Consider the following 461373-nt stretch of genomic DNA (forward strand, 5'->3'; position numbering starts at 1 on the left):
GCTCACTTCAGCTGCTTGCGCCGTCACCGTCAGCTAACCATTTATGCCCGGTTCGCCGGGCTATTCTGAGATGAATCAATGACTCAATTCTCCCTGATCCCGAACCCAACGTTTTCAGCTACTGCCAGCATCCCACAAGCCGGGAAAGAAGACGGCAAACTGACCTTCAGCTTCCGCCATAAAACGCTTGAAGAGCTGCGCGCTCTGGACGAGCAACTGCAAAAAAAAGCCGATGGCAAAAAAGCGCCTATCGCGCCACAGGCCGACTATCTGATGGAAATCGTCGACGGCTGGGCGCTGCCGGATGAGTTCACCCGCGATAACGTGATCGTCCTCCTGCAGAACTATCCGCGCGCGTTCGACAGCATCGGCCTGGCCTACACCAAAGAGCTGATGGGTATCCGCGAAAAAAACTGAGGCAGGTCGCCGCAGCGATGTATACACCGGGACCGACACTCGCGGAGTTAGCCGCTTTTGGTTTAACGCCTGAGGACGTGGAGGAAGAGGTGGGGATCCTGCCATCCATATGGGAGGCCTTTACCGTCTTCTCCACTCTGGCGACCCAATGGCGCGTCGGTGCGAGCGGTGCGACCGGTCTTGATTACAACGTTCTCCCTTGGGTGTTTGAATTGCACGGGGTTGAGGATGCGGCGGCCTGCATGGCTGATATTCGAATCATGGAAAGCGAGGCTCTCAAAGTGATGCATAAGGAGACGGCCTGATGAGTGACCAAATCGCCTCGATCACATTGCGTGCTGACGTATCCGATCTGAAAACAGCCAGCAATGAACTGGATAAACTCGGTGAAGCCGCGGCGGGAGCCGTAGGTAAAGCCGATGACCTTAACAGTGTATTCCGCGCTGGCGCTGAGTCTGCGAAACAGGGCAGCGAAGGTCTCAAAGAGCAGCAGACTGCGCTCAAAGGCCTGCTGGAGAATATCGATCCGGTAAACAAGGCGCTGAACCGCCTGGATGAACAGCAGGCTGCGCTGCGTAACTTCCAGACCAAAGGCTTCCTGGATACCGACGATTTTCAGCACTACAACAAAATCCTGGACGATACCCGACTTAAGCTGACGGATACCGGCGAAGCAGCTGCGCGTGCCCAGGCAGAACTCGCGGCCACTCACGCGGCAGAGAAGCAATCAGCCGCGCTGAAGAACCTGCTGGGTTCAATCGACCCGACGATCCGCGCATTCAACTCGCTGGACGAGCAGCATGCGCAGCTGGTGGCACACTTCGAAGCAGGGCGCATTAACGGCACCCAGTTCGAGCATTTCAACACCATCCTTAACCAGACGCGTGAGCGGCTCTCTGGAGTGGCAGACGTGCTGCCTGATGCACTTTCCCGGCAAGAGTTAGCTGCACGCCGCGCCGGTATCTCCGTGGGCCAGTACAGCGCGGCCATGCGCACGCTGCCAGCACAGTTCACCGATATTGCTACCCAGCTGGCTGGTGGGCAGTCTCCGTTCCTGATCCTGCTCCAGCAGGGCGGGCAGATTAAAGACCAGTTTGGCTCAGTGCAGGGGGCGCTGTCCGGCGTAGGTGAATACATCCGCAGCATGGTCGGGATGATTAACCCAACCACGATTGCCTTGGGTGGTCTGGTTGGCACCATTGGCCTGCTGGCTGCAGCCGCGTACAGTTCGTCTGAACAGTTCGATCAGGTGGCGCGCTCTGTCATCATGATGGGCGGCGCTGGCTTCGCCTCAATGCAGCAGCTCAACCAGGCCGCTGAAGAGGTGGCGGGCAAGACGAACACCTCGGTCAGCTCGACGGTCGATACCCTGGTTGCGCTGAATGACACTGGCAAATATACCGCCAGCCAGATGAAGCAGATCGCCACGTCCATCACCCTGATGGGCAAGGCAGGCAACGATACCAAAACGGCGATGGTCGACTTTGGCAAGATTGTCAGCGACCCGGTGAAAGGGCTGGCCAGCCTAAATGAGCAATATGGCTTTGTCGACGAAGCCATGATGAAGCACATTATCCAGCTGCGTAAGCAGAAAGGGGAGCAGGCGGCAGTTACCGAAGCCATTGATCTGTTTGCTGGCGTAATGGCAAAACGAGCAGAAGAGACCACCAGGGCGACCGACAATATCGGGCAGTCCTGGCAATGGCTGAAGAAAACATCATCTGACACCTTTGATGATATTGGGGTTACCGTCCGCGCCTGGGGAAATCAGGTACTGGATATTTTTGATTTGGTTAAGGCGTCGATAAAGGATCGCTTTCTCAATATCACCTCATTGGATGCCAAATTTACCGGGACCTTAGCTGGCTGGGCTGAAAAAATACCTGGTGGCGGTGCAATAACTGAGTTCCTCGGCATGGATGTCGAGGCTATGAAAAAGGCCGGAACTGAAGCTGACAAAGAGATCGCGGCGAACAAAAAACGCTACGAAGAACTCTGGAAGCGGGTTACTGCACCCAACGCCCAGGCAAGTTATGAAGCCGAAGCGCGAGGTGTAAACGTTAAAGGAGAGGGTGGATCGAGCCGAGCATCGAGGGATGCGGTATCGAAACTTGCCGAGGACTCTTCCAAAAAGACCCGAGAAGCAAAGGCCACGCTGGATGCGGGCGATCGCACCCTGGAGAACTACCGCGCCCAAGCCAGAACCCTAACGGAAACTCTCGAAACCCTTCGGCAGACCGGCGAGACCCACGCCAAAAACACAGAGTTCAGTAAACAGCAATCCCACTTTGCTGAACTGGATGAGGCCTCCAAAACTCGCGCCCTGACTGCTCAGGAGAAATCTCTACTGTCGAGCCGCGAGGCCATTCTGAATGCCGCCAAGGTGGTGGATCAGAAAAACAAGGAAGTGGAGACCCAGCAGAAGATTAACGGGCTGGCTCAGCAGGCGAACAAGTACGTCACACAGATGGCTGAAAAGACCGATGCATTGCGTGATAGTGCCGGGTTAAGTAGTCGTCAAACGCAGCGTCTGATGGAGGAAGCGCAGCTCCGACAGGGGTGGCTGAATGGTGGCGGCAAGCTTGAAGATGCTGGGTATGAAAAAGAACTGGCAGCGCTTCGGAAGTATTACGCGGAAGAAGATAAACTTCGCGGTGATTGGAAAGCTGGTGCTGTAAGCGGCTGGAATGAATATCTGGACGCTGCCACGAATACCTATGATGCCGTGAAAAACGTTGCCAGTTCCACGCTAACAGGTCTAAGCGACATGCTGACTGAGCTTATGACAACAGGCACAGCGTCGATTAAAGAGTTCGGCAAGTCGATGCTCAAGATGATCCTGGATGTGACGAACCGCCTCATGGTTGCCTACGCAGTGCAGGCTGCAATGGGATGGATTAGTGGTGGGTCTGGTGGTGGCGCTACGCCTGGCGGCGCTTATGCCAATGCGGCCGCGGGCGTTACATTCAACGCTAAAGGCGGTGTTTACGAGTCCCCAGGCCTCAGCAAATATGTGAATGGCGTCTATGATTCCCCTCAGCACTTCACCTTTCAGGGGGCATCGAAATTTGCGAAAGGTGGGGTCTTCGCTGAAGCAGGCGCTGAGGCGATCATGCCGCTTACTCGGGACTCTGCGGGGCGATTGGGGGTCAGGGCGCAAGGTGGAGGTGGTGCGCTACCGCAGGTCAATATTGATATCTACGTCGATAACAAGGGCAACACATCATCAAACACGTCTGGAGATGGTAGTGCTGCAGCGCGGGCTTTAGGAAAGGAAATTGAAGTCAAGGTGACGGAAATTCTGATGAGAGCGGCTCGGAGCGATGGTCTCCTTGGTAGGCAGTTCCAGACAAAGTAAGCCCTGCCTTAGGTTCTGACATGTGAATATCACCTATACCTAGTTACAGCAACTCATCCCTTGGTTATCATGAGTTAAACCATGCTATTCAAGGGGATGATAGTGAAAAAAATGTTGTTAATTTGTTCTGTGGCTTTATTGCTATCTGGGTGCGATAAACCAAAAATTGACGCTTCAACGGATGAAACAATGAAGTCGTCTCTTCAGAAGGTTAAGGATTCTCTTCCTGAAGATAAACAACAAGAATTTAGTGAGGCAACGTCAACCATATTAATGAATAGCGTCGATATGAAAGCTATGATGGCTGGCGCTTTGTCAGGAAATGGCGATGCAATCGCCATGCAGCAAGCTCAGAAAGCAAAGGATGCACTGAACGGAAAGACAGGGGAAGAAATAATAAACGAAGCTAAAGCTATTCAGGCGGAGCGGGCTCAAAAAGAACAGAAGCAAGCTTTACAAGAAATCGCAGATCTTCAAGACAAGAGAGTGAAATCTCAGCAGGCTAAGGAAGAGCTTAAGAAGTTTGTTGTTAACAAATCTCGGTTTTATTTTCAAAAGCAAGAATATGGAAGACCTCGCCCGGTTATTGAATTAAGTGTTGAAAATAAAACCAACACCCCGATATCTAGAGCATATTTTAAGGGTACGATTGCATCACCCGGACGAGCCATCCCATGGTTGGTAGATACATTTAATTATCCGATCCCTGGAGGGCTCGAACCAGGTGAGAAAGCGGATTGGCCCCTGCTTCCAAACATGTTTTCAGATTGGGGAAAAGTCGAAGCCCCTGACGATGCCGTATTTACTGTAGAGGTCGTGAGGCTTGATGGTCCGGATGGCAATACCTTGTTTGATGCGGAAGGATTCGGCGAAAATGATCAAAAGCGACTCGACATGCTCATGAGCAAGTATTCAGCTAAATAATGGCTCTTCAATTAACCGCCAAGCCCCAAATGGGGCTTGTGCTTGGAGCCCACTCAGGTGGGCTTACATATTTTGGCAACCATGCCCCGTTACACATGATTGCCTGATCGTAGTAACACGTTCCGCTGCTTTTCTGTCCATGTAATCCTGCGCCATGCCAGCGCAGATGATAACAACCAGAACTAATAGCCAAATCCGCTTCATTCATTCCTCTAGGGTAAGATTATGCAATGGTGCAGTGCCGCTCTTTGGCGGATACCTGTTATTTCATAAGCACGTGTAAACCAGCAGTCGTAACTGTTTGAACGAGTGTTTTTAGAGCTTCTGTTGATAGAGCGCCTAAAGCTGATTTTGCTTTTTCCTTATCAGCATCGTTTAGATTAGATATGGCGATAAGGTCTTCCAGCACTATGACAGCGTCACGGTGGAACCTGATAGTATGCACGTTAAGTATGGCGCCCAAACCGCCATCATCTCTAATGAAATCAATGCCTTTACTGGTAATTTTCAAGCTTTCTAGTTGAACTGAAATTTTACCTGACAGCTCTTTTAGAAAAAGACATTCAAGTAGTTCGTGTTCATACAGATAAAAGAGATTCGCTACCAGATTATCTACGTTTCCAAAGGACCGCATATAATAAGGCTTACGCTCTTGCGTGATTCCATAAGGTGCTCGGTTATACAGTTCCTGTAATAGTTCGTGCTGAGCAGCTCGATTGTATTTATCCATTGATGATTCCTGGTAATGATGTCTGGAGTAATTATTACAAGGCCATTATTTGAAGATGTAAACTTTCTTTAAAGATTAACAGCTGCGTTCTGTAACGATACCTTATTTATTGTACGGATGTAGTCTGAAATTATTTTTATCTATCGAACCCAGCTCCGGCTGGTTTTTTTATGGAGCAAATATGGCAGTTGAAACCTACAACTGGCGCTCGCAGCTTGGCGCTGGTCCTGTCGAATACAGCCAGGCGCTGCGTGCGGCCCAGTTTGGCGATGGTTACGAGCAGGTGGCGGCGTTGTTGCTCAAATCAGGGAACTATCCCGCAGTTTGGTGATCTGATCTCTTAGGTTCACCACCGGGAGCGCCAGATGGGCAAGTCCAAGCACAAGATCAGCAACTGGAAACAGTACAACCAAGCCTTGGTGCAACGTGGTTCGTTGACCGTCTGGATGGATGAGCAAGCCATCCAGCAGTGGCATTGCCAGACCCATCATGGCCGCCGAGGGCGAGGCTTCCATTACAGCGACTCCGCCATTGAAACCGCGCTGATGCTCAAGGCGGTATTCAAGCTACCGCTGCGTGCCTTGGAAGGCTTCATCAACTCGCTGTTCCAGCTGATGAATGTGCCCTTACAGTCGCCGGACTACAGCTGTATCAGCAAGCGCGCCAAGACGGTCGAAATCAAGTACCGCCTACCGAGCCATGGCCCAGTAGCTCACGGTCATCGATGCCACCGGACTCAAGGTCTATGGCGAGGGCGAATGGAAAATTCGCAAGCACGGCAGGAGAAACGCCGCGTCTGGCGCAAGCTTCACGGCCGTAGATGCGGCGACCCATGCCATCGTCGCAGCCGAAGTCAGCAAACGGTGGGCGATAACGAGGTGCTGCCCACGCTGCTCAACCCCGCCGCAAGATAGAACAAGTCAGCGCCGATGGTGCCTATGACACCAAAGCCTGTTATGCCCTACTACAAAGAAGGGCGCCAAGGCCACCATACCGCCGAGAAAAAATGCGGCATTCTGGAAGACAGGCCATCCACGCAACGAGGCGGTTGCCGCGCTCAAGGCAGGAGAGCTGGAGCAATGGAAAAAGGACTCTGGCTATCATCAGCGCTCGATAGCTGAGACCGCCATGTATCGCTTCAAGCAGCTCATCGGTCCGAAACTGAGTCTGCGGAGCTACAACGCCCAGGTGGGTGAGATCCTGGCTGGGGTAAAAGTCATGAACAAGGTCATAGGGCTTGGTATGCCCATTCGGCAGGCCGTCAACTAAGCCCGCCCGGCGGGTTGGGGAGCGAGTATCCGACTTTGGATTTGATCAACAAGGCCGCAGGTGGCCGAAAACGGTATTAACTCCACGGCCATTCAGGTACCGATGAAGCATGTCGGCGCAGAGGCGGAAGTAAACACGATCCGCGACTTCCTGCTTGCCCACACGGTCAAGGCCTTCATCATCACGCCGCCAGGTGAGGTGAAAGGGCTGTACCGGGTTGTCGCTGACTCCGTGCGGAAAAACCAACTGAACAGCAAATTCTCTGAGTTGACCTTCACTATCAAACGGGCCTACGGAGTCTACGCATAATGGCACTTGTCGATCAGGCGGCGATGCTGGCACCGGGTGGCAGAGTCCGCCTGGTCGAAGTGGACGCCTCCGAGTTCAGTGGTGGGATCCACCGCTTTCACTATGCCCCATTCCCTCACACGCCAGCAGAGATTGACGCGGCAAACGGTGACGAATCCAAACTGGGACCGAAGCCCATAATCTGGGATGGCAACGCATACGAGTTCTGGCCTTTTCAGGTGGCGGATCTGTCTCTATCAACTGATCAGGCCGCTGAGCCAAAGCTTAATGCTTCCAACCTCGATGGGCATATCACCGCGCTGTGTCTGCAGTTCAAGGACATGGTAAATGCGAAGGTGAGCATCATCGACACCTATGCCATTTATCTCGATGCGGTGAACTTTCCGGGCGGCGTAAACCCGACAGCGGATCCGACGGCGTTCTCCCTGCAAACCTTTTGGCTCGATACCAAAACCTCAGAAGACGACGAGGTGGTGTCCTGGGCAATGAGCAGTCCTGCAGACCTGCAGGGGCTGGTGATCCCCACCCGGCAAATCACTTCGCTCTGCGAATGGGCGCTGCGCGGCCAGTACCGCAGCGGCGACGGCTGCACCTACAACGGCACGGCGTATTTCGATGCGAAAGGCAATGCGGTCGCTGATCCGGCGCTGGACGTGTGCGGCGGCTGCCTGAGTGACTGTCTTAAACGGTTTGGTGCTGGACTGGCAGATCCTAACGCAGCAAACCTCGACTTTGGCGGCTTCCCGGCAACCGTTCTCTTCTCCCGATAACCGGACATACTAATGAACAAAACCATTATGGCGGCGATCCGCGCGCATGCGTTGGAGGAATCCCCGCGCGAGTGCTGCGGCTTCGTTATCCAAGCGGGGCGGCGTCAGCGTTACATCCCGGTACCGAACAGCCACGAAAATCCGACAGAGCATTTCCGCATTGACGGCGAACACTGGGCGAATGCTGAGGATGCTGGAACCATTATCCGCATCATTCACTCCCATCCAGGCGACGGCGCCCGGCCTATCCCTTCAGACCTCGATCGCCAGCAGTGCAATAACTCCGGCGTAGTCTGGGGCATCTACGCGCCGGACTGCGATGAATATGCAGAGGTAACGCCGGACGCCATCCCGCTGATTGGCCGCCCGTTCATTCTGGGCTCGCACGACTGCTGGGGGCTGGTCATGGACTGGCATGCCACCCAGGGCGTGATGCTTAACGATTTCCGGGTGGATTACCCATGGTGGGAAAGTCAGTACCCGGACAACCTCTATTTCGACAACTGGGAGCGGGAAGGGTTTGTCGAATGCGACCCGACAACCGGCTGCATGGTCATCATGCAGGTTGAATCCGCTAAGTGGAACCACGCGGGGATCATTACCGAAGAAGGCGAGCTGCTGCACCATCTTTACGGTCAGCCTTCATGCGTCACGCCGTACGCCCGCGGCTACTTCAAAGACCGGACCATGATCTGCGTCCGTCACAAAGACCTGCAGCAGGAGATTCAGCCATGGCGCGTTTAACCACTATTCGACTGTATGGCGCCCTGGGGGCCCGGTTTGGCCGCGTTCACCGACTGTCGGTTCAGACCTCGGCAGAGGCCGTAAAGGCACTCTGCATCAACTTCGACGGGCTTGAAAGCTACCTGATGAACGCCAAAAAGAACGGCATGACTTTCGCAGTGTTCCGCGGTAAGCGCAATATCGGTGCAGATGACTTCAGGGATCTGGCCGGGGACAGTGATATCCGTATCGCACCAGTGATGGAGGGGGCGAAAAAGGCGGGTATGTTCCAGACGATACTGGGTGCTGTTATGGTCGTTGCCGGTATTGCGACAGGTATTCTAACTGGCTGGACCGGTATCGGTGCGACGTTTGCTGCTGGATTGATAATGTCCGGTGGCTCAATGATGGCAGGCGGTATCTACCAGATGCTCTCACCACAGCCCAAAGGCCTGCAGGGGCGTGATGACCCAGACAATAAGCCCAGCTATGCCTTCGGCGGCGCAGTGAACCGGGCACGCAGACACAGACGCCGATCCCCGGCTTTCCGGCTGTTGAGAACGAGACCAGTATCGGGGTTCAACTGACGAAGGCAGCGCCCTGGACGCGCGCCATCAGCAATACCCAGATTGACGCTGTGCTGGTGCGCATTGGCATCACCGGGCTGCAGCAGCAGGAGAAGAACGGCGATATCGTGGGCACCACCGTCACGTATCACATCGACGTTGCGGTTGATGGCGGGGCATACCAGACAGTGCTCACCAAAACGGTAACGGAAAAGCTCAGTTCACTGTACGAGCTGACGCACCGTATCAATCTGCCCAAAGCTACCACTGGCTGGCAGATCCGCGTGGTTCGAGATACTGCCGACAGCACCAGCCAGATGTTGCAGAACAAAACGCAGGTGCAGGCCATCACTGAGGTGATCGACGCCCGTCTGCGCTATCCGCATACCGCGCTGCTGTATGTGTCATTCAACGCCAAAGCATTCAGTAACATCCCGAAGATATCCTGCAAGCCGAAAGGCCGGGTAATCCGCATCCCGCAGAACTATGATCCTGTTGCGCGTACGTACAGTGGCACATGGGACGGCACATTCAAGTGGGGCTGGACCAATAATCCAGCGTGGATCTGGTTTGACGTGCTGACCGAGCCGCGCTTTGGCCTGGGCCGCCGGGTAACGGTGGATATGCTCGATAAATGGGAGCTCTACCGCATTGCCCAGCGCTGTGACCAGAAAGTACCGGACGGGAAGGGCGGAACCGGCACAGAGCCGCGATTCATGTTTGACGTCTATATCCAGTCGCAGGCCGACGCGTGGCAGGTTATCAAGGATATCGCTGCTGGCTTCAACGGCATGACGTTCTGGGGCAACAACATGTTCAATGTTGTCTCTGATATGCCGGCAGACACGTCAAAGCTGCAGATCCTCACCCGCGCATCAGTGGTGGGCAAGCCAACGTATTCCAGCGGCAGCGAAAAGACGCGATTCTCCAGCGCGCTGATAAACTTCAGTGATCCGGATAACCATTACCAGGACCGCACCACCGCGGTGATGTTCCCGGAGCTGGTGAAGCAGTTTAAGTTCAAGCAGACCCAACTGACGGCCATCGGCTGTACACGCGAGAGCGAGGCACAGCGCCGCGGCGGGTGGGCGGTTTATTCTAACTCGCTGGACCGCATCATTACGCTGCAGACCGGGCTGGATGGCTTCGCCTATGTGCCAGGCACCGTCTTTGCCTTCGCTGACGAGCGCGTCTCAGGCCGGGTATATGGTGGGCGCGTCATTGACTATAACGCCGGGCTTAAGGCGGTAACAACCGATCGCGGTACCAGCGCCGTCGCGGGTGACACACTGATGATCCGCACCCAGGGCGGCATTATGGAAAGCCGGGTTATACAGGCGGTCAACGGCACGCAGTTGATTGTGGATCGGGGCTTCACTGCGACGCCAGCACCAAACGCCGTCTTCGTTATCGATGCCGGGCAGCTGCGCCTGCAGTACTTTCGCGTTACGAACCTGACGTTTAATGACGAGGAGAACACCTATACCATCACCGGCGCGGAATACAACGCATCGAAATATGATGCTGTCGACCACAACGCGCGGCTGGATATCCCACCGATCAGCCTCATCCCAACTGGGGTTGTCTCGCAGCCCGGCAATATTGTGGTGTCGAGTTACGAGTCGGTGCGTCAGGGCCAGCGCATAGCGACGCTGACTGCATCCTGGGATGTTCCGCTCGATAAAGCAGGAAAACCGCAGGCCGATGTGATCGCCTATCAGGCTCAGTGGCGCCGGAACGATAGCGAGTGGGTAAACGTCCCTCAGACTGGCCTTCGCAATATTGAGGTGCCCGGCATTTTTGAAGGTGATTACCTAGTGCGGGTCCGGGCGATAAACTCAGGCGGGGCGTCCAGCCTGTGGGCAACGTCAACGCTGACACACCTCAAAGGCCGTGTGGGCGATGTTCCAAAGCCAGTTAATTTCCGTACCACGCCTTTGCTCTGGGGCGTGCAGCTGGACTGGGATTTCCCTGCCGGCACTGGCGATACGCTGCAGACAGAAATTCAGTATTCTACAGTATCAACCGGCGCGAACCCGATGCTGCTGGCTGGCGTCCCATATCCCCAGCAAATCTACCAGCAGCTTGGGCTAAAGGCAGGGGTAGGTTTCTGGTACCGGGCGCGGCTGGTGGATCGCACCGGCAACAAGTCGGCCTGGACTGACTTCATTCAGGGCAGCAGCAGCTCGGTTGCCGCGGACTACCTGGTCGATATCGATAACCAAATCAAACAGACCGACGCCTATAAGAACCTGGTTTCGGAAATCACGGATCTGGGTGACGATCTCAAGTCTGCGCATGACGACATCAAAACGGTTACGACGGAATCGGCGACGACTAAAGCGGGCCTGGCTCAGGAGGTCACGGACCGTAAGAAAGCCATCACCGACGAGGCTGCCGCGCGCGGGCAGGCGCTGCTGACCGAGAAGAACGAGCGTCTGGCGGATATCAGCAACGTCAACCAGACGATTCAGACCAGCACCGAATCGCTGGCGCAGCAGATCGCCCAAGTGTCAGCCGGCACCGGCTCGCAGTTCGATCCGGCCAAAATCTGGTATTTCGATACATCAGTCGAGGGCTGGTCCGGGAACGGGACACCGACCATTGTCGATGGCTGGCTTCGTCCTGCTAACCATGCCACCGATCCGTGGGTGGCATCGCCGGGAGCACTGGCTATCAACTCCTCGTCCTATCGCTTCGTTAAACTCCGCATCAGGAAATTCGGTGCGCCAGGCTGGACGGGGCAGTTACGGTGGCGTGGTACTGGTGGTTTCAACGACACCAACATGATCACCGTCGCTGAGCCTGCCTATGACGCCAACGGTATCGCTACGGTGGAGTTCGACAATATCCCGTGGCTGACCGAAACCACGATGAATCAGTTCAGAGTGGACCTGTCCACCAAACAGGACGCGACGAACTATTACCTGATTGACTGGGTAGCGGTCGGGCGGCCAACGCCGGGGGCCGGGATGGCGGCGCTGCAGCAGGAAACGACAGCCCGTGTCACTGGCGACCAGGCGGAGTCCACAGCGCGCGAGACGCTGGCGGCGCAGATCCGGGGCGGCTATACCGGTGACGATCCGTCAAAACTGGCATCGGGTCTGCTGTACACCGAACGCCAGGCGCGCATTACGGCGCAGGAAGCGGAGGTGACAGAGCGGAAGAAACTGGAATCGACCGTTAACACTAATCAGGCATCTGTTACTCAGGAGCTGGCGACGCTGACGACAGAGCAGGAGGCCCAGGCCACCACGCTTTCGGGCCTGCAGGTTACCGTCGGCAAAAACACCGCAGATATCACCTCAGTCACCAAAGCCGTCGCTGATAACAACAAGGCGCAGACCACCGCGCTGGCTGCGGTTAAGGCCACGACCGACAAGAACACGGCGGATATCAGCACGGAAACCACGGCCCGTACGGATGGTGACAGCGCGCTGGGCCGCCGTATCGACAGTCTGAAGGTTGACGTGGACGGTAACACGGCCAGCCGTGATGTCGGTATTGTTGGTAACGTCACCAATGCGCTCGCCAACTTCACAGCGTTCTCGGATCAGCGCGTTACGTTCGCCGTTGGCGAAACAAAAACGATGGCGGAGATCACCGAAGCCCGGAAGACGGCCGCGGATGCCACAAGCGCCGTGGCGGAGCAGGTCACCACGCTTAAAGCTACGGTAGAGCAAAACGGCCAGACCAACGCCGCCGCCATCACGCGCATTGATAAAGCCGTTACGGATCTGAAGAGCGCTACCGCGACCAGCATTCAGCAGGTGACTGCTGCAATCGGCGATACCAATGCCAGTGTGCAGACGACCAGCCAGGCTGTTGCTGGCATTAACGATAAGCTGAGCGCGCAGTGGGGCGTTAAAGTTCAGGTGGAGGCGAACGGTGTTAAACGCATCGCCGGTATCCAGCTGGGCATTGATGCTACCGGCTCCTCTAACTTCCTCATCAGCGCAGACACGTTCGCGGTTTATAACCCGACCAATAACGGGCAGGAGTTGGTGTTTGCGGCGACCGGCGGACAGATGTTCCTGCGATCAGTGTTCATCCAGGACGGGTCCATCGATAACGGCAAGATCGGCAATTACATCCAGTCCAGCAACTGGGACGGGACGGGTAATGTCGGCTGGCATATCAATAAATCCGGGTATGCCACGTTTAACGGTGTAACCGTTCGCGGGACTATCTATGCCACCAACGGAGAGTTCAGAGGCACTATTTATGCTACGGATTGAGACTTCAAAGGCACAGTTTACGCGAACAAAATCGTAGGCGATGTCGTTAATATGTTCTCGTTCCCTGGTGGCAGGTTCAGGGGAGATCCAGGCCAGCAAAAAGATTTTTATCGACAGGTTACCTGGGCGGGTGGGGTTCCCTATGACGTCACAATCGCTGTTCCGACATTTGTGGTCTGGAATGAGAGTGATACTTATAACGCCGACCTGAGCGCATACATCAATATAAACGGGAGGGATATTACAGTAGTGACTCTTGGTTTAAAACTATCGTATACCGACGTCAATAACAATAATCGTCAGGTAAATACTTATGTACCTGTTACAGGTAGCCTGGATATTCCTGCAAATTCAGGTCCTGTAACTATACGTGTTGGCCTCAGAGGTATTACAAACGGGAGTACTTTTATGAATATGCAGCCATCAATGGCGCTAATCACTAAAAGAAATTCTCCAAACTTCTCCAGCTATTCCGGCAGTTAATTTAATCTGAAGGATGGGCGCTTGTTTAAATCGGATTACAAATAAAAATTCGATGTAAATATTTCGGCTCGGCCTCGGTTCGTTCACCTGAAATTAATTACACCCTTATAACCCGGCTCCGGCTGGGTTTTTCATTTTAAGGACATCATGAATGGCCACACTTGATGACGATTTAGCAAAAGCCGTCTCGGAAGGGTTTCGCCTGGCGCAAAGCAGTATCATCAACCAGGATCTGATTTTATCCGGGACAGGTGACGTCACCGTAACCCTGGCTGACGGGTCTAAAAAAACAGGGCCGAGCTGGTCGAAGCTGATCGCTGCAGCGATGGCAGCAGGGACCAGCGCCGCAGCGGCGGAAGCGTCAGCGAAGAACGCAAAAACGTCAGAGACTAACGCGAACTCATCAAAAACCGCGGCGGCAACCTCAGAAAAAAATGCGAAAACATCTGAGACTAATGCTAAGACCTCAGATACCAACGCGAAAACCTCTGAGACGAACGCCAAAACGTCGGAGACTAACGCAGCCACCAGCGCCAGCAGTGCAGCAGCATCGCTGGCAGCCGCGCAGTTGCTGACGTCCGTGCCCTTCGAGACCGCGCCTTTCCCCGACGTTTGGTTGCCGCTCAATGATGACATGCGCCTGCTGGCCGGTTCCGCGCCTTATGACCGGCTGACTATTTCAGGACAAGTACTGGAGTTAGCAACAAAGTCAGCGACACTTATCCGCTCTACAACTGCAATGTATTACGATAAATCAGGTATCTTGCAAAATGCTGATATTAACGAACCTCGTTTCGAGCGTGAGGGCTTATTAATAGAGGGATCCAGTTCTAACTTATACACCTACTCTGAGCAATGGGGTGCAGGGCAGCGAGTTACTACAACGAATAATAGCGGCGACTCGCCTCGTGGCGATAAAACAATGGCGCTGATAATTGAGGACACATCGGGGAGTGAACATTACGTACAAGACCGTAATATCACTTTAACAGCCAACACAACATACTGTTACTCTGTATTTGTCAAAGCACATACAAACTCACGTCTTTTATATCTTCGGATTGCCTCTGGAAGTACGTCTGGAGTTTTCTTTGACCCAGTAGCAGGGGCATTTGTTGGAAGTGGTGGGGTGGGGGCTCAATATGTTGACCGTGGGTTTGAAGTGCTCAGTAATGGTGTCTATCGCGTCTGGATGACATTTACCGCTGCGGCGAGTCAAAGCACAGTTGTTCGCCTTCAATTAGCTAAGGACGGTGTAACCGCCAGTTACACCGGAGATGGTGTGTCTGGTGTATATATTTGGGGTGCGCAATTGGAGCCTGTACCCGTGATGACCAGTTATATTCCAACAGCCGCGTCCGCTGTAACAAGGGCTGCTGATAAGCTCTCATTACAACCGTCTGGTAATGTTGGATATCAACTTCTCGGGGATGCGTTCAACAGGACACTTGCATTTGAAATCGCTGTTAATAGATATGTCACGCCTAGTAATAATTACGCTGACCTTATCAGGGCGACAGGCTCCAACAACGATATTATATTTAGGGCCGGAGCATCTACCCTTTTCACATATATTGGTGGGAGCGGGCCATCTCTACCAGTTACATATCCAATCGATAGAAAAGTTTACGCACAATCTGTAGATGCCAACAATACGACTAGTATGTACTTCGATGGAAAAATTAACAGCAGAACATTAGCACCAGTAAATCCAGCGTCTAAACCGACGAGCATTGATATACAAGGGCACCCGAACGTTGTTTACCACATTCGCAACTTCCGTATCTGGCACCGCCTGCTGACTCTTAACCAAATTAATGGACTCCGCTAATGAAAGACTTATATCTGCGTTTTAATGGCGCCGACGAAATGCGCACGCAATTAATCGCGTCGGGGTTTCTGGATGATGAAGAGCAGGGTGGTTTATATCATCCCAATATCAGTCTGGATATCGTTGGCATTATCACTGTCCCTGTTGAAGTTATCAATCCCGGTGACGAAAACGAAAGTATTAAGTACGACAACCTGCCCGGTTATCACGTCAATTTGCGTGTGACAGACGATTCGCTGGAACTGGCATCGTTAGATGCCTTCGCAGTCTTCCCGGCCTGCCCGTACCGGGTATGGGCATAAGGAGATTAGAAATGACAATGAGAATAGACGCGGCAGAACTGACAAGGTCATTGGGTGCATGGACGTCTCTGGTTAACGACGCCACACTACCTGGGTCCGGCAATACAGTTTTTGGGGGTGGCTTTAAGTCACAGTACACTGTGGGCGGCGTCGAGAAGATGTACGCCCAGCTCCAGGCCGTAAAACGCATTGAATGGGACTACGCAATCGCGAGATTAACGGTGATGCAGGCAGCAGGCGGTACGGATACGGCCCAGAACAACTACTTTGACTTTATGTCTAACGGCAACGTTCAGTTCGGCGGTAAGCTGGTGGTGGGTGCCCCCGCCGTAAACTCGTGGTGGAACGCTGCCCAGCCGCATTACTCGGCCTATTATGCCCAGACGGCGACTGACACCCCAGGTAATGGGGCCATCGGCGGGTTATCGTGGGGCTACCGTCACAGTGGGGGGTACGACCTCCGGTCTATGTGGGGTAACGTGGGTAACGGGACAGTGTCGTGGGCCAACACGTCTCTTACCCAGTTCGGCGACAGTGGAGCCAAGATACGATACTGGTACTTCACACCCGCCAACGGCGACCTAGTCACCTCAACCAGCGGGGATGGCGGCTTTGTGGGCAACTATACGTATCAGAAGGCCGCAACCTCAGATGCGACGTTGAAACACGATATTGCATATGACGACGGAAAAGCCTCTTACGAAAACATCAGGAAGCTGAAACCCTGTACGTTCGTGTATAACGGCGATTACTTAGAGCGTGTGCGCCGGGGGATCATAGCCCAGGACGCTTTGCGGGATATCGACAGCGAGTATGTGAAGCTGGTTCCCGCGGCGCCTGAGTTCGACGAAGAGGGAAATCGTTGTGATAAAGATGACACCCTGGCTTTGGATAACAACGTCATCCAGATGGATACCGCGCTGGCGCTGCATCACGCGATTGCCAAAATCGAGGCGCTGACCATGCAGGTCGCGCAGCTACAGGCTGAGGTTCAGGCGCTCAAAGCGTAACTGCATCCGGTTGTTCAGCAGTAATTATCAATAGGCGCTGCCGCATTGATCTGCACCTCTTTAAAAATACTGTATAAATACACAGTAAAATAAGAAGGAGGATTTATGCCACGCAGAATCGATATCGAGGGTGCTTTTCACACAGCTATTAAACACGAGCCTAACGGGCGTCGAACTATAACGACAGAGGACTTCGTCAAACACTTAGCGCTGGCGAACTGCTGCGCCGAACGATGACGACGCCGGGCAGTACGCACAGCGCCTTGCCCTGACGCCACAGCCAAAGGACGACCCGGTGTATATGGACTTGCTGGCTGAAATGGCGCGCTAGGTCGAGCTAAGCCCCACTTCCAGCCAAAACTTTTCCTTATACAGGTCATAAGATGAAGTGCTTAACTTGCCATCTCGAATTCCGGTAGTGTGTCAGAAAACGTCACAGGAATTATACGATGCACATTATCAATGCTGAAGAGCAGCACATTACCGCAATACGCTGCATTTACGCTCACCATGTCTTGCACGGCACAGGCAGCTTTGAGACGGAACCCCCGGATACGCAGGAGATGCTTGCCCGGCTGAAAAACGTGCAGTCCCGGGGATTTCCTTGGTATATCGCCATGCAGGGGGAGGAGGTCATCGGCTACTGTTATATTTCCCGTTATCGCGAACGCCATGCCTACCGGTTCACGGTTGAAAACTCGGTGTACATCGATCCGGCCTATCAGCGGCAGGGCGTCGGAAAAGCTTTACTGGACCAGGCCTTAACATGGGCCCGGTCTCAGGGATATCGCCAGATGATAGCTGTTGTAGGGGATAGCGCGAACGTTGCGTCTGTGGCGTTGCATCTTCGCGCCGGATTTACTGAAATCGGTACGCTGAAGGACATCGGTTTCAAGCATGGCCGCTGGCTGGACACGGTGTTGCTGCAGCGAGAACTGGGGGAAGGGAGCAGCACGCTGCCGGACAGTTCGGCTCTTGTACGCTGAGACAGAAAAAGGGGCATCGCCCCCTTTCGGTTATTTCAGCCGTTTCCCGGCCGCATCAACGACTTTTTCGCCATCTTCTTTGGAGAAAGCCCCTTTTTGAGCGTTCTGAAGGATATCCAGGACGACCTCAGAAGGGCGGCAGAGCCGGGTTCCCAGCGGTGTCACCACAATCGGACGGTTAATCAGGATCGGATGCTGCAGCATAAAGTCGATTAACTGCTCGTCCGTAAATTTATCTTCAGCAAGCCCCAGCACTTCATACGGCTCAACATTTTTTCGCAAAAGCGCCCGCACCGTGATCCCCATAGCGGCAATGAGTTTAACCAGCTCGTCGCGGGAAGGGGGATTTTCCAGATAATGGATCACGGTCGGTTCAGTACCGCTGTTGCGGATCATCTCCAGAGTATTGCGCGATGTGCCGCAGGCCGGGTTGTGATAAATGATGATGTTGCTCATATTAGTGTCTCATTACATAGTGACAGAGAGGCGTAGCGCCAGCGCGGCCAGCGTTACAAACAGCACAGGCAGCGTCATCACGATCCCTGCGCGGAAATAATATCCCCAAGTGATGGTCATGTTTTTCTGTGCAAGGACATGCAGCCACAGCAGCGTTGCCAGGCTGCCGATAGGCGTGATTTTCGGCCCCAGATCGCAGCCAATCACGTTGGCATAGATCATCGCCTCTTTAATGACGCCGGTTGCGGTGCTGCCCTCAATGGATAGCGCGCCAACCAGCACGGTAGGCATGTTGTTCATGACGGAAGACAGGAAGGCCGTCAGGAAGCCCGTACCCAGCGTCGTGGCCCAGAGTCCTTTATCCGCCAGCACGTTCAGTACCGCGGAAAGGTATTCCGTCAGTCCGGCATTGCGCAGACCATAGACCACCAGGTACATCCCCAGCGAGAAGATGACGATTTGCCAGGGCGCGCCACGCAGCACCTTACCGGTATTGATGGCATGGCCGCGTTTCGCCACGGCAAACAGTATGATTGCGCCTGCCGCCGCAATCGCGCTGACGGGGATACCGAGCGGCTCAAGCACGAAGAAACCGGCCAACAGAAGGAGCAAAACAATCCAGCCGGTACGGAACGTCGCCGGATCCTTTATCGCACTGGCAGGCGTCTTCAGCAGCGAAATATCATACGTGGCCGGAATATCCCTGCGGAAGAAGAGATGCAGCATGACCAGGGTGGACGCAATCGCTGCCACATCCACAGGGATCATAACGGAGGCATACTGCGTAAAGCCCAGACCGAAAAAGTCCGCCGAGACGATATTCACCAGGTTAGAAACAATAAGCGGCAGGCTGGCCGTATCTGCGATAAATCCTGCGGCCATGACAAAGGCCAGAGTCGTGCCCTGGTTGAACCCCAGTGCAAGCAGCATCGCAATCACAATCGGCGTCAGGATCAGCGCGGCGCCGTCATTGGCAAACAAGGCAGCAACAGAGGCACCGAGCAACACTATCCAGGTAAACAGCAGGCGGCCACGTCCGTTACCCCAGCGGGAGACGTGCAATGCGGCCCATTCAAAGAAGCCGGACTCATCGAGCAACAGGCTGATGATGATGACCGCAATAAATGCTGCTGTCGCGTTCCAGACGATATTCCAGACAACGGGAATATCAGCGATATGGATGACACCGGTTACCAGCGCCAGCACAGCCCCGATACTTGCGCTCCAGCCAATACTCAGGCCTCTGGGTTGCCAGATCACCAGTATCAGCGTCAGTAAAAATATACTCCCTGCCAAAAGCATTTCAGACTCCTTTATATATGATTATGTGAATGTGTTTCTCTTTCTCAGCAGGAGGTGCAGGCTGATTTATCCAGCCATTCACGTACTTCCTCCCGCATACACTGCCAGGACGTAGTGATTGTCTCAGCTGCCCATGCCGGTATATGGGGTGACAGACGATAATGGATCCATTTGCCTTCACGACGGTCAAGAAGCAGCCCGGCTTCGCGCAGGATAGCCATATGTCGCGAGATTTTGGGCTGCGATTCGGAGGTGGCCGCGCAGATATCGCAGACGCACAGTTCTCCGGACTCCCGGAGAAGCATGACGATGGCGAGCCGAGTTTCATCCGACAGGATTTTGAAAAGCTGAACAGGTTGTAGCATTTTCCACTCCGTTCCCTTTAGAATACACATATGTTAAATCATATGTAATAATTTTGAAATCACCTGTTCTCTCCGGAGGAGAAAAATGGAACAATTTCCTGCTCTAAATACTGAATGCTTTGATCAACACATTGCCGAACGCCTGCACCTGCAGGAGCCGCCACGGATTCTGATCCTATATGGCTCAGTAAGGGAACGCTCCTACAGCCGCTTCGCCGCGGAGGAAGCTGGTCGCCTGCTAACGGCGATGGGCGCGGAGGTAAAACTCTTTAACCCCTCCGGTTTACCCCTGCCGGATGATGCGCCGGACACGCATCCTAAAGTCACCGAGCTACGCGGTCTGGTCAGATGGTGTGACGGGATGGTGTGGAGTTCTCCGGAACGGCACGGGGCTATGAGCGCAGTTATGAAGGCACAGATTGACTGGATACCATTAAGTGAAGGGGCGGTTCGTCCTTCGCAGGGCAAAACACTTGCAGTTATGCAGGTCTGTGGCGGTTCACAGTCCTTCAATGCCGTGAATCAGATGCGTATTCTGGGCCGCTGGATGCGGATGTTTACGATCCCAAACCAATCATCAGTAGCCAAAGCCTGGCAAGAGTTCGACGAAAACGGCCGAATGAAACCTTCGTCATGGTATGACCGCATCGTCGATGTAGCCGAGGAACTGTTTAAAATCACATTACTGCTTAAGGGACAAACTGGTTATCTTGCGGATCGTTACAGCGAGCGAAAAGAGAGCCATCAGGAGCTTTCATCCCGTGTCAATCAGGACAAAATATAACGTCTGTTCTCCGTCAATTCATACTTTTTGAGCTTAACAACGTCCGCTTCTGTTTCAAAGCGCCCTGCATTATAAGAAGCAGGTGTACTTTCTGAAAGTTGCTACGCAAACTTTTCTCCCGTGTTGGTTGATGATGTGATGGGGCATGGGTGGGACATAAAAGTGCCGCAGGTGATATGCAAAAGAACAAATGGATGCATTTCACGAGCGGCAAGTTACTGTTAAATACTCAGGAATTAAGGACAATCCCACAAAGACCTGTATCAGCGCTTTAAATTATGGACTTCCAGCTTTACTCGCTGGGCGCGGCGTTAGTCTTCCACGAAATCTTCTTCCCGGAGCAGTCGGCTGCGATGGCGCTGATCCTGGCGATGGGCACCTACGGCGCGGGCTATATCGCCCGTATCGTCGGCGCCTTTATCTTCGGCAAAATGGGCGACAGCGTAGGCCGTAAGAAGGTGTTGTTTATCACCATCACCATGATGGGGATCTGCACCACCCTCATCGGCGTGCTGCCGACCTATGCGCAGATTGGTATTTTCGCTCCGATACTGCTGGTGACGCTGCGTATTATCCAGGGGCTGGGCGCAGGCGCGGAGATCTCTGGCGCAGGCACCATGCTGGCGGAATATGCGCCGAAAGGGAAACGCGGGATCATCTCTTCCCTGGTGGCGATGGGCACCAACTGCGGCACCCTGAGCGCCACCGCGATCTGGGCGGTAATGTTCTTTGCCCTCGACCGTGAAGAGCTGATTGCCTGGGGCTGGCGCGTGCCGTTCCTCGCAAGCGTGGTGGTGATGATCTTTGCCATCTGGCTGCGTATGAATCTCAAAGAGAGCCCGGTATTTGAGCAGGTCGCTGAAGAGGCTCCGGCACAGGCCGCTGTTGCTCAGGAGAGCACCCTGGGTGCAATGCTGAAGAGCAAATCGTTCTGGCTGGCTACCGGCCTGCGTTTCGGTCAGGCGGGTAACTCCGGCCTGATCCAGACCTTCCTTGCCGGTTATCTGGTGCAGACGCTGCTGTTTGATAAAGCGATCCCGACCGATGCCCTAATGATCAGCTCGATTCTCGGCTTTATTACTATTCCGCTGCTGGGTTGGTTATCCGATAAATTTGGCCGTCGTCTGCCTTATATTCTGCTGAGCATTTCGGCCATCATTCTGGCCTACCCGATGATCTCGATTATTGTCGATAAGTCGTACAGCCCTGGCGTGATCATGGCCTCGATTATCGTTATCCATAACTTTGCGGTACTCGGTCTGTTCGCCCTGGAGAACATCACCATGGCCGAGATGTTTGGCTCGCGTAACCGCTTTACCCGGATGGCGATTTCAAAAGAGGCGGGCGGTCTGATTGCGGTTGGTTTTGGTCCGGTGCTGGCGGGTATCTTCTGCAACATGACCGGCTCCTGGTGGCCAATTGTGGTGATGGTGATTGTCTACTCCTGCATCGGCCTGATTTCAGCCCTGCTGATGCCTGAAGTCTGCGACCGCGACCTCAGCGCGCTGGAAGACGCCGCAGACGACAAATCTGCCGCAGTGAGGGTGAGCGGTAAACATCGCGCCATTTCCTGATGTCCAAAGACTCTCCTGAAAACAGGGGAGTCTTTTTTTTCCTCTCAATAAAAACGATTAAACGCTAAATCAAAGAAGCATCGGGAATTCACTGGATTTATTTTCAGGTAAGGAAACGCTATGTCTCGTGCAAATAAAAACATCACTATTCCGGTTAGTATTGGATACGGTCTGACCGATATTATGGGCGGCGGCGCATTTACCGTTATTGGCGCCTGGCTATTATTTTTCTACACCACCTTTGTCGGTCTGTCGCCCATTGAAGCAGCATCAATTGTTGCCATTGCCCGTATTGTCGATGCGGTGGTCAGTCTGTTTATGGGCAGCCTAACGGACCACTTTTATAAAAACTATTTTGGTAAGAAATTTGGCCGTCGGCGTTTCTTCCTGCTGATCGGCGCGCCGTTGATGCTGGTTTACGCCTTACTCTGGCTCGACGGAATGAGCTATGCGTTTTATCTGGCGGTCTACCTGGCGTTTGAGATCATCGCCGCCATGGTGCTGATCCCGTGGGAAACCCTGCCTTCCGAGATGACCAAAGAGTTTAATGGTCGCACTAAGTTATCCACCTGCCGGATGTTTATGTCGGCGTCCGGTACCTTTCTGGCGACCTTTATTCCGGGGCTGTTGATTGGTTATTTTGGCGAGCAGAGCGCCAACGCCTATCTGATAAACGGCGTGATTTTCGCGGTGCTGTTTATGGTCTGCGTCTTTATTTCATGGAAAGTGACCTGGGAGCGGGAGATCACTCCGGAAATGCAGGTGGAACTGGAAAAATCAGCCTTACCCGGTAGCCTGTCTGACAAACTTCGCGCGGTCGTTGACCTGTTCAAATCCTACGCCTCGACGCTGAAAATCCGCGCTTTCAGAAAGCATCTGGCAATTTATCTCCTGTCGTTCACCGGCAAAGATGTCTATAACACCGTGTTTGTCTTCTTCTGCGTTTACTGCCTGAACGTCTCGTCGTCGCTGGCAGGGAGCCTGCTGTCGATGAGCATTGTCGGCCTGCCGGTGACGCTCATTGCCGGGTTCGGGATCATCAAATACGGTCCGGCCCGGCTGTACGTTTTCGCTTATGCCCTGATGATGCTGTGCCTGGCTGGTTTTCTGGCGGTGTATCAGATCCCGGCCCTGAATACCGTTGCCACGCTGTTCATCCTGGCTGGGGTGTATCAGGTCGGGCGCTGCGTACTGGAGTTCACGCCGTGGAACGTTTTCCCGTTTATTCCCGATATTGACGAAATGGTCAGCCGTCAGCGCCGGGAAGGGCTGTTCGCTGCGGTGATGACCTTCTCGCGCAAAACCACGGTTGCCATCGCCACCTTTGTGGTTGGCCTGCTGCTGCAAAACGGCGGCTTTGTGAAGGGCAGCCAGGTTCAGCCGCCGGAAGCCATTCATACGATCGCCATGCTGATGTTCGTCGGCACCGCCGGGCTGTTAATTCTGGCTATGTGGCAGGCTCTGACGTTCCGGCTGAATAAAGAGACTCACCAGATCTTTGTGGCGGAGGTTGATCGCCTCAGGGCCAATGGTTCAAAAGCGGCGGTCGAACCGCACGTACGGCGTATCGTGGAGGATCTGACCGGGCATGACTACGACACATTATGGACAGCACCGAATTCGCTGCCAGACCAACAGCGTGAAAAGGCCACCATTGCAGGATAAATGGTTTACAGCATTTTAATGCTGTCACACAACTTGCAATTGATGTCACACCAGATGGTGAAAAGTTAACGTAAATCAATATCGACGTACCAACAATCAGTATGGTTAACGGCAGAGAATTTTTTATTCTGCCTACCATTCTAGTTGGGTTAGTAAGCCGGGCCAGGTGAATCAACCGGCCCGGATCCATCGCTTAATCACATTAACGAGTACTATCATGAAAAATCCGTTATTACATGCGCAAGCCACGCTTCCTCAATACAACCGCGACAACCTGCAGACACGCATCGTGCATCTCGGGTTTGGTGCCTTCCATCGCGCGCATCAGGCAGTCTATGCCGATATTCTGGCCGCCGATCACGGCAGTGAGTGGGGCTATTGCGAGGTCAATCTGATTGGCGGCGAGCAGCAGATCGCGGATCTCAAGGCGCAGGATAATCTCTTCACCGTGGCGGAAATGTCTGCCGATGCCTGGACGGCGCGGGTGGTTGGCGTGGTCAAAAAAGCGCTGCATGCCCAGGTGGATGGGCTGGAAGCGGTGCTGGATGCCATGTGCGAGCCGCAGGTGGCGATCGTCTCGTTAACCATCACCGAAAAAGGCTACTGCCATGCCCCGGCTACCGGGCAGTTGATGCTCGATCACCCGCTGATCGCCGCCGATCTGCAAAATCCTCACCAGCCGGTATCCGCCGTGGGTGTGGTGGTAGAAGCGCTGGCGCGACGCAAACAAGCCGGGCTGCCAGCCTTCACCGTGATGTCCTGCGACAACATGCCGGAGAACGGCCATGTGATGCGCAACGTGACCTGCGCCTATGCCCGCGCGGTGAGCGCTGAGCTGGCGGACTGGATCGAAACGCACGTGACTTTCCCGTCAACCATGGTCGACCGTATTGTGCCTGCCGTCACCGCCGATACGCTGAATAAAATCGAACAGATCACCGGCGTGCGCGATCCGGCAGGGGTGGCCTGTGAGCCGTTCCGCCAGTGGGTTATCGAAGACAACTTTGTCGCGGGTCGTCCGGCGTGGGAGAAAGCCGGGGCTGAACTGGTGGCCGATGTGATCCCGTTCGAAGAGATGAAGCTGCGTATGCTGAACGGCAGCCACTCCTTCCTGGCCTACCTGGGCTATCTGGCGGGCTATCAGCACATCAACGACTGCATGGAGGACGCGAACTACAAGCGCGCCGCCCGCGCGCTGATGCTAAACGAGCAGGCCCCGACCCTGAAAGTCACCGGCGTGGATCTCGGACGTTACGCCGATCTATTGATCGAACGCTACAGCAATCCGGCGCTGCGCCACCGTACCTGGCAGATCGCCATGGACGGCAGCCAGAAGCTGCCTCAGCGTATGCTGGATTCCGTGCGCTGGCACCGTGTCCATCAGAAGCCCTTCCCGCTGCTGGCGCTGGGCGTGGCGGGCTGGATGCGTTACGTCGGTGGGGTGGACGAGCGTGGTGAAGCCATCGAGGTGTGCGATCCGCTGCTGCCGGTGATTCAGGCGGCGGTCAAAGGCAGTGCGGAAGGCGAAAGCCGCGTAAAAGCGCTGCTGGGAATTGAGACTATTTTCGGCCAGGAGTTACCGCAGGATAAAGTATTTGTTGATGCGGTGATGAATGCCTACGCGACATTATTAAAAGACGGGGCCAAAGCCACTGTGGCACAATACGCCGCACAGATTTAACCTCTCTTTATGCCGCCGTTCGCGGCGGCATAGTCAATAAACACTTCTTTACTTATCCCGCCTATTTCCTGACCGAGTCGTTTAGGGTTCGTTTCATAAAAACATGTCACTCTGAATATCGTTAACAAGCACATTGTCGATATAAGGAGAAGGGCGTATGTATAAGAAAATATTGATGCCTGTCGATGTCTTTGAAATGGATTTGAGTGATAAGGCTGTGCGTCACGCCGCGTTTCTGGCCCGGGCGGATAATGCTGAAATCACGCTGTTAAATGTTCTTCCGGTCAACAGCCGCGCTCTGCTGCGGGGCTTTTCGTCGGATATCGCTAAGTTCGAAGCCTATATGACCGAAGAGTCAAAGAGAAAGATGAACGAATTAAAGCGGCTCTTTGATGTACCGCCGGAGAGAATGCATACCGAAGTGCGTTTTGGCAGCGTGCGGGATGAAATTATCGCGACGGGGACTGAAGGTAAATTCGATATTATTGTTATCGGTTCGAAAAAGCCTGGCGTGACGACCCATCTGCTGGGTTCGAATGCGGAATCGGTATTACGCTATGCCAAAATTCCGGTATTAGTGGTGCGTTAATCAAATAATTTGCCGCATCCCGAATATTCGACGGGATGCGGAAGTTTTACTCTTCGCTAAACCAGTCGCTGTTTTCCTGACGAATTAACTGCACTGACTCGCCAATTTCCTGCAGATGCAGGGTCATCGCTTTTTCTACCGCATCGGCGTCGCGCTTTTCCAGCGCATTGAAAATATCCAGATGCTGTCGCAGCAACATCTCCGGCGGAGAAACGTGGTCAAGACTCATGTAACGCACCCGGTCCATGGTCGCCTTGATATTCTCGATGGTATCCCACGCCAGCTGGCAGCCAGCAATCTGCGCCAGCTTCTGGTGAAATTCGTCGTCGAGCAGGAAGAAATCATTCAGCTGTTTACGCTCAATGGCGATGCGCTGCTGGTGCAGGTTCTGCTCCAGCTGATAACACTGGTTGTCGTCAACCAGGCCTGCCGCACGACGGACCACGGCGCACTCGATGGCCTGACGGACAAAACAGCCGTTCTGCACCTGGCTGAGGGAGATCTTATTGACGTAGCTGCCGCGCTGGGGGCGGATCTGAATCAGGCCGTTTTCGGCAAGCTTAATAAAGGCTTCGCGAACCGGCTGACGGGAGACATCAAAACGGACCGACACCTCTTTTTCAGAAAGTGGGGTGCCCGGCGGGATCAGACAATGCACGATGTCGCTGCGCAGAATACGATAAATTTGCTGATTAACGGGTTGTGTCGGATTAAGTTGCGATTCAGCGGCCATTCGATGTGATTTCTCAGAGAGTTAACCGGGAAATACTACCATTCTTTTGCCTGGTATCCCAGTCCCGGCCCGCAGGCCGGGCGGGGAAAGATCATCCGCGATGGACGCTCAGGCCAGCAAAGCTCTGAGTAACCGGCATCATTTCAACGGTGTTGATGTTGACATGTTTCGGCAGGGTCGCCACCCACCAGACGGCTTCGGTAACATCTTCCGGGGTCAGGGCGGTGGTATTCTCGTAGGTTTTACCTGCTTTGTCGTCATCGCCTTTAAAGCGGACGTTGGAAAACTCGGTGCCGCCAACCAGGCCCGGCTCGACATCCGTGACGCGGATGGCGGTACCGTGCAGGTCGGTGCGCAGGTTCAGGCTGAACTGGCGCACAAAGGCCTTGGTCGCGCCATAGACGTTGCCGCCCGCATACGGCCAGCTCCCGGCAGTGGATCCGATGTTGATCACGTGACCGCGGTTGCGCTCGACCATGCCAGGCAGCACGGCGCGGGTCATATAGACCAGGCCTTTGTTATTGGTGTCGATCATCGTTTCCCAGTCGTCGACGCTGGCTTTATGCGCAGGCTCAAGTCCCAGCGCCAGCCCGGCGTTGTTAACCAGAACGTCGATATCACGCCACTCTGCCGGCAGGTTGGCAATCATCTCTTCAATGGATGCGCGGTTACGCACGTCCAGCTGTGCGGTCAGAATGCTGTCGCCGAGCTCCTCTTTCAGCTCCTGCAGACGCTCCTGACGACGGCCGGTGGCAATCACCTTATGGCCGTTGGCGACGAAGCGACGCGTGATACTTTCACCAAAACCCGCAGTTGCTCCGGTAACTAAAATTATCATCTCACTGTTCCTCAACGCTTTTTGTGTTGTACTACCATAGCATGTGATCTGACGCAGAGTAAGGTGACTTTTCATGCCCGTATGGCGGCAGATATTGCAGCGCATGTCGGGCTGGCCTACTCTGGTCAGATTCATCATATTCAGGAGTCTGATATGTCTGGCACCAATCCTTTTTTCGCAGACAGCTCGCTGCCGTACCAGGCACCGCATTTTGATCTGATCCGCGACGAGCACTACCGTCCGGCCTTCGACGACGCTATCCGTCAGAAGCGTGAGGAGATCGCGGCGATAGCCGGGTCTGCGGATGCGCCCGATTTCGCCAATACCGTGCTGGCGCTGGAGAAAAGCGGCGCTCTGCTGAGCCGGGTGAGCAGCGTCTTCTTCGCCATGACCTCGGCGCACACCAATGACTATCTGCAGCAGCTGGAAGAGGCGGTCTCAACCGAGCTGGCGGCGCTGGCGAACGATATCTGGCTCAATGATGCGCTCTTTGCCCGCGTGGATGCCATCTACAACGATCGGCAAGCGATGGCGCCGGATACCGAGTCTCTGCGCCTGATTGAAGAACTTCATCAGCGCTTTATTCTAGCCGGAGCCCGGTTGGGCGAGGCGGAAAAGCAGGAGCTGAAGGCGCTTAATACCGAAGCGGCCACTCTGATCAGCCAGTTTAACCAGCGCCTGCTGGCAGCGGACAAAGCGGGTGGGCTGGTGGTGGATTATCAGCACCAGCTGGATGGCCTGAGCCCGGCGGAACAGGCGGCGGCTGCCCAGGCCGCGGCAGAGAAGGGGCTCAGCGACCGCTGGCTCATTCCGCTGTTGAATACCACCCAGCAGCCGGCGCTGCAACAGCTGCGCGATCGTAAGATCAGGGAAAATCTCTTCAAGGCGGCCTGGCTGCGCACGCAAAAAAATGACGGCAACGACACCCGAGAGGTGATCGCCCGGCTGGTGGCCCTGCGTGCCCGCCAGGCGGAACTGCTGGGTTACAGCAACTATGCCAGCTGGAAAGTCGCCGATCAGATGGCAAAAACCCCCGACGCCGCGCTGCAGTTTATGCGCGGGATCGTCCCGGCCGCACGGGGTCGCGCCCTGCAGGAGCAGGCCGACATTCAGAAGGTTATTGATGACGAGCAGGGACATTTCCAGGTGCAGGCCTGGGACTGGTCGTTTTACGCCGAGCGCGTGCGTCTGGCGAAATACGCTCTGGATGAGACGCAGGTTAAACCCTATTTTGCCCTCAACAGGGTCCTGACCGACGGCGTATTCTGGGCGGCGACCCAGCTGTTCGGGATCACCTTTGCCGAGCGCAACGACATTCCCGTCTACCATCCTGACGTGCGCGTCTGGGAGATCTTCGATCACAACGGTGAGGGGTTGGCGCTGTTTTATGGTGATTTTTTTGCCCGCGATTCGAAAGGCGGCGGGGCGTGGATGGGCAACTTTGTCGAGCAATCTAATGAGTTCAATACCCGCCCGGTGATCTACAACGTCTGCAACTATCAAAAACCGGCGGAAGGCCAGCCGGCGCTGATCTCCTGGGATGATGTTATCACCCTGTTCCACGAGTTTGGTCATACTCTGCACGGCCTGTTTGCCAGCCAACGTTACGCCACGCTCTCCGGCACCAACACGCCGCGTGATTTTGTGGAGTTCCCGTCGCAAATCAACGAACACTGGGCCAGCCATCCTGATGTCTTTGCCCACTATGCCCGCCACTATCAGACCGGGGAGCCGATGCCCGACGCCCTGCGCGAGAAAATGCTCAGCGCTACCCAGTTTAATAAAGGCTATGACATGACCGAACTGCTCAGCGCCGCGCTGCTGGATATGAACTGGCACGGCATCGCCGCCAGCGAAGCGCCAGCAGACGTCGAGGCATTCGAAACCGCAGCGCTGAAGCGCGAGCAGCTGGATCTCCCCGCCGTACCGCCGCGCTACCGTAGCAGCTACTTCGCTCATATCTTCGGAGGCGGTTACGCAGCAGGCTATTACGCCTATCTGTGGACCCAAATGCTGGCCGACGACGGCTATCAGTGGTTCGTGGAAGAGGGCGGACTGACCCGCGAAAACGGGAAGAAATTCCGCGAGGCGATTTTGTCGCGCGGGAATAGCACTGATTTAGCTGAACTTTATCGCGCGTGGCGTGGGCACGATCCGCAGATCGAGCCGATGCTGGTGAATCGCGGGTTGAGCTCGTAAGGGCTTTTTAAGGCTGGAAACAGAACCGGGCGCGATGCCCGGTTTTTTGTGCGATTTTTTATTCCCCAAAACTCCTCCAAAATTCCTCCCCAAAATGAATCCTTAAATTCTGCGAAATTTGCAGGGGGATACGGCCCAATTATTCACGTAGCTACACCTTCACTTTCACCCAGTCGAGACCGCGATCGTTGTGATACTACGCTGTCATTCTGTCTGATGAGTGACCCAGTAACTGCTGGGTGTTGATGCCTTGCTCCTCATACAGACGCTCCGAAAGAGAGCGCTGCTCGTGAAACACCCAGTCGAGACCGCGATCGTTGTGATACTACGCTGTCATTCTGTCTGATGAGTGACCCAGTAACTGCTGGGTGTTGATGCCTTGCTCCTCATACAGACGCTCCGAAAGAGAGCGCTGCTCGTGAAACTCTCGTGGCCAGCGCCAGGCTATATCCCAGCTCAACTTCACCTGCGTGCTGCGCTTCTCTGAAAAGATCAATTGATAAATTTTATTCGAAATAGCTAATCACTTTCAAAGTGAACATAATGTTGACTAAATGGTTCGGGACATATGTCTTCAAAGCTGAAATTGAATGATATTATTGTGAATAAAATATTTGCGACAATGTTATTAGCAAATTTATGGGACTTAACCTAAATTAAATTGTGCCAATATGCAGGTTCACACTAACATATATAAGATAATTAATAGCGCAGCAATTCTCTGGGGTTGTTATAGAAATGGAAGAACTTAAATCAAATTCAGTTTCAGATCGCGATTATAATCCCGTTTACGCATCCGCCTCTTCGGGCGATGTTGACGCCCAAATTAAACTCGGAAAAATGTACCGTGACGGCGACGGAGTTGAAAAGGATGGCAAAAAAGCCGTCGAGTGGCTGACAAGAGCTGCAGAGCAGGGTAGTTCAGATGCCCATTACCTTTTGGGCGACATATATGCTTCGGGAAACGGAGTCCCTTTGAGCTATTCAAAAGCCCTGGAGTGGTTCAAATTTCCGTTAGAACATGGCGACTCGGATACTCAGGTTTACGTGGGGTGGCTACACGGAAATGGATTTGGGGTTCCTAAAGATAATTCAAAAGCTGCAGAATATTATGCACTTGCGGCAGAACAGGGTAATAGCACTGGCCAACATAACCTTGGAAACCTTTACGAGCAAGGAATAGGGGTGCCCAAAGATGAAAATAAGGCATTCGAATACTATTCATTGTCAGCGCAACAAGAGGATAGCGATGCCCAGGCGAAATTGGGGGCAATGTACATTGCTCGTCATGACTATGAAAAAGGCAAAGACTACCTTCGCATGGCAGGTAAGAATGGCAACCAAAGCGCACTTGAAACGCTAAAGAAAATTGAAGCGGTTCAAGAAAAACACAGAATCGAAGACAGCACCAGGAAAGTCACCTGCCCTTACTGCAAAAAGCAAAGCGTGTGGGGGGAAAAATTTTGCACCGGTTGCACAGCTCGGATTAGGTACGAACAGGTAAGAAAATATGAATATATAGGTTTAGGTCTAGGTATTGTTTTCGTTGGATTTGCTATAAGTCAGAGCTTTTCATTTAGTGATACAGCCATTATTTTCTTCGCTATATGGTTTCTTTCTCTCATCCTCGGTAAATTGTTCGGTGAAAAAAGACCTATGTTCAGCAGAGACTAAGTCTTCAGCCTTACAGCTCGATTGTATTCTCCTCTGATTTGGGCAGTGAGTTGCAGGCTGGCAGACATTCCGCGAAGCGATTTTGTCACGCGGGAACAGCGCTGATTTAGCTGAACTTTATCGCGCATGGCGTGGGCACGATCCAAAGATTGAACCGATGCTGGTGAATCGCGGGTTGAGCTCGTAGGGTTTTCAGGCGGGAAACAGAACCGGGCGCGATGCCCGGTTTTTTATTGCCACCTGAAACGCGTCGTTTGTGGATTAAACGTTATCGTGGCATGACTCCAGTCTTTATCGGTAAGGATGATCTCTATGCATTGCGTGGCGTAAAGATCGTCGGGTGGAGTGAATGAGGCGTATTCGCTATCCCTGGTTAACCTGAATTCATGCATAGCGGCAATGGCTGTACGTCCTTCACTGTCAATGTTACGAAAGCAGGAAATCCTCGCCTCATAGAATTCGTCAGGCAAACCTTCCAGCATGCATCCGGTAGCCCACTGGAGGAGTTGTTCGGTGGTGTACTCTTTTGGCTCTTCTGACGTTGCTGGAGGATTATCGATTAATCGCTTGAGGGTATTCAGGAATGAAAACATATTAACTCCTTGTTCTTATTGTCTTTAGCATATCATTTAGCGCTGATGACAGGCAGACCAAACGTAATCAGCATAATAGTACCGACACCATCGTGATAACTTATTACACGTTTTATCATTTAAGTTTGCATGCGCTAACCCATTGAGCATTCATCAAATAAAATAATTGCTTACCTCTTTAAGCTCTCGCCTCGCTCGATATAACTATAAGCATGTCTTATATTTTAAAGGCGGCAAGTTACCGCATCTACCCACAGGAGTTCAAAATGAAATCCAACGATCAAGGTGCTAACAAAGATCAGTCTAAGCAGTCACAAAAGAACCCGAAAGACGATCAGTCCCAACAGAAACCGGGTAAAGCTAAGTAGTCTCTCATACTATGTTTGACGGAGGTTTTATGACCGATCGTCCAGATTACGTTGATCCTCTTCCTGATGATGAACCGCTTCCTGATGATGATATTCCTGACGTCCCCGATGTGAATGACCCCCCGGTCGTTGACGATCCTGACGTGACCAGGAAACCGCTATAAAAAACACTTTTAACCGCCTTCGGGCGGTTTTTTATGGGCATATCTGCTCTACTCTTCACCCGAGCCGACTTTACCCGTATGTTGCTGGGTTAACGTAGATATAAGAAGAGAGCGTCAGTCAGGCTTATGGATTTTTCTCCTTTAATGCACGCGTTAGCGGCAGTCACCGTGCAGTGTTTATGCGGCCTGAAATGGGGCCGATGGGGCGTCGGCGGAGCGCTGGGTGCGCTGTGGTTTATCGCCCGGGAGCAGACCCAGGCGGAATACCGCTGGATTGCTCTCTTTGGACACGGCAAGCGCGCCAATATGCCGTGGTGGGGCGGGTTTGACTGGCAGGTCTGGAATATGTCCAGCCTGCTCGACTGGCTGGTGCCGGTGATTGCCTGCACCCTGGTGTGGCTGTTATCCCGTACCTTGCGCCAGAAAAGTGCAATCAAACAGGGGGCACAGAGCAAGGTTGTTTAGCCTTCATTTATATTCGGCATGCTAGCTTGGTCAGGATCCGCAGCCTGGTATGGAATGCCGGGTCCGTAGATATCAAAATACAAATCTATCCATGCAAGCATTTACCGCCAGTCTCTGGCGGTTTTTTTTTGCCCTTTCGCTACAACATGAATTTTTTTCAACACCGATGAATTTTTCTCGTTTGCCGCGGGGCCAGCGCTGTGACATCTTTTGGACATATAGCCATCCAGAAGTCTAAAACTTCAAATAATGAATTATCACTGTCGGCAATTACCTGGCGGCAGTTAAAGGAGATAAGCATGCAGCGACAACACGCCCCGTACCGTGCCGATGTGGTAGGTAGCTTTTTACGTCCCGACGCCATCAAACAGGCGCGAGTGAAATTTGCCAGCGGCGAGATCGACGCTCAACAGCTGCGTGCGGTAGAAGACGAGGCGATTCGTCACGTGGTTGAACAGCAGTGCGCCTGCGGTCTTAATGTGGTGACGGACGGCGAGTTTCGTCGCGCCTGGTGGCACTTTGATTTCTTCGACGGTCTGCAGGGCGTGGAGCGTTACGAATCCGAGCAGGGGATCCAGTTTAACGGCGTGCAGACCAAAGCCCACGGCGTGCGCGTCACCGGCAAGCTGGGCTTCGGCAGCCATCCGATGCTCGACGACTTCCGCTATCTGCAAAGCGTCAGCGGTAATGCTCAGCCGAAGATGACCATCCCGAGCCCGAGCGTGCTGCACTTCCGCGGCGGTCGCAAGGTCATCGACGCCACGGTCTACCCGGATCTGGATGTTTACTTTGATGACCTGGCCCAGACCTGGCGCGATGCCATCCACGCCTTTTATGCGGCGGGCTGCCGCAATCTGCAGCTGGACGACACCGTCTGGGCCTATCTCTGCTCGGACGATCAGCGCCGTCAGATCCTGGAGCGTGGCGATGACCCGGACCAGCTGGCTCGCACCTATGCCCGCGTGCTGAACAAGGCGCTGGAAGGCAAGCCGGACGATCTGACCATCGGGCTGCACGTCTGCCGGGGTAACTTCCGCTCGACCTGGATTTCTGAAGGGGGTTACGAGCCGGTGGCGGAGATCCTGTTTGGCACCGTCAATGTCGATGCGTTCTTCCTGGAATACGATAACGATCGCAGCGGCGATTTTGCCCCGTTACGCTTTATCCGTCCGGGCAAGCAGCAGGTGGTGCTGGGGCTTATCACCACCAAAAGCGGCGAGCTGGAGAACCCGGAAGGGGTGAAAGCGCGTCTTGAAGAGGCGGCGAAATATGTTGCGAAGGACCAGATCTGCCTCAGCCCGCAGTGCGGCTTTGCCTCTACCGAAGAGGGTAACGCCCTGACCGAAGCCCAGCAGTGGGACAAGGTTCGCCTGGTCACCCAGATCGCCAGCGAAGTCTGGTAATCGCTTTTCCACAGCGTTGCATTAATAAAGTGCAACGCTGTGCCATCCTGATCCGCACCTGCCTTTAAAATCCTCTCCCGCCCCCTGAATCTACAGATTTTTCGTTCTGGCATCCTTTTTGCTCTGTCTGATCCTGATTGCTCTTTCTGCGTCCACGCCGTAACGGACGATTTCGCACAGCTTTCTTTTCAGGAGTGAAAATTATGCATCGTCGTACCTTGTTAAAAGCCTTTGCTTTATCGGCCTCCGTCGTGGCCATGGGGATGAGTTTCAGCGTGCAGGCCGCCGACACCATTAAAATTGGCATCATGCATTCGCTCTCCGGAACGATGGCGATTTCCGAAACGCCGCTGAAAGACGTGGCGCTGATGACCATCGACGAAATCAACGCCAAAGGCGGCGTGCTGGGCAAAAAACTGGAGCCGGTGGTGGTTGACCCGGCCTCTAACTGGCCGCTGTTTGCCGAGAAGGCCCGCCAGCTGTTAAGCCAGGATAAGGTTGCGGCAGTGTTCGGCTGCTGGACCTCGGTGTCGCGCAAATCGGTCCTGCCGGTATTTGAAGAGCTGAACGGCCTGCTGTTCTACCCGGTGCAGTACGAAGGGGAAGAGATGTCCCCGAACGTCTTCTACACCGGGGCCGCGCCTAACCAGCAGGCTATTCCGGCGGTGGAATACCTGATGAGCGAGGACGGCGGGGCGGCGAAACGCTTCTTCCTGCTGGGCACCGACTACGTCTACCCGCGCACCACCAACAAAATCCTGCGTGCCTTCCTGCACTCGAAAGGGGTACAGGATAAAGACATCGAAGAGGTCTACACCCCGTTCGGCCACAGCGATTACCAGACCATCGTCGCTAGCATTAAGAAGTTTTCCGCCGCAGGCAAAACCGCGGTGGTCTCCACCATTAACGGCGACTCCAACGTACCGTTCTACAAAGAGCTGGCGAACCAGGGCGTGAAAGCCACCGACGTGCCGGTCGTCGCGTTCTCAGTGGGTGAAGAGGAGCTGCGCGGTATCGATACCAAACCGCTGGTGGGTAACCTGGCGGCGTGGAACTACTTCGAATCGGTGGATAACCCGGCCAACCAGACCTTCGTGGCGGCGTACAAAAACTGGGCGAAAGCGCAGAAACTGCCTAACGCCAATACGGTCGTGACCAACGATCCAATGGAAGCCACCTATGTGGGGATCCACATGTGGGCCCAGGCGGTGGAAAAAGCCGGTACCACCGATGTGGATAAAGTGCGTGCCGCCATGGCAGGCCAGTCCTTCAAAGCCCCGTCGGGCTTCACCCTGACCATGGATGCCACCAACCACCATCTGCATAAGCCGGTGATGATTGGCGAAATCGAAGGCAACGGACAGTTCAACGTGGTGTGGCAGACCGAAGAGCCGGTACGCGCCCAGCCGTGGAGCCCGTATATCGCCGGGAATGACAAAAAGCCCGACACGCCGATGAAAACAGCCAGCAACTGATTGCGGATCTTAAAGGGGTAAAGCCATGAACGTCATGCGCACGATCTTCGCTCTCGTATGGCTTGCCGGACTGCTGCCAGGGATGGCGCAGGCAACGGACGCCGATAACTTTGTTGCCGCCAGCCGCAGCCAGCAGGCCGTGCTGCTGGAGCAGTGGGCCGCCGCGCCGGATCCGGCCAGGCTGCCGCTGCTGCGGGCGCTAGAGCAAGAGAACCTCGTTGTCGACGACAACAAACACGCCTTTACCCGCCAGGACGGCGGGGTAATTGCCCTGGGTGATGCCGCTCAGGCGCAGGGCTCCACCAAAGCGGTGCGTCTGACTAACCGCCTCAGGGTGCTGGCCGCCACCGCCCTCGCCACCCATCAGCTTACAGGTGACAGTGTCACCGAAAGGCTGGCGGCCGCGCGGCAGCTGCAGCGCGATCCCCAGCCGCAGATGCTGCCTTTCTTACAACGCCAGCTGGCGAGCGAAAGTGACGATACCGTGCGTCAGGTGCTGAGCCTCGCCGTCGCCAGCCTGCAACTGACCAGCCAGCAACCGGCGGTGCGTAAGCAGGCCGTGACGCTGCTGGGTAAATCGAGCGATCCGGAAGTACAGGCCCGTCTGCTGCCTTACACCCGCGCGCAGACGGAGCCGGATGCCGGGGTCCGCGAAGCCGCAGCGGAAAGCCTGCGCCAGATCGAACATCGCCAGACAATCAGCGACCTGCTGGGCCAGGCCTTTATGGGCCTGTCGCTGGGCTCCATTCTGCTGCTGGCGGCGCTCGGGCTGGCGATCACCTACGGGCTGCTGGGGGTCATCAATATGGCCCACGGCGAAATGCTGATGCTCGGAGCCTATGCCACCTGGCTGGTGCAGCAGGCGATGGCGCAGTTTACCCCGCAGTGGCTCACCTTTTATCCGCTGGTGGCGCTGCCGGTAGCCTTTATGCTGACCGCGACCGTGGGCATGGCCCTTGAGCGCACGGTGATCCGCCATCTGTATGGTCGACCGCTGGAGACGCTGCTTGCCACATGGGGCATCAGCCTGATGCTGATCCAGCTGGTGCGGATGCTCTTTGGCGCGCAGAACCTCGAGGTGGCGAACCCGGCGTGGCTCTCCGGCGGCGTGCAGGTGTACGCCAGCCTGATCCTGCCGTGGAACCGGCTGGTGGTGCTCGGCTTTGTGCTGCTGGTGCTGTTCTTCACCTGGCTCATCCTCAATAAAACCCGTTTAGGGCTGAACGTGCGGGCGGTGACGCAGAACCGCAGTATGGCGGCCTGCTGCGGCGTGCCTACCGGGCGCGTCGACATGCTGGCCTTCGGGCTGGGCTCCGGGATTGCCGGTCTCGGCGGCGTGGCGCTGTCGCAGCTGGGCAACGTCGGGCCGGAGCTGGGCCAGGGCTACATCATCGACTCGTTCCTGGTGGTGGTGCTCGGCGGCGTCGGGCAACTGGCCGGGAGCGTGGCGGCTGCCTTTGGGCTGGGGATTTTCAATAAGATCCTCGAGCCGCAGATGGGTGCCGTGCTGGGTAAAATCGTGATTCTGGTGGCGATCGTTCTGTTTATTCAGAAGCGTCCGCAGGGGTTATTTGCACTGAAAGGGAGGGTAATCGACTGATGAGCCAGCCAATGACCTTAACGCTGGCGCGCAAGGCGCCGCGCAGCGTATCGATACTCGGCGCCCTGATCCTTGCGGCACTGCTGGTGCTGCCGTTTCTGGCCCTGCTGCCCGCCAGCCATCCGCTGGCGGTCTCCACCTGGATGCTGACGCTGGTGGGTAAGATCCTCTGCTACGCCATTGTCGCCGTGGCCCTCGATCTGGTGTGGGGCTACGCCGGGATGCTGTCGCTCGGCCACGGCCTGTTTTTTGCCCTCGGCGGCTACGCCATGGGGATGTACCTGATGCGCCAGGCCGCGGGCGACGGCTTACCGGCCTTTATGTCGTTCCTCTCCTGGAGCGAGCTGCCCTGGTACTGGTGGGGCACCCAGCATTTTGCCTGGGCGCTGGTGCTGATTGTGCTGGTGCCGGGCCTGCTGGCGCTGCTGTTCGGCTGGTTTGCCTTCCGCTCAAAAATCAAAGGGGTCTATTTCTCGATCATGACCCAGGCGCTGACCTTCGCCGGGATGCTGCTGTTCTTTCGTAATGAAACCGGCTTTGGTGGCAACAACGGCTTTACCGGCTTCACCACGCTGCTGGGCTTCTCCGTGACCGCCACCTCAACGCGCATCGGGCTGTTTATTGCCACCGTGCTGCTGCTGGCCGCGTCGCTGGCGGTGGGCTATGCGCTGGCGAAAAGCAAATTTGGCCGCATTCTGACCGCGGTGCGCGATGCGGAAAACCGGCTGACCTTCTGCGGCTACGATCCCCGCGGCTTTAAGCTGCTGGTCTGGACCTTATCTGCGGTGCTGTGCGGACTTGCCGGGGCGTTGTACGTTCCGCAGGTTGGCATCATTAACCCCGGCGAGATGTCGCCCACCAACTCCATCGAAGCGGCGATCTGGGTGGCCCTCGGCGGACGCGGCACCCTGATCGGCCCGGTGATTGGCGCCGCGCTGGTGAACGGGGCGAAAAGCCTCTTTACGGTGGTGATGCCGGAGTACTGGCAGCTGTTTCTGGGGCTGATCTTTATTGCGGTCACGCTGTTTTTACCGCGCGGGGTCATGGGCCTGTTGCGCAAAGGAGATAAATGATGCAGCCAGCCGAAGCGTTATTTACCCGCCAGCTTCCCGGGGATCGCTATCGCGACCAGACCGACCCGGTATTGCAGCTGGAGGGGATCAACGTCAGCTTTGACGGTTTTAAGGCGCTGACCGACCTGTCGCTGAACATCGGCGTGGGCGAGCTGCGCTGCGTGATTGGCCCTAACGGCGCGGGCAAAACCACACTGATGGACGTCATCACCGGTAAAACGCGGCCCCAGAGCGGGCGGGCGATTTACGATCAGTCCACGGATCTCACGACACTCGATTCAATAGCCATTGCCCGCCAGGGCATCGGGCGTAAGTTCCAGAAGCCGACGGTGTTTGAAGCCCTGACGGTGTGGGAAAACCTCGAGCTGGCGATGAAAGGCGATAAATCGGTGTGGGCCAGCCTGCGCGCCCGGTTGAGCAGCGAGCAGGGCGACCGCATCAACGAGATGCTGAGCCTGTTGCGGCTTGGGGCGGAGCGTCATCGCCGGGCTGGGCTGTTGTCCCACGGCCAGAAGCAGTTTCTCGAGATCGGCATGCTGCTGGTGCAGGAGCCGCACCTGCTGCTGCTGGACGAACCGGCCGCCGGGATGACCGACGCCGAGACCGAGTACACCGCCGAGCTGTTTCGCACCCTGGCGGGCAAACACTCCCTGATGGTAGTGGAGCATGACATGGGCTTTGTCGAAACCATTGCCGATCACGTCACGGTTCTTCATCAGGGCCGGGTGCTGGCGGAGGGCTCGCTGCGCGAGGTGCAGGCCAACGAGCAGGTGATTGAAGTCTATCTTGGACGCTGAGGAGCGCGGATGCTTAAGGTTAACGAACTGAATCAGTATTACGGCGGAAGCCATATCCTGCGCGGGGTCAGTTTTGAGGCGCTGCCCGGCGAAGTTACCTGTCTGCTCGGGCGCAACGGGGTGGGTAAAACCACGCTCCTGAAGTGCCTGATGGGGCTGATCCCGGCGCGCAACGGCGAGATCCTCTGGCAGGGCAAAAATCTCACCCAGGCCAGACCGCACCAGCGGGTGCAGGCGGGTGTGGCCTACGTGCCCCAGGGGCGGGACATTTTCCCCCGCCTGACGGTGGAGGAGAATCTGTTACTGGGGCTGTCGCGTTTCCCGGCAAAAGAGGCGAAGCAGGTGCCGGACGAGATCTGGCGGCTGTTTCCGGTTTTACAGGAGATGAAGCAGCGCCGGGGCGGCGATCTCTCGGGCGGCCAGCAACAGCAGCTGGCGATTGGACGGGCGCTTGCCAGCCGTCCGCAACTGCTCATTCTGGACGAGCCGACAGAGGGCATTCAGCCATCGGTAATCAAGGAGATTGGCCAGGTGATCCGCCAGCTAGCCAACCGTGGCGACATGGCGATCCTGCTGGTGGAGCAGTTCTATGACTTTGCCGCCGAACTGGCCGACAGCTATCTGCTGATGTCCCGGGGAAGCATTATTCAGCGCGGACGCGGCGAGAATATGGAGCAGGAGGGGGTACGCGGCCTGGTGGCGATTTAACAGGGTTGTTTTGTGCAATGTTATAATATAACATCCTCACTCTCTAAACGGAGTGAGGACATTATCTTGGCAGGACATATTGGTAAATTTGCAATAACTCTGGGGGCAATGCTGGTCAGCGGCCAGCTCTATGCCCATTCGCATGGACATCAAATGACCGAAGCGGAACAAAAAGCGGCGAACGGCGTATTTGAAGATAAAGACGTCAAGGATCGCCCGCTCTCCAACTGGGACGGCGTCTGGCAGTCGGTCTATCCGTTTTTGCTGAGCGGCGATCTCGACCCGGTATTTAAAAAGAAAGCCGAGAAAGAGAAGAGCAAAACCTTTGAGCAGGTAAAAGCTTATTACCGCACCGGTTATGCCACCGACGTCGAGAGCATCGGCATTGAAAATAACGTGATGGAGTTTCATCGCGGGAAAAACGTCGCCAGCTGTGAGTATGTCTCTAATGGCTACAAGATCCTGACCTACGCGTCGGGCAAAAAAGGCGTGCGCTATTTGTTTGAATGTAAGGACGCCAGCAGTCAGGCACCGAAATTTGTCCAGTTCAGCGACCATATTATCGGCCCGCGCCAGTCCAGCCATTTCCATATCTTTATGGGCAACACCTCCCACGAGGCGTTATTAAAAGAGATGGATAACTGGCCGACCTATTATCCAAACGAAATGTATAAAGAGCAGGTTGTCGAGGAGATGTTGCACCATTAATTTCGGTGCGGCCTGTGTGCCGGGTGGCGGCTCCGCCTTACCCGGCCTACGTTTTGTGGCCCTCGTAGGCCCGGCAAGCGTAGCGCCGCCGGGCGATATTTTGGTTGCGGCGTACGGTTTTGGACTTTGTAGGCCCGTGCAAGCGAAGCGCCGCCGGGCAATTACCGCGAGACTAAACCTGGCGCCTCAACCCACGCCTTCACCCGCATCCCGCGCAAAATCATCATCCACGCCAGCACGATGGCGACCATCATAATCACAAACAGCGACCAGTGCGGGAGATGGGTCAGGATCAGTCCGGTGATCATCGGGTTAAACGCCGCGCCGAGCCAGCCGAGCGCCTGGGCGGAGAAGTAGCTGGCTTTCATACCCGGCGGGGCGATATTGTCGATCAGCATATACTCACCCGGCGCATAAATAATCTCACCGATGGTAAACACCGCCGCTGCGATCCCCCAGTAGACCAGGTTCTCGCCGGAGAGCATAAACCCCGCCAGACCGAGGACAAAAAACAGGGTGCCGAGAGTCATTAACGGGCGGATATTCCGCGCCGACAGCTTGCGGCCAATGATGTACTGCAGCGAGACCACCAATGCGGCGTTTACCGGCAGCACCACGGCCACCACGTTCTGGGCAAAATCACTGTCGTAGTCCGCCGCCAGCACGTACTGCGAAATACAGCTGGCGAACGAACCGCCCACGTAGGAGGCCAGCAGGCCGGAAAGGGTATACCAGAACAGCGCCCGATCGCGCAGCAGCACCGACGGCTGCCACGGCACCGGGGCGTGTTCACCGTCGGCCGCCACGCTTTTCTGCACATAGCGCTGAATCAACACCAGCGGCAGGGCGGCGCAGAAGGCCGCGACCCAGAACGGTAGCTGCAGGCTGTACATCACCAGCAGGGTGCTGAGCGGTGGCCCGATGGTCCAGCCAATGTTCAGAAAGCTGTAGTTCAGCGAGAACACCCGCGCCTTTTCCGCCGGGCTCAGCACGTCAGAGAACCAGGCTTTCAGCACCGTGGAAAAGACCGAATAGGCGCAGTTGATCAGTGAAAAGGCTAGCACCACCAGCACCACGTTATCCACCAGCGGGATCGCCAGAAAGCCCAGCGCCACCGCGAAAATGGCGATCAGCATGTAGCGGTTTTTATCGAACTTGTCGGCCAGAATGCCAAAACCCAGGCTGAAAACCACGCCAATCGTCAGGGCCACCGTCAGGGCATAACCAATATTCTCCACGCTCATGTTGAAGACGCGGGTCAGATAGATGGTCATGAACGGCAGCGTGGCGCCGCGTCCAATGGTGAGTAATAACGATGACGCCAGCAGCGCTGCGGTTGAGCGCCTGAGTGATGTGTTCATTTTCCTGCCCGACAATTGCGTGTGAATTTTTTGTTATGTCTTATCAGGATTATCACGCCATAAGGGGCTTGTATAGCACCAAATTTATCCCTAAGTGCTTCGCCTGACTGCCAGAAATAATGATCTGTTCCTCTTCGGATTTTTTCGTTACTTTGATAAGTGTTTACAAAAATTTAATAAACAGGGGCAGGGTATGACGCGTAAAGACGGGCTGCTGGCATTACTGGTGGTGGTGGTTTGGGGGCTGAATTTTGTGGTGATCAAGGTCGGGTTGCACAATATGCCTCCGCTGATGCTGGCCGGTTTACGCTTTATGCTGGTGGCCTTCCCGGCGCTGTTTTTTGTTGCCCGTCCGAAGATCCCGTTTCGTCTGCTGCTGGGCTACGGCCTGACCATCAGCTTCGGTCAGTTCGCCTTCCTGTTTTGCGCCATTAACTTCGGCATGCCCGCCGGGCTGGCTTCGCTGGTGCTGCAGGCGCAGGCGTTCTTCACCATCATCCTGGGGGCGCTGGTGTTTGGCGAGCGGCTTCAGGGCAAACAGCTGGCGGGGATCGCCCTGGCGGTGGTTGGGGTGCTGGTGCTGGCAGAGGCCAGTCTCAACGGACAGCACGTCGCGCTGCTGGGCTTCTTGCTGACCCTGGCGGCCGCCTTCAGCTGGGCGTGCGGCAATATCTTTAACAAAAAGATCATGCAGCTCGAGACGCGTCCGGCAGTCATGTCGCTGGTGGTGTGGAGCGCCCTGATCCCGATTGTGCCGTTTATGCTGGCGTCTTATCTGCTGGATGGCCCGACGGTGATGTATAACAGCCTGGTGACTATCGATGTGACCACCATTTTGTCGCTGGTCTATCTGGCGTTTGTCGCCACCATCATCGGCTACGGCATCTGGGGCACGCTGCTCGGACGCTACGAAACCTGGCGGGTGGCACCGCTGTCGCTGCTCGTTCCGGTCGTCGGGATCGCCAGTGCGGCACTGCTGCTCAATGAAAAACTCGGGGCGCTGCAGCTGATTGGGGCCGTTCTGGTGATGGCTGGACTCTATATTAACGTCTTTGGCTTTCGCGTACGCCGGACGGCGCGGGTGAGGGGCTAAAAAAAAGCCCCGCGCGGGCGGGGCAAAACGAATTAATTGTGCTGATTGTAATACGGCACCCCTAACTCGTCGGATTTGTCGCTGCCTGCGCCCATATGGTTAAAATCGTGGGGCGACTGACCGTTAGCGGTCGGCAGGATCATCGTGTCGCGGCTGTGAGGCTGCGGCACAGAAGGCGTTTGCTCCGCAAAACTCTGGGCAGAGACCAGCACCAGTGCGGTGAAGGCGGCGGAAGCTAACAGTTTCATATATTCCTCGATACGTCTTAATACAGGCGATTAGCAGTTACAGTGATTGATCGGAAGCAGATACCGGGATTCCCCGTGCATATTGGTAATACGGTATTTATGCGGTGGCACATCGAAGTAGTTCTTGAACGTGCGGGTCAGCGTTTGCTGCGATTCAAACCCGTAACGCTCAGCCAGATACAGGATCGGCTCGTTACTTTCCTTCAGCTTCTGTGCGATTTCCGTTAATTTGCGGCTGCGGATGTACTGGCCTAATGAGTGGCCGGTCTCTTTTTTGAACATCCGTTGCAGGTGCCATTTTGAGTAACCTGAACGCTCAGACACTTTCTCAAGCGAGAGCGGCGACTCCAGGTTATCTTCGATCCAGCCCAAAATGCTATGAATAGTGATGGCGTCAGTATTGCGTCTGGACATCGTCATACCTCTTTCTGTTTACGGCAGGATTTTCTTAAGCAAGAGCTCAAGAGTTGCCACTTCGTCCGCCGTTAAGTTTTTTGTTAGTTCCTGGTGCAGTTCTTGTCCTACTAATTGATGACATTGTTCACACATTTCCGCGCCGTCACTGGTCAGTTGCAACAGCACGCCGCGTTTGTCATTCGGATTAGGGCGGCGCTCAATCCAGCCCCTGCAGACCAGCCTGTCGATCATTCGCGTCAACGCGCCGAGGTCGACGGATAAGATTTTCTTAAGCTCAACCGGGGTGATACACACCTCGCAGCGCACGGAGCAGAGCACTTTAAATTGCGTTGCGGTGATATCCAGCGGTGACAGATAGTCATTGAGCAGGCGGTCTTTCTTCTGGTTAACCATATAGATAAGGCGACCCAGCGGAATGATTTCGTTGAAGAGGTCACTGGTGCTTTTCACAATGGTTGCCCTGGCAAGTAGTTTAATCACGGCAGATATTATTGCTCAGGCAACTATAAGTCAACTGAATGCATTTGCTTATGACACGATTTGCTAAAGCGATTCAGATCACTTTTTTGCCCGCTTCGTAGAACGACATATCATCGTGGTGAATTGATTTCGGCGCGAAAATATTACTTACGAAGCGCGCGTAGTCGAAACAGGGGTTTTCACCCTATACTTGCGTGGTTCATTTTTGATAAGGACAACTCAGTAAAATGGTTGATTTAATTAAAGCAATTGGTCTTGGGCTGGTGGTTCTGCTGCCGCTGGCGAACCCATTAACCACCGTTGCGCTGTTCCTGGGTCTGGCGGGGGATATGAACCGTGAACAGCGTAATCATCAGTCGCTCATGGCCTCTGTTTACGTCTTCGCGATCATGATGGTGGCGTACTACGCCGGACAACTGGTGATGAACACCTTTGGGATCTCCATTCCCGGCCTGCGCATCGCCGGTGGCCTGATTGTTGCTTTTATCGGCTTCAGAATGCTGTTCCCGGCCCCGAAAGCGACGCATGCCAGCGACGCGCAGGACACGCTTGAGGAGATGCAGGATAAAGAAGCACCGAACATCGCCTTCGTGCCGCTGGCCATGCCAAGCACTGCGGGTCCGGGTACGATTGCGATGATTATCAGTTCCGCCTCGACGGTGCGCAGCGGCTCTGACTTCCCGGACTGGGTAATTATGATTGCACCGCCGCTGATATTCGCCCTTATCGGCGTGATCCTGTGGGGTTGTCTGCGTAGCTCGGGCGCGATTATGCGCTGGGTGGGCAAAGACGGTATCGAGGCGATCTCCCGTCTGATGGGCTTCCTGCTGGTCTGCATGGGCGTGCAGTTTATTATCAACGGCGTGCTGGAAATTATTCAGACCTATCCGTCATAGCCAAACCGGGCGGCGTCCTGCCGCCCGGACTTTTCTCTAACCGTGATGCGGCTGCTCTTCCAGCGTGACCGGCCATTTGCGGAAGATCAGCACCGACCAGATTAACGCCGCCAGCGCCGGTATCGCCCCCAGATAGCCAATCGACGCCATCGAAATATGCAGGCTGATCTGATTCCCCACCAGCGCACCCGCGCCAATCCCCAGATTGAAAATCCCGGAGAAAAGCGCCATCGCCACGTCGGTGGCATCTGGCGCCAGGGCCAGCACCTTAACCTGCATCCCGAGACCGATGATCATGATCGCCACGCCCCAGACAACGCTCAGCAGCGCCAGGTTCATTTCGCTGCCCGACGCGGGCAGCAGAAGCAGCAGACACGCCAGCAGCAGGCCAATGGCGCTGCTCACCAGCAGGGAGGCGTGACGGTTGCCGAGCTTACCGAACAGCACGCTGCCGATAATGCCTGCGCCACCCAGCAGTAACAGCAGGATAGTGGCGAAACGGGCGCTAAACCCGGCAACCGTCTGCACAAACGGCTCGATATAGCTGTAGGCGGTGTAGTGCGCCGTCACAACCACCACCGTCAGCAGATAGAGGCTCATCAGCGCCGGACGACGCACCAGCAGCGGCAGGCTTTTCAGCGATCCGGAGTGTTCGCTCGGCAGTTTCGGCAACAGTTTAATCAGGCACAGCAGGGTGAACAGCGCCCCAAGGCCGATAACGAAAAAGGTGGTGCGCCAGCCGAACATCTGCCCGACGATGCGCCCGAGCGGCAGGCCGAGCACCATCGCCAGGGCGGTGCCGGTCGCCAGCAGGCTCAGCGCCTGGGCGCGCTTCCCGGCCGGAGCCAGACGAATGGCCAGCGAGGCGGTAATTGACCAGAAAATCGCGTGGGCAAAGGCAATGCCGATCCGGCTAATCACCAGCACGCTAAAGTTCCAGGCCAGGAACGACAGAACATGGCTGGCGATAAACAGCACGAACAGCCCGATCAGCAGCTTGCGGCGTTCGATCTGGCTGGTGAGCAGCATAAAGGGCAACGACATCAGCGCCACGACCCATGCGTAGATGGTGAGCATGATCCCCACCTGGGCGGTCTCCATGCCGAAGCTGTTGGCGATATCCGAGAGCAGGCCGACGGGAACAAATTCCGTGGTGTTGAAGATAAACGCGGCAACGGCGAGCGTCACCACCCGTAGCCATGCGACCCGGCGGGAAACTGTGTTGGTTGTCATAGGGATGTCCGGGATTGATTACGTAAATGAGGTGTGACGATCTTAAAACCTTCCCTGGTGGAAATACAATCATTTTGTGATGCAGATCTCACTGTGATGGCGCAGTAATCGCTGGTGAAATCGGTTCTTTTCCATGAATATAGGATGCAACATAACGTTAACAACAGGTAAAGCGATGCAGGATATCGAGTTTTTTCTGGTCGATGCGTTCAGCGATGGCGCATTTGGCGGTAACCCGGCGGCGGTGTGTCCGTTGCCGGAGTGGTTGCCGGACGAAACGCTGCTGAAGATGACGCAAGAGCATAACCAGTCGGAGACCGCTTTTTTCGTGCGCCATAAAGGCGGCATCGAACTGCGCTGGTTTACCACCCACGGCGAGGTCAATCTCTGCGGTCACGCGACCCTGGCCACCGCCTGGGTGCTGTTCAACGAGATGGACTATCCCGATACCCGGATCCATTTTGATACGGCGTCCGGCAGGCTGACTGTCAGCCGCGACGGCGACTGGTTAACGCTCGATTTCCCGGCCTGTCCGACGCAAGTACAGACTCCGCCGCCAGAGATGCTCCGCGCGCTGGGGATAAGCCATTACGTCGAGGCCCGCAAGGGGCGCGCCTGGGTGCTGGTGCTGGAAAACCGCGAGCAGGTAGAGGCGGTAGCGCCGAATATCCACGCCATGACGCCGGGCGAGCATAAAGTGTCGATCACCGCCCGGGGCGAGGGCGAGTACGATTTTGTCAGCCGCTTTTTCTCGCCGGGCGTGGCGCTGTGGGAAGATCCGGTCACCGGCTCGGCGCACACCATGCTGATCCCGTACTGGAGCGAAAAGCTCAACAAAACATCGCTCTTTGCCCGGCAGGTCTCTGCCCGGGGCGGCGACGTGCGTTGTGAACTGAAGGGCGACCGGGTGCTGATGAGCGGCAAGGCATCGCTGTATATGAAAGGTCATCTGTTTTTGCGCTAAATAAGGGTTAACCCAATGAAAGAGATCGAATTCTATCTGGTCGATGCGTTTAGCGACCGCGCGTTTGGTGGGAATCCCGCAGCCGTTTGCCCTCTGGAGGCCTGGCTGCCGGATGACGTTCTGTTGAAGATGGCACAGCAGCACAACCAGTCGGAAACCGCGTTTTTTGTGCGCACCGACACCGGCTTTGAACTGCGCTGGTTTACCACGCAGTACGAAATCAACCTCTGCGGTCACGCCACGCTTGCCAGCGCGCACGTGATTTTTGAGTATCTCGACTACCCGCAGACCGAGATTGTCTTCTCCACCCGCTTTGTGGGCGACCTGAAGGTCAAGCGCAGCGGCGACTGGCTGACGCTGGACTTCCCGGCGTGGGGCTGCGAGCCGGTCGCTAACCCGCCGGAACTGCTGTTCAACACCCTGGGTATCCGCGAGGCGAAAGAGGTGCGGGTAGGGCGCGATTACCTGGTGGTGCTGGAAAACCAGCAGCAGGTCGAGGCCTTAAACCCGGATATCGACGGCATGATGCCGCTGGGCAAGATGGTCTGCGTTACCGCGCCGGGGGACGAGTATGATTTTGTCAGCCGCTTCTTCTGTCCGGGCGAAGGGGTGGCGGAAGATCCGGTCACCGGCTCCGCCCACAGCATGCTGATCCCATACTGGAGCGAGAAGCTGGGTAAAACCGCCATGCTGGCGCGGCAGGTTTCTCCCCGCGGCGGGGATCTGCGCTGCGAGCTGAAGGGTGACCGGGTGTTGATCGGCGGCCAGGCGGCGCTCTATCTGAAAGGCACCGTGTTCCTGCGGAGATAAAAGCAAAACGGCAACGCAAGTTGCTGTTTTTAGTGTTTGCACCCTCGGACCAAAGGAGAGGGCCGGGGTGAGGGCACCAGGCCGCACAACACCCCTCGGCATCGCCCGGCGGCGCTGCGCTTGCACGGGCCTAGGATTTTGTAGGCCGGGTAAGGCGCAGCCGCCACCCGGCAAACAGGCCGCACAACTCACCCCAACGACGCCCCTCCGCACAGCACCAGCTCCTGCCCGGTGACGGGCGCGGCATCGGCGCTCAGCAGATAACTCACCATCGCCGCCACCTCTTCCGGGGCGATTAATCTCCCCATCGGCGGTACTTTTGGCGGGGACGTTTGCCGTCCGGGGGCGCTCAGCATCGGGGTCTGGGTCGCACCCGGAGCCACCACGTTGGCGGTGATCCCGCGCGGAGCCAGCTCCGCAGCCCAGCTGCGCACCATCCCCACCAGCGCCGCTTTGGTGGCAACATACTGCGAACGACCCGCTGCACCCCGGGAGGTGCGGCTGCCGATGGCCACCAGCCGTCCGCCCGCGCTCATCCGCGGCGCAAATTGGTTAAACAGGATCTCGGCGGCGTGAATATGCAGCCCCCACAGGCGGCCACTGACCACCGGATCCAGCTCCCCGAGCGGGGCGGCGGCCATCATTCCGGCGGCGTGAACAATCGCCTGCGGCACCGGAAGCGCATTCAACGCAGTCGCAAGCGTGACAGTGTCACTCAAATCCAAGCTCAGGCTGGTGAAATTCGGATGCGCATTATCCACTCCGCGGCGGCTTAACCCCGTGACCTGCCAGCCCTCGGCCAGCAGGCGCTTCACGATGGCTTCGCCGATACCGGAACTGGCACCCGTGACGATGGCAGTGCGCATATCACACCTCCAGCAGCGCGCGCGGCACTTTGAATACCGCCTTGCGCACGGTCATCGGGGCATCAGCCGCACACAGCGCCTGATGCGGCTCGCCGGGCAGAAATACCGCGAAATCCCCGCGCTTCAGGGTAATGCTCACCGGATGTACCGCCCCGGGGGCGATATAAAGATCCGGCTTGCGCTCTTCGTCGCCCTCCTGCGCCAGGGACTGCATTCCGGCGTTGATGATTTCCACACCCGCCACCACCACCTGAATATCCGCCCACTGATGATGATATTCCGTATGGCGCTGCGCCTGCGGCTGGGTCTGCGCCGGGCCGATATGGCAGAACCACGGACAGCCTTCCGGCTGCCAGCGTCCGTCATCCCGGGCGGCCAGCGCCGCCAGAGAGCAGTCCGGGCGATCGAGTATCTCACGCAGAGCGGCGGGGAGCCCTGCCAGCGGCAGGGCGTTAAGGTGTCCGATAATCACCGTTGCGACTCCTTTACCCATTCCGGGGAGACGCGCACGTATTTGATCGCCTGACGGAAGTACGTATAGGCGATATGCAGCGACCCGTCGGCACCCTGTTTGATGCTGGGATAAGAAAACTCACGGTTGAGTTTCTCCAGCGAGTTGTTGGTCATGCAATAGCCGTCGCCCTCGTCGAGGTTGCGCTGCCAGGCCCAGCTTTTCCCGCCGTCGGCGGAAATCGCCACGGTCATTGGCGCGCGCGGTGCGCCCCAGAATGCGGCTCGGCCGTTGATGACTTCCGGCTCTTTACGCCCGTCGCCGTCGTCAATCTCGTCGTACAGCGAGGCGCGACGCTCCAGCGCACCCGCCGCACTCATGTGGTTAAACACCAGCGCCAGCTCACCGCTTGCCAGCGTCGTGACCTGAATCGACGAGTTGTTGTTCGGCAGCTCAGTCGGCTCCGGCACAGACCAGCTTTCGCCGTTGTCGAGCGACTGGCTGATGTAGATATTGTCCGCCCAGCGGCTACGGTACAGCGCCACCAGGTGGCCGTTGTTTAGGGCGGTGATGTTCATGTGCACGCAGCCCAGGCTTTCAGGCACCTCGACATCGCGCCAGCTCCGGCCCTGGTCTTCGGAGATTTTCACCGCGCTGATGTCATCGTTGCCCACCCATTTTTCACCCGGCTGTGTGCGGCAGTAAAAGACCGGCAGCAGCCAGTTGCCGTTATCCAGCACCACAATCGGCTGGCGGATAAAGGTGCCGGGCTTATCCAGCAGGGTGGCGATCTCGCCCCAGGTCTGGCCCAGATCGCGTGACTGGCGATAGCGCACGATGGCGGTATCCTGGTTGCCGGAGAGCTGGGCGGTCCACAGCAGCCACAGCACGTTGTCCGGGGCGAGGAACAGCACCGGGTTCTGCTCCGAGCGGCTGGCGTCGTCGGAGAGTTTCACCGCCTCGCTCCACTGGTTGCTGCCGGGAGCCAGGCGCGACCCCCACACCGAAATATCAGCGATCCCTTCCTGGGTGCCGCCGAACCAGACGCACATCAGGGTGCCGTCCGGCAGCGGCAGCAGGTTTGCTGCGTGATTCTGCGGGCAGGAAGAGGGCAGCATCGCCGTTTCCACGCGGCCATCCTCTGGCTGCGGGCGAACAATCCCGTCACGGGTTACGGTTACAGACATATCAGACTCCATTATGTTGAACAGGGGCAGGCGCTTTGCGATCCGCTTTATTCGGGATCAGACGGTCGAGGACCATAATCACCGCCGGGGTGATCAGCGCGATATACATATTGTTGATGCCAAACGGGTCGCCGAGCAGATACCACAGGGAGGTCACGACGCAGGCCCCAATCAGACCAGCGTTCGCCCCGCGGGTGCTCTTAAAGAACGGCGCATAGAAGGCAATCACCGCCACCACCGTAATCGACAGACGAATAGCGCGGGTGAAGAAGGACAGCTTCAGCACCTCGGGCACCAGCAGGACGAAAATCAGCGGCAGGAAGCCAATCAGCAGCGACATCCAGCGGGTGGCTTTAAACTCCTGCTCCGGGGTTGGGTTGCGGTAAGGCACGTAGAAATCTTTCACCACCAGCGAGGCGATGGCCAGCGCCACGGTGCTTACGCTGACGAATATTGACGCAACAAGTGACGTTGTCACAAGGCCCGCCACCCAGGGGTTCATGTCCTGCAGGAAGATAGGCATGGCGTACAGGCTGTCGATCTCCGGGTGGAGATACTTGGCGGCAACGCCAATCACCGCAATCGCCAGGGCGATCGGCAGACAGAAGAAGAAGGCGACCCAGGTGGCGCGTTTAGCCGACTTCACGTCTTTGGTGGAGGAGATAGCCTGGATCACAAACTGGGTGCAGAAGATGGAGCCGATGGTGCCGATCAGCCAGGCAAAGATGGTGCTGGCCCCGATGTTGCCGTCCCAGGTCCAGTAGTATGACGGCATCTGCTCAATCATCGGCGTAAAGCCGCCGGTTTTAGAGAGCGCGAAGCCCATGATCACCAGGATACCGAAATACTTCAGGGCGCTGTGCAGCAGCGTCACCCAGGCCACGCCCTTCATGCCGCCAAAGGCGAAGTAGAAGGTACTGACGATAGCCGTGATAAAGGCGGCAACCGGCAGGTTGACCTTCAGGACGGTGGAGATCGCCGCCGCGCCAGAAACGTAGTTGCCAACGTTCACCAGCAGCAGGGCGTAGATCATGATAATCGAGATGATGTTTTTGGTGCTGGTGCCGTACTTCTCGGCAATCGCCCCGGAGATGGTGATTTTGCCGGTGTTATAGATGCGTTTCACCAGCAGCAGGCCGAACAGCGGGAAGCCGATAGCCGCGCCAATCACCGACCAGGAGGCGGCAAAACCGTCTTCGAACGCCGCCTGGGCGGTGCCGATGGTGGATTTAGCACCGATGTATTCAGACATCAGCAGGATCCCGACGATGAACGCCGGCATCGCCCGGGAGCCTTCCATAAAATCGCCGGAGTTTTTACTGCGCAAGCGGAAGGTCAGCCAGGTGGTAAACAGGATGTAGACAATCACGATGCCTACGATGATCAGGGTATCTTCAGCGGTAAAATTGTTCATCTTTGCCTCTCTTCAGGGCGTAGGAAACCTGGGCACCCGTGGTGCCCGGTATTCTTATGGACGAAATCAAACGCCGGTTACTGCAGTGACTTCGTCACTATCTGGCGGATCTGTTCAGTCTGTTGCGCATCGAAAGCCACCGCGTAGCGGCTTTCACCCACCTCTTCGCCCATCACCTGCAGCGCTTTTTTCACCGCCGCCGGGGAGAAGGCCACTTTATATAAATTGGTACGCAGTTCAGTAACCCCTTCCTGCGCCTGACGCGAGCCGTCGATATCCCCCGCATGGAAACGCGTCCAGATGGCGTTAATCGCCTCCGGGGCGACGTTGGCCAGCCCGGAAATACAGGCCGAACAGCCCTCGACAAAGCCCTGATGGATCAGCGAGTCCGGGCCGTTCAGCACGTCGAAACCGTCGATACCCTCGGCGGCTTTCAGGAACCCGCTCAGGCTCTCGTAGCTGCCCGCGCTGTCCTTAATGCCGATGATATTCGGATGCGAGGCCAGCACCCGGGCGGTTTGCGGCTCGATGGTGTTGCCGGTACGCGCCGGGATGTTATAGAGGAATACCGGCACGCTCAGGGCATCGGCGATCGCGGTGTAGTGGCTGATGAGTTCCGCCTGGGTCAGGGGCACAAACCACGGGGTGATCACCGAAACGGCATCCACGCCCAGGGCTTCAACCTGCTTACCGAGTCGGATAGTGGCCCGGGTGGAGATCTCCCCGATATGTGCCACCACCGGTGCACGCCCGGCGACCTCTTCCACACAGGCGCGGGTGACGGCCACTTTTTCCTCTTCGGTGAGGACGAAAAACTCACCGTTGGTGCCGCCGCAGAAGATGCCGTTTCCCGCCGCCAGCTGCCGCTGGATCTGACGTCTCAGCTCCGGCAGATGCAGGGCGCCGTCATCGGTAAAGGGGGTGACGATCGCCGTCAGCACGCCTTCAATCTTGTTACGCATTGTTCACTCCTTCGAGTTTAAATTTCGGGGAACAGGGTCTGGTAGATGCCCTGTACCTCGGCATGGCTGACCTGACGCGGGGCATTGTTCATCAGGCGTTTTACGTTCAGCGCGGCATCGCTCAGCGAAGCGATATCTTCCCGCGGTACGCCCAGCGTCTCGAGGTTGTCCGGTAAATTGAGGCGGCGTACCAGCGCGGCAAACCACTCAACCAGCGCGTGGGATTTCTCCTCCGCCGACAGGGAGGTATCGGCACCTGGCACCAGATCCCACACCCGGGCGAATTTTTCTACCGCGTCCGGGCGCACCACGCGCATGCAGGGCGCCAGCAGAATGGCGTTCGCCACGCCGTGCGGCAGGTGATATTTGCCGCCAAGCGGATAGGAAAGGGCATGCACCAGATGGGTCCCGGCATGGGCAATCGCCACGCCGCCGTAGTAAGAGGCCCACAGCATTTCGAGCTTCGCCATCAGGTTGTGCGGCTCGGCGCAGGCGGTTTCGATGTTATTCACCAGCTTGCGCAGTCCTGTCAGCGCCGCGTTATCGCTCACCGGGTTGGCGACGGTGGCGGTATAGCACTCGATCAGATGGCAGAGGGCGTCGATCCCGGTAGAAGAAGCAATATGCGGCGGCATGCTGGTGGTGAGTTCCGGCAGCAGCGCCACGTAATCCGGCAGCAGAACCGGGGAGATAATGCCGACTTTGGTGCTCTGCTCGGGAATGGCGAGGATGGCGTTTGGCGTGGCTTCGGAGCCGGTACCGGCGCTGGCCGGGATCAGCAGCGACGCGAGGCGCTCGGTCGGTTTTTCACCCGCCAGCAGGGCATCCAGCCCCGGTGATGCCGGATGACACAGCACGGAGAGCAGCTTCGCCACATCCAGTACGCTGCCGCCGCCCACGCCCACTACCAGATCAAAGGCGGTATCGTCGAACTCCGCCAGCAGGGCGCGGACGTCGTGATGCGTTGGCTCCGGCGGCACGCTCTCAATCACGCTGAGGCTACGGTTGTCGGCTTCCAGCAGGGCGCGGATGGCGCGGGCGGCGTCCAGACGGGCGATATTGCCGTCGGTGACCAGTAAAAGGCGCGTCTTACCTGCCAGCAGTGGTGCAAGGGCCGGGATCGCACCCGCACCGCTGATAATCGTACTGTTAATGGTTAACACTTTGCTCTCCTGTTGCTGCGTCTGTGATTGATTTCGCTCAACGCAGCCAATCACAGTCATCGTGTGTCTAAATTTATAATTTATTCGTAAACCGAATAACTTGATCTTGCTCACATATAATCAATCATGATTGAATATAATCATTAACAGGAAATGCAAACCTCTGGGGATGAAAGTGAATAACCTGAACAGAGACATCGTGGTGATTGCCGACGACTTTACCGGTGCCAACGATGCGGGTGTGAGCCTGGCGCTTAGCGGCAAAAAGGTCAGCGTCGCCTTTAAGACACCCTTTACCGACGACACCGATGCGCTGGTTATTAATAGCGATAGCCGGGCGATGAAGGCATCAGAGGCCGCTGAAAAACTGGCGCAGTATGCCGCCGACGTTCACGCCGCTCACTGGCTTATCAAGAAAATTGACTCGACCCTTCGCGGCAACCCGGGCGCTGAGGTTGAGGCGCTGCTCAGGCTCAGCGGTAAACGGCAGGCGATTATCGCCCCGGCGTTCCCGGCGGCCGGGCGCACCACGGAAAACGGCGTCTGCCTGGTGAAGGGGGTGCCTGTTACCGAAACCGAATTTGCCAGCGACCCGAAAACCCCGGTGCGCCACGCGCAAATCGCGGCAGTGCTGGCGGAACAAACCACGCTTGCAAGCCGGGTGATCACCCCTGAACAGCTTGCGGCAGCCCTGGAGAGCGATGCCCGGTTAGTGATTGTGGATGCCCGCAGCGACGAAGAGCTGGATCGGATTGTCGCTGCGGCGTTTGCCCGGGATGAGCGCCCGCTGCTGGTGGGCTCTGCCGGGCTGTGCGATGCCCTGGCGCGCCGTCTTGCCACCCCGCGCCAGCTGCTGGCGGTCATCGGTTCGATGAGTGAAATCGCTCAGCAGCAGATCCAGCGCGTGCGCGGTCAGGACAATGTCAGCACGGTACTAATAGATATCAATGATGTGTTTAACGCGGCGATGGACGGATACCAGCAGCAGATCGCGGCGGCGCTGGCGGCAGGCCAGCACTGCGTGGTGCATACCTGCGCCGATACCCAGGCCCGTCATCAGATAGACGCGCTATGCGAGCAGCGCGGGTTAAGCCGCGCCGCGCTGGGGGAGACCATAAGCGCGTTTCTCGGGGAGCTGACGCGTAACGCCTTGGAAACCAGCCGTCCGGCGGCGCTGTATGTCTCCGGGGGCGACGTAGCCATGGCGGTCGCCAGCACGCTTAACGCGCAAGGTTTTGCCATAACCGGACAGGTGGCCCAGTGCGTGCCGTTCGGTCGATTTTTGGGTTGTCGCTGGCAGGGGCCAGTCATGACCAAAGCGGGCGGTTTTGGTACTGAAACCACGCTGCTTGAGGTTTTGCATTTTATCGAGGAGAAGATGAGTGACTAATATCATTGCTGTAACGATGGGTGACCCGGCGGGCATCGGCCCGGAAATCATTATCAAATCCCTGACCGAGGGCGAGTTGTCCGGCGCGCCGGTGGTGGTGGTCGGTTGCGCCAGAACCCTGCAACGGGTGCTGGAGAAGGGCATCACCGCCCCGGCAGAGCTGCGGGTGGTCTCCCGCGTCAGCGAGGCGCATTTTGGCCCGGCAATCATCAACGTGCTGGATGAACCCCTGGCCGATCCCGAGGCGTTACAGCCGGGCGTGGTGCAGGCCCAGGCGGGGGATCTGGCCTACCGCTGCGTGCGTCGCGCGACCGAGCTGGCGATGGCGGGCGAAGTGAAAGCCATTGCCACCGCGCCGCTGAACAAAGAGGCGCTGCATCTGGCGGGCCATCACTATCCGGGCCATACCGAGCTGCTGGCGCACCTGACCGACAGCAAAGATTACGCAATGGTGCTCTATACCGATCAGCTGAAGGTCATTCACATCACCACCCACATCGCGTTGCGCAAATTCCTTGATACCCTGAACCAGGATCGGGTAAAAACCGTGATTGGCATTGCGGATACCTTCCTCAGGCGCGTGGGCTATGACAATCCGCGTATTGCCGTGGCCGGGGTTAACCCGCACGCCGGGGAGAACGGCCTGTTTGGCGACGAAGAGATCAAAATTGTTGGCCCGGCCGTTGAGGCGATGAAAGCGAAGGGGCTGAACGTGTATGGGCCGTGCCCGCCGGATACAGTGTTTATGCAGTGCCACGAGGGCATGTACGACATGGTGGTGGCGATGTATCACGATCAGGGGCATATTCCGCTAAAATTACTCGGTTTTTACGACGGGGTGAACATCACCGCCGGGCTGCCGTTTATCCGGACCTCTGCCGACCACGGTACCGCGTTCGACATTGCGTGGACAGGTAAAGCGAAGTCTGAGAGCATGACGGTTTCTATCCAGTTAGCGATGCAAATCACACGGGAATAATATGAAGGGATATAGCCGGTTAGAACAGATAATGGACTACCTGAAAGGGCACAATCTGGTGACGGTGGATCAGCTGGTGGCGGCAACGGATGCCTCGCCCGCGACCATTCGCCGCGATCTGATTAAGCTCGACCAGGAGGGGGTCATCAGCCGTACCCACGGCGGCGTCACCCTTAACCGGTTCATCCCTTCCCAGCCCACCACCAGTGAAAAGATGCACCGCAGCCTGGCGGAGAAACACGACATCGCCTGCGCGGCGGCCAGTTTTGTGAAAGCCGGCGACGCGGTGGTGCTCGATGCGGGCACCACGATGATTGAACTCGCGCGTCAGCTGACCCATCTTCCGCTGCGCGTGATCACCAGCGATCTGCATATCGCCCTGTTTTTATCGGAATTTAAGCAGATCGAAGTGACTATTATTGGCGGGCGCATCGACGATACCAGCCAGTCCTGCATCGGCGAGCATGGCCGCCGCATGTTGCAGAACATCTGGCCGGATATCGCCTTTGTCAGCTGTAACGGCTGGGATCTGGAGCGCGGCATCACCGCGCCGACGGAAGAGAAAGCGGCCTTGAAGCGCGATCTGATTGCCAACGCCCGACGCCGCGTCCTGCTGGCCGACAGCTCGAAATATGGCGCCTGGTCGCTGTTTAACGTGGTACACCTCAACTCCCTGACGGATATCGTCACCGATAAACGTCTGGACGAAGGCGTGCAGCAGACCTTAAGCCAGCTGGATGCGACCTTGACCTTAGCGCCCTGAGGGCGCAATGGACACTCGCAGCTATAAGTTAAAAATATGCCGCTCCGTTTTTCTTCCGGCGTTAAGGTGGTGAAAAACGACAAAAGGAGCCTGCCATGTATTCCATCACCTCTGAATCGCCCGCCCATCCGGACATCACCACCCTGATTGCTGCTCTGGACCAGTATCAGAGCACGCTTTATCCGGCAGAGAGCAACCATCTGCTGGATCTGACCCAGCTTCCTGAGCATGCACTGATTATGATGGTGATCCGCGATCGCCAGCTTAACGCCGTCGGCTGCGGGGCAATCGTGCTGAACGGCGACGGCAGCGGGGAGATGAAGCGGGTCTATATCGATCCGACCCATCGCGGGCAGCGGCTGGGGGAAAAGCTGCTGGCGGCGCTGGAAGATGAAGCCCAGAGCCGCGGGTGTCATACTCTGCGACTGGAGACCGGGATCAAGCAGCTGTCGGCCATCTCTCTGTATGAACGCAGCGGCTACCAGCAGTGCGCGGCGTTTGCGCCGTATCAACCCGACCCGCTGAGCCTGTTTATGGAGAAGTTGCTGGTGGCTGACCTTCGTTTAGCAGTGCTATAAACGCCTCCAGCTGCCGGGTCATTGCACCCCGACGCCACACCAGCCAGGTGGTGAGCCAGCGCCAGTTTTCCGCCAGCGGCCAGGCCTCTACCTGCTGATGACCAGGCATGCTTTCCAGCATTGAGCGCGGCATCAGCGCGATGCCCGCTCCGGCAATCACACACGCCAGCATGCCGTGATAGGACTCCATCTCATGGATGCGTCCCGGCGTGGCGCGATCCGCATGAAACCAGCTTTCAAAGTGACGGCGATAGGAACAGTTCGCGCGAAAGGCATAGATGTCGCGCCCGCTGATTTCGGTGGCCCGTTTAACCTCAGGATCCCCGGCCGGTACCACCAGCATCATCTCCTCCCGGTAGACCGGCATGCCTTCAAGTTCGGGGTGGGACAGGGGCCCATCGACAAACGCCGCGCTCAGGGTGCCTTCCAGCACGCCATCAATCATCGTCCCCGACGGACCGGTCGCCAGCGCAAACTGAATGCGCGGGTAGCGCTGGTTAAACTGCGCCAGCGAGGCCGGGATGCGCACGGCCGCGGTGCTCTCCAGCGAACCGAGGGTGAACAGGCCCTGAGGCTCATCGCCCGCCACCACCATCCGCGCCTCATCCACCAGGGCGAGGATCTGCCGACTGTAGCGTAAAAAGTTATGTCCCGCCGGAGAGAGGCGCAGCCGCTGGTTCTCACGGATGAACAGCTCGACGCCAAGATCGGCCTCAAGCTGCTTGATGCGGGTAGTCAGATTTGACGGCACACGATGCACCTTCTGCGCGGCCTGGGTAATGCTGCCGGTCTGGGCGACCGCGTTGAACATCTCCAGCTGGGTCAGATCCATATCGTTCTCGTTTCGTGAATAAGGTGGTTATTATTATTCATTTTTAAGAAATAGCAGAGTGCGCCACACTAAATCAACACTTAATACACGGAGCACATCATGACGACTTCATCTGCGACCCATGCCCTGTCCATTAATCCGACTAACGGCGAAACCCTGGCTTCCTGGCCTTGGGCCACCGTGACCGACGTTGAACGTGCGCTTGCCCAAAGCGATGCCGCGTTTCGCCAGTGGCGCAGCGTGCCTGTAGAGGCCCGTGCGCAAAAATTAAGCGATCTGGGTGCAGCCCTGCGCAACCGTGGCGAAGAGATGGCGCAGATGATCACCCGTGAGATGGGCAAACCCATCGCCCAGGCGCGCGGGGAGGTGGCGAAATCCGCCGGTCTTTGCGACTGGTATGCCGAACATGGCCCGGCGATGCTGAGCACCGAAGCAACCCAGGTGGCTGACGCGTTGATTGAATATCGCCCGCTGGGCCCGGTGCTGGCAGTGATGCCGTGGAACTTCCCGCTCTGGCAGGTGCTGCGCGGCGCGGTGCCGATTATCCTGGCAGGCAACAGCTATCTGCTGAAGCACGCCCCGAACGTGCTGGGTGCCGCTAACCTGATTGAAGCTATTTTTACCGATGCCGGATTCCCGCAGGGGGTGTTTGGTCAGCTAAATGCCACCAACGACGGGGTAAGCCAGATGATTGCCGATCCGCGCATTGCGGCTGTCACCGTGACCGGCAGCCTGCGCGCCGGGGCGGCGATTGGTGCTCAGGCCGGGGCCGCGCTGAAGAAATGCGTCCTCGAGCTGGGCGGTTCCGATCCCTTTATTGTCCTTAACGATGCCGATCTGGATCTGGCGGTGAAAGCAGCGGTGACAGGGCGCTATCAGAACACCGGGCAGGTGTGTGCCGCGGCCAAGCGCTTTATCGTCGAAGCGGGAATTGCCGATGAGTTTACCCGTCGGTTTGTCGCCGCCACTGCGGCGCTGAAGATGGGCGCACCCGATAACGAGGAGAACTACCTCGGGCCGATGGCGCGTTTCGATCTGCGCGATGAGCTGCATCAGCAGGTGCAGGCGACGCTTGCCGAAGGCGCAACCCTGCTGCTGGGCGGCGAGAAGGTGGCCGGGGCAGGGAACTACTATGCGCCGACCGTGCTGGGCAACGTTACCCCGAACATGACCGCGTTTCGTCAGGAGATGTTCGGCCCGGTAGCGGCCATCACAGTAGCAACCGATGCCGATCACGCGCTGGCCCTGGCCAACGATAGCGATTTTGGCCTGTCGGCAACGGTGTTTAGCGCAAGCCAGGAGGCCGCGGATCGCTTTGCCCGTCAGCTTGAGTGCGGCGGGGTGTTTATCAACGGTTACAGCGCCAGCGATGCCCGCGTGGCGTTTGGCGGGGTGAAAAAGAGCGGCTTTGGCCGGGAGCTGTCGCACTTTGGTTTGCATGAGTTCTGTAATGTGCAGACGGTGTGGAAAGATCGGGTTTAATCCTCTGCCGATGTTTTGCCGGGTGGCGCTGCGCTTACCCGGCCTACGGTTCACCAGGCCCGTGCAAGCGCAGCGCCGCCGGGCAATAACACCGCAGAGGATTCAATGCGGTCTGTTGCCCTCACCCCGTCCCTCTCCCTGTGGGAGAGGGCGCAAACACCAAAAACGACAACCTGAGGTTGTCGTTTTGCGTTTACCTCCGCAGCGCCGCCGGGCGTCTGTCATCATTCTGAAATAGTTCTGTCATTTTCACTGCGTAGACTCGCCCACGTCTAAGTCATTGTTAATGAATAAATTATGAACTTAATGCAAATTTTTCGTCGCATTACTCCCCGGCAGTTTGGTTTGCTTGCGGGGATCTTCTGCATCATCGGGCTCTTTTCCGCGCTGCAAATCTCTTCATCGGTCTTACTTTCCGTCTCCCTGCGCGATGCTCAGCGCAATGAACAGCGTAACCAGATGGCTTATCTGCAACAGGCGAAGGTGGATCAGGCGCGCATCTCCCTGCTGGCGGCAAGCGATCTGCTTAACCGGGCGGGGGTTTACTTTATGCAGGATAAAGAGACCGGTTCGGACGGAAGCTGGCACAGCCTGATGGACGAGGCGCAACAGGCGTTACGCGATTCACAGCAGGCCTGGCAGGCGTGGCAGGCGATGAGTCCGCCGCGGGATGAGGCGCTGCTTAACAGCTACCAACTCTTTTTCGATGCCATCCGCGAACAGGCCGACGGGCTGGTGAACGGCCAGTCGATTGATGCCTTTTTTGCCGTGCCCGCCCAGGCGTTTCAGGCGGATTTTAATGACAACTATGCCCGCTATCAGCAGGCCAGCGCCCAGCGCGCAACCGAGGGGCGGCAGCTGCTGACCGCCAGTCTTTCGAAGCTGCAATCGCTGTTTTTACTGGCTCCGGTGGTGCTGCTGGCTATCGCAGTGGCGGTGTGGTTTGCGATGTCCCGCTGGGTGATCGTCCCGCTGCGTCGGCTGATCGCCCATATCAATCTGCTGGCGGCGGGGGATCTCTCTGCGCCTGCACCCACTGTTAAACGTTTTAACCGCGAGATTGCGCAGCTTGGCGACAGCGTGGATACCCTGCAGCAGGGGCTGCAGCAGCTGGTGACCCAGGTCAGCGAGGCCACTACCTCAATGGTGAGCAATATTGGCTCGCTGGCGCAGGGGAATCAGGATCTGTATCACCAGTCGGCGCGTCAGGCGCAGGAGCTGCAAGAGGTCACGGCGCATATTGCCGCGCTGGAAACGCACGTCGAGGGGAACAGCGGCTATGCCAGACTGGCCAGCTCGCGGGCGGACGAAGCCCGGGAGATGGCGGCAGGCGGCGACCGGATGATGGAGACGGTTAATGCCTCAATGGCGGCAATCGTGGAGCGCTCCTCGGAGATGCGCGGCATCGTGGCGATCATCGATAACGTGGCCTTCCAGACCAACATTCTGGCGCTGAACGCGGCCATCGAAGCGGCCCATGCCGGTAATCAGGGACGCGGCTTTGCCGTGGTGGCGCGGGAAGTGGGCCTGCTGGCGCGCAAAAGCAGCCATTCGACCCAGACTATCCAGGAGCTGATCAACCACTCGTTGCAGGGCATTGAGGATGGCTCGAAAGCGGTCACCCGGCTGGAGGATAACCTGCAGCAGGTGATTGGTCTGGTGGGTAATCTCTGCAGCCTGCTGAATGAGATCTCCGTTGCCACCCTTAGCCAGGGCGACAGCATTCACCGTATGACCAATCAGCTGCAGGCGCTGAATCAGGTGGCTCGCCAGACCGATGCGCTGGTGAATACCGCCTCAGAGGCCTCTCAGCGGCTGCATGATGAGTCCGGTCTGCTGTTGCAGGCCGTCTCGCGGTTCCGACTTCCTGCCTGACGTCATCCATAAGCCTCTGTTATACTCGCAGGCCGTTTTTGGCCTGTGAGCAAGGAGCAACCGATGGCTGCGAACATCACTAATCAGATGCTGGACGCCATTCTGGCGCAAGTACGTCCTCTGTTGGGCAAGGGCAAAGTGGCCGATTACATCCCGGCGCTGGCCTCGGTCAACGGCAACAAACTCGGGATTGCCATCAGCACCGTGGACGGACAACACTTTCAGGCCGGGGATGCCACAGAGCGTTTCTCCATCCAGTCGATTTCCAAAGTCCTGAGCCTGGTGGCGGCCATGCGCCAGTATGACGAGGACGAGATCTGGCAGCGGGTCGGGAAAGATCCCTCCGGGCAGCCGTTCAACTCCCTGCTGCAGCTGGAGATCGAACAGGGCAAACCGCGTAACCCGTTCATCAACGCCGGGGCGCTGGTGGTATGCGACATGCTGCAAAGCCGTCTGAGCGCACCGCGCCAGCGGATGCTGGAGATCGTGCGCCAGCTCTCTGGGGTGAGTGATATCGGCTACGATGCCGCTGTTGCCCGGTCCGAATTCGAACACTCGGCGCGCAATGCGGCGATCGCCTGGCTGATGAAGTCGTTCGGTAATTTCCATAACGACGTGCCGACGGTCCTGCAAAACTACTTCCACTATTGCGCCCTGAAGATGAACTGTGTCGAGCTGGCGAACACCTTTCTGTTTCTGGCCGCCCAGGGTTATGCCCCGCATCTGTCTGAGCCCGTCGTGACGCCGATGCAGGCCCGGCAGGTCAATGCCCTGATGGCGACGAGCGGAATGTATCAGAACGCCGGTGAGTTCGCCTGGCGGGTGGGGTTGCCGGCTAAATCGGGGGTCGGCGGCGGGGTGGTGGCGATTGTCCCTCACGAGATGGCGATTGCGGTCTGGAGCCCGGAGCTGGACGAAACGGGGAACTCCCTGGCGGGTGTGGCGGTGCTGGAACATCTCACCCAGCAGCTGGGACGTTCGGTCTATTAAGCCGCTGTGCCGTTATGTTGACGGCACAACCAATAAGCAGAGCTAAAGGGATGATGATCGTTATCCCATTAATGTGATATAAATTAATGCCAAACTTTTAACATTCATCCGCGCGGATGCTAACTCAGTGTTAAAAGCAACCCTACGGATTGAAATTGCATGCCTTCTGCTAACACCAGAACATTCACATTATTTGACCCGCAATCCCCGTTCCGAAATGCAGCGGGTATATTTGTATTAACCACGCTGTTCTATTTTATTGGCGCGCAGCTGCGTCTGGTGGAATCCCTGTCGATGTTCTGGCCGCTGAATGGCGTGATGGCGGGCCTGTTTGCTCGTTACGCTTACCTGAACCGGCTGCACTATTACGCAGTATCCTATATTGCCATGCTGCTGTATGACCTTATCACCACCAACTGGGGCATTACCTCGCTGGGTATTAACCTGTCGAATATGGTGTTTATCGTTATTGTTGCCCTGCTGGTCCAGCGTGATAAACGGCTAAAAAATACCACTCCGGATCCGGTGAATGCGCTGAGGCTGTTTAACTATTGTCTGCTGGCCGCACTGCTGTGTGCTCTGGTCGGGGCGGCAGTGTCGGGCGGGGTGGACAGTCGCGACTTCTGGCCACTGGTCGCCGACTGGTTTAGCGAACAGTTCTCCACCGGGGTGTTAATCGTGCCCTGCATGCTGACCATCACCTGGCCCAGGTTCAACCGGGCTATGCGTGCCGATCACCTGATGCCGGTCGTTGTGCTGATCGTCTCCGTCGTGGCCTCGGTGGCGATCGGCGGGGCCGGTGCGCTGGCGTTTCCGATGCCGGCGCTGATCTGGTGTGCGGTGCGCTATTCGCTGCCGGCCACCTGTCTTCTGACCTTTGTTACCGGCGCGGTGGAGATCACCCTGGTCGGCAACGCCATTATTACCATTGTGGCGACGACGCCGATCACCACGCCGATGATGTTCTCGGCCAGGCTTGGGATCGCCACCATGGCCATCTGTCCGGTCATGGTGTCGGTGAGCATGGCGGCCATCAACTCGCTGATCCGCCAGGTCTCCCTGCGCGCCGATTATGACTATCTGACCCAGGTTTACTCCCGCTCCGGGCTCTATGAGGCGCTTAAAAACAGTGAAGGTAAGCGCAGTAGCCCGCGTCTGACGGTGATGCTGCTGGATATCGACTATTTCAAAAGTATCAACGACAACTATGGTCACGAGTGCGGTGATACCGTGCTGGCCGCCTTTGCCCGCAAAGTGCAGGAGACGGTGGGTAGCGAAGGGCTGGTGGCGCGGATGGGCGGTGAGGAGTTTGCGGTGGTGGTCAATTCCGCTTCCGCAGAGCGGGGATACGCCCTGGCGGAACGTATCCGCACTACGGTTGAACAACATCCGTTCGACTGGCGCGGTCAGTCGCTGTTTTTAACCGTCAGTATTGGTCTGGGCAGTGGGAAATCGGAGCCGTCGCAGCTGACGGACGTATTTAATCGTCTGATGACCGAAGCGGATGATTATCTGTATCGTTCGAAAAAAGCAGGCCGAAATCGTACCAGCGCCCGAATGACAGAGATAAAAACTGCCGAACAAAACGCAACGGCTACGGAACAGTTGTAAACGTTTGCATGCTCATGGGACGGGCACCTGCCATATATTTACAAAACTGATAAATGCCTTGATACGCATTTTCATCGTCAATAATATAAAGGGGTGATTATATCGGAAAATTCGTGTGATGAACGGAACTGACAGACTCAGTAAACCCCCTCGCGTGCCTGGCAGTCGGTTTATCAAACGCATGTATCTGATGCGAGTGCTTGGAACCTTTCTCTGCTTTTTACCTATCCTCTCTGTCCTGCTGGAACAGCAACGTTCAGGCTGGCTTATAGGTCTTCTGGCGGTCAACGCTTTTGTCTGGCCGACGCTGGCCTGGTGGCGCGCCCGGCGCTCACCCTCGCCGCTGCGTACCGAACATCAGAACCTGGTGTTTGACGCCGGGGCAGGCGGCTTCTGGATCGCCATGATGGCGGCCAACCCGCTGCCCTCTGTCACCATTGCCACGATCTTACTTGCCGACCGGCTGGCGGCGGGTGGTTTCCCGTTGATGAAAAAAGCCGGTGCGGTGATGCTGGCGGTGTTTATGGCCAGCTGGCTGACCCAGGGGATGGCGCTGGTGCCGTGGGTTTCCCAGCGCACTATGTACGCCACGCTGCCGCTGATTGGGATCTATACCGTGGCGCTGAGCGTGCTCACTAACAGCATCGCCGTGCGGCTGCGCTTTAAATCCCGCGAGCTGGAACGTATTGCGATGATGGATCCGCTCCTCGACATTGCCAACCGACGTCTGCTGGAGAAACGCATCGATCATGAGCTGCATAAACTGCAGCAAACCTGTCGCGATTCGGCGCTGATGTTTATCGATATTGACAACTTTAAAGAGGTCAACGACCGCTTCGGCCATAAGGTGGGAGATATGCTGTTAGTGACAGTGTCACAGATACTGCACATCGCCACCCGCCAGAGCGATACCCCAGCGCGTCTGGGCGGGGATGAGTTTGTGATCCTGCTTCCCAACACCACCCTCGACGAAGCACGACTGGTCGCCACGCGGATTATGGATGCGGCGGCGGTAATAGAAGATGTCGCCGAAGAGGCGGTTCAGTGCACCATGAGTATCGGGATTGCCTGCGCCACCCGGGAGATGGGAAATGTTACGGACTGGTTACAGGCTGCCGACGCCGCGCTCTATCAGGCGAAACGCGACGGGAAAAACCGCATATTTGCCCACTAACCGGCCTCAGGATGCGCTAAGCTTTTAAAAAGCCTGACGTCCGGATGGAGCCCGTATGAAATCACCAACACTCGCCAACAATGAAGCAGAGCGCCTCAGCGCTTTGCGCGAATCCGGACTGCTCGAACCTGAAAAACATCCGGTTTACGACCGGATCACCCGGCTGGCTAAACGTCTGTTTAGCGTCCCGGTGGCGATGATAAACCTGGTGGACGAGCATGTCGTGGTTGTTAAATCCGCAGACGGTGGCGACAGCACCAACCTGCCGAGAAATCTCTCTTTTTGTGGCCACACCGTCCTCAGTAAAACCCCGCTGGTGGTCCAAGATACCCTGGACGATCCCCGTTTCGCCGATAACCCGCTGGTCACCGACGACAACCCGATCCGGTTTTACGCGGGCTGTCCGCTGCACCTGCCCGGTGGCGCCACGGTGGGCTCGCTGTGCATTATCGATCATCAGCCGCGCATATTTTCGCCCGCCGACATCGAGGCGCTCGCAGACCTGGCCGCGCTGGTCGAGGTGGAGTTCGCCGCAACCTGCGCAAGGATCACTGACGACCTGACCGGGCTCTATAACCGCCGTGGCTTTCATCATCTGGCGACCTATGCCATTCGCGCCGCCCGCCGTCGGGCAGAGCCCCTGACCCTGGCCTGGCTTGATCTCGATCGCTTTAAGCAGATCAACGCGCGCTATGGCCGGGCCGATGGTGACCACGCCCTGAAGGCGGTGGCCGGTCTGCTGAAATCCACCTTCCGTGAAGCCGACGTGCTGGCGCGCTACGGCGGGGATGAGTTTGCCATCCTCTTCGCCAACAGCGACGAGAAGGGGGCGTGGATCGCGATGCAGTTTCTCACCGAACAGGCGGCGAGCTGGAACGAGCATGCCGAATATCCCTGGGCGCTGTCGTTTTCATGGGGAGTGAGCGAATTCAACCATGACCGCGACGATCTGGCGAGCTGGCTGAAAACCGCCGACCAGATGATGTACTCCATGAAACAGCAGCGCGGTACCGGCTGTTGAGATAAGAAAATCCTCTGTTAATTGTGCTTGTGTTGCAAAATTGTAACGCGCATGGTGATGCCGTTGATTAAAAGGAGAAAAACGATGTCATCACCTGCAGTCCAGATTTTTTCGCGCGAGGACATTCTCGCGCATCTCCCTCAGTTAGCCGACATCCTTCACAGCTGCGTGACCGGCGGGGCCTCGGTGAGCTTTATGCTGCCTTACAGCCATGAGAAGGCCAGCGTATTCTGGCAAGGCGTGGCTGACAGCGTCGGGCGCGGAGAACGTACCGTCCTGGTGTCGACCAACGCCCAGGGCGAGCTGACCGGCACCGTACAGCTGATCGTCGATCAACCTGAAAATCAGCCGCACAGGGCGGACGTCGCCAAACTGCTGGTTCACCAGAATGCGCGCCGCTGCGGTGATGCAGGCCGCCTGATGCAGGCCCTGGAAGTCGTCGCCCGCGAGCAGGGCAAAACCGTGCTGGTGCTGGACACCGCCACCGGCAGCGGGGCGGAGACCTTCTATCAGCGGGCAGGCTGGCAGAAAGTGGGCGAGATCCCGCGCTACGCCCTGATGCCGGATGGCGAGATGACGGCGACCTCAGTGTTCTACAAGTTCTTATAGATCCTGTCACAATTCACACGAGGTTTGATCAAAACGGGGTTTCATGGTCGTTAAGTTTGATAAGTTATCGTACCAATCTTATCAGGCTGTATGACTAATCATTACAAGGACCCCCATTGTGAACACACTGAACCGTCGTGATTTCCCCGGTGCTCTCTATCCTGAACGTATCATCCAGTTTGGTGAGGGCAACTTCCTGCGCGCGTTTATTGACTGGCAAATCGACCTGCTCAACGAGCATACCGATCTGAACGCCGGTATTGCGATTGTCCGCCCGATTAAAAGCGACTTCCCGCCTTCACTGAGCACCCAGGACGGCCTCTATACCACCATCATTCGTGGCCTGAACGAGCAGGGCGAAGCGGTCAGCGACGCGCGCCTGATCCGCTCGGTTAACCGTGAAATCAGCGTCTACGACCAGTACGATGAATTCCTGAAGCTGGCGCACAACCCGGAAATGCGCTTTGTCTTCTCGAACACCACGGAAGCGGGGATTAGTTATCACGCCGGGGATAAGTTTGAGGATGCGCCAGCGGTCAGCTATCCGGCGAAACTGACCCGCCTGCTGTTCGAACGTTTCAGCCATTTCAACGGTGCTGCCGATAAAGGCTGGGCGATCGTGCCGTGCGAACTCATTGACTATAACGGTGACGCCCTGCGTGAACTGGTGCTGCGCTATGCCCAGGAGTGGGCGCTGCCTGCGGCCTTTACCCAGTGGCTGAACGATGCCAACACCTTCTGCTCCACCCTGGTTGACCGTATCGTCACCGGTTATCCGCGCGACGAAGTGGCGGAGCTTGAAGCCTCCCTTGGCTATCACGATGCCTTCCTCGATACCGCCGAGCATTTCTATCTGTTTGTGATCCAGGGGCCAAAATCGCTGGCGCAGGAACTGCGTCTCGACAAGCTGGCGCTGAACGTGCTGATTGTGGATGACATCAAGCCGTACAAAGAGCGTAAAGTGGCGATCCTCAACGGGGCGCATACCGCGCTGGTGCCGGTGGCGTTCCAGGCCGGACTGGATACCGTGGGCGAGGCGATGAACGACACGGAGATCTGCGCCTTTATCGAAAAAGCGATTCACGAAGAGATCATCCCGGTGCTGGATCTGCCGCGCGATGAGCTGGCCTCGTTTGCCAGCGCGGTAACGGGCCGCTTCCGCAATCCGTATATCAAGCATCAGTTGCTGTCGATTGCCCTCAACGGCATGACCAAGTACCGCACCCGCATCCTGCCGCAGCTTCTGGCAGGGCAGCAGGCTACCGGCAAACTCCCGGCGCGTCTGACGTTTGCCCTGGCGGCGCTGATTGCCTTCTACCGCGCGGAACGTAACGGCGAGAGCTACCCGGTGCAGGACGACGCGCAATGGTTAACCCGTTTCCAGCAGCTGTGGACCCGGCATCACGACCAGCAGATCGATACCACGGAGCTGGTGACGGCGGTGCTGAGCGTCAGCGAGCACTGGGAGCAGGACCTGACCCAGGTGAACGGGCTGGTAGACCAGGTTGCCCGCGATCTGGATGCCATTCTGCTGCAGGGCATGCGTGCCGCCGTAAAACCGCTGTGCTAAGGGCCTGATTCCTGCACCTACGATTCCCTCTCCCCTTTGGGGAGAGGGTTAGGGTGAGGGGGAACCACCGCACCAGCCTTAACTTTCTTTTACCCTTTATAGTTACAACATACTGTAACTCACTTTCCATATCCCACACTTCAACTCCGTGCGGCCTGTCTCCAGCCTCACAAAATGTCATCATTTTTTAACACTCTTGCAACCGTGACCCCGATCACGTTTAATAGTCACGCTCTTTTTTTCCGATGAAGCTGACTATGATCGTTCGACCCCAACAGCACTGGTTGCGCCTTATTTTTGTCTGGCACGGTTCCGTGCTGACCAAAATCTTCTCCCGTTTGTTCCTCAACTTCTTGCTCTCCATCGTGGTGATCCTGATGTTGCCCTGGTACACCTCGCTGGGCATCAGGCTGACGGTTGCACCGTTCAGCATTCTTGGGGTTGCCATCGCCATCTTCCTCGGTTTTCGCAATAACGCCTGTTACGCCCGCTATGTTGAAGCGCGGCAGCTGTGGGGGCAGTTGATGATTGCCTCGCGCTCCCTGTTCCGGGAGGTGAAAAACACGCTACCGGACGACCCGGCGTTAGGGGAGTTTGTTCGTCTGCAGATCGCTTTCGCCCACTGCCTGCGCATGACCCTGCGCAAACAGCCGCAGGCCGACAAGCTTTCAACGTACCTGTCGCCTGAAAACCTGCGCGTGGCAATGGATTCCAGCTCGCCCGCGAACCGCATTCTGCTGATTATGGGCGAATGGCTGGCGGTAAGACGCCGCAGCGGTGAGCTGTCGGATATTCTGTTCCACAGCCTGAACATTCGTCTCAATGATATGTCCACCGTGCTGGCCGGCTGCGAGCGCATCGCTAACACCCCGGTGCCGTTTGCCTACACGCTGATCCTCCACCGCACGGTCTATCTGTTCTGCATCATGCTGCCGTTCGCGCTGGTCAGCGACCTGCACTACATGACGCCGTTTGTTTCAGTCCTGATCTCCTACACCTTTATCTCGCTCGATACCCTTGCGGAAGAGCTCGAGGAGCCGTTCGGTACCGAGAATAACGACCTGCCGCTGGATGCCATCTGTAACGCGATGGAGATCGATCTGCTGCAGATGAACGATGAGCAGGATATCCCGACGCGCAAACTGCCGGATAAGTATTACCAGCTGACGTAACATCATGAGTTAACCGCTCGCCTGCCGGGTGTTTGTATCGCAGTGTATCTGAACGCCATCAGGATACAGCGCCTTGCAAAAAGGGCTGGTTTGCACATATTCCCCATACATCAGGGTGGTGAAATTAACGGGTCAAATACAAAACCCGGAGAGACCACCATGATGAACAAACTGGCTTACTCAACCCTGGCAGTGACCCTTTCTTTCGCTACCGTTTCGGCCTGTCAGGCCGAGGCGGCAGGCACCGACTTCAGCGCCGCATTTAAACAAATCCGCCAGATTGACGCGGGCGACCTCAATATTGGCTATGTCGATATCGGACCGAAAAACGGCGAACCGGTGATCCTGCTCCACGGCTGGCCGTACGATATTCAGAGCTACGCCCAGGTTGCTCCCGCGCTGGCGGCAAAAGGCTACAGAGTGATTGTTCCGTACAACCGCGGCTTCGGCACCACCCGTTTCCTGTCGTCCACCACGCCACGTAACGGGCAACCGGCGGCGATGGCAAAAGATGTGGTTAACCTGATGGATGCCCTGAACATCAAACGTGCGGTGTTTGCCGGTTACGACTGGGGTGCAAGAACGGCGGATATCGTGGCGGCGCTGTGGCCGGAACGCGTGAAATCGCTGGTTTCGGTGAGCGGGTATCTGATTGGCAATCAGCAGGCCGGGGCAAAACCGCTGCCGCCGAAGGCGGAACTGCAGTGGTGGTATCAGTTCTATTTCGCCACCGAGCGCGGTGAGAAAGGGTATGCGGCCAACACCCATGACTTTGCGAAACTGATCTGGACTCTGGCCTCACCGGGATGGAAATTCAGCGATGCAACCTTCAACGTCAGCGCCAGAGCGCTGGATAACCCGGATCACGTGGCGGTGACCATCAGCAACTATCGCTGGCGGCTGGGGCTGGAACGTGGTGAAAGCCGTTACGACAGCTACGAGCAGAAGCTGGCGGCCGCGCCAACCATCAGCGTACCGACCATCACCATCGAAGGTGACAATAACGGCGCGCCGCATCCGGAACCTGCTGCGTACGCCGCAAAATTCACCGGCAAGTATCAGCATCGCACCTTTACCGGCAATATCGGCCACAATCCGGCCCAGGAAGATCCGCAGGATTTCGTCAAAGCAGTGGTGGATGCGGATAAGTTGTAAGGAAGCTATGCTATTTTTTTGCCCATCGCTAAAAAACAGGAGCTTAGGGTGGAGACAACCGATCACATTCTTGTCGTGGATGATGACAGGGATATTCGCGAACTGATCGTCGATTATCTGGTGAAGTCTGGCTATCGCGCCACGGGCGCGGCCAACGGCAAAGAGATGCGCGCCGTGCTGGATAAGCAGGCGGTGGATATGGTGGTGCTGGATATCATGATGCCCGGCGACGACGGCCTGACGCTATGCCGCCAGCTGCGTAGCGGGCAGCATAAAGATCTGCCGATCCTGATGTTGACCGCACGCCACGACGATATGGATCGCATCCTCGGCCTCGAAATGGGGGCGGACGATTATGTGGTCAAACCCTTTGTGGCGCGTGAGCTTCTGGCGCGGATCAAAGCGATACTGCGCCGGTTTCGCACGCTGCCGCCGAATCTGCAGGTGACCGAGGCCGGAAGGATCATCGCCTTTGGCGACTGGCAGCTCGACACCAGCGCCCGTCATCTGCTCGACGCCACCGGCACCATTGTGGCGCTGAGCGGGGCGGAGTACCGCCTTCTGCGGGTGTTTGTCGATCATCCCCAGCGCGTGTTAACCCGCGATCAGCTGCTGAATTTCACCCAGGGGCGGGATGCGGAGCTGTTCGAACGCTCAATCGACCTGCTGGTCAGCCGGGTGCGACAGCGGTTAAATGAGGATGCGCGCACACCACTGTATATAAAAACAGTGCGTAGCGAAGGCTATGTCTTTTCGATGCCGGTCAGCATTCTTGAGGCGAAAGAATGAGGCTCTGGCCGCGTTCCCTCCATTACCGTCTGCTGCTGATCGTCCTGCTGGGATTGTTGCTCGCCAACGGCCTGAGCCTGACGCTGGTGCTGGCCGAGCGGATGAGCAGCGCCCGGCACGTGATGCTGGGGAATCTGGAGGATGATGTCTCCACCAGCGTGGCGATCCTCGACCGGCTGCCGGTAAACGAGCGGGCGCAGTGGCTCCCGCGCCTCGAACGCGGAAACTATCGCTATATTCTTGGGCCGGGCGAGCCGGGTGCGCCACCCGCAGACGCCCGTTCCCGGGATGCGGTGCGAACCCTGACTGAAACTCTGGCGACGCACTATCCGCTGCGCTTCACGGCGGTGCCGGGGCCGGTCTCGCATATCCAGGCCCACCTGACGCTGAGCGACGGCTCGCCGTTGACGCTGGATCTCACCCCACGCATGCCGCCGGTCGCCCGCTGGCTGCCAGTGGTTTTTGTGATCCAGCTTTTGTTGGTGGTGATCTGCGCCTGGCTGGCGGTGCGTCAGGTGGTGCGGCCGTTTACCCATTTTACCCGGGCGGTGGATACCCTTGAACCCGCCAGCCCCCATCCGCAGACTCTCACCGAGCAAGGTCCGCTGGAGGTGCGCCAGGCTGCGCGGGCGTTTAATGCCATGCAGGAGCGCATCCAGACGTCGTTAAAGGAGAGGGCGCAAATCCTGGCGGCCATTTCCCACGATCTGCAGACGCCTATTACCCGCATGCGATTGCGCGTGGAGATGGCCGACCAGCCGGATCTGCGCGATAAGCTGACCCAGGACCTGGACAGCATGACGCGTCTGGTGCGGGAAGGGATCGATTACGCCCGCTCGTCCGGCGTGGCGCCTGAACCGGTGCGCAACGTGGATCTGTATAACTTTATCGATACGTTGGTGTGTGATTACGCCGATACCGGTAAAAACGTGCAGTTTACCGCAGCCAGAAGCAACGTCCCTTTTGCCACCCGTCCGCAGGCGCTGCACCGCATTCTCACCAATCTGCTGGATAACGCGCTGAAGTTTGGTGATAAGGCAGACGTGACGCTGACAATGCGTGATGACAGAGTGCAGATCGCCGTGGAGGATAACGGGCCCGGCATTCCGGAGCATGAGCTTGCGGCGGTGTTACAGCCGTTTTACCGGGTGGAGTCTTCCCGTAACCGGGAGACCGGCGGGACGGGGCTGGGGCTGGCGATCGCGGTACAGCTTGCGGGGCAGCTCAACGGGGAGTTGCAGTTAGTTAACCGGCCCGAAGGTGGCCTTTCTGCACGGATCACCTTGCCATCTGCGTGAATTGCCGGGTGGCGTCGTTGCCTTACCCGGCCTACAAACCAGCCCTTGACCTTGTAGGCCCGGCAAGCGTAGCGCCGCCGGGCGGTCAGGTCGCTCAATGTACCAGACTGTATCCACCCACAACACGCATACACCACCTGACAAAAACCCCCATTCCTCCACACACACCAGACACTTCCCCACGCTGTAATAGCTTCACTATCAACTGGTTTAGTGAGGTGTTTTATGTTTCTCGTCATTGCATTTTTAGGTGGTATGGTCAGCCTGCTCAGCCCCTGCACGCTGCCCGTTATTCCGCTGCTGTTCGCCGGATTTCGCGGTCAGCGGCGGCAGCTCATCGCCATGCTGTGCGGCATGGTGATCATGTTTACCGCTGTAGCGAGTCTTATTACCGTCGCCAGCGACTGGGTGGTTAATGCCACCATCGTCGGACGCTGGACAGCCCTGGCATTACTGAGCCTGGCCGCGCTGGCGCTGATCTTCCCGTCATTTGCCCAGCGCATCGCCGGGCCCGCGTTACGCCTCGGCAATGTCATTAACTCTCACAGTAACAGCGCCCGGGGTATGGTTTCGGCGGTGCTTGCCGGGCTGGCGGTCGGGCTGCTGTGGTCACCCTGCGCCGGGCCGGTGTTGGGAGCTATTCTTAGTCTGAGTCTCACGGACCATAACCCGGTAGCCACCGGTAGCCTGCTGGCGGCATACGGCAGCGGCTGTGCGGTGATGCTCGCGCTGCTGGGCTTTAGCGGGCAGGCGCTGATCGCACGGCTGAAAGCGAAATCGAGCCTGATGGACGGGCTGCGAAAAGCGGCGGGCGTTGCCATGCTGATGTCCGTCGCGTTTACGGCGTTTGGGCTTAACAGCGTCTTTCAGGGGGCAAACGGGGTGGCCGATCGGCTGGAGAAAACGCTCCTGCAGCTGGCGCCCGCCAGCAATCCTCAGCCGACGCTTCAACCGGTGGCGCAGCCGGTAACCACCAGCGCGATGCCGTCCCTGGAGGGCGGTACCGGATGGCTCAACGGCGAGCCCGTCAGCCCGGCGTCGTTAAAAGGCAAAGTGGTGTTGATCGACTTCTGGACCTGGGACTGCATCAACTGCCAGCACTCGCTGCCGTTCGTTCGCGACTGGGCTAACAAATATAAGGCGCAGGGTCTGGTGGTGATTGGCGTGCATACCCCGGAGTATCCGTGGGAAAAACCGCTGGCATCGGTGCAGAAGGCCATCGACAAATGGCAGCTTCCGTACCGGGTGGTGGCTGACAATAACTACAAAATCTGGACCGCCTTTGGCAATCGCTACTGGCCTGCGCACTACTTCTTCGACGCCAAAGGGCAACTGCGTTACGCCTCTTTCGGCGAGGGAAACACGAGAAGCAGGAGCAGGTGATCCAGCAGCTGCTGAAAGAGGCTAAAGCCTGATTACGGCTCGCGTCTGGCAATAATAAACAGCCGTGGAAAGGCCAGCAGTATCTGCCCGTTTTCCTGCAGCGGATACTGCTCCACCAGCAATTGGTGATAGCGATGCAGATAGCGTTTTTGCTCGGCCTCATTCAGATCCTGAAGCCACGGGCGCAGCCCGGTGGCGCTCACCCAGTCAACGATCGCCTGGTGGGAGCTCATCTGGTGAAAGTAAGTGGTGCGCCAGATATCCACCTCGCAGCCCGCTTCGGTCAGGATATCGTAATAGGCATGGACGCCCGCCAGGGATGCGCGCCCGCGATCAGGGTAATCCTGTTCAAACGCCACTTCGCGCATTAAGACATGGGTCGGCTCAAGATCGTTATCCGGCATCTGAATGGCCAGCACGCCGTGCAGCTTCAACAGTGAGACCAGATGCGGCAGCAGCGCGTAGTGATCATCTACCCACTGCAGCGAGGCATTGGCGTAGATCACGCTCAGGGCATGCTCGGGGCGGTAGTGGCGAATATCCGCCTCAACAAAGCGACAGCCCGGCAGCGCGGCCCTGGCCTCTGCCAGCATGGCGGGTGAGGTATCCACCCCGGTTATCTGCGCCGCAGGCCACCGCTGCTGCAACAGCGCCGTGCTGTTGCCCGGCCCACAGCCGAGATCAACCACGTCGGTAACGTCATCCATCGTAATTCGGGACAGTAATTCTAAGGCGGGGCGGGTGCGTTCCGCGCCGTATTGCAGATACAGGCCAGGGTTCCAGTCGGTCATGCAGGCATCTCCAGTTTGCTCTTTTCTGAAGTGTAGATGATGAGGTTTCAGAAATGACAGAAATCCCTTTCTGTCGGGGTTAACGTCAGACGATCTTCTTCAGGGCGACGTGGTAGAGCAGCATGATGGTTTTGCCATCGACGATAATGCCGTCATCAATGGCCTGTAAGGCCTGCTCAATCGGCCACTCCAGCACCTCGATGTCTTCGCCTTCGGCTTCGATGCCGCCGCCTGCGCCGGTACGATCGTCAGGGCGATATTCCGCGATGTAAAAGTAGAGTTTCTCGGTGACGGAGCCGGGACTCATAAAGGCTTCGAACACCTTTTCCACCTGGTCAATCTGATACCCGGTCTCTTCTTCCGCCTCGGCTTTGATGCGCTTTTCCGGCGACATGTTATCGAGCAGGCCTGCGGCGGATTCGATCAGATAGCCGTCGTGCCCGTTGATATAGACCGGAAAACGGAACTGACGGGTGAGGATCACCGTTCGTTTTTCGCGGTTATAGAGCAGGATGGTTGCGCCGTTGCCCCGGTCGTAGGCTTCGCGGTTCTGGCGCTGCCACTCCCCGTTGCGGCGACGCAAATCGAAGGTGTATTTTTTGAGTGTGTACCAGTCATCCGACAAGATTTTGCTGTCGAGAATGCGTACTTCTGCACGTATTGATTGCACGATGCCTCCTGTTTACGTAGAGTAATCATCATAATCTGCACATTCGTGCAAAATCAAGATCGAAACATGCAACTTCAGGAATGTCTCATGCTCACCCGACAACGCAAACAGCTGATCCTTGAAAAACTGAGTACCGAAGGGCAGGTGCTGTCCAAAATCCTTAGCCTTGAATTCCAGGTGTCGGAAGATACCATTCGCCGGGATTTGCGCGAGCTAGCGGCCGACGGGCGTTTACAGCGGGTACACGGCGGCGCGTTGCCGGCGTCGAAGGCGGTGTCCAGCTTTGCCGAGCGCAGCCATCTCGGGATCGATGCCAAAAAGCGGGTGGCGCAGAAGGGGGTTGAACTTATCTCCCCCGGCCAGATCGTGATGATTGATGGCGGGACCACCACCACGGAGCTGGTTCGCTGCCTGCCTGCGGACCTCTCTTTCACGGCCGTTACCCACAGTCCGGGCATCGCCCTGGCGCTGGTGGAGCATCCCCGGGTTGAGGTGATCCTCATCGGCGGACGCCTGTTCCGCCACTCTGTCGTCACGGTGGGCGCCGCCGCGATTGAGGGTATAGAGCGTATCCATGCCGATCTGTTTTTCATGGGCGTGACAGGTATTCACCCGGAAGCGGGACTGACCACCGGGGATTACGAAGAAGCGTGCATCAAACGTGCATTTTCCGGCAGAGCGGCCGAAACGGTGGTGCTGGCGTCGCCGGAGAAGATTAATACCGCTTCGCCATTCCTGATCGGCGACCTTTCGCTGATTAATACCGTGGTCGTTGAAGATGATACCGACAGCCGCTGGGTGGAGGCGGTGGTTGGGCTGGGGGTGTCGGTTGTTAAAGCGTGACATGGAAAAAGATCAGAGATAAATCTATAATATTGTGTGTTAACGCCATAATTATGAGTTAAGAGACAATATAATGGATTTAAACTTCAGGAAGCCCGAGGAGATCGTTAAGTCGCTGAGCGAGCGGTTACGGCAGGAGCGTATAAGACGCCAGTTCACCCAGGCTGAGCTGGCGCAACGGGCTGGCGTAGGGGTCAATACGGTGTCAAATCTGGAGGCCGGGCGTAACGTCGGCTTTGAGGTCGTGGTGCGCGTGGCCATGGTGCTGGGTCTTGGCCATGAGCTGGAAAACCTGTTTATGCCGAAACTGGAGAGTCTGGACGATCTTCGCCGCTTCGAAGTCAGCGCTTCGCGACAGCGAATAAGAAAAAGGAGTCATAATGCCTGATCGTGTCGAAGTCTGGTACGAGGGTTGGGGAGAGCGCTGGCTGTGGGGAACGCTGGCTACCACCACAGCACTAACCCGCCGTCCGTTGATCTTCTTTGAATACAGCCAGCAGGCGCTTGAGAAAGGGTTTGAACTATCAGCACATACTCTTGCGCTGAAGGGTGAAAAACTGCGGCGAAATTTTCCTGAGCATCAGTTAGGTCTGCCTGGGCCAGTATATGATTCCCTGCCAGATGGTTGGGGGATGCTGCTGATGGATCGCCTCTTCAGGCAGCGCGGACTGAATGCGGCGCGCATTGGTCCACTGGAAAGGCTCACCTGGATTGGCAGCAATGCCATGGGAGCAATGTCCTTTGTTCCTGTTCAGGATGAACTTGCGGTGCCCCAAAGTGATATCCCGTTGACTCAACTTGCAGACGAGGTAAGGGAGGTACTGGAGGGCGAAGGCGGGGCATTTTTACATCGACTGCTACAAATGGGTGGTTCGCCACAGGGCGCGAGACCTAAAGCGTTACTGTATCGTGACGCTGCCACAATGCGATTCACCACGGTTCCTGTGAAAGACTATGAACCCTGGCTCATCAAGTTTCCCGCCAGAGGCGAACATGCCGAGGTGTGCGCTATCGAGAAGGTATATGCCCACTGCCTGCGGGAGTGCGGCATTGATACACCGCAAACGGAATATTTTGATCTGCCGGGTGGTCATGCGGCTTTTGCCAGCAAACGTTTTGACCGCGAATCAGGCATGCGCGTGCCAATGCAAAGCCTGGCGGCATTTACCGGGGCAGATTATCGCGTTCCCGGCTCCCTGGACTATGCCACCTTTTTGCGGGCAACGCAGGTTTGTACTAACGATGTACGCGAAAAGGCGCGCGCCTTTGCCCGCATTGTGTTTAACGTCATTTTCAATAACCGGGACGATCACCCGAAAAACTTTGCTTATCTGATGTCGGCTGACGGCACATGGACGCTGGCACCGGCGTTTGATGTTACGTGGAATGAAGGTCCGGGGGGATATCATCAGATGGACATAATGGGAGAGGCGCTGAGTATTCAGAAACAGCATTTGATATGGCTGGGCACGCAGGAAGCAGAGCTTAGCGAAACGCAGGTCAGGGAACTCATTTCCCGCATAGCCGATGTCGGCAGTAGATTTTCTGCTTATGCCGAAGCGCTACTCCCGGGAAAAATTACCCCGGCTACCCGTCGCGCAATCCAAACACAAATTGATGCCAATATAAACCCGCTCCGTTAATCCCAGGAAGAGCGCAGCCGTATAAGCTACGCTTTTGCAGTAACCTGTTCATTACTAAGGACTGCGTGATGCTGCAAAAACTTAGCGTTGTCACCCTTGCCTGTCTGCTCTTTACCGGGTGTATGTCCATGTCCAGTGAAGGCACCTCGCCGGAAGAGAAGAAGTTTCGTAAAGTCGAGGCCGCGGCGAAAGAGTGTTCTGAGATCGTAAAAAACCAGACCATCGAACTCACCGCCGAGGGCAAAGACGCCAATACTCGCTGGACGACCATCGATTACGTGGTGCCTGGTCAACAGGACCGCACCGTGGAGTACCGCACTTCATCGGTGCTGGATAACGGCGAGCCGGGCAAGGCGTGGCAAACCTGCATGTCGGACAAAAAAGCCCTGGTTCCGGAGCTGAAAATATAGGGGCCTGGACTCCCCGGGGATGGGAACAGGTGTCTACTGATACCTGATCCAGCCAACCGGCAGGGGCGCGCGCCTCAGCCGGTTTTTTTTATTTGTGGACGGTGGCGGACTGGTCCTGCAGACAATATGCTACAACACCTTATATGACCTGTACTGCCTGGAGGCACGAGACAATGATAGCGATTGATCTCTCTCACTTCACACCGCTCAGCAGTCTCGGCGGCGGATTGTTAATCGGCCTTGCCGCTATTCTGCTGATCCATTTTTGCGGACGCATCGCCGGTATCAGCGGCATTCTCTCGGGGTTGTTATCGAAGCCAGAAGGGTGGCGCATTGCCTTTTTAGCCGGTCTTATCGGTTCGCCTCTGCTGTATAGCCTTTTCTTTACCTTACCCGAGATAAACGTGCAGACCTCCTGGCCGATGATTATCGTCGCCGGCTTGCTGGTGGGGGTGGGAACGCGTCTGGGGTCCGGGTGTACGAGCGGACATGGCGTCTGTGGGCTATCGCGTTTTTCTAAGCGATCTCTGGTGGCGACGCTGACCTTTATGGTGACGGGGATTGTTACTGCCACTGTCGTGGGTTTCTGGCTGGGTTAAGGAGGCATTATGTTGATGGTGATGGCGTTTCTGTGCGGTCTTATTTTTGGCGTGGGTCTGCTGATAAGCGGTATGGCGAATCCGGAGAAAGTGCTTAACTTTCTCGATCTCTCTCATCCCTGGGATCCCTCGCTGGCGTTTGTGATGATCGGGGCGATTGCCGTGGGGATCGTCGGTTTTGCCCTGGTCAAACGCAGAAAAATGGCGTTTTGCGGGGTGCCCATTGTCCTGCCGACGAATACGACCATAGACAGGGCGCTGGTGGTCGGGGCCATCCTGTTTGGTCTCGGCTGGGGGCTGGCGGGGATCTGTCCCGGCCCGGCTCTGGTATTAACCGGGACGGGCGCCGGGAAAGGGATACTCTTTGTGCTGTCGATGCTCACCGGCATGGTGCTGGTTAGCCGGTTTCGTTCATCCTGACCGGCACCACTCACGCATAGTGATTCTGAGATGTGCCGATCCGTCTGGCGGTCATATATCGCGTCTGCCAGTAAGGGTCGGAAAGATGTGAGATCGCCACACCCTGACTTACCGAGGCGTGCATAAAGCGATCGTCCCCAAGATAAACCCCGACATGATGAACGCCCGGCTTAGTGATAAAGAACACCAGGTCGCCCGGCTGTAGTTCACGGGTGGATACATGACGTCCCGTCCGGCTCTGCTCGAGAGCGGTTCTTGGTAGCTGCAGGTGCCAGGCAGACATCATGACGCGTCGGGTAAAGGCAGAGCAGTCAATACCGCTATGGCTGTCACCACCCCAGCGGTAATGGGTTCCTCTCCACGCCACATACGCCGTTGCCAGTTTATTTTTGACGTTATCAGGTACAGAGCCGGAGTAGGCAATGTGTTCTGTCTTCAGCGGCGTATGATGGTGGCCGGTGGCGGGCACAAATTCGAAGGCACAGGCAAATTTTACTGGTAAACAGATTATAATCAGGGCTTTAATTAACGTCTTCATTACAGGATCGTTTCAGGGCTGGGTTAATTCTCCTTACGTATTGCGCAAAAGCGTCTTTAAGCCCGGTGACGATAAACCGGGGGTAAAGACTGAAATTCGTTAATTATTGTTTTCTGCCATGAACGTCATGCGCTCATTTATTGAGCGATAAAGTACACATAAAATCACCAACCCAGAACCTTTAATGAATCCACTTTTGGACCATTAATCGCTTGAGAAAGAGATCGCTATGAAACTCTATGTATATGAGCATTGCCCGTTCTGTATCCGCGCAAGAATGATCTTTGGCCTGAAAAAGGTGCCTCATGAATTAAACGTGATTATGGAAGGGGACGCCGAAACGCCAACCCGCATGGTCGGCAGAAAGGTCGTGCCAATCCTGCAAAAAGAGGAGGGCGTTTACATGCCGGAAAGCATGGATATCGTCCATTACGTCGACCAGCTTGATGGTGCGCCGGTTATTAAAGGTGAATGCGATCCGCTGATTGACGCCTGGTGTAAGGACAATACGCGTACCGTATTCAATCTGGCGATCCCGCGTTTTACCCGGGCTGATTTCAAGGAGCTGTCCACCCCCGCCGCGCGTGAGGCCTATACCCAACGTGAGATTAAGGCATTTGGCGATCTCGAGGCGTTAATGGCCAACAGTCAGACGTATATCGACACGCTGGTGGATGAGCTGGGTAAAATCGAGGCGTATTTACGCGCCCGAAACGCGATCGGCATTACCGATTTTTATCTTTTCCCGGTGCTGAACTCGCTGACCATTGTGAAGGACTTCCCGTATCCGGACGCCCTGAGCGGCTATCTGGAGCACGTTGCTACGTCCTGTCATGTCCCGCTGTTTACGGATAAAGCTCTGTAGTGAAAAGGGGGCTTGCCCCCTTAACCGAAGGCCGCGAAAGTTTCCGCTATCACCAGGCTTCTGGCAGCGGCCGGTCGATAGAAATCAGTTTTCCACGCTTCATCGTGATATAGCCTCCGGCTTTCAGATCTGCGAGCACACGAAAAACATGCGTACGTGACAAATTCGTCCGTTTGATAATAAACAGCGCCAGCCCTTCGTTCTCTCCTTTATGGGTATTCTGCCGATAGAGATAGCGATACAGCATTGGTTTGATGGTCTGGTAGCTGCTCACCTGACGGCGTTCATTATGCAGATCGATAGTGAAGATCGACATAAAGGTCAGAATGGTCGCTAATGCCTGTGCGCGCTCGGGGTCGCCGTTTAAAAACAGACGGTCGAAATCTTCCCAGGATATTTTTACCAGCTGTACCCTTGCGCTGCTGCGATAATCAAACTTCGCCAGAGGACAATATCTTTCCATCAGACCTATTGGCATCAGCTCGATAGTATTGCCAATATTCAGGCCATTCTCAGGCATTAATATTGACAGCGAACCCTCGGTGCAAAAATAGATAAACCCAGCATCAAAAGCTAAGTTTTTATTTGCTGGAACGGTCACCGGTTCCCCTTCGGCAATTATTTGCGATAACAGGCTGTCAAAATTAAGTTGCTGATAATAAATGTGGATATCCTGAAAATTCACGCTATGCCTCTCGCTGCGCCCTGTGCCGTGGTACGAAGTATAGCAGCGATAGCCCACAAGACTTGAACGGATCTGACGGCAATAAATCATCAGTCCCATATGGGACTATTCACTGAAGCCATTCTCCTTAAAATATCCCTCAATGAGTCCGCATTTGAATTATCCGCCGCATAATATTGATGGCGGTACAAATAATCTAAGAGGCCGTTCAATGAAATTAAATAAAATTGCTAAACAACTGGCACTGGCCGGTGTTTTAACCTCGCTGTCAGTTTCTGCATTTGCTGAGATGCTCCCGCTGGATGCGACACCAGCAACCCGGGAGGCAAATAACGCGCTGTACAACAAACTGCCGTTCAACGATAAAACCGACTTTGAAAACGTGCATAAAGGCTTTATCGCCCCGCTACCGCAGACCGAGCTCAAAGGGCCGGAAGGTAACGTTATCTGGAACCCTGCGAAATATGACTTTGTGAAAGAGGGGGTGAAAGCGCCGGATACCGTTAACCCGAGTCTGTGGCGTCAGTCGCAGCTAATTAACGTGGGCGGTCTGTTTAAAGTGACTGACGGCGTTTATCAGATCCGCAACCTCGACCTCTCAAATATGACCATTGTCGAAGGTGAGAAAGGCATTACCATTATCGATCCGCTGCTGAGTGCCGAGCCTGCCAAAGAGGGGCTGGAGCTTTACTATGCAAACCGCGGTAAGAAACCGGTTGTCGCCGTCCTGTTCACCCACAGCCACGTTGACCACTATGGCGGTATTCGCGGCGTGGTTGACGAGGCTGATGTTAAGTCGGGTAAGGTGAAACTCTATGCGCCAGCAGGCTTCATGGAGGAAGCGGTGTCCGAGAACATTATGGCCGGTACCGCCATGAGCCGCCGCGCCAGCTATATGTACGGTAACCTGCTGAAACCTGATGCCAAAGGGCAGGTGGGCGCGGGTCTGGGGACGACCACTTCAGCGGGTACCGTGACGCTGCTCCAGCCGACCAACTACATTACCCATACGGGGCAGCAGGAAGTGATCGACGGTTTAACCTATGACTTTATGATGGCGCCGGGTTCGGAAGCACCGTCAGAGATGCTCTGGTACGTTAAAGAGAAAAAGATGATCGAGGCTGCTGAGGATGTGACTCACACCCTGCACAACACCTATTCTCTGCGCGGGGCTAAAATCCGCGATCCGCTGGCATGGTCTAAATACATCAATGACGCTATCGAACGCTGGGGCGGCGATGCGGAAGTCATTATCGCACAGCACCACTGGCCAACCTGGGGTAACGACAATATTGTCAAGCTGATGAAAGGTCAGCGTGATATGTACCGTTACATCAATGACCAGACCCTGCGTATGGCCAACGAAGGCCTGACCCGCGACGAAATCGCCGCCAACTTTAAGCTGCCGGAGTCGCTGGAAAAACAGTGGTCCAGCCGCGGGTATTACGGTTCTGTCAGCCATAACGTTAAAGCAACCTACGTCTATTACCTTGGCTGGTTCGATGGCAACCCGGCTACCCTTGACGAGCTCCCGCCGGAACAGGCCGCGAAGAAATTCGTTGAATATATGGGCGGTGCCGATACCATCATGCAGAAAGCCAAAGCCGACTACCAGCAGGGTAACTACCGCTGGGTGGCGCAGGTGACCAGTAAAATTGTCTTTGCCGATCCTAAGAACGCAGATGCCCGCAACCTTGAGGCGGATGCGCTGGAGCAGCTGGGATATCAGGCCGAATCCGGCCCGTGGCGTAACTTCTATCTGACCGGCGCACAGGAATTGCGTAATGGCGTGATGAAAGGGCCAACCCCGAACACCGCCAGCCCGGATACCGTACGTGCGATGACGCCTGAAATGTTCTTTGACTATCTGGCGGTTCATATCAACGGCGAGAAAGCAGGTAAAGCGAAAGCGGTGTTCAATGTCGATCTTGGAAAAGACGGCGGCAAGTACAAGCTGGAACTGGAAAACGGGGTGCTGAACCATACCGCGAACGCACGGGCGAAAGATGCCGATGCCTCCATTACTCTGGATCGCGCCGTGTTGAACAAAATCCTGCTGAAAGAGGAGACGCTCAAGCAGGCTGAAGGGAATGGGGACGTGAAGATTACCGGTGACAGTGCGAAGCTTGATGAAATGCTTGGCTACATGGACAAATTTGAATTCTGGTTCAACATTGTTACGCCGTAAGAGATTGTGCTCAGTAAAGCTGCCTCCGGGCAGCTTTTTTCGTTTGATAATTGAACCTGACGTCATCCTCCTGTGAAGCAGGTATACTCTGGGCTTCACAAAAGATGAAACCGGACCGCGATGAAAGACGATATCCATCAGGACATTACCTTCCGCAAGCTCAGCGTTTTTATGATGTTTATGAGTAAGGGTAATATTGCCCGTACCGCAGAGGCCTTAGGGCTCAGTAGCGTCAGCGTTCATCGGGCACTGCATACCCTGGAAGAGGGCGTGGGCTGTCCGCTGTTTGTCCATAAGGGGCGTAACCTGCTGCCGCTGCCTGCCGCCTGGACGCTGCTGGAGTACTGTCAGGACGTTATTAGCCTGATGAACAAGGGGCTGGATGAGACCCGCAAAGTGGCAGGCGTCGGGCGCGGGCGGTTGCGTATCGGCACGCTCTACTCCCTGACGCTGGAAACGGTGCCAAAAATTATCATGGGCATGAAGCTGCGTCGGCCTTCGCTGGAGCTGGATTTAACCATGGGCTCTAACCAGATGCTGCTGGATATGCTCGAGGACGACGCGCTGGATGCGATCCTGATCTCCACCGACGAAGGTGAATTTGCCGGTTCTAAATTCGACGTTGTGCCGCTGTTTCATGACGATATCTTTCTTGCCGCGCCGGGAAGTGAAAAGCTCAACGCCACGCAAACGGCAGATTTACGTGACTATGCGGATCGGAAATTTGTTTCACTGGCTGAAGGTTTCGCCACCTACGCTGGTTTCCAGGAAGCCTTTAATATTGCTGGATTTGAGCCGGAGATTGTCACCCGCGTAAATGACATTTTCTCGATGATAAGTCTGGTGCAGGCGGGGGTGGGCTTTTCCCTTATCCCCGGGCGTATGAAAAAGGTCTACGAGAATGACGTCCAGCTTCTGAAGCTGGCGGAGCCCTATCAGATGCGCCAGCTGATTTCGATTGTCTATATGCATCACCGCGAGCGGGACCAGGATCTGCTGGCGCTCGCGGCAGAAGGGCGGATGTACGCCCGTGGGCTGGTGGTTTAATTCTGGCGGTTAAGCCGTTTCACCAGATGCTGCACCACTTCAATGCTGTTACGTTCCCGGCAAATCGCATCGCCCTGCCAGCCTGCGAGATGGGTAAGCCCTGTCAGGACGCTGCCCGGCGGCATTTCAATTGCCAGACGCGCGTCGCGCTGGTTGGCAGAAACCATGGCGTCCTGCCACTGGACGGTGCGGGCCATATTAAACGCCAGATCGTCGGCGATTTTTTGCGGTTCCCACAGCACCCGCGCCGTCGAACCGCTCAGATAGGTGCAGTAAGGGCGTGACAACGTCACGGATTGAAAGGCCTGCGCCAGCCTTGCCGCCGGTTTATCCAGCAATGCGCAGTGGGAAGGAACGCTGACGGCCAGCCGGGTGGCTTTACTGGCTCCCGCATCCAGCGCTTTTTGCGCGACGTTCGCCATCTCGTCATCGCGACCGGCGATCACAATCTGCGTTTCCGCATTGAGGTTAGCGATATACGTCTCGCTGCCCGCCATCAGTTTTTCCAGCTGCGAAAGCTGCAAACCCACAATGGCCGTCAGGCCGTAACCCTGCGGATAGGCCTGCTCCATCAGCTCGCCTCGTAACGCCACCAGGCGAAGGGCATCTTTAAAGTCGAGTGCGCCAGCGATCACGGCCGCAGGATAAGCCCCAATGGAGAGGCCGCTGACCATATCCGGTTTGACGTTGTGGGCAATTAACTCGCGGGCCCAGGCGACACCGGCGATCAACAAACACAGCTGAACCGCTCGGGTATGTTTCAACGATGCTTCGCTGTCCAGTTGGTATGTCTCATCCCCCAGAACGGCGCTCACGTCGTTGAGAATGGCTTCACGATCGGGAATATGATGCAGCATGCCAGCGCGTTGCGTGCCCTGGCCTGGAAAGGTAAAGAGGATTTTCATTCTGGCTCCCTGTGCCATGGCGTGGCGGTCAGCTGCGGGCCGGTGGCCGTTTTAAGCAGGACGCGTCCTTCGCGGAGCCACTCATTAAGCGCAAAAGCGCCTGAGGGTGTCTCGACCTGGGTATCGGCGCGGCAGGGCAATTTTTCGGCCTGAGCCTGCCACTGACGCAGTTCCTCGTCGGTCAACGGCTGCGGGGCGCGGATAAGCAAATCGAGATCGCTGTCGGCATGAAGCACAGGTATCTCCGTTGCCAGCGCATATGCGGTACTACCGGTAATGCCCCAGTGCCAGGGCCATGCGAAGGTGGTAAGCAAAATAGCCGCCTGGAGAGGCGGCTGAGAAACAAAAGGCGAGTGCAGGAGGCGTTCGCGTTCAGCCAGCGTTTCCGGCGACATCACGCGGGAAACGCTTTCTGCCTTCACCCATCCCGCGGCGCGTTGTTCGCGCTTCATGCCGCGCACGCCAACCGGAATATCCTGCTGCGCATTCACATCGCGCCGGACCACAACGGGCAAACCGGTATGCCACTGGTTTGCTACCCATGCCTCCTGAATATCAAGGAGAGCATCACGGCTTTTCAGCCACAGTAAGTCGTGAGGGCGCGGTGTGAACGTCATTTTAAATACCTGAAGTGAGTGTGATAAACAGCGGTAACGACAGGATACACAGAACGGAGCTCAACAGCAGCACGGCTTCTGCATCCGGTGACTGCACGCCAAAGCGGTTGCCGAACACCACACCGAAGAAACCGGCAGACAACGCAATCATCAGGATCGCGGTGATAGCCACGGAGCCATGCAGACCAAAGGCGATAACGATACCCCAGGCGATGAACGGCTGGATCAGCAGTTTGGTGACCGTCGCGATCCCGACCATGGCGTTCAGCTTCAGCTTGCGGGCCGAGAGGATCACACCGGTCAGGAACAGCGCCGCCGCGGTTGCCGAGAGGCCCAGAGGCTTAATTGCAGCCAGCAGCAGGTCCGGCATTTTGATACCGATAGCGGACAGAATCACCCCGAGCAGCGGGCCCATCACGATAGGTTTTTTCAGTGAACGCCACATCAGTACCGGCAGCATCGCAAGGGTAGAACCGCTGTTTTCCCCCGCGGCACGCGCTTTCTCACGCTCCAGGATCAGCAGACAGAACGGCGTCATCAGTACCGAACCACAGGCGATAGAGACCGCGACCGACAGAGAGGTGGCAGAGCCTTCACCCAGCACGCTGCCCAGAATAGGCAGGCCCAGTGCGGCATAGTTTGGCAGGGCCACAGTCAGCGTCAACACGGCGGCATCCTGCGGTGACTTTTTAAAGATGCTGGTGGCGGTAAAGTAGATCGCCGCATAGGTGATCCACATTGCGCCCGTCAGCACCACAATCAGCGGAGACTGGGCAACAATACCCGCCCAGGGGGTCTGCACGGTGGCGCTGAACAGCGCAGCCGGCAGGGCAAAATCCATTACGAAAATATTCAGGAGCGACACATTCTTGTTGTCGACCATTTTGGCTTTACCGGCCCAGAAGCCGAGCAGCATGATGATAAAAATCGGCGCAAGGGCATGAACAATTACATAAGTCATAGATCACCTGTAGATAAAAAAATTAACACTGACGCGATGGTTATAATTTTCTAAAAGCGAGTTGACCGTGGGCGCTATGTTGCGCCCGACGGGACCGCTTTCGGCAGGTCTTTTTTTACGTACTTTGTACTGCTCGTTACCAGGCGGCGCGCATTTTCTCACGCACCAGCGCGGAGCTACGGCGATTTTCCGCGCCGAGGCGGTTTGTGAGGCCGGGATCTTTACGGGCATCGGCAATGGCTTTTTGCACGGTGATTTCTACCGTTGCCAGATCCGCATCAGAGGGTGCATCCGGATTGCTGAGGGTCAGCAGATCCGACAGCAGGCCCAGGGTGGCGTAGTTACTGACGTCATAAGCCATTGGCGGAATGGTTGCTGCCAGTTTTTCCAGGGCATCAACGGTACGCAGGGTAATACGTGCGGCGGACTCTTTCCCCATCGCATGCACCAGCACGCCTTTATCGTTGATGGCGATCAGGCGGTTAGCCTGATAACCGTGCGCCAGAAACGCGCCGGACATCGCTTTACCAACGATAAGACCGATCACCGGATGGCCCGCCAGACGCGCTTTGGCATAGGCGCCAGCAGCCCCTGCCAGCGCCAGGTGGATCCCGAACGCTTCCTCACGGCGGCCATAGGCCTGGCTGGGAACGTCGATCACCGCCACAATCGGGCGCTTCACATCGCTGTTGGCATCAGCATCGATGGTTTCATTGACCACTTTGGCCAGCGTCCAGCCCTCGAGCAGGCCCACTTCGCCTTTCGCCGCGCGTGGGTAATGGTTGTTGGCGTCGGGTACGACTGCGATAAAGCGGACGTTTTCGCCGTTCAGCGGCGCATCGGCCACCTGAACGGAAGGGCACAGGCCGCTCATGCGCGGGGCGTTCGGGGCCAGTTTTTCCAGCCAGATGGCGGCGCGGTTTTTGGACTGAGTCATCATTTCACCTCCCCGGCGAAAAGCTGTTTGATTTGCGCGGTATCGGCCTGCTGGCGCGTGTCGAAGTTCGACAAGCGAGCCAGGAAATCGGCATATTTATCGCTGCGGTGCTGAGCCGGAACGCCTTTGGCGATCGCCTCGTTCATGGCGGTTTTCACGGCGTTGACGCCGTCGCCCACCAGCGCATCCACCAGGCCGCTTTCGTAACGAATTTCGCCGCCGGTCATGCTCCAGATAAACGGACTGTCGCGGGAGTCATACTCTTCAATCCCGGCTTCCTGTTCGATAACCTGCGGACCGTTCAGGCCAAGCCGCGCTTCGCGGGTGACGATCAGGTAGCTGCACAGCGCCGCGGCGATAGACATCCCGCCGAAGCAGCCGACGGTGCCGGTAATAATGCCGACCACCGGGGTATAGCGACGCAGATCGACAATCGCGGCGTGAATATCAGCGATAGCCGCCAGACCGAGATTGGCTTCCTGTAAACGCACGCCGCCGGTCTCCAGACTCAGCACAGCCTGCGTCGGGATGCCGTTACGGTTATCTTCGGCAGCCAGCTCCAGCGCCGCCGCCATTTTGGCGCCGGACACTTCACCCATGCTGCCGCCCTGGAAGGTACCTTCGATGGCAATGACCACAGCGGACTGGCCATTAATGGTGCCGCGAGCAACCACCATACCGTCGTCGGATTGCGGAACCACGCCCTGCGGCGCAAGCCACGGAGACATAATGCCTTCGAACGGATCGAGCAGTTCGCGGTAGCTGCCTTCATCCAGCAGCTCGTGGGCACGCTCACGGGCGCGCAGTTCAATAAAGCTGCGATCGTTACGCATGGCTCACCTCTTCAAATACCTGTTCGATACGAATGCGCGCCACGCCAGGCGTTGCGCCGAAATCGTGGATCACCAGCTTGCCCGCAGGCAGACCGCTGGTCAGATTCAGGCGCTCGAACAACGCGTTCCAGCGGCGGGTACTGTTATCCACGGAGGTGGTGATATCGATGCTGAGGGCATCTCCAGCGGCGGCGGTGAACAGTACTTCCATATCACCGGAGCCTACAACGCCTGCCAGCGCTTTGCCCTGAAGGGTACGGCTGGCAGGAAATGACAATGTAATGTGTTCCATAACATCCTCTTTAAAATGAGCAAGACGCGGGCTGGCAAACCCTGTCGAGAAACAGCGTGGCGGCGAGCAGATCGGCGGCACCACCGGGGGACGCGTTAAGGGCCAGCATCTGCGAATCCAGACGAGCCAGCGCCTGACGGCCTTTCGCGGTTGCGCTGCCGCCCGTTGCAAGCACGGCACGGGCACCGCTCTGCATGGTTTCCAGTCCCGGCATGCCGGCACGCGATAGCACGCAGGTGTCGCTGAGCGAGGTCATGATCGCCATCAGCGCGTCAATGTGGGCTTCGCTTTCGCTCGCACCCTGCGCACGGCTGAGCAATAGCTGCGGCAGCGCCAGCGTCATCACGTGGGGAAACGCCTGCTGGGCCTCTTCACGCGCGCCGGGCACCCGATACTGATGGGTGGCTTTCAACCCTTTGCTGAAGAGTTTCGGCGCCGCGTTATCGGGCAGACGGGCGAGGAGGGCGGCGGTATCCGCCATCTGCTGCGCGCTGGCATTGCCGTTCAGCATGGCGGCTGCGCTGACCAACAGGCCGAGCGCCCAGATAGCGCCGCGATGGGTATTAACGCCCCCGGTGGCGGCCATCATCTGCCGTTCACCTTCACGCCCAAGACGACCCACGGTTTCGCGCAGGGCGATGTCGGCAGGACGTTGCCAGCTCTGTCGGGCCAGTTGCAGAAACGTTGGGGTCAGGCTGTGCGCAGAACGCTCCATCAGAGCTAAGGACAAATCGTGATGCGCCCCGTTTCCCCGGCTGTCCACCAGACCCGGTTTCGGGCTTAATCGCGCTTCGTCGATCAGGCAGTCGCGGGCAATCGTCGCCAGCAGCTGTGCCTGACCCTCTGACTGAGTCTGTGACAGGAGTTTCATTACCAGCTCCGGAATTTCGCAGGTGGGTTGTACAGACCGTCGGACCACTCAACCAGATCCGCAACGCTGCTGGCAGCCAGCAGGGAACGGGTGGCTTCAGAACGGCGAATGCCGATATCTTCCGGATACACCACTTTGCCGCTCTTACGAAGTTCCGCCACGCGTTTCGCATCAACGCCAAGACCGATATCGGTGATGCCAGCCACTGCGGCAACCATGGCGCGGCGCTCTTCAATACTGTTTGCACGATACAGGTAGGCGATACCTTCTTCGGTCAGAACGTGAGTCACGTCATCGCCATAAATCATTACCGGTGCCAGCGGCATGCCGGAGGATTTTGCCACCTCAACTGCATCCAGCTGTTCAACGAACGTTGGCTTAACGCCAGCCTGGAAGGTTTCCACCATCTGCACGACCAGTTTTTTACCGCGCTGCATTGGGTCGGGTTCGGTGATCATATTCAGCCATGCCGGTGTAGCGTGACGACGACCGTGAGGATCGTGGCCCATGTTCGGCGCACCGCCGAAGCCGGAAAGACGACCCCGGGTCACGGTTGAGGAGTTAGCCAGGCCATCCACCTGCAAAGTAGAGCCGATGAACATATCGACCGCGTACTGGCCTGCCAGCTGGCAGAACGCGCGGTTGGAGCGCATGGAGCCGTCGGCACCGGTAAAGAAAATGTCCGGGCGGGCACGGATGTACTCTTCCATCCCCAGTTCGCCGCCGAAACAGTGCACGCTCTCAACCCAGCCGCTTTCAATCGCCGGGATCAGCGTTGGATGCGGGTTCAGGGTCCAGTGCTTACAGATTTTGCCTTTAAGACCAAGCTGTTCGCCGTAAGTGGGCAGCAGCAGTTCGATCGCGGCGGTGTTGAAACCGATACCGTGGTTCAGGGACTGGACCTGATGTTCGGCGTAGATGCCTTTAATCGCCATCATCGCCATCAGGATATGTTCCTGCTTGATCAGGCGCGGATCGCGGGTGAACAGCGGTTCGATAAAGAACGGCTTATCGGCGACGACGACGTAATCAATCCACGAGCCCGGGATATCCACGCGAGGCAGGTCGCATTCGTCATCGACGATTTCATTAACCTGGGCGATAACAATCCCGTCACGGAAGGCGGCGGCTTCTACCAGGGCCGGGGTATCTTCGGTACTTGGCCCGGTGTAGAGGTTGCCTTTGCGGTCGGCTTTGTAGCCGGCAATCAGCGCCACATTCGGGCAGAGATCGACGTACAGGCGCGAATAGAGTTCGATATAGGTATGAATAGCACCGATCTCCAGCTGGCCGTCCTGCAACAGCTGTGAAATGCGCAGGCTTTGCGGGCCTGAGAAAGAGAAATCGAGCTTGCGGGCGATACCTTTTTCGAAGATATCCAGATGCTCGCTGCGACCCACGCTTGGCATGATCATATGCAGGTCGTGAATTTTTGCCGGGCTGACTTCTGCAAGCTTGCGGGAGAGGAAATCGGCCTGCTTCTGGTTATTACCTTCCAGCACCACGCGGTCGCCGGGGGCAATCAGTTTTTCCAGGGCATCCACCAGATCGTCGGTGGGGATGACTTTACCCTGCAACGGAAGGGAAGCGACGCGTCGGGCCTTTTCGCTGCGACGTGTGTTCCAGTTCCGGGCCGGACTTTGGCCAGCATTCATTTTTAACCTCCTGATTCAGCAAATCATTTTTGCCTAAATTTATGCTGCATTAAGTCTGCTCCGTAAGGAGTAGTGCATCAATTAAGCTAAGAAACAGATTGTTAGCCTGAGAGTAATGATTCCGTGTGACATTATGAGGGGGCGATCAAAGCAGGATGGTTAAGTATGGACTACCTGCGAGGATGAGAAGATTTAACTTGATCAGGTAGAACGATCGTTCTACCATTAAGTCATGAACAAAAACACGACAAACACCCGAGAAAAAATTCTCGCTACCGCTGAGCAACTCATTTACGAGAACGGTATTCATGCCACCGGCATGGATCTTCTGGTCAAGACCTCAGGCGTGGCGCGGAAAAGTATTTATCGCCATTTCGCCAACAAAGACGAAGTGGCGGCTGCGGCGCTGAACGCGCGGGATATTCGCTGGATGGAATGGTTCAGATCTGAGTGTGACAAAGCGGATACGCCGCAGGAACGCATCCTGAATATGTTCACCGTGCTCAAAGGCTGGTTTGAGTCAGAGGAATATCGCGGTTGCGCCTTCATCAATACTGCGGGAGAAGTAGGGGACAGTGCCGATCCGGTGCGCCAGATCGCCAGACTGCATAAACAGAAAATACTGGATTACGCCTTCGAACTGACCGGGCAGCTGAATATTGAACACGCCTCAACCCTGGCGAGGCAGTTACTGTTATTGATTGAAGGCGCCATCACCCTGTCACGCGTTATGGGTGATTACCGCGCCGCAGATGATGCCCGAAATATTGCTCAGCTATTACTGAAACAGGTTTCGTAAAACAGACCTGGGTTCCTGGAATAAATACTCAATGAAATATCCAATGATGCTGGAGGCTCCACCATGTCTGATGCACAAATTCGTCCGCCGCTTCCTCCGTTTACTCGTGAATCCGCGATTGAAAAAGTCAGGCTCGCTGAAGATGGATGGAATAGCCGCGACGCGGAAAAAGTTTCGCTGGCTTACTCTCTGGATACCAAATGGCGTAACCGCGCTGAGTTTGCCAATAATCGCGAAGAAGCCAAAGGATTCCTGGAGCGCAAGTGGAAGAAGGAGCTTGAGTACCGTCTTATTAAAGAGTTATGGGCATTTGGGGAGAACCGCATTGCAGTCCGCTACGCCTACGAATGGCACGATGATTCGGGTAACTGGTTCCGTTCTTACGGCAATGAGAACTGGGAGTTCGGGGAGGACGGGCTGATGCAGCGCCGTTTCGCCTGTATTAACGACATGCCTATCAAGGAAAGCGAGCGCAAGTTCCACTGGCCGCTGGGGCGTCGCCCGGACGATCACCCGGGGCTGAGTGATTTGGGGCTGTAAGATTTAGATCTTTACCGTGCTCATGCAAGCACATTATGGCTGCAAGATAAGCCAGTAACTGCTATACTGTATGCATACACAGTATAGGGGGTGCAGAATGGCTGTTGAAACAAAATTTGTCGTCGTAAGAAAAGGTGAAGAGAAAATGACATTTGCCAGTAAGAAAGAGGCTGACGCTCACGACAAACTGCTTGACCTTGCAGAAGCGTTCACCGACTGGCTGTTGCAGAGCGGAATGCAGATGGATGAGACGCAGGCTGAAAATCTTGGGCTGTATCTCGCCGAGCAGAAAGAGGCCGTGCAGCATATTCTGCGTACCAGCAAGCTTCCCGATCTCAATGCCGCAACTGCAACAGAGAAAACAGAGTCTGATGTGGAAGGTGGTAAAAAAATCAGAGCCGTCAAAGCTGCCTGATTGCCAGAACACATCATTACTGAGTCTGATGCCGTGAGCGGGAAACTGCTTGCGGCTTTTTTTGGATGGGTATTCAGATGTCCGGGGCAGGGTAAGGCTCTAATTTCTCTGTTGTGTCATTTTGTAGATGTCATCATTTTCACGCTTTCCAACACCAATCACAGTTACCGTGATAATTGCGTCTTCGACACGGTAAACCAGTCTGTATCCTGCGCCACGCAGTTTAATTTTGTACTGATCTTTTCGGCCATGTAACTGCGAAGCCGGAACACGAGGGTTTTGAAGCCGTTCCCGGAGCTTCTTTTTGAACTGTTCCTGTATGGTATGTCCCAGTTTTTTCCATTCTTTTAATGCAGATTCGTTAAATGCCAGCTTATAGGTCATCAATATTGACCTCAATGACCCGTTCATTTGCTCGCTCGTCGATGATACGACCGAGCTCCTCATCCTCAAGAATATCCATAAGCTGAGCATAAAGAGCCGGAGGAACACAGTAGAAAGCGGGTTCATTGCGGTTAAGAATGGCAACAGGAGCACCTTCGCCAGCATTGAAGGTTCCCATTGGGTCGCGTTTAAGTTCGGTGATGCTCGCAGCAGTAGTGGTTAAAATTTGAAATGGCATGATATGTCTCCTGGTTGACGCCTCAATTATAGCGCCTTTAATGGTGCCAATAATAGCGTCCTGAATGGCATCCTGGTGCGAGGGCGTGATTCTTTATTACAGGAGACTTGGATTGAAAGATCCAACAGAAAGCTACAACTACAACCTTAGTGCGCATAATGTATATTATGTTAAATTAGATGTAAGGGTCACTCAGTCTACCAGCCGCAGCCATTCCCTCCTCTGTCCATCTTGCGTTTTCAATCAAGGTGAAATCGAATTCTCCTTTGTTCCAGTATCCCTGCAGAAACGGCTTTTACTTTCCAAAATTTATTTTTAAACAGCGAATAGCACTTCTTGCTCGGTTTACTATAAGTCCGCTTATTATATTTATCCTATCAATAAATCAATGATACCTCAGCGCATCGACCTGCTCTGCGCTCTGTTTTTTTTTGTGCCTCGGGTGTCACCACAATTAAGAGATTTGATATGACTATTAAAAAATTACGCTTCATTTTATTGCTGGCCATTCCTGCTCTGGGCCTCGCGTCTGGCGGCTGGTTTTATTTAAACAGTGGCCGTTATGTCGAAACCGATAATGCCTACGTGAAAGCCGACAAAACCGCGATCGGTGCGGAAGTTTCCGGGCGCGTTATTAATGTGGCGGTCAGAGAAAATCAGCACGTCAATAAAGGCGACCTTCTGTTCAACGTTGATCCCAAACCCTATGAACTGGCCGTCTCGGAGGCCAAATCAGAACTCAATGATACGGTTATCGCGTTAAATACCATCAAATCCCAATACCAGAGCAAACTTGCCAACATCGCGGTATCGAAAAGTCAGCTTGCTTATGCGCAACGTGAAGAAGGACGTTTGCACAGGCTGAACGGTCCGGGATATGTATCTGCTTCCGATATGGATGGTGCTCACCAGAAAGTTTTATTAATGAAGCTCGAAGTTAATATGCTGCAAAAACAGTTGCAGGAAGTGGCAGACAGCTTTGGCGGCGATATTGCCACGCCAGTTGAGCAACATCCGCGTTATAAAAAAGCCCTGGCTGAACTTAATACTGCTAAAAACAACCTTTCCCATGTGAATGAATACGCCCCCTCCTCCGGCAGCATTACCAAAGTGCTGCAAGCCGGGGAATTTGTGCAGAGCGGAACAACGGCAATGCTGTTGGTTTCGGACAGCAATCTCTATGTCGAAGCTAACTTTACCGAAAAAGATCTGGCCCATATCCGTGACAACCAGCTTGCTGATATTAACGTCGACTATGCACCCGGCGTAACCTGGCACGGTAAAGTCAGTAGCATCAGCCCGGCAACAGGCGCGGAATACGCAGTGATCCCGGCGGAGAACGCCACCGGCAACTGGGTAAAAGTGACGCAACGTGTACCGGTGCGTATCCGTCTGCAAACCGAATCGGATAAACCGCAGCTTCGGGCTGGTCTGAGCGCCACCATCAAAATTAATACCCAGGCTGATGCCGGTAGCGCTTCCTGAGGAGGGGCTTATGTCTGATGTCATTACGGCTCCGCTGCCGCAAAAGAAAAGTGCGGACCACCGCATGTTGATTACCTTTTCGGTAATGCTGGCGACAATCATGCAGGCGCTGGATACCACCATTGCCAACGTTGCATTGCCGCATATGCAGGGAGCTATGGGAGCCACGCAGGATCAAACATCCTGGGTTCTCACCTCTTACATTGTGGCGGCCGCCATCACCATGCCTCTGACCGGGTTTGTCTCTGCCCGTGTTGGCCGCAAGCGTCTGTTTGCCTGGTCCGTGGTCGGTTTCACCCTCGCCTCTATGCTCTGCGGCGCGGCGCAGTCTATCGATCAGATTGTCCTTTTTCGTCTGGTGCAGGGAATTTTTGGCGCAAGCCTGGTGCCGCTGTCGCAGTCGGTCATGCTTGATGCCTGGCCAAAAGAAAAACATGGTTCGGCCATGGCGATGTGGGGTATGGGCGTAATGATAGGTCCAATTCTTGGACCTTCACTGGGGGGATGGTTAACCGAGTACTACAGTTGGCGCTGGGTATTCTATATCAACATTCCGTTTGGCGTGCTGGCCTGGCTTGGGATCACCGCCTTCGTCAAAGAAACGGTGATCGACAATAAGCGTAAGTTTGACCTGTTGGGCTTCTTTTTGCTCAGCGTGACGATTGGCAGCTTGCAGCTATTTCTCGACCGTGGTGAGTCGAAAGAGTGGTTCTCAAGCGGTGAAATTATTATTGAAGCCGCTCTCGCGGGCGCGGCACTGTACCTGTTTATCGCGCATATTTTCACCTCGAAAAAACCTTTTATTGAACCAGGAATTTTCCGCGATAAAAATTTCGTTGTCGGACTGCTGTTCAGTTTTGGTATGGGCACTATTCTGCTGGCAACAATGGCGCTGATGCCGCCGCTTTTGCAGGGTTTTATGCACTATCCAGTGATTGATGTCGGTCTGCTGATGACGCCACGCGGGTTCGGCACCATGTTCAGTATGATGATTGTCGGACGTATCGCCGGCAAAGTGGATTTACGTTATGTCATTGCCGCAGGCGTGGTGATCATGGCTATTTCACTCTGGCAGATGACGCATTTCAGTATGTGGATGAGTCAATGGGATATTATCAGTAGCGGTGTGGTACAAGGTATTGGTATGGGGCTGACGTTCGTGCCGCTCTCCACCCTCACCTTTTCAACGCTGGCACCAAAATATCGTACCGAAGGGACCTCTCTCTATTCGTTAATACGCAATATTGGGAGCAGTATTGGCATCTCTGCAGTCACCACGTATTTAGCGCAACAGAGTCAGCGTAATCACAGCATTTTTGCTGAATTTATTAATCCCTTTAATAAGGCCCTGCATGAGAATATTCACCACGGAGCCTACAGTCTGCATAGCGCATCCGGGCTAATGGCGATTAATGGGGAAGTTACGCGTCAGGCGACAGTGCTGGCTTATTATCAGGATTTCCGCCTGATGATGTTCTTATGTTTACTACTCTTACCCCTGGTGCTGCTCTTTTCCAAACCAACACGTGTGGAAGAACCGATTCTGGAATAATGCGTTTTCCCGCCTGCTCTGCTAAGAAAATTTATTTTTAAATGAATTTGCGTTTAGGTCTTCACAATGAGTTTGTTAGCATTTCCGCTGTTTTTTATTCGCGGCAAATAAAGCCGTTTTAGAAAAAGGGAAAAGTAGGCATGATCAATAAAAAAAATATTGTGGCAGTCACCGTCTGTACGTTAATGATGGCCAGTGCAAGTGCGCTGGCTGCTCTTCCGTCAGGTAACAGTGATAATGGCATGAATACGAATCCGGGCTCTGATACAGGTACTCAGGGCACCGGCGGCGTGGTCCATTTCACCGGAAAAATTACTGACGCATCCTGCAACGTCAGCACGGATACCGCGGGTCAGACTGTGGATTTGGGCACATGGGCCGCCTCTTACTTTGCAACCCAAAAAGAGACCACCCGTACCCCTTTCCATATTTCGGTGGAGGGATGCCCTGATTCGGTCAAATCCGTTGCCGTTCTGTTCGATGGTACAAAAGACGCTACCGATAATGCGCTGCTGGGCCTGAATTCCGCCGTAGACAGCGACGGAAATACGGCAACAGGCGTGGCCGTTAAGCTGTACGAAAGCGATCGTAATACTCAGATTAAAATTGGCGATGTCTCCAAAAGCGTCACTCTCGCCGAAGGCGAAGACTCTACAACCCTCAATTTTTACGCAAACTACAATGCCACCGCTGACAACGTCACCACCGGTGAAGCAGATGCAGATGCGAACTTCCTGATGGTTTATAACTAATTTGTCAAATAAGCAGAAAATATTCTGCTTATTTAATTCTCAGCGGAAATCAACATGGATAAGAAAACACTAGCAATACTGTTTTTGTCATTGGGCTGTTCCCTTTCAGCACATGCCGGTGTTGTCATGGGCGGAACGCGTGTTGTTTACCCTCAAGGGCAACGGGAAGTTGCCTTTTCAATTACCAATATGGAAAAAGAGACTCCCTATTTAATCCAGTCCTGGATAGAAAACTTTAGCAGCACCGATAAATCAGCCCCTCCGTTTGTTGTCACGCCAACGTTATTTCGTCTTGATGCTGAGCAAAAAAATACGCTGCGGATCAGCTATCTGGGGACCCCCTTGCCTTCTGACCGTGAGTCCGTTTTTTGGCTCAATGTCAAAAACATTGCGCCAACCAGGAAAGCAAACAGCAATAAATTACAGATTAACGTCAAATCGAAATTCAAACTCTTTTTCCGTCCATCTGGCTTAAAAGGTGATGCCGCTCTGGCCTATAAGCAGCTGAAATTTACCTGCTCCGGTAACAGATTGACCGTGAAAAATCCTTCGCCATGGTTCGTCTCCTTTTATCGAGTCAAGGTGGGTAATACAGAATTAAACGATCCTGGGATGGTGGATCCGTTTGCCGAGCGTAGCTGGAATACATCCTGTGCGGGAGCCATTAGCTGGCAAGCGATCAATGATTTTGGTGGGCTGACGCGCCTGGCCACTCAGTCCTGAAATGCGTCTGGCAACGAATCGTTTTTATAACGGTACCAGGCCAATCTCTGTTAATGAAAATCTCCCCCCTAAACAGCATCGACGGATTCAGCCTGGTTATTTTCACCGGCGCGCTAACCCTCAGCTGCGGCCTGCGACAGGCACAGGCAGATGACTATTTCGATCCTCATGCATTAGAGATCACCTCCGGGCAGCAGCAAACAAGTGACCTGAGCTGGTTTTCCCGGCAAGGCGGGCAAAAGCCCGGGCGCTACAAAGTTTCTGTTTTCGTTAACCAGACCCAGGTCGATGAACGCGAGCTGGAATTTATCCAGCAGGATGCACAGCTGGTACCGGTTCTGGATGCTGGCTACCTTTCCCGGCTGGGTGTGAACACCGGGGCATTTCCGGCGTTTCAGGCCCTGCACAAAGGCGATACCTTTTCCGACCCCGGAAAATTCATACCCGATGCGGCAGTCAAGTTCGATTTCGCCGCCCACCGTCTGGACTTCAGCATTCCGCAGGCGGCAATGCGGCAAAAAAGCCGGGGTTTTATCCCGCCTGAACAGTGGGATGAAGGGATCCCCGCGGCCTTTGTCGATTACAACCTGACGGGATCGACAACCAATATCAACGACATTCACGACAGTGACAGTTTTCTGAGCCTCCGTTCCGGTTTTAACCTTGGCCCGTGGCGCGTCCGCAATGCCTCCTCGGTTGAATACGGCGCTGGTCATCACTGGCAAACGCAGGGAACGTCGGTCAAACGGGCAATTAAACGCTGGAAAAGCGAACTGATGCTGGGGGATGGATACACCTCCGGCGAAGTGTTCGACAGTTTTCAGTTCACCGGGATGCAGCTTGCCTCTGATGAAAATATGCTCCCCGACAGCGAGCGCGGTTTTGCGCCGACCATCCGTGGCATTGCCCATAGCAATGCCCGCATCACCGTTCGTCAGCACGGTTACATCATCTATGAAACCTACGTTGCGCCGGGCGCGTTTGTCATTAACGACCTGTTCCCGACTGCCCAGAGTGGCGACCTCGACATCACGATCCGCGAAAGTGACGGTAGCGAGCGAAAGTTCACCCAGCCGTGGTCCTCTGTGCCCTTTATGCTGCGTGAAGGACGCGTCAAATTCAGCGCCAGTGCCGGTAAATTTACCCGCCCGGATACGGATGGCGAGACTCCAGCCTTTATCCAGGCGTCTGCTTTCTATGGCTTGCCTTCAAGCCTCACGCTATATGGCGGCGCGCAGTTATCCAACCACTATCAGGCGCTGGCCATTGGCGTCGGCAAGGATTTTGGCCAACTGGGGGCATTGGGTATCGATACCCTGGCTGCCCGCGCACAGCTAACGGAAAACAGACAAGGTCACGGTCAGCAGCTGCGCGCCCAGTACCATAAAAATATTGCGACGACAGATACTTCTCTCGATCTGTCCAGTAACCACTACACAACCCGCGATTTTTACAGCTTTAGCGAAGCGAATAATTATCGGGATCCCGACCAGCACATTGAAAACCGCCGTCACCGGACAGAGTTCAGCCTGACGCAGGATTTTGGTGGCTGGGGCAACATCAGCGCATCGTTTTATCGACAGAAATACTGGGACTCTTCTGCCGTAGATCAGACCGTGCACGTGGGATATTACGCCAACTATAAGGGCATCTCCTGGAGCCTGGGCTACTACCTCACACGCTCAAGTTCAGATGACAGCGACAACGAGCGTTCGGTCAACCTGAGCGTGAGCGTTCCGCTAAGCCGCTGGTTACCTGGCGGTACCACCAGTTACAGTCTCAACAACAATCTGAATGGCCACACCACGCAACAGGTTTCCCTGTACGGAACGGCGCTTTCGCACGATCAGCTCAGCTACAACGTTCAGCAAGGTTTTGATAATCAGGCCCATGTTGCCAACAGCAATCTGGCGCTGGCCTGGCACGGCGGTTCGGGCAGCGCCAGCATCGGTTACAGCCACGATCGCTATAACGATCGTCTTAACTACGGTGCGGCCGGCGGCATTGTGGCGACGCAATATGGCGTGACGCTGAGCCAAAGCCTTGGCGACACCATTGGTCTGATCCGCGCAGAAGGCGCACCTGACGTGCAGATTGAAGGGGCTACCAATGTTCATACCGATTCCCGCGGCTACGCCGTCATGCCCACACTCTCGGCGTACCACAAGAATATGCTTTCACTGGATACCGAAACGCTGGCGGATGAGGTTGATCTTGAACAAAACAGTCAGACGGTCGTTCCTACCAGCGGCGCGGTCGTTCTGGCGAATTACCACACCCATGTTGGAGTAAGAACCCTGATTACGCTCACCTGGCAGGGGCGTCCCCTCCCGTTTGGTGCCAACGCCTTTGTCTCCGGCGCTGAAAACGCGACATCCAGTAAAGGGATTGTGGGTGATGGCGGACAAGTCTATCTGAGCGGCGTACCGTTGCGCGGTGTGCTGCATGCCAGCTGGCGCCAGCAGGGGCAGACAGTCCGTTGTTCGGCTCCCATCACACTGCCTGCAGCAACAGAATTCAGTCCCGTCAGGCTGCTGGTGGAAAAATGCGATTAAAGACAGAGGATGATGTGAAAAAAATGACAACGCTATTTCGGGTAATAACAGTCCTGGCAGGCTGCATTATGTCTTTTCCCTTTCAGGCCGTTGCAGCACAGAGCTGTCCACCCACAATGAACGATGCGGTTATCAACTTCCAGAATTACTCCATTACGGATAACCCGTCACTTTCCCCGGGCTCAATGCTGTCTGGTGCGATTCTGGGGCAGGAGAATCGCTCATTTTATAACTGCGCTGAAGGCACGGGCCCGGTCACAATGCGTTTTATCGCAGACAGCGGCTTAACCGTCTCTGGCGTGAGTGGCGTGGCGCCTAACGGGACGGGCGCACCGGCATCGGTTTATGACGTTCCCGATATTCCCGGCGTAGGGTTTGCAGTGGGCGTCAGGGAGACCACCCACTGCGCGGGCCAGCCCGTCCACTACATCGCGGCGGGTGATGACAGCGTGGCGGTATGTAACACCAGTGATCCTTCGCAAATGGCCACCCAGTTCTTCGTTGTGTTCTACAAAACCGCGCCGGAGATTATCTACGAACAGCCAAACAGTGGACAAATCAGGGCGGGAAAGCTGATTCTCGAAGATGCCAGTGGTGCGGTGATATCCGAGGCGGGTGTGACTGTAGAAGTGGCGGCAACGGACCTGAAAGTGCATAAATCGAGTTGTTACATCACTGATGCCAACATTAGCGTGAACATGGGACAGACCAGCGTCAGCGATCTTAATAATGGCATCGATGGGGAAAAACATCGCTTCACGATCCCCCTTTCCTGCGAAGCGTCGCAAACCAACGCCGTGAAGATAGGCTTTTTTGGGCCCACGGAAAAAGACGGGGCAAATAATGATGTCTTTACCCTGAGCCAGCAAGACGGGGCGGCCACCGGCGCGGGGATCCGCCTCCTGTACGGTGACAGCTATGGCTCCGCACAGGGTAAGCCTGTGCCGCTTAACAGTACCGGTGTCGAAGCCTTTGCCAACAGTGCTAACCAGACGCAGTTCAGTCTGAATTATGATGCCCAGTATGTTCGCACGGCTCCGCAGGCGACCGCCGGGCAAGCCGACAGTCTTGCGACCTTTAGCCTGATTTATAACTGAGAAACAAGACCCTGAGGGAGCTACCTTCGGGTCTGTTTCGGTTCGTCACCGTACGTCCCGACACACCTGAAGCACTTTCTCTCTCAGCCAGCGATGCCCCGGATCCTTTTCCATTCTCGGATGCCACATCTGCGACACCGTTATGCTCCGGGTTTTAAACGGCAGTTCGAACACATGCAGTTGCTCCGTCATCTGCTGGTTGAGCAAATACAGCGCCGGCACCATGGCGATAAAATCGGATGCCAGCGCTACGGATAATGCCGTGGGAAAACCCGGTACCACGCTCGCCACTTTTCGCGTCAGGCCTGACTCCGCCAGCGCATCATCCACAAAACCGTGTAACGATCCGTCCGGCGCGGCCACCACATGGCCCCAGTCGACATAATCCTTCACACCGATTTCTGGTAATGATGCCAGCGGATGCGTCTTGCGCACTGCGCCAACGAACCTGTCCTGAAAAAGCCGCTGCAGGCGAATTTCAGGCCCCATATTGCTCTGAACGCCAATTTCCAGATCAACCAGACCCTCCCGCAGATAGCGTGACGTTTTTTCAGGCTTCGGCGCAAAGCGGAGACAGACGTCCGGCGCGGCCTCAGCCACGGCGGCAATCAGCGCCGGGCCAAACGCGACGACAAATCCATCATTGGCTCTGATGGTAAAAAGCCGCGCCAGTTTCTCCACCTGCAATGTCTCCATTGACGGCTGCAGCACCGCCCTCGCCTCCTGCACCGCATTTCTGACGCGCTCCCGGGAGGCTTCCGCCCAGGGTGTCAGCACCATATTTCGTCCGGCCCGCACCAGGAGCGGATCGCCCGTCACTTCTCTCAGGCGGCTAAGCGTGCGGCTCATGGCGGAGGTACTCAGGTTTAAGCGGCGCGCGGCCCCCGCAACGCTGGCTTCTGCCAGCAGGATGTCGAGCGCGACCAGCAGGTTAAAATCGGGATCGGACATGATGAACCTCAGATAAGGCGTTACGTGCAATGATTAAGTGTAAACCATGCGTCTTCCGCCTTATATATCCCGCGCTTATAGTTTCGTCATCAAAACCGACTTCAGGAGTGCAGATGATGACGCTATTTTCAAACCAACCCGGTGATGACGGGCTGCCAGGCCGGGAGCGCGCCAGGGTAATGTTCGCCGTAATGATGACCACATTGATGGGCGTTTTCGATGGCACCATGATCAACATTGCTCTGCCATCTATGGCACAGGCAATGCATGTGCCCGCAAGTTACGCGGTCTGGTTCGCCAACGGTTATCTGCTTGTCGCCGCCATGACGCTGATGATTTTCGCCTCGCTCGCCACCCTCTACGGCACCCGGCCCATTTTTCTGGCCGGACTCGCCACCTTTACCCTGACATCGCTGGGTTGCGCGCTGGCAACAACCCCGGAGCTGCTCACCGGGATGCGTGTCTTACAGGGGATCGGCGGCGCGGCCACGTTGAGTATAGCCCCGGCGATCCTGCGTTCCGTCTTTCCGGGACGGCTGCTCGGTCGCGTGCTGGGCCTGCACGCCCTGCTGATTGCCTCCAGTACCGCCGTTGCGCCCGTGCTGGGCGGCGCAATACTGGACACCCTGAGCTGGCAGTGGCTGTTTGCGATCAACATCATTCCCGGAACCTTCGCGCTGTTGCTGGCTGGCAAGGCGTTACCCGGAAAATCAACGTCCGAAAAAGCGGCGTTCGACGCGCCCGGCGCGATGCTCTCGGCGGTGCTTTTAGGTTCAATGATTATGGCGGCGAACAGCCTTAATTTTGCAGCTGTCTGCTGGGGTATTGTCGCGCTGGTCAGCACGGTTCTGTTTATCTGGCATATCCGCCGTGCCCCGGCGCCGTTACTGCCCCCCGCTATTTTCAGCAACGGGCGTTTTACCCTCGCGGCATTAACCTCGTTAGCCTCGTTTATCAGCCAGGGAATTACTTTTATCGCCCTGCCTTTCCTGTTCCAGAGCGTATATGGCTACAGCCCTGTCGTTTCCGCACTGCTGTTTATCCCGTGGCCAATCGGCATCGTGCTGATCGCGCCTCATGCGGGCCGTTGGGCGGACACGATTTCTGCGCCGCTGATCTCAACCATCGGGCTGGCTATTTTTGTCGTGGGGTTGATCCTGCTGGCGATGCTGCCCGCCGCGCCCTCTGCCTGGGATATCTGCCTGCGCAGTCTGGTGTGCGGTATCGGATTTGGCTGTTTTCAGAGCCCTAACAACCGGGAAATGCTGTCGAATGTTTCGCGCGGGCACGCCAGCTATGCCTCCGGGGTGTTGTCTGTTGCGCGGACGTTCGGGCAGTGCCTGGGTGCCGCAGTTGTGGCCATCCTGCTGACCATCATGTCCCCCGAAACCGGCCAGACGTTGAATGAACGGGCCGTCCATTTTGCGCTGTGGGTGGCGGTGGCGACGTCTGTCGCGTCGGTGCTGTGTAGCCTGAGTCGACTGCGCAAAACGCAGGCAGCCGTTAATTATCTCAACTAGACTTCTTAGCGGCTGTACGTCTTCACCTGAATACAGCCCACTTCACTCAGGTTCTTTCACTCCCCGAGAGGTCTACCATGTCATTTGTCACCACCAAAGATGATGTCAGTATCTTCTATAAAGATTGGGGTCCCAAAGATGCACAACCTATCTTCTTCCACCACGGCTGGCCATTAAGCGCTGACGACTGGGATAACCAGCTGTTGTTCTTTTTAGCTGAAGGCTTCCGCGTTATCGCCACCGACCGTCGCGGTCATGGCCGTTCTAGCCAGGTCAGCGACGGGCACGATATGGATCATTACGCCGCCGATGTTTCGGCCGTCGTTGAACATCTGGATTTACACAATGTGGTGCATGTCGGCCATTCCACCGGCGGCGGGCAGGTTGCGCGCTATGTGGCGAAATACGGACAACCGCAGGGTCGCGTGGCGAAAGCGGTGTTGATCAGCGCCGTACCGCCTTTGATGGTGAAAACACCGGATAATCCGGGCGGTACGCCGCTTGAGGTGTTTGACGGATTCCGTCAAGCGCTGGCCGCCAACCGGGCGCAATTTTACCTCGATGTGGCGACCGGCCCGTTCTACGGTTTTAACCGAACCGGAGCTGAAATATCGCAGGGAACCATCCAGAACTGGTGGCGACAGGGGATGATTGGCAGCGCGAAAGCGCACTATGAAGGTATTAAAGCGTTTTCAGAAACGGATCAGACTGAAGATCTGAAAGCGATTACCGTGCCGGTGCTTATTTTGCAGGGCGATGACGATCAGGTGGTGCCGTATAAGAACGCCAGCCTGCTTCAGGATGAGCTCATCAGCAACAGCACGCTTAAGGTCTATCCGGGCTATCCGCACGGGATGCACACCACGCACCCTGATACCATCAACAAAGACTTACTGGAATTTATTCGCAGCTGACAACCTGAAACGGGTGGTCTGTGCCACCCGCTCCGGGAACTTACAGCGAGGCTTTCAACCGCAGGACCGCTTCCTTCAGATTCTCATCCGTAACGCTGACATAAGACATGCGCAGCGTGGCGTGATCCGGCTCGTTGCAGTAGAAGAACTCACCTGGCACATAGACCACACCGTTGTTGAGCGTCTTTTTCAGCCACTCGGTGGTGTTCATTTCGTATTTAAATTTCGCCCACAGGAACATGCCGCCCATCGGCTTGTGGAACGTCAGATGTTCGCCCAGCTCGCTTTCCACTGCCTGACAGAGGATCTCGCATTTGTGTTTATAGGCGTCGCGGATCAAGGCGATTTGCCCCGTCAGACGGCCGGTCGTCAGATAGTGATAAGTGAGCGATTGCGACAAGGTGCTGGTGTGCAGATCGGTGGCCTGCTTCAGAATGACAACCTGACGTTTCACCCAGTCCGGCAGCACTAACCAGCCTACCCTTGCGCCCGGCGCGAGGATTTTTGAAAACGTCGAGGTGTAAATCACGTTATCGCTGCAGCCCATTTCCGCCGCCCAGGCTTTTAATGGGGTGAAGGTTTTGTCGGTAAAATTGATTTCGCCGTAGGGATCGTCTTCGATAATGACAAAATCGTAGCGCTGCGCTAATTCCACTAACTGCTTGCGACGCGGCTCTGCAAGGGTCACGCCGCCAGGGTTGCCAAACGTCGGGACGATATAAACGGCTTTGATCGGCGTGGTCTTAACCAGCGCTTCGAGCTCATCGACGATCATTCCTTCGCCGTCGGTACCCACCGACATCAGGTTAGCTTCCGCTAACTGCAGAACCTGCAGGGCCGCGAGATAGGTTGGACGTTCGACGACCACAATATCGCCCGGATTAATCAGCGCCCGCGCCAGAATATCCAGCGACTGCTGTGAGCCGGAGGTGACGACCACCTCGTCAATACCGCAGCGAATCCCCCGGCCGCTCAGCAGCTGGCAAATTTCCCCGCGCAGCTCCGGGCTGCCCTCGCTCAGGCCGTACTGGAAAGCGTCTTTCCAGGTGCTGGAGAGCACTTTTTCCATTGCCATTTCCAGCCCTTCGCGATCGAAAAGATCCGGGTTAGGAATGCCCCCACCGAGTGAAATCACCCCTTCCATCTTGCTGTGTTTTAATAGTTCTCTGATCGCTGATGACTGGAGGTTTTGTACTTTGTGGGCAATTTTGTTGTGCGACATCTTTTATTATCCTGGTTTGTTGTATCCCAGTTTAAGTATCACATGTCGGCGGCTTTGATAATCACTTTCTGCGGCAGAAAAACGAGGAATAACAATTGAAGAGGCCGGAGCACGACGGCTCCGGCAGAAGGATCAGAATTCGATACGGGCGCCGAAGTTATAGCGGCGGCCTTCCAGCATCGAAGACTGGTTATAGGAGGTGCGGTAAATCGGGTTAGCATCGAACAGGTTATAGATCCCGGTCATCAGCGTAACGTTCTTGTTCAGATGATAACGCGCCCCCAGATCGACCAGCGCATAGGCTTCGGTTTCGCTGGATTTGCCGATGTCCGGCGAGGTGCTGCGCCAGCTCGCTTTGGTCCACAGTTCGAGGTCGTTCACCGCGTTCCAGGTCAGAGAGACGTTGGCCATGCTTTCCGGGAAATCGCTCAGGGCATAGCCTTTGTAGTCGCCGCTTTTCTGCTCGCTGTGGGTATAGGTATAGTTCGCGTTGGCTCTTAACGATGACGTTACCTGCCAGTCGCCGTTCAGCTCCAGACCGTAGATCTCAGCGTCGCTGACGTTGGCGTACTGAAAGACAGAGTCCGCGACGTAACCGTTATAAGTACACGTCTGCGTATCCGATGCGGTACAAATCACGCGGTCGCTGATTTTGTCCTTGAATTTGGTGTAGAAGATGGTCGCATCCAGCGCCAGCGCGTCCTGCTGCCAGTACAGGCCCAGCTCGGTGTTGACGCTCTCTTCCGGTTTCAGATCATCATTACCGATGCCGATCTCAGAATAAGGGTAAGCGCCATACACGCTGGTGAAGCCTTCGTTATTCTGGCGCAGATCCGGTTTCTTATACCCGGCTGACACGCCGCCCTTCAGCGCCCAGCTCTCATCAATGGTCCAGTTGCCGTAGATCTTAGGCGTGACGTGGTAACCGAAATAGCTGTCATGATCGAGACGCGCCGAAGTGGTCAGGGTGAAGTCCGGCACAATCATCCACGCGTCTTCAGCAAATACCGCCCAGCCATTACGCGAAATCTCGCTCACCGGCGTGACGCCCGGCGCTTCTTTATCCTTAATGCCGAACTCATCATCCAGTTCGTTGCGGGTAAAGTTCACGCCCAGCGTCAGCTTGTGGTCGCCCAGGGTAAAGATGTTGGCGCTGTTCGCTTCGTAGTTCTTCTGGGTAATAAACTGCGAGGACATCCCCGGCACGCGGTACTCGGTCTTCGCTTTCTCGTAGCTGACGAAGTTCTTCACTTCCAGTATGTCGCCGTACCAGGCATGTTGTGACAGCGAAGCCGCGTCGCGGTCAAAGCCCCAGTACCACTGCTTATCGTTATGCGACTTCTCCTGATTGCCTTTGGTGGCGTTCAGATCCCACAGCTGGGTGTCGGTTGGCGACATGGAGATCGTCGCATCCAGATTGCCGGACTGATGCTTCACAAAGCGCTCATCGTTGATGCTGTCATCGTCACGGCGATCGAGATAATCCGCAGCCAGGCTCACCCCAAGTTTACCGGGGATGACCGGGCCCATCACAAAGACATTGGTCTGGTTAGTGTTGCCGTACTCGCTCTTCTCCTGCAGGAAGTAGTTATCCTCCAGGACGCCGGTCCACTTCTCCAGGTTATAGGCTTTTTTGGTGATGACGTTGACCACGCCGCCGATGGAATCAGACCCATAGAGTGAGGACATTGGCCCCCGGATCACTTCGATCCGCTCGATGGCGGCCAGCGGCGGCATAAAGGCCGCTTCGGTACCGATATGGTGGCCGTACGGACGGGATTCGCGGGTGGCCTGTTTGATGCCGTTCACCATGTATGAGGTATAGGTGGAGTCCATCCCGCGCATCTGGACATCGCCCGTCGCCAGGCTGCCGTGGCCGTTCCCCACCAGGACGCCTGGCATTTCGCGCAGGGCTTCCGTGACGTTCTGGTTCGAGCGGGTGTTCAGCTCTTTTTCATTTACCACGGAGATGGTTGCGGGTGCTTCGCGACGTTCCTGGCTGAAGCCGGTCGCGGTGACGACCAGCTCATCTTCGTTAACGGCGGTAGTTTCTGCGGCGAAAACGGCCGCAGGAAGGTTAGCCAGGGCGAGCGAAACCGCCACGGCCATGCGTGTCTGCTTTATCACAACAGGATCCTCAGAACTTAGTTAAATCAATCTTGAGCACGTAGTCAGCCTGGTTGGCTTTCTCATCCTGCTTGACGCTGGCATAGAGCGTGCTGGCATCGGCAGACAGCACCAGGCTGTTTGGCATCGCCGTGGTTTTAATGGTGTGTTTCAGGCGATTGCTGGTCGCGTCGATTACGCTAATCTGGCGATCGTTACGGTGAGTGACGTAGACCTCTTCCCGCGCCGGGTTGTACAGCACGGCAACGGAGTTTGGGGTCGGAACGCGATGGAGCAGCTTGCCGGAGTCGAGCTGCACAACCAGCACGTCTTTGGTGTTGGTGTCGGCCATATAGCCTACGCCCCTGGTGGTGTTCAGTGCGATGTTCAGGAAATAATGTTCCGGATCGGCGGGATCGACTTTCACGCGATTAAGCAACTGCGACGTTTTGCCATCGAGGGTGATCAGTTCGCCGCTGCCGGAGACGACATAGACTTTGTCGCCCGCTTCGTCTACCGCAAAACCGACCGGCTCCAGTTTTTGCAGGGTCTGGGCAAGCTCCTGCTTCTGCGTATCCACCACCCAGAGCAGGCCTTTATCCTTACGCCCTATCCCGGAGACGTACAGACGCTGATGCTTCTTATCCAGTACCACTTCACGCACGTGGGCTCTCTTTTCCGGATCGGAATTGTCGCTCAGCTGAAGGGTTTTGATGGCTTTGTCGGTGCGCGTATCGAGCAGCGTCACTGACCCTTCCAGCGCGTTGCCGAGATAGAGAATGTGGTTTTCTTCATCCAGCGCGACGGCAAACGTGCGACGTTCCATCGGGATTTTCGCGTCAATTTGCAGTGACTGCGCCGCCAGCTTAAAGACTAACCCGTCCGTTTTGTCTTTATCGAATGAAGGCGCGGAGGCAGCGTAAAGCACCTGCTGGCCTTTGTCCCAGGCCAGTTCGTAGACGCCATGCCCAAGGGGCTGGGAGACGAAATCCTTTTCGGTGAAGGTTTTGGCGAATACTGACCCCGAGTGCATCGCCAGGGAAATGGCGAGCGCGCACAGAGTTTTGTTCATTACGGCAGAGGCTTTAATCATGTTATTTTTCTTTACAGTTGCTTACGTAAAGAAAAATGATAATGAAAATAACTCTCATTAACAATTGCAAACAGGCGTAACTTCCCTACCAATTTTTGTACTGATCTACTCCATTCGCCCTATTTTTGCCGCCTGGCTTGCCAGACCGCGGAAAATCGCCCCGCTTATCTGCTCCGGGAAATCCGCAGGCAGGTCCGCCGTAACGGTCGCTATGACGTCGTCGGTGCGGCTGGCCATCTCTTTCATCAGTTTTAGCGCGGACTCCTGCGAATACCCGGCGTGCGCAGCGGTACTGATAAAGTGGCGCGGCTGGATCATCGCGAGTTGGTATTGCCGGTTTTTGCCTTGTAAAGCCATGGCCATCTTCGCTTTTTTGGCCGGGATACTCCCCGCTTCAAACAGCGGAAATGCCGAAATCACATCGTATAAAGGGGTCATGCGAAACGAGGAGTCCGCTTCGATAAACAGGCTGAAATTCTTACCGTGACCATCTATCGCAGCCAGCATCCAGAACAGGATCTGCGCTTTAAAGAACATCTCACGATCCTGTCCGGCAAGGCGGGAGCCGAGCAGCAGCTTCATGGCGTCGGCGATGCCGGGACCGCCGTGGGATTCATATTTCAGTGCCGGAGAGACGCCCAGCGCCTGACAAAAATCCTCCTGCGGCAGACGCATCAACCAGCCGCTGCGGGCCCAGCGGCGATCGAAGCGCTCAATAATCAGCACCTTTTTGCCACTAAAGGTCGCCATTTCGGCCTGTGCAACGGGGAATCCAAAGGCTTTCGCTATCCGCAGGCAGAGCCACTCGTTTTCACAGCTCTCGCTCAGATCGATATTGTTCTGCTCTATCCTGCCGATCGGCAGCTTGAAAATATGGCTGGTTGGGGTACTGCCCTGGGGCCGCTGCCAGCGATCCTGATACCACAGCAGCGCTGTTTTCTCCTGCGCGCCGGCCAGCGAGATGCGGAAATCGGCCTCCTCTTCGCTCATGCCGAGCGGCGCCATCTGGTAGCCCTCAAGCAACGCCGCAATCTGCGCATCATCCAGCGGTTCGGCGACAATATCCGTCACCGACGGAATCTCCAGCCCCGGTGGATAGAGCTGAATGGCACCGACGCAGTCCCGTCCGACGCTGGCAAGCAGATCAAAGGGATGCGCCGTTTCGACCTGAAAGCGGGCCTGCATGCGGGCAATAATTGCCTCTGAATCGGGCAACAGGTTACTGAAAAAATTGAAGACCTGCTTTCCGCGTATCCAGCCATGCTGTAGCGGCAGAGACAGCGAGATAGCACGCGCGCCCGGCTCTGCCAGCCACCCGGGGGCATACTCAAAGGACATCGCACCGCTGCCATCACGATGCAGCGTGCCCACCACGTTGCCGTTCATGGCAACCGTCAGACGTTGTGCGCGCATGGCTTACCACTCCTGGGTCCATGAAGTGTTATCGGGTAGCGAAGAGCCTCTTTTCACCACATGTAGCTCCAGATCCAGCGCCGAGAGGATTTTAAACAGCGTCTCCAGCTTGGTGGATTCCGGTTTGTTCTCGAAATCCGATACCGTGGTTTGTTTAATGCCTACCTGTTCAGCCGTCTCAGATTGCGTTAACTTATTGACCTTACGCTGATCCCTGACAGCCTGAGCCAGCGCGCCAGCTGATGTCACCTTCATGCCTACCCCCCATAGCGGATATTCTAAGTAAATCCCCTGTAGGGGATAAATCAAGAATAACCCCTATAGCGGTTAAATTCAATTTATCCTCTATGACGGATAAAATAACGGTTATGCTCTTTCTACTCTGTAAAGCGATGTACTCTGGCACGATGTTGATGTTAGGTTATTGATGAAAGCATATTGTATGTTGTAACTAATGAGCATTAATGACAATTTGTATGTATTCATGGATTGTCAGATGAGCCCCCTTATGTATATTCCACCAGCGTTAAGCCGCACAGATTTAATAACAAAAGCGGATCGGGTATATATTTCCCGGGCTAAGACGAAAGTACCAGACGCAGTTTTGAGACATCAGGACAGATATGCAGGAAACGAGCGTAGCGGGCAGCGATAATTTAAAGGTGTGGTTAGGGAGTAATATCGTTTAACCGAGCCGTAACGCATAAAAAAAGCGCCACCAGCACATGATGATTTTATTCGCATTTTTAATAACCGAAGCGGAGGTTGGTTGAAAAACCCCGCGCTGGAGCAGGATCCGCGACTATCATTGAAAGAGAAGGTAGCAGTGTTTTCGCATTGATACACAGGCCGTAGACATAAAACGGGTGAACTCCGGGGTATTGCTATTGCCCTATTCCGCTGTTAACGAAATATGTGGAGGGGATGGTTATGGTTGAATGTTTTTGCAATAAACATGGCTCAGATTTTATTCTGCATTATTTTTCTCCGTAAGTATGGGTAATCAAGTATGGCCGGGCGTTTTAAATAACGAGGCTTGAAATATTTATTAAAAATACGATTACCCATTCCGGAGCAACAATATGCCGATATTCAGGTCGTTCTGGCAGGCAGGTTTTGAAGGTGCGGATTTTGTTACGCGGGCAGGTAATACCCTTTCGATGGATAACGCAACTGAGCATGACATACGCCATACAGAGGATTACCGCGCGCTAGAACCGTTCAACATTGCAACGGTAAGAGAGAGCGTTGGCTGGCGTCTTGTCAATAAATCAGGCGGTTACGACTTTACTACCGTAGCCAAAAAGATGATTTCGGCAAAAGAAACGGGCGTGCAAATTTGCTGGACGATCTGTCACTACGGCTTTCCTGATGATATCGATTTTTTCTCCGAGGAATTTGTCTCCTGTTTCGCCCATTTATGCGGTTCTCTGGCCGCGTTTCTGCGCCCCTGGTATGACGAGCCGCCCGTCTATTCGCCCATCAATGAGATCTCATTCACAGCCTGGGGCATTGCGGTGGGGCTGTTCCCCACTTCCCCGCCAGGCGCGGGTGAAAGCATGCAGGTCAAACGACAGCTGGTTCGCGCCACAATTGCCGCCTGCGATGCCATATGGGCGGCCGATCCGCGAGCGAGAATTTTACATTGCGACCCGTTAATCCATCTGATTTCGCCGGATAGCGATCCCGCAAGCATTGAGCAAACCGAGGCTTTGCGTACCGCGCAGTTTCAGGCGTGGGACATGCTTACAGGCAGACATGAGCCTGAACTGGGTGGTCATCCCCGCTATCTGGATCTGCTCGGGGCCAATTATTACCACGACAATCAGTGGATTATGGGCAACAACCAGCGCCTGCCGTGGCATCTGGGCGACCATCGCCGACGCCGGTTGCACGAAATGTTGCAGGAGACCTGGGAGCGCTATCAGCGTCCGATTCTGCTTGCCGAAACGAGCCATGTGGGTAGCGGGCGTGGCGCCTGGATTAAGGATATCGCTTCAGAGGTGGCGCAGGCGCAGCTGGCAGGCGTGGAGCTCGTGGGGATTTGCCTTTACCCGATTATTGATCGACCCGACTGGGAGAACAGCACGCTCTGGCACCACTCGGGCTTATGGGATTTGTCGCCAGAAAAAGAGAGGCAGCTTAATGCCGTTTATGCCCGTGCGCTTAAACAAACCCAGTCCCGGCTGGAACACTTTCAACATCTAACTGGCGTCATTACCTGCACCAGTACTGAGGTATCAGGCATGGAAAAAATTTATGTTTTTAGTCACCTGCGCTGGGATTTTGTTTTTCAGCGCCCGCAGCATCTGTTAACGCGGCTTGCTGAGCACTATCAAATTATATTTATCGAAGAGCCGCTCTGGTCAGCGGGTAAAGCGGAGCTGAAGATGACCCAGCCCGCGCCTAACGTGACCGTCATCCAGCCGCATACGCCGTCTACAGAACCTGGTTTTCACGATGAGCAAATCGCCTGGCTGGAAACGCTGCTGTCAGAGATCCGCGATGAAGATGAAACCCCGGTCGTCTGGTTCTACACGCCGATGGCGCTCCCCCTGCTGAAAGTCTTTACCCCGGCCGTCGTGGTGTACGACTGTATGGATGAACTGGCCGCCTTTGAGAAAGCGCCCCGACAGCTTTTGCAGCGTGAATCAGCCCTGCTGACGCGCGCCGATATCGTTTTTACCGGCGGTCCCAGTCTGTATGCCGCAAGGGAAGGTCGCCATCCGAACATTCACTGTTTTGCCAGTAGCGTGGATGCGGTGCATTTTGAACAGGCGCTGGATCGCACGAATCACCATCCGCTGCAGGATGACATTCCCCACCCTCGGCTGGGCTATTACGGCGTGATTGATGAGCGGATGGATCTAGGGCTTATCGCGACGCTCGCGGATGCGCATCCGGAGTGGCAAATCGTGATGGTCGGCCCGGTGGTGAAAATCGACCCGTCGACCCTGCCGCAAAGAAGCAATATTCACTATCCCGGCATGCAGCCTTACCAGGCCCTGCCCCACTTCCTTGCCGGCTGGGACGTCTGCCTGATGCCGTTTGCGCTGAATGAGTCCACGCGCTTTATAAGCCCGACGAAGGTGCTCGAATACATGGCCGCGCAGCTGCCGGTAGTCAGTACCGCCATTGCCGATGTCGAAAAACCTTATGGCCACGTGGTTGCCGTGGCGCGCGATCATGCCGCCTTTGTCGTGGCCTGCGAACAGGCACTGGCGTTATCAGAGGAGGAACGCGCCTCGCAGCGCGAGATCATGCAAGAGATTGTCGCCAGTACCTCCTGGGATAAAACCGTGCAGAATATGCATGAGCTGATTGAACAGGCGTTTGCCCGCCATCAGGCCCGGTCGACAGTCGCAGCGGAGGCCGCCAGCGACGACCTTTCTTCCCCGCCGGTTTTACGGCTGATCCCACCGGCCAGAAGCGGTGCAGAAGCCGAACGCTGTTTAATTCTGGGAGCCGGGCCGACGGGTCTTAGCGCGGCCTACCATTTTGGCGAAGGGGCAACCTTGCTGGAGCGTAATGAAACGGTGGGAGGCCTGTGCCGCTCGGTTCAGGACAACGGATTTACCTTCGACTATGCGGGGCACATTATGTTTTCCGCCGATGAGGAGGTGCTGGCCCTGTACAACATCCTGCTGGGTGACAATATCCACTGGCAGATCCGCGAAGCCTGGGTCTATACCGACGGCGTGTATACCCGCTACCCCTTCCAGGGATCGCTTTACGGCCTGCCCGCGCCGGTGATTAAAGAGTGCATTCTGGGTGCCATCGAGGCGCGATATGGCACGGGTTCTGAGGTGAAAAGCATGGCCCCGACCTGCAGTAATAGCGCCCGTCACCATCATGACTGCTGTGCCGATGGCGCCGTGCCGGACTACACCAGCACAGGCCAGCAGACGCCGCCAGAAGGCAGCTTTGAAGCTTTCATCTATGAAACCTGGGGCAAAGGGATCGCCCGCCATTTTGCTATTCCCTACAACAAAAAATTATGGACGGTGCCGCTCTCGGAAATGGAGACCTCGTGGCTGGGTGGACGCGTCCCCTTGCCGGACCTGGATCAGATTATCGAGGGTGCGCTGGGTGAAACCGCGAAGCCCATGGGGCCCAATGCGCGTTTCGGCTATCCCCTGAAAGGCGGTTTCCAGGCGCTGATGTCCGGGTTTGTGCCGCATATTAAGGGCCGCATCGAGACGGGCGCGGAGGTCAGCAAAATTTACGTTAACCAGCATATCGTAGTGCTCTCTGACGGCAGACAGTATCGCTATGAACAGATGATCAGTACCCTGGTGTTGCCGGAACTTATCCGCCTGATGGGCGACGAAGTGCCCCCGGATGTTCGCAAAGCCGCAAAAGGGCTGCGTCACGTCTCTGTGCGCTGCGTCAACCTGGGGATTAATCGCGATAATCTGACCGATAAACACTGGATCTACTACGCCGGTAAGACGGTATTTCATCGTATTTTTGTGCAGGGCAACGCCAGCCCGTTCTGTAGTCCGGCGGGCGCGTGCGGCCTGACCTGTGAGATCAGCTATTCGCCGGATAAGCCTCTGCCGGCCGACGGCCAGGCGCTGATCGACAGATGCATTCAGGAGTGCATCGACGTGGGGATCATCTCGCATAACGATGAGATCGTCACCACCAATCAAATCGACATCCCTTACGCCTACGTTATCTATGACCAGCAGCGCAAAGAGAACGTCGAAACGATCAGGAAATGGCTGTTGCTGCACGGCATTACCCTTGCCGGACGTTACAGCGAATGGGAGTACTACAATTCAGACCACGCCTTTATCGCCGGAAAAGTGGCGGTGGAGAAGGTCCGGCAGTCTGCGTACCGGCACTCCGTTTCGTAGTGGTCTACACTCAGCTGCACAAAAAACAGCGAGAGTGCGGCAGAAATGGAGAGTGTTTTGAACGATCGCGAGCTGAACCTGTTCTCGCAGCTCGTGTGGCAACTCGGTTCTGGCCAGGGCAGCAATGCCCTGCGCCAGCAGACGCTGGAGAATGTGTGCGCCCTGCTGCAGGCCGACTTTGCGGCGTCGTGCATCTGGTCTCCCGCCTCTAATACGTCCTCCCATGGCGTCAGCTGGAACATAGATGAACGGGCAATGCGGGAACATGCCAGCACCTGGCAGTACATCGACCCTATCACGCCGCTGCTGCGGGCAAAACAGCGTCCCACCCTGGTGGACGAGGTAATGAGTGCGCGCGAGCTTAAAAAGAGCGCCTTTTATAATGAGTTCCTGAAACCCTGCGGCATGCATCACGGGGTGAATGTCTACTTTTTACGTGACGGCGAAGATGTGGGGGATCTGCGCATCTGGCGAGCTAAAGGCGCCCCGCCGTTCGGGCAACGGGAGTTGCACCTTCTGCACTTGCTGGAGCCCTGGTTCGCCAGAGCCTTACCGAAACGGGATAAAACGCCGCTGCTCACCGCCCGGGAGCAGGAGGTGGTTGATCTGGTGTGCAAAGGACTGGGTGATAAAGAGGTTGCCCGGCTGCTGAATATCGGGTTTACCACCGTGCGCACGCATCTCAATCACGCCCTGAAAAAGCTCGACTGCGCCAACCGGACGGAGCTGGCCTCCAGACTTAAGCATTAATCTCTCCTCAATCCTGAGGATGGCGCGCTAATTCCCGATTTGCCTAAATGTTCCGGACTACCACCGTCCGGAAATAGCCTAATGAAAACAATAAACGACCTGACACAACTGCACACCCTTACCGCCACCGACGTGGCACAACTCATTCAGGAACAGAAGGTGTCGAGCGAACAGCTTGTTCGCGCCTGTTTAGCCCGTATAGACGCCCAGCCTCACCTCAACGCCTTTATTACGGTGAACGCGCAGCAGGCGTTAGCGCAGGCCAGAGCCTGGGACCAGCATCTCGCCGACGGCGGCGCGCCGTTGCCTCTCGGCGGTGTTCCCATTGCGGTGAAAGATAATATTCACGTGGCCGGATTGCCCAATACCGCCGGTACACCTGCCCTGAAGGACTTCGTGCCCACGACCACCGCGCCGGTGATCCAACGGCTGATCGACGCGGGGGCCATCGTGATTGGCAAATGCAATATGCACGAGCTGGCCTTTGGCGTAACCGGCTATAACGCGGCGTATCACACGCCGGACGTTAAAGGGGTGCGCAATGCCTGCGACGCCAGCCGGATTGCGGGCGGTTCGTCGTCGGGCAGCGCAGTGGCCGTTGCCGCCGGAATGGTACCGGTAGCGATGGGCACCGATACCGGGGCCTCGGTGCGCCAGCCCTGCGCCCTGAACGGCTGCGTCGGTTTTCGGCCTACCACGGGCCGCTACTCTCAGTCGGCGATCACCCCGATTTCCCACACCCGGGATACCGCAGGCCCGATGGCCCACAGCGTGGCCGATATCACTCTTCTCGACAGCCTGATTACCGGTGCCGCGATATTGCCCGCCAAACCCGCCAGTGAGATCCGCTTAGGGCTGGCGGACTATTTCTGGCAAACGCTGGATGACGAAGTCAGCGAGGAAGCCCACGTCGCGCTCGCCAGGCTGCGCGCCGCCGGGGTGACGCTGGTTGCCGTCGAAATGCCCGGGCTTGAAGAGGCCAACGCCGCCGTCTCGTTTCCGGTGGTGATGCACGAGGGGAAAGAGGATTTACAGGCTTACCTGGAAGCGCATAACACCCAGGTGAGCCTGGAGGAGATTGTCTGGCACATCGCCAGCCCGGACGTACGCGCCATCTTTGAGCACGGCATTGTGCCGGGACTGATCCCCGATCGCGATGGCAACCCTGTTCCACTCCAGCCGCTCTACGACCGGGCACTGTCTGAAGGGCTTCCGCGCCTGCTGAACATCTATGAACAGACGTTCCGGGAGAATCAGCTGGATGCTTTAATCTTCCCGACCTCACCGGTGGTCGCCCCGCTGGCCAATGATGAGGTAAGTTCGGCGGAGAACTTTGCCCGCCTAATCCGCAATGTCGATCCGGGCAGTAACGCCCGCCTGCCGGGGCTGACATTGCCGGTCGGTTATGGCGCCACCAGCCAGCTGCCGGTGGGGCTGGAGATCGACGGCCTGCCGGGCAGCGACGCATTGATTCTGGCTATCGGTGCGACACTGGAGCAGATCCTGGCGCGTTAACGGATCTTGCCGCTAAATAACCGAAATCCCCAGGTGTTATACAGCAGCGTCACCGGGGCCAGCAGCGCAAAGCTTATCAGTAGAAACTGTTGCGTCTCCGGGGGCGCTGCCGCCTGATGAACCGTTAGCGTGGTCGGCACAATCCACGGATAGAGGGTAAAAACCAGCGCGCCAAACGCGGAACTCACCAGCATGAGGATCGCCGCCAGCGGTAAAAAGTCATAGTGCCGCACCAGGCTGAACCACAATAAAACGGAGCCTGCCGCCACTGCCCCCGCAAACGGCAACCACACCCGGGGGTTTTGCAGATGCTGGCGCCAGGCCTCCTGTAACTGCATGCTCCAGAAGAGCAGCCCAAGCAATAACACCAGCGCTACCCCTGCCAGCCAGGGGATCGCCCGTCGTGCCCGGAACGCCAGCGCCCCGGTCCCCCGCCAGTTCAGCCAGCCCTGCCCCATCAGGCAATACGCAACCACCAGCGTCAGCGCGCAAAATAGCGGGAACGGGCTGAACCACTCCCATCCGGTACCGGTAAACTGTTGACCATCACTGGGGATCGTCTGGATCAGACTGCCGACAATCACCCCCTGCGCAAGGGTGGCTAACAACGACCCGACTATCAGTAGCCTGTCGAACAGGTGCGGAGCGTAATGACGATACTCAATTGCCATCCCGCGCACGACAAGCGCCAGTATCAGGGTAAACACCGGCACATATAACGCGCTCAGAATAATGGCATACGCCACGGGAAACAGGCCAAAAAGGCTGCCCGCCGCCAGCACCAGCCAGGTTTCATTGCCATCCCAGATGGGTAATAGCGACAGCACAATCTTATGCCGGGACGCCTCATCGCGCTGAAAGGCACATAACATACCGCTCCCCAGATCCGTTCCGTCCAGCAGAACGTAGATCCACAGGCTTAGCACCAGAGACGCTGCCGACAACGCCTGTAAGATCGGCAACCCCATAACTTCATGCATCCTGTTCCCCTTTGCCCGTCCGGCGGGCCACATCAGGTTCTGCCCCCTCTTCGTCTGGTGCTGGCGGTCTGGCGAGCAGACGCAATAAAAACCACAGACCCAGCGCAAACAGCACCAGATAAAGCGTGACGACCAGGATAAACGAGCCGAGAACGAATTGCGGTCCCAGAGGAGAGAGGCTCTCTGTGGTACGTAGCAGGCCGTAGACCGTCCAGGGCTGCCGCCCGGCTTCGGTAACCACCCACCCGGCCAGCATGGCAACAAAACCGGCGGGCGCCATCAGCACCATCAGACGCAAAAGCCAGCGTGTCTGCCATAATCGTCCCCGCAGCCGCACGACCAGCCCACCGACACCTGCCGCCAGCATCAGCAGTCCAAGCCCGACCATGATACGAAACGCCCAGAACACCAGCGGTACCCACGGCAGCTCATCCGGCGGATATTGATTAAGACTGTGGATAGTCCCCTGCAGGTTATGGCGTAGATAAAGAGAGCCGATATCCGGGATCGCCAGCTCATAGTGATTACGGTGCTGCGCCATATCAGGGATCGCAAAGAGTCGCAAAGGTTCGCCATGACCCGGTGGCGGCGGATCCCAGCTTCCCTCCATCGCGGCCAGCTTCACCGGCTGGTGATCCCGGGTATTTTCCCCATGCAGATCCCCCAGCACGATTTGCAGCGGGGCCATTATTACCAGCGCCCACATTGCCAGCGAAAACATACGCCGTGCCGCCGGATGCCGGGGATCGCGCAGCAGATGCCATGCACCGCAGGCCGCCACCAGACAGGCGGTACCCAGCATCGCCGCTCCGACCATATGCGCCATCCGCCACGGGAAAGAGGGATTGACGATCGCCCCCCACCAGTCGACGGGACGAAAGCGACCGTCGGCGGCAATCAGATAGCCATCCGGCGTCTGCATCCATGAATTAGCGGCAAGGATCCAGAAGGCGCTAAAAAACGAGCCCAGCGCCACGATACAGGTCACCATAAAGTGAATGCCCGGACGCACCTTGTTCATCCCGAACAGCATTACTCCCATAAAACCCGCTTCCAGAAAGAAGGCCACCAGCACTTCCATATACAGCATCGGCCCCAGTACTGCGCCGGTGCGGCCAGCAAGACTGCTCCAGTTGGTACCGAAGGAGAACTCCATCACTACCCCGGTCACCACGCCCACCGCCACATTCAGGGCAAACACCTTACTCCAGTAGCGCCAGAGGCTGAGCCAGACCTGCTGCTTACGCCATAGCCAGAGACCTTCCAGCACCATCAGAAACTGCGCCAGCCCAAGGGTGAACGCCGCCAGCACGATGTGAAAACTGATGGTAAACGCAAACTGACTGCGCGCCAGCAAAAGCGCGGTCTCCGGACTCATGGCAACGCGTACGCCATCAATGAATCACCGGAACGGGTACCGAGCCCGCCATGACCGCCAGCGGCAATGACAACGTATTGCTTGCCGTCTCCGGCCTGATAGGTCATTGGCGTGGCCTGCCCGCCTGCAGGCAGTCGGGCGCGCCAGAGCTCCTGGCCGCTGGCCTCATCAAAGGCTCGCAGGTAATCATCCGCCGTGGCCCCGGTGAAGATCAGCCCGCTTTGGGTGATCACATTTCCGCCCATCATAAAGATGCCCGTTGGCAGCGGCACGTTGGTATGGGTGCCGAAAATGTTCATATCCCGGGTGGTGCCCGCCGGGCGCTCCCAGATGATTTTTTTACTCACCAGATCGATGGCATAGATTTTCCCCCACGGCGGTGCATTACAGGGGGCATCCAGCACGCTCAGCCAGGGTTTGACGATGGCCGCCCAGGGCGTGCCGTATTGCGGCCCGACGGCGAACTCTTTAGGTTTGGGATAGGGTTGTCCGCTCTGCCAGCCCGCCCACGTTTTCATGAGTCCTTTCTGAATAGCCTCTTCGCTTTTCATGATCTGCATGGTGAACGGGATATAGCTGGTGTTGGCAATCAGCACGTGGTGAAGCGGATCGACAGAAGCGCCGTACCAGTCAATCACCCCATCAAAGGCAGGATAAGCAATAGAGGTACCCTCGGCGGGTGGGGTAAATTTCCCCTGATAGCGATACTGGTGAAACTGGATCCGGCACAGGAGTTGGTCAAATGCGGTGGCACCCCACATATCCGTTTCCCGCAGATCGGCAGGGGAAAGATCCGGCATGCCAGCAGAATCTGGCTGAACGGGGGAAAGCCTTTCCCCGGGAAGTGACGGCGTCACAGCAACCGATTTTTCATTGACGGCGGCAAGGGGTTTTCCGCTTCGCCGATCCAGCAAAAACAGTTGCCCCATCTTGGTGGTTTGCACCAGCGCCGGGGTTATTCCCCCATTACCATCGGGCAGATCGACAAGCGTCGGGCCGATGGGAACGTCATAGTCCCAGACGTCGTGATGCACGGTCTGATAGTGCCAGCGCTCTGCGCCGGTCCGGACATCCAGCGCCACAACCGCACTGGAGTAAGTTTCGTCAAAGGGACGACGCTGCGCCCCGTAATAGTCCGGCGTGGCATTGCCAAGGGGAATGTAAACCAGCCCCAGCACGGGATCGGCGGTATAGGTTCCCCAGCCGTTAGGGGTACCTCGCGTATACTCTTCGCCGGGTTTCAGCGGCGCATTGGCGGGATTGCGCCCCATATCCCAGGCCCATGCCAGGTTACCGCTTTTGATGTCATACGCCCGCACCACGCCAGAGGGTTCGCCAGTGGACTGGTTATCATAGATCCAGCCCCCAAGGATGATACGTCCGTCCATAACCATCGGCTGTGAGGTGATGAAATGAAAACCCGGGGGAACCTCGCCCATATGATCCGTCAGGCTGACAAATCCCTGCTTACCAAAGCTGGCGCAGGGTTTGCCCGTCTCTGCATTCAGCGCCACCAGCCGGGCATCGGCGGTGGTGGTGATCACTTTTTGCTGACAGTCCTTGTCAGTGGCGTCGTCGCTCCAGGCCACACCCCGGCAGGCCAGATACTCGTTCGCCGAGGTATCGTTTTGCGGATCGAATGTCCACAGCGCTTTACCGGAGGTGGCGTTCAGGGCGATAACCTGACGATGCGGGGTGCAGATATAAAGCACATCGCCCACCTTCACCGGCGTGACTTCGAGGTTAAATTCACGCCCGGCTTTGTCCTCCCCGTCACGTTTCACATCCCCTGAATCAAAACGCCAGGCCAGTTTCAGTTGGCTGACGTTCTGGGGAGTGATTTGCATCAGCGGCGAAAAACGCTGCCCATCGGCGGTACGGCCATAATATTTCCAGTCACCATCGCTTTGCGGCATTTGCGCCGCCTGCGCAGGCGGGAACGGTTGATGATGGACAAACCGGGTGCCGGAGATATGCCAGCCAAAGAAAAGCATTGCCGCAATAGCCACGACGTAGATCCCGCCTGCGGTCACTCCCTTCCGCCTGGCTGAGGGAACCAGGGTCAGTTGGCGGATCACCCACGGCATGCTGATCCATACACCAAGGACCGCGACCACCAGCAGGCGGGGCATCAGTTGCCAGCCATCCAGCCCGACCTCATACAATGCCCAGCCAGCGCAGGCCAGGAACATCAGCAGATAGAGCCAGACGCCTGAAAGCCGCTGGCGGAACAGCAGTACACCGCTGATCAAAAAGCCGACGCCAAGCAGGATAAAGACAAAGGTCCCCCCGACGAACGCCAGCCAACCGCCCAGAACCACATAGCCAAGCCCTACAAGCGCGACCAGCAAGCCGGTTAACACGGCCCAGAGACGAGATGTTATCTGTGGCATAGCCCACCCTTTTGTAAAGACAAGTCAATAAAGTTTAAGAAACCTTTTGGATGACGCCTTAAGAAAGTGGCTATAAAGACAGCCCGGGAAAGGGAATGAGGCGTAACAGGATATACAAAGCGTAGTTCGTGGCGTTATGGGTTTTGTATGATGCCTTTGTCGTCATTAAAACCTTATTGACGAGATTGACTTACCTCCGAATAGAACGACAATAAATGTTCCCGGCGAAAATTGTATAACTGGAGCTTATCATCATCGCCTGTTCACCTCGTTCTCAGCTAGCCACCCACCTTAAACGTTCCGGCATGCCTATCGCATGGGCGCTTTTACTGGTCAGTTGCAGCTCAACCCCACCCAAATCCCTGGTCACCCCGCTGCCGCCCGTGGCGAAACAGCCGCTGCCTGATAAAACCGCGCGCCACCAGCCGGTGCGCGGCGTCTGGCTGACGACCGTCTCCCGTCTCGACTGGCCGCCGCAGGCATCCGTGAACGGCCGTAGCGCCGAATCGCGGATCGCCATGCAGCAAAAGGCCCTGACCGACAAGCTGGATAACCTGAAAAGCCTCGGCATCAATACCGTGTTTTTCCAGGTGAAACCGGACGGCACGGCGCTGTGGCCGTCAAAAATACTACCGTGGTCAGATATGCTGACCGGCAAAATAGGTGAAGATCCGGGCTACGATCCGCTGCAGTTTATGCTTGATGAAGCGCACAAGCGCGGGATGAAAGTTCACGCCTGGTTTAACCCGTACCGCGTGTCGACCAATACCCGCCCCGGCACGGTCGCAGAGCTGAATCGTACCCTGACGCTGCATCCGCCGAGCGTTTACGTCCTGCATCGGGAGTGGATCCGCACCGCGAGCGATCGTTTTGTTCTCGACCCCGGTATTCCGGAAGCCCGGGACTGGATCACCAGCATCGTGGCGGAAGTGGTGTCGCGCTACCCGGTCGACGGGGTGCAGTTTGATGACTACTTCTATGCCGAGTCCGCGGGTTCGAAGCTGAACGACAATCAGACGTACCGCCAGTATGGTCAGGGATTTGACTCAAAGGCCGACTGGCGACGCAACAACACCCAGCAGCTGATTACCCAGGTATCGCGCACCATTAAGCAGTTAAACCCGAACGTGGAGTTTGGCGTGAGCCCGGCAGGCGTCTGGCGTAACCGCTCTCACGATCCGGCCGGCTCCGAAACCCGGGGCGCGGCGGCATACGACGAGTCCTTCGCCGATACCCGTCGATGGGTGCAGCAGGGTTTGCTGGACTACATCGCCCCTCAGCTGTACTGGCCTTTTGCCCGGGATGCGGCGCGCTATGACGTGCTGGCAAAATGGTGGGCCGACGTGGTGAAGCCGACCCATACGCGCCTCTATATTGGCGTGGCGCTGTATAAAGTGGGAGAACCCTCGAGCAAAGAGCCCGACTGGACGGTAAACGGCGGCGTGCCGGAGCTGAAAAAGCAGCTCGATCTGAACGAATCCGATCCGCATATTGACGGCACGATTTTGTTCCGCGAGGACAACCTGAACCAGCCCCGGGCGCAGGATGCGGTGCGGTATTTGCGGACGCGCTGGGGGTCGTAAAGCTTTATTACAAAAATTTGACCCGCAAAAACAATCAGGTTGATGCTTAAAAAGGATCTTAAAAAGATCCTTTTTGGTTTTACTAATCGTTATGCCTTACCAGTCACCATATGGATAGTCCTTACCTTTGATGAACTCGGGTGTCTTTCCGTAATAAACATACCCGTTAGGATGTTTCGTTACCCCTTTGCATATCAGCATATCATCCCCTGTCAGGGTGAACTGCCGGGCGGGATGCTGGAGCACAGCAGGATCCCCATTATCTTCAAGCCAGACTCGCACCGTTCCGCCCGGTGCCAGTCCGATAAGCATATTATCCCGATAATACGTCTTTCCAGGACGATAGGTATCAGGATAGGTCGCGAGCATCTGCTGCCAGGTCTCCCGGCTGAACCAGATTTCAGTCTCATATGCTTTTTTATCGATAACCGAATCCCAGCACACCGTCATCCTGACCGGCAGCGCCTTACCGATATTAAAATTGGCTGAAAAACCGCCCACGCGCTGGCTCCATTTCCCCACACTGCTTTGACTTGGTTCGGTAGGATCCAATCGCCGGAAGATACTTTCGCGGATATCCCCGTCCTCCAGATACACCATCGTCACCAGTGCCGGCAGGTTGACAGGATAGAAAAAATTAAACTGCCAGCGCTCGTAAGGCAGTTTCTGCCCCCACTGCTCCACGCCATCCCCTAACAAAGATTTCACACCTTCCCGGCGATCGTGACAGCCGGCTAGTAATATGACACCCAACATAGTCGCTACAAGCGGTAATCGTTTCATCCCTGTCTCCTCAGAAAAGTCCTTCCAGCGCGTCCGCACCCTGTCTTACCTCTGCTGCTGGTCGTCCAGCCGCCACACGAAGCGTTCATCCTTTAATAAAGCCCTCTGGCTCCGCGATCCGCCTGACGGCATTCCCCTACCAGTTACCATATGGATAGTCCTTCCCTTCAATAAAATTACGGATGAAAGGATCGTAACCATTAGCCTCGATGTAATTGAAATCAATCCGGTTGGGAACGTTTTTGCATATCAGCATATCGTCTCCCGTAAGGGTGAACTGCCGGGCGGGGTGCTGAAGCACCGCAGGATCCCCATTATCTTCAAGCCAGACTCGCACCGTTCCGCCCGGTGCCAGTCCGATAAGCATATTATCCCGATAATACGTCTTTCCAGGACGATAGGTATCAGGATAGGTCGCGAGCATCTGCTGCCAGATCTCCCGGCTGAACCAGATTTCAGTCTCATACGCTTTTTTATCGATAACCGAATCCCAGCACACCGTCATCCTGACCGGCAGCGCCTTACCAATATTAAAATTGGCTGAAAAACCGCCCACGCGCTGGCTCCATTTCCCCACACTGCTCTGACTGGCTTCCGTCGGATCCAGTCGCCGGAAGATACTTTCCCGGATATCCCCGTCCTCCAGATACACCATCGTCACCAGCGCGGGCAGGTTGACAGGATAGAAAAAATTAAAATGCCAGCGCTCGTAAGGCAGTTTCTGCCCCCACTGCTCCACGCCATCCCCTAACAAAGATTTCACACCTTCCCGGCGATCGTGACACCCGGCTAGTAACGTAACACCCAACATGGTCGCTACAAGCGGTAATCGTTTCATCCCTGTCTCCTCGAAAAGTCCTTCCAGCGCGTCCGCGCCCTGTCTTACCTCTGCTGCTGGTCGTCCAGCCGCCACACGAAGCGTTCATCCTTTAAAAAAGCCCTCTGGCTCCGCGATCCGCCTGACGGCATCCCCCTACCAGTTACCATATGGATAGTTTTTCCCTTTGATGAACTCGGGTGTTTTTCCGTAATAAACATACCCGTTAGGATGTTTCGTTACCCCTTTGCATATCAGCATATCGTCTCCCGTAAGGGTGAACTGCCGGGCGGGATGCTGGAGTACGGATGGATTCCCGTTATCTTCAAGCCAGACCCGTACAATCCCGCCGGGAGCCAGACCAACCGCCATTCGGTTCCGGTAGTATGGTTTACCCGGATGATAAGGATCAGGATATGCCGTAGTCATCTGCTGCCACGTAGCCTGGCTAAACCAGATCTCTGTTTCATACGCTTTTTTGTCGATAACCGAGTCCCAGCACACTGTCATCCTGACCGGCAGCGCTTTCCCACGGTTAAAATACCCGCCATATCCCCCCATCAAATCATGCCAGTGCCCGACACTCAGATCACTGATGTCCATAGGATCTAACCGGCGGAAAATGCTCTCCCGGATATCCCCGTCCTCCAGGTACACCATCGTCACCAGTGCTGGCAGATTTTTCGGGTATATAAAACTGAAATTCCAGTTATCGTAAGGCAGTTTCTGGCCCCACTGCTCCACACCATCCCCTAACAAAGACTTCACACCTGCCCGGCGGTCGTGGCAGCCGGCTAGTAGCGTAATACCCAACATGGTCGCTACAAGCGGTAATCGTTTCATCCCTGTCTCCTCAGAAAAGTCCGTCCAGCGCGTCCGCGGTCGCCCGTGCCCGGTCTTCCCACTGGTGCTGGTCGTCCATCCGCCACACCGTCCGCACCCATCCCTTGCCCGGCGCCATCGGCCACACGAAAGAGCGCTCGTCCGTCGGCGCATAGTGGTTTCGCAGAAAAACCTCTCCGGAGGATGGATTTACCCACAGGCTCAGGTCAGAGTCGATGTTCCAGTTCGCCGAACAGTGCAGATAACGCCCGATAGTCCTCATCTCCTCCGTCGTAAAGCCCTCTGGCTCAGCTCCGTGACGGACTGCGCGCCCCTGCGCTATGGCTTTATCACACAGTGGAACCAGCTCAGCGGGAAGGGTGGTATCAGGGTTTTGCGGGTCAATATCCCCGAATATCACCCCAGCGTCCTGTGCCGCATCGAGCATTACCCGCATGCATACCTTTTCCCAGTCGTTCGGTAATGCCCTGCGCGTCATGAACACCGCTGCGCCGGCTTTCTTCTCAAAAATAAACGCCCGCGCTTTATCCCGATTAACCAGCGGCCACGAAATCATTTTCGTCTCCACCTCACCGTGCGGCATCAGGTACTTCAGCGCCGGCAGCGAATACAACACCTGACGCATCCTCTCCGCCTGACGGTACGCCGCAGTCTGCATCTCGTCCTCGCTCTCCGGTATCACGTCAAAGTCCGGCATCGTCAGCAGGGATATTTCATCCTCCCCCGCGTTGTAGCCCCCGCCAATGTCCGAGTGCGCTCCTGGCAGCGCCAGCTCCGGCCACATCCCCGCGATGCTGTTCAGGCTGAAGTTATACCGGCACTCGTGCATTGCGCTTATCTGAAAAACCTTCTGCGCCACTGAGGGACGCAGCTCAAGGTTCACCCCGGGGTTGCTACGCCCGTTAATGTCGTAGAAGTTCAGCAGGCTCCCGATGGCTGCTACTGTGTCAAACAGCCCCAGAAAACGCACCTCACCCGCCGGTTTTCCGTGATGCCCCGCCATATCAAGGCCGTTCGCTATCGCTGCCGCTATCGCCGCGTCCTGGTTCATCACCCGGTTGGCAAAGTGACGCGCCGCTGCCGCCCCGCGGCTGAACCCGAATACGTCAAACTGCACCTTCGCGATCGCCACCTTGTCACGGTTAAGTTTGATAAAGCGGGTCAGCTCTGCGCTGATCTTCTTCAGCGCCTCATCGGTCTTCGTCACCACACCTTCAAATTGCCGGATAAGACTGCTTCCCAGCGCTTTGCCAAGCATAGAATCACTTTCGCCGTCCGCCGTTCCGATACCGCTGACGTAGGCTTTGACCTGCGCCTCTGTCTCGCTGTCGTTGAGTTCATCACTGGTCTGATAAAGGTCAAACAGCCGTGAAATATTAGTGATGCCACCCTGCCAGCTACCGTTACCCAGCCCCGTTCCGGAATATTCTTCATACTTCGCGCACGCCCTGGCACGTTCTTCGCCAACCAGATTGGCACAGTGGGCATATGCCAGCCGCAGATCGTCTGAATTCGCCCTGTTATTACCCGTGCCGTCAAAGAATACCCCCACGGTCAGCGTGATCCCCCTGACCGGCACCCGCCGGCACTGGACGGTTTTGAAGCTGCAATGAATGCTGGTCTTATGGGTGTTATCGCCGATAATTTCATATCGGTAATAGCCGGTATTTTCAGGTAAGACCTCTTCCTTTGTGCTCATGGAAAATCCTTTTAGTTTACATGGGTAATCAATATCCCATCATATCCTTACTAAAATCAACGCTCTATTTTCAATACAAGATGCAGTTGCCATGGAACACAGCACTCACGGTTGTCCACATGCTAGTGAAAGCGAAGTGGCTGGCTGGCGATACGAATTACAGGAGCTCAACCACCTCAAACTCTTCCGCAATCAGCTCCATATCATCAGAAAAAGTCCCTTCCTGGGTAAAGAATCGCTGGTGCTCTTTGCACCAGTGTTCGAGGCTTAAATCACCTTCACCCTCTTTGCGGGCAAACTCAGCGGTGACATCACAAAAGCGCACCAGACGCGCCGAAACCACCCTGACTACGCATGCCGGTACCTCCTGCCCGTCAAGAACGATGACGTAACCGCCAATTCTGGATGCGGCACCTTCTTGTTGGTAAGAGGCTAAGGAACCACAGGTGGCTGTTTTAATTCCTTTTCTGATCAGGTCCGCAAGCTCGCTTGCCAGCGCCGGGCTGTCCCCCATTTGCCAGACATCCGCACCCGGATACTTCACTTTTAATCCATCAACCGTATGCATAAAAAACCTTATAAATCGTGATACGAAAAATGCCGGGGGCGCTTCGCTTGCCCGGCCTACATATAGCTTATCTGACGAGCCGAAGCCCTTTTGAAACGACGCGTTTAAACTCTTCACACTCGGTATGTTCTGGCTGCGAACAACGCGCAACGTGCTTAAGCCCGCGACTTAACAACTGCAGTCTGCGAATGGTTACATCAATCTCTTTTGAACGTTGCTCGAGCCGTTCCCTGTCCAGAGCTATCTTACCCTGCGTACCGAACATCTCTGCGATGTCATCCAGAGAAAACCCCGCCACCTGTCCCAGCGCAATCAGCTGAAGCTTATCGAGCACATTTTCATGGTACTGCCTTCTCAGGCCATTACGGCCAATGGGTTTGATTAACCCTTTCGTTTCGTAATACCGCAACGCCGAGGGTTTAACCCCTGAAAGCTCAGCCACTTCTCCGATATCCAGTTCTTTCATCGTTGACTTCAACCTCGCTTTAAGTTGCAAACTGGCTGTCAGCTTAGCATTTCATTAACGGAGAGCAGTCATTGGAAAGCATTTATGTCATTAAAACGGTTATAACGGGGATTGGCGCAACGCTTCTCATGGACATATGGTCACTGTTTCAGAAACAGATCCTCAGGGTTCCGCCGCTGAACTATGCCCTGGTAGGACGTTGGATTTTGAGTTTACCTGAGGGAACGTTTTTCCACAGTACGATTGCTTCGACGCCGCGCGTAAAGGGGGAGAAAATCACTGGCTGGGTGTTTCACTATCTGACCGGAATAGCTTTTGCTTTTGTGCCGTTTATATTCAACGGCGGTGCCTGGCTCAGGGAGCCGTCTCTTACAATGGGTTTGCTGGCGGGTCTGCTAACCTTGTTTGCCCCCTTCCTGCTCCTGCAGCCAGCGTTCGGTTTTGGCATAGCCGCGTCACGCACGCCCCGCCCATGGGTGACTCGCCTGATGAGCGCGCTCACGCACCTTGCGTATGGATTTGGGCTTTATGTTGCGGCACTCATGATGAGCGCCTGAGGATAGATGCCGGGGGCGCTTCGCTTGCCCGGCCTACATTCTCTTACCTGTAAAACTTATCTGGTAGTAGCAACGAGCCTGGCATTCCTCTACTGTTTACGGGCATAACTCCCCCACAGGTAAACGTCCAGAAGGGTTTTCAACATGAGTGAACTGGTAAGAAAGAACTATCCGGAGTTAGGGGAAGTGAAAGCCCCGTATGTCCATTCAGTCAGGCATGGAAACACGCTCTATATTTCCGGGTTAACCGCGTTTGGCACACCCGCCCAACACCAAGGCATCGCGGAGCAGGCCGAAGAGATATTCAGTCAGATACGGAAAATTATCGCAGCAGAAGGCGCTGATTTTTCGTCACTCATCAAAGTGACTATCTTTATCACCTCTTTCGCGGAGATCAACGCGCTGCGGGAGGTGCTGTACCGTAATTACGGGGACCATTTGCCTGCCAGTTCGCTGGTAGAGGTGAGCCGCCTCTTTTCGCCGGACCTCTCTGTCGAAATTGAGACGATTTTTGCCCTGTAATGTCGACGGGTAACGTTGCTGGCCCCTGGCTTTTCTTGTAACCTTCCCCGCTTCCAACCCTGGCCTGATAATACGGACGCTTATGACCGCTCACCCTTCCAAAGATCCTCTGCATGGCGTCACGCTTGAGATGATGGTTAACGCCCTGGTGGCGCGCTACGGCTGGGCGCAGCTGGGAAAGCTGATTAAAATTAACTGCTTTAACAGCGATCCCAGCGTGAAATCCAGCCTGAAGTTTTTGCGCCGCACGCCCTGGGCCCGCGCCGAGGTCGAAGCCCTGTATCTGGACTCGCTGGAGGAGACCGCGCCGGACAATGCCGACGACGACTCCACCAGCCCGTGGGCCAGAGCGCGAGCCAACCGTTAAGGTCGGCGTAACAGCACGATACTGCGGCCCGCCAGCGAGAAGTCCGTGTCCGGGGTAACGGCCCGGGCCAGGTTGTCATCCTCCACCGTACTCAGCTCCAGCACCCAGCCACCTTCCCCGCATTCCGGGATACGGAATGGGACGGCAGCCTCGTACGGGTTGATCAGCAGCAGCACTTCCTGCCATACCCCGTGTTGCCCCTGCAGATCGGCCCGGGTGAGATAGAGCCCCAGCGTGGTGCCCTCATCCCAGTGCTCCGGCAGCTGAGGTCCACCGCCCGCGTTGTACCACTGGATCTCCATGCCGTCGCGCCAGCTTTCACGGCGTAACAGCGGCTGACTGGCCCGCAGCTTGATAAGATGACGGGTGAAGTTGCGCAGCGCGTCAGCGCTGGCGGGCAGATTCTCCCAGTGCACCCAGCTGATCTCGCTGTCCTGGCAGTAGCCGTTATTGTTCCCCAGCTGGCTGCGGCCAAACTCATCCCCGGCCAGCAGCATTGGCGTCCCGTGTGAGAAGAGCAGCGTGGTCAGGAAGTTGCGCTTCTGCTGTTCGCGCAGAGCATTAATCTGCTCGTCGTCGGTCGGCCCTTCAGCACCATAATTTGATGAACGGTTATCATTGTGGCCGTCGTTATTATCCTCGCCGTTAGCCTCGTTATGCTTCTCGTTGTAAGAGACCAGGTCGTTTAGGGTGAAACCGTCGTGAGCGGTAATAAAGTTGATGCTGGCCCACGGGCGGCGACCGCGCTGATCGTACAGGTCGCCGGAGCCGAGCAGTCGCGCGGCAAAGTCCGATGAGACGTTATCCCCGCGCCAGTATTCGCGCACGGTGTCGCGGTATTTATCGTTCCACTCGCCCCAGCCGGGCGGGAATCCCCCCACCTGATAACCGCCGGGGCCGATATCCCACGGCTCACCAATCAGTTTCAGCCGTGAGAGGAGCGGATCCTGCATCATGGCATCGAAAAAGCCGCCGCGCTGGTCGAACCCTTCCGGCTCGCGCCCGAGAATGGTGCCGAGATCAAAGCGGAAGCCGTCGATATGCATTGATTCAGCCCAGTAGCGCAGGGAGTCCATGACCATCTGCAGCACCCGGGGATGCGAGGTATTCACGGTATTGCCGGTGCCGGTGTCATTCACATAGTAGCGGTGCTGACCGGCGATAGTGCGGTAGTACGAGAAGTTGTCGATACCTTTGAACGACAGGGTCGGGCCCAGCTCGTTACCCTCGGCGGTGTGGTTATAGACCACGTCGAGGATCACTTCGATACCCGCATCGTGGAAAGCGCGCACCATGTCGCGGAACCCCTGAATGCCGTTCGGGCCGTAATAGCGCGACGCCGGAGAGAAGAAGTTCAGGGTGTTATAGCCCCAGAAGTTTTTCAGGCCCCGGTCCAGCAGATGCTGATCGTCCGGGAAAGCGTGCACCGGCAGCAGTTCCACCGAGGTGATGCCGAGGCTTTTGATGTAATCGACAATCGCTTTATGCCCCATCCCCTCGAAGGTGCCGCGTAACTCAGGCGGGATCGCCGGGTGAAGCTGGGTAAAGCCCTTCACGTGCGTTTCATAGAGAATGGTTTCAGACCAGGGCACCGTCGGGCGATGCGGATCCTGTCCGTCGAACACCCGCGGGTCGATCACCCGGCATTTCGGCGTGAAAGGCGCGCTGTCGCGGGTATCAAAGCTGAGATCGAGGTCGTCATGCCCCAGTTCATAACCAAAATGGGCGGCGTTCCACTTCAGCTCCCCGGTCAGGGCGCGGGCATAGGGATCGAGCAGCAATTTATGCGGGTTAAAGCGATGGCCGTTTTCTGGATCGTAAGGGCCATAAACGCGATAGCCGTACAGGGCCCCCGGTTTCAGATCCGGAACGTAGCCGTGCCACACTTCGTCGGTGTACTCCGGCAGCTCCAGGCGGGCGATTTCATGCTGGCCTGTCGGGTCAAAAAGGCACAGCTCAACGCGCTCAGCGCAGGCCGAAAAGAGCGCAAAGTTAACGCCCTTGTCGTCATAGTTTGCGCCGAGCGGGTAGCTCTGCCCCGACTGAATTTCATAGGATTTTGCATTTGCCATAAAAGTCTCTCCCTCGAACATTAATCATTAGCTGCAGGCGATTAACACCCGCCAGCAATCCTGTGCATCGTGTAATCTCAGGCTTTCGCCAGGCATAACGATTTCACCGCTAAAACAGTCCTGATAACGGCGTCCAGCCAGTTCGGCAGGCAGTACCACCTCTGTCTCCCCCCACAGGGCCGCTCCGTTAACCGGGAACATATCCGCAGCGCTGGCAAACGCCAGTCGCGGCGCCACCACAATCAAGGCGTCATCATCATCCATGCGGGCAAAGGCGATCGCCTTATCCGCCCTTTCGCCACGGGTCAGCAACGCCACATAGCTCCCCCAGCGGAACAGCGCCGGTTTGCGCTGGCGCAGGTGCAGCAGCGTGCTGGTCACATAGACCTTTAGCTGTCCGTCCAGCCAGCTTGCCTCCCGGGAGGCGGTGTGGTGGTCGGCGCTCTGGAGCTGCTGGCTCAGCTGCGCGAAATCCGGCTCGCGACGGTTATCCGGATCGACGAGGCTGAAGTTGAGCCCTTCGCTGCCCTGATAAACATCCGGCACACCGGGCGCGGTCAGTTTGATCACCGTCTGGCTCAGGCTGTTCACCAGGCCTGCACGGATAAACGGGCGTAACGAGCGGGTAAAGTCGCGCAAGAAATCCTGATTTTCCGGCGACAGCAGATGGCGGGCGTACTCCAGCACCACAGTTTCATAGGCTTCGTTGCTGTCCACCCAGTCGGTGCGCAGCTTGGCTTCGCGCAGGGCTTTCTCCACGAAGGCGAGGAAACGCTCTTCCAGCGCCTTTAGTCCCGCCGCGTCCTCAGGTCCCAGCTCAGGCGGCCAGACCCCCGCCAGCGCCTGATACAGCATCCAGGTGTCGGCGCCTCTTGGGGCTGTACCGTCGTTCAGAAAACGGACATGGGTCTGATTAAGCTGCTGCCAGCGGGCCACGCACTCCGCCCACATCTCCGGGGCTTCGGTCAGGGTGTAGAGCCGGGCGCGGGCATCTTCCCCGCGCTTGGTGTCGTGGGTGGAGGTGCCGGAGAGCGCGTCCGGCTGACGCTCACGCCGGGCCGCCATTTCGCTGTGAAAACGCGTCAGTGAGAAGGCGCGCGGCACCGGCTCGGCTCCCACCTCGTTGAGCGCCAGATCCATGTGCTGGCGGAAAAACAGCGTGTCTTCGACCGATTTCGCCATCAGCGGTCCGGTCAGCTGCTGGAAGCGGGTGCGGAACTGGCTGGCGGCGTCGCGGGCCGCATCGGAGACCTCGCCGGTCAGAATGCGGGTCAGCAACTCAAGTGACGGCTGGTCGGCACTGACGTGCGCCAGCACGTTCTGGAGCAGGCGCACGTCCGCCGGGGACATCCCTTGCTCTGTACCGTAGGTGCGATACACCGGGAAGGCCACCAGCAGTTCGCGCAGCGCCAGGCGCAGCGGCTCCTCTTCAAGGGCAACGCCTTCCGTCAGCGCAAGGTCTGTTGCCAGCTTCACCAGGGTAGAAAATTCTCCGGCGAAATTGCGATCCACCATCAGCAGGCGCGCCGCCCGCAGTTCGGCATCCATATCCACCGGGCTGCCGATCACCGTGTCGTAGGCCTGGCGCAGACGGTCAATTTTGTCGTCATCCACCAGCACTTCAGAGAGCGAGGCGATAAATTCATACCCGGTGGTGCCGGAGATCGGCCAGTCTTTGGGAAGGTTCTCGCCTTTGCTGAGGATCTTCTCGACGGTGATATAGCACTCGGGGCCAGCCTCCTGCCGCAGACGCTGCAGATAGGCGCGCGGGTCGGCCAGGCCATCCACGTGGTCGATTCGCAGCCCGTCCACCGCCCCGGAACGCACCAGCTCCAGGATGAGCGCATGGCTGTCATCAAAGACCGCGTCATCCTCAACCCGCACGCCCACCAGGCCGGTGATCTCGAAGAAGCGCCGCCAGGAGAGGTCGTGCGGAGCATCGCGCCAGCTGGTAAGACGCCACGGCTGCTGGTCATGCAGACGGGTTATCGCGGCGGGCTCGCGCAGGCTCAGCACCTCCTCTTCACGTCCCATCCAGCTGTCGGGGGTGAGCGGATAAAAATTATCGTAAACGGCCAGCGCCGGTTTGCCGGTATCGGGATCGCGCTGCACGCTGATGTCGCCGTTTGCCAGCACCACCTCAAAGTCATCGCCTAAAAACGGCAGCGTCAGGCGGCGCGACCAGTCGATATCAAAATGGCGGGCATAGCGGCTCTTCTCGCCGTGCTCAATCACGTCCCGCCACCAGGCGTTTTCCAGCGAGGTGGACATGTGATTGGGGACGATATCGAGGATCAGCCCCATGCCAGCCGCCTTCAGGGCGCTGACCATGCGTTCAAATCCGGCGCGGCCGCCAAGGGTCGGGTCGATCTCATTGGCATCGGTCACGTCGTAGCCGTGGGTCGAATCACGGGCAGCGGTAAAAATCGGCGAGGCATACAGATGGCTGATGCCGAGCTGTTGCAGATAAGGCACCAGACTGGCGGCACGATCGAAGGTCATGCCATTACGAAACTGAATACGCCAGGTCGCTGTGGGGATCATTAATGTGTTTCTCCAGGGGCAAGTCGGACAATAAGGGTGTCGGGCCGTAATTCGGTGTGGATCTCAGGCCAGGCAAAGAGGGTTTCTCCCGGCAGGTCGGGCATCTCCTCCGTATGGCCGCCGACGTTAAACGCCAGCGACAACGTCCCCCGAGGAAACGTCCAGGTCACCGCCACGCAGCCGGGCCCTGTTTCCAGCACCTTGCCCCCACCGCTGCGCGCCGTAGCCAGCAGCGGCACAATCGCCTGCTGACGCAGCTCCAGCAGATGGCGGGTAAAGTTCAGCCAGCTCTCGCCCTCCGGCTGGTTGAGTTTGTCCCAGTCGAGTTTCGACCGATTGAAGGTCTCCGGCGAATTCGGATCGGGCACCCCTTCTTCCTGATGGCTGGCATGATCGGCAAACTCCTTCGCTCGCCCTTCCCTTACCGCCCGGGCCAGCTCGCCGTGGAAATCGGTAAAGAAGAGGAACGGCCGGGTTTCGCCATACTCTTCGCCCATGAACAGCAGCGGAATGTGCGGCGACAGCAGCAGCGCGGCCAGCAGCACTTTGGTGCGCTTCTCCCCGATCAGGGAGAGCAGACGATCCCCGTGGGCCCGGTTGCCCACCTGATCGTGGTTCTGGATAAAGTCGACAAAGGCCACCGGCGGCTGGTCGATACTTTTCACCCCGCGCGGCTCGCGGTGCCGGGGCGTGATTTCCCCCTGATAGGAGAACCCTTCCGCCAGCGCCCGGGCGACCCATTTCTCCGGCTGATGCGCGAAGTCGCGGTACCAGGCGTGGGTTTCGCCACTCGCCAGCACGTGAATGGCGTTGTGCAGATCGTCATTCCATTCGGCGGTGAACAGCTCCGGCGTGCCGTCCTCCCGGTAAGGATGCAGGGAAATAATGTTACGACTGTCTTCGGTGGTGAGATGCACCGGACGGTCGATAATCTCCTCCCGAATGCGTTCAGCAATTTCTTCCAGAACGTGTTTTTCAGACGAATCTGTAATGTGATCGATAGCGTCGAAGCGCAATCCGTCGAAGCGGAACTCTTTCAGCCAGTACAGCGGCACGTCGGTAATAAACTGGCGCACGGGGGCCACATCGTAGGCAATCCCGTTCCCCCAGGGGGTCATCCGCTCAGGATGGAAAAAGTCCGGCGACAGGCGCGGGAGGTAGTTTCCTTCCGGGCCGAAATGGTTCAGCACAATGTCCAGCACCACCGACAACCCCAGCCCGTGGGCGGCATCGACGAAGGCTTTCAGCTCGTCCGGCGTGCCGTAGGCGCTGTGCGGGGCATAGAGCAGAACACCGTCGTAGCCCCAGCCGCGATTGCCCCCGGCCTGGGACACGGGCATCAGCTCAATCATGGTGATGCCCAGCGACGCCAGATACGGCAGTCTCTCGGTGGCCGCGCGGAATGTGCCCTCAGGGGTGAAGGTCCCGATATGCAGCTCATAAACCACGCTCTCTTCCCAGCGTCGGCCTCGCCACTGGGTGTTGCGCCAGACATAGCTGTCGGGATCGCACACCAGCGATGGGCCATTCACATCCCCTTGCTGAGCGCGGGAAGCGGGATCCGGCACGGCGGTGCCGTCAGACAGGATATAACTGTAGGTCGAACCGGGTTTGACGTAATCAACCGTCAGGTCGAAGCCGCCGTCACCGGTCGGGTGCATCGCCAGGGTTTCGTCGTTCAGGTGCAGGGAAACCTGCTCCTGGCCGCTGGCCCATAAATGAAAGCGAACCGTGTTCGCATCAACGTGTTCACAACCCCAATACGTAATAGATTTTGCTGTCATTCCACCACCTCGTTTGACCCGTGTTCCTCGGGTTGCTTAACGTTGAACGTTACGCAGAGGGAAAAAGAGAAAGTGCGGCGGCAATCCACCGCGCATGAACATCAAGCATAGACCAGGAAATTTAATGTGAGATGGGTCACGACGAAGCGGTTGAGGGGAGTAACTGTGCGGGGTTGCCGGGTGGCGGCGTTGCCTTACCCGGCCTACGGATGGATGCTGCGTTCGGCATTGCCGGGTGGCGGCTGCGCCTTACCCGGCCTACCGTAGGCCCGGCAAGCGGAGCGCCGCCGGGCAAGCAAACGGCACCCGTTCTTACGCCGGTTCCGGCAGGCGGAAGCTGGCGATACTTTGTGTGAGGTGTCTGGCCTGCTCTTCCAGGGACGCCGCCGCTGCCGCTGACTCCTGAACCAGAGCGGCGTTCTGCTGGGTCACGCCGTCCATCTCGGTCACCGCCTGCCCGACCTGCCCAATGCCGCGGCTCTGCTCTTCGGAGGCGACCTGGATCTGCTCCATCAGCGCATTCACCTTATTCACCGACGCGATGATGGCATTGATCACCTCACCCGAACGGTTCACCAGCTGCGAACCGTTTTTCACGCTGGAGACTGACTGGGCGATCAGGTTCTCAATGTCCTTCGCCGCCACGGCGCTTTTCTGCGCCAGGGTACGAACTTCGGTCGCCACCACCGCAAATCCACGACCCTGCGTCCCGGCCCGGGCGGCTTCAACGGCGGCGTTCAGCGCCAGAATATTGGTCTGGAACGCGATGCTGTTAATCACGCTGGTGATATCTTCGATGCGCTGGGAGTTAGCGGCAATGGTGTTCATGGTCTCGATCACCTCGCGGGTCACCGCCTCCCCGGTGCGGGCATTGGTCACCGCATCCTGCACCAGCTTACCGGCCTGATTAACGTTGTCGGTGTTATTCGCCACCGTGGCGCTCAGCTGCTCCATGCTGGCGGCGGTTTCCGTCAGGGCGGACGCCTGCTGTTCAGTGCGGGACGCCAGGTCGATATTGCCGGAGGCAATCTCCTGCGAGGCGTGGTTCACGGTGCGACAGGCTTCACGCACCTGAGAGATGGTATCCAGCAGGGCCAGGCGCATCTGCTCCATCGAGCCCATCAGCAGATCGATCTCGTTTTTCGACCCGGCTTTCTGCGGCACCGCTTCCGTCAGCTGACCAGCGGCAATCTGGCTGCAGTGCTCGCGCGCCAGGTTGATCGGGGCAAAAACGTAGCGCTTCATCAGGACGCTCACCCCGATAATCACCACCACAAACAGCGCGGCAAAGGCGGCAATAATGGTCAAGCCAGAGGCAAAGTGGGAGCGCGCGTCGTCGTTAAGCTGTTTCGCGTATTTCTGGTGCACAGAAAGTACCTGGTCGAGGACGATTTCATACTGACGGTCGAGACCGGAGATCTGCGGGATCAGGGCATCAAACTTTGCCTTGTCGTGGGCGGCGGCCGCGTCAATCAGCGGGGCCAGGCCGCGATCGCGGTAGGCCAGCCAGGCCTCGTCGTAGTCTTTCACTAGCGGCGCTTCATCCGCCAGACGCGGTGCCGCATTAAACGTCGCAAACGCCCCGTCCGCTTTGGTCAGCGCCAGCTTAACGGAGGCCAGCTTCTCGTCGAGACCGGTGGTGTCGCCGCTCTCCACCTGCTTCATATACTCCATGACCCGCACGCGCAAGGTACGGCTGTGGTTGATAGGATCGATAATGGATAACACCACCTGAATCTCTTTATTGACGTTATCCAGGGAGTTATTGCTCTTAATCGCCAGCCAGACGTTGGTTGCGGCACTGGCGACAAAGAAAAACAACAGGGCAAGAAGAATGGCAAGGGAAGACTTTTTTAACGACATAAATACCTCAGAAACAATACGGTCTGAGGTATTATCGGCAGCGAAAATTTAAGATTGAGTTAAAGTTATTTATTTATAAAAAACCCATAAAATAATTAACTTTATTAAAATCACTGCATTACAAAATTATTGCTAATATTTTAACCCGCCATGCATTGAAAATATTCAACTATTTATTCGAATCTGCTTGCCGACTATTTAATCGCTCAAATAAGCAGCGCTGGAAAATTGCGGCCAGTGAATATCGCCCACCCCGTTTAATTTAGGTCGGGAGAAGAGAAAACCCTGAAAACGCTTGATGCCTGCCGACTCCAGCCAGCACCACTCCTCGATTTTCTCGATGCCCTCGGCCACCAGCGCAATCTCCAGATCGGTGCAGCAGCTGACTATCGACTTAACAATCGCCTGCTTGGGGCCGCTCAGGTGAATATTGCTGACAATCTCGCGATCGATTTTCAGTTTATCCGGCTGGAAGCGCGTCAATAACGAGAGCCCGGCATAGCCTGAGCCAAAATCATCAATCGCCAGACCAATACCCGCCGCCCGCAACTGCTTGATGGCGCTGTTAAACTGGTTGAAGCCGGAGATCATTTCGTTTTCGGTCACTTCAATCACCACCTGCTCCGGCTGCAGGCCATGGATAAGGATCTGGTCCATCAGATAATCGACGGCGCCCGGGACGTTCACCAGCGACATCGGCAGCAGGTTAATGGCGATTTTATGATCGCCAATGCCGATTTTCTCGGCCAGCGCAAAGGCGTAGGCCTTGGTCTGCAGATCCACTTCGTACACTTTGTCCTGATCGATGGCATTAAAGAATCGCTCCGGGCTTCCGCCGTCGTTACCGCGGATCAGCGCCTCGAGCGAGGAGATTTTCCCTTCGCCAGGCTGCACAATCGGCTGCAGGGCAAACTGACAGACCTGGTTATCAATCAGCCCGTTGATGGAATTACCAAATGGGGCATGTTCCGGGGTCAGGGTCCATTTATCCGGCAGGAAGGCCGAGCCATTGCTCGTCTGTTTCTGCTGGGTGATAAACGACTGAATAAATTTAAATACCCTGTCTTCCGCCGCCAGATAATTATCCAGCTTGCTGTAGCGCAGGACGGACGACCGCACCGATTTTGCCGTATCGATCCGCAGATCGAACAGCAGCATGCCGACGTTCTCGAAGCGGCGGCGCGGGGCGTAATCCCGCATCAGCTCCACCACGCCGAAGTGGCGCTTGTCCTGGCCTATCTTCACGAACAGATTTTCAATGACCTCTTCCGACCCTTCGAGGATCTGCAAAAAATCAAGGCCGTTAAACAGCAGAATGCCCGTCACATCCAGCGCGGCATTGCTGTATTTGGCTTTTTCAACAAGTGAGAGAAGGGATAAAGATTTGCAGGATGGATTTAACTGGCTTTTGTAAATGAGAGTTGTCAGCACAGCCATTGTTCCCGGTCGAATGTGAAGTCTTATAAGCTATTGTTTAGCATAAATTACATTTGTCGACTAATAGTATTAAAAGGATATATCAGGAAAGAAGCGATTCGGCTCAAAAATAAGCTGGATGAATGTTTAAACACAGGCAGCTGAAACGTCCATGTTGCTGCGAGCTATCCAGCCGTCCGTGGCAGAATTTAGATTAAATCTGCGCCATCCCGCCATCGACAAACAGCTCAACAGCGTTAATAAAGCTGGCAGCATCTGAGGCGAGGAACGCAACCGCTTTGCCCACCTCTTCCGGTTCACCGATGCGGCCCAGCGGTACCGTGGCGGCTAAGGCATCGAACAGACCCTGACGCTGATCTTCCGGCACCAGCTCGCCCAGCCCTGGCGTTTTAATCGGGCCCGGGCTGACCACGTTTACCCGGATACCGCGCCCCTGTAAATCCAGCGCCCAGGAGCGGGCAAAGTTTCTTACTGCCGCCTTGCTTGCGCTGTAAACGCTAAAGTTGGCGGTGCCTTTAACCGAGACCGTGGAGCCGGTCAGGATCACCGAGGCTTTATCCGCCAGCAGCGGCAGCGCCTTCTGCACCGTAAACAGCACGCCGCGGACGTTGGTGGCAAAAATACGGTCGAAGTGCTCTTCGGTTATTGCCCCGAGCGGCTGCATGTCGCCGCCACCGGCGTTAGCGAACAGCACATCCAGCCGCCCGGACTGTTCGGCGATTTGCGCATAGACCGTGTCAAGATCCGCCAGCACCGAGGCGTCGGCGCGAATGCCGGTGACCTGCCCGCCGAGGGTGGCGACGGCCTTGTCCAGCTCCGCCTGACGGCGACCGGTGATATAGACCTTCGCCCCCTGATCCTGCAGCTCTTTAGCAGTTGCCAGACCGATACCGCTGGTGCCGCCGGTAACCAGAGCGACCTTACCTGTTAATGTTGTATTCACGTGATTTTCCTTCCGCGTTGTGGGTGTGGATGCACTGTAGCGCTTGCGGGATTACGGAAAAATCAGCAAAAATGGAAATCACTTTTTCTCTGGGGAAATAATCCCCGTTTCACTGAGTGCCTCTATGGATCAATTACTGGCCATGCGCGCCTATACCCGCGTAGTGGAAACCGGCAGTTTTACCCGGGCGGCGGACTCGCTCAACATGCCCATCGCCACCCTCAGCAAGCTGGTCAAGGCGCTGGAGGCACATCTCGACGTACGCCTGTTGCAGCGCACCACCCGGCGGGTGACGGCAACCCCGGAGGGACAGGAGTATTACGAAAAGGCCCGCCGGGTGCTGATTGATATCGAAGATATCGACACCTCGTTCAGCTCGGTAAAACAGCAGCCCCAGGGGCATCTGCGCATTGACGTCGGCGGCTCAACGGCGCGGGACGTGCTGATCCCGGCCCTGCCGGATTTTATGCGCCGTTACCCTGAAATCCGTATCGATCTCGGCGTGGCCGACCGGCCGGTGGATTTAATCAGCGGCAATGTGGATTGCGTTATCCGCGGCGGCGCGCTGGAGGACTCCTCCCTGATTGCCCGGCACATCGGCAATGCGGAGATGGTCACCTGCGCCACGCCGGGCTATCTGAAGCAGTACGGCCTTCCCGCCTACCCTGAAGAGCTTCGCAACGGCCATAAGCTGGTCTGTTATCTCTCGCCGATGACCGGGCGCGCCGTGCCGTTTCGCTTTACCCAGGATGGTGAGATCCGCGAGATTAACCTGGTGCATCGTATCGGGGTAAACGAGAGCAACGCGCACCTGGCGGCCGCGGTAGCTGGAATGGGGATTGTTCAGACATTTCGGTACTCCGCAGGCGCCCTGCTGGAAGCGGGAACGCTGGTGGAGATCCTCGATAAATGGCGTCCGCCACACTACCCGTTTTACGTGGTTTATCCGCAAAACCGGCATATGACGCATCGTCTGAAGGTGTTTATCGCGTGGCTGGCGGAGGTGTTTCCGGACGCGGTGAAGGGATAGCCGGGCGGAGCGCCCGGCTGGACGGTCAGTTCAGCTTATAGTCGAGGGTGATTTCAGCTTTCAGCAGCTGTGACACCGGACACCCGGCTTTCGCTTTCTGAATGATGCCGTCGAACTGCTGCGGGTCGATCCCCGGAACGGTCACTTTGCTCTGCAGGGCCACTTTGCTGATGGCAAAGCCGCTGTCGGTTTTATCCAGCGAAACATCCGCCGTGGTATCGATAGAATCCGCGGTATAACCCGCTTCACCCAGCATCAACGACAGCGCCATGGAGAAACATGCCGCATGCGCCGCACCGATCAACTCTTCCGGGTTGGTACCCTTCTCCCCTTCAAACCGGGTATTGAAGCCGTAGGGTTGCTGATTAAGAACGCCGCTCTCGGTAGAAACCGTCCCCTTGCCGCGCTTGATATCGCCAGACCAGTGTGCTGAACCGTGCTTATGAATTGTCATTATTGCTCTCCTTTTGGCTTACAAAGCCTTCAGTATAGACCACGCAGCGAGGGCAGCCCGAAATAGTGAAATAACAAGAAAATTCTGTGACGCCAGAGCGGTTAGACGTATTGCAAATCCTTTTATTCCGTGTAATTTAAATTCGTCTTCGGCAATATTTATTTTCGGGTAACCGAATGGCATAAAGATATATTCAAAGGTTATGGAGAATATATTCTGTTTTTTAAGATCATGAAAAAGCATGATTTTATGACACTAATATTTCTGAGACGATTCTTAAACACAGCGGCATAAATATTTGCCATTCTGAATACCACTGATGTTTTTGCGAGCCGGACCATTAAACAGAAAACGACACGGAGGCAACATGTTTAATTATTATTCTGCAAATACAACATCCGCACAGCCGGAGCTGGTTAACGCTATTGCACAGGGTCTGCGCGCTGAAATGGGCGCTGTCACTGAAGATGACATTTTGATGGAACTGACAAAATGGGTGGAAGCCTCAGATAATGACATCCTCAGTGATATCTACCAGCAGACCATTAACTACGTTGTCAGCGGCCAACACGACAGTTTCTGAAAACCTGCTATGCTGGATCAGCAACCTAAGGGGTTACATTTCGTTCGCCTTATCAACATCAACAGGATGGAGGAGTCAATATGAAATCGAACCGTCAGGCACGCCATATTCTGGGACTGAACTACAAGCTGTCTAACCAGCGCAAAGTGGTGATTGAGGGTGACAGCGAAACGCAGGTCATCAATGCCACCGGCAGAAAACGCCACGAACCGAAGTAAGTTCGCCAGTGAGATACCGACACCACCGCTTAGCCGGTGGTGTTTTTGTTTGTATGTTGCGGCATTTAACATTCACCTCCTTTATACTACCCGCCTGACACCCCCTAAGGGCACGACAGCAACGATGATTAACAACAGTGCCAGGGACGGATATGCACAAATTAAGTGAGTAACATGGACAACAAAGCCAAAAAACATCGCTCCCTCTATATTCCTTACGCCGGTCCGGTTCTGCTGGAATTCCCCCTCCTGAACAAGGGCAGCGCCTTCAGCATGGAAGAGCGCAGCAGTTTCAACCTGCTGGGTCTGTTGCCAGAAGTGGTCGAAACCATCGAAGAGCAGGCCGAACGCGCGTGGATCCAGTATCAGGGATTCAAAACCGAGATCGACAAGCACATCTACCTGCGCAACATCCAGGACACTAACGAAACCCTCTTCTACCGCCTGGTGCAAAACCACCTCGACGAGATGATGCCGGTGATTTACACCCCAACCGTCGGTGCCGCCTGCGAACGTTTCTCGGAAATTTATCGCCGTTCCCGGGGCGTGTTTATCTCGTATCAGAACCGTCACAACATGGACGACATCCTGCAGAACGTCTCCAACCACAACATCAAAGTGATCGTGGTAACCGACGGCGAGCGTATTCTCGGTCTTGGCGACCAGGGGATCGGCGGGATGGGAATTCCAATCGGTAAACTGTCGCTGTACACCGCCTGCGGCGGCATCAGCCCGGCGTACACCCTGCCGGTGGTGCTGGATGTCGGGACCAACAACCAGCAGCTGCTCAACGATCCGCTCTATATGGGCTGGCGTCACCCGCGTATCACCGACGACGAGTACTATCAGTTCGTGGATGATTTCATCCAGGCGGTGAAGCATCGCTGGCCGGACGTGCTGCTGCAGTTCGAAGATTTCGCCCAGAAAAACGCCATGCCGCTGCTGAATCGCTATCGCGATGAAATCTGCTCCTTTAACGACGACATTCAGGGCACTGCGGCGGTCACGGTCGGCACGCTGATTGCGGCCAGCCGCGCGGCAGGCAACCAGTTAAGCTACCAGAAAATAGTCTTCCTCGGTGCAGGCTCCGCCGGGTGCGGTATCGCCGAGCAGATCATCGCCCAGACACAGCGCGAAGGCTTAAGCGAAGAGCTGGCCCGTTCCCGCGTCTTTATGGTGGATCGTTTTGGCCTGCTGACCGACGCCATGCCGAACCTGCTGCCGTTCCAGACCAAACTGGTGCAAAAGCGCGAGAACCTGAAAAACTGGGATACCGACAGTGAAGTGCTCTCCCTGCTGGATGTGGTGCGTAACGTGAAGCCGGATATTCTGATTGGCGTCTCCGGCCAGACCGGGCTGTTCACCGAAGAGATCATCCGCGAGATGCATAAATACTGCGCGCGTCCGATCGTGATGCCGCTCTCTAACCCGACCTCGCGTGTGGAAGCGACCCCGCAGGACATCATCGCGTGGACCGAAGGTAACGCCCTGGTCGCCACCGGCAGCCCGTTTGCACCTGTGGTCTGGAAGGACAAAATCTATCCGATTGCCCAGTGCAACAACTCCTATATCTTCCCGGGTATCGGCCTTGGGGTGATCGCCTCTGGCGCGTCGCGCATCACCGATGAGATGCTGATGTCCGCCAGCGAAACCCTGGCGAAGCACTCTCCGCTGGTGAACAACGGCGAAGGGCTGGTCCTGCCGGAGCTGAAGGATATCCATGTGGTGTCGAAAGCCATCGCCTTTGCGGTGGGGAAAATGGCCCAGCAGCAAGGCGTGGCGGTTAAAACCTCTGCAGACGCCCTGCAGCAGGCAATCGACGAGAACTTCTGGAAGCCGGAATACCGCAGCTACCGCCGGACGTCTATTTAACTCCTGCAACGCCGGGCGGCGCTCACGCTTGCCCGGCCTACAAAATCGTCACGCCAGGCCGGGTAAGGCGAAGCCGTCACCCGGCAAAACACCGCACCGAACCCGTAGGCCGGGTAAGGCAAAGCCGTCACCCGGCAAGACCGCACCGAACCCGTAGGCCGGGTAAGGCGCAGCCGCCACCCGGCAACACCGCACCGAACCCGTAGGCCGGGTAAGGCAAAGCCGCCACCCGGCAAGACCGCACCAAACCCGAAGGCCGGGTAAGGCAAAGCCGCCACCCGGCAAGACCGCACCGAACCCGTAGGCCGGGTAAGGCGCAGCCGCCACCCGGCAACACCGCACCGAACCCGTAGGTCGGGTAAGGCGCAGCCGCCACCCGGCAACACCGCACCGAACCCGTAGGCCGGGTAAGGCAAAGCCGCCACCCGGCAAAACACCGCACCTTACCTCCCCCGCGTCGCCCACCAGAACACCAGAGCCAACAGGCTGACAGACGATCCCAGCAGGCACACCCCCTGCCAGCCGAAATGGGCATAGGTTATGGTCGTACCGATCCCCCCCAGCCCGCTGCCCACCGCGTAAAACAGCATATACAGCCCCACCAACCGGCTATGTGCTTCCGGTCGGGTGCGGAAAATCAGGCTCTGGTTTGTAACATGCAACGCCTGTCCGCCAAGATCGAGCAGCACGATGCCGATCGCCAGCGCCCACAGCGACACGTCCATTAGCGATAGCGGCCACCAGGCCAGCAGCAGCATCGCCAACGCCATTGCGCTGGTGCGTTGCGCCAGCCCCTGGTCCGCCCACTGCCCGGCCCGTGATGCGGCCAGGGCGCCAATGACCCCCACCAGCCCGAATGCGCCAATAGCGGTATGGGAAAAGTTATAGGGTGGCGCGCTCAGGGGCAGCACCAACGCGCTCCAGAAAATATTAAAGGCAGCAAACATCAGCAGCGCGAGCGTGCCCCTGACCTGGAGCACCTTTTCCTCCCTCAGTAGCGTCAGCATTGAAGCGAGCAGGCGCGGATAAGTGAGCGAACCGGCAGGCGGCAAGGCAGGCAGTCGTCGCCAGAGCGGGATCGCAATCCCCAGCATCAGAAATGCGGCGCAGAAATAGACCCCGCGCCAGCCCGCCAGATCGCTGACGCCCCCGGCAAACACTCTCGCCAGCAGCAATCCGATAAAGACCCCGCCCTGCGCCACTCCTACCACCCGCCCCTGTTCATGAGGGGCAGCGGCGCTTGCCGCGCAGGCTATCAGCCCCTGGGTCATCGCCGTACCGAGCAGGCCGACGGCAAGCATACCCGCCAGCAGCACCGGGGCGGATTGCGCCGTCCCCACCACCACCAGCGCGGCAACCAGCGCCAGTAGCTGTATCGCCATCAGTCGACGACGATCGACCCTGTCTCCCAGCGGCACCAGAAACAGCAGAGCCAGCGCACAACCGATTTGGGTTGCGGTAACAACCCCGCCGATTGCCGCCTGACTGATGGCAAAATCCTGCGCCAGCGCATCAAGCAGCGGCTGCGCGAAATAGACATTCGCCACGCTCATGCCGCTGGCAATGGCGAAGAGCCACACCAGGCTGCGTGACAGACCTGCGGATATCGCCTGGCCAGCCAGTAACGTCAGTTGTGCTTTCATGCTCCCAAAACTCCTTTAATGGTTTCATAATAAAACCACTGTAAGGCTAGGTCAGATAGTTTTAAAATGCAACCAAATAGCTTGCCTTGCTGAAAGCGCGCTTCCCCGCTAAACTCGCTTCATCCATCAACCTACTGAATACTAAGGAGGCTAATTATGCTGTGCTGTGAAATTTTTGATATTTCACTTCACCTTGGTGATCGCACCTGCTCAAGCGTTATCGGTTTCGTGCTGCGATAACTTCGGCTTGAGCGAAGACACCTAAGACAATCCCTTCTCTCGGGCTTACCGGGTTATCGTCAGCGTTGATTGACGAGGCGTTTTTACGCCTGTAACTCTTGAGTAAGCAAATGAGCACATTACTGACTGCACAATTTTTACGTGTTGATACCGCTTTCGACACCCTGTTCGACAACCTCTCCTTTAGCCTGAAAAAAGGCGACCGCATCGGTTTGCTGGGCGATAACGGCTGTGGCAAAAGTACCCTGCTGAAGATCCTCGACGGCACCGACACGCCCCTTTCCGGCACGGTGGCGCTGGCCGGTCATTGCCTGATGTCGCGGGTGGAGCAGCATCTTCCTCCTGAGATTTATCCCTTAACCATGCTCGACGCGGTTCTGGCGCAGTTGCCGGTTGCCGAGCGTGAGAGCCTGCGCTGGCGGGCAGAGACCCTGCTGGCGAGCATGGGGTTCACCCCGCAAGACATAGCCCTGCAATCGGCCACGCTTAGCGGCGGGCAGCACACGCGACTCCTGCTGGCGCGGGCGCTGATTAACGAGCCGGATCTGCTACTGCTGGATGAACCCAGCAACCACCTGGATCTGCCCACGCTGCTGTGGCTGGAGCAGTTTTTACAGAGCTGGTCCGGCAGCTTTGTGCTGGTGTCCCACGACAGGCAGCTGCTGGATGCCGTCACCAACGGCAGCTGGATCCTGCGGGACAAAACGCTGCACTACTTCGCCCTTCCCTGCACCCGGGCGCGTCAGGCGCTGGCGGAGAAAGATGAGAGCGACGCGCTGCGCCATAAAGCAGAGCAAAAGGAGATCGACCGGGTCACCGCCAGTGCAAAACGGCTGGCGACCTGGGGCAAGGTCTACGACAACGAGGATCTGGCCCGTAAAGCTAAGCAGATGGAGCGCCAGGTGGAGCGGCTAAAGGAGAGCCAGACGTCGCTGACGGCGGGCAGCCCCTGGACCTTAACCCTGCGCGGCGATGCCCTGCGGGCCGACCGGTTGCTGGAGATCGCGTCGCTCGACGTGGCCCCAGCCCCGGGCCTGCCGCCGTTGTTCTCGGCGGAAAACGTCCGTCTAAAAAGCGGCGACCGGGTCGCCATCGTCGGGCGCAACGGCTGTGGCAAATCCTCGCTGATGCGCCTTATCTGGCAGCAGTTTATTGCTGCGGAAAGCCACGCCGGATTAACCCTCCACCCACGCGTCGCGCCTGGCTACTACGACCAGACGCTGCACCAGCTGGCGGATGAAGCCACGCTGATCGACGCCCTGGAGCCGTTCGCCCCGAACATTCAGGATCGCAAGATGGCGCTGATCTCCGCCGGGTTCGCCTGGGCGCGGCACGGACAAAAGGTCAGCACGCTGAGCGGCGGCGAGCGCTCGCGGCTGCTGTTTATTGGCCTGACGCTGGCGCGCTTCAGCCTGCTGATGCTTGATGAGCCAACTAACCATCTGGATATGGAAGGCAAAGAAGCGCTGGCGGAAACGTTACAACAGTTTGAAGGCGGCGTGCTGCTGGTCAGCCACGATCGGCAGTTAATCAGCCAGAGCTGCAACCGCTTCTGGCTGATCGACAATGGCGTGCTGAGCGAATGGCATGACGCGGATACGGTTTTTGCCCGCCTGCGCGATGACAGCGGTTTGCGTGACCAATCGGCAAAGGCTGTGACGAAAGCAGGCCAGGCAGAACCCGCTGAGGATCTGTTAGAGCGGCTGATTATGCTGGAGAAACTGCTGGAGGAGGATCGGCTGCGTAAGCCTAAACATCAGAAGCCTCAGCTTCAGGCGCAGTGGCAGGAGGAGATTGCCGCGCTGACGGCGCAGCTGTAAGGCAATGCCCGGCGGGTAGCCGCCGCCGGGCAATTGTTTATTTCGGTTGCTGCGTTTTCCAGGCATCCCATGCCTGTTTAATTTCCTGCTTCGCGGTGGCGGCATCGTTGAAGCCGTTCAGCTCCACCGATTTGCGCCCTTCCGGCAGCTGTTTATAAACCCGGAAGAACGACTCCAGGCGCTGCTGTTCAATCTTTGGCAGGTCGCTTAACTCTTTAATGTCGTCATAAGTCGGATCGATTTTGCTGGCCGGCACGGCAACGATTTTGTCGTCCTTCTCGCCGCCGTCGATCATCTTCAGTACGCCAATGGCGCGCAGCTTAATCAGGGTGCCCGGTGCCATCGGCGCGCGGGTATAGAAAATCACGTCCAGCGGATCGCCATCACCCGCCAGGGACTGGGTCAGCGAGCCGTAGTTGGCCGGGTAAGCCACCGGCATCGACTGGAAACGGTCGGCAATAATAAAGCCGGTTTTGGCGTCAGTCTCGTACTTAATAATCCCGCCCGCAGGAATTTCGGTAACGGCGTAGAACTCTTCCGGGTTGTTATCAGGCTGTGGGAATTCGAGGATGTTTTGCGCCTGTACGGAAGCGGACAGAAGAACGCTCACTGCGAGAAGTTTTTTTACCAGATGCATTGTCTTTTTAACTCTTCGGTTATTGAGAAGACAACACCTTACGGGCTGGTTATGTCAGAAACATGACATATTTGCTGCAGAAATAATGACTGGAGAAAGCGTTAAAAGGAGACCGCCTGAAGGTTGTCTCCTTTATTTTACCTAAGCCTTGGGGTCAGAACTCTCTGGCGAGAGTCAGATAACCTCCATAATCCACTGAGCATTCATTATCATTGATATAACCTAAAGCTATAAATACATTCTTTTTACCATCGTGATTGGTAAAGGTGTACTTCGCTGAAATGCTTTTCACATTGTCATCATGATAAATTGAATAATATTGTTCCCTGGAGAGCACAATACTATTTTTTTGAGCCATGGCTTTTTTATAAGCATCCTCAGCTAATTGTTTGGCCAATATATCAGAAACAGGGAACACTCCAAGTAATTTCACCTCAGTTTTATGCTCAAGGATAGTCGAACGATCAATTTTCAAATCATCGGTAAAAGATGAAAGAGTTGCTAACTCGATTGCGCGCCCAACATCAGCACACTGTTCAGAACCTATCTTAGCCTGAGCTAAAACAGGGAGCATTACAAAGGAAAAACAAAGATATTTGAACATAATCGTGCTACTCCACTATTAACACTCTGTCTTTGCTTGTATGGATCTCAATCCTGTGGTTAAGCAAAACAACAATACAGCCATTGGAAGCCTCTCCAGGGCGACTTCCACTGTCGCCATGAATTAAGAAACCATCTCTTCCACACATGTTGTTTGAGGAGTCCGCTGTAAGTCTTAACACGTAACCTCCTGCTGTTGTATGCTGGAATGGATTGCCAATTTTGTACTTCCCCGCTGGCAATGGTCCTTTGTTCTTTACACACTGTTGAGAAGGATCGTTGTAGTAACCTACAGCCCCCGCATACAGCGCATTAAACTTGAAGGTACCATCAAGGTAAAACTTAGCCTCCTTAACTTTATAGACCCACGTCATTATGCCGTCCTCCTTTCATTCCAGCCGTGAGAGTGAATGATGTTGCCATCTAAATAATGCCATTCAATATTTGCATAATTAATAGAAACATATTCTTGATGGGAGTGCTTTTCGAAACGAGGATCTTTAATATCAAGCATAAAAGCATTAACATCAGTGATGATGCAATCAGTAAGCGTTACACGAAAGTACTCTTCTTCCTGGCCATTATAGTTAATTCGATAATACCTGAAGATAGCTTCCTTAAACCGTCTGCCGCTACTCACTCCTTTACTAAGGTAAGGTGTAGAACTATCGATATCTTTCCTGAAAGACATTTGGCCGTGCACGCATGGGCCTGTAATCTTACCTGTTAAGTCATCTACAGGTAGTTCCAGAGCATGCATAATCTCACTTATTTCTATGCTTCCCTCTCTTCCACGAACATCAACAGATCCTTTTACAGGATTGCCAGAATCATCTGTAAGCCATAAATAAACCGGTATCGCCATGGATCAAACTCCATTTTTAAAATGAGCAAAAAGTATCCTTTGAATATATGTTATTTGAACAGCTATTTTTTGCTTAGCGTTGATATCAATCAATTAAACAGCCATCAATGCGACACTGATTATTTACTAAACCAATATCCCACCGAAATTATATTCCTTAATATTTACTATTTATTTAAACTCCTGTCTGTTACATATGCGAACGCGAATAACTTTAACGTATAAATAACCATGGGAAATGAAAGGGCAAGCGTGATGCCACTCGTGATTATCGAATTCATCTAAGCTAAATGATTTCATAATGTTACAGCCCCTTGCTTCAGCCATTAAAAAACTTAATCCTTAATAGGTATATCGTCTTATCTAACCTGCATTGCAGATCCGCAATATGAAAATGGAGAAACATATGAAAGCTGCTGTCGTGACCAAAGACCATCAGGTAGAAGTGACCGAGAAAACCCTGCGCCCGCTGAAACACGGCGAAGCGCTGCTGAAGATGGAGTGCTGTGGCGTGTGCCACACCGATCTTCACGTAAAGAACGGCGATTTTGGCGATAAGACCGGGGTGATCCTCGGGCATGAAGGCATTGGTGTGGTGCAGGAGGTAGGCCCTGGCGTCGTCTCCCTTAAACCGGGCGATCGCGCAAGCGTGGCGTGGTTCTTTGAAGGCTGCGGTCATTGCGAATACTGCAACTCCGGCAACGAAACCCTGTGCCGTACCGTGAAGAACGCAGGCTACTCGGTGGATGGCGGTATGGCTGAAGAGTGCATCGTGACTGCCGACTACGCGGTAAAAGTGCCGGACGGACTGGACTCCGCCGCCGCGAGCAGCATCACCTGTGCCGGGGTGACGACCTATAAAGCCGTCAAAGTCTCTGAGATCAAGCCGGGCCAGTGGATCGCTATTTATGGCCTGGGTGGTCTGGGTAACCTGGCGCTGCAGTACGCGAAAAACGTGTTTAACGCCAAAGTTATCGCTGTTGACGTGAATGACGAACAGCTGAAACTCGCCGAAAGCATGGGTGCCGATCTGGTGGTTAACTCCCGCAATGAGGATGCCGCTAAATTCATTCAGGAAAAAACCGGTGGTGCCCACGCTGCGGTGGTAACCGCGGTGGCGAAAGTGGCCTTTAACTCCGCGGTGGATGCCGTTCGCGCCAGTGGCCGCGTGGTGGCAGTCGGCCTGCCGCCGGAAGCAATGAGCCTGGATATTCCGCGTCTGGTGCTTGACGGCATTCAGGTAGTGGGTTCGCTGGTCGGCACTCGTCAGGATCTGACCGAAGCCTTCCAGTTTGCCGCCGAAGGCAAAGTCGTGCCGAAAGTGGCGCTGCGTCCGCTGGGCGATATCAATGCCATCTTCAAAGAGATGGAACAGGGCCAGATCCGTGGCCGTATGGTGATTGATTTCCGTTCATAACGATCTTCCCTCTTCCCTATGGGGAGAGAGCGAACATCGCGGAATCAGCATGCATTACGCCGAACCGCTGGCGAAAATCGTTTAGCCCCACAAACCGCGCCACTCCCGGCGCGGTTTTTTATTGCCACTTTCCGCAAATCCTTAGCTCAATTCCTTTGTTCCCTTCTTTTCTGCCCCACCCGAAGATGCATTCGACGCTAACAAGAAGATTACAAAGGAATTCACCATGCAAACCCCATTTCGTCTGCCGCTGCTGACGGCTTTAATTCTTGCGACGACGGCAGCTTATGCTGCCGATACGCCGGTTAAAGGCGGCACGCTGGTCTATCTGGAGCAACAGGCCCACACCAACCTTTATCCCCCGGCGGGCGGGTTTTACCCCAACGGCGGGATCCTGAATCAGATCACCGACAAGCTTACCTGGCAGAACCCAAAGACGCTACAGGTTGAGCCATGGATCGCCGAAAGCTGGACCACCAACGCCGATAAAACCGAATACACCTTTAAGCTTCGCCCGGGCGTTACCTTCTCTGACGGCACGCCGCTGGACGCGAACGCGGTGGCGAAGAACTTCGATACCTACGGCAAAGGCAATAAGGCCCAGCGCCTGCCGGTGTCGGAAGTGATCAACAACTACGACCGCAGCGAAGTGATCGACCCGCTGACCGTAAAGTTCTACTTCAAAAAGCCCTCGCCGGGCTTTTTACAGGGTACCGCGACCATCGGCTCCGGTCTGGTTTCTCTGAGCACCTTACAGCGTAACTTCGAGGAGTTGGGCGACGCGCGCCATATCATCGGCTCCGGCCCGTTCGTGGTGAAGGATGAGAAGCCCGGCCGGGAAGTGAATCTCCAGGCGCGTAAAGACTACGCCTGGGGCCCGAAAAATCTCGCCCAGCAGGGCCCGGCGAATCTGGATGGCATTACGTATCTGGTCACGCCGGAAGACAGCGTTCGCGTCGGCGCGCTGCTGGCGGGCCAGGCCGATTTTATCCGCCAGGTGCAGGCCTATGACGAAAAACAGGCCACCGAACAGGGATATCACATCTACGCGGCCCCTACCCGCGGGGTGAACGACAGCATCAGCTTCCGCCCGGATAATCCACTGGTCGCCGACGTGCGGGTGCGCCAGGCGCTGCTGCATGCCACCAACGCGAAACAGGTGGTGGAAACCCTGTTCTCACCCAACTATCCGCAGGCCAAATCGGTGATTGCCGACTCTGCCGCAGGCTATGTCGATCTGAGCGACAAACTGACCTTCGATCCGGCCAAAGCCAGCGCCCTGCTGGATGAAGCCGGGTGGAAAGCGGGCAGCGATGGCATTCGCGCCAAAGACGGCCAGCGTCTGGCCCTGACCATCTATGAATCCCTGCCGCAGCCGCAAAACAAAGAGGTGTTACAGCTGGTCGCCCAGCAGTGGCGTCAGGTGGGCGTCGCCCTGAGCGTGAAGGCCGGTGACGCTGGCAGCCGCGTTATCGACAACCTCGACCCGCTGAAAACCCCGCTTACCGTGTCGGAAGTGGGCCGCGCCGACCCGGACGTGGTTAAGAGCATGTTCTACCCCGATAACCGCGACGCCCTGCTGCAAAAAGGCGGCTCCAGCGACAAGGTAAACAGCTTCCGCGACGACAAGCTCAACGAGCTGCTGGTGAACATCTCCGCTGAAGTGGATCCGCAAAAGCGCCTCCAGCTGACCGGCGACGCCCAGCGCTATCTGCTGGATAACGCCTATGTGATCCCGATTTTCGAAGAGCCGCAGGTCTTTGCCGGTGCGCCGTGGCTGAAAGGGGTGAGTTTTGAAGCGGTCGGTCGCCCGTCGTTCTACGGCGCGTGGCTTGAGAAACACTAAGGAGGCAACGATGAGCCACTATCTGCTGCGACGGGCCGGGCTGGGGCTGCTGGTGTTATGGGCTGCGTTTACCCTGTCGTTTGTGCTGCTTCAGGTGCTGCCGGGGGATGCGGTGCTGATCAAGTTCCAGAACCCGGATCTGGGCCTGAGTCCGGCGCAAATCGAAGAGATGCGCATCGCCTACGGGGCCGACAGCCCGCTGTGGCAGCAGTATCTGCACACCCTCGGGGCGATGCTGCGCGGCGATTTTGGCTTCTCGGTGCAGGCGGGGTTGCCGGTGAGCGAACTTATTATCACCAACCTGCCGGACACCCTGAGCCTGGCGCTGCCCGCCTTTGCGCTGGCGGTGGCGCTGGCCTTTGCCCTGGCGCTGGCTTCCCGCCTGCCAGGGCTGCGCTTTTTGAGTAACGCCATTCAGTCCCTGCCGGTGCTGTTTATCTCCCTGCCGACCTTCTGGTTGGGTATTGCCTTGATTCAGCTGTTTTCATTCCAGCTGAGGCTGATCCCGGTGATTAACCCAGGCCCGCTACAGGGGCTGATCCTGCCGATTATCACCGTCGCCATTCCGATCTCCGCCCCGCTGGCGCAGATCCTGATGCGCAGTCTGGATCAGGTCGCCGCCCAGCCGTTTGTAGCGGTAGCGCGGGCCAAAGGGCTGAGCGAAACCGCCGTTCTCTGGCGTCACGTCACCGGCAATGCCCTGCTGCCGGTGCTGAACATTGCGGGCCTGTTGCTGGGCGAACTGATCGCCGGGGCGCTGATCACCGAAACCGTGTTTGCCCGCAGCGGGCTGGGGATGCTGACCCAGCAGGCGGTCAATAACCAGGATATCGCCGTGTTACAGGCGGTGGTGATGATCTCCGCCCTCGGCTTTGTGTTGATTAACCTGCTGGTGGATCTGCTGATGCCGCTGTTCGATCCCCGGCTGAAAACCGTTACCGGAGGTGCTGTATGAGCCTTGTCGATTACGCTGCCGCAGCGCGCAGACGCGTGCCCGCCTGGGGGGCATTTCGCTGGCAGCCGGGGCTGTGGTTTGCCTGGGCGATTATTGCCGTCGCCGCGCTGGCGGCTATCGCACCGGATCTCTTTACCCACTTCAGCCCGATTGAAGGCATTCCCGGCGCGCAGCGTCTGGCACCGCAGGCCGGGTACTGGCTCGGCACCGATCAGTTGGGACGCGATCTGTACACCCGCATCATCTATGGCGCATCCCACTCGCTGAGCGCCGCCCTGGTGGCCGTGGCGATGGGGCTGATCGTGGGTACCGCCATCGGTGTGATTGCCGGGGCGTTTGCCGGGCGGGTGGAGTCTGTGCTGATGCGTCTGGTGGACGTGCTGCTCGCTATCCCTTCGCTGCTGCTCTCCCTGACGGTAATTATTTTGCTCGGCTTTGGCACGGTGCATGCCGCCATCGCCGTTGGGGTGGCGTCTATCGCCAGCTTTGCCCGACTCGCGCGCGGTGAAGTGGTGCGCATCCGCCATACGGATTACGTCGAAGCGGCGTTTGGCAGCGGCGGCACCTTCTGGACGGTGCTGTGGCGCCACATTCTGCCCAACTCCCTGACCGCGGTGCTGGCCTTTGCCACCCTCCAGTTTGGTCAGGCGATCCTCGCCCTCTCGACGCTGAGCTTCCTCGGCTACGGCACCCCGCCGCCGATCCCGGAGTGGGGATTGCTGATTGCCGAGGGACGTAACTATCTCTCTACCGCCTGGTGGCTAACCACCTTCCCCGGGCTGGTGGTGATCGCCGTGGTGCTGGCCACCAACCGTATCAGTCGTCAGTTAAGCGGAGGTCGCTCATGACGGTTCTCTCTGTTGAAAATCTGACTATCAGCTACCGCACGGGCCGCCAGTGGCGCGAGGTGGTGCATAACGTCAGCTTTACCCTCGGGCGCGGCGAGATGCTGGCCTTTGTTGGCGAGTCCGGCTCCGGTAAAACCACCACCGCCCAGGCGATTATCGGCCTGCTGGCGGACAACGCCCGGCGCGACGGCGGCAGCATCCGTCTGAACGGCGAAGATCTCAGTCAGTGGTCGGCGAAACGGCTCAACAACCTGCGCGGGGCGCGCATCAGCCTGGTGCCGCAGGATCCGGGTAACTCCCTCAACCCGGTGAAAACCATCGGCGCGCAGGTGGGGGAAATCATTCGCCTGCATCAGAAAATCAGCCCCGCCGCGTGCGACCAGCAGGTGCTGGCCCTGCTGACCAAAGTGGGTCTCAGCCACCCGGAACAGCGGATGAAGCAGTTTCCGCACCAGCTCTCCGGCGGAATGAAACAGCGGGTGTTGATTGCCATCGCCATCGCCCTGCGACCGGATGTGATTATCGCCGATGAGCCCACCAGCGCGCTGGACGTGACGGTGCAAAAACGCATTCTCGATCTGCTGGATGTGCTGCGCCGGGAATCCGGCACGGCGGTGCTGTTTGTCACCCACGACCTGGCCCTGGCGGCCCAGCGCGCCGACCGGCTGCTGGTGTTTCGCCACGGCGAGGTGCAGGAGCACGGCGCTACCTCCGACGTGGTACGCGCCCCGCAGCACGCCTATACCCGCCAGCTGCTGAGCGATCTGCAGGGCCAGCGGTTAACCATTGCTCCGGTGGCGGGTCGTCCACTGGCCTCGCCTGCGATCCGCGCCACCGATATCAGCAAACGTTTTGCGCTGGGGAAAGGCCATCAATTGCAGGCGCTGGATAACGTCAGCTTCGCCGTGCAGCGCGGCAGCACCCACGCGCTGGTAGGCGAGTCCGGCTCAGGCAAAACTACCCTTGCCCGCATCCTGCTGGGCTTTGAGCAGGCCGACCGGGGTCAGGTGATCATCGATGATATCGACGCCACCACCCTCAGCCACGAGGCGCGACGTCAGCTGCGGCAGAAGATCCAGTTTGTCTATCAGAACCCCTTTGCCTCGCTGGATCCACGCCAGACACTGTTTGAGATCATCGAGGAGCCGCTTAAAAATTTTGCGCCCGTCGACAAAGCAGAACGTGCCGCCCGGGTAGAGAACGTTGCCCGGCGGGTGGCCCTGCCGCCGGAGCTGTTAAGCCGCACCGCGCGGGAGCTGTCGGGCGGCCAACGCCAGCGCGTGGCTATCGCCCGGGCCTTAATTCTTGAGCCGACCATTCTGGTGCTGGATGAGGCCACCTCGGCGCTGGACGTCACCGTACAGGCGCAGATCCTCGCCCTGCTCCAGCAGCTTCAGCAGCAGCTGGGCCTGACCTATCTGTTTATCACTCACGATCTGGCAACCGTCCGGCGGATTGCCCACAGCGTGACGGTATTGCGCAGCGGCCAGGTGGTTGAACAGGGCGCGGTCGACACGCTTTACGCCGCGCCGCAGGACAACTACACCCGCGAGCTGATCGACGCCATCCCCCATTTTTCACACAAGGAGTACGCATGACGCGTAAACGCCTGGGTTTCTTCACCCGACTGCTGGACGATGCCCCAGCCAAAGAACGTTATCGCCTGGCGACTGAGCAAATCCGCCATGCCGAGCGCTACGGTTTTGACAGCGCATGGATTGCCCAGCACCATTTCCACGAGCATGAAGGCGGCCTGCCGTCGCCGCTGGTATTTCTCGCCCACGTAGCGGCGCACACCACCCGCATTCGCCTGGGCACCGCCATTATCACCCTGCCGCTGGAGAACCCGCTGCGGGTGGCGGAGGACGCGGCGGTGCTGGATCTGTTGGCCGACGGGCGTCTCGAGGTCGGGTTTGGCTCCGGCGGCACGCCCACCTCGTTTTTGCCGTTCGGGCTGACCATTAACGAGCGGGCGGCGACCTTTGCTGACAACCTGCATCTGATCCAGAGCGCCTGGCGCGGGGACTCCCTGACCCATCCGGATAACCATCTCTATCCGCCCGCGCCCGGGCTGACGGAGCGGGTGTGGATCGCCACCTTCTCGGTGGAGGGCGCAGTACGGGCCGCACAGCAGGGACACGGCCTGATGCTCTCCCGCACCCAGCCGCGCCCGGCGGATAACCTCTCCCTGACGCTGGATCAGATCCAGAACCCGATTATTGATGCCTATCTCGACGCCCTGCCGTCCGGCGTGGCCCCGCGCATTCTGGCCTCGCGCACCGCCTTTGTCGCCGACAGCGATGCCTATGCCCTGAAGGTGGCCGAACCGGGCCTTACCCGTCAGGCGCAGCAGCACGTGGCCGCCGGACACGCGCTTACTGGTGACACTGTCACGGATTATAGTCGCCAGTTCGATGCGCACATCGGCGCGCCGCAGACGGTGCTTGCCTCGCTGGCGAAGGATTCGGTGCTGTCGCGTGTCACCGATATTTCATTCCAGGTGCATTCCGTAGAGCCGTCGCACCAGGACACGTTACGTTCGATTGAGTTAATTGCAGAGCAGATCGCCCCTCATCTTCTATAAGGAGTCACCATGGCATTAAGTCAGGATATTCTCGCCGAACTGGCGGAGATTGCCCCCGGTTCCCCACTGCAACAGGCGCGACAGACCCGGGATGCGGCAACGCGTCACGCTCAGGGGAGCTACGAAACGTTATTCAGTCAGCAGGACGCCGACTTCGCGCTGGACGAGCGCTTTGCCGTGGCGGCAAAAGTGGCGAAATGGCACAACGCCGACGCGCTGGCAGCCCATTACGCCGGGTTTGGGCTGGCGGATCCCACCTCGGTGCGCCTGACGCCCGCCCTGACCTTTGCTCGTCTGCTCACCTTCTCGCCGGTCCAGGCGACGCCGGGGGCGATCAACGCCCTGACTCTGGCAGGCTGGAGCAAGGAAGGCATTGTCACCCTGGCGCAGCTGATCGCCTTTGTCAGCTTCCAGAGCCGCCTGATCGCAGGGTTGCGCCTGCTCAATGACAAACCGGTGGTGGCAAGCGATACCCCCGTGGTGGCGGGCCACTGGCACACCGTACCGCTGACGAAAAACGGCAAAGCGGCGCCGGTACAGTTCACCCAGCAGGAGCTGGGCTGGGAGCCGTGGCTGGCGCCAAAACCGCTGGCGGAATTTAGCGCCGACGAGCAGGCGATCCTGGCGAAATTCGGCCATACCGATTCCGACTATTTCCGCCTGCTGGGGCGCAATCTGCCGGTGCTGGAGCAGCGCACGCTCACGGATAAAGGGATTTTCTATACGTCAGGCGGACTGTCACGTGCCGAACGGGAACTGGCCGCTGCGGTCACCAGCAAAATCAACGGCTGCATTTACTGCGCCTCTGTCCATGCGCGTAAAGCCAGCCAGCTTTCTAAGGATAATGATGCGGTGGAAACGCTGCTGGCGGTGCAGCCTGGGGAGTCGCTGAGCGCCGGACAAACGCCGCGCTGGCAGGCAGGCATTGATTTTGCGGCAGCCCTCTCGGTGACGCCGCCTGCGGTGACGCCTGGGCATCTCGCCGGGCTGGAACGCGAGGGGCTGGATACCCTGGCCCAGCTGGACCTGGTGCAGTCCGCAGCGTTCTTTGTCTGGGCTAACCGCCTGATGTTAACCCTGGGGGAGCCGTCGCTTCCGTGAGGGGGGTTATGCCGGGTTTGTCTGCGGTCTGATGCCCTCACCCCGACCCTCTCCCACAGGGAGAGGGAGAAAACATAAAAAACGGTCACCTGAGTGACCGTTTTGCATTTACCTCGCCGCCGGGCAATTAGCGCGCCCGGGCTAATTTCTGGGCACTATCCTCATTCCGCCGGGCTTTCAAATACCCATAAACCAACAATGACGACATCGCCAGAAACGACAGCAGCGCCGCCGGTAACGTAACGTAGCTCCAGCTGAAGCCCAGGGTAATCATCATCCCGCCAAAGTACGCTCCAATGGCGCTACCGAGGTTAAACGCCACCTGACCGCCTGCCGCGCCAAGCATCTCCCCGCCCTGTGCATTTTGCAGCAGCAGGATCTGCAGCGGTGCCGACAGCGCGAACAGCCCGGCACAGCAGATAAAGCCCATCCCCAGCGAGGCCGCAGGCATATCGCCAAAGGCAAACAGCAGCAGCAGCGACAGCACAATCACCAGGTCGGTCATCGCCGCAATCCGCAGCGGGCTGTAGCGCCCGGACAGCTTGCCGCTGAACAGGTTGCCCAGCACCATGCCAAGGCCCATCAGCATCATGATCGCGGTCATCATCCCTTCGGAAAAGCCGGACACGTTGAGCATAAACGGCTTCACGAAGCTGAACCACGCAAAGACCCCGGCGTTACCGAACATGGTGGCGGCAAAGATGAACCAGGGCTCCGGCTTCTTCAGAAAGTGAAACTGTTCACGCAGGCGGGTCTGCGATTTGTCGAACGTCTGCGGCACCCACAGGACGACAGAGAGCAGCACCAGCAGGTTAAACGCAGCGATCAGGAAGAAGGTATAGCGCCAGCTGAACTGGTGTCCAAGCCAGGTGCCCAGCGGCACGCCCGCCAGATTGGCCACCGTCATCCCGGCGATCATCCCCGCCACCGCCAGGGTCACTTTGCCCGGCGGCACAATGCGGGAAAGGATAATGGTGCCGACACCGAAGAACGCGCCGTGCGGAAAGCCAGAGACCAGCCGTCCAATCGCCAGCATGGTGTACGAAGTTGAAAAAGTGAAAATCGCATTGCCGATAAGACAAAGCGTCACCAGGAACAGCAGAATGGTTTTCAGCGAGAACTTGCTGGAAAAGATCGCGATAATCGGCGCGCCAATCACCACCCCAAAAGCGTAAAACGAAATCATATTTCCGGCCGAAGGAATGGAGATCCCCACGTCCCGCGCCAGCTCGGTGAGTACGCCCATAATGCCAAACTCGGCCATCCCCAGACCGAAGGTACCAAGTGCTAACGAAAAGACCGTCTTTTTCATACCACAACCACTTGTTAAAAAATTGCGACAGCCATTATTGAACAATCTTGTATGGTGAGCCAGTTCAAATCACCTCCCTGGCAGCTTCATCCATTATTTCGGGTGGGGTGTGAATATTTTCCACCACTCCGCCCAGCCCTGATTACACTTCAAAGTGTTATGTCACACCGTCCCGGCTGAATCCCAGAAAGGAACGCATCATGGCAGATAAAAAGAAGAGCAAAACCGTTGCGACGACCACGCCTCCCGCCCCTCTTAAACGCACGGAGTATGAAAAAGAGCTGCATCGCCTGCATGTGGAGCTGGTTAAGCTTCAGCGTTGGGTGGTCAGTAAAGGCCTGAAGGTGTGTATCGTTTTTGAAGGTCGCGACGGCGCGGGCAAAGGCGGCACGATTAAGGCTCTGACCGAACGCGTCAGCCCGCGCGTATTCCGGGTGGTGGCGCTGCCAGCCCCAACCGAAAAAGAGAAAAGCCAGCTCTATTTCCAGCGCTACGTGCCGCACCTGCCTTCAGCAGGAGAAATCGTCATTTTCGACCGCAGCTGGTACAACCGCGCGGGCGTGGAACGCGTAATGGGTTTCTGTACCGAAGAGCAGGTAGAAAAGTTTCTCGACGGAGCCCCCATCATCGAACGGGCGATGGTTGATGCGGGCATTATTCTGATCAAATACTGGCTGGAAGTGACGCCTAAAGAGCAGGAGCGCCGCCTGCGCGACCGCATCAACGACGGGCGCAAAACCTGGAAGCTCTCCCCGATGGACATCAAATCCTTCACGAAGTGGGATGAGTACACCGAAGCGCGAGATGCCATGTTCTCCGCCACCGACACCGCCTGGGCCCCGTGGTTCGTCGCCCGCTCGGAAGATAAAAAGCGCGTGCGGCTGAATATTATCTCGCACCTGCTGTCGCAAATTCCGTATAAAGACCTACCGGAAGAAGAGGTTAAATTACCTAAGCGCAAAATCGGCAAAATTAAACCTACCGCTTATCCGTTCCGTTATATTAAAGAGAAGTTTTGAATATACCCCTCCCGATAAATTGTCGGGAGGATTATTCATGTTTATTATTCAGATTTTCATAGCGTTGCATTTACCTGGACGCCGCCTCGCATTTTTTAAATTACCAGGCGAAACAGTATTGTTTTAAATTGTTGGCGATTGATAATGGCTGCACCAACAGAGGAGACAATAACAATGAAAGTGGATGCACCGCAAAAAACCGCCGTTAAAGAACACTTAACCGGCGTCACGCCGCGCCCGGCATTGACCCCGGAGGAACGAATCGAACAACGGAAACGCGATAAGGAATTCATGCGAGCTATGAATGAGTTTGTCGCGAAAGCAGGGTTGCTATCTGACGATCCTTTTTTCGGAGGGATCTAATGTGCTTCCAGTTTGACGTTTACCGTAATCCTTCGGCCAGAACCAGTGAATTACACCCTTATCTGATGGTGATTCAGCATGATTATTACGATGACCTGTCAACCCGTTTAATTCTGCCATTAAGTTACAGGAATAATCTTTCAGGACATATTAATCCGGCTTCTGCCGTCATTAATATCGATTTCCTGACGCTATTCATGAATACGCCTGGTATTACCAGCGTTGAGAAAAAGAAACTTACCAGTAAATATTATGTGACTAACATGCAGAGTGCGAGAACCCGGGTTGTTGCTGCCATTGATGCCTTAATCACCAACACCTGACCTCCCATAAAACCCGCTCCGAACCACAGCCCGGAGCGGGGGAACCTGACCCGTAGGGCCGCGCAAGCGCAGCGCCGCCGGGCACAGCAGGCGATGGGATTACTTCATTCCTTCACGACTCTCTTTCTGCGCTTCCATACGCTCCACGTCCCGATACCAGCGGGGATGGTGTTTCTGCGCCCAGCGGCGGCTCACCTTCCCTTCGATCATCCCTTTAATCGAGCCCTTAACCCAGAAGGCCATATACATATGAATAAGAATGGCGTGGATCAAGATAATGGCCGACGTGGCGTGGATCAGCAGGCTATAACGCACCACCTGCATCGGGAAGTACTGCGCAAAGTACGGACGCCAGATAATCACCCCGGTCACCAGCAGCACAAAGATCATGCTCATGATGGTCCAGAACATCATCTTCTGCCCGGCGTTGTATTTACCGACTCTGGCGACTTTATGCTCGTTGCCCTTCAGCACTTCAACAATGCCCTTCACCCAGGGAATATCCTGTTTATCAGGAATGTTGTGATGCACAAAACGCACAAACATAAACATCAGCGCCACGAAGATCAGCACGCCAAAGAACGGATGCAGAATACGTCCCATCTGCGGGGTGCCGAAAGTCTCCGTCAGCCACTGCAGGGTCGGGAAAAAGAACGAAATCCCCGACAGCGACACCAGGAAGAAGCAGATCACCACCGTCCAGTGACAGGCGCGGTCGATAAACTTCGTGCGCACAATCATCTTCGACTTACTCATGGTGCTCCTCCTCATCGTCATCCACCTCTTTGTTCGGCCCAATCCCAATGTAGTGATAAATAAGCCCGGCAAAGGTGGCGATAAAGCCCGCCGCCGAGAGCGGTTTCAGCGCCCCTTTCCACAGGTTGATGGAGGTATCGATAGCCGGATCCTTCGGCAAATTGTGATACAGCTCCGGCTGGTCGAGATGGTGCAGGACATACATCACGTGCGTCCCCCCCACGCCCTGCGGGTTATAAACCCCCGCACTGGCATAGCCGCGCGCTTTCAGCTTGTCGACGCGCTGCTGAGCCACTTCCAGCATCTCTTTCTTGGTACCGAAGTGAATGGCACCGGTCGGACAGGTTTTCACGCAGGCCGGCTCCTGGCCGACGCTGACGCGATCCACGCACAGAGTGCATTTGTAAACCCGGTTATCCTCTTTGCTGAGGCGCGGCACGTTGAACGGACACCCGGCGATGCAGTACCCGCAGCCGATGCAGTTATCCTGCTGGAAATCGACGATGCCGTTGGCGTACTGAATGATCGCCCCGGCGGACGGACAGGCTTTCAGACAGCCCGGGTCCTCGCAGTGCATACAGCCATCTTTGCGGATCAGCCACTCCAGCTTGCCGTTCTGCTCGGTTTCGCTAAAACGCATCACCGTCCAGGATTTGGCGCTCAGATCGGCCGGGTTATCGTAAACCCCGACGCAATGCCCCACCTCGTCGCGGATATCATTCCACTCGGAACAGGCCACCTGGCAGGCTTTACAGCCCACGCAGGAGGAGACATCGATAAGCTTTGCCACTTCCGCTTTGTAATCCCGCGCACGAGGCGCGGGGGTAAAGCCGTTGGTGGCGGAGCGTTTGATGACGTCTTGTGTTTCCATCGACATGTTTTCGCTCCTCAGGCTTTCTCGATGTTGACCAGGAACGCCTTGTACTCCGGCGTTTGCGAGTTGGAATCCCCGACCGCAGGCGTCAGGGTGTTGGCGATATAGCCCTTCTGCGCCACCCCTTCAAAGCCCCAGTGCAGCGGAATACCGACGGTTTCCACCTGCTGGCCGTGAACGTTCAGGGCCTGCAGACGACGGGTCACCACCGCCACGGCGCGAATAAATCCACGCTGGCTGCTGACCTTAACGCGATCGCCGTTGGCAATGCCTTTGGCCTGCGCCAGGGTTTCGCTTATCTCCACAAACTGCTCCGGCTGGGCGATGGAGTTCAGTCGCGCATGCTTGGTCCAGGTGTGGAAATGCTCGGTCAGGCGATAGGTGGTGCCGACGTACGGGAATTTATCTTTCTTACCCATGCGCACAGCGTCTTCCTGGTACACACGTACTACCGGACTTGAGACTACGTTCGGGTGCAGCGGGTTAGTCCCGAGCGGCGTTTCCATCGGCTCGTAGTGTTCCGGGAACGGCCCTTCCGCCAGCTTGTCGATGGCGAACAGACGTCCCAGCCCTTCCGGCTGCATGATAAACGGCCCGGTGTTGCTGCCCGGCGCGGCGGTGTTGTAGTCCGGAATATCGTTCCCGGTCCACTTGCTGCCGTTCCACTGGATCAGCATCCGTTTCGGATCCCACGGCTTACCGTTGACGTCCGCCGAGGCGCGGTTGTAAAGCACGCGACGGTTCAGCGGCCACGCCCAGGCCCAGCCCAGCGTATTGCCCAGCCCTGACGGGTCGGCATTGTCGCGGTTAGCCATCTGGTTGCCCTGTTCGGTCCAGCTCCCGGTGTAGATCCAGCACGACGACGCGGTAGTACCGTCATCACGCAGATGGGCAAAGCTGCTCAGCAGTTGGCCTTTCTTCGCAATCAGCACGCCACTGGCGTCATAGAGATCGGCCAGCGCACAGCCGTTGTTCTCTTTTGCCACCTCTTCGGACTCCGGGTGATCCGGCTGTTTGTAGTGCCAGTTCATGCGCAGCAGCGGCTCGACGCCTTTGCCGCCTTCGGTGCGGTACATCTCCCGCAGGCGATGGTAAATCCCGGCGAGGATTTCGCCGTCGTTGCGCGCTTCACCCGGCGCGTCCTGCCCCTTCCAGTGCCACTGCAGCCAGCGGCCGGAGTTGGCGATGGAGCCGTCCTCTTCCGCGAAACAGGTTGACGGCAGACGGAACACTTCGGTCTGAATCGAGGCGGGATCCACGTCGTTCATCTCGCCGTGGTTCTGCCAGAAGGTTGAGGTTTCGGTCACCAGCGGGTCGATCACCACCATGTATTTGAGCTTGCTCAGGCTGGCGACAATCATGTTCTTATCCGGGAATGACGCCACCGGGTTAAAGCCCTGGCAGATGTAGCCCGTCACCTTGCCCTTCGCCATCATGTTGAAATACTTGATGACGTCGTAAGACTGATCCCACTTCGGCAGCCAGTTAAAGCCCCAGTCGTTCTCCTTCTGCGCCGCGTCGCCATAGAAGGATTTCATCAGGCTGACGAAGAACTTCGGATAGTTGCTCCAGTAGTTCACCTGGTCCGGCAGCGTCGCTTTCGGCGTACTGGCCGTCAGGTAGCTTTGCAGATCGGTCTGTTTCTCCGACGGCAGCGTCAGATAGCCCGGCAGGCTGGTCGACAGCAGCCCCAGATCGGTTAACCCCTGAATGTTGGAGTGACCGCGCAGGGCGTTAACCCCGCCACCGGCCATGCCCATGTTGCCGAGCAGCAGCTGGATCATCGCCATGGTACGGATGTTCTGCGCACCCACGGTGTGTTGCGTCCAGCCCAGCGCATAGAGGAACGTGGTGGTCCGGTCTGCGGCACTGGTGGAGGCCAGCACTTCGCACACTTTCAGGAAGTCGGCTTTTGGCGTTCCGCAGATGTTCTCCACCACCTCTGGCGTATAGCGGGAGACGTGCTTTTTCAGCAGATTCCACACGCAGCGCGGATCGGTCAGGGTTTCATCGCGTTTCGCGTAGCCGTTCTCATCGAACTGATAGTTCCAGGAGGACTTATCGTACTGGCGTTTTTCGGCGTCATAGCCGCTGAACAGCCCGTCATCAAAGGCAAAGTCTTCCCGCACCAGCAGGTTAGCGTTGGTGTAGTGCTTAACGTACTCGGCGTTAATTTTATTGTTTTCAATCAGGTACAGCAGCACGCCGGAAAGGAACGTAATGTCCGTACCGGAGCGTATCGGCGCATAGATGTCCGCCACCGATGCCGTACGCGTAAAGCGCGGATCGACGACGATGAGCGTCGCATCGTTGTTGTTTTTCGCTTCCATCGCCCAGCGGAATCCCACCGGATGGGCCTCAGCGGCGTTACCGCCCATCACCACCACGACGTTGGCGTTTTTGATATCAACCCAGTGGTTGGTCATCGCACCGCGACCAAATGTTGGAGCAAGACTTGCTACCGTTGGTCCGTGTCAGACGCGCGCCTGGTTGTCTACCGCCAGCATGCCGAGTGAGCGCACAAATTTTTGCGTCAGCATGCCGGTTTCATTACTTGCCGCAGAAGCGCACAGCATCCCGGTTGAGAGCCAGCGGTTCACCGTCACGCCCTGCTCGTTGGTCTCGACGAAGTTGGCGTCGCGGTCGGCTTTCATCAGCTTCGCGATGCGCGTAAAGGCCTCATCCCAGGAGAGCCGCTGCCATTTGTCGGAGCCCGGCGCGCGGTATTCCGGGTAACGCAGACGGTTATCACTGTGGACATAATCCAGCAGGCCGGCCCCTTTCGGGCATAATGCCCCGCGGCTGACCGGATGATCGGCGTCGCCTTCAATATGGTAAATCGACTCTTTAGCGTTCTTCGCGCCATCACCCAGGCTATACATCAATAGCCCGCATCCCACGGAGCAGTATGTGCAGGTGTTTCGGATCTCTTTGGCACGCAGCAACTTATAGTTGCGCGCCTGAGCCAGCGCCATTTTGGGGGCAAACCCCAGAGCAGCGACTGTTGTTCCGGCCATACCGCCCGCGCAGATTTTAAAAAACTGTCTGCGACTGACGTCCATCGTTGTCCTCGTTAGAAATTGAGAAGTCCGGCGGAAAACTAACAGCAAAGCCCCTGTTTTTATTGCGGCAAATCAATATCGCCGATCTTCGCCCTCTTAATAGTCAGCGCTGGCGGCTTTTACTAACGCTAAAGGGTTACTGCAGCGCAGATTAATTCGCGGAAGGTACTGAAACAGTGCTATAAATTTGCCCCTGAAATGTTTAGCCAGTGGAAAGATGATGGACAGAAAAAGAGCCACCTTGATCGGTCTGGCCGCGATTGTGCTCTGGAGCACGATGGTGGGTCTGATCAGAGGTGTCAGCGAGGGGTTGGGCCCGGTCGGGGGCGCAGCGGCAATCTATACGCTCAGCGGATTACTCTGTCTGGTGACGGTGGGCTTCCCCAACCTGCGTCGTTTCTCGCCCCGCTACCTGATTGCCGGCAGCGCGCTGTTTGTCAGCTACGAGATCTGCCTCGCCCTGTCGTTAGGCTATGCTGCCACCCGCCACCAGGCGATTGAAGTAGGAATGGTAAATTATCTCTGGCCGAGCCTGACCATCCTGTCTGCCATTTTATTCAACGGCCAGAAATCGACCCTGTGGGTGATCCCGGGTCTGATTATCGCCCTGCTGGGCGTCAGCTGGGTTTTGGGCGGCGAAAACGGGCTCGACCCGGCGGATATTGCCCGCAACCTTGTCTCTAACCCGCTGAGTTACGGCCTCGCCTTTGCGGGGGCCTTTATCTGGGCGGCCTACTGCACCGTTACCAGCAAATACGCCAACGGCCAGAACGGGATCACGCTGTTTGTGCTGCTGACGGCGCTAACCCTGTGGCTGAAATACGCCTTCAGCGATCAGCCGGAGATGGTGTTTAGCGTGCCGGTGGTGATCAAACTGCTGATGTGCGGCGTAGCGCTGGGGTTTGGCTATGCGTCGTGGAATATTGGTATTTTGCACGGCAACGTGACGCTGCTGGCGGCGGCGTCCTATTTTACCCCGGTGCTGTCGGCAGCGCTGGCGGCCGTGCTGCTCAACGCCCCGCTGTCGTTGAGTTTCTGGCAGGGTGCGATGCTGGTATGTGCGGGGTCGCTGTTGTGCTGGTATGCGACCAGGTCGCGGGTGGGTTGACGTTTCTGCGGCCTGCAATGCCGGGCGGCGCATACGCTTGCCCGGCCTACATTACGGTGTATCTATTCCTGCTCCGCCGCCCGCCTCAACCAGCTCTGCAACAACTTCCCGTCCTGGGTCATCTCTCCGTCCTGGCGCACGCACAGGTAATAATCCCGGCCATCATCAATCGGCATATCGAAAATCTTCACCAGCTCGCCGCTCTCCAGATACGGGGCGATCAGCGGCTCGCGCATCAGGGCGCAGCCCAGCCCTGCCTGCACTCCCGCCAGGGTTAGCAGCCCGTCCTCGAACATCGGGCCGCTGCGGCGCGGCGGGCGTTTTACCCCCTGCTGAACAAACCACTGCTGCCAGGTCACACGCTCCTCATCGTGCAGCAGTGGCATCTGCAACAGTTGTTCCGGGGTGTCGATATGGCCATGCAGGCGCAAAAACGCCCGGCTACAGACCGGCACCATCTGCCCGGAGATCAGCTTTTCGCTCTGGTATCCCGCCCACTGACCGTTGCCAAAGCGGATGGACATGTCCGAGGCGTCGCTCAGATAGTTGCGATGATTGGCGTAAACCACATTAATCTCGGTCTGCGGGTTAGCGCGCATAAAGGCAGGCAGACGCGGGATAAACCACCCCATCCCAAACAGCGGGATCAGGCTGATAGTGACCTGGCGGGTCTGTACCTGCTCCACGAGATGCTCGGTGGCCTGGCGCAGCACATTAAACGCCGCGCGGATCGAGCGGTAATAGTCTCGTCCCTGCTGGCTGAGGATCAGCCTGCGCCCCTGCCGCTCGGTCAGCGGCATCTGTAAGTACCCTTCCAGCACCTTCAGTTGATGGCTCACCGCCGACGGCGATATCGCCAGCTCCTGCGCCGCAAGCGTCACGCTACCCAGCCGGGCAATGGCCTCGAAAGCCCGTACCGCCCGCAGGGGTGGATCGTTCGCCAGTCGGCTCTCGGCAAAGGCCGGTAAACCCATTGATTGTTCTGTTTTATTCATATGTTGATCTGTTGTGGATAATCAGGTGAATCAGCCATTTGTAATCATATTTAAAATCAATCAGATAAAGCAAGCTCCAGATGTCATAAGAAATAATATATGCGTATTTCACAATTTAATTCAATTAATAGATGTTATCCGCTGAAAAGAGCAATTTGTCGGGTAATAACGTTGGACACACTCATACAACAACTGATCAACGGCGTGATGCTGGGCAGCATCTACGCGCTGATCGCGCTGGGCTATACCATGGTGTATGGCATTTTGCGCATTATTAACTTCGCCCATGGCGATATTTTGATGGTCGGCGCGCTGACCACCCTGTCGGGGCTGAACGTGCTCAACAGCCATTTCCCCGCCATGCCTCAACTGCTACAGCTCGGCTTTGCGCTGCTGATCGCCATGGCGGTCTGCGCCCTGCTGGCGATGGCGGTTGAACGCTTTGCCTACCGTCGCCTGCGCAACGCGCCGCGCCTGGCGCCGCTGATCTCCGGGATAGGCGTATCGGTACTGCTGCAAACCGTGGCGATGGTGATCTGGACGCGTAACCCGCTGATGTTCCCGCAGATCCTGCCGATGGACCCGATTGCCGTCACCGCGGGCAGCGAGGCGCATCCGCCCGCCATCATTACCGTTACCGGCATCGTCACCGTGGCGCTGGCCCTGATCGTCATGACCGCGCTCTGGCTGCTCGTGGAGTACACCCGCCTCGGACGCGGCATGCGCGCGGTGGCCGAAAACCCGCGCGTCGCCACCCTGATGGGCGTCAATCCGAACGCCATCATCACGCTCACCTTCGCTATCGGCGGCATTTTTGCCGCGCTCGCCGGGGTGATGATGGCCAGCAACTACGGCAACGCCAGCTTCTCGATGGGCTTCCTGCCCGGCATTAAAGCCTTTACCGCGGCGGTGCTCGGCGGCATCGGCAATATTCGCGGAGCGATGATTGGCGGGATCCTGCTCGGGATTATCGAAGCGCTGGGCGCCGGATATCTCGGCGAACTGACTCATGGCATGTTCGGAAGTAATTACCAGGACGTCTTCGCCTTTATCGTGCTGATTCTGGTACTGGTCTTCCGTCCGGCGGGCCTGCTGGGCGAGCGCGTGGCGCACAGGGCATAAGGGAAAATCATGACTGCTATTGAAATCAAAACGCCTGCGGCCAGCCGTAAATTCTGGTCCGGCATGACGCTGTTCGTGCTTGCCCTGCTGCTTGCGCCGGTTATCGCCACCCAGCTCGGCGGCAACTACTGGGTGCGGGTGATCGACTTCGCCCTGCTCTACATCATGCTGGCGCTGGGGCTGAATATCGTGGTGGGCTACACCGGTCTGCTGGATATGGGCTTTATCGCCTTTTACGCCGTCGGTGCCTATCTGGCGGCGCTGCTGGCCTCGCCGCATCTGGCGGAGGTGTTCCCGATCCTCAACGTCTGGTTCCCGGACGGGCTGCATACCTCTTATCTGCTGATTATCCCCATCGCGGCGCTGGTCGCGGCGGTGTGCGGCATACTGCTCGGTGCGCCGACGCTGAAGCTGCGCGGCGATTACCTGGCAATCGTGACCCTCGGCTTCGGGGAGATCATCCGCATTCTGATGCGTAACCTCGACCGCCCGGTGAACATCACCAACGGCGCGAAAGGCATTACCGGCGTCGATACCCTGAACCTGTTCGGCCTCAAGTTCAGCGGGGTTTACCACTGGTTCGGCTTCAGGGTGCCCGCCCTGTGGCTGTGGTACTACCTGCTGATGCTGGTGATTGTGGGGATTATTTTCGTCTGCCTGCGCCTGCAGCACTCCCGCATTGGCCGGGCCTGGCACGCCATCCGCGAAGATGAAGACGTCGCCCGGGCGATGGGCATCAACGTGCGCAACTTTAAGCTGCTGGCCTTTGCTATGGGCGCCTCCTTTGGTGGCGTGGCGGGCGCTCTGTTTGGTGCCTTCCAGGGCTTTGTCTCCCCGGAGTCCTTCACCCTGCAGGAGTCCATCGCGGTGCTGGCGATGGTGGTGCTGGGCGGGATGGGCCATATCCCCGGCGTGATCCTCGGCGCGGTGCTGCTGACTGCCCTGCCGGAACTACTGCGCAGCCAGGCGGCCCCGGTTCAGCAGGCGCTGTTTGGTTCGGTGCTGATTGACCCGGAGATCCTCCGCCAGCTGTTCTACGGCCTGGCGCTGGTGCTGGTGATGCTGGTTCGCCCGTCGGGCATCTGGCCGGTCCGTCATAAGGAGATGAAAGCATGAGCCTGTTAACCGTGCGCAACATGTCCAAACGTTTTGGCGGCCTGACCGCCGTGGACAACGTCTCGCTCTCCATTAATAAGGGTGAGATCTACGGCCTGATCGGCCCCAACGGCGCGGGCAAAACCACCTGCTTCAACCTGATCACCGGCCTCTACCCGGCGGACAGTGGGGAGTTTGCCATTGCCGATAAAGCCTATTTCCCGACGCAGATCGAGAAAGTGACCGCCGCAGGGATAGCCCGCACCTTCCAGAACGTGCGTCTGTTTAACGAGATGTCGGTACTGGAGAACGTGATGGTCGGTCGCCACGTCCGCACCCGCAACGGGCTGTGGGCGGCGCTGAGTCGGCACAAGCGCGCCCGGGAAGAAGAGGCGCAGACGCTTGAGCAGGCCTGGCACTGGCTGGAGTACACCGGCATCGCAAAGTTTGCCCACTACCGCGCCTGCGATCTGGCTTACGGCCATCAGCGTCGGCTGGAGATCGCCCGGGCCCTGGCCACCGATCCGCTTTTGCTGGCGCTGGATGAACCCGCCGCCGGGATGAACGCCGCAGAAAAAGTCGCCCTGGGGGAGCTGCTGACCCGCATTCGTGACGACGGGAAAACGCTGCTGATGATTGAACACGACGTCAAGCTGGTGATGGGCATTTGCGATCGCCTGACGGTACTGGATTACGGCAAAACCCTGGCCAGCGGCACGCCGGACAGCGTGCGCCGCGACCCGGCGGTGATCGCCGCCTGGCTTGGAGGCAATGCCCATGTCTGAATTACTGAAAGTGGAACGTCTGGACGTGCATTACGGCGGTATCCAGGCGGTGCGGGACGTCTCCTTTACCCTGCGCGAAGGCGAACAGGCCACGCTGATTGGCGCGAACGGCGCGGGTAAAAGCTCCACCGTGCGGGCCATCACCGGGCTGGAGCGTTTTGGCGGCAACATCGAATTTAAGGGCCAGCCGGTACGCAAGCAGAAAGCCGAAGCGCTGCTGCGCGACGGGCTGGTGATGGTCCCGGAAGGACGCGGCATCTTCGCCCGCATGACGGTGCTGGAAAACCTGCAGATGGGGGCATGGCTCAGGCGTGACACTGTCACTGTTAAGCTGGAGATGAACGAGATTTTCGAGCGATTCCCGCGCCTGGGCGAACGCCAGCACCAGCTGGCCGGGCTGCTCTCCGGCGGGGAGCAACAGCTTTTAGCCCTTAACCGCGCCCTGCTCAGCCGCCCGCGCCTGCTGATCCTCGACGAACCCTCGATGGGCCTCGCGCCCAAAATGGTCGAGAACATATTTGCGGTCATCGCCGGGCTGCGCGAGCGCGGCGTGGCTTTGTTGCTTATCGAGCAAAACGCCCGGCTGGCGCTTGAGGTGACCGACCAGGCCTGGGTAATGGACAGCGGCAGCATCGTCCATCACGGCGCGTCAAAGGCGATGCTCGACGACGACCAGATTGCACAGATTTATTTGGGCGAAATGCCCGCTTAACACACCAACCAATATCAGGGAAAAACAATGAAAAGCATAAAAATCAGTGCGCTCAGCGCCGCCATTCTGCTCAGCGGGTTTGCTTCAACCGGCACCTGGGCCGCCGACAGCGAAACCGTGGTGATTGGCCTGGCGGGCCCGCTGACCGGCCCGTCCGCCCGTATCGGTAAAGATCTGGAGAACGGTGCGCAGCTGGCAATTGATGACATCAACAAGCAGCACCCGACCATCGGCGGCAAGGCAGTGACCTTTAAACTGCAGTCGGAAGATGACCAGTCTGATCCGCGCACCGCCGTGGCCGTGGCGCAGCGCCTGGTGGACAGCGGCGTAGCGGGCGTGGTCGGTCACTGGAACACCGGGACCAGCATTCCGGCGGCGCGTGTCTATCACGATGCCGGTATTGCCCAGGTCGCGCCGGTCGCCACCGGTCATGCCTATACAAAACAGGGCTTCGACACCAGCTTCCGCGTGATGGGCCACGACGATGATGGCGGCCAGTTTGCCGGGCAGTACGCCATCAACACCCTGAAAGCGAAACGCATCGCGGTGATCGACGACCGTACCGCTTTTGGTCAGGGTCTGGCCGACGAGTTTATTAAATCGCTGGAAGCGCAGGGCGTGAAGATTGTCGACCGTCAGTACGTTGACGACAAGACCGTCGATTTTAGCGCCGTATTGACCGCCATTCGCAGCAAAAACGCCGATCTGATCTTCTTCGGCGGCGTGGACAGCCAGGCGGCACCGCTGGCGCGTCGTATCAAGCAGCTGGGCATGAACACCACCCTGATGGGCGCAGGCGGCTTTGTCAGCCAGACCTTCCTCCAGCTGGCGCAGAAAGAGGGTGAAGGCGTTGTCGCGCTGGAGCCGGGGCTGCCGGTGGATCAGATGCCGGGCGGCAAAACCTTCGAGCAGGCGTATCAGTCCCGCTACCACACCCATATCGAGCTCCACGCCCCGTTCGCCTATGACGCAACCCGCGTGCTGGTCGCGGCGATGGAAAAAGCCGACTCGGTGGATCCGTCAGAGTACCTGCCTGCCCTGCGCGCCATCAGCTACTCCGGCGTCACCGGGCAGATCGCCTTTGACGATCAGGGCAACCTGAAAGCGCCGTCGTTCACCGTCTATAAAGTGGTCGATGGCAAATGGCAGCCGCAAACCGTGCTCGGCGGCGCAAAAGCTAAGTAACGCAGTGAGGCAATGTGATGAGTGATAATAATGAGCTGGGCATTCTCGCCCGCCGCAAAATTGAAGCAGAAATTATTAAGCCAATTTACGAGATCCTGGTCCGCGAGATCGGTAAGACCCGCGCCCAGGCGGTGATTGGCGAAGCCATTGAGCAGGCCGCCATTAACGCCGGTAAAGAGTTTGCCAGCAAGGAGCCGGACGGCGCGGACGTGAAGAGCTTTATCGCCCTGCAGTATCTGTGGGAGAAGGATAACGCCCTCGACGTGAAGGTAATCGACGCCGACGACCAGCAGTACAACTACAACGTTACCCGCTGTCGCTATGCCGAGATGTATCACGAGATGGGCCTCGGCGAGATTGGCCACCTGCTCTCCTGCGCCCGCGACGAGAAATTTATCGTCGGCTATGCCCCGGACGTGGAGCTGACCCGCACCACCACCATTATGCAGGGCGGCGCATGCTGCGACTTCCGCTATCGCAGCACCAGGGACAAAGCATGATCCGCGTTAACGCAGACCGTCTGTGGTCGACGCTGGAGATGATGGCGCAGATCGGTGGCACGCCCGCGGGCGGCGTCACCCGTCTGGCGTTGAGCGACGAAGACCGCATTGCCCGCAACCTGCTGCGCGACTGGGCGCTGGAGGCCGGTTTTACCTGCGAGGTGGACAGCATGGGCAACATGTTTATCCGACGCGCGGGTAAAAACCCGGCGCTTGCCCCGGTGATGACCGGTTCGCACGTGGACTCCCAGCCGCTCGGCGGCAACTATGATGGGATCTACGGCGTGCTGGCCGGACTGGAGCTGCTGCGCACCCTGAACGATCGTCAGGTCGAAACCGAGCGCGATATCGTGCTGGTGAACTGGACCAACGAAGAGGGCGCGCGCTTTGCTCCGGCGATGCTCGCCTCTGGCGTCTGGGCGGGTCAGCTTAGCGAAGAGTTTGCTTACGCCAGGATGGACAGCAAAAAGGTCACGGTGCGCGATGCCCTTGAGGCCATCGGCTATCGTGGCGAGCGCCCTGCCCGCGCCTTCCCGATCCACGCCTGCTATGAGCTGCATATCGAACAGGGTCCGATTCTGGAGGATGAAGCCATTGATATCGGGCTGGTGCGCGCGGCGATGGGTCAGCGCTGGTTCACCATCACGCTCGACGGTTTTGCCGCTCACGCCGGTACCACGCCGATGCACAGCCGCCGCGACGCCTTAACCGCCTTTGCGGAGCTGGCGTTAAAGGTGGAAGAGATTGGCTATCAGCATACCCCTGATGGCCGGGCGACCATCGGCATGGCGAACGTGACCCCCAACTCGCGCAACGTCGTTCCGTCCCGGGTGGTGTGTAGCGTCGAGTTCCGTCATCCGCAAAGTGAAGCGCTGGAGGCGATGGAAGCAGCACTGCATCAGGCGGCGGCGGATCTCTCTGCCCGTGGCGTCAGCGCCAACGTCGAGCGCATCTTCGACTATGCGCCGATTGCATTTGACGAGGCCTGTCTTGCCCGCACGGAAAACGCCGTGGCCGCGCTGGGCTATTCCTCGAAGTCGATGGTTTCCGGCGCCGGGCACGATACCTGTTACGTAAGCAAAATCGCCCCGGCCAGCATGATCTTTATCCCCTGCGTGAAAGGCATCAGCCATAACGAAGCGGAAAAGATCCTGCCGGAGTGGTCAGAGAAAGGGGCAAACGTGTTGTTGCACAGCGTGTTGAGCGCCGCGCAGGAATTGTAGGATTGAAATAACCCGTAATCGTGACTATAGTCATGCTTACGGGTAGCTGATAAAGAACTGATAGAGGTAACTTGTGATGACTGAACGGCTGAAACGTATTCAGGGCATGGCTCAGCGTTACAACAAATTAGGTGTTGTTAAAGATGAGACGCTGGCATCCATAGATGCTGCAGTGGCTGCTCGTCATATTCCGGCAGTTCGCGAGATGACCGGTGGCGAGATTAAAGAAGTACGTACGCGCTATAACATGTCGCAGGCAGCCCTGGCCATAACGACCGGAATGTCGGTTGAAAGCGTATCGAAGTGGGAGCGAAACGAAAGTAAACCCAATAAAGCGGCGCTGCGAATTATTAATATCATTGATATCAAAGGTCCGGAAGTTTTTATGGTCTGACATGAGAGCTTAAAAAAGCCGGATGCGTTGCGCTTATCCGGCCTACGTGAAATTGCAGGCCCGGCAAGCGCAGCGCCGCCGGGCGTTTTTTACCGCTGCGACACCTTCTTCAGACTAAACCAGATCCCCACCGCCAGCACCAGCAGCATCCCGCCCGCACTGCCCAGCGCCACGCTGTGGGAGGTAATAAACGCCGTTTTCGCTGCCTCAATCACTGATTCCGCCAGAGTCGGTGGCAGATCCTGCGCGACTTTCACCGCCTCGCCAATTGAAGATGAAGCCTGCCCGGCAAGGGATGCGTCCAGCCCCTGGGGCAGCTCAATCGATGCCGAAAAACTGCGGGTCAGCAGCAGGCCAAAAATCGCAATTCCCAGTCCCGCACCCAGCTCATAGGACATGGTCTCAATCGCCCCTGCGGCGGCGGCTTTCTCTTTTGGCGCAGCGGCCATGATCGCCGAGGTGGACGCCAGCAGCGCGCTCGCCGCGCTGAACCCCAGCAACACCATCAGGCTCCAGGCCTGCCACTGCTGGGTGCTGAAATCGAGCATCGACAGGCCCGTAAAGCTGAGCGCGCTTAACCCCATGCCGCCGGTCGCCACGATCCGCAGCCCAAGACGCCCTACCAGCACCCCGGCAATCGGCCCGCTGAAACCGCTGGCCACCATCAGCGGCAGCATAAACATTCCCGCTTCAAACGGCGTGAAGCCGTGGACAAACTGCAGCTCCTGAGCCATCAGCAGTTCGAAGCCCACCAGGGCGATCATCGCCGTCATCGCCATCACCACGCCGCTTAAAATCACGCGATGGCCGAACAGCCGCATGTCGATCATCGGCGTGCGGGCGCGCAGCTGGATGCGTACAAAAGCAAACAGCATCATCCCGCCCGTTAAGAGCGTAACCGCCACCAGCCATGGGGAAAGCGCCCCTTTCAGCGCGGTTTTGGCGCTGAAGACCAGCAGCAAAATCGCCACGATCAGCATCAGGGCATGGGTGATATTGAGCGGCTGCTCGGGCCGCCCCTCCTGAGCGGGCACAAACCGCGCCGCCAGACAGACCACCAGCAGCACAATCGGGACGTTGATCAGAAACACCGCGCCCCAGTAGAAGTGCGCCAGCAGCATGCCGCCGATCAGCGGGCCAAAGGCCGCACCGCCCGAGCCCACCGCCGCCCAGACGCCGAGAGCGATATTGCGCTGGCGCGCGTCGGCAAACAGCGTGCGGATCCCGGCGAGCGTGGCGGGAATAATCATCGCCGCACCGATGGCCAGCAGCGCCCGCGCCGCAATCAGCCACCCGGCCGTGGGCGCAAATGCCGCCGCCAGCGACGACAGCCCGAACAGGCTACTGCCCAGAATCAGCAGACGCTTAAAGCCAATCCGATCCCCAAGCGCCCCCATCGGCAGCACCATACCGGCCATCACCAGCGAGTAAATATCAATGATCCACAGCAGTTCATTGCCGCTGGCATCCAGGGTCATACTCAGCGTCGGCGCGGCGACGTGCAGCACCGTGGCGTCAATCGCGACCGGGATATAGACCAGCACGATAATCACTAACGCTAACCACTGACGAAACATAAATTTCCTTATTTTCCGAAACTGGACACATGTCCAGAACCGGATCCTACGTAAAGTTGAACGCATGTCCAGCTTTTTGTTACACTCGTTGTCCCCGGGTTGAGAGTGAAAAGAAATGAGCTATCTGAGCAAGGACGAACGGCGGGAAGAGATTTTGCAGGCCGCCATGCGCGTGGCCCTAAGCGAAGGCTTTACCGCAATGACCGTCAGACGTATCGCCGCCGAGGCAAAAGTGGCGACAGGTCAGGTCCATCACCACTTCTCCTCCGCAGGCGAACTTAAAGCCCAGGCCTTTGTGCGCCTGATCCGCACCCTGCTGGACGCCGACGTGGTGGCAGAAAACGCCAGCTGGCGTGAACGCCTGCATTCTATGCTCGGCAGCGACGACCGCAGTTTCGAGCCCTATATCCGCCTGTGGCGCGAAGCGCAGCTGTTAGCTATTCGCGACGACGAAATAAAAGGCGCCTACGTATTAACCATGGAGATGTGGCATCAGGAGACGGTAGCCATAATTCGCGCCGGGGCAGACGCAAAGGCTTTTACGCTTAACGATCGTCCGGAAAATATCGCCTGGCGCTTAATAGGTCTGGTCTGCGGCCTCGATAGTTTTTACGTGTTAAATATGCCGGAAATGGACGAGACCGCATTTAATCAGCATCTCGAAACCTTAATTACGCTTGAGCTTTATTAACCATTAATTTCATTTAACTGTTACGATTTGTAACACATTAAGCGAATCCTCATCTCCCTTCTTTTGTCAGGGGTTCGCTTTTTTATCTATTCTTTCAGAAGACTCCCAAAACCACTCAAAAAATTCTCATCAGAATTTCAGGCATCTGCCTGAATGTATTTCTCTTTCTGCCATTTATGGAATGCAAGAGGGTAATATGTCGCAACAAACTGAGAAGAATAATCATTATCTTTTAAGTAACTGGAAACCGGAAAACGCTGCATTTTGGGAAAATAAAGGTAAGGCGATTGCGCGACGAAATTTGGTTATCTCCGTCGCCTGTTTGCTGCTGGCATTCTGCGTCTGGATGCTATTTAGCGCCGTTGCGGTGAATCTGAATAAAGTCGGATTTAATTTCACTACCGATCAGCTATTTATGTTAACCGCCCTGCCGTCACTCTCCGGGGCAATATTACGCGTCCCCTACTCCTTTATGGTGCCTATATTTGGCGGTCGCTACTGGACGGTATTAAGCACCGTTATTCTGATTATTCCCTGCGTGTGGCTGGGTATTGCGGTACAAAATACATCTACCCCCTATTCGGTATTTATCATCATCGCCCTGTTATGCGGTTTTGCCGGGGCCAACTTCGCCTCCAGCATGGGCAATATCAGCTTCTTCTTCCCCAAATCGAAACAGGGCAGCGCCCTGGGCATTAACGGCGGGCTGGGCAATCTGGGCGTCAGCGTGATGCAGATGGTCGCCCCGGTGGTGATCTTCCTGCCGATGTTTACCTTTCTCGGGGTTCACGGCGTGCCGCAGGAGGATGGCTCAAGCCTGTTCCTGGCGAACGCCGCCTGGATCTGGGCCCCGCTACTGCTGCTGGCGACCGTTGCCGCTTTTTTTGGCATGAACGATATCGCCAGCTCGAAGGCCACCATCGCCAGCCAGCTCCCGGTGCTTAAGCGTCTGCACCTGTGGCTGCTGAGCCTGCTCTATCTGGCAACCTTCGGCTCGTTTATAGGTTTTTCGGCGGGCTTTGCCATGCTGTCGAAAACTCAGTTCCCGGACGTTAACATCCTGCATCTGGCCTTCTTCGGCCCGCTTATCGGCGCGCTGGCCCGTTCGGCGGGCGGGGTGATCTCCGACAAGCTCGGCGGGGTGCGCGTCACCCTGGTCAACTTCATCTTTATGGCGCTGTTCAGCGCCCTGCTTTTCCTCACCCTGCCAGGCACCGGTTCCGGCAGCTTTACCGCCTTCTATCTGGTGTTTATGGGGTTGTTCCTCACCGCTGGCCTCGGCAGTGGATCCACCTTCCAGATGATCGCTGTCATCTTCCGTCAAATCACCGTTTATAGAGTGAAACTCCACGGCGGCACCGACGAACAGGCGCAGAAAGAGGCGGTTACCGATACCGCCGCCGCGTTGGGGTTTATCTCGGCCATTGGCGCCGTCGGCGGGTTCTTCATTCCCAAAGCCTTCGGCACGTCGCTGGCGATGACCGGCTCGCCGGTCGGTGCGATGAAGGTCTTCCTGGTGTTCTACATCGTCTGCGTGTTCGTCACCTGGCTGGTGTATGGCCGTCGGCAGAAGCACGTCAAATCATAACGATATTCAATACTTTGTGAGCAGTGTAACCCCGGGGTGGTGCGTCGCCCCGTCAGGAGAAACGTCATGAGTAAACTGTTGGATCGCTTTCGTTATTTTAAACAAAAAGGCGACACCTTCGCCGATGGACACGGTCAGGTGATGCACACCAACCGCGACTGGGAGGACAGCTATCGCCAGCGATGGCAGTTCGACAAAATTGTGCGATCCACCCACGGGGTGAACTGTACCGGCTCCTGCAGCTGGAAGATTTACGTCAAGAACGGGCTGGTCACCTGGGAAACCCAGCAGACCGACTACCCCCGCACCCGCCCCGACCTGCCCAACCACGAGCCGCGCGGCTGCCCGCGTGGGGCAAGTTACTCCTGGTATCTCTACAGCGCCAACCGCCTGAAGTATCCGCTGGTGCGCAAGTCGCTGATTGAGCTCTGGCGCGAGGCGCTGGCCCAGCACAGCGATCCGGTCCTGGCCTGGAACGCCATCCAGAACGATCCGCAAAAGAGCCAGAGCTACAAAAAGGCCCGCGGCCACGGCGGGTTTGTCCGCTCGAGCTGGAAAGAGCTGAACCAGCTTATCGCCGCCGCTAACGTCTGGACCATCAAACACTACGGCCCGGACCGGGTGGCGGGCTTCTCGCCGATCCCGGCGATGTCGATGGTCTCCTACGCCGCCGGTACCCGCTATCTCTCCCTGCTGGGCGGCACCTGTCTGAGCTTCTACGACTGGTATTGCGACCTGCCGCCCGCCTCGCCGATGACCTGGGGCGAACAGACCGACGTGCCCGAATCCGCCGACTGGTACAACTCCAGCTATATCATCGCCTGGGGCTCCAACGTGCCGCAGACCCGCACCCCGGACGCCCACTTCTTCACCGAGGTGCGCTACAAGGGCACCAAAACCATCGCCATCACCCCGGATTTCTCGGAAGTGGCGAAACTCAGCGACCAGTGGCTGGCGCCGAAACAGGGTACCGACAGCGCCTTAGCCATGGCGATGGGGCATGTGATCCTGAAAGAGTTCCACCTCGATAACCCCAGCGACTACTTCCTCAACTACTGCCGTCGCTATACCGACATGCCGATGCTGGTGATGCTCGATCCCCGGGACGACGGCAGCCTGGTGCCGGGCCGGATGCTGCGCGCCTCGGATCTCGCCGAGGGGCTGGGCGAAGCCAATAACCCCGAGTGGAAAACCGTCGCCTTCACCACCACCGGGGATCTTGTAGTGCCAAACGGCTCTATCGGCTTCCGCTGGGGTGAAAAAGGCAAATGGAACCTCGAATCGCTGGCGGCAGGCCTGGAGACCGAGCTGGCGCTCACCCTGCTCGGCACCCACGACACCGTCGCCGGGGTGGCTTTCCCCTATTTTGGCGGCAACGAAAACCCGCATTTCCGCAGCGTGAAGCAGGAGCCGGTGCTGGTGCGCCAGCTGCCGGTGAAAACCCTCTCCCTTGCCGATGGCCGCCAGCTGCACGTCGCCAGCGTTTACGATCTGGTGCTGGCGAATTACGGCCTCGACCGGGGGCTGGAGGATAACCTCGCGGCAAAAGATTACGCCGAGATCAAAGCCTACACCCCGGCCTGGGGGGAGCAGATCACCGGCGTGCCGCGTCGCCATATCGAGCAGATCGCCCGGGAGTTCGCTGATACTGCCCATAAAACCCACGGCCGGTCGATGATCATCCTCGGGGCCGGGGTCAACCACTGGTATCACATGGACATGAACTACCGGGGGATGATCAACATGCTGGTCTTCTGCGGCTGCGTGGGCAAAAGCGGCGGCGGCTGGTCGCACTATGTCGGCCAGGAGAAGCTGCGCCCGCAAACCGGCTGGCTGCCGCTGGCCTTTGCCCTGGACTGGAACCGTCCGCCGCGCCAGATGAACAGCACCTCCTTCTTCTACAACCATGCCAGCCAGTGGCGCTATGAAAAACTGACCGCCCAGGAGCTGCTCTCCCCGCTGGCGGACGCCTCGAAATTCACCGGGCACCTGATCGACTTCAACGTGCGGGCCGAGCGCATGGGCTGGCTACCCTCCGCGCCGCAGCTCAACCTCAACCCGCTGCACATTAAGGCCCAGGCCGATGCCGCAGGACTGTCGCCCCAGGAGTACACCGCCCAGGCGCTGAAATCCGGCGATATCCGCATGGCCTGTGAGCAGCCGGACAGCGGGCACAACCACCCGCGCAACCTGTTCGTCTGGCGCTCGAACCTGCTTGGCTCCTCCGGCAAAGGCCACGAGTACATGCTCAAATACCTGCTCGGTACCGAAAACGGTATTCAGGGTGAAGAGCTGGGCAACACCGATGACGTGAAGCCGGAAGAGGTGGAGTGGCAGACTGCCGCCATCGAAGGCAAGCTGGATCTGCTGGTCACGCTCGACTTCCGCATGTCCAGCACCTGTCTGTTCTCGGATATCGTCCTGCCTACCGCCACCTGGTACGAGAAAGACGACATGAATACTTCGGACATGCATCCGTTTATTCATCCCCTCTCCGCCGCCGTGGACCCGGCCTGGGAGTCGCGCAGCGACTGGGAGATCTACAAGGGCATCGCCAAAGTCTTCTCGGAGGTGTGCGTCGGCCATCTGGGAACGGAAACCGACGTGGTGCTGCAGCCGTTGCAGCACGACTCTCCGGCGGAGCTCTCCCAGCCGTTCGATATCGCCGACTGGCGCAAAGGCGAATGCGATCTGATCCCCGGCAAAACCGCGCCGACTATCGCCGTGGTGGAGCGCAACTATCCTGACACTTACGAGCGCTTTACCGCCCTCGGCCCGCTGCTGGACAAACTCGGCAACGGCGGGAAAGGCATCTCCTGGAACACTCAGGACGAGGTGGATTTCCTCGGCAAGCTCAACTACGTCAAGCTCGATGGCCCGGCGAAAGGCCGCCCGCGCATCGAAACGGCGATTGACGCCTCGGAAGTGATTCTCGCCCTCGCCCCGGAAACCAACGGCCAGGTGGCGGTGAAAGCCTGGGAAGCGCTGGCGGAGTTCACCGGGCGCGAGCACAGCCATCTGGCGCTGAACAAGGAAGACGAGAAGATCCGCTTCCGCGATATTCAGGCCCAGCCGCGCAAAATCATCTCCAGCCCGACCTGGTCAGGCATTGAGAGCGAGCATGTCTCCTACAACGCCGGGTACACCAACGTCCACGAACTGATCCCGTGGCGCACCCTCTCCGGGCGTCAGCAGCTCTATCAGGATCACCTCTGGATGCGCGCCTTCGGCGAAAGCCTGGTGGCCTATCGTCCGCCGATTGATACCCGCAGCGTCAGCCATATGCGCGAGATCCCGCCGAACGGCTTCCCGGAAAAAGCGCTGAACTTCCTGACCCCGCACCAGAAATGGGGCATCCACTCCACCTACAGCGAAAACCTGCTGATGCAGACCCTGTCGCGCGGGGGGCCGATTGTCTGGATCAGTGAAACCGATGCCCGGGAGCTGGGCATTGAGGATAACGACTGGATCGAGTGCTTCAACGCCAACGGCGCGCTCACCGCCCGGGCGGTGGTCAGCCAGCGCGTGCCGCCGGGGATGACCATGATGTACCACGCCCAGGAGCGCATCCTGAACATTCCGGGTTCCGAAGTGACCGGACGGCGCGGCGGCATCCATAACTCGGTGACCCGCGTCTGCCCGAAACCGACGCACATGATTGGCGGCTACGCCCAGCTGGCGTACGGCTTCAACTACTACGGCACCGTGGGCTCCAACCGCGACGAGTTCATCATGATCCGCAAAATGAAGAACATTAACTGGCTGGACGGCGAAGGTAGGGATCAGGTACAGGAGGCGAAAAAATGAAAATCCGCTCACAGGTTGGCATGGTTCTGAACCTTGATAAGTGCATCGGCTGTCACACCTGCTCGGTGACCTGCAAAAACGTCTGGACCGGGCGCGAAGGGATGGAGTACGCCTGGTTTAACAACGTCGAAACCAAGCCGGGCATCGGCTATCCGAAAAACTGGGAAGATCAGGAGCAGTGGCAAGGCGGCTGGATCCGCGGCATCTCCGGCAAGCTGACCCCGCGCCTGGGCGGCAAACTGGGCGTGCTGTCGAAAATCTTCGCCAACCCGCAGATGCCGCAGATTGACGACTACTACGAACCCTTTACCTTTGACTATCAGGATCTGCACCGCGCCCCGGAAGGCGGCCATCTGCCGACTGCCCGCCCGCGCTCGCTGATCGACGGCAAGCGCATGGACAAAATCAAATGGGGGCCCAACTGGGAGGAGCTGCTCGGCGGCGAGTTCGAGAAACGCGCCCGGGATCGTAACTTCGACCGGATGCAGAAGGAGATGTACGGCCAGTTCGAAAACACCTTCATGATGTATCTCCCGCGCCTGTGCGAACACTGCCTGAACCCGAGCTGCGCGGCAACCTGCCCGAGCGGGGCCATCTACAAGCGCGAAGAGGACGGCATTGTGCTGATCGACCAGGACAAGTGCCGGGGCTGGCGTCTGTGCATCAGCGGTTGCCCGTACAAAAAAATCTACTTCAACTGGAAGAGCGGCAAGTCGGAAAAATGCATCTTCTGCTATCCGCGTATTGAATCCGGCCAGCCGACCGTCTGCTCGGAAACCTGCGTCGGACGCATCCGCTACCTCGGCGTGCTGCTGTATGACGCCGATCGTATCGAAGAGGCGGCCAGCACCGAGCACGAAACCGATCTCTACGAGCGTCAGTGCGATGTATTTCTGGATCCGCACGACCCGGCCATCATCGAGGAAGCGGTTAAGCAGGGCATCCCACAGAACGTCATCGATGCGGCGCAACGTTCCCCGGTCTACAAAATGGCGATGGACTGGAAGCTGGCCCTTCCGCTGCACCCGGAGTACCGCACCCTGCCGATGGTCTGGTATGTGCCGCCGCTGTCGCCGATCCAGTCCTACGCCGATGCCGGTGGTCTGCCGCAGACCGACAGCATTCTTCCGGCGGTGGAAAGCCTGCGCATTCCGGTGCAGTACCTGGCGAATATGCTCAGCGCGGGCGACACCGGCCCGGTACTGCGTGCCCTGAAGCGCATGATGGCGATGCGCCACTACAAACGTTCCCAGACCGTCGAAGGGGTGACCGATACCCGCGCTATCGAAGAAGTGGGCCTCAGCGTTGAGCAGGTGGAAGAGATGTACCGCTATCTGGCTATCGCCAACTACGAAGACCGCTTCGTGATCCCGACCAGCCACCGGGAGATGGCCCGCGACGCCTTCCCGGAACGCAACGGCTGCGGCTTCACCTTTGGCGACGGCTGCCACGGCTCCGACACCAAATTTAACCTGTTCAACAGCAGCCGCATCGACGCCATCAACATCACCGAGGTGCGTGAACACGGGGAGGGAGAGTGATGCAGATCCTCAAAATTATTGCCCTGCTGATTGAGTACCCGGACGAGGCGCTGTGGGAGAGCCGCGACGAGGCGCTGGCCCTGGTGGCGCAGGACGCCCCGGCGCTGCTGCCCTTTGCACAGCACTATCTCAGGGCCCCGCTGCTCGACCGGCAGGCGTCGTGGTGCGAGGTGTTCGAGCGCGGGCGCGCCACCTCGCTGCTGCTGTTCGAGCATGTGCATGCCGAGTCGCGGGATCGCGGCCAGGCGATGGTCGACCTGATGAACCAGTACGAGCAGGCCGGGCTGCAACTCGACTGCCGCGAACTGCCGGACTATCTGCCGCTCTATCTGGAGTATCTGAGCACTTTGCCGGAAGCCCAGGCCCGGGAGGGTCTGCAGAACGTCGCGCCGATCCTGGCGCTGATCGGCGGGCGGTTGAAACAGCGGGAGGTAGCGCAGTATCAGCTCTTCGACGCCCTGCTGAAATTTGCCGGCAGTAGGCTATCCAGTGACAGTGTCACCAAACAGGTGGCAGGCGAAAAACGGGACGACACCCGCCAGGCGCTGGACGCGGTCTGGGAAGAGGAACAGGTGAAGTTTATTGAAGATAACGCCACGGCCTGCGACAGCTCGCCGATGCAGCAGTATCAACGACGCTTTAGCCAGGACGTCGCGCCGCAGTACGTGGACGTCAGCGCCGGAGGCCCAAAATGACACAGCATCTGAACGTCTTTTTCTTCGATATTTACCCGTACATCTGCGCCGCGGTCTTTTTCCTCGGCAGCTGGCTGCGGTATGACTACGGCCAGTACACCTGGCGCGCCTCCTCCAGCCAGCTGCTGGACAAGCGCGGCATGAACTGGGGCTCGAATCTGTTCCACATCGGCATTCTGGGGATTTTCTTCGGCCATCTGTTCGGGATGTTAACCCCGCACTGGATGTACGCCTGGTTCCTGCCGATGGCGGTTAAACAGCAGCTGGCGATGATCGCCGGGGGAATTTGCGGGGTGCTGACGCTGATTGGTGGCTCGATGCTGCTCTACCGCCGCCTGTTCAACCAGCGGGTACGGGCGACGTCAACCACGCCTGATATCATCATCATGAGCATTCTGCTCACCCAGTGCGTGCTCGGCCTGACAACCATTCCGTTCTCGGCGCAATACCCGGACGGCAGCGAAATGCTGAAGCTGGTCGGCTGGGCGCAGGGGATCTTTACCTTCCAGGGGGGCTCGTCTGAAATGCTGACCGGCGTGGCCTTTATTTTCCGCGTCCATCTGGTGCTGGGGATGACCATCTTCCTGATCTTCCCCTTCACCCGACTGGTGCACGTCTGGAGCGCGCCGTTCGAGTACATTACGCGACGTTATCAGCTGGTGCGATCGCGGCGTTGAGTCCGCGTCACGCCGGGGTTTGCTCCCTCTCCTCTTTGGGGAGAGGGTTGGGGTGAGGGGAAACATGCGACTCTGGTGATTCTTCCGCTCACTCCAGAACATCATGCCGCATAAAAACGCCGGGTGGCGGCTTCGCCTTACCCGGCCTATTAAACCGCGCCTCACCGTAGGCCGGGCAAGCGCACGCGCCGCCCGGCGTTGTTGGCAGGCTATAGACCTGGCAAACCGCCGTTAAGCAAGGAAACTATCAGGAAAAACAGAAGAATGGCGCAAACAACGCCAATACCAAACAGGACCGCGTGAAACATCAGCGTTCCTCCCCCGAAGACTAACGCCCCCGCTATTCCCCAGCGATTCTCCTTGCGCATGCCGCCGATAAAAGCCAGCCCCAGCGCCACTACCGCAAGAACAATCCCGCCATTGTGCAGAAGGTTATCAATATCCGGGGTGTTGTTTTCCTCAACAGCCGGGGACTTGCCGGTGAGACCAGCAATAATGCCTTTTTTAACAGCCGCAACCTGTTCAGCGACTACCGTTTCCAGCGTGGGCGGTGGGGATGAAAAAGGACCTAAAGAAAAATGCACAATGCCTACGATCAGGGCGATGGTGCCCAACAGCATCCCCAGCGAACTGTATTTATTCTGCGATAAGATTTCCATATCTCTGTGCCTTGTGTTGATGAGTAAAAAACGTAACGGTAAGTTATCCGACAGGCAGCATTGTACATAATATCAGCAAGATGCGAACCGCTATTCGCCGGGTGGCGGCTGCGCCTTACCCGGCCTGGGAAACCGCGCCACACCGTAGGCGGGGCAAGCGCAAGCGCCGCCCGGCGTTGCAGGTCGACAAACGTATCGACAATGTTGACACATAAAATCTATGCGCTTTATGATGTCGATACTATGTATCGACATCTGGAGTGCTTATATGCCACAAGTCACCGTAAAAAAATGGGGAAACAGCCCTTCTGTCAGGCTACCCGTCGCGGTCATGCGTGAGGCTGAATTGAACGTTGATGATGTAGTAAACGTTAACGTAGACGAAGAAGGACGAATTATTTTGACACCGGTCAGGAAGGACGAACCGACACTTGAATCGCTGCTTGCGGCAATCACTGACGACAATCTGCATCATGAAATCTCATTTGGGGAACCGCAAGGTAAGGAGCTGCTGTAATGGACTACATCCCGGAAGCGGGTGATATTGTCTGGCTGGATTTCGATCCGCAGTCAGGACATGAACAGGCAGGACATCGCCCTGCGCTGGTCATATCACCTGCAACCTACAACGGACGCACCGGCCTGATGCTTTGCTGTCCGATTACGTCACAAATTAAAAATTATCCCTTCGAAGTCAGCATTAGCGGCCCACGCACTAACGTCGCCCTCGCCGACCAAATTAAAAATCTGGACTGGCGGGCACGCAACGCAGTGAAAAAGGGAACCGCAACCGTCGAAGAGTTAAATGCCGTCAGAGCACGCGCAAAGGTTCTCATCGGCTAACAGAAAGGGGCTTGCGCCCCTTCCCACTCTATTTCCCCGCCTGCGGATGGGTTTCAAACCCGGCCATCACCGCCGTCAGTTCGGCCAGGGTAAAGCCGTGCTTCGGATCGTCCACGCCCAGCTCAAAGCGTTCCTGCATCACCTGATATAACGCTGCCGCATCCGGCAGGTTAACCTGCTCCACCGCCTGCCCGCCCTGCCAGTGGGTAAAGTGGAAGTTGGTGAGGGTCAGCTTGCCACCGTCGGGCAGGTGCCGGCACATCAGCAGATGGTGGCGGAAATGGGACTGCGGCCAGTGCGCGGACCAGAAGTTGCCCATCACGTAATCGGCCTGATATTGCGCGGTGAGATCGAAGTGATACATCGACTGCCAGTGCTCGTGATGGCGGAACTGCAACACCCAGTCGCTGCCGTCGTTGATCAGCCGGTACAGCCCGTGGGGCGTCGCCTGCTCCTCTTCGGCGATCAGACGAATCGGCGCGGTCAGGGTCTGTCCGCCAAAGCCGACGTCGGCTATCCAGGATTCACCGTCGAGCTCCACCAGCAGCAGACGGTGGGTGCGCGGCGGCATGTGCGGCGGGTTCGCCAGTACCACCCTGCCCAACAGGCTGCGCACGTTAAAGCCCACCTCGCGAAGCACCCGCTCGAACAGGCCGTTCTGCTCAAAGCAGTACCCACCGCGTCGGGCGGTGACCAGCTTATCGACCAGGGAGTGTTCGTCGAGCAGGATCTCGCGCGGCAAAACCACATCGATATTCTCAAACGGGATGGCGCTGTTGTGATGCAGGTGCAGCGCCCGTAGGGTGGCGATATCCACGGAAACCGGCTGCTGCCAGCCGGTACGGGCGAAATAAGCGGTCAAAAACGGGGTCATGATGGGCTCCTTTAACATTTCTTCCTTGTTTATAAACTATATTTTTCAGCCCACTGTCGCAAAAGTGCTTTTTACCCGCGCGTCGAGCGCTGCATGATCCCCAGCGCCGTCAGCATCAACACTAGCCCGGTCAGCAGCGTCAGGGTGGCCATCGCCATTCCCTGTCCGACGGAGCCCTGCTCGAACTGCCGCCAGATAAACACCGACACGGTTTGCGTACCCGCCGGAGCCAGCAGCAGCGAGGTGACCAGCTCGCGGGAGGCAATAGCGAACACCATCAGCATCGCCGCCAGCATCGCCGGAGAGACCAGCGGCAACACGATAAAACGCAGCGCCTGCAATGCCGACGCGCCATGCACTCGGGCTGCAGGCTCGAGATTGCCCCCCAACTGGCGCAGCGCGCTGCCGACATAGCGCACCGGCCAGGGCAGCAGCAGGCAACAATAGGAGAGCAGCAAAATCGCCCAGCTGTTATAAGGCGATACCGGCCAGAACGGGCGGTTCCACAGCAGGATCAGCCCCACCCCGACCACCACGCCCGGCAAAGCAGCCGGCATCAGGGAGAGCGCATCCAGCAAACCCCGGCCTTTGATCTTCTGCCCCACCACCAGCCAGGCGGCCAGCAGCCCCAGCACCCCGGTGATACAGGCCGCGCCCAGCGCCAGGGACAGGCTGGTGCCCAGCGCCGAGAGCGCATCTCCGTGCTGGCTGAACAGCGCAACATAGTGAGCGCCGGTCAGATTGGTCAGCGTCACACCGCCGGACAGGGTTCCGAGTACGCCGGAAAGCGCCATTGAGGCTCCCGGCAGGATCACCGCGATAACCCCCACCAGCGCCATGAGCGCCACCACCGGCAGCGTAAACACCCCGGCGTGCGCCCCCATATTCTCCGTCGGTTTGCCGGTAATGCTGGTCACATCCTGATGACCGGTCAGCTTTTTTTGCAGCCACCAGGCGCTGAGCGCGATAGCCACCAGAACCACGGACAGCATCGATGCTCCAGAGAGATCGATCGGCCAGTCGGCGAGCTTTTTCTCGATATCGGTGGTCAGCATCAGCACGCCTGCACGCGTACCCAGCGCGGCGGGCACGCCAAACTCTTCAATCGCCAGGGTGAAAGCCAGCAGCATCCCCGCCGCCAGCGACGGCGAGAGCATCGGTAAGGTGATATGCCAGAATGCCCGGCCGGGACTGGCACCGTGAACGCGGGCCACCAGAGCCAGACGCTGCCCGCTCGCCAGCAGGCTGCGCGACACGACAAAATAGACCACCGGGAAGATATTGAGCGCCATCACCAGCACGATCCCGGTCCTGCTGAACAGCAGATTGTTGAGGTTGAGCCCGGTCAGCTGTTGCAGATAGCCGTTGGTTTGCAGCACCAGCATCCACGACAGCGCGGCAATATACGGCGGAGTTAAAAACGGGATCAGAAACAGCAGATCCCAGAGCTTCGGCAGGGGCAGATTAAACAGCCCGCGCGCCACCCCGAGGGGAAAACCAATCAGGGCACTGACCAGCGCCACACCGAGGGCGATTTGCAGCGTCCCGCCCAGCATACCCGGCAGCTGTGGCTCGGCCAGAAGCGTGCTGATGCCGCTAAATGCCCCGGAGAACTGCCCGGCGCTGAACTGCGGGAAAACCGCCTGCAGCAGAATAAAGGTGAGCGGAAACGCCACCAGGATCAGCAGTAGCCCCAGCGTCGTCACCGAAAGATATTTAGGATTCACAAAGCAGTCCTGAAGACGGGGTTACCCCCGTCGCATGATTATAAGGTGAAGAGCGTGTTGAAACGCTTGAGGATGTCGCTGCGTTCGCTGGAACCGTCGCTTTTGGTTGGCAGTATTTTCAGGTCGTTAAGCAGCGGACGTTTGGCCTGCACATCGCCACGGGCGGGCATCAGCCAGGCATCGGCTACCATCGCCTGGCCTTCTGGTGACAGAACGTAATCCACGAACGCTTTGGCGTCATCCGCATGCTGGCTGGATTTGAGGATCATCATTGGACGCGGGGCAATCACCGTGCCGCTGGCCGGGAAGATCACCTTCAGGGATTCGCCCTGGCTGATGTTGCCGTACGAGACGTAGTCCACCGCGCCAAACACCGCCGCTTTCGCCCCCTGCATCACCGGCGTCACCGCCTGCGCATTCGGGCCGCTCACCACCATGCCGTTCTTTTTCAGCTCATCAAACAGGGTCCAGGCCTTATCGCCCATACCATTTTGCAGCCCGATCAGCAGATCCAGCGACGCCCCAGACAGCGCCGGGTCCGGCGTAGTGACTTTATCTTTAAAAGCGTCGGTGGTCAGATCGCGCCACTCTTTCGGCTCCGGGGTGCCGCTTTTGGTGTTCCAGACGATGCCTAACGCCGACACGCCCTGGGCGACAAAGTCGTCTGATTTCAGCTCCGCAGGCACGTTGGCCGCGTTAGCGCTCTGGTACGGCAGCAGCCAGCCACGGTTGTGCAGATCTTCTGCGGTATCCCATGAAGCGGAGAGCAAAATATCGGCCTGCGGGTTGGCCTGCTCTGCCTCGAGGCGGGCCATCACTTTACCGGTGGTGGCCTGAAAGATATCCACCTTCACGCCGGTTTTCTTCTCAAAACCGCTGGCCAGATTTTTGGCAAGCGACCCCGGCCCCGCGGTGTAGACGGTCAGCGCGTGGGCACTGGACATCATAACGGTCGATAACGCCATGGCTATCAGCACTCCTTTTTTGACGGACATTGCAGCTTTCATGCGAACTCCCCTGAGGTGGTAATCAAACGATCGGCAGCGACGCTGCCAGCAGACAAATGCACGATGCGATCGGCCAGGATTTCAGCCTCCCTGCGGTCGTGGGTAACATAGACGGCGGTGGTGCCGAGCTGGCGCAGCAGCGTGGCCATCTCGTGACACAAGGTTCCACGCAGTTCGCTGTCGAGGTTGGAGAGCGGCTCGTCAAACAGCAGCACCCGCGGCTCGGCGACAATGGCCCGGGCCAGCGCCACGCGCTGTTGCTGCCCGCCGGAAAGCCCGGCCGGTTTGCGTTCGGCAAAATCGCTTAAGCCAACGCGCGCCAGAGCCTGCGCCACGCGGCTGTCGCGTTCCTGACGCGGGACATTGCGCATTCTCAGCGGGAACATCACATTCTGTGCCACGGTCATGTGCGGCCAGAGGGCGTAATCCTGGAGCACCATGCCGATGTCCCGGGCTTCCGGCGGCAGTGCCCATCCGGTTTTCGCCACCAGACGATCGCCAAAATGGATCTCCCCCTCTGCGGGCTGGGTTAACCCCGCCAGCAGACGCAACAGGGTGCTTTTGCCGCAGCCCGACGGTCCCAGCAGCGCAACCACGCTACCCGGCTCGATATGCAGATCGATTTGATTCAATACGGTATTCGCGCCAAAAGCGTACGACACGCCTTTGAGCGAGATGGAAGTGAGCATATTGTTATCCTCTTTGGGATTTGATGCTCGCCACTGTAGGCAGCTTATGTGACGTATATATGACGTGTTTGTTGCATATTGATTTCTGATGGCTTTCAGGCGTTTAATGCCTGCACCTGTCCTGCGAGGAAAATCTATGAGCCACTTCCGCCCCGTTGAGTTAATGCACGCCAGCCGCCTGTTGAATCACGGCCCGACAATCCTGATCACCAGCCGCGACGACACCCTTGAACGGCGCAACGTGATGGCCGCCGCCTGGTCGATGCCGGTCGAGTTCGAACCGCCGCGCATCGCCATCGTGGTGGATAAAAGCGCCTGGTCGCGGGAGCTGATTGAGCGCAGCGGCATGTTCGGGATCGTGGTTCCCGGCGTGGCGGCCACCAACTGGACCTACGCCGTGGGCAGCGTCAGCGGGCGCGAGGAGGATAAGTTTAACTGCTACGGTATCCCGGTGATTAACGGCCCGGTGCTGGGGCTGCCGGTGATCGAAGAGAAGTGCCTGGCCTGGATGGAGTGCCGTCTGCTGCCCGCCACCTCCGCCGCAGAAAAATATGACACCCTGTTTGGCGAAGTGGTTTCTGCCGCCGCAGACGAACGGGCGTTTGTGGCCGGACGCTGGCAGTTTGACGACGATAAACGCAATACCCTGCATCATCTCGGCGCGGGGACTTTTGTCACCAGCGGTCGGCAGGTGAAAGCGCCCGGTCAGTAAGTTTTATAGGGGATGCGCATCCGGTCCAGCACGTTAGTAAAATCCTGCACCGCGATAAAGACCACCGCTCCTTCCCCCGGGATGACGTTGGTAATGATCCCCACCGTCTCCCCGGTCAGGCTGTCGATCACCGGCCCGCCTGACATGCCGGAGACCGCCCCCGCCCCGGTGACAATCCCGTAGTAGCAGCCGTTGCGCTTAACAAAGCCGTCGATCTTGCCCCGGCTGGATTTCGGCAGGCTGTTGATGGCGCTGTAGCCGAACAGCGTGACGTTGCGCCCGGCCCGGGCGTAGGCCAGTTGATGCACGATCTTTCCGAGGTTGTTATCGGCAATCACCGCTACATCGCAGATGGGGTGCTGGGCTTTGATCGGCTTCAGAAGCGGCACCGCGACGTGCGCGGCGGTGAGCGACAGGGTGCTGGAGACCGGAAACGTGGTGCCCTGCATCCCGGCCACAAACCAGTTCAGCGGCGCCGGCAGGCCGATAAAAACCATGTCCGCCTGTTTCGTGGCGGCAAAGTCGGTTTTGCTGGTACCGGACATCACCACGCACCCCAGCAGCAACAGGGGGGCGGCGGTGACGGCGAGAGCGAGATGCAGACGCTTCATGGTTCGCCCGGAGCTACTTTTTCGAGCGTCCGGCGATGATCTCATCGGCCACAACGCGCGGCGCTTCGGCGTAGTGGTGGAACTCCATGCTATAGGTCGCCCGCCCCTGGGACATCGACCGCAGCGTGGTGGCGTAGCCGAACATCTCCGCCAGCGGCACGTCGGCGCGGATAATCTGGCTGCCGAACTGCTCCTCCATCCCCTGCACCAGCCCGCGCCGGGACGAGAGGTCGCCCATGATATTCCCGGCGTACTCTTCCGGGGTTTCGACCTCCACGTGCATCATCGGCTCCAGGATCACCGGGTCGGCCCTGCGCGCCGCGTCCTTAAAGCCAAAGATCGCCGCCATACGAAACGCCATCTCCGAGGAGTCGACGTCGTGATAGGAGCCGAAGGTCAGGGTCGCTTTGATATCCACCACCGGATAACCCGCCAGCACGCCGCTGTTCATCGCCTCGCGCAGCCCTTTCTCAACCGACGGAATATACTCCCGCGGCACCACCCCGCCCTTGGTGGCATCGACAAAGGCGAAGCCGCTGCCCGGCTCCTGCGGTTCGAGGCTCAGCACCACGTGGCCGTACTGCCCTTTGCCCCCGGACTGGCGGACAAATTTGCCTTCGACGTCGCTCACCGCTTTGCGGATAGTCTCCCGGTAGGTCACCTGCGGTCGGCCAATGTTGGCCTCAACGCCGAACTCGCGCTTCATGCGGTCGACGATGATCTCAAGATGCAGTTCGCCCATCCCGGAGATAATGGTCTGGCCGGATTCTTCATCGGTATGCAGGTGGAAGGAAGGATCTTCCGCCGCCAGACGATGCAGGGCGATGCCCATTTTCTCCTGATCGGCCTTGGTTTTCGGCTCGATAGAGAGGGAGATCACCGGGTCCGGGAACTCCATCCGCTCAAGGGTGATCACCGCATTGGGGTCGGTCAGGGTATCGCCGGTGGTGACATCCTTAAGCCCGACGCAGGCGGCGATATCCCCGGTTCTGAGCTCTTCGACGTCATGACGGTCGTTGGCGTGCATCAGCACAATGCGCCCGATGCGCTCCTTTTTGCCCTTCACCGGATTAAACACCGCGTCGCCTTTTTTCAGCACCCCGGAGTAGACGCGGATAAAGGTCAGCTGGCCGACGTAGGGGTCCGACATCAGCTTGAACGCCAGCGCCGAGAAGGGTTCGTCGTCGTTGGGGTGACGCTCGGCGTGCTGGCCTTTTTCATCCACGCCGTCGATAGCGGGCACGTCGAGGGGCGACGGCATCAACTCGATCACCGCATCGAGCATCCGCTGCACCCCTTTGTTTTTAAAGGCGCTTCCGCAGAGCATCGGCTGGATCTCCCCGGCCACCGTGCGTTTACGTAAGCCGCGGATGATTTCCGCCTCGTCGAGATCGCCGGTTTCGAGGTATTTATCCATCAGCTCGTCGCTGGCTTCCGCCGCCGCCGAGACCATTTTTTCCCGCCAGGCTTGCGCAGTCGCCAGCAGATCGTCCGGCACCGGGGCATAGCTGAAGGTCATCCCCTGGGTGGTGTCATCCCAGAGAATGGCCCGCATGTGGATCAGGTCGACCACCCCGGTGAAATGATCTTCCGCGCCGATGGGGATGACAATCGGCACCGGATGGGCTTTCAGCCGGTCGATCATCATCTGCACAACGTGAAAGAAATCGGCTCCCGGCCGATCCATCTTGTTCACAAAGGCAATGCGCGGCACCCGGTACTTGTTGGCCTGGCGCCAGACCGTTTCCGACTGCGGCTGCACGCCGCCCACCGAGTCGTAAACCATCACCGCGCCGTCCAGCACCCGCATGGAGCGCTCCACCTCAATGGTGAAATCGACGTGCCCGGGGGTGTCGATAATGTTGATGCGGTGCGGCTCAAACTCGCGATCCATGCCGGACCAGAAACAGCTCACCGCCGCCGAGGTGATGGTAATCCCCCGCTCCTGCTCCTGCGCCATCCAGTCGGTGATCGCCGCGCCATCATGGACCTCCCCCATCTTGTGACTCACCCCGGTATAGAACAGGATGCGCTCGGTAGTGGTGGTTTTACCGGCATCAATATGTGCCGAGATACCGATGTTGCGATAACGCTCGAGAGGAATGGGCCGGTTCATGATGCATCCTTATTTAATGGACATGAAAATCACGCGCTGGGTTAGCGCGTGGAGGTATGTAGATCAGTGTAGTGCCCTGTAAACCGGGGGACGGGTGATTTGGCGGTGGGGTGGAGGGGGATTTACACAGCGGGTGACCAGCCGTCGTATTGCAGGGCGAACTCTTGTGCCGGGCCCTGGCTCACCGTTGCAGTGACGGGGGCATTAAAGTGCATCCCTGAAACGGTGAGTTTGTCGGTTGCTACCCGCTCAAGCAGGCGTTTGCGGGTGGCTGCCGCAGCAACGGGATCGCTGTCAAAGGCGATGGTCACCTCCGGGTGTTCAACCTGGATATGCGGGAAATGGACAATATCGCCCCAGATAAGCAGTGACGCTTTCTCATCGCCAACAACGTAGCCGCTGTGGCCGGGGGTATGGCCAGGCAGGGCCACGGCCTGGATCCCGGGCAGGATATCTTCCTGACGGAACGGCACCAGCTTCTCGTCGTATGCCGCGAAAGCGTTTTGCGCCAGGGAGAATGAGGGCTTAAACCCATCCGGGGCGCTGGCCTGCACGGTTTTATTCCGCCAGAACGCCAGTTCATCCTGATGGACAAACAGCCGTTCAACATTGCGGAAATGCGGCGTCTGCAAGGGGCCCGCCAGACCCCCAATATGGTCGGGGTGCGCGTGGGTGAGCAAGATCGTATCGATCTGCAACGGATCGATACCCGCCGCCGCCAGCGCCACGGGCAAACGTCCGCCCCACCCTTTAAAATTCCCCGCTCCGCTGTCGACCAGGATGGTCTGCTCACCGTTCTGAACCACATAGACGTTGATGTTCATCCGTGGCAGCACAGAGACGCCGCGCCGTTGCAAAACGGCCTCAGCCTGTGACCCGGTGATCCCGGATAACAGCTCAAATGAAGCGTCGAGATAGCCATCGCTGAGCATAGTGACCACCATATCGCCCACTTTTTTGCGATTGACTGCAGGGGCCTGCATAGTATGAACAGGGGACATGTCATTACCTCTTTTGGTTGAATGACATCAGCATAAGTATTTGGTGATGCGCTAAAAAGTGGCGTTTTCGTATTACACTGTTATCACATAAGAAACAATCCCACCCGGAAGGCGGAAACGATGAGCGCCAGGATGTTCGAGCTGATGAACATATTTGTAGAGGTTGCCGAACAGGGCAGCTTTACGCGGGCGGCGGACAGGCTGCAGCTTCACCGCCCTGCCGTCACCAAAGCCCTGCAACAACTGGAAGACGAACTGGGGGCAAAACTCCTGCACCGGACCACCCGCAAAATCAACCTCACCTCTGAAGGGGAACTGTTTTTCCAGCGTGCAAAAGTCCTGCTGCATGAGGTGGACGACGTGCTGGATTCTTTCTCACCTACCCGCCCGCCGCGTGGCCGGCTTCGCGTCGATACCCCGCTTTCGCTTGCCCATGCGGTGCTGATCCCTGCGCTGTCCGGGTTTCAGGAAAAATACCCGGAGATTGAACTGGAGTTGACCTCCTCCGATCACCGCGTCGACATGGTGGCGGAAGGGATTGACTGCGTGATCCGTCTTGGGGAGTTGCAGGACTCCACGCTTATCTCCCGACGTCTTGGGGATGCACGCCTGGTGACCTGCGCCTCTCCCGCCTATCTGGAAAAATACGGCACCCCTTCTACACCTGACGAACTCGCGGGACATAAAGCAATAATGTTCTTTTCCGGCCACAGCCGTGCGGTGATGGACTGGCGTTTTGTGCAGGACGGTACCCCGGTGATCGTGCGTCCCGCCAGAACCATGCTGGTCGATAATTCCGATATTTTGCTCTCCTGCGGGCTGTCGGGGCTGGGTATGTTACAGGGGATCCATGCAGTTCTGGCTCCGCATCTCCGGGCTGGCGCGCTGGTTGAGGTGCTTGCCGGCTATACCACCGTCACCAAGCCCATCTCGGTGCTCTATCCCGACCGACGCTATCTGGCGCCTAAAGTGCGGGTCTTTATCGACTGGTTAAGCGAACTCTTTACCGAACAATCAGCGCAGTTAACCGGATTGTTACCCATAAAGAAACAGTGAAGTTCCGATAGCGCGGTTTTTCCCTCGAATGTTGCCCGGTACAGTTTGTTCATCAGACAGTCCGTTAAGTCATTCGAGGTGAAAAATGTCAAAAGTTGTTGTGTTTAACCAGACGGGTAGCGCAGATGTGCTCGAACTTCAGGACGTTACCGTGCCCGCCCCGTCGGCGGATGAGGTACAGATTGCGGTTCACGCCATCGGCATTAACCGGGCTGAGATCATGTATCGCACCGGTCAGTATGTCATCGAGCCACAGTTCCCGGCTCGCCTCGGCTATGAAGCTGCCGGAGTGGTGAAATCCGTCGGAACCAACGTCACCGAATTTAGCCCTGGCGACAGGGTGAGCGTGATCCCTGCCTTTTCGTTCAGCGTCTATGGCATGTACGGCGAAGTCGTGAACGCACCGGCACACGCCGTAGTGAAACATCCCGAGAACCTTAGCTTTGAACAGGCTGCTGCCAGTTGGATGATGTACGTCACCGCTTTTGGTGCCCTGGTCGAGTACGGCGAGGTGAAAAAAGGGGATTATGTTCTGATCAACGCCGCCTCCAGCAGCGTCGGGCTGGCGGCCATTCAAATAGCGAGAATGCGCGGTGCCCTTCCTGTCGCCATGACGCGCACAAGCGATAAGCGCGCCCTGCTGCTGGAGGCAGGTGCCGCTGCGGTGGTCGCCAGTCAGGAGCAGAATGTGGCTGATGAGCTAAACCGCATTACGGAGGATAAAGGGCTGCAGATGGTCTTTGACCCGGTAGGCGGCCCAGGCGTGGGGGACATTGCGAAGGTGATGTCTGACGGCGCCGTGTTCTTCCAGTACGGTGCGCTGGACAGCCGCGATCTCTCGGTGCCGGTGTTCGCGATCCTCGGCAAACATCTGACCTTCCGCGGGTATGAGCTTTTTGAGATCACCACCAACGCCGACAAAATGGCGCGAGCAAAAGCCTTTGTCAGTGACGGGTTACGCAGCGGAGCGCTTAAGCCGCTCATCGACAAAACCTTTCCGCTGGAACAGATTGCTGATGCACAGCGGTATATGGAGTCGAACGGCCAGGTAGGGAAGATTGTGGTGACGGTGTGAGGTTTTAAACCAGCCGGGTGGCGGCTGCGCCTTACCCGGCCTGGGGGCTCGGAGTTAGTTTTGCCGGGTGGCGGCTGCGCCTTACCCGGCCTACGGTTCGGGGGGTGGTTTTGCCGGGTGGCGGCTTCGCCTTACCCGGCCGGGGGGTTCGGGGCGGGTTTTGCCGGGTGGCGGCTTCGCCTTACCCGGCCTACGGGTGCGGGTGTGGTTCGTGCAGTTGTAGGCCGGGCAAAGCGAAGCTGCCGCCCGGCGATACCCGCTCACCTGACCACTACCACCCGTATATCATTCACGTTGGTTAACGTCGGGCCGGTCACCAGCAGATCCCCCAGCGCAGCGAAGTAGCTGTAACTGTCGTGTCCGCGCAGCATCGCCTTCGCATCCAGCGCGGTGCGCGACAGCGTATCCGGTGTGACGATGGCCCCTGCGGCATCCTCGGTGCCGTCGATACCGTCGCTGTCCCCCGCGATGGCGTAGATCCCCTCCTCGCCCTTCAGCGCGCAGGCCAGCGCCAGCAGGAACTCGGTGTTGCGCCCGCCGCGCCCGCAGCCGGTGTCGCCGATGGTCACCGTGGTCTCGCCGCCGCTCAGCAGCACCGCCGGGCCTTTCACCGGCAGGCCGTACTGCTTCATGGATTTCGCGATCCCGGCCATCACAATCCCCAGTTGGGCGCTTTCGCCCTCTAGCGCATCGCCCAGAATCAATGGGGTGTAGCCCATCCGCCGGGCCACCTCTGCTGCGGCGGCCAGCGCCCCGGACGGCGTGGCGATCAGGCGGATATCCTCGTCAATGTCCGCAGGCGTCACCGGCGCGCGCGGGGTTCGCATCACCCGCATCACCGGATCCGGCAGATCCAGACCGTAGCGGGCGATAATCTCCAGCGCCTCTTCGGTTGTTGAGCTGTCCGCCACCGTCGGGCCAGAGGCGATGCTCTGGGGATCGTCGCCAGGCACGTCGCTGATGATAAGCGTGATCACCCGGGCGGGTCTGGCGGCCAGCGCCAGGCGGCCGCCTTTAATGTCAGAGAGCTGCTTGCGAACGGTATTCATCTCCTTGATGGTCGCCCCGCTCTTCAACAGCGCCTTGTTCACCGCCTGCTTGTCGGCAAGCGTGATCCCCTTACGCGGTAGCGCCAGCAGCGACGAGCCCCCGCCGGAGATCAGCGCGATGACGCAGTCGTCGGCGGTAAGGTTTTTCACCTGCTCCATCATCAGCATCGAGGCCACTTCGCTCATCGCATCCGAGACCGGGTGCGCCGCCTCGACGATGCGGATTTTTTGCGTCGGGGCCGCGTGACCGTAGCGGGTCACTACCACACCCTGCAGATCCACATCCGGCCAGGCGGCCTCCAGCGCGGCAGCCATGGCGGCGCTGGCTTTCCCGGCCCCGACCACAATGCAGCGTCCGCGCGGTTTCTCCGGCAGAGCTTTGATAAGCGCTTCATGGGGATCGGCACTCTTCACTGCCGCCATGAAGATCTCAGTAAGCGCCCCTCTCAGGGCGCTGTCGTCGTGTTGATCCATAGGTCAGCCTTCTGCGATGGCGCGGATCACCGCCTGGGTGACCTCGCGGGTATTGGCCGTGCCGCCCACGTCCGGGGTCATGATCCCCTCGGCGCAGACCTGCTCCACGGCGGTCATCAGACGGGCGGCGGCTTCGGCTTCGCCCAGATGCTCCAGCATCTGCGCCGCGGTCCAGAAGCTGGCGACAGGGTTGGCGATGCCCTTGCCGGTGATATCAAACGCCGAGCCGTGGATCGGTTCGAACATCGACGGGAAGCGGCGCTCCGGGTCGATATTAGCGGTCGGCGCCACCCCCAGGCTGCCCGCCAGGGCGCCTGCCAGATCGGAGAGGATGTCGGCGTGCAGGTTGGTGGCCACGATGGTGTCCAGCGACTCCGGGTGCAGGGTCATTCGGACGGTCATGGCATCCACCAGCATTTTGTCCCAGGTGACATCCGGGAACTCACGGGCGACTTCGGCGGCGATCTCATCCCACATCACCATCCCGTGACGCTGGGCGTTGGACTTGGTCACCACGGTTAACAGCTTTCGCGGACGCGTCTGCGCCAGACGGAAGGCATAGCGCATGATGCGCGTCACCCCGGTGCGGGTGAAAATCGCCACCTCGGTGCCCACCTCTTCCGGCAGACCGCGGTGCGCCCGCCCGCCGTGACCGGAGTATTCCCCTTCCGAGTTCTCACGCACAATCACCCAGTCGAGGGTGCCCGGCACCGCCTTTCGCAGCGGAGACTGAATGCCCGGCAGGATTTTGGTCGGTCGCACGTTGGCGTACTGGTCGAAGCCCTGGCAAATCGGCAGACGCAGCCCCCAGAGGGTGATGTGGTCCGGCACGTCCGGGGCACCCACAGCGCCAAAGTAGATGGCATCAAAAGCTTTTAACTGCGCCAGTCCGTCCTCCGGCATCATCACGCCGTGGGTTTTGTAATAGTCCGAACCCCATTCAAAGGTGTGTACCGAGAAACGCATATTTCCCTGACGCTGCGCCAGCGCATGTAACACCTCTATCCCTGCGGTGATCACTTCCGGACCGATACCGTCTGCGGGGATGGCTGCAATCGCGTAATCTTTCATCTGTGTTTCCTTTAATTAATGTTTTGACTGAACTAAGGGTTCGCTGGTCTGGGTTTTACGGCTGGATGCCGACAGCCAGAGCACAACAAGCGAGGAGAGGATCAGTAACCCGGCGACAAACCACAGCCCCCAGGTGTAACTGCCGGTGTGCTGCTTAATCAGGCCAATCATGAACGGGCCGACAAAGCCGCCGAGATTGCCGAGTGAGTTGATGGTGGCGATACCTGCAGCCGCCGCTGAACCGGAAAGGAACAGCGTTGGCATGCTCCACAGCGGCGGTTTAGAGGCGCTGATGCCGCAGTTAACGATGGTCAGGGCCAGGATCACGCCGACGATGCTTGCCGTACTGCCCGCCATAAACAGCCCGGCAGCAGCCACGATGCAGGCGGCAATCACGTGCCACGAGCGTTCGCCGGTTTTGTCCGAATGACGCGCCCAGAGCACCATCGCCACCACCGCAATCACCGCCGGAATAGCGTTCAGCAGGCCGACGGTCATGGAGGAGACGCCGAGGGTTTTGATGATCTGCGGGGACCAGATACCCAGGGTATAGAGCCCGGCGGAGGTGCCGAAGTAGACCAGGGAGAGCGCCAGCACGCGTTTATCCAGCAGCCCTTTCCAGACGCTGTGCTGCGCCGTGGCCTGTTTCGCCGCCTGCTCCCGTTGCAGGGTGCCAATCAGCCAGCCGCGCTCCTCTTCGCTGAGCCATTTCGCTTTTTCCGGGCGGTCGGTCAGCCAGAACAGCACCACCACGCCGAGGATCACCGCCGGAACCGCTTCCAGAACAAACATCCACTGCCAGCCGGCAAAGCCCATCATGCCGTGCATCTCCAGCAGCGCGGCGGAGATCGGCGAGCCGAGCGCGGTGGAGATGGGGGCCGCCGCCATAAAGATGGCTGTGACCTGGGCGCGCTTCTGTGCCGGGAACCAGTAGCTTAAGTAGAGGATGATCCCCGGGAAGAACCCGGCTTCCGCCACGCCGAGCAGGAAACGCAGGGTATAGAAGCTGGTGGTGCCCTGAACAAAGGCCATGCCACCGGAGACCAGCCCCCAGGTGATCATCACCCGCGCAATCCAGATGCGCGCCCCGACCTTGTGCAGGATGAGGTTGGAGGGAACTTCAAACAGGAAATAGCCGAGGAAGAAGATCCCGGCCCCAAAGCCAAACACCGCCGGAGAGAATCCGAGGTCGGCATTCATGGTGAGCGCCGCGAAACCGATGTTCACGCGGTCAAGGAAGGCGATGAAGTACAACAGCATGATGAAGGGCACGATGCGCAAGGTGATTTTGCGCATTACCCGTTGTTCGATTGTGCAGGTCATGTGAGGTGTTCCTCATAATTATTTTGTAGGGTACGCAGTCGGGCTGCTTTGATGAGTATGCTGATATTTCTTGCATGATCATGCGCATCGGTTTATACAAAAAAATGCAATAATCACGAGCGAGCCAAAATGGAACTACAACACCTGCGCTGTTTCCTGGCGGTGGCAGAGACCCTGCATTTCGGCCAGGCGGCACAGCGGCTGGATATGCTGCCCTCCGCCCTGGGAAGAAACATTCGTCTTTTAGAAGAGGCACTTGGCACGCGTCTGTTTACCCGATCGACCCGCCGGGTGGCGCTCACCGAGAACGGCGTCCTGCTGCGGGAAGAGGCGCGAAAACTGCTCGCCCATGCCGACGCGATTATGTTGCAATTTCGTCAAAATCCGCGCCGCTCGCAGCCGCTTTTACGCGTCGGAACCATCGACAGTGCGGCCATCGGTTTACTTCCCGGGCTGCTGCAGCTGTTCCGCCAACACTACCCGGAGGTGGAGATCCAGCTGTTCGAGGATAAGACGGTGCATCTGCTGCCGAAGCTGAAAAGCGGCAGGCTGGATCTGGTGTTTATCCGCCCGCCGGCCCAGCTCGACGTGCAGTTTGGCCGGGCGTTTTTGTGCAACGAGCCGGGTATCCTGGCCCTGCCCGCCAGCCACCCGTTTGCGGAGCGCGACGCGGTGGATATCGTCGAGCTGGAAGGGATGCCGATGATCCTGCCCGAGCGGCGCTCGCGCCCGCACAGCCATGACCTGACCATGAATCTGTTCCATCACGCTGGCATTGAGGTGACAGTGTCACAGATGGCGGATGAGAAGCAGACCATTATCAATCTGGTGGCGGCGGGAATTGGGCTGGCGATTGTGCCCGCATGGAGCAGTCGCTATCTGATGCCGGGGGTAAAGTTTGTGAAGCTGAACGGTGCCGATCGGATGGGAATGCCGCTGGAGGCGGTGTGGATGGCCGGAGCCCAGGATGAGATTCGGGATAATATGCTATTGATGCTTGACGAGCATCCGGAGTTGTATGTTTAGCACCGTGCGGTATGTTTGCCGGGCGGCGCTGCGCTTGCCCGGCCTACGGGTTCCGTGCCCGTGTAGGCCGGGCAAGGCGTAGCCGCCACCCGGCAAATCCAGGCTGCGGCCTGAACCCGGGAAACACTCCTCGTGATAGAACCGCACACTAATATCCCATTTCCCTATAAGCTTCATTGGTTTTTAAAAAAAACGCTAAGCAACCTGTACTAATAAACCCGACGAAAGGGATGAAGATACTCGCAATAAGCCCCAAAAGAGATAGCGGGTCATTTTTATCTGAGAAACTAATGTGATACGCAAAGAGTGAAATTACACAGAAAAATGCAGCCATAACCGAAGGCATAATTGGAGTACTCCAGTTCCCCCATTCGAGGTTTGCAGGGATACTGGTCTTCTGGGAAGAAAGCGCAGTAATACTAAATTTGTTTTTTTCTGAAGAAGCTACCAACTGCTCCCCTTGGGCATATTTTACCGCATCTGCGGCCATCGCCAGCGCCAGCCATCGATACCCGACACTCTTTTCACCGAAAGAGGCATCTACATCCAACCGCGCCGCTGCCAGCCCCCTTTCATCCAGAGCCTGCATTAACGGGTATTTCTCAGTGCGCGACAGACCAGTATGCCAGAGCGTTTTCGGTGTAAGTACCGATCCTGCCTCCAGATAGACAGGCATTTTTTCCTCAACGTCTGCCACACCGGCCATGGGCTGATACATATAAACCGGTTTTTCACCTTCTACCCGGACATAATGATTGGTTAGCAGGTATGCACTCGCATTTTCCATCCGCTTTGATTCGCGGTCTTCTTCATGCAAATCAACAATAACGATTAACCGGTTTTCAACCCTGTAATCCGACAGGTTGACCCACTTGTTGATAAGCGAGTAATCGGGGCATTCCGTACTGTACTCAATGTTGCAGGTATTGGTAGGAACCACACCTAACCGTTCCAGCGAGCGTTTCAATTCGTCAACGCAAGCTTCATTCCCCCCGCAAACCCAGACTACGACTTCAAGAACGCGATAATTATTTCCCTTTAGCTTTTCAGCCATTGGGGCCAGTAGACGGTTAAATATCTGTTCATTACGGGTCTGGTCGAACGACGCTTCCAGCTGAATTTTAACCGGTGTTTTTGGTGCAAGCGGAAACTCCCCTTCCAGCTTCAACATATTTAGCGCCGGATGTTCCAGCGGAGTAATTGCAGACCAGGATGCAATAGCTATATTTTTCCGGGCATAGGTTTGTAAATTAATTTCCCGTTCTTTTGCAATGAATTTACGGGTTTCAAAATAGTGAATACTGGCGTTATGAAACATGAAGGCTGTATAAACCAATACAGAAACCAGGCAGATGGGAAGAATAACTGAAGGCACAAAAAAAATGCCCGTAACATGTTCCTTTTCAGGCCAGGTTAATGCTCTGATCAACAGACCCACCCCAGTGGCAACAACATATAAGGCAATAATAACCGCGACGGGCACATCTGTATCTGCGTCTGGCTGTTTAGGGTATAACCACCACGCTTTCATCACGAAGCCCCCGCAACAGGCAAGGTACTTTTGATTTCGCAGCTACAGGCCGCATGACAACCATCCACCACAACCCCTCTGCCGTGCATAGTCCAGGTGGGATGACATTCATTGATAGGAAAAGTCCCTTTGTGCGTCGGGCATTGCACAAAATCACCTCTCAGGGCCACGGGCTTACCCATAAAGTCTGCACCAGAGGCTGTTGTTACCTTTCCACCGCTTACCAGCGGGTCATTTAATCGAATTATACCTTTCATTATTTTTATCTCCTTATTGTCCTGCATCCATGTCGCAGCGCATACGATCCCAGCCTGTGTAGCCTTTAACTTCAGGTACTTTGTCGGGTAGGCCTTGCCAGTTCGTCTTAAATTGCTGTGTACTGTTTTCAAGTCCTTGCTTAGTCATGTAGATCATCCCCCATGACCACCCAGGTGAGCGTGGCTCTAGCTTCCCATTTACTGTGCTTCCCATACCATCATCCACGGTAAATTTAATCCCCGGCCCACCAGGCAGTATGCGCGGATCTTCAAACGGCTTTGACGACATATAGAGCCGATGTTTGGTCTGCAAAAAGCCCTGATCGTTGACAACGGTAAAAGATACGGCATCTTCGGCAGGCGCTCTGTTATCCCCGTTCGGTTCATTATGTCCGGGAGCAAAGCCAACCGCCCTCCAGGTTTCGCCATAATCTTTCGAAACAAGGAATCCATCTACCTCCCAGTTTGGGATAGAAATATAACGTTCTGAAGGATGAATAAATTTGCGGGTGAATATTCGATAAAACTGAAAGTAAGGCTGTGAATGAATGCCCCGCTTTGTATCGGTATACCAGAGTTCCCCTTCACAACCCCAGCCCTTAAGCTCCAGGTAACGATGATCATCAAACCGATAAACTACCTGCGTCGGCGGCTCTTTCGCGAAGCTATTAGAAGTCAGTAAAATAGTGGCCACTGCGAAAACAATACAAAGTCCTTTCATTATTTATCGCCCCGCATCCATGTCACAGCGCATACGATCCCAGCCGGTGTAACCCTTCACTTCAGGAACTTTGTCGGGTAAGCCTTGCCAGTTCGTCTTGAATTGCTGTGTACTGTTTTCAAGTCCTTGCTTAGTCATGTAGATCATCCCCCACGACCACCCTGGTGAGCGTGGCTCTAGCTTCCCATTTACTGTGCTTCCCATACCATCATCCACGGTAAATTTAATCCCCGGCCCACCAGGCAGTATGCGCGGATCTTCAAACGGCTTTGACGACATATAGAGCCGATGTTTGGTCTGCAAAAAGCCCTGATCGTTGACAACGGTAAAAGAGAGAACATCTTCATAGGGCGCATAATCATCCCCATTCGGTTCATTATGACCTGGCGCAAAGCGCACACCTGTCCAGGTTTTTCCATAATCCTTCGATACGCGAAAGCCATCTGCGCCCCAACCAGTTATTGCAATATAACGTTCTGAAGGATGGATAAATTTTCGGGTAAATAGACGATAAAATTGCGAGAAAATTTGTGAACGAATCTTTTTTCGGGTGTCTGTATACCAGAGTTCGCCTTCGCAATCCCAGCCTTTCAGCTCAAGGTAACGATGATCATCAAACCGATAAACCACCTGCGTAGGTGGTTCTTTCGCGAAACTATCAGCAGTCAGTAAAATAGTGGCCACTGCGAAAACTATACATAGTCCTTTCATGCTCAATCCTTAAGCCAACTGGCTGTCACTTTTAGGTTTTGGCATTTCCCATTGCAATAACTTCACTTCCTGGAAGTCTTCCAACCTGACAATACCCATATCAATATTCCTTGGATTACGTACACGCGGCCGGATACCGGCAAAATCATTCTCCACACCGTAAATACCTTTAGGCAGCACTTCATCTGGTTTATTCATTAAGTTTTTTGTCGAGACATCTGGCAGTCGTCCGGAACGATAATATTCTTTAGCAGCAGGAAATCCATTTAAAGGATCTCGCCAGTCTGCACGATGCAACAACTCTTCCCAGAACTTCCCGGCTTTATAATCAAACGATTTGCACTGTCCAATCGCCAGGTCAAAGGCCATCGCCTGAGACGGCGCAAATTCACTCATCACAATGGAAGAGTGCTGGCTGTACCCTACCGGATCCGTTTTCTGCCACTCTTTTTCCAGCTCTTCACGGGTTTTTAACCAGGTAACAGACAGCACCGGGTACTCTTTTGAACCCGTAACCTTCCCTTCAATGACTGTGTGTTTCCGGGCAATACTTTCAATCTCAAGTTCATCGCGCGTTAAGACATGCCCCGGTTTCCAGCTAATACGCTGATAGCTGTTGAGCATATACATTGCACAGTCCGTGCGCTTAATAGCGCTGGCTTTGGCGGAATAGGAGATGTAAGCGTCCGGACTATCCGGATCGATATAATAGGTATAGGGTTTGTCACTGGTTTTTGGATCTTTATCAGGACGGTTATCCTGCCCCTGGAGTTTAAACGTAAACGGCTCCGGTAATTCCTCGCCGTTAATGACCACATCACGAAAGTTATAACTGCTGTTCGTCAGGAATGCATATTCTGCATCCCCCTCCTTTTGTGGCGGTAACTTAAAAGGATTTGCGTCCGGGGCTTTTCCCACCTCACCGTGCTGGTAAAAGACGCGCTGATACAGATTAGGAATATCACGGGCTATTTTCTGAGGGATGCCCCGCCAGCCGAACCCCTGCACATTCTCCAGCGACACGACGCCGTCGTTCGGGCAAAAATAGTTGTACACCTTGCCGTCATTGCTCCGGCCATACCGGTCATCGGTTCGCAGCGGGTTATCGGAAGGTTTACGCAGGGTACAGGAGGCTTCCAGCGCCAGTAATTCATCCTCTGACATTTTTCCGCCACCTTTCCATTTCGTATACATAAGGTTGCAGAAGTTTTTGAAGGTTTTCTGTCTGGCCGCGTTGGTCTGCTGATATCCGGGCTGCATGTTTTCAGCCACGCGCGATTCCAGCGAATACGGGGAATGGTTAAGAATGACACAGTTAACCGGATCATATCCGGCTTGTTTCACCAACATATTTGCCAGCATAGTGATGATAGTTCCCTGGCTATGAGCAACTACGTTAATCACATCCTTCTCTGTGACAGGCTCACTTCGTATCTGAATAATCAAATCCGCCAGTCGTTGAGCGGCAAAAAACTGATAAATGCGGTGCGGGTTTTCATAAATGGGATGCGTAAAGTCACCTCCATTGAAGTGCAAAGACGCAAATCCCGCTGCGGCCACACCGAACCCACCCGCACCCGGCCCTAACATATCCGGGATAGTGGTGGTGGCATTAGCAAAGGTCCCGCCATTTTTGGCAAAGTGCATATCGAGAACATTTTTGAAGTTATCGTTCTGGTACTTAAACGGCCCTTGTCCGTCATTACCCAGCGCCTTTTTATTCTCCAGGTTATGTTCCTGATACGCATCATAGGGCAGACGGGCGTTATCACTCAGCTTGCCGACCTCTTCCCGATAGCGCTTCTGGTCTTCCCGGTAGTCGTCAAATGTCACCGGTTTATATCCCCAGTAAAACGGGATTATGGGTGAACGACCCGGAGCGGTGATTCGGTAGTCTTTCCATTCGTGGGCGTAAAAATCCTGCCGGTTAAGCCGTTTCCCCAGTCCCTGAAGAATTCCCCTCTCCTGATTCTGGTAGGCCTCCCCCACGTCGTTCACACCGTGAACCAGAATCACAATGCCCGGCATCGGGCGCGGCACCCCGACACTTCGCGTCTGGGCAACTTCGCCCAGACTTTTATGTACCGGAATATCGCCCTCCGAAACCACCCTCGGGGCGTAGGGTCTGGTCTTTGTCTCCTTCATTCCATTAGCTCCATTTTATAACTGTCGAGATCGTCAGCATCGAGCAACGTTGAATGGCCGTTGCTGTCCGTGATGCCTTCCAACATCAGGCCCGACGCATTTGTCAGCCTGAATTTTTTATTAGCCAGAATTTGCTCCGGGTCATCCCCCGCGTGCAGCCTGTAGCGCAGCTTGAAGGCGCCCTTTTCAAAGGATGCCGGTTGTCCCGACACACTTTCAGGACCGTCGTATTTCAGGCTCGGGGCTTTCAGTTCAATTCCGGTGGGCGAGAAGATCGTGACCAGTCCATTTGGGCTGATGCGGATCCCGCCCCCGCCGCAGACAAACTGCATGCCCTCTCTGGCACTGCCGTTCATCTTCCCGGCGGTGCTGGTTAGCGTGAAATCCTGCTGTGACAGCAGGTGCATTTCGCCGCGCTGCGCCTGGGTTGTGATATCCCCCGCTCCGGCAATCATCTGAATCCCGACTTTGCGGGCAAACAGGGAGATTTTTTCCCCCACGGCCAGCGAGAATTTTTTCACCACATTCACGCTGGCATCGCTGCCTGCCGTGGCAATCAGGTCTTTCCCGGCAGACACTTGCAGACAGTCCGGCGTGATCTGCGCAATGCCATTTTCGCCATACGCCAGAATGCCGGGTTGTGAGAGGTGACTCAGCGCCTGGCTGAGCGCATTCTGCTGGTCGGTTTCGACATTACTGGCCCCCGCCGTCAGCGCACTTTGTTGCAGGGTCATCGCCAGCGTCAGGGCTTTCTCCAGTTGCGCAATAGCGGCCGCCATATCCAGCTGTTTCCCTGCTGCGCGCGGCTGGGCCTCGGTGGTGATCATCACTCCTTTGGCGGCACGCAGCGCCATCCAGTGGTCGGTACGGGCTTCCACGCCTTCTCCGCGTTTTTTTCCATCAGCATTGACCAGATGACCCAGACTTAATTGCCCTTTGCCGTACTCTGTGGAAATCTTGATATGTTCCTGACCGCGCCGGTCCTCAAGACGGATCTTATTGAAAGCGGCAGTGCGGATCACATTGCGGGTATCGTTGCGGTTGGTAACCAAATCCGGATGGCTGCCATCATGCATAACATGGGCAATAAAGGGTCGGTCCGGATCGCCGCCTTCAAAACCGATAGCCACCTCAGTGCCGTCAAGCAGCGGAAAGTGAATGCCAAAGGTGTCACCGGCATAAGCCCTGCCGAGACGTACCAGAGCGCTTTCAAACCCATCACGCTTCTCATCCAGGTCAAAGTCAAACTTCACCCGGTAGCGGCCCTGAGCATCAAGCCCGGCATAGGTTTTGTCCCCTCCGATCGCCGCGACTCTGGCAGGCACTGTCCCGGCTATCACCGGTCGGGATAAATACTTCGGGCGGTAGCTGTAGCCGTGGATGTGGGGTATGCCTGTCAGTACGGCGCGATAATGTTCTGCTCGGCTGCTACGTATAGTCATTGTGGTTATCAAAAATCCGGACCTAAACCCGTCCGGGATGGGCCCTGTGGGCTGAAACACTAAACCTGGCTGAAGCTCAGGATCGCTGGTTGTGGCTCCCAGGACATTCTGCTCGTTCAGTAGACGCTCATAGCGAAGCCGCGCGTAGAACGTGGCAGTTTCAGCCTCTTTGCCATAAAAATCCCCCTCTGCAAGATAGTTATCGGCATAGTGATAATGCTGTCCTGAGGTTACCCCCTGAGGGATATCACTCATTTCAATGGTTTTATCCGCCTGCGGCGATTGCGGATCGCGATAGTTGTAGCTGCGAACCAACGCGTTTTTGGGGATCAGCGCGTGCTGCTCCTCCAGATCGGTGATGTATTCGGCGTAACTGGTCATGCCGGAATAGCGGACATAGGGTATCGGTTTGTCGCTGAAAATATATCGGCTGTCAGAATCGCCAAAAATAACGACGGTTTCCGCCTTCACTTTTTCGTGATTCTCAAGGCGGAACCAGATCCCCACTTCCGCAAGCAATCGACAAATGAACTGTAAATCGGTTTCTTTCCACTGGATGATCATTTCCCGACGCGGGTAATCGTGGTTTAGCCGATCAAAATCGATGTTGTAGCCTTCAAAATAGCCGCTATCCTTCATCAACTTCGTGACAAGCTCCGGAACAGTCATATTCATGTACACCGCGGAGCGATAGTTTCTGTCCAGCAACGCCAGCTCGTGCTCCAGCACGCACTCATACAGCGCTTCATCGCCGGAAGATTTAAGGCGGGAAAATTTTGTGATCGTGCCATTAAGCTGTCTTACCGGCAGCCAGGGCATTTCCCCTTGCCATGCTGCTTTCGGATTCGGGGCACGCAGAATGAATTCGGCTACCTGATTAAGAACGCCATCAATGGCGATATTCTGGTCCGGACTGGTAAAGCGGATGGTATAGCGCCAGGGCTCGCTTAATCCTTCTGTTCCTGTTAATGAATGAACATCAGGAATAATGTTTTTGTTATGGGGTATATATAATAAATATCGGTTTAAGGTGGCCTGCTGCTGAACCGCTTCGGTTTTCCCTGCCATAGTCGAACATCCTTTAATAAACGGTGGGTTTATTTCATATAATAATCCCAGACCTGTCTTTAAAAAATGATTCAGCCATGCAAAATCAAATACCATAAAAATAAAAAAAGATTCACCAAATTGATATTATAAATATAATTGAATTATTGCGAGAATATAAAAAAAGCGACGTCCCACGTAATATAAATAAAAAATGAAGAATAGATTCTTTTAATCGGCAGTTCCATTCGCCGGGCGGCGCTGCGCTTGCCCGGCCTACACGGGCACGGAACCCGTAGGCCGGGCAAGGCGTAGCCGCCGCCCGGCAAAGCACTTACATCGAATAACCCGGCTTCTTAATCAGCTCATCCAGCTTCGGGCCAATCTCCGTATCCCAGACCTGCGCTTTCCAGTCCGCTTCCTGAACTTCGTTCAGGGCCACGGAGATGGAGCGATCTTTACTGTTCAAATGACGGGTGATCACCTCGGCGATATCCGCCGCCAGGGCGCTTTTTTGTTCGTCGTTCAGGTCGCGGGGAAAACATTTGATATCAACGTGTGGCATATGCAGGGCTCCTTTTGAATGTGCATTCCAGACTAGCAGAGAATGTGGTTGTCTTTTAGCACCTTGTGCAGTTTCGGGAGCTTGCACAGGCTATCGGCAATCGCCGTGATGTTCGGCGTGTTGGCGGCAAACCAGTCCGGGCGGGGTCCCCAGATGCGCATCACGCACAGGTAGCAGTCCACCAGCGTGATCTCTTCGCCAAAGGCATAGGGGGCGGCCTTCAGGTGATTATCCAGCCACAGATAGAGCGATTTACGGTATTCAATGCAGTTTTTTTGCAACTGGTCAGGCGCATCCGGCGCCCAACGCTCCGGGTAATCCGCATAGGTAAAAGTGGGATAAACGTTAGCGACCAGCCAGATCAGCAGGCGCTGAAACTGCTGACGCTCCGCGCGTCCGACCGGGGGCGCCAGCTCCGGACAGCGGTCGAGGATCATCAACGCGATCGCCGCCGTTTCCGTCATGATCTCGCCATTTTCCAGCTCGAGGGTCGGGACCTGACACAGAGGATTGAGTTTTTCCAGCAGCTCTCGCGTGGCACCCGGTTTATCGAAACCCTCGACGTCGATGAACTGATAGGGAATGTCGGCCAGGGTCAGCATCACCTCACTGATGGCTGAGCCCCAGCCCGGTACGCCATAGACTTTAATCATGCTCTCTCCACTTGCGGGTCAAAACCCTAAGTGTAGAGCAGCATCAGTAGGTGATCCCCGGCGGATTGACCACCGACTGCGCCACCGCTTCGCCCTGCTCGCCCCAGCGCGCCAGCACCTGCTGGTATTCACCCCGCTGGATAGCCCCGTCCAGCGCGGCCTGTAAGGCATACACCAGCTCGTTACCCTTTTTGGTGGTGGTCGCCACATAGGCTTTTTTCGGCCCCAGCCCCACCACCTTTGTTTTGCCGGTTAGCGCCGCTTTATAGGCCGAGACCGACTGCGGGCCAAAGAACACATCCGCCCTGCCGGACTGAATATAGAGATTGCCGGAGGCGTCGTCAGTCAGGTAAACCGGTAGCGCAGGCTCACGCCCGGCGTTTTTGTTCTCCTCGTTCCAGCCCAGCAGGATGCGTTCCTGGTTGGTGCCGGACCCGACAATCACCTTCTTGCCCGCCAGATCGGCGGCGTTTTTGATCGTCTGCACGTCACTGGTGGATTTCACCGAGAAGGCCAGGTTATCGACGCGATAGGTGGCGAAATCAAACTTCTGTTTACGCTGCTCGGTCACCGCAATGTTCACCAGCGCCACGTCATAGCGCCCGGAGGTGATGCCCAGCGGCCAGTCCTCCCACGCCGTCGGCACCAGTTTGAGCTTTAAGCCGAGGCTGCCCGCCAGCAGCCGGGCGATGTCCGGGTCGCTGCCGATGCGGGTGCGGTTGTCGCTGGCCAGCAGCGCCAGCGGCGGCGAGTTGAGGGCCGAAATCGCCACGGTTAAGGTTCCCGGTTCAACAAACTTGTAGCTGGCCGGGATCTTCGCCACCGCCTGTGGGTCTACCGTCACCGGCAGCGGCTGCTCGTTGGCCTTTAAATCAATCTCCGCGTGGCTTGCAGAGGCCACCAGTAACAACGCCAGTACTCCCTTTTTCATCTTTTCTCCTCAAAGCACTTTTGACAGGAACTGCCGCGTTCGGGCGTGGGACGGACGGTTCAACACCTCGTCGCTGCTGCCCTGCTCGACGATTTTGCCGTCGACCATAAACACCACCTGATCCGCCACTTCACGGGCAAAGCCAATCTCATGGGTCACCACCACCAGCGTAGTGCCGGAGCGGGCCAGCTTTTTGATGACGTCCAGCACTTCGCCCACCAGTTCCGGGTCCAGCGCCGAGGTCGGTTCATCAAACAGGAGCACCCGTGGGCGCAGCGCCAGAGCGCGGGCAATGGCGATCCGCTGCTGCTGACCGCCGGAAAGATGGCGCGACCAGGCGTCGGCTTTATCCCGCAGCCCCACCACGTCCAGCAGATCGTAAGCCCGCTCGATGGCCGCTTTACGGCTCAACTGTTTGTGGGCGATGGGGGCCTCAATCAGGTTCTCCAGCACCGTCAGATGCGGGAACAGGTTGAAGTTCTGGAACACGTAGCCCACGTTGACGCGCTGCTTGAGAATTGCCTTCTCCTTCAGCTCGTAGAGCGTGTTGCCCTCCCGGCGATAGCCGATGTAGTCCCCGTCAATCTGGATAAAGCCTTCATCCACGCGCTCAAGGTGGTTGATGGTGCGCAGCAACGTCGATTTACCCGAGCCGGACGGCCCGAGGATCACCGTTACCGAGCCCGGGGGGATCTCCAGAGAGACGTTATCCAGCGCCTTGTGGCGGCCAAAAAACTTGCTTACGCCGGTAATGGAAATATGTCCTTCAGGAGAGGCTTGCATGGACGGGCTCCTGTGTCGATTGGGTGGTAACGGAACGGCTGCGGGTGGCGCGGGTGCTGTTCACCGCCGAGCGGCGCTCGCTGCGGGCCAGACCGCGTTCGACCAGATGCTGAATGGCGGAGAGCACGGTGGTGATCACCAGATACCAGACGGCACCGACCATCAGTAGCGGGATCACCTCCTGGGTGCGGTTGTAGATCATCTGGATGGTGTAGAACAGCTCCGGCATCGCCAGGACGTACACCATCGCCGTGCCCTTGGCGAGGCTGATGATTTCGTTGAATCCGGCCGGGAGAATGGTGCGCAGCGCCTGAGGCAGAATGATGCGCAGGGTGCGACGCGATGCCGGTAAACCCAGCGCTGCGGCGGCTTCGTACTGGCCGTGATCGACCCCTAAGAAGCCGCCGCGAATGATCTCCGCGGTATAGGCGCTCTGCACCAGCGTCAGCCCCACCACCGCGGTGGAGAATTGCCCCAGTACGTTGATCGTTTCAAAGCTGCCCCAGGTGATGCCGGTAAAGGGCACGCCAAGGGAGAGCGTGTCGTACAGATAGGAGAAGTTGTAGAGGATGATCAGGACCACAATCAGCGGCAGGGAGCGGAACAGCCAGATATAGCCCCACGCCAGGCTGCTCAGCAGCCACGAGGAGGAGAGCCGCGCAAGCGCCAGCATGCCGCCGATCACCACGCTGAGGGCGGTGCCGATCAGCGTCAGCAGCAGCGTCTGTCCCACCCCTTCGAGGATCACCGGGTCAAAGAACCAGCGGGCAAAGACCGCCCATTCCCAGCGCGGATTAAAGGCCACCGACTGGATGACCACCGCCAGGACAAACAGCGCGACAACGGCGCCAGCGGTGCGCAGCGGGTAGCGCGCCGGGACCACTTTGATGGTTTCAACGTTGCTCATTGTCGTTCCTCATGCCGATTTACTGAACGCTTCGCGTACCAGCGTTTTGGTGAAGCGCAGCCGTCCATCGAACGGCGGCTGGCTGTACTCTTCCGGGTCGCGGGACAGGTCGAACTGCGCCGCGTAGCCTTGGCTCAGGTAGAGCCGTACCGCTTCCGGCTGGCGAAAGCCGGTGGTGAGGTAGATCTGGCTGTAGCCGGCCAGCACCGCCCGCCGCTCCAGCTCCTGCACCACCCGGGCGGCAAGCCCCTGCTGACGCAGGGATTTGTCGGTCCAGATACGTTTGATCTCGGCGGTCTGCGCATCGAAAGGTTTATATGCGCCGGTGGCGATAATTTTTCCGTCGCGCTCCAGCACAATAAACAGCCCCTGAGGCGCCAGATACCACTCGGTCAGCTCCACCTCAGCATCTTTAGAGAAGTAATCGCCGTAGCGCCGCGTACTCGCCGAACAGCCCCTCGATAATGGGCTGAAGATCGGTGTCCTCCGGCGAAACGTCACGAAAAAGGTCGCTCATGAGATCTCCTTAGTCGCCGAGGCCAGCCGGGTTAACTTCTGAATTCGGGATGCGCTCCACGCCTTCACCCCAGCGGTTCAGCACCTTGTCGTAGTCGCCGTTCTTGATCACGCCGTTGAGCGCGGTCTGCACCGGCTCAGCCAGGCCGCTGCCTTTTTTCAGTGTCACGGCGATGTGCGCCGCTTTCGGCCAGCCGCCGTCCACGCTGCCCACCAGTTTGGTCTTCCCGTTCAGGGCTGCTTTCCAGGCACCAATCACGTTCGGGCCAAAGTAGGCGTCCGCGCGGCCGGACTGCAGCGCCAGCGTCTGGGCGGCATCATCCTTGGTGTAGATCGGGGTGAACGGCTTCAGCCCCTTCTTCTGGTTTTCGGCATCCCACGCCAGCAGGATCGCCTCCTGGTTGGTGCCGGAGCCCACGATGATCCGCAGCCCGGCGATGTCTTCCGCCGTCTCAAGTTTCTTGATTGGACTGGTGGATTTCACGTAGAAGCCCAGCGAGTCTTTACGGTAGGTGGCAAAGTCGAACTTCTCTTTGCGCTCTTTGGTGACGGTGATGTTGCTGATCGCCGCGTCGTATTTCCCGGACGTCACGCCCAGCGGCCAGTCCTCCCAGGAGGTCGGCACCACATTCAGCTCCAGCCCGAGGCTGTCAGCCACCAGACGGGCAATATCGGCCTCGCTGCCAATCAGGGTTTTGTTGTCATCGGCAAACACCGTCAGCGGCGGCTGGCTGAGCCCGGCAATCGCCACGGTGAATTTTCCCGGCACCACCGGCTTAAAGCTGGCCGGGAGTTGGGCGATAGCTTCCGGGTTTTTTGCGGTGTTGATCGGCGTTTTGTTGGCCTCGAGGCTCACCCCGGTGCCGTTAATATTGACGTTCTCTGCCCAGACGGCAGGAGTAAAGGCCAGCGCGAGCGCCAGAATAAGCGATGATTTTTTCATAGCAGGTTCTCTTAAGATTTCATTATTGTTGTGTGAACTGATTTACAGGCTGCTCTAACCCCAGGCTCTCACGCAGGGTGGTGCCGGGATATTCAGTGCGGAACAGGCCGCGCGCCTGCAACAGCGGCACCACCTGGTCAACAAAACGCGGGAAGGTGTCCGGCGTGCCGCCCTGGATGATAAAGCCATCCGCCGCATAGCCTTCAAACCACTGCTGCAGGCCGTCGGCCACCTGCTCTGGGGTGCCGGAAAAACGCGGGCGCGGCGAGGCGGCTTCCAGCGCCACCTGACGCAGGGTTAAGTTGCGCTCCCGGGCGTTACGTTTGATCTCGTCCGTGGTGCTGCGGAAGCTGTTTTTGCCGAGATCGCCGATATCCGGAAAGGCCTCATCCAGCGGGTACTGGCTGAAGTCGTGATGCTCGAAGTAGCGGCCAAGATAGTTCAGGGCATCGTTGATCGAGACCAGCGCCGCGGTGGTCTGGTACTGCTCCTCCACGTCGTCGGCATCGTTTCCGACAATGACGCTCACCCCCTGGAAGATGTGCAGCTCGTCATCCCGACGACCATGCTGTTTGAGCTGGCTTTTCACGTCGTGCCAGAACGCCTGGGCCTCCTCAAAGGTTTCATGATGGGTGAAGATGGCGTCGGCATGTTTCGCCGCCAGCTTTTTGCCGTCGTCAGAGGCCCCGGCCTGGAAGACGATCGGCCTGCCCTGTGGGGTGCGGCCAATGTTCAGCGGCCCGGCGACCTTAAAGAAATCACCGTGGTGATCGAGGGTGTGCAGCTTTTCAGGGTCGAAGAACTGCCCGGTCTCTTTGTTGCGCACAAAGGCATCGCCCTCCCAGGAATCCCACAGCCCTTTCACCACGTCGAGATACTCATCGGCGATGCGGTAACGCAGGGCGTGCTCGGGGTGCTTGTCGCGGGAGAAGTTCTTCGCCGACCCTTCCAGCGGCGACGTCACCACGTTCCAGCCTGCCCGGCCGTTGCTCAGGTGATCGAGGCTGGCAAACTGGCGCGCCACGGTGAAAGGCTCGCTGTAGGAGGTGGACAAGGTCCCCACCAGCCCCAGCCGTGAGGTGACGGTCGCCAGCGCCGACAGCACGGTGAGGGGCTCAAAGCGGTTGAGGAAATGCGGAATCGACTTCTCGTTGATGTACAGGCCGTCGGCGACAAAGATAAAGTCGAGCTTGCCCGCTTCGGCCTTCAGGGCCGTCTCTTTGACGAATTCAAAATTGATGCTGGCATCGGCGGGAGCCGCCGTGTGACGCCAGGCCGACATGTTCCCCGAAGCGCCGTGCAATATGGTGCCAAGACGCAGCTGTCGTGTTGCGGACATATTAACTCCTTACCCTTAAAGTTGATTCAGTGCTTTTTCCGCAAGCCGGGCGAAGTATCGCGCGGCGGGTTCGATTAAGGCTTCGTCCGGGTTAAAGGCCGGATGATGCAAACCATACTGGCTGGCGCTGCCGATGCTGACGAAGGCGCCGGGGATCTGCTGCAGGTAGACGGCGAAATCCTCCCCACCCATGTGCAGCTCGGCCTGCTGCGTTTCGTAGCCGGTCTCCCGCGCCACCGAGGTGGCAAACTCGGCCCAGGTCGCATCGTTGACCAGCGCGGTGGGCCCGGCGTACCAGGTGATATCGATCTGCGCGTTAAAGGCGCTGGCGAACCCGGCGGCGATCTCCGCCACCCGGGCCTTCACGTTCTGCTGCACTTCGGTGCGATGGGTTCTGAGGGTGCCTTCCAGCTCGACGCTTTCCGGCAGGACGTTCCAGGTGTTGCCCCCGGTAATGCGCGTCACGCTCAGCACCACCGAATCAAGCGTGTTAACGTTGCGGCTGGCGACGCTTTGCAGCGCGGTCACCAGCTGGCTGGCGATCACGATGGCGTCGTTACCTTCATGCGGGCGTGCGGCATGCGCCCCTTTGCCGGTAATGCGAAATACAAAGCGGTCGACGTTGGCGTAGAACGGCCCGCCACGGGTGGCAAAGTGCCCCACCGGCAAGCCCGGTTCGTTATGCATGCCGAAAATGGCGCTGACGTCGCGCAGGGCTCCGGCGCGGACCAGGCTTTTCGCGCCGCCGAAGTTCTCCTCCGCGGGCTGGAACAGGATCCGCACCCTGCCGTTAAGCTCGCTTTCCCGCGCTTTTAGCTTCAGAGCCGCGCCGAGGATCACGCTGGTGTGAACGTCGTGGCCGCAGGCGTGCATGACGCCGGCGCGCTGAGAGGTGAAGGCCACGCCGCTGCGCTCCTCAATCGGCAGGGCATCAATATCCGCCCGCAGGGCGATCTGTTTTTCGCCCTTGCCCACTTCTGCCACCACGCCGGTCGCCAGGTCGTAAGGCAGAACCTTAATTCCGGCATCTCCCAGCCACTGACGCAGGCGGGCGGTGGTTTCCACTTCTTCGCCGGAGAGCTCCGGGTTCTGGTGCAGCTCGCGGCGCCAGGCGATCAGCTGTTGTTCGAGGTTCATACCGCCACCTCCCGCAGTTGTCGGGCCTGGGCCAGCAGTCGCAGGGACTGCACGCGGGCCGCGCCGTCGGCGACCGGGGTATCGATGATGAACTCATCAATGCCCCACTGCTGATGCTGCGCCTCCAGCTGTTCGAGTACGGATTCGGCGGTGCCTGCCAGTAAAGACTGGGCGCGACGGGCGATACGCAGCGGCTCGCTGCCCGCCTGACGGGCAAAGGCGTAAGCCTGCTCTTCGCTGGCGACGGTTACGCGCTGGCCGTTAGCAAGCTCAACGCCCCACACTTCTACTGCGCTTGCCAGCGCTTCGGCCTGCTCCTGGGTTGGGGCCACGATGGCCTGCACCGCGACAATCACCTCCCGGGCGCTGTGGGCGCGCCAGGTGGCAATCACCTCGCGAAGCAAATCGGGATCGTCATTCAGATGGGCGGCAAAAACGAAGTCCCAGTCGAGGCTGGCGGCGAGGCGCGCGCTCTCCGTGCTGGCTCCCAGCAGGAAGCCCGCCGCAGGCACCTGCGGCTGCGGGGTGGCGCGAACCGCCTCCTCCTGTGACGTCGGGTTGATCCAGCCGTTCAGCTGTGCCAGCTGGGACGCGAAATCGCCCTTCTCCTGCTGGCTGAGGCCGAGCTGTAACGCCCGGGTCGAGAGCGGCAGACCGCCGGGCGCTTTGCCGACGCCCAGATCCACGCGACCGGGTGCGATGGCCGCCAGCAGGTTGAAGTTTTCCGCCACTTTGTACGGGCTGTAGTGTTGCAGCATTACCCCACCGGAGCCGACGCGAATACGACGCGTCTGCCCCAGGATCCAGGCAATCAGCAGCTCCGGCGACGGACTCGCCAGCTGAGGTGTGTTGTGGTGTTCGGCAATCCAGAAGCGGTGATAACCCAGGATTTCGGCCTGCTGCGCCAGGCTTAAGGTGCGCGCCAGCGCATCGGCGGCCGTTTCGTGTTCTGCGACAGGACTTTTATCCAGAATGCTGATTCGCCAGGACATGTTGCAATCTCGTTTGACTAAACATGTCGCCATTATTAAAGGGCGATTTCACCTCTGAGAAACAATTAATTTACATTTGGTTTGCCGGATTTCAGATATACAGCACTGGATTACAGCGAAGAACGTAGCCCGGCGATCAGGGCGTCGGCCTGCTGGCGGGAGGTGATGCGCACGAAGCGGATGTGGGCATAGTTCGGGTTATGCATGTCAGATTCATAGCGCGCCCGGTTGCTGCGCCAGGTTTTGATGGTCCACAGCAGGATGGAATCACGGCTAAAGAAGGAGCGGCGAAAGCTCTCCCGGTTGCCGGTACCGGGCCACAGCTCCTGCTGCGTCCAGGCGCGTTTCGCGGCGCGGGCCACCGCCTGGCGCAGGGTGCGGGCGAAGCCGTAATCCACCCACACCACCAGATCGACCTCACGCCACTTCACGGGCCGGGTGCGGTTGTAGTTGCCGTCCAGCACCCAGCCGGGGCTGGCGCTGAGGGCAGTCTCCAGCTTCGCCAAGAGGACGTCATCCGGGGTGCCCTGCCAGTCAGGGCGCCAGTACAGGGTGTCCATTTCGATACAGGGAAGCGCCAGTTCGGCGGCAATTCTGCGGGCCAGGGTGCTTTTTCCGCTGCCGCTGGTGCCAATAATATTAATTTTCATCGTTTCATCGCGGATCGGATAACGGGGTCAATATCATAATGTTTAATCAGTGTTAATGAAACGCTATTTCTGGTAGTCCGGTTTTTGTCATGGATCCATTAATTCCTTTATATTTGGCTTAAGTCGGGTTATTCCCCGCTGGCCTTTATATCTGCGCTTTGTTGATTGCATTTTTATTACATCAGATGCCGTTAACAGATAAAAAATAGTTAATTGTGACGCTATCCAACTGATTAGATTTTGTGGAGAATACGCCGTCCGTTCTTTTTAAAAATAACAATTTTCTCTTGCCTGAACTCTTTTTGGGCGGCTTTACTTTACTCAGACATCACCCGGAGTTATTCATGAGGCGTAACATTCACGTTACACAAAACGAGTATTTGCTTAACGAAGGCTCGACCTTAATGTCGACCACCGATACACAAAGTCATATTACGTACGCGAATTCAGCCTTTATTGATGCCAGTGGTTATAAAGAAGAACATCTTATTGGTGAGCCCCATAATGTGATCCGCCACCCGGATATGCCCCCGGAGGCGTTCGGCGATATGTGGTTTACCCTGCAGCAGGGCGAGAGCTGGACCGGCATGGTGAAGAACCGTCGTCACAACGGGGATCATTACTGGGTGCGGGCCAACGTGACGCCGGTTTATCAAAATGACGCCCTGACCGGTTATATCTCGGTGCGAAATATACCCTCGCGCCACGAGATTGACGCCAGTGAAGCGCTTTACGAGCGGGTGCGAAATAATGAGTTAAAAGGCCACCGTTTTTATAAAGGGGTGCTGGTACGTCGGGGTATTCTCTCTTTTCTTTCACTATTTAAACGGCTCAGCATCACGAAACGCGTTAATTACGCCCTTGGGATTACTGCCCTGCTCACTTTCGCCGTTCCTTTATTTCTTCCTGCCGGGATAATACAGACAGCGGCGCTGGCGCTGCTGTTTATTATGCTTGGGTTGTTTCTTAACAACCAGATTTGTCAGCCGTTAAAAACCATCGTAAAACAGATGCAGCGTGTGGTTTCGGGTCGCAAAACGGATCACAGCCATTTCGATCGCGTCGATGAATTAGGCTTAATGATGCGGCTGGTTAATCAATCCGGCTTAAACCTCAACTCGCTGGTGGATGATGTCGGGGCGCAGATCGGCGGCATCCGCGATATCAGCCAGCAGGTGGCGCAAGAAGGCGATGCGCTGCAGGCCCGCTCGGAGGAGACGGCGGACGATCTGCAGCAGACCGCCGCCGCGGTAGAAGAGATTGCCAGCGCGGTTAAGCAGACTGCCGAAACCGCAGAAGAGGCGATCCAGATGGCCGACCAGACCAGCGCCAGCGCCTACCGCGGCGAGGCGGTGATGAAGCAGACCATCGGCGTGATGCAGTCTGTCTCGCGCGATAACGGCCAGATTGTGGATATCATCGCGGTAATCGACCGTATCGCTTTCCAGACCAACATCCTGGCGCTCAATGCCGCGGTGGAAGCCGCCCGCGCCGGTGAAGCCGGACGCGGATTTGCGGTGGTGGCCGCAGAAGTGCGTAACCTGGCCCAGCACTCAGCCTCTGCGGCGAAAGAGATCGCGGCGCTGATCGAGAAAAACGTCGCCAGCGTCAATGCCGGGGTGGATATGGTGGAGCAGACCGAAACCCAGCTGACCACTATGATTGGCAACGTGCTGAACATGTCGGCTCTGATAAAAGAGATTGGACACGCCACCCAGGAGCAGACCCAGGCCCTGAGCCTGATTAATGAATCCATTTCCCGTATTGGGGTGATGACCCACAACAACAGCGGGATGGTGGAGCACGTGACCCAGGCGGCTAACCACCTGACCCAGCGCACCACCCGCCTGCAGCAGGCGATTGCGGTGTTCGGGGGCTAAGATCGTGGGGGCGAAAATGTATTTTCGCCCTAATATTAAGAGAAGTGGTATCTGGACCAGGGTAAATTGACGAACCACCTTGCTAAAGGTTAAGTTCATCCCTGGAATTTCCAGAATAGTTCAGAAGGTAACTGGCATGAGAAAAAAAACCGTCACAAAAGCCCAAATTTATCGTTCCGTTGCCAGTTCAACAGCGATCGAAACAGGCGTGTCTGTGCAAAAAATTGAACAGCAACTCAAACAGAATCTGGCTCAGGCTAAAGCCGTTGGTCTCGCCCGTTAATCGGGCAAAATATCGTTAACCAGTTGCATCATTGGGCTGTAGTTCCCCGCTACACCGGCCTGGATAGCTCTGAAATAGAAATCTTTATGCTCGTCCCACAGGCTGTAATCCAGTACGCCTTTTCCCGCCAGAACCGAATGTACATCGCAAAGTAGGCGCGACAGACGCCCATTACCCTCTCTGAATGGATGGATTAAAATAAACTCAACATGACATTCAGCCAGATACTTCACCAGCTCAATACGAGTCAGGGATTTTAGTCCATCGGAACGGGTAAGAAACTGCTTCTCAAAGCCAGCAATCAGTAAAGGGATCCTGTCGGCTGCGGCAAATTGAAAACCGTCTTTCCTAAGGTTGGCATTGCGCAATCTCCCGGCCCAATCGTAAACATTCCCCAGCCACTGGCGATGCCACTCCCGGATATGTTCAAAAGTCAGCGGTGCAGTTGGTCGGTCTTCGATAAACAACTGTTCATACAGCAACAGCAATAAGCCGGACTCCAGTGCATCCATTTCACTGGCATCAATGATCCCTAACCTGTTCACCAGAACCGAGTCATCTGAGCCAGGCTGGTAACGCTCTTCAGCGGAATTAAGTTCATATTTTGGCAAGCAATAACCTCCCCTCCAATAAATTCACAACGTTGCATCCTGCATGATCTGGATGGTAATCGAACGATCGTAGCGTTTTAGATTCACCTTATCTACCGCGATTCAGTGAATGGTCGCTGCGTGGCCTGATATCTTACGCCCTGTTCCTGACGACTCACCACCGCCGCAAAAATGGCTAACCCGGCGAAAAGGTCATATCTTTTTATAGCGACGATCGCCGCCGGGGGCCCTGAATGAATGCAGAGAAACTGACGTTAGCGTGCTCACTGCTCGCCTGGGGGGTGCTCTATTATCTGCTGGGCTGGCTCTCGCTCTTCCTCGACGGCCCCGACATCCGGACCGCCTTTATCTGGTTGCCATCTGGCGTCGCCGTCGCCGCTTTTCTGCTTACCGCTAAAAAACTGTGGCTCGCGCTGGGGCTGGTGCTGTTTATCGCCCGTCTTGCACTGGGCATAACCTTCCACCATACGTTTCACGTGTCACTGGTGCTGGGGACGTTTTCACTCCTCAGCCATCTGGGTATCGCCTGGTCGGTGCGCCACTTCTCCCGGGGTTACGATCGGCTGCACAAAATCGTCAACTGGATCATTGCCACGGTTGTCTTCAGCACCCTGAGCGCGCTGGCGGGCGTGGTCTGGCTCTCTTACCTTGCGGGCACCCTGCAGATGGCGTGGTTCTGGCTCGCCTGGAGCGCCAACGTTACCGGCACGCTGTTCGTTACGCCGCCACTGATGGGTCTGCTGGCACCGGATAAAGACCCGCGGCGCGAGTCGCTGGGGGGCGTTTGTCTGGTGTTCGCGATCCTGCTGGCCACGCTGTTTATCTTCAGCGAGGTGCCCGACCGCAGCGATAATATCGCCCTGATCTACTCTCTGGCCTGCCTGCCGTTGATTCTGCTCACCGCCACCACCGTGGTGTGCGGTAATCGCCTGGCGTCGCTGGCGTTTATCCTGTTCAGCGCGGTGGTGATCTACGCCTCCTGGCGGGAAACCGGTCCCTTCTGGCTCGCCCGCCTGACGGCTGAAGAGTCGATTTTGCTGGCGCAGTGCTACCTCTCCGCCGCCGCCCTGCTGCTGGTCTTTATCCGCGCCCAGAAAACGCACCGGCAAAGGGATATTCAGGCCCGGAGTATTGCCTACTCCCTCGATCCTGAGACCGGCAGGCTGGTGTGGGATCCCCATGCTGACCCGACACTTGCCGCGGCATTAGCCCCGGTTAACAGCCGGGAGGCGCTGCTCTCCCGCATTCCCGACCCGGAACAGCAGGCGCAAATGGCCGCCCGCTGGCAGGCAACGGCAAAAGGCCAGCCGGTCGCCGAACGATTTCGCTTTACGCTGACCCTTGCAGGCCACCCGCCCGTGGCGATAACAGAGCGAAATATGCTGCTGATGGCGGACAGGGATCGCCCGGTGATTGTGGCATTCTGGTCTGAGGATAAAGGAAGCCTGTTTCAGCCCACGCCGCAGGAGGAGAGTTAACGATGCTGCAAATCGCCTTTTTACTCGCCGGGGCAGGTTTTGTCCGCAAAGCGGCCCCCTTCTTTATGCTGGCGGGCATTTTGTGGGGCGGACTGGGGCTGGCGATTTTTATCGACGGCTTACAGGGCGGGCTGCATTTTCCGCTGCATGTCTTTGGCCTGTTTCTGCTCCTCGACAGCCTGGTTTCTCTGACGCTGGGCTCGGCGGCGAAGGGAACCCAGCGCGGGATCTTCTACTTCAAGGGCGGTCTGTTTCTGCTGATCGCCATGTTGATTTTATCCGGGCGGCATGACGGCACCCTGGCGCTGGCCATCGTCTTTGGCATTGCGTACTTCATTACCGGCCTGTTCACCATCGCCTCTGCCGTGGTGGTGCGGTTCAGCCACTGGCGACGCGCCCTGATGGCAGGCGTAGCGCAGATCCTGTTTGCGATTTTCTTATTCCTGCCGTTTCCTACGGAGCACGACGGCACCGTCTCGCAGTTTATCGGCATGGTGATGCTCACCGGCGGGGTGCAGTCGGTCATCCTCTCCCTGCGCATGCGCCAGATCCGCCACGGCCGCTCGGTGTTTGATATTCTCGCCCCGCAGGCGCTGATCCCCGGCCCGCGCGAGGCGCTGCCGCCTGTCGTTACGAATACGTCGGGCAATCAGCTGATCGTCCACGTCTGGACCCCGGAAGGATCGGCAAAACAGCAGACCCTGCCGCGTCCGGTGATTAACCGCTATATCGCCGCGGTGGATGCCAACGGCGTGATCTCAACCGGCCATGCGGCGCTTGAGTGCCCGCCGGAACTCTATATCAGCCTCTATCCGGCGGCGGAGATCGACCGTTCCCCTTCCGAGTTTTTTAACCTGCTGAAGGCCGTGGAGGCGAACACCGTGGCGGGAAAATACCAGCCCAGCTACCGCTACGAGGCGGGGATCTGGTGCGAGTCGGACCGCAAAATCCACTTCTCGACCTTTAATGCCGCCTCGTTAACCGGATTCTGGACCCAGTACCGGCAAACCGAAACGTACAACCTGACCTGGCGCAACTGCTCCAGCAGCGTGGCCTATGCCCTGGAGGCGGCGCTGGACGGCGCGCTAAAAGAGCGCTGCGCCCGGGGCGGCTTTGTGCGCCTGCTGTTTATACCGGAACTGTGGATCGCCGCGCAGTTGCGCAAACGCGCCACCAATATGGCCTGGACGCCCGGGCTGGTGCTGGACTACACCCGGGCGCTGCACGCCATCGTTCATCCCGGCGACGTCTCACTTGTTGCACTGATCAAAAAGCGGCTGTTTACGCCTGCGGATACTGCTCGTCGCTAACCTTTTCCAGCCACTCCACCGGGCTGCCGTTCACCGCCTCGGCAATGGCGATGTGGGTCATCGCCGTCTGGGCGCAGGCGCCGTGCCAGTGCTTAACGCCCGGTGGGATCCACGCGATATCGCCCTGATTGAGTGCTTCTGCCTCTTTACCCCACTCCTGTAACCAGCCGCGCCCCTGGGTGACGATCAGGGTCTGGCCCAGCGGATGGGTGTGCCATGCGGTGCGCGCACCCGGCTCGAAGGTGACGGTCGCCCCACCCACTTTCGCCGGTTCGGTGGCCTGAAACGGCGCGTCGATGCGCACGGTGCCGGTAAACCAGGCTTCCGGGCCACGGGCAGACGGTAATGAACCACTACGGATAATTTTCATGCTGACTCCTCGTTTGCTGTTGCGTTAACAGTAGCGCATGCGAACGGCGAGGATTAGACTGCATAATCAGAAAGGAACCATGAGCAAAATTCATATATCCGGAGAGACGCGATGCTGAAAGACAACTTCAACGATCTGCTGTCGTTTATGGTGGTTGCCCGGGAGCGCAGCTTCACCCGCGCGGCGGCCCAGCTTGGCGTGTCGCAGTCGGCCCTCAGCCACGCCATGCGCAATCTCGAAGCCAGGCTGGATATGCGCCTGCTTACCCGCACCACCCGCAGCGTGGCCCCTACCGAGGCGGGAGAACAGCTGTTTATGCGCCTCAGCCCGCACCTGCTGGAGATTGAGCAGGAGCTGATCGCCCTGCGCGATATGCGTGACAAACCGGCGGGCAATATCCGCATTACCGCCGGAGAGCACGCCATGAGCGCGGTGCTATGGCCGGTGCTGAAGCCCTTTATGGCCCAGTACCCGGACATTCATGTGGAGGTGACGGTGGATAACGGCCTGACGGATATCGTCGACGGGCGTTTTGATGCCGGGGTGCGCTTAGGCGAGCAGGTGGCGAAGGATATGATTGCGGTGCGCATCGCGCCGGATATGCGGATGGCGGTGGTCGGCTCCCCGGACTATTTTGCCCGCTTTGGTGAGCCGCAAAGCCCGGAACAGCTGGCGGATCACCGCTGCATCAACATGCGTCTGCCGACGCGCGGCGGTCTGTACGCGTGGGAGTTTACTCAGGAGGGGCGGGAGATCCGCGTCCGGGTGGACGGGCAGCTCACCCTGAACAACCTGCCCCAGCGACTGGATGCCGCTGAGGCCGGTCTGGGGCTGGCGTATGTCCCGGAGGACACGGTGCAGGAGGCTATCAGCCAGGGGCGGCTGGTACGGGTGCTGGAGGCGTACTGTCCGGCGTTTGACGGCTATCACCTCTACTACCCCAGCCGCCGTCAGCACACCACCGCCTTTGCCCTGCTGGTAGAAGCGCTGCGGCGTAGCTGATCTATTTTCCGACGCGGGACATCAGATGCTGCAATACGTTTTTCTCTGAACGCATTCACTGTAGGCAGATTTATTTATGTCTACTACAGCCACAAACTGCTTGTGGTTATGAACTGAACTCATCAATTAGCGGCACGAACTATTTACTTCGATATGCATCACTTTCACTCCGTTATTTTTTGCGTCGAATATTAATTGCAGGTAGGATGCTTCGCCATGTTTTGCCTTATCCATACGCAGAATGACTGGAAAGGCAGAATATTTCCGCGCGGAAGCAATCGTTTGTATTGCCGCTGCGGGTTACGGACATCATGAAAGTGATTTTGACAGGTAAACAGGTAACTCAATGAAAACAAGCAATAAAAGCGCAGCCGATCATCATGCTGCGAAACGTCGCTGGTTGAATGCCCACGAAGAGGGCTATCACAAGGCGATGGGCAACCGTCAGGTGCAGATGATCGCGATCGGCGGCGCTATCGGTACCGGGCTGTTTTTAGGCGCAGGCGCACGTCTGCAGATGGCGGGCCCGGCCCTCGCGCTGGTCTATCTGGTGTGCGGGATCTTCTCCTTCTTTATTCTCCGTGCCCTTGGCGAACTGGTGTTACACCGTCCGTCCAGCGGCAGCTTCGTCTCCTACGCCCGTGAGTTCCTCGGTGAAAAGGCTGCCTACGTGGCGGGCTGGATGTACTTTGTGAACTGGGCGATGACAGGGATCGTCGACATCACCGCCGTGGCGCTGTACATGCACTACTGGGGCGCGTTTGGCGATGTGCCGCAGTGGGTGTTTGCCCTTGGCGCGCTGGCTATTGTCGGTACCATGAACATGATCGGCGTGAAGTGGTTCGCCGAGATGGAGTTCTGGTTTGCGCTGGTAAAAGTGCTGGCGATCGTTATCTTCCTGGTAGTGGGTACCGTGTTCCTCGGCACCGGCAAACCGCTGGACGGCAACATGACCGGCTTCCATCTGATCACCGATAACGGCGGTTTCTTCCCGCACGGCCTGCTGCCCGCGCTGGTGCTGATCCAGGGCGTGGTCTTCGCCTTTGCCTCCATTGAACTGGTGGGTACGGCGGCGGGCGAATGTAAAGATCCCGAGAACATGGTGCCGAAAGCGATCAACAGCGTGATCTGGCGTATCGGCCTGTTCTACGTCGGCTCCGTGGTGCTGCTGGTGCTGCTTCTGCCGTGGAACGCCTATCAGGCGGGCCAGAGCCCGTTCGTGACCTTCTTCTCGAAGCTCGGCGTGCCGTACGTGGGCAGCATCATGAACATCGTGGTCCTGACGGCGGCGCTCTCCAGCCTGAACTCCGGTCTGTATTCAACAGGCCGTATTCTGCGCTCCATGTCGATGGGCGGCTCTGCGCCGAAGTTTATGTCGAAGATGAGCAAGCAGCAGGTGCCTTACGCGGGCATTCTGGCGACGCTGGTGGTCTACGTCTTTGGCGTGTTCCTGAACTATCTGGTGCCGTCGCAGGTGTTTGAGATCGTCCTCAACGTCGCGGCGCTGGGTATTATCGCCTCCTGGGCCTTTATCGTGGTGTGCCAGATGCGTCTGCGCAAAGCGATCAAAGAAGGCACTGCGGCTGACGTCAGCTTCAAAATGCCGGGTGCACCGGTTACCTCCTGGCTGACGCTACTGTTCCTCTTCAGCGTGCTGGTGCTGATGGCGTTCGATTATCCAAACGGAACTTACACCATCGCCACTATTCCACTGCTGGCGGTTCTGCTGGTAGCAGGCTGGTTTGGCGTGCGTAAGCGCGTGCATGAGATCCATAGCACCGCACCGGTACACCCGAATGATGAAAAGCGTGACGGTCCGCTGGTGGAAGAAGCATCAAGGTAAAAGCGTGAATTAAAAAAGGGAAGGCATAGGCCTTCCCTTTTTTTTGCCCGGCGGCGCTGCGCTTGCACGGGCCTACAAAACCGCACACACCGTAGGCCGGGTTGGGCGCAGCCGCCACCCGGCATGAAGACCGCACAGCCCTTTCGCCCGGCGGCGCTGCGCTTGCGCGGGCCTACAAAACCGCACACAACCGTAGGCCGGGTAAGGCGCAGCCGCCACCCGGCACGCAGACCGCACCGCCCTTTTGCCCGGCGGCACTGCGCTTGCACGGGCCTACAAAATCGCACACAACCGTAGGCCGGGTAAGGCGAAGCCGCCACACGGCATGTAAACCGCACCGCCCTTTTGCCCGGCGGCGCTACGCTTGCACGGGCCTACAAAACCGCACACACCGTAGGCCGGGTTAGGCGCAGCCGCCACCCGGCACAATCACGCGCGAAACTTACAGCGCGATACGGATCACGTCATCCGGCTGGGTGGCTTCCTGCTGGCGGGTCGACTTCTGCTTCACCGTCACGTACAGGGTTTTACCGTCGGCGGAGAGCGCCAGGCTGTTCGGGAAGGTCGGGGTGTCGTGGGTTTTGGTCACTTTATAGGTTTTCGCGTCAATCACGCTCACCTTGCCCGCTTCACGGTGGGTAACGTAGGCTTCATCACGCGCCGGGTTGAACAGCACCGCCAGGGATTCAGGCGCGGCCACTTTGCTGATGACGCTGCCGTCTTTCAGGGAAACCACCAGCACTTCCGGCTGTTTGGAGTCGGTAATAAATGCGCGCTGGCCCTTCACGTCGAGGCTCAGGTTCAGGTAGAAGTGCTCTTTCCCGTCGTCCTGCAGCTTCTTACGCTCGATGATTTTGTTGGTGGCAGTGTCGATAGTCACCAGCTCGCCGTCGCCGTTAGTGGTGTACAGACGCTTCGCCTGCGCATCCAGCGCCAGGCCGGTGCTGAACTTGCCGGTACCGGAGATGGTCTCTTTCAGCTTCAGCGTTTCGCCATCCACCACCCAAATCACGCTCTCTTTACCGATGCCGGTAATGTACACGCTGTTGGTAGTGTCATCCGCGACCAGCTCGCGCGGCTGCAGCGGTTTTACCGTTTCGCTACGCTTGCGGTCATCAAGCACCAGACGGCCCTTCACGTCACCGGTTTTAGCGTCAATGGCGGTTACCGCACTGTTGGTGGTGTTACCAAACCACAGCGTCTGGGTGGCGTTGTTGATGGTGGCGCCAAACGGTTTCATGTCGCTATGAATGGCCTGCGTCACTTCCAGCGTCAGCGGATCGAGACGGTACACCACCCCACCTTTATCCGTTTTGCGGCTCTGGGTGGTGGCAACCCACAGCGCATTTTCCTGCTGGCTGACGGCCATCTCATATGCGCCTTTACCAACCGCTTTACGCAGCATCTCTTCTGCGGCATGAACATTAAAAGTACCGGCGACCAGCAGAGAACCCAACAGCAGTGAGCCACGCAGACGCGGCGAGCACAGGTGACGTAAATTCATAACAACTCCCTTTTGAGTAAATGGTATCGCTGACATCGCTTCCGGCTGGCAAAGTCATCGCTTCGCCTGATTATTGATGAGAATAGTAATCATTATTTATCTCAATGTGGAGTAATTCTTGCTCGCAACGGGCCCGTTCGCTGATTTAACCTACACTTGGGTTAACGCTATGTGCTGTTTTGGTTTTCAAAATATTTACAAAAGATTTACCATACACGCACATGTTCCATTTGGTTCGTCCTTTCCTTAACCGGTTTCTTAATCCATGAAAATCTTTTCAGCCCGCAGGGCAACGCTTCCCCTGCTGTTGGTTCCTGTTGTGTTAGCCCCTGTCGCGGCGATGGCCGCCGACGAACAGACCATGATCGTCACCGCATCGCCGCAAACGCTCTCCGAGTTAGATACCCCTGCCGCCGTCAGCGTGGTAAACGGCGAAGATATGCGTCAGGCCGCGCCGCGCATTAACCTCTCTGAATCTCTCGGCAGCGTGCCGGGGCTACAGATCCAGAACCGGCAGAACTACGCCCAGGATCTCCAGCTCTCTACCCGCGGTTTTGGTGCCCGCTCCACCTTTGGGGTGCGCGGGATTCGCCTCTATGTGGACGGTATCCCGGCGACCATGCCGGACGGCCAGGGGCAAACTTCGAACATCGATCTCAACAGCATTGAGAGCGTGGAAGTGCTGCGCGGCCCCTTCTCCGCCCTGTACGGCAATGCCTCCGGCGGCGTGCTTAATTTGACCACCGAAACCGGACGTGAGCCGAACACCGTCGAGGCCAGCAGCTACTACGGCAGCTACGGCACCTGGCGCTACGGCATGAAGGCCACCGGTGCGATGGGCGACGGCACCCACCCGGGCGACGTGGATTACACCGTCTCGACCACCCGCTTCACCACCCACGGCTATCGCGATCACAGCGGCGCGCGCAAAAATCTCGCCAACGCCAAACTGGGCGTGCGCATCGACGACGCCAGCAAGCTAAGCCTGATTTTCAACAGCGTGGATATGAAAGCCAACGATCCGGGCGGACTGGACTATCAGGAGTGGCGGGACAACCCGCGCCAGTCACCGCGCGGGGATCAGTACAACACCCGTAAAACCATCAAGCAGACCCAGGCTGGCCTGCGCTATGAGCGCCAGCTCAGCGCCCAGGACGACCTCAGCGTGATGGCCTACGCCGGTGAACGCGAGATGACCCAGTACCAGTCGATTCCGTATCAGCCGCAGCTCAGAGCCACCCACTCCGGCGGCGTGATTGATATGCAGCGCCACTATCAGGGGATCGACACCCGCTGGACCCACCGTGGGGAGCTGCTGGTGCCGATGACCTTCACCACCGGCCTGAACTACGAAAACATGAGCGAAGATCGTCGCGGGTATGAAAACTACGTGATGAACAACGGGGTGCCGGACTACGGCGTCAAAGGGGCGAAACGCCGCGACGAACGCAACCTGATGTGGAACGTCGACCCTTACCTGCAAACCAACTGGCAGCTGACGCAGAAGCTCTCTCTCGACGCGGGCGTGCGCTACAGCTCGGTGTGGTTCGACTCGAACGACCACTACGTGCAGGGGGCCAACGGCGATGACAGCGGCGACGCCAGCTATCACAAATGGCTCCCGGCAGGCGCGCTGAAGTACCGCGTGACCGACGCCTGGAACCTGTATGCCGCAGCGGGTCGCGGGTTTGAGACTCCGACCATCAACGAGCTCTCTTACCGTACCGACAACCAGAGCGGCCTGAATTTCGGCCTGAAGCCGTCGACCAACAACACCTATGAAGTGGGCAGCAAAACGCGCATCGGCAACGGCCTGTTCACCGCGGCGCTGTTCCGCACCGATACCGACGATGAGATCGTGGTCGATGCCAGCGCGGGCGGGCGCACCAGCTACAAAAACGCCGGTAAAACTCGCCGTCAGGGTGTGGAGCTCTCCCTCGATCAGCAGTTTGCTGAGAACTGGAAGCTGAAAATGGCGTGGACGTACCTGGATGCCACCTACCGCACCAACGTCTGTGGCGATGGCGACTGTAGCGACAACCGGATGCCGGGTATTGCGCGCAATATGGGCTATGCCTCCTTTGGCTGGCAGCCTGTCGAGGGCTGGTACGCGGGCTCTGACGTGCGCTACATGAGCGACATCATGGCCGACGACGAAAACAGCGCCAAAGCGCCGTCCTATACGGTTGTGGGCCTGAACACCGGGTATAAGTTCAACTACGGCAACTGGGGAATGGACGTCTTTGGCCGGGTGGATAACCTGTTCGACAAAGAGTATGTCGGCTCGGTTATCGTCAACGAATCGAATGGGCGTTACTACGAGCCTGCGCCGGGGCGTAACTACGGGGTGGGCCTCTCCGTCTCGTATCGCTTCGAGTGATAATAAGACCGGCAGCCCAGGCTGCCGGTTCTGTTTTACGCCATCTGCGCCTGCTGATCGAGGCGGAACGCCGCCACCAGCGACTCCAGCAGACGGGCCTGATCTTCCAGCGCCCCTGCCGCCGTCGAAGAGGCTCCTACCAGCGAGGCGTTTTGCTGGGTGGTGGTGTCCAGCTCCATCACCGCACGGGAAATCTGCTCGATGCCGCGACTCTGCTCCTCGGAGGCCGAGGAGATCTCACCCATGATGTCATTCACCCGGGTCACCGAGTCCACCACCTGCTCCATGGTCTGCCCGGCTTTCGCCACCAGGTCGCTACCGGTTGAGATGCGGGAGACGGACTCGCTGATCAGCTGTTCAATATCTTTAGCCGCCTGGGAGCTGCGCTGGGAGAGGCTGCGCACTTCGCTCGCCACCACTGCAAAGCCTCGCCCCTGCTCGCCCGCCCGCGCCGCTTCAACGGCGGCGTTCAGCGCCAGGATATTGGTCTGGAACGCGATGCTGTTGATGACCGCGGTGATATCGGCAATTTTTTGCGAGCTGGTGTTAATGTCGCTCATGGTGCTGACCACATCGCGCATGACGCGTCCGCCGTGGGTGGCGGTTTGCGAAGCTTCAGCCGCCAGCTGGCTGGCGTGACGGGCGTTATCGGCGTTGTTTTTCACCGTGGCGGTCAGCTCTTCCATGCTGGCGGCGGTTTGCACTACCGCCGCGGCCTGCTGCTCGGTGCGCGAAGAGAGATCGGTATTGCCTTCGGCAATTTCACTGGCCGCCAGCGACACCTGGGCCACACTGCTGCGCACCTCGCCAATCATCAGGCGCAGTTTGTCGTTCATCCGCCCCATCGCCCCGGTCAGTTTGCCCAGCTCGTCTTCGCCCTGCGGGCGGATTTCAGAGCTGAGATCGCCGCTGGCAATGCGTTCCGCAAGCTGAAGGTTGTGTTTGACCGGACGGGTGATCTGGCGGGTCACCCACCAGGAGACGAGGATGCCGAAGAGGATCGCCGCCACTCCGATGATGGCGGTGATGGTGCTGGAGCTGTAGGCCAGCGAGTCGTTATGGGTTTTGACCAGGGCGATAATGTCGCGGATAGAGGCACTGCTGTTATCCCCGGCGGTTTTGACCTTGTCTTCCGCCGCTTTCAGGGCTGCGGTGGCCGCCGGGTCGTTTTTGTCGGCGTTTAAGGCCGTCATTGCGGTCTGCATTTCGCTCACGCTGCTGCCAAACTGGGCCAGATGCCCGGCAATCGCGTCAACGATAGCCTTCTCTTTTGCCGTCCACTCCAGCTGCTGTGCCTCTTCGGTCAGTTCCGCGGCGTGTTTGACGTAGTTCGCCATCAGCTGGCCGGACTTTTCGTCACCGTTATAGAGGAATTTCAGGCGGTTAATCTTGGCCTGGAAGACCTCGATATTGATGTTGTAGATCAGGTTGGTTTGCTGGTAAACGTCGCGAATCTCTTTAAAGCGCTGCACGCTGAGCAGGGTCGAAACTGCCACCAGCAGCAATACCAGACCAAAACCTGCCGCGAGCTTTCTGCTCATTTTTATATTACGTAATCGTTGACTGACACTCATTCCTGGCTCCTTAAAAGGCGACTGTGCCTTTTAAGGTTATCGGCAGGCTTCCGGGTTATTTCATAGTTAAGCTGGTCTTATCAGTAGGATAAAAAATAGCCTCTTCCGGCAGCGCGTTGTCTGCCGGAAAATAATTACTGAGCGAAATTAGCGCTATTACCGCTTCGCTTATTTAGCAGTTAGTTATCAAACTGTCTGATTAATATTTCATTCGCTTCGTCGATTACTTTATCAATAGCCGTCCGGCTGGCGTTCTGATCGCCCTTCTCCAGCGCGTCAAGCAGTTCCTCGTAGCGGTAGGATTTGCAGGGAAGCACAAGGTCAGGATCGTACAGACAGTTAAAACAGGGCCCAATGCGCACCCAGAGCTGCTCGATAAGCGACATCAGGGTGGGCATGTCGGCATAGTGGTACAGCGTGAAGCGAAAGGCCCGGTTGGTATGCAGCGCGCGCTCCACTTCCCCGTTGCTCATCGCATCATGAAATTTCTCTGAGAGTTCGCGCAGCGTATCTAACTTTTCATCAGACATCTGATTGCAGGCCGCCGCAACCGCCATACACTCCAGTTCCTTGCGGATGGCGTTGACTTCGTTGTAACGCTCGAGCGTCACTTCCGGCACCAGAAAGGCCTGCGCCGGGGTAGCGTGCAGCGCGCCTGCGGAGACCAACCGCAGCAGCGCTTCACGAACAGGAGTAATACTGGTACCGAGTTTATCCGCAATCTCTTTAGTGACGAGCCGTGCCCCTGGTTTTAGTGCCCCGGCAATCAGCGCACTTTTGAGACTCATTTCCACCTGCATCGTCAGGCTCATTCGTTGAGCTTTTTCAAAATTATCCAAATCCAGCATGTTCTATTCCTGTAACCAACACTTAACTTATATTCCACAGGCGGTTAAATACGGACCGCTGAGTATTTGATATATCCTGTATCTGCATGCCTGATTTACGTCAAAAGAAAACCATCAATCAAAACAAAAATTGATTGATTAAATAATAAAAACCGTTTCGTATACTGCGTTTTGACTATTCTATGCCTGTATAATTAAAGACATTATTTGAAATTTTGCACAGTTTAGTATGGCGGAATAATCCGCCATATACGTTACTATTCGTTATTGTTCGCGACGCGTATCACGACTTTGCCAAAGTTTTTACCATTCAGCAAACCTATAAGTGCCTCCGGCGCATTTTCGAGGCCGTCGGTCACCTGCTCGCGGTAGTGGATCTTGCCCTCTTTGACCCAACGCCCCATCTCCTGCTGAAACTCTTCGATGCGGTGGCCGTAATCCTGGTTGATGATAAAGCCCTGCATGCGGATGCGTTTTTTCAGGATGGTGCCCATCAGCAACCCAAGACGATCCGGCCCTGGCGGCAGATCGGTGGCGTTGTATCCGCTTACCAGCCCGCAGACCGGCACCCGCGCCTGGGTGTTCAGCAGCGGCAGTACCGCATCAAACACTTTACCGCCCACGTTCTCGTAATAGATATCGATGCCGTCCGGGCAGGCCTGCTTAAGCTGTTCGGCAAAATCGTCGGCATGGTGATCGAGACACTTATCAAAGCCCAGCACCTCGGTGGCGTGGCGGCACTTCTCCGCCCCACCGGCAACGCCTACCACCCGGCAGCCTTTCAGCTTGCCCACCTGGCCGACGGTGGAGCCCACCGGACCGGTCGCCGCGGCCACCACCAGCGTCTCGCCCGCTTTCGGTTGCCCGATATCCAGCAGACCCATATAGGCGGTGAAGCCCGGCATCCCCAGAATGCCTAGCGCCCATGAAGGGTGATCCGGGTTTTCGCCCAGTTTAACCAGGCCGCTGCCGTCAGAGAGTTCATACTCCTGCCAGCCGCTGTAGCCGAGCACCCATTCACCGGACTTATAATCAGGATGGTTCGACGCCTCAACGCGGCTGACGGTGCCGCCTACCATCACGGCATCGATCTCCACCGGCGGTGAATAGGACGGCGCGTCGCTCATGCGGCCACGCATATAAGGGTCGAGAGAGAGCCACATCGTGCGCAGCAGAAGCTGGCCATCGGCGGGCTGGGGAATATCGGTGGTTTCTAAGCGAAAGTTGTCTGCGGTGGGTGCGCCCTGGGGACGAGAAGCCAGAACCCATTGACGATTCTGCGTTGAAGATTGACTCATACCTCACTCCTTTTTATACAAACGTCCTTAGAGCCTAGCTTCATCTGCTTCTGTCTGCTTTGGCATTATGAGCCAGACTGGTTAAGCCTGACGACCAGATAGACACACGGCGCATCGCTTTCGTTGATAAACCGGCAGTCGTTCGGCGGGCCCAGTTCCAGACAATCCCCGGCCCGCATTTCATGGCGGGTATCCCCCTCCTGAAAGACCAGTTCCCCTGACTGGAGCCAGATAAGCTGGCGCGCCAGGGCGTAAGAGGACGCGGGCATCGGCACATCGCTGGCGGCGGGCAGTTCCACCTGCACCAGGTCGATTGGCAGATCGGTACGCGGGGAGACGTGCCTGCGCAGATAGTGCGTTTGCGGGTCACGCCAGACGGGCTGGCTTTCAAAGCGCAGCAGCTTGCCTTCCTGCATCTCGGCGCGGGCGATCAGCGTGGACATGCTGATGCCAAAGGCGCCAGAGAGACGGGCCAGCAGGGTCGCGGTGGGGCTGCTGTCGGCGCGTTCGATCTTGTGGATCATCGCCCGCGACACCCCCGCCCGCTCGGCAAGTTCGCTCAGGGACCATCCCCGCGATTCGCGTTCAAGGCGAATGCGCGCGCTGATCCGTTGATTCATATTGTCTGACATATTGTTCATCCCGTCATACTATAGTGAAAGTAATGGATTACAACGGGCTTTTTTCATAACTAAAAGATATGAGTTATGCCGTAGCCTTTCCAGTGTCTGTTTGTATAATATCGTGACAAATCGTACTACTATAGTGAACAACACAGACTGAGGTTTCACCATGCTTATTCGCCATGCTCTTAAAGAGGATTGCGCCGCTATCGGCGAGATCTATAACCACGCCGTGCTGCACACCGCCGCCATCTGGAATGATACAACCGTTGATACTGATAACCGCATCGCCTGGTTCGAGGCGCGTCAGCTGATGGGCTATCCGGTACTGGTCAGCGAGCACGACGGCGTGGTCACGGGATATGCCTCCTTTGGCGACTGGCGCGCTTTTGACGGCTTCCGCCATACGGTTGAGCATTCGGTTTACGTCCATCCGGATCATCAGGGCAAGGGCATCGGTCGGGCGTTGATGCAACAGCTGATTATCGAGGCGAAGCGCATCGGTAAACACGTGATGGTGGCAGGAATTGAAGCGCAGAACAGCGCCTCCATTCATCTGCACGAGACGCTGGGCTTTGTCACCACCGGCCAGATGCCGCAGGTGGGCACCAAGTTTGGCCGCTGGCTGGATCTGACCTTTATGCAGCTGCAGCTCGACGAGCGCAGCGAGCCGGATAACATCGGATGAACCAGTCCCTGACGCTGGTATTTCTGGTTGCGGCGGGCATTGGCCTGGTGGTGCAGAACACCTTAATGGTGCGCATCACCCAGACCTCCAGCACCATTCTTATCGCCATGCTGCTTAACTCGCTGGTGGGGATTGTGCTGTTTGTTTCGATCCTGCTGATTAAAAACGGCGTCGCCGGGTTCAGCGAACTGGTGCACCAGGTGCGCTGGTGGACATTGATTCCTGGCCTGCTGGGGTCGTTTTTTGTCTTCGCCAGCATCAGCGGGTATCAGTACGTCGGCGCCGCGACAACCATCGCGGTGCTGGTCGCCAGCCAGCTGATTGGCGGTCTGGTGATGGACGTGATGCGCAGTCAGGGGGTGCCGCTGAAGGCGCTGGTCGGCCCGGCGTGCGGCGCGGTACTGTTGGTGATTGGCGCCTGGCTCGTCGCAAGACGCCAGTTCTGAATTACAGGATCACCCCGCCTTTGGTCAGGCTGTCATGGCGGGCATCCTGATCTTCTTTATACTGCCTCCCGTGATGGGCAATGGCGTTGCGCAGGCGCTGCTGCTGGGCATAGCGATCTTCACGGGTCAGTTCAGTGTCTTCGCTCAATGCGATCAGCAGTTCGTTCATATGCGTAATCACGCTTTCGGCGATCGCCGCGTCAACGCGGGCGATCACATCCTCTAAATGTGACATTGTCACTCCTTGTACGGTTTTTTCCCTCTCCCCTATGGGGAGAGGGTCAGGGTGAGGGGCTCAGGCCGCACCAGACTTAATTAACTTTCGCCTTCGAGAAATCACTTCCCATCAGGCTCACGCTGTACCCGCTGATGTTGCTGCGGGTGGCGTAGAAGGTTTTGCCGTTGGCCAGCGCAATCCAGGGTGCCTGCTGGTAGAAAATCTCCTGCGCCTGGCCGTAGAGCTTCGCGCGGGCTGCCGGATCGCTGGTCAGCTTCGCTTTCTGCACCAGGTCATCATAGCCCTTGTCGCACCAGCGTGCAGCATTGGAGCCGGTTTTGATGCTGTCGCAGCCCAGCAGCACGTCGGCAAAGTTATCCGGGTCGCCGTTATCCGACATCCAGCCAAACAGCGCGCTGTCGTGCTCGCCTTTGCGCATACCCGAGAGATATTCGCCCCACTCATAGGAGACAATCTTCGCCTTGATACCCACCTTCGCCCAGTCGCTCTGGATCATCTCGGCAATACGGCGTGAATTCGGGTTATACGGACGCTGCACCGGCATCGACCAGAGCGTCACCTCCGCCCCCTGCTCCAGCCCGGCCTGCTTCAGCAGCGCTTTCGCTTTTTCCGGATCGTAACCGTAGTCCTGCAAATCTTTGTTAAAGCCCATCATGTTCGGCGGGATCGGCGATTTTGCCACCGTACCGGAGCCGAGGAATACCGCGTTGACGATCGCTTTTTTATCGGTGGCGTAGTTCAGGGCCTGACGCACCAGCACATTATCAAACGGCTTTTTCTCGGTATTGAACGCCAGATAGCCGACGTTTAACGCATCAACGGTATGCAGGGTCAGGTCTTTGTTCTTCTTGATCACGTCAAACTGCACCGGCGATGGCGCAGGAATGATCTGGCACTCGTTGGTTTGCAGCTTCGCCAGACGGGTTTCCACGTTCGGGGTGATAGAGAAGATCAGGTGTTTTGTCGGAACCGCGCCATCCCAGTAGTTCGGGTTAGCCAGATAGCGGATCTGCGAGTCGACCTTGTACTGCTGGAGCACGTATGGCCCGGTGCCAATCGGCCAGGTATCCACGTTCTCCGGGGTGCCTTTTTTCAGCATCGCGTCGGCGTATTCCGCAGAGAGGATCGAGGCGAAGTCCATCCCCCAGTCGGCGAGGAAGGCCGCATTCGGTTCGCTCAGGACAAACTGAACGTGGTTATCGTCGATCTTTTTCACTTCCTGGATCAGCTTATCCAGGCCGACGTCGTTAAAGTATTCGTAATTGCCCTGAGAGACGTTGTGGTACGGGTGCTTAGGGTCTTTCTGACGCAGCACCGAGAAAATAACGTCGTCGGCATTAAAGTCGCGGGTCGGTTTGAAGAATTTATTACTGTTGAACTTCACCCCTTTGCGCAGGGTAAAGGTATAGGTTTTGCCATCCGGGGAGATAGTCCAGGACTCCGCCAGCGACGGCACCGGGGTGTTTTTCACCGGATCGAAGTTGATCAGGCGGTTATACAGCACCTGCGAGCTGGCGACAAAGGTCGGGCCGGAGCTGGCAATCTGCGGGTTAAACGACTCCGGCGAGGCTTCAGAGCAGTAAATAATGGTGTCGGTATTGGCCGCCCATGCGGCGCCCGCTGGCAGCAGCGCGCTTAACGCCAGCGCGAGGAGAGTTTTCCCTGTAGACATGGTTATTACCTGTTTGGTTTTATTATAAAGAACTGTAATAACAGCACAGCCCTATTCCTGTGGCAAATAACGAAACACTATCAGGTTATTCTAAAGCAGTTATTTCCGCTGATTTTCCCGCCAATGGCCGGACGGTGATTTGCCTTAAGGTACATTCAACGTCAAGCACTTTCCGCCCTCTCAATGCAGCAAGAAATCGCCCCTTTTGCCGTCTCTTCTGCCGTTTGCTTGCCGGCAGATTTCGTAAAGTAGACGCGTGAAAAAGTCTATGGGACCAAATCGTGGCAAAAACCCTTTTACGCAGCGGCAATCTGGATGATTTTCAGGCCGTTGGCGGCGGCGGACAGGCCGTTTTTGAATCAGCATTGCAAATCCGTGAGGCGCTGCGTCTGCGCAAACAGCAGGCGATCGTCGATTGTCTGGCTATCCCGCAGGTCAACGATGAAGGCGACCGGGTGGACTGGTACTCCCCGGTAGACGGCGCGGTTATCAGCTGGAAAGCCGCCGACGAAGATGCGCGCTTCCGTGCGCTGCGCCTGCTGGAAAGCACCCTGTCGAGCGTGGAGTCCCTGAGCAAAAAGTCGCTTCAGTCGCCGAAAACCGCCCAGCAGCTGTTTGGTTCCCTGCTGTCAAAAGCCTTTCAGTTCCCGGGTGAAAACTTCCTTTTCCTCGTCGACGGTAAGCCGGTGATCACCTTCTGGGGGTTTGTGAACCTCAATGAAAACGCGCGCGAGGATATTCTCGACTGCCTGCGCGCCTCCCTGCTGCCGGTCCCGATGCCTGCCGCCGAGCCTGAGCCTGAACCAGAGCCGGAAGCCGCCCCGGCCATCGTCTTTGAAAAGGCCGATGAACCGCTGGTTGCCGCCCCTGCAACGGTAAACATCACCGCGAACGATCTGTACGAAGCGCAGCCTGCGCCGGTGATGACCGCCAGCGAGCCGGAGCCAGAGCCAGCTCCGACGGTCGTGGCGACGAAAAAGCGCCGCGTTCCGCTGTGGTCCCTGCCGGTTGCCGCCGTGGTGGTTGCCGCCGTTGCCACCCCGCTGCTGTGGCCGAAACAGGCCCCGACCGCCGAGCCGGTAAAAGCCGCCGTCGCCGCCGCTCCGGTGGCGATTGAGCCCAAAGCGGTTGAACCTTTGCCGCTGAAGCTGCCGTTGCATCAGGCTGAAGTGGCGGAAGTAAAAGCCCCTGAACCTGCCCCTGCGGAGCCGGTCGTGATTGCCGCGATCCCGAAAGACGCCCTGGTGATGGAAGCCGGTCAGGTGAAATCCGGCTCGACGCGTTTTCTCAACGGAAGCTGGCGGGTGATGCTGGACGTTACCGATCCGATCACCGGCAAGCCGCCGTCAATGCGCTATCAAATTCAGAACAACAAAGGATCGGCCCGCGTCGTTCATGGCGATAACGTGGTCTGCCGCGTGGAGGTCTTCTCCGGGCTGCACAGCAACGGCGAGCTGCTGATTAAAACCCGGGGCAACGCCCGCTGCGCTGACGGCTCGCGCTACCCGATGCCGGAAATTACCTGTAAGGCCGGCACCAGTGACGTGGCGGAATGCAGCGCGCGCTACGACGCGAAGACCGTGGTTCCATTGACATTCAGGAAGACAGGTGCGTGATCCTATGCTGGTAAACCTTTGCGACTACAAACAGAGCGTGACGCTGATTGCCAACAGCGGCGTACAGTTTCTTGATTTCGGCCTGACCCCGCAGGACTCCGCCCAGAGCGGACGTTTTGTGCGTAAAACCGCCAACGGCCCCCTGCTGCGCCTGGATTACGATCTGGTCAACGGCCGCTACACTCTGCCCGCCACCCACGGCGGACAGCCGGAAGTGGTAAAACCGGAAAGTACCATTCCGCTGCAGCAGTCGCTGGCGGTGCTGGACGGCGTCTGGCTGCCGGTGCCGTTCCTGCGCTTCAACCCGCCGCGCACCTTCGTCGAAGGCCCGGATAACTGGGCGCGCGTGCAGGTCCGCAAGCTGGAGACCCCGGATAACGCCGGAAACAGCCACCGCGTCACCCTGGCGCTGGACAGCCAGATTGCCGCCCACGCCACCAGCCCCCTGTCGCCGGTGGAGAACGACATTCTCAACGGCACCCGCTTCGCGCTGGCCTGGCGCGACGATGAAGTGGCGAACTTCCTCGACCAGACCTGGATTGACGGCTGGCTGCGCGAGGCCTTCACCCAGTACGCGACCGGCGTGGAGAACCGCGCTGAACGCGATCTTCAGCTGGCGATGCGCAACTTTGAGTACCAGGCGCACTGGCTGAACGTTCTGGCGATGCTGGGCGAGCAGCTCACTGTCCCGGAAGTGAAATTTGTCACCCACACGCTGAGCACCCCGGCGATCCCGGTGGATCTGATTCTGGATGTCGGCAACACCCACACCTGCGGGGTAATCATCGAAGACCACGGTGACGCCAACGACGGCCTGCGCCAGACCGCCGAGCTGCAGGTGCGCTCGTTAAGCGAGCCGCAGTTCCTGAATGAGCCGCTGTTTACCAGCCGCCTGGAGTTCTCCGAAGCCCGTTTCGGCAAGCAGCACTTCTCGGTAGAGAGCGGGCGCGAAGACGCCTTTGTCTGGCCCTCCATCGTGCGCGTGGGCGACGAGGCGCGCAAGCTCGCCACCCAGCGTCTGGGCACCGAAGGCAACAGCGGCATCTCCAGCCCGCGCCGTTATCTGTGGGATGAAACCCCGGTGGTGCAGGACTGGCGCTTCAGCCAGATGAATGCCAAAACCCAGCGCGAACCGCTGGCGACCGCCTTCCCGCTGATGAACCTGATGAACGACGACGGCCAGCCGCTGTTCACCCTGCCGCAGGATGAGCGTCTGCCGGTGTTTTCCCCGCAGTACAGCCGCAGCACCCTGATGACCCACATGCTCTGCGAGCTGCTGGCGCAGGCGCTGGGCCAGATCAACAGCGTTGCCACCCGTCTGCGTCTGGGCTTCCCGGCCTCACCGCGTCAGCTGCGCACCCTGATCCTCACCCTGCCGTCGGCGATGCCGAAGCAGGAGCGGGAGATCTTCCGCCGCCGCATGTTCGAAGCTATCGCCATCGTCTGGAAAGCGATGGGCTGGCACCCGCAGGATGACGACTTCTCCAGCCGTAAGCAGCAGGAAAAAAGCGTGGTGCCGGTGCCGGAGATCCAGATGGAGTGGGACGAGGCCAGCTGCGGCCAGCTGGTGTGGCTCTACAACGAGGCCATCTCCCACTACAACGGCCAGACGGAAGCGTTTTTCGCCGCCCTTGCCCGCCCGGATCGAGAGCCGGAGCCAGGTTGTCAGCCGGGGCGCGCCCTGCGCGTGGCCTCGATTGATATCGGCGGCGGTACCACTGATATGGCGATCACCCATTACCAGCTCGACGACGGTTCCGGCAGCAACGTCAAGATCACCCCGCAGCTGCTGTTCCGCGAAGGCTTTAAAGTGGCGGGCGACGACACGCTGCTGGACGTCATTCAGCGCTACATCCTGCCAGCCCTGCAGACGCAGTTGCAGAAATCCGGCATTGCCGATGCCTCCCTGCTGATGGCCTCGCTGTTTGGCGACTCCGGGCGCATCGACACCCAGGCAGTGCTGCGCCAGCAGACGGCGTTGCAGCTGTTTATGCCCATTGGCCATGCGATCCTCGCCGCCTGGGAAGCCAGCGACGTCGACGATCCGCTGGACGGGCTGCACGCTACCTTTGGCGATCTGCTGACCCGCAAGCCAACGCGCAACGTGATGAACTACCTGCAACAGGCTATCGAACACGCCCTGCCTGCGGGCTCCGCGCCTTTTGACCTGTTTGCCGTGCCGCTGCACGTCAACTTCCGCGAGATGCAGGACGCGATGCTGGCCGGACACTTCACCCTGGCCGCGCCGCTGCACGCGGTGGCCGAGGCGATCTCCCACTACGCCTGCGATATTCTGCTGATCACCGGGCGTCCGGGCTGTCTGCCGGGCGTTCAGGCGCTGATCCGCCATCTGCAGCCGGTTCCGGTCAGCCGTATAGTGTGGCTGGACAAGTACCGGGTGCATGAGTGGTATCCGTTCAGCCAGCAGGGGCGCATCGGCAACCCGAAATCCACCGCGGCGGTCGGGGCGATGCTCTGTAGCCTGGCCCTGGATCTGCGCCTGCCTCGCTTTAACTTTAAGGCGGCGGATATCGGCGCCTACTCCACGGTGCGTTACCTGGGCGTGCTGGATAACACGGTGAATACCCTGCGCGACGAGAACGTCTGGTATCAGGACATCGACCTCGACAAGCCGGGGGCGAAGCTGGATACGCGCTTGCACTTCCCGCTGCGCGGCAACGTCACCCTCGGCTTCCGTCAGCTGGCGAACGCCCGCTGGCCCGCCACCCCGCTCTACACCCTGAGCATTAACTCGGCCGAGCTGGCAAAATCCATCGCCGGGGACGGGGTGCTGAACGTGCGCCTGAAGCTCTGCGGCGGCACTAAACAGGAAGGCCCGGAAGCCTTTGAGCTGAGCGACGCCTGGCTGCAAGACGGCACGCCGGTGGCGGCGGATGCCCTGACCTTTAAACTGAATACTCTGGCGGATCGCCGACACAGCGGTAGCCATTACTGGATCGACAGCGGGAGCGTATACCTGAAATGACAGCCACGACGACCACTACTCAGGCGTTAATCGGGTGGATCAACGCAACGCGTCAGCACGCCCCGATCCTCGATAATGACGCCGACGCCCTGCTGGCGCGACTGGCGATGGCCGACGCGCGGGAAAACGCGATTGCACGTGCGCTGACCGCAGGCAGCACCATCGGCCTGTACGGCCACTCCCAGGCGGCAAAAGCGCATCTGCTCGCCACCCTGTGCGGCAGCGACAGTCAGCGAATGAACGTGACCGTCGGCCAGCGAACCTTTGACTATTTTTCGCATATCAACCCCGGCCACGCTCTGACCAACATGGCGCTGCGCTTCACTCCGAACGCGGCAGAAGTGGCAGACGACGCCTTTCCACTGCGCCTGAGCCTGCTTAGCGAAGCCGAACTGGTGCAGGTGTTTCTGGCCCGCGCCACGCTCCCGGCGGTGGATAAATCGGTTATCGAAGCGCGGCTGGAGAAGTGGCGCGCCCTGCGCCAGCCCCAGAGCGTACCGGGGATCACCCCCGCTGACGTTGGGACTATCGCCCACTACTGGCGCGACACGGTTCCCGCTGCGGCTCAGCAGATGGACGATGCCCTGTGGCACCAGTTCGCCCTGCTGCTGCCGTCGCTGGATCTGAGCACCCGGGCCAGCGTCTGGTCTTTACTCTGGGGCGAGCAGCAGGAGCTGACCCAGGAGTGGCTGAAGCTGGCGCATATTCTGCACCAGACCAGCCATGCCCAGGAGCTGGCCGCGCCGCTGAGCCTGCTGGTGGACAACTTTGGTCTGCCGACCGAAGGGTTCCTCACCCGCGGCGACATCGCCCTGCCGGATGTTCAGCAGGCGGTGCTGCATCCGCTGCACAACGGCGAACTGCTCAACGCCATCAGCATTCCGCTGGACGTGCTGGCCCTGCTGACCCGGGAGCTGACCCTGCCGGTTGAACAGTGCGCCCTGGCTGGGGTGGATGTCATTGATATTCCTGCCCCGTTGGCCCAGCCGGATCTGCCTCTCGCCCAGGCCAAACAGCAGTGGCTGCTGGAGCACTATCGCCAGCAGCTGCAGCCGGACGTGCTGGTGATCTGCAACGCCACCGCCCATCACGGCCAGACCGCCCGAACCGCGAAAATGCTGCTTAACTGGGTGAAAGCCACCCAGCCGGGCGACGATGCCGCTCTGCCGGGCCTGGTGTGGGCCATAACCCCGCAGGATGCGCGTTTCACCCGCCGTACCAATCTTGACGAAGCCGTGCAGCAGCTGCTGGGTAAACCCGGCCAGCACTGGGGAACCTTGCAGGCGCTCGACACCAGCAGCATGCAGCGGGTGATCGAGTGGTTGTCCCAGGCGACGTTGTCCTCCCAGCGCCAGACCCGTTTGCAGGCGTTACGCCAGCAGCATCAGCGCCAGCTCCACCAGCTGATGCAGGGGTATCTCGCCCCGCTGACTCAGGATCCTGCCGCTCAGCGCCTTGCCGCCGAAGCGATGGTGCGAGCCCTGCAAGGCAGCGCCGCCCGTCACGGCGAGCTTCTGGAGGGGCTACTCCCGCCGCTGCGCGCCTTTGAGACGCTGCTCGCCGTGCAGCAGCCGCGCGAGGAGCAGGTCAACGGTCTGTTTACCGACGCCATCGACCTGTTTGCCGACAGCGCCCATGAGAGCGATGAGATGTTACAGCCCACCGACAAGGCCCGTCTGGCGCATCAGGTGTGGATCAATCACCTGCGCCAGTGGAGCCGTGACGAGGCGGTCGCCAGCCGTCTGGGTCTTGAGACCGCGATCCTCCAGCAGATCGGTGATGTACTGGTGATCGCCAGCTACCGCCTGAACCTGCTCGCGCAGCTGAAGAAAATTGTCGATACCGATAAAAGCAGCGCCGCGCAACTGCATGCCGCCCTGGGTAACTTTATCGGCTGGGTCGGCTACGCGCAGACCCCGGCCTCTGAACGCCCAGCCAGCCGCATCCGCAAGGGCCAGCCGGTGTTTGTGACGCCAGCGGTCATCAGCAGCGCGCCACGCTTAACCCGCCTCGGGGAGCAGCCGGTGCATGCCGCCACGGCCTATGTTTACGACTGGCTGGTGGCGCTGTACACCCAGGCGATTGATAACATCGGGTATCAGCATCCCCATGACCTGACGCAGGAAGACCGTCGCCAGTTGCAGGGCTTGCTCGCCTGAAACCGACGCCTGATGGCGCTACGCTTATCAGGCCTACAGTCAATGCAGATTGTAGGCCTGATAAGGTGTTTGCACCGCTCTCGGCGAATATAAATATCACTGATGTTCGAAAATATATTAATTCAGCAAAATAATATGAAATAAACCAACGCGTAATTTCAATAAAACTTGAGAGACATTTTTCTTCATCCGGTGTTAAAAACAGGCTAATTAAATACCTCTCAGGCCATTATGTTTAATTCCCTGCTCTATATTTCACGCCGTCAGGCGTTGCTGTTTTGCTTATTACTCGCCTTCTTTGAACTTCTGACCTATATCGCCAGCGATGCCATTATGCCCGGCATGCTGGCGGTGGTCGCCGATTTCCAGGCTGAGCCGCACTACGTGCCCTGGTCGCTGAATGCCTATCTGCTTGGCGGCGTGGCGTTTCAATGGCTGCTGGGACCGCTGTCAGACTGCCATGGCCGACGCCCGCTATTGCTGGCAGGCTCCGCCCTGTTTGCCATCGCCTGCGTGATAACGCCCTTTACCGTCACCATTGAGCAGTTCACGGCGCTGCGCTTTATTCAGGGTATGGGGCTGGGGTTTGTGGTGGTGGTCAGCTACCCGGCATTGCAGGAGAGTTTTAACGAGGCGGACGCAATACGCCTGATCGCAATCATCGCCAACATCGCCCTGCTTTCCCCTCTGCTGGGGCCGCTGCTGGGAAGCGTACTGCTCACCTGGATCTCCTGGCAAAGCCTGTTTATTCTGCTTGCCGCCTTCGCCGCGCTGTGCACGCTTGGGCTGCTGCGCTGGATGCCGGAAACCCTCGGCGTCGCACGGCGGGACGCCAGCCCCCTTGCCCGTCAGCCCTTTAATCTGAAAAGCCTTGCCCGGACCTATGGCGAACTGCTGCGTAACCGCCGTTTTCTGGCGGGGTGCGCCGCGCTCGGCCTGACCGGACTCCCCCTGATGGCCTGGATCGCCCTTTCTCCGCTGCTGCTGGTGAAAAATCTGGATATGAGCAATCTGGAATATGCCCTGTGGCAGCTGCCGATATTTGGCGCGTTAATCGCCGGAAATATCACGCTCAATTTCATCGCCGATAAATACGTTCTTTCCCGACTGCTGTTTTTATCTTCCATTCCGCTGTTTGCCGGTCTGGTTATTGCGTTAATTAGCACTCTGCTGTTTGACTCAATTTATGTGCTGGCGGCGGGGCTGGGGATTTACGCCTTCGGGCTGGGAATTTGCAACGCCACGCTGTACCGCCTCACCCTCTTCTCCTCGTCGCACGGTATGGGTTCGGTCTCTGCCGTGCTGGGGATGATCTCGGTCGGCATCTTCAGCCTCGGCGGCACCCTGCTGGCCCTGCTGGGAGCCGGAGAGAGCCTGGGCGACTTTATTGTTCTTACCGCGCTCCCGGCGCTGGTTGCGCTGCTGCTGATAAAAACACTTCTCACCCGGACGGATGAACCGGTTGCCGCTTAAGTCACTAATAGAATATGGACGTTAATTATGATGACTATCCCCAGTGTTGAGGCGCTATGCGCGCTTGCACACCCCTACCAACGCAGTGCCGAAACGGATGAGTTGTTCGATTCGGCCATGCGCGAAATTGTCGCCTATCATGCGCAAAACACGCCCGACTATGCCCGCTGGCTGAGCCACCATGGCATCGATCCCGCATCCCTGACGCTGGATTCCTGGGCGCATCTTCCGCCCGTTTTCGCTAACTACTTCAAGCGCAACCTTCTCCTCAGCGCCAGCGGACAAGAGGCGCTGGAGCTGACGTCGTCGGGCACCAGTGGTCAGAAAAGCCGGATGCGGTTTGATTCCCGCAGCATCGGAGCCGCGCAATTTATGGTGGACAGGATCTTTGACCATTACGGCTGGAACACGCCGGATACCCCCTGCAACTATCTGCTGCTGAGCTATGAACCGGCAGAAACCATCACCCTCGGCACCGCCTATACGGATCAGTTTCTCTGCAAATATGCCCCGGTCAAATCCGCCGTTTACGCTCTGCGCCATACCGGGCACGGCCATGAGTTTGATCCTTTTGGCGTGATCCGCGCCCTGCAGGCCTTCGCCGAAGATGATGCCCCGGTGCGGATCCTCGGCTTCCCGGCCTTTATGTGGTTCGTGCTTGAACGGATGCGGGAGATGGGGCTGCCTGACCTGAAACTGCCTGCCGACTCGCTGACCTTTTTTGGCGGCGGCTGGAAGACCCACGCCGACCAGGAGATCCCGAAACAGCACTTCTATTCCCGCCTGGGGGAGCAGCTGGGGATCGACGATGGTCGTTGCCGGGATGGCTACGGCTCAGTTGAGCACTGCGTGCCCTACGTGGAGTGCGCCCATCACCATTTCCATCTGCCGGTTTACTCCCGGGCGTGGACCCGCGATACCGCCACCTTTGCCGTTAACGACTACGGCCAGAGCGGCTTTTTGCAGTTCGTCTCGCCTTATATCACCTCCAGTCCGGCGCACAGCGTGGTGATGAGCGACCTGGCGGTGCTGCACCGGGCAGAAACCTGCGGCTGCGGTCTGCAGACAGACTGGTTTGAACTGCTGGGACGCGCCAGCAACAGCAAGGCCCGCAGCTGTGCGCTGGGGGCATCTGAACTGATTCGGGAGAAATAATATGTATCTGATCCATGGAGAGTGTCATCCACAGATGACCCCAGAGCAGGCGCTGGCTCTGCTGAATAAAAGCGTGCCAACCACCCTCAGCAAGCCGCTGCCGCCGGAGATCCTGCTGGCCTGCGCCGAACGCTTTGTGGCGCGCTTAGCCGACCCGGCTTTTCTGCCGGAGATCGCAGGGACTGTCCGGGAGGACGTGCGCCAGTTCTGCCAGCCTGAGACACTGCGCAACAAAATGGAGCATGAGCTTGGGGAAAGCCCTTTCTCGCTGCGTCGCCGGGATTTCCGCAAACCTCACTTTGAGAGCTGGCGTCCGCTGGGCGTGGTGGTGCATATCACCCCGGCGAATGCCGAGCTGCTGCCGTTTATGGCGACCCTGGAGAGCCTGCTGGCGGGCAATATCAACTGGCTGCGCACCAGCGCCAGAGATAACGGAATAACCCGCATCCTGCTCCAGGCGTTTATACGCTGCGATGAAACCGGGATGCTGACCAACAGGGTGGCCATTCTTCCCGTTGCCACGAAAGCGCTGCCGCTGCTGCTGAAGCACGCCGACGGCGTTTCCGCATGGGGCGGTGATGCGGCGCTGGATGCCATCCGTCAGCAGCTGCCTGGCGGCTGCCGCTGGATCCCCTGGGGACACAAAATTAGCTTCGCCTGGCTGGTGCCGGATGCCATCACCGACACTGCGCTGGGTTCGCTGGCCGACGAGATCTGCCGGTTTAACCAGCAGGCCTGTTCCAGTCCGCAGGTGGTCTTTGTGGATACCTGCAATATGCGCACGATGAAAGAGACCGGCGAGCGGCTGGCAACGGCGATGCAGCGTCGCCACGCCCACTGGGGCACGCTGACGCCGGACGAGAAATCGGCGGCCGATATCACCAGCATGGCGGCGTTTCTTGAACTGGATAGCGTTTTTACCGGCACCCAAAGCCAGCAGTGGACCGGTGACGGCTGGCGAATTCTGCTGCAAAACAGCGTTGCACTCGAGCCCTCACCGCTCTATCGCACCGTACTGCTGCGCCCGCTTCCCCGCCACGAGCTGGTTCAGACCCTTCTCCCCTGGCGGCACTACCTGCAAACCTGCGGCCTGCTGGCTCGCGACAGGGATATTGTGACTCTGAGCCAGCTTTTACTGGCGGCGGGCGTAAACCGCGTAACCCCGGTGGGCGGAATGCATCAAAGTTATGACGGCGAGCCGCACGACGGCGTATTTGCCCTTACCCAACTGACGCGCAGAGTCAGCGTCACGCTGGATGAGGCGACCCTGCCGCGCCAGGCAACGCTGGATCTGAATCCTGGTGCGCCGCAGCTGCCCGCGAATCAGCCGATTATGGATAAATCGGCCTTCAATGAAAGCGCCATGCAGGCCAGCGCCCAGCTCTGGTTCCGCAGCGGCGGCAGCAGCGGCGTGCCGAAGCTCTCGGGCTTTACCTATCGCGATTATCACCGCCAGATGCAGGCTGCCGCCCACGGCATGTTTGCCGCCGGGCTCGATCCCGCCCATGACAAGGTGCTCAACCTGATGTATGCCGGAAATCTGTATGGCGGCCTGCTCAGCTTCTTTACCGTGCTAGACAATCTGGGGGTGACGCATCTGCCAATGGGCGGGCCGCACGATGAGGATTACGCCGGGATTGCCCGGACCATTGTGGACCAGCAGGTTGATACGCTGATCGGCATGCCAAGCACTCTGTACCAGCTTTTCTGCCGGGAAGAAAAACAGCTGCGCGCCTACGGCGGCGTCCGCAAGCTGCTGCTCGGGGGCGAACATATGGGAGCCGTCCAGCGCAAGTTTATCGAGGGTTTTGGCGTCGGGACGATCCGCTCCGCGCTGTACGGCTCGGTGGATGCCGGGCCGCTGGGGCATGCCTGTACGGCCAGCCCTGACGGTGTATTCCATTTGATGGCGGATATCCAGTGGCTGGAGATCGTCGATCGGGAGTGCGACAAACCGGTCGGCGTCGGGGAGGTGGGCCGCCTGCTGTTCAGCTCCCGGGCGCGCGAGGGGCAAAAGGTGGTGCGCTATGAGATTGGCGATCTGGGACGCTGGGTTGAGGGCGAGTGCGCCTGCGGTGCGGTCACGCCGCGTTTCGAACTGCTGGGTCGTCACGGCAGCATGGTGCGTATCGGCACGATGTTTATCCAGCCTCAGGCGCTGGCGGCACTGGCGGGCGTGCAGGTGCAGCTGATCCTTGAGCATAACGCCGTGAGCGGGCTGGAGCGTATCAGGGTGCTGACCGAGGGCGATCGGCGGGAAACCCTCCACCGCATCAGCAGCGACCCGGAGCTGGCGATGGCGCTGGCGTCGTCGTTACTCGAAGTGAAAGTGGAGCGGCGCGATTACAGGGAATTTGAGCGCCATTCACAAAGCGGTAAGACGCCGTTAGTGATTGATAAGCGTCGATAAGCTCTGTACCAGGATGGTATGAAATTTAAAGGAATATGACAGATGATAAACTCAGATAGTCTGCAACTGCAGCAGTTGGTCGATTTCGCCCGGCAGCGCTCGCCGTTTTACGCGCACCATTTTCAGCATCTGCCGGATCGCGGCTGGACGCTGACGGACCTGCCGCTGGTCGACCCCGAGCGCTACTGGACAGAGAGCGCGGGGTTAAAGAACTGGCCGGTGCTGACGGGCACCGTTGAAAACGGCATTGTCTTTAAAACGGGCGGCACCACCGGCGGAGGGAAACTCTCCGTTTACAGCCGCGAAGAGTGGCAGGTGTTCGTCACCAGCTTTGGCCGTAGCCTGTCGGCCCAGCTTAAGGCCGGGGATCGCGTGGCGAACCTGTTCTTCGCCGGGGATCTCTATTCCAGCTTTCTGTTCATCCACGGCGCGCTGTCGCACATGGAAACGCCGGTGTGTGAATATCCGTTCAGCGGGATGATGGAGCCTCACGCCCTGGCGGGGCAACTCGTCCAGCACGACATCAACGTGCTGGTGGGCGTACCCGCGATGCTGCTGAATTTTGCCGCCACCATGGCGGAACAGCAGCGCCAGTTTCCGGCCATCACCACCCTGCTGTTTGGCAGCGAAAGCCTGTTCGCGGAGCAGATGCAGCTGCTGAAACAGGTCTTCCCCCACGCCCGCGTCGCCTCCATCGGCTGCGCCAGCGTGGATGCAGGACTGATAGGCGCAAGCACCCTGGACTGCCGCTCCGGCGAGCACCGGGTGTTTGAGCCCGAAACGCGGGTAGAAATTATTGACGAAGTGACTGGCGAACCTATCGACGAGATGGACCGCAGCGGGATGCTGGTCGTGACCAACCTGACCCGCAGGCAGATGCCGTTAATTCGCTATCCAACGGGAGATCGCGCCGCGTGGCGTGAACCTGTCGGCAGCCCGACGCGCAAATTTGTGCTTCAGGGGCGCAGCAGCCTGGGCCATCGGCTGCGGGTGGGCTATGCGTCGATATTCCCGGATGAGATCGACGCCCTGATAACAGAGCAGCTCGGCAAGACGCAGTGGCAACTGCTGCTGGAGCACAACGATAACTGTGATTATGTCACCCTGCGCATCGCCTGTTCCGGCAGTGAGCAGCACGCCGAAGGTGTGATTCAGGGGCTGGTCGATGGCGATCATGCCCTGGCGGAGATGATCGCCGCCCGCCAGCTGTATCTGCGCATTCAGTGGTGCCAGCAGGTGGAACTCATCTGCAATCCTCGCACCGGAAAACTGCTGCGGGTTATCGATCTTCGCGCCTATCAAACCGTCGGAGAAACATCGTGATCGCTATCCGCTGCTTTCAGCCAGATGATGCCGCGGGCGTCAGCGCGCTGTTTCGCCTGGTGTATGGCGAACGTTATGTCTATCCGGATATCTATTTGCCGGGCATGATCGGCTGGCATAACAGCCAGGGCCACTGGCGCAGCGCCGTGGCGGAACAAAACGGCGTGATTGTCGGGCATGCCACGCTCTGGCGGCAGCAGCCAGAGGATCGGCACGCGGAACTGGCGATGTTCGTCACCCATCCGTCGATACGCCATCGCGGTATTGCCACCGCCCTGGGGCAGCATCTGTGTGCCACGGCGCAAAAGATGCGGCTCAGTACGCTGACCATCAAAATGGTATGCAGCCATCCCCACTCCCAGCAGCTGGCAAAAACGCTGGAATTTCACGCCACGGCACTGCTGCGGGATTACGTCGCATCCCCCTTTGCCGCCGGGCAGCGCGAGAGCGTGATTTTTGGCGTGAGGGCGCTGAAACCGCGTCCCGTTCCCCTGCTTTGTGCGCCGCATAACGGCTGGTTATCGTTGCTGGCAAACGGGTTTGGCTCAGCCCCGCTGCCCCAGGCCAGCCCCGCAATCGTCCCCGTGGAAACGACGCTCGCCGGTGAGCGGGTGGATATCACGGTTCATGCCTTGCAGGGGACCATTTGCGACGACCTCGCCCGCTTTCCCGAAAACCGACTGATCTATGTTCGGATACCGGTTGACGACGGGCTGATGGCCCACCTGCCGGTTTTACATCGCGCGGGATTTCAGGATATGGGGCTCAAACCTGCCAGCCAAGGCCGCTGGTGGTGGCTTTTACAACGGGGATTCAGTATGCGGGAACTGCCGCTCAGTTGCCCTTTCGCCAGCGCATTGCAGGCCAACGCGCGGGTCTGAGCGTGCAATCAAAACAGCGAGATCAGCAGTGCGACCGGGAAGCTCATCGGCCAGGTGGAGCCCACCAGAAAGGCGCTCAGAAAGCGGATACGTTTACGATCTTTGGAGAGAAACCAGGTGATCAGGGCGCTAATCGTCGCCATGACGGCGTAAAACATTAACATCTTTTGGTACAACGTCATTTCAATGACCCAATTTGCTGTTCAATAACCGCGCGCAATATGCGACATATGTTGATAAGGATCAAGTTTTTTTGTTACACATTATCCACAGTTTTTGCGTGGTAATAACAGTTGGGTAGCATTCGCTACAACTTTTTGACGGGATTTTTCGGGGATATCAATAACCAGAGCCGCACTAAGCGGCCCTGGTTTCCGGCTCTATTTCTTAACCGGTTGAGGCTTTTTGTTACCCGAATCGGGTACTTTACGGGATTTGTCTTTATCGACTTGTAGCATCAGACTCTCCTTTGTGGCCCTCGGAATAAGTAAGTATAGCCTACCTGAGGAGTACCACTTAAAAGCGCATTTTAAATGCACATTTAAGCAAGTCTTCCGCGTCCATCCGTGCTGTAATAACCCCAATTCTTACAGGGAGGATGTTATGCTGCGTATTCCGCAAAGTTGTATTCATACCCGTTCCACACCGTTCTGGACCAAAGCCTCTGCCCCACCGGGCATCTTTAAGCGCCATCTCGATACCGGCACCCGGCCGGGCGTCTATCCACGTCTTAGCGTTATGCAGGGCGCGGTGCGTTATCTGGGTTATGCCGATGAAACGTCCCCGGAACCGGACAGCATTCTGGTTATTGAAGCCGGGCATTTCGGCGTTTTCCCGCCCGAGCGCTGGCATCACATCGAGGTGATGACCGACGACACGTATTTCAATATCGACTTTTTCGTCGAACCCGACGTGTTGAGAAGTCGTAAATAGAGAAGGAGTTACATCATGGGTAAAGCAACCTATACCGTCACCGTTACCAATAACAGCAACGGCGTATCGGTGGATCATGAGACGGAGACGCCGATGGAGCTGTTGATCCCGGACGTCGCCGCTGAGGTGGTGAAAAACCTGGTGAATACCGTGCGCGCTTACGACTCGGAAAATGAGCATGAGGTGTGCGGCTGGTAGTTTACCGCCGCAACCTGTTACATCTTAAGCAGTTCCAGCACCGTTTGCGGCACCTGATTCGCTATTTTCAGGGCCGCATTCTGGCTCTGCTCCAGGATCTGCGCCCGGGCAAGCTGGCTGGCCTCGGCGGCATAATCGGCGTCCTGAATTCGGCTGCGGGCGGTTTGCATCGCCACGCTCTGCTGGGACAGCACCGCTTTGCTCGATTCAAACCGGTTCATTATCGCGCCATACTGCCCGCGATAGCTGCTCACCTTATCCAGCGCGGCATCCAGTAATCCCATGGTTTTCCTGGCACCCGCCTCGGTGGTCATGTCGGTACCTTCCAGCTGCAGCGTCTTCAGATCCGTCGGGGTCGGCTCAATGGTGGTGGTCTGCATCTCCTCTCCAAAGTTGGCGCTGGTGACGACCTCTATCGGCCGACTCTGCTTCGGCGGAACCGCAGGCGTAATAGTGGGCGCTGGCAGCGTTCCCCAGGTAATGTTGCTCGTGAAAGAGCCGCTTCCCACCACCATCACCAGCAGATCTTCCGTCACCGTATCCAGCGTGACGCGTTCGATGCGGTTAGAACCGTTGGCACCATCGTTCCAGGCTCCGCTCGCGACGTCCTCATAACGGTCGCCATCCCCGCTGTAGGTAATGGTCATGCCGTTATAGCTCAGCGCTTCGCCGCTCAGGCTCCAGCCTGGGCCGCCGTCGATCAACTGAGAGTCATCGTAGACCGCCCCGCTGCTGAAACCGTTTTTGGCGGTCAGCACCGATGCGGTGGCTTTTGCCCCGTCGGTGATTCCCCGGCTGACCCAGGTGTAATCCGCATCCGGGCCGTTTAACGGCGTGCCGGCGAGATGTTTCCCGTCGCGGGTAAATATCTGCAGATCGTCATCCAGGCCCAGTGAATCAATAGTGATGGTGATATTTGTCGATCCGGCGGGAATATAGGCCAGTGGAATAATTCCCGAGCTGAAGGAATAATCGGTACCCGCCACCGGGAATTTGGTATTCAGCGGCGCAACATCGCCAATTAATTGCGGCGGTAATACCGGCTTGTCAGTCGCCAGCGGATATTGGCCAAAAATCTCAGTTTGTTCAGAGACCTGGGTAATGGTTGCCAGGATCTGCTGATACTCCTGGTTAATACTGTCCCGATCCGACTGCGATAAGGTGCCGTTCGCCGCCTGGATAGCGAGACCTTTGGCTTTGATCAGCATATTTCCGATATCGCTGAGGCTCCCTTCCGCCGTCTGCGCCAGGCTTATGGCGTCGTCGAGCCCCCGGGTGATAACGCTATCCGCATTGATATTTGAGAACATCCGGTTGGCAATTGCCTGCCCGGCCGCGTCATCCTTTGCGCTGTTAATACGAAGTCCTGAGGAGAGCCGCTCAATGGATTGAGAAAGCAACGTGGTGTTAGCTTTCCGGGACTTAAGCGAGAGCCCGGCAATCTCGTTATGATTAATTGCAAGCATGATGAACAGGGCCGTTTGTCTGGTCTGACTACTCTATCGGCCCGCTCAAAATTTTATTTAGGAAATATTTAATAAAACCAGACGATATATTTTCCAGGTGGCAACGTGGTCATTTTAATATATTCACCAAAGTATTGTATTTAAAAAAATATATTCCGTTCCCGCCGATTGCAAGGGCTGCAAGCGGCGGAAACGCAGGATCAGTGTTTGATCATGATATGGCGAACCACGGTGTAATCCTCCAGGCCATACACCGACATATCCTTGCCATAGCCCGACATTTTCATCCCGCCGTGAGGCATTTCACTCACCAGCATAAAGTGGGTGTTGACCCAGGTGCAGCCATACTGCAGATGGGCGCTGACGCGGTGCGCGCGGCCAACGTCCTGGGTCCATACCGAAGAGGCCAGCCCGTACTGTGAATCGTTGGCCCAGTTGAGGACCTGCTCTTCATCGTCGAACGCCGTTACGCTCACCACCGGACCAAAGACTTCCCGCTGGACGATGGCATCCTCCTGCTTCGCCCCCGCCAGCACGGTAGGCTGGAACCAGTAGCCTTTGCCGTCGTGCTTGCTGCCGCCGGTGATCACCTGTACATGCCCCAGCGCCTTTGCCTCATCCACCGCTTTGCACACCCGATCCAGGTGCGCCTGAGAGCTTAGCGGGCCCAGTTCGGTGCTTTCGTCATCTGGCGCGCCGATTTTCAAGCTCGAGACCGCAGCTCCCAGCTTTTCAACCAGCGCATTGTAGATCTCTTTCTGGGCGTAAATGCGGCAGGCGGCGGTGCAGTCCTGCCCGGCGTTGTAGAATCCGAAGGTGCGAACGCCCTCCACTACGGCGTCGAGATCGGCATCGTCAAAGACAATCACCGGCGCTTTGCCGCCCAGCTCCATATGGGTGCGCTTAATCGTCGAGGCGGTATGGCCGATGATGTGCTCCCCGGTAGCGATTGAACCGGTGAGCGACACCATTCGCACCTTGTCGTGCCCGGTGAGCGGGTCGCCAACGGTTTTACCCCGGCCGAACAGGACGTTGATGACCCCGGCCGGGAAGATATCTTTTGCCAGCTCCGCCAGTTTGAGCGCCGTGAGCGGCGTAATCTCGGACGGTTTGAGCACTACGCAGTTACCGGCGGCCAGCGCGGGGGCCAGCTTCCACGCCGCCATCATCAGGGGATAGTTCCAGGGTGCGATTGACGCCACCACCCCCACCGGGTCGCGGCGGATCATCGAGGTATGCCCCTCAAGATATTCTCCCGCCGCCGAGCCGTGAAGGGTGCGCGCCGCCCCGGCAAAGAAGCGGAACACATCGGCAATGGCCGGGATCTCATCGCCTTTAACGCAGTGCAGCGGCTTGCCGCAGTTTTGCGACTCCAGCCCGGCTAAGGCGTCGGCATTGTCTTCAATGGTGTCCGCCAGTTTCAGCAGGCATTCGGCGCGGCTTTTCGGCGTGGTACGTCCCCAGCTGGCGAACGCCCGGTCGGCGGCCTGCACGGCGGCATCCACCTGAGCCGCCGAGGCTTCGGCGATCTCCAGCAGCACCTCGCCGGTGGCAGGGTTATAGACCGGCTGCTTTTCCCCTTCGCCGTTGACCAGTTCACCATTAATCAGCAGTTGAGTTTGCATAGCATTTTCCTGTTGAAATCAATGTTATTTGCCGCTTCCGGCTAGGTTTTCGCCGTCGCGGGTTAGCCACCAGGCCCCCAGAATTGGAATGGCGGTCACCAGCATCACCAGCAGTGCCACCACGTTAGTTATCGGGACATCACGCGGGCGTCCGAGCTGATTTAACAGCCACAGCGGTAATGTCCGCTCGTGTCCGGCGGTAAAGGTCGTCACGATGATCTCATCGAACGACAGGGCAAACGCCAGCATCCCGCCCGCCAGCAGCGCCGATCCGAGATTCGGCAGCACCACGTAACGAAAGGTTTGCCAGCCGTTCGCGCCCAGATCCATAGAGGCTTCAACCAGGCTCCAGGATGTGCGCCGGAAACGGGCAATCACATTATTGAACACCACCACCACGCAAAACGTGGCGTGACCGAGAATGATGGTAAAGAAACCGGGCTCCAGGTTGATGGTTTTGAAGGCCGTCAGCAGCGCCAGACCGGTAATAATCCCCGGCAGGGCGATGGGCAAGATCAGCATCAGCGACACGGCGTTTTTGCCAAAGAAATCCCGACGCCACAGCGCCGCGGCCGCCAGAGTGCCCAGCACCAGCGCAATGACGGTAGAGAGCGCGGCGATTTTGAGTGACAACGTCACGGATTCGATGATATCACTGCGCCCTGCTGCGGCGCTGAACCACTTCAGGGTCAGCCCCTGGGGCGGGAAACTGAACGCCGCGTCCTCTGTATTAAAAGCATAGATGGCAATAATCAGCAGCGGGAAGTGCAGGAAGATCACCCCGCCCCAGGTGGCTATTTTCAGAAACAGCGGCGCGCGTTCAGAGTGCATCAAAGGCTCCCAGGCGCTTCACGAACGCCAGATAAACAGTAATGAGCACAATCGGCACTAAGGTAAAGGCTGCCGCCATCGGCATATTGCCAATCGCCCCCTGCTGGGAGTAGACCATCTGGCCGATAAAGTAGCCCGGCGGACCCACCAGCTGCGGTACGATAAAGTCGCCCAGCGTCAGGGAGAAGGTAAAAATCGACCCGGCGGCGATGCCCGGGATCGCCAGCGGCAGGACGACATAGCGGAAGGTTTGACGCGGACGGGCACCCAGATCAGCCGAGGCCTGCAGCAGCGACGGCGGCAGACGCTCCAGCGCCGCCTGCACCGGCAGGATCATAAACGGCAGCCAGATATAGATGAACACCAGGAAGCGCCCCAGCCCGGAGGTGGAGAGCGTACTGCCACCCACGCCCGGCACCGTCAGCAGCGAGGTCAGCAGCGGCTCCAGCCCCATATGGCTGAGGAACCACTGCGCTACGCCGTCTTTCGCCAGCAGCAGCGTCCAGGCGTAGGCCTTGACGATATAGCTGGCCCACATCGGCAGCATCACCGCGATATAGAAGAACGCTTTCCACTTCCCGCTGGTGTAGCGCGCCATATACCAGGCCATCGGAAAGGCCAGAATGGCGCTGCCGATGGTGACGGCAATCGCCATCGTCAGGGTTCGCAGGATGATGTCGTAGTTGGCGGGATTGAACAGCGCGCGGATGTTGGCGAAGGTCAGATCTGGCGTCACCGCCATGGTGAAGTCATCAAAGGTGTAGAACCCCTGCCACAGCAGGGCAAACAGCGACCCGAGATAGACGATACCGAACCACATCAGCGGCCCGAGCAGGAGTAAAAACAGACCCAGCGACGGCCTGCGCCAGAACAGCGCCGACAGACGCCCCGGCAGGCCGTGGGAGGCCGGTGGAGGTGACACGCTCATGTCCATCTCACCCCTCCTCATTCAGCGGCACCATGGCGTCGCGCGCCCACGAGGCGGTGACCAGCTGGCCGGGCTCAACCCCCGAAACCTGGGTCAAACCGCTCAGGTTGGCCTGGCTTACCAGCAGTTTCTCCCCTTCGGCAAGACGCAGCTCGTAGCGGGTGGCCGCTCCCTGGAACTGAACCGCCTGCACCTGGCCCTGTACCTGAATTTCACCCTGCCCGTCCAGACTGATATGCTCCGGGCGCAGGGAGTAGCTGCCGGACATGCCGCAGACGCGCCGTGCCGTCGCGTCGGTAAAGACGTTCGAGGTGCCGACGAAGCTGGCGACAAAGGGCGTGCGCGGGCGCAGATAGAGCTCGCGCGGGGTATCCACCTGTTCAATACGCCCGTTGTTAAACACCGCCACCCGGTCAGACATCGACAGCGCTTCGCCCTGATCGTGGGTGACGAAAATAAAGGTGATCCCCAGCTCCTGCTGCAGTTTTTTCAACTCGAACTGCATCTGCTCGCGCAGCTTGAGATCCAGCGCGGCGAGAGGTTCATCCAGCAGCAAAACCCGGGGCTGATTGACCAGCGCCCGGGCAATCGCCACCCGCTGGCGCTGGCCACCGGAGAGCTGCGAGGGCTTGCGCGCTTCGGCAAAGCTGAGCCCGACCTTCTCCAGCGCTTCCCGCGCCTGGGCCTGGCGGGTGGATTTGTTGATCCCTTTAACCATCAGCCCGTAGGCCACGTTCTCAAGGATCGACATGTGGGGAAAGAGCGCATAGTCCTGAAAGACGGTGTTGACGTCGCGCTCCCAGGGCGGAAGCAGGCTGGCGTCTTTACCGAAAATGGAAATCGTGCCGCCGCTCAGCTGTTCGAAACCGGCAATCAGGCGCAGGCAGGTGGTTTTGCCGGAGCCCGAAGGCCCCAGCATGGAGAAAAACTCGCCGTCACGTATCCGGATCGTCACCCCATCCACCGCACGCACGTCGCCATACAGGCGTGAGACTTCGTTAAACTCGACTGCGTACGTCATAATCCGCTCCCTGGCGCTTAACGACCGCCCATAATGGCGATGTAGTCCTGAACCCAGCGGCTGTACGGAACGAATTTCCCGCCGTTGGCGGTCGGCGTTTTCCAGAACATGATTTTGTCGAAATAGTTATAGCCGTTGGTTTCGCAGCCCTTGTCGCCGAGCAGGGTGCTGGCTTTACAGCCTTCCGCAACCACCGGCAGCGAGCCGAACCACCCCGCCAGATCGCCCTGCACTTTCGGCGTCAGGGACCAGTTCATCCACTTATAGGCGCACATCGGGTGTTTGGCGTCGGCGTGCAGCATGGTGGTATCCGCCCAGCCCGTAACGCCCTCTTTCGGGAAGACGGTGCCAATCGGCTGATTCTCACCTTTCAGGGCGTTGGCCTGATACGGCCAGGCGCTGGAGGCCACCACCCCTTCGTTTTTGAAATCACTCATCTGGACGGTGGTGTCGTGCCAGTAGCGGTGAACAAGCGCGTGCTGATCTTTCAGCACCTTCACCACCGCCGCGTACTGTTTCTCCGTCAGCTGGTAGGGGTCGGTGATGCCCAGATCCGGCTGGGTGGCTTTGACATACAGCGCCGCATCGGCCACGTAAATCGGGCCATCGTAGGCCTGGACACGCCCTTTGTTGGTTTTGCCATCCGGCAGGTTTTGCTCTTTAAACACCACAGCCCAGCTGTCAGGCGGCGTCGGGAAGGTTTTGGTGTTATACATCAGCAGGTTTGGGCCCCACTGGTAGGGTGTGCCATACGCTTTGCCGTCGACGTTAAACCACTCGCCTTTGACGATGCGCGGGTCGATGGTTTTCCAGTTGGGGATCAAATCGGGATTGATGGGCTGCACGCGTTTGCCCATGATCAGGCGCAGAGAGGCGTCGCCGGAAGCGGTGACCAGGTCATAACCGCCCTTCGCCATCAGGCTGACCATCTCATCCGAGGTGGCGGCGGTTTTAACGTTAACTTTGCAGCCGGTCTCTTTTTCAAACTGGGTGACCCAGTCGTAGTTTTTATCGGTTTCACCCCGTTCGATATAACCTGGCCAGGCAATGATATCCAGCCGCCCTTCTCCCTTGCCGATCTCTTTTGGAGGCTCTGCCGCCTGCGCAGTCAAAATAGTCATGCCGAGCGCGCACAGGCTGCTACGGGCAAATTTTTTGCTCATACGTAATACTCCTGTCGTAATGAAATCAGACGGCAGCCGTGCCGGTAGAATATCTCCTTAATTAAACGTAGACCGCGCCATTGCGGCGCACCCGGCAGGCCTGAGAAATTTCACCAGGTTGTGACCGGGGGCGCATTCCCCGGTAACTGGATTATAGACAAGGGGTTAGCAGACGAAGGGGTTATGCATATTTCCTATGAGCGATAATAAAAAACGCCGCAATTTAATTGCGGCGTTATTAACGGGATAAGAAATAATTATTCAGACCGGCAGATCAATAGCGCAAAAAACCTATTTTTGATTTTTTAACATCTCGCTAATTATCCGCGCTAACTGGATCACCGCCTGCTCTTCCCGCTCCCCCCAGGCCCACGAGGTATTAAAGCGGAAAAACGGCGTCCAGGTATCGGAGGTGGAAAACATTTTACCCGGGGCGATGCTGATCTGATGCCCCAGCGCCCGGGCGCTAAGCTCCCCGGCATCCAGCGGCGCGGGCAGTTCCAGCCATAAGAAGTAGCCGCTGTCGCTGTGGTGGATTTTGACCTCGGCGGGCAAATGGCGCAGCAGCGCCTGCCACGCCTGCTGTTTGCGGTCGGCCAGGGTACGGCGCAGACGCCTGAGATGGGCGTCGTAGCGTTTGGTGGCGAGATAATCCACCAGCGCCAGCTGCATCGGCGAACTGGTGGATAAGGTGCTCATCAACTGAAGCTGCTGGATGCGGCGTGCATGTTTCCCGGCGGCGACCCAGCCAATACGAAATCCGGCCACCAGGCATTTGGAGAACGACGAGCAGTGCAGCGTCATGTCGTTTCGATCCCAGGCTTTCGCCGGGAGCGGCTTTTCGCGGCCGTAATAGAGCTCGCTGTAGACATCATCTTCAATCAGCGTGACGTTATGTTGCGCGAGCAAAGCAATAAGCTGCGCTTTCTTTTCGGCACTGAGGGTAAAGCCCAGCGGGTTCTGCCCGTTGGTCATCAGCCAGCAGGCTTTCACCGGATAGTCGTTCAGCGCCTGTGCCAGCGCATTGAGGTCGATCCCGTCGCGCACGTCGGTGGCGACCGACAGCGCCTTGAGCTTCAGTCGCTCCAGCGCCTGCAGCGCGCCGTAGAAACAGGGGTTTTCGACGATCACCCAGTCGCCCGGTTCGGTCACCGCTTGCAGGCTGAGGTTGAGGGCTTCGAGCGCCCCGGCGGTAATAACGATTTCATCCGGGGAGATATTCATCCCCTGCTGGGCATAGCGGCGGGCGATGGCGTGGCGCAGATCGACATTCCCCGGCGGCAGGTTCTCGATCACGCTCATGGCGGTAGCGGTTTTGCTGACGTTGGCCAGGGAGCGGTTCAGCTGCTGTAAGGGGAAGAGTCGCGGATCGGGAAAGGCCGAGGCAAAAGGCACCACCGAGGGATCGCGACTGGCCTGCAGGACGTCGAAGATATAGGTATTGATATCGACCGCCTCGTCGCGCATCACCTGCGCGGGCGGCACCGGCTGTTGCCCGCTGGGACGTGCCGCGACGTAATACCCTGACTGCGGACGCGCCACAATATGGCCCTGACTCTCCAGCATCTGGTACGCATGACCGACGGTCATAAAGCTCATTCCGCTGCTGGTCACCTGCTCGCGCAGCGAGGGAAGCTTATCGCCGGGCTGCCAGACGCCGAGTTCGATCTGCGAAATGATTTGCTGCGCCAGGCGCTGGTATTTTTTCATCGGGTTCTCCTTGCTGCGTTCCATAGTATATCAGCAGGAGAAAAAAGGCAGAATTAATAAACTGTTATAGGTGTGAGGGGGATGTCAGCAGGCGTGACGGCGCCTGGCTGGATTACTTACGCAGCTCAAACGGCACCTGGCGGGCATGACGGGAAGCCGCTAAGTGGTCGAGGGTGATCATGGACGATTTGCAGAAAATGCACTTTGCGCCGTGTGGATTTTTTTCAGACACGTCAAAAATGGAAGTGCGGAACTGCGAGCCATGACAACATGGGCAACGAAAATGGATAGTAGAACTCATGTAAATCTCCTGTACGTATACACGTAAAACTAATGGGCCTTAAAGGCAAAAGGGTCTGAGACAAAACTAATCAGAGCGTAAAGATAAAACCCAGGAGCGACTGTGGAGAGGCACAACGTGATGAGAGATGCTTTAAATACTGCTTAGATATCTTTTGGATTTCAAACCGAAAGAGCATTAACGCATGAATCCAGGAAGGAGGCAAGCGTTATTTACGCTAAAATTCTGTCGGTTACGCGACTCGCTGTATTCATTCAATTTTTTTGATGGGTTCTGTGAAATAAACGGCATTTCATCTCTTTACGTAATCCGTAAAGTAACGATCACGCTATTTCTCTTACATCAGGAAAACCCGGAATGAAAAAGATCGGTTTTTTATCATTTGGTCACTGGACCCCGTCGCCGCAGTCCGGCACCCGCAGCGCCGCTGACGCGCTGCTGCAGTCCATCGATCTGGCGGTCGCCGCCGAAGAACTGGGTGCCGATGGCGCTTATTTCCGGGTGCACCATTTTGCCCGTCAGCTCGCCTCCCCCTTCCCGCTGCTGGCGGCGATTGGCGCGAAAACCAGCCGGATTGAGCTTGGCACCGGCGTTATCGACATGCGCTATGAGAACCCGCTCTATATGGCCGAAGATGCGGGCTCGGCCGATTTGATCGCCGGCGGGCGCTTGCAGCTAGGTATCAGCCGCGGCTCCCCGGAACAGGTGATCGACGGCTGGCGCTACTTTGGCTACGTGCCGGGCGAAGGTGAAAACGAGTCGGATATGGCGCGTCGTCACACCGAAGTATTGCTGGACGTGCTGCGCGGCGAAGGCTTTGCCAAACCCAACCCGCAGCCGATGTTCCCTAACCCGCCGGGACTGCTGCGCGTTGAGCCGCATTCCGAAGGGCTGCGGGATCGCATCTGGTGGGGCGCAGGCTCCAATGCCACCGCCGTATGGGCCGCTAAGCTCGGGATGAACCTGCAAAGCTCCACCCTGAAAGACGACGAAACCGGCGAGCCATTCCATATCCAGCAGGCAAAACAGATCCGCGCCTACCGCGAAGCCTGGGCCGAAGCGGGACATACCCGCACGCCGCGCGTCTCGGTCAGCCGCAGCATTTTCGCCCTGATGGACGATCGCGATCGGATGTACTTCGGCTCCAGCCGTAACGAAAGTGACAGCGTGGGCTATCTGGATGAGAAAACCCGCGCCATCTTCGGGCGCAGCTACGCCGCCGAACCTGACAAGCTGATTGCCCAACTGAAACAGGATGAAGCCATCGCCGAAGCGGACACGCTGTTACTGACCGTACCGAATCAGCTGGGTGTGGAATATAACGTGCACGTGATTGAGTCGATTCTTAAGCATGTGGCACCGGCTATGGGCTGGCGTGACGCGTAAACGTGAAGCCGCCGCCGGGCGTTATGCCGGGTGGCGGCTGAAGCCTTACCCGGCTTACAAAATGCCAGCCCGTAGGCCCGTGCAAGCGTAGCGCCGCCGGGCGTTATGCCGGGTGGCGGCTGAAGCCTTACCCGGCCTACAAAATGCCAACCCGTAGGCCCGTGCAAGCGAAGCGCCGCCGGGCAATATGCCGGGTGGCGGCTGAAGCCTTACCCGGCATATAAAATACCAACCCGTAGGCCCGTGCAAGCGTAGCGCCGTCGGGCAATATGCCGGGTGGCGGCTGAAGCCTTACCCGGCCTACAAAATGACCACCCGTAGGCCCGTGCAAGCGAAGCGCCGCCGGGCGTTTTGCCGGGTGGCGGCTGAAGCCTTACCGGGCCTACAAAATGCCCAACCCGTAGGCCCGTGCAAGCATAGCGCCGCCGGGCGTTATGCCGGGTGGCGGCTGAAGCCTTACCCGGCCTACAAAATGACCACCGTAGGCCCGTGCAAGCGTAGCGCCGCCGGGCAATAAGCCCATCGACTATAACAGTCCCGGTTAACTCACCATTTCATTCAAACTGTTATACATAAATTCCCCATTTCTGTCTCTGATACTCACTTTTGCGCTGATTTACCATAACAGACACACCGATTGACCTTGAGGCTGTGCATGTTTGGTTTAGATGCGTTTCACCTTGCGAGGATCCAGTTTGCGTTTACTGTCTCCTTCCACATTATTTTCCCGGCGATCACCATTGGTCTCGCCAGCTATCTGGCGGTGCTGGAGGGGTTATGGCTGAAAAGCAAAAACCCCGTCTGGCGCTCGCTGTACCATTTCTGGTCGAAGATTTTCGCCGTCAACTTTGGTATGGGCGTGGTCTCCGGGCTGGTGATGGCCTACCAGTTTGGCACCAACTGGAGCGGTTTTTCCCAGTTTGCGGGCAGCATTACCGGCCCGCTGCTGACCTATGAAGTGCTGACCGCGTTCTTCCTCGAAGCCGGTTTTCTGGGCGTGATGCTCTTCGGCTGGAACAAAGTTGGGCCGGGGCTGCACTTCTTTGCCACCTGCATGGTGGCGCTGGGCACTATCATCTCCACCTTCTGGATCCTTGCCTCGAACAGCTGGATGCAGACGCCGCAGGGCTTTGAGATCGTCAACGGCCAGGTGGTGCCGGTGGACTGGTTCGCGGTGGCGTTTAACCCCTCCTTCCCCTATCGCCTGCTGCATATGTCCATTGCCGCGTTCCTCAGCAGCGCGCTGTTTGTCGCGGCTTCTGCGGCCTGGCACCTGCTGCGCGGAAACAACACCCCCGCCATTCGCCGCATGTTCTCGATGGCGCTGTGGATGACGCTGATCGTCGCCCCCATTCAGGCGATGGTCGGGGATATGCATGGCCTCAACACCCTCAAGCATCAGCCGGCCAAAATTGCCGCTATCGAAGGCCACTGGGAAAACCCGCCCGGCGAGCCCACCCCGCTGCTGCTGTTTGGCTGGCCGGATATGGAGCAGGAGCGCACCCACTACGGGCTGGAGATCCCGGCGCTCGGCAGCCTGATCCTCACCCACAGTCTGGATAAGCAGGTTCCGGCGCTGAAGGAGTTCCCGAAAGAGGATCGCCCCAACTCTACCATCGTATTCTGGTCGTTCCGCATTATGGCCGGGCTGGGCATGCTGATGCTGCTGCTGGGTGCCGTCGCCCTGTGGCTGCGCTATAAGCAGCGGCTCTACCACTCCCGGCCGTTCCTGTGGTTTGCCCTGTTGATGGGGCCGTCGGGACTCATTGCCATTCTCGCCGGGTGGGTGACTACCGAGGTAGGCCGCCAGCCATGGGTGGTGTACGGGCTACAGCGCACTAAAGACGCGGTCTCCGCTCACGGCGACCTGCACATGAGCGTCAGCCTGCTGGCCTTTATCGTGGTCTACACCTCGGTGTTTGGCGTCGGCTACAGCTACATGGTGCGCCTGATTAAAAAGGGGCCGCAGGAAGAAGAGACCTTCCCGACCGAAAACGATGGACGCCCGGCACGCCCGCTCTCGGCTGCGAGCACTGAGTTTACTACCAAGGAGACACCATAATGGGAATCGATCTCTCGCTGATCTGGTTTGTGATTATCGTCTTCGCCACCCTGATGTACATTGTGATGGACGGCTTTGATCTCGGCATTGGCATTCTGTTTCCCGCGATTCAGGACGCGGACGATCGGGATGTGATGGTCAACAGCGTCGCCCCGGTGTGGGACGGGAACGAAACCTGGCTGGTGCTGGGCGGGGCCGCGCTGTTTGGCGCCTTTCCGCTGGCCTACGCGGTGATCATCGATGCCCTGACCATCCCGCTGACCTTGATGCTGATTGGGCTGATTTTCCGCGGCGTGGCGTTTGAGTTCCGTTTCAAGGCGACGCCCGCGCACCGCCCCTTCTGGGACAAAGCGTTTATTGGCGGCTCCCTGCTCGCCACCTTCACCCAGGGCGTGGTCGTGGGTGCGGTGATCAACGGTTTTCCGGTTTCAGGCCGCGCTTATGCAGGCGGGCCGTTCGACTGGTTCACGCCGTTCAACCTGTTCTGCGGCCTGGGGCTGGTGGTGGCCTATGCCTTTTTAGGCGCCACCTGGTTGGTGATGAAAAGCGAAAACCCACTGCAGAGCCGGATGCGACAGGTCTCTAAACGCCTGCTGCTTGCGCTGCTAGCGATTATCGCGGTTATCAGCCTCTGGACGCCGCTGGCGCATCCGGCCATCGCCGAGCGCTGGTTTAGCCTGCCAAACCTGTTCTTCCTGCTGCCGGTTCCGGTTCTGGTCACGGTTCTGGGCGTGTGGCAGTGGCGTAGCCTGAATAACCCGCACAGCCATCATCTGCCGTTTGTATTGACCCTCGGGTTAATCTTCCTGGGCTTTAGCGGGCTTGGGATCAGCATCTGGCCGCACATCATTCCACCGTCCATTACCTTATGGCAGGCCGCTGCGCCTGCCCAGAGTCAGGGCTTTATGCTGGTGGGGGCGCTGTTTATTATCCCGATCATCCTTGTCTACACTTTCTGGAGCTACTACGTTTTTCGCGGAAAAGTCCAGCCTGGGGAGGGCTATCACTGATGAATCAACCTGTCTGGAAACGCCTGATGTGGATGGTGATTATCTGGGGCGGCAGCGTGTTAACGCTGGCGCTGGTGGGGATGTTTTTCCGGGTGCTGATGACGGCGGCGGGGTTTAAATCTCACTGACCCTCACCCTAACCCTCTCCCTGAAAGGGAGAGGGGATAGTATGGTGCCCTTCTTACCGACGAATACTGACAAAACCTTTTCCGCGTTTGAATATTTGAATAATAACCTAACGTAACTGTTGGCATCATACCCCGTAAAAGTAACCAACCGGTGGCAAGATGTTTACAAGAGCGTTATCGATAATGTTGCTGGCCTGTGCGTTATTTTCGGGTCAGCTGATGGCAGGACACAAAGGGCACGAGTTTTTTTGGGTGAAGAACGTCGAGCAGCAGTTACGCCACGAGGCGGACAGCGATGAGCTGCGGGTAGCAGCAGAGGAGTCGGCTGACGGCTTGCGCGAACATCACCACTGGCAGAAGTCGCGCAAACCGGATACTCATTTTCGCTAATTAACTGCCTTTACGCTTCGGCAGCGTTTTCAGCAGATCGTCAGGGCTGACGGAGGCCACCACGCTGCCCGGCTGAGGCATTTTGAAGATATGGTTTTTCATCTTGCCGATGACGTGCATTTCGCACGGACGGCAGTCAAATTTCAGGGTTAACACCTCATCGCCATTCACCAGCTGCATCGGCGTCGCTTTCCAGCTTTTGATATTGCCCTTCGCCTGTTTCGGGCACAGGTTGAAGGCGAAGCGCAGGCAGTGCTTGGTGATCATCACCGGCACGTCGCCCTTCTCTTCATGGGCTTCATAGGCGGCGTCTATCAGCTCCACGCCGTAGCGCTGATAGAACGCCCGCGCTTTATGGTTGTAGACGTTCGCCAGGAACGAGAGATGCGTATCCGGGTAGACCGGCGGCGGCACGGAGACCGGTTTGCGGCTGCCGCGCGGGTAGTTTTCCAGACGCGCCGCGTCCAGCATCTCTGCCGTTTCACGACGGAACTGGTTCAGCAGGCTGTTAGGGACAAACAGCGCACCCGGCAGATTGACCTGAATATCACGCGCGTAATAGATGGTCTGGCCCAGTTTAGCGACACCGTCTTTCAGGTTGTTCAGCGCTTTTTCGGCGTTGTTCGCCACCTCAAACTGCCCGTCCAGGGTGTGAGTCACGCTGGTGCCGTCTTCGCTGGTCATGGTGAGGATCAGCTGCTCTTCCCAGCCGCCCAGCTCGATATCCACCGCAATGCGACGCTCGCTGGAGGTTTTCAGCAGCGCCTGCTGCCAGTTGTGGTCGAGGTTACGATTAAGCGCCGCATGCGGACGCGCTTTATACAGGTCGGCAGGCATCTCGTTCGGCCAGACGCGGTAGCGGTTTTCTGCGGTTTTTTCTACCGTATTGGCGCGGAAGCCGACCACTTCACGCTTGATCATCACGTTCAGACCGTCGCCGTTGGCCAGCGGTTCGGTCACTTCGACATCCAGATACTCTTTCGTCACCTTCAGCACTTCACCCACCGGCAGGCCGATAAACTTCGGTGAATCGAATGCGCCGATATCGTCTTTACGCGCGTTCACGAAGTAATCGGTGCTGCCGCGATGGAAGGTCTTGTCGGTGGACGGGATAAAGAAGTGCTCGGTGCGCCCGGCAGAGCTGCGCGCCAGACCGCCGCGATCCTCAATAATGGCATCGAGCATCTGACGGTAATGGGCGGTGATGTTCTTCACGTAGCTCATATCTTTGTAGCGCCCTTCAATCTTGAAGGACTGCACGCCCGCGTCGATCAGCGCGCCGAGGTTGGCGGTCTGGTCGTTGTCTTTCATCGACAGAAGGTGTTTTTCAAAAGCGACCACGCGGCCCTGATCGTCTTTCAGGGTGTACGGCAGACGACAGGCCTGGGAGCAATCACCGCGGTTGGCGCTGCGCCCGGTCTGGGCGTGGGAGATGTTGCACTGGCCGGAGTAAGCCACGCACAGGGCGCCGTGAATAAAGAACTCGATAGTGGCGTCGGTCGCCTGGCGGATGTCGCGGATCTGATTGAGGTTCAGCTCGCGGGCCAGCACGATCTGGGTAAAGCCCGCATCAGACAGGAATTTCGCTTTCTCTACGCTGCGGATATCGCACTGGGTGCTGGCGTGCAGCTCAATCGGCGGGATATCCATTTCGAGGACGCCCATATCCTGGACGATCAGCGCGTCGACGCCGGTCTGGTACAGATCGGTGATCAGGCGCTGCGCCGGTTCCAGTTCATCATCATGAAGAATGGTGTTCAGGGTCACGAACACTTTCGCCCCAAAACGGTGGGCGAACGGCACCAGGTCGGCGATATCGCGCAGGCTGTTGCTGGCATTATGGCGGGCGCCAAATCCAGGGCCGCCGATATAAACCGCATCGGCACCGTGAAGAATAGCTTCACGGGCAATGGCGGCGTCACGAGCCGGGCTTAAAAGTTCAAGATGATGGGATGGCAGGCGCATACTTCGTCGTTATCCGTTATGGTCAAAATGGCGGCTATTGTAGTCAGAAGTATGGGCCAGTGAAACAGTTTTGCGTGCCTTTAGCGGGGATAATGGATGAGTGAGTGAAAGTGCACCGTCTGGCCGCTGCTGTTGCGGTAGGCGTGCGGTTTATCCCCGGCAAATCGCAGGCCGGTATCGGGCATAAGGGTCTGCCAGACGCCGTCGATCTGCATCTCCAGTTCGCCGCTGATCACCACCACGTGTTCAATCACCCCCGCCTCGTGCGGCGTGGATTCGCTGAGCGCGCCGGGTGCCAGGGTTATGGAAAAATGATCGTACTTCAGCGCGTCATCCCATGGGAACAGCGGTTTCACCACCATCGCCTGCTGCTGGGGATCAAACACAGCCGGGTTCTCCGCTTCGGGGGTGATAAAGGTCGAGAACGGCACGTTAAGCCCGGTGGCAATTTTCCACAGCGTCGAAACCGTCGGGCTGGATTCGTTGCGTTCCACCTGGCCGAGCATCGCTTTCGACACCCCGGTCTCTTCTGCCAGCTTCGACAGGCTCCAGCCGCGCGCCTGACGCAGCGTTTTCAGTGTGATGGCAAGATGTTGTGTGATGTCCATGGTCCCTCCCGTTGCCGCGAGTGTAGCACTTGTATGCTATAACGCACAGTGCTACATTCACGGCTGTTATAACGCACAACGGAGTTCCCATGCGCGCATCCTCGCTCACCTTTCCCACCGTCCTGTCCGGCTTTGTCGCCGTGCTGGTGGGCTACGCCAGTTCCGCCGCCATTATCTGGCAGGCCGCCGCTGCCGCAGGTGCAACGGCACCGCAGATAGCAGGCTGGATGACCGCATTAGGGCTTGGTATGGGCATCAGCACCCTGGGGCTGTCGTGGTGGTATAAAGCCCCGGTGCTGACCGCCTGGTCGACGCCGGGTGCCGCCCTGCTGGCGACCAGCCTGCAGGGGGTGAGCCTGTCGGAAACTATCGGCATCTTTATCTTCGCCAATGCGTTAATCCTGATTTGCGGCGTCAGCGGCCTGTTCGCCCGGCTGATGAAGATCATCCCCCACTCGCTGGCGGCGGCGATGCTCGCCGGGGTGCTGCTGCGTTTTGGTTTGCAGGCCTTCAGTAACCTGGAGGGGCATCTACTGCTGTGCGGCAGCATGCTGCTGGCCTGGCTACTGACTAAAGCCTTTGCCCCGCGCTATGCCATTGTCGCCACCCTGCTGGTGGGCGGTGCGGTGGCGGCCCTGAACGGTGACGTTGTCACCGACAGGCTCACCTTCGCCGTGGTGATGCCAGAATTTATTGCCCCAACCTTTAATCTGACCACGCTTATCAGCATCGGTCTGCCCTTCTTCCTGGTGACCATGGCTTCGCAGAATGCGCCCGGGTTCGCCACGATGAAAGCCTCCGGCTATCCGGTGGCCGTCTCGCCGCTGATTATCGTCACCGGCGGGCTGGCGCTGCTGCTTTCGCCGTTCGGCGTGTACTCCATCTGTATCGCGGCCATCACCGCCGCCATCTGTCAGAGCCCGGACGCGCACCCGGATGCCAGCAAACGCTGGCTGGCCGCAGCGGCGGCAGGCGTGTTTTATCTGCTGGCGGGGATTTTCGGCGGCTCGATTAGCGGGCTGATGGCGGCCCTGCCGTTAAGCTGGATCCAGACCCTGGCGGGCCTGGCGCTGCTGGGCACTATCGGCGGCAGTCTGCACCAGGCGCTGCACAATGAAGCCGAGCGCGATGCGGCTATCGTGACCTTTCTGCTCACCGCCAGCGGGGCAACGCTTGCGGGGATTGGTTCGGCGTTCTGGGGATTAGTGGCGGGCGGCGTCTGCTACGCCCTGCTGTTACGCACTCGCCGCGCGTAGCTGGGACGGCGTAAGCCCTGTCGCGGCGCGAAAGCGGTTGCTGAAATGGCTGGCGGAGCTGAACCCGCAGGCCAGCGCAATATCGGTAAGCGGCTGACGGGTGCTGCGGACCAGGGTTTTGGCCTTCTCCATCCGCCGCTGCATCACATACTGGTGCGGGGCCATCTGCATCGACTGACGGAACATGCGGGCAAAGTGAAACTCACTCAGGCTCGCCTGCGCCGCCAGATCCGCCAGGGTCAGCGGCTGGGCCAGATTCTCTTCGATAAACGCCAGCACGTTGCGCAGCACGAACGGCGACAGCCCGCCGGTAACGGTCGGCAACGCCCACTGAACGTTGCTGTAGTGCTGCACCAGATGGGTCAGGAGCAGCGTCGAGGCGGTGCTCAGCGTCAGCTGATTGGCAGACTGCTGCCAGTCGCAGCCAAGGATAAAATGACGGTACAGAGCGGTAATGCTGGCGTCATCGCCAAACAGATTTTCGTCGAGGGTAAAGCTGTACGGGCTTTTGTCCCATACCTGCTCCCCCACGTTGCGCAGGTGATCGTCGGTACAGTAGAGATGCACAAATGACAGATCGTCGCGAATATCCCAAGTGGACTCGCTCTCTTTCGGCATCAGACAAAAACGATCCGGCCCGCCGCCGTTTTTCCAGCCTGCGGTGGTTTTGTGATAGCTCTCGTAACCGTCGGCGATATAAAGGCTCAGCGTGTGGTGATCGCAATATTGCGTAATGGTGTCACGTTTATTTGACCAGGCCGCCAGCTGGATCCCTGAATTCAGCGCCACGGCATTATGTAATACCGCTTTATGCTTGCGCAGATTTTCAAAGGCACCGTAGGTCTCAGCCATAACCACTCACACACTGTTAATAAGAATTAACAAGTCTAAAAAGATCTGCCCTTCAGTGCCAGTCCTCTTCTGCCTGCGTCAGGAAAAAAGCGCAAGAATATGCAAGTCCGCCGCAAGTCCGTGAAAGAAGGCATGAGCCTCTGTCGCCATACTGAGCGCAGACTTTGCTGAGAAGAGAAATAAGATGAACGCATTTTTGTACGCGCTGGTTGTTGTTATCTGGGGAACCACCTGGATTGCCATTTTCCTGCAACAGGGGCCGGTCCCCGCGCCGGTCTCTATTTTCTGGCGCTTTGCCGTCGCCACCGCCACCATTATGACGGTGCTGCTGATACTGCGACGCCTGCGCCCGCTTGCCTTACGTGACCACCTGTTTTGCGGCCTGCAGGGGTGCTGCGTCTTCTGCTTTAACTTCTGGTGTTTTTACACCGCCGCGGCCTATATCAATACCGGACTGGAGTCGGTGATTTTCTCAATGGCAGTGCTGTATAACGCCCTGAACAGCTTCCTCTTTTTTGGTCAGCGCCCGCCTGCCCGCTTTTATCTGGCGGCGGCGCTTGGGCTGCTCGGCATTATTACCCTGTTCTGGAACGACCTGCTGGCCAGCGGCTGGAGCGCCGGTCTGCTGTTCGGGATTGCTCTGTCGGCGCTGGGCACCTACGGTTTCTCGCTCGGGAATATGATCAGCCTGCGCCACCAGCGCAAGGGGCTGGAAACTATGACCACCAACGCCTGGGCGATGCTGTACGGCACCCTGGTGATGGGGGCGATTGCGCTGATCCGCGGGGATGACTTTACGCCGGTCTGGTCGGTGAGCTATATGGGCGCGCTGCTCTATCTGGCGCTGTTTGGCTCGGTGATCGCCTTTGGCGCGTACTTCACGCTGGTAGGAAGAATTGGCGCGGGCAAGGCTGCATACAGCACGTTGCTCTTTCCGCTGGTGGCGCTCTCATTTTCGACGATGTACGAGGGATATGTCTGGCACAGTAACGGGATTGCGGGGTTACTGCTGATTTTAACGGGGAATCTGGTGATGTTTGCCCGACCGGAGAACTGGTTCAGACGTCTGAGAACGGCATAAAAAAACGGCCTGCGCAATGCAGGCCGTTTTTGTGTTACTGGGTTTTATGCACATCAAACATGGTGGCATCGGTCGCCATGTCATCCACAACCTGTTTCAGGGTCGCGAAGGTCATCGGCGTGCTTTCGTTATTCAGCTCTTTACCTTCACCCTTACGCACTACTTTCATGACCGGTTTGTTGGTCTTAGCGTCAATCAGCTCGCCTTCAAAGTAGAGGTGGGTATCCATGGTACGGTGACCCGTTGCCATCTGCGTACCGGCAACGACCAGCGCAACAGGGACAACTTCATAGAACTGCAGGCCTTCTTTCTGCGAGCTAACACCGGTAATAGCACCACGGAAGATCAGGCTACGTGGGCCCGGCGTCGCCACGATTGGCTTACGCTGGCCAATCGCGTTTTTCATTTTATCGTTGGTGTAGTTCAACAGTTCATCCAGCGTACGCTGACCGATCTGGGTGGTTGGCTTCGGCGCCGGATAATAGGTGATGTGGTTCCAGACAATGCTGTCGTAATTCGCTTCGTTATATGACGGATCAACCCAGCGAAGCGTCGGTTTACCCGTTGCTGACGTGGTTGATTTCAAACCGGAGTAATCTTTTAAAAAGCCTGAATATTTATCGGGCTCTGCCACTTTTGACGCACAACCCGCCAGCAGCAACAGGCCGGAAAGCGCGGCAACTTTAAATAAAGTATTAGTACGCATGGGTGTATCCCTGTGAAGTGCAAATATGCAATTGAAGTTATAGCAAATGTTTGCTGAAAAAAAAGTGACAAAAAATGAGGGAGGCAGCATAAATAAGAAAAAGACTGCCCGTAACCATTACGGGCAGCGTTAAATGATTATTTTATATCCACTTGCCAGAATAAATGCTTACCGAACGGGTCAATTTCGTAGCCTGTGACTTCTTTGCGTACAGGCTCAAAAATAGTTGAGTGCGCAATCATTACCGCCGGCATTTGATCGTGCATCATTTGCTGCGCCTGTTTATATAGCGCGACGCGTTTATCGTGATCGGTAATAGATTTAGCCTCGGCAATAATTTTATCAAAAGGTTGATAACACCATTTTGCGGAATTAGAACCGCCGTTGGCTGAGGTGCAGGTAAAGAGCGGACCAAAGAAGTTATCCGGATCGCCCGTTGCCGTGGTCCAGCCCATCAGCGCCGCCTGGTGTTCGCCCCCCTTCACGCGCTTGAGGTATTCTCCCCACTCGTAGGTGACGACTTTGGTCTGCACGCCAATTTTCGCCCAGTCGGCCTGAATCATCTCGGCCATGCGTTTGGCATTCGGGTTGTACGGACGCTGCACCGGCATTGCCCACAGGTCGATGGTCATCCCGTTGGCAAAACCGGCCTCTTTCAGCAGGGCTTTGGCTTTTTCAGGATCGTAATCGTAGTCTTTCAGCTCGCTGTAGGCACTCCACACGCCCGGCGGCAGCAGGTTTTTCGCCGCCGTACCGGTGCCCTGGAATACCGCCTCAATGATGGCCGGTTTATTTATGGCCATCGCCAGCGCCTGGCGCACTTTGACGTTATCCAACGGCGGTTTCTGGGTGTTAAATGACAGGAAGCCGGTATTCAGCCCCGCCTTGCTCATCAGATTAAGATCTTTGTTCGCCTTCATCCGCGGCAGATCGGCGGGATTAGGGAACGGCATCACCTGGCACTCGTTTTTCTCAAGCTTGGCGAAGCGCACCGACGCATCCGGCACGATGGTAAACACCAGACGATCCAGCTTCGCCTTGCCCTGCCAGTACTCCGGGAACGCCGTGAACAGAATGCGCGAGTCTTTCTGGTATTTCGCAAGCTTAAACGGCCCGGTGCCAATCGGCTCCATATCCACCTTCTCTGGCGTGCCGGCTTTGAGCATCGCGTCCGCATACTCGGCGGAAAGGATCGACGCAAAGTACCAGGCCAGGTCCGGGACAAACGGCGCTTCCGGGTGGGCCAGGGTGAAGCGCACCGTGTGTTCGTCCACTTTATCGATGGCGGTGATCAGCTTGCCGAATTCCAGGCTTTCGAAATTCGAGTAGTTGCCGTTAGAGACGTTGTGATACGGATGCTTAGGGTCTTTCTGCCGCATGAAGGAGAAAATCACATCATCGGCATTAAAGTCGCGCGTCGGGGTGAAGAGCTTGTTGCTCTGGAACTTCACCCCTTTGCGCAGATGGAAGGTATAGACCTTGCCGTCCTCGCTCACGTCCCAGCTTTCGGCCAGGCTCGGCACCAGATCGGTGGTGCCCGGGGTAAAATCCACCAGCCGGTTGTACACCGGCACGGCGCTGGCATCCACGCTGGTGCCAGAAGTATAGAGCTGCGGGTTAAAGTTCTCCGGCGATCCTTCGGAACAATAGACCAGCGTTTTAGCGGCAACGGTGGAACTGACCGTCAGTGCAGCTACGGTTAGCGCCAGTTTTGTGAGGTTGCTTTTCATCGCGTTTTCCTGTCTTTTAATTTGACGGCTAATGAATTTTTGTCGTGCCGAACCATAAATATCATTAAAGTGATTTTGCAAACACCTGATAACTCAAATAAAGAAGGATCCACCATGGCTTCTGCGCTCGCCAGACAATTAACCCAACGCTTCTTTCGCTACCTGGCCGTCACCAGCCAGAGCGATCCGAAGGTGAAAACTCTGCCCTCCACACCCGGCCAGCACGAGATGGCGCGAATGCTGGCGGCAGAGCTGCAAACGCTGGGCTTGTCGGATATCGTCATTGACGAATTTGCCACCGTTACCGCGGTGAAAAAGGGGAATGTGCCGGGCGCGCCGCGGATCGGTTTTATCACCCATATCGATACCGTCGACGTGGGATTGTCACCAGACATTAATCCGCAGATCCTGACATTTACAGGCGATGATCTCTGTCTCAACGCCGAAAAAGAGATCTGGCTGAAGGTCAGCGAGCACCCGGAAATTCTGGCCTACCCCAATGAAGAGATCATCTTCAGCGACGGCACCAGCGTGCTGGGCGCCGACAACAAATCGGCGGTGACCGTGGTGATGACGGTGCTGGAAAACCTCACCGCTGAGCACAAACATGGCGATATCGTGGTGGCTTTTGTGCCGGATGAAGAGATTGGTCTGTGCGGGGCGAAGGCGCTGGATCTGAAGCGTTTTGACGTCGATTTCGCCTGGACCATCGACTGCTGCGAGCTCGGGGAGATTGTCTATGAGAACTTCAACGCGGCGGCGGCGGAAATTCGCTTTACCGGCGTGACGGCGCATCCAATGTCGGCCAAAGGGGTGCTGGTGAACCCGCTTCTGATGGCGACGGATTACATCAGCCACTTCGATCGCCTGCAAACGCCGGAGCACACCGAGGGCCGCGAAGGCTATATCTGGTTTAACGGCATTCAGGCCGGGCAAAACGAGGCGCTGCTGAAGGCGAGCATTCGTGATTTTGATCGCGACAGTTTCGCCGCTCGCAAGGCGCAGATTGGCGACGTGGCAGAGAAGATCGCCGCCCAGCACCCAACGGCTAAGGTGAGCTGGCACATCGAAGATACCTACAGCAACATCAGCAACGCGGTGGGCGAAGATCGCCGGGCGATTGACCTGATGTTTGAGGCGATGGAAAGTTTAGGCATCACCCCAAAACCGACCCCGATGCGCGGCGGCACCGACGGCGCGGCGCTGTCGGCGAAAGGGCTGTTAACCCCGAACTTCTTCACCGGAGCCCACAACTTCCACTCGAAGTTTGAATTTTTACCGCTGAAGTCGTTTGAGGCGTCGTATAACACCGCGCTACAGATTTGCCTGCTGGCGGCGCGTTAAGCCGGGTGGCGGCTGCGCCTTACCCGGCCTACAACGGCACTCACCCGTAGGCCCGTGCAAGCCTAGCGCCGCCGGGCAATGCCCGTTAAGCCGGTTTACGCGCCAGAAGCGTGGCAAAACGCAGCTTGATGCGGTTTCCCTGGGCGTCGGTGCGGTGTAACTCGCCGACGTCTTCGTTATATTTCAGCTGCTCCCAGCCCGCATAGTATTGGCTCAGTTCGCCGGTTTTAAACGCAAACGGGAAGCCCACGTTGCACGGATAATCTTCGGTATCCATTGCCGCCACAATCAGGTTATAGCCGCCGGGTTTGGTGCAGCGCTGCATATTGTCGATCAGGCCCGGAATAGTTTCTGACTGCAGGAACATCAGCACCACGGTGGAGAGAATAAAATCGTATTCACCGTCGAAGCGCAGGCTGTTGAGATCCTGAATCGCCGTCTGCAGGTTAGTGATGCCCTCTTTCGCCTTGATGCTCTCGATATTCTCGATGCTCATAGGGTTCTTATCCCACGCGGTCACGTCGTAGCCGTTGGCAGCCAGGTAGAGGCTGTTACGTCCGTTGCCACAGCCGAGATCCAGCGTTTTGCCCGGCTTAACAATCCCGGCGCTGTACAGCACTTCTGAGTGGGTGCGGGTCAGGCCATATTTTTCGGTGAAGTAGTTCTCATCAAACACAGTCATTCTTTTTCCTCAGCTTGCATAAGCGTTGCTTTGTCTGCACGAACCAGTAGTTTTCCCTGCATCAACAGGATAAAGGTTCGCACCAGTAATAGCGCAATGATGGCATTGGTAAATATAAACAGCGGGATGGCGATGGCGTGGAAGAATCCGGACGGGCTGCTCTGCCCCAGATGTAGACCGGTTGTGGCCAGCGCCGACACGCCGAACGAAAAGCTCCAGAACGACGCATTAAACGGCTGCACTAGATACCAGGGCATCAGCCGCAGAGTAAACAGCAGCTGCAGCAGGCCGTATCCGAACAGCATTATGGCGAAGGTATCCGCTTCTCCGCCGTTCACGCTGAACCAGGCGCTACAGGCCACCAGCGCCGGTGCCAGCTGAATACCGAGGGATGAACGCATCGGCGCAGGCAGTTCCCCCGCGCTGCGCAGGCGCTGCAAAATCACCGGTTCAAGGCTCAGCCAGGAGAAGACTCCCGCGCCGAGAAACACCAGCCCGGCATCGTGAAAACCCAACGCGCCGCAGGCCATGGCGCTGATAAAGTTGTTCGCTACCGTCGGCAGATAGAGACCCGGCGTCGTCGCCTCCTCCGGATGTTTGCCGCGCCACAGCCCGGCGGACTGCCACGCCGCATAGCTCAGCTGAACCACCACGCCCACGCTAAACAGGCATAGCGCCAGCGGGCGATACCAGGGCACAAAGCCAATCGCCACCAGCATCGTGGTGGCAGGAAACAGGCTGACAAAACTGCTCATCACCGGATGACGCATCTCCGCCAGCACGCTCCCCGGAAAACGCACCAGACGGGTGATAAACGCCACGGTTAACAGCAGCCAGATAACCATCGCCAGCGAGACCAGGATCTCGCCCGGCCAGTGCGATACCGGCCAGATCGTGCTGGCGTAACGCCAGGCAAAGCCCATACCGATGGTCCCCAGCACCATGCCGTAGTAGCCAGCGGGCAAGTTCAGAACGCGTTCAGTGGATTGAGTCTTATACATTTATTTTAAGGTATAAAATATATTTGAAATGCTAGTTTAAAGCGTTTCATTTGCGGATGCCACTCTTTCGATCAACGTAAACTTTGCTACGTTTAGTGAAGAGGACAACGGCGGGCACAGTGATGAATAAATATCGACTCAGCGATGAGAGCCGTCTGCACCACTGGCAGGACGGCGAGACCAGAACAGCGGTAAAAGTGCGTCAGATTATCGCCGCGCGGGATTTTAGCGATGTAAAAAGCGGCACGCGGGGCGGCTGGGTTGATGACGAATCGGCCTTGTCACACGAGCACGACTGCTGGATCTATGACGAGAACAGCGTGGTCTTTGCCGGAGCCCGGGTGAGCGGCAACGCGCGTATCACCCAGCCCTGCGTCATCAGCCATCAGGCATCAGTGGGCGATAACGTCTGGGTGGATGGGGCGCAGATCAGCCACGGCGCACGAATAAGTGACAACGTCACCATTCAGTCATCAGTGGTGCGCGGGGAGTGCCACCTTTTCGACAATGCCCGGGTGCTGCACAACAGCATGGTGATTGCCGCCAAAGGCCTCACCCCGGACCATGAGCAGATCCTAAGGATCTTCGGCGAGGCCACGGTCAGCCAGTCGCGGGTGGTGCATCAGGCGCAGATCTACGGTAACGCCATCGTCAGTTACGCCTTTGTCGAGCATCGCGCCGAAGTGTTTGAGAACGCGTTAATCGAAGGCAACGAGGTGAATAACGTCTGGGTGTGCGACTGCGCCAAAGTATACGGCAACGCGCGCCTGCTCGCCGGGCTGGAGGACGATGCCATCCCCACCCTGCGTTACAGCTCCCAGGTGGCGGAAAATGCGCTGGTTGAGGGCAACTGCGTCATCAAACACCATGTCCTGATTGGCGGCGAGGCCTGGCTCCGCGGCGGGCCAATCCTGATTGATGACAAAGTGGTGATCCAGGGCCGGGCGCGGATTCAGGGTGAAGTGCTGATCGAACATCATATTGAAATTACCGATGATGCGGTGATCGAGGCATTTGACGGGGAGATGATTCACCTGCGCGGTGCGAAGGTGATTAACGGCGCGCAGCGCATCACGCGCACGCCGCTGCTCGGGGCATTATGAAGCGCTGATACGGGCGTAGATGTTCTGGTCGTCATAATTCCCGTTGAGGAACTCAGCCTCTTTCAGGCACCCCTCCAGCACGAAGCCGTTGCGCTGCGCCACCTGATTGCTGGCGGCGTTGTCGACGCGGCACTTGATGACGAAGCGGCGGATCTCCCCACGCGAGGCGTAGTAGTCAATAAACGCCTCCAGCGCCCGGGACAAAATCCCCTGCCCCTGATGAGCTTCATCCAGCCAGTAGCCGATATAGCCTGTCTTGTTCAGCGGCTCGATGGCGTTAAACGACAGCACCCCCACCAGCGCGTTATCGTTAAAGATCAGGAACATTTTGGCGTAACCGCGCTGGTGCAGCATCTGGTTGCTCAGGATGTTCTGCCGGGTATCGTTCTCCGTGCCGACAAACTGCGGCCAGTTGAGGTAGTCCTGCAGATATGCCCGGTTTTTGACCACCAGATTGTGCAGTTCGGTAGTGTAACGTTCGTCGGCGGCGCGCAGTTCGATATGCGCGGTGACGGGGATAATTTCTTCTTCGTTAGTGGTGTTCATCAGTCAGCCTTTGTAGGCCGGGTAAGGCGTAGCCGCCACCCGGCGTGAACACGGACCCTGCGGTCTGCAATGCCGGGCGGCGCGTGCGCTTGCCCGGCCTACGGTTTATCGCATTACGCGGTCATCAACGTACTGGCGTTTATCCGGCGCAGGCGGGAAGTAGTGATACAGCCAGGTCTCGCTAATTGCTTCACCCTGGCAGCGCAGGAACATACGCATATCCACCGTATCGGTCGAATCGCTGGTCGGATACCAGTCAAACAGAATGCGGTATCCGTCGAACGGCTCCACGTACAAAATTTCAATCTGCTTCGCTTCGCCGCTGGACAGGGTGATCACCGGCTCGATCCCTTTCGGGGCCGCCGCTTTCAGATCGCCGCCAACAAAATCAACCGCAAAACGGCGCGCCCAGACTTTCGGGTAGTTCTCGCCCGGGGCCCAGCCTTCCGGGAAGCCGCCCATGCCGGTACGGGTAGCCATCACGTTTGCCAGCGGGGAACGCACCGGCGGTTTCGCGCTCCAGTAAAGACGATACTGGAAGTCCAGCTTGTCGCCCGCCTTCACCGGTTTTTCCGGCTGCCAGAAGCAGACCACGTTATCCAGCGTTTCACCGGTGGTTGGGATCTCCATCAGGCTCACGGTGCCTTTACCCCACTGGTTACGCGGCTCAACCCACAGGCTTGGGCGCTTGTTGTACCAGCCCATAATGTCCTGATAGTGCGAGAAGTCGCGATCGAGCTGTAACAGACCAAAACCTTTCGGGTTTTTGTCGGTATAGGCGTTGAACTGCAGCTTTTGCGGGTTATTCAGCGGACGGCAAATCCACTCCCCGTTGCCGCGCCACATCGCCAGACGGTCGGAGTCGTGGATCTGCGGGTGAATGGTGTCGCACATGCGGCGTTCGTTGTTGCCGCAGGCGAACATGCTGGTCATCGGCGAGATCCCCAGCTGCTGGATGTCCTTGCGGGCATACAGGTGGTTTTCGACGTCCATGATCACCTGGGTCTTCTCGCAGTGGATCACGAACTTATAGGCACCGGTGATGCTCGGGCTGTCGAGCAGGGTGTAGACCGTGAAGGTGGTCGCGCCCGGTTTCACGGTTTCAAACCAGAACGAGGTGAAATCAGGGAACTCTTCAGTGCTGTCGGCGTAGGTGTTCAGCGCCAGGCCGCGGGCGGAGAGTCCGTACTGGTAGGTGTCATCCACCGCGCGGAAGTAGCTGGCGCCGAGAAACGAGACGATATCGCGACGCGCCAGCTCCGGGGATTTAAAGGCGCGGAAACCGGCAAAACCTAAATCGCTCTGGCCTTCCAGCTGCTTCGTATCAACGCCCGCGTCGTGGTAGTTGAACAGCTCAGGGCGGAAGTGGATCTCGCGCGCCTGGGAGGTCTGGTTGTCCAGCGAGAACATGCGCACCCGACGGCGGAAGCCCATCCCGACGTGGAAGAACTGCACGTCAAGCTGGCGGTTTTCGATGTTGTTCCACAGCGACTGCTTTGCGTCGTACTGGATGCTGTTGTAAGCCTGCGGCGTCAGCGTTGCCAGGGTTTCAGGCAGAGGACGCGGCGCACCGCCCCACGGTGTTTGCGCCAGGTCGTGCGCCATGGATTGCAGCACAGAAAAGTCGAAACGGCGGCTCGACCCGTCCGCGATATCCGATTCAGCCGCATGGGCCGCCTGGGAAAAGAGTGCGGAAAGTCCGGAGGTCCCGCTCACTGCGGCTACGGCCAGAGAGCCTTTTAAAAAACGTCTGCGATTCATGCCTGGAAAAACGTCCTTATGGTCGTGGGTAGTGGGTTTCGCTTACGGCGAAACAACGGCAAGAAAGAACATCATTAAAGGGGCACAGCCTAAACAAAAACGGTTAAGAATCCAATTATTGACAGGCGAGAATATGAACAAAGCGTGAAAGATTTTTCTGTCGAGGGGAATTGCCTGAAACGCGGGTAAAGAAAAGTATATACCCTAAATAATTCGAGTTGCATGAAGGCGGCGACGCAGCGAATCCCCAGGAGCTTACTAAAGTAAGTGACTGGGGTGAGCGAGGAAAGCCAACGCACAGGCAACTTGAAGTATGACGGGTATAAAAAAGCCCCTGCCGGACATCAACGCCAGGGGTTAAACGATCAGATGTTTATTATTTTACGCTGACATCGATGCCCGGGAAGTACTTCTTCGCCAGCTTGTCGATGGTGCCGTCAGCGCGGACTTTATCAATCGCAGCATCAAGCTGTTTTTTCGTGGCCTCATCGCCTTTACGCAGGCCATAGCCGATCCCGCTGCCGAGGATGGTGTCATCCGACACCGGCTTGCCGATAAAGCCGAAGCCCTTGCCCTGCGGCTTGCTCAGGAAGCCAGCCTGCCCGGCGGCGGACATGACCAGCGAGGCGTCGATACGGCCATTGAGCAGATCGCCCCAGGCCATGTTCTGATCTTTATACGACACCACGGTGACACCCTGCTTCTCCCAGTGCTCTTTGGCGTAGGTTTCCTGAATAGAGCCCTGCAACACGCCAATGGTTTTACCCTTCAGCCCTTCCGGCGTGGCGTCAACCACGTTGCCGGTCTTGCCCACCAGCTGGGACGGGATCCGGTAGATCGGCTGGGTAAAGTCGATGCTCTGGCGACGCTGCTCAGTAATGTTCATTGCCGAGTTGATGGCGTCGAATTTCTTCGCTACCAGCCCCGGGATCAGCGCGTCGAAGGAGGTTTCGACCCAGCTGCATTTCAGCGACGCCGCCGCGCAAATCGCGTTGCCCAGCTCAATATCAAACCCTTCCAGCTCACCGGAAGAGTTGCGGCTCTCAAAGGGCGGATACTCGGCTTCAACGCCATAACGTAATTCGGTTGCGGCAAAAGAGGAAAACGAACACAGCAACCCCAGGCCGACAACGAAGGCTTTTAATTTCATGACTGAACTCCTTAGCGTGGTTTTACCCGACACAGGGCCTGCGCACCTGCCCGTAATGTCGCCTCATCTTTCGCAAAAGAGAGACGGATTAATTTGTTATCTGTCCCGTCGGTATAGAACGCCGAAAGCGGGATTGTGGCAACACCGTAGTCAACAATCAGCCGCTTCACCAGTTCGCTGTCGCGTTCATCGCTGAAGTGGCTGTAATCCGCCAGCAGGAAGAACGAGCCTGCGCTCGGCAGCAGGCGGAACGGGGAATCGGCCAGCAGGTTGACCAGCAGATCGCGTTTGCGCTGGTAGAACGACGCCAGCGACAGCCAGGTTTGCGGATCGGCCATATGTTCGGCAAACGCGTACTGCATAGGAGTATCGGCAGAGAACATCAAAAACTGATGGATTTTGCAGATCTCAACCATCAGCTGCGCCGGGGCGACGCAGTAGCCGACGCGCCAGCCAGTGACGTGGTAGGTTTTACCAAACGACGAGACGATGACGCTGCGCTCAGCCAGCCCCGAATGGGTCGCCATGCCGTGATGCGGTACGTCGTCGAACACCACGTGCTCGTACACTTCGTCAGAGAGAATAATAATGTCGGTGTTACGGGTGATCGCCGCGAGCTGTTCCAGATCGTCGGCCGAGAAGACCTGTCCGCTCGGGTTATGCGGCGTGTTGACGATGATCATCCGGGTGCGCGAGGTAATGGCGGCGCGCACTTCATCCCAGTTCACCGCGAAATCCGGCACCGTCAGCTTGATGGCGATCGGCGTTGCGCCTTGCAAACGCACAATCGGCGCGTAGCTGTCGAACGACGGTTCAAAGTAGATCACTTCGTCGCCGGGATGCACCAGGCCGCTGATGGCCGAGTAGAGCCCTTCGCTGGCGCTGGCGGTGACAAGTACCTCGCTGGCCGGATCGTACTGCGTGCCGTACAGCGAGGCGATTTTATCAGCGATGCGCTCCTTCAGCGGCGTCAGCCCGGTCATCGACGCGTACTGGTTGTGGCCCGCCTGCATGGCTCGGTGGACGCCGGCTACCAGCGCGGGGTCGCAGTCGAAGTTCGGCGCGCCCTGAGAAAGGTTGATGGCATTGTGCTCAGCGGAAAGCTGACCGATAACGGTAAAAATGGTGGTGCCAACGTCCGGCAGTTTGGAACGGGTTTGTATCGGAGTGCGCAGCGTCATCTTTAATCCCCCTGGTGGATAGTGCATAACTATTCAACCTGAAGGCTATTGTGGCGACAATCGAATTGTTGTCATAATAGCCATGACAAAAACTCATACCTGGAGGTTCTGTGTCGCATCGCGCGTTCCCGCTTACTGCCGTTGAGGCGTTTATTGTTACCGCCCGGCACCTGAATCTGACCCATGCGGCAATAGAGATGTGCCTGACCCAGGGGGCCGTGAGCCGCAAGATCGCCGCCCTTGAAGGCTGGTTCGGTTTTCCGCTGTTTGAGCGCCACGCCCGCGGGCTGCGCCTCTCCTCCCAGGGCAGCGCTTTGCTGCCGGATCTGCGCGCCTCGTATGAACAGGTTCTGACGGTGGCGGACCAGGCCCGGGCGCAGCAAACCGTGGTGCGCCTGAAAGTGCCCACCTGCGCCATGCGCTGGCTGGTGCCGCGACTGCTGCAGGTGGAGCGCGAGCAGCCCGAGTTGCAGATTGCGCTCACCACCACCAACGATCACAGCGTGAATTTCAAAACCGAATCCTACGACGCGGCCATTGTTTTTGGCACCCACCTGAGCGCGGGAGATCTGCTGTTCGAGGAGGCCTTAACCCCGGTGATCAGCCCGTTACGCCAGGGCTCAGCGGTGGAGTCATTGACCTTTTTGCATCCGACGCGGGATAAAACCGACTGGTCGCTGTGGCTGGAAAAACAGGCCGTGCAGTCGCCTGTCATGCACAAAAATCAACACTTCGACACCATGGATCTGGCGATCACCGCCGCCATCCAGGGGCTCGGCGTGGCGATTGCCGACGAGACGCTGGTGGCGGAAGATATCCGCGCCGGGCGGCTGGTGCGGCCTTACGCCAGCAGTATCAAAACCGGCGCCAGCTACCGGCTGGTGCTGCGGGAGTCTCGCGGCAAAGCGGCGGGGCTGGCCGCCTTTCGCGAATGCCTGCTTAATCCAGGCTGACGTGGTGCTTCATTACCCGTTTGAACAGCGCCATGCGGGCGCGCATAAATCGATTTTCAAGCTTAAAACCCGCATGTTTATTCACTCCAATGCGTAGCAGCACGTCCCGCCCGTGGTGACAGGCAGGCCAGCGCGTCGGGCCATTCAGCGTGTCGCACTGCCGGCTGGCATGGCGGGCGAAGTTGACCCAGTAATCGGCAACCTGAGCGGAAAACGCCAGGTCGTTGGCATTCACATACTGTCGGGCGGGCTCGGCGAGGGTGAGCGTATCAAACACGTAAGGCACCTCGTTGCCATGCCACGCCCCGTTGGCGTAGGTGGCGTGCTCGGCTTCAGCCACATAGTCAAACCAGTAGCGCCAGCACGGCTCCCCTACCCGCCGCTGGGCCTGCATCACCACAAACCCCAGGGTGGTGAAGGCCATATCGCGGCACACCTGACGCCCCAGCTCGGTGTCGTCTTTAATGCCGGGATAGAGCAGCTTTATTAATCCTAACCCCAGCCGCCGCTCCCGGCGCAGCTTCTGGATCTGCCCGGCGAGATCGACGCCAAACACCGCCATCACGCTCGCCTCATCGCTGTTCGAGCCAACCATGATCGGCACAGGATGCTGGCGCGCGGCAAAAAAGACCTCCAGCATCGGCTCGGGCAGTACGCAATCTCCGACTATCGGGGCCGGGCCCACGTTGAGGGGTGCCGTCAGCGGCCAGAGCGCCTCGGCCGGGATCGCCCGCAGCTGCTCAGCGGTGGCATCCTCAAGACCAAAATGGGCCGCCAGCGCCTCGCCCTTGCTGAGTGCCTGCTCCCGGGGGGTATCCGGCAGGGTGTAGCCGCTCTGGATTATCGCCTTATGGAACAGCCCCTTAGCCAGCGGCGAAGCCAGTAACGACAGCACGCTGCGCGCCCCGGCAGACTCGCCAAACAGGGTGACGTTCTCCGGGTCGCCGCCAAAGCGGGCGATGTTGTCCCGCACCCACTCCAGGGCGGCCATCTGATCGAGCAGAGCAAAGTTATGCACCACCCGCTCCTCTTCTCCCGCCAGCGCCGGATGGGCAAAAAAGCCCAGATGGCCAAGCCGGTAGTTGAGGGTGACGATCACCGCCCCGCGCTGCGCCAACGCTTTGCCGTCGTAGGGCGGCAGCCCGCCAGCGCCAATGGTAAAGCCCCCGCCGTGCAGCCAGACCATCACCGGCAGCGGCGCGGCGCGCTCCACCGGCGACCAGACGTTCAGGTAGAGGCAATCCTCCGAGAAGCGGCCCGGATCGCCCCCGCCCAGCTGCTGACAGTACTCACTGCTCTGCCAGCTCGACGGCGAAAAAGCGGTGGCCTGACGCACGCCCTGCCAGCTCGCCACCGGCTGCGGCGAACGCCAGCGTAACGCGCCCACCGGCGGGGCAGCATAGGGAATGGCGCGCCAGACCTGCACATCGCCATCGGTTATGCCGCTAATATCGCCGTGGCGCGTGGTCACTATCGGGGAAGAGACGTTGTCCATATCGATCTTCAGTTAATGTCACATCCCCGCAGAGTACCGTTTTCAGAGCAAACCGCAACGTCGCTTGCTGCGCTCTTCCGCCTCCTGGTAGAGAGTGAACTCGTCCAGCACCGGGCAACCCAGCGCTTCTTCAAAGGCATCGCGGCTGGCGTTGCCGTGGCTGCGGGCCTGGGTTTCGTTGCCAAGATTCGACTGGAAGATCCCCGCGGCGCTCACCGGGAGGAAATCCTCATAGGTGATGGGCTGAGCGACCACCCAGCCACGCTCGATCAGCGGCTGCGGATCGTCGCCGGGGCCAAAGGCCTGGCGGTGCGCCTCTCCGGCGGGCGTCAGGCGATAGCGGAACCACGCCAGCCCCTGACGGCGCAGGAAGATATCGCTGTCGGGAAATGCCTGGAAGACCTCCTGCAGGTGCAGCTGATGGGTCAGGTTATCCTTGCCGGTACCGGCCTCCGCCAGCAGACGATCGTAGAGGTCTCGCCCTTTCGGGGTTAACGCCACCCCGCGCTGTTCAATCTCGCCAAAGCGCGCGGTATGGGTGCCCCGCTGTTCTCCTGCAAACAGCACCGGCTCCTCCAGCGCCTTGAAGCTGGTCTGGCGCAGCAGCAGAGGCGTCTCCCGGCGCGGCGGCCCTTCGATCAGCATCTTCGGTTCAATACCGTATTCGGGCATCAACGCCTGCACCCGGTCGATATCCAGCGTGCGCGGCGTCAGGTGGTTGATGTGGCAGCCGGGGAAGCAGACCACGTCGGCAATCAACCGGTGTTCATTGTGTAGCGCCTGGTAGGTGTCGTGATCCACCGTGGCGTGGCGATGCCAGCGGAAGGTCTCCAGCGCTTCCTTAACAAACTCTTCGGCCTGCGCCGGGGTAAACGCCCCTTCCGCCTCGTACAGGTCGATCAGTTCCAGGCAGCGGGGGGTGAAGATGTTGCGCCGGGCGAGGATCTCCGCCGCTTTCTCGCGCAGGGGCAGGTTGTCGATCAGATCGAGGCGCAGCAGCGAGGTAAAAATACGAAACGGGTTGCGGCACAGCGCGGCGTCATCAACCGGACGAAACGCGGTTGAGTGGACCGGCACCCCGGCCTGGGAGAGATCGTAATAGCTGACCGGGAACATCCCCATAATGGCGAACATGCGCCGCAGGGTTGCCAGTTCCAGGGCCGTACCGACACGGATCGCCCCGTGGCGTTCCAGGTTGAGGCGAGCGAGTTCATCCGCGTTGGCCAGTTGTTCGTGCAGCTTCGGGTTGTTTTCCAGGACTGCCAGATTCACATCCGCTACCAGCTCCAGTAAGGTTCCGTACTGCGGAACTTCCTGCTGGTACATCGCCGACATAGCCTGCGAAAAGTTTTCCCGAATATCATCAGCCGTGATGGTGTTCGCCATGATGTCATGCCTCCAGTGAATATTACCTGGAGTGTAGAGAAGGCCATTGCGCCTGTTTGGAAGAATTTACGAATTGTGATCTGGATGGAGAGGCGCGCGTTTCCTGAACTACCACGAATTTAAGCGGTTCAGGCCCCGGGCAACTATTTCAACCCCTTTCCAAAAAATGCTTGTTATTCAATTAGATTGAATGTTAATAATATTTTGCTAGCAGGTTATCAAAATTAAACAACTTCACTTGTCACGCGTAACGCTCTGTTTTTAACATCGCCTATGGAAAAAAATGGTTTGTTTAGTCAGCGCATTCGTTTGCGCCATCTGCATACTTTTGTGGCCGTCGCTCAACAGGGAACACTGGGACGCGCGGCTGAAACCCTTAACCTGAGCCAGCCTGCGCTTTCAAAAACGCTGAACGAGCTGGAGCAGCTCACCGGCACGCGCCTGTTCGAACGTGGACGCCTGGGCGCGCAGCTCACCCTGGTGGGCGAGCAGTTCCTGACCCACGCGGTCAAAGTCCTCGATGCCCTGAATACCGCGGGCCAGTCCCTGACCCGACGCAACGATGCGCCGGGCGACGTGGTGCGCATCGGCGCGCTGCCGACCGCGGCGCTGGGCATTCTTCCGGCGGTCATCGGCCAGTTCCATAAACAGCAGCGCAACATAACGCTGCAGGTCGCCACCATGAATAACACCATGCTGCTCGCGGGGCTGAAGTCCGGCGAGCTGGACCTGGGCATGGGAAGAATGTCCGATCCGGAGCTGATGAGCGGTCTCAACTATGAGCTCCTTTTTCTGGAATCTCTCAAGCTGGTGGTGCGTCCGCGTCATCCTATCCTCAATGATACCGTGACCCTAAGCCGGGTGATGGAGTGGCCGGTGGTGGTGTCGCCGAAAGGCACCGTGCCGCGCCAGACGGCGGAAACCCTTCTCCAGACCCAGGGCTGCAAACTGCCGTCGGGCTGTATTGAGACCCTTTCGGCCTCGCTGTCGCGCCAGCTGACGGTGGATTTTGACTATGTCTGGTTCGTCCCGTCCGGGGCGGTGAAAGAGGATCTGCGCCAGGGCACGCTGGTGGCATTGCCGGTCACCACTCCTGGCCCCGGCGAACCTATTGGGGTATTAACCCGCGTTGACGCCCCGCTCTCCGCCGCCACCCAGACGCTGCTGAGCGCGATACGTAAATCCATGCCGGTGTGATCACACTTCCCTCCAGCCCGTCTTGATGACGGGCTTTTTGTTTCCATTACTCAAATAATGCGAAATCATTCATTAACAATTGCACTAAACAATTTAACAGATTTATCATACCCGCCGAATTCACCAAATGGTTCATTCAAACAACACAGCGGTGAATTCTTTGGCGCTACATTGGCGTCATGTTCGACTTTTTCATCAAGGATCTTCTCTTCTGTTACCCATTTGGTTCAGGGTTGAGTCTGCCCTGTCCAGTGAAGACAAGATTATTCAGGAGACAGAAATGGCTATAGGTAATTCGCTACGTGGGTTCCCCCGGATCCTGCAGTGGCTGCTGGTCGGTCTGATGGCGCTCATCGGACTGGCCGTCGGTGGACTGGGCTTTAAGCTCGTCACCGTCGGGGGAAGCTGGTACTTCCTGATCATGGGCGTGGTGATGCTTGTCGCCGCGTTTCTTATTGCGCGCGGTCGCACAAGCGGCATTATTCTGTATGCGGTGGCGTTTATCGCCTCACTGATCTGGGCCGTGAGCGATGCGGGCTGGGATTTCTGGCCGCTCTTCTCGCGCCTGTTCACCTTCGCGGTGCTGGCGTTCCTTTCCGCCCTCGTCTGGCCCTTCCTGCGCGGTGCGGATCGTCCGGTCAACAAAGCCCCGGCATTTGGTATTGCCGCCGTGCTGGCGGTTGCGATGCTGGTGAGCTTCGGCTGGATGTTCAAGCCGCAGACCCTGGTCAGCGCCAGCGAGCCGGTGCCGGTTAAGCCGGTGGCGGAAGGCCAGCAGCAGAAAAACTGGGAGCACTGGGGTAACACCACCCACGGCGACCGCTTTGCGGCGCTGGACCAGATTAACAAGCAGAACGTCAACGATCTGAAGGTGGCCTGGGTTGCCCACACCGGCGACATCCCGCAGAGCAACGGCTCCGGCGCGGAAGATCAGAACACCCCGCTGCAGATTGGCGATACGCTCTTCGTCTGTACCCCATACAGCAAGGTGCTGGCGCTGGACGTCGACTCCGGTAAAGAGAAGTGGCGCTATGATTCCAAAGCCACTGCGCCAAACTGGCAGCGCTGCCGTGGTCTGGGCTATTTTGAAGACACCTCAAGCGTGACAACGTCACCGACAGAGACGCAGCCCGCCGCCTGTGCGCGCCGTCTGTTCCTGCCGACGACCGATGCCCGTCTGATCGCCCTTAACGCCGACAACGGTAAGGTCTGCGAAGACTTTGGCGATCATGGCGTAGTTGATCTTAGCGTCGGCATGGGTGAAGTGAAGCCTGGCTACTATCAGCAAACCTCCACCCCGCTGGTGGCGGGCAACGTGGTGGTTGTGGGCGGACGCGTAGCGGATAACTTCTCTACCGGCGAGCCTCCGGGCGTGGTGCGTGCCTTTGACGTGCATACCGGGAAACTGGCCTGGGCCTGGGATCCGGGCAATCCGAACATCACCGGGCTGCCGCCGGAAGGCCAGACTTACACCCGCGGGACGCCGAACGTCTGGTCAGCCATGTCCTATGACGCGAAGCTGAACCTGATTTACCTCCCGACCGGTAACGCCACCCCGGACTTCTGGGCCGGTGAACGTACTGAACTGGATGATAAATACAGCTCCTCCATTGTGGCGGTGGATGCCACGACCGGACAGGTGCGCTGGCATTTCCAGACCACCCACCACGACCTGTGGGACTTTGACCTGCCGTCGCAGCCGCTGCTGTACGATCTGCCGGACAGTAAAGGCGGCTCCACGCCGGTGCTGGTGCAGACCAGCAAGCAGGGCATGATCTTCATGCTCAACCGCGAAACCGGCCAGCCGGTGGCGAAGGTGGAAGAGCGTCCGGTGCCTGCCGGTAACGTCGAAGGCGAGCGTTATTCCCCTACCCAGCCGTACTCTGTCGGCATGCCGATGATCGGCAACCAGACCCTGACCGAATCCGACATGTGGGGTGCCACCCCGGTTGACCTGCTGCTGTGCCGCATCCAGTTTAAAGAGATGCGTCATCAGGGCGTCTTTACCCCGCCGGGTCTGGATCGCTCCCTGCAGTTCCCGGGCTCGCTTGGCGGGATGAACTGGGGCAGCGTGTCGGTTGACCCGAACAACAGCCTGATGTTTGTGAACGACATGCGTCTGGGGCTGGCGAACTACATGGTGCCGCGCGCGAATGTTGCTAAAAACGCCAGCGGGATTGAGATGGGGATCGTGCCGATGGACGGTACGCCGTTTGGCGCCATGCGCGAACGCTTCCTGTCTCCGCTGGGCATTCCGTGCCAGAAACCGCCGTTCGGTACTATGTCTGCGGTGGATCTGAAGTCCGGCAAGCTGGTGTGGCAGGTGCCGGTGGGTACCGTGGAAGATACCGGCCCGCTGGGGATCCGCATGCATATGCCAATCCCGATTGGCATGCCGACCCTGGGCGCGTCGCTCTCCACCCAGTCCGGCCTGCTGTTCTTCGCCGGGACTCAGGATTTCTACCTGCGCGCGTTTGATACCGCGAACGGGAAAGAGATCTGGAAAGACCGTCTGCCGGTGGGCAGCCAGTCCGGCCCGATGACCTACGTGTCGCCGAAAACCGGCAAGCAGTACATCATCATCAACGCCGGCGGTGCGCGTCAGTCTCCGGATCGCGGGGATTACATCATCGCCTACGCGTTGCCTGATAAGAAGTAAGCGCGTTAGCGTCAAGCCGGCCCTCTTGTGGCCGGCTTTTTTTTGCTTACGGCTTCGCGGTGAGTGAGTTTTCGATCCAGGTCGCCGTTGTGCCGTTCTGATAACTGACCACCAGGTTCTGATGGACCCCGGCTGGCCAGCAGCTGCGCATTACCGCGCGTTTGGTCTCATCGAAGAAAGGTTTATCCCCTGCCGCTTCGTAGTCCGCTGCGCGCCCGTTCAGCTTGACGTTAAAGGATACCGTCACCCGGCCGGAATATTTCTGCGCCGCGGCCTGCTCAGGATAGCGCGGCTGCACCCGGTAGACGTCGCCGTCGCAGTCCACCTGCCCGTTATCCACGGTCGACGAACTGCCGCCCACCGGGAAGGAGAGCCCGACGCCCACCCCGCTGTTGCCCCCGCCGCCGCCAATCCCTATTCCGCCAATGCCCACGCTGCCGCCCGATGCACATCCGGCCAGCAACCATGCGACGCAAATCACCTGCGTAAACTGTTTCATTGCCTTTTCCTCTTCAGCCCTTACAACCAGCATAGCGGGGAATAAAAAAGGGTTCATGTCGAAACATGAACCCTTTTTTTGCCCGGCGGCGCTTCGCTTGCACGGGCCTACATGCTGTGCCGAACCCGCAAGCCCGGTAAGGCGCAGCCGCCACCGGGCAGGATACGCGTGGGGATCAGAACGTCTCCCAATTATCGCCATCGGCGACGGCCGGGCGCAGCGGTGCGGCTGGTGCTGCTGGCGCGGACTGAACGCTGCTGCGGGCCGGGTTCATACCCTGCAGGCGGAAAGTCCCTACCGCTTCGGTCAGACGGGCAGCCTGATCTTCCAGTGAGGCTGCTGCCGCAGAAGCTTCTTCCACCAGCGAGGCGTTCTGCTGGGTCACTTTATCCATCTCCGAGATGGCCTGGCTGACCTGCACAATACCGCGGCTCTGCTCGTCGGAGGCGGCAGCGATCTCCAGCATGATATCGGTGACGCGTTTAACCGCTTCGACGATCTCGTTCATGGTGTTGCCTGCGGCAACCACTTCGCCGGAGCCCTGGTCAATGAGCGAGACCGACTCGCTGATCAGCCCCTCAATCTCTTTCGCGGCGTTGGCGCTGCGGCTGGCCAGAGTGCGGACTTCGCTGGCGACCACGGCAAACCCGCGCCCCTGCTCACCGGCTCGGGCGGCTTCCACCGCGGCGTTGAGCGCCAGGATATTGGTCTGGAAGGCGATACTGTTGATGACCGCGGTGATCTCAGAGATTTTCTTCGAGCTGCTGGAGATATTGCCCATGGTTTTCACCACCCCGGAGACCATCTGGCCGCCGCGGCTGGCTTTGCCGGAGGCATCTTCCGCCAGCTTGCTGGCGTGGTGCGCGTTATCGGCGTTCTGCTTCACGGTGGCGGTCAGCTGTTCCATGCTGGCGGCGGTCTGTTCAATGGCCGCGGCCTGCTGCTCGGTACGTGATGAGAGGTCAGTGTTACCGGCGGAGATTTCGCTGGTGCCGCGATAGATCTCTTCCGCGCCCTGGCGCACGGTGCCCACGGTATTCACCAGCGAACGCTGCATGGTTTGCAGATCGTGGGTCAGACGGCCAATCTCGCTGCGTCCGGTCAGGTCTTCGGCTAGGGTCAGGTCACCTTTTGCGATATGCGCAATACGGTTCGCGGCGCGTTGCAGCGGGTTAATCACCGTGCGACGCAGCACGATAAAGGTGATCACCGTCAGCACCAGCGCCAGACCAAAGGCGCCAACCATAAACATCAGCCCCAGCTGGGTGCGGGTATGTGCCTGCTCGGTGAGCATATTGGCGCGATCGGTACGGATCTTAATCGCCTTCAGCAACACCTCGTTATAGGCATCATCCAGCGGACGCGCCGATTCATTTTCATGGTTGATGATGGCTTCGAACATGCCGTTCTTGGCATATTTCAGCATCGGCTGCATGCCGTCGATATAAGCCTGGTAATTCGTTTTCAGTTCGCCGTCCAGCGCTTCGTCCGCCGGGGTGCGAACGCCACGGTTCATGTAAATGGCGAAGCTGTCCTGAGACTGTTTGATGCGTTGTTCGGCTTCGGCGATGTTCTTTTTCATCGCGTCCATTTCGGCGATACGGCTGGCCGCACCCGCGTGGATCATATTGATACGCGCTGTGCGCAGATGGTTTGAACTGTTTGATAACCCGGTACGCACCTGAATTTCAGACGTCACATCCTGCTGGTCTTTGTCCGCCTGCAGTAAAAAATAGCCTGCCAGCCCGGCGCTCAGGGCAAACAGCACAATAATACCACCCAAAATCGAGGAGATAAGCGGGAGCAGCCTGATGTGGTGCAGGAAGCCCAGCTTATGTTGCGCCCGAACTGTTGTTGTTTTGTCCATAGCCGTTGACTCTCTCATAGGTAAGATGCGTGGAAACACGCCTGTAAAGTAGTCATCGGCACTACAACGATTTTGATTACGGCTAAAATCGCAACACTGGTCACACTTTCGCAATGATTTTTAAAGAGATGTCGTCCCGCTGCCCATCAAGGCCAGCGGGAGAAAAGTTTATCAGTTATCGCCGAAATGGATAACGGTACGGATGGACTTACCTTCATGCATCAGATCGAAGGCTTCGTTGATCTGATCCAGCGGCAGGCGGTGGGTAATGAACGGATCGAGCTGAATTTTGCCCGCCATCGCATCTTCTACCATGCCCGGCAGCTGGGTACGGCCCTTAACGCCACCAAACGCAGAACCACGCCATACGCGGCCGGTAACCAGCTGGAATGGACGGGTTTTGATCTCCTGACCCGCACCGGCCACGCCGATGATGACGCTTTCGCCCCACCCCTTGTGGCAACACTCCAGCGCGGCACGCATCACGTTGACGTTGCCAATGCATTCGAAGCTGAAGTCGACGCCGCCGTCGGTGAGTTCAACAATGACGTCCTGCACCGGCTTGTCGTAGTCGTTCGGGTTGATGAAATCGGTCGCGCCCATTTCGCCAGCCAGCTTGAATTTTTCCGGGTTGGTGTCCACGGCCAGGATGCGTCCGGCTTTCGCCTGCACTGCGCCCTGAATCACGGCCAGGCCGATACCGCCCAGACCGAATACCGCAACGGTATCGCCCTCTTTCACTTTGGCGGTGTTGTGGACGGCACCGATGCCGGTGGTGACGCCGCAGCCCAGCAGACAGACTTTATCCAGCGGTGCCTGCGGGTTTACTTTTGCCAGCGAGATTTCGGCGCAGACGGTGTATTCGCTGAAGGTGCTGGTGCCCATGTAGTGATAGATCGGCTCGCCGTTGTAGGAGAAACGGGTGGTGCCGTCCGGCATCAGGCCTTTACCCTGGGTGGCGCGAACGGCCTGGCAGAGGTTGGTTTTGCCGGATTTACAGAACTTACACTCGCGACACTCTGCGGTGTACAGCGGGATGACGTGGTCGCCCGGCTGCAGGCTGGTGACGCCCTCGCCGACTTCCACCACCACGCCGCCGCCCTCATGGCCGAGCACCGCCGGGAAAACGCCTTCCGGATCGTCACCCGACAAGGTAAACGCATCGGTGTGGCACACGCCGGTATGGGTGATTTTGACCAGCACTTCGCCTTTTTTCGGTGGCGCCACGTCAATTTCAACGATTTTCAACGGCTGGCCAGGGCCAAATGCAACAGCAGCACGTGATTTCATCTTGCTTTCCTTTTAGTGATGTCAGGTTTTTATTTTAGATAAGAGCGCAGCAAATGGCCGACTTCCGCCATTCTGACGGCCCGCTGATCGGCAGTGGTCTCGCCCGCCACCAGCTCATCTTTGAGGTGAATTTCAACCATCTCGCCCATCAGGCCGTTTGCGGCGCCGCGCACTGCGGCGATCTGCTGCAGGATAGAGAGGCAAGGCTCGCCGGATTCAAGCGCCCGCTCCAGGGCATCGACCTGCCCGCGAATGCGGCGCACGCGCGTCAGGACACGTTTTTTGTCTTCAGGTGAATGTGGCATCGGAGGGCTCCTGGATACTATAGGGGGGTATACTATTTTATTTTATACAGACCTGCAAACGGGAATGTCCAAAGATGTTTTGGGGGAACGCGAAAGTCTGGATGGGAAAGGTTTGATGAGAATACAGGAGAAATTGCTGCCCTGGTTAAGGGCAGTCGGCGTAGGCAGTATTATGCGTGATCGCTATTAAGCAACTTATGAATGAAACCCGTCAGGCATAAGTGATGCTTAAATATCATCCCGCGTGAAACCAACAACTATTTCGAGCGTATTGCGGATGACTTCTGCAGCCTCTTGATCGGATGTTTGTTCAAGGGCGTAAATCAACTGCAGAATAATTTGCTTATTGGTAAGGTTATCTCCGCTGAGAATAATACATCTTATCGCTGAACCTAAAACGGCAGCCTCAACGGACAAGGAACTTCCAGCTGAACGGAAGTAAGTTGCCAGCGCCTGATCCTGAAGTGCATTGAAATGCTGTGTATGCAGAGAAGTCGCAGTATTCATATTTTTCACTCTAAGGTTAATGTTTTTTATCGTATTTATGCTGTGCAGTATTCACCATGAGATGGTGCATGCTGTTGATAAGACAATTTTTTCTGGCTTCTGGATGTACGCGGCTACTGGATTTAACCTTTTGCTCAACCTCGACTGCGGCCGCAGACAGCGCGCTTCTTCTTTCAGCGTCACGCTCCATGCTGGCCATAATTTTCAGTTTGACTGCCAGCGTCTTAAAATTTATTGGACCGTTGTCTTTTAAAATTAACAACACAGCTTCGCCAATAAGATCGTCTCTCAGTCTTTCAGATTTCGTTCTGTGCATAACTGTTCTCACGTGCCTGCTTTAAGCCACAGATGTGCTAACATTCTTTATCGTTCAAAAAACAGAGCGATCAGCTGATTGTAATGGGCAATTTCTTCTTCATCTTCCGTCTGTTCTACCCGGCGTAATAACCTGGTACAGATAGCAAGACGGCTTAGATTACGTCCCTCATTCAGGATCTCACCGACAATTAAGCCCAGCGTCTCCTGCTGGCTACGCATACTGGCTTTATTAAAATAGGCGGTGATTGCCTCAGCTGAACTTTGACGCGAACTGTTGCCTCGCATAGGTGCTCCGGATTGACATTTAGGTTAGGGGTTAAACTGATGTTAAAAATATACTAAACCTCAGTAGTTGTACATGGCGATTGTACAAGTTTTTGCGATTTTAATTAGCCAGCTAAGTTAGCTTTACAAATAACAGCGTGTTAACAAGCACTTAAAATTGTCAGGCGTTCAAAAATTTACAAAACTTTCTTGCGTAAGTCTTTCATTAATAAAACTTAAGTATTACCCATCAAGCATCTCTCCCTGCCTGAAATCAGCGCTTTCAGAAGATCGTAAGCCGCTCTGCGGACCGCTCATTTCGACACAAAGGCTGTACAACTTCTTGCATGTTCAGATACGCCCTGGGAAAGGAGAAAATTTTTCAGGGCTGCGCCTGACGTATAGCTACCCCAGTTTTTCACTGCATACGGTCATCAGGCGCAATCCCGGCCTTACACCGGCTTGATATTCTGATTCATCCGGAACAGATTCATCGGGTCGTACTTACTTTTCAGTTCCACCAGCCGATCCCAGGTTGCGCCGTAGGCAAAGGCGATACGGTCGGTCTCCTCCTGGGTGAGGAAGTTGATATAGGCCCCGCTGCTGGCGAAAGGCTGGGTTTTGGCGAAGAACTCCCGGGCCCAGGCGACGCAGCGTTCATCCTCTTCGGCGGTTTCCCAGCGCCCGTGCACGTTCATGACGTAGTTTGCATCCCGGCTTGAGTAGGCCATCGCCTCGGGCGCAACCTGGGTCGTATGGCCGCCAATGGTGCCAATGAAGATCTCGCAATGAGGTGACGGCAGTCTGGCGGCGTAGTCGACGATGGCATCGATGACGCCCTCGCTGATTTGCACGAAGTTGTGCGATTTCCAGTAGTTACGCGCCCCTTTTGCCAGCAGCGGATCGAAGGCCTGCTGCCAGGCGACGTAGGGCATTACGCCGATGTGCTCGCCGATTGCCGTGCCGAACCCGCGCAGCGGCGCAATGAGTTGCTCGCCCATTTCGGGATGGCCCACATAGCACAGAGCGAGCGCCACCATCTCCTTCCCGTGCGCCTCTTCAGGCAGGAAAGGCAGCGGCGGCGCCTTGCGGGTGACCATCCAGACGTTCAGCTCTTCCGGCATCGTCTGGGTGAAGCGGGCAAACTGCGATATCACGGACCTCGCTTGATCAAACGGAAAAACGATCAGCCCGCTCAGCACGTCCGGCCCGACGGGGTGCAGCTGGAATTCGAAGCGCGTTACCACGCCAAAATTGCCCCCGCCGCCCCGTAGTCCCCAGAAGAGATCCGCGTTTTCGGATCCGCTGGCATGCAGCAGACGGCCATCTGCCGTAACAACTTCCGCAGAGAGCAGATTGTCGATGGTCATACCGTACTTGCGGCTCAGCCAGCCAAACCCGCCCCCCAGCGTCAGGCCGGCCACCCCGGTGGTGGAATTAATGCCCAGCGGCGTGGCAAGCCCATGCGCCTGTGCCGCCGCATCAAAATCACCCAGCGTGCAGCCGGGCTCGACGGTGGCCCGACGGGTGTTCAGGTCCACCTCTACCCGCTTCATCAGCGAAAGGTCGATCATCAGACCGTCGTCACAGACGGCATTGCCAGCGATGTTGTGCCCTCCTCCCCGGATTGAGATGAGAAGATGTTGCTCGCGTCCAAACTGGATGGCTTGCACTACGTCCTCGGTGGATGTGCAGCGAACGATGAGCGCGGGCTTGCGGTCGATCATGGCATTCCAGATCTGACGCACCTCGTGGTAATCGTCATCTTCAGGAAAAAGTATCTTCCCCTGAAAATGCGCTCTGAACTCATCGATTTCTGCCTTTGATAACGCCTTCATGATTGTTCCCCCTGCTCTGTTTAACCCTACTAATTATGGTAGGTTTGAGAGCGTCGGGCGTTAAAAATGGGGTAGCAAGCCGGGCCTCCCCCGACGCTTTTCAGCATAACCTTAAGGCAACATCTCTATTTCCCTACCAGACTTAGGCTTTTTACTTTTAAGGAGCCCACGCCATGAGGCGTCTGTTTACGTCGATTTTCTCCAGCCCCGAGTCGCTGCTACAGGTAATGAGCCAACAGGAAATTATTGAAGCCGTGGAGGACGGGGATCGCATTATTATCGATCAGGATGGTAACGCCTCGGTCAACTTCAAAAGCCGGGAGGTGCGGGAGGACTTTCTGCGCCATGTTAACGCGCTGAAGAGGGCCTGAGATGGGAACGGCGATCTTTATGGTGCTGATGGTTTCCGGGTACTGGTACACCAGCCGCGATCTCTCCACCCGCTTTAAAATCAAGCGATCCTTTGGCTGGGACGTCTATTTTCTCGTGGCGCTCTACGGCTGCATCTTCGTATTGCAGGGCGTGCTTGCCACCGGCCTGGTGTGGCTGGTGCTCCTCGCCGCCTCCTGGGCCGCCAATACTTTCCACTTTGCCTCGCAGGACTACGCCAACTGGCAAATGGACTTTATGAACTGGAGCTTTCTGGGGATTCAGGCACCGGTGGTGGTGATGCTGGCCTTCGCCATTCTGTTTTGTCTCTACCGTTCGAACTGGGCGGGCAGCGCCAGGCTGGACGGCGAAGGCCGCAAGCAGCTTTACAAGCGCCTGTCACAGGCCAGCGGTATTGAACAACTGCTCTATCAGTGCATGGAGGAAGGCGAACTGGCGCTGGTGACGCTGAAATCGCGGCGGATCTATATCGGCATGATCCATACCGCGACCCTGGAATATGAAAAAACCGCCAATATCGTGCTGATCCCGATGCTGAGCGGCTATCGCGACGGCAAAACGCTGAGCCTGTGCATTGAGCATAACTACAGCAAATGGTACGCCGACCACGATATTACGCTCGATTCACAGCCCAAAAGCGCGATGGCTTTCCGCAAGGTGATCATGCTGGACCAAATTGAAAGTCTTTCACTTTTCGATCCTGCCAGCGCCAGTTCGCTGGATCTGGAACGGCACGCGGAGAGTGCAGAGTGAATTTTTTTCACGATCATGAAGATGGCTCATGTTGCAGTGAAATTTAGTCGCTTTCACTCCCCTCCTGGCTCTGGCATAACGTTACTCATATTAACGTATGAGCAACATAAAGGGTGATTTCGCAACAGCGTCACGCTTTATGCCAGAGCCAGGAAACGTCACCATGAATAACGATTTCACCTTTACCATTAAGCGCAGCCGTTTCGATGAGAATTACAATCCTTCGGAAAACACGCGCATCACCACCAATTTTGCCAATCTGGCCCGCGGGGATAACCGTCAGCAGAACCTGCGCAACACCCTGGTGATGATGGATAATCGCTTCAACACCCTGGCGCACTGGGACAACCCGAAAGGCGATCGTTATTCCGTCGAACTGGACATTATCTCCGTTGAGATGAATATCGCAGGTGAAGACAATGCCACCACCTTCCCGGCGATTGAAATTTTAAAAACCAATATCATTGATAAAAAAACCAACGAGCGTATCGAAGGGATCGTCGGGAATAACTTCTCGTCCTATGTCCGGGATTATGATTTCAGCGTACTGCTGCCCGATCACAATAAAAACCAGCCTGAATTCAGCATTCCGGATAACTTTGGCGAACTGCACGGCAACATCTTTAAGCACTTCGTTAATTCTGCGGAATATAAAGCTAACTTCAGCAAACCGCCCGTGATCTGCCTGAGCGTCTCCAACAAAAACAGCTACCAGCGTATTGGCAATGTGCATCCGGTTTTAGGCATTGAGTACCAGCAGGAAGGCACCTCACTGACGGAGGCCTATTTCAAAAAGATGGGCCTCCAGGTTCGCTATTTTATGCCGCCAGACAGCGCCGCGCCGCTGGCATTTTTCTTCTCCGGCGATTTGCTGAGCGACTACACCTTCCTGGAACTGATCGGCACTATCAGCACCATGGAGACTTTCCAGAAAATCTATCGTCCTGAGATTTACAACGCCAACTCGGTGGCCGGGCACTATTACCAGCCCAGCCTGACGAACCAGGATCACTCCCTGACCAAGATTGTTTACGATCGCGAAGAGCGTAGCCAGCTGGCGATTGAGCAGGGAAAATTTACCGAGAAACATTTCATCAAGCCGTACAAAAATATTCTTGAGCAATGGTCTGCTCACTGCGCGCTTTGATTAATTAAAACGATAAGGTCACCTGTTATGAAAATATTACTTCCCACCTCCACGGCCGGCAGCCTGCCGAAACCGTCCTGGCTGGCACAACCGGAGACCCTCTGGTCGCCGTGGAAATTGCAGAACGAGGAATTACTCGCCGGGAAACAGGATGCGCTGCGTCTCTCTCTGGACGATCAGCTGCGGGCCGGGATTGATATCGTCAGCGACGGTGAACAGACCCGCCAGCACTTCGTCACCACCTTTATCGAGCACCTCAGCGGCGTCGATTTTGAGAAACGCGAAGTGGTGAAAATCCGTAACCGCTATGATGCGAGCGTGCCGACCGTCGTGGGTGCCGTCTCCCGCCAGAAGCCGGTGTTTGTTGACGATGCGAAGTACTTACGTCAGCTCACCACCCAGCCGATCAAATGGGCGTTGCCGGGCCCGATGACCATGATCGACACCCTTTACGACAACCACTACAAAAGCCGCGAAAAACTGGCCTGGGAGTTCGCAAAAATTCTCAACCAGGAAGCCAGAGAACTGGAAGCGGCCGGGGTCGATATTATTCAGTTCGACGAACCTGCCTTTAACGTCTTCTTTGATGAGGTGAATGACTGGGGGATCGCCGCCCTGGAGCGCGCCATCGAAGGGCTGAAATGCGAAACGGCGGTGCACATCTGCTACGGATACGGCATTAAAGCCAATACCGACTGGAAGAAGACGCTGGGCTCAGAGTGGCGCCAGTACGAAGAGGCGTTCCCAAAACTGCAGACCTCAAATATCGATATTATCTCGCTGGAGTGCCACAACTCCCGCGTGCCGATGGATCTGCTGGAACTTATTCGCGGTAAAAAGGTGATGGTCGGGGCCATCGACGTGGCAACCCATACCGTCGAGACGCCAGAAGAGGTGGCCGCTACGCTGCGCAGGGCGCTGCAGTTCGTCGATGCGGACAAGCTCTACCCTTCCACCAACTGTGGGATGGCGCCGTTATCCCGTGAGGTGGCGAACGGTAAGCTCAACGCATTAAGCGCCGGAGCGGAGATAATCCGCAGGGAACTGGCGGGGAAATAAGCGTTCAGGCCGGGCACGCGAGGCGCGCCCGGCTGATTACAAACGGCGGCCGCGAGCCCAGTAGGCCATAAAGCTGATTGTCTCCTTCGACAGGTTTCGTTCCCCGCTCAGATAACGTCGCAGATGCTTCACCGCGCTGGATTCCGCCGCCACCCAGCCGTGGAACCGATTATCGCTTTGCGCGCGATCCCACAGCAGTTCTCCTTCGGCCTCTTCCCGCACCTCCTGACTCCGGGTCAGGGCATACTCCGGCAGCTTCACGTGCTGTTTGACGGCCTGTAGCAGGGCTTCACCGTGGCAGGCCCCGGTCAACTCGCGCGCCCGCCAGTGCACTTCCGCAAAGTCATAGGCGCTGAGATCGATACAGTCGCCCTGCTTCGGCACTTCGATAAACACCTGTACCTGCGGGGGCGTATCACGCTGAGCAAGTTGCTCCAGGATCCCTTTCACCGCAGGCCAGGCCGTTTCATCCGCAATAATCAGTCCCTGTTCTGCCTGAGGATGGGGATCCCACTCGTAGCCCCCGCTGTCTTCGGGGTAGTCACGGTTGGGCGCGACGATCTGCAGTTCATCGCCCGGTTGTGCCCCTGTTGCCCAGGCAGACGCCGGACCTTCGGTGCCGTGCATGACAAACTCCACCTCCATCTCGCAGGCCTCGATGTTCACCCGACGCAGCGTGTAGGTGCGCAGGATCGGCCGTATCGCTTCCGGCAGAGACTTGATTTGCTCCCACCAGGATCCTTCTGGGGTCAACGCCAATGGCGTGCCGTTCAGCGACGGGAAAAGCAGTTTAATGCGCTGATCCGGTGCGTCTGATTTCATATGGCGCACGTCGTCGCCCCGGAACACGCAGCGCAGCATAGAGGGAGAAAGCACCTCTTTTCGCGCCAGTTTTACGTTGAATAAGCGATAACTCTGCACAGCCGACATACCTTCACCTTAACGCGCGTCGTGAATTTGTGATGTGCCGATGGTAACAAACGAAAATGATAATGAGAACGCTTATTAAGTGCGGAGTGCTGCGATTCAAAACCTTACTTTTCAAGGGCAGCCACGATAGCGGCTTCCATCTTCTCCGGGGTGGTTATCGGCGCAAAACGCTTGATCGGTTTGCCGTCGCGCCCGATCAGGAATTTCGTGAAGTTCCACTTGATCCGCCCGCCCAGCACGCCGGGCAATGCGTCCTTCAGGTAACGAAACACCGGGTGCGCAGCCGCGCCGTTAACCTCGACTTTCTCGAACATCGGGAAGCTCACGCCGTAGTTGATGTGGCAGGTCCGGGCGATGTCATCAGCCCCGCCGGGCTCCTGCTTGCCGAACTGGTTGCAGGGAAAACCCAGCACCACCAGCCCCTGAGCGGCGTACTTTTTATAGAGCGTTTCAAGACCTGCGTATTGGGGGGTGAAGCCGCACTGGCTGGCCGTGTTGACCACCAGAACGACTTTACCCGCATAGCCGGCCATGGAGATGGGCTCGCCACTCAGGCGGGTGGCAGAAAGTTGATGAAAATTCGTCATCCAAAAAACCTCAAAATCATGATGGCACCCTGCCACCGGCAAGGTGCCCACAGAAAAACTTACTTCACCGTTTCAATTTTAGGCGGCTGCCAGGTGCCATCCAGAATCGGCTGTTCACCCCAGTACGCGCGAATGTAGAGGGACAAATTGCCGTCAGGCGCCGGAAGCCAGTTATTAACTTTATCATCTGATGGGCGGGTTTTGCTGACATACAGCGTCAGGGAGCCGTCATCGTTGTACTTCAGGTTTTTGTTTTTGGTCCCCAGCGAGAAGCGGTTCAGCTCGTTAGGGCTGAACAGATGCTTACTGTTATAGAGCGTTAATGACCAGAACCCTTTCACCGGCGGCAGTTCGCCTTTCGCGAAGGTCACCGTGTAGTCATGGTCACCGGATAGCTGGGTGCCCGCAGCATCGTTATCGGTGTAGAAATACTGGGTTTCGTTCGGTTTGTTATCGAACATGTTCGATTTTGAGGTGCCGGTACGGTTGTAGTAGTCCACCCCAAACTCGGCGTTGTTTTTTGAACGGTTCCAGCCGTTGCCCGCCGGTACGCCGTTGTTCTTCCACTTAAAGAAATCAGCAATGACGGTTTTATCCGTCTCTACGGCGGCAGCATCCATCCATTTGCGGATTTCCGGGTTTTTCTTGCCGGCCTCGACAAGGTGACGGTACTGGGCGTACATGGCCTCTTCGCCAGGCAGCGGCGGCACTTTTTCCAGCACATTGGCGAACTGGTCGAAGAATTTCTCCGGAATAACCCAACGCGTCTCGCCTGCGCTGGCATCCGGTTTATCGCCGATGGCCGGGATTTTCGAGTATTCGAAGGATTTCATTTTGCCGTCAAACTGACTCAGCGGGTAGGTCATAATCTCTTTGATCGGGGCCTGGATCGCCGCCCGGTCTTCCGGGGTGTCATCCATCTGGACGCGAGGAATAACGTTGGCCATTTCGGTGGAGGACTGAATCACACCGTTAATGCCCTGCGGGGTTTCCCCTTTCCAGTTGGGCCCGACAAGCAGATAAAAACCGGGTTTGGTGGCGTAAGGTTTACCGACGTTACCAATCTGATTGGTGCGGGCATCGTAAATGGCGTACACCCAGAAGCGTTCGCCGAAATCGGGAACCTGGATCACAATCGGCTCTTTATCCAGTTCGAAGAAGCCCAGCCCGTAGGCCACGTCCTGGTTTGGACAGGTAACGAAGGTCTCCTCCGGCTTGATGTAGTCCGTCAGCATGCTGAGCTGGCCCATCGGCGCTACCGGCACCATGCCGCCGTTCAGCGCCGGGTAAGGCGCTTTGGTGATGGTTTCCCGACGGTTAAACTGATTCACCATCGGCCAGCCCCAGATATAGGCCTGCTGCGCGATGGCTTTGACATAGCTCTCCGGCATGGTGACATCCGCCGACGGCTGCGTGAGCTGATCGAACTGGGTGGCATGAGGAATGGTGAGCGGTTCGGTCTGGGCGAACGCGCCCGCGCTAAGCGCCAGAGTTGTAAACAGTGCGAGATACTTTATTTTCATCACGTCATTCACCTTTATTGGTTTATCTGGACCAGGTCATCCGGGATCCATGTTTGATCGTAGAATCCGTCTTCGGTGCCATACAGACGCAGCGCCACGAGGAAATTACGGTCAGGAACGGTTTTGATAAAGGCGCTGTCTTCCACACCGTCCGGTTTATTCGGGCCGAACCAGAGGTCGATAGAGCCATCGTTGTTTTTCGGGATGTTGTAATAGCCGTTGGTGGACGGTAACAGCTGATCGGTTTCCGGCATGGTGCCGTCGGTAATGTTGTAGGCAGTCACGGCCCAGAACAGCGCCGCAGGTGGGTTTGGCGGCAGGTGCAACTTATAGGTATTGCTGCCGTTCAGGAACTTGCCGGATCCGTCTTTGGTGGCAAACGGATATTTGGACCCCGCGCCGGTGGTATGCATCACCATTGCCGCCGCGCTGGAGTACGCAATCTGGAAGAAGGCCGCGCGCTGGTTGGCATCAAGGGTGCCGTACTGCATCCACTCTGCGGTAGCACCCGCCCAGGAGGTCTCCCACTGACGGTCTTTGTAATAGAGCTGACGCTGGTCATCACGCCCCACCTGACGACGCGCGAGGATCATGCGCGGCGCGGTTTCCACGGCTTTGTTCAGTAACTCCTGCTGTTTGGCCGTCGGGGTGAACGGCTTGCCCTTCACAATGCCGATGCTGAGCAGCGCGCTGCGGGTGGCATCCGGGATCGCGGTCAGCGGTTCATAATCCACAAAGGTTTTCAGCTTTTGCCAGTAGCTGGCGTCGGTGGGATAAACCATGTTCACCCGCTTCCCGCTGGCATCCGGGAACTGCATCGGCTTCACGTCCTTTTCCACATCCCAGAGGGGATAGACGCGGGTGGTTTCGGCATTTTTCACCGCCGGGACCGGATCGGGTTTGCCTTCACCTTTACCCATGATGGTTCTGAAGAAGAGGAAGACGTTATAGGTCGAGGATTTAAAGGCGTAATACCCCTGCGGCACAGGACCGTCGTAATCCGGCGGCAGAAGTAAATAGAGGCCACCCCGGGCACGGTCTGGCCCGATGGCACCCACGTCGGTAATGGTTTTCTGGAAGAAGTCGGTAAACATCCCGATGACGTTCGGTGGCGCTTTGATCACCAGCGGCCCCGTCTCCTTCAGATCCAGATAACTCATGGAATAGATCACATCCCCGTTAGGCGTAGGCACCACCGCCCGGCTGTCCATCCGCTCTTTCCAGATCGGCAGGACGTTATAGCCTTTACCAAACGCAGCTTCAGAGCCATCGCGCAGGCCAATGGTATTCAGCAGCGGCAGGGTCTGGATGTAGGCCTGAATCGCATCCTGATAATAGAGTTCGTCGCTTAAGGACTGCGCTTCCTGCTCCGGTAACCAGTTACCGTTATTCAGTTGCTTCATCAGGGGGGAAAGCGGCGCGTCGGCGGCCATTGCGGGTTGGGCTAAAGCGAGTGACAGCAAAACGGCAGAAGTGACTATTCGGCGTTTCATAGGTGTATCCCGATATAAGAGTAGTAAAAACGAAATGAACGACTTACATACGATCGGTGATGACTTTTGGCATAAAACAAACGAGACAGAATGTTCTTAGAAAGGATAGTTGGTTTTGCAAAATGAATAGTGTTTTGAGCTATTTAAAATCCGGGAAATACACAACCTATACTTAAGAAAACCCTCGGAGGTAATTATGTGCGGACGTTTCGCCCAGGCGCAGACCCGGGAAGAGTATCTTGCCTTTCTTGCAGATGAAGCGGAGTGCGACATCCCCTACGACCCGGAACCCATCGGGCGCTATAACGTTGCGCCAGGCACTAAAGTGTTGTTGGTCAGCGAGCGCGACGATGTGTTGCATCTCGACCCGGTGTTCTGGGGCTACGCCCCTGGCTGGTGGGATATGCCGCCGCTGATCAACGCCCGTCTGGAAACTGCCGCCAGCAGCCGGATGTTTAAGCCGCTGTGGAACCACGGTCGGGCGATTGTCTTTGCCGACGGCTGGTTCGAGTGGAAAAAAGAGGGAGACAAAAAGCAGCCTTACTTTATCGCGCGCGCCGACGGACAGCCCATTTTTATGGCGGCGATCGGCAGCACCCCGTTTGAGCGCGGGGATACCGCGGAAGGGTTCCTGATCGTGACCGCCGCGGCAGATAAAGGGCTGGTGGATATCCACGACCGGCGACCGCTGGTACTGACGCCGAAGTCAGCGCGCGAATGGTTGCGCGAAACGGTGAGCGGCAAAGAGGCTGAAGAGATTGCCCGGACGGGCGCGGTACCCGCAGATGAATTCCACTGGCATGCCGTCACGCGGGCGGTGGGGAATGTAAAAAATCAGGGGCCAGAATTGATCAATAAAATAAGTGAGCCGTAAAATAAAACCCGATTTTATTAATAATGATTATTTGCAGAAATAACGAAGCGCCAGCAAATATACATTCATCACCAGCGTAGCGGTAAAATAATAATTCAGGAGGGCCAGAATTAACCCTCCCCTTTAACACCTAAACCACCTGTTTTGGCCAGCGTCTCCTTTTGGGAAGCGGCACGCATGAGTGTGCGGTGAGTCGGGTTCCGCAGACGGAACAAACAGCACCATGAGGTTGGGTTTGCGTGGGGCAAAAAGAGGTAAAACGAAACCTCTTGCTTGTGCAAACCGGGCACTCAAATTTTATGTTGGGAATAGCCCCTCCGGGCAGGTGAATAGAGTCACCACTATAGCGCAATTCTTAATCGCCCAGGGATATATCTTCCTTATCTGACAAATAATTACTTTTATCCTTTGCACTATTTTAGTGAAAGAGATTTATCTGACCCGAAGAAAGTCAGAAAAACGCGTGGTATATCGCGGGGATAACATTTCCCTTTTCATTTGCCATTTCTGCTCTATTCCCTGCCCGGCAAACCAGATGGTTCCGCGCCCTTGTTCATTAAGTTTATCGATAAGCGCCATTAACTCTGCGCTGTTGCGCCGGGGCGGATTTTCATCAAACAGATTCAGCTGCGCGACGCCAGAACTGAAAAAATCCCCCAGCATGACGCCGGCTTTCTGATAGCGCAGCCCTTCTCTCCAGATAATATCCAGACAGTGTGTCGCCGCTTCAATAATATCCCGGCTGTCTTCCGTTGGCGTCAGCAGTTTGGTTGAGGCGCTATTACCGTAATAAGGCTCGTTCAGCGCAAACGGCGACGTCTTCACGAAGGCTGAAATAAACCGGCAGTACTGGTGTTCAGCCCGCAGTTTCTCGGCGGCGCGGGCGGCATAGCTGCAGATGGCCTGGCGCATTGCCTCGTAATCCGTCACTTTTTCGCCGAACGAGCGGGAGCAGATAATCTCCTGCTTGTGCGGGACATACTCTTCAAACCCCAGACAGGATTCGCCGCGCAGCTCGCGTACGGTACGCTCCAGCACCACGCTGAAATGTTTGCGGATCAGGGCCGTGGGGGTGTCCGCCAGTGCCAGTACGGTATTAATGCCCATGGCCTCCAGCTTTTTGCTCATCCGCCGCCCGATACCCCACACCTCGCCGACGGGCAGCGCCGCCATCAGCTTGCGCTGACGCTCAACGCGGGATAAATCCACCACGCCGCCGGTCTGCCGCTGCCATTTTTTTGCCGCAAAGTTGGCCAGCTTGGCGAGGGTTTTGGTGGGCGCAATGCCCACCCCGACGGTCAGGTGCGTATGTTGTAGCACCGTCTGGCGAATTTCGCGGCCAAAGGCCTCCAGATTGCAACAGTTGCTGACCCCGGTGAGATCGCAAAAAGCCTCATCAATCGAGTAGATCTCAACCCGCGGAGCCATCTCCTCCAGGGTGGTCATCACCCGATTGCTCATATCGGCGTACAGCTCGTAATTACTGCTGAAGGCGACAATGCCGTGGCGGCGGAAAATCTCTTTCTGTTTAAAATACGGCGCCCCCATCGTCACCAGCCCTTTCGCTTCGGCGCTGCGGGCAATCACGCAGCCATCGTTATTCGACAGCACCACCACCGGTCGTCCCTTCAGGTCCGGGCGAAACACCGTCTCGCACGAGGCATAAAAGCTGTTCACGTCGACAAGCGCAAACATGGTTATTTGCGCCCTTTTACGGGCGCGGTAACGCGTGGGTAGATGAATGGCATAGTCTCAAGTCCGTTTAACTGTATATATATACAGTATCAATGATTTTGCGAACAAATCAAGGTGCTTACCGGCACAACGGCTGAGACTATGGTTCAGGTTAATAACCGCAGACGTTTATTTGCAGGCCACCAGATCGGCCATCTGCTTAGCGTCAGGCAAACCGACGATCTGCTGCAGGGCGCGATCTTTATTCAGGTAATAAATGGCAGGCGTACCGCTGGCTCCGAGTTGTTCCATCAATTGCTGGTTCTGCTGGATCTGCTTAAACACCGCTGGCGGCGTATTACCTTTCAGCGCCGGTTTCGTTTTCCCGTCGCTGCTTTCAAGGTCATGCCACACTTTAGCCGGATCGCTGGCGGAGAGGATCGCCGCCGCGTACTGGGCACTGTCCGGGCGGATCACGCCCACCAGCAGGGTTTTGGTGCTGATGCTTTTATCCTTGAGATAAGGCTGGGCCTGATGCCAGAACTTGTTGCAGTACGGGCAGAAGGGATCGGAGAAGACCACCACCTGACACTTCGCGTCCGCGCTACCTTCTGCGATCCCCGGCGCGGCGGTGAGCTGTTTCCACATTTCGCGCCCGGCAGGAATATAGATCTCATCGTTGATGACCTTCTCGCTCAGGTTATTGCCCTCGGCATCGTACATATAGCCTGAAATCACGTGCTTTTTATCCGGGGTGAGATAGAGCGTGACGCCCATATCCTGATATTTCCCCAGCCACCCTTCTACCCCGCCGGGGGCGCTGAACGGTTTAATAATTACAATGCCCTGTTTCTGGACGTGTTTAATGGGTTCGGGTAAATCAGCGGTCTGCGCCAGGGCGCTGAAGCTTAAGGTCAACATCAACAGGGACAGGATCTTGTTCATTTTTTTTCCTCAGTAAAATCAGATGGCGCGGCCGTGTCGGCCTTTGCCAGGGCGGTCAGCAAGGCGTCTTTGCTCAGCAGGGAGGGCAATACATGCCCCTGCGGAAGTGAAGGGCCAAAAATGGCGTTAAACGGAATGCCGCTGGCGCCGTAGCGCCTCAGGAACTGCTCGATTTCAGCGGAAGGCTGGCTCCAGTTGCCCTGCAACAGTACCACGTCGTCGCGGTTTAACGCGGCGATCACCTCAGGCCGGTGAAGCACCAGGACTTCATTCACCCGGCAGTTCAGGCACCAGTCGGCGGTGATATCCACCAGCACGCGTTTTCTGGCGTTCAGCGCGTCACTGAGCGCGGCCTCACTCAGCGGCTGCCAGTTCAGGGGTGAACCGGCCTTGCCCTGAGGTTGTGGAGCCAGAAAAGCATACAGCCCGGCACCAAACAGCACGCCAAAGGCCAGGCTGCGCAGATTTTCCCGGTGGTTCGACATGGCCTTCGCGCAGCGGTAAAGGAAAAACGCCACCATCAGGCCGCCGCCGATCAGCACATAGCGTGCGCCCCACTCCTTCATCAGTAGGGACATTAGCCAGATGCAAGAGCCGAGCATCAGGATCACCAGCACCAGACGCAGCTTCCCCATCCAGGGGCCAGGCTTCGGCAGCCAGCGCGCCACGCCCGGCACCATGCTGATGGCCAGCCAGGGCAGACTCATCCCGATACCCAGAACAAAAAAGATGAGCCATAGCTGATGGACGGGAGCCGCCAGGGCGAAGGTCACGGCCGTACCGAGGAAGGGTGCCGTACAGGGCGTGGCAAGCAGGGTCGCAAACGCGCCTTCGAGAAAACTCCCACCGGTACCGTTGCCGCCCGCGGTCGCCAGCCGGGTGGTAAACGAGGAAGGCAGACGGATCTCCATCAGGCCCGCCAGGCTGAAACAGAAAATCCACGTCACCAGCACCATCGCGCCGATGAACCAGGGATTCTGGAACTGAAAGCCCCAGCCAATCCAGGCCCCGGACAGCCGCAGCCCGGTCACGACCGCCGCCAGCACCAGAAACGAGAACAGGATCCCGGACGCGGTTGCCAGAAAACGCAGCCGCGTCTGACGGCGGGTGCTCTCTGCCAGGGTCATCAGCGACGCGAGCTTGATGCCCAGAACGGGCAGCACGCAGGGCATCAGGTTGAGGATTAGGCCACCCACCAGCGCCACAGCCAGAATCTGCCAGAGCGAGGTAGAAGCATTGATATCAACGCTGAGCTGCTGACTCCGGTTGCCGTCGCTGACCAGCAGCGCGATCTGCTGTAGATGAGAGGCCTCCAGCGGTTGGCCCTGCTCATCGCTGACCCTAAACCGTGCCGTCAGGATGTCGCCGTCGATCGTCGTCTGCGGCGGGGAAAGAGTCGCCCCCGGCGGGTTATCCGTGAACAGTTCAGGCCGGGACCAGCCTTCCGGTGAGGTCAGTTTCACCGTCAGCTGATCTGCGTCAGTGGCGACAGAGTTCACCGCCATCGCCCCGCTGGTTGCAGGAACCGCGCGCATCGCGTTATCCCACGCGCTGGCAAAGCCCGTCGACGGACCGGATGCCAGGTTGAGATCCAGCGGGAAGGTTTTGACCACACAGAGGTTGCTGCACAGGGAAAGCGTCAGCTTCCCACGCAGTCGCTGCACCTCATCGGTGGTGATTTCCAGTGGAAACACCACCCGGCTCTCGTAGCCCACCGAGCTGAATCCGGCAGACGTAAAGCGCACGGGCCGCGGCCAGTGCCACTGCGTACTGGCCTGCGGCGTCCAGTCGTTCACCGGCCGAAAGCCGCCGTCACCGGGGCTTCGCCAGTAGGTTTTCCACCCGTCATCGGGGGTGACATCCAGCAGCAGGCGCACTTTCCCGTTCGCGGGCGCATCGTGTAAGACATGCACCTGAGCATGGGAATTATCAGGCTGCATCGGCCAGCCCGGGACCGCCGCATAAGCGGTGGACAGGCTGAATAACAGGAACCACAGGCTCCTGAAAAGCGTATTCATACATTTTCTCCGTGAAAAATTAACTAAACAGGGACAGCCCGTTCAGTCATTCACGGAAAACGCAGTTCTTGAGATGTATTCGGAGGAGCGGAGGACGAAACAGGATGACCGGCCTCGGCAGGACGCTGATTTTGCTCAGCACCGCTAAAACGAGAACCAGCAGTGTGGGTAACAGCAGAAGGTTATCAAAATGAAGAGGTTGGGCGGCCAGCAGGGAGTGGGCGCTGAGCTCACAGGGCGACAACCCTGGCGACGTCAGCTCCTGCGGGCTGTTTTCAGCGGTCAACGAGAGCGTGGCGGCTTTGACCTGCATGTGGTGCAGGATGCTGGCCCGCTGGGTCAGACAGATCAGCATGACAATACAGGCAACGAAAAGAAGCGCGACGGCTCTTAGTTGCCTGTTTTTATGTTGAGTCGGACCCGTCAGGATATTCATGGGCAATGAGAATAGTGAGCGACGCGTCTTCGGGCAAGGGGCAATTTGTAAAGTAATGACAAGGTGCGGGGAACTCAGCTTACCGCGCAATCAGCCACAGGAAAGCATAATGCCGCTTAATCAACCGACGTCTCAATGCGCGTGCCTAATTTAAGGGCTAAGCGCAGCACCCGGTAATTTTCGTATGCTTTCCGCGATAAAATAATTTCAGGAGAGTAAACGACATACAGCGACTCCCTCCTCCGGCTGAAAATCGACGAAGCGTTGACCGCAGGCCGGGGCGAGGCGCACGGATGCGCCGAGAGGGGGCGACCTACATGGATGTAGGATCGCCCCCGACCCTAAGCCTGCGGGAATAAGCTGAGTGCACCGCGAAGCGGCGATTTTCCTGGCCGGGAGCCGGGATTGCTAAGGGGGCGGCGGCGAGCCCACTTAGCACGTTCACGGGTGACGGGGCTTACAGAGAAGCACAAAACATACAGTGAACGGAACCACCACCACAGCCGCATGCTCCCCCTCACCCCAGCCCTCTCCCTGAATGGATAGGGGGCAGGCCGTGCCAATATTTATTGTGGTGCTCCCTCAACCTGGTGCAGCGGACATTGCTTTTAAAGAAAAATAAATGCAATAATATTTTATAAATTTGCATTTTCCTCTCCTGAATCAGGGCGCCTGCATGAAAATTAGTGCACTCACTGAACGTATCTCACAGAAATTACTGGGTTTAATCGACAGCGGCGATATTGCTCCGGGATCGCATCTCAGCGTGCCTAAGCTGGCGGAAACCTTTGATGTTTCGCGCTCCCCCGTTCGTGAAGCGCTGGTGTATCTGGAACAGAAAGGGGTGCTGCTGCAAAAGCAAAACCGCGGCTTTTTTGTTAAAGAGGACTACGCCCCGCAGGCGGATACCCAACCGGCCCCTTCTGAAGAGCTGGATCTGCCGGAGTATTATCAGCTCGCCGAAGACTGGCTGCGGGACGAGATCGAGTCGGAAGTCACCGAGCTGTTCCTGATGAAGCGCTATAACCTCACTAAAAGCCAGCTGTCGACGGTGCTGGCCCGGGGCATCAGCGAGGGATGGGTTGAGCGCAAGCAGGGCTACGGCTGGCGTTTTTTACCGGTCGCCAAAACCAAGACCGCGCTGGAGCAGATTTTCAGTTTCCGTATGGTCATTGAACCGATGGCTATCCTGGAGCCTACGTTCAACGCACCGCAGGAGAAGATTAACGAGATCCGCCGCGAGCTGGAAATGCTGCTGGAGAGCGGCATTGAGCGCCTCTCCCCTACTCAGCTGCAACTGGCGGGCTACCGTTTTCACGAAACGATCATCAGTTTTTCCAACAATCCCTTCTTTGAAATCTCTCTACGTAACGTCAACCGCATGCGTCGGCTGATGGACTATCGCATCATGGATGACCGCAACCGCTACTACGCGGAAGTGAAAGATCATATGCGCATCCTCGCCCTCATTGAATCCGGACAGCGGATTGAGGCGTCGTACACTATGAAGCAGCACCTCTCCGTCGCCCTCGATAATAAAAAAATGCGCCGGATCAGCGCGGAAAATTAACCCTTGTCCCCAAAAAAACGGCTCACAGTGTGAGCCGTTTTGCTGTCAGCTGGCGACCGAATAGACCGGATAAAGCCCCAGTAAGAGCCCCGACCCGAGGAAGATCATGCACAGCAGGAACGCCCACTTGAAGGTGTATTTCTGATGGTCGCTGAATTCCACCCCCGCAAGCCCCACCAGCAGATAGGTTGAGGCGACCAGCGGGCTTAACAGGTGCACCGGCTGGCCCACCAGCGACGCGCGGCCAATCTCCACCGGATCGATACCGTAGGCTTTGGCCGCCTCGGCCAGGACCGGCAGCACGCCATAATAGAAGGCGTCGTTGGACATAAAGAACGTGCCCGGCAGGCTGATAAGGGCGGTGATCGGCGCCAGATACGGCCCCCAGGACTGGGGCAGCACGTCTAACAGCGTGTTGGACATGGCGGTCACCATCCCGGTGCCGGAGAGAATACCGGCGAAGATCCCCGCCGCCAGGAAGATAGAGGTCTGGTTCAGCGCGGCAGGCGCATGGGCCGCGATACGCTGGCGCTGGGCATCCAGATGCGGATAGTTAATCAGCAGCGCAATCGCAAAGGCCACCATAAACAGCACCGACAGCGGGAGCAGTTCCATCACCAGCGAGGCCATCAGCGCCAGCGTCAGGGCGGCATTGAGCCAGAACATTTTTGGCCGACGCAGCTCGTCATTCACCTCATTGATGGCAGGCAGATAGCTCTCGGCATCCTCTTCCGTAACCGCGCCGTTGCCGTTGGTCTGAATGCTCAGCTTGCCAAGGCGGCGGCGTTCACGGATGCCGATATACCAGGAGAGCACCAGCACCCCCACCAGGCCGCAGATCATCGAGGGGATCAGCGGGATAAACAGCTCGCTCGACTCTACCTTTAACGACGCCGACACGCGCGCCAGCGGCCCGCCCCACGGCAGCAGATTGGTGACGCTCCCGGAGAGAAACACCACGCAGGTCAGGGCCAGCGGGTCGAGACGAATACGCTTAAACAGCGGCAGCATCGCCGTCACGCAGATCATGTAGGTGGTTGATCCGTCACCGTCCAGGGAGACCATCGCCGCCAGCAGCGCCGTACACATCACCGCTTTAACCGGGTCGCCGTTAATAATGCGCAGGAAGAAGCGGATTATCGGATCGAATAATCCGGTATCGAACATGGTACAAAAATAAAGAATGGCAAAAATCACCATAATCGCGGTAGGCGCGACCTTCTTTAACCCCTCAATCATCATATCGCCCATCTCACCGCCAAAACCGGCAATAAGCGCAAACAGAATGGGAATAATAGTCAGGGCCGTCAGCGCGGATAATTTTTTGGTCATGATAAGGATCATAAAGACCACAATCATGCCGTAACCCAGGAACGAGAGCATAAGAGTCTCCGACGCAGATATTGCTAAATGCGTAATGAAGTTATGTACGTAATTTAATTGTTGTGGAAAAGCGATTAACTCATGTGCATACCGCCGTTGACGGAGAAGTTCGCCCCGGTGGCGTATCCGGCTTCATCGGAGGCAAGCCAGGCGCAAATAGAGGCAATTTCTTTTGGCGATCCCAGCCGCCTGACCGGTATTTCCTGCACAATCTTGTCGATAACCTGAACGGGAGTGACCGTCTTCAGTTTGCTGGTGGCAAGGTAGCCAGGGGAGACGGTATTCACCGTGACGCCGCGCGCCGACACCTCGCGCGCCAGGGCGCGGGTAAAGCCCCGGACGGCATATTTTGCGGTGGAGTAGTTCACCTGGCCGACGGTGCCAATCTGCGCGTTTAACGAGGAGATATTAATAATGCGCCCCCAACCGCGCGCCATCATGCTGTCCACCACCTGACGCGTGACGTTAAATAAGGAGTTCATATTGGTATCAATAACCGCCTGCCACTCCTGGGGCTGCATATCGCGAAATAATACGTTGCGCGCCGTGCCGGAATTATTAATCAGCACGTCGACCTCGCCCACTTCCGCGCGGATCTTTTCAAAGGCTTTTACCGTGGAATTCCAGTCTGCAACGTTTCCCTCAGAGGCAATAAAATCAAAACCTAATTTCCTGTTATCCTCCAGCCAGGCGTCTTTTCTTTTGGAATTCGGCCCGCAACCCGCGATGACAATAAATCCGTCCTGCGCCAGCCGACGACAAATAGCCGTGCCGAGACTCCCCATTCCCGATGTTACATACGCGATACGTTGGGTCATACCCCTCTCCCGTTGCAGATTATTAACATTGCTCACTTCTCATTAACATTAAGCGGCGGGCATAGTCATTCCGCAACCTGACCTTGTTGGAAATGTGAGCAAGATCGTTCAATTTATGCATTTGCAAATAATTAAATGCAATTATCAGGACAGAAAAGAATCTGCATTCGTTATCTTCATGGCAGGAAACCTGCCATTAAAGCCGCACAAACACAGGAATAACGAGGATTGGCACTGAGAAACGAGACAACCATCACGGCACGATAAATGCATTTATATTATAAAAAATGCAAAGAAAACAGGAGCTATCATGACAACCTATGCTTACGTTGGCTGCCGGACTTCGGCATGGCGCGGTGCGCGCGGTAAGGGGATCACCCTGTTCCGCATTACCGAGTCGGGTAAATGGGAGCCGCTACAGTGCCTGGCTTCCGTGCAGGAAAATCCCTCGTGGCTGACGCTTGATATGCGGCGCAACCGGCTGTATGCGCTGCACGGCGATGGCGACCGCGTGGCGGTGTTCGATCGCGATCCTGACACCGGCCTGCTGACGTTAAGTAGCGAGCAGACCACCGGGCCACGCCACCCTCACCCGGATCTGGAGCCCGCCCGCAGAAATAATCCGGTTGGGGCCGCGCTGACGCCCGACGGCAACACGCTGCTGATCGCCAACCATGAAGGGGGCAACATTGCCGCCCTGCCGATCAGCGATAAAGGGCTGGAGCCGCCCATCGATTTCGCTCGCATCGCCGGTCATACCGGCCCTGACTCCCTGTCCCGTCCGCACGAGATCGTTTTTGCGCCGGGGTGCAATCTCTTTGCCGTCCCGGTTCAGGGCCGCAAGGCGGGCAACGGCATCGATATGATGCGCCTTTATCACTGGGAGCAGACCCGCTCATGCCTTGCCGATGAGGTGATGCTCCCGGCAGGCAGTTGGCCCCGCCACGCCGATTTTCATCCCAATGGCCAGTGGCTGTTCGGCCTCAGCGAGCTGAGCAGCACCGTCACCTTTTTTCACGTTGACCGGGAAAAAGGCACGCTCTCGCTGCGGCACACCCTCAGCGCGCTGCCGGAGGGTTACGACCTGCGCAGCGACGCCAGCGAGATCGAGGTGCATCCTTCCGGGCGTTTTGTCTATGCCGCCAACCGCGGGCATGACTCCATCGCCGTGTTCAGCGTCAGCCCGCAGGATGGCTCACTCACCGCTGTTGGCTGGGTGCCGTGCGGCGGAAAAACGCCCCGCTTTACCACTCTGTCGCCCGACGGCAGGCAGTTCATCAGCGCTAACGAAGATTCCGACACTCTTCAGGTGTTCGACGTCGACAGCGAAACCGGCATGTTGTCGGCAACGGATGTGGTGGTTGCCACTGCCAGCCCCACCTGCATCTGTTTTGCCTGACTACTCCTCGGCAGGTTCACAGGGGATCAGGCTGCCGATAAGGGATTTAACCGACGGCGAGGCCTGGGCGTAATCTTTTACGCCCACCAGCAGCTCCCGCTGCGCCCAGGGCTCGGCGAGGGGAATTAACCGCACACCGCTGTGCAGCGTTGAAGAGGCTACCTCGTTCACCGGCACAATGGCGATCCCCAGCTGCTGAGCCACCAGCTCGGCCATGGAGATAAAGCTGCTCACCCGCAGCCCGACGCTGAGGGTCTTACCGCAGGCGCGGGCCTGCCGCTCAAGGATGTGGCTCACGGCGCTGTTGCGATGCGCGCCAATCAGCTTCTCATCAATAATGTCTTCAAATTTCAGCTCGCTGCGCTCCGCCAGGGGGTGAGTGGGCCACACCAGCACCGACAGCAGATCGTGCTGCCAGGGCCAGGAGACGATCCCCGCCGCAGACGTCCAGCTGGAGAAGAACCCGACGTCCGCCTCGCCCGACAGCAGCCCCTGCACCACGCTTATCCCGGTGTGCTCCTCAATCTCAATATCGGTCTGCGGATAGTGGGCCAGATAGTCGCTCACCACCCGCGGCAGGTTATTCATCAGCGCCGCCGAGATAGTGTAGATGCGGATATGGCCGCGGATCCCCGCGGCATAGTCACTGAGCTCTTCTTCCATCTTCTCAAGATTGCGGAACACCTGGCGGGCATGGTAGAGCAAGGAGTGGCCCGCCGGGGTAAGGGTGATGCCCCGGGGCATGCGCAGCATCAGCGGGGTGCCCACCTGCTGCTCCAGCTCCGCGATACGCTTGCTGACCGCCGATACCGCGGTATGCTTCCTGCGGGCCGCGTGGGTGAGGTTTTGCTCCTCGGCGACCGCCACGAACAGAGATAGAGAGACCAGATCAAAGCGCATTGTTTTATCCATGGTTAATGCTTCAGCGTTTGCTGAATAACATACGGCAAAATACCGCCGTGGCGGAGATAACGCAGCTCCTGCTGCGAATCGAGGGTCAGCGTCAGCCCGAATTCGCCCAGCAGGCTGTTGTCCCGCCGGATACGCATCGTCAGCTGCGTCCTGCCCGCCTGGAGGTTTTCCAGCCCTTCCACGTCGATCGCTTCGCGCCCGTCCATCTCCGGCAGGCGCGCGGCGTCAGCCGGGTCGAGATGCAAAGGCAAAATCCCCATGCCGATCAGGTTGGTGCGGTGGATCCGCTCGAAACTCTGCGCTATCACCGCCTTCACCCCCAGCAGCGCCTGGGCTTTAGCGGCCCAGTCCCGGCTGGAGCCCGCGCCGTAGCGCTCTCCGGCGAAGATCACCAACGGCGTTTCACGTTGCAGCCAGCTTTGCGCGGCGTCATACGCGGGCAGGATCTGCTGATGCGCGGCATCCCAGGCCTTTCCGCCGCCGCCACGTAGCGCCGCCGGAAGCAGGCGGTTAGAGAGCGCGGTATTACTGAAAGCTCCGCGCACCATCACCTCGTGATTGCTGCGACGCGTGGAGTATAAATTCAGGTCCTGCGGGTCTTCGTGATGCTCAATCAGCCACTGCCCGGCGAGACTCGCCAGCGGGATCGCTCCGGCCGGAGAGATATGGTCGGTGGTGACATCATCCCCTAACCACAGGAACGGATGCGCGCCAGAGAGCGTCAGCGGCGCGGCGGGATCCCGGGGTAAACGCTCAAGATAACCCGGACGGCGCAGATAGGTGGAGCCCGCCTCCCAGGGATAGTGCACACTTCCCGGGGCAACGATCTCCTGCCAGTGGCCCGTACCCTGCCAGATAATCTCCCGGCGCTTAACGTAGTGCTCGCGTTTCATTACCCGCCCGAGCCAGGTTTCTACCTCTTCGCGCGACGGCATAAGATCGCGCATCATGATCGGGCGCTGCGCGTCGTCAACCCCGAGCGGTTCGTTCAGCATGTCATGAGAGATATGGCCTGCGAGAGCCCAGGCGATCACCAGCGCCGGAGAGGTCAGATAGCCGTGTCCGAGGGAGGGATTCACCCGACGGGGGAAATTACGGTTGCCGGAGAGGACGCAGACCGCCTGCAGGCCGTCGTTGACCAGCGCCTCCATGGCCGGTTGCAGCGCCCCGGAGCTGCCGATGCAGGTCATGCAGCCGTAGCCCGTCACGTCAAAACCGACCTTTTCCAGTTCGGACAGCAAACCCGACTCGCTGAGATAGTCGGTCACCGCCCGTGAGCCCGGCGAGAACGAGGTTTTCACCCAGGGCTTTGGCTTAAGGCCGTGCTTCGCGGCGTTGCGGGCAAAGAGCGCCGCCTGAACAATCAGCCACGGGTTCGCGGTGGTGGTGCAACTGGTAATCGCCGCGATGGCCACCGCCCCCTGGCGGATCGGCTCCGGGTAGTCCGCGCGCGTCCACTGCCGCCCTTTCGCTTCGACGCTCAGCGTCTCGTCGAAGCTGCTGGCCGCCTGCCCCAGCGGGATCTGCTGGTGCGGGTTCACCGGCCCGGCCATGCAGGGCTCGATAGTCGAAAGATCGAGCTCGATGCGCTGGCTGAACGCAGGCTGCGGCGACGCTTCTGTGCGCCACAGGTGTTGCGCCTGCATATAGGCCCGGATTAACGCCTGCTTTTCTTCGCTCCGCCCCGTTAAGGCAACGTATTCGGCGCTGCGTTCGTCAAACGGAAAGAACACCACCGTCGCGCCGTATTCCGGGGCCATGTTGGCGATGGTGGCCCGGGATTCAACCGACATAGCGGCTAACGCCGGCCCGGTGAACTCGACAAATTTACCCACCACCCCCGTCTCCCGCAGCAGACGGGTGATGTGCAGGGCCAGATCGCTGTCGCTCACCTCAGAGGAGAGCGTGCCGGAGAGCGAGATGCCCACCACCTCAGGGAAACGCAGCGTGACCGGTTCCCCCACCAGCGCGGCCTGCCCTTCGAGGCCGCCCACGCCCCACCCCAAAATGCCCAGGGCGTTGATCATCGGGGTATGACTGTCGGTGGCGATCATGCAGTCCGCATGCAGCAGCGGAACGGCAGCGGTGTTATCCACCGTCACCACCTCCGCGACGGCCTCAAGGTTCATCAGATGGATGATCCCGGTGCCGGGCGGGATCACCCGGAAATTATCCAGGCTCTTTTCTGCCCAGCGGATAAAGCGGTAGCGTTCGGCATTACGACGAAAATCGAAGCGCAGGTTCTCTTCCAGCGCGGCGGGTGACGCATAGCTTTCGACAATCACCGAGTGATCGATAGTCAGCACCGCCGGAATGCGCGGGTTAATCGCCGTGGCATCGCCGCCCAGTTCGGTCGTGAGATCGCGCATGGCGGCAAAATCGGCCAGCGCCGGCAGGCAGGTGGTGTCGTGAAACATCAGACGATCGGGATAAAAGGCCACTTCGCCCTTCTCCGCCGACCCGGCAAGCATCTGCAAAAACGCGGGCAGCGCTCCCGGCGAACGCAGGGCCACGTTTTCCAGCAGCACGCGCAGGCAGAAAGGGATGGTCTGCAATCTCTCCAGCGGCAGCAGCCGGGTGAGATCCAGAAAATGGTAAGGCTGATTATCAATGATCAGCTCTGATTGGTTGAGGGTCAGGGTCGATGTCATAAAACCTTCCGTCACAGCAGTATTGTTATGTTCATGTGCGGATAACGTTGCCATGCCGGGGAGCGGGTGAAAATTGAACTCTTGATAAGATAGCGTTCTCGAAAGGAGAACGCTAAGGGAAATGTCTGTGTACGGTGGGAAAGTACTTTGGGAATGGCCTTGTGACATTAGCTCAAATCATGCAGTGCCTTATCCAGCGGCGGCGTTAAAAGGATGTCCTGAAACACAACATCCAGGCCCGCCCGCTCCGGAGTACAACACATTGCACCGATCCTGACCGGCCCCGGCGGAAAATAGCTCAGGCGTATTAAAGGCCACGTCTGTCCCTCCGTTGAATACTGCAGTCTCAGGCTGTCTCCTTTACGCGTGAGCCTGAGCCAGAACGCTCGCGCATCACCGGGAAAAATTCCTGTAGCCCAGTCGGAATGGCCGAGCGTCAGCACGCTGCCAATGGCGGGCGCGCCGTCGTTATATTCTATCCCCGCTTTTAACCAGTGCTGTTCATCACCTATCATCATCAATCCGGCCTGATCGTACAGCGTGGTAAAGTCTGCGCAGATTTTGAGCTGGAAAGTAAAATCGCCCTCAGCCTCAGTGGCAAAGACATGACCGGAAAAGCGTTCAAACCCGTACCAGGTTTCGCGCCAGAAATCAGTTTTGTCATCGGTGGTGACCTGTAGAGTGCCGTTCTGGCACTGCCACTTTGCGGGCTCATTTATCCAGGCGAACGATTTAAACATAACAGCTCCAAAATGGGTTTACGGCTGACCGCAAAGGATAGGTTGTAAAGTAGTATACGTTTTTCAGCAGTACACACTCTGGATACTCAATGTCATTACAAGCAACCTGGCATGAACAGCCTGCGCCCGGTGATGAAACAGAAGGTGTTTCGATCATCGACGTCAATCCTTTTGGCCCTAATGGAGAAAAGGATCGGCGACTGCTCGTCAGTAACGACGGTGAGCCCCTTCTGATTTTACAGTTATATATACGTGCAGATGAGGATGGCTGGCTTATTTCCAGCGCCTTTTCTGGTTTTCTCCTGAATGAATCCCACGTGGCTATCATTTGTGGCGACCACTTTCATGTTTTTGAGATGGCCACACATACGTTCAGAAGCTATCCACTGGGTGATTACGTTGGCCATCTTTACTCAGTTCCTGACATCCATTCTGACAGACTACAGGATCGGGTTCTGGTCGCCACTTACTGCCACGTTTTTCTGATGGATATTGCTGCGGGCATTCTCTGGAAATCCGGGCAGTGCGCCATCGATGGCGTGATCGTTACATCCATAGAGAATGATACGGTGCTTGGTGAGGGGGAATGGGACCCGCCGGGAGGCTGGGAATCTTTTAAGCTCGATCTCAAAACGGGTATCCTGATTTGAAGAAGGGCTCACCCTCAGGGTAATAGCCCGGCAGCATTCAGGTTCGAATGGGGACACGTTCAGCGAGTTTCTTTTGCAGAATAATCACCATAACGGGGAAGCCTGCGGCGGAAATGGCACATACCGCCAGCAACCTGTTTATATTTTCTGGTGCCATACCCTGATCGGGTATCAGAAAAGAGGACAGGAAAAAGGCGACGGTGGTAACCAGATACATTATCGATGTCTGTAGTGAAGAAAATCCGGCTCGTTGCCTGTCATCAGGAAACTGAATCGTCAACGCCGAAGATACAACCAGACGGCTGTAAGAGGCACCGAGAAATAACGTTATAAATAACACCGCATGCTGATAGCCGAGAGCCGGGATTAACAAACTGAGTATAAAGACGAGGGTCGAAGCTGTTGCCAGTCGCAAAGCAGAATAACGCGAGGTTAAGACGCCGGTCATTTTTGTCGCCAGGTAACCTGCAACACCCCCGCCGAAGAACAGCCAGGGCAACAGCTCATGTGATGCGCTTAACTGCTGAGTCAATAATGGCACCAGAACCGGAACGATCAGCATTGGACTAAACTGCACAAGCGCATTACCGGAGGCGAACAGTAAAGTATCCACATCAACAGACTGCGTGCGGAGAGTGTCAACAGCGTCGGAAGTCTGGGGTATGATGAATACAATAAGCGGCAATGCCAGTAAACAAAGTGTACTTATTAACCACAAAGCGACATGCCAGCCGTAATAGGTGCACAAAAATAATAGCGTGGGCATGCCCGCAATACTTACCATCGAAAATGACGCAATCACCGTCGCTAACATTTTTCCGCGCAGGTTAGTCGGCGCATGGTTTATTAATATACTGATACCCACCCCCATTGTCGTACCGCCAACAAGCCCTGCGCAAAAGCGTAATGTCAGCAGAAGACTAAAACTGGAAATAAAGGTTGTTATAAGTGTCAGCAGCCCTAACAGGGCCATATTGGCGATTAAAAAACGTTTCTTATTGAAACGACCAATCCAGTAAAAAGCGATGACGCCCGAAATAACTGCGCCCGCTGTGTACATACCGGATGCATAGCCTGAGTATGATACGGGAACTGCGAAATCTGCTGCCATAAAAGCAAAAACAGGATTGAACATCATATATTCCAGCGCATTAGTGAACTGGATAAAAGCCATGACAACGGCTATTCGTATGAGTGCTTTGTGATTGTTTTGTAGCATAGCAAGTGTCCTCTGGAAGAATAAGACCCGAGTTTAACTGCTATCAATGGTGTTGATTACATGGTAGAAATGGCACTTATTGTTATCATAAATGGGATAATCAATGCGTCCTGCTCTTGATTCTACTACCCTGAAAGTGTTCATTGCTGTGGTCGAAAGAGAAAGCTTTGTTGGGGCATCGAAACTCCTTGAAATGCCGACATCAAACGTGAGTCGTTGTATTTCTCAGTTAGAAGAAAAGCTGAATCTTCAGCTCATTGAGCGCAGTACGCGACATATGAAACTCACCCAGGCGGGGTACCTGCTCTATTCCCGGGCGAAGCCAATCATGGAGTCGCTTGAGCAAACTGAGACAGAATTAACGTTACGGCAGATGCAGCTGAAGGGCCCGTTACGACTCTGTATTCCCAATGAAATAGGCCCTGCGCTGCTGGGTTCAATTATTGCCGATTTCGCCTGTCAGTATCCGGAACTGGAAATTAGCTGTATCACCAATTTGTCAGGATTCGAATCCCTGCGGGACGATCTGGATTTAGCGATCATTATTACCCGAGGTCAGATGGAAGACAGTGATTACATAGCCCGCCATCTGGTCACCATCCCCTGCACCATTGTTGCAGCCCCCTCGGTTATACAGCGTTACGGTACTCCTTCTCATATCCAGCAATTTGAAGACTTACCCTGTATTACAACGGTAAGTGCACTTAAAGGAGCGCCCTGGCAGTTCGTCAATAAAAAGGGAGGATTCGAGACCATTAAGGTTAAAGGGCATTATCGGGTAAACAGCGGAGAGATGGCTGGACGTGCCGCCCTGGCAGGCGTCGGCTTTGCGATTCTGTCGAAACAAGCCTGCCAGCCTTACATTAACGATGGACGGTTAATCGAGGTGGAATTTGAGCAATCGGCAGCGCCATTGCAATTGTTCTCCGTTTATTCCGACAGGCGTTATTTACCCGCTAAAATCAGAGCGCTTATAGATTTCATGCATCAGGAATTGAGCAGTGCAGCCTTAGCGATATAAGGTGGCGTTGAACGGCTGTACCCTGCCAAACCACTAAAATTTGCGAACCTAAGCTCTGAGAATTTCTGTCAGTTCTTTGCGCTTCCTTGTTGCCCATTCAGGTTTAATGGACAGCAGTAAACTATACTGCTTTCGGAAATAAACATGCCTGAATTCCTTATCAGGGGCGCTGTTCAGGGCTGCATACTCTGCAGCCAGACCGACCACACCACAGTCAACAAACCAGTACAGGATCTCATCATCACTCAGCGTCACTTTACGCGCTATTTCGATCCCTCGTTCAGCGACGACGAAATGATATTCTTCACCATGAATTTCCAGATATGGCGTTGCCAGGCCATCAGGACTGTCAGGGATGGTGAAGTAATGATTGGGTCTGACCCCACCGCCCATTTTCACGCCGATTTTGAGGAGTTCGGCGCGTAACTCTTCGATATTTTTCATGATTTTTTATGGTCAATACGTTACAGAAACCCTGGCAGCCTTAATAGTCTAACCGCATCCCGACGCGCCGCGCCGGATCGAAACCCTTTCCAATTTCCTCTTCTATCTGGCTTATCAGATGAAGCGGGCACGATTCCCCTTCCACTATTTCAAAACCCAGCGAGGCGTAAAATTTTGCATTAAAGGCGGCCACCTTATCTGTTGTTAATGTGGCGCCAGCCAGGTCGCGCTGCCGCGTGGACGCGAGCATCGCCTGCATTAACAATCTGCCGATCCCCTTCCCTTGCCAGTCCGGGTGCACATCAATTTCGGCAATGTGCAGCCATCTGCTTTCGAACGTGCCTGCTATAAATCCGACGGGGGTAGAATCTGCAGCAAACGCGGCAAGCAGCACACCGTCGCGGCTGAAGTCACAAAAATCCTTCAGGCTATTTGCGACAGCCTGACCTGTCACCGCCCCTGCGCCACGCAGTGTCTCAAAGGCAGCCAGTTCAATGGCGCGCAGTGCATCAAAATGTTCACATTGCGCATTGCTGATGGTGATTTCCAGGACCGAACTCTCCATGTATGTCTCCCCGTTCATTAACGCAAAATTATGCCAGGCGACCAGCAATGGCCGCCCGGAATAGCCTGTCGCTCCACTACCAGCGCGTGGCCTGCATATCGATGACAAAGCGATACTTTACGTCACCCTTAAGCATACGGGCAAAGGCAGTCTCAATATCCTCGCCACCGATCGTTTCGATATCGGCGGTAATATTATGCTCGCCGCAGAAGTTCAGCATCTCCTGGGTTTCCTGAATGCTGCCAATTGACGATCCGCTGATGCTTAAACGCCGAAACACCATGGGCGTAATATCCGGCGAGAGGTGTGGCTGGTCCGGAATACCGACCAACACCAGGCGGCCATTGGTTTTCAGCGTCGCCAGATAAGGGTTCAGGTCGTGCGGTGCCGCCACGCAGTCAATGATAAAATCCAGCGAGGTCTGGCAGGCCGCCATTTGCGCGGCATCGCGCGATACCACTACCCGTTTTGCCCCCAGACGACGGGCATCTTCGCCCTTCTCCGGGGAGGTTGTAAACAGCGTCACTTCGGCCCCCATCGCACTGGCGAGCTTCACTGCCATATGGCCTAGCCCACCCAGGCCCACAACACCCACGCGATCGCCGGCAGCCACGTTGAAATGGCGCAGCGGCGACCAGACAGTCACACCCGCACACAACAGCGGTGCAACCCCGGCAAGCGGCAGGTTGCGCGGTACTGACACAACAAAATGTTGATCGACGATCACGCTCTGCGCATAGCCGCCCCGGGTTCTTTCGCCGGTAAATTTATCCAGGCCATTGTAGGTCGCCGTAAAGCCTGCTTCGCAGTACTGCTCTTCATGGCTCTGGCAGAAATGGCACTCGCGGCAGGAGTCGACAATCACGCCCACACCGACGATATCACCCGGTTTAAAATGGGTGGCCTCGTCGCCAGTCTCAAGGACGCGCCCGACTATCTCGTGCCCCGGCACCAGGGGATATTCACTTACCGCCCATTCGTTACGCGCCATATGGAGATCGGAGTGGCACACGCCGCAATAGAGGATCTCAATTTTGACATCCTGTTTTTGTAGCGGGCGCAGCGAAACCTGGCCTGATGTTAAGGGTTGTGCCGCGTCATGTGCGACTAGTGCATTGATTTTCATCTTACCTCAGGAATGTGCTGGTTCAGGCTAACTCAAGGGGGCAGACTATAGTCAACAGGATCCCATATTGATAGTAGTTACCATTTGGTGACCATAAGCAGAGGAGAGAACAGTGCCAGCCTGGGTTGAAGGTAAACTTTATTTTTATGCGGACTCGCCGCCGCGCCGCCTGATGGAACTCTTTTCCGTTAAATGGAGCACGATGGTGCTGCACGCGCTGTATCACTGGCCGGATGAACGCGCACGCACCGGTGAGTTACAGCGTAGCCTGGAGGGAATTTCTAAGAAAATGCTGTTCCAGACGCTGAAAGAGCTGGAACAGCGGGGGTTGATTGCCCGCCATGTGTACGACGTGATCCCCCCCAAAGTCGACTACCGGCTGACCCCACTCGGCAGAACCTTTGCCGAGCCCATTGAGCAAATGTACCAGTGGGGGTTAGAACATCAGGATGCACTTGATGAAATGGAAGCCTGTTATCAGGCGGCGCCCGGCTAACAAAATCACTATTGTGAATTTATTTTCACTATAGTAAATTTTAATGAACTCATTTTTTTTGTGAATATACAAAGCAAAGAACACGTTAAGGAAGAAAAATGTTGAACATCAGAAAGTCACAACCGGCTGAAGCGCCAGAAATTATCCAGATCTGGAAGCGTTCAGTGGATGCTACACACCATTTTCTGACAGCGGAGGATCGCCAGGAGATCGAAAAAGAAGTTGTCGGCTTCTTTTCAGAAACCCCGGTATGGGTTGCTACAAATCAGGATGACCAGCCATTAGGATTTATGTTTTTGCATGATGGTCATCTGGAGGCGCTATTTGTGGATGCGTCTGCTCGCGGACTTGGCGTCGGCAAAGGGTTGATCTCACATGCGCTCGCCCTGCATCCCGATCTCAGCGTCGACGTAAATGAACAAAATCAGCAAGCTGTAGGGTTTTATCAGCACATGGGTTTTGAGGTTTCAGGACGTTCAGAGCGGGATAATCAGGGGAGGCCATATCCCCTGTTGCACCTGAGCAAAGCAAATGGGAACTAGCCGTTGTAGCAGCACAGTGTCATGGATTTTTTTGGCTAAAAGCAACGATGTAAGAACAGCCCTGCTCGCTATCAGGATTACTTAACTGGCACTCGCTTGCAAAGGTCAGAGCAAGAGAGTCACCGGCGCGTAGATGATGGGTCTGATGATTGACGCGAAAATCAAGGCTGCCACTCAACATCCAGAGTGTTTGCCCGGAAAGATGCTCATTCGCGGTGGCGGGTATCGTCAGCTCACCCTTAGCCGGAATCTCAACTCTTATAAGTTCCGGGCAGGCCCCTGCAGGGGAAAGCGACCAGCGGGTAATGCCTGAGTGTTCATCCGTCCAGTGCTGCTGCTCATGAGCAAAAAGAACAAGTGAGTTCTGATGTTGCTCAAGCTCTGCGAAAAGCTTTGATAGCGTAAGATTCATCGCGTTAGCTAAACGACTCAGTATCGTTGCACTGGGGCTGGAGGTGCCTCGTTCCACCTTGCTAATCATGGCCTGACTGACGCCCGATCGTTGAGCAAGCTCAGTGACAGTCAGATTGCGAGCCTTTCTGTGTTTAAGCAACAAACGTGCGATGTCGCTATCGAGTATCTGATTTTTAGATGTTTTTTCCATTTTCACCCCTGGTTTCGCCAGCCTGATTATGCCATTTCATAAATCAGGCTGAAACTGATGATTTAGCAGGTATGAAAATCAGGATTTACCAAACGTTCTTCATCTGTCACGCACCCTGATCGCCGCGGTCAACCCAAAATATGGTGGTGGTACACCCTGCCTTCATCGCGTTAGTCTGTCTGCGTCAAAAGAACCAGAAAAACGAAGCTCTTTATGGAAATTATTCTGATGCGTCATGGAAAGCCGGCTTATGCAGGCTCTGCGAGGGTAACAAGCCTTGAGATGGCTGAATGGATTTCAGAATATGATCTCTCTGATACGGGCAGCGATATGCCCCCGCAATCCAGTAAAGCATTAGCATCCAGTGCACTGCACATCATAAGCAGTCCTCTTCCCAGAGCGCTCTCATCCCTGAGGGCATTAGGGCGTGAACCGGACCTCATTGATAAAGTCTTCAGGGAAGCAGACCTGCCCATAATCCGGATGCCCGCTCTCAGATTGTCCCCCCTCTTCTGGGCGGCTTTTTTCCGCGTGATGTGGCTGTGTGGCATATCCCGTAACGCAGAGTCCCTGGGAATAGCGAAACAACGCGCCGCTCGGGCTGCGGATATCCTGATTGCGTTTGCAAAAGAATCAAACGGTCCTGTGCTGCTCATAGGTCATGGGGCGATGAATCGGTTGATCGCAAAGGAACTCATATCGTCAGGCTGGAGAGAGTGCCGTCGTCAGGGGAGTGGTTACTGGAACGCGGGTATTTACAGCTTACTCCAGACCCGTTCCTCTGCCTCAGCACTCAGTGGGTCAATTAATCAGCCCAGGCTCCCGCTTTTTTAAACCGGCTGGCTTAAACAGGAAGATTTGATGTATACCAAAAATATTTGTGCGATGCTCGGCGGGACTTTTTTACTGATGTCTGCGTTCATTACGACGTCCAAAGCTCAATCTCTGCCCCTGGCATCAGAACAGCCGAATTTGCAGTTGATGTCCGTTCAGACGCAAGGCTCAGGAACGGATGTCATATTGATTCCAGGCCTGGCGTCGTCTCGCGGGATCTGGACCGATTTAGCATCAGGTTTACAGTCTGGCCACCGCGTTCACATTTTAGAGCTGGCGGGCTTTGCGAGTACACCTGCTATTTCCAGCCGGGACGGTAAGGTCATCGCCCCAGTCGTTGACGCCATCGCTGAATACATCCGCACTCAGCACATCAACGCTCCGGCGATCGTTGGCCATTCTCTTGGCGGCGAGATTGCATTGATGTTGGGGGCCCGGTATCCCGATCGGGTTGGTCGCTTAATGATTGTCGATGCTTTACCGTTCTATTCGTTAATGATTGACCCTGAAGCGACCAGCGAAACAGCTTCCCAGCGTGCAATTGCTATAAGGGAGTGGATACTGGCGCAATCGCCGCAAGAATTTGAAGCGTTTCAGAAAGCATCCATAGCCCGTTTAGCTAAGACCGAAGCGGTGAGGCCCGCTCTGGTGGCGGCAGGGCTCAGTTCCGATCGCAGAACCATTGCAGATGCTGTGTATGAATTGATGGTTACCGACTTGCGCCCCGAGCTTGGCCGCATTAGCGCACCGATTGAGGTCGTTTATGCGTATGACGCCTTATTCGGGGTGCCTGCCTCCGGTGTGGATGAAATGTACCGTCGAGCCTATACCAATGCGCGAGATATCCATTTCACACGCATCGATGACAGTTTTCACTTTATCATGCTCGATCAGCCAAGACGGTTCTCCAGCGCGGTTGAGTCATTTTTAAATAAATAAGGCATGGTCATCAGGCGTTACGGCCAGCCATCACGCCGCCATAAATATCCCAGATAGCGCCGGTGACCCAGCCAGTCTTGTCAGAAAGCAGGAAAGCCACGGTTTCGGCGATATCAACCGGTGTACCTACGCAACCGATCGGGTGGAAGCTGTCAAAGCTGTTCATCACCTCCTTCACCTCGTCTTTCGCAATAAAGCCTTCGTAAATCGGCGTGTGAACAACGGCTGGAGACACCGAAACCGGCCAGCTGGCTCAGCTGCATCCCGACCATCGGTGGCAGCTCAATTGGTCTTATTATCTGGTCACCGCGCAGCAAAAAGTCATGCGTGCTGAAGTCAACGTCTTCCATGACTGGCTTCTTCAGGAAGGAGATTGTCGAAGCACATTTCCACCAGGCTTTACCATTACGCCATAGCCAGTTCACGATCAATAATCCCCTGCACCGCACCGTCCGCCTGCCAGCGGGTCAGCATCTCAACAAGCTGGTGGTAGCGCTGTTCATTACCCCGGGGTACGCAGATCGCCTGATGTATCTGACCGAAATTATCGGGCAGAACCCGATAACCAGAGTGCGCGGCAGATGTGCGCTCCAGCGGCTGGCGAATTCCCGCCGCCATGTCCCCCTCCCCCTGCAGAAACGCATCAATGGCGGCCTGGGATGAGGCGAGCCGGTTGAGGGTGGCATGCAGCAGGTGTCGGGTCAGATGCAGATCGTATGCCGCCCCCTTACCGACGTTGATCACAACCCCTGGCTTATCCATCTGTTCAACGCTCTGCCACGAACTCCCTTCGTGAACCAGCACCGTGCCCTGAATGGTGATATAGGGCTGGGTAAACTGCAGGATCATCTCCCGCTGCGGGTCCACCGCCAGAAAGGCGATGTCCCAGTAATCCTTCTGCGCATCCTCCACCACCTTTCCGGCGGCCGGGTAAGTTTTTAGCTGCGCGCTGCAGCCCAGCTCCGCGGCTATCTTATGCGCCAGCTGGACCGTTATTCCGCCGGGACTGCCGTCCGGTAGCTCCCTTGCCAGAACAGCATTGCCCAGATTAATAGCAAAACGCAGGTTTTTAGTGACTGACATGAGGCTCCTCCGCAAGTCGCTCAGGTTCATGATTATCAGTGTCAAAACTCAGACGCTGGATTTTCCCTGCGACGAATAAATAACAGCACAGATTCAGGAACGCACAGACGCCAACGAAGATAAGCGCCCCGTTAAATGAGCCGGTGTCTTTAATAATGTAGGCGATAATAATCGGCGTGAAGATCCCGGAAATATTACCGATCATATTGAACAGTCCGCCGCTCAGGCCAATCGCCTCTTTTGGCGAGAAGTCGGAGACCACGCACCACCCCATCGCCCCGAACCCTTTGCCGAAAAAGGCCAGCGACATGATTGCCACCACAATCCACGCCGAGTCGACGTAGTTACAAATCACCATGCTCACCGCCAGCAGCATGCCGATCACAATCGGCGTTTTACGCGCCGCAGAGAGGCTAAAGCCGCGCGAGAGCATGTAATCGGACAACACGCCGCCCAGCAGCGCCCCCGCACAGCCGCACAGGGCCGGTAACGAGGCCACAAACCCAGCTTTGAGGATGGTCATGCCGCGATCGTGAACCAGGTAAACGGGAAACCAGGTCAGGAAGAAGTACGAGAGCACGGTAAAGAAGAACTGCCCCATATAGACGCCGAGCGCCAGGCGGTTAGTCAGCAGCTTGCGGGTATAACCTTTGCCCGCGCTGTCTCCTTTTTTCGCGGCCTTAAGGTTGGTCAGCCCTCCGCCCGACTGGATATAATCCAGCTCCGCGCTGTTCACCAGCGGGTGAACCTTCGGCGTGTCGGCAAGCACCCGGTGCATCAACAGGGAGACCAGAATGCCCAGCCCGCCCATAAACCAGAACACCGACTCCCAGCCGTAACTATAAGAAAACCAGCCCATTAAGGGTAAAAACACCACCAACGCAAAGTACTGTGCCGCCGTGGTAAACCCGGACGCTTTGCCGCGTTCACGTGCCGGGAACCAGGCGGCAAGAAAGCGGGAGTTGGCAGGCAGGGTCGGTGCTTCAATCAGCCCCATCATAAAGATAAAGCCGAAGATCATGATCCGGGTGACCCAGACGTTATCAAACGAGGTGCTGAACCCCACCAGGAAAACAAACAGCGACCAGGTAAAGACGCCGGTCACCAGCACCCGTTTGGAGCCGAAGCGATCGAGCAGCCACCCGCCGGGATACTGGCCCAGCACGTAAGCCCAGGTGAACGTCGATATCAGGTAGCCCAGCGCCACAATATCAAGGCCAGCGGCGTTAACCATATCGGTACCGGCAATGGAGAACGTGGCGCGATCGCCATGATTTAACGCGATACTCAGGAACACCATCAGCAAAATCATATAGCGATAGTGCGTGGGTTTCTTTTTAGATGAAGCAGAGTCAGGTGTTGTCATTCTTTTCGGCCTTATCACGAAGACGAAGAGTTAAATCCGTAAAGGTCTGCCGGGTTGTGCACAAACAGACGGTGCCGGACCCGGTCGTTATTTGCCCAGTGCGCAATGCGCGAGAGGATCAGCGCGTCGTCGGGCATGTTTTTATTGGCGCTGATGAGATTCGGGTGCGGCCAGTCGCTGCCCCACACCACTCGCTCGGTGGCATCAAAGAGAAAACCTTTAATTATTCCCGCCATATCAGACACATCATCCCGCTGCGACTGATGGTAAAGCGCAGAGAGTTTGACCCAGCAACGTCCCGAATCGATAAGCTCCCAGGCCAGTTTCCATGCCGGATGGGAGAGCGGTTCCGGCTGCGGCAGGCGAAAGAAATGGTCGATCACCAGCCTGCCCGGAACCTGCTTCAGCACGGACCGCAGGGCCCAGAGCCGATCGGCGCTGGCATGAACCTGCACATGCCAGCCGCGCTCCGCCACCCGGGCGGCCAACGGCAGCAGCATCTCCGGCGTGGTGATACTCCCGGCAGCAAAATTGAAGCGAATGCCGGTCACCCCGGCGTCGGCAAGGGTGTCCAGATCCGCGTCGCTGACGGATGGCGTCACCACCGCCTCGCCGCGCGCGTTCTCCCCAAAGGCCTTCAGGGCATCAAGTAAGCAGCGGTTATCCGCCCCGTAGGAAGACGGCTGCACCAGCACGTGGCGCGTAAAACCGAGCCATGACTGGAAAGCCCGATAATCATTCACCCTGGCATCAGGGAGGTTGCGTTCATCATCCGGCGCCCAGGGGTAACGCCGGTCAAAAATATGATGATGGCAGTCGCAGCTGTTGGCAGGTAACAGGAGATCTGGCGCAGAGGATATGCGGCTGTATTTAATCTGCGTCTCTTTATGATTATTCACGGCGGTGCCTTACTTCATCATCCGCTTTAATTTATGCACGGCGGACTGCGGGCTACTGAATACCGCGCAGGAGACGGCGGAACTCACCTCCTGCCAGGCGATCTCCATCGAGAAATGGGCCAGCAGGATCGCATCAGCCCCCTGATGTTGCCGCGCCGCCTCGACGATGAGCTGGTTATGCAGGCTGGCATTTCCTGCGTTCAGGGCATCACGCGCGCCGGGCACCACGTAGCTTTGCAGCCTGGCGTCCACCTGGCGGGCAGAAGCCAGAACGCTGAACTCCTCCTCCATCCCTTTTACGGCGGGCGCGAAGGTCGCCAGCATCACGATATTGCGCCCCTTCGCCAGGGCATCCTCGAACATCGCCTCGTTAGGCTTGAGCACCGGCAGAGGAACGACTTGCGCGCTGGACTCAATGGCGGCCCCGAACGCCGAGCAGGTAAACAGCACCGCGGCGGCATCAATGCTGACGGCATACTCCACCAGGGCGTGAATACGCTGATGCAAGCGCGGGGTCAGGGTTGGCTCTTTGGCCCGATCAACGCTTAAGGCATCGTCGAGCAGATTGCTGATTTCTGCTTCAGGCCACAGGTTCCTGAAGGTGTCATTAATCGGCGCGACGGCCAGGGGCGTGGCGTGGATCAGGACAATACGTTGGCTCATGGTGCTCTCCGGAAAACGGGCTGCCCGCAACGAGGGCAGCCGCAAATCATGCTCAGGAGCGAATAGCCGCTGCCACTTTTTCTGCAAAAGCTTTGGTGCCGCAGGTGCCGCCCAGATCCGGCGTGCGGGTTGCCGGGTTCTCCAGCACTTCGTCCACCGCACGGCCGATCTCGTCCGCCGCTTTGAGGAATTTCGGCTGGTTGTGCTTCTCGGCATACCAGGCCAGCATCATCGCCGCGGAGAGGATCATCGACACCGGGTTGGCTTTATCCTGGTTCTGAATATCCGGGGCGGAACCATGCTGCGCCTGGGCACAGCAGTGGGTGTCGCTGGCCATGATAGAGCCCGCCAGGCCCAGGCTGCCGGAGAGTTCGCTTGCCAGATCGCTGATGATGTCGCCATAGAAGTTAGTAGCCACTAACACATCGAAGCGTTCCGGGTTACGCACCAGGTGCGCGGTGGAGGCGTCCACCAGCAGATCGTCGAGCTGCACTTCCGGGAACTCTTTTGCCACCGTGCGCACGGCTTCGAGGAACAGGCCGTCGGTCATATGGAAGCTGTTGGCTTTGTGAATAGCGGTCACTTTTTTCTTGCGCTGCATTGCCAGCTCAAAGGCTTTACGGGCAATGCGCTCAGAGCAGTGACGGGTGATTTTGCGCGTGGACAGGGCCATATCCGGGCTTGGCATGACCTCCCCCCAACCGCGGGTCATGTTACGGTCCGGATAAAACCCTTCCGTGGCCTCGCGCATAATCACCAGATCCATGGTTTTGCCCTCTTTCATGTTCGACGTCAGGAAAGGACGCGTCCGTGCCGGGCGAACGTTGGCATACAGATCCAGACCGATACGGAAGCCCGCCGAGACGTTGCGACCGCCCTTTTCCGGTGCCGGATAATCTGCGTGTGACTGGGTGCCCAGGATAATGCCATCGTAGGTTTTCGCTCTGTCTAACGACTCCTGACGCAGCGTGGTGCCGTATTTCTCCAGGCTGGTGAAACCCACCTCTTCGTAATCAAATTCAAAATCCAGGCCGAAGGCTTTATCCAGTGAATTCAGCACGGTTACCGCAGCTGAGGTGATTTCAGGGCCGATACCGTCACAAGGCAGAACCAGAATGCGCATAAAAAACTCCAGGTAGGTTGCTTGCTTTCGATTGCATTTTTATAACAATAAATGCATCTATGGCAAGGTGATACAGATCACATTTATCCGATAAGTCTTTTGAGATTTAGCATTTTCTTTACCTTTCATACACTTGCAGGCAGCAATTTTTTGCGTCTTAAATGCCTGCAACTTCTGGATGCAACCGGGAGGTAGCACTTTGGGACACAGTGTCGCAAATTGACCCAAAATGTGATCTTAACCACGTTTTAACAACCACCACATTTGCATTTGTATATACATAAAAGCAATATAACGACATCAACGGGTTTGTGAGGAATGAACATGACTAAGTTAGGCGTCATCGCCGACGACTTTACCGGGGCAACCGACATTGCCAGTTTTATGGTCAACGCAGGCTGGAAAGTGGTGCTCTTTAATGGCGTGCCCACCGATGGCTTCGACGCGCAGGACACCGACGCCATTGTCATTGCCCTGAAGAGCCGTTCGATTCCGGTCAACGACGCGGTGGAGTTGTCCTTAGCGGCTTCGGCGTGGCTGAAGGCGCAGGGGTGCCAGCGCCAGCTCTTCAAATATTGCTCGACCTTTGACTCCACCGCCCAGGGCAATATCGGCCCGGTGACCGATGCGCTGATGAAGTTTCTGTATACTCCAGCTACCCTGATCTGCCCTGCGGTACCGGATAACGGTCGCACCATCGTGCACGGCCACCTGTTCGTGAAGGGTGAGCTGCTGAATGAGAGCGGCATGGAGCACCATCCCGTCACGCCGATGAAGCACGCCTCCCTGAAGAAGCTGATGGAAGCGCAGTCTGTCGGGCTGTGCGGGCTGATCAATCTCGATACGGTGAAAAACCATCCCGCCGCACTGGCAGCGGAGATGGAAAAACAGCGGGCGAACCGGGCCCGCTACTTCATTTTCGACGTGCTCGATAACCATGATCTGCTGACCGTAGCCAACGCCACGTCGCATTTCCCGCTGGTGACGGGCGCGGCCGGGCTGGGTTACGCCATCGCCACCCTCGATAAACAGCGTGCCGGAACCGCAAAACAGACGATGCAGGTCAAGGCCAGCGGCGCGGGGGTGGTGCTTTCCGGCAGCTGTTCTGCGATGACCAATCAGCAGGTAGATTTCTACCAGCAACGCGCCTCGTCCCTGGCGCTGGATGTGGAAAAGATCATTCACGACCCGGCGTATCTGGAAAGCGTCTCGCAATGGGTCATCACCCGTGGCGGTGAAGCGCTGGCCCCGATGGTCTACGCCACCCAGCCGCCGCAAATCATCGAGCTTATTCAGAAACACTACGGCGCAGCGTTCGTCAGCGACAGGATCGAAACCTTCTTCGCATCGCTGGCCCGGACGCTTGCCCGGGCTGGCTTTAACAAGTTTATCGTCGCGGGGGGCGAGACCTCCGGCGCAGTGACTCAGGGTCTGAACATTGAGGGGATGATCATTGGCGAGCCTGTGGCACCCGGGGTGCCCTGGACCCAGGTCCTCAACAAACCGCAGTGGGTGATCCTCAAATCCGGCAACTTTGGCAGCCAGGATTTCTTTCAGAAAGCACAGGAACATTATGATGAGTGAACAACAGTTAAGAGAAGAGATGGTGCGCTATGCCCGTTCCATGTTTGAGCGCGGCTACAGCAGCGGCGGCGCGGGCAATATCAGCCTGAAACTCCCGGACGGCACGATTCTGGCGACCCCCACCAACTCCAGCTTTGGCGATCTTGTTGCGGACGAGCTGAGTAAAGTCACCATGGAGGGGGAACAGATTTCGGGTCAGAAGGCCTCGAAAGAGGTACTGATGCACCTGGCGATGTATCGTCAGCGCCCGCAGTGCGGCGGCATTGTTCATCTGCATTCGCCGTGGCTCACCGCCCTGTCGTGCCTGCCGGGCATTGATCCTGAAAACGCCCTGCCGCCGATCACCCCCTATTACGTGATGCGTGTCGGCAAACTGCCCGTCGTACCCTACATTCACCCGGGTTCACCGCTGATCGCCGAGCATGTCGAAAAACTGGCGGCGGAACATAACGCCATTCTGCTCGCCAATCACGGCCCAATTATTTCCGGCAAGACACTTCGCGAGGCGGTATTTAACGCCGAAGAGCTGGAAGAGACGGCTAAACTCTATTTCATGCTGAAGCCCTTTGGTATGAATACCCTGACTCAGGAAAACGTCGACGAGCTTAACGCCACTTTTAATATGAAATAATAAAATTTCCCTGCGTTATTCCTCGCGCAGGGGATCCCCACAATAAATAGCGGCACGGTCGGCTCCCTCTCCTCTTTGGGGAGAGGGCTGGGGTGAGGGGGAACATGCGACTCTGGAGGTGGTTCCGTTCACTGTATGATTTGTGCTTCTCTGTCAGCCGCGTCACCCGTGAACGTGCTAAGTGGGCTCGCCGCCGCCCCCTTAGCAATCCCGGCTCCCGGCCAGGAAAATCGCCGCTTCGCGGTACACTCAGCTTATTCCCGCAGGCTTTCGGGTCGGGGGCGATCCTACATCCATGTAGGTCGCCCCCTCTCGGCGCATCCATGCGCCTCGCCCCGGCCTGCGGTCAACGCTTCGTCGATTTTCAGCCGGACCAAGGCACCGCTGTAAGCCATTAATTATCCTGAAATTATTTTATCGCGTTAAGAATACGAAAATTACTGGGGGTTCTTCAACACCATTGCGGTCGCAAAGTCTGGGTCATGAGCGTTTGCGCCCTTCTCGCCGCGCTGGTACCCGGGATTACTCCGCTATAACACGGCAAAAAAAGGCGGATAACTCTCTGCCTTTTTTTGCCTCCTTTTTTTCATCATATTCTTAATACCGCCCCGCCTCTTTTCCATAAAAACTCCATATTCCCTCCATTATTAAAATCCGGAAATATTCATTCGTTATGTAAATAAAAAAAGCCTTTCCAATTCGCTCCTGAAATGCATAATGAGAACGATCATTCTCACTTTTACAGGATTGCCCTGATGAGCACAAAACTGGAACAACGCCAGAAACAGCGGCAGGACGAGATCATTACGGCTGCTCGCCGCTGCTTTCGCTCCAGCGGGTTTCACGCCGCCAGCATGTCGCAAATCGCCGGAGAAGCGCAGCTGAGCGTCGGGCAAATCTACCGTTATTTCAGCAACAAAGACGCCATTATCGAAGAGATGATCCGGCGTATCATCGACTCGCGCATCGAGGAGATGCAGGGGAAAACGCTGGTTGAAGGGATGCCGCAGATGCTCGCCTGGCGACAAACCCTCAACGAAGATGACGATGCGCTCATGCTCGAGATGTCCGCCGAGGCCACGCGCAACCCGCAGGTTGCCGCCATGCTGAAAGAGGCCGAAGCGCGGATGTTTGCCAACGCCTGCGAGCACCTCAAAAAGCAGTTCCCTCACCTGAGCGATGACCATATTCGCTGCTGCGTGGAAATTACCGCGGTGATGATCGAGGGGACAATTTACCGTCGATTAACTCCGTTAAAAGTGCCGTCAGAACAATTAGAGCCCATTTATCAGGATATTTTAAATATGCTTTTCTCTGCTAAGTAATCGCATGTAAATAATCAGCCGTACCCGATTATTTCCTTATTTTCATTTCCGGCACTGCCGGAGATGCGGCATCGCTGTGCCTTTAACCAGCCCTCTCCCCTGTTAAGCCATTAACAGGGCTGGCTTCGTTCACCCTGGAAAAAGATTATGAAAACCATAATAACCCCCATCGCGGCATTACTCCTCCTGACCGGGTGCGATGATGCACAAACATCTGCTCCCCCACCTCCCCTGCCGGAAGTGGGGATTGTCACCCTGATGAGCCAGCCGGTTCCCGTCGTCAGTGAACTGACCGGCCGCACCACCGCCGCCATGAGCGCCGAAGTGCGCCCCCAGGTGGGTGGGATTATTCAGAAACGGCTCTTCACCGAAGGCGATACCGTCAAAGCCGGACAGGCGCTGTATCAGATTGATCCCTCCAGCTACCGCGCCGCCTACGATGAAGCCGCGGCCGCGCTGAAACAGGCGCAGGCGCTGGTGCAGGCCGACTGCCAGAAAGCCCAACGCTATGCCCAACTGGTGAAAGACGACGGCGTGTCGCGCCAGGACGCGGAAGACGCAAAATCCACCTGCGCGCAGGACAAGGCCAGCGTGGCGTCGAAGCGAGCGGCCCAGGAGAGCGCGCGCATTAACCTCAACTGGACCACCGTCACCGCACCCATTGCCGGGCGCATCGGCATCTCCTCCGTGACGCCCGGCGCGCTGGTCACCGCCCAGCAGGATACCGCCCTCGCGACCGTACGCGGCCTGGACAGCATGTACGTCGATCTCACGCGATCCAGCGCCGATCTGCTGCGCCTGCGCAAGCAAACCCTTGCCAGCAACAGCAATACGCTGAGCGTGACGTTAACCCTGGAGGACGGCAGCACCTACAGCGAAAAAGGCCGCCTGGCGCTGACCGAAGTGGCGGTGGATGAATCCACCGGCTCGGTCACCCTGCGCGCCGTCTTCCCGAACCCGCAGCATCAACTTCTGCCGGGAATGTTTGTCCGCGCCCGCGTGGACGAAGGCATTATGAATGATGCGATCCTCGCCCCGCAGCAGGGCGTTACCCGCGACGCCAAAGGCACCGCCACCGCGCTGGTGGTCAATGCCAGCAACAAGGTGGAGCAGCGCCAGCTGCAAACGGGCGATACCTACGGCGACAAATGGCTGGTGCTGAGCGGCCTGAAGGCGGGTGATAAACTGATTGTGGAAGGTACCGACAAAGTGACCGCCGGGCAGGAAGTGAAAGTCGACGAGATGAAAACCACCGGAGGAGACGCCTGATGTTTTCCCGTTTCTTCGTGCGCCGCCCGGTCTTTGCCTGGGTGATCGCCATTCTGATCATGCTCGCCGGGATGCTGGCGATCCGCACCCTGCCGGTGGCGCAGTACCCGGACGTTGCCCCGCCGTCGATCAAAATCTCCGCCACCTATACCGGTGCCTCTGCGCAAACCCTGGAGAACAGCGTCACCCAGGTGATTGAGCAGCAGCTGACCGGGCTGGATAACCTGCTCTACTTCAGCTCCACCAGCAGCTCGGACGGCTCGGTGAGCATTAACGTCACCTTCGAACAGGGAACCGACCCGGATACCGCCCAGGTGCAGGTGCAGAACAAGGTTCAGCAGGCGGAATCGCGCCTGCCGACCGAGGTGCAGCAGTCGGGCATTACCGTTGAAAAATCCCAGAGCAACTTCCTGCTGATCATGGGGGTGTACGACAAAACCGATACCGCCAGCAGCTCGGATATCGCCGACTGGCTGGTGAGCAACATGCAGGATCCGCTGGCACGCGTGGAAGGCGTCGGCAGCCTGCAGGTGTTCGGCGCGGAATACGCCATGCGCATCTGGCTCGACCCGGCGAAGCTGGCCTCTTACGCCCTGATGCCCTCCGACGTGCAGAGCGCGATTGAAGCGCAAAACGTGCAGGTCTCTGCCGGGAAGATCGGCGCCCTGCCTTCGTCGAACGCGCAGCAGCTGACCGCCACGGTGCGCGCCCAGTCGCGCCTGCAGACGGTGGAACAGTTTAAAAACATCATCGTCAAGAGCCAGGCCAGCGGCGCGGTGGTGCGCATCGGCGACGTGGCGCGCGTGGAGATGGGCAGCGAAGACTACACCGCCACCGCGAAGCTGAACGGCCACCCGGCAGCGGGGATGGCCGTAATGCTTTCTCCGGGCGCGAACGCGCTTAATACCGCTACGGCGGTGAAAAATAAAATCGCCGAGTTCAAAAAGTCGATGCCGGAAGGCTACGACGTGGCCTACCCGAAAGACAGTACAGAGTTCATTAAGATCTCAGTTGAGGACGTGATCCAGACCCTGTTCGAAGCCATTATCCTGGTGGTGGTGGTGATGTACCTGTTCCTGCAGAACATCCGCGCGACGCTGATCCCGGCCCTGGCCGTCCCGGTGGTCCTGCTGGGCACCTTTGGCGTGCTGGCGCTGTTTGGCTACTCCATCAACACCCTGACGCTGTTTGCGATGGTGCTGGCGATAGGCCTGCTGGTAGATGACGCCATCGTGGTGGTGGAAAACGTCGAGCGTATTATGCGTGACGAAGGGCTGCCCGCTCGGGAAGCGACCGAAAAATCGATGGGCGAAATCTCCGGCGCGCTGGTCGCCATTGCGCTGGTGCTCTCGGCGGTCTTCCTACCGATGGCCTTCTTCGGCGGTTCGACCGGCGTGATCTACCGTCAGTTCTCGGTCACCATTATCTCGGCGATGATCCTCTCCGTGGTGGTAGCGCTGACCCTGACCCCCGCGCTTTGCGGCGCGATCCTGAGCCACACCTCACCGCATAAAAAAGGCTTCTTCGGCGCCTTTAACCGCTTCTACAGCAGGACCGAACATGGCTATCAGAACAAGGTGCTGCGCGCCCTGCGTCGTTCCGGCGGCATGCTGGTGGTTTACGCCCTGCTCTGCGGCGCGATGGGCGTGGCGATGCTGAAACTGCCGGGCAGCTTTCTGCCCACGGAGGACCAGGGTGAAATCATGGTGCAGTACACCCTGCCCGCGGGTGCCACGGCAGTCCGAACCGCCGAGGTCAGCCGCCAGGTGCGCGAGTGGTTCCTCACCAAAGAGAAAGCCAACACCGACGTTATCTTCACCGTCGAGGGTTTCAGCTTTAGCGGCAGCGGCCAGAACGCCGGGATGGCCTTTGTCTCCCTGAAAAACTGGTCCGAGCGTCAGGGCGACGAGAACACCGCCCAGGCGATTGCCCTGCGTGCCACCCGGGAGCTGAGCACCATCCGGGATGCCAGCATCTTTGCCATGACGCCCCCGGCGGTTGACGGTCTGGGCCAGAGCAACGGCTTTACCTTTGAGCTGATGGCGACCGGCAATACCGATCGCGACACCCTGCTGAAGATGCGTAACCAGCTGATTGGCCAGGCCAACCAGCAGAGCACCCTGCAGGCGGTGCGCGCCAACGATCTGCCCCAGATGCCGCAGCTGCAGGTGGATATCGACAACAACAAAGCCGTGTCGCTGGGACTCTCCCTGAGCGACGTCAGCAGCACCCTCTCCAGCGCCTGGGGCGGCACCTACGTGAATGACTTTATCGATCGCGGGCGCGTGAAAAAGGTCTACATCCAGGGCGACAGCGATGCCCGCGCCGTGCCGACCGATCTCAATAAATGGTACGTGCGCGGCAGCGACAGCACCATGACCCCGTTTTCCGCCTTCGCCACCACCCGCTGGGAGTATGGCCCGGAGAGCCTGGTGCGTTACAACGGTTCGGCGGCGTATGAGATCCAGGGCGAAAACGCCAGCGGCGCCAGTTCCGGCACCGCCATGAGCCAGATGGAGCAGCTGGCGAACAGCCTGCCGTCCGGCACCACCTGGGCGTGGAGCGGCCTGTCGTTGCAGGAAAAACTGGCCAGCGGCCAGGCGATGAGCCTGTATGCCCTCTCCATCCTGGTGGTGTTCCTCTGCCTGGCGGCGCTGTATGAGAGCTGGTCGGTGCCGATTTCGGTCATCCTGGTGATCCCGCTTGGGGTGCTGGGCGCGGCGCTTGCCGCCTCGCTGCGCAGCCTGAACAACGACGTCTACTTCCAGGTGGCGCTGCTGACCACCATTGGCCTGTCGTCGAAAAATGCCATCCTGATTGTGGAGTTCGCCGAAGCCAAAGTCGCCGAAGGCTACTCCCTCACCCGCGCCGCCCTGCGTGCCGCCCAGACGCGTCTGCGTCCCATCATCATGACCTCGCTGGCGTTTATCGCGGGCGTGACGCCGCTGGCGATTGCCACCGGTGCCGGGGCCAACAGCCGCGTGGCGATCGGGACCGGCATCATCGGCGGGACGCTGGCCGCCACGCTGCTGGCGATCTTCTTCGTTCCTTTATTCTTTGTACTGGTGAAACGTCTCTTCTCCGGTAAACACGCAAACCGGAGGCCATAATGTTTCGTGTATCTGTTTTAGTTCTGGCCCTGCTGAGCGCAGGCTGTGTGTCGTTAGATCCCACTTATCAGCGCCCGGCCGCCCCCGTCCCGGCCACCCTGCCCGGCACCCACGGCGAGGCCACCGTGGTGGTCAGCCAGTGGCAGCAGGTGATGAACGATGCCCGCCTGAAAAGCGTGGTGACGATGGCGCTCAACAGCAACCGCGACCTGCAAAAAGCGATTGCCGACATCGATGCCGCCCGCGCCCAGTATGGCGAAACGCGTTCATCCCTCTTCCCGACGCTGGATGCCGGGCTGAGCCACACCCGCAGCCGCACGCTGGCGGGCGGCGTGACCACCAGCGATGAAGCCAACGGCACGGTCTCCAGCTTTGAACTGGATCTGTTTGGCCGTAACCAGAGCCTGTCCCGCGCCGCGCGGGAGACCTGGCTTGCCAGCGAATTCACCGCGCAGAACACCCGCCTGACGATGGTCAGCGAACTGACCACCGCCTGGGTGACGCTGGCGGCGGATAACAGCAACCTGGCGCTGGCGAAATCCACCCAGCAGAGCGCCGCGAACTCGCTCAAAATCGTCAAACGTCAGCAGGAGGTCGGCGTGGCGGCGGCCACGGACGTCAGCTCCGCCATGGCGGTGTACCAGCAGGCGCGCGCCAGCGTGGCGAGCTACCAAACGCAGGTGATGCAGGACAAAAACGCCCTCAACCTGCTGGCGGGCGACACCGTGCCGGACAACCTGCTGCCCGGCACCCTGGAGAGCCTGAGCGACAACGCCATCACGCTGATCCCGGCGGGGGTCAGCTCCGGCACGCTGCTGCGTCGCCCGGATATTCAGGAGGCGGAGCATAACCTGCTGAGCGCCAACGCCAGCATCGGTGCCGCCCGGGCTAACTTTTTCCCGACCATCTCGCTGACCGCCAGCGCCGGGGTCGGCAGCGATTCGCTCTCCTCTCTGTTCAGCCACGGGATGCAGGTCTGGTCGTTCGCGCCGTCCATCACCCTGCCGCTGTTCAGCGGCGGCAACAACATGGCGCAACTGCGCTACGCCGAAGCGGAGAAGAAGGGGCTGATCGCCACTTACGAGAAAACGATTCAGAGCGCGTTTAAGGACGTGGCCGACGCGCTGGCGCGCCGGGAAACCCTGAGCGAGCAGCTTGATGCCCAGCGTGAGTACGTGGCGGCAGAGCAAAAAACGCTGGATGTAGCGACCCGCAGCTATCAGGCGGGAGCGGGAGATTACCTGACGGTACTGACCGCACGCCGCTCGCTGTGGTCGGCCCAGTCGTCGCTGATCGCGCTACAGCAGACCGACCTGGAAAACCGCATTACGCTGTGGCAGTCCCTTGGAGGCGGTATTTAGCAGGATTTGCCGGGCATGCCATCGTCGCCAGCGCCGTGCTGGCGACGAACTATGTGCGTGAGTTTGAGCCTGGTTCGGGGAGACTGGACTGACGGCACAAAGGATCTTAAAGACCGGAATGTCGGCTTTGTGCCAGAAGCGGACGTTGGAGTGCCAAAGACTCTCTAATAGTGGATGGGTAGTTTTGCAAGGATGCTTACATAGCGCTTCGCTTGCTGCCTTTTACTTAGGTTATGACGAATACTTTTTCATATGCAGTTCATTGGTAATATAAGGAATATTCTCTTTTTTTTGTTTCTTACCTTCATGTCTAACCATAAAAGCAAATGAAAATATTGCTGAACGGGTTATCTGAATCAACTGACCGAAATGGTGAATAAACTCATCCTCTTTGATAAAAAGAATATCTTTAATAAATTTATAAGACTGGTAAAGATCTTCTGCTTTATCACTTTTGTGTACCACCAAAAATTTATGTTCTAAACCATTGCGCCACTCTTTATAAAAAGCCAATTCACCACCTTTATTTTTATTCAGGTCAGTAGCAATGCTGTACAATGCTAAAAGTCCAGGTGACTTTATATCTTCAAATCGTTGTCTTCTGTTATCAACGTCTAACTGCCAGAAGCTTTGGAAATAGATGTTTTTCTGTAACCCGCCCTTCTTAGCAGGTGGATAAAGTTTGTGAAGTTCACAGATACATACCGCAATCTTATCGAGAATACCAAAGCAGAGACGAAAGGCCGTTCTGATCTTCTCAATATCAATGCCTAAGATCTCGTCATTATGAAACTCCAAAAAATGGCATTCTTCTTTAATTTCATCCGTATCCTGAGGATAAAGGTATTCAAAATAGAGATGGCGAGCAAGTGAAAACTCCGATTTAAAGCGGTTTAATGCCATCTCCATTGGAATAATAAAATCTCCGGTTACACCAGAAGAAGAGATGACAAGATTATCGGTGGCACTCCCCACACAGGGGCAATAAAGACCGTACTCGGACAGCGTCAGATAATTTATTAGGCAGAATTGCCTGTATGCACTTAATGCGTCAAACTCCTGTTGCGTGAGCATGTCATCATGCTCGTCCGTTTCGCCGTCTGCTGATACACATTTTTCTATTTTATCGTTGGTTTGTGCTATACGACCAAGATAAAATGATTCCCATTGCGGAGGGATTTTTTTGGAAACAGATGCATTAATATAACCTTTTCGTATCTCCTTCAATTGCTTAATGGAGTATGAAGATGAAACAAGGTTTAGCTCAATGAGCGCGGCAGAACGATTGACCCACGACTGTGGTATATCTAATCCCTTACGATTAGTGAGATCATAATATCTCAGTGCCTCACTCAGCCTAAATTGGCTTCTTAGCGAATTGGCCAGATTAACGGACAGTTCAGCCTGAAACTCTTCGCTCTCTTGTGAGGAGAATCTAAAGGCTCGCCAGTAGATATTTTTTAACGAAACAAGTTCTTCTATTGACTGGAATGTGTGGTCGTGAGGATTATCGACACTTATCTTATTAGACAAGGCATTACCATAATTATAATAAAAATGGCTCTCTCCTTGTACATGCGCTAATTCTTCCTTGTTATCATCCATCAGCTTAAAACCAAGCTCTGCTGCATTTTTATGGTTGCTCATTTGCCCAATATCAACAAGACCGCCAGCCACATTCCCCAGCACTATAAAATAATTTTCACCTTTGACCTTTATTTTCCCCAGTTTTTCAAGGAATACAACGGATTGCTGGTATGCCAGGTCAAAATCACCACAATCAACCAGTCGGTGAATATTGAGACTTTCATCTACAAGTTCTTTTGTAATCATGATTCACTTTTCTTACATAGATGATTTTTGCGTTTCAATAGTCGAATTAGCCTCACCTGATACGTCAATTACTATCGCAGACAGGCGGTTTCGCTTAACCATTGGCACAGCTTCATTGAGAATGTCCTCCATTGTCGTGGCGTTTACTGGGGGTGGCGTGTCTTTCTCCGGGCGAGGGATAGCGTTTGGTCGAGAAGCACCAAACCAGAAGACCAGATAGATGCCGTAGCCTGCGGCATCGGGATTGGTAGTATAAAGTTGGTCAAGTTGCTCGTTAAGTGCGCTCCAGACGTTTCGGTGATAATCACGCTTTATCTCAATGGGGATCTTTATTCCTGGAAGTGAAATGATGATATCAGCCCTTTTACTTGAAACCATGTGGCCTTCTGGCTCACAGATTATTTGTAACGGATGGAGTCGTACTCTAAGCAGCTCCAGAAAAAAATTCCGACAGCTCTCTTCAGGCTTAGGCACTACAATTTGACCATTACCATTCTCATTCCAGAACTGTTTATAAATATCGGTATTTTCATAAGTAATTCGGTTAGCGATATCCCGCAAATGATCTAACAATAACGCATAGAGATCCATTACATTTGCTGGGGTCTGATTTTTAAGTATATTCACCGCTTGCTTCCAGTTAGTGTGTTGAAACTGTGATTCCCGATAACGCACCTTCTGGTTGCTTTGGGCGTGCAAGAGATAATCACGGTAACTTGTACATTCTGGCAGTAATAATAAACGTTCAAATACTTTACCGGCATCGTATGAGGAAAAAGAAGAAACGTCATCAATCATTCTTTTGATAAAATCAGCATATTCCCAATTGTTTGTTGAGTTAGAGACGTTACTTGCAAGGCGATCTATATTAGGAAAATGAATAGCGGAGACAGTGATGATCGTTTCCAATTGTGTTAGTGATAAACGCTGCTCGCTACTCCCACGGCCTCTTTTCGCTTTACCTGATAGTTGACGAATAAACATTATCATTTTCGTTGCGGATTTTGATTCAGATAAAAATTGATCCTGACATTGGTCTGGAGCGAATAAATAAGCACATACCAGCCAAATTTGATAACTTTGCTTTTTAAGTTTTGAGGGTTGCGCTATCATCAACTCAGATAACTGCAACAACTCTGCATGACTCTCAGGATGCGCTAACAACCACCCCACCAGGTTTTGTAAATGGAAAACATCATCAGGATGCTCTTTAGCTAGTCTCATAACTAAAGGAACGGCATAGTCGATTGGAATGCAGGTATCATTTAACAGATAGTTAAGTGCACGGATATCTTGCAACTGATTATTAATGTAAAAAGTGATAATGTGGTAATAGGTTTTGATGAAAAATGCTGTTTTGTTAAGTATCACATCCCTTTTCCACGGTAATGAATAATCACTTATAACATTATTATCTTTGGTGAAAAGTGCTAATACCACATCCAGAGCCAATAGCGTTGTTAATAAATCTTCGTCCCATTGTGTAACATCAGAATTTTTTTTAAACAACTCATCGCTTCCTGCCAGTACTGCATACCACCATTTGTAATACTTCCCCTTCAGAAAAGTACAATTCACCTCGTCAATTGTGGGCAGATCTGAACGATTTAAAATCGCTAAAAGACCGGATATCGCATCAGTGACATTTTCGGCACCTAATATGTCTGCACAGCGCTGCACTGGCGTCAATTTGTCATCAACATCGCTGTATTTCGAATAGTAAATATAGGAAATATGTTTGAGCCACTCTAAATGTTGGCCCGACACAATTTCCTGACGACATAACTCGAAACTGTGCCTGTCTTCATAAAGCGCCGCGTTTCTTTTTTTCTCATAGGCTATTTGGCTAAGTTTATGTTTAACTCGCCAATCGTCAATCTCACAGACGATGGAAGTCTCAAACACAGCAGTCAATTTTACATTTAAATGGCAGTACGCGGAAAGAAATTCAAACGTCTGTTGGGATGGCTTTGCACATCGGTAAAGGACCGCAAATGTCAGTCGATAAATACATTCAGTTTTATCTGAATCAGCTTCAGCATGGGAAAAAAAGTGGATAAAACGTGCCAGCAAAACCTCATCAGGAATAAGATGGAAGGTGCTTCCACCAAATTCATGTAAGAATAAGCAATGAGTATCATAGTGTTTAAATGAAAGAATGGCGGCATCTATAATATCTTCATATTGCCAGCTACGATTTTTTATCTCCTGAACGACAGATTTCTGCACATTGTCATAACCGCGATAATGGTGATGATGGGAGTAGAAATAGAACGTTTTTAGGCACAACCATATCTGAGATGCGCTGTAACCATTCTTCTCGCTCAGTATCCGCAATAATCCAGCTTCCAGAAAATACACAATCTCATAATGATTTTTAGCTGAAGAATACCAGTCTTTACTGTGAGCGGTGTGGTACCGATCGAGATGCTCAAAGATAGCGAGCAGATCAGCAGTCGGTACAATATCATTCAGCCGCCATAACGCGCCTATCGGTAATCGCTCACTGGTTATGTTTAATGTATCAATCAGCAGTTGTGCTATATCCTGTGGTGTAAAGTGATCTTTATAAAGCAACTGAATTATATGGTTACGCAACCGGATGCTATCGTGATTTTTGTCATTTAACTCCGCAAATAAACGTACCGAAAATTTCTGCCCAGACACTCCAAAATGGATTAATGCCGTTATTGCTTCCTCCTTTTCCGCATACGATGAATCCTTCGATTTGACAATATTAATTAAGTCATCACTCAGTGCGACTATCGGTGTTGCCACCGATAAGGATTCCAAAACGATCATTCGCAGAGAAAATGACGAATGAGGATCGCGGACTATCTGTCGCAATAGAGCTTCCATTTCTACCGTCGCGAAGCCATTCAGATATGAATTAAGTCCATGATTTCTAAACCAAGGGTCACGTTCTGAAAGTTTTGACAGCGCCACTAGTAGATTTTGTTTTTCCGCTATCGGTAATGAAGCTGCATCGCCATAGGTCAGAACGCCGTAAGGATCGGTGTCAATGAATACCTGGGCGTATTGCGGTAAAAAGACCGCTAGCCATGCGTGTAAACCTCTTAATTCTGAAGACGGATACCCCTCAAATCCCAGCATACTTCTCAAACGTCCCATGGGTAGCCCTTTGTCAACGATCCCGGCTAACCATTTTGCCGCTAAATACTCAGCAATTGTCCTGTGGCTGTAATCAACAGTCTCAAGCTCATCTCCGGCAGAAAAAACCCGCCTCGATAACGCCGCTCTAATTATTTCATGTGAGAAGAACGAGATGGTTCTGTAACTGGGGTATTCTGGTCGGATATCGTTTGGAAGCAGAGAAACTCCGGAAACATCACTCAATATGCGCAACGCGCAAATTGATCCTGCAGGATACTCTAACTCGTCGCAGTTATGAATTCCTGAAGTTAGCCGCGTATGTTCTGTGCTATGTTCAGTTAAAAGGAACTGTGTCGCAGAGTGGAAAAGTTCAGACCTTGTACGGGGCCAGTTTCCTTCTTTAACGGCTTCAGCCAGCATTATTAGATTTTGTGGGTTGTAAAGAAATTCGCTGGCGTCATGTTTTTCTGCTTCAGCCAGAAACGCTTCCGGGTGTTCAACACCATTAGCTTGTAGAATCGCGGTCTGCTCTTCTGTTGAGAGCGACTGCAAATGTAAAACAACATAGCCTCCCGTCTGCTCAAAATAGGGTAAAAATGCTGACAAGTCTGATTCACCTAACCAATCCTGAGAGCGACAAGAAATTCTGACATTTTGTGGCGTTTGGGAAAAAAGCCTATGTATGATGTCGTCTACAACGTCACTACTGTTACTGGCACTCCTCTTCTCATCTAATGCATCGATGAATAACGTTTTCTGATTATCAATAGGTACGCCACTTAAGAAGTGACGTACTGTCAGATATTTTGCCTCTTGCAGTGCCGCAAACTGTTTGAAGAGATGCGTTTTTCCAGCACCAGGATCACCAAGCAGAACAATGTTCGGAAAGTGAGAATAATCACTAAATACCGCTGTTTGGGTATCTTTATCTTTTTGAGGATAGATTTGCCTGACTTGCCTGTTTAGCATTCTATAGGTTCCTGAGTATCTATTTTTGTTCTACCAAATCTGTATGGCAGATTTTACTCAAAATTTACCATAGACTTTCAGCCGATACAGTAAACCATCTAACCCGCCATGGTTGCTATGATGTCACGTTATGGATTACAGGACAGACTCATAGTGAGCAGAACTGGCTGCTAGGAGGTCGAGTGCTGGTACCATTCAAATATTGATGGAATCAGGGATGACGCTGGCTCTGTTGCATGGGCTACTTTTCGCTCATAGCTGCCGAAAATTTTCCAATACCAGGCACTTGTTTTGCCCAGTCTCGGTATTTTCCTGGGTATTGCAGCCGGTTCGCCAGGCGATCCCCGGCGTCATTACCAGCATCCCACTTCGCACGCTTATTCATGCCCCCATGTATTACGCGCATCGCAGGCAACCCAAAAAACCTGCCAGCAAACATCCAGACTTACCGGCAGGTTTTTTGTTACTCGCTCTGCACGCCTGCGAAGGTTTTCACCATCCACACGCGGTCAATGGCGCCCGTATCATAATGGGCAAGAGTAAAGACCTGGGCCTGACTCATCACCAGCGCCAGTTCGGGGGTGATATTGAAACTTGCCGCCACTTCATCGCGTTCAAGTTCAGGCCGTCGCTTACGACGTTCAATACGAAAGCGAATCTGGTTGTATTTTGCCCAGCCGATCAGCGCCATACCAATAAGACAGGCCACCAGCAGATAAATACTCAACGTATTGAGCGTGGTGTAGAACGGCCTCGTCCCTATAAAAGGATCATGTTCAATCGCGTTTATCAGACCACTGTAAATCAGCCAGCTAAACCCCAGCCAGGCAATGATCGTTAACAGGGCATCCAGCACGCGAGGAAGCCGCTGTTGTTCAGTAAAAATTAACGGTTGCATCATGGTTTTAATCTCCCAATACCGCGATCGGGACTCACCCAACGAGCTCTGCTGCGTTTGCGGCGCAGCATGACTTTCGGGAAAGCCACAAGCGTAGTGAACAGGCTCAACATCCAGTACACCACCGGAAACCAGATAACCCAGAACAGCGACGCCGCAATACCCTTCTCGTAGCGTCGTTCAATAAACAGACTGACCGCGAACTGCAACAGACAGACCACGCCCAGCATCAGGCCGGTAAAAGCCGGTGGGAAAAGGTGCTGAACATATAAAGAATCGGGCATCGGAATAAGCAGCCCGATGAGAAACAACAGGATGGTGATGGCATAGGCAAAGGCCCATGCGGTTGACATACAAAACTCAATAAACAGAGGCCACATGCGCCGGTACTCCCAGCCCCACAAGCGACGCATATTGATAATAAACACCTCCGCGCCCCCCTGCGCCCAGCGCAGACGCTGCTTCCAGAGCCCTTTCAGCGTCTCGGGCATCAAAATCCAGCACAGCGCACGAGGTTCAAAGAAAATGGACCAGTGGCGCAGCTGTAACTTCCAGCTGATATCAATATCTTCCGTGATCATATCCGGGCTCCAGTACCCCACTTCTGCCAGGGCGCGACGGCGAAACGCGGCAATGACGCCGGAAACGGTAAAGACCTGACCATAGACGCGCTGGGTACGCTTGATGAGGCCGATAATAGATGAAAACTCCCCCACCTGGACTCGCCCAATCAGCGTTGAACGTGTGCGGATACGCGGATTACCGGTCACGGCCCCCACGCGAGGATAATTGAGCAGCGGTGCGACCATATATACCGCCGCATCCTTATCCAGCAGCGCATCCCCATCAATGCACACCAGAAAATCACTGCGCGCCGCCGCCGCACCCGCCTGCAGGGCTACCGCTTTGCCCTGATTTTCCGCCAGATGAATCACCCGCAGCCGCGGACATTCACTCGCCAGCTTGTCCAGCACGGCCGCGGTGTTGTCTATAGAGCCGTCATTAATAGCAATCACTTCTATATTTTCATAACGTTGCGCCAGCGCCGCTTCGATAGTCTCCCGGGCATTCACCCCTTCGTTAAAGCACGGCACAAGAATGGAAATCAGCGGATTGCCTGCGAGTTCAGGTGGCGGCGTGTCCGGCCCCCATGGCCAGTGGCGCTCGCGGTAAAACCAGAAGTAAAGCCCACCGCTCATCCAGAGGGCCGACATAAACAGCGGCCAGAAAAAGACGAAATTAAGGATCACTTCACCGGTAAAAATCACCGCCACGCCGAGCGGAAAACTGAACATCAGGCAAAGGATCAGGAAGGCGATGAGGCGATCGGTCATTTTTGCGGATACCAGTAAGAGGAAAAAGCAGAACGGATCTCTGCCATCCGGGGTTGATCGTTAATGAAATCGTCCGGGTAGTAGCCAAAGTTTCCGGCGCCGCTCATCTTGAGCTGCCGCATCCACCCGTTAAGCATTTCACCGCTAATATCGTCCTGCCCTGCCCCCTTACGCCAGTCGCGTGCCTGAAGTTCAAAAACCGTTTTATCCAGTGCGCCAGGGTAACGGGCGACCTGCCTGACGAGTCTGTCCAGCCAGGCATTGGCATCCTTGACCGGGACATTTTCCATCAGCGGCATCGCCATCGGGGCTGTCCAGTCGTAGGTGCCGAGAAAATCATTCAGATTCTGCGCAAACCAGGTTTCGCTCTGCGGATCCAGTATCGGCATGGCGTAAATGTTGCGGGCGGTTTTGACCTGCGGCCCGCGCACGGCACGCACGGTTTGCGTGAGCTGTCGGGTAAAATCAATCAGGGCGCGACTTTTAAAGCGCGTCCAGCGCGCCAGCAGCTGCGGGTCGGCGCGGATCTGCGCAATGTTGTCCGGGAAGCCTGCTGCACGATAGGCTTTGAGCGCATCCGGAGAGGCATCCTCAAAGTCGGTCAAAAAAGCGTCATCATGGAACAGGATGCCGCTGAAGTTAGCATGGCGCGCCAGGTCCTCGTAGATGTCGTTGATCCTCTGCCGGGCAACCGCACTCCAGGGGGATAAGCGCAAATAATGGCGGTTATCTGGCGCACTTCGTCCGGTATCTGGCGACCAGGCCGCCACGCGAGGCACCGAGGGATCTAACCCAAACGCCAGCACCGGCATCCAGGCGTAAACCTTCACCCCGGCACGGGTCTGCAGCTGCCAGGACACGAAGTTAAACAGATCCGCCCGCATAGGCAGCCAGCGACTGCGGAAATAGAGCGCATTGACGTTGCCGTCCCCTTTCGGATCGGCATAGGCCTGTAAAAAGACGTGGGTTATCTTCATGTCGAAAACACGCTGGATGAGCACATCGATATTTCTACGCTGTTGAGCCGGGTTTTTGTCGTATACATAGTCGAGATCGATATGCATAACCCGCATGGTGTCAGGTTCCCTGACCTGGGCTATCTGGCTGGCGAAACTGCGCAGCGAAGGGTTGTTGGAAATCAGCACCCGGGGAATGTCTTCCAGACTGGCGGCATTCGCCAGACCCTGATTCAGGCTGAACGCCATCTGGTAGCCCTGCTGATGCGCGAGCTTCAGCGTGGTCCCGCTCGCCGCACCGTAGGGCCAGACCCAGGCGCGCGGTGCTTTCCCGGTGACCTCTCTGATTTTGTTCGAAATGCGAGCCAGGTCGGCACCCATACGCTGTTCAAACTGCGCATCCGTTTCGTACTGCCCGCGGGTTTTATCGTAGAAACGGTTAGCGGCCGCGGGCTCCTGACTGCCCTGCGGATTGGCCTGGTGGCCGTAATGGGATGCCCAGGTGTGCGCACCCACTTCCACCAGCCCCGACTCGCTGGCCTCCCGCACCATCTTCCAGGTGGCAAATTTTTCCCGCGGCGTTTTTAGTCCGCCAAAATCCACCAGCGAATGTTCCGGGGCATCCACCCAACTGCCGACAGGCGCCCAAAGAGCAGGCCATTTGAACAACCGAAGCAGCGGCAGAACGCGCGTCGAGAAGCTACTGTATCCATCATCAAAGGTCAGCATCACCGCCTTTTCAGGCAATGTCGTTTTCCCGGCATGGGCATCCAGCACCTGCTGCACGCTAATCGGGTGGTAGCCGTTATCATTCAGCCAGGCAAACTGGTCGTTCAGGGCGCTGGTGCGCACGGACAGATAGCGCTGATCGGCGGCACCGTCCTCCACGTCATGCCAGGCCAGCACCAGAAAGCTGTTTGTGGGCCAGCGCTGGTCCGCATACAGCGCCGGGCGCTCGGCGGGAGGAAGATAACGCGGTGCCGCGGCCAGTGCATACATGCTCATCATCATCCACCCGACGATTACCCCTGCGGCAAGAAGCCATCGTTTCATCATGAAGCGCCCTTAAAACCTGACATTCAGATCAAATGCGAGGGCAATATTGCGCTCCCGCTTCCCGTCGTAAGGACGCTTATCCCAGGTCAGTTTCACCCCGGCATCCACTACGTTATTCCATTGAATTCGTTGCCCGTAACCTAACTGGTTGATGGCTCCAGGGCTGTGCCCTTTTTGCCAGTAACCGCCCGCTCCCGCCTCAAACTGCTGCTTCCAGACCGTGTCGTAATGGCGGTACAGCACCTGTTCGGCGCGCAGCCCTGCCACCGCCGAAAAATCACGTTTGGGGTTGTAATAAGGCACATCTTCTTTGCTGTTATTACTGCCGCCGATGCCAGGGATGAAATCCAGAGTAAAACGTGGCGACGTCCAGAGGCGTTCTTTACCGCTGATACCGTATTCCAGCCGATCGTTGCCGTCGGTGAAGTGCGCGCCGGAAAGCGAAACCTGATATTCGCGTCGTTCGTTCTGATACCAGCGCACCCACAGATCGCCGCCGTTGGAGTTCACCCCATTGCGCAGGGCACGCAGCGGCGTGTTACGGGATAACCGCTCCGCCGAGGCCCCGGCCCGCCAGTTGTCGCTGAAATCGTACCAGCCGGAGAGGCGTCCGCCGATTTTCTGATCGCTGCCATCATTGCGCCCGGAGATCTCCATCTCGGCCCAGAGATCCCTTGAGGTCCACTCCGCGCCCGCCAGCAGGTCCCGGCTTATTCCCTTCCCCTCCTCAAAATCGCCACGGGCAAAGTTGTAGCCGGTAAACAGTCGCCAGTTTTGGTTAATCGGTGGGCTATAAAGTGCCGTGTTGAGGGTGAAATCGTTTTTGCCGCTGACCGGACTGTCGGAGGAGATGCCCTGAGATCCGGCTATGCGCAGTTCGGCTTTGTTATGCACCGCCATCAGTCGTTCAAGCTGCAACGTGGCGGCGTCATCCGGGCTGCGCTTCACCACATCCTTCGTCAGCTCGTCGGCCTGCCGCCACTCCTGCAGCTCCATAGCCGTCCATGCCTGTTGCCGTTCCAGCGCCAGGTTGCTGGGTTCAATGACTTCGGCAAGCTTAAGTTCGCGCTCTGCGGCACGCGGTAACCCTCTCGCCAGCAGCACTGAGGCATAGGCAATACGCAGCGCCTGGTTACCCGACCCTGTACGTGCCAGCCGCTCCGCATGCGTCTCGGCTGCAGGCAAATCATTGGTGGCGACCAGATATTCGGTTTGTAAGGTTCTGGCCAGCAGCCAGTTGTCATTAGGCTGCGGTGTGGGAGAACCATAGATCCGTTGCAGGTACGGGGTCTCTTTACTGTAGGTATCCAGCTGCTGCTTCGCTTCGTCGAAATGGTTGTTATCGAGACGGGCATACAGCAGCTCCTGTTGATCGTCCATAGTCAGCGGCTGTGATGCCAGGGTTGAGCCACGCGGAAAATAGATGCTTTCAAGCAGCGACTCGGCTTTGTCCGGCTGCTTCTGCGCAAGATATGCAGAAGCGACCCATCTTCTGGCGTAGTCAGGAACGGGCTTTCCGTTCGCCTCGAGCGATTCAAATTCGGCGATCGCGTCTTCCATATGTTTACGGATAACCAGCGCGCCCAGCCGGTCAATTCTTGCGCGTCGCACATCAGCCTGCGCCTCGGGGTTGTCTTTCCACTCGTCAATCAGCGCGTTATAGCGAGCCAGTGCTTTATCTGCCACCAGAAATCGCTCATCTTCATTGCGGGTGGGCGTGAACGCCGCGCGGACGGTTTGCGCCGCCGCATCCAGTTCAAGCTGACGTTTAATGGCATCCGGCTGCGGGTAGCGCTCTGAAAGGGTCAGCGCGGGGCCGGCAATACGGTTGGCCGACATGGCAGCCAACAGCGTGGGCACCACGTTTTTGTTTTGGTCTGAATCGGTATCGAGTTGGCTGGCCGCCAGGACGGAATCCCAGTTTTTCCCCTGAGCATGATAAACGTACGCCAGCAGTGCCTCTCTCTCTGGCCCCGGCTCCTCGTCTGCCCAGCGCCGGGCTTCGGTGATTGCCTGCTCGTTGCGATGGGCATCTGCGAGCGTCATTATCCAGCCGGTGCGGGCGTCGCTATTACCGGGCTCGTCTTGCAGAACGGTTTCCCAGACGGCCAGCGACGCATTCCACTGCTTTTGGTTACGCAGCGCGCGGGCGGCAGCGACCTGCCCCCGGGCAGGGATGTCCATGCGCTGGCGATAACGATCCCATACCGCCAGCGTTTCAACGTCATTATTGGCCCATGAGGAAACCTGAAGCCAGTCAGCAATCTCTCCCGCCGTTAACTGTGTCTGCTGTTCCCGAACGGCAAGGTATTGCAATAAAGGCTGGCGGTCGCCATCCCGTGCCTGAATAATAAGTTCATCGTAAGCAGACGTTTGGGCGTATGCCCATGTCGGGAATAACATGCTCACCATTAATAAGTATCGTCCTGAACGCAGTTTAATAACCCGCGAGGAGCAGGAAACTCTGAACATAGTTAACCCTTTATCTCTGTTATAACGTGAGCCTTTCATTTATTCATGACGAAAAGATGACTGAAATTCAATAAATAAACAAGCAACAAAAAAGTCTATATAAATTTAAAATCTCATGCTTTTTCCTTATTTATTATTTTTCAGCCAGGCACTACCGTTTTTTTTCAAACAACTCCTGAGCGCCACTCAAAAAGTTAGCAGCCACCTTTACCTTTTACCAACCCATAAAATAAAAAAACACGCCGGAGCGTGCTTTTCATGTTAATCTCATTCTTTCGTATCAGATCCTTTCTGCATACTCAGTAAAAAGTGCTGGCAATGCCTGTTAAAAATTCTTATCCAGCGAAAGCGTGATATTCCTCTGTCGATAATCATAGAAATCGATATTGCTGTCGACCCGCTTCCAGGTGAAATTCAGTTTCGGCATAACCCCAAAGAAATAAAGGTCGCGATGCCAGAGCGAGAGATTATAGATCTGTTCATTATCTTTCCGGCGCGTCGAGAATATATCGCTGTCGGCCTGGTAATCGCGTCTGGCAACGGCCGTGGTGGCGGCAAAAGAGAATTGCCAGGGCATATCAACCTGCACCCCGCTGCGCAAACCTACCCGATGGTTAGATTCACTGCGGGTGAAGGTCTGCTGATCGAGCAGATCGAAGCCAGCAAATCCTGACACCCGGTTACTGAAGGCATGGGACAGGGTTGTGGAAGAGTAACGGTTTTGCCCGCGCAGGAATCGATAATCTTGATCATCATAATCCAGCTTCTGATATTCCAGCGCCTGACTCACTTGCCAGGTGGGCGTCAGTAAATAACTGTATTCGGCGCGCACGCCAGGGCCAGAAGAATACGCCTCGGTGCCATACCATCTTTTTTCATAAAAAGGCAACAGGGCAAATTGCTGGCGGAAATTACGCCATTGATATCCGGCATAAGCACGGGTGGTAATATCATCAAAATCATGATTATTCCAGTAACTCTTTCCGTTTACCGTACCCAGAAATCGCAAGCCATGCTGATCGTAGAGTTGTACATCTTTTTGTAATGCGCCATTGAACCAGAAACCTTCCCCACGCTGAGGGAAACTATCCTTATTACGAATAAAAAGACGATCGCCAACCCGAATGGTTTTACCCGATGACGCATTATTCACATTGCTGTCATTCAGATAGCTCAGGCTGAATGAACCCGTTAATGCGCTGCCTTTCTGAATGCGCTCAAGATATTGGGCAATGACCTGCTGAATATTCTCAGGCGGATTGCTTTGTAATACGCGACGAAATTGATAATCAGCCGCGTCAAACTGCCGATTTTCAAACATGGCACGCGCTAAATCCAGACGCACCGCCGCATAGTCAGGATGCTGACTCAGAATAGCGCGATAGTGTTCAATCGCCTCTGCATAATGCCCCTGACTGCGCGCCAGACCGGCTTTTGCAAAAAGAATCAGGGTTGAATCCGGATTGGGTGACGCCTCATAGACAGGTAAAATGGCACGTACCATCGGCCACTTTTCTTCACGAATGGCCTGATCGAGCAGCGCCATCGCCAGCTCTGGCTGTTCCGCCAGTTGAGCATTGGTCACATGCAGCGTGTTATCGCCAGACCCGGCGCGCTTGTCCGGCGTGGTCAGTCGTTCAAAGTGGGGAGCAGCAGGAATCGAGTCGGTTTCCGGCGGCGCAGCAAAGGCAACGCTGAGCGGGCACAGCAAACTCAGTGCGCCAGTACGCAAAATAGTCATAGAAAGGCTTACCATCTGAAGGACCGGTCAGCCAGGCTGACCGGGAAACGATTTATTGACGTGTCGCGCCAAAGGAAGCGTTTTTAGTGGTGTCTGCAAACTGCGCCACACCGCCTAACTCTTCAGCCGTGGGACCATTGAAATGGCCGGTGAACGTTCCCGCCTGCCCGCCGGATTGCGCATTACCGGTGAAACCCCCGTTGGCAATGTTGCCCTGCATCGCAATTTCGCTACCAAAGGTATCATTTCCGGCAATGGTGCCGTTGATGGTTTTCGCAGCAAAATCAATGTTAAAGCTGGCATCGCTCAGGATATCTTCACGCATACCGTGACCCACATAGGTCGCCGTTCCCTGGGTTGGCACGTTAGCCGCGAGCGTGGCATCCCCGGTGTAGAAGACGTCATGCTGCCCTTTTTCAAACTGTGTCCAGGTACCGAACGTGGTGTAACTCATACGGCCACAGCACCATGACGTTGAGGAGACCGGGGAACGGTCGTCACGGGTGAGCCGCTGAGTTTGCACCAGGCCCGCAGAGATCCCGGTGCCGCGCATAACATATTCACGGCCCTCAGGAGTGGTGTAGGTCCAACCGGAAAGGGTACCGCCGGTGGTCAGGCTGACCGGTGCCGTGGCCGGGGTTTCCGGCGTGGTGCCCGTATTGCTGTTATCCGTTTGCTCAGGCGCAGTGGTTACCGGGGGCGCGCTGTCGCTACCACCGCCCCCGCCGCCGCCGCCGCCACATGCAGTCAGTACAAAAGCGGTCAGTAATAAACCAGGTTTTAAGATCCCCATACGCTAAACGTCCTTGGTTGTGAATAAATTCGCATGATTTGTAACATAATTTTTGCGAATGAATTTACGCCAAAACATTCAGCATCTCTAATGAATAGGACTTATTCCCGTTAATTATAAGATTAATCTTAACAACAACTTAAATAACCTCACGCCTGCGAATCTGTTAACCGGCGTTAATTTGACTTAAGGCGATTAATTAGCGCTTTTTATTATGTGCCCTTATTTACCCGATGTTCAGATACCAACAGGAGGGGATATACAGTTAAAGAGATAATTGACGACTCAGGATAAGGCAGACGATACGCATCGGGACTAAATCTGCACTCAGTAACGGTCCGCTTTGTGCCAGAAGCGGACGCCGTGAAGGTGCTCATACATTCGAAAATTACAGCTGTTTTATGGTCCTGGCTAACAACAATTCACCACGCATAATAGTGCGCATCGTTCTGATGACAGATGTGCGTAGCACATCACCGACTGAGTTGATTTCAGCATGCACTGCCAGGGTTCCGGAAGGATGGTGAATGAGCACATCACCGTTTCTCTCAAGAGTTCCGATCTCAGAAGCCACAGTTCCTTCGATACAGACAGCTGCGGCAAGTGCCATTGATGACGTCACCGGCGCTGCTCTGTGGGGACGGTCGCAACTAACATATCTCGCCCTCACACCAGAAAGGCCATCTTCGGGTGGTGCGATAACAATCACGTCCGGAACATTCGTTTTAATAAAACGAGCGTCATTTTCGGTGTGACAGAGCTTCATCAGTAAAGAGGCTTTTATACGCAATTCAGCCATCCTGTCCGTATAGTGCCTGTCACCCAGCAGGGTGCGGTAATCCTCGTTTCCCTGAATGCCTGCATCTTTTGCGCTGATGATGACGCAAGGAACAGTAACATCCAGTAATGTCGCCTGAATTTCTCTCCCGTCGTCAAAAGCGATTGCATCAGATTTGTTGCCTGTCGGGAAAAGCCCGCGAGACATTGACCCGGCAGGTTCAAGAAATGAAAGCCTGACCGGGAAGTGCTTACCCGGCACACCGCTGATGGCGACCAGTTCATGTTCTTCCGCTTCAGGGTTGAATTCTGAAACAATAATTTTATTGGTATTTACGTTATAGATATTCACGGTCCGGACACCATTGCAAATATCTATCCACCCTTGCTCACAGGCGAAAGGCCCTATGGCAGAAGATATGTTACCGCAGTTTGCATCTGTCAGCAGGTCGCCCGTCAACGGATCTATCTGAAAGAAAAAGTAGTCAACGTCGGCATCTTGCCGTGTTGATTGGGAGACGACGGCAATTTTAGACAGAGAGGTAATTCCGCCTCCCATGCCGTCAAGCTGTGTAGCATCAGGGTCAGGGCTGCCAATTACCGATTGAAAAATCGGCTTCCACAGCGTTTCATCATCCGGAAGATCGTTCCGTCTGAAAATAATCGCCCTGCTTGTGCCACCGCGAACGTAAGTCGCGGGTACGGTGTTCGTTCTGAAAGTCATTGCAGGTCACCTCCCGTCGATTCAGAGGGCTCCAGCATTAATTTCATGCCGAGATGTGAATCACTGAATCCAAGGGAGTTATAAAATGCGATGGCGCCAGCACGCTTGCGATCGGTCATAAGCTGAACGATATGGCAACCTGAGCGCGTTGCGGATTCAATAGCATAGTTGAATAATTGACGGCCAATAGCTTTGCCACGGAACCCTTTTTTCACTCGTACACCTTCTATCTGGGCTCTCAGACTTCCTTTGTGGGTCAAACTCGGCAGGAGTGTTAACTGAAGCATGCCGACAATTTCAGACTCAATTTCTGCAAGAAGAATATCATTGTCAGGACAGGCCTGGATTCTTGTGAATGCCCTGGCGTAAGCGCTGTAGGATGTATTGTCATTCATTTCGCGGGTTGAGCCCAGCTCATCATCGAACAAAAGGTCGATAAGAACCTTCAGGTCATTTTCATCCGCGCAGCGGTAAGAAATAATAGCGTCTGTTTTTCTCACTAGTCCTCACTCTTAAATTTCTGCCAATAAGCGAGGACTATATTCGTTCAAAGCAGAATCTGACCAGGCTTAAATTTGTAAAGGGGACAATCGGCATAAGCCGTTTTATTGCTGTTTTGCATGTCTCGTGCTTACTACGCATTGTTGATCGGGTCAATCCAATGTCCGCTCCTCGCTCAAAGCAGACTCTCAGCCCCACGCCCCCGTCCACTCCGTGTCAGGCGTGGACGTTCTTACGTTGAAATCCTTTCATTTATGAGGATGGAGCAAGCTGTTACAATCCTTCGTCTTTTTCATCCCGCCCCCCAGAAATAATGATAAATAAAATATTGGTCAGTGCTTGTCTGATGGGCCTCAAAGTCCGTTATAACGGAAAAGAGAAAGCGCAGATGACTCATCAACTTGCCCGCTGGCAACAGGAGCAGCGCCTGGTGATCCACTGCCCTGAGTTAGCGGCCGGGCTACCTGTTCCGAGACCACCTGCAGAGATTGTGTCGGCTGATGGTAAAGACGTAATGTGCGGACAAGCCAGAATAATTGAAAATACTGGAAGGGATGTTACGGAGCATTATCAACTTGCAGCCTGGCTGGCTCTGCAAGCAGCACGAGAATCCGGGTGCACTGCTGCATTGTTAACTGATGGTAGTCCAACGTGCGGAAGCCAGTTTATCTATGACGGTTCTTTCCGTAGTCAGCGTAAACCGGGTATGGGAGTGGCGGCATCGCTGCTCTCCGAACATGGCATTGCGGTATTTTCAGAAACGCAGTTTGCAGAGCTTGTGAGCTGGATTGAAGAACGGGAATGAAGGGTTCCCCAGGTTTAAGCCGAACGGTATCAGATTCGCTTTTCGTTCAGGATATGCCTGCCGGGCTCGCGCCGCGGCAGGCGGTTTACATCAGAGCGTCATCATCATTTCATGCCAGGCCATGCCGCCGTGATCGGAGGCGGACGGCCTGATGTACTGGTAGCCAAAGTGGGCATAGAGATCGACGTGGCGATCCTTGCACATCAGGTGAAGGGTCTTTTTATTCATCGCTCTCATCTTCGACACGAATTCACGCATCAGCAGCGACGAATAGCCTTTGCCCTGGTAAGCCGGGTCGACCACCACGGACATAATCACCGCGTTTGGCGCCGCGGGATCGTGCCCCACCAGCTCCTTAAACTCTTCGTCGGACATCACCACATCCCACGCGCAGCCCGCATTAATAAAGCCGATGACTTTGCCATCCAGCTCCATGCAGAGGAAGCCTTCCGGGTAGCGGTTAATACGGGTGGCAATTTTTTCACGCGTTGCCGCTTCATCCCCTTCATAGGCGGTGATTTCAATCTCAAAGCAACGATCGACGTCAGCAGGGGTTGCCTGGCGGAATACCGGGGTGGTCATGTTTTTACCTCTTCATCGTGTTATGGCCGACAGGTTACCTTTTCCTGAGTGCGTGTGCGTCAGAATTTGGCTAATCCGCTGACTTAACGATGTAGGTCACCACCCCAAAGATATCGAGAGAGTCCTCACTGCCCACAAGGATCGGCGAATAGGCGCTGTTCATCGGGTTAAGCTGCACCCTGGGCCTGAGCTGGAGGCGTTTTACCGTAAATTCCCCTTCCACCGCGGCGATAACAATATCTCCGTGCTGCGCGGTTCTGGCGCTGTCGACAATCAACAGATCGCCGTCGCCGATGCCGGCATCAATCATCGAATCCCCCGCTGCCTTGACGAAATAGGTCGAGCTGGGGTGTTGAACAAGCAATTTATTCAGATCGATACGCTGCTCAACGTAGTCCTGGGCCGGACTGGGAAAGCCGCACTGCACCACATCGCTGAAAAGGGGGAGCGCAATCACCTCGCGCAGCGCTGAAAGTTGGTAAAACTCCATGATTCGTTCCTCGAATACTGTTTTTATATACAGTAGTCGTGACGAGAGGCGCAATCAAGTCGTGGGCCAGCAACGACAGTTTATTGCTTAACCGCTTCGCTTATAAGTGATTATTACAGCTAGAAATATTTGTTTTGTAAATGTTTTCAGGACTGGTGCGCAGCGATTGTTTCTGCAAAGCCCGGGGGATCGACTATTTTTTAATTTCAGACACCGGTTGTTTATCTGCTGAAAGGTAAATCCCATGCTTCCTAAGCTTATCGTTCTCGTCGTCGCTTTACTCTCCGTCAGCGCGCAAGCGGGTGCTGACAACACGCCCCAACAGACCGAAAATAAGGCCGAGGTTATCACCCAGAACAGTGGCGATAAGGGGGAGTCTGATCATGAAAGCGTGGTATTCCTGGCGCAAGGCATGAGTGGATTTATTGGTTTTTAATGCAGAATTAGATGTGATGTACGAAATAAGATATCCTGTCGACTTCAGGACATTTACATCATCAGGCATTTACCAATGAGCATAATCGATATTAACAGGATGAAACTGTTTTTATGGCGTAAATATTTACCTTTGTTACAAAGTCATAGCGCCGCGAAAGGTACACCATACGACTATTATTCCGTTTTTTTAAAAGATGCAGAAAATAATCGTTATATTTTGCAGAACATACAGGACTGGGATAACGCCCAGGATGCCTCTTTATCATTATCGTCGCTGTATCAGAATGGCAATATTGTAAAAAAACTTGTCGATATTCCTGAGATGGACGCCGAGATCGTCCATTACAAAAAAAATTATGCGCAGACTTATAAAAGCATTATTGCGTTTGCGCTCGATCGCACCCTGAAGGTTATTACGCTAAAGACGCAGATTGCCCGCCTGAAAGGCAGAGTGATTTCAGGCGCAAAATCGGATACCGAAACCATCAGCCGTGACCGTTTTAATTTACTCAGGCTACTGGTCGCCAGCTATGTTAATCAGCGGCCCTCACGCACCGCGTCCGGGTTTAGTGTGGATGAGGTGATCGCCCTGCTGTATGGCACGCTGTGGTATAAGCACATTAAAAATGAAGCCTTCAGACGAAAAATAAAACTGCTGCTGGAGTCGCTGGTGATAAGCGGAGATTTAACCGAAGACCAGGGTATTTATTACGTTCAGGGTCAGGCAATCACCACCCTCGTTGAGTATGAAAAAGAGGATCGCCGGGTTACTCAGCAACAAAAGATGCACAAAAATATTGTCCGCTTTATGTTCGTTATTACCGTTGCCACCTTATTGATTATTCTGGTGTTGCTGGGCATGGCCGGGATCGTCGATTTATCTGCCATCTGGCAAAAAATCCTGCAAATTAAACCGGTCCGGTTTATGCTGAAATTCATCTAAAAACAGGAAGTGACGCCAGTGGAACACAAGTTTGATATCAAAACCTTAAGAACCATTCATACGCTTTGCTCCTGCGGCAGCGTAATGCAGACGGCGAAGCTCCTGGGCGTCTCTCCCGGCGCCATCAGTTACACCCTCAACAAAGCGCGCAAAATCACCGGTTCGGCCCTCTTTTATCGTTCCAGAACGGGGATGGTGCCGAGCAGCCTGGCAGAAGAGCTCAGCCAAAAATATCAAAAAATAGTCAACGAACTTGACGTAGAGAGCGTCCTTTCCGCAACAGAGAAAAATATCTTTACCGTCAGCTGCTATTCCGTCCTTGAACTGCTGCTGTCAACCGCGCTAATTGCTACCACGGAGCAGCTCCCGCGCATCAATTTTTGTTCAGCCATTGAAAACGATGAAGCCAGAATAGCCAGGATCAGAAATAAAGAGGTGGATATTGATATTGGTACCCGTCTTCCGGTGAATAACTCCATCATCCAGCTTAAATTTTTCACCAGCGAAATCTCGGCCATTGTCCGGCACAACCATCCGGAAATCGGTGAAATATTTTCCCTGTCTGACTGGACGCAGCATCAGCATGCTATCTGGTCCCGGGGAATGCATTTGATCAGCGACAGCGTTGAACAAACCAACCGGTTTAATGCACTTTTCCAGACGCGTAATGTCGCCTTTGTCGCCAGCAGCACGCTCAATCTGGTGATGCTTTGCGCCCACAGCGACCTTATCATTTTGTTACCAACGTTAATTGCAAAAAATATTCAGCCCCTGCTCCCGATAAAAGTTCTGGATGTTCCGGCAGAACTTGATATGTCTTATGAGTGTTATCTTCATTATCATCACTCCCTCGCCACCAACCCCATGCTGGGAAAATTAATTCAGCAGTTTCAGTCTACGGTGACATAAGGCCAGAGGTCATAACTTCAGTAATTACAGGACAATTCAAATAATTTAAATCGAGTATTTAAATTTTCGCGGCCGTTTTAATTTTACAGCCCCCTCCTTCATCTATAACCTAGCTGCTCCCTTTTAACTCTCTATAACTCGATATTATTATGCGTACTGTTTTCTTAAGCGATAATTATTATCTTTGTTCAGGCATTCATTGCTCAAAGCTGAATACTGTATTTATGAGTAATGATGCAGATCTGGACCAGCTGGATGAGTTGGGTACATTTCGGGATGTCATCATCGCTATTGCCCACGATGGCCTGCGTAACCAGGTTATTAAAAAAGTAAGGCAGGAGAAATCCAGATATATTGTTTTACTGAACGAAATTGAGGCTGATTGCTACATCAAAATAGATAACATCATTTACTCATCGTTGCGCTTTACCCTGCAACCGTTGCAGCATCTGATCAACTTTTTTCCTCACTTCAGGCAGCATCACTTTACGCGCCGGGAATACGACGTGCTGAAGCTGGTTCACCTGGAGAATCATAAAATTGCCAGGCGTCTGAGCCTGTCGCAAAAAACCACCAGCACCTACCGTATCAAGATTCAGGAGAAGCTGAACATGCGAGCAAAAAATATGCTCGCTATGCACAGGGTCAGATCCGCCATCATCGACCCGTCATTGTGACAGCAGTTTGATAGCCACTCCCGCCAGGCAGTGGCGCGCGCCTTAAAACTGATAGCTGTAGTTCAGGCTGGCAAACCACAGGTACGGATCGTCATAGCTGCCTTTCAGGATCGCCGGAGACTGCACCCGGGAAGACTGCATATGCAGATACGAAACCGCGAAACCAATATTGCTTTGCGGTGTTATCTGATATTGCGCGCCGGTGGCGAAACGCCATTCGTCGCCGGTCGGGAGCGACAGCGCCACGTCACTCTGCGATTCATAGATGGTGCTGTCAAACGCCACCCCGGCATTGATACGCCACTGCTCTGTCGGGCGATACTGCACCCCCAGCGCCGTGTGCCAGGAGTCTTTGAGGCGGTTTTTCTTGTCGAGATCCTGCCCTACCACGGTAATTTGCGGGCTACCGAACTGGCTCCAGTCCTGCCAGCCCAGATCGCCCATTACCGACCACGTCTGATTAATATCATGCACCAGGCTTAACATGATCTGCTGCGGAGCCCTGACCTGCGCCGAGATCGGCAGATCGTATTCAACGTTCGGCAGGTTCGGGAAGCGGGCCTTGCCGTCAATATCAAAGTCATATTCGGTTTTACTGGTCCAGGTGATCCCCGCCCGGGTCTGGTCGGTGAGTTCCATCAGTAATCCCAGGCGATAGCTCATGGCCCAGTCGTGATCTTTTTCGGTTTTATCATCACCGTCGACGTTGCGCGTCAGCGAGAAGAGTCCGTAGTTAACGTTGACCGAGCCGCCAATCGACACCCGGTCGTTCAGCTTATAAGCCAGCGAAGGGCTTAGGGTCAGAGCGACCATTGCGCTCTTCTTGAGAAGCCTGTCGCCCGCCCACTCACCGTAGTCGGTCGCCAGGCCGTAGTTGCCGTACATGCCGATCCCGGCATACAGATCGTCATTGATTTTTTGCGCGTAAAAGCCGCTGGCATTGGGGAACGCGCTCATGATATCGCCCGGGCTTTTTCGGCCGGACTCGTTATCCAGGGTGTAAGGAATGTTCCCGTCCATCATCTGCACGCCGCCGGTGAACATGTGATCCGGAAGGCGGGTCATCCCGGCCGGGTTGGTGACAATGGTTGAGGCATCCTGGGCGCGCGCCGCCTGCCCCGCACCGGCAAGGGCCGTATCTTCCGTGCCGATTTCGTAGAAGTAGAGACCACTGGCATGGCCCGTCTGGGCGAAAAGCAGCCCCAGACATATCACTGTCAATTTTTTCATTTGCCACCTGCTTATTGTTGTCTGTTTAGTAAACGTAAATAGCGCCCCTGCGCTCACCCTTGCTGTGTCCCTGATAAACCGGAGCAGGGATCTTCCGGGGAAAACGCGGAGATTTCTTCAGAAAAGCCTTAAACGGACTGAAAACCGTCCCCTTGCGCTGTTTCGTGCCGCGCTCACATGCCAGGCGGCACCATGACCTTAGTCCTTCTCATAACCATTCTCTTTTACAGGCCAGACCCCACGTTGAAATAGACCGCCTGCTCGTGATCGCTGAAGGCTACGTCCACCCCGGTATGTAACCCGTACTGCCGGGCAATCAGATAGCGAAACCCGGTGCCCCAGGCCACTTCTGCGCTGGTGTAGAGATCGCTTGCACGATCTTCGGCGCTACCGGCCCCGACAAACCCCTGCACAACCCAGCGCGGCGTCACCTGCCAGCCGAGCTGGGCCTGCACGGTGCTGACATCCTCGCCCTGATAGCGATAGCTGGAGATCCCCCGCAGCTTGATATAGGGGCGTGCCATCGGCGGCAGGTGTTGATCCTGTTGGGAGAGCATTTGATAGTTCCCGGCGAGCGACAGCGTCCAGGTGGGGTTCAGCGGCAGGAAAACTTTGCCGTCCAGGGTCAGCAGATCGTAGCGGTAATCGCCTCCCAGGAAGTGGCCGTAAAACTGGTACTCACCGCTGAGCGAGACCCCTTGCCCCGGCCAGAAGAAGTTATCGGTGGTGTCATATTCCGCCACCACGCCAAGCGACGAAGAGGTGCTGTCATCTCCCAACACACGCTGCCACACGCGATCGATAACCGGATTGTTTTTGGCGGCGATATCCGCCTTGCTCCAGGACTGGGACGCACCGAGAAACACCGGCGAATCCCCGACGCGGAACAGCAGTTTGTGCATGCCGCCGTAGCCCTGGGTTTCGGTGTTGATGGCTTTGTTGCGGCTGAACCCGGCGACATCGCCGGAATAGATATCAAGATTGATATCGGCATAGCCGCCAGCAATGAGATAGCGGATATGGTCCTCCTGCCAGGTCCGCCGGTGGCCACCGCCGACAAACCAGGTGCCGTTTTCAGTGCCGCCTCCGCCGAATGCCGTCATCGCCGGAGGGATAAATCGCCCGTTAGCCTGGGTGCCTTTCCCGTGCAGAAACAGGCCAAACAGCCCGCCGCCGTAGCCGATGGCGGGCTCGGTGATCACCACCGGGATCGGCAGAAATCCGTAAGGCTTATCCTCAAGGTTATGGCTCATATCCAGCATGCCGTCTTCAGGATCGATCAGGCCAGCCGACGTGGCTTGCCCGCAACAGAGTGCAGTCAGCAGCAACAGCCGCTTCATCCTTTATCACCGTCGGGAGCCGACGCGGGAGCCGGATACCAGTTCTCTTTCGCCACCATCACCGCGCCCTCTGGCTGCATCACGAAGTTTGGCGACATGATCTGCACGTTAAACTCGTTGAACACGTCCTGTATGTGGCTGTGCAGTTCGTTGCGGGCCATCGCCAGCGACTGGCCCGGCAGAAGCCGGACCTGCAACTCATAGGCGATATACCAGTCCATCAGGCTCAGCTGGCGCACCAGCGGCGCGTGGGTATGATCGATGCCCTGCGCCCGCTTGGCGGCCAGCTCCAGCATGGCGTGGACCTGCCGCCAGGGGGTGTCGTACCCGATGGTAACGCCCACCGTCAGGTTCACCCCGCCGTCCGGGTTCTGCACGCTGAGGTTGGTGATTTTGCCGCTCACCACCACCGCATTGGGCACCGTCACCACGTAATTTTCCCGGGTGATGATCTTGGTGGCGAGCATGCCTATCTCGCTCACCTGCCCCTCGTTATCCCCCACCCGGATCACATCGCCTTTGCGCAGCGCGCGGGAGTAGGTCAGCACCAGACCGCTCATGGCGTGGTTCATCACCCCCGCCGATCCCAGGGTGAGCATTAAACCAAAGAAGACGCTGATCCCCTTAAAGGCCAGCGAGTTGGCACCGGGTAAAAAGGGGTACGCCGCAGAGAGGGCAAACAGCCACACCACCACCGAAATCAGCTTGCGGGTGGCGCCGACGGTTTCCGGGTGGATCCCCGGCAGCTGCAGCCGCCCCGCCTCTACCTGGTTCAGGACCACTTTCAGCAGCTTGAGGATAAACGCGGTGATAAGAAAAATGAGCATAACGATCAGCAGCCCCGGCAGCGCCGAGACAATCGACAGCGCCATCTGCCGCAGCACGCGCATCGACCAGTCGCCGAGAGAGGTTCCCCATACGCGGGTCCAGGGGAAGAGGCTGAAGACCCAACTTAGCCAGAAATAAAACGCGACGATCCCCAGTAAAATCATCAGCAGGGCGTACAGCCGCGTTTCGATGGCACCGATAAAACGCCGCCAGCGATGCGGGATCCAGCTACGGTTCTCAATAATCCGCTGACGATAAAAACGCCGCACCCAGCGCCAGGAGCGGTATGCGCCATAACAGAAGAGAATGAAGACCAGGAATCCCGCCGCCGCTTTTACGGTGGAGAGCGCCAGCCAGCCGGAATCATACTGATCGCGCAGGGCCATACGCTGGGCTTCCATACGGGCCAGCACCCGCTGGGCGGCCTGATCCAGCGTTAAATCATCCCCTTCGTCCAGATCCCCCTGCGCCAGCAGCATCACCGGTTTGCCGTTCATGACGATCAGCCTTCCCTGCTGGTTGTAGCGTGACACCGTCACTATTTTGAGCGGCTCACGCACGTCCTCCTGGGTGAAGTTGCGCAGCGTATTGCGGATACGCAATACCCGCTCCTCGGGCGTGGTCAGGCCAAACTTCGCCTGCAGCATGACGATGGGTTGATGAAAGATATAGACGGTGCGGGCGCGCTCCTGCTCGGTGGGCGCCTGACGCGGTTCCGCTGCGTGCGAAATAAAAGCAAAACCAGAGAGAAAACACGTTAACAGTACGAGCAGGATCCTGTTCATTTCCACCACCCGAAACGCGCAATTATCGTTATTTTTCAGACTGCCCGCGAAACGGCCGGTCTGTGCTCATTTGAGCGTAGACCAGCGTTTCGCTAATGCAATACCACTCAGAAACGGATCTTCATCCCCAGCGAGGCCGAGATGTCGGCATCGAGACTGGTTTTGCCGCTGTTGTCCCAGGTTTTGCCCACTTCGGTGTAGGCCTGAACGTCGTCGGTCACCATCCAGGTGGCACCCACTGCCGCCTCGGTGGCGGAGAACTGCTGGTTGGCCTTCAGCGTGGTTTTGCCGTTGCTGTTGGCGGTATTGCGGTAGGTCACCTCATCCTGGCCGTCGGTCAGCTCCTGCCAGTAGTTCACCCGCACGTACGGCTTCACTATGCCGTGGTTGGTGTCGTACTCCGCGGTGAGACGCGCCCCCAGACGGCCAATCACCGCGCTGTCGGCCTTGACGCTGACGCGGGTTTTGGCCGGATCCTTGAGGGTGACGTCATCGAAATCACTCCACTGCCAGATCAGCTGGGCCTGAGGCTCAAATGCCCAGCCGGTATCGCCAAAGTACCAGGGTTTACCCACTTCCACGGAGGCGGTCACCGAGTTGCCGTCCGGGTGGTAGGTTTCATGGTCGGTCATGTTTTTCAGATCGACCGAGTGATAGCCGTACTGCAGAACGTTATCGACGTACAAGCCGTCGGTGTCGGTCCAGGTGGCATAGCCGCCAAGGTAGGTGGAGAAGGTGGAGTTATACGCCGCCCCGCCGCTCATCCCGGTATTGCCGTCGATGGCGCTGTCGATATCCATAAAGGTGGTGTACATCCCGGCACGCCACTTGTCGTCCTGCCACAGATCGAGCCCCATCTGCATGCCGTTGTACTGGCTGTGGCTGGTGCTGCCTGTGGCGTCATCCAGTTTCTGATCGACGGTTTTGGTCAGGTAACGCGCCCAGAAACGTCCCTCCTGGTCGGCAGGGTTGTCCGCCCGGTAAGGCCGCTCGTCGCCCTGGCGCAGGTGCAGGGTGCCCAGCACAAACAGGTCCGCCTGACGGATGATCGACGGTAATGTGTCAAAGCCCGGCACGTCCGGACGGTAACCGGCACGCAGGAACCAGTCTTCGCCCGCGCCGTTGATATCCCCCGCAAACAGCTGGTACTCCCAGGCCCCGGCGGTCAGATAGTCGGAGCCGAGGGTGAAGGCGTCTTTGGTGGTTTGCGCCGTGGTGACGCCGCCGTTGATAGCATCGACCACCAGAATGCCGTCGCCCTCGGTGGGCTCCCCAAGCCGGCTGACGTCGATATCCAGCAGGGTGGTGCCGCTGGCGGTTCCGCCGTCGATCACCAGATGGTCCGCCACGCCCGGGCTGTTCTGCTGGGCGGCAATTTTCAGCGTGCCGTCGAGGCCCACATAATCGCCCTGCACCGTCAGCGTCGAGCCCACATCGCCGCCGCGCAGATTCACCGTGCCCTGGTTCACCAGGTTCGCCACGGTCTGATTATGCCCGCCGGTATCAAGCAGACCGTTGCTGCTGACAATATGGCTGGAGGCACTGCTGAACCGGTTCTCGCCACCTGCCAGTAACGTGCCGTTTTCCACCAGCGTATAGCCGGACCACGTGTTGAGCCCGTTCAGGACGGTAGTGCCCTCACCGCGCTGAATAAAATCACCGGTGCCGCTAATGATGCCGTTAAGATCCAGGGTGTTAGCGCGATCCACCACCAGCGTCGCCAGGTTGACGATATTCCCCAGCACGCTGCCGCTGTTGCCGCCATTCCCCAGCTGCAGGGTACCGTTACGGATAGTGGTATCGCCCTGGAAGCTGCTGTCCTGCGTAAGCGTCAGGGTGCCGTCACCCTGTTTCGCCAGATTGCCGCTGCCGCCTATCGCCGTGAGCAGCGAGACATCGTTGCCGTTGGTGTCGATCGCCCCGCCGTCCCCGGCGAGCGTCACGGCGCGGGCGGTATCAAACGCGGCACCGTAGCGCAGCGTACCGCCGCTGAGGGTGATGCCGGTGCCCGCAGCGCCGAGGTTCGGATCGCCGGAAACCTGCAACACCCCGCCGCTGATGGCGGTCCCGCTCTGATAGGTATTGCTGCCGTTCAGCACCAGAGTGCCGAGATCGGTTTTATTCAGCCCGCCGCTGCCAGCAATGAGAGAGTTAATGGTGGCGGTATAGCCTGCACCGTCCAGGGTGCCATTGCCGACCCGCAGAACGGTGTCGGCGGTGTTGGTGGTGATCACCCCGTCGTTAATAACGTAGCCGTCAGTCATAAACTGCGCGCCGCTGATGGTCACCGCCCCGAGGCTGTTATCCACCGTCACGGTGCCGGACTCGCCGCCAAATACCGCGAAGGCGCCATCGCTGAACGGGGTGTTAAACGCCCCTTCCGGGTTAGTGCGATCGGTGGTCCAGTTATCGTTGCCGTTGCTGTTCTGCCAGACGCCGTTACCGCCATCAATCACGTCGTTATTTTTCAGCGACCCGCCCGCGCCGCCAAAGCCATCCCAGAAGCGCATGGTGTACCCGGTGCGGTTCACGAGGTTAACCTGGCCGTCGATTGAGGTCTGGACATAGAGATCGTCTACCGCCGCGGGAGCCGTGCCGATCTCCAGAATGTTGTTGGTCAGGGTGCCGCTGTAGTCGATCACGCGATAGACGCCGACGTCAAAATTCCCGCCAGGAGTCTGGGTGATATTGAGCTTGCCGTCGAGGTTCAGGTCACCGTTCACCGTCAGGAGATCGTTCAGCGCCCCGCCCGGAGTGCCGGACTGGCCGAACTGGAAATCAAGCTGGGCATTCTGCGCCAGCGTCAGGCTGCCCATGGTGAGTTCCCCCACGCTGTCCAGCGTTGCGCCCGGCGTCAAATGGCCATCATCCGCCACGCTGACGCTGCCGCCCAGGGTTCCCGCGCCGCCAAGGGTAGCCCCGGCATCGACGGTCGCCGCCCCGGAGGCCGCACTCTGGTCGCCGTTGACCAGCAACACGCCCTGCTGAACCGCAGTCGCGCCGGAGTAGCTGTTATCCCCGGTCAGGGTCAGGGTGCCGCCGCCGGTTTTCACCAGCCCGCCGCCAATGCCGCTGATAATGCCGCTGATGGTGTCGTTCAGGCCGAGGTTACCTTCCGTCAGGGTGGCCGCGCCCAGGTCGACGTTCCCGGCCCCGGAGAGGGACCCGATAGCGGTATTGCCTGCGGAGCCCGCCAGCGTGACGTTACCGCCCGCCAGGTTACTGATGCGTGCTGACGCCGCCTGGGCATTGCCCGCGAACGCTACCGTGCCGCTGTTGGTGGTCAGGCTGGTTCCCGCGTCGGCGCTGCCGGAGAGCAGCATTTGCGAGTCAGCATCGACGTTAATCGTTGCCGCCCCGCCGCTGCTGGTGTCGGTCAGTTCAAGGGTACCGTTGGTCAGATTGATGGTGCTGCCGTCCGCCGTCGCCGTATCGTTAAAGGCCAGAGTGGCGTTGTTGACGTCAAACAGATGCGACTGGGCCGCGCTGTCGTTGTTCACATTGAGGCGCGCCGCGTCGGTCAGGCTCACAGTGCTGTCGGCCCGGCCCAGCGCGCCGGTGGCGTTGGCATTGACGGTCAGGGTGCCGGTGCCGTTTTTACCGGTGATCGTGGTGTTCCCCTGATACGTATTCGCGACGTTAAGATCCAGCACCCCATCGCCCGTTCCGGTGGAGCTGTCTCTCACCGCCAGCGGGCCGTCGCCGCCAATGCCCCCCTGAGAGGCGAAAGTATTGCCGTACACGTCAAACGTACCGCCCGCCACGCCATCGACGATAAACAGGCGGTCGGTGGTGTAATCCGCCCCGGTCTGGAAGGTGGCGCCGTTCTTGAGGAACACAAAGGTTCCGGCGTCGCCGAGGCTGGAGTCTTTGGACACCTGCAGGGTGCCGTTCCAGACTTCGGTCCCGCCGCTGTACTGGTTGTCGCCGTTGAGGATCAGACGGCCCGGATCGGTTTTCAGCAGGCGGATCGCCCCGTCGGCATCGCTGTCCTGCACCAGGTCAACGTTGAGAGTGGTGTTCACATCCGCACCCGCCGCGCCATCCCCGACGCGAATGGCGAAGTAGCTGTCGCCGTGGGTTCCGCCTACCGCGTCATAGCTGTTATCCGGCGTGATCACGCCCGCGATGCCGGTGGACACCATGTGCAGCTGCGAATCCTGGTTGATCAGATCCGGCGTCAGCACATAACCGTCGGTCGTAAACTGCATCCCGCTGGTGATGACATCGCCAAAGGCATTGCTGACCAGCACGGTATCGGCATCGCCCTGGAAGACGGCAAAGGCGCGCTGGGACCACGGGGCGTTGCCGACGCCGTTGCTCTGGGTCCAGTTGTTACTGGTGCCAGCAATTAAGGCGTTCCAGGAGCCGAATCCGCCATCGACAATGCCGTTGCCGGAGGTGCCGTCGCCGTGGTTGGTGGCGTTCAGATCGCCGTCCCAGAACTGGAGCTGGTTGGAAGGCACCACAAAATCCAGCACCAGGTTGACCTGACTGGCGATGTTGGTCTGAATGGCATACTGGTTGGCATCGTTAGGCGGTAAGGTGCCGATGTCCATGGTGTTATTGATCAGTGCCCCGCCGTAGTTAAACAGGCGATAGACCCCCGGCAGGAAGCTGCCTCCCGCGGTGAGCGCCACGTTCACCACCCCATCAAGGGTGAGATCGCCCGCTACCGTCACCAGATCGTTCAGCGCCCCGCCCGGAGTATAAACTTCCCCCAGCTGGAACTGGCTGTCGGTGTCGCTCGCCAGGGTCAGGTCGCCGTTGATGGTCAGCTCGCCGGTGCCGTTTCCGCGGGCATCATCCCCCGGACGTAATACCGTGCCCGTTTCAAAGACCACGTCGCCGCCCAGGGTGCCGTAGCCGCCGAGGGTGGTGCCGGACTGCACGGTGGTCAGCCCGGTACCGGTCTGCACGCCGTTGATCAGCAGCGTACCCTGCTCAACGGTGGTGGTTCCGGCGTAGCTGTTATTGCCGCCCAGACGCGTCACGCCGCTGCCCAGCTGGCGGAACGCCCCGCTGCCGGAGATAACACCGTTTAACGCCACGTCGTCTGAACGGTTGACGGTTAACAGCCCGTTGTCGGTGATGTTGGTGGTGGTGGATAAGCTCCCGGTGGTGCCGCCGTTGCCCAGCGCCAGCTCTGAGTCCGGGCCAATCAGCGTATTGCCGGTGTAACTGTTGTCACCCAGCAGGACGGTGTCGCCGCCGCCGATGCGCTCCATGCCGCCGGAGCCGGAGATGACGCCGCTGTAGGTCTGAGCCCCTGCGCCGTCAAAGGACACCAGGCTGTTAGCGCCCATAGTGGCAATGTTGTACTGGCGAACCGTCGCCTCGCCGCTGGTAACGGCATTATCCCCGGTGCGCAGCGTCGCCCCGTTGTTGACGTTGATCTGCGATGCGCCAGAAAGGGCAAGATCGTTGACCACGCGGATATCGGTGGGATCGCCGTCCAGGGTCAGGGTGCTCCAGCCGGTGCCGATGTTGGTGCCCGTTGCCAGATCGTCCGCCGCCAGCGAGCCGATATTCGCCGACCCGGCATTGCTGTGGGTGCCGTTAAAGGTCAGGGTGCTGTTGGTGCCCCCTTCGCTCAGCACGTGGCGAACGCGGGTCATGCTCACATCGCCAAAGGTGGCGCTGTCGTTGCCGTCGGCCCCGGTGAAGGTCACGCCGCCCGCGAATTCGCCCGCCGTAAAGCCAAACTGGTCGCTGCCGCTGCCGAGGGTGATCTCCCCCTGGGTGGTTCCGGCGTTGATGTTCATCACATCAACGCCGCTGCCGGTGAGCACCACCTGCGCCGTGTCGCTGGCAGCCCGCAGCGTGCCGGTGTTGACGACAGTGTTATTGGCCGTACCCGAGGCATCAATAACCGTCGCGTCCTCGCTCTGGCTAATGATATTGCCGGTATTGGTGATGCTGCGGCTGGCGGCGGTGCCGTTCAGGGCAATCAGCGACTGCGCGTTAGTGGTGCTGGTGGAGGTGATGGTGCCGCTGTTGCTGAATGCCGACGTGTTCTGCGCCAGGATGGTGCTGCCGGTGTCGCTGCTGGTGGTGATGACCCCGCTGTTGCTCAGGCTGCTGGCGTTGGTCGCCTCAATCGCCGCCCCGGCGGTTGACCCCATGGTGATGGAAGTGCCGGAGTTCACGTTGCCGGAGGTGCGCGCCAGCACCCCGGTGCTGTCGGTGCCGTTACCGTTGATGGTGTAGCCGGTGCCGATGGTCAGATCGCCGGTGGTTTGCGAGCCGTCCGCCTGCATAAAGGCAAACCCGCTGCCGCTGCCCGCCACGTTCAGGACGTTGCCAGTGCCTTCTGCGGTGAAGGTCACCGCCGTGCGAATAGCAGGGCCATCGCCGGAATTAATGGTCACGTTGTTCAGGTTGATGTTACTGGAGCTGGCATTGTTGTTGATGCCCGCCCCGGTTCCGGTCACGTCGATGGTGGTGTTGCTGGCGTTGAAGGAGGAGGCTCCGGTGCTGTCGATGCGCACCCCGTCCGCGCCGTTGCTGGCGGTGATCTGGTTCCCGGTGCCGTTGACGGTGAGCGTCGCTCCGTTACCCGCCAGCTGCACCGCCGCCAGGCCGCCGTTGGCGGTGACTGTGCCGAGCTGGCTGACCGTTGCGCCCGCCCCCTGCACCCGCAGGCCGATGTTACCGCTGCCAGCGGCCCCCGAAACGGTGATCGCCCCGCTGTTGTTCAGCAGACCCGCGTTCTGAATATCCACGCCAATGTTGTTGGTGCCAGCGACGCTGACCGGGGCGGTGACCGTGGCCTCGCCGTTGTTGTGCAAAATAATCCCGGTACTGCTGTTCCCCAGCAGGTCAATCGCCGCCCCCGCATTCAGGGTGAGATTGCCGAGGTAGCCGACGTTATACCCCACAATACCCGTCTGCCCGGCGGCAGAGGTGATGACCGCATCGGAAGTGACGCGGGTTAAGCGCGGATCGGGATCGATAGTGGCGTCGATGTTGTAGTTACGCCCGTCCACCAGCACGGCGGTGGTGTTATCGCCCGTCAGGTTAATCGCCCCGTCGGTGATCGCCCCGTTGGCCCCGCCGGTCACTTTGACCCCCACCGCACCCGCGCCAGAGACGGTAATGGTGGCATCCCCGGTGGTTAACTGGGTGGCGACGTCATCCGCCGGATCGGCATTGTTCAGATCGTCCACGCCGTTGGCAAAGACCCCCGTCGAGCCCTGGCCTGAAACGTTCAAATCGTAGCTGCTGCCGGTGCCGGTATCGCCGTTGAAGACAGCCCCGTGATCGACGACGAAGAGAATCGACTGGGTCTGGGCGCTGTCGGTAATGGTGGCATTGGTGATATTGATGCTGGAGCCCTGGCCCCAGGCGTAATAGCCGATTTGCTGCGAGTTCTGGAACGACAGTGACGCATCTGCCCCGATATCAATGGTGGCATTGCCCCGGGCGTGCACGCCAATCGCCCCCGCCGATAACAGGCTGATATCGGAATCCAGCGTCACCTGGGCGGCATTGTTGTTCAGGCCTTCGGCATAGACGGCATAGTTGCGGTAGGTGTAAGGCTGGTTATCGGTGCCGCCGGTATCCCCCGCGCTGCCCACCACAATCTCGCTGCTGGCGGTGGAGTTCAGGGAGGCGTTGGCGGACTGCGCCAGGATATTCAGGGCGATGTTGTTGTCACCATCAACAAAAATATTCCCGTTGTTGGTCACCACCCCGCCATTGTCTTTGACGTACATGCCGTAGTTGGCGGCAGCAGAGGTCTCGCCGGTCGACGTTGGCGTCAGGGTACCCAGCACGTTCAGCTGGCCGTTGTTGGTCGCCGCCTCGGTGCCGCCCTCAACCAGCATCCCTGCGGCATTGCGGGTGCCGGAGAGCAGCGTGATGGTACCGTCGGCAGTGTTCTCCATGTTGCCCTGGCCGGTGGTGTACATCCCGGCGCTTAACGCCCCGCTGCCCACCAGATTCACCGCCTCCGGGGTCTCCCCGGAGATAACAGGCGTTGCGCCAAGATAAATTTGCCCGGCGTTGGTTACGGTGCCCGTTGACTCACTGTAAATCGCATACCCGGCAGCCCGTCCATCGGGGTTACGGCTGTTACCCGTCAGGGTAATAGTGCCGGTATTGCTGAGGGTACTGTTACCGCCAACGGCCATCCCCCATGCGGTACGGGAGGCGTTATCCGTTACCGCAACATTGATGTAACCCTGGTTGGTGAGCGTGGCGTTTGTTACGCCAACCATCCCTACGCTACCGGCGTTGCTCACATTCTGGTTAACGCCGTCTTTCTCAAGGAATAGCCCGGCGTTAATCACCCCGGTATTCAGCGCCGTGCCGTAACTGGCCAGCATCGCCGCCGAGGTGGGGCTGCTGCCGCTACTGCGCCAGGCGTTGATGGTGCCGTTGTTGACGATCGCCCCGCCGTCGAATGCCTCCATCACCGCCGAGGCCCCATCCACGGCGAGGCTCGCGTCGGTGGTGACGGTGCCGGTTGCGCCCGTGCCGTTGGCATAGATAACCCGCAAGTCTCCGGTGCCGAGGGTGGCGTTATTGTTATGCGCCAGTCTGTCTTCCCAGACGTTATAGGTGAGATTAATTTGGGTGCTTTGCGCCTGGCTGAGTAACCCGGTGATGATGCTGTTATAGACGGTCTGGGCTTCTACCGCCGAATCAATTACTTCGCCATCCACCTCAGCACCCGCGGTCAGCCAGTACTGAATTTGCGGGCTTCCGGCGTACGCGCCCTGGCCGGTGAGGTAGTTATTTACATCGGCGATGTCATCGGAGGAGGTGATGTTAAATTCGCGGGTACCCACCTGAATCACCCGCCCGCCGGGCAATTCGGTGTAGTTCGGTAACGTCAGGGTGTAGTTATACTGGGTACTTTGCGCCCCCACGCTCTGCGCTTGCGCACTGACCACCGCCGCAGGACGGAAATGAATGTAGTTATCGGACAGCCAGTTCACTGCGCTGGTAGCGGTCTCTCCCGCATCGGCCCGCGCCAGGGTGGAGTTTTTGGTCAATAGATCGAGAGTGTTTTCCGCTGCGGCTATGGGCGTTGCGCCGTTGGTATCCGCCCCGACGTTAATGTTCGCCGTGCCGCCATCATTCCCCACCTCGGCGATCCCAAACCCATTCATGATCCGGACGGAGTTGGGGTCATACACCGACAACTGCATGTTCCCGACGGGGGTATCATCCGAGGAAACAAAGGTATTTGAGTCGTAAATACTGATGACCTGGAAGCTGCCGTCCAGTCCGGGAACCTCAACGTTGAGCTCCTGATCCTGCTGCGGGTTGGCCGGGTTTGGCGAATAGGTAAACTCACCGATATTGGCTGAAGTAATAGGTGTTTCGACCCCCTGCGAATCGGTGGCCGTGATGGTCAGGATGCGATCGCCTTCGGGCGCAACGGCCCCGGGCAAGGCACTGGTTACTGCCACCGTGCGTCCGCTAACGCCATTCCCGGCAGTGACATCCGGCATTACCGGTATCGGCCCGAGAATATTCAGCGTGGTGCCCGGCGCATAATGATTCGGTAAAACCTCATTATCGATGCTGAATGCAATGCCGGTGTTAATGACGGTATCGAAGTTATAAGCAGGATCGGTTGAGAATAAATAACTGGGGTAAACCGAAGCCCAGTTAACATCGTCAGCAGAAGCGACACCGGATAAACCGAAGAGTAATACCGGAGCGGCGCGGGTGACCAATAAGCGGCGCCGACAACGTTTTGATCCAGTATGCGAAGTAGAAAGTTCACCTACCGCGACAAAACAGCCTGCCACATGGCTCCATACATGACGATATATTTTGTTCATAACATACCCTGTCTAACCCAATAGTTTGAAATCTATGGAAATACGCGGAAAAGTTAAGAAACATTCAGACAATGAATATATTTAGGTTAGTCGAATAAATTTATTTTACCTGGCAGAAAGCCCGGTAAATTCAATACGAAAAAGTAATGAGGAAGGGAGAAAAACTACGCATTATTCAGAGTACATCCACCCTGAAGCCCTCTTTTAAATCGACCTGAATAAGGCTGATAGTAAAAGAGGGGGAAACAGGCCAAAGGCTATTTTTTACACAGCGCCGGATCGAAAACGGTCTTCCAGTCTTTTTGCATATCCACCACCGTCCAGCCTTTTTCTTTCGCTACGCTTAAGCCCTCTACCAGTTTTCCGCTGGCAGGAGGATGGCTGTCATAGGCATATTCCCGATCGGCATCGGTATGATGAACAATAAGCCCAAATGTTCTGTAATCCGGATTGGCCGCGGTGTATTGCATCATGGCTAAATCACCGTCGCTGTTACCGAAGGCGGCCACCGGACGTTGCCCCATAAACAGGTGGATCGCCACCGGTTTGGCGGCGGCATCGTCGTTGAAAGCACCTTTCATGGTTTTGCGCAGCTGGGTGCCGTTATCGGTCAGCGTAAAGTCGCTGAGCGCAAACGAGCCGACCACCTGCTCAGGCGGAATGCCGTACATTTTATTACTCAGCACCCGCATAAAGTCGATTCCGCCGCCAGAGATGATCCAGGTCTTAAAGCCGTTCTCCCGCAGATAGTCCAGCAGCTGGCGCATGGGCTGGTAGCCCATGGTGTCGTAGCGGCAGCCAAAACGTTGATCGCGCTGGTTATCCACCCACTGGCTGACGCGCTGGTCAAACTCCTCGGTGGTGATGTCACTGTGCGTTGCCGCCAGAATCTGCATCAGCCCTTTTTCACCCGAGGCGGCGACCGCCTTCAGGTCGTTATTCAGCACAGCGCCCAGCACCGGATCGTTCTTCCATTCCGGATGCTGCGGCGCAAGGCGTTTGACTTCATCCACCGCAAACTGCAGCTGGAACGTCAACGGCGCTTCAGGCCACAGGGTGCCGTCGTTATCAAACACCACGTAACGTTTGTCCGCCGGAATAAAGGTTGCGCGGTCCTGATTCGTGGCATTTTGTACCCACTGCACGATAGCGTTTTTTGCTGCGGTATCATTCCAGGCTGAGAGCGGATCCGCCGCATGGGCACCGCTGACGGCACCAAGCAGCAGCACGCTGAGCATTAACTTTTTATTCATCGTTCACCTCTTTTTTTCAGGCGTCAGTTTGGGCAGAGGGACAGGAGCCCAAAAGTTGCGCCACCTATGATGGAGATATTTAAGGCTTCGCCACAGCAGACGTCGCGTCAACAGGATAACGGCAGCCAGGATAACGACCGCCGCGACGATCAGCGCCGTTCGCCAGTGATGTTCATCCGTTGTCCCCCGAAGTGCCGATTCGCTGCCCTGCGCGCGCGCTTCGGCCACCTGCAACGTGGACCCCGGTAATTCGGCAACCTGCCACTGCTGATGGGCTGTGTCCCACCAGCGCAATTTAACGGGCGGAATGACAATCGTACCGGCCCGGGACGGGAGATAGCGCAGCTTCTCCACCCGCTGAGCCCCTTCGATTTGACCGCGCCCCGACTTCAGCAACGTGTTTTCGGGGGTCAGCCGTTGGGTATCGGTTCCGGGGATCGCATACAGGATCTGCGGGATTTGCGCCGCGGTAATGCCGGTGGCATTCACCGTAACAGCGCGCTCCACCACATCCCCCACCCGCAGTTCGCCGTCATTGCTGGCGTGATACTGGGTAATTTTCTGGGTCAGGGTCAGGCTACTGGCGGGAAGGAAGCGGTCCGGCTGCTCCACGCCCTCAGGCCACGCCACCGCGGTTTTCAGCTCCGGCAATTGCACGGTGACAGGGGCCTGGCTGGCAGAAGTGAGCGTGACCTCCGTGGCGGGCAGCAGCAGATCGCCCTCATCCCACGCCATCACCTGTCTTTCGAGGCGAATACCGCTCCAGCTTGTTCCTCCCTGGCGGCGACTTAACAGCTGATTCGGCAGCGGCGTGGTCATTAATGCCCCGTTTTTAATCACAAAATCGGGCCATTCCGGGGGCGGATTAAACCAACTGTCGGTCCAGAAGGTGACCGCGACAACCACCGGCTGGCCTGGCGCGACATGTTCAGGTGCGACCAGTTCGCGGGTAATATCCATCGCCGCGCGGGCGGGTATTACCGCCAGCAACAGCAGAAGAAGAAAGGCTTTCATGGCGTCGGCTCCGTACTGGCGCGGTAGAGATTTTCCAGCAGGCCGGATGGTGATACCTCCAGATTGTCGAACCACTGCTCCACCTGTGGATTACTTCTGGCCGTGGGCTCAAGATCCTGCTGATTTACCCCCTGACCTTTCTTCAGATCGTGCTTAATTTCGTCGGGCTTGTAGTCCTGCTCCTTGCCCTGGGCAGCCTGGCGGTCGCGCTCTTTCTGGCGCAACTGCATGATAATGGCGGCGATAGCGGCGCGGTTCTTTTGCGCCAGCGCCCAGTCAGGACGCAGGCTTAACGCGCGATCGTAGCTGTTAAGGGCCTGCTGCCACTGCTTTTGTCCGGCGTAGCTGTTACCCAGCCACAGAAGCGTATCGGCAGTCTGCGGAGCCTGGCGAAACGCCGACGCGGCGGCGACAAAATCCTCCGCGCGGTAGTACGCAATCCCCTGCCAGAGTGGATCCTGGAAACGTTGTGCTGCTTTCGCGTAGTCGCCCTTGTTGAACGCCAGCTGCCCCTGCATATCCGGGCTTACCCAGGCATCCAGCCAGGCGGCCTGACTTTGCGGGGCATACAGCAGCGGCACGACAACGATCAGGGCACAAATCAGCTGCCGCCGTCCGAAAAGCAGCAACAGCAGCATCGGGATCACCAGCAGATACCCGCTGTTTTTCCAGTGCAGATCGCCGCGGGCGTTGTTCTGCGAAGCCACCGACTGCTGGATGTGACGGGTAATTACCGGCAGATCGCTGTCATCATTGCTCACCAGCGTAACGGGAATACCGCCATCACGCAGGCCGCTGAAACGTTCGACGTTGAGGCGGGTATCGATTCCACGCTGGGCGTAATCGTCAGGCAGTTCGCCGCCGCGCGCCGTACCGGGCACCCAAATCTGCAGCGGCAGTTTTTGTTGTGCGAGCCAGGCCGCATCCTGCGGCGAGAGGGTATCGGCGATCAGTAAAATATTGCGCGGCGCATCGGGGGTTTCCGGCATATTTTTCAGGGCCAGAGCGATGGCCTGCCGTAACCCGGAGCCTTCGCCCTCGGGCAACAGCGCAGGATTTTGCGCGTGAAGAAACAGCGAGTAGAACGAGGGATCGACGGTCAGCGGCGTGGTGAGGTAAGCCTGAGCGTTATACACCACCAGCCCAAAATGCGTGCCGGTTGAGCGCGACATCAGCTGCATAATTTTGCTTTGCATCCGCTGATGGCGGCTGGGCGCAAGATCCTGGGCGTACATGGCCGGATCCTGCTGTAACACCACCATCAGATTACTTTGCGGCGTCAGGGCAGCGGGCAGTTCCCGCTGCCTGGTCGGGCCTGCCAGGGCGATCACCCCCAGCGCGCAGAGCCACGGCAATACCCGGGTGATGCGCTTTTTGCGTCCAATAATGAGTGCCCTGGCAAAGGGTTTATCCATAATCTGCTGCCAGGCGCTGCGCTGTCCGGTCGCCACAAACCACAGCAGCGCACAAACGAGCAGACCCGCTAACCACCAGGGATGGGTGAAGTGAAAATCACTCATGCTGCTCTCTCCCGAATGAATCGCCCAACCGCGAGCAGGACCAGTAACCCCAGCGCCAGCAGCAGCGGCCACTGGAAGAGCGGAACGTGCCACGACCAGCCGATGGATTTCACCTGGACGGGGGTGATGGCGTCGATCTCTTTCCAGACGCTGTCCAGCGCGGCCCCGGAGTTGGCCGCCGTCCAGGATTGTCCCCCGGTGATCTGCGCGATGTTCTGCATCAGCGGCAGATCCACTTTGTCATCCCCGGTACTGTTGATATCGCCAAAGGCGATGGTGTGCACCTGAACGTGATGGGCAGCGGCCAGCTGAGCGGCCAGAGCCGGTGCCAGCTGCGAAGCGGTATCGTTGCCGTCAGTCAGCAGGATAGCCAGTTTACTGGCTGCTTTATCAGTGGTGTTATCCAGCAGTTTGACCCCGACGCCCAGCGCATCACCGATGGCCGTTTGCTGGCCAACCATGCCGGGAGCCAGTTGATTGATGCGCGTTTGCAGCGCCTGCTTATCTTCGCTGACCGGCGCAAACGGCCAGGCCTGGCTGGCAAATATCACCAGACCTATGCGATCCGACTGCCGTGCCGCGACAAATTTTCTCACCGATGCCTGGACCGCCTGCAGGCGTGTCACCCCGCCCTGGACATCGTTTTTCGCCATCGAACCAGAGACATCAAGAATTAGTACCACGTCACGCATGGGTTTTTGAATATGCTGGGGCGGCGTAAGGTACTCCGGGCGGCAGAGCGCCGCCACCAGCAGCAGCCAGACCAGCCAGAACAGCAGGCTGGACAGTTTACCGGTGCGCACCGGCTGGCTGTTCAGCTTCAGCTCATCAATCAGTTCTGGTAAAAACGGGACCCGGACCTGCTCTTTGACCTCTCGCTCCTGCGACAGAAAATAGCGGCCAATCAGCGGCAGAAAAATCAGTAACGCTGCCCACGGCCAGGCGAAATCGATCCGGCTCAGATACTCAGACATAGGGCAGTTTCTCCAGCCAGTTTTTCAGCTGAAGCTGCAAACGCGCGCTGCGACCGGCGTCGAGCTGGTTATCGGGCTGGCAATATCGGACGCTTAACTGCTGGCGCAAATCATCGTCGATGTCGACCTTTTGCAGCAGCTGTTCCGGGGTGATGGCGTTGCTGACGCTGGCACGCGGCTGGTGCATCAGCAGGATGCGTTTGATCAGTTCCAGCCAGCCATCCACGCTGTGGGGTTGTTGCAGCGAGGCCCGCGCTTCCCGACGCCAGGCGTTACGCCGCCAGCGCGCCAGACGGAACAGGGCGAACAGCAGCAATGCGATAAGCACCACTCCGCCCGTCACCCACCAGCCTGGAGGTAACGGAATCCAGGAGATACCCTGCGGCAGCGCCGGAACGGCGAGCTCAGGAACGCTAAATCCTTTTTCCAGCATTCAGAGGCCCTTTTGTAACTGTTTGATAAGATCCTGAGTGACCACAATCTGATTAACGCGAATACCGAGGCGTGTCAGGCGATTTTCCAGACGCGCCAGCCGGGAGGCAATGCTCTGCTCGATGTCATCTTTTAGCTGAGGTGAAAGCGAAAACGCAGCCTCACGCCCCTGATAGCGGGCGGCCAGATCGCCGTGCGCAGGGAGCCGCAGGTGCAGATCGTCAAGCGTGATGAAAGCGCTGATCTCACAGCGTCGTCTCAGGCCTGCTAACAAAGCTTCTCCGGCAGCATCCAGGTCGTGAAAATCGCTGAGTACTGCCACCCACGCGCCCGCCGGAATAAGGGGCATGGTGCGTTGCAATACGTGGGTAAGCGAGACAGAGGCAGGGGTTTCGTCAGGATAGCGCGAAGGTAGCGCCTGGTTATAGCGCAGCACATCATCCAGCACTGCCGGTAAATTACGGGCCGGGGCGCGGCATTTTTGCAGGCTGTAATCGCTGTCGCCAAATACCACGCTACCGACTCGGTCGCCGTCGTGCCAGCTGCGCCAGGCCAGCAGTCCGGCAATTCTGGCGGCGGCAACGGATTTGGTCTGCCCGCGGGTGGAGAAATACATATCCAGCCGCTGGTCGACAATCAGAAACACCGGACGCTCGCGCTCTTCGTTATAGAGGCGGATCCAGGGCGTTCTCAGGCGCGCCGTGGCCTGCCAGTCAATCAACCGCACATCGTCGCCAGGCTGGTAGCGGCGCAGGCTGTCAAAGTTAAGCCCACGCCCCTGCTGACGGGAGACGCGCTCCCCGGCCAGCGCACCGGGCGGAATTTGCCCCGGCGGATTGGTCAGCAACCGCGCTTCCCCTGCCAGCGCCATCAGCGTGTCGCGATCGACCTGCAGTGCGCTGTCCATCACGCCACCACAGCGTCGAGTAACATCCGAATGATGTCGTCCGCAGAACGGTTATCGGCACTGGCCTGATAACTCAGCATCAGACGATGGCGCAGTACCGGCGGAGCAACGCGCTGAATATCTTCCGGCAGCACCGCGTCGCGGCCCTCCAGCCAGGCCAGGGCGCGTCCACAGCGGTCCAGCGCCAGGGTACCGCGCGGGCTGACGCCGATGCCAATGTATCCCGCCAGCGTGTCACTGACCTTCTGCGGATGGCGGGTCATGTTCACCAGGTTCACAATGTAATTTTCAATGGTTGGGGCAACATGAATCGCCGAGATCTCCTGCCAGCAGGTGGCAATATCCTGCTGAGAGAGCATCAGGGTTTCTGGCTCAACGGCGGCAGGCTCAGAGCTTTGCGCCAGATACTTCTGCTGCTGTTCGGCCCGCACCATCTGCATCACTTTTTGCTCGTTTTCACCTGACGGGTAATCCACCAGCACTTTCATTAAAAAGCGGTCGAGCTGGGCTTCCGGCAGTGGCCAGGTCCCCTCCTGATCCACCGGGTTTTGCGTCGCCAGCACCATGAATACGCCGGGCAGCGGCCAGGTTTTTCCGGCGACGGTAACATGACGCTCCTCCATCGCCTCCAGCAGCGCTGACTGCACGCGTGCCGAGGCGCGGTTTATCTCATCCGCCAGGATGATGTTGCCGAACACCGGCCCTGGACGAAAGCGGAACTGGTCCTCTTCACGGGTGGCATTTTGCTGGTAAATCTCACTGCCGGTGATGTCCGACGGCAGCAGATCCGGTGTGAACTGAATGCGGCGAAACTCCCCTTCCACATGGCGGGCCAGCTCGCGTACCGCTCGGGTTTTTGCCAGTCCCGGCAGCCCTTCCAGCAGGACGTGCCCATCGCACAGCAGCGCCACAATCAGCATTTTTACGACCGACTCCTGGCCCAATACCTGTTGATTCATGCGCTGCTCAAGCTGAAGCAGTTTTTCTCTGTTTGTCATTTACGCAATCCTGCAAAGTCACGTTTCAGAAGCGTGGCGATACCGGCCAGGATCGGCTCGGCATAGTTGAAGAACGCTTTGATGCCGGGGCATAGATAGTTGAGCCCGGCTTCACCGTCCGGGGCGCGGACAATGCGGTTTTTCGGGCATTCACCCCAGCACAATTTCAGATAAGGACACTGTTTGCAGTATTCCGGCAGAGTCTCTTTTTTGCCTAAACCGAAGGCTTTCTGCCGTTCGGAAAAGGCCATGTGCGCCAGTTTTGTGTCGGCGATATTGCCGATCTGGTATTCGGGGTAGACATAGTGGTCGCAGGAGTAGATATCGCCGTTTTTCTCCACCGCCAGTCCTTTACCGCAAAACTCAGAGGCGGTACAGATTTGCGCGGGCATCCCCATGGTTTGCGCCACCGCCGTTTCGAACAGGTTCACCTGCACGCGGCCTAAATCGTTATTCACCCACTCTTCGAACACGGTTTTCAGGAAAGTGCCCCAGTCGTCGGGATCCACCGACCAGTCGGTGACGATAGAATCTAAATCGCCCGGTCTGGCACGGCGGGTGCCGGTTACCGGGATGGTCTCATCACGCCAGAACTGCGGTGCGGTGCTCTTGAAATCGACGGGTTCCACGCAGGGATTAAACTGGACGTAGGTCGCCCCCAGTTCACGGGTGACAAAGCGGTAAACGTCAAGCGGGAAGCGCGCATTGGTGCGGTTTACCGTCACCAGGGCGTTAAAGGGCACCTTATATTTTTTCAGCGCCTCAACGCCTTTCATCACTTTATCGAAGGTCGGTTTGCCGCTGCGCGTCACGCGGTAGCGGTCATGCAGTTCTCGTGGCCCGTCGATGGACAGCCCCACCAGAAAGCGATGTTCTTTGAGAAATTCGGCCCATTTGTCGTTAATCAGCACGCCATTAGTTTGTAAGTCGTTTTCGATGCGCTGGCCGGGCTTTTGATACTGTTTCTGGAATTTCACTACCTTTTCGAAAAACTCCAGTCCCATCAGGGTCGGCTCACCGCCCTGCCAGGAGAACACCACCTGATCGCCATCCTGACCATCAATGTACTGGCGAATGAAGTTTTCCAGCACTTCATCGCTCATGCCGGTGTGACGGTCCTGATGCAGAAGTTCTTCTTTGTGCAGATAAAAACAGTATGAACAGTCGAGATTACAGGTCGAGCCGGTGGGTTTCGCCATGACATGGAAGCGTCTGGTATACGCTGGCCCCTTGCCGTCATATTTTTCTGCGGACGGTAACGCTTTAACAGGCAACGTGGTGCTGTACTTCATCGCGATCCCCTGATGACCGGGTGGTTGCCCACCCGGGTTTAACGACAATTAATTACTCTTCGCGCCTTGCTCAATCAGCGACTGGACGTCGGAAACGGTAAACGAGCCCGGTTTCTGACGCGGCGGGAACTCCTGGAAGCTTTGCAGCATCTCGCCAACGTATTTCTGCGCGCCGCCCAACAGGAACAGACGGCTGTAGAACCAGTTGTTGTAATCCATACCGGTATCGCCTTTCTCCAGCGGGTCGATCTCCAGATCGAAGATCATCGGCGCACGCAGGACGGTAAACGGATAGCGCCAGACGTCCATGCCGGTATGTTCCTGAATCATAAAGTGCGCTTTCCAGCGGCCGTAACGGATGGCCAGCAGGTCACCGTCATCACTCCAGTAGAAGAACTCTTTACGCGGGTCTTCACCTTTGCCCTGCAGGAAGTCGAGCTGGTTATAACCATCCAGGTGAACCTTGTAGGTCATGGAGGTGGTTTTGTAGCCTTTTAACAGCTGCTCTTTGATGTCCGGGACACCCGCAGCGGCCACCAGAGTCGGGAACCAGTCATTACTGCCAAAGATATCGTTGATCACCGTACCCGGCTGGATATGGCCCGGCCAGCGGATCATTGCAGGGACGCGGAAGCCCCCTTCCCAGCCGGTGTTTTTCTCACCGCGGAACGGCGTCATCCCCGAGTCAGGCCAGGTGGCCAGCATCGGGCCGTTGTCGGTGGTGTAGACCACGATGGTGTTATCTTCGATGCCGAGATCTTTAATTTTCTTCAGCACTTCACCTACCGTCTTATCATGCTCAACCATGCCATCGGCATAGGTTCCGAGCCCTGTCGCCCCAATACTGGCGTCTTTCAGGTGCGTCTTGTTGTGCATGCGGGTGGTGTTGTACCAGGTGAAGAAAGGCTTACCGGCCTTAACCTGGCGCTCCATAAAGTCGTTGTTGGCCGCGAGGGTTTCATCATCGACGGTGCCCATACGCTTGATGGTGAGCGGTCCGGTATCTTCAATTTTGCCGTCGGCGCTGCTCTTGATCACGCCGCGAGGACCAAACTGTTTACGGTATGTAGGATCTTTCGGGTAGTCCGGGTTCTCAGGTTCTTCTTCGGCATTCAGGTGGTAAAGGTTACCGAGGAACTCATCAAACCCGTGGGCGGTAGGTAAAAACTCATCCCGGTCACCGAGGTGGTTTTTACCAAACTGCCCGGTGGCGTAGCCCAGCTGTTTAAGGATGTTGGCGATGGTAGGATCGTCTTTGCTGAGACCCTGAGGCGCGCCCGGCATGCCCACCTTACTCATCCCGGTACGGAACGGCATCTGCCCGGTGATGAAGGACGAACGCCCGGCCGTTGAGCTCTGCTCGGCATAATAGGAGGTAAACTTCGCCCCCTCATTGGCAATACTGTCGATATTTGGCGTCTTATAACCCATCATGCCCTGGTTATAAGTACTGAGGTTCCAGTAACCCACATCATCACCAAAAATAACGACAATATTGGGTTTTGAATTATTTTGCTCTGGAGCAGTTGGAGCCGTGGTTGTAGATGAAGCGGGTGCTGCATAGGCTGCGGTAATTGCACTCGATGCAAGCGTTAGCATACTGGCCAACACTGTCCGCTTGAATGGAACGGATTTGAGCATGGTGGAACTCCTTTCATTAGAGGCAAAAAAAGTATAGGCAACCTACTGATGAACGGAGCAATTGTCATAAATAAAACATTTAAAAATGGATAAAAAATAGCAGCACCACACGAAGAAAAATATTTAACTTAATGATTTTAAATAATTAATTAAATTTAGTTTAAATTCACAACATGCGAGTTATCGTTCTCGCTAGTGTATCGTTGCGTCTAATTGTCGCTTCATTGAATTCATCTGTTATTTACTCCCAAAAGCACAAATCAATCGAAAAAAGCGACTAAAGAAGAGATGAAATTTTTAAACCTCTTTTATTTTTAACTTTTTGTATAATATAAAAATATCTCGCTGATGTAGTATCGGTATGCCCTCTTGAAAGGTTCATCAGCTGCCGTCCGGCGGTTCTGAAAAAAACTCTCCTGCTCTATAGTTAATTAACCCCTATGCTGGCTGAAGCGGCGAGGCGTTATGCGTGTGGCTTTTCCCGGTCTTCTTTTAATGCTGACTGCCACGATGGTTTATAGCCCGGCGGGATATGCGGTGGATAACCCTCGGATAAAACAGCGCGCGGATGCCGTCCTGACGTTAATGAGTTATATGGTGGTTCCTGACGTAACCGCCAGCGACCTGAATATTGGCACCGGCAGCAATGAAAGTAACGAACTCACCATCACGCAGTTTGGCGGCGGCGCCACCCTGAGCGAATCCTTCCCGATTTACGTTGAAGGGGCATTGGGTTACAGCCGTTACGACCCGCAATTCGTGGTAAGTAATGGCACGGAAACACGGCGCATCCCCACCCGCTGGAACAGCCTGACCGGTACCGGGGGAATTGGCTGGGATTTCCATCTTCATCGCGATCGCTGGGGCGGAAATCTGATCCTGCGCCCGATAGCCAATGTGATGCTGGGCACCATGGCCAGCGATGCGCGCATCGGGGCCTGGGTCATCGAGCGACGTCGACACGCGGATTATGATTTCCTGGATGGCGGCAGGCTGAATGCTTACGGCACCGGCGGTTCGCTGATGCTCGACTATGAACTGGTATCAAAACCCCAGGATATCGATATAGAACTGCGCTACTCGGCAATGCGCCTGCAAACCTTCGGCAGCACTTCCGATGCCGTTGACGGGCATGCGAACACCCAGAACCTCGGCCTGTACCTGCGCCGTCGCGCGCCCATCTCCGACTGGACGCTGTTAAAAAGCCCGGTGCGCTATGTGCTGGAAGGCGCGCATACGGAATATCTGGGCGAGCAGCGCGGCAGGCTCGGGTTTAACAGCCTGAGTTCAGTTGGGGCAGGTATCGAGCTGGACAGCAGCAAGTATCCGGTCTTTGTCACCCGCACGCGCCTGGTGGCGCGCTACATGTTTGGTCAGAATACCAGCGGATATGGGATCGGCCTGGCGATGAGTTTTTAAGGTGCCATGCCCGGCGGCATTACAAAAATTCGTAGGCCGGGTAAGGCGAAGCCGCCACCCGGCAAGGAAACTATGGTGAACGGAACCACCACCGCATCCGCATGTTCCCCTCACCCTGACCCTCTCCCCAAAGGGGAGAGGGAATAAACCCCGCCCGGCGGCGCTACGCTTGCGCGGGCCGACAAACCTGTCCCAGCGCCTCCCGCTCTTCCCCCACCAGCGTCTGCAACGGAAACGGCAAACACGGCGCCGCAACCCTGCCCGTCAACTCCGCCACCGTCGCAATCACCCGCAAACTCCCGTACCGACGGAAGAACCCCCACAACGGCTCCAGCGCGTCGTTGAGCCGCCGGGTTTCCTCCACATCCCCCCGCAGCGCGGCTTGCGTCAACCGCAGGCAATAATCCGGGAAAAGCCCACCCAGCACCGAGTACCAGACGTCACATCCTGCCAGCAGACCGGCTGCCGACTGCGCATCACCGCTGATGCCAATCGTCACCCCTTTTGCCACCTGGCTTTTCAGCGCCGTCACGCGGGCGGAAGCCTCCGCCGGATCCGCCGGAATATAGCCGAGCTTTATGGAACCCATACCAGGCAGCGCCGACAGCGCCACCAGCAGCTCATCAGTAAAGTCAAAACCGCTGGTGGCCGGGTTGTCGTAGATACAGAGCGGAACGGAGATTTCACCGCACACGCGCTCGTACAGGCGGAACACCTCCTCCGCCGTCAGCTTCTGGTAGCAGAGCGGTGCCAGCAGCAGACCGCTCACCCCGGCTTTTTGCGCATCGTCTGCCAGCCTCAGGATCTCTTCCGCGTTGACGCTGCCGATACTGGTCATCACCGGCACGCCTGCGGCAGCGCTTACCGCCAGCCGGGTGGCGGCAAAACGCTGCTCCCGCGTCAGATAGGCATAGCTCCCCGTAGAGCCCAGCGCCCCGATGGAATTCACCCCCGCCGCCGCCAGCGCTTCAATCAGCGCCACGAAGGCTTTTTCATCGATCTCACCCTTCACCAGCGGGGTCAGGGGAAATGCGCTCAGACCTGTAAACATCCTGAATTCCTTATAAAATTATCGGGAAAATTTCCGCGAACCTGTCACACATAAAATCACGCCCAGGGTGATAAACAGCATCACCGGGCTGACCCTCTCATGCAGCAGCGTGGCGGACAGCCCCAGCCCCAGAAAGGGTTGCAGCAGCTGCAGCTGCCCAACGGCGGCGATCCCACCCCGGGCAAGCCCTTTGTACCAGAAGATAAAACCGATCAGCATGCTGAACAGCGACACATAGCCCAGCGCGGTCCAGGCCGATATACCAACAGAGCTGAATGATGCAGGCATTGTCAGCCAGGAGGCAACCACCATGAAAGGTAGCGCCAGGATCAGCGCCCAGCCGATCACCTGCCAGCCGCCGGATTCTCGGGTCAGCGCCGCCCCTTCGGCATAGCCCAGGCCGCAAACCACCACCGCCGCCAGCATCAGCAGATCGCCGGTTAACGAGAGCGCGGCACTTTGCGACAGCGCAAAACCCACCACCAGCAGACTGCCGAGCACCGAGAAGATCCAGAAGGCTCTGGCAGGCCGCTCCTTGCCGCGCAGCACAGCGAAAATGGCGGTCATCAGCGGCAGCAGGCCAAGAAACACAATCGAGTGGGCGGCGGTAACGTGCTGGAGCGCCAGGGCGGTCAGCAGCGGAAAGCCAACAACCACGCCCAGAGAGACAACCATCAGCGGCACGATTTGCGTGGCGGGCGGGCGTTTTTCCCGTAACACGAGGATCAGCACCAGGGCCAGCGCCCCGGCAAGAGAGGCCCGGGCAAAGGTCAGGAAAAAGGGATCGAAATCCTGCACCGCAATCCGCGTGGCGGGCAAGGACCCGCTGAAAATCACCACCCCCAGCAGGCCATTCAGCCAGCCCGAAAGCGAGGTTTTATCTCCCGCACTATTCATTACCCTTACCTCACGTGTTGAGCCTCTGTTGAGCGGATGGTAGTCTCGCCAATCCGATACAATCAAATTATTGTCATGGATACATTTGATGAAAGCCCGCTATAAAGCCATCGTGGATCGCTACGCGCAGCAGATCCGCTCCGCCACGCTGACGGCAGGCACCCGACTGCCGACCCACCGGACGCTCGCCGCCCGGGAACATATCTCGCTGGCCACCGCCACGCGGGTTTATGCCGAGCTGGAGAAGATGGGGCTGGTCAGCGGGGAAACCGGGCGGGGAACCTTCGTCAGGGAGATCCTGTTGCCGTCCGGGCTGGGGATCGACCAGCAGGCGGTCGCCACCGATGTGCTGGATCTGAACTTTAACTATCCCGCCCTGCCGGGTCAGGGAAAGCTGCTCCGGGAAGCGCTCAGGCAGATCGCAGGCGTCGGCGATATTGAATCGCACCTGCGCTATCAGCCGCATGCGGGCAGGCAGACGGAGCGGGAGATCGTGGCCGCACACCTCTCCGGGCCACACTTTCAACCTTCGGCAGATAACCTGTTGATTGTGGACGGTGCCCAGCATGGCCTGACCATCGCCCTGATGGGGCTGCTCAGGCCCGGCGACGTGGTGGCGGTGGATGCCCTCACCTACCCGGGCTTTAAGGCGCTGGCGGCGCTGTATCACCTTGAGCTGGTTGCCATTCCCGCCACGCCGACCGGCCCCGACCTGGACGCGTTACGCCAGATCTGCCAGAGGCGGTACGTGCGTGCCATTTACACCATGCCCACGCTGCATAATCCCCTGGGATGGGTGCTGGACCGCGACCAGCGTCAGGCGCTGGCGAACATCGCCCGGCAGCACGATCTGCTGATTGTCGAAGACACCGCCTACAGCTGGCTGATCCGCCGTCCGCCGCCGCCTGTTGCCAGCCTGGCCCCGGAACGCACGGTCTACGTCACCGGATTTTCAAAAAACGTGGCCACCGGCCTGCGGGTCGGGGCGGTGGTCTGCCCGCCTGCGCTGCGTCCGGCGCTGGAGCGCGCCATACGGGCCACCACCTGGAACACGCCTTCGGTGATGACCGCCATGGTGTGCCACTGGATCCAGGACGGCACCGTGGCCCGCTTCGAAACCCTGAAAAGGCGCGATGCCCGGCAGCGGCAGCGAGTGCTCAACACGGTGATGAAGGATCTGCCCTGCATTACCCATCCCAACTCTTACTTCGCGTGGTTGCCGCTGGCGGATGAGGCCCGGGCGGATCGGGTGGTGAAGGCGCTGATGGACAACAACATCTCCGTCTCCACCGCAGAGCCTTTCTCCACCTCCGGCACGGTGCCGCAGGCGATCCGCGTCGCCCTCGGGTCGGTATCGGTTGAGACGTTACGCCATGCGTTGCAGCAGGTCAGAGCGGCTATAGAGCTGGAGCAGAGCCGATAAGACAAGTCTTAATTTTGATGACTGAGGGAATTATTTTAGCAATCTGTAAACATCTCCCTTCGCCCTGCAATTATTCGTCAGACATATAAGCCTTGCTAACTTACTTATTAGCGAGGATATATTTTCGTTCGCCGGTAAAAATATTTAAAGAGCTGGTTAAGAACAGAAAAAAAACGCATCGGGAGGCTTATTGACCTTTTAACCGTTCTGTCTACAGTTATTTGTGCACGCATTTGAAGAGGTTATCACCTCTTGCAATATATATTCTTAACGAAAAATCTGGAGACATGTTATGACCAAGCATCGAGGCGGTTCCGGCAATTTCGCAGAAGACCGGGAGCGTGCATCCCAGGCGGGCCGTAAAGGCGGACAGAGTAGCGGCGGTAACTTCAAAAACGATCCGCAGCGGGCATCCGAAGCGGGAAAAAAAGGCGGACAAAATAGTCGAGGCGGCGGACGTAAACCCGCTGCGTAATCATCTGAATATATTCTCCACTGACGTGAATATGTCAGACAATATATTCAGAAACGTAAAGAACGGTAATTAACACCATTCCTGTAAATGCAGCCCGATAAATTACGCGGAGGTTATATGATGCATTTAAGAAGAAGAGTTCGTAACGCACGCAATAATCATCGCACCCGTGACGATGTCGGCTGGATAATTCCGGGTGATGCTGAGCGTACCCGTTCACCGGATAGTGCACCGGATCGTGGACCGGCGCTCAATATCGTCGGGAGTCAGGATGCTGACCGTGAAGTGAGGCTCAGTCAGCGTCAGTCCTATCTCGTTAACGCCATCGCGCACCGGGATCTTCTGAAGTAATCAGCTGTTAAGTGATGCAACATTTGTTGTGCTTTGTTATTTGCCCGGCCTTCCCCGCCGGGCATTTTTATGCCGCGTTCAGGGGCGCAGCGGCAGCCCGGCGGTCTCTTTCGCCCGCAGCACCGTGAGGAAAGAGATCAGCGCCGCCGCCATGATAAACAGCGCTGGCGAGTGCTGATTGCCGCTTTCGACCAGCAGATACGTTGAGAACCAGGGCGTAATGCCGCCAAAAAACGCCACCGCCACGTTATAGGCGATGGCGATGCTGCCAAAGCGAATGCGGGTAGGAAACAGCTCCGCCATGGCCGCGCTGCTGGCACCATCAAAAAGCGCAATACAGATCCCCAGCAGCAGCATCGCCAGTATTGCTGCGAAGATATCGCCCTGCGCCATCAATGCCATCGCAGGCCAGCTCACGAGGATAAACCCGATGCAGCCCGCCAGCATCAGCGGCCTGCGGCCAAACTTATCCGACAGATAGCCCATAAAAGGGATCATCACCGCAATGGCTAAAAGACCGAGGGTGGTGATGAAATAGGCCTGCTCCTGTGGGAAGCGCAGTTCCGTCGCCAGGTAACCAGGGATAAAGGCCTGCAACATCCAGTGCCCTACCGCCTTGATCGCCACAAAACCGATACAAAAGAGCAGCGCGCGCCGCTCGGTGGTGACCGCCGTGTGCAGCGGCGCGGCTTCCGTTTTATGGCTTTTCTTCAGCGCCAGGAATTCGGGGGAGTCCTCAAGGTGGGTTCGCAGCCAGAGGCCAATCCAGCCCAGCGGACCGGCGAGCAAAAACGGAATGCGCCAGCCCCAGTCGTTCATCGCCGATTCCCCCAGCACGGAGGTAAGCAGTAGCACCAGGCCCGAGGCGGCCACAAAGGCCAGAAAGCCGAAGTTATCTATCCAGCAGGTGAAGAAGCCCCGGCGATGGGCAGGCGCATACTCCGCCAGAAAGGTGGTGGCCCCTGCGCTCTCGCCCCCGGCGGCGAATCCCTGAACCAGCCGCACCAGCACCAGCAGCACCGGGGCGAGCAGCCCCGCCTGGGAAAAGGTCGGCAGCAGTCCGATTAAAAAAGTGGCCCCGGAGGTCAGCAGGATCACCGTGGCCAGCACCCTGCGGCGGCCAATCCGGTCGCCGAGCGATCCGAACCACAGTCCGCCCAGCGGGCGCATCACAAACCCGGCGCCAAAAACCGCAAACGACGACAGCAGCGCCGTCAGCGGATCTTCCGCATGGAAGAAGTGCATGCCAATCAGGGCGGCTAAAGTGCCGTATAGCCCGAAATCGAACCATTCAACAAAATGGCCAATTCCGGTGGCAAACAGCACCTTGCGCAGTTGAGGGGACACGGGAAGCCCTTAGCGCTTTTTCGGCATCATGCGCAGCAGGGTGTTGTCTTTCCAGTAGTAGTGATGAAGTAGCGCGGCAAAGGCGTGGATCCCGATGATAAAATAGCCCAGGTTCGCCAGGGTGACGTGCCAGGCCTTCAGCGTATCCACCAGATCGAAATTCGATTCGGCGGCGTGCGGCATTCCCAGCCCGAACGCAAACCAGGTATTGCCCCGGTTATACATCATCACCAGGCCAATCAGCGGCAGCGCAATAAACAGCAGATAGATGGCAAGGTGCCCCAGGTGGGATAAGCCGATATACATCGGTTTTGGCTTGGGCACGATCGGCGGCGCGGGATACTTAAGGCGCACCAGCAGACGCGCGACCATCAGCACCAGAATGGAAATGCCGCACGACACGTGGATCATATTAATCAGCGGACGGTCGCTGCGGGGGAACCAGCCGCGAAACTCCATGGCACAGTAGGCGACGATCACCAGCAGAAAAACCAGCCAGTGAATCGCAATTTGCAGGCCGGTATATTTGTTGCGCATAAGTATTTCCTGAAAGAATGCCAAAAAACGTAAAATAACCAGCTTCAGTTAAAAATTCATTAATTATTGTCCCCGATTTTTCAAAAACTTCCGCGCAGATGAGCCATCTTCAATTGCCTCGCTGGGCTTCATGGTCTAATCCTGGATGAGTTCACCCTACCGTACGTCCACACAGGAGAGGATCATGAGTATGATTGGCATTAACGGTTTTGGTCGTATTGGCCGACTGGTTCTTCGTCGGTTGCTGGAAACTCAGGACAGTAATAGCGTGGTGGCGATTAACGATTTGACGTCGCCGAAGGTGCTGGCCTACCTGTTGAAACATGACTCCAACTATGGCCCCTTCCCCTGGAGCGTCGACTTCACGGAGGATTCGCTGATCGTCGACGGCAAATCCATTTCGGTTTATGCCGAGAAAGAGGCGAAGAACATCCCCTGGAAAACCGCCGGAGTGGATCTGGTGGTGGAGTGCACCGGGTTCTACACCTCGCAGGAGAAATCCCAGGCCCACCTGGACGCGGGTGCCAAAAAAGTGCTGATCTCCGCCCCGGCCGGCGAGATGAAAACCATCGTCTTTAACGTCAACGACGACACCATCGAGGCCAGCGACACCATTATCTCTGTCGCCTCCTGCACCACCAACTGCCTGGCCCCGCTGGCGAAAGTGCTGCACGACGCCTTTGGCATCAAGGCTGGCACCATGACCACCATCCACGCCTATACCGGCACCCAGGCGCTGGTGGATGGCCCGCGCGGCAAAGATCTGCGCGCATCCCGCGCTGCGGCGGAAAATATTATTCCGCACACCACCGGCGCGGCGAAGGCCATTGGACTGGTGATCCCGGAACTGAGCGGCAAGCTGAAAGGCCACGCCCAGCGCGTACCGGTCAAAACCGGCTCCGTGACCGAGCTGGTGTCGATTCTGGAGAAAAAAGTGAGCGTGGATGAGATCCATCAGGCGCTGAAAAAGGCCACCGAGGGCAACGAGTCCTTTGGCTATACCGATGAGGAGATTGTCTCTTCCGACGTGATCGGCTCGCACTTTGGGTCAGTCTTCGATGCCACCCAGACGGAGGTCACCGACGCGGGCGACGTCCAGCTGGTGAAAACCGTGGCCTGGTATGACAACGAGTACGGGTTTGTCACCCAGCTGGTGCGTACCCTGGATAAATTCGCTGCGCTTTAATCACATTGCGGACAGCCCTGCTGTCCGCATCCTGTGAATCCGTTCAGAGTTTCAATTCGTTAACCCTGATATAACAAACGCTTTCCAGAGAGGGAGCGTTATTATGGAAGCACTGAGCCGCGAAACATTAGAACAGAACATGGCGCAGGCCGTTGGCCGCTCGGCAACCTTTAGTATCTGGCCCACCCCTGAAGCGCCCGGCGCGCGCACCAGCGACGCCGTTTTTACCCCCGAACCCCGCCACACCGGCACCTCCGACTACGATCGCGCCGTTACCGGCATCCGCTCGCCACAGATAACCGTGTATGCGCCGGACAAACCTAACGGCGTCGGCATTCTGGTGGCGCCGGGCGGCTCCTTGCGTCGCGTGGTGCTGGATAAAGAGGGCAGCGCGCTGGCCTCCTTCTTCAACGCACGCGGCTATACCCTGTTTGTGATGACCTACCGTATGCCGGGAGACGGTCATGAAGAGGGAGCCGACGCGCCGCTGGCGGACGTGCAGCGCGCCATGCGGGTAATTCGCGCCAGCGCCCGGGAGTGGAAGCTGGACCCGGCGCGCATTGGGGTACTGGGCTTCTCGGCGGGCGGCCACGTGGCGGCAAGTCTCGGCACCCGTCATGACGACGCGGTATACGCCCCGCTTGACGCCGTCGACGAGTGCTCTGCCCGACCGGCCTTTATGGCGCTGGTCTATCCGGTGATCACCATGCAGGGCGAACATTACCACCCGGGCTCACGGCATGAGCTGATGGGCGATAACCCTGGCGAGGAGCAGATCCAGCGCTATTCGCTGGAAACGCGGGTGACCCGCGACGCTCCACCGACTTTCCTGCTGCACGCTGCCGACGATCCGGCGGTAAAAGTTGAGAACAGCCTGGCGATGTACAGCGCCCTGCGCCGCGCGGGGGTACCGGTTGAGATGCATCTGTTCGAGCGTGGGAAACACGGGTTCGGCATCCGCGATGCCCAGGGCCTGCCGGTCGCCGTCTGGCCGGAATTGATGATGAACTGGATTTCGACGAAGGTGTAAACCTGTAACGCCGGGTGGCGGCTTCGCCTTACCCGGCCTACAAAACCAACAACCGGCATCGGACACGTAGGCCCGTGCAAGCGCAGCGCCGCCGGGCATGTTGATGATTGTGCGGTCTGATGCCCTCACCCCGGCCCTCTCCCACAGGGAGAGGGAGAAATACCGGGCATGTTTATCACGACTGCAAATAAACCACCTGGGTCTGGAGATACTCGTGCAGACCGTGCTTGCCGTCGGCCCCGCCGATCCCCGATTTACGCCAGCCCGCGTGGAAGCCCTGCATCGCTTCAAAGTTCTCGCGGTTGATGTAGGTTTCGCCGAACTTAAGCCCTTTAATGGCTTTCATCGCCACGTTCAGGTCCTGGGTGTAAATAGAGGACGTCAGACCATAGTCGCTGTCGTTGGCCATCTTCAACGCCTCTTCCAGGGTGTCAAACACCACCACCGGCAGCACCGGACCGAAGGTCTCTTCGTGCATGATGGTCATATCCTGACGCACGTCGAGCAGCAGCGTTGGCGGATAGAAATAGCCTTTACCTTCCACCGCTTTACCGCCCAGCACCACTTTCGCCCCTTGCTCTACCGCCAGAGCCACTTTCTGCTCTACGCGCTCCAGCGCTGCGGCATTGATCAGCGGCCCCATGGCGACATCGTTGCGCTCGGCCGGGTTGCCAAACTGCACCGCTTTCATCGCTTCGCCCAGGCGGTTTACAAAGCGGTCGTAAATGCCCTTCTGCACATACACGCGCTCGGCGCAGTTACATACCTGCCCGGTGTTGATGACGCGGGAGTCGACAATCGCCTTCACCGCCAGCTCCAGATCCGCATCGTCCATCACGATGGCCGGGGCTTTACCGCCCAGTTCCAGACACACTTTGGTGATGTTCTTCGCGGCGGCAGCCATGATCTTCTCCCCCGCGCCCACGCTGCCGGTCATGCTGACCATCGCCACTTTCGGGTTGCCCGCCAGCTCCTGGCCTACGGTTTCACCCCGGCCCAGCACCAGGTTAAAGACCCCTTTCGGCAGGCCAATTTCGTCGACGATTTTGGCGAAGGCAATGGCGTTATTCGGGGTAAATTCGCTCGGCTTGATAACGATAGTGTTGCCGGTCAGCAGCGCCGGAGCCAGCTTGCGGGCAATCAGGAAGAACGGGAAGTTCCACGGCAGAATGCCGGTGGTCACACCAAGCGCGCGTTTGAATAGCAGAATGTTTTCGCCCGGACGATCGCTCTGGATAATTTCGCCCTCGTAGCGACGCGCCCACTCTGACATGTAATCGAGATAGTCGGCGGTGAAGGCGACTTCGACCTCGGCGAGCTGCTGGATCTTGCCGCCTTCGGCCACGATCAGGGCGCTGATTTCACTGGCGCGCTCGCGAATGCCTGCGGCGATTTTACGCAGCCAGCCCGCACGCTGGATGGCAGGCAGCGCCTCCCAGGCATCCTGGGCGCGTTCGGCAGCGTCAATCGCCTTGCGGGCATCTTCAGCGCTACCGTCGGGAATACGGGAAATGACCTCTTCGGTGGCCGGGTTGATCACATCAATCCAGGCATCACCCTGCCAGGCAACAAACTGTCCATCGATATACATAGGATGTTGTACGGGTACTGTCATGACTCGCTCCTGTAATTGCACTGTTTTTAACAAGTAAAATTATTGTTAAAAACTACAGATCCCGATCCTCAATCCCAGCGTACCGCGCTGTTTTTGTGAGACATCTCATAAAAGAAACGGGTCAGCAGGAGAAAAATATTACATTCCGGCAACAGAGGATTGCCCGTTTGCGTGAAACTCAGCGCAAACGGGCAAGGCGTTACAGCAGAGAGCGGCTGGCCAGCGCCTCGGTGAGGACGGCGTCATTACGCAGGATTTGCCAGGCAGCCTCCACCTCGGCAGGAATATCCACATGTACAATGAAATCCCGGCCGAGCGGGCCGTAGCCATTAATGTCATCCCGCAGGCGCGGGAGTTCACCCAGCACCAGCGACAGATAGCGTTCGACGGGCCACAGCCCCTTACCGCCGCCGCGAAACGCCAGACCGTCATCGCTGTTTTGCAGCTGCGGCACGACGCCTGGGTGGCTGGTCCATTCCGGGGCATCCGGTTTATCGCGGTAGACACGGGCAAACGTCGCCATGGTGCGGCGCTGCATGGTCGGGTCCTGCACCACAATCCCGCGCTTCACCGGCAGATGGTGATGCTGGATCATCGCCGCGCTGAAGCGGGCATTTTCACCGCAGTTGGTGGACTGGTCTTCCACCAGCAGGCGCTCGGGCGGAATATGCCAGAACTCCCGGGCGATCTCCGCCAGAATGGTGGCTTCGGCTTTGCCGGTAGTGCGTACTTTGTTGTAGCGCGGGTGTCGCGCAATGGCGGCGTATAAAAAAGTGGTGGAATGGCCTATCCCGCCGCTGATCAGCAACGGCACGGCAAGCTCCGACGCCAGACGGCAGGCCGCGTCGATGGCGGGGATCACCGCGTTACCGGCCAGCACCACCAGGTCGCCCCGGAGCGCGGGCGGATTGTAAGGCAGGTTATCTTCGGCAAGCCAGTGGCCGACGGTATTCACCGCAGCCAGGGTTTTATCCGGCAGGGATGGGAAGATCGTGAGACTCATCGTTACCTCCTTGCAGCATTTACGTTCAGGGTAACGCGCGGGCCGTCGCTTAACAGAGGATCCCTCTGAAAGCCAAATCGGCAGTTACCTTATAAGAATAGTCATTAAACTGAAATAACCAGAAACGTTCAAAAATCAGCAGGTTGCACCTGCATTATATGCTGCAATCTACCCTGATAAAAAAATTAAGCGCCAGAAATATCGCACCTGTCAGCATCGATAGCTGCTTATTTCACCGTGATCTGACCAGTTTTGACATTTCGCCGCTTGCCAAAAGTAACAGCCCTCCCTAAGTTGCTTAACAATTCGACAACCTTTTTCCTTTATCGGGTTGCACCCGAAGCGCGCCGGGTGTCACCCGCTTCATCATCCACTGGGCGGGATCACGGTTATGACATAACAACACGAAAGCAGTGCCGCAGTTCTACGTAAAAATAAGAAGGTGCTGGTCGCCAGCCTTACCGGCAGCGCCATTGAATGGTTTGACTATTTTCTCTACGGCACGGCCGCCGCGCTGGTCTTTAATAAGATCTTCTTCCCGATGGTCGACCCGGTCATCGGCCTGATTTTGTCCTATCTTTCGTTCTCATTAACCTTTTTTATCCGCCCCATTGGTGGCGTGATATTCGCCCACATCGGGGATCGCATTGGGCGCAAGAAAACGCTGGTCTTAACCCTGTCGCTGATGGGGGGTGCAACCGTGATGATTGGGCTGCTACCCACCTATGAGCAGATTGGCCTCTGGGCCCCGGCCCTGCTGATCCTGATGCGCATCATTCAGGGGATGGGGATCGGCGGCGAATGGGGCGGCGCCCTGCTGCTGGCCTATGAATACGCCCCGGAAAAGCGTAAAGGCTTCTTCGGCAGCATCCCGCAGGCGGGGGTCACCATCGGCATGCTGATGGCCACCTTTATCGTCTCGCTGATGACCCTGTTCAGCGAGGAGGATTTCCTCTCCTGGGGCTGGCGTATTCCGTTCCTGCTGAGCTCGGTGCTGGTGCTGCTGGGCCTGTGGATCCGCAAGGATATCGACGAAACGCCGGAGTTCAAGAAGGTGAAATCCTCCGGCAAGGTGGCTAAAGCCCCCCTGCGCGACACCCTCAAATACCACTGGCGCGAAGTGCTGATCGCCGCCGGGCTGAAGGTGGTTGAAACCGCGCCGTTCTACATTTTCTCAACCTTTGTGGTGAGCTACGCCACCACGACGCTCAGCTACCAGAAGTCGCAGGCGCTGGAGGCGGTCACCCTCGGGGCGCTGGTCGCCACCGTGATGATCCCGCTGATGGGGCTGCTGTCGGATAAGGTCGGTCGCCAGCGGATGTATGCCGTCAGCGTCTTTATCCTCGGCCTGTTTATCGTGCCGTGGTTTATGCTGCTCAATACCGGCACCACCTGGGGCATTGTGCTGGCGACGGTGATCGCCTTCGGGGTGCTGTGGGCCCCGGTCACCGCGGTGCTGGGCACGCTGTGCTCGGAGATTTTCACTGCCAACGTGCGCTATACCGGCATCACCCTCGGCTATCAGCTGGGCGCCGCGCTGGCGGGCGGTACCGCGCCGCTGATTGCCACCGGCCTGCTGGCGAAATATAACGGCGACTGGGTGCCGGTGGCCTGGTATCTGGCGGTGACCGTGACCATCTCGCTGATTGCCATCTTCTGCGCCAGTCGGGTGAAGCGCGCCCCGGTGATTAACGCGCAAACGAACCAACTCTGATCCTCAGGCGGCCAGCCCTGCTGGCCGCTTTTTTCCTGAACTTCCCTCTCACATTTGCTTAACCCGCCGTTATCATATTCACTTGAATCAGACATTGCGTCAGACGTAGAATCATTAGCCCACTAACTATTCATTCATATCACAGGTATTTATCGCTATGCGCCTGCCCCAACGCGACCCCTATGCTCCTCGCGAGTGGCAGCCTCACGAAAAGCCGATGCTGTTAGGCTCCCCCTCCACGCCGGTGCACAGCACCCCGAAGCGTATCGCCTATGGCGTGGTGGGATTACTGGTCTGTCTGACCGGCGCGCTGGGCAATGCGATGGTCGCCGCCAACCTGCAAAATTTGCAGGGCACCTTTGCCGCCTGGTCCACCGAGATCGCCTGGCTCCCGGCGGTCTACGTGATGACCAACGTGTCGATCAACCTGCTGCTGGTGAAGTTTCGCCAGCAGTTTGGCCTGCGCGCCTTCACCGAAGGGTTCCTGGTGCTGTATGTGCTGGTGACCTTTTTTCACCTCTTTGTTAACGATCTCAGCTCGGCCCTGATGGTGCGCGCGGCCCACGGTATGGTGGCCGCCGCGCTCAGCTCGCTCGGGATCTACTATCAGATCCAGGCCTGGCCGGCGAAACACCGTCTCAAAGCCCTGACCATCGGCATCACCGGCTCCTCGCTGGCGATCCCTATTGCGCGGCTGTTCTCCACCGAACTGCTGCAGCTGGACGAGTGGCGCGGGCTGTATCTCTTTGAGCTCGGTCTGGCGCTGATCTCGCTGGGCTGCGTGATCGCCCTCAAGCTGCCCCCGGGCGACCGGCGCAAGGTGTTCGAGAAGAAGGACTTCATCACCTTTATTCTGCTGGCGCCGGGCATGGCGCTGCTGTGCGCGGTGCTGTCCCTGGGGCGGCTCGACTGGTGGTTTGAAGCGCCGTGGATCGGCTGGGCGCTGGCGGGCTCGCTGGTGCTGATTGTCTCGGCCATCGTTTTTGAGCATAACCGCAGCAACCCGCTGCTGAATACGCGCTGGCTCTCCAGCGGCAGTATTGTGCGCCTGGGGCTGATTATGCTGCTGATCCGCATCGTGCTGGCGGAGCAGAACACCGGGGTGATCGGCTGGCTGCAGTATGTCGGCCTTCAAAACGAGCAGATGACCCATCTGGCGTGGTCGATTTTTGCCGGGATCGCCTGCGGTATCGCCGCCAGCTGCCTGACCATCAAACCCACAAAGCTCGCCTGGCCGATTATCACCTCGCTGGTGCTGATGATTATCGCCTCGCTGCTCGACAGCCAGTCCACCAGCCTCACCCGCCCGGATCAGCTGATGCTGAGCCAGTTCCTGCTCGGGTTCGGCAGCGCCTTCTTCCTCGCCCCGGCGATGCTGGCCGGGATTGGCGGGGTGATTGCCGACCCGCGTAACCTGGTCAGTTTTTCGGTGCTGTTCGGCATGAGCCAGAACATCGGCGGCCTGCTGGGGTCGGCCATTCTCGGCACCTTCCAGACCTGGCGTGAGAAGTACCACTCCAGCCTGCTGGCGGAGCAGCTCACCAGCCTGAATCCGCTGGTCAACGAGCGCCTGCAGATCTACAGCCAGATGTACCGCAGCCTGATTGGCGACGATGCGCTGGTGAGCGTGCAGTCCACGCTGCAGCTGCAGAACGCCAGCACGCTGGAGGCAAATATTCTCGCTTACAACGATACTTATCTTCTGACGGCTGGCATTGCCACCGCCACGCTGGTGTGGATTTTATGGCGCTTGCTGCGGCTGCGCATTACTGCCCGTCTGGCGCTGAAAAAGGCCACCGGCAGTCAATAATGGATAAAAAATTAATGATGTTTCTGGAGAAGTTATGAGTCAGCAGGATGCCGCTAAAGAGCAGGCCAATACCCGTAATAATCTGCGCGTGGTGTCAGTGTTCGCCGCTGCCGCCATCGGCATCGTCGGCGTGCTGGTGATCCTCTACGCCTGGCAGCTACCGCCGTTTACCCGCCACGTCCAGTTCACCGATAACGCCTACGTGCGCGGCCAGACCACCTTTATCAGCCCGCAGGTGAACGGCTATATCACCGAGGTCAAGGTGCAGGATTTTGAGCGGGTGAAGAAAGGCGACCTGCTTTTGCAGATTGACGACCGCATCTACCGCCAGCGCGTGCATCAGGCCGAAGCCCAGCTGGCGATGAAGGTGGCCACCCTGAACAACAACCTGCAACAGCGCAAAAGCGCCGAGGCGGTGATCCAGCGTAACGATGCGGCGCTGAAAAATGCCCGGGCCCAGAGCCAGAAGACCCAGGCCGACTTAAAGCGGGTGAAGGACCTGACCGCCGACGGCTCGCTGTCGATTCGTGAACGGGATGCCGCTCTGGCAAGCGCCGCCCAGGGCAGCGCCGACATCGACCAGGCGAAGGCCACGCTGGAGATGTCGCGCCAGGATCTGCAAACCGCCATCGTTAACCGCGCCGCGCTGGAGGCGGACGTCGAAAACGCGAAGGCGGCCCTCGAACTGGCGCAGATCGACCTGCAGAACACCCGCATCGTCGCCCCGCGCGACGGCCAGCTGGGGCAGATTGCCGTGCGCTTAGGGGCCTACGTCACCGCCGGAACCCATCTCACCACACTGGTGCCGCCGCAGCACTGGGTGATCGCCAATATCAAAGAGACGCAGTTGGCGAACCTGCGCGTCGGCCAGCCGGTGAAATTCACCGTCGATGCCCTGAACGATAAAGCCTACGAGGGCCGGGTGCAGAGCATCTCCCCGGCGACCGGGGTGGAGTTCAGCGCCATTACGCCGGATAACGCCACGGGGAACTTTGTCAAGATTGCCCAGCGTATTCCGGTGCGCATCGAGGTGCTCGGCAAGCCGGAGGAGTCGGCCCTGCTGCGCCCGGGGATGTCGGTGCAGGTGACGATTGATACCCGGGAGGCGAAATGATCCGCCTCCCGCTCGTTGCCCTGATGATTGCCGCCGCCCTGAGCGGCTGTCAGTCGGTGGATGTCGCCCCGGCAAAACCGACGTTGCAGATCCCCGCCCAGTGGCGAGCCTCGACCGGCCCAGCCAGCCCGGCAGAGCAGATGTGGTGGCGCAATTTTCACGACAGCCAGCTCAACCACTACGTTGACCAGGCCCTGCGCAACAACAGCGACGTGCTGATCGCCCGGGAGCGGATCAACGAGTATCAGGCCCGGGTGTATGCCGCCGACGGCAGCCTGTTTCCGTCCCTGGATGCTGACCTGAGCGCGGGTCGCGCCCGCTCCCAGTCAGCGGCGACCGGTTTGCCGGTCTATGGCGCGCTCTATAAAGGTAGCCTGACCGCCAGCTATGACGTGGATATCTGGGGCGTGAACCGCCGCACCAGCGATGCCGCACAAGCGACCCTCGAGGCGCAAAAGGCGGCCGCGGCGGCCGCGGATCTGACCGTGGCGTCGTCGGTGGCATCGGGCTACGTCACCCTGCTGGCGCTGGACGAGCAGCTTAAGGTCACGCAGTCGACCCTGAAAGCGCGGGAGGAAGCCTTTAACCTGGCGCAGCGGCAGTATCAGACCGGCTATAGCTCGCGCCTTGAACTGATGCAGTCCGACTCGGAACTGCGCTCGACCCGGGCCCAGATCCCGCAGGTGCAGAACCAGATTGACCGCCAGGAGAATGCCCTCAGCCTGCTGCTCGGCAGCAATCCGGGCTCCATTGCCCGCAGCGCGGATTTCGACACCCTGACGCCGCTGCGTATCCCGTCGCAGCTGCCGTCATCACTGCTTAATCGTCGGCCTGATATTGTGCAGGCGGAACGCCAGCTTATCGCGGCGGATGCCACTCTTGCCGCCTCGCGCGCCAGCCTGCTGCCGTCGATCAACCTCACGGCGACGGGATCGATTCAGGATCGCACCCTGCCCGGCCTGCTGGATAACCCGCTGGAACTGTGGAGCATCGGCGGCAGTATTCTGGCCCCGCTGCTGAACCGCCAGGCGCTGAATGCCCAGGTGGATATTGGCCAGTCTCAGCGCAACCAGGCGCTCTACAGCTATGAAAAAACGGTGCGTAACGCCTTTAAAGAGGTAAATGACAGCCTGGATGCCATCACCCGTTACGGCGAGCAGCTTACGGAACTGGTGGCGCAGCAGGATGTGGCCCAGGAGACATTGCGCATCGCCCAGAACCGCTATAACAACGGCTATTCGTCTTATCTGGATGTGCTGGACGCCCAGCGCACGCTGTTCTCGGTGCAGACCAGCGTGGTGCAGGCGAAAAATAGCCTTCTGCTGGCGCAGATCGATCTGTATAAGGCGCTGGGCGGTGGATGGTCGGTGTAAAACGCCCGGCGGCGCTGCGCTTGCACGGGCCTACGGGTTTCGTAGGCCTGGTAAGCGCAGCGCCACCGGGCAATGCTCACACACTAAGGGGTCAATCTATGCAACAACAGTGGTCTGCCGTAGATAATTACATGATTTCCGAGCTTATTCCTCAGGATGAGGTGCTGCAGAAGGTCCTTGAGAATAACCAGCGCGCAGGTTTACCGGCCCACGACGTCGCCGCCAATCAGGGGCAACTGCTGGCGCTGTTTGTGCGCATGACCCAGGCGAGGAGCATTCTGGAGATTGGCACGCTGGGAGCCTACAGCAGCATCTGGATGGCGCGCGCCTTGCCCGCTGATGGCAAGCTGATCACCCTGGAAGCCGACCCGGCGCATGCCGCCGTTGCGCGTCAGAATATTCATCTGGCCGGGCTGGATCAGCGTATCGAGCTGATTGAAGGCCCGGCCCTGCTCTCCCTTGAGCGCTTCGATAACATCCCGCCTTTTGACCTGATTTTTATTGATGCCGACAAACCCAATAATCCAGGCTATCTGGAGTGGGCGCTGCACTACTCCCGGCCGGGGACGCTGATTATCGGCGACAACGTGGTGCGCGACGGGGAAGTGATCAACGGCCAGAGCGACGACGCCCGCGTGCACGGCGTGCGGCGGTTTATCGAGATGATCGGTGACAACCCGCGCCTGACCGCAACCGCGTTACAGACGGTAGGTGTGAAGGGTTGGGATGGGTTTACGCTGGCGCTGGTGAACGGGTAAAAACCGCCGGGCGGCGCTACGCTTGCCCGGCCTACAAAACCCGGCCCGTCAACTTTTAACGCAATGAGAGAGTATCACGGGAATCATGACTTACAGCGGCACCCTTGTCCGGCTGAAAATCGCCGAAGCGTTTCCGGAAGGCCGGGGCGAGGCGCAGGGATGCGCCGAGAGGGTATAGCCTGCAGGGATGCAGGCTGGTGCCCGACCCGAAAGCCTGAAGGAATAAGCTGAGGGCACCGCGAAGCGGCGATTTTCTTGCCGGGAGCCCGGGTAGCCAGGGTGGTGGCGATTGAGCCACCCTGGCACGTTCACAGGTTCAGGATTAACAGAGAAGCAAGAAACGTAAGGTGAACGGAACTACCACCAGTGCCACATGCATCCGCAAAAACCATGTAGGCCCGGTAAGCGCAGCGCCACCGGGCAGGGTTTTACCCTGAGATCTGCTCCATCGCCTGCAAAATACGCTTATCGGAGATCGGATACGGCGTCCCAAGCTGCTGTGCAAAGAAGCTGACGCGCAGCTCTTCGATCATCCAGCGGATCTCCTGGACGTCTTCGTCATCGCGGCGGGCTGGCGGGAGCTTGTTCAGCCACTGCTGCCAGCGCTGCTGCACCGCTTCCACCTTCAGCATCTGCGCCCGGTCGCGGTGCGGATCGATCGCCATCTTCTCCAGACGCTTTTCAATCGCCTGTAAATAGCGCAACGTATCGCCTAAACGCCTGTAGCCGTTGCCGGTGACAAACCCGCGATAGACCAGCCCCGCCATCTGCGCTTTCACGTCCGACAGCCCCAGCGCCATGGTCATATCCACCCGCCCTTTCAGACGCTTGTTAATATTGAACACCGCAGTCAGGATCTGCTCGACCTGCTTCGCAATGTTGACCACCGTCTCGTTGAGTTCGGCGCGCACCATATCGTGCAGCTTCGCAAAGCCCTCTTCCGTCCACACCGGGCCGCCCGCAGCGTGGATAAGCTGATCCACGCCGCAGGAGATGCAGTCGTCGATCAGATCCAGCACCTTGCCGTACGGGTTAAAGTAAAGCCCCAGCTTGGCTTTGTTCGGCAGCTTCTCATGCAGATACTTGATCGGCGATGGGATGTTTAACAGCAGCAAACGGCGCAGCCCGCGCCACATCGCCTGCTGCTGCTCCTGCGGATTATCAAACAGCTTGATCGCCACGCTGTCGCGCTCGTCCACCAGCGCTGGCCAGGCTTTCACCTTGTAATTGCCGCGCTTCTGCTCGTAGCTTTCCGGCAGCTGACCAAAGCTCCAGATATGCAGCCCGCTCTGCTCGATACCGTCGTCGGCCACGGCAGACAGGGTCTCCTGTACTTTGCCTTTCAACGCCTCTTTCAGATCGGTGAGGGAGCGGCCTTCCTGCAGCTTTTTGTTTTTGTCGTCCACCACCCGGAAGCTGATTTTAAGGTGATCGGGCACCTGATCCCAGTGCCAGTCTTCCCGGTCGATGGTGACGCCCGTCATGCGACGCAGCTCGCGCTCCAGCGAATCCAGCAGCGGCAGCTCCAGCGGCGTGGCGCGCCCCAGGAACGCCTCGGCATAGTTCGGCGCAGGCACAAAGTTACGCCGCACCGGTTTGGGCAGCGATTTAATCAGGGCGATAATCAGCTCGCGGCGCAGGCCGGGAATTTGCCACTCAAAGCCGCTCTCCTCCACCTGGTTGAGCAGCGGCAGCGGGATGTGAACGGTGACGCCGTCGGCATCGGTCCCCGGCTCAAACTGGTAGCTCAGGCGCAGCTTGAGGTTGCCCTGATGCCAGAAGTTCGGGTAATCCAGCTTGCTGACCTGTTCCGCCCCCTCTTTAATCAACATGCTCTTTTCAAAGTTGAGCAGGTCCGGGGTCTCGCGGCTGACCTTTTTCCACCAGCTGTCGAAGTGGCGCGCAGAAACCACGTCGTGGCTGATGCGCTGGTCATAAAACTCAAACAGCGTCTCGTCATCCACCAGGATATCGCGACGGCGGGTTTTGTGTTCCAGCTCCTCCACTTCGCTGCGCAGCTTCAGGTTTTCGCGGAAGAAGGCGTGACGGGTCTGCCAGTCGCCCTCCACCAGCGCGTGGCGGATAAACAGTTCACGCGACAGGGCCGGATCGATCTGGCTGTAGTTGACCTTACGCGCGGCCACCACCGGCAGGCCGTAAACGGTGACCTTCTCGGTCGCCATCACCGCCCCCTGCGCCCGCTCCCAGTGCGGTTCACTGTACGAGCGTTTCAGCAGGTGCTGCGCTACCGGCTCGACCCACTCCGGGTCGATGCGCGCGGCAATGCGCCCCCACAGGCGGCTGGTCTCCACCAGCTCGGCCACCATCGTCCACTTCGGCGGCTTCTTGAATAGACCTGAGCCCGGGAAGATAGAGAACCGGGCGTTACGCGCCCCGGTGAACTCCTGCTTGTCGGCATCTTTCATACCGATATGCGACAGCAGACCGGTCAGCAGCGCGATATGAATTTCGCGGTACTCCGCCGGCTCGCTGTTCACCGGAATGCCAAGCTCCTTCACCACCTGGCGCAGCTGGGTGTAGATGTCCTGCCACTCGCGCACCCGCAGATAGTTGAGGAAATCCAGCTTGCACTGACGGCGGAACTGGTTCGACGACAGCGCTTTCTGCTGTTCGCCGATATAGTTCCACAGGTTCACAAAGGCGAGGAAATCGGACTCTTTGTCGTGGAAGCGGCGGTGCTTCTCGTCCGACGCCTGCTGCTTGTCCATCGGACGCTCGCGCGGATCCTGAATGGAGAGCGCCGAGGTGATGATCATCGCCTCGCGCACGCAGCCGTGTTTTTGCGCCTCCAGCACCATACGCGCCAGACGCGGGTCCACCGGCAGCTGGCTGAGCTGGCGGCCCATTGGCGTCAGCTTGTAAACGGTGGCCTGCTCGTCGGTGGTGATCGCCCCCAGCTCTTCCAGCAGGCGTACGCCGTCCTGGATATTGCGCTTGTCCGGCGCTTCCACAAACGGGAAGGCGGCGATGTCGCCGAGCCCAAGGGCAGTCATCTGCAGAATGACCGATGCCAGGTTGGTACGCAGAATTTCCGGGTCGGTAAACTCAGGACGCGACAGGAAATCGTCTTCCGAATAGAGACGAATACAGATCCCTTCCGAGACGCGTCCGCAGCGGCCTTTACGCTGGTTGGCCGAGGCCTGGGATACCGGCTCAATCGGCAGGCGCTGCACCTTGGTGCGGTAGCTGTAGCGGCTGATGCGCGCCGTGCCGGGATCAATCACATATTTAATGCCCGGTACGGTAAGGGAGGTTTCCGCCACGTTGGTCGCCAGCACGATGCGGCGGCCGCTGTGGGACTGGAACACCCGATTCTGCTCGCTGTTGGAGAGACGCGCGTACAGCGGCAGGATCTCGGTATGGCGCAGGTCGCGCTTGCTGAGCGCGTCGGCAGTATCGCGGATTTCGCGCTCTCCGCTCATAAAGATCAGAATATCGCCCGGGCTTTCATTCCCCAGCTCATCCACCGCGTCGAAAATGGCCTGCAGCTGATCGCGCTCGGTGTCGTCGGCGTCCTCCACCATCGGGCGGTAACGCACTTCAACGGGCCAGGTACGACCGGAGACTTCGATAATCGGCGCGTTGTTGAAATGGCGCGAAAAACGTTCCGGATCGATGGTCGCCGAGGTGATGATCACTTTCAGATCCGGACGACGCGGCAGCAGCTCGCGCAGGTAGCCCAGCAGGAAGTCGATGTTCAGGCTGCGCTCGTGGGCTTCATCGATGATGATGGTGTCGTACTGCATCAGCATCCGGTCCTGCTGGATCTCCGCCAGCAGGATCCCGTCGGTCATCAGCTTGACCATGGTGTTGTCGCTGACGTGATCGCTGAAGCGCACCTTGTAGCCGATGCAGCCGCCCGGCTCGGTTTGCAGCTCTTCGGCAATTCGGTTTGCCACGGTCCGCGCCGCCAGACGACGCGGCTGGGTGTGGCCGATCAGCCCCTTCAGCCCACGCCCCAGCTCCATACAGATTTTTGGCAGCTGGGTGGTTTTACCGGAGCCGGTCTCCCCCGCCACAATCACCACCTGGTGATCGCGCACGGCTTCGAGGATCTCCTGCTTTTTCTGGCTGACGGGCAGGTTTTCCGGATAGACGATCGCCGGGCGCGCCGCTTCGCGCAGCACGACCTTACCTGCCGCCTGTTCAATCTCTTTCGCCATCTCCTGGAAAATGGCCTGTTGTGCATCAGGATTTTTAACCTTCTTAACCCCGTGCACACGGCGGGCAAAGCGCTGTTTGTCACGCAGCATCAGCGTATCAAGCTGTTGCATAAGCATCGGGAAGGTTAATTTCTGTTGTTCTGTCATAGCGTTAACGGGCAGTGCACTGCCGGATAAAATCTCTTTTTAATGATTGATATAGAGTACCACATTGACGGTTTTTGCGCCTTATTCAAAAATTTCGAACATAGGCTTCGATATATTGCGCTATCCCTGCGACAGGATTGTGAATAGAGTGTCATCAAGCAACGGGGTAACCCCCCTCATCAAATACAACAAAGGAATCACCCATGAGCAAAGTATTAGTTCTTAAATCCAGTATTCTGGCAGGGTACTCTCAGTCTGGTCAGCTGTCTGATTATTTCGTTGAACAGTGGCGTGAACAGCACAGCGCTGACGAAATCACCGTCCGCGATCTGGCCGCTCAACCGGTACCGGTACTGGATGGCGAACTGGTTGGCGCGCTGCGTCCGAGCGATGCTCCACTGACCCCACGTCAGCAGGAAGCGCTGGCGCTCTCTGATGAACTGATTGCCGAGCTGAAAGCGCACGACGTGATCGTGATTAACGCGCCGATGTATAACTTCAACATCCCGACGCAGCTGAAAAACTACTTCGACCTGGTGGCGCGTGCAGGCGTAACCTTCCGCTACACCGAGAAAGGACCAGAAGGTCTGGTGACCGGTAAACGTGCGATTGTGCTGTCAAGCCGTGGCGGTATTCACAAAGATACCCCAACCGACCTGGTTGCCCCGTATCTGTCCCTCTTCCTGGGCTTCATCGGTATCACCGACGTGAATTTCGTGTTTGCTGAAGGTATTGCTTACGGTCCGGAAGTGGCGACGAAAGCCCAGACCGACGCCAAAGCCGCTATCGACAGCCTGGTTGCTGCATAAGATTTCCCACTCCCACCGCCCGGTGGGAGTTTTTTTATTTCCCCTGCCGTCCCCTGCATTTACGAGACGCCTCGTAGAATTAGCGCTGTAATCTGCGCATCTTCAAAGAAATCCTTATTATGCCGGCGGGTGCTTGAGGCTGTTCAACCTCAGGCAAACTTGCCGTAGGCTGGACAGTAAAAAGCCCCAGGAGATTTTTCAATCCACCTGGGGCTACCATCCAAACCCTAGCAAGTTGGATGTTAGCCCCTTCTGAGCAAGGAGGCAATGACATGCTGACAAAGTACGCCCTTGTGGCAATTGTGGTGCTGTGCTGCACAGTGCTGGGATTTACGCTTCTTGTACGCGAAACCTTATGTGAGTTGAGCGTAAAAGAACGTGGTATGGAGTTTAAAGCTGTTCTCGCTTACGAATCGAAGAAGTAGCTAAAACGCGGGGAGCAATCCCCGCGTATCCCACAAGCAGGCGGATCTCAATGCACCTTTTAGCCCTCTCGAATGAGAGGGCTAACTCTTAGCTGGCCGATTTCGGCCGCAGGTTTTCGTCAAACACCAGCCGCTTACGATCCGGCTCCGCCTCATGCAGCGGTTCGACCTGATGCATCGTCTGTTTACAGCGATCCACCAGAGTCTGATATTCGCGGGTGCCCTGCTTTTTCCTGCTCGCTGAGCACGCGGATGGCTTTGGCCGGGCTGCCGATAATCAGATAGTCGGCAGGCATTTCCGCCTTCGCTTTCACAAAGGCCGCCGCGCCGACAATGCTGTTTTCACCAATCACTGCTCCGTCCATGATCACCGCGTTCATCCCTACCAGCGCGTTACGGCGGATCACGCAGCCGTGCAGAATGGCACCGTGCCCGATATGCCCCTCCTCTTCCACCACCGTGTCCTGCTCGGGGAAGCCGTGCATGATGCAGTTATCCTGAATGTTGGCCCCGTCTTTGACGACGATCCGCCCGAAATCGCCGCGCAGGCTGGCGTTAGGCCCGACATAAACCCCCTTGCCGAGGATCACGTCGCCAATCAGCACCGCCGTCGGGTGGACATAACTCTCTTGTGGCACAACCGGTGTCAGACCATCGATTTGATATACAGGCACATAACCTCCGTTACGCGGGCGTCAGGCCACCGAAGCGCTGCCAGTAAGAGGTGCCCGGCGACGGCAGTTCGCCGACCGAGGTTTCCCCTTTCTCACTGACAAACGCCAGCGCCCCTGGCGCCACGCGCTGATAAATGTTGATGCACAGCTGGCGGGCCGTCTGGCCTGCCCAGTGTGACGGGAGTAACTCTTCCGGCAGGAGCGGATCCTTGAGCACCACCCGGCGATAAAAGTGGATCAGCAGCAGCTGGATCTGGAAGCAGCGCTCCGGCGTCAGCTCCTCCGGCGTGGCCTCGCGCAGCAGGGGCAGCACCGGACGGAACGAGTCGATAAAGGTTTCATACATCAGGTTTTGCTCGCTGAGTTGCCAGCACTCCTCCACCCGGGCGCGCAGCGCGGCGCGGGAGAGCGCCAGCGGCGAGTGGGCTTCAAAGCAGATCACGTTGTCCGCCACGCCCGCTTCATGCAGCAGCGTCTGTACATCCGCCAGCTGTTGCGACGGCGACGCCATCAGGCTCGGTGCCAGGGTGCCAAATCCCTGCCAGATCAGCTGCTTTTTCACATCCGCCAGGGTGGCTTTGTCCATCCCTTCGGAGAGCAGCAGCAGCCACTTGCCATCCCAGGCCGGAAGCTCGGCGCGGTAAATTTTGGTCTCGGCCCGGCGGGTTAAGCGCAGCCCTTTGTCGCTCAGCCGGTAGAAGCTGCGTCGACCGATGCGGACCACATCCAGCCAGCCCTCCTTGTTAAGACGGAACAGCGCGGTACGCACAAAGCGTTCGCCGAATCCCATCCCCTCCAGCAGGGCCGCCAGGCTTCCCAGCCAGACTTCACCCCCGCGATGGGACAGGGCATCACCGTACAAAGATGAGATCAGCGATGTGCCGCTGACGGGAACGGAGCTGACCGCGTGCTGGATAAAGGCGTCGAGTTTACTCATCTGATTCATTCTGTTGTGATTATTTTGTCGGATGAATCATAGCATAGCCCCGCAAGCCTGGCCCTCCCCAATACGGAGAGGGCCAGCAGGTCAGGATCAGCCGTTGGCGGCAGCCTTGCGCAGGTCGAAGACGCGGCAGGCTTTGCCCTCGGAACGCGGGATGCTGCCGCAGTTCACAATGGTCACGTCGGTGGAGATCCCCACCATTGATTTAATGCGGTGGCGCAGCTGGTGGCAGACGTTGCAGCGCTGCTCGTGGGTCAGCGTCAGGCTGCTCTCTTTCAGCTCCACTTTCACGGAAAGCGAATCAAGATGACCGCGACGGTTCACCTCAAGCTGGTAATGCGGCGACAGGTGTTCAAACTTGACGATCTCCTCTTCCAGCTGGGACGGGAAGACGTTCACGCCGCGGATAATCAGCATATCGTCGCTGCGACCGCTGATGCGATCCATGCGGCGCATGGTGCGGGCGGTGCCCGGCAGCAGGCGGGTCAGGTCGCGGGTGCGGTAGCGGATCACCGGCAGCGCCTCTTTGGTCAGGGTGGTGAACAGCAGTTCGCCCTGCTCACCGTCCGCCAGCGGGGTGCCGTCGTTCGGGTTGACGATCTCCGGGTAGAAGTGATCTTCCCAGATAGTCGGGCCGTCGGCGGTTTCGATGCACTCCATCGCCACGCCCGGGCCCATTACTTCCGACAGGCCGTAAATGTCCAGAGCGGTAATGCCGAGGCGTTTTTCGATTTCGCGGCGCATCGCCAGAGTCCAGGGTTCAGCACCAAATACGCCGACGCGCAGGGAGCATTTGCTGGCATCGCCGCCCATCTGGCGCTCAAGCTCTTCGATCAGGTTAAGGCAATAGGATGGCGTCACCATGATCATGTCCGGCTGGAAATCACGGATCAGCTGGGCCTGCTTCTCGGTCTGGCCGCCGGACATCGGGATCACCGTTGCCCCCAGGCGCTCGGCACCGTAGTGCGCACCCAGACCGCCGGTGAACAGGCCGTAGCCGTAGGCAACGTGAATTTTGTCCTTCGCGCTGCCGCCCGCGGCGCGTAGGGAGCGGGCCACAATGTTGGCCCAGTTATCAATGTCGTTTTGCGTGTAGCCGACCACGGTCGGTTTACCGGTAGTACCGGAGGAAGCGTGGATACGCACCACCTGCTCCATCGGCACCGCGAAGGTATCAAACGGATAGTTGTCGCGCAGATCCTGCTTGGTGGTACACGGGAACTTGCGGATATCCGCTAACTCTTTGAAATCGTCAGGGTGAACGCCCGCCGCATCAAACTTGCGTTTGTACATCGGGACGTTTTCATATGCGTGTTTTAAGGTCCACTTCATGCGCTCGGTTTGCAGGGCCTGCAGCTCATCAAGGGAGGCGGTTTCGATGGCATCAAGCGCTGTTGTCGATGTCATTGTCGTTGCAGTTGTCGTTGTCATAGTAGGGTACTCACATTTTTATAATTGTTCAGACACGCTCAAGGATCATGGCAATGCCCTGACCGACACCAATGCACATCGTACACAGCGCATAGCGCCCTTTACGACGGTGCAACTCGTTGCTGGCGGCCAGCGCCAGACGGGCTCCGCTCATCCCCAGGGGATGGCCTAAGGCAATCGCACCACCGTTAGGGTTAACGTGCGATGCATCGTCCGGCAGCCCCAGCTCGCGCAGGACGCCCAGCGCCTGGGAAGCAAAGGCTTCATTCAGTTCGATAACGTCCATATCGTTGATGCTCAGCCCGGCGCGCTCCAGCACGCGGCGGGTAGCAGGCACCGGACCCAGCCCCATCAGACGCGGCTCAACGCCGGCGGTGGCCATCGCCACGATGCGGGTACGCGGGGTTAAGCCCTGCGCCGCCGCCATCTCTTCGCTGGCGATAATCAGCGCCGCGGCACCGTCGTTCACGCCGGACGCGTTACCGGCGGTGACCACGCCGCCCGCGCGGAACGGGGCTTTCAGCCCGGCCAGCATCTCCAGGGTGGTGTCCGGGCGCAGATGTTCGTCATGCACCACTTCGGTGACTGCCCCTTTCTTGCCCTTAATCATCACCGGCACAATCTCCCGGGCCAGAATGCCGTTGGCCTGGGCCTGAGCGGTACGCTGCTGGCTGCGGAACGCGAAGGCGTCCTGGTCTTCCCGTGAAATCCTTAACAATTCCGCTACATTCTCTGCCGTTTCCGGCATGCTGTCAGAACCAAATTGCTGCGCCATGAGCGGGTTCACAAAACGCCAGCCGATGGTGGTATCAAAAATTTCATTCTGCCGCTGGAAGGCGCTGGTGGCTTTGCCCATCACAAACGGCGCGCGGGACATCGACTCCACGCCCCCGGCAATCATCAGGTCGCCATCACCGGCGCGAATGGCGCGGGCCGCGAAGCCAATTGCATCGAGACCAGAGCCGCACAGGCGGTTCAGGGTGGTGCCGGAGACGGTCTGCGGCAGCCCGGCCAGCAGCAGGGACATGCGCGCCACGTTACGGTTGTCTTCCCCCGCCTGGTTGGCGCAGCCAAAGATCACATCGTCGATGCGCTCCGCATCCAGACCCGGGTTACGCGCCAGCAGCTCACGCAGCGGAATAGCGCCGAGATCGTCCGCGCGAACCCCAGACAACGCACCGGCATAGCGGCCGATGGGGGTACGGATCCCGTCACAAATAAAGGCGTCACGCATTATGCTTCTCCTGTGATCGTGCCGCCGATGCGGTGGGATTTCCCACGGAACAGGGCAACGGTTTTTTGTTGTTGGTTAACGATTTCAATGTCGTACACGCCGGTCAGCTGGCCCTGATGACGCACCTGCGCTTTCGCGGTGAGCCTGTCACTGGCAAACGCCGGGCGGACAAAATCAATGGTGCATCCCGAGGCCACCGCCGCCAGTCCCTGGCTGTTGCAGGCGTAGGCGAAGGCGGTATCGGCGAGGGTAAAGAGCTGGCCGCCGTGGCAGGTTTTATGGCCGTTGAGCATCTGCGGCGTGACGGTCATGGTCAGCACCGCGACGCCGTCATCCATCTCGATAATGTCGATGCCATAGGCCTGGGCGCAGGCATCGTTTTCATACATGGCGCGGGCGTTGCGCCAGGCGTTATGACTCATAGCTACTCTCCAGAAGCGCGCGCTGGCGCAGCAGGGATGAAGGACGGTAACGCTCTTCGCCGTAGTGGCGTTGCAGGTTTTCCAGAAGGATCAGCAGACGCTGCCAGCCAAGCTGTTCTCCCCAGGCCAGCGGACCGCGCGGATAGTTCACCCCGAGGCGCATGGCGGTATCGATATCCTGTTCGCTGGCGACCCCTTTTTGCAGGGCGTCGAGGGCTTCGTTGACGATCATCGCTACCGTGCGCCAGATAATCAGGCCCGGATAATCCGCCACCTGCAGCACGCGCTTGCCCTGCTGCTGGAAATAGCGCACCGCTTTAAGGGTGGCGGCGGTCGGGTTGCTGGCGGCGGCAGCAATCACCGTCACGTCGGCTTCCTGCCTGTCGAACACCACCACCGGCTGGGCGTAGCGGTTCGCCAGCGCCTGGGCGGTCTCACCCTGAGTTTCAATCAACAGTACGCCGCCGATATCGGTGACACCGTCACTTCTCTTTTGCTGTTGCGTGACACTGTCACTACCAGCGACATGCTCAAACCAGTTCACCGCAGGCTTTTCGTTGCGCCAGTTGTAGACGCCCTGCCCGCTCTTCTTACCGAAACGCCCGGCCAGCACCAGCTCCTGCTGCACCAGCGACGGCAGGAAGCGGCGCTCCTGCCAGAAGGCGTTGAAAACCGAACAGGTGACGGCGAAGTTGACGTCCTGGCCGATCATGTCGGTCAGCTCCAGCGGCCCCATCGGGAAGCCAGCACCTTCGCGCAGCGCGGCGTCGATAACTTCCGGCGCGGCAACCTGCTCTTCCAGCGCGCGCCAGGCTTCAGCGTAGTACGGACGCGCCACGCGGTTAACGATAAAGCCCGGCGTGGACTGGCAGCGCACCGGCTGTTTGCCCCAGCGCGTTGCCAGTTCCATCAACTGGGCCACCACCTCTTCAGAGGTCGCCAGCCCGCTCACCACTTCCACCAGCTTCATCACCGGTGCCGGGTTAAAGAAGTGCAGCCCCGCCACGCGCTCCGGGTGGTGCAGGTCGGCGGCAATGGCGGTAATGGAGATGGATGAGGTGTTGCTGGTCAGCAGCGTTTTCGCCGGGCAGATCTCTGCCAGCTGCGTGAACAGCGCTTTTTTGACCGCCATCTGTTCAGAGGCGGCTTCAATCACCAGGTCCGCCACCGCCAGCGAATGAATGTCGGTGACCGGCACCAGGCGCTGGAGCGTCTGTTCAGCGTCGTGTGCGCCCAGCTTGCCGCGCGCCACGCGGGATTCGAGACGGCCGCGGATGCCGTCGATGGCGCGGGAGATGGCGTCGGCGTTGATGTCATACACCAGAACCGGATGCCCGTGGCTGGCCGCCACTTCAGCAATGCCTGCGCCCATAATGCCGCTGCCAATGACCGCTACGGTATGAATCGTCATCTTATTTCCCCGTAAACTGCGGTGCGCGTTTGTTGAGGAAGGCGCTGACCCCTTCGCGGTAGTCGGCGCTGCGCCCGGCCAGGCGCTGATAGTCGCGCTCCAGATCCAGCTGCGCGTCCAGGGTGTTGGTTTCCGCGGCGTTGATCGCCTGCTTGATCAGACCTAAGCCAAAGGTCGGCTGCGCGGCCAGATGCACGGCCAGCTGGCGGGCGGTGTCGGTCAGTTCGGCGTCGTCCACCACCTGCCAGATCATCCCCCAGGCGTGCGCCTGCTCGGCGCTGATTTTCTCGCCCAGCAGCGCCAGGCCCATCGCCCGGGCGCGGCCCGTCAGGCGCGGCAGCAGCCAGGTGCCGCCAGAATCCGGCACCAGACCGAGCTTGCTGAAGGCCATCACAAAGTTCACCGAGCGGGCGGCAATGACGATGTCGCAGCCCAGCGCCAGGGTTGCTCCGGCACCGGCGGCCACACCGTTCACCGCGCAGATCACCGGCTTGGGCAGTTTTGCCAGACGGCGCACCAGCGGGTTGTAAAACCTCTCCACCGACAACCCGAGGTCCGGGGCCGGGCTGTTCGGGTCGACGTTACGGTCGTTCAGATCCTGTCCGGCGCAAAAACCGCGACCGGCACCGGTGACCAGCAGGCAGCGTACGGTATCGTCGCGCTCCGCCTGCTTCAGGCACTCCGCCAGCTGCTGGTGCATCTCCTCATTGAAGCTGTTGAGACGCTCCGGGCGGTTCAGGGTGATGGTCATTACGCCCTGCTCAACGTGACTCAGAATGAAATCCATGGTTAGCGTCCTTTAAATTCGGGGGTGCGTTTTTGCAAAAAGGCGTCGATCCCTTCCCGGCGATCCTCGGTGGCCGCCAGCAGGGTAAACAGCTGACGCTCCTGGGCCAGCCCGGCCTGTAAGGCCACTTCCTGGGACTGGCGCAGCGCCTGCTTCGCCGCCTGCAATGCCAGCGGGGAGTGGCGCGCCATCAGCGCCGCCTGCTGCAGGGCATATTCAAGGGTCAGGGATTCAGGGTAAATATCGCTCACCAGCCCTGCCGCCAGCGCCTGACGGGCGGTGATGCTCTCCCCGGTCAGGACCATTTTGCTGGCAAGGGATTTACCCACACTGCGGATCAGGCGCTGGGTGCCGCCTGCGCCAGGCATGATGCCTAAGGTAATTTCCGGCAGACCGAAACGGGCGTTCTCCCCGGCGATGACCACATCGCACAGCAGCGCCAGCTCGCAGCCAGCGCCCAGGGCATAGCCGTTCACGGCGGCGATCAGCGGCTTGTTGAAGGCGTTTATCCGCGCCCACAGCTGGGGGCGAATGTCGTTGAGGGTGGCGGGCAGATCTTTTTCCGCCATCTCGTTCAGATCGGCCCCGGCGGCGAAGAAGCGCTCGTTCCCGGAGATCGCGCACACCGAGATTTCGCTGTCCGTCGCGGCGGCTTCGAGGGTGGTCGCCAGTTCGCCCAGCAAGGCATTGTTCAGCGCGTTGCGGGCCGCCGGGCGATTGAGGGTCAGGTGCAGCACCCGTCCGTGACGGGCGACAATCAGGTCGCTCATGCCATCCCCTTCGCGTCAAAGTCCACCACCACGTCGCTGGTCAGCGGCAGGGCCTGACAGCTCAGGACGTAGCCCGCCGCCAGTTCATCCGGCTCGAGGCTGTAGTTGGTGACCATATCCACCTTGCCGCGCACCACTTTGCATTTACAGGTGGCGCAGACTCCGCCCTTACAGGCGTAAGGCAGATCGGCACCCTGACGCAGGGCGGCGTCGAGAATGCTCTCGTCGTCGGCGGTGAGGGTAATTTCACGGTCGCGCCCGTCCTGGCGCACCGTCACTTTCTGCCCTTCGGTCTGCACCGTATGGGTACGCTTGACGGTCGAGCCCGGCGTATTGAAGCGCTCGAGGTGCAGCGATTTTTCCGGCATGCCCAGCGCTTTCAGCGTCTGTTCGGCTTCGTCCATCATCGCTGCCGGGCCGCAGATAAAGGCTTCGTCAAACTGGCTGAAGTCGATTAAGTGTTTGCCCAGCGCCTGCAGTTTTTCACCGTCGATGCGCCCGTGCAGCAGCTCGCTGTCCAGCGTCTCCTGGCTGAAGATGTTGACCACCTGCAGGCGGGTCGGATAGCTGTCCTTCAGGTCGGCCAGCGCCTGGCGGAACATCATGCTCTGGCTGCTGCGGTTGCCGTAGATCAGGGTGAAGTGGCTGTTCGGTTCGGTGGTCAGGGTGGTGGCAATGATCGCCAGCATCGGGGTGATGCCGGAGCCCGCGGCAATCGCCAGATAGCAGCCTTCACGTTCGGCCAGCGGCTGATAGCCAAAATGACCCTGGGGTACCATCACCTCCAGCGCCATCCCCTGTTTGATCTCATCCCGGGCATAGCGCGAGAAGCGGCCGCCGTCGATGGCTTTCACCGCCACGCTGATTTCGCCGGTACGGGCGCTGCGGCAGATGGAGTAGCAGCGGCGCAGCTCTTCGCCCGCAAGATGGGCTTTCAGCGTCAGATGCTGGCCCGGACGGAAGCGATACGCTTCCTGTAATGCCTGGGGAACCGCGAAGGTGATGGTCACCGCATCGCGGGTTTCGGGTTCCACTTTTGCCACCGTTAAGGAATGAAACGTTGTCATGGCGACCTCAGATACATTTGAAATAGTCGAAGGGTTCCCGGCAGCTGTCGCAGCGATACAGCGCCTTGCAGGCCGTGGAACCAAATTCACTGATTAGGGTGGTGCGGGTGCTGGCGCAGCGCGGACAGGTCACCTCGGCGGGCAGATGCGCGTGGCAGCTGTGTCCGGCCGGGGGGCTGATGCCGTACTGACGCAGGCGCTCCCGGGCGTCCGGGGTCATCCAGTCGGTGGTCCATGCCGGGTCGAGCTGGATGGTAATCTGCACCGGGGCATAGCCGTGGGCGGTCAGCGTGTCGCGGATCGCCCCCATCAGATGGTCGGTGGCCGGACAGCCGGAATAGGTCGGCGTAAAGCCGATGGCCCAGCCTTCACCCTGCGGGGTAACGCTGCGCACCATGCCCAGATCGGTAATGGTCAGCACCGGGATCTCCGGGTCCGGGATCTGGCTTAACAGAGACCAGATCTGCGGGACGGCGGCGGGTGCGAGTTCGACGGCATGCTGCATAGTGTTCTCCTGCTTTACCACTGCTGGCCGGGGTACACGCGCTGCAGATATTGCATCTCTGCCAGCATCGGTCCCAGATGTTCGGTGTGCAGCCCTTTTCGACCGCCGGTACGGTAAGCGGACTCGGACGGTACGCTCAGCGTCGCTTCGTTCAACCCGGCAAACACTTCCGCTTCCCACTCGTCGCGCAGGCTGCGCGGGTCGACGGCAATCCCGTCGGCGGCCAGAGCCAGATCAATCTCGTCGGCCTCGAACAGTTCGGCGGTAAAGCGCCACAGGTCGTTCACCGCCTGCTGCATTTTTTGCCCCGACACCTCGGTGCCGTTGCCCAGACGCTCCAGCCAGCCGCGGCTGAAGCGCAGGTGGTAGCGGGCTTCTTTGATGGATTTGGCGGCGATGGCGGCAAGCTGCGCGTCGCGGCTCTGGGTCAGACGGGTAAACAGCGCCACGTGCCAGGCGTCGATAAAGTACTGCCGGGCGATGGTGTCGGCGAAGTTGCCGTTCGGCTGTTCCACCAGCAGCAGATTGCTGAACTGGCGTTCGTCGCGCTGGAACGCCAGCGTATCTTCGTCCCCCGCCCCTTCCAGCTCGGCGGCGTAGGTTAAGAAGTTGCGCGCCTGCCCCAGCAGGTCGAGGCCGATATTGGCCAGCGCGAGGTCGATCTCCAGTTCCGGGGCATGACCACACCAGGCGCCCAGACGCTGAGAAAGCACCAGCCCGTTATCACCCAGGCGCAGAACATATTGCGTTAACGTTTTCATCCCTGCCTCACATGTGCTCAATGCCATCAGGGATGGTGTAGAACGTCGGATGGCGGTAGACCTTGCTTTCCGCCGGATCGAAGAACTCACCGCGCTCTTCCGGCTGCGAGGCGACGATTTCGCTCGCCTTCACCACCCAGATGGAGCAGCCTTCGCTGCGGCGGGTGTAGGCATCGCGGGCGTTTTCCAGCGCCATGCGGTCATCGGCGGCATGCAGGCTGCCCACGTGACGGTGGGATAAACCCTGTTTGCTGCGGACAAAAACTTCGTACAACGGCCAGTATGTTTTGCTCATCTTGATTCCCCTTACGCGACTTTGCGGGCGTGTTGTTTTTCTGCGTGCGCCAGTGCGGCTTCGCGCACCCACGTCCCCTCTTCCCAGGCTTTATTCTTGGCGGCCAGGCGTTCGTGATTACAGACCCCGCGACCGTTGATAACGTCGTCGAACTCCTGCCAGTCGATCTCACCAAAACGGTAGTGACCGCTTTCGGCGTCAAAGTGCAGATCCGGGTCCGGGACGGTCATGCCCAGCATTTCCACCTGCGGCACGGTGTTGTCGACAAAGCGCTGACGCAGCTCGTCGTTGCCAAAACGTTTGATCTTCCAGGCCAGGCTGCGGGCGCTGTTCGGCGAGTTGTCGTCGTTCGGGCCAAACATCATCAGGGCTGGCCACCAGAAGCGGTTGATGGCGTCCTGCAACATCTGGCGCTGGGCTTCGCTGCCCTGGGCCAGCGCCATGCAGGCTTCAAAGCCCTGACGCTGGTGGAAGCTCTCTTCCTTACAGATCTTCACCATCGCCCGGGCATAGGGGCCGTAGGAGGTACGGCACAGCGCCACCTGGTTAACGATGGCCGCGCCATCCACCAGCCAGCCGATCACGCCGATATCCGCCCAGCTCAGGGTCGGGTAGTTAAAGATGGAGGAGTACTTCATCTTGCCGTCGAGCATCTTCTGGTAGATGTCTTCCCGCGCGCAGCCCAGCGTTTCCGCCGCGCTGTAGAGGTAGAGGCCGTGCCCGGCTTCGTCCTGCACTTTCGCCAGCAGGATGGCCTTGCGGCGCAGCGTCGGGGCGCGGGTGATCCAGTTACCTTCCGGCAGCATGCCGACAATTTCGGAGTGTGCATGCTGGCCGATCTGGCGGATCAGCGTCTTACGGTACGCGTCAGGCATCCAGTCCTGGGGCTCGATGGCCGTCTCTTGCGCGATGCGCTGCTCAAAGCGTTGTTCTTCCGTCACGTCATCACCCTTTTGATTCGTTTAACTGGTAATTCGTGTTCAATGATGAATCACGTTGTTTAATAAAAGTTACACAAAGGTTAATGATAAACCCAAGATCCCTTTGTCTGTTTTGTGATGAGGCTCGCAAGACATTTCTGAAGCCCAGGCATAGCGCGGCCTGCGCCACTGAAGAAGATATAGCGAGATCACAATGTTAATAAATCATTAACAAGAAACTTGCTTTTTATGATTCACAAATGAACTATCTATAGTGAAATCACGAACCATCTGGAGAGAAAGATGCAGCAGTTAGCCAGCTTCTTATCCGGCACCTGGCAGTCTGGCCGGGGCCGTGAGCGCACCATTCAACACGCCATCAGCGGTGAATCCCTCTGGTCCGTTACCAGCGAAGGGCTGGACATGGCCGCCGCGCGTCGCTACGCCATCGAGAAAGGCGGCGAAGCGCTTCACGCCATGACCTTCATTGAGCGCGCCGCAATGCTGAAAGCGGTGGCTAAACATCTGTTGAGTCAGAAAGAGACGTTCTATGCCCTGTCGGCACAAACCGGGGCGACCCGCGCCGACAGCTGGGTGGATATCGAAGGCGGGATCGGCACCCTGTTTACCTTTGCCAGCCTCGGCAGCCGCGAGCTGCCGGACGATACCCTGTGGCCAGAAGATGAGCTGATCCCGCTCTCAAAAGAGGGCGGATTTGCCGCGCGCCACGTCCTGACCTCCAAATCGGGCGTTGCGGTGCACATCAACGCCTTTAACTTCCCCTGCTGGGGGATGCTGGAAAAACTGGCTCCAACCTGGCTGGCCGGGATGCCTGCGATAATCAAACCGGCCACCGCCACCGCCCAGGTAACTCAGGCGATGGTGAAAGCCATCGTCGACAGCGGACTGGTGCCGGACGGCGCTATTAGCCTGATTTGCGGCGGTGCGGGGGATCTGCTGGACCAGCTCGACCATCAGGACGTGGTGACCTTTACCGGCTCTGCCGTTACCGGCCAGTCGCTGCGCGTGCACCCGAACATCGTCGCGAAATCCATTCCATTCACCATGGAAGCCGACTCCCTGAACTGCTGCGTGCTGGGGGATGACGTCACCCCGGAGCAGCCGGAGTTTGCGCTGTTTATCCGCGAAGTGGTGCGGGAGATGACCGCCAAAGCCGGGCAGAAATGTACCGCTATCCGCCGCATCATCGTGCCGCAGGCGCAGGTGGAGGCCGTCAGCCAGGCGCTGATCGCCCGTCTCGAGAAAGTGGCGGTTGGCGATCCGGCGCAGGAAGGGATCAAAATGGGTGCCCTGGTCAACGCCGATCAGCGTGCCGACGTGCAGGAGAAAGTGGATGCGCTGGTAAGCGCAGGCTGCCAGGCGCTGTTGGGCGGTAAAGCCGACCTGACTGCCGCCGGAGCCTTCTTCCCGCCGACGCTGCTGTTCTGCCCGCAGCCGGACGAAACCCCGGCGGTTCACGCCACCGAAGCCTTCGGCCCGGTCGCGACCCTGATGCCGTATCAGTCCCGGGAACACGCCATGGCTCTGGCCCGCGCCGGTGAAGGCAGCCTCGCCGGGACGCTGGTCACCGCCGATCTGCGTCTGGCGCGACAGTTTATCGCCGGGGCCGCCCGCGCCCACGGTCGTATCCAGATCCTCAACGAAGAGTCGGCCAAAGAGTCCACCGGCCACGGTTCGCCGCTGCCGCAGCTGGTGCACGGCGGTCCGGGGCGCGCGGGTGGCGGCGAAGAGCTGGGCGGCCTGCGGGCGGTGAAACACTATCTGCAGCGCACCGCCATTCAGGGCAGCCCAAGCATGCTTGCCGCCATCAGCCAGCAGTGGGTGCGCGGGGCCCAGGTGCAGGAGGATCGGGTCCATCCGTTCCGTAAATACTTCGAGGAGCTGCAGCCGGGCGACAGCCTGCTGACCCCGCGCCGCACCCTGACCGAGACCGATATCGTTAACTTTGCCTGCCTGAGCGGGGATCATTTCTACGCCCACATGGACAAGATTGGTGCGGCGGAGTCAATCTTCGGCGAGCGCGTGGTGCACGGTTACTTCCTGATCTCCGCCGCGGCGGGGCTGTTCGTCGACGCGGGCGTCGGGCCGGTGATCGCCAACTACGGTATGGAGAACCTGCGCTTTATCGAGCCGGTGAAGCCGGGCGACACCATCCAGGTGCGTCTGACCTGCAAGCGCAAGACGCTGAAGAAACAGCGCACGGCGGAAGAGAAACCGACCGGCGTGGTGGAATGGGCGGTTGAGATCTTTAACCAGCACCAGCAGCCGGTGGCGCTCTACTCCATCCTGACCCTCGTCTCACGTCAGCACGGAGATTTCGACGCCTGACCCCCTCCCTCCGGGTAACGTCGCGCACGTTACCCGGCTTCTGGCACATCTGACAAAACATCTGGCAAATGCAGGCAAACACTACGCACAGCGATATTGCTATGTTGGCAATGACTAAACCGCGCGCAGAACAGCGGTCCCGAGTGGATAACAACACATACAACAGAGGTTAATCATGGGAAGCTCCTCAATTTTTTCTCCACGTAAAACGGTGCTGGCGTTGGCCGTTGCTTGTCTCTTTTCCGGTCAGGTGCTGGCTCACGGTGGTGAAGCACACATGGTCGAGATGGATAAAACCCTGACCGACTTTGGCGCGGATGTGCAGTGGGATGACTATGCCCAGATGTACACCATCAGCAAAGACGGAGCCTTCATCAAAGTGAAGCCGGGCGCAACGACCGCCATCGTCAACGGCAAGCCGCTCACCCTGCAGGTGCCGGTGGTGATGAAAGAAAACAAGGCCTGGATCTCCGATACCTTTGTCAACGATGTGTTCCAGTCCGGTCTTGATCAGACCTTCCAGGTTGAAAAGACCCCGCACCCGCTGAATGCCCTCTCCGCGGATGAGATCAAACAGGCCGTCGAGATTGTGAAAGCCTCGCCGGACTTTAAACCGAACACCCGCTTTACCCAGATCGCCCTCGCCGAGCCGGAAAAAGCCAAAGTGTGGGATTTCGTGCTGAACGGTACGGCGGTGGATGCGCCGCGGCAGGCCAATATCACCATGCTGGACGGCAAATTTATTATCGAAGCCCTGGTGGATCTGAAGGATAAGAAAATCCTGCACTGGGAGCCGATCAAGGACGCCCACGGCATGGTGCTGCTGGATGACTTTATGGCGGTGCAGAACATCGTGACCTCCAGCCAGGAGTATGCCGACGCCCTGAAAAAACGCGGCATCAACGACCCGAAAAAGGTGATGGCCACCCCGCTGACCGTCGGCTTCTTTGACGGTAAAGATGGCCTGAAGCAGGAAGACAGGCTGCTGAAAGTGGTGAGCTACCTGGATACGGGCGACGGCAACTACTGGGCGCATCCGATTGAAAACCTGGTGGCGGTTGTCGACCTGGTTGAGAAGAAGATCGTCAAAATTGAAGAAGGCGCAATTGTGCCGGTGCCGATGCAGTCCCGTCCTTATGATGGCCGCGACCGCGAGCCGGTAGAGCATAAACCGCTGGAGATCGTGGAGCCAGAGGGCAAGAACTACACCATTACCGGCAATATGATCCACTGGCAGAACTGGGACTTCCACCTGAGCCTGGATTCCCGCGTCGGGCCGATCATCTCCACCGTCACCTTTAACGATAACGGCAAAAAACGCCAGGTGATGTACGAAGGTTCGCTGGGTGGGATGATCGTCCCTTACGGCGACCCGGACGTGGGCTGGTACTTCAAGGCGTATCTGGATTCCGGCGACTACGGCATGGGCACCCTGACCTCTCCGCTGGTGCGCGGCAAAGATGTGCCGTCCAACGCCGTGCTGCTGAATCAGACCATCCCCGACTACACCGGTGCGCCGATGGAGATCCCGCGGGCCATGGCGATTTTCGAACGCTACGCCGGGCCGGAGTATAAGCACCAGGAGATGAACCAGCCGAACGTCAGCACCGAGCGTCGTGAACTGGTGGTGCGCTGGATCAGCACCGTGGGGAACTACGACTACATCTTCGACTGGATCTTCCACGAAAACGGCACCATCGGCATCGATGCCGGGGCGACCGGTATCGAAGCGGTGAAAGGCGTGATGGCGAAAACCATGCACGATCCGAGCGCCAAAGACGATACCAGGTACGGGACGCTGATCGACCACAACATCGTCGGCACTACCCACCAGCACATCTACAACTTCCGTCTGGATCTGGACGTGGATGGCACCAACAACACCCTGGTGGCGATGGATCCGGAAGTGAAGCCGAACACCGCTGGCGGCCCGCGTACCAGTACCATGCAGATCAACCAGTACAACATCGACAGCGAGCAGCAGGCGGCGCAGAAATTTGACCCGGGCACCATTCGTCTGCTGAGCAACACCAGCAAAGAGAACCGCATGGGCAACCCGGTCTCTTACCAGATCATCCCGTACGCGGGCGGCACACACCCGGTAGCCACCGGCGCGAAATTCGCCCCGGACGAGTGGATCTATCACCGCCTGAGCTTTATGGATAAACAGCTGTGGGTGACCCGCTACCATCCAAACGAGATGTACCCGGAAGGGAAATTCCCGAACCGCTCCACCAAAGATCAGGGGCTGGGGCAGTTCAGCAAGGATAACGAGTCGCTGAATAACCAGGATGACGTGGTGTGGATGACCACCGGCACCACACACGTGGCGCGAGCGGAAGAGTGGCCGATCATGCCAACCGAATGGGTGCATACCCTGCTCAAACCGTGGAACTTCTTCGACGAGACACCGTCGTTAGGTAAGAAGAAAGAGGCGCAGTGAGTCAGTGTAAAAGGCCGGGCGAATGCCCGGTTTTTTTTGCCCGTTAATGACTTGCCGATCGGCTTATCGTGCTTATAGTGAGTATTATCTTTTGCTTTTTTTTGGGTTAAGCATTGTTACGTCGAAAATCTTCAAGCCTTCGGACAGAACCTTTTTCACGCAGGGACATGGTCACGCGCGGGCTAATCATCAGCATTCCCTGGCTGGCGCTGGTTAACATCACCTTTGCCCTGCTGGTTCTGTTGCGAAACTGGCTATTCAGCGACATCGACCGTCTTTACGAGGTCGGCACGGCCCGTGCCGCGACGATAGATCTGCTAATGCTGACGGTAATCGTCCTGTTTAGCCTCTCCCTGCTGCTGGTCTGGCGCAAAAAGCGGGGGCTGAGTCTGCTGTTGCTGCTGGCGGGGCTGATCTGGTCCTTCTGTAGCGTCTGGTTTATCGCCAATCTGCAATTGCCGTTCGCCTGGCCGCTCTGCACCACTCTCCTGATGACCTCTCTGGCCGCGCTCTATTTTTATCCCGTCGGGCTTGTCTGCTATGCACTGCCGCTGTGGATCGCGATGCCCGTTGCAAGCGTGATGCTGAACCAGGGCGTCAGTCTGCGCTTTCTGGTGGTGTGGCTTATCTTTACGGGGATCCTGGTCTACGGACGGTTTATTTTACTGCGCTGGTTTGACGAGGCCTGGCTGCGCCATCAGCAGAATCAGGCGCTGATTGCCCGCCTGGACGCTCTGGCGCATCAGGACCCACTCACCGGCACCGCCAACCGCCGGGCGATGGAGGCGGTGCTGGAAAACGCCGCCGAACAGGATAAAGGTTTTGCGCTGATCATGCTCGATGTGGATCAGTTCAAGCGCTACAACGATTTTTACGGGCATCAGGCCGGGGATGAATGTCTGGCGGCGGTGGCGCTGGCGCTAAAAAAAGTGGTGCGCAGCCCGGACGATGTGGTGTCGCGCTACGGTGGCGAGGAGTTTCTGCTGATCCTGTTTGATGCGACGGAAAAAGTTGCGGAACGGGTGGCAGCGCGCATTCAGGAGAGTCTGCGCGCCGCGGCAATTCCGCATGCCGCCTCAACGGTCAGCGACAGCGTCACGGTCAGCATGGGGATCGCTTCGATGACCGTTGGTCAAACGGCCAGCGAGGTGATTGCCCAGGCCGACGCCGCGCTGTACCGGGCGAAAAATGCAGGACGAAACCGCTGGTCCTGCTAAGGGTGCGGATTTTTGGTTCGGTGCGGTTTGGTGTCGGGTGGCGGCTGCGCCTTACCCGACCTACGGGGCGGTAAACCGGCCAGACCGTAGGCCCGTGCAAGCGCAGCGCCGCCGGGCGTTAGTACCGCACGCACACTGATTTGGTTTCACACCAGCCGTCCAGCCAGTCAGGGCCGAAATCACGCCCTGTGCCGGACTGCTTCATGCCGCCGAACGGCAGGTTGGCGTCGATCAGGGTATGGCTGTTCACCCATACGGTGCCGGCCTGCAGGCGGTCGGTGTACTCCAGCGCTTTGCTGATGTTTTGCGTCCAGACGCTGGCGGTCAGACCGTATTCGGTATCGTTCGCCAGACGTAATGCCTCTTCGCCGTCGGCGACGCGCACCAGGTTCACCACCGGGCCAAACACCTCTTCGCGGGTCAGGCGCAGGCTGGCGTCCGGGTTCACCACCAGCGTTGGCGAGACATAGTAACCCTGGTCGTTGGGACCACGATTGCCGGTAATCAACTCCGCCTGACGCGACTGGGCCTCGTCGAGGAAGGTTTGCACCTTGTCACAGTGGGCGCGGGAAACCAGCGGGTTAATGTGCGCCTCCTGGGACATCCCCGGCCCGACGCTCAGGGATTTCACCGCCTGCTCAAAACCGCTCACCACGGTATCAAACAGCGGCGCTTCGATGTAAATGCGCGAGCTGGCGGCGCACACCTGCCCCTGGTTGAGGAAGCTGCCGGTCATCAGCCCTTCGATCACCCATGACGGATCGGCATCCTTCAGCACGATGGCCGGGTTTTTACCGCCCAGCTCCAGGGTTACGCCCATCAGGCGGTCGGCAGCGGAGCGCGCGATCTGCTTGCCAGTGGCGGTCGAGCCGGTAAAGCTCACTTTGGCGATATGCGGATGGTTAGTCAGCGCCGCGCCACACACCGCACCGCTGCCGGTGACCACGTTAAAGACGCCGTCCGGGATCCCGGCTTCACTTGCCAGTTCCGCCACGCGCAACAGGGTCAGCGGCGTGGTTTCGGACGGTTTGATCACGATAGAGCAGCCTGCCGCCAGGGCGGGCATCACCTTCCACATGCCGATCAGCAGCGGGAAGTTCCACGGCACGATCCCGGCCACCACGCCAATCGGCTCTTTGCGGGTCCAGGCCTGGTAGCGAGCCCCCTGCGGCATCGGAATGGAGAGATCCAGCGTCTTACCGGAAATTTTTGTCGTCAGCCCGGCGGTGTAGCGCATCCAGTTCAGGGTGCAGCCTACTTCAAATGCGCGGGAGATGTTAATGGATTTGCCCTGCTCGAGGGTTTCAAGCTGGGCCAGCTCCTCGGTGTGCTGCTCCACCAGATCGGCGAAGCGCAGCAGAATACGTTCACGCTCAGCGGGCAGTTTGCCACACCAACTGCGGGCCACGAAGGCGCGCCAGCCGGACATCACCGCCCGGTCGACATCCTGCGCACTGGCATCGGCCGTGGAGGCAATCACCTGCCCGGTTGCCGGGTTATAGATATCCAGACGCTTTTCGCTGTCGGAAGCGGACGATTGTCCCTCAATCCAGAGGCCGTGCTGGCGATCCAGAAATTGCTGCACGCTGTGCAGTACTGCGACCTGTGTATCAGACATAGCGATTCCTTATTATTCGCAGGGTGTCATCGCAGTCTAAGATGGGTTTCGGCAATGCGCTTTTATCTGTGTGACATTCGCTTTGTCGGCTGTGACAGGCTCCGCAAAACGCGACAATACTGCCGTTTCGCTCTCTTCCTCCGCCGGATTTTTTGCAGGATTTCGCCCCCTGTCACGGGCAATTAGAAACATAAATGCAACAATGTTTAAACATTCACGACGTAGCGGGTAACACATGCGTGCAAACGAAACGGACAATTATCAGCAGTGGCTGGCGCAGATAAACCAGGTTTGTGGGAGTTTTGCGGCCCGGCCAATGAGCGGCGAGTTTTACGGTGAGCTGGAATCGACCTGGACCGGTAACCTGAAGCTCAGCACCGTTACTGCTGGCGGCGTGAATCTGTTTCGTACCCGCCAGGAGATAAAAACCAGCAACGATGCCTGGTTCTACACCGTGTTTCAGCTGGAAGGTGAAGCCGGGCTGGAGCAGGACGATCGGCAGATTGTGCTGAACGCGGGGGATATCACCCTGATCGACGCCTCCCGCCCCTGCTCGATCTACTGGCCGGAGAAATCCCGTCAGATCTCACTCCTGCTGCCGCGCCAGATCCTGGAGCAGCACTTCCGTTTTCAGGAGGTGAGCTGCGCGCAGAAACTCTCCCGCAGCCTGCCTACCGTACAGCTCAGCTACCGTCTGCTGCAGGACAGCATGAACAACCCGGCACTGAGCGAGACCGAAAGCGAAGCCGCGCTGGAGGCGATGGTCTGCCTGCTGCGCCCGGTATTGCAGCAGCGTGAAGCCGTGCAGCCGCGCAAGGAGCGTCAGTTTACTCAGGTCCTGACCCTGATCGACGACCATATTCAGGCTGAACACCTGCGCCCGGAGTGGATTGCGGCGGAATGCGGGATGTCGGTACGCAGCCTGTACCGGATGTTTGCCGAGAAAGGGCTGGTGGTGGCGCAGTACATTAAGAATCGCCGTCTGGATCTGTGCGCACAGATGCTGCGCAGTGCCCGCGACGACGAAAAACTGGCGGGGATTGGCTACAGCTGGGGCTTTACCGACCATAGCCACTTCTCAACGGCGTTTAAGCAGCGCTTTGGGATTTCGCCGGGCGAATACCGCAAACGCCACCGCTGATCACTTCTGCATCCACTTGCCGTTGATCCCCTGCACGTACTCGCCGGGGCGGGCGCGTTGGACCAGTTTTGTCCCGGCCATTTTCGCCACTTCATCCACCGGAATGTTATTGCTGTCCGCCAGTTTCTGATAGCTGTCGGTGCGCGCCTTGTTGATCTGCTCAACCAGCGCCAGGGTTTCTCTGTCGTGACTGCGCGGGGCAATATACCCGCTCAGCGTCTCCCCGACGCGCCCCTCGGTGCGGGCCTCATTGAGGGTCAGCGCCAGCGCGGGCGCGCTGAGCAACAGGGTTAGCACAATCAGCGCAATGCGTTTTCTCATGGCGGCCTCAGAACAGATCGCTGCGCGATTTCAGCAGCGATTCCACGTCTTTATCCACTTTGATGTGGATTTCATGTTCAATTTTGACGTTCATGTTGATGGTGATCGGCTCCTTCGACGCCGCCACTTCGATCCTCGGCGTGCAGCCTGTGAGCGTCAAAATCACTATCGCGGTGAAGCCACCGGCCAGCTTTTTCATGGTTGTTCCTTACATTCCTTGCCTGTCGGACAGTGGTTATCCGGTAGTGCTGCGTGCTCCTCCAGCCAGGTCTGCAGCTTGTCGCCAAAACGCAGGCTGCGCCAGAGGGTAAACACGTTCTCCTGATGGGTGTAGTTGAGATTAACGGCCTGTGTCTGGCCCTCGACGCGGCTGGCGCCACGCAGGGTCGAGGCGAGGGTTAATTCACCCAGATTATCTAAATTGAGTTTCGTCCACGACTGCGAAATTTCCATATAGCGAAGCCAGTTAATCGCGCCCCCCGCCGCCCCGTTCTCTTTGACCAGCGCATCGGCGGTGTCTTTATCGAGACGCAGGGTCATGGGGCCAGCGTTGGTCAGCCAGCCATCTTTGATGATCCACCTGTCGTTGTCCAGCCATAAGGGCAGCGCCCCGCTGAACGGCCCGGAGAGGGCAAACTGTTTGGGATTAATCGCGCTAATCAGTTCGCTGGAGGAGATGTTCTGCACCCGCAGAAGCGCCGCATCGTGCTGGGGCATGCGCAGCTGCTGCAGGGCAACTTTGCCGCCCAGCAGATCGACGCTGACGTTGCTCAGCAGCAGCGGGTTCGCGTCGCTCCAGGGATAGTCGCCCTGCAGATCCGCAGTGATATTGCGGGCGGTGACCTGGTTTATCACTTCGCCAATGCGCAGCGTCACCGGGCCGTGGGTACCCAAGGACCAGGTGCTCTGGCCGAAGCGGAACGGCAGGACAAAATCGACGCCGTTGATTTTGTTGTCCGGCATCCAGACGCTGCCGCTTTTCAGCACCCCGTGACCACCGGCCTCAAAGCCCTGATCCGCCGCCGCAGAATAAGCCACCTGGGCATAGAGCTCGCCGTCCTTGAGGGTCATCTTCCAGTCCGGTGGGATCAGCGGCTGGAAGACGGTTAAGGACTGCTTCGGCCACCACGCCTGACCGCGCAGGCGCTCCCCGTCCCAGCGCCCGTTCAGCTGTACCGGGCCGATGGCCCGGGCATTGAGGGTGCCTTTATAGTTGAAAAACGTCGGATCGCTGCCGTCGACGCTGAATTTGATCGTCGAAGGCGGTAATACGCTGCCGCCGGTGAAGGTGGTTTCTCCGGCATCGAAGGACAACGCGCCGCTGAAGTGCGGCTTCGCCGGATCGCGCTGCCAGCGGATTGGGCTATCCAGCACCATGCGCGGCGCGCTGGCATGCATTGTGCCGTATTTCAGCTGGTCGAACCCGGTGGAAAGCTCGCTGAGCTCAATGACGCTGTCGCGCCACTCGCCCCTGCCTGCCACGTCCCAGCGGGCCTGCATCGGGGTGAAGTTGCCCTCGCCCCAGTATCGCCATTGCCACAGGCCGTTGTCCGGCAGGAAATCACTGGCCCGACCGTCGAGATGCAGGGTGAAATCCCCCATCTCCTGCTCATGGGCGCGCAAAATGGCCTGCAGACGCCCGTCGATGCCTTTACGGGTGAGCGCCACGCCAGCCAGCGGCCAGCGAACCTCGTCGATATTCAGGGAGTCGATAATCCGCCCCCGCGAGCGCAGCAGCGCCCCCGGTGCAAACGCCAGCCGGGGATCGGCGAGACTGCCGGTGAGCGTGGCGGGGAGCTTCGCGTAGAGCGTCAGGTCGTTCTGTTTGGCAATGCCGGTGAGCTGCATCGGCATTGAGCTGTCATCCATGCTGAGCTTGCCGGGGCCAAAGGTCAGCACCGCATTGCCCTTCCCGGCGTCGCCCTGGGTGAGCACGTTCATCCGCCCGCTGATCGCGGCGTTCTCCGTCCCCTGCTGCCAGTTGTCGATCTTAATCCCCAGCCGTCCGCTGAGCGGAATGCCGGCCTGATCCCAGCGCCAGCGCCCGTCGCTGATGGTGAGCTGTTCCGGAGTGATCTGCCAGGGAAGATCCAGCAGCGGCTCGCCGCTCTCCCGGGCAATCATCACCAGCTGGCCCTGATTGTCCTGCCACGTCAGTTCGCCATCCACAAGCGTTGGGATCTGCGGCACCGAGAAGGTCGCCACCGTATGCCCCTGCACCGGCAGGCCATCCGGCACCAGCGGCAGGGTAAATTCCCCCACCAGTTTTACCGGCTGGGGATTATCGGGAAGATGAAGCGTGACGTCGGTGACGGTCAGGGAACGCCCGCGTAGTTTTCCCCGCAGGCTAAACTTATCGCCGTGGTAGACAATTTCCTGCAGCGACGGCGTCAGCGAAGCGGTGAGTTTCCCCTCCCACGCCTGCCAGGGAGAGAGCGTCAGACGGTCGATGGTCAGCCAGGTGTTGGGCAGCAGGGATTGCCATTCGGCCAGAGTCCTCGGTGCGGCGGGCGAAGGCTCGCTGGCGGGGATTTTACTCAGGCAGGCGCTGTTGAGATCCAGCGCGCCGATATTGATTTTCCAGCGGCTGGGGTGGCTGAGGGTGGCATCTTCGACGCGGGCAATTTCGCAGTCATCCACCAGATAGCGCAGATCGGAGATCACCAGCGCGTTGCGGGTTAAGCGCGGGCTTTTCTCAAAGGCGATGCGGGTCCCGGCTGGCAGCCAGATCCCGGCGAGCGTTGGCACCCACTGCGCAAGGGTCAGCAGCAGCGTTAACGGCAAAAGAATGATAAGCAGCAGTAGCGCTATCGCGGCTTTGTATGTACCCCTCATGGGCAGTTAATATCCTGATTTAGCGAAAAAATTAGCCGACAGTGCCGAATATTGTGGCATGTTTAGCCCGCCAGTTGAAGCGAACGCCATTTTTAAGGATAGTTGCTACAAAATTATTCAGAGAACTTATTGAATTCAATAATATTTTATAAATTGTAAGATTATTTTAATCATGCTAACGTAATTGAAAACTCACTGGAGAAAGTCTTATGAAACTCGCTGTATACAGTACAAAGCAATACGACAAAAAGTATCTGCAGCATGTTAACGAGGAGTATGGCTTCGAACTTGAATTTTTCGACTTTCTGCTTAACGAAAAAACCGCCAAAACCGCACATGGTTTTGATGCGGTCTGTATTTTCGTTAACGATGACGGCAGTCGTCCAGTGCTGGAAGAGCTGAAAAAACAGGGTGTGAAGTACATCGCTCTGCGCTGCGCGGGCTTCAACAACGTGGATCTGGATGCGGCGAAAGAGCTGGGTCTGCAGGTGGTGCGCGTTCCGGCCTATTCGCCGGAAGCGGTGGCGGAACATGCTATCGGCCTGATGATGTCCTTAAACCGTCGTATTCACCGTGCTTATCAACGCACCCGTGACGCGAACTTCTCTCTGGAAGGTCTGACCGGGTTTACCATGTATGGCAAAACTGCCGGGGTGATCGGCACCGGTAAAATCGGCGTGGCGGCACTGCGGATCCTGAAAGGATTTGGTATGCGTCTGCTGGCGTTTGACCCGTACCCAAGCGCCGCCGCGCTGGAACTGGGCGTGGAGTATGTCGACCTGCCGACCCTGTACGCGGAATCTGACGTGATCTCCCTGCACTGTCCGCTCACCGCAGACAACTACCATCTGCTGAACCAGAGCGCCTTCGACCAGATGAAAGATGGTGTGATGATCGTCAACACCAGCCGCGGTGGTCTTGTTGATTCTCAGGCCGCCATCGAAGCCCTGAAAACCCAAAAAATCGGCGCGCTGGGGATGGACGTTTACGAAAACGAGCGCGATCTGTTCTTTGAAGATAAGTCTAACGACGTTATTCAGGATGACGTGTTCCGCCGCCTGTCCGCCTGTCACAACGTGCTGTTCACCGGCCACCAGGCGTTCCTGACCGCCGAGGCGCTGATCAGCATTTCCGAGACCACGCTGGGCAACTTGAGCCAGCTGGAGAAAGGCGAGAAGAGTCCGAACGCGTTGTTTTAAGTAACACTTTTTTTCTAACAGCAATGAGGACGCTTAAGAAGAAAAAATGGCTTAAAGCGACTCCCTGGTCCGGCTGAAAATCGCCGAAGCGTTTCCGAAAGGCCGGGGCGAGGCGCAGGGATGCGCCGAGAGGGCACAGCCTGCAGGGATGCAGGCTGGTGCCCGACCCGAAAGCCTGAAGGAATAAGCTGAGGGCACCGCGAAGCGGCGATTTTCTTTGCCGGGAGCCGGGATTGTAAAGGGGGCGCGATAGCCCCCTTTACACGTTCACGGGTGACGGGGCTGACAGAGAAGTGCGGTACGTAAGGTGAACGGAACCACCACCTCAGTCGCACGTTCCCCCTCACCCCAGCCCTCTCCCCAAAGAGGAGAGGGAGCAGACCGTGCGGCATGTTCCCCTCACCCCAGCCCTCTCCCCAAAGAGGAGAGGGAGCAGACCGTGCGGCATGTTCCCCTCACCCCAGCCCTCTCCTCAAAGGGGAGAGGGCGCAGACCGTGCGGCATGTTCCCCTCACCCCAGCCCTCTCCCCAAAGAGGAGAGGGAGCAGACCGTGCGGCATGTTCCCCCTCACCCCAGCCCTCTCCTCAAAGGGGAGAGGGCGCAGACCGTGCGGCATTTTCCCCTCACCCTAACCCTCTCCCCAAAGGGAAGAGGGAATAAACCCCGCCCCACTTTCAGATTAACCCGCAAGACAATCCCATCCACCGCAATACACTATCCATTAGCTATTTACGCAGTGAATATACCGAGAAGAAACATGAAAACGCTCGTCGCAGTAACACTCCTCAGCATGGCGCTGACAGGCTGTGTCAATCCAGGGAAAGCCTCTGTACAGGAAGAACAACTCCAGCAGCACCGCTTCGTGCTGCAAAGCATCAACGGCACCGCCATAGCCCCGGTCGCCACGCCGCCGGAAATCACGTTTGGCGAAAAAATGGCGGTCTCAGGGGTGATGTGCAACCGCTTCAGCGGCCAGGGCAAGCTGTCTGATGGCGAGCTTAAGGTTAAGGAACTCGCCATGACGCGTAAACTGTGTACCGAGCCACAGCTTAACGAACTGGATCACGCCATTGGAACGATGCTGCGCAGCGGTACGCAGGTCGATCTGACGGAAGATGTGTTAACCCTGGCGACGGCCGAGTCGACGCTGGTGTTTAAACGCGCAGAGTAATCAGTAACTTCCGCACGAACCTACGGCAAGCGACTGTTCACTGCAGCGTTTGCCGTTAGGCAGCGCACACATGCCGATGGCGGAACCATCCAGCTGACGCGCAACGGACAGCGAGCCGCCAATCATCGCACAATTGGCCTCTCCTGAACTGGACATCGCCGCCCTCATCCCCGGCGCGACGTGCGCGGCAGTTGCCTGCTGAACAGGTTCATTGCTACAGGCCGACAGTAACAAAGCGGCACACCCAACCCAAAATGCTGCGCGCATAATCTCTCCCCTCGTTGAATTGCAAAACCTATGCATAATAGGCACCCCACGCCCTGCCGTCGAGAGCCGAAGCGCGGTTTTATGCGCTGTGAAAACAATTGCAGATTAATTTCAGGCAAAAGTTTGATCAAACCATTGATGGCGTTAATGAGCAGGACACAAAAGCGAAAATCGTTTCAGCGCCCCTTTGCTAAACTTAAAAGATAACTACAGGCCCCGTCGAAGCGTCACGGGTCCCTCTTTTCTTTGCGCAATGTAAGGGTGTCATATGCAAACTATTGACGGTAATGGCGCAGTCGCGTCCGTCGCGTTTCGCACCAGTGAAGTGATCGCCATCTACCCCATTACACCCAGCTCAACCATGGCGGAACAGGCCGACGCCTGGGCCGGGAACGGGCTGAAAAACGTCTGGGGTGATACGCCTCGCGTGGTGGAAATGCAGTCGGAGGCCGGGGCGATTGCCACCGTCCACGGCGCGCTGCAGACCGGGGCGTTGTCCACCTCGTTTACCTCGTCCCAGGGGCTGCTGCTGATGATCCCGACGCTGTATAAGCTCGCGGGACAACTCACCCCTTTCGTGCTCCACGTCGCGGCTCGCACCATCGCCACCCATGCGCTGTCGATTTTTGGCGATCACTCCGACGTGATGGCCGTCCGCCAGACCGGTTGCGCCCTGCTCTGCTCCGGCAGCGTGCAGGAGGCGCAGGATATGGCGCTGATCTCCCACATGGCGACGCTGAAAAGCCGCGTGCCGTTTATTCATTTCTTCGACGGTTTCCGCACCTCCCACGAGATTAACAAGATCAAGTCGATCGCCGATGACACGATCTTAAAGCTGCTGCCTCAGACGGAGATTGACGCCCACCGCGCCCGCGCGCTGAACCCGGAACACCCGGTGATCCGCGGCACCTCCGCCAACCCGGACACCTACTTCCAGTCCCGCGAGGCGACCAACCCGTGGTACGACGCGGTGTATGACCATGTGGACCAGGCGATGGCCGACTTTGCCGCTGAAACCGGGCGCGAGTACAAGCCGTTTGAGTTTTACGGCCATCCGCAGGCGGAACGCGTCATTGTGATCATGGGCTCTGCCATCGGCACCTGTGAAGAGGTGGTGGATGAGCTGCTGCGCCGGGGCGAAAAAGTGGGCGTGCTGAAGGTGCGTCTCTATCGTCCGTTCTCGGCAAAACATCTGCTGGCGGCGCTGCCGGAAAGCGCGCGGTCGGTAGCGGTGCTGGATCGCACCAAAGAGCCCGGTGCTCAGGCCGAGCCGCTCTATCTGGACGTGATGACCGCCCTGGCGGAAGCCTTTAACAGCGGCGAGCGCGAGACGTTGCCGCGGGTGATTGGCGGGCGCTATGGCCTGTCGTCGAAAGAGTTTGGTCCGGACTGCGTGCTGGCCATCTTTAACGAACTGAGCGCCGCGAAGCCGAAGCCGCGCTTTACCGTCGGCATCTATGACGATGTCACCAATTTGTCCCTGTCGCTGCCGGAAAACACCCTGCCGTCAACCGCGAAGCTGGAAGCGCTCTTTTACGGGCTGGGCAGCGACGGCAGTGTGTCGGCGACCAAAAACAACATCAAGATCATCGGTAACTCCACGCCGTGGTATGCCCAGGGCTATTTCGTCTATGACTCGAAAAAAGCCGGCGGGCTGACGGTTTCTCACCTGCGCGTCAGCGAACAGCCGATCCGCTCGGCGTATCTGGTATCGCAGGCCGATTTTGTCGGCTGCCACCAGCTGCAGTTTATCGACAAATACCAGATGGCCGAGCGCCTGAAACCGGGCGGGATTTTCCTGCTGAATACGCCGTACAGCGCCGATGAGGTGTGGGCGCGCCTGCCGCAGGAAGTGCAGGCGGTGCTGAACCAGAAAAAAGCGAAGTTCTATGTCGTTAACGCCGCCAGAATCGCCCGCGAATGCGGCCTGGCGGCGCGTATTAATACCGTGATGCAGATGGCGTTTTTCCATCTGACCCATATTCTGCCGGGCGACAGCGCGCTGATCGAGCTCCAGGGCGCGATTGCCAAAAGCTACAGCAGCAAAGGCCAGGAGCTGGTGGAGCGCAACTGGCAGGCCCTGGCGCTGGCGCGGGAGTCGCTGGCGGAAGTGCCGCTGCAGCCGGTAAATGCCCACAGCCCGAACCGCCCGCCGGTGGTGTCGGACGCGGCGCCGGACTTTGTCAAAACCGTGACCGCCGCGATGCTGGCCGGTCTGGGCGATGCCCTGCCCGTCTCTGCCCTGCCGCCGGACGGCACCTGGCCGATGGGCACTACCCGTTGGGAAAAACGCAATATCGCCGAGGCGATCCCGATCTGGAAAGAGGAGCTGTGCACCCAGTGTAACCACTGTGTGGCGGCCTGCCCGCACTCGGCCATTCGCGCCAAAGTGGTATCACCGGAGGCGATGGAGAACGCCCCGGCCAGCCTGCACTCGCTGGATGTAAAATCCCGCGACATGCGCGGGCAGAAATACGTCCTACAGGTGGCGCCGGAGGACTGCACCGGCTGTAACCTTTGCGTGGAGGTCTGCCCGGCGAAAGACCGACAGAACCCGGAGATCAAGGCCATCAACATGATGTCGCGCCTTGAGCATGTGGAAGAGGAGAAAGTGAATTACGACTTCTTCCTCGATCTGCCGGAGATCGATCGCAACAGCCTGGAGCGCATCGATATCCGAACTTCGCAGCTGATCACCCCGCTGTTCGAATACTCCGGGGCCTGCTCCGGCTGCGGCGAGACGCCGTACATCAAGCTGCTGACCCAGTTGTACGGCGACCGGATGTTGATCGCCAACGCCACCGGCTGTTCGTCGATCTACGGCGGTAACCTGCCGTCAACGCCATACACCACCGACGCCAACGGCCGTGGTCCGGCGTGGGCGAACTCGTTGTTCGAAGATAACGCCGAGTTTGGGCTGGGCTTCCGCCTGACGGTGGATCAGCACCGTGTGCGGGTGATGCGTCTGCTGGAGCAGTTTGCCGATAAGATCCCGGCGGAGCTGAACACCGCCCTGCACAGCGAGGCGACGCCGGACGTGCGCCGTCAGCAGGTGGCCGAGCTGCGCCAGGCGCTGGTCGGGGTGGACGGTGCGGAGCAGCTGTTAACCGATGCCGATGCGCTGGTCGAGAAGTCAATCTGGCTGATTGGCGGCGACGGCTGGGCGTATGACATCGGCTTTGGCGGCCTGGATCATGTCCTGAGCCTCACCGAGAACGTCAATATTCTGGTGCTGGATACCCAGTGTTACTCCAATACCGGCGGTCAGGCATCGAAGGCGACGCCGCTGGGCGCAGTGACCAAGTTTGGCGAACACGGCAAACGCAAGGCGCGTAAAGATCTGGGCGTCAGCATGATGATGTACGGTCATGTTTATGTGGCGCAGATCTCGCTGGGTGCGCAGCTGAACCAGACGGTGAAAGCGATTCAGGAGGCGGAGGCCTACCCTGGCCCGTCGCTGATCATCGCCTACAGTCCTTGCGAAGAGCATGGCTACGATCTGGCGCTCAGCCACGATCAGATGCGCCAGCTGACCGCTACGGGCTTCTGGCCGCTGTACCGCTTTGACCCGCGTCGCGCCGATGAGGGCAAACTGCCGCTGGCGCTGGATTCTCGCCCACCGTCAGATGCGCTGGCAGAAACGCTAATGCAGGAACAGCGGTTCCGTCGGCTCAATGCCCAGCAGCCTGACGTGGCAGAGCAGCTGTGGAAAGATGCCGCTGCGGATCTGCAAAAACGCTACGACTTCCTGGCGCAGATGGCCGGGAAAGCCGAAAAATCGGCCAGCGAATAACACGTTCAAGCCCGGCATGTCCGGGCTTTTTTACGCATAAAAAAGGCCCGCCAGAATGTTCAGGCGGGCCGCTTCCATTTATGAATAAATAACAGTTCAGCTATTTAAACCTTATTTGTTCATTGATCAGAAAAATTTACTACAGGCATATAACGGGGAAAGTGTACTGATTTCTACCGGGAAAAAGTAATTTTTATTTCATATGATTTTATTAAATACATTCACCAGAATTATGACTATTTCCCCGGCAGTATTTTCTTTAGATTTTACTCACCTGGTAACAATTATGTTTTATCGCCTGGCGAGAGAGTGATTTAGCATGAGACCACTTTCCAGCGCAGGAAGTTCCATGGAAAGTTTAAAAATATTTAAAATATAAAAACAGCATAAGGGTTAGTCATCATGCAAAGAAAAGTACTGGCTCTGATGATCCCAGCCCTGTTAATGGCTGGCGCAGCACATGCAGCAGAAATTTATAACAAAGACGGCAATAAATTAGATCTGTACGGTAAAGTGGATGGCCTGCATTATTTCTCCGACAACAGCAGCGCTGACGGTGACCAGACATATGTCCGTCTCGGCTTTAAAGGTGAAACCCAGATCAACGATATGCTCACCGGCTACGGCCAGTGGGAATATAACGTTCAGGCAAATAACACCGAAAGTTCTGGCAACCAGTCCTGGACCCGTCTGGCGTTTGCCGGTCTGAAATTTGGCGACTACGGTTCATTCGATTACGGCCGTAACTACGGCGTACTGTACGACGTGGAAGGCTGGACCGATATGCTGCCTGAGTTCGGCGGCGACTCTTACACCAATGCCGATAACTTCATGACCGGTCGTGCCAACGGCGTGGCGACCTACCGTAACAGCGATTTCTTCGGCATGGTTGAAGGCCTGAACTTCGCTCTGCAGTATCAGGGCAACAACGAAGGTTCCGGCAACGGTAACGAAGGCACCAACAACGGTCGTGACGTGCGTCATGAGAACGGTGACGGCTTCGGTATCTCCACCTCTTACGACTTCGGCATGGGCATCAGCGCAGCAGCGGCATACGCCTCTTCTGACCGTACCAACGACCAGGTGAGCAACACCACCGCAGGCGGCGACAAAGCTGACGCCTGGACTACAGGTCTGAAATACGACGCCAACAACATCTACCTGGCGGCCATGTACTCCGAAACCCGTAACATGACCCCGTACGGCGACAACGAGCACGCGGTAGCTAACAAAACGCAGAACTTCGAAGTGACTGCGCAGTACCAGTTCGATTCAGGTCTGCGTCCGGTTGTCTCTTACCTGCAGTCCAAAGGTAAAGATCTCGGCAACGGTCAGGGCGATCAGGATCTGGTTAAATATGCTGAAGTGGGTGCGGTTTACTACTTCAACAAAAATATGTCCACCTACGTTGATTACAAAATCAACCTGCTGGACGAAGACGACCAGTTCTACAAAGATAATGGCATCGGCACCGATGACATCGTAGCCCTGGGTCTGGTTTACCAGTTCTGATGAAATTAGCCCGCGTTACGGCGCGGGCTAACTCTTTATATTTCTAAACCATTCTGATTCTTTATTATCCATATCCACATCCCGTTCAAATATCCTGACTTTATCCTCGCCTCTTTTACACACTTTTAGTTGCGCCTCTCAGACAATCTGATACATGATGAATCTCATGTCTGCCCGGCTGTAAAGGACTCGCTATTATGAATCATCATACCGTTAAATCTTCGCGCATCGCCTCGATTGCCTACGATAAATGCAATGAAACGCTGGAGGTCCGTTTTCTGGATCGCAGCGCCTGGCAATATCAGCCGGTTCCGGTACGGATTTTTAACGACTTTTTGAACGTGGTTTCAAAAGGTCGATTTTATGATGGCGTTGTGAAGGGAAAATTCAAAGAGAAAAGAATCGCCTGAGCCCCTCTCAACTGCATCTTTATTCGTCCGGAGTGGCGCGATAGCTCAACACGCCAGCAACGCCCCCACCGCCATCATTGGGGTGAACCCTGCCTTCCATCACCAGCACTTCCGGAAAATCAAACGGCGACACGCCCTCAATGCAGGCGACGTTGACGCCATACTGATTTGGGTTTGAACGCCGCTGATGGAAAGTGTAAATCCCACAAACAGAACAGAAATAGTGAACCGCCGTCTGAGTGTTGAAGCGGTACTCGGTCAGCAGCGACTCGCCCTGAACAATGTTGATACCGGATAACGGCGCGGAAACCGCGATCGCCCCGCGCATCCGACAGAATGAGCAGTTACAGCGCCGGATGGTATTGAACCCGTCCGAGAGTTCGACGGTAAAGCGGACCGCGCCGCAGTGACACTGAGCAGAGACAGTATTCGCCATTGCAGGCTCCTTTCAGGTAAGCATGCCCAACATGGGCGGCGTGACGCCACGCCGCGTACTGACTAAGTGTACGCCAGACGCTCCGTCAGCGGCGGATATATTCCTCCGCGCTCTTTTTCAGATACGCTTCCTGAAATATTTGTTCTGAATAGGTAAGCTTCATCACCGGCGATAAATAGGGCGCATCAAGCTCGATTAAATCGTCGTCATTCTGGTATCTGGCGTATTTATCTCCGGCGAAAGAGATCTGTTTTTTCTGCACCACATATTTATGCGCCAGCATACTTTCAACTTCATCAAATCGGCTCTTATCCAGCTCAAGCATAATGGCGGTGATCTTGCCGTCCTTATTGAAGATTACGGCGTTGTTTTTTACTCCCTCTAAACCCAGCTCCCGGTTAGGGATAGAGAATATATCGCCGTCGCTCCACTTACTGCGCCCTTCATGCAGGGACGAGGGATAAGCCGTAATAAATTGCTGTAACGTTGTTTTGCCTAACGTCAACCCCATTGCCGTTGTGTTTGCCCGGACGGATGAAAACATTGCCAGTAAAATAAAAATACCCGCCAGTAATTGCCACTGTTTACGCATCGTTATCACCTCATTGTAATAGTCCTGTTTTGCCCACCATCGTCTTTATTACCTGTCTCTTCTCTATCGTACAGGGTCAACTATTATCGGCCTATGCGCCTTTATGGTGAGTGGGTTGCAGTGATACAGCACTACCTACTGAGTGAGGAGATGGCGAAAAAGGCATAAAAAAGCCACCCGTAAAAACGGGTGGCGGGGTATGACTCACGTTCAGCTATTTTTTAACAGGTTGGGGCTTCTTGTCGCCCGATTCCGGCGCCTCGCGCGGGTCATCTTTTTCAACATACTGCATGAGTACCTCCCTTTCGTGGATGGACTACAACTATAGACTGCATTGCAGAAAAACAGCCAGGCGGCAAATAGCGAAAATCACGGTGTACTGGAACGCGAGCCTTTGCTGTAAAACGTGCTGACATTCATCGCCGTAATCCGTACCATACACGCCATACTTTTTCATGTTGATCTGCAGTCCGCCTTCTCCAGACCGGGCCGCCTGAGCTGCTTTAGCCACAAACGAATTGAGCCACTATTAAATGTCGCAAAATCAAGATATTACCAAGAAAGAACAGTACAACCTGAACAAACTGCAGAAGCGTCTGCGCCGTAACGTGGGCGAAGCCATTGCCGATTACAACATGATCGAAGAAGGCGACCGCATCATGGTCTGCCTGTCCGGCGGCAAAGACAGCTACACCCTTCTGGAAATTTTACGCAATCTTCAGCAAAGCGCGCCGGTCAACTTCTCGCTCGTTGCTGTTAACCTGGATCAGAAGCAGCCAGGCTTCCCGGAGCATATCCTACCGGAATACCTGGACAAGCAGGGTGTTGAGTACAAGATTGTCGAAGAGAATACCTACGGCATCGTTAAAGAGAAGATCCCGGAAGGGAAAACCACCTGCTCGCTCTGCTCCCGCCTGCGCCGCGGCATTCTTTATCGTACCGCCACCGAACTGGGATGCACCAAGATTGCCCTTGGCCACCACCGCGATGACATCTTACAGACGCTGTTCCTGAACATGTTCTACGGCGGCAAGATGAAAGGGATGCCGCCGAAGCTGATGAGCGACGACGGTAAGCACATCGTGATCCGCCCGCTGGCCTACTGCCGCGAGAAGGACATCGAACGTTTCTCCGAGGCCAAAGCCTTCCCGATTATTCCGTGCAACCTGTGCGGCTCACAGCCAAACCTGCAGCGTCAGGTGATTGCCGATATGCTGCGCGACTGGGACAAACGCTATCCTGGCCGAATCGAAACCATGTTCAGCGCGATGCAGAACGTCGTGCCTTCACACATGTGCGATATCAACCTGTTTGATTTCAAAGGTATTCAGCACGGTTCTGAAGTGGTTAACGGCGGCGATCTGGCGTTTGATCGCGAAGAGATCCCGATGCAGCCCGTCGGCTGGCAGCCGGAAGAAGATGACTCTCAGCTGGATGAGATGCGTCTGAACGTTATTGAAGTGAAGTGATTTTAAAGCGTCTCAGCGTGAAGGCTGAGACGCTCTCCCGCCCGCTTATTTCAGCAGACGAACCCGGCAGTTTTTGCCTTTGATCTTACCGTTTTGCAGCTGTTTCCACGCCTTCTGCGCCACAGACTGACGCACCGCCACATACACGTGCGCAGGATGCACGGCGATTTTACCGATATCCGCACCGTCCAGGCCAATATCCCCGGTCAGCGCACCCAGCACATCGCCCGGACGCATTTTGGCTTTTTTACCGCCGTCGATGCACAGGGTTGCCATCTCTGCTGCCAGCGGCGTAATGCTGACGTTTGCCGGGGCATCCACCCAGTTCAGCTTAATTTGCAGCATCTCGGCCAGGATATTGGCGCGCTGGGCCTCTTCCGGCGCGCAGAAGCTGATCGCCAGACCGCTGTTACCGGCACGCGCGGTACGGCCAATACGGTGAACATGCACTTCCGGATCCCAGGCCAGCTCGTAGTTTACTACCAGCTCCAGGGATTTGATGTCCAGACCGCGGGCGGCGACGTCAGTGGCAACCAGCACGCGGGCGCTGCCGTTGGCGAAACGCACCAGAGTCTGATCGCGATCGCGCTGTTCCAGGTCGCCATGCAGCGCCAGCGCGCTCTGGCCCGCCTCGGCCAGGGCATCACACACCGCCTGACAATCTTTTTTGGTGTTACAGAACACCACGCAGGAGGCAGGCTGATGAATGCTGAGCAGCTTTTGCAGCAGCAGGATTTTGCCACGCTGGGTGGTATCGAAGAACTGCTGCTCAATGGCCGGCAGCGCGTCGACGGAATCAATTTCGATGGCAAGCGGATTTTGCTGCACGCGACCGCTGATGGCGGCGATCGCCTCTGGCCAGGTGGCGGAGAAGAGCAGCGTCTGACGTGTTGGCGGCGCAAAACGGGTCACTTCATCAATGGCGTCGCTGAAGCCCATATCCAGCATGCGGTCGGCTTCATCCAGCACCAGGGTTTGCAGCGCATCAAGAGAGACCGTGCCTTTCTGCAGGTGATCGAGCAAGCGCCCGGGCGTGGCAACGATAATGTGCGGGGCATGCTGCAGAGAGTCACGCTGCGCGCCGAAGGGTTGTCCGCCGCACAGGGTTAAAATTTTGGTGTTCGGCAGAAAACGCGCCAGCCGACGTAGCTCACCCGCAACCTGATCCGCCAGCTCGCGCGTCGGGCAGAGCACCAGGGACTGCGTCTGGAACAGCGTGGCGTCAATTTGCTGCAACAGCCCAAGGCCAAAGGCAGCCGTCTTACCACTGCCGGTTTTGGCCTGCACACGGACGTCGCGTCCTTCCAGGATCGCTGGCAGCGCGGCAGCTTGTACAGGGGTCATCGTCAGGTAACCCAACTCGTTAAGGTTATCGAGTTGGGCGGCAGGCAGTACGTTCAGCGTTGAAAAAGCAGTCACAGTTATTCTCGCGGTAAAAGACTCACAGTCAGCAGGCGCGTATCCTCGCAGATCTCTGCCTCGGATGCGACATTTTAATCGGCACTTCATCAGGCGGTGGATCCGGCATCGGCTGCGGGCGTGGGATAGGATCGGGAACGGGCACCGGATCGGTAGGCACCGGGTCCGATAGCCGCGTTTGTTGCAGCAGCAGTGTTAAGAGCATGGCCATATTACCCTCCAGAAAACGCGTTGGTCTCTTTTAGGGTAGTCGCTGCTGGATTGCAGGCAAAAAAAAGCCGACTTATTTAAGTCGGCGTCGTACGAATCAATTTTGCTATGCAGTAATTCAAAAAAGGAAGTAAGACAATATGGAGCGCAACGCCCATCGCTTGACGTTGCATTCACCTGCGGGAGAGATATTGCACCTTATGGGTAAATCGTTTTTTGACTTCGCTCAATTAAAATGGCGTTTTAAGAATGTTATGACGTCAAAAAAATGTAAATTTACAGCCATTTACTGCGATGTAACCACCATGCAACACCACCAATCAATACCACTAACATGATGCAAAACAGCGAGAAGCCGAAGCGGAAATCGCCGCCGGGGATGCCCCCAAGGTTGACGCCGAACAGGCCGGTCAGGAAGGTGCTGGGCAAAAAGACCATCGCCATCAGCGACATGGTGTAGGTTCTGCGGGAGAGCGACTCCTGCATCACCTGGGCGATTTCGTCGGTCATGACTGCCGTTCGGGCGATACAGGCATCAATTTCATCCAGCCCGCGTCCCAGCCGCTCGGCGATATCCTGCATTCTCCGGCGCTGATCGTCGCTCATCCACGGCAGCCGTTCACTTGCCAGCCGGGCATAGACATCGCGCTGGGGCGCCATGTAGCGGCGCATAACAATCAGCTGTTTGCGCAGTAACGCCAGAAAGCCTCGGGGCGGTATCTGCTGGTCGATGAGATTGTCTTCCAGGTCGATAATTTTATCGTGCAGCTCTTCAATAAACTCACTGGCGTGATCGGTGAGCGCGTCGCAGACATCCACCAGCCAGCCGCCGCAATCCTGCGGACCGGTGCCCTCTTTTAAATCGCCGATGACATCGTCCAGCGCCAGCACTTTTCGCTGCCGGGTGGAGACAATCAGCCGCTCGTCCATATAGAGGCGCATCGCCACCAGTTGATCCGGCCGCTCATCGGTGCTGCCGTTAATGCAGCGCAGCGTAATTAACGTCCCCTCGCCCATGCGGGTGACCCGAGGACGGAGGCTCTCGCCAGCCAGCGCGTCGCGCACGTTGTTGGGTAATAACGGCGTCGAGGCCAGCCAGTGGGCGCTCTCCGGGTGGGTGTAGTTCAGGTGCAGCCAGCAAGGATGCTGCTGATCGATAATGTCATCGTCGGTGAGCGGCCTTGCTCCGCCTTTACCATCCAGTACCCACGCAAAAACTGCGTCAGGAACGTTAACTTCCGATCCTTTTATGCCTTCCACAGCGCCTCCGCCAGTAGCTGTTCATTGCTGTCAGTCTAGCCAGACTGCCAGCTTAAGCAACACTTTCCCCCGGCATCGCGCTGAATTTATTCATAAAAGAGACTATTCCTGAACCCTGTAGCGCGTAAAAAAAGCCTGGCGAACCAGGCTTTATTGTCAGGCACGGGCGGGATAGCTTCGCCCGTCATACATGGGCGCAGAGGCTCCCGGTTCGAGATGGAAGTTGCGGGTGCGTGTTTGCAGTTCAACGACCTGATTTTTCAGTACGGCCGATGAGCCCGATAGCTCCTCTACCATGACCACGTTGCTCTGGGTCACCTGCTCCAGATCGCTCAGCGCCTGGGTGATTTGTGCGATGCCCCTCTCCTGCTCGTAGGTGGAAGTGGAGATTTCGTCCATCAGTTTGCTGACCTGCCCGGAGCCGCTGACGATCTCATGCATGTTCTTTTCGGCTTCCGCCACTACCATCGCCCCCTGACTGACGTTGCTACTGGTGACGTCGATCAGGGATTTGATATTTTTGGCCGCTTCGGCGCTCCGATGCGCCAGGCTGCGTACTTCCCCCGCCACAACGGAAAAGCCTTTACCATGATCGCCAGCCCGGGCGGCTTCGACCGCCGCATTCAGCGCCAGGATGTTGGTCTGGAACGCAATGCCGTCAATCAGGGTGATAATCTCCGTCATCTGCTGGGCGCATTCAGTAATGGAGTGCATGTTGTTGGCAACCTGCCCCATCAGTTCGCCGCCTTTTTTAGCCTGATGTGTTGCGACACTGGCTTTCTGATTGGCGAGACGAGTGTTGTCCGCCGTATTTTTGGTGGTGGCGGCCATCTGTTCCATGCTGGCGGAGGTCTGGATCAGAGACGCAGACTGCAGCTCGGTTTTAGAAGCCAGCGCCGTGCTGCGGGCGGCGAGTTGTTCGGAAAGCGTCATCGCGGTATGGGATGACGAGCGGATCTCGCGCACCAGGGTAGCGAGATTGTTCGACAGCGTGTTGATGCCCGGGATCAGTCTGCCAGCGCAGTTGTTACCAAATTCCGGGATAGTGACGCCCAGATTGCCAGAGACCACCTCTTCGATACTCTTCTTCACCGTATTGATTGGCACGACCAGGTACTGAGTCATGTAAAGCCAGAGAAAACCGGCCTTGTTGATCAAATCCAAAGTCGGATACTCGCTCCCCAACCCGCCGGGCGGGCTTAGTTGACGGCCTGCCGAATGGGCATACCAAGCCCTATGACCTTGTTCATGACTTTTACCCCAGCCAGGATCTCACCCACCTGGGCGTTGTAGCTCCGCAGACTCAGTTTCGGACCGATGAGCTGCTTGAAGCGATACATGGCGGTCTCAGCTATCGAGCGCTGATGATAGCCAGAGTCCTTTTTCCATTGCTCCAGCTCTCCTGCCTTGAGCGCGGCAACCGCCTCGTTGCGTGGATGGCCTGTCTTCCAGAATGCCGCATTTTTTCTCGGCGGTATGGTGGCCTTGGCGCCCTTCTTTTGTAGTAGGGCATAACAGGCTTTGGTGTCATAGGCACCATCGGCGCTGACTTGTTCTATCTTGCGGCGCAAGGGGTTGAGCAGCGTGGGCAGCACCTCGTTATCGCCCACCGTTTCGCTGACTTCGGCTGCGACGATGGCATGGGTCGCCGCATCTACGGCCGTGAAGCTTGCGCCAGACGCGGCGTTTCTCCTTGCCGTGCTTGCGAATTTTCCATTCGCCCTCGCCATAGACCTTGAGTCCGGTGGCATCGATGACCGTGAGCTACTGGGCCATGGCTCGGTAGGCGGTACTTGATTTCGACCGTCTTGGCGCGCTTGCTGATACAGCTGTAGTCCGGCGACTGTAAGGGCACATTCATCAGCTGGAACAGCGAGTTGATGAAGCCTTCCAAGGCACGCAGCGGTAGCTTGAATACCGCCTTGAGCATCAGCGCGGTTTCAATGGCGGAGTCGCTGTAATGGAAGCCTCGCCCTCGGCGGCCATGATGGGTCTGGCAATGCCACTGCTGGATGGCTTGCTCATCCATCCAGACGGTCAACGAACCACGTTGCACCAAGGCTTGGTTGTACTGTTTCCAGTTGCTGATCTTGTGCTTGGACTTGCCCATCTGGCGCTCCCGGTGGTGAACCTAAGAGATCAGATCACCAAACTGCGGGATAGTTCCCTGATTTGAGCAACAACGCCGAGAAAACCCCATGTGATGACAAATAAACAGTTAAGTAATATTAACAAAGACATTTGTGGCGCTAAAAATACTACCAGTCCATCAATTACCAAAAACACAACTACCAGATAACTCAGAATAAAAGTCCTCACACTTATATTTCTAAGCATAATAGATCCTACAACGCTATTTTCAGAAGGTAACAACTATATAGCATTCAGTTTTTATTTTTTCACTTACATTTCGTAGAGACAAACTATTAATGACATTCACTCCATGGTTTATCTTAAGGCAGAATATAAACCCTGATCTCCCTGTGCGAATGGGTGTTCCACCTGAATCATTGCTCACCCAGCTCTTTTTACGGATTATATGCTTAACAATGCCAATTAACCTTTATACTTAAGCTGCATAGCTGTTCC

The 461373-nt window shown here is 57.2% G+C and carries 403 protein-coding genes and 10 pseudogenes (1 of these 413 running past the window's edge); 198 read left to right on the forward strand and 215 right to left on the reverse strand.

Going from position 1 to position 461373, the window contains the following annotated elements; translation table 11 throughout:
• The 5 genes from FHN83_RS22700 to FHN83_RS22720 form a co-directional block, all read left to right on the forward strand.
• Window positions 1–37: the 3' portion of a phage tail tube protein gene (locus FHN83_RS22700; protein ID WP_103792442.1), read on the forward strand. The gene continues 896 nt to the left of window position 1, outside the view; the window shows 37 of its 933 coding nt (coding positions 897–933); its start codon lies beyond the left edge, outside the window; the stop codon is at window positions 35–37.
• Window positions 38–78: 41 nt separating this feature from the next.
• Window positions 79–417, forward strand: coding sequence for a phage tail assembly chaperone (locus FHN83_RS22705; RefSeq protein ID WP_103792441.1), 339 nt, complete (start codon window positions 79–81; stop codon window positions 415–417).
• A gap of 17 nt (window positions 418–434) precedes the next feature.
• Window positions 435–722 (forward strand): DUF1799 domain-containing protein, encoded by a 288-nt coding sequence (locus FHN83_RS22710; protein ID WP_103792440.1) that lies wholly within the window; start codon window positions 435–437, stop codon window positions 720–722.
• Window positions 722–3775 carry a phage tail tape measure protein gene (locus FHN83_RS22715; RefSeq protein WP_139565012.1) on the forward strand — a complete coding sequence of 1018 codons (3054 nt, stop codon included), beginning with the start codon at window positions 722–724 and terminating at the stop codon, window positions 3773–3775. Before FHN83_RS22710 ends, FHN83_RS22715 begins: the two co-directional genes overlap by 1 nt.
• 96 nt (window positions 3776–3871) lie before the next feature.
• The gene (locus FHN83_RS22720) at window positions 3872–4699 is read left to right on the forward strand and encodes a DUF6694 family lipoprotein (RefSeq protein ID WP_139565013.1); all 828 of its coding nucleotides are present in this window, start codon (window positions 3872–3874) and stop codon (window positions 4697–4699) included.
• A 262-nt stretch (window positions 4700–4961) separates the two neighbouring features.
• Here FHN83_RS22720 and FHN83_RS22725 read toward each other — a convergent pair whose 3' ends face one another.
• Window positions 4962–5429 (reverse strand): hypothetical protein, encoded by a 468-nt coding sequence (locus tag FHN83_RS22725; RefSeq protein ID WP_255296461.1) that lies wholly within the window; start codon window positions 5427–5429, stop codon window positions 4962–4964.
• A 181-nt stretch (window positions 5430–5610) separates the two neighbouring features.
• On the opposite strand from FHN83_RS22725, the gene FHN83_RS28320 reads away from it, so the two are divergent.
• From FHN83_RS28320 to FHN83_RS22790, 12 genes and pseudogenes are all read left to right on the forward strand, one after another.
• The gene (locus FHN83_RS28320; RefSeq protein ID WP_255296462.1) at window positions 5611–5760 is read left to right on the forward strand and encodes a hypothetical protein; all 150 of its coding nucleotides are present in this window, start codon (window positions 5611–5613) and stop codon (window positions 5758–5760) included.
• A gap of 34 nt (window positions 5761–5794) precedes the next feature.
• Window positions 5795–6698, forward strand: a pseudogene (locus tag FHN83_RS22730) (IS5 family transposase).
• A gap of 60 nt (window positions 6699–6758) precedes the next feature.
• Window positions 6759–7007: a phage tail protein gene (locus FHN83_RS22735; RefSeq protein WP_255296463.1), complete on the forward strand. Its 249-nt coding sequence runs from the start codon at window positions 6759–6761 to the stop codon at window positions 7005–7007.
• Entirely contained in the window at window positions 7007–7777 is a 771-nt protein-coding gene (locus FHN83_RS22740; protein ID WP_176556519.1) for a phage minor tail protein L, read from the forward strand. The genes FHN83_RS22735 and FHN83_RS22740 overlap by 1 nt, the downstream gene beginning before the upstream one ends.
• 12 nt (window positions 7778–7789) lie before the next feature.
• Window positions 7790–8521 (forward strand): C40 family peptidase, encoded by a 732-nt coding sequence (locus FHN83_RS22745; RefSeq protein WP_139565015.1) that lies wholly within the window; start codon window positions 7790–7792, stop codon window positions 8519–8521.
• Window positions 8509–9087, forward strand: coding sequence for a tail assembly protein (locus FHN83_RS22750; RefSeq protein ID WP_255296464.1), 579 nt, complete (start codon window positions 8509–8511; stop codon window positions 9085–9087). Before FHN83_RS22745 ends, FHN83_RS22750 begins: the two co-directional genes overlap by 13 nt.
• Window positions 9088–9113: 26 nt before the next feature.
• A complete protein-coding gene (locus tag FHN83_RS28705) occupies window positions 9114–13304 on the forward strand; it encodes a phage tail protein (protein WP_419146426.1) in 4191 nt (1396 codons plus the stop codon).
• Window positions 13305–13355: 51 nt separating this feature from the next.
• Complete coding sequence (locus FHN83_RS22760) at window positions 13356–13787, forward strand: hypothetical protein (protein ID WP_139565017.1); 432 nt, start codon at window positions 13356–13358, stop codon at window positions 13785–13787.
• A gap of 151 nt (window positions 13788–13938) precedes the next feature.
• The gene (locus FHN83_RS22770) at window positions 13939–15618 is read left to right on the forward strand and encodes a phage head spike fiber domain-containing protein (RefSeq protein ID WP_176556520.1); all 1680 of its coding nucleotides are present in this window, start codon (window positions 13939–13941) and stop codon (window positions 15616–15618) included.
• On the forward strand, window positions 15618–15920 hold the full coding sequence (locus FHN83_RS22775) for a hypothetical protein (RefSeq protein ID WP_139565020.1): 303 nt from the start codon (window positions 15618–15620) through the stop codon (window positions 15918–15920). The genes FHN83_RS22770 and FHN83_RS22775 overlap by 1 nt, the downstream gene beginning before the upstream one ends.
• 11 nt (window positions 15921–15931) lie before the next feature.
• Window positions 15932–16930 (forward strand): tail fiber domain-containing protein, encoded by a 999-nt coding sequence (locus tag FHN83_RS22780; RefSeq protein WP_176556521.1) that lies wholly within the window; start codon window positions 15932–15934, stop codon window positions 16928–16930.
• A 449-nt stretch (window positions 16931–17379) separates the two neighbouring features.
• A complete protein-coding gene (locus FHN83_RS22790; RefSeq protein WP_139565022.1) occupies window positions 17380–17916 on the forward strand; it encodes a GNAT family N-acetyltransferase in 537 nt (178 codons plus the stop codon).
• Window positions 17917–17946: 30 nt separating this feature from the next.
• On the opposite strand, the gene arsC is transcribed toward FHN83_RS22790, so the two are convergent.
• The 3 genes from arsC to FHN83_RS22805 are packed head-to-tail and all read right to left on the reverse strand — an operon-like array spanning window position 17947 to window position 20039.
• A complete protein-coding gene (gene arsC / locus FHN83_RS22795; protein ID WP_139565023.1) occupies window positions 17947–18372 on the reverse strand; it encodes a glutaredoxin-dependent arsenate reductase in 426 nt (141 codons plus the stop codon).
• 12 nt (window positions 18373–18384) lie between these two features.
• Complete coding sequence (locus FHN83_RS22800) at window positions 18385–19674, reverse strand: arsenic transporter (RefSeq protein ID WP_139565024.1); 1290 nt, start codon at window positions 19672–19674, stop codon at window positions 18385–18387.
• 44 nt (window positions 19675–19718) lie between these two features.
• Window positions 19719–20039 (reverse strand): transcriptional regulator, encoded by a 321-nt coding sequence (locus FHN83_RS22805; RefSeq protein WP_139565025.1) that lies wholly within the window; start codon window positions 20037–20039, stop codon window positions 19719–19721.
• An 85-nt stretch (window positions 20040–20124) separates the two neighbouring features.
• Between FHN83_RS22805 and arsH the strand changes: the two genes are divergently transcribed.
• From arsH to FHN83_RS22830, 5 genes and pseudogenes are all read left to right on the forward strand, one after another.
• A complete protein-coding gene (gene arsH, locus FHN83_RS22810) occupies window positions 20125–20823 on the forward strand; it encodes an arsenical resistance protein ArsH (RefSeq protein WP_114387384.1) in 699 nt (232 codons plus the stop codon).
• 278 nt (window positions 20824–21101) lie between these two features.
• Window positions 21102–22397, forward strand: a pseudogene (locus FHN83_RS22815) (MFS transporter); the annotation flags it as partial.
• Between the two features lie 120 nt (window positions 22398–22517).
• The gene (locus FHN83_RS22820) at window positions 22518–24062 is read left to right on the forward strand and encodes an MFS transporter (RefSeq protein ID WP_138368889.1); all 1545 of its coding nucleotides are present in this window, start codon (window positions 22518–22520) and stop codon (window positions 24060–24062) included.
• Between the two features lie 217 nt (window positions 24063–24279).
• Entirely contained in the window at window positions 24280–25743 is a 1464-nt protein-coding gene (locus FHN83_RS22825) for a mannitol dehydrogenase family protein (RefSeq protein ID WP_139565027.1), read from the forward strand.
• Window positions 25744–25900: 157 nt separating this feature from the next.
• Entirely contained in the window at window positions 25901–26332 is a 432-nt protein-coding gene (locus tag FHN83_RS22830; protein WP_039029247.1) for a universal stress protein, read from the forward strand.
• A gap of 46 nt (window positions 26333–26378) precedes the next feature.
• Here the strand turns inward: FHN83_RS22830 and FHN83_RS22835 are convergent, their stop codons facing one another.
• Window positions 26379–27065: a GntR family transcriptional regulator gene (locus FHN83_RS22835; RefSeq protein ID WP_039029248.1), complete on the reverse strand. Its 687-nt coding sequence runs from the start codon at window positions 27063–27065 to the stop codon at window positions 26379–26381.
• Between the two features lie 91 nt (window positions 27066–27156).
• Window positions 27157–27903: a bifunctional NADP-dependent 3-hydroxy acid dehydrogenase/3-hydroxypropionate dehydrogenase YdfG gene (gene ydfG / locus FHN83_RS22840; protein ID WP_139565028.1), complete on the reverse strand. Its 747-nt coding sequence runs from the start codon at window positions 27901–27903 to the stop codon at window positions 27157–27159.
• A 153-nt stretch (window positions 27904–28056) separates the two neighbouring features.
• Here ydfG and dcp point away from each other — a divergent pair, with 153 nt between their 5' ends.
• The 3 genes and pseudogenes from dcp to FHN83_RS28710 form a co-directional block, all read left to right on the forward strand.
• A complete protein-coding gene (dcp, locus tag FHN83_RS22845) occupies window positions 28057–30102 on the forward strand; it encodes a peptidyl-dipeptidase Dcp (RefSeq protein WP_139565029.1) in 2046 nt (681 codons plus the stop codon).
• Between the two features lie 738 nt (window positions 30103–30840).
• Window positions 30841–31776, forward strand: coding sequence for a tetratricopeptide repeat protein (locus FHN83_RS22860; RefSeq protein ID WP_139565030.1), 936 nt, complete (start codon window positions 30841–30843; stop codon window positions 31774–31776).
• 61 nt (window positions 31777–31837) lie between these two features.
• A pseudogene (locus FHN83_RS28710) lies at window positions 31838–31963 on the forward strand (hypothetical protein); the annotation flags it as partial.
• Window positions 31964–32006: 43 nt separating this feature from the next.
• Here the strand turns inward: FHN83_RS28710 and FHN83_RS22870 are convergent.
• Window positions 32007–32369 (reverse strand): hypothetical protein, encoded by a 363-nt coding sequence (locus FHN83_RS22870; RefSeq protein WP_255296465.1) that lies wholly within the window; start codon window positions 32367–32369, stop codon window positions 32007–32009.
• A gap of 397 nt (window positions 32370–32766) precedes the next feature.
• Between FHN83_RS22870 and FHN83_RS28715 the strand changes: the two genes are divergently transcribed.
• The 9 genes from FHN83_RS28715 (at window position 32767) to zinT (ending at window position 41130) form a co-directional block, all read left to right on the forward strand.
• Window positions 32767–32901, forward strand: a complete 135-nt coding sequence (locus FHN83_RS28715; RefSeq protein ID WP_255296466.1) for a hypothetical protein — start codon at window positions 32767–32769, stop codon at window positions 32899–32901.
• 126 nt (window positions 32902–33027) lie between these two features.
• Window positions 33028–33366 carry a hypothetical protein gene (locus FHN83_RS22875; RefSeq protein WP_139565031.1) on the forward strand — a complete coding sequence of 113 codons (339 nt, stop codon included), beginning with the start codon at window positions 33028–33030 and terminating at the stop codon, window positions 33364–33366.
• 299 nt (window positions 33367–33665) lie between these two features.
• Complete coding sequence (locus FHN83_RS22880) at window positions 33666–34769, forward strand: cobalamin-independent methionine synthase II family protein (protein WP_139565032.1); 1104 nt, start codon at window positions 33666–33668, stop codon at window positions 34767–34769.
• Window positions 34770–34972: 203 nt separating this feature from the next.
• Window positions 34973–36244 carry an urea ABC transporter substrate-binding protein gene (gene urtA, locus FHN83_RS22885; protein WP_139565033.1) on the forward strand — a complete coding sequence of 424 codons (1272 nt, stop codon included), beginning with the start codon at window positions 34973–34975 and terminating at the stop codon, window positions 36242–36244.
• Between the two features lie 25 nt (window positions 36245–36269).
• Window positions 36270–37844 carry an urea ABC transporter permease subunit UrtB gene (gene urtB / locus FHN83_RS22890; RefSeq protein ID WP_139565034.1) on the forward strand — a complete coding sequence of 525 codons (1575 nt, stop codon included), beginning with the start codon at window positions 36270–36272 and terminating at the stop codon, window positions 37842–37844.
• Window positions 37844–38917 (forward strand): urea ABC transporter permease subunit UrtC, encoded by a 1074-nt coding sequence (gene urtC / locus FHN83_RS22895; RefSeq protein ID WP_138368896.1) that lies wholly within the window; start codon window positions 37844–37846, stop codon window positions 38915–38917. The genes urtB and urtC overlap by 1 nt, the downstream gene beginning before the upstream one ends.
• Entirely contained in the window at window positions 38917–39714 is a 798-nt protein-coding gene (gene urtD, locus FHN83_RS22900) for an urea ABC transporter ATP-binding protein UrtD (RefSeq protein WP_138369238.1), read from the forward strand. The genes urtC and urtD overlap by 1 nt, the downstream gene beginning before the upstream one ends.
• A 9-nt stretch (window positions 39715–39723) precedes the next feature.
• Window positions 39724–40422: an urea ABC transporter ATP-binding subunit UrtE gene (gene urtE, locus FHN83_RS22905; RefSeq protein ID WP_039028832.1), complete on the forward strand. Its 699-nt coding sequence runs from the start codon at window positions 39724–39726 to the stop codon at window positions 40420–40422.
• Between the two features lie 66 nt (window positions 40423–40488).
• Window positions 40489–41130, forward strand: a complete 642-nt coding sequence (gene zinT, locus FHN83_RS22910) for a metal-binding protein ZinT (RefSeq protein WP_138368898.1) — start codon at window positions 40489–40491, stop codon at window positions 41128–41130.
• A 161-nt stretch (window positions 41131–41291) separates the two neighbouring features.
• Here zinT and ydeE read toward each other — a convergent pair whose 3' ends face one another.
• Window positions 41292–42491, reverse strand: coding sequence for an efflux MFS transporter YdeE (gene ydeE, locus FHN83_RS22915; protein WP_138368899.1), 1200 nt, complete (start codon window positions 42489–42491; stop codon window positions 41292–41294).
• A gap of 193 nt (window positions 42492–42684) precedes the next feature.
• Between ydeE and eamA the strand changes: the two genes are divergently transcribed.
• Complete coding sequence (eamA, locus tag FHN83_RS22920; protein ID WP_138368900.1) at window positions 42685–43584, forward strand: O-acetylserine/cysteine exporter; 900 nt, start codon at window positions 42685–42687, stop codon at window positions 43582–43584.
• Between the two features lie 32 nt (window positions 43585–43616).
• On the opposite strand, the gene marB is transcribed toward eamA, so the two are convergent.
• From marB to marR, 3 genes are read right to left on the reverse strand one after another with little or no spacing between them, the layout of a single operon-like run.
• Complete coding sequence (gene marB / locus FHN83_RS22925) at window positions 43617–43832, reverse strand: multiple antibiotic resistance protein MarB (RefSeq protein ID WP_039028829.1); 216 nt, start codon at window positions 43830–43832, stop codon at window positions 43617–43619.
• Between the two features lie 30 nt (window positions 43833–43862).
• Window positions 43863–44246: an MDR efflux pump AcrAB transcriptional activator MarA gene (gene marA, locus FHN83_RS22930; RefSeq protein WP_138369239.1), complete on the reverse strand. Its 384-nt coding sequence runs from the start codon at window positions 44244–44246 to the stop codon at window positions 43863–43865.
• 18 nt (window positions 44247–44264) lie between these two features.
• Complete coding sequence (marR, locus tag FHN83_RS22935; RefSeq protein ID WP_039028827.1) at window positions 44265–44699, reverse strand: multiple antibiotic resistance transcriptional regulator MarR; 435 nt, start codon at window positions 44697–44699, stop codon at window positions 44265–44267.
• Between the two features lie 257 nt (window positions 44700–44956).
• Here marR and FHN83_RS22940 point away from each other — a divergent pair, with 257 nt between their 5' ends.
• Window positions 44957–45625, forward strand: coding sequence for a MarC family NAAT transporter (locus tag FHN83_RS22940; protein WP_039028826.1), 669 nt, complete (start codon window positions 44957–44959; stop codon window positions 45623–45625).
• A gap of 36 nt (window positions 45626–45661) precedes the next feature.
• On the opposite strand, the gene FHN83_RS22945 is transcribed toward FHN83_RS22940, so the two are convergent.
• Window positions 45662–46858 carry a sugar transporter gene (locus FHN83_RS22945; protein WP_139565035.1) on the reverse strand — a complete coding sequence of 399 codons (1197 nt, stop codon included), beginning with the start codon at window positions 46856–46858 and terminating at the stop codon, window positions 45662–45664.
• 175 nt (window positions 46859–47033) lie between these two features.
• On the opposite strand from FHN83_RS22945, the gene FHN83_RS22950 reads away from it, so the two are divergent.
• On the forward strand, window positions 47034–47822 hold the full coding sequence (locus FHN83_RS22950) for a PhzF family phenazine biosynthesis protein (RefSeq protein ID WP_139565036.1): 789 nt from the start codon (window positions 47034–47036) through the stop codon (window positions 47820–47822).
• 15 nt (window positions 47823–47837) lie between these two features.
• Window positions 47838–48632 (forward strand): PhzF family phenazine biosynthesis protein, encoded by a 795-nt coding sequence (locus FHN83_RS22955; protein ID WP_139565037.1) that lies wholly within the window; start codon window positions 47838–47840, stop codon window positions 48630–48632.
• A gap of 188 nt (window positions 48633–48820) precedes the next feature.
• Here FHN83_RS22955 and FHN83_RS22960 read toward each other — a convergent pair whose 3' ends face one another.
• The 6 genes from FHN83_RS22960 to FHN83_RS22985 all read right to left on the reverse strand — a co-directional run bounded on the left by FHN83_RS22960 (window position 48821) and on the right by FHN83_RS22985 (window position 54675).
• Complete coding sequence (locus FHN83_RS22960; RefSeq protein ID WP_139565038.1) at window positions 48821–49498, reverse strand: SDR family NAD(P)-dependent oxidoreductase; 678 nt, start codon at window positions 49496–49498, stop codon at window positions 48821–48823.
• Window position 49499: 1 nt separating this feature from the next.
• Window positions 49500–49970 carry a YhcH/YjgK/YiaL family protein gene (locus tag FHN83_RS22965; protein WP_139565039.1) on the reverse strand — a complete coding sequence of 157 codons (471 nt, stop codon included), beginning with the start codon at window positions 49968–49970 and terminating at the stop codon, window positions 49500–49502.
• Complete coding sequence (locus FHN83_RS22970; RefSeq protein WP_139565040.1) at window positions 49967–51136, reverse strand: sialidase family protein; 1170 nt, start codon at window positions 51134–51136, stop codon at window positions 49967–49969. Before FHN83_RS22970 ends, FHN83_RS22965 begins: the two co-directional genes overlap by 4 nt.
• Window position 51137: 1 nt before the next feature.
• On the reverse strand, window positions 51138–52550 hold the full coding sequence (locus tag FHN83_RS22975) for a sodium:solute symporter family protein (RefSeq protein WP_039028819.1): 1413 nt from the start codon (window positions 52548–52550) through the stop codon (window positions 51138–51140).
• A 77-nt stretch (window positions 52551–52627) separates the two neighbouring features.
• Entirely contained in the window at window positions 52628–53512 is an 885-nt protein-coding gene (locus tag FHN83_RS22980; protein ID WP_139565041.1) for a dihydrodipicolinate synthase family protein, read from the reverse strand.
• 17 nt (window positions 53513–53529) lie between these two features.
• Window positions 53530–54675: an iron-containing alcohol dehydrogenase gene (locus FHN83_RS22985; RefSeq protein WP_139565042.1), complete on the reverse strand. Its 1146-nt coding sequence runs from the start codon at window positions 54673–54675 to the stop codon at window positions 53530–53532.
• A 169-nt stretch (window positions 54676–54844) separates the two neighbouring features.
• Between FHN83_RS22985 and dtnK the strand changes: the two genes are divergently transcribed.
• From dtnK to FHN83_RS23005, 4 genes are all read left to right on the forward strand, one after another.
• On the forward strand, window positions 54845–56065 hold the full coding sequence (dtnK, locus tag FHN83_RS22990) for a D-threonate kinase (protein WP_139565043.1): 1221 nt from the start codon (window positions 54845–54847) through the stop codon (window positions 56063–56065).
• Window positions 56058–57044 (forward strand): D-threonate 4-phosphate dehydrogenase, encoded by a 987-nt coding sequence (locus tag FHN83_RS22995; protein WP_139565044.1) that lies wholly within the window; start codon window positions 56058–56060, stop codon window positions 57042–57044. Before dtnK ends, FHN83_RS22995 begins: the two co-directional genes overlap by 8 nt.
• A 1-nt stretch (window position 57045) precedes the next feature.
• On the forward strand, window positions 57046–57807 hold the full coding sequence (locus FHN83_RS23000; protein ID WP_139565045.1) for a DeoR/GlpR family DNA-binding transcription regulator: 762 nt from the start codon (window positions 57046–57048) through the stop codon (window positions 57805–57807).
• 95 nt (window positions 57808–57902) lie between these two features.
• A complete protein-coding gene (locus FHN83_RS23005) occupies window positions 57903–58385 on the forward strand; it encodes a GNAT family N-acetyltransferase (RefSeq protein WP_039028814.1) in 483 nt (160 codons plus the stop codon).
• On the opposite strand, the gene ptrR is transcribed toward FHN83_RS23005, so the two are convergent.
• Window positions 58339–59217 carry a putrescine utilization regulator PtrR gene (gene ptrR, locus FHN83_RS23010; protein ID WP_039028813.1) on the reverse strand — a complete coding sequence of 293 codons (879 nt, stop codon included), beginning with the start codon at window positions 59215–59217 and terminating at the stop codon, window positions 58339–58341. The two genes, FHN83_RS23005 and ptrR, sit on opposite strands and share 47 nt — an antisense overlap.
• Before the next feature lie 99 nt (window positions 59218–59316).
• Here ptrR and sad point away from each other — a divergent pair, with 99 nt between their 5' ends.
• The 13 genes and pseudogenes from sad to FHN83_RS23080 all read left to right on the forward strand — a co-directional run bounded on the left by sad (window position 59317) and on the right by FHN83_RS23080 (window position 75378).
• A complete protein-coding gene (gene sad / locus FHN83_RS23015) occupies window positions 59317–60699 on the forward strand; it encodes a succinate-semialdehyde dehydrogenase (RefSeq protein ID WP_139565046.1) in 1383 nt (460 codons plus the stop codon).
• Window positions 60700–60996: 297 nt separating this feature from the next.
• The gene (locus tag FHN83_RS23025) at window positions 60997–62574 is read left to right on the forward strand and encodes a methyl-accepting chemotaxis protein (RefSeq protein WP_139565047.1); all 1578 of its coding nucleotides are present in this window, start codon (window positions 60997–60999) and stop codon (window positions 62572–62574) included.
• A 63-nt stretch (window positions 62575–62637) separates the two neighbouring features.
• Window positions 62638–63564 carry a glutaminase B gene (gene glsB / locus FHN83_RS23030; RefSeq protein ID WP_039028810.1) on the forward strand — a complete coding sequence of 309 codons (927 nt, stop codon included), beginning with the start codon at window positions 62638–62640 and terminating at the stop codon, window positions 63562–63564.
• A gap of 159 nt (window positions 63565–63723) precedes the next feature.
• Window positions 63724–65175 carry a GGDEF domain-containing protein gene (locus tag FHN83_RS23035; RefSeq protein WP_139565048.1) on the forward strand — a complete coding sequence of 484 codons (1452 nt, stop codon included), beginning with the start codon at window positions 63724–63726 and terminating at the stop codon, window positions 65173–65175.
• A gap of 181 nt (window positions 65176–65356) precedes the next feature.
• A complete protein-coding gene (locus FHN83_RS23040; RefSeq protein ID WP_139565477.1) occupies window positions 65357–66349 on the forward strand; it encodes a sensor domain-containing diguanylate cyclase in 993 nt (330 codons plus the stop codon).
• 55 nt (window positions 66350–66404) lie between these two features.
• A complete protein-coding gene (locus FHN83_RS23045; protein ID WP_139565049.1) occupies window positions 66405–67370 on the forward strand; it encodes a sensor domain-containing diguanylate cyclase in 966 nt (321 codons plus the stop codon).
• An 84-nt stretch (window positions 67371–67454) separates the two neighbouring features.
• A complete protein-coding gene (locus FHN83_RS23050) occupies window positions 67455–67979 on the forward strand; it encodes a GNAT family N-acetyltransferase (protein WP_139565050.1) in 525 nt (174 codons plus the stop codon).
• Window positions 67980–68097: 118 nt separating this feature from the next.
• Entirely contained in the window at window positions 68098–69549 is a 1452-nt protein-coding gene (locus FHN83_RS23055; RefSeq protein WP_139565051.1) for a tagaturonate reductase, read from the forward strand.
• A 257-nt stretch (window positions 69550–69806) separates the two neighbouring features.
• Entirely contained in the window at window positions 69807–70721 is a 915-nt protein-coding gene (locus tag FHN83_RS23060) for a bestrophin family protein (RefSeq protein ID WP_139565052.1), read from the forward strand.
• A 159-nt stretch (window positions 70722–70880) separates the two neighbouring features.
• Window positions 70881–71876: an alpha/beta fold hydrolase gene (locus FHN83_RS23065; protein ID WP_139565053.1), complete on the forward strand. Its 996-nt coding sequence runs from the start codon at window positions 70881–70883 to the stop codon at window positions 71874–71876.
• Between the two features lie 48 nt (window positions 71877–71924).
• Window positions 71925–72665: a response regulator gene (locus FHN83_RS23070; protein ID WP_138368920.1), complete on the forward strand. Its 741-nt coding sequence runs from the start codon at window positions 71925–71927 to the stop codon at window positions 72663–72665.
• Window positions 72662–73963, forward strand: a complete 1302-nt coding sequence (locus tag FHN83_RS23075; RefSeq protein WP_139565054.1) for an ATP-binding protein — start codon at window positions 72662–72664, stop codon at window positions 73961–73963. Before FHN83_RS23070 ends, FHN83_RS23075 begins: the two co-directional genes overlap by 4 nt.
• A 225-nt stretch (window positions 73964–74188) precedes the next feature.
• A pseudogene (locus tag FHN83_RS23080) lies at window positions 74189–75378 on the forward strand (cytochrome c biogenesis protein/redoxin).
• On the opposite strand, the gene tam reads toward FHN83_RS23080, so the two are convergent.
• Together tam and FHN83_RS23090 are read right to left on the reverse strand one after the other, a co-directional pair.
• Window positions 75379–76137 carry a trans-aconitate 2-methyltransferase gene (gene tam, locus FHN83_RS23085; protein WP_139565055.1) on the reverse strand — a complete coding sequence of 253 codons (759 nt, stop codon included), beginning with the start codon at window positions 76135–76137 and terminating at the stop codon, window positions 75379–75381.
• Between the two features lie 85 nt (window positions 76138–76222).
• Window positions 76223–76807, reverse strand: a complete 585-nt coding sequence (locus tag FHN83_RS23090) for an NUDIX domain-containing protein (RefSeq protein WP_039028799.1) — start codon at window positions 76805–76807, stop codon at window positions 76223–76225.
• A gap of 87 nt (window positions 76808–76894) precedes the next feature.
• On the opposite strand from FHN83_RS23090, the gene FHN83_RS23095 reads away from it, so the two are divergent.
• From FHN83_RS23095 to FHN83_RS23120, 6 genes are all read left to right on the forward strand, one after another.
• Window positions 76895–77650 carry a DeoR/GlpR family DNA-binding transcription regulator gene (locus tag FHN83_RS23095; RefSeq protein WP_139565056.1) on the forward strand — a complete coding sequence of 252 codons (756 nt, stop codon included), beginning with the start codon at window positions 76895–76897 and terminating at the stop codon, window positions 77648–77650.
• A gap of 73 nt (window positions 77651–77723) precedes the next feature.
• The gene (locus FHN83_RS23100; RefSeq protein ID WP_218015337.1) at window positions 77724–78038 is read left to right on the forward strand and encodes a helix-turn-helix domain-containing protein; all 315 of its coding nucleotides are present in this window, start codon (window positions 77724–77726) and stop codon (window positions 78036–78038) included.
• The gene (locus FHN83_RS23105; protein ID WP_139565058.1) at window positions 78031–79293 is read left to right on the forward strand and encodes a type II toxin-antitoxin system HipA family toxin; all 1263 of its coding nucleotides are present in this window, start codon (window positions 78031–78033) and stop codon (window positions 79291–79293) included. The genes FHN83_RS23100 and FHN83_RS23105 overlap by 8 nt, the downstream gene beginning before the upstream one ends.
• 68 nt (window positions 79294–79361) lie before the next feature.
• Window positions 79362–79703 carry a hypothetical protein gene (locus FHN83_RS23110; RefSeq protein ID WP_139565059.1) on the forward strand — a complete coding sequence of 114 codons (342 nt, stop codon included), beginning with the start codon at window positions 79362–79364 and terminating at the stop codon, window positions 79701–79703.
• 173 nt (window positions 79704–79876) lie between these two features.
• Complete coding sequence (locus FHN83_RS23115) at window positions 79877–80302, forward strand: YeeE/YedE family protein (RefSeq protein WP_255588891.1); 426 nt, start codon at window positions 79877–79879, stop codon at window positions 80300–80302.
• Window positions 80303–80311: 9 nt separating this feature from the next.
• Window positions 80312–80722, forward strand: coding sequence for a DUF6691 family protein (locus FHN83_RS23120; protein ID WP_139565060.1), 411 nt, complete (start codon window positions 80312–80314; stop codon window positions 80720–80722).
• Between the two features lie 10 nt (window positions 80723–80732).
• Here FHN83_RS23120 and FHN83_RS23125 read toward each other — a convergent pair whose 3' ends face one another.
• The gene (locus FHN83_RS23125; RefSeq protein WP_139565061.1) at window positions 80733–81260 is read right to left on the reverse strand and encodes a C40 family peptidase; all 528 of its coding nucleotides are present in this window, start codon (window positions 81258–81260) and stop codon (window positions 80733–80735) included.
• A gap of 229 nt (window positions 81261–81489) precedes the next feature.
• Between FHN83_RS23125 and grxB the strand changes: the two genes are divergently transcribed.
• A complete protein-coding gene (gene grxB, locus FHN83_RS23130; protein WP_139565062.1) occupies window positions 81490–82125 on the forward strand; it encodes a glutaredoxin 2 in 636 nt (211 codons plus the stop codon).
• Window positions 82126–82174: 49 nt separating this feature from the next.
• Here the strand turns inward: grxB and FHN83_RS23135 are convergent, their stop codons facing one another.
• Window positions 82175–82810, reverse strand: a complete 636-nt coding sequence (locus FHN83_RS23135; protein WP_039028791.1) for a helix-turn-helix domain-containing protein — start codon at window positions 82808–82810, stop codon at window positions 82175–82177.
• A gap of 211 nt (window positions 82811–83021) precedes the next feature.
• Here FHN83_RS23135 and FHN83_RS23140 point away from each other — a divergent pair, with 211 nt between their 5' ends.
• Together FHN83_RS23140 and FHN83_RS23145 are read left to right on the forward strand one after the other, a co-directional pair.
• Window positions 83022–84998, forward strand: a complete 1977-nt coding sequence (locus FHN83_RS23140; protein ID WP_139565063.1) for an alkyl/aryl-sulfatase — start codon at window positions 83022–83024, stop codon at window positions 84996–84998.
• A gap of 120 nt (window positions 84999–85118) precedes the next feature.
• Window positions 85119–86045: a LysR family transcriptional regulator gene (locus FHN83_RS23145; RefSeq protein ID WP_139565064.1), complete on the forward strand. Its 927-nt coding sequence runs from the start codon at window positions 85119–85121 to the stop codon at window positions 86043–86045.
• Here the strand turns inward: FHN83_RS23145 and mdcH are convergent.
• The 8 genes from mdcH to mdcA all read right to left on the reverse strand — a co-directional run bounded on the left by mdcH (window position 86042) and on the right by mdcA (window position 93116).
• Window positions 86042–86950: a malonate decarboxylase subunit epsilon gene (gene mdcH / locus FHN83_RS23150; RefSeq protein WP_139565065.1), complete on the reverse strand. Its 909-nt coding sequence runs from the start codon at window positions 86948–86950 to the stop codon at window positions 86042–86044. The genes FHN83_RS23145 and mdcH overlap by 4 nt on opposite strands.
• A complete protein-coding gene (locus tag FHN83_RS23155; protein WP_139565066.1) occupies window positions 86947–87567 on the reverse strand; it encodes a malonate decarboxylase holo-ACP synthase in 621 nt (206 codons plus the stop codon). Before FHN83_RS23155 ends, mdcH begins: the two co-directional genes overlap by 4 nt.
• Before the next feature lies 1 nt (window position 87568).
• Window positions 87569–88528: an AEC family transporter gene (locus FHN83_RS23160; RefSeq protein ID WP_138368933.1), complete on the reverse strand. Its 960-nt coding sequence runs from the start codon at window positions 88526–88528 to the stop codon at window positions 87569–87571.
• A gap of 136 nt (window positions 88529–88664) precedes the next feature.
• A complete protein-coding gene (gene mdcE / locus FHN83_RS23165; RefSeq protein ID WP_139565067.1) occupies window positions 88665–89465 on the reverse strand; it encodes a biotin-independent malonate decarboxylase subunit gamma in 801 nt (266 codons plus the stop codon).
• The gene (locus FHN83_RS23170) at window positions 89465–90298 is read right to left on the reverse strand and encodes a biotin-independent malonate decarboxylase subunit beta (RefSeq protein WP_139565068.1); all 834 of its coding nucleotides are present in this window, start codon (window positions 90296–90298) and stop codon (window positions 89465–89467) included. Before FHN83_RS23170 ends, mdcE begins: the two co-directional genes overlap by 1 nt.
• A complete protein-coding gene (gene mdcC, locus FHN83_RS23175) occupies window positions 90291–90590 on the reverse strand; it encodes a malonate decarboxylase acyl carrier protein (protein ID WP_138368935.1) in 300 nt (99 codons plus the stop codon). Before mdcC ends, FHN83_RS23170 begins: the two co-directional genes overlap by 8 nt.
• A gap of 10 nt (window positions 90591–90600) precedes the next feature.
• Window positions 90601–91461 carry a triphosphoribosyl-dephospho-CoA synthase gene (locus tag FHN83_RS23180; protein ID WP_139565069.1) on the reverse strand — a complete coding sequence of 287 codons (861 nt, stop codon included), beginning with the start codon at window positions 91459–91461 and terminating at the stop codon, window positions 90601–90603.
• Window positions 91461–93116 carry a malonate decarboxylase subunit alpha gene (mdcA, locus tag FHN83_RS23185; protein WP_039028781.1) on the reverse strand — a complete coding sequence of 552 codons (1656 nt, stop codon included), beginning with the start codon at window positions 93114–93116 and terminating at the stop codon, window positions 91461–91463. Before mdcA ends, FHN83_RS23180 begins: the two co-directional genes overlap by 1 nt.
• A gap of 232 nt (window positions 93117–93348) precedes the next feature.
• Here mdcA and FHN83_RS23190 point away from each other — a divergent pair, with 232 nt between their 5' ends.
• The 3 genes from FHN83_RS23190 to FHN83_RS23200 all read left to right on the forward strand — a co-directional run bounded on the left by FHN83_RS23190 (window position 93349) and on the right by FHN83_RS23200 (window position 94870).
• Entirely contained in the window at window positions 93349–93915 is a 567-nt protein-coding gene (locus tag FHN83_RS23190; protein ID WP_139565070.1) for a TetR/AcrR family transcriptional regulator, read from the forward strand.
• 63 nt (window positions 93916–93978) lie between these two features.
• Window positions 93979–94455 carry a DUF1348 family protein gene (locus FHN83_RS23195; protein WP_139565071.1) on the forward strand — a complete coding sequence of 159 codons (477 nt, stop codon included), beginning with the start codon at window positions 93979–93981 and terminating at the stop codon, window positions 94453–94455.
• Between the two features lie 97 nt (window positions 94456–94552).
• A complete protein-coding gene (locus FHN83_RS23200; RefSeq protein ID WP_039028778.1) occupies window positions 94553–94870 on the forward strand; it encodes a YebG family protein in 318 nt (105 codons plus the stop codon).
• A gap of 99 nt (window positions 94871–94969) precedes the next feature.
• On the opposite strand, the gene FHN83_RS23205 is transcribed toward FHN83_RS23200, so the two are convergent.
• Together FHN83_RS23205 and FHN83_RS23210 are read right to left on the reverse strand one after the other, a co-directional pair.
• On the reverse strand, window positions 94970–95254 hold the full coding sequence (locus FHN83_RS23205; RefSeq protein ID WP_139565072.1) for a type II toxin-antitoxin system RelE family toxin: 285 nt from the start codon (window positions 95252–95254) through the stop codon (window positions 94970–94972).
• A complete protein-coding gene (locus tag FHN83_RS23210) occupies window positions 95244–95492 on the reverse strand; it encodes a type II toxin-antitoxin system Phd/YefM family antitoxin (RefSeq protein ID WP_139565073.1) in 249 nt (82 codons plus the stop codon). The genes FHN83_RS23205 and FHN83_RS23210 overlap by 11 nt, the downstream gene beginning before the upstream one ends.
• Before the next feature lie 468 nt (window positions 95493–95960).
• Here FHN83_RS23210 and FHN83_RS23215 point away from each other — a divergent pair, with 468 nt between their 5' ends.
• The 6 genes from FHN83_RS23215 to FHN83_RS23240 all read left to right on the forward strand — a co-directional run bounded on the left by FHN83_RS23215 (window position 95961) and on the right by FHN83_RS23240 (window position 103656).
• Window positions 95961–96977 (forward strand): HlyD family secretion protein, encoded by a 1017-nt coding sequence (locus FHN83_RS23215; RefSeq protein ID WP_139565074.1) that lies wholly within the window; start codon window positions 95961–95963, stop codon window positions 96975–96977.
• 10 nt (window positions 96978–96987) lie between these two features.
• Window positions 96988–98529: a DHA2 family efflux MFS transporter permease subunit gene (locus FHN83_RS23220; RefSeq protein ID WP_176556522.1), complete on the forward strand. Its 1542-nt coding sequence runs from the start codon at window positions 96988–96990 to the stop codon at window positions 98527–98529.
• 140 nt (window positions 98530–98669) lie between these two features.
• A complete protein-coding gene (locus FHN83_RS23225; protein ID WP_138368941.1) occupies window positions 98670–99281 on the forward strand; it encodes a fimbrial protein in 612 nt (203 codons plus the stop codon).
• Between the two features lie 54 nt (window positions 99282–99335).
• A complete protein-coding gene (locus tag FHN83_RS23230) occupies window positions 99336–100004 on the forward strand; it encodes a molecular chaperone (RefSeq protein WP_139565075.1) in 669 nt (222 codons plus the stop codon).
• Between the two features lie 53 nt (window positions 100005–100057).
• Window positions 100058–102559, forward strand: a complete 2502-nt coding sequence (locus FHN83_RS23235; protein WP_139565076.1) for a fimbria/pilus outer membrane usher protein — start codon at window positions 100058–100060, stop codon at window positions 102557–102559.
• Between the two features lie 68 nt (window positions 102560–102627).
• On the forward strand, window positions 102628–103656 hold the full coding sequence (locus tag FHN83_RS23240; protein WP_176556523.1) for a fimbrial protein: 1029 nt from the start codon (window positions 102628–102630) through the stop codon (window positions 103654–103656).
• Between the two features lie 45 nt (window positions 103657–103701).
• Here FHN83_RS23240 and FHN83_RS23245 read toward each other — a convergent pair whose 3' ends face one another.
• Window positions 103702–104607 carry a LysR family transcriptional regulator gene (locus FHN83_RS23245; RefSeq protein WP_139565078.1) on the reverse strand — a complete coding sequence of 302 codons (906 nt, stop codon included), beginning with the start codon at window positions 104605–104607 and terminating at the stop codon, window positions 103702–103704.
• Between the two features lie 116 nt (window positions 104608–104723).
• Between FHN83_RS23245 and FHN83_RS23250 the strand changes: the two genes are divergently transcribed.
• Window positions 104724–106127, forward strand: coding sequence for an MFS transporter (locus FHN83_RS23250; protein WP_139565480.1), 1404 nt, complete (start codon window positions 104724–104726; stop codon window positions 106125–106127).
• 77 nt (window positions 106128–106204) lie between these two features.
• Window positions 106205–107041 (forward strand): alpha/beta fold hydrolase, encoded by an 837-nt coding sequence (locus FHN83_RS23255; RefSeq protein WP_138368945.1) that lies wholly within the window; start codon window positions 106205–106207, stop codon window positions 107039–107041.
• Window positions 107042–107081: 40 nt separating this feature from the next.
• On the opposite strand, the gene FHN83_RS23260 is transcribed toward FHN83_RS23255, so the two are convergent.
• From FHN83_RS23260 to FHN83_RS23280, 5 genes are all read right to left on the reverse strand, one after another.
• A complete protein-coding gene (locus tag FHN83_RS23260; protein ID WP_039028768.1) occupies window positions 107082–108263 on the reverse strand; it encodes a PLP-dependent aminotransferase family protein in 1182 nt (393 codons plus the stop codon).
• Between the two features lie 132 nt (window positions 108264–108395).
• Window positions 108396–110390 (reverse strand): TonB-dependent receptor domain-containing protein, encoded by a 1995-nt coding sequence (locus tag FHN83_RS23265; protein ID WP_139565079.1) that lies wholly within the window; start codon window positions 110388–110390, stop codon window positions 108396–108398.
• A gap of 10 nt (window positions 110391–110400) precedes the next feature.
• Window positions 110401–111462 carry a YncE family protein gene (locus FHN83_RS23270; RefSeq protein ID WP_139565080.1) on the reverse strand — a complete coding sequence of 354 codons (1062 nt, stop codon included), beginning with the start codon at window positions 111460–111462 and terminating at the stop codon, window positions 110401–110403.
• A gap of 105 nt (window positions 111463–111567) precedes the next feature.
• The gene (locus tag FHN83_RS23275; protein WP_139565081.1) at window positions 111568–112875 is read right to left on the reverse strand and encodes a type II toxin-antitoxin system HipA family toxin; all 1308 of its coding nucleotides are present in this window, start codon (window positions 112873–112875) and stop codon (window positions 111568–111570) included.
• A 3-nt stretch (window positions 112876–112878) separates the two neighbouring features.
• Complete coding sequence (locus FHN83_RS23280) at window positions 112879–113130, reverse strand: helix-turn-helix domain-containing protein (RefSeq protein ID WP_139565082.1); 252 nt, start codon at window positions 113128–113130, stop codon at window positions 112879–112881.
• 827 nt (window positions 113131–113957) lie between these two features.
• On the opposite strand from FHN83_RS23280, the gene FHN83_RS23285 reads away from it, so the two are divergent.
• The 3 genes from FHN83_RS23285 to iaaH all read left to right on the forward strand — a co-directional run bounded on the left by FHN83_RS23285 (window position 113958) and on the right by iaaH (window position 120002).
• A complete protein-coding gene (locus FHN83_RS23285) occupies window positions 113958–117737 on the forward strand; it encodes an NAD(P)-binding protein (RefSeq protein WP_139565083.1) in 3780 nt (1259 codons plus the stop codon).
• Window positions 117738–117794: 57 nt separating this feature from the next.
• Window positions 117795–118487: a response regulator transcription factor gene (locus tag FHN83_RS23290; RefSeq protein ID WP_218015338.1), complete on the forward strand. Its 693-nt coding sequence runs from the start codon at window positions 117795–117797 to the stop codon at window positions 118485–118487.
• Window positions 118488–118568: 81 nt separating this feature from the next.
• On the forward strand, window positions 118569–120002 hold the full coding sequence (gene iaaH / locus FHN83_RS23295) for an indoleacetamide hydrolase (RefSeq protein ID WP_139565085.1): 1434 nt from the start codon (window positions 118569–118571) through the stop codon (window positions 120000–120002).
• Here iaaH and FHN83_RS23300 read toward each other — a convergent pair.
• From FHN83_RS23300 to FHN83_RS23310, 3 genes are read right to left on the reverse strand one after another with little or no spacing between them, the layout of a single operon-like run.
• Window positions 119999–120982, reverse strand: a complete 984-nt coding sequence (locus tag FHN83_RS23300) for a cytochrome d ubiquinol oxidase subunit II (RefSeq protein ID WP_139565086.1) — start codon at window positions 120980–120982, stop codon at window positions 119999–120001. The two genes, iaaH and FHN83_RS23300, sit on opposite strands and share 4 nt — an antisense overlap.
• Window positions 120975–122360, reverse strand: a complete 1386-nt coding sequence (locus tag FHN83_RS23305; RefSeq protein ID WP_139565087.1) for a cytochrome ubiquinol oxidase subunit I — start codon at window positions 122358–122360, stop codon at window positions 120975–120977. Before FHN83_RS23305 ends, FHN83_RS23300 begins: the two co-directional genes overlap by 8 nt.
• A complete protein-coding gene (locus FHN83_RS23310; protein ID WP_139565088.1) occupies window positions 122357–124753 on the reverse strand; it encodes a membrane-bound PQQ-dependent dehydrogenase, glucose/quinate/shikimate family in 2397 nt (798 codons plus the stop codon). Before FHN83_RS23310 ends, FHN83_RS23305 begins: the two co-directional genes overlap by 4 nt.
• Window positions 124754–125058: 305 nt before the next feature.
• Between FHN83_RS23310 and FHN83_RS23315 the strand changes: the two genes are divergently transcribed.
• The gene (locus FHN83_RS23315) at window positions 125059–126336 is read left to right on the forward strand and encodes a glycoside hydrolase family 10 protein (RefSeq protein ID WP_139565089.1); all 1278 of its coding nucleotides are present in this window, start codon (window positions 125059–125061) and stop codon (window positions 126334–126336) included.
• Window positions 126337–126432: 96 nt separating this feature from the next.
• Here the strand turns inward: FHN83_RS23315 and FHN83_RS23320 are convergent, their stop codons facing one another.
• The 6 genes from FHN83_RS23320 to FHN83_RS23345 form a co-directional block, all read right to left on the reverse strand.
• A complete protein-coding gene (locus tag FHN83_RS23320) occupies window positions 126433–127119 on the reverse strand; it encodes a DUF2931 family protein (RefSeq protein WP_139565090.1) in 687 nt (228 codons plus the stop codon).
• Between the two features lie 136 nt (window positions 127120–127255).
• Window positions 127256–127957: a DUF2931 family protein gene (locus tag FHN83_RS23325; protein WP_139565091.1), complete on the reverse strand. Its 702-nt coding sequence runs from the start codon at window positions 127955–127957 to the stop codon at window positions 127256–127258.
• Between the two features lie 135 nt (window positions 127958–128092).
• Entirely contained in the window at window positions 128093–128779 is a 687-nt protein-coding gene (locus FHN83_RS23330) for a DUF2931 family protein (RefSeq protein ID WP_139565092.1), read from the reverse strand.
• A gap of 10 nt (window positions 128780–128789) precedes the next feature.
• Window positions 128790–130478 (reverse strand): T6SS phospholipase effector Tle1-like catalytic domain-containing protein, encoded by a 1689-nt coding sequence (locus FHN83_RS23335; RefSeq protein WP_139565093.1) that lies wholly within the window; start codon window positions 130476–130478, stop codon window positions 128790–128792.
• 157 nt (window positions 130479–130635) lie between these two features.
• Complete coding sequence (locus tag FHN83_RS23340) at window positions 130636–131046, reverse strand: ASCH domain-containing protein (RefSeq protein ID WP_176556524.1); 411 nt, start codon at window positions 131044–131046, stop codon at window positions 130636–130638.
• 67 nt (window positions 131047–131113) lie between these two features.
• Window positions 131114–131512, reverse strand: a complete 399-nt coding sequence (locus tag FHN83_RS23345; protein ID WP_139565094.1) for a helix-turn-helix domain-containing protein — start codon at window positions 131510–131512, stop codon at window positions 131114–131116.
• Between the two features lie 71 nt (window positions 131513–131583).
• Here FHN83_RS23345 and FHN83_RS23350 point away from each other — a divergent pair, with 71 nt between their 5' ends.
• The 3 genes from FHN83_RS23350 (at window position 131584) to FHN83_RS23360 (ending at window position 132958) form a co-directional block, all read left to right on the forward strand.
• Window positions 131584–132069 (forward strand): DUF2938 domain-containing protein, encoded by a 486-nt coding sequence (locus tag FHN83_RS23350; RefSeq protein WP_176556525.1) that lies wholly within the window; start codon window positions 131584–131586, stop codon window positions 132067–132069.
• A 144-nt stretch (window positions 132070–132213) separates the two neighbouring features.
• The gene (locus tag FHN83_RS23355) at window positions 132214–132591 is read left to right on the forward strand and encodes a RidA family protein (RefSeq protein WP_139565096.1); all 378 of its coding nucleotides are present in this window, start codon (window positions 132214–132216) and stop codon (window positions 132589–132591) included.
• Between the two features lie 82 nt (window positions 132592–132673).
• A complete protein-coding gene (locus tag FHN83_RS23360; protein ID WP_039028755.1) occupies window positions 132674–132958 on the forward strand; it encodes a VF530 family DNA-binding protein in 285 nt (94 codons plus the stop codon).
• Here the strand turns inward: FHN83_RS23360 and glgX are convergent.
• The 6 genes from glgX to FHN83_RS23390 form a co-directional block, all read right to left on the reverse strand.
• Window positions 132955–135030 (reverse strand): glycogen debranching protein GlgX, encoded by a 2076-nt coding sequence (glgX, locus tag FHN83_RS23365; protein ID WP_138368960.1) that lies wholly within the window; start codon window positions 135028–135030, stop codon window positions 132955–132957. The genes FHN83_RS23360 and glgX overlap by 4 nt on opposite strands.
• Before the next feature lie 27 nt (window positions 135031–135057).
• Window positions 135058–137574 carry a malto-oligosyltrehalose synthase gene (gene treY / locus FHN83_RS23370; protein ID WP_139565097.1) on the reverse strand — a complete coding sequence of 839 codons (2517 nt, stop codon included), beginning with the start codon at window positions 137572–137574 and terminating at the stop codon, window positions 135058–135060.
• Window positions 137574–139358, reverse strand: coding sequence for a malto-oligosyltrehalose trehalohydrolase (gene treZ / locus FHN83_RS23375; RefSeq protein WP_139565098.1), 1785 nt, complete (start codon window positions 139356–139358; stop codon window positions 137574–137576). The genes treY and treZ overlap by 1 nt, the downstream gene beginning before the upstream one ends.
• Before the next feature lie 312 nt (window positions 139359–139670).
• On the reverse strand, window positions 139671–141221 hold the full coding sequence (locus tag FHN83_RS23380; protein ID WP_139565099.1) for a methyl-accepting chemotaxis protein: 1551 nt from the start codon (window positions 141219–141221) through the stop codon (window positions 139671–139673).
• A 198-nt stretch (window positions 141222–141419) separates the two neighbouring features.
• A complete protein-coding gene (locus tag FHN83_RS23385; RefSeq protein WP_039028870.1) occupies window positions 141420–142652 on the reverse strand; it encodes a diguanylate phosphodiesterase in 1233 nt (410 codons plus the stop codon).
• Window positions 142653–142851: 199 nt separating this feature from the next.
• Entirely contained in the window at window positions 142852–143601 is a 750-nt protein-coding gene (locus FHN83_RS23390) for an SDR family oxidoreductase (protein ID WP_139565100.1), read from the reverse strand.
• Window positions 143602–143725: 124 nt separating this feature from the next.
• Between FHN83_RS23390 and FHN83_RS23395 the strand changes: the two genes are divergently transcribed.
• The gene (locus tag FHN83_RS23395; protein ID WP_139565101.1) at window positions 143726–144631 is read left to right on the forward strand and encodes a LysR family transcriptional regulator; all 906 of its coding nucleotides are present in this window, start codon (window positions 143726–143728) and stop codon (window positions 144629–144631) included.
• 25 nt (window positions 144632–144656) lie between these two features.
• On the opposite strand, the gene FHN83_RS23400 is transcribed toward FHN83_RS23395, so the two are convergent.
• Entirely contained in the window at window positions 144657–145085 is a 429-nt protein-coding gene (locus tag FHN83_RS23400; protein WP_003857069.1) for an OsmC family protein, read from the reverse strand.
• Window positions 145086–145452: 367 nt separating this feature from the next.
• Here FHN83_RS23400 and bdm point away from each other — a divergent pair, with 367 nt between their 5' ends.
• From bdm to FHN83_RS23415, 3 genes are all read left to right on the forward strand, one after another.
• Window positions 145453–145668, forward strand: a complete 216-nt coding sequence (gene bdm / locus FHN83_RS23405; RefSeq protein ID WP_139565102.1) for a biofilm-dependent modulation protein — start codon at window positions 145453–145455, stop codon at window positions 145666–145668.
• A gap of 80 nt (window positions 145669–145748) precedes the next feature.
• Entirely contained in the window at window positions 145749–145886 is a 138-nt protein-coding gene (gene sra / locus FHN83_RS23410; protein ID WP_139565103.1) for a stationary-phase-induced ribosome-associated protein, read from the forward strand.
• Between the two features lie 174 nt (window positions 145887–146060).
• Window positions 146061–147758: an NAD-dependent malic enzyme gene (locus FHN83_RS23415; protein ID WP_039028745.1), complete on the forward strand. Its 1698-nt coding sequence runs from the start codon at window positions 146061–146063 to the stop codon at window positions 147756–147758.
• Between the two features lie 443 nt (window positions 147759–148201).
• Here FHN83_RS23415 and FHN83_RS23420 read toward each other — a convergent pair whose 3' ends face one another.
• Window positions 148202–149401 carry an MFS transporter gene (locus FHN83_RS23420; RefSeq protein ID WP_139565104.1) on the reverse strand — a complete coding sequence of 400 codons (1200 nt, stop codon included), beginning with the start codon at window positions 149399–149401 and terminating at the stop codon, window positions 148202–148204.
• Between the two features lie 350 nt (window positions 149402–149751).
• Here FHN83_RS23420 and FHN83_RS23425 point away from each other — a divergent pair, with 350 nt between their 5' ends.
• On the forward strand, window positions 149752–151461 hold the full coding sequence (locus FHN83_RS23425; RefSeq protein ID WP_139565105.1) for an ABC-F family ATP-binding cassette domain-containing protein: 1710 nt from the start codon (window positions 149752–149754) through the stop codon (window positions 151459–151461).
• A gap of 37 nt (window positions 151462–151498) precedes the next feature.
• Here FHN83_RS23425 and FHN83_RS23430 read toward each other — a convergent pair whose 3' ends face one another.
• The 4 genes from FHN83_RS23430 to FHN83_RS23445 form a co-directional block, all read right to left on the reverse strand.
• Window positions 151499–152098 (reverse strand): inorganic diphosphatase, encoded by a 600-nt coding sequence (locus tag FHN83_RS23430; RefSeq protein ID WP_039028742.1) that lies wholly within the window; start codon window positions 152096–152098, stop codon window positions 151499–151501.
• A gap of 154 nt (window positions 152099–152252) precedes the next feature.
• Complete coding sequence (locus FHN83_RS23435; protein ID WP_139565106.1) at window positions 152253–152702, reverse strand: Shiga toxin A subunit; 450 nt, start codon at window positions 152700–152702, stop codon at window positions 152253–152255.
• 7 nt (window positions 152703–152709) lie between these two features.
• Window positions 152710–153075 (reverse strand): tlde1 domain-containing protein, encoded by a 366-nt coding sequence (locus FHN83_RS23440; protein ID WP_139565107.1) that lies wholly within the window; start codon window positions 153073–153075, stop codon window positions 152710–152712.
• Window positions 153075–153566, reverse strand: a complete 492-nt coding sequence (locus FHN83_RS23445; protein ID WP_139565108.1) for an Hcp family type VI secretion system effector — start codon at window positions 153564–153566, stop codon at window positions 153075–153077. The genes FHN83_RS23440 and FHN83_RS23445 overlap by 1 nt, the downstream gene beginning before the upstream one ends.
• A gap of 406 nt (window positions 153567–153972) precedes the next feature.
• On the opposite strand from FHN83_RS23445, the gene adhP reads away from it, so the two are divergent.
• The 7 genes from adhP to FHN83_RS23480 all read left to right on the forward strand — a co-directional run bounded on the left by adhP (window position 153973) and on the right by FHN83_RS23480 (window position 162317).
• Window positions 153973–154983 (forward strand): alcohol dehydrogenase AdhP, encoded by a 1011-nt coding sequence (gene adhP, locus FHN83_RS23450; protein ID WP_139565109.1) that lies wholly within the window; start codon window positions 153973–153975, stop codon window positions 154981–154983.
• 226 nt (window positions 154984–155209) lie between these two features.
• A complete protein-coding gene (locus FHN83_RS23455) occupies window positions 155210–156829 on the forward strand; it encodes a TIGR04028 family ABC transporter substrate-binding protein (RefSeq protein WP_139565110.1) in 1620 nt (539 codons plus the stop codon).
• Between the two features lie 10 nt (window positions 156830–156839).
• A complete protein-coding gene (locus FHN83_RS23460; RefSeq protein WP_139565111.1) occupies window positions 156840–157784 on the forward strand; it encodes an ABC transporter permease in 945 nt (314 codons plus the stop codon).
• Window positions 157781–158632: an ABC transporter permease gene (locus tag FHN83_RS23465; RefSeq protein ID WP_139565112.1), complete on the forward strand. Its 852-nt coding sequence runs from the start codon at window positions 157781–157783 to the stop codon at window positions 158630–158632. The genes FHN83_RS23460 and FHN83_RS23465 overlap by 4 nt, the downstream gene beginning before the upstream one ends.
• Window positions 158629–160230 carry a dipeptide ABC transporter ATP-binding protein gene (locus FHN83_RS23470; protein WP_139565113.1) on the forward strand — a complete coding sequence of 534 codons (1602 nt, stop codon included), beginning with the start codon at window positions 158629–158631 and terminating at the stop codon, window positions 160228–160230. Before FHN83_RS23465 ends, FHN83_RS23470 begins: the two co-directional genes overlap by 4 nt.
• Window positions 160227–161216: a putative FMN-dependent luciferase-like monooxygenase gene (locus tag FHN83_RS23475; RefSeq protein WP_139565114.1), complete on the forward strand. Its 990-nt coding sequence runs from the start codon at window positions 160227–160229 to the stop codon at window positions 161214–161216. The genes FHN83_RS23470 and FHN83_RS23475 overlap by 4 nt, the downstream gene beginning before the upstream one ends.
• 9 nt (window positions 161217–161225) lie before the next feature.
• Window positions 161226–162317 carry an alkylhydroperoxidase domain protein gene (locus FHN83_RS23480; protein ID WP_139565115.1) on the forward strand — a complete coding sequence of 364 codons (1092 nt, stop codon included), beginning with the start codon at window positions 161226–161228 and terminating at the stop codon, window positions 162315–162317.
• Window positions 162318–162444: 127 nt separating this feature from the next.
• Here the strand turns inward: FHN83_RS23480 and araJ are convergent, their stop codons facing one another.
• Entirely contained in the window at window positions 162445–163629 is a 1185-nt protein-coding gene (gene araJ, locus FHN83_RS23485) for an MFS transporter AraJ (RefSeq protein WP_139565116.1), read from the reverse strand.
• 200 nt (window positions 163630–163829) lie between these two features.
• On the opposite strand from araJ, the gene ppk2 reads away from it, so the two are divergent.
• The 3 genes from ppk2 (at window position 163830) to FHN83_RS23500 (ending at window position 165334) form a co-directional block, all read left to right on the forward strand.
• Window positions 163830–164648, forward strand: a complete 819-nt coding sequence (gene ppk2, locus FHN83_RS23490) for a polyphosphate kinase 2 (RefSeq protein WP_139565117.1) — start codon at window positions 163830–163832, stop codon at window positions 164646–164648.
• Window positions 164649–164822: 174 nt separating this feature from the next.
• On the forward strand, window positions 164823–165011 hold the full coding sequence (locus tag FHN83_RS23495) for a hypothetical protein (RefSeq protein WP_039028732.1): 189 nt from the start codon (window positions 164823–164825) through the stop codon (window positions 165009–165011).
• A complete protein-coding gene (locus FHN83_RS23500; protein WP_138368981.1) occupies window positions 165011–165334 on the forward strand; it encodes a CcdB family protein in 324 nt (107 codons plus the stop codon). The genes FHN83_RS23495 and FHN83_RS23500 overlap by 1 nt, the downstream gene beginning before the upstream one ends.
• A gap of 99 nt (window positions 165335–165433) precedes the next feature.
• Here FHN83_RS23500 and fdnI read toward each other — a convergent pair whose 3' ends face one another.
• From fdnI to fdnG, 3 genes are read right to left on the reverse strand one after another with little or no spacing between them, the layout of a single operon-like run.
• Window positions 165434–166090 (reverse strand): formate dehydrogenase-N subunit gamma, encoded by a 657-nt coding sequence (fdnI, locus tag FHN83_RS23505; protein WP_039028730.1) that lies wholly within the window; start codon window positions 166088–166090, stop codon window positions 165434–165436.
• Window positions 166083–166967, reverse strand: a complete 885-nt coding sequence (fdxH, locus tag FHN83_RS23510; protein ID WP_138368982.1) for a formate dehydrogenase subunit beta — start codon at window positions 166965–166967, stop codon at window positions 166083–166085. Before fdxH ends, fdnI begins: the two co-directional genes overlap by 8 nt.
• Before the next feature lie 11 nt (window positions 166968–166978).
• Window positions 166979–170026, reverse strand: coding sequence for a formate dehydrogenase-N subunit alpha (gene fdnG / locus FHN83_RS23515; protein ID WP_139565118.1), 3048 nt, complete (start codon window positions 170024–170026; stop codon window positions 166979–166981).
• Between the two features lie 220 nt (window positions 170027–170246).
• On the opposite strand from fdnG, the gene yddG reads away from it, so the two are divergent.
• Window positions 170247–171134, forward strand: a complete 888-nt coding sequence (yddG, locus tag FHN83_RS23520) for an aromatic amino acid DMT transporter YddG (protein ID WP_139565119.1) — start codon at window positions 170247–170249, stop codon at window positions 171132–171134.
• A gap of 62 nt (window positions 171135–171196) precedes the next feature.
• On the opposite strand, the gene FHN83_RS23525 is transcribed toward yddG, so the two are convergent.
• Complete coding sequence (locus tag FHN83_RS23525) at window positions 171197–172129, reverse strand: LysR substrate-binding domain-containing protein (RefSeq protein ID WP_139565120.1); 933 nt, start codon at window positions 172127–172129, stop codon at window positions 171197–171199.
• Window positions 172130–172300: 171 nt separating this feature from the next.
• Between FHN83_RS23525 and FHN83_RS23530 the strand changes: the two genes are divergently transcribed.
• The 8 genes from FHN83_RS23530 to FHN83_RS23565 all read left to right on the forward strand — a co-directional run bounded on the left by FHN83_RS23530 (window position 172301) and on the right by FHN83_RS23565 (window position 179145).
• Window positions 172301–173251, forward strand: a complete 951-nt coding sequence (locus FHN83_RS23530; RefSeq protein ID WP_139565121.1) for a branched-chain amino acid ABC transporter permease — start codon at window positions 172301–172303, stop codon at window positions 173249–173251.
• Window positions 173252–173260: 9 nt separating this feature from the next.
• Window positions 173261–174367 (forward strand): branched-chain amino acid ABC transporter permease, encoded by a 1107-nt coding sequence (locus FHN83_RS23535; RefSeq protein ID WP_139565122.1) that lies wholly within the window; start codon window positions 173261–173263, stop codon window positions 174365–174367.
• Entirely contained in the window at window positions 174364–175131 is a 768-nt protein-coding gene (locus tag FHN83_RS23540; RefSeq protein WP_138368987.1) for an ABC transporter ATP-binding protein, read from the forward strand. Before FHN83_RS23535 ends, FHN83_RS23540 begins: the two co-directional genes overlap by 4 nt.
• Entirely contained in the window at window positions 175124–175843 is a 720-nt protein-coding gene (locus tag FHN83_RS23545; RefSeq protein WP_139565123.1) for an ABC transporter ATP-binding protein, read from the forward strand. Before FHN83_RS23540 ends, FHN83_RS23545 begins: the two co-directional genes overlap by 8 nt.
• Before the next feature lie 27 nt (window positions 175844–175870).
• On the forward strand, window positions 175871–177028 hold the full coding sequence (locus tag FHN83_RS23550; protein WP_139565124.1) for a branched-chain amino acid ABC transporter substrate-binding protein: 1158 nt from the start codon (window positions 175871–175873) through the stop codon (window positions 177026–177028).
• Window positions 177029–177045: 17 nt separating this feature from the next.
• Complete coding sequence (locus FHN83_RS23555; protein ID WP_039028719.1) at window positions 177046–177528, forward strand: L-2-amino-thiazoline-4-carboxylic acid hydrolase; 483 nt, start codon at window positions 177046–177048, stop codon at window positions 177526–177528.
• A complete protein-coding gene (locus FHN83_RS23560) occupies window positions 177525–178751 on the forward strand; it encodes a Zn-dependent hydrolase (protein ID WP_139565125.1) in 1227 nt (408 codons plus the stop codon). Before FHN83_RS23555 ends, FHN83_RS23560 begins: the two co-directional genes overlap by 4 nt.
• Window positions 178752–178827: 76 nt before the next feature.
• Window positions 178828–179145 carry a helix-turn-helix domain-containing protein gene (locus tag FHN83_RS23565; RefSeq protein ID WP_039028717.1) on the forward strand — a complete coding sequence of 106 codons (318 nt, stop codon included), beginning with the start codon at window positions 178828–178830 and terminating at the stop codon, window positions 179143–179145.
• 89 nt (window positions 179146–179234) lie between these two features.
• Here the strand turns inward: FHN83_RS23565 and FHN83_RS23570 are convergent, their stop codons facing one another.
• Window positions 179235–180722: an MFS transporter gene (locus tag FHN83_RS23570; protein ID WP_139565126.1), complete on the reverse strand. Its 1488-nt coding sequence runs from the start codon at window positions 180720–180722 to the stop codon at window positions 179235–179237.
• Window positions 180723–180837: 115 nt separating this feature from the next.
• On the opposite strand from FHN83_RS23570, the gene FHN83_RS23575 reads away from it, so the two are divergent.
• From FHN83_RS23575 to narI, 6 genes are all read left to right on the forward strand, one after another.
• A complete protein-coding gene (locus FHN83_RS23575) occupies window positions 180838–181413 on the forward strand; it encodes a TetR family transcriptional regulator (protein ID WP_138368993.1) in 576 nt (191 codons plus the stop codon).
• A 196-nt stretch (window positions 181414–181609) separates the two neighbouring features.
• Window positions 181610–183001: a NarK family nitrate/nitrite MFS transporter gene (locus FHN83_RS23580; protein ID WP_039028714.1), complete on the forward strand. Its 1392-nt coding sequence runs from the start codon at window positions 181610–181612 to the stop codon at window positions 182999–183001.
• A 66-nt stretch (window positions 183002–183067) separates the two neighbouring features.
• Complete coding sequence (locus tag FHN83_RS23585; protein WP_139565127.1) at window positions 183068–186808, forward strand: nitrate reductase subunit alpha; 3741 nt, start codon at window positions 183068–183070, stop codon at window positions 186806–186808.
• Window positions 186805–188349, forward strand: a complete 1545-nt coding sequence (gene narH, locus FHN83_RS23590) for a nitrate reductase subunit beta (RefSeq protein WP_138368996.1) — start codon at window positions 186805–186807, stop codon at window positions 188347–188349. The genes FHN83_RS23585 and narH overlap by 4 nt, the downstream gene beginning before the upstream one ends.
• Complete coding sequence (gene narW / locus FHN83_RS23595; RefSeq protein ID WP_139565128.1) at window positions 188349–189044, forward strand: nitrate reductase molybdenum cofactor assembly chaperone; 696 nt, start codon at window positions 188349–188351, stop codon at window positions 189042–189044. The genes narH and narW overlap by 1 nt, the downstream gene beginning before the upstream one ends.
• On the forward strand, window positions 189041–189721 hold the full coding sequence (narI, locus tag FHN83_RS23600; RefSeq protein WP_039028710.1) for a respiratory nitrate reductase subunit gamma: 681 nt from the start codon (window positions 189041–189043) through the stop codon (window positions 189719–189721). The genes narW and narI overlap by 4 nt, the downstream gene beginning before the upstream one ends.
• 209 nt (window positions 189722–189930) lie before the next feature.
• Here the strand turns inward: narI and FHN83_RS23605 are convergent, their stop codons facing one another.
• Window positions 189931–190380, reverse strand: coding sequence for a hypothetical protein (locus tag FHN83_RS23605; protein WP_139565129.1), 450 nt, complete (start codon window positions 190378–190380; stop codon window positions 189931–189933).
• A 268-nt stretch (window positions 190381–190648) separates the two neighbouring features.
• Here FHN83_RS23605 and FHN83_RS23610 point away from each other — a divergent pair, with 268 nt between their 5' ends.
• Both FHN83_RS23610 and mazF read left to right on the forward strand, forming a co-directional pair.
• Window positions 190649–190897 carry an AbrB/MazE/SpoVT family DNA-binding domain-containing protein gene (locus FHN83_RS23610; protein WP_039028709.1) on the forward strand — a complete coding sequence of 83 codons (249 nt, stop codon included), beginning with the start codon at window positions 190649–190651 and terminating at the stop codon, window positions 190895–190897.
• Complete coding sequence (gene mazF / locus FHN83_RS23615) at window positions 190897–191223, forward strand: endoribonuclease MazF (RefSeq protein ID WP_139565130.1); 327 nt, start codon at window positions 190897–190899, stop codon at window positions 191221–191223. The genes FHN83_RS23610 and mazF overlap by 1 nt, the downstream gene beginning before the upstream one ends.
• Before the next feature lie 28 nt (window positions 191224–191251).
• Here the strand turns inward: mazF and nhoA are convergent, their stop codons facing one another.
• From nhoA to FHN83_RS23635, 4 genes are all read right to left on the reverse strand, one after another.
• Complete coding sequence (gene nhoA / locus FHN83_RS23620) at window positions 191252–192097, reverse strand: N-hydroxyarylamine O-acetyltransferase (protein ID WP_139565131.1); 846 nt, start codon at window positions 192095–192097, stop codon at window positions 191252–191254.
• Window positions 192098–192168: 71 nt separating this feature from the next.
• A complete protein-coding gene (locus FHN83_RS23625) occupies window positions 192169–193824 on the reverse strand; it encodes an ABC transporter permease (protein ID WP_139565132.1) in 1656 nt (551 codons plus the stop codon).
• A gap of 38 nt (window positions 193825–193862) precedes the next feature.
• Window positions 193863–194831, reverse strand: coding sequence for an ABC transporter substrate-binding protein (locus tag FHN83_RS23630; RefSeq protein ID WP_139565133.1), 969 nt, complete (start codon window positions 194829–194831; stop codon window positions 193863–193865).
• Window positions 194828–195520 carry an ABC transporter ATP-binding protein gene (locus FHN83_RS23635; protein WP_139565134.1) on the reverse strand — a complete coding sequence of 231 codons (693 nt, stop codon included), beginning with the start codon at window positions 195518–195520 and terminating at the stop codon, window positions 194828–194830. The genes FHN83_RS23630 and FHN83_RS23635 overlap by 4 nt, the downstream gene beginning before the upstream one ends.
• 136 nt (window positions 195521–195656) lie before the next feature.
• On the opposite strand from FHN83_RS23635, the gene FHN83_RS23640 reads away from it, so the two are divergent.
• Complete coding sequence (locus FHN83_RS23640; protein WP_139565135.1) at window positions 195657–196232, forward strand: flavin reductase family protein; 576 nt, start codon at window positions 195657–195659, stop codon at window positions 196230–196232.
• On the opposite strand, the gene FHN83_RS23645 is transcribed toward FHN83_RS23640, so the two are convergent.
• The 3 genes from FHN83_RS23645 to FHN83_RS23655 form a co-directional block, all read right to left on the reverse strand.
• Window positions 196226–196843, reverse strand: a complete 618-nt coding sequence (locus FHN83_RS23645; protein ID WP_039028702.1) for a trypsin-like peptidase domain-containing protein — start codon at window positions 196841–196843, stop codon at window positions 196226–196228. The two genes, FHN83_RS23640 and FHN83_RS23645, sit on opposite strands and share 7 nt — an antisense overlap.
• 13 nt (window positions 196844–196856) lie before the next feature.
• Window positions 196857–198959 (reverse strand): elongation factor G, encoded by a 2103-nt coding sequence (gene fusA / locus FHN83_RS23650; protein ID WP_139565136.1) that lies wholly within the window; start codon window positions 198957–198959, stop codon window positions 196857–196859.
• A gap of 122 nt (window positions 198960–199081) precedes the next feature.
• Window positions 199082–199960, reverse strand: coding sequence for an MBL fold metallo-hydrolase (locus tag FHN83_RS23655; protein WP_139565137.1), 879 nt, complete (start codon window positions 199958–199960; stop codon window positions 199082–199084).
• Between the two features lie 120 nt (window positions 199961–200080).
• Here FHN83_RS23655 and FHN83_RS23660 point away from each other — a divergent pair, with 120 nt between their 5' ends.
• Both FHN83_RS23660 and FHN83_RS23665 read left to right on the forward strand, forming a co-directional pair.
• A complete protein-coding gene (locus tag FHN83_RS23660; protein WP_139565138.1) occupies window positions 200081–201016 on the forward strand; it encodes a LysR family transcriptional regulator in 936 nt (311 codons plus the stop codon).
• Between the two features lie 85 nt (window positions 201017–201101).
• Window positions 201102–202091 carry a zinc-dependent alcohol dehydrogenase family protein gene (locus FHN83_RS23665; protein ID WP_139565139.1) on the forward strand — a complete coding sequence of 330 codons (990 nt, stop codon included), beginning with the start codon at window positions 201102–201104 and terminating at the stop codon, window positions 202089–202091.
• A gap of 260 nt (window positions 202092–202351) precedes the next feature.
• Here the strand turns inward: FHN83_RS23665 and FHN83_RS23670 are convergent, their stop codons facing one another.
• Genes FHN83_RS23670 through FHN83_RS23680 form a run of 3 tightly spaced genes read right to left on the reverse strand, consistent with a single transcriptional unit; the run spans window position 202352 to window position 206008 of the window.
• Window positions 202352–203614 (reverse strand): glycerate kinase type-2 family protein, encoded by a 1263-nt coding sequence (locus FHN83_RS23670; RefSeq protein ID WP_139565140.1) that lies wholly within the window; start codon window positions 203612–203614, stop codon window positions 202352–202354.
• A gap of 3 nt (window positions 203615–203617) precedes the next feature.
• A complete protein-coding gene (locus FHN83_RS23675; RefSeq protein ID WP_139565141.1) occupies window positions 203618–204685 on the reverse strand; it encodes a tartrate dehydrogenase in 1068 nt (355 codons plus the stop codon).
• A gap of 15 nt (window positions 204686–204700) precedes the next feature.
• Window positions 204701–206008 (reverse strand): MFS transporter, encoded by a 1308-nt coding sequence (locus tag FHN83_RS23680; protein ID WP_039028697.1) that lies wholly within the window; start codon window positions 206006–206008, stop codon window positions 204701–204703.
• Between the two features lie 129 nt (window positions 206009–206137).
• Here FHN83_RS23680 and FHN83_RS23685 point away from each other — a divergent pair, with 129 nt between their 5' ends.
• The gene (locus FHN83_RS23685) at window positions 206138–207034 is read left to right on the forward strand and encodes a LysR family transcriptional regulator (RefSeq protein ID WP_139565142.1); all 897 of its coding nucleotides are present in this window, start codon (window positions 206138–206140) and stop codon (window positions 207032–207034) included.
• Between the two features lie 148 nt (window positions 207035–207182).
• Here FHN83_RS23685 and FHN83_RS23690 read toward each other — a convergent pair whose 3' ends face one another.
• The 16 genes and pseudogenes from FHN83_RS23690 to FHN83_RS23770 form a co-directional block, all read right to left on the reverse strand.
• Entirely contained in the window at window positions 207183–208565 is a 1383-nt protein-coding gene (locus tag FHN83_RS23690; protein WP_255296467.1) for a hypothetical protein, read from the reverse strand.
• Window positions 208565–208849, reverse strand: coding sequence for a PAAR domain-containing protein (locus tag FHN83_RS23695; RefSeq protein ID WP_419146398.1), 285 nt, complete (start codon window positions 208847–208849; stop codon window positions 208565–208567). Before FHN83_RS23695 ends, FHN83_RS23690 begins: the two co-directional genes overlap by 1 nt.
• Window positions 208836–209543: a T6SS immunity protein Tli3 family protein gene (locus tag FHN83_RS23700; RefSeq protein WP_139565145.1), complete on the reverse strand. Its 708-nt coding sequence runs from the start codon at window positions 209541–209543 to the stop codon at window positions 208836–208838. The genes FHN83_RS23695 and FHN83_RS23700 overlap by 14 nt, the downstream gene beginning before the upstream one ends.
• Before the next feature lie 3 nt (window positions 209544–209546).
• Window positions 209547–210254: a T6SS immunity protein Tli3 family protein gene (locus FHN83_RS23705; protein ID WP_139565146.1), complete on the reverse strand. Its 708-nt coding sequence runs from the start codon at window positions 210252–210254 to the stop codon at window positions 209547–209549.
• Window positions 210255–210263: 9 nt separating this feature from the next.
• Complete coding sequence (locus tag FHN83_RS23710; protein ID WP_139565147.1) at window positions 210264–212399, reverse strand: effector protein Tle3 domain-containing protein; 2136 nt, start codon at window positions 212397–212399, stop codon at window positions 210264–210266.
• A complete protein-coding gene (locus tag FHN83_RS23715) occupies window positions 212396–214909 on the reverse strand; it encodes a type VI secretion system Vgr family protein (protein ID WP_139565148.1) in 2514 nt (837 codons plus the stop codon). Before FHN83_RS23715 ends, FHN83_RS23710 begins: the two co-directional genes overlap by 4 nt.
• A gap of 313 nt (window positions 214910–215222) precedes the next feature.
• Entirely contained in the window at window positions 215223–215453 is a 231-nt protein-coding gene (gene pptA, locus FHN83_RS23720; RefSeq protein ID WP_138369011.1) for a tautomerase PptA, read from the reverse strand.
• A 32-nt stretch (window positions 215454–215485) separates the two neighbouring features.
• Window positions 215486–216106, reverse strand: a complete 621-nt coding sequence (locus FHN83_RS23725) for a glutathione S-transferase family protein (protein WP_039028694.1) — start codon at window positions 216104–216106, stop codon at window positions 215486–215488.
• Window positions 216107–216149: 43 nt separating this feature from the next.
• The gene (locus tag FHN83_RS23730; protein WP_139565149.1) at window positions 216150–217037 is read right to left on the reverse strand and encodes a transporter substrate-binding domain-containing protein; all 888 of its coding nucleotides are present in this window, start codon (window positions 217035–217037) and stop codon (window positions 216150–216152) included.
• Window positions 217038–217046: 9 nt separating this feature from the next.
• Window positions 217047–217820, reverse strand: coding sequence for an amino acid ABC transporter ATP-binding protein (locus FHN83_RS23735; RefSeq protein WP_139565150.1), 774 nt, complete (start codon window positions 217818–217820; stop codon window positions 217047–217049).
• Window positions 217804–218727, reverse strand: coding sequence for an amino acid ABC transporter permease (locus FHN83_RS23740; RefSeq protein ID WP_138369014.1), 924 nt, complete (start codon window positions 218725–218727; stop codon window positions 217804–217806). Before FHN83_RS23740 ends, FHN83_RS23735 begins: the two co-directional genes overlap by 17 nt.
• A gap of 9 nt (window positions 218728–218736) precedes the next feature.
• Window positions 218737–219244: pseudogene (locus FHN83_RS23745) on the reverse strand (GNAT family N-acetyltransferase).
• Window positions 219245–219253: 9 nt separating this feature from the next.
• Window positions 219254–221525, reverse strand: a pseudogene (locus FHN83_RS28720) (NtaA/DmoA family FMN-dependent monooxygenase).
• A gap of 15 nt (window positions 221526–221540) precedes the next feature.
• Complete coding sequence (locus tag FHN83_RS23760; RefSeq protein WP_139565152.1) at window positions 221541–222662, reverse strand: M20 peptidase aminoacylase family protein; 1122 nt, start codon at window positions 222660–222662, stop codon at window positions 221541–221543.
• The gene (locus tag FHN83_RS23765; protein WP_139565153.1) at window positions 222659–223654 is read right to left on the reverse strand and encodes an LLM class flavin-dependent oxidoreductase; all 996 of its coding nucleotides are present in this window, start codon (window positions 223652–223654) and stop codon (window positions 222659–222661) included. Before FHN83_RS23765 ends, FHN83_RS23760 begins: the two co-directional genes overlap by 4 nt.
• Window positions 223655–223764: 110 nt before the next feature.
• Window positions 223765–224304: an adenylate kinase gene (locus tag FHN83_RS23770; RefSeq protein WP_139565154.1), complete on the reverse strand. Its 540-nt coding sequence runs from the start codon at window positions 224302–224304 to the stop codon at window positions 223765–223767.
• Window positions 224305–224648: 344 nt separating this feature from the next.
• Between FHN83_RS23770 and FHN83_RS23775 the strand changes: the two genes are divergently transcribed.
• A complete protein-coding gene (locus FHN83_RS23775; RefSeq protein ID WP_139565155.1) occupies window positions 224649–226184 on the forward strand; it encodes a methyl-accepting chemotaxis protein in 1536 nt (511 codons plus the stop codon).
• Between the two features lie 136 nt (window positions 226185–226320).
• Entirely contained in the window at window positions 226321–226467 is a 147-nt protein-coding gene (locus FHN83_RS23780) for a hypothetical protein (RefSeq protein WP_138369021.1), read from the forward strand.
• Here the strand turns inward: FHN83_RS23780 and FHN83_RS23785 are convergent.
• A complete protein-coding gene (locus FHN83_RS23785; RefSeq protein WP_139565156.1) occupies window positions 226464–227078 on the reverse strand; it encodes a Fic/DOC family protein in 615 nt (204 codons plus the stop codon). The two genes, FHN83_RS23780 and FHN83_RS23785, sit on opposite strands and share 4 nt — an antisense overlap.
• A 233-nt stretch (window positions 227079–227311) precedes the next feature.
• On the opposite strand from FHN83_RS23785, the gene FHN83_RS23790 reads away from it, so the two are divergent.
• Both FHN83_RS23790 and FHN83_RS23795 read left to right on the forward strand, forming a co-directional pair.
• On the forward strand, window positions 227312–228556 hold the full coding sequence (locus FHN83_RS23790) for an MASE1 domain-containing protein (RefSeq protein WP_139565157.1): 1245 nt from the start codon (window positions 227312–227314) through the stop codon (window positions 228554–228556).
• A 2-nt stretch (window positions 228557–228558) separates the two neighbouring features.
• The gene (locus FHN83_RS23795) at window positions 228559–229866 is read left to right on the forward strand and encodes an HdeD family acid-resistance protein (protein WP_139565158.1); all 1308 of its coding nucleotides are present in this window, start codon (window positions 228559–228561) and stop codon (window positions 229864–229866) included.
• Here FHN83_RS23795 and FHN83_RS23800 read toward each other — a convergent pair.
• Window positions 229838–230236: a cupin domain-containing protein gene (locus FHN83_RS23800; RefSeq protein ID WP_139565159.1), complete on the reverse strand. Its 399-nt coding sequence runs from the start codon at window positions 230234–230236 to the stop codon at window positions 229838–229840. The two genes, FHN83_RS23795 and FHN83_RS23800, sit on opposite strands and share 29 nt — an antisense overlap.
• A 111-nt stretch (window positions 230237–230347) precedes the next feature.
• On the opposite strand from FHN83_RS23800, the gene FHN83_RS23805 reads away from it, so the two are divergent.
• Together FHN83_RS23805 and ansP are read left to right on the forward strand one after the other, a co-directional pair.
• A complete protein-coding gene (locus tag FHN83_RS23805; RefSeq protein WP_139565160.1) occupies window positions 230348–231238 on the forward strand; it encodes a LysR family transcriptional regulator in 891 nt (296 codons plus the stop codon).
• A gap of 346 nt (window positions 231239–231584) precedes the next feature.
• Window positions 231585–233081, forward strand: a complete 1497-nt coding sequence (ansP, locus tag FHN83_RS23810; RefSeq protein WP_139565161.1) for an L-asparagine permease — start codon at window positions 231585–231587, stop codon at window positions 233079–233081.
• A gap of 442 nt (window positions 233082–233523) precedes the next feature.
• Here the strand turns inward: ansP and FHN83_RS23815 are convergent, their stop codons facing one another.
• Window positions 233524–234585 (reverse strand): YncE family protein, encoded by a 1062-nt coding sequence (locus FHN83_RS23815; RefSeq protein ID WP_139565162.1) that lies wholly within the window; start codon window positions 234583–234585, stop codon window positions 233524–233526.
• Between the two features lie 265 nt (window positions 234586–234850).
• Here FHN83_RS23815 and pqqU point away from each other — a divergent pair, with 265 nt between their 5' ends.
• On the forward strand, window positions 234851–236965 hold the full coding sequence (gene pqqU / locus FHN83_RS23820) for a TonB-dependent receptor PqqU (protein WP_139565163.1): 2115 nt from the start codon (window positions 234851–234853) through the stop codon (window positions 236963–236965).
• 35 nt (window positions 236966–237000) lie between these two features.
• Here the strand turns inward: pqqU and FHN83_RS23825 are convergent, their stop codons facing one another.
• From FHN83_RS23825 to FHN83_RS23840, 4 genes are all read right to left on the reverse strand, one after another.
• Window positions 237001–238539, reverse strand: coding sequence for a methyl-accepting chemotaxis protein (locus FHN83_RS23825; RefSeq protein WP_039028676.1), 1539 nt, complete (start codon window positions 238537–238539; stop codon window positions 237001–237003).
• A gap of 179 nt (window positions 238540–238718) precedes the next feature.
• Window positions 238719–239387 (reverse strand): GntR family transcriptional regulator, encoded by a 669-nt coding sequence (locus FHN83_RS23830; protein ID WP_138369029.1) that lies wholly within the window; start codon window positions 239385–239387, stop codon window positions 238719–238721.
• A gap of 257 nt (window positions 239388–239644) precedes the next feature.
• Complete coding sequence (locus tag FHN83_RS23835) at window positions 239645–240685, reverse strand: NADP-dependent oxidoreductase (protein ID WP_139565164.1); 1041 nt, start codon at window positions 240683–240685, stop codon at window positions 239645–239647.
• A 65-nt stretch (window positions 240686–240750) separates the two neighbouring features.
• Entirely contained in the window at window positions 240751–241326 is a 576-nt protein-coding gene (locus FHN83_RS23840; RefSeq protein ID WP_039028673.1) for a helix-turn-helix domain-containing protein, read from the reverse strand.
• Between the two features lie 151 nt (window positions 241327–241477).
• On the opposite strand from FHN83_RS23840, the gene FHN83_RS23845 reads away from it, so the two are divergent.
• Complete coding sequence (locus FHN83_RS23845; protein ID WP_139565165.1) at window positions 241478–241996, forward strand: GNAT family N-acetyltransferase; 519 nt, start codon at window positions 241478–241480, stop codon at window positions 241994–241996.
• Window positions 241993–242442 (forward strand): DMT family transporter, encoded by a 450-nt coding sequence (locus tag FHN83_RS23850; protein WP_139565166.1) that lies wholly within the window; start codon window positions 241993–241995, stop codon window positions 242440–242442. The genes FHN83_RS23845 and FHN83_RS23850 overlap by 4 nt, the downstream gene beginning before the upstream one ends.
• A gap of 1 nt (window position 242443) precedes the next feature.
• Here the strand turns inward: FHN83_RS23850 and FHN83_RS23855 are convergent, their stop codons facing one another.
• Both FHN83_RS23855 and FHN83_RS23860 read right to left on the reverse strand, forming a co-directional pair.
• Window positions 242444–242677: a YdcY family protein gene (locus FHN83_RS23855; protein WP_139565167.1), complete on the reverse strand. Its 234-nt coding sequence runs from the start codon at window positions 242675–242677 to the stop codon at window positions 242444–242446.
• 76 nt (window positions 242678–242753) lie between these two features.
• Complete coding sequence (locus tag FHN83_RS23860) at window positions 242754–244352, reverse strand: ABC transporter substrate-binding protein (protein ID WP_139565168.1); 1599 nt, start codon at window positions 244350–244352, stop codon at window positions 242754–242756.
• A gap of 281 nt (window positions 244353–244633) precedes the next feature.
• Between FHN83_RS23860 and FHN83_RS23865 the strand changes: the two genes are divergently transcribed.
• The 8 genes from FHN83_RS23865 to FHN83_RS23900 all read left to right on the forward strand — a co-directional run bounded on the left by FHN83_RS23865 (window position 244634) and on the right by FHN83_RS23900 (window position 258355).
• On the forward strand, window positions 244634–245968 hold the full coding sequence (locus FHN83_RS23865; RefSeq protein ID WP_139565169.1) for an SrfA family protein: 1335 nt from the start codon (window positions 244634–244636) through the stop codon (window positions 245966–245968).
• A 4-nt stretch (window positions 245969–245972) separates the two neighbouring features.
• Window positions 245973–248954 (forward strand): virulence factor SrfB, encoded by a 2982-nt coding sequence (locus FHN83_RS23870; RefSeq protein ID WP_139565482.1) that lies wholly within the window; start codon window positions 245973–245975, stop codon window positions 248952–248954.
• Window positions 248951–251113: a virulence factor SrfC family protein gene (locus tag FHN83_RS23875; RefSeq protein WP_139565170.1), complete on the forward strand. Its 2163-nt coding sequence runs from the start codon at window positions 248951–248953 to the stop codon at window positions 251111–251113. Before FHN83_RS23870 ends, FHN83_RS23875 begins: the two co-directional genes overlap by 4 nt.
• A gap of 231 nt (window positions 251114–251344) precedes the next feature.
• Window positions 251345–252586: an MFS transporter gene (locus FHN83_RS23880; protein WP_139565171.1), complete on the forward strand. Its 1242-nt coding sequence runs from the start codon at window positions 251345–251347 to the stop codon at window positions 252584–252586.
• A 27-nt stretch (window positions 252587–252613) separates the two neighbouring features.
• A complete protein-coding gene (locus FHN83_RS23885; RefSeq protein ID WP_139565172.1) occupies window positions 252614–253741 on the forward strand; it encodes an acyl-protein synthase in 1128 nt (375 codons plus the stop codon).
• A 1-nt stretch (window position 253742) separates the two neighbouring features.
• Window positions 253743–256151, forward strand: a complete 2409-nt coding sequence (locus FHN83_RS23890) for an acyl-CoA reductase (protein WP_139565173.1) — start codon at window positions 253743–253745, stop codon at window positions 256149–256151.
• 42 nt (window positions 256152–256193) lie between these two features.
• Window positions 256194–257474 (forward strand): phenylacetate--CoA ligase family protein, encoded by a 1281-nt coding sequence (locus FHN83_RS23895; RefSeq protein WP_139565174.1) that lies wholly within the window; start codon window positions 256194–256196, stop codon window positions 257472–257474.
• Entirely contained in the window at window positions 257471–258355 is an 885-nt protein-coding gene (locus FHN83_RS23900) for a GNAT family N-acetyltransferase (protein WP_139565175.1), read from the forward strand. Before FHN83_RS23895 ends, FHN83_RS23900 begins: the two co-directional genes overlap by 4 nt.
• A gap of 8 nt (window positions 258356–258363) precedes the next feature.
• Here the strand turns inward: FHN83_RS23900 and FHN83_RS23905 are convergent, their stop codons facing one another.
• Complete coding sequence (locus FHN83_RS23905; RefSeq protein WP_072036615.1) at window positions 258364–258537, reverse strand: GhoT/OrtT family toxin; 174 nt, start codon at window positions 258535–258537, stop codon at window positions 258364–258366.
• A gap of 421 nt (window positions 258538–258958) precedes the next feature.
• On the opposite strand from FHN83_RS23905, the gene FHN83_RS23910 reads away from it, so the two are divergent.
• Together FHN83_RS23910 and FHN83_RS23915 are read left to right on the forward strand one after the other, a co-directional pair.
• Complete coding sequence (locus tag FHN83_RS23910; protein ID WP_139565176.1) at window positions 258959–259288, forward strand: DUF1971 domain-containing protein; 330 nt, start codon at window positions 258959–258961, stop codon at window positions 259286–259288.
• Window positions 259289–259303: 15 nt separating this feature from the next.
• The gene (locus FHN83_RS23915) at window positions 259304–259486 is read left to right on the forward strand and encodes a DUF1869 domain-containing protein (protein ID WP_139565177.1); all 183 of its coding nucleotides are present in this window, start codon (window positions 259304–259306) and stop codon (window positions 259484–259486) included.
• Window positions 259487–259503: 17 nt separating this feature from the next.
• Here FHN83_RS23915 and FHN83_RS23920 read toward each other — a convergent pair whose 3' ends face one another.
• The 8 genes from FHN83_RS23920 to FHN83_RS23955 all read right to left on the reverse strand — a co-directional run bounded on the left by FHN83_RS23920 (window position 259504) and on the right by FHN83_RS23955 (window position 268531).
• The gene (locus tag FHN83_RS23920) at window positions 259504–260952 is read right to left on the reverse strand and encodes a flagellin (protein ID WP_139565178.1); all 1449 of its coding nucleotides are present in this window, start codon (window positions 260950–260952) and stop codon (window positions 259504–259506) included.
• Window positions 260953–261152: 200 nt separating this feature from the next.
• Window positions 261153–262577: an aminobutyraldehyde dehydrogenase gene (gene patD, locus FHN83_RS23925; protein ID WP_139565179.1), complete on the reverse strand. Its 1425-nt coding sequence runs from the start codon at window positions 262575–262577 to the stop codon at window positions 261153–261155.
• 24 nt (window positions 262578–262601) lie between these two features.
• Window positions 262602–263408, reverse strand: coding sequence for an ABC transporter permease (locus tag FHN83_RS23930; protein ID WP_139565180.1), 807 nt, complete (start codon window positions 263406–263408; stop codon window positions 262602–262604).
• Window positions 263398–264342 carry an ABC transporter permease gene (locus FHN83_RS23935; RefSeq protein WP_139565181.1) on the reverse strand — a complete coding sequence of 315 codons (945 nt, stop codon included), beginning with the start codon at window positions 264340–264342 and terminating at the stop codon, window positions 263398–263400. Before FHN83_RS23935 ends, FHN83_RS23930 begins: the two co-directional genes overlap by 11 nt.
• 1 nt (window position 264343) lies before the next feature.
• Window positions 264344–265357 carry an ABC transporter ATP-binding protein gene (locus FHN83_RS23940; RefSeq protein ID WP_139565182.1) on the reverse strand — a complete coding sequence of 338 codons (1014 nt, stop codon included), beginning with the start codon at window positions 265355–265357 and terminating at the stop codon, window positions 264344–264346.
• Between the two features lie 17 nt (window positions 265358–265374).
• Window positions 265375–266520, reverse strand: a complete 1146-nt coding sequence (ydcS, locus tag FHN83_RS23945) for a putative ABC transporter substrate-binding protein YdcS (RefSeq protein ID WP_139565183.1) — start codon at window positions 266518–266520, stop codon at window positions 265375–265377.
• Window positions 266521–266811: 291 nt separating this feature from the next.
• Window positions 266812–268230: a PLP-dependent aminotransferase family protein gene (locus tag FHN83_RS23950; RefSeq protein WP_139565184.1), complete on the reverse strand. Its 1419-nt coding sequence runs from the start codon at window positions 268228–268230 to the stop codon at window positions 266812–266814.
• A gap of 112 nt (window positions 268231–268342) precedes the next feature.
• Complete coding sequence (locus tag FHN83_RS23955; RefSeq protein WP_039028652.1) at window positions 268343–268531, reverse strand: hypothetical protein; 189 nt, start codon at window positions 268529–268531, stop codon at window positions 268343–268345.
• A 357-nt stretch (window positions 268532–268888) separates the two neighbouring features.
• On the opposite strand from FHN83_RS23955, the gene FHN83_RS23960 reads away from it, so the two are divergent.
• From FHN83_RS23960 to FHN83_RS23985, 6 genes are all read left to right on the forward strand, one after another.
• Complete coding sequence (locus FHN83_RS23960) at window positions 268889–269917, forward strand: LLM class flavin-dependent oxidoreductase (protein ID WP_139565185.1); 1029 nt, start codon at window positions 268889–268891, stop codon at window positions 269915–269917.
• A gap of 307 nt (window positions 269918–270224) precedes the next feature.
• Window positions 270225–270434: a hypothetical protein gene (locus tag FHN83_RS23965; RefSeq protein WP_139565186.1), complete on the forward strand. Its 210-nt coding sequence runs from the start codon at window positions 270225–270227 to the stop codon at window positions 270432–270434.
• A gap of 138 nt (window positions 270435–270572) precedes the next feature.
• Window positions 270573–271979 (forward strand): cytochrome ubiquinol oxidase subunit I, encoded by a 1407-nt coding sequence (locus FHN83_RS23970; protein ID WP_139565187.1) that lies wholly within the window; start codon window positions 270573–270575, stop codon window positions 271977–271979.
• Window positions 271979–272989, forward strand: a complete 1011-nt coding sequence (gene cydB, locus FHN83_RS23975; protein ID WP_139565188.1) for a cytochrome d ubiquinol oxidase subunit II — start codon at window positions 271979–271981, stop codon at window positions 272987–272989. The genes FHN83_RS23970 and cydB overlap by 1 nt, the downstream gene beginning before the upstream one ends.
• Window positions 272989–273117, forward strand: a complete 129-nt coding sequence (locus tag FHN83_RS23980) for a DUF2474 domain-containing protein (protein ID WP_139565189.1) — start codon at window positions 272989–272991, stop codon at window positions 273115–273117. Before cydB ends, FHN83_RS23980 begins: the two co-directional genes overlap by 1 nt.
• 159 nt (window positions 273118–273276) lie before the next feature.
• Window positions 273277–273507 (forward strand): DUF2554 family protein, encoded by a 231-nt coding sequence (locus FHN83_RS23985; protein WP_039028647.1) that lies wholly within the window; start codon window positions 273277–273279, stop codon window positions 273505–273507.
• Here FHN83_RS23985 and FHN83_RS23990 read toward each other — a convergent pair whose 3' ends face one another.
• The gene (locus FHN83_RS23990) at window positions 273508–275472 is read right to left on the reverse strand and encodes a peptidase U32 family protein (protein ID WP_039028646.1); all 1965 of its coding nucleotides are present in this window, start codon (window positions 275470–275472) and stop codon (window positions 273508–273510) included.
• A gap of 80 nt (window positions 275473–275552) precedes the next feature.
• Window positions 275553–276080 carry a helix-turn-helix domain-containing protein gene (locus tag FHN83_RS23995; RefSeq protein WP_138369054.1) on the reverse strand — a complete coding sequence of 176 codons (528 nt, stop codon included), beginning with the start codon at window positions 276078–276080 and terminating at the stop codon, window positions 275553–275555.
• Window positions 276081–276148: 68 nt separating this feature from the next.
• Between FHN83_RS23995 and FHN83_RS24000 the strand changes: the two genes are divergently transcribed.
• Complete coding sequence (locus FHN83_RS24000) at window positions 276149–277336, forward strand: benzoate/H(+) symporter BenE family transporter (protein ID WP_255296768.1); 1188 nt, start codon at window positions 276149–276151, stop codon at window positions 277334–277336.
• On the opposite strand, the gene FHN83_RS24005 is transcribed toward FHN83_RS24000, so the two are convergent.
• A complete protein-coding gene (locus tag FHN83_RS24005; RefSeq protein WP_039028643.1) occupies window positions 277316–278188 on the reverse strand; it encodes an AraC family transcriptional regulator in 873 nt (290 codons plus the stop codon). The two genes, FHN83_RS24000 and FHN83_RS24005, sit on opposite strands and share 21 nt — an antisense overlap.
• A 184-nt stretch (window positions 278189–278372) precedes the next feature.
• On the opposite strand from FHN83_RS24005, the gene FHN83_RS24010 reads away from it, so the two are divergent.
• Window positions 278373–279269 (forward strand): DMT family transporter, encoded by an 897-nt coding sequence (locus FHN83_RS24010; protein WP_039028642.1) that lies wholly within the window; start codon window positions 278373–278375, stop codon window positions 279267–279269.
• Between the two features lie 34 nt (window positions 279270–279303).
• Here FHN83_RS24010 and FHN83_RS24015 read toward each other — a convergent pair whose 3' ends face one another.
• Both FHN83_RS24015 and FHN83_RS24020 read right to left on the reverse strand, forming a co-directional pair.
• On the reverse strand, window positions 279304–279975 hold the full coding sequence (locus tag FHN83_RS24015; RefSeq protein WP_039028641.1) for a DUF3313 domain-containing protein: 672 nt from the start codon (window positions 279973–279975) through the stop codon (window positions 279304–279306).
• A 137-nt stretch (window positions 279976–280112) separates the two neighbouring features.
• Window positions 280113–281705 (reverse strand): ABC transporter substrate-binding protein, encoded by a 1593-nt coding sequence (locus tag FHN83_RS24020; protein WP_139565190.1) that lies wholly within the window; start codon window positions 281703–281705, stop codon window positions 280113–280115.
• 114 nt (window positions 281706–281819) lie between these two features.
• On the opposite strand from FHN83_RS24020, the gene pepT reads away from it, so the two are divergent.
• Entirely contained in the window at window positions 281820–283049 is a 1230-nt protein-coding gene (gene pepT, locus FHN83_RS24025) for a peptidase T (RefSeq protein WP_139565191.1), read from the forward strand.
• An 85-nt stretch (window positions 283050–283134) separates the two neighbouring features.
• Here pepT and tehB read toward each other — a convergent pair whose 3' ends face one another.
• Together tehB and tehA are read right to left on the reverse strand one after the other, a co-directional pair.
• A complete protein-coding gene (tehB, locus tag FHN83_RS24030) occupies window positions 283135–283731 on the reverse strand; it encodes a tellurite resistance methyltransferase TehB (protein WP_139565192.1) in 597 nt (198 codons plus the stop codon).
• The gene (gene tehA, locus FHN83_RS24035) at window positions 283728–284732 is read right to left on the reverse strand and encodes a dicarboxylate transporter/tellurite-resistance protein TehA (protein ID WP_139565193.1); all 1005 of its coding nucleotides are present in this window, start codon (window positions 284730–284732) and stop codon (window positions 283728–283730) included. Before tehA ends, tehB begins: the two co-directional genes overlap by 4 nt.
• 122 nt (window positions 284733–284854) lie before the next feature.
• Here tehA and ydcK point away from each other — a divergent pair, with 122 nt between their 5' ends.
• Window positions 284855–285835, forward strand: a complete 981-nt coding sequence (gene ydcK, locus FHN83_RS24040) for a YdcK family protein (RefSeq protein ID WP_139565194.1) — start codon at window positions 284855–284857, stop codon at window positions 285833–285835.
• Here the strand turns inward: ydcK and rimL are convergent.
• From rimL to FHN83_RS24060, 4 genes are all read right to left on the reverse strand, one after another.
• Window positions 285830–286381 carry a 50S ribosomal protein L7/L12-serine acetyltransferase gene (rimL, locus tag FHN83_RS24045; protein WP_139565195.1) on the reverse strand — a complete coding sequence of 184 codons (552 nt, stop codon included), beginning with the start codon at window positions 286379–286381 and terminating at the stop codon, window positions 285830–285832. The genes ydcK and rimL overlap by 6 nt on opposite strands.
• 105 nt (window positions 286382–286486) lie before the next feature.
• Window positions 286487–288142, reverse strand: coding sequence for a glucan biosynthesis protein D (locus tag FHN83_RS24050; protein WP_039028634.1), 1656 nt, complete (start codon window positions 288140–288142; stop codon window positions 286487–286489).
• Window positions 288143–288518: 376 nt separating this feature from the next.
• Entirely contained in the window at window positions 288519–289292 is a 774-nt protein-coding gene (locus FHN83_RS24055; RefSeq protein WP_139565196.1) for an ABC transporter substrate-binding protein, read from the reverse strand.
• An 11-nt stretch (window positions 289293–289303) separates the two neighbouring features.
• Window positions 289304–290473 carry a pyridoxal phosphate-dependent aminotransferase gene (locus FHN83_RS24060; protein ID WP_139565197.1) on the reverse strand — a complete coding sequence of 390 codons (1170 nt, stop codon included), beginning with the start codon at window positions 290471–290473 and terminating at the stop codon, window positions 289304–289306.
• A gap of 110 nt (window positions 290474–290583) precedes the next feature.
• Here FHN83_RS24060 and FHN83_RS24065 point away from each other — a divergent pair, with 110 nt between their 5' ends.
• On the forward strand, window positions 290584–291426 hold the full coding sequence (locus FHN83_RS24065; RefSeq protein WP_139565198.1) for a LysR substrate-binding domain-containing protein: 843 nt from the start codon (window positions 290584–290586) through the stop codon (window positions 291424–291426).
• On the opposite strand, the gene FHN83_RS24070 is transcribed toward FHN83_RS24065, so the two are convergent.
• On the reverse strand, window positions 291413–292921 hold the full coding sequence (locus FHN83_RS24070; protein WP_139565199.1) for a carboxylesterase/lipase family protein: 1509 nt from the start codon (window positions 292919–292921) through the stop codon (window positions 291413–291415). The two genes, FHN83_RS24065 and FHN83_RS24070, sit on opposite strands and share 14 nt — an antisense overlap.
• Window positions 292922–292963: 42 nt before the next feature.
• Window positions 292964–294307 carry a VOC family protein gene (locus FHN83_RS24075; RefSeq protein WP_138369065.1) on the reverse strand — a complete coding sequence of 448 codons (1344 nt, stop codon included), beginning with the start codon at window positions 294305–294307 and terminating at the stop codon, window positions 292964–292966.
• A 273-nt stretch (window positions 294308–294580) separates the two neighbouring features.
• Here FHN83_RS24075 and FHN83_RS24080 point away from each other — a divergent pair, with 273 nt between their 5' ends.
• Complete coding sequence (locus FHN83_RS24080) at window positions 294581–295504, forward strand: LysR substrate-binding domain-containing protein (protein ID WP_039028629.1); 924 nt, start codon at window positions 294581–294583, stop codon at window positions 295502–295504.
• A gap of 280 nt (window positions 295505–295784) precedes the next feature.
• Window positions 295785–298163 carry a glucose/quinate/shikimate family membrane-bound PQQ-dependent dehydrogenase gene (locus tag FHN83_RS24085; RefSeq protein WP_139565200.1) on the forward strand — a complete coding sequence of 793 codons (2379 nt, stop codon included), beginning with the start codon at window positions 295785–295787 and terminating at the stop codon, window positions 298161–298163.
• A 46-nt stretch (window positions 298164–298209) separates the two neighbouring features.
• Here FHN83_RS24085 and FHN83_RS24090 read toward each other — a convergent pair whose 3' ends face one another.
• The 8 genes from FHN83_RS24090 to FHN83_RS24125 form a co-directional block, all read right to left on the reverse strand.
• Window positions 298210–298662 carry an energy transducer TonB gene (locus FHN83_RS24090; RefSeq protein ID WP_138369067.1) on the reverse strand — a complete coding sequence of 151 codons (453 nt, stop codon included), beginning with the start codon at window positions 298660–298662 and terminating at the stop codon, window positions 298210–298212.
• A 175-nt stretch (window positions 298663–298837) separates the two neighbouring features.
• Window positions 298838–300529 carry a methyl-accepting chemotaxis protein gene (locus FHN83_RS24095; RefSeq protein WP_139565201.1) on the reverse strand — a complete coding sequence of 564 codons (1692 nt, stop codon included), beginning with the start codon at window positions 300527–300529 and terminating at the stop codon, window positions 298838–298840.
• A 171-nt stretch (window positions 300530–300700) separates the two neighbouring features.
• Window positions 300701–301819 (reverse strand): S-(hydroxymethyl)glutathione dehydrogenase/class III alcohol dehydrogenase, encoded by a 1119-nt coding sequence (locus FHN83_RS24100; protein ID WP_103179746.1) that lies wholly within the window; start codon window positions 301817–301819, stop codon window positions 300701–300703.
• Window positions 301820–301848: 29 nt separating this feature from the next.
• Window positions 301849–302124 (reverse strand): metal/formaldehyde-sensitive transcriptional repressor, encoded by a 276-nt coding sequence (locus FHN83_RS24105; protein ID WP_039028624.1) that lies wholly within the window; start codon window positions 302122–302124, stop codon window positions 301849–301851.
• A 228-nt stretch (window positions 302125–302352) separates the two neighbouring features.
• Window positions 302353–302631, reverse strand: a complete 279-nt coding sequence (locus tag FHN83_RS24110) for a biofilm development regulator YmgB/AriR family protein (RefSeq protein ID WP_039028620.1) — start codon at window positions 302629–302631, stop codon at window positions 302353–302355.
• A 16-nt stretch (window positions 302632–302647) separates the two neighbouring features.
• Window positions 302648–302947, reverse strand: coding sequence for a hypothetical protein (locus FHN83_RS24115; RefSeq protein WP_052246150.1), 300 nt, complete (start codon window positions 302945–302947; stop codon window positions 302648–302650).
• Window positions 302948–302994: 47 nt separating this feature from the next.
• Complete coding sequence (gene ycgZ / locus FHN83_RS24120; protein ID WP_039028619.1) at window positions 302995–303234, reverse strand: regulatory protein YcgZ; 240 nt, start codon at window positions 303232–303234, stop codon at window positions 302995–302997.
• Window positions 303235–303665: 431 nt separating this feature from the next.
• A complete protein-coding gene (locus FHN83_RS24125) occupies window positions 303666–305051 on the reverse strand; it encodes an FAD-binding oxidoreductase (RefSeq protein ID WP_138369069.1) in 1386 nt (461 codons plus the stop codon).
• A gap of 173 nt (window positions 305052–305224) precedes the next feature.
• On the opposite strand from FHN83_RS24125, the gene FHN83_RS24130 reads away from it, so the two are divergent.
• The 4 genes from FHN83_RS24130 (at window position 305225) to FHN83_RS24145 (ending at window position 308400) form a co-directional block, all read left to right on the forward strand.
• The gene (locus FHN83_RS24130) at window positions 305225–305422 is read left to right on the forward strand and encodes a hypothetical protein (protein ID WP_039028617.1); all 198 of its coding nucleotides are present in this window, start codon (window positions 305225–305227) and stop codon (window positions 305420–305422) included.
• A gap of 1 nt (window position 305423) precedes the next feature.
• Window positions 305424–306194, forward strand: coding sequence for a hypothetical protein (locus FHN83_RS24135; protein ID WP_039028616.1), 771 nt, complete (start codon window positions 305424–305426; stop codon window positions 306192–306194).
• Between the two features lie 163 nt (window positions 306195–306357).
• Window positions 306358–307341: a DUF1852 domain-containing protein gene (locus FHN83_RS24140; RefSeq protein ID WP_139565202.1), complete on the forward strand. Its 984-nt coding sequence runs from the start codon at window positions 306358–306360 to the stop codon at window positions 307339–307341.
• 27 nt (window positions 307342–307368) lie between these two features.
• The gene (locus tag FHN83_RS24145; protein WP_139565203.1) at window positions 307369–308400 is read left to right on the forward strand and encodes a methionine synthase; all 1032 of its coding nucleotides are present in this window, start codon (window positions 307369–307371) and stop codon (window positions 308398–308400) included.
• Window positions 308401–308436: 36 nt separating this feature from the next.
• Here the strand turns inward: FHN83_RS24145 and FHN83_RS24150 are convergent, their stop codons facing one another.
• The 4 genes from FHN83_RS24150 to FHN83_RS24165 all read right to left on the reverse strand — a co-directional run bounded on the left by FHN83_RS24150 (window position 308437) and on the right by FHN83_RS24165 (window position 312933).
• On the reverse strand, window positions 308437–309330 hold the full coding sequence (locus FHN83_RS24150) for a siderophore-interacting protein (RefSeq protein WP_139565204.1): 894 nt from the start codon (window positions 309328–309330) through the stop codon (window positions 308437–308439).
• A 104-nt stretch (window positions 309331–309434) separates the two neighbouring features.
• A complete protein-coding gene (locus FHN83_RS24155) occupies window positions 309435–309917 on the reverse strand; it encodes a glutathione peroxidase (RefSeq protein ID WP_039028612.1) in 483 nt (160 codons plus the stop codon).
• 59 nt (window positions 309918–309976) lie between these two features.
• A complete protein-coding gene (locus tag FHN83_RS24160) occupies window positions 309977–311440 on the reverse strand; it encodes a DUF1254 domain-containing protein (RefSeq protein WP_138369247.1) in 1464 nt (487 codons plus the stop codon).
• Between the two features lie 14 nt (window positions 311441–311454).
• The gene (locus tag FHN83_RS24165; RefSeq protein WP_139565205.1) at window positions 311455–312933 is read right to left on the reverse strand and encodes a DUF1254 domain-containing protein; all 1479 of its coding nucleotides are present in this window, start codon (window positions 312931–312933) and stop codon (window positions 311455–311457) included.
• Between the two features lie 196 nt (window positions 312934–313129).
• On the opposite strand from FHN83_RS24165, the gene FHN83_RS24170 reads away from it, so the two are divergent.
• Window positions 313130–313807: an SOS response-associated peptidase gene (locus tag FHN83_RS24170; protein ID WP_139565206.1), complete on the forward strand. Its 678-nt coding sequence runs from the start codon at window positions 313130–313132 to the stop codon at window positions 313805–313807.
• 432 nt (window positions 313808–314239) lie between these two features.
• Here FHN83_RS24170 and FHN83_RS24175 read toward each other — a convergent pair whose 3' ends face one another.
• From FHN83_RS24175 to FHN83_RS24190, 4 genes are all read right to left on the reverse strand, one after another.
• Window positions 314240–315502, reverse strand: a complete 1263-nt coding sequence (locus tag FHN83_RS24175; protein ID WP_139565207.1) for a Y-family DNA polymerase — start codon at window positions 315500–315502, stop codon at window positions 314240–314242.
• A gap of 168 nt (window positions 315503–315670) precedes the next feature.
• Window positions 315671–316426, reverse strand: coding sequence for a thiol:disulfide interchange protein DsbG (gene dsbG / locus FHN83_RS24180; RefSeq protein ID WP_139565208.1), 756 nt, complete (start codon window positions 316424–316426; stop codon window positions 315671–315673).
• Window positions 316423–318444 (reverse strand): protein-disulfide reductase DsbD family protein, encoded by a 2022-nt coding sequence (locus FHN83_RS24185; RefSeq protein WP_139565209.1) that lies wholly within the window; start codon window positions 318442–318444, stop codon window positions 316423–316425. The genes dsbG and FHN83_RS24185 overlap by 4 nt, the downstream gene beginning before the upstream one ends.
• A gap of 46 nt (window positions 318445–318490) precedes the next feature.
• Window positions 318491–318880, reverse strand: a complete 390-nt coding sequence (locus tag FHN83_RS24190; protein ID WP_176556527.1) for a copper-binding protein — start codon at window positions 318878–318880, stop codon at window positions 318491–318493.
• Window positions 318881–319556: 676 nt separating this feature from the next.
• On the opposite strand from FHN83_RS24190, the gene FHN83_RS24195 reads away from it, so the two are divergent.
• Window positions 319557–320450, forward strand: a complete 894-nt coding sequence (locus FHN83_RS24195; protein WP_039028604.1) for a GntR family transcriptional regulator — start codon at window positions 319557–319559, stop codon at window positions 320448–320450.
• Between the two features lie 45 nt (window positions 320451–320495).
• Here FHN83_RS24195 and FHN83_RS24200 read toward each other — a convergent pair whose 3' ends face one another.
• Together FHN83_RS24200 and phbB are read right to left on the reverse strand one after the other, a co-directional pair.
• Window positions 320496–321833, reverse strand: coding sequence for a CitMHS family transporter (locus tag FHN83_RS24200; protein WP_139565210.1), 1338 nt, complete (start codon window positions 321831–321833; stop codon window positions 320496–320498).
• 74 nt (window positions 321834–321907) lie between these two features.
• Window positions 321908–322651, reverse strand: coding sequence for an acetoacetyl-CoA reductase (gene phbB / locus FHN83_RS24205; RefSeq protein WP_039028602.1), 744 nt, complete (start codon window positions 322649–322651; stop codon window positions 321908–321910).
• A gap of 310 nt (window positions 322652–322961) precedes the next feature.
• Between phbB and FHN83_RS24210 the strand changes: the two genes are divergently transcribed.
• Entirely contained in the window at window positions 322962–324050 is a 1089-nt protein-coding gene (locus FHN83_RS24210; protein WP_139565211.1) for a lactonase family protein, read from the forward strand.
• Here FHN83_RS24210 and FHN83_RS24215 read toward each other — a convergent pair whose 3' ends face one another.
• The 3 genes from FHN83_RS24215 to FHN83_RS24225 all read right to left on the reverse strand — a co-directional run bounded on the left by FHN83_RS24215 (window position 324051) and on the right by FHN83_RS24225 (window position 328353).
• Window positions 324051–324962, reverse strand: a complete 912-nt coding sequence (locus FHN83_RS24215; protein WP_139565212.1) for a LysR family transcriptional regulator — start codon at window positions 324960–324962, stop codon at window positions 324051–324053.
• A gap of 2 nt (window positions 324963–324964) precedes the next feature.
• Window positions 324965–327613: an aconitate hydratase gene (locus FHN83_RS24220; RefSeq protein WP_139565213.1), complete on the reverse strand. Its 2649-nt coding sequence runs from the start codon at window positions 327611–327613 to the stop codon at window positions 324965–324967.
• 167 nt (window positions 327614–327780) lie between these two features.
• The gene (locus FHN83_RS24225) at window positions 327781–328353 is read right to left on the reverse strand and encodes a DUF1349 domain-containing protein (protein ID WP_139565214.1); all 573 of its coding nucleotides are present in this window, start codon (window positions 328351–328353) and stop codon (window positions 327781–327783) included.
• Window positions 328354–328442: 89 nt separating this feature from the next.
• Between FHN83_RS24225 and FHN83_RS24230 the strand changes: the two genes are divergently transcribed.
• On the forward strand, window positions 328443–329003 hold the full coding sequence (locus FHN83_RS24230; protein WP_139565215.1) for a hypothetical protein: 561 nt from the start codon (window positions 328443–328445) through the stop codon (window positions 329001–329003).
• Window positions 329004–329040: 37 nt separating this feature from the next.
• Here FHN83_RS24230 and FHN83_RS24235 read toward each other — a convergent pair whose 3' ends face one another.
• Window positions 329041–330222 carry an MFS transporter gene (locus FHN83_RS24235; RefSeq protein WP_139565216.1) on the reverse strand — a complete coding sequence of 394 codons (1182 nt, stop codon included), beginning with the start codon at window positions 330220–330222 and terminating at the stop codon, window positions 329041–329043.
• 103 nt (window positions 330223–330325) lie between these two features.
• On the opposite strand from FHN83_RS24235, the gene FHN83_RS24240 reads away from it, so the two are divergent.
• Entirely contained in the window at window positions 330326–331243 is a 918-nt protein-coding gene (locus FHN83_RS24240; protein WP_139565217.1) for a LysR family transcriptional regulator, read from the forward strand.
• Between the two features lie 48 nt (window positions 331244–331291).
• On the opposite strand, the gene FHN83_RS24245 is transcribed toward FHN83_RS24240, so the two are convergent.
• From FHN83_RS24245 to FHN83_RS24255, 3 genes are all read right to left on the reverse strand, one after another.
• On the reverse strand, window positions 331292–331687 hold the full coding sequence (locus FHN83_RS24245; protein ID WP_139565218.1) for an Imm63 family immunity protein: 396 nt from the start codon (window positions 331685–331687) through the stop codon (window positions 331292–331294).
• 40 nt (window positions 331688–331727) lie between these two features.
• Window positions 331728–332252 carry a GNAT family N-acetyltransferase gene (locus tag FHN83_RS24250; RefSeq protein WP_176556528.1) on the reverse strand — a complete coding sequence of 175 codons (525 nt, stop codon included), beginning with the start codon at window positions 332250–332252 and terminating at the stop codon, window positions 331728–331730.
• Window positions 332253–332328: 76 nt separating this feature from the next.
• Window positions 332329–333378, reverse strand: a complete 1050-nt coding sequence (locus FHN83_RS24255) for an NAD(P)-dependent alcohol dehydrogenase (protein WP_139565219.1) — start codon at window positions 333376–333378, stop codon at window positions 332329–332331.
• 112 nt (window positions 333379–333490) lie between these two features.
• Here FHN83_RS24255 and FHN83_RS24260 point away from each other — a divergent pair, with 112 nt between their 5' ends.
• Both FHN83_RS24260 and FHN83_RS24265 read left to right on the forward strand, forming a co-directional pair.
• The gene (locus FHN83_RS24260; protein ID WP_139565220.1) at window positions 333491–333874 is read left to right on the forward strand and encodes a winged helix-turn-helix transcriptional regulator; all 384 of its coding nucleotides are present in this window, start codon (window positions 333491–333493) and stop codon (window positions 333872–333874) included.
• A 98-nt stretch (window positions 333875–333972) separates the two neighbouring features.
• A complete protein-coding gene (locus FHN83_RS24265) occupies window positions 333973–334416 on the forward strand; it encodes an acetyltransferase (protein ID WP_139565221.1) in 444 nt (147 codons plus the stop codon).
• Window positions 334417–334435: 19 nt separating this feature from the next.
• On the opposite strand, the gene FHN83_RS24270 is transcribed toward FHN83_RS24265, so the two are convergent.
• Window positions 334436–335020, reverse strand: coding sequence for a helix-turn-helix domain-containing protein (locus tag FHN83_RS24270; RefSeq protein ID WP_139565222.1), 585 nt, complete (start codon window positions 335018–335020; stop codon window positions 334436–334438).
• Between the two features lie 213 nt (window positions 335021–335233).
• Between FHN83_RS24270 and FHN83_RS24275 the strand changes: the two genes are divergently transcribed.
• Both FHN83_RS24275 and FHN83_RS24280 read left to right on the forward strand, forming a co-directional pair.
• The gene (locus tag FHN83_RS24275; RefSeq protein WP_255296470.1) at window positions 335234–335854 is read left to right on the forward strand and encodes a histidine phosphatase family protein; all 621 of its coding nucleotides are present in this window, start codon (window positions 335234–335236) and stop codon (window positions 335852–335854) included.
• Window positions 335855–335881: 27 nt separating this feature from the next.
• Entirely contained in the window at window positions 335882–336793 is a 912-nt protein-coding gene (locus FHN83_RS24280; RefSeq protein WP_139565223.1) for an alpha/beta fold hydrolase, read from the forward strand.
• A 10-nt stretch (window positions 336794–336803) separates the two neighbouring features.
• On the opposite strand, the pseudogene FHN83_RS24285 reads toward FHN83_RS24280, so the two are convergent.
• From FHN83_RS24285 to FHN83_RS24315, 7 genes and pseudogenes are all read right to left on the reverse strand, one after another.
• Window positions 336804–337031: pseudogene (locus FHN83_RS24285) on the reverse strand (SDR family oxidoreductase); the annotation flags it as partial.
• A complete protein-coding gene (locus FHN83_RS28415; RefSeq protein WP_218015339.1) occupies window positions 336946–337143 on the reverse strand; it encodes a hypothetical protein in 198 nt (65 codons plus the stop codon). The pseudogene FHN83_RS24285 and the gene FHN83_RS28415, both read right to left, overlap by 86 nt.
• A 55-nt stretch (window positions 337144–337198) precedes the next feature.
• Window positions 337199–337876 carry an ABC transporter substrate-binding protein gene (locus FHN83_RS24295; protein WP_139565224.1) on the reverse strand — a complete coding sequence of 226 codons (678 nt, stop codon included), beginning with the start codon at window positions 337874–337876 and terminating at the stop codon, window positions 337199–337201.
• The gene (locus FHN83_RS24300; RefSeq protein WP_138369094.1) at window positions 337863–339242 is read right to left on the reverse strand and encodes an MFS transporter; all 1380 of its coding nucleotides are present in this window, start codon (window positions 339240–339242) and stop codon (window positions 337863–337865) included. Before FHN83_RS24300 ends, FHN83_RS24295 begins: the two co-directional genes overlap by 14 nt.
• A 14-nt stretch (window positions 339243–339256) precedes the next feature.
• Entirely contained in the window at window positions 339257–340141 is an 885-nt protein-coding gene (locus tag FHN83_RS24305; protein WP_139565225.1) for an amidohydrolase family protein, read from the reverse strand.
• A gap of 9 nt (window positions 340142–340150) precedes the next feature.
• Window positions 340151–340804 (reverse strand): arylsulfatase, encoded by a 654-nt coding sequence (locus FHN83_RS24310; protein ID WP_039028583.1) that lies wholly within the window; start codon window positions 340802–340804, stop codon window positions 340151–340153.
• A 52-nt stretch (window positions 340805–340856) separates the two neighbouring features.
• Window positions 340857–341927 (reverse strand): isocitrate/isopropylmalate dehydrogenase family protein, encoded by a 1071-nt coding sequence (locus FHN83_RS24315; protein WP_039028582.1) that lies wholly within the window; start codon window positions 341925–341927, stop codon window positions 340857–340859.
• Between the two features lie 324 nt (window positions 341928–342251).
• Here FHN83_RS24315 and otnK point away from each other — a divergent pair, with 324 nt between their 5' ends.
• From otnK to FHN83_RS24350, 6 genes are all read left to right on the forward strand, one after another.
• The gene (gene otnK / locus FHN83_RS24320) at window positions 342252–343511 is read left to right on the forward strand and encodes a 3-oxo-tetronate kinase (protein WP_139565226.1); all 1260 of its coding nucleotides are present in this window, start codon (window positions 342252–342254) and stop codon (window positions 343509–343511) included.
• Window positions 343504–344142 carry an aldolase gene (locus FHN83_RS24325; RefSeq protein ID WP_139565227.1) on the forward strand — a complete coding sequence of 213 codons (639 nt, stop codon included), beginning with the start codon at window positions 343504–343506 and terminating at the stop codon, window positions 344140–344142. Before otnK ends, FHN83_RS24325 begins: the two co-directional genes overlap by 8 nt.
• A 755-nt stretch (window positions 344143–344897) precedes the next feature.
• Window positions 344898–345467, forward strand: coding sequence for a TetR/AcrR family transcriptional regulator (locus FHN83_RS24335; RefSeq protein WP_039028579.1), 570 nt, complete (start codon window positions 344898–344900; stop codon window positions 345465–345467).
• A 147-nt stretch (window positions 345468–345614) separates the two neighbouring features.
• A complete protein-coding gene (locus FHN83_RS24340) occupies window positions 345615–346736 on the forward strand; it encodes an efflux RND transporter periplasmic adaptor subunit (protein ID WP_139565228.1) in 1122 nt (373 codons plus the stop codon).
• Entirely contained in the window at window positions 346736–349846 is a 3111-nt protein-coding gene (locus FHN83_RS24345; RefSeq protein ID WP_139565229.1) for an efflux RND transporter permease subunit, read from the forward strand. Before FHN83_RS24340 ends, FHN83_RS24345 begins: the two co-directional genes overlap by 1 nt.
• The gene (locus FHN83_RS24350) at window positions 349846–351207 is read left to right on the forward strand and encodes an efflux transporter outer membrane subunit (protein WP_139565230.1); all 1362 of its coding nucleotides are present in this window, start codon (window positions 349846–349848) and stop codon (window positions 351205–351207) included. The genes FHN83_RS24345 and FHN83_RS24350 overlap by 1 nt, the downstream gene beginning before the upstream one ends.
• Window positions 351208–351438: 231 nt before the next feature.
• On the opposite strand, the gene FHN83_RS24355 is transcribed toward FHN83_RS24350, so the two are convergent.
• The 10 genes from FHN83_RS24355 to FHN83_RS24400 all read right to left on the reverse strand — a co-directional run bounded on the left by FHN83_RS24355 (window position 351439) and on the right by FHN83_RS24400 (window position 368374).
• Window positions 351439–353040 carry an LA2681 family HEPN domain-containing protein gene (locus FHN83_RS24355; protein ID WP_139565231.1) on the reverse strand — a complete coding sequence of 534 codons (1602 nt, stop codon included), beginning with the start codon at window positions 353038–353040 and terminating at the stop codon, window positions 351439–351441.
• 12 nt (window positions 353041–353052) lie between these two features.
• Window positions 353053–357123, reverse strand: a complete 4071-nt coding sequence (locus FHN83_RS24360) for an NACHT domain-containing protein (protein ID WP_139565232.1) — start codon at window positions 357121–357123, stop codon at window positions 353053–353055.
• A 463-nt stretch (window positions 357124–357586) separates the two neighbouring features.
• Window positions 357587–358024 carry a poly-beta-1,6-N-acetyl-D-glucosamine biosynthesis protein PgaD gene (pgaD, locus tag FHN83_RS24365; protein ID WP_039028573.1) on the reverse strand — a complete coding sequence of 146 codons (438 nt, stop codon included), beginning with the start codon at window positions 358022–358024 and terminating at the stop codon, window positions 357587–357589.
• Entirely contained in the window at window positions 358021–359355 is a 1335-nt protein-coding gene (gene pgaC, locus FHN83_RS24370) for a poly-beta-1,6-N-acetyl-D-glucosamine synthase (RefSeq protein WP_139565233.1), read from the reverse strand. Before pgaC ends, pgaD begins: the two co-directional genes overlap by 4 nt.
• A complete protein-coding gene (gene pgaB / locus FHN83_RS24375) occupies window positions 359352–361367 on the reverse strand; it encodes a poly-beta-1,6-N-acetyl-D-glucosamine N-deacetylase PgaB (protein ID WP_139565234.1) in 2016 nt (671 codons plus the stop codon). Before pgaB ends, pgaC begins: the two co-directional genes overlap by 4 nt.
• 9 nt (window positions 361368–361376) lie before the next feature.
• A complete protein-coding gene (pgaA, locus tag FHN83_RS24380) occupies window positions 361377–363839 on the reverse strand; it encodes a poly-beta-1,6 N-acetyl-D-glucosamine export porin PgaA (RefSeq protein WP_139565235.1) in 2463 nt (820 codons plus the stop codon).
• A 325-nt stretch (window positions 363840–364164) separates the two neighbouring features.
• Complete coding sequence (locus FHN83_RS24385) at window positions 364165–365580, reverse strand: surface lipoprotein assembly modifier (RefSeq protein ID WP_176556529.1); 1416 nt, start codon at window positions 365578–365580, stop codon at window positions 364165–364167.
• Between the two features lie 52 nt (window positions 365581–365632).
• Window positions 365633–366373 (reverse strand): Slam-dependent surface lipoprotein, encoded by a 741-nt coding sequence (locus FHN83_RS24390; RefSeq protein ID WP_139565237.1) that lies wholly within the window; start codon window positions 366371–366373, stop codon window positions 365633–365635.
• A gap of 388 nt (window positions 366374–366761) precedes the next feature.
• Complete coding sequence (locus tag FHN83_RS24395) at window positions 366762–367874, reverse strand: PrpF domain-containing protein (RefSeq protein ID WP_139565238.1); 1113 nt, start codon at window positions 367872–367874, stop codon at window positions 366762–366764.
• On the reverse strand, window positions 367871–368374 hold the full coding sequence (locus FHN83_RS24400; RefSeq protein ID WP_218015340.1) for a GNAT family N-acetyltransferase: 504 nt from the start codon (window positions 368372–368374) through the stop codon (window positions 367871–367873). Before FHN83_RS24400 ends, FHN83_RS24395 begins: the two co-directional genes overlap by 4 nt.
• 314 nt (window positions 368375–368688) lie before the next feature.
• Here FHN83_RS24400 and FHN83_RS24405 point away from each other — a divergent pair, with 314 nt between their 5' ends.
• Entirely contained in the window at window positions 368689–369180 is a 492-nt protein-coding gene (locus tag FHN83_RS24405; protein WP_138369113.1) for a DUF523 domain-containing protein, read from the forward strand.
• Window positions 369181–369270: 90 nt separating this feature from the next.
• On the opposite strand, the gene FHN83_RS24410 is transcribed toward FHN83_RS24405, so the two are convergent.
• Window positions 369271–369762: a GNAT family N-acetyltransferase gene (locus FHN83_RS24410; RefSeq protein WP_139565239.1), complete on the reverse strand. Its 492-nt coding sequence runs from the start codon at window positions 369760–369762 to the stop codon at window positions 369271–369273.
• A gap of 70 nt (window positions 369763–369832) precedes the next feature.
• The gene (locus tag FHN83_RS24415) at window positions 369833–370252 is read right to left on the reverse strand and encodes a translesion error-prone DNA polymerase V autoproteolytic subunit (protein WP_039028559.1); all 420 of its coding nucleotides are present in this window, start codon (window positions 370250–370252) and stop codon (window positions 369833–369835) included.
• A 244-nt stretch (window positions 370253–370496) separates the two neighbouring features.
• Between FHN83_RS24415 and FHN83_RS24420 the strand changes: the two genes are divergently transcribed.
• From FHN83_RS24420 to FHN83_RS24435, 5 genes and pseudogenes are all read left to right on the forward strand, one after another.
• On the forward strand, window positions 370497–370688 hold the full coding sequence (locus tag FHN83_RS24420; RefSeq protein ID WP_138369115.1) for a hypothetical protein: 192 nt from the start codon (window positions 370497–370499) through the stop codon (window positions 370686–370688).
• Between the two features lie 219 nt (window positions 370689–370907).
• A complete protein-coding gene (locus FHN83_RS24425; protein WP_138369116.1) occupies window positions 370908–371633 on the forward strand; it encodes a hypothetical protein in 726 nt (241 codons plus the stop codon).
• A gap of 18 nt (window positions 371634–371651) precedes the next feature.
• Window positions 371652–371828, forward strand: a pseudogene (locus tag FHN83_RS29040) (helix-turn-helix domain-containing protein); the annotation flags it as partial.
• Window positions 371829–372542: a LysR substrate-binding domain-containing protein gene (locus FHN83_RS24430; protein WP_255296472.1), complete on the forward strand. Its 714-nt coding sequence runs from the start codon at window positions 371829–371831 to the stop codon at window positions 372540–372542.
• 149 nt (window positions 372543–372691) lie between these two features.
• Window positions 372692–373219 (forward strand): helix-turn-helix transcriptional regulator, encoded by a 528-nt coding sequence (locus FHN83_RS24435; protein WP_139565240.1) that lies wholly within the window; start codon window positions 372692–372694, stop codon window positions 373217–373219.
• A 42-nt stretch (window positions 373220–373261) separates the two neighbouring features.
• Here the strand turns inward: FHN83_RS24435 and FHN83_RS24440 are convergent, their stop codons facing one another.
• From FHN83_RS24440 to FHN83_RS24500, 13 genes are all read right to left on the reverse strand, one after another.
• Window positions 373262–374449, reverse strand: coding sequence for an OmpP1/FadL family transporter (locus FHN83_RS24440; protein WP_139565241.1), 1188 nt, complete (start codon window positions 374447–374449; stop codon window positions 373262–373264).
• A gap of 224 nt (window positions 374450–374673) precedes the next feature.
• Window positions 374674–375789, reverse strand: coding sequence for a BamA/TamA family outer membrane protein (locus FHN83_RS24445; protein ID WP_139565242.1), 1116 nt, complete (start codon window positions 375787–375789; stop codon window positions 374674–374676).
• Window positions 375786–377402 (reverse strand): mechanosensitive ion channel family protein, encoded by a 1617-nt coding sequence (locus FHN83_RS24450; protein ID WP_039028553.1) that lies wholly within the window; start codon window positions 377400–377402, stop codon window positions 375786–375788. The genes FHN83_RS24445 and FHN83_RS24450 overlap by 4 nt, the downstream gene beginning before the upstream one ends.
• A gap of 107 nt (window positions 377403–377509) precedes the next feature.
• Window positions 377510–387202 (reverse strand): autotransporter-associated beta strand repeat-containing protein, encoded by a 9693-nt coding sequence (locus FHN83_RS24455; RefSeq protein WP_139565243.1) that lies wholly within the window; start codon window positions 387200–387202, stop codon window positions 377510–377512.
• Window positions 387203–387459: 257 nt separating this feature from the next.
• Window positions 387460–388455, reverse strand: coding sequence for an HAD family hydrolase (locus tag FHN83_RS24460; protein ID WP_039028551.1), 996 nt, complete (start codon window positions 388453–388455; stop codon window positions 387460–387462).
• 3 nt (window positions 388456–388458) lie between these two features.
• Window positions 388459–389469: a BatD family protein gene (locus FHN83_RS24465; protein ID WP_139565244.1), complete on the reverse strand. Its 1011-nt coding sequence runs from the start codon at window positions 389467–389469 to the stop codon at window positions 388459–388461.
• The gene (locus FHN83_RS24470) at window positions 389466–390989 is read right to left on the reverse strand and encodes a tetratricopeptide repeat protein (protein WP_139565245.1); all 1524 of its coding nucleotides are present in this window, start codon (window positions 390987–390989) and stop codon (window positions 389466–389468) included. The genes FHN83_RS24465 and FHN83_RS24470 overlap by 4 nt, the downstream gene beginning before the upstream one ends.
• On the reverse strand, window positions 390986–391963 hold the full coding sequence (locus FHN83_RS24475; protein WP_138369121.1) for a VWA domain-containing protein: 978 nt from the start codon (window positions 391961–391963) through the stop codon (window positions 390986–390988). Before FHN83_RS24475 ends, FHN83_RS24470 begins: the two co-directional genes overlap by 4 nt.
• Complete coding sequence (locus FHN83_RS24480) at window positions 391956–392396, reverse strand: DUF4381 family protein (RefSeq protein ID WP_139565246.1); 441 nt, start codon at window positions 392394–392396, stop codon at window positions 391956–391958. Before FHN83_RS24480 ends, FHN83_RS24475 begins: the two co-directional genes overlap by 8 nt.
• Window positions 392397–393302, reverse strand: coding sequence for a DUF58 domain-containing protein (locus tag FHN83_RS24485; protein ID WP_139565247.1), 906 nt, complete (start codon window positions 393300–393302; stop codon window positions 392397–392399).
• Complete coding sequence (locus FHN83_RS24490) at window positions 393302–394300, reverse strand: AAA family ATPase (protein WP_138369122.1); 999 nt, start codon at window positions 394298–394300, stop codon at window positions 393302–393304. Before FHN83_RS24490 ends, FHN83_RS24485 begins: the two co-directional genes overlap by 1 nt.
• Complete coding sequence (locus tag FHN83_RS24495; RefSeq protein WP_139565248.1) at window positions 394297–395592, reverse strand: anaerobic sulfatase maturase; 1296 nt, start codon at window positions 395590–395592, stop codon at window positions 394297–394299. Before FHN83_RS24495 ends, FHN83_RS24490 begins: the two co-directional genes overlap by 4 nt.
• A gap of 48 nt (window positions 395593–395640) precedes the next feature.
• Complete coding sequence (locus FHN83_RS24500; RefSeq protein ID WP_139565249.1) at window positions 395641–397233, reverse strand: arylsulfatase; 1593 nt, start codon at window positions 397231–397233, stop codon at window positions 395641–395643.
• A gap of 495 nt (window positions 397234–397728) precedes the next feature.
• On the opposite strand from FHN83_RS24500, the gene FHN83_RS24505 reads away from it, so the two are divergent.
• On the forward strand, window positions 397729–398652 hold the full coding sequence (locus FHN83_RS24505; RefSeq protein WP_255296473.1) for a hypothetical protein: 924 nt from the start codon (window positions 397729–397731) through the stop codon (window positions 398650–398652).
• Window positions 398653–398815: 163 nt separating this feature from the next.
• Here FHN83_RS24505 and FHN83_RS24510 read toward each other — a convergent pair whose 3' ends face one another.
• Both FHN83_RS24510 and FHN83_RS24515 read right to left on the reverse strand, forming a co-directional pair.
• Complete coding sequence (locus FHN83_RS24510) at window positions 398816–399703, reverse strand: dihydrodipicolinate synthase family protein (RefSeq protein WP_139565251.1); 888 nt, start codon at window positions 399701–399703, stop codon at window positions 398816–398818.
• An 18-nt stretch (window positions 399704–399721) separates the two neighbouring features.
• Window positions 399722–400600, reverse strand: a complete 879-nt coding sequence (locus tag FHN83_RS24515) for a DMT family transporter (protein WP_139565252.1) — start codon at window positions 400598–400600, stop codon at window positions 399722–399724.
• Between the two features lie 88 nt (window positions 400601–400688).
• Between FHN83_RS24515 and FHN83_RS24520 the strand changes: the two genes are divergently transcribed.
• The 3 genes from FHN83_RS24520 to FHN83_RS24530 all read left to right on the forward strand — a co-directional run bounded on the left by FHN83_RS24520 (window position 400689) and on the right by FHN83_RS24530 (window position 402849).
• Entirely contained in the window at window positions 400689–402023 is a 1335-nt protein-coding gene (locus FHN83_RS24520) for a PLP-dependent aminotransferase family protein (protein WP_139565253.1), read from the forward strand.
• Between the two features lie 292 nt (window positions 402024–402315).
• On the forward strand, window positions 402316–402498 hold the full coding sequence (locus FHN83_RS24525) for a general stress protein (protein WP_039028538.1): 183 nt from the start codon (window positions 402316–402318) through the stop codon (window positions 402496–402498).
• Window positions 402499–402615: 117 nt separating this feature from the next.
• Window positions 402616–402849: a hypothetical protein gene (locus FHN83_RS24530; protein ID WP_139565254.1), complete on the forward strand. Its 234-nt coding sequence runs from the start codon at window positions 402616–402618 to the stop codon at window positions 402847–402849.
• A 78-nt stretch (window positions 402850–402927) separates the two neighbouring features.
• Here FHN83_RS24530 and FHN83_RS24535 read toward each other — a convergent pair whose 3' ends face one another.
• Window positions 402928–404196 carry an MFS transporter gene (locus FHN83_RS24535; RefSeq protein WP_255296474.1) on the reverse strand — a complete coding sequence of 423 codons (1269 nt, stop codon included), beginning with the start codon at window positions 404194–404196 and terminating at the stop codon, window positions 402928–402930.
• A 9-nt stretch (window positions 404197–404205) separates the two neighbouring features.
• Complete coding sequence (gene cybB / locus FHN83_RS24540) at window positions 404206–404733, reverse strand: cytochrome b561 (RefSeq protein WP_039028537.1); 528 nt, start codon at window positions 404731–404733, stop codon at window positions 404206–404208.
• A gap of 184 nt (window positions 404734–404917) precedes the next feature.
• Here cybB and gap point away from each other — a divergent pair, with 184 nt between their 5' ends.
• Both gap and FHN83_RS24550 read left to right on the forward strand, forming a co-directional pair.
• Window positions 404918–405919 (forward strand): type I glyceraldehyde-3-phosphate dehydrogenase, encoded by a 1002-nt coding sequence (gene gap, locus FHN83_RS24545; RefSeq protein WP_139565255.1) that lies wholly within the window; start codon window positions 404918–404920, stop codon window positions 405917–405919.
• Between the two features lie 103 nt (window positions 405920–406022).
• Window positions 406023–406949, forward strand: a complete 927-nt coding sequence (locus tag FHN83_RS24550; protein ID WP_138369129.1) for an alpha/beta hydrolase — start codon at window positions 406023–406025, stop codon at window positions 406947–406949.
• Between the two features lie 175 nt (window positions 406950–407124).
• Here FHN83_RS24550 and aldA read toward each other — a convergent pair whose 3' ends face one another.
• Complete coding sequence (aldA, locus tag FHN83_RS24555; RefSeq protein WP_039028534.1) at window positions 407125–408564, reverse strand: aldehyde dehydrogenase; 1440 nt, start codon at window positions 408562–408564, stop codon at window positions 407125–407127.
• A 199-nt stretch (window positions 408565–408763) separates the two neighbouring features.
• Window positions 408764–409567 carry a YdcF family protein gene (locus tag FHN83_RS24560; protein ID WP_139565256.1) on the reverse strand — a complete coding sequence of 268 codons (804 nt, stop codon included), beginning with the start codon at window positions 409565–409567 and terminating at the stop codon, window positions 408764–408766.
• Window positions 409568–410009: 442 nt separating this feature from the next.
• On the opposite strand from FHN83_RS24560, the gene FHN83_RS24565 reads away from it, so the two are divergent.
• The 5 genes from FHN83_RS24565 (at window position 410010) to FHN83_RS24585 (ending at window position 416336) form a co-directional block, all read left to right on the forward strand.
• The gene (locus FHN83_RS24565; protein WP_139565257.1) at window positions 410010–411281 is read left to right on the forward strand and encodes an MFS transporter; all 1272 of its coding nucleotides are present in this window, start codon (window positions 410010–410012) and stop codon (window positions 411279–411281) included.
• Between the two features lie 157 nt (window positions 411282–411438).
• Window positions 411439–413091, forward strand: coding sequence for an MFS transporter (locus FHN83_RS24570; protein ID WP_039028531.1), 1653 nt, complete (start codon window positions 411439–411441; stop codon window positions 413089–413091).
• 34 nt (window positions 413092–413125) lie between these two features.
• Complete coding sequence (locus tag FHN83_RS24575) at window positions 413126–414205, forward strand: HlyD family secretion protein (RefSeq protein ID WP_138369131.1); 1080 nt, start codon at window positions 413126–413128, stop codon at window positions 414203–414205.
• Window positions 414202–415578: an efflux transporter outer membrane subunit gene (locus FHN83_RS24580; RefSeq protein ID WP_139565258.1), complete on the forward strand. Its 1377-nt coding sequence runs from the start codon at window positions 414202–414204 to the stop codon at window positions 415576–415578. Before FHN83_RS24575 ends, FHN83_RS24580 begins: the two co-directional genes overlap by 4 nt.
• Before the next feature lie 98 nt (window positions 415579–415676).
• On the forward strand, window positions 415677–416336 hold the full coding sequence (locus FHN83_RS24585; protein ID WP_139565259.1) for an O-methyltransferase: 660 nt from the start codon (window positions 415677–415679) through the stop codon (window positions 416334–416336).
• Between the two features lie 428 nt (window positions 416337–416764).
• On the opposite strand, the gene hrpA is transcribed toward FHN83_RS24585, so the two are convergent.
• Window positions 416765–420667 (reverse strand): ATP-dependent RNA helicase HrpA, encoded by a 3903-nt coding sequence (gene hrpA / locus FHN83_RS24595; protein ID WP_139565261.1) that lies wholly within the window; start codon window positions 420665–420667, stop codon window positions 416765–416767.
• Between the two features lie 203 nt (window positions 420668–420870).
• On the opposite strand from hrpA, the gene azoR reads away from it, so the two are divergent.
• Window positions 420871–421476 carry an FMN-dependent NADH-azoreductase gene (gene azoR / locus FHN83_RS24600; RefSeq protein ID WP_138369136.1) on the forward strand — a complete coding sequence of 202 codons (606 nt, stop codon included), beginning with the start codon at window positions 420871–420873 and terminating at the stop codon, window positions 421474–421476.
• A gap of 272 nt (window positions 421477–421748) precedes the next feature.
• Window positions 421749–421901, forward strand: a complete 153-nt coding sequence (locus FHN83_RS24605) for a Hok/Gef family protein (RefSeq protein ID WP_039028525.1) — start codon at window positions 421749–421751, stop codon at window positions 421899–421901.
• Window positions 421902–421989: 88 nt separating this feature from the next.
• Here the strand turns inward: FHN83_RS24605 and paaY are convergent.
• The 13 genes and pseudogenes from paaY to paaA all read right to left on the reverse strand — a co-directional run bounded on the left by paaY (window position 421990) and on the right by paaA (window position 433142).
• Window positions 421990–422575, reverse strand: a pseudogene (gene paaY, locus FHN83_RS24610) (phenylacetic acid degradation protein PaaY).
• A gap of 10 nt (window positions 422576–422585) precedes the next feature.
• The gene (gene paaX, locus FHN83_RS24615) at window positions 422586–423521 is read right to left on the reverse strand and encodes a phenylacetic acid degradation operon negative regulatory protein PaaX (protein ID WP_139565262.1); all 936 of its coding nucleotides are present in this window, start codon (window positions 423519–423521) and stop codon (window positions 422586–422588) included.
• 87 nt (window positions 423522–423608) lie between these two features.
• Complete coding sequence (gene paaK, locus FHN83_RS24620; RefSeq protein WP_139565263.1) at window positions 423609–424925, reverse strand: phenylacetate--CoA ligase PaaK; 1317 nt, start codon at window positions 424923–424925, stop codon at window positions 423609–423611.
• 52 nt (window positions 424926–424977) lie between these two features.
• Window positions 424978–426183 carry a 3-oxoadipyl-CoA thiolase gene (gene pcaF / locus FHN83_RS24625; RefSeq protein WP_139565264.1) on the reverse strand — a complete coding sequence of 402 codons (1206 nt, stop codon included), beginning with the start codon at window positions 426181–426183 and terminating at the stop codon, window positions 424978–424980.
• Window positions 426183–426605 (reverse strand): hydroxyphenylacetyl-CoA thioesterase PaaI, encoded by a 423-nt coding sequence (paaI, locus tag FHN83_RS24630; protein WP_039028520.1) that lies wholly within the window; start codon window positions 426603–426605, stop codon window positions 426183–426185. The genes pcaF and paaI overlap by 1 nt, the downstream gene beginning before the upstream one ends.
• Window positions 426595–428016 carry a 3-hydroxyacyl-CoA dehydrogenase PaaH gene (gene paaH / locus FHN83_RS24635; protein WP_139565265.1) on the reverse strand — a complete coding sequence of 474 codons (1422 nt, stop codon included), beginning with the start codon at window positions 428014–428016 and terminating at the stop codon, window positions 426595–426597. Before paaH ends, paaI begins: the two co-directional genes overlap by 11 nt.
• Before the next feature lies 1 nt (window position 428017).
• The gene (gene paaG / locus FHN83_RS24640; RefSeq protein ID WP_139565266.1) at window positions 428018–428803 is read right to left on the reverse strand and encodes a 2-(1,2-epoxy-1,2-dihydrophenyl)acetyl-CoA isomerase PaaG; all 786 of its coding nucleotides are present in this window, start codon (window positions 428801–428803) and stop codon (window positions 428018–428020) included.
• Between the two features lie 2 nt (window positions 428804–428805).
• The gene (gene paaF / locus FHN83_RS24645; RefSeq protein ID WP_139565267.1) at window positions 428806–429573 is read right to left on the reverse strand and encodes a 2,3-dehydroadipyl-CoA hydratase PaaF; all 768 of its coding nucleotides are present in this window, start codon (window positions 429571–429573) and stop codon (window positions 428806–428808) included.
• On the reverse strand, window positions 429570–430640 hold the full coding sequence (gene paaE, locus FHN83_RS24650) for a 1,2-phenylacetyl-CoA epoxidase subunit PaaE (protein ID WP_039028516.1): 1071 nt from the start codon (window positions 430638–430640) through the stop codon (window positions 429570–429572). The genes paaF and paaE overlap by 4 nt, the downstream gene beginning before the upstream one ends.
• A gap of 7 nt (window positions 430641–430647) precedes the next feature.
• Entirely contained in the window at window positions 430648–431145 is a 498-nt protein-coding gene (gene paaD / locus FHN83_RS24655) for a 1,2-phenylacetyl-CoA epoxidase subunit PaaD (protein WP_039028515.1), read from the reverse strand.
• A gap of 14 nt (window positions 431146–431159) precedes the next feature.
• A complete protein-coding gene (paaC, locus tag FHN83_RS24660) occupies window positions 431160–431906 on the reverse strand; it encodes a 1,2-phenylacetyl-CoA epoxidase subunit PaaC (RefSeq protein ID WP_039028514.1) in 747 nt (248 codons plus the stop codon).
• Between the two features lie 7 nt (window positions 431907–431913).
• A complete protein-coding gene (gene paaB / locus FHN83_RS24665; RefSeq protein WP_032611057.1) occupies window positions 431914–432201 on the reverse strand; it encodes a 1,2-phenylacetyl-CoA epoxidase subunit PaaB in 288 nt (95 codons plus the stop codon).
• Window positions 432202–432212: 11 nt separating this feature from the next.
• Complete coding sequence (gene paaA, locus FHN83_RS24670; protein WP_039028513.1) at window positions 432213–433142, reverse strand: 1,2-phenylacetyl-CoA epoxidase subunit PaaA; 930 nt, start codon at window positions 433140–433142, stop codon at window positions 432213–432215.
• A 282-nt stretch (window positions 433143–433424) separates the two neighbouring features.
• On the opposite strand from paaA, the gene paaZ reads away from it, so the two are divergent.
• From paaZ to FHN83_RS24685, 3 genes are all read left to right on the forward strand, one after another.
• On the forward strand, window positions 433425–435470 hold the full coding sequence (gene paaZ / locus FHN83_RS24675; RefSeq protein ID WP_139565268.1) for a phenylacetic acid degradation bifunctional protein PaaZ: 2046 nt from the start codon (window positions 433425–433427) through the stop codon (window positions 435468–435470).
• Window positions 435471–435645: 175 nt separating this feature from the next.
• Window positions 435646–437913, forward strand: coding sequence for a primary-amine oxidase (tynA, locus tag FHN83_RS24680; RefSeq protein WP_138369146.1), 2268 nt, complete (start codon window positions 435646–435648; stop codon window positions 437911–437913).
• Window positions 437914–438080: 167 nt separating this feature from the next.
• A complete protein-coding gene (locus FHN83_RS24685; RefSeq protein WP_139565269.1) occupies window positions 438081–439130 on the forward strand; it encodes a diguanylate cyclase in 1050 nt (349 codons plus the stop codon).
• A 118-nt stretch (window positions 439131–439248) separates the two neighbouring features.
• On the opposite strand, the gene FHN83_RS24690 is transcribed toward FHN83_RS24685, so the two are convergent.
• Window positions 439249–440748: an aldehyde dehydrogenase family protein gene (locus tag FHN83_RS24690; RefSeq protein WP_039028509.1), complete on the reverse strand. Its 1500-nt coding sequence runs from the start codon at window positions 440746–440748 to the stop codon at window positions 439249–439251.
• A 235-nt stretch (window positions 440749–440983) separates the two neighbouring features.
• Here FHN83_RS24690 and feaR point away from each other — a divergent pair, with 235 nt between their 5' ends.
• On the forward strand, window positions 440984–441889 hold the full coding sequence (gene feaR, locus FHN83_RS24695; RefSeq protein WP_139565270.1) for a transcriptional regulator FeaR: 906 nt from the start codon (window positions 440984–440986) through the stop codon (window positions 441887–441889).
• Here the strand turns inward: feaR and FHN83_RS24700 are convergent, their stop codons facing one another.
• The 3 genes from FHN83_RS24700 to FHN83_RS24710 are packed head-to-tail and all read right to left on the reverse strand — an operon-like array spanning window position 441890 to window position 445045.
• Window positions 441890–442210, reverse strand: a complete 321-nt coding sequence (locus FHN83_RS24700; protein WP_039028507.1) for a YdbL family protein — start codon at window positions 442208–442210, stop codon at window positions 441890–441892.
• Window positions 442211–442217: 7 nt separating this feature from the next.
• On the reverse strand, window positions 442218–442409 hold the full coding sequence (locus FHN83_RS24705; protein ID WP_039028506.1) for a YnbE family lipoprotein: 192 nt from the start codon (window positions 442407–442409) through the stop codon (window positions 442218–442220).
• Window positions 442406–445045 (reverse strand): YdbH family protein, encoded by a 2640-nt coding sequence (locus tag FHN83_RS24710; RefSeq protein ID WP_139565271.1) that lies wholly within the window; start codon window positions 445043–445045, stop codon window positions 442406–442408. The genes FHN83_RS24705 and FHN83_RS24710 overlap by 4 nt, the downstream gene beginning before the upstream one ends.
• Window positions 445046–445254: 209 nt before the next feature.
• Here FHN83_RS24710 and FHN83_RS24715 point away from each other — a divergent pair, with 209 nt between their 5' ends.
• Window positions 445255–446244 carry a 2-hydroxyacid dehydrogenase gene (locus FHN83_RS24715; protein WP_039028504.1) on the forward strand — a complete coding sequence of 330 codons (990 nt, stop codon included), beginning with the start codon at window positions 445255–445257 and terminating at the stop codon, window positions 446242–446244.
• A gap of 758 nt (window positions 446245–447002) precedes the next feature.
• Window positions 447003–447416: a heat shock protein HslJ gene (gene hslJ / locus FHN83_RS24720; RefSeq protein WP_039028503.1), complete on the forward strand. Its 414-nt coding sequence runs from the start codon at window positions 447003–447005 to the stop codon at window positions 447414–447416.
• Here the strand turns inward: hslJ and FHN83_RS24725 are convergent, their stop codons facing one another.
• A complete protein-coding gene (locus FHN83_RS24725; RefSeq protein ID WP_039028502.1) occupies window positions 447417–447683 on the reverse strand; it encodes a DUF333 domain-containing protein in 267 nt (88 codons plus the stop codon).
• Window positions 447684–447951: 268 nt separating this feature from the next.
• Here FHN83_RS24725 and nifJ point away from each other — a divergent pair, with 268 nt between their 5' ends.
• From nifJ to FHN83_RS24740, 3 genes are all read left to right on the forward strand, one after another.
• Window positions 447952–451476 carry a pyruvate:ferredoxin (flavodoxin) oxidoreductase gene (gene nifJ / locus FHN83_RS24730; protein WP_139565272.1) on the forward strand — a complete coding sequence of 1175 codons (3525 nt, stop codon included), beginning with the start codon at window positions 447952–447954 and terminating at the stop codon, window positions 451474–451476.
• A 402-nt stretch (window positions 451477–451878) separates the two neighbouring features.
• The gene (gene ompC / locus FHN83_RS24735) at window positions 451879–452988 is read left to right on the forward strand and encodes a porin OmpC (RefSeq protein ID WP_039028500.1); all 1110 of its coding nucleotides are present in this window, start codon (window positions 451879–451881) and stop codon (window positions 452986–452988) included.
• 197 nt (window positions 452989–453185) lie between these two features.
• Window positions 453186–453398, forward strand: a complete 213-nt coding sequence (locus FHN83_RS24740; protein ID WP_039028499.1) for a KTSC domain-containing protein — start codon at window positions 453186–453188, stop codon at window positions 453396–453398.
• Window positions 453399–453417: 19 nt separating this feature from the next.
• On the opposite strand, the gene FHN83_RS24745 is transcribed toward FHN83_RS24740, so the two are convergent.
• The 3 genes from FHN83_RS24745 to FHN83_RS28725 form a co-directional block, all read right to left on the reverse strand.
• A complete protein-coding gene (locus FHN83_RS24745; RefSeq protein WP_138369153.1) occupies window positions 453418–453834 on the reverse strand; it encodes a GFA family protein in 417 nt (138 codons plus the stop codon).
• Between the two features lie 85 nt (window positions 453835–453919).
• On the reverse strand, window positions 453920–454426 hold the full coding sequence (locus FHN83_RS24750; protein ID WP_039028497.1) for a hypothetical protein: 507 nt from the start codon (window positions 454424–454426) through the stop codon (window positions 453920–453922).
• A 214-nt stretch (window positions 454427–454640) separates the two neighbouring features.
• Window positions 454641–454718 (reverse strand): hypothetical protein, encoded by a 78-nt coding sequence (locus FHN83_RS28725; protein ID WP_225759512.1) that lies wholly within the window; start codon window positions 454716–454718, stop codon window positions 454641–454643.
• Between the two features lie 241 nt (window positions 454719–454959).
• On the opposite strand from FHN83_RS28725, the gene ttcA reads away from it, so the two are divergent.
• Window positions 454960–455895, forward strand: a complete 936-nt coding sequence (gene ttcA / locus FHN83_RS24755; RefSeq protein ID WP_039028496.1) for a tRNA 2-thiocytidine(32) synthetase TtcA — start codon at window positions 454960–454962, stop codon at window positions 455893–455895.
• A 45-nt stretch (window positions 455896–455940) separates the two neighbouring features.
• On the opposite strand, the gene dbpA is transcribed toward ttcA, so the two are convergent.
• The 5 genes and pseudogenes from dbpA to FHN83_RS24780 form a co-directional block, all read right to left on the reverse strand.
• Window positions 455941–457314, reverse strand: coding sequence for an ATP-dependent RNA helicase DbpA (dbpA, locus tag FHN83_RS24760; protein ID WP_139565273.1), 1374 nt, complete (start codon window positions 457312–457314; stop codon window positions 455941–455943).
• 28 nt (window positions 457315–457342) lie between these two features.
• On the reverse strand, window positions 457343–457519 hold the full coding sequence (locus FHN83_RS29045) for a hypothetical protein (protein WP_419146399.1): 177 nt from the start codon (window positions 457517–457519) through the stop codon (window positions 457343–457345).
• A gap of 281 nt (window positions 457520–457800) precedes the next feature.
• Entirely contained in the window at window positions 457801–458784 is a 984-nt protein-coding gene (zntB, locus tag FHN83_RS24770) for a zinc transporter ZntB (protein WP_039028494.1), read from the reverse strand.
• Window positions 458785–458940: 156 nt separating this feature from the next.
• Window positions 458941–459909, reverse strand: coding sequence for a methyl-accepting chemotaxis protein (locus tag FHN83_RS24775; protein ID WP_139565275.1), 969 nt, complete (start codon window positions 459907–459909; stop codon window positions 458941–458943).
• 74 nt (window positions 459910–459983) lie between these two features.
• Window positions 459984–460894 (reverse strand): annotated as a pseudogene (locus tag FHN83_RS24780) (IS5-like element ISEc35 family transposase).
• Window positions 460895–461373: the final 479 nt, after the last annotated feature.

The sequence above is a fragment of the Leclercia adecarboxylata genome, assembly GCF_006171285.1.
Lineage (GTDB): Bacteria > Pseudomonadota > Gammaproteobacteria > Enterobacterales > Enterobacteriaceae > Enterobacter > Enterobacter barmai.

What these genes read in the sequence shown, in the direction of transcription:
- FHN83_RS22705 (WP_103792441.1), top strand. Translation starts at nt 79, where the DNA reads ATGACTCAATTCTCCCTGATCCCGAACCCAACGTTTTCAGCTACTGCC.
- FHN83_RS22710 (WP_103792440.1), top strand. Translation starts at nt 435, where the DNA reads ATGTATACACCGGGACCGACACTCGCGGAGTTAGCCGCTTTTGGTTTA.
- FHN83_RS22715 (WP_139565012.1), top strand. Translation starts at nt 722, where the DNA reads ATGAGTGACCAAATCGCCTCGATCACATTGCGTGCTGACGTATCCGAT.
- FHN83_RS22720 (WP_139565013.1), top strand. Translation starts at nt 3,872, where the DNA reads ATGATAGTGAAAAAAATGTTGTTAATTTGTTCTGTGGCTTTATTGCTA.
- FHN83_RS22725 (WP_255296461.1), bottom strand. Translation starts at nt 5,429, where the DNA reads ATGGATAAATACAATCGAGCTGCTCAGCACGAACTATTACAGGAACTG.
- FHN83_RS28320 (WP_255296462.1), top strand. Translation starts at nt 5,611, where the DNA reads ATGGCAGTTGAAACCTACAACTGGCGCTCGCAGCTTGGCGCTGGTCCT.
- FHN83_RS22740 (WP_176556519.1), top strand. Translation starts at nt 7,007, where the DNA reads ATGGCACTTGTCGATCAGGCGGCGATGCTGGCACCGGGTGGCAGAGTC.
- FHN83_RS22745 (WP_139565015.1), top strand. Translation starts at nt 7,790, where the DNA reads ATGAACAAAACCATTATGGCGGCGATCCGCGCGCATGCGTTGGAGGAA.
- FHN83_RS22750 (WP_255296464.1), top strand. Translation starts at nt 8,509, where the DNA reads ATGGCGCGTTTAACCACTATTCGACTGTATGGCGCCCTGGGGGCCCGG.
- FHN83_RS22760 (WP_139565017.1), top strand. Translation starts at nt 13,356, where the DNA reads ATGTTCTCGTTCCCTGGTGGCAGGTTCAGGGGAGATCCAGGCCAGCAA.
- FHN83_RS22770 (WP_176556520.1), top strand. Translation starts at nt 13,939, where the DNA reads ATGGCCACACTTGATGACGATTTAGCAAAAGCCGTCTCGGAAGGGTTT.
- FHN83_RS22775 (WP_139565020.1), top strand. Translation starts at nt 15,618, where the DNA reads ATGAAAGACTTATATCTGCGTTTTAATGGCGCCGACGAAATGCGCACG.
- FHN83_RS22780 (WP_176556521.1), top strand. Translation starts at nt 15,932, where the DNA reads ATGACAATGAGAATAGACGCGGCAGAACTGACAAGGTCATTGGGTGCA.
- FHN83_RS22790 (WP_139565022.1), top strand. Translation starts at nt 17,380, where the DNA reads ATGCACATTATCAATGCTGAAGAGCAGCACATTACCGCAATACGCTGC.
- arsC (WP_139565023.1), bottom strand. Translation starts at nt 18,372, where the DNA reads ATGAGCAACATCATCATTTATCACAACCCGGCCTGCGGCACATCGCGC.
- FHN83_RS22800 (WP_139565024.1), bottom strand. Translation starts at nt 19,674, where the DNA reads ATGCTTTTGGCAGGGAGTATATTTTTACTGACGCTGATACTGGTGATC.
- FHN83_RS22805 (WP_139565025.1), bottom strand. Translation starts at nt 20,039, where the DNA reads ATGCTACAACCTGTTCAGCTTTTCAAAATCCTGTCGGATGAAACTCGG.
- arsH (WP_114387384.1), top strand. Translation starts at nt 20,125, where the DNA reads ATGGAACAATTTCCTGCTCTAAATACTGAATGCTTTGATCAACACATT.
- FHN83_RS22820 (WP_138368889.1), top strand. Translation starts at nt 22,518, where the DNA reads ATGTCTCGTGCAAATAAAAACATCACTATTCCGGTTAGTATTGGATAC.
- FHN83_RS22825 (WP_139565027.1), top strand. Translation starts at nt 24,280, where the DNA reads ATGAAAAATCCGTTATTACATGCGCAAGCCACGCTTCCTCAATACAAC.
- FHN83_RS22830 (WP_039029247.1), top strand. Translation starts at nt 25,901, where the DNA reads ATGTATAAGAAAATATTGATGCCTGTCGATGTCTTTGAAATGGATTTG.
- FHN83_RS22835 (WP_039029248.1), bottom strand. Translation starts at nt 27,065, where the DNA reads ATGGCCGCTGAATCGCAACTTAATCCGACACAACCCGTTAATCAGCAA.
- ydfG (WP_139565028.1), bottom strand. Translation starts at nt 27,903, where the DNA reads ATGATAATTTTAGTTACCGGAGCAACTGCGGGTTTTGGTGAAAGTATC.
- dcp (WP_139565029.1), top strand. Translation starts at nt 28,057, where the DNA reads ATGTCTGGCACCAATCCTTTTTTCGCAGACAGCTCGCTGCCGTACCAG.
- FHN83_RS22860 (WP_139565030.1), top strand. Translation starts at nt 30,841, where the DNA reads ATGGAAGAACTTAAATCAAATTCAGTTTCAGATCGCGATTATAATCCC.
- FHN83_RS22870 (WP_255296465.1), bottom strand. Translation starts at nt 32,369, where the DNA reads ATGTTTTCATTCCTGAATACCCTCAAGCGATTAATCGATAATCCTCCA.
- FHN83_RS28715 (WP_255296466.1), top strand. Translation starts at nt 32,767, where the DNA reads ATGACCGATCGTCCAGATTACGTTGATCCTCTTCCTGATGATGAACCG.
- FHN83_RS22875 (WP_139565031.1), top strand. Translation starts at nt 33,028, where the DNA reads ATGGATTTTTCTCCTTTAATGCACGCGTTAGCGGCAGTCACCGTGCAG.
- FHN83_RS22880 (WP_139565032.1), top strand. Translation starts at nt 33,666, where the DNA reads ATGCAGCGACAACACGCCCCGTACCGTGCCGATGTGGTAGGTAGCTTT.
- urtA (WP_139565033.1), top strand. Translation starts at nt 34,973, where the DNA reads ATGCATCGTCGTACCTTGTTAAAAGCCTTTGCTTTATCGGCCTCCGTC.
- urtB (WP_139565034.1), top strand. Translation starts at nt 36,270, where the DNA reads ATGAACGTCATGCGCACGATCTTCGCTCTCGTATGGCTTGCCGGACTG.
- urtC (WP_138368896.1), top strand. Translation starts at nt 37,844, where the DNA reads ATGAGCCAGCCAATGACCTTAACGCTGGCGCGCAAGGCGCCGCGCAGC.
- urtD (WP_138369238.1), top strand. Translation starts at nt 38,917, where the DNA reads ATGCAGCCAGCCGAAGCGTTATTTACCCGCCAGCTTCCCGGGGATCGC.
- urtE (WP_039028832.1), top strand. Translation starts at nt 39,724, where the DNA reads ATGCTTAAGGTTAACGAACTGAATCAGTATTACGGCGGAAGCCATATC.
- ydeE (WP_138368899.1), bottom strand. Translation starts at nt 42,491, where the DNA reads ATGAACACATCACTCAGGCGCTCAACCGCAGCGCTGCTGGCGTCATCG.
- eamA (WP_138368900.1), top strand. Translation starts at nt 42,685, where the DNA reads ATGACGCGTAAAGACGGGCTGCTGGCATTACTGGTGGTGGTGGTTTGG.
- marB (WP_039028829.1), bottom strand. Translation starts at nt 43,832, where the DNA reads ATGAAACTGTTAGCTTCCGCCGCCTTCACCGCACTGGTGCTGGTCTCT.
- marA (WP_138369239.1), bottom strand. Translation starts at nt 44,246, where the DNA reads ATGTCCAGACGCAATACTGACGCCATCACTATTCATAGCATTTTGGGC.
- FHN83_RS22940 (WP_039028826.1), top strand. Translation starts at nt 44,957, where the DNA reads ATGGTTGATTTAATTAAAGCAATTGGTCTTGGGCTGGTGGTTCTGCTG.
- FHN83_RS22945 (WP_139565035.1), bottom strand. Translation starts at nt 46,858, where the DNA reads ATGACAACCAACACAGTTTCCCGCCGGGTCGCATGGCTACGGGTGGTG.
- FHN83_RS22950 (WP_139565036.1), top strand. Translation starts at nt 47,034, where the DNA reads ATGCAGGATATCGAGTTTTTTCTGGTCGATGCGTTCAGCGATGGCGCA.
- FHN83_RS22955 (WP_139565037.1), top strand. Translation starts at nt 47,838, where the DNA reads ATGAAAGAGATCGAATTCTATCTGGTCGATGCGTTTAGCGACCGCGCG.
- FHN83_RS22960 (WP_139565038.1), bottom strand. Translation starts at nt 49,498, where the DNA reads ATGCGCACTGCCATCGTCACGGGTGCCAGTTCCGGTATCGGCGAAGCC.
- FHN83_RS22970 (WP_139565040.1), bottom strand. Translation starts at nt 51,136, where the DNA reads ATGTCTGTAACCGTAACCCGTGACGGGATTGTTCGCCCGCAGCCAGAG.
- FHN83_RS22975 (WP_039028819.1), bottom strand. Translation starts at nt 52,550, where the DNA reads ATGAACAATTTTACCGCTGAAGATACCCTGATCATCGTAGGCATCGTG.
- FHN83_RS22980 (WP_139565041.1), bottom strand. Translation starts at nt 53,512, where the DNA reads ATGCGTAACAAGATTGAAGGCGTGCTGACGGCGATCGTCACCCCCTTT.
- dtnK (WP_139565043.1), top strand. Translation starts at nt 54,845, where the DNA reads ATGAAAGTGAATAACCTGAACAGAGACATCGTGGTGATTGCCGACGAC.
- FHN83_RS23000 (WP_139565045.1), top strand. Translation starts at nt 57,046, where the DNA reads ATGAAGGGATATAGCCGGTTAGAACAGATAATGGACTACCTGAAAGGG.
- FHN83_RS23005 (WP_039028814.1), top strand. Translation starts at nt 57,903, where the DNA reads ATGTATTCCATCACCTCTGAATCGCCCGCCCATCCGGACATCACCACC.
- ptrR (WP_039028813.1), bottom strand. Translation starts at nt 59,217, where the DNA reads ATGGATCTGACCCAGCTGGAGATGTTCAACGCGGTCGCCCAGACCGGC.
- sad (WP_139565046.1), top strand. Translation starts at nt 59,317, where the DNA reads ATGACGACTTCATCTGCGACCCATGCCCTGTCCATTAATCCGACTAAC.
- FHN83_RS23025 (WP_139565047.1), top strand. Translation starts at nt 60,997, where the DNA reads ATGAACTTAATGCAAATTTTTCGTCGCATTACTCCCCGGCAGTTTGGT.
- glsB (WP_039028810.1), top strand. Translation starts at nt 62,638, where the DNA reads ATGGCTGCGAACATCACTAATCAGATGCTGGACGCCATTCTGGCGCAA.
- FHN83_RS23035 (WP_139565048.1), top strand. Translation starts at nt 63,724, where the DNA reads ATGCCTTCTGCTAACACCAGAACATTCACATTATTTGACCCGCAATCC.
- FHN83_RS23040 (WP_139565477.1), top strand. Translation starts at nt 65,357, where the DNA reads ATGTATCTGATGCGAGTGCTTGGAACCTTTCTCTGCTTTTTACCTATC.
- FHN83_RS23045 (WP_139565049.1), top strand. Translation starts at nt 66,405, where the DNA reads ATGAAATCACCAACACTCGCCAACAATGAAGCAGAGCGCCTCAGCGCT.
- FHN83_RS23050 (WP_139565050.1), top strand. Translation starts at nt 67,455, where the DNA reads ATGTCATCACCTGCAGTCCAGATTTTTTCGCGCGAGGACATTCTCGCG.
- FHN83_RS23060 (WP_139565052.1), top strand. Translation starts at nt 69,807, where the DNA reads ATGATCGTTCGACCCCAACAGCACTGGTTGCGCCTTATTTTTGTCTGG.
- FHN83_RS23065 (WP_139565053.1), top strand. Translation starts at nt 70,881, where the DNA reads ATGATGAACAAACTGGCTTACTCAACCCTGGCAGTGACCCTTTCTTTC.
- FHN83_RS23075 (WP_139565054.1), top strand. Translation starts at nt 72,662, where the DNA reads ATGAGGCTCTGGCCGCGTTCCCTCCATTACCGTCTGCTGCTGATCGTC.
- tam (WP_139565055.1), bottom strand. Translation starts at nt 76,137, where the DNA reads ATGACCGACTGGAACCCTGGCCTGTATCTGCAATACGGCGCGGAACGC.
- FHN83_RS23095 (WP_139565056.1), top strand. Translation starts at nt 76,895, where the DNA reads ATGCTCACCCGACAACGCAAACAGCTGATCCTTGAAAAACTGAGTACC.
- FHN83_RS23100 (WP_218015337.1), top strand. Translation starts at nt 77,724, where the DNA reads ATGGATTTAAACTTCAGGAAGCCCGAGGAGATCGTTAAGTCGCTGAGC.
- FHN83_RS23105 (WP_139565058.1), top strand. Translation starts at nt 78,031, where the DNA reads ATGCCTGATCGTGTCGAAGTCTGGTACGAGGGTTGGGGAGAGCGCTGG.
- FHN83_RS23110 (WP_139565059.1), top strand. Translation starts at nt 79,362, where the DNA reads ATGCTGCAAAAACTTAGCGTTGTCACCCTTGCCTGTCTGCTCTTTACC.
- FHN83_RS23115 (WP_255588891.1), top strand. Translation starts at nt 79,877, where the DNA reads ATGATAGCGATTGATCTCTCTCACTTCACACCGCTCAGCAGTCTCGGC.
- FHN83_RS23120 (WP_139565060.1), top strand. Translation starts at nt 80,312, where the DNA reads ATGTTGATGGTGATGGCGTTTCTGTGCGGTCTTATTTTTGGCGTGGGT.
- FHN83_RS23125 (WP_139565061.1), bottom strand. Translation starts at nt 81,260, where the DNA reads ATGAAGACGTTAATTAAAGCCCTGATTATAATCTGTTTACCAGTAAAA.
- grxB (WP_139565062.1), top strand. Translation starts at nt 81,490, where the DNA reads ATGAAACTCTATGTATATGAGCATTGCCCGTTCTGTATCCGCGCAAGA.
- FHN83_RS23140 (WP_139565063.1), top strand. Translation starts at nt 83,022, where the DNA reads ATGAAATTAAATAAAATTGCTAAACAACTGGCACTGGCCGGTGTTTTA.
- FHN83_RS23145 (WP_139565064.1), top strand. Translation starts at nt 85,119, where the DNA reads ATGAAAGACGATATCCATCAGGACATTACCTTCCGCAAGCTCAGCGTT.
- mdcH (WP_139565065.1), bottom strand. Translation starts at nt 86,950, where the DNA reads ATGAAAATCCTCTTTACCTTTCCAGGCCAGGGCACGCAACGCGCTGGC.
- FHN83_RS23155 (WP_139565066.1), bottom strand. Translation starts at nt 87,567, where the DNA reads ATGACGTTCACACCGCGCCCTCACGACTTACTGTGGCTGAAAAGCCGT.
- FHN83_RS23160 (WP_138368933.1), bottom strand. Translation starts at nt 88,528, where the DNA reads ATGACTTATGTAATTGTTCATGCCCTTGCGCCGATTTTTATCATCATG.
- mdcE (WP_139565067.1), bottom strand. Translation starts at nt 89,465, where the DNA reads ATGACTCAGTCCAAAAACCGCGCCGCCATCTGGCTGGAAAAACTGGCC.
- FHN83_RS23170 (WP_139565068.1), bottom strand. Translation starts at nt 90,298, where the DNA reads ATGCGTAACGATCGCAGCTTTATTGAACTGCGCGCCCGTGAGCGTGCC.
- mdcC (WP_138368935.1), bottom strand. Translation starts at nt 90,590, where the DNA reads ATGGAACACATTACATTGTCATTTCCTGCCAGCCGTACCCTTCAGGGC.
- FHN83_RS23180 (WP_139565069.1), bottom strand. Translation starts at nt 91,461, where the DNA reads ATGAAACTCCTGTCACAGACTCAGTCAGAGGGTCAGGCACAGCTGCTG.
- mdcA (WP_039028781.1), bottom strand. Translation starts at nt 93,116, where the DNA reads ATGAATGCTGGCCAAAGTCCGGCCCGGAACTGGAACACACGTCGCAGC.
- FHN83_RS23190 (WP_139565070.1), top strand. Translation starts at nt 93,349, where the DNA reads ATGAACAAAAACACGACAAACACCCGAGAAAAAATTCTCGCTACCGCT.
- FHN83_RS23195 (WP_139565071.1), top strand. Translation starts at nt 93,979, where the DNA reads ATGTCTGATGCACAAATTCGTCCGCCGCTTCCTCCGTTTACTCGTGAA.
- FHN83_RS23200 (WP_039028778.1), top strand. Translation starts at nt 94,553, where the DNA reads ATGGCTGTTGAAACAAAATTTGTCGTCGTAAGAAAAGGTGAAGAGAAA.
- FHN83_RS23205 (WP_139565072.1), bottom strand. Translation starts at nt 95,254, where the DNA reads ATGACCTATAAGCTGGCATTTAACGAATCTGCATTAAAAGAATGGAAA.
- FHN83_RS23210 (WP_139565073.1), bottom strand. Translation starts at nt 95,492, where the DNA reads ATGCCATTTCAAATTTTAACCACTACTGCTGCGAGCATCACCGAACTT.
- FHN83_RS23215 (WP_139565074.1), top strand. Translation starts at nt 95,961, where the DNA reads ATGACTATTAAAAAATTACGCTTCATTTTATTGCTGGCCATTCCTGCT.
- FHN83_RS23220 (WP_176556522.1), top strand. Translation starts at nt 96,988, where the DNA reads ATGTCTGATGTCATTACGGCTCCGCTGCCGCAAAAGAAAAGTGCGGAC.
- FHN83_RS23225 (WP_138368941.1), top strand. Translation starts at nt 98,670, where the DNA reads ATGATCAATAAAAAAAATATTGTGGCAGTCACCGTCTGTACGTTAATG.
- FHN83_RS23230 (WP_139565075.1), top strand. Translation starts at nt 99,336, where the DNA reads ATGGATAAGAAAACACTAGCAATACTGTTTTTGTCATTGGGCTGTTCC.
- FHN83_RS23235 (WP_139565076.1), top strand. Translation starts at nt 100,058, where the DNA reads ATGAAAATCTCCCCCCTAAACAGCATCGACGGATTCAGCCTGGTTATT.
- FHN83_RS23240 (WP_176556523.1), top strand. Translation starts at nt 102,628, where the DNA reads ATGTCTTTTCCCTTTCAGGCCGTTGCAGCACAGAGCTGTCCACCCACA.
- FHN83_RS23245 (WP_139565078.1), bottom strand. Translation starts at nt 104,607, where the DNA reads ATGTCCGATCCCGATTTTAACCTGCTGGTCGCGCTCGACATCCTGCTG.
- FHN83_RS23250 (WP_139565480.1), top strand. Translation starts at nt 104,724, where the DNA reads ATGACGCTATTTTCAAACCAACCCGGTGATGACGGGCTGCCAGGCCGG.
- FHN83_RS23255 (WP_138368945.1), top strand. Translation starts at nt 106,205, where the DNA reads ATGTCATTTGTCACCACCAAAGATGATGTCAGTATCTTCTATAAAGAT.
- FHN83_RS23260 (WP_039028768.1), bottom strand. Translation starts at nt 108,263, where the DNA reads ATGTCGCACAACAAAATTGCCCACAAAGTACAAAACCTCCAGTCATCA.
- FHN83_RS23270 (WP_139565080.1), bottom strand. Translation starts at nt 111,462, where the DNA reads ATGATTAAAGCCTCTGCCGTAATGAACAAAACTCTGTGCGCGCTCGCC.
- FHN83_RS23275 (WP_139565081.1), bottom strand. Translation starts at nt 112,875, where the DNA reads ATGCGCGCACAACGTCTGACGGTTGCCATGAACGGCAACGTGGTGGGC.
- FHN83_RS23280 (WP_139565082.1), bottom strand. Translation starts at nt 113,130, where the DNA reads ATGAAGGTGACATCAGCTGGCGCGCTGGCTCAGGCTGTCAGGGATCAG.
- FHN83_RS23285 (WP_139565083.1), top strand. Translation starts at nt 113,958, where the DNA reads ATGCCGATATTCAGGTCGTTCTGGCAGGCAGGTTTTGAAGGTGCGGAT.
- iaaH (WP_139565085.1), top strand. Translation starts at nt 118,569, where the DNA reads ATGAAAACAATAAACGACCTGACACAACTGCACACCCTTACCGCCACC.
- FHN83_RS23300 (WP_139565086.1), bottom strand. Translation starts at nt 120,982, where the DNA reads ATGCATGAAGTTATGGGGTTGCCGATCTTACAGGCGTTGTCGGCAGCG.
- FHN83_RS23305 (WP_139565087.1), bottom strand. Translation starts at nt 122,360, where the DNA reads ATGAGTCCGGAGACCGCGCTTTTGCTGGCGCGCAGTCAGTTTGCGTTT.
- FHN83_RS23310 (WP_139565088.1), bottom strand. Translation starts at nt 124,753, where the DNA reads ATGCCACAGATAACATCTCGTCTCTGGGCCGTGTTAACCGGCTTGCTG.
- FHN83_RS23315 (WP_139565089.1), top strand. Translation starts at nt 125,059, where the DNA reads ATGCCTATCGCATGGGCGCTTTTACTGGTCAGTTGCAGCTCAACCCCA.
- FHN83_RS23320 (WP_139565090.1), bottom strand. Translation starts at nt 127,119, where the DNA reads ATGAAACGATTACCGCTTGTAGCGACTATGTTGGGTGTCATATTACTA.
- FHN83_RS23325 (WP_139565091.1), bottom strand. Translation starts at nt 127,957, where the DNA reads ATGAAACGATTACCGCTTGTAGCGACCATGTTGGGTGTTACGTTACTA.
- FHN83_RS23330 (WP_139565092.1), bottom strand. Translation starts at nt 128,779, where the DNA reads ATGAAACGATTACCGCTTGTAGCGACCATGTTGGGTATTACGCTACTA.
- FHN83_RS23335 (WP_139565093.1), bottom strand. Translation starts at nt 130,478, where the DNA reads ATGAGCACAAAGGAAGAGGTCTTACCTGAAAATACCGGCTATTACCGA.
- FHN83_RS23340 (WP_176556524.1), bottom strand. Translation starts at nt 131,046, where the DNA reads ATGCATACGGTTGATGGATTAAAAGTGAAGTATCCGGGTGCGGATGTC.
- FHN83_RS23345 (WP_139565094.1), bottom strand. Translation starts at nt 131,512, where the DNA reads ATGAAAGAACTGGATATCGGAGAAGTGGCTGAGCTTTCAGGGGTTAAA.
- FHN83_RS23355 (WP_139565096.1), top strand. Translation starts at nt 132,214, where the DNA reads ATGAGTGAACTGGTAAGAAAGAACTATCCGGAGTTAGGGGAAGTGAAA.
- FHN83_RS23360 (WP_039028755.1), top strand. Translation starts at nt 132,674, where the DNA reads ATGACCGCTCACCCTTCCAAAGATCCTCTGCATGGCGTCACGCTTGAG.
- glgX (WP_138368960.1), bottom strand. Translation starts at nt 135,030, where the DNA reads ATGGCAAATGCAAAATCCTATGAAATTCAGTCGGGGCAGAGCTACCCG.
- treY (WP_139565097.1), bottom strand. Translation starts at nt 137,574, where the DNA reads ATGATCCCCACAGCGACCTGGCGTATTCAGTTTCGTAATGGCATGACC.
- treZ (WP_139565098.1), bottom strand. Translation starts at nt 139,358, where the DNA reads ATGACAGCAAAATCTATTACGTATTGGGGTTGTGAACACGTTGATGCG.
- FHN83_RS23380 (WP_139565099.1), bottom strand. Translation starts at nt 141,221, where the DNA reads ATGTCGTTAAAAAAGTCTTCCCTTGCCATTCTTCTTGCCCTGTTGTTT.
- FHN83_RS23395 (WP_139565101.1), top strand. Translation starts at nt 143,726, where the DNA reads ATGGATCAATTACTGGCCATGCGCGCCTATACCCGCGTAGTGGAAACC.
- FHN83_RS23400 (WP_003857069.1), bottom strand. Translation starts at nt 145,085, where the DNA reads ATGACAATTCATAAGCACGGTTCAGCACACTGGTCTGGCGATATCAAG.
- bdm (WP_139565102.1), top strand. Translation starts at nt 145,453, where the DNA reads ATGTTTAATTATTATTCTGCAAATACAACATCCGCACAGCCGGAGCTG.
- sra (WP_139565103.1), top strand. Translation starts at nt 145,749, where the DNA reads ATGAAATCGAACCGTCAGGCACGCCATATTCTGGGACTGAACTACAAG.
- FHN83_RS23415 (WP_039028745.1), top strand. Translation starts at nt 146,061, where the DNA reads ATGGACAACAAAGCCAAAAAACATCGCTCCCTCTATATTCCTTACGCC.
- FHN83_RS23420 (WP_139565104.1), bottom strand. Translation starts at nt 149,401, where the DNA reads ATGAAAGCACAACTGACGTTACTGGCTGGCCAGGCGATATCCGCAGGT.
- FHN83_RS23425 (WP_139565105.1), top strand. Translation starts at nt 149,752, where the DNA reads ATGAGCACATTACTGACTGCACAATTTTTACGTGTTGATACCGCTTTC.
- FHN83_RS23430 (WP_039028742.1), bottom strand. Translation starts at nt 152,098, where the DNA reads ATGCATCTGGTAAAAAAACTTCTCGCAGTGAGCGTTCTTCTGTCCGCT.
- FHN83_RS23435 (WP_139565106.1), bottom strand. Translation starts at nt 152,702, where the DNA reads ATGTTCAAATATCTTTGTTTTTCCTTTGTAATGCTCCCTGTTTTAGCT.
- FHN83_RS23440 (WP_139565107.1), bottom strand. Translation starts at nt 153,075, where the DNA reads ATGACGTGGGTCTATAAAGTTAAGGAGGCTAAGTTTTACCTTGATGGT.
- FHN83_RS23445 (WP_139565108.1), bottom strand. Translation starts at nt 153,566, where the DNA reads ATGGCGATACCGGTTTATTTATGGCTTACAGATGATTCTGGCAATCCT.
- adhP (WP_139565109.1), top strand. Translation starts at nt 153,973, where the DNA reads ATGAAAGCTGCTGTCGTGACCAAAGACCATCAGGTAGAAGTGACCGAG.
- FHN83_RS23455 (WP_139565110.1), top strand. Translation starts at nt 155,210, where the DNA reads ATGCAAACCCCATTTCGTCTGCCGCTGCTGACGGCTTTAATTCTTGCG.
- FHN83_RS23460 (WP_139565111.1), top strand. Translation starts at nt 156,840, where the DNA reads ATGAGCCACTATCTGCTGCGACGGGCCGGGCTGGGGCTGCTGGTGTTA.
- FHN83_RS23465 (WP_139565112.1), top strand. Translation starts at nt 157,781, where the DNA reads ATGAGCCTTGTCGATTACGCTGCCGCAGCGCGCAGACGCGTGCCCGCC.
- FHN83_RS23470 (WP_139565113.1), top strand. Translation starts at nt 158,629, where the DNA reads ATGACGGTTCTCTCTGTTGAAAATCTGACTATCAGCTACCGCACGGGC.
- FHN83_RS23475 (WP_139565114.1), top strand. Translation starts at nt 160,227, where the DNA reads ATGACGCGTAAACGCCTGGGTTTCTTCACCCGACTGCTGGACGATGCC.
- FHN83_RS23480 (WP_139565115.1), top strand. Translation starts at nt 161,226, where the DNA reads ATGGCATTAAGTCAGGATATTCTCGCCGAACTGGCGGAGATTGCCCCC.
- araJ (WP_139565116.1), bottom strand. Translation starts at nt 163,629, where the DNA reads ATGAAAAAGACGGTCTTTTCGTTAGCACTTGGTACCTTCGGTCTGGGG.
- ppk2 (WP_139565117.1), top strand. Translation starts at nt 163,830, where the DNA reads ATGGCAGATAAAAAGAAGAGCAAAACCGTTGCGACGACCACGCCTCCC.
- FHN83_RS23495 (WP_039028732.1), top strand. Translation starts at nt 164,823, where the DNA reads ATGAAAGTGGATGCACCGCAAAAAACCGCCGTTAAAGAACACTTAACC.
- FHN83_RS23500 (WP_138368981.1), top strand. Translation starts at nt 165,011, where the DNA reads ATGTGCTTCCAGTTTGACGTTTACCGTAATCCTTCGGCCAGAACCAGT.
- fdnI (WP_039028730.1), bottom strand. Translation starts at nt 166,090, where the DNA reads ATGAGTAAGTCGAAGATGATTGTGCGCACGAAGTTTATCGACCGCGCC.
- fdxH (WP_138368982.1), bottom strand. Translation starts at nt 166,967, where the DNA reads ATGTCGATGGAAACACAAGACGTCATCAAACGCTCCGCCACCAACGGC.
- yddG (WP_139565119.1), top strand. Translation starts at nt 170,247, where the DNA reads ATGGACAGAAAAAGAGCCACCTTGATCGGTCTGGCCGCGATTGTGCTC.
- FHN83_RS23525 (WP_139565120.1), bottom strand. Translation starts at nt 172,129, where the DNA reads ATGAATAAAACAGAACAATCAATGGGTTTACCGGCCTTTGCCGAGAGC.
- FHN83_RS23535 (WP_139565122.1), top strand. Translation starts at nt 173,261, where the DNA reads ATGACTGCTATTGAAATCAAAACGCCTGCGGCCAGCCGTAAATTCTGG.
- FHN83_RS23540 (WP_138368987.1), top strand. Translation starts at nt 174,364, where the DNA reads ATGAGCCTGTTAACCGTGCGCAACATGTCCAAACGTTTTGGCGGCCTG.
- FHN83_RS23545 (WP_139565123.1), top strand. Translation starts at nt 175,124, where the DNA reads ATGTCTGAATTACTGAAAGTGGAACGTCTGGACGTGCATTACGGCGGT.
- FHN83_RS23550 (WP_139565124.1), top strand. Translation starts at nt 175,871, where the DNA reads ATGAAAAGCATAAAAATCAGTGCGCTCAGCGCCGCCATTCTGCTCAGC.
- FHN83_RS23555 (WP_039028719.1), top strand. Translation starts at nt 177,046, where the DNA reads ATGAGTGATAATAATGAGCTGGGCATTCTCGCCCGCCGCAAAATTGAA.
- FHN83_RS23560 (WP_139565125.1), top strand. Translation starts at nt 177,525, where the DNA reads ATGATCCGCGTTAACGCAGACCGTCTGTGGTCGACGCTGGAGATGATG.
- FHN83_RS23565 (WP_039028717.1), top strand. Translation starts at nt 178,828, where the DNA reads ATGACTGAACGGCTGAAACGTATTCAGGGCATGGCTCAGCGTTACAAC.
- FHN83_RS23570 (WP_139565126.1), bottom strand. Translation starts at nt 180,722, where the DNA reads ATGTTTCGTCAGTGGTTAGCGTTAGTGATTATCGTGCTGGTCTATATC.
- FHN83_RS23575 (WP_138368993.1), top strand. Translation starts at nt 180,838, where the DNA reads ATGAGCTATCTGAGCAAGGACGAACGGCGGGAAGAGATTTTGCAGGCC.
- FHN83_RS23580 (WP_039028714.1), top strand. Translation starts at nt 181,610, where the DNA reads ATGTCGCAACAAACTGAGAAGAATAATCATTATCTTTTAAGTAACTGG.
- FHN83_RS23585 (WP_139565127.1), top strand. Translation starts at nt 183,068, where the DNA reads ATGAGTAAACTGTTGGATCGCTTTCGTTATTTTAAACAAAAAGGCGAC.
- narH (WP_138368996.1), top strand. Translation starts at nt 186,805, where the DNA reads ATGAAAATCCGCTCACAGGTTGGCATGGTTCTGAACCTTGATAAGTGC.
- narW (WP_139565128.1), top strand. Translation starts at nt 188,349, where the DNA reads ATGCAGATCCTCAAAATTATTGCCCTGCTGATTGAGTACCCGGACGAG.
- narI (WP_039028710.1), top strand. Translation starts at nt 189,041, where the DNA reads ATGACACAGCATCTGAACGTCTTTTTCTTCGATATTTACCCGTACATC.
- FHN83_RS23605 (WP_139565129.1), bottom strand. Translation starts at nt 190,380, where the DNA reads ATGGAAATCTTATCGCAGAATAAATACAGTTCGCTGGGGATGCTGTTG.
- FHN83_RS23610 (WP_039028709.1), top strand. Translation starts at nt 190,649, where the DNA reads ATGCCACAAGTCACCGTAAAAAAATGGGGAAACAGCCCTTCTGTCAGG.
- mazF (WP_139565130.1), top strand. Translation starts at nt 190,897, where the DNA reads ATGGACTACATCCCGGAAGCGGGTGATATTGTCTGGCTGGATTTCGAT.
- nhoA (WP_139565131.1), bottom strand. Translation starts at nt 192,097, where the DNA reads ATGACCCCGTTTTTGACCGCTTATTTCGCCCGTACCGGCTGGCAGCAG.
- FHN83_RS23630 (WP_139565133.1), bottom strand. Translation starts at nt 194,831, where the DNA reads ATGAAAGCTGCAATGTCCGTCAAAAAAGGAGTGCTGATAGCCATGGCG.
- FHN83_RS23635 (WP_139565134.1), bottom strand. Translation starts at nt 195,520, where the DNA reads ATGCTCACTTCCATCTCGCTCAAAGGCGTGTCGTACGCTTTTGGCGCG.
- FHN83_RS23640 (WP_139565135.1), top strand. Translation starts at nt 195,657, where the DNA reads ATGAGCCACTTCCGCCCCGTTGAGTTAATGCACGCCAGCCGCCTGTTG.
- FHN83_RS23645 (WP_039028702.1), bottom strand. Translation starts at nt 196,843, where the DNA reads ATGAAGCGTCTGCATCTCGCTCTCGCCGTCACCGCCGCCCCCCTGTTG.
- fusA (WP_139565136.1), bottom strand. Translation starts at nt 198,959, where the DNA reads ATGAACCGGCCCATTCCTCTCGAGCGTTATCGCAACATCGGTATCTCG.
- FHN83_RS23655 (WP_139565137.1), bottom strand. Translation starts at nt 199,960, where the DNA reads ATGTCCCCTGTTCATACTATGCAGGCCCCTGCAGTCAATCGCAAAAAA.
- FHN83_RS23660 (WP_139565138.1), top strand. Translation starts at nt 200,081, where the DNA reads ATGAGCGCCAGGATGTTCGAGCTGATGAACATATTTGTAGAGGTTGCC.
- FHN83_RS23665 (WP_139565139.1), top strand. Translation starts at nt 201,102, where the DNA reads ATGTCAAAAGTTGTTGTGTTTAACCAGACGGGTAGCGCAGATGTGCTC.
- FHN83_RS23670 (WP_139565140.1), bottom strand. Translation starts at nt 203,614, where the DNA reads ATGGATCAACACGACGACAGCGCCCTGAGAGGGGCGCTTACTGAGATC.
- FHN83_RS23675 (WP_139565141.1), bottom strand. Translation starts at nt 204,685, where the DNA reads ATGAAAGATTACGCGATTGCAGCCATCCCCGCAGACGGTATCGGTCCG.
- FHN83_RS23680 (WP_039028697.1), bottom strand. Translation starts at nt 206,008, where the DNA reads ATGACCTGCACAATCGAACAACGGGTAATGCGCAAAATCACCTTGCGC.
- FHN83_RS23685 (WP_139565142.1), top strand. Translation starts at nt 206,138, where the DNA reads ATGGAACTACAACACCTGCGCTGTTTCCTGGCGGTGGCAGAGACCCTG.
- FHN83_RS23690 (WP_255296467.1), bottom strand. Translation starts at nt 208,565, where the DNA reads ATGAAAGCGTGGTGGTTATACCCTAAACAGCCAGACGCAGATACAGAT.
- FHN83_RS23695 (WP_419146398.1), bottom strand. Translation starts at nt 208,849, where the DNA reads ATGCAGGACAATAAGGAGATAAAAATAATGAAAGGTATAATTCGATTA.
- FHN83_RS23700 (WP_139565145.1), bottom strand. Translation starts at nt 209,543, where the DNA reads ATGAAAGGACTTTGTATTGTTTTCGCAGTGGCCACTATTTTACTGACT.
- FHN83_RS23705 (WP_139565146.1), bottom strand. Translation starts at nt 210,254, where the DNA reads ATGAAAGGACTATGTATAGTTTTCGCAGTGGCCACTATTTTACTGACT.
- FHN83_RS23710 (WP_139565147.1), bottom strand. Translation starts at nt 212,399, where the DNA reads ATGAAGGAGACAAAGACCAGACCCTACGCCCCGAGGGTGGTTTCGGAG.
- FHN83_RS23715 (WP_139565148.1), bottom strand. Translation starts at nt 214,909, where the DNA reads ATGGCAGGGAAAACCGAAGCGGTTCAGCAGCAGGCCACCTTAAACCGA.
- pptA (WP_138369011.1), bottom strand. Translation starts at nt 215,453, where the DNA reads ATGCCACACGTTGATATCAAATGTTTTCCCCGCGACCTGAACGACGAA.
- FHN83_RS23725 (WP_039028694.1), bottom strand. Translation starts at nt 216,106, where the DNA reads ATGATTAAAGTCTATGGCGTACCGGGCTGGGGCTCAGCCATCAGTGAG.
- FHN83_RS23730 (WP_139565149.1), bottom strand. Translation starts at nt 217,037, where the DNA reads ATGAAAAAGGGAGTACTGGCGTTGTTACTGGTGGCCTCTGCAAGCCAC.
- FHN83_RS23735 (WP_139565150.1), bottom strand. Translation starts at nt 217,820, where the DNA reads ATGCAAGCCTCTCCTGAAGGACATATTTCCATTACCGGCGTAAGCAAG.
- FHN83_RS23740 (WP_138369014.1), bottom strand. Translation starts at nt 218,727, where the DNA reads ATGAGCAACGTTGAAACCATCAAAGTGGTCCCGGCGCGCTACCCGCTG.
- FHN83_RS23760 (WP_139565152.1), bottom strand. Translation starts at nt 222,662, where the DNA reads ATGAACCTCGAACAACAGCTGATCGCCTGGCGCCGCGAGCTGCACCAG.
- FHN83_RS23765 (WP_139565153.1), bottom strand. Translation starts at nt 223,654, where the DNA reads ATGTCCTGGCGAATCAGCATTCTGGATAAAAGTCCTGTCGCAGAACAC.
- FHN83_RS23770 (WP_139565154.1), bottom strand. Translation starts at nt 224,304, where the DNA reads ATGAAAATTAATATTATTGGCACCAGCGGCAGCGGAAAAAGCACCCTG.
- FHN83_RS23775 (WP_139565155.1), top strand. Translation starts at nt 224,649, where the DNA reads ATGAGGCGTAACATTCACGTTACACAAAACGAGTATTTGCTTAACGAA.
- FHN83_RS23780 (WP_138369021.1), top strand. Translation starts at nt 226,321, where the DNA reads ATGAGAAAAAAAACCGTCACAAAAGCCCAAATTTATCGTTCCGTTGCC.
- FHN83_RS23790 (WP_139565157.1), top strand. Translation starts at nt 227,312, where the DNA reads ATGAATGCAGAGAAACTGACGTTAGCGTGCTCACTGCTCGCCTGGGGG.
- FHN83_RS23795 (WP_139565158.1), top strand. Translation starts at nt 228,559, where the DNA reads ATGCTGCAAATCGCCTTTTTACTCGCCGGGGCAGGTTTTGTCCGCAAA.
- FHN83_RS23800 (WP_139565159.1), bottom strand. Translation starts at nt 230,236, where the DNA reads ATGAAAATTATCCGTAGTGGTTCATTACCGTCTGCCCGTGGCCCGGAA.
- FHN83_RS23805 (WP_139565160.1), top strand. Translation starts at nt 230,348, where the DNA reads ATGCTGAAAGACAACTTCAACGATCTGCTGTCGTTTATGGTGGTTGCC.
- ansP (WP_139565161.1), top strand. Translation starts at nt 231,585, where the DNA reads ATGAAAACAAGCAATAAAAGCGCAGCCGATCATCATGCTGCGAAACGT.
- FHN83_RS23815 (WP_139565162.1), bottom strand. Translation starts at nt 234,585, where the DNA reads ATGAATTTACGTCACCTGTGCTCGCCGCGTCTGCGTGGCTCACTGCTG.
- pqqU (WP_139565163.1), top strand. Translation starts at nt 234,851, where the DNA reads ATGAAAATCTTTTCAGCCCGCAGGGCAACGCTTCCCCTGCTGTTGGTT.
- FHN83_RS23825 (WP_039028676.1), bottom strand. Translation starts at nt 238,539, where the DNA reads ATGAGTGTCAGTCAACGATTACGTAATATAAAAATGAGCAGAAAGCTC.
- FHN83_RS23830 (WP_138369029.1), bottom strand. Translation starts at nt 239,387, where the DNA reads ATGCTGGATTTGGATAATTTTGAAAAAGCTCAACGAATGAGCCTGACG.
- FHN83_RS23835 (WP_139565164.1), bottom strand. Translation starts at nt 240,685, where the DNA reads ATGAGTCAATCTTCAACGCAGAATCGTCAATGGGTTCTGGCTTCTCGT.
- FHN83_RS23840 (WP_039028673.1), bottom strand. Translation starts at nt 241,326, where the DNA reads ATGAACAATATGTCAGACAATATGAATCAACGGATCAGCGCGCGCATT.
- FHN83_RS23845 (WP_139565165.1), top strand. Translation starts at nt 241,478, where the DNA reads ATGCTTATTCGCCATGCTCTTAAAGAGGATTGCGCCGCTATCGGCGAG.
- FHN83_RS23850 (WP_139565166.1), top strand. Translation starts at nt 241,993, where the DNA reads ATGAACCAGTCCCTGACGCTGGTATTTCTGGTTGCGGCGGGCATTGGC.
- FHN83_RS23855 (WP_139565167.1), bottom strand. Translation starts at nt 242,677, where the DNA reads ATGTCACATTTAGAGGATGTGATCGCCCGCGTTGACGCGGCGATCGCC.
- FHN83_RS23860 (WP_139565168.1), bottom strand. Translation starts at nt 244,352, where the DNA reads ATGTCTACAGGGAAAACTCTCCTCGCGCTGGCGTTAAGCGCGCTGCTG.
- FHN83_RS23870 (WP_139565482.1), top strand. Translation starts at nt 245,973, where the DNA reads ATGCTGGTAAACCTTTGCGACTACAAACAGAGCGTGACGCTGATTGCC.
- FHN83_RS23875 (WP_139565170.1), top strand. Translation starts at nt 248,951, where the DNA reads ATGACAGCCACGACGACCACTACTCAGGCGTTAATCGGGTGGATCAAC.
- FHN83_RS23880 (WP_139565171.1), top strand. Translation starts at nt 251,345, where the DNA reads ATGTTTAATTCCCTGCTCTATATTTCACGCCGTCAGGCGTTGCTGTTT.
- FHN83_RS23885 (WP_139565172.1), top strand. Translation starts at nt 252,614, where the DNA reads ATGATGACTATCCCCAGTGTTGAGGCGCTATGCGCGCTTGCACACCCC.
- FHN83_RS23890 (WP_139565173.1), top strand. Translation starts at nt 253,743, where the DNA reads ATGTATCTGATCCATGGAGAGTGTCATCCACAGATGACCCCAGAGCAG.
- FHN83_RS23895 (WP_139565174.1), top strand. Translation starts at nt 256,194, where the DNA reads ATGATAAACTCAGATAGTCTGCAACTGCAGCAGTTGGTCGATTTCGCC.
- FHN83_RS23905 (WP_072036615.1), bottom strand. Translation starts at nt 258,537, where the DNA reads ATGACGTTGTACCAAAAGATGTTAATGTTTTACGCCGTCATGGCGACG.
- FHN83_RS23910 (WP_139565176.1), top strand. Translation starts at nt 258,959, where the DNA reads ATGCTGCGTATTCCGCAAAGTTGTATTCATACCCGTTCCACACCGTTC.
- FHN83_RS23915 (WP_139565177.1), top strand. Translation starts at nt 259,304, where the DNA reads ATGGGTAAAGCAACCTATACCGTCACCGTTACCAATAACAGCAACGGC.
- FHN83_RS23920 (WP_139565178.1), bottom strand. Translation starts at nt 260,952, where the DNA reads ATGCTTGCAATTAATCATAACGAGATTGCCGGGCTCTCGCTTAAGTCC.
- patD (WP_139565179.1), bottom strand. Translation starts at nt 262,577, where the DNA reads ATGCAAACTCAACTGCTGATTAATGGTGAACTGGTCAACGGCGAAGGG.
- FHN83_RS23930 (WP_139565180.1), bottom strand. Translation starts at nt 263,408, where the DNA reads ATGCACTCTGAACGCGCGCCGCTGTTTCTGAAAATAGCCACCTGGGGC.
- FHN83_RS23935 (WP_139565181.1), bottom strand. Translation starts at nt 264,342, where the DNA reads ATGGACATGAGCGTGTCACCTCCACCGGCCTCCCACGGCCTGCCGGGG.
- FHN83_RS23940 (WP_139565182.1), bottom strand. Translation starts at nt 265,357, where the DNA reads ATGACGTACGCAGTCGAGTTTAACGAAGTCTCACGCCTGTATGGCGAC.
- ydcS (WP_139565183.1), bottom strand. Translation starts at nt 266,520, where the DNA reads ATGAGCAAAAAATTTGCCCGTAGCAGCCTGTGCGCGCTCGGCATGACT.
- FHN83_RS23950 (WP_139565184.1), bottom strand. Translation starts at nt 268,230, where the DNA reads ATGAAAAAATACCAGCGCCTGGCGCAGCAAATCATTTCGCAGATCGAA.
- FHN83_RS23955 (WP_039028652.1), bottom strand. Translation starts at nt 268,531, where the DNA reads ATGAGTTCTACTATCCATTTTCGTTGCCCATGTTGTCATGGCTCGCAG.
- FHN83_RS23960 (WP_139565185.1), top strand. Translation starts at nt 268,889, where the DNA reads ATGAAAAAGATCGGTTTTTTATCATTTGGTCACTGGACCCCGTCGCCG.
- FHN83_RS23965 (WP_139565186.1), top strand. Translation starts at nt 270,225, where the DNA reads ATGACCACCCGTAGGCCCGTGCAAGCGAAGCGCCGCCGGGCGTTTTGC.
- FHN83_RS23970 (WP_139565187.1), top strand. Translation starts at nt 270,573, where the DNA reads ATGTTTGGTTTAGATGCGTTTCACCTTGCGAGGATCCAGTTTGCGTTT.
- cydB (WP_139565188.1), top strand. Translation starts at nt 271,979, where the DNA reads ATGGGAATCGATCTCTCGCTGATCTGGTTTGTGATTATCGTCTTCGCC.
- FHN83_RS23980 (WP_139565189.1), top strand. Translation starts at nt 272,989, where the DNA reads ATGAATCAACCTGTCTGGAAACGCCTGATGTGGATGGTGATTATCTGG.
- FHN83_RS23985 (WP_039028647.1), top strand. Translation starts at nt 273,277, where the DNA reads ATGTTTACAAGAGCGTTATCGATAATGTTGCTGGCCTGTGCGTTATTT.
- FHN83_RS23990 (WP_039028646.1), bottom strand. Translation starts at nt 275,472, where the DNA reads ATGCGCCTGCCATCCCATCATCTTGAACTTTTAAGCCCGGCTCGTGAC.
- FHN83_RS23995 (WP_138369054.1), bottom strand. Translation starts at nt 276,080, where the DNA reads ATGGACATCACACAACATCTTGCCATCACACTGAAAACGCTGCGTCAG.
- FHN83_RS24005 (WP_039028643.1), bottom strand. Translation starts at nt 278,188, where the DNA reads ATGGCTGAGACCTACGGTGCCTTTGAAAATCTGCGCAAGCATAAAGCG.
- FHN83_RS24010 (WP_039028642.1), top strand. Translation starts at nt 278,373, where the DNA reads ATGAACGCATTTTTGTACGCGCTGGTTGTTGTTATCTGGGGAACCACC.
- FHN83_RS24015 (WP_039028641.1), bottom strand. Translation starts at nt 279,975, where the DNA reads ATGCGTACTAATACTTTATTTAAAGTTGCCGCGCTTTCCGGCCTGTTG.
- FHN83_RS24020 (WP_139565190.1), bottom strand. Translation starts at nt 281,705, where the DNA reads ATGAAAAGCAACCTCACAAAACTGGCGCTAACCGTAGCTGCACTGACG.
- pepT (WP_139565191.1), top strand. Translation starts at nt 281,820, where the DNA reads ATGGCTTCTGCGCTCGCCAGACAATTAACCCAACGCTTCTTTCGCTAC.
- tehB (WP_139565192.1), bottom strand. Translation starts at nt 283,731, where the DNA reads ATGACTGTGTTTGATGAGAACTACTTCACCGAAAAATATGGCCTGACC.
- tehA (WP_139565193.1), bottom strand. Translation starts at nt 284,732, where the DNA reads ATGTATAAGACTCAATCCACTGAACGCGTTCTGAACTTGCCCGCTGGC.
- ydcK (WP_139565194.1), top strand. Translation starts at nt 284,855, where the DNA reads ATGAATAAATATCGACTCAGCGATGAGAGCCGTCTGCACCACTGGCAG.
- rimL (WP_139565195.1), bottom strand. Translation starts at nt 286,381, where the DNA reads ATGAACACCACTAACGAAGAAGAAATTATCCCCGTCACCGCGCATATC.
- FHN83_RS24050 (WP_039028634.1), bottom strand. Translation starts at nt 288,142, where the DNA reads ATGAATCGCAGACGTTTTTTAAAAGGCTCTCTGGCCGTAGCCGCAGTG.
- FHN83_RS24055 (WP_139565196.1), bottom strand. Translation starts at nt 289,292, where the DNA reads ATGAAATTAAAAGCCTTCGTTGTCGGCCTGGGGTTGCTGTGTTCGTTT.
- FHN83_RS24060 (WP_139565197.1), bottom strand. Translation starts at nt 290,473, where the DNA reads ATGACGCTGCGCACTCCGATACAAACCCGTTCCAAACTGCCGGACGTT.
- FHN83_RS24070 (WP_139565199.1), bottom strand. Translation starts at nt 292,921, where the DNA reads ATGGACAACGTCTCTTCCCCGATAGTGACCACGCGCCACGGCGATATT.
- FHN83_RS24075 (WP_138369065.1), bottom strand. Translation starts at nt 294,307, where the DNA reads ATGGCGAACACCATCACGGCTGATGATATTCGGGAAAACTTTTCGCAG.
- FHN83_RS24080 (WP_039028629.1), top strand. Translation starts at nt 294,581, where the DNA reads ATGGAAAAAAATGGTTTGTTTAGTCAGCGCATTCGTTTGCGCCATCTG.
- FHN83_RS24085 (WP_139565200.1), top strand. Translation starts at nt 295,785, where the DNA reads ATGGCTATAGGTAATTCGCTACGTGGGTTCCCCCGGATCCTGCAGTGG.
- FHN83_RS24090 (WP_138369067.1), bottom strand. Translation starts at nt 298,662, where the DNA reads ATGAAACAGTTTACGCAGGTGATTTGCGTCGCATGGTTGCTGGCCGGA.
- FHN83_RS24095 (WP_139565201.1), bottom strand. Translation starts at nt 300,529, where the DNA reads ATGGACAAAACAACAACAGTTCGGGCGCAACATAAGCTGGGCTTCCTG.
- FHN83_RS24100 (WP_103179746.1), bottom strand. Translation starts at nt 301,819, where the DNA reads ATGAAATCACGTGCTGCTGTTGCATTTGGCCCTGGCCAGCCGTTGAAA.
- FHN83_RS24105 (WP_039028624.1), bottom strand. Translation starts at nt 302,124, where the DNA reads ATGCCACATTCACCTGAAGACAAAAAACGTGTCCTGACGCGCGTGCGC.
- FHN83_RS24110 (WP_039028620.1), bottom strand. Translation starts at nt 302,631, where the DNA reads ATGAATACTGCGACTTCTCTGCATACACAGCATTTCAATGCACTTCAG.
- FHN83_RS24115 (WP_052246150.1), bottom strand. Translation starts at nt 302,947, where the DNA reads ATGCACAGAACGAAATCTGAAAGACTGAGAGACGATCTTATTGGCGAA.
- ycgZ (WP_039028619.1), bottom strand. Translation starts at nt 303,234, where the DNA reads ATGCGAGGCAACAGTTCGCGTCAAAGTTCAGCTGAGGCAATCACCGCC.
- FHN83_RS24125 (WP_138369069.1), bottom strand. Translation starts at nt 305,051, where the DNA reads ATGAAGGCGTTATCAAAGGCAGAAATCGATGAGTTCAGAGCGCATTTT.
- FHN83_RS24130 (WP_039028617.1), top strand. Translation starts at nt 305,225, where the DNA reads ATGAGGCGTCTGTTTACGTCGATTTTCTCCAGCCCCGAGTCGCTGCTA.
- FHN83_RS24135 (WP_039028616.1), top strand. Translation starts at nt 305,424, where the DNA reads ATGGGAACGGCGATCTTTATGGTGCTGATGGTTTCCGGGTACTGGTAC.
- FHN83_RS24140 (WP_139565202.1), top strand. Translation starts at nt 306,358, where the DNA reads ATGAATAACGATTTCACCTTTACCATTAAGCGCAGCCGTTTCGATGAG.
- FHN83_RS24145 (WP_139565203.1), top strand. Translation starts at nt 307,369, where the DNA reads ATGAAAATATTACTTCCCACCTCCACGGCCGGCAGCCTGCCGAAACCG.
- FHN83_RS24150 (WP_139565204.1), bottom strand. Translation starts at nt 309,330, where the DNA reads ATGTCGGCTGTGCAGAGTTATCGCTTATTCAACGTAAAACTGGCGCGA.
- FHN83_RS24155 (WP_039028612.1), bottom strand. Translation starts at nt 309,917, where the DNA reads ATGACGAATTTTCATCAACTTTCTGCCACCCGCCTGAGTGGCGAGCCC.
- FHN83_RS24160 (WP_138369247.1), bottom strand. Translation starts at nt 311,440, where the DNA reads ATGAAAATAAAGTATCTCGCACTGTTTACAACTCTGGCGCTTAGCGCG.
- FHN83_RS24165 (WP_139565205.1), bottom strand. Translation starts at nt 312,933, where the DNA reads ATGAAACGCCGAATAGTCACTTCTGCCGTTTTGCTGTCACTCGCTTTA.
- FHN83_RS24170 (WP_139565206.1), top strand. Translation starts at nt 313,130, where the DNA reads ATGTGCGGACGTTTCGCCCAGGCGCAGACCCGGGAAGAGTATCTTGCC.
- FHN83_RS24175 (WP_139565207.1), bottom strand. Translation starts at nt 315,502, where the DNA reads ATGTTTGCGCTTGTCGACGTGAACAGCTTTTATGCCTCGTGCGAGACG.
- dsbG (WP_139565208.1), bottom strand. Translation starts at nt 316,426, where the DNA reads ATGAACAAGATCCTGTCCCTGTTGATGTTGACCTTAAGCTTCAGCGCC.
- FHN83_RS24185 (WP_139565209.1), bottom strand. Translation starts at nt 318,444, where the DNA reads ATGAATACGCTTTTCAGGAGCCTGTGGTTCCTGTTATTCAGCCTGTCC.
- FHN83_RS24190 (WP_176556527.1), bottom strand. Translation starts at nt 318,880, where the DNA reads ATGAATATCCTGACGGGTCCGACTCAACATAAAAACAGGCAACTAAGA.
- FHN83_RS24195 (WP_039028604.1), top strand. Translation starts at nt 319,557, where the DNA reads ATGAAAATTAGTGCACTCACTGAACGTATCTCACAGAAATTACTGGGT.
- FHN83_RS24200 (WP_139565210.1), bottom strand. Translation starts at nt 321,833, where the DNA reads ATGCTCTCGTTCCTGGGTTACGGCATGATTGTGGTCTTTATGATCCTT.
- phbB (WP_039028602.1), bottom strand. Translation starts at nt 322,651, where the DNA reads ATGACCCAACGTATCGCGTATGTAACATCGGGAATGGGGAGTCTCGGC.
- FHN83_RS24210 (WP_139565211.1), top strand. Translation starts at nt 322,962, where the DNA reads ATGACAACCTATGCTTACGTTGGCTGCCGGACTTCGGCATGGCGCGGT.
- FHN83_RS24215 (WP_139565212.1), bottom strand. Translation starts at nt 324,962, where the DNA reads ATGGATAAAACAATGCGCTTTGATCTGGTCTCTCTATCTCTGTTCGTG.
- FHN83_RS24220 (WP_139565213.1), bottom strand. Translation starts at nt 327,613, where the DNA reads ATGACATCGACCCTGACCCTCAACCAATCAGAGCTGATCATTGATAAT.
- FHN83_RS24225 (WP_139565214.1), bottom strand. Translation starts at nt 328,353, where the DNA reads ATGTTTAAATCGTTCGCCTGGATAAATGAGCCCGCAAAGTGGCAGTGC.
- FHN83_RS24230 (WP_139565215.1), top strand. Translation starts at nt 328,443, where the DNA reads ATGTCATTACAAGCAACCTGGCATGAACAGCCTGCGCCCGGTGATGAA.
- FHN83_RS24235 (WP_139565216.1), bottom strand. Translation starts at nt 330,222, where the DNA reads ATGCTACAAAACAATCACAAAGCACTCATACGAATAGCCGTTGTCATG.
- FHN83_RS24240 (WP_139565217.1), top strand. Translation starts at nt 330,326, where the DNA reads ATGCGTCCTGCTCTTGATTCTACTACCCTGAAAGTGTTCATTGCTGTG.
- FHN83_RS24245 (WP_139565218.1), bottom strand. Translation starts at nt 331,687, where the DNA reads ATGAAAAATATCGAAGAGTTACGCGCCGAACTCCTCAAAATCGGCGTG.
- FHN83_RS24250 (WP_176556528.1), bottom strand. Translation starts at nt 332,252, where the DNA reads ATGGAGAGTTCGGTCCTGGAAATCACCATCAGCAATGCGCAATGTGAA.
- FHN83_RS24255 (WP_139565219.1), bottom strand. Translation starts at nt 333,378, where the DNA reads ATGAAAATCAATGCACTAGTCGCACATGACGCGGCACAACCCTTAACA.
- FHN83_RS24265 (WP_139565221.1), top strand. Translation starts at nt 333,973, where the DNA reads ATGTTGAACATCAGAAAGTCACAACCGGCTGAAGCGCCAGAAATTATC.
- FHN83_RS24270 (WP_139565222.1), bottom strand. Translation starts at nt 335,020, where the DNA reads ATGGAAAAAACATCTAAAAATCAGATACTCGATAGCGACATCGCACGT.
- FHN83_RS24275 (WP_255296470.1), top strand. Translation starts at nt 335,234, where the DNA reads ATGGAAATTATTCTGATGCGTCATGGAAAGCCGGCTTATGCAGGCTCT.
- FHN83_RS24280 (WP_139565223.1), top strand. Translation starts at nt 335,882, where the DNA reads ATGTATACCAAAAATATTTGTGCGATGCTCGGCGGGACTTTTTTACTG.
- FHN83_RS28415 (WP_218015339.1), bottom strand. Translation starts at nt 337,143, where the DNA reads ATGGAAGACGTTGACTTCAGCACGCATGACTTTTTGCTGCGCGGTGAC.
- FHN83_RS24295 (WP_139565224.1), bottom strand. Translation starts at nt 337,876, where the DNA reads ATGTCAGTCACTAAAAACCTGCGTTTTGCTATTAATCTGGGCAATGCT.
- FHN83_RS24300 (WP_138369094.1), bottom strand. Translation starts at nt 339,242, where the DNA reads ATGACAACACCTGACTCTGCTTCATCTAAAAAGAAACCCACGCACTAT.
- FHN83_RS24310 (WP_039028583.1), bottom strand. Translation starts at nt 340,804, where the DNA reads ATGAGCCAACGTATTGTCCTGATCCACGCCACGCCCCTGGCCGTCGCG.
- FHN83_RS24315 (WP_039028582.1), bottom strand. Translation starts at nt 341,927, where the DNA reads ATGCGCATTCTGGTTCTGCCTTGTGACGGTATCGGCCCTGAAATCACC.
- otnK (WP_139565226.1), top strand. Translation starts at nt 342,252, where the DNA reads ATGACTAAGTTAGGCGTCATCGCCGACGACTTTACCGGGGCAACCGAC.
- FHN83_RS24325 (WP_139565227.1), top strand. Translation starts at nt 343,504, where the DNA reads ATGAGTGAACAACAGTTAAGAGAAGAGATGGTGCGCTATGCCCGTTCC.
- FHN83_RS24335 (WP_039028579.1), top strand. Translation starts at nt 344,898, where the DNA reads ATGAGCACAAAACTGGAACAACGCCAGAAACAGCGGCAGGACGAGATC.
- FHN83_RS24340 (WP_139565228.1), top strand. Translation starts at nt 345,615, where the DNA reads ATGAAAACCATAATAACCCCCATCGCGGCATTACTCCTCCTGACCGGG.
- FHN83_RS24345 (WP_139565229.1), top strand. Translation starts at nt 346,736, where the DNA reads ATGTTTTCCCGTTTCTTCGTGCGCCGCCCGGTCTTTGCCTGGGTGATC.
- FHN83_RS24350 (WP_139565230.1), top strand. Translation starts at nt 349,846, where the DNA reads ATGTTTCGTGTATCTGTTTTAGTTCTGGCCCTGCTGAGCGCAGGCTGT.
- FHN83_RS24355 (WP_139565231.1), bottom strand. Translation starts at nt 353,040, where the DNA reads ATGATTACAAAAGAACTTGTAGATGAAAGTCTCAATATTCACCGACTG.
- FHN83_RS24360 (WP_139565232.1), bottom strand. Translation starts at nt 357,123, where the DNA reads ATGCTAAACAGGCAAGTCAGGCAAATCTATCCTCAAAAAGATAAAGAT.
- pgaD (WP_039028573.1), bottom strand. Translation starts at nt 358,024, where the DNA reads ATGATGCAACCGTTAATTTTTACTGAACAACAGCGGCTTCCTCGCGTG.
- pgaC (WP_139565233.1), bottom strand. Translation starts at nt 359,355, where the DNA reads ATGACCGATCGCCTCATCGCCTTCCTGATCCTTTGCCTGATGTTCAGT.
- pgaB (WP_139565234.1), bottom strand. Translation starts at nt 361,367, where the DNA reads ATGATGAAACGATGGCTTCTTGCCGCAGGGGTAATCGTCGGGTGGATG.
- pgaA (WP_139565235.1), bottom strand. Translation starts at nt 363,839, where the DNA reads ATGTTCAGAGTTTCCTGCTCCTCGCGGGTTATTAAACTGCGTTCAGGA.
- FHN83_RS24385 (WP_176556529.1), bottom strand. Translation starts at nt 365,580, where the DNA reads ATGACTATTTTGCGTACTGGCGCACTGAGTTTGCTGTGCCCGCTCAGC.
- FHN83_RS24390 (WP_139565237.1), bottom strand. Translation starts at nt 366,373, where the DNA reads ATGGGGATCTTAAAACCTGGTTTATTACTGACCGCTTTTGTACTGACT.
- FHN83_RS24395 (WP_139565238.1), bottom strand. Translation starts at nt 367,874, where the DNA reads ATGACTTTCAGAACGAACACCGTACCCGCGACTTACGTTCGCGGTGGC.
- FHN83_RS24405 (WP_138369113.1), top strand. Translation starts at nt 368,689, where the DNA reads ATGATAAATAAAATATTGGTCAGTGCTTGTCTGATGGGCCTCAAAGTC.
- FHN83_RS24410 (WP_139565239.1), bottom strand. Translation starts at nt 369,762, where the DNA reads ATGACCACCCCGGTATTCCGCCAGGCAACCCCTGCTGACGTCGATCGT.
- FHN83_RS24415 (WP_039028559.1), bottom strand. Translation starts at nt 370,252, where the DNA reads ATGGAGTTTTACCAACTTTCAGCGCTGCGCGAGGTGATTGCGCTCCCC.
- FHN83_RS24420 (WP_138369115.1), top strand. Translation starts at nt 370,497, where the DNA reads ATGCTTCCTAAGCTTATCGTTCTCGTCGTCGCTTTACTCTCCGTCAGC.
- FHN83_RS24435 (WP_139565240.1), top strand. Translation starts at nt 372,692, where the DNA reads ATGCGTACTGTTTTCTTAAGCGATAATTATTATCTTTGTTCAGGCATT.
- FHN83_RS24440 (WP_139565241.1), bottom strand. Translation starts at nt 374,449, where the DNA reads ATGAAAAAATTGACAGTGATATGTCTGGGGCTGCTTTTCGCCCAGACG.
- FHN83_RS24445 (WP_139565242.1), bottom strand. Translation starts at nt 375,789, where the DNA reads ATGAAGCGGCTGTTGCTGCTGACTGCACTCTGTTGCGGGCAAGCCACG.
- FHN83_RS24450 (WP_039028553.1), bottom strand. Translation starts at nt 377,402, where the DNA reads ATGAACAGGATCCTGCTCGTACTGTTAACGTGTTTTCTCTCTGGTTTT.
- FHN83_RS24455 (WP_139565243.1), bottom strand. Translation starts at nt 387,202, where the DNA reads ATGAACAAAATATATCGTCATGTATGGAGCCATGTGGCAGGCTGTTTT.
- FHN83_RS24460 (WP_039028551.1), bottom strand. Translation starts at nt 388,455, where the DNA reads ATGAATAAAAAGTTAATGCTCAGCGTGCTGCTGCTTGGTGCCGTCAGC.
- FHN83_RS24465 (WP_139565244.1), bottom strand. Translation starts at nt 389,469, where the DNA reads ATGAAAGCCTTTCTTCTTCTGCTGTTGCTGGCGGTAATACCCGCCCGC.
- FHN83_RS24470 (WP_139565245.1), bottom strand. Translation starts at nt 390,989, where the DNA reads ATGAGTGATTTTCACTTCACCCATCCCTGGTGGTTAGCGGGTCTGCTC.
- FHN83_RS24475 (WP_138369121.1), bottom strand. Translation starts at nt 391,963, where the DNA reads ATGTCTGAGTATCTGAGCCGGATCGATTTCGCCTGGCCGTGGGCAGCG.
- FHN83_RS24480 (WP_139565246.1), bottom strand. Translation starts at nt 392,396, where the DNA reads ATGCTGGAAAAAGGATTTAGCGTTCCTGAGCTCGCCGTTCCGGCGCTG.
- FHN83_RS24485 (WP_139565247.1), bottom strand. Translation starts at nt 393,302, where the DNA reads ATGGACAGCGCACTGCAGGTCGATCGCGACACGCTGATGGCGCTGGCA.
- FHN83_RS24490 (WP_138369122.1), bottom strand. Translation starts at nt 394,300, where the DNA reads ATGACAAACAGAGAAAAACTGCTTCAGCTTGAGCAGCGCATGAATCAA.
- FHN83_RS24495 (WP_139565248.1), bottom strand. Translation starts at nt 395,592, where the DNA reads ATGAAGTACAGCACCACGTTGCCTGTTAAAGCGTTACCGTCCGCAGAA.
- FHN83_RS24500 (WP_139565249.1), bottom strand. Translation starts at nt 397,233, where the DNA reads ATGCTCAAATCCGTTCCATTCAAGCGGACAGTGTTGGCCAGTATGCTA.
- FHN83_RS24505 (WP_255296473.1), top strand. Translation starts at nt 397,729, where the DNA reads ATGCTGACTGCCACGATGGTTTATAGCCCGGCGGGATATGCGGTGGAT.
- FHN83_RS24510 (WP_139565251.1), bottom strand. Translation starts at nt 399,703, where the DNA reads ATGTTTACAGGTCTGAGCGCATTTCCCCTGACCCCGCTGGTGAAGGGT.
- FHN83_RS24515 (WP_139565252.1), bottom strand. Translation starts at nt 400,600, where the DNA reads ATGAATAGTGCGGGAGATAAAACCTCGCTTTCGGGCTGGCTGAATGGC.
- FHN83_RS24520 (WP_139565253.1), top strand. Translation starts at nt 400,689, where the DNA reads ATGAAAGCCCGCTATAAAGCCATCGTGGATCGCTACGCGCAGCAGATC.
- FHN83_RS24525 (WP_039028538.1), top strand. Translation starts at nt 402,316, where the DNA reads ATGACCAAGCATCGAGGCGGTTCCGGCAATTTCGCAGAAGACCGGGAG.
- FHN83_RS24530 (WP_139565254.1), top strand. Translation starts at nt 402,616, where the DNA reads ATGATGCATTTAAGAAGAAGAGTTCGTAACGCACGCAATAATCATCGC.
- cybB (WP_039028537.1), bottom strand. Translation starts at nt 404,733, where the DNA reads ATGCGCAACAAATATACCGGCCTGCAAATTGCGATTCACTGGCTGGTT.
- gap (WP_139565255.1), top strand. Translation starts at nt 404,918, where the DNA reads ATGAGTATGATTGGCATTAACGGTTTTGGTCGTATTGGCCGACTGGTT.
- FHN83_RS24550 (WP_138369129.1), top strand. Translation starts at nt 406,023, where the DNA reads ATGGAAGCACTGAGCCGCGAAACATTAGAACAGAACATGGCGCAGGCC.
- aldA (WP_039028534.1), bottom strand. Translation starts at nt 408,564, where the DNA reads ATGACAGTACCCGTACAACATCCTATGTATATCGATGGACAGTTTGTT.
- FHN83_RS24560 (WP_139565256.1), bottom strand. Translation starts at nt 409,567, where the DNA reads ATGAGTCTCACGATCTTCCCATCCCTGCCGGATAAAACCCTGGCTGCG.
- FHN83_RS24570 (WP_039028531.1), top strand. Translation starts at nt 411,439, where the DNA reads ATGCGCCTGCCCCAACGCGACCCCTATGCTCCTCGCGAGTGGCAGCCT.
- FHN83_RS24575 (WP_138369131.1), top strand. Translation starts at nt 413,126, where the DNA reads ATGAGTCAGCAGGATGCCGCTAAAGAGCAGGCCAATACCCGTAATAAT.
- FHN83_RS24580 (WP_139565258.1), top strand. Translation starts at nt 414,202, where the DNA reads ATGATCCGCCTCCCGCTCGTTGCCCTGATGATTGCCGCCGCCCTGAGC.
- FHN83_RS24585 (WP_139565259.1), top strand. Translation starts at nt 415,677, where the DNA reads ATGCAACAACAGTGGTCTGCCGTAGATAATTACATGATTTCCGAGCTT.
- hrpA (WP_139565261.1), bottom strand. Translation starts at nt 420,667, where the DNA reads ATGACAGAACAACAGAAATTAACCTTCCCGATGCTTATGCAACAGCTT.
- azoR (WP_138369136.1), top strand. Translation starts at nt 420,871, where the DNA reads ATGAGCAAAGTATTAGTTCTTAAATCCAGTATTCTGGCAGGGTACTCT.
- FHN83_RS24605 (WP_039028525.1), top strand. Translation starts at nt 421,749, where the DNA reads ATGCTGACAAAGTACGCCCTTGTGGCAATTGTGGTGCTGTGCTGCACA.
- paaX (WP_139565262.1), bottom strand. Translation starts at nt 423,521, where the DNA reads ATGAATCAGATGAGTAAACTCGACGCCTTTATCCAGCACGCGGTCAGC.
- paaK (WP_139565263.1), bottom strand. Translation starts at nt 424,925, where the DNA reads ATGACATCGACAACAGCGCTTGATGCCATCGAAACCGCCTCCCTTGAT.
- pcaF (WP_139565264.1), bottom strand. Translation starts at nt 426,183, where the DNA reads ATGCGTGACGCCTTTATTTGTGACGGGATCCGTACCCCCATCGGCCGC.
- paaI (WP_039028520.1), bottom strand. Translation starts at nt 426,605, where the DNA reads ATGAGTCATAACGCCTGGCGCAACGCCCGCGCCATGTATGAAAACGAT.
- paaH (WP_139565265.1), bottom strand. Translation starts at nt 428,016, where the DNA reads ATGACGATTCATACCGTAGCGGTCATTGGCAGCGGCATTATGGGCGCA.
- paaG (WP_139565266.1), bottom strand. Translation starts at nt 428,803, where the DNA reads ATGGATTTCATTCTGAGTCACGTTGAGCAGGGCGTAATGACCATCACC.
- paaF (WP_139565267.1), bottom strand. Translation starts at nt 429,573, where the DNA reads ATGAGCGACCTGATTGTCGCCCGTCACGGACGGGTGCTGCACCTGACC.
- paaE (WP_039028516.1), bottom strand. Translation starts at nt 430,640, where the DNA reads ATGACAACGTTTCATTCCTTAACGGTGGCAAAAGTGGAACCCGAAACC.
- paaD (WP_039028515.1), bottom strand. Translation starts at nt 431,145, where the DNA reads ATGCAGCATGCCGTCGAACTCGCACCCGCCGCCGTCCCGCAGATCTGG.
- paaC (WP_039028514.1), bottom strand. Translation starts at nt 431,906, where the DNA reads ATGAAAACGTTAACGCAATATGTTCTGCGCCTGGGTGATAACGGGCTG.
- paaB (WP_032611057.1), bottom strand. Translation starts at nt 432,201, where the DNA reads ATGAGCAAAACATACTGGCCGTTGTACGAAGTTTTTGTCCGCAGCAAA.
- paaZ (WP_139565268.1), top strand. Translation starts at nt 433,425, where the DNA reads ATGCAGCAGTTAGCCAGCTTCTTATCCGGCACCTGGCAGTCTGGCCGG.
- tynA (WP_138369146.1), top strand. Translation starts at nt 435,646, where the DNA reads ATGGGAAGCTCCTCAATTTTTTCTCCACGTAAAACGGTGCTGGCGTTG.
- FHN83_RS24685 (WP_139565269.1), top strand. Translation starts at nt 438,081, where the DNA reads ATGGTCACGCGCGGGCTAATCATCAGCATTCCCTGGCTGGCGCTGGTT.
- FHN83_RS24690 (WP_039028509.1), bottom strand. Translation starts at nt 440,748, where the DNA reads ATGTCTGATACACAGGTCGCAGTACTGCACAGCGTGCAGCAATTTCTG.
- feaR (WP_139565270.1), top strand. Translation starts at nt 440,984, where the DNA reads ATGCGTGCAAACGAAACGGACAATTATCAGCAGTGGCTGGCGCAGATA.
- FHN83_RS24700 (WP_039028507.1), bottom strand. Translation starts at nt 442,210, where the DNA reads ATGAGAAAACGCATTGCGCTGATTGTGCTAACCCTGTTGCTCAGCGCG.
- FHN83_RS24705 (WP_039028506.1), bottom strand. Translation starts at nt 442,409, where the DNA reads ATGAAAAAGCTGGCCGGTGGCTTCACCGCGATAGTGATTTTGACGCTC.
- FHN83_RS24710 (WP_139565271.1), bottom strand. Translation starts at nt 445,045, where the DNA reads ATGAGGGGTACATACAAAGCCGCGATAGCGCTACTGCTGCTTATCATT.
- FHN83_RS24715 (WP_039028504.1), top strand. Translation starts at nt 445,255, where the DNA reads ATGAAACTCGCTGTATACAGTACAAAGCAATACGACAAAAAGTATCTG.
- hslJ (WP_039028503.1), top strand. Translation starts at nt 447,003, where the DNA reads ATGAAAACGCTCGTCGCAGTAACACTCCTCAGCATGGCGCTGACAGGC.
- FHN83_RS24725 (WP_039028502.1), bottom strand. Translation starts at nt 447,683, where the DNA reads ATGCGCGCAGCATTTTGGGTTGGGTGTGCCGCTTTGTTACTGTCGGCC.
- nifJ (WP_139565272.1), top strand. Translation starts at nt 447,952, where the DNA reads ATGCAAACTATTGACGGTAATGGCGCAGTCGCGTCCGTCGCGTTTCGC.
- ompC (WP_039028500.1), top strand. Translation starts at nt 451,879, where the DNA reads ATGCAAAGAAAAGTACTGGCTCTGATGATCCCAGCCCTGTTAATGGCT.
- FHN83_RS24740 (WP_039028499.1), top strand. Translation starts at nt 453,186, where the DNA reads ATGAATCATCATACCGTTAAATCTTCGCGCATCGCCTCGATTGCCTAC.
- FHN83_RS24745 (WP_138369153.1), bottom strand. Translation starts at nt 453,834, where the DNA reads ATGGCGAATACTGTCTCTGCTCAGTGTCACTGCGGCGCGGTCCGCTTT.
- FHN83_RS24750 (WP_039028497.1), bottom strand. Translation starts at nt 454,426, where the DNA reads ATGCGTAAACAGTGGCAATTACTGGCGGGTATTTTTATTTTACTGGCA.
- FHN83_RS28725 (WP_225759512.1), bottom strand. Translation starts at nt 454,718, where the DNA reads ATGCAGTATGTTGAAAAAGATGACCCGCGCGAGGCGCCGGAATCGGGC.
- ttcA (WP_039028496.1), top strand. Translation starts at nt 454,960, where the DNA reads ATGTCGCAAAATCAAGATATTACCAAGAAAGAACAGTACAACCTGAAC.
- FHN83_RS29045 (WP_419146399.1), bottom strand. Translation starts at nt 457,519, where the DNA reads ATGCTCTTAACACTGCTGCTGCAACAAACGCGGCTATCGGACCCGGTG.
- FHN83_RS24775 (WP_139565275.1), bottom strand. Translation starts at nt 459,909, where the DNA reads ATGACTCAGTACCTGGTCGTGCCAATCAATACGGTGAAGAAGAGTATC.